The sequence below is a fragment of the Phycicoccus sp. DTK01 genome, from assembly GCF_017312765.1.
GTDB classification, from domain to species: domain Bacteria; phylum Actinomycetota; class Actinomycetes; order Actinomycetales; family Dermatophilaceae; genus Phycicoccus; species Phycicoccus jejuensis.
The window spans coordinates 1-461373 of record NZ_BOPU01000001.1 but is presented as its reverse complement, the minus strand read 5'-3'; the positions used below and the strand labels follow the sequence as shown (position 1 = coordinate 461373).

The following is a 461373-nucleotide window of genomic DNA, read 5'->3' as shown; positions in this document are numbered from 1 at the left end:
GGCCAGCGAGGCGCCCGCGGCGGGCACGTCGACGCAGACGACGGTGGCGCCGTCGCGGTGCAGCGTGCGGGCGATGTCGGCCCCGATGCCGCGCGCAGCCCCGGTGACGACGGCGACCTTGCCGGCCAGCGGGCGCTCGGCGTCCGCGGGTGCGGCCGCCTCCCCCTCGCCGACCCGGAACACCTGACCGTCGACGTACGCCGACCGGCCCGACAGGAGGAACGTCACCGTCCCGAGCGCCGCGGCCTCGGATCCCTCGGTGACGAGCACGAGGTTGGCGGTGGCGCCGGCCCGCAGCTCCTTGCCGACCGAGCGCGTGATGCCCTCGAGCGCCCGCCGCGCGGCCCGCTGGGCCACCGTGGCCGCGGCCTCGGGGTGACGGCCGACGACGACGACGCGGGCGCAGCGCCCGAGCCGCTTGAGCGCCGGACCGAGGGTCGCGCGCAGCGACTCGAGGTCCTCGGGCGCACGCGCGGCCGTGAGGTCGACGACGACACCGCCGAGCCGCGCGCCGTCGGGCACGGTGTCGACGAGCTCGGCCCCGGCGGCGGCCAGACCGTCGCGCAGCGCCCCGACCGCGGGGGTGTCGTCGTGGCCGCCCACGAGGACCGGACCCTCGACGAGCGGCGCGCCCGGCGAGTACCGGCGCAGCGGGACCGGCTGCGGCAGCCCGAGCGAGGAGGCGAGCCGCCGGCCGAGGCCGCTGTTGACGAAGGAGGTGTAGCCGTCCGAGCGGGGCATCTCAGGCCGCCTCGAGGATGGCGACGACGCCCTGCCCGCCGGCGGCGCAGATCGAGATGAGCCCCCGTGCGCCGGAGCCCTTCTCGTGCAGCTGCTTGGCCAGCGACGCGACGATGCGCCCACCGGTCGCCGCGAACGGGTGGCCGGCGGCCAGGGAGGAACCGTTGACGTTGAGCCTCGACCGGTCGATGCTGCCCAGCGGCGCCTCGAGGCCGAGGCGCTCGTGGCAGAACTCCGGGCTCTCCCACGCGGCGAGCGTCGAGAGCACGGTCGCCGCGAAGGCCTCGTGGATCTCGTAGAGGTCGAAGTCCTGCAGGGTCAGGCCCTGGCGGGCGAGCATCCGCGGGACGGCGTAGGCCGGCGCCATGAGCAGGCCCTCCTCGCCGCCCAGGTAGTCGACCGCGGCGGTCTCGCCGTCGACGAACCACGCGAGCGGCGTCAGCCCGTGGGCGGCGGCCCACTCCTGCGAGCCGAGCAGCACCGCCGAGGCGCCGTCGGACAGCGGCGTCGAGTTGCCGGCCGTCATCGTCGCGTCGGGGCCTGAGCCGAAGGCCGTGCGCAGCGACCCCAGCTTCTCGAGCGTCGTGTCCGGGCGCAGGTTCTGGTCCCGTGTCAGCCCGAGGTACGGCGTCACGAGGTCGTCGAAGAAGCCGCGCTCGTAGGCGGCCGCGAGGTGCTGGTGCGACGCGAGGGCGAGCTCGTCCTGCGCCTCGCGGGTGACCCCCCACCGGGCGGCGGTGATCGCCATGTGCTCGCCCATCGACATGCCGGTGCGCGGCTCGGTGGCCGCCGGCACCTGGATGCCGAGGTCGGTGGGGCGCAACGTGATCGCGGCCCGGGCGCGGTCGGCCGGGGTCTTGGCGCGCGAGAGGCGCAGCAGCTTGCGGCGCAGCCGCTCGGGCACGACGACCGGCGCGTCGGAGGCCGAGTCGACCCCGCCCGCGATCGCGGAGTCGGCCTGCCCGAGCGCGATCTTGTTGGCCACGAGGATCGTCGCCTCGAGACCGGTGCCACAGGCCTGCTGGATGTCGTACGCCGGGGTGTCGGGCGCGAGGCTGGAGCCGAGCACCGCCTCGCGGGTGAGGTTGAAGTCGCGGCTGTGCTTGATGACGGCGCCGGCCACGACCTCCCCCACGCGCTCCCCCGCGAGCCCGTGCCGGGCGACGAGCCCCTCGAGGGTGGCGGTCAGCATGTCCTGGTTCGAGGCCTCCGCGTAGGGGCCGAACTGGCGGGCGAAGGGGATGCGGTTGCCGCCGAGGACGGCGGCGCGACGGGTGGTGGGCACCGGGTGGCTCCTGGGTCTGCCGGGTCGGCGGGGGTCCCCGCCGCTTGTATCCGATACCGAAGGTAACAGGTACCGCCGGTCCCTGCTACCGTCGGCTCCCGTGACCTCGAGCGCAGCCCCGGACGGCCGCAGCGCGCGCTGGGACGAGCACCGGCTCGCCCGCCGCCGCGAGCTCGTCGAGGCCGCCGTCCGGGCGGTGCGGCGGCACGGGGCCCAGGTCGGGATGGACGAGATCGCGGCCGAGGCCGGCACCTCGAAGACCGTCGTCTACCGCCACCTCACCGACCGCGCCGGCCTCTACGCCGGGGTCGCCGACCGGGTCGACGGCACGATCATCCGCGGCATCACCCGCGCCGCCGGCGAGACCGCCGGGGCCACCCCGACGCGCGAGCTCGTCCGCGCCGTCATCGGCGCCTACCTGCACCTCGTCGAGGACGACCCGGAGGTCTACCGGTTCATCGTCAACGCGCCGATCCTGCCGCCGGGCGAACGACCGGCCGGTGACGTCGCCGCCGGCATGACCGGCCGCATCGCCGACCACGTCGCGGGGCTGCTCGGGGCCCACCACCTCTGGGGTGTCGCGCTCGTCGGGATGGTCCGGGCCGCCGCGGACGCATGGCTCGCCGACGGCGCGGCCGCCGGTGGCCGCACCGCCGACGAGCTCTCGGACGACCTCACCGACCTCGTGTGGGACGGGCTGCGCCCGCGGCCCTGAGCCGCGTCAGGCGGACCACCACGGGCGCAGCGGCAGGTCGTGCCGGCCCTCCGCGTCCGTCTTGACGGCCAGCACGTGGTGCAGCTGGATCTCGTTGCGCTCGAACCCGAGTCGTGATCCGGCCATGTACAGGCCCCAGACGCGTGCGGTGCCCTCGCCGACCTCGGCGACGGCCTCGTCCCAGTGCTCGACGAGGTTCGCGCACCAGCCGGCCAGGGTCAGCGCGTAGTGCTCGCGCAGGTTCTCCTCGTGGAGCACCTCGAGGCCGGCGTCCTGCACCTCGCTGACGATCCGCCCCGAGCCGGTCAGCTCGCCGTCGGGGAAGACGTAGCGGTCGATGAAGGCGCCGGTCTCGGTGCGCCGGTTGTGCGGCCGGGTGATGCAGTGGTTGAGCAGGCGCCCGCCGGTCCGCAGCCGGTCGCGGATGAACCCGAAGTACGCCGGGTAGTTGCGCACGCCGATGTGCTCCGTCAGGCCGATCGACGAGACGGCGTCGAAGCCGGTGTCGCGCACGTCGCGGTAGTCCGTGTGCCGGACCTCCGCGAGGTCGGCCAGCCCCTCCTCGGCGATGGCCTTCTGCGCCCAGAGCGCCTGCTCGCGCGAGAGGGTGGCGCCGACGACCGAGACGCCCCGGCGCGCCGCGTAGCGGACCATCCCGCCCCAGCCGCACCCGATGTCGAGCAGCCGGTCACCGGGCTGCAGGCGCAGCTTGTCGAAGACGAGCCGGTACTTGTTCTCCTGCGCCTCCTCGAGCGACGCGTCCGCCGTCGGGTAGCAGGCGCAGGTGTAGGTCATCGAGGGCCCGAGGACCATCTCGTAGAACCGGTTCGAGACGTCGTAGTGGTGGTGGATCGCCTCGGCGTCGCGCACCGTCGAGTGGCGCAGCCCCTCGGCGAGCCGGCGCCAGCGCGGCAGGCTCTCCTGGGGCGGCGGGGGCGGCGGCGTGAAGCCCTTCATCCCGAGCATCCGCGAGAGCTCGAGCACCTGCTCGCGCCCCGGGCGGCGGAACCGGATGCTCGACATCGCGGCGAGCACGTCGTACGGGTCGCCGGGGTGCACGCCGTGCACCGTGAGGTCGCCGGTGACGTAGGCGCGCGCCAGCCCGAGGTCCCCCGGCGCCGTCGCGAGGTAGGACATCCCGCGCCGGTTCTCGATGCGCAGCCGGACGTCGGCGCCGACGGGTCCGACGCTCGACCCGTCGTACGCCTCGACGCGCAGCGGCAGCGGTCCGTCGACGACGGACTCGACGATCTGGGCGATGCTCACTCTTCTCCTCCTGGGTGGTGGTCAGGCACCGCGCACGGCCTTCGCGTAGAGGTCGGGCAGCCGGTGTCCGGGGTCGTAGCGCTCCTTGAGCGCCGGGTAGTGGTCGCCGCCGTAGTGGCGCCAGAAGGTCTCCTCGTCGTAGAACGCCTCGGAGTACAGGGACTTGTGCCCGCCGAGGGCGCTCACCGCGTCCTCGACGCGGCGGTTCGCCGCGCCGGGCGGCTGTGCCGGGTTGACCGGCACCGTCGACCAGAACCCGACGTTGACGTACCGCTCGCCGGGGCGCAGGGGGTAGAGGGTCCACGTCCGCTCGTCACGGAGCTGCAACGGGCACAACCAGATCGGCTCGATCGGGACCTCGCGGAGGAACCAGCGCAGGAACTCGGCCGTGCGCTCGAGCGGGATCTCGACGTCCTGGACGACACGCTCGCGCGGAGGCCGCCCCTTGCGCGCCTCGAGGCGGTCGGCGACGTCGAACCGGCGGTCCAGGGCGACGAGCCGCCAGTAGGCGCTCGAGCGCAGCCAGCGTCGCGGCCACACCCGGCGCAGCGCCGGGTTCTGCGCCCCGAACGCGCGCGAGCACCAGAACCAGTCGGTGTCCCAGCGCCAGAGGTAGTCGAGGGTGCTCAGGGTGTCGCGGGTCGGGCGCGGGTGGTCGTGCTGGATGGACCGGTAGAAGACCCGCTGCCCCGTGTAGTCGCTGGTCGGGCCGGGCTCGTCGCTGCGCCGGCCGAGGACGAGGTAGGACTCGTCCGCGCTGAAGACGACGCCGTCGAGGTAGTCGACCTCCTCGCCCTCGTGGGCGCCGGTGGACATCACCTCGCCGACGGCCGCGAGGAGGGCGTCGAGGTCGTGGAAGCGCACGTGGCGCAGCGACACGGTCCGGCCGACGGGCTCGAGCTCGATGCGCAGCCGGGTCGCGTACCCGAGCGTCCCGTAGGAGTTGGGGAAGCCGCGGAAGAGGTCGGGGTGCCGGTCGACGGCGTCGCAGGTGACGATGTCGCCGCCGCCGGTCAGCACGTCCATCTCGAGAAGGGACTCGTGCGGCAGGCCGTTGCGCCACGACGTCGACTCGATGCCGAGGCCGGTCACCGCGCCCCCGAGCGTGATGGTGCGCAGCTGGGGGACGACGAGGGGCGTCAGGCCGTGCGGCAGCGTGGCGTCGACGAGGTCCTCGTACGTGCACATGCCCTGCACGTCGGCCGTCCGCGCGTCGGGGTCGACGGACACGACGCCCCCGAGACCGCTCGTGTCGAGCCCGGGCACGCCCGTCGGGGTGCGGCCCCGGAAGAGGTTGCTCGTGCGCTTGGCCAGGCGGACGGGGGCGCCGTCGGGGATGGCCCGGTGGCTGGCCAGCAGCCGCTCGACGCCCGCGTCGTGCGCGGTGGTGGCGACCGTGCTCACGCCTCGTGCTCCACCCGCTCGACGACGTCACCCACCCGCACCGTGCCGACCTGGCCGACCGCGGCGTAGAGCCCGGGGCACGCGTTGCCGGTGCCCTCGACCGCGAGCAGTGTGCCGCCGACGCGGACGAGGGTGCCGGCCAGGCCCTCGACGGCGGCCGTCGGCGCGTCGAGCACGAGGTTGGCCCGCGTGTGCGGCGAGTCGTGGCCGACGATCGAGACGGCCGCGCGCTTGCGCCGGTCGCCCTCGAGGCCGTCGGCCTCGACGGCGACAGACTCGTGCGTCACGGCGTCCCCACCGCGCACCGGGAAGGTGTGGATGGCCCGGACGGTCAGCTGCATCCCCCATGCATACACCTCCGCCCCGACGTCGCACCCCTCCGTTTGTCACGCGTCGAGGAGTGGGACGCGTGAGGCCCCGGTCCGCGTCGCGGTCCGGGGCCTGTCGTCGTGCTGGTGGATGTGGAGGGGCTCGAACCCCCGACCTCTCGCGTGTGAAGCGAACGCTCTGACCAACTGAGCTACACATCCGCGCCGTGCGGCCTGCCGAGGATACCCGGCGCCGGGGGCCCGGCGGAAATCGGGGTGGCCGGCGTGGCGCGGCCCCCTCAGAGGGCGAGGTGGCCGTGGATCCAGGCCTCGAGCCCGTCGGGCAGGAACGTGGGGACCCCGGTGAGCCGGAACGTCACCCAGAGCACGGCGAGGACGAACAGGAAGGTGGCGAGGGCCACGAGCGCCTGGACGCCGCGGGACTGCCGGCGCATCCAGTGCTCCCACCGGCGCACCTGCTTCTTGACCCACTCGAGGAGGTCGGACGCCGGCTCGATCTCCGAGGCCCAGACGCCGAGACCGAGGATGACGATGAGCCAGCCGGGGCCGGGCAGGGGCACGAGCGCGAAGCCGCCGAGCACGAGGACCAGCCCGACGACGGCGACGACGAGGCGCAGCGCCAACCGCGTGCCGCGGTTGGCCCGCAGCCGCTGCCGCCACGCCCACTCGTCGTGGTCGTCGGCCGGTCGGAAGAAGGGTCGGCGGGTGGGGGTCTCGGTCACGGGTCGACTCCTTCGGCGGCGGCGTGACGGGCCCAGGCGGCCCGGACGGCGGTGGTCAGCGGTCCGGGCGCCGGCAGCGGCCGCCCGTCGACCGCCGAGACGGGCATGACGTCCTTGACGGACGAGGTGAGGAAGAGCTCGTCGGCCTCGCTGAGCACCGACAGCGGGAGGTCCTCCTCGAGCACCTCGACGCCCTCGGCGCGGCACCACTCGAGGACGAGCTCGCGCGAGATGCCGGCGAGGCACCCGCTGGACAGGGGCGGGGTGCGCACGACCCCGCCGGTGACGACGAAGACGTTGCTGCCCGTGCCCTCGCACAGCTCGCCGCGCGTGTTCGCGAAGAGCGCCTCGACGGCGCCCTGCTCCTGCGCGCGCGCCAGGGCGACGACGTTCTCGGCGTAGGACGTCGTCTTGAGCCCTGCGGTCGCCGAGCGCTCGTTGCGCACCCAGGGGACGGTGACGACCGCGCCGGTGGCGGGAGGACGTGCGTGCTCGACGGCGGTGACGATGTAGGTGAGCCCCGCGTCGAGCCGGTCCGAGCCCAGCGGCCCCCGGCCGCCGGTCACCGTCCAGCGCAGCCGCCCGAAGGGGATGGCGGGGCCGTCGAGGACCGCCGCGATGCCCTCGCGGACGCGGTCGTGGTCGGCGGCGGGCAGGCCGAGCCCGGCGAGCGAGCGGTCCATCCGGGCCAGGTGCCGGCTCACGGCGTACGGCACGCCGGCGGCGATCTTCGCGGTCTCGAACGCCCCGTCGCCGACGGTCACGCCATGGTCGACGGCACTGACGGCCGGGCCGTCCGCCGCCACCCGGGCGCCGTCGACCCACACGCGGATGTCGTTCATGCGCACACTGTCCCAGACGCGACCGGCCGTCCCGCGGCAAGGGCGACGAGACGCGCCGCCTTGAGCTCGGTCTCGGCCCACTCCCCCTCCGGCGAGCTGCCCCACGTGATCCCGGCGCCCGTGCCGAACCGCAGGACGCGCCGTCCGTCGTCGGTGCGGGCGGCCCAGAAGGTGCGGATGCCGACGGCCAGCTCCGCCTCGTCGCGGTCGGCGTCGACCCAGCCGACCGCCCCGCAGTAGGGGCCGCGCGGCACGGGCTCGAGGTCGGCGATCGCCCGGAGCGCCGTGTGCTTCGGCGCGCCGCTGACCGAGCCCGGCGGGAAGGTCGCCGCGAGCAGCTCGCGCCACCCCGTGCCCGGGCGCAGGCGGCCCGCGACGTCGGAGGTCAGGTGGACGAGCCCGGGGTGCTCCTCGAGCCGGCAGAGCGCCTCGACCTCGACCGTCCCGGGACGGCTGACGTGCCCGAGGTCGTTGCGGACGAGGTCGACGATCATGACGTTCTCGCTGTAGTCCTTGGGGAGCAGCCCTCCGGCGGTCGGCGCGGTGCCCTTGATGGGTCCGGAGCGGACCAGGTCACCACGCCGCTGGAGGAACAGCTCCGGTGAGGCACAGACGATCTCGAGTCCGGCCTCCGGCAGGTCGAGGGTCGCCGCGTACGGCGCGGGGTTGCCGCGGGCGAGCACCGCCCCCAGCCCCAGCACCGAGGCGTCGTCGGGCAGGTCGTGCTCGAGCACCCGGCAGACGTTGACCTGGTAGACCGTGCCCACGGCGATGCGCGCCCGCACCTCCTCGACGGCCGCGACGTACCCGTCCCGGTCCAGGCTCGTGCGCCACTCCCCCGCGAGGCCGGCCCAGCCGGCGTCGACGGCCGGCGGCGCCGCGCGGCTGACCTCCCCCATCCGGACGGCGGTCAGCTCGCCCTCGAAGGTGACGACGACGGCCCAGAAGCCGCTGGTCAGCGCGTCGGGGTCGTGGACGACCGCCTCGACGCCCCGGGCCTCGAGCCCCGCGAACCGTGCGACCGCCACGCCGAGCATCGTAGGGGTGGACGCGGGAGGGCCCGGGCCCCGAGGGTTCGCACCCACGGGGCCCGGGCCCGTCCGAGGTCGCTCAGGCGCGGACGCTGGCGTCCGCCTCGAGGGCCGCGGCCACGCGCCGGTGGGCCTCCCAGATCTCCTCGGGGAGGTCCGCGAACTGCCGCAGGTGCTCCTCGCGGTGGCCCATCTCCTCGCGCCAGCGCTGCACGTCGACGTCGAGGATGGTGTCGAGGTCGTCCTCGTCGATCTCGAGACCGACGAGGTCGAGCTCGTCCTTGGTCGGGAGGATGCCGACCGCGGTGCGGCGACCGGTCACCTCGCCCTTCTTGAGCTGCACGAGCCAGAGGAGCGCGCGGAGGTTCTCGCGGTAGCCGGGCCAGAGGAAGTGGCCGTCCTCCTCGTCGCGCTGGAACCAGTTGACGTGCGCGAAGATCGGCTGGTCCTTCGCGGCCCCGACGATCTTCAGCCAGTGCGCGGCGTAGGGGCCCTCGGGGTAGGACATGAACGGGCGCATCGACATCGGGTCGTAGCGCAGCCTGCCGTCGACGCCCTCGGCGGCGAAGGTCGCCTCGGCGCCGAGCGTCAGGCCGTCGTAGACGCCCTCGGCGAGGTCGGTGATGGCGCGCACGAGCGGCTCGCGGTCGCGGGTGCGGCCACCGAAGATGATCGCGTCGATCTTGACGCCCTTCGGGTCCTCGAAGTCGGGGGCGACGTTCGGCACGTTGGCGAGGGTCGTCGTGAACCGCGAGTTCGGGTGTGCCCAGGGGTCGTTCGCCTCGTCGGGGTTGCGGTCGGCGATGACCTCGCCCTTCCAGTCCCGCCAGCCGGTGACGTCGGCGGGGCGCTCGGGCGTCTTGCCCTCCCACCAGACCTCGTGGGTGCTCTCGTTGTAGGCGACGTTCGTGAAGAGCGCCTGCGTGCCCTCGGCGATGGAGTCCAGCGCGGTCGGGTTGGTCTTCTCGTTCGTGTCCTTGGCGACACCGAAGACGCCGTTCTCGGGGTTGAGCCCGTAGAGCTGGCCGTCGCTCGGGTCGACCCAGAGCCACGCGATGTCGTCGCCGTAGAAGCTGACGTGGTACCGGTCGCCGAGCGCGTCCGGGGCGAGCGTCATCGCGAGGTTCGTCTTGCCCGAGGCGCTGGGGAAGCCGCCGCAGACGTGGTGGGTCTCGCCGGTCTCCTTGTCGGTGATGCCGAGGAGCATGAACTGCTCGCCGAGGAACTCGCCCGACGCCCAGCCGTCGTACGCCGCCTGGCGCAGGCCGTGGGCGATCTTGCCGAGCAGCGCGTTGCCGCCGTAGCTGCTGCCGAAGTGGAGGATGGTCCGCTCGTCCGCGACGGTGACGAAGTAGCGCTGGTCGTCGGGCGTGCCCTGACCGAGGTTCGGCAGGTCGCCGGTCACGTGCACGGCGCGGACGAACACGTCCTGCTCCGCGAGCGAGTTGATGTGGTTCACGCCGACGCGCGCCATCCGGATCATGTGGAGGCAGACGGTGCGGTTGTCGGTGATCTCGACGCCCGCGGCGAAGCGCTCGAGGGGGCTGCCGGGCGGGGCCATGAGGTAGGGGATGACGTACATGGTCTTGCCGGCCATGGCGCCCTTCATGTGGCCCTCGACGACCGGCCGGATCTCGTCGCTGTGGCGCCAGTTGTTGTAGACGCCCCGGTCCTCGGGGCGGCTCGTGGCGACGATCGTGCGCTCCTCCGACCGCGCGGTGTCCTTGGAGTAGCTGCGCGAGTAGTAGAGCCCCTCCCCGGCCGGCTCGATCTCCCCCGCCTCCAGGGCCTCCCGCACGAGGCGGGCGTCGTCGGACGCCGAGACCACCTCGATGCGCTCGGCGCCGAGGAAGTCCGCCCAGTGACGGACGTACTCCCGGACGCTCTCGTTGGTCAGTCCCGCTTCGTCCAGGGACTTCTCCAGGTCGGCCACAATGCTCACCCTTTTCGGTCGTCACGCAGGTCAACCCGAGGGCGGGACCACGACGTCGTGCATCCCGCCCTGCGAGACAGCCATTGCACCGTAGGCGCGGGTGGCCGGTCCACGGTCGAAGCGTTTCGACGCGGGAGTCCTTCGTCACATCCGACGTACCGCCAGAGATCCTGCTCACACCTACTGGCCGGTTACGTGTGATGTAAACGATTCCGCCTGTGCGACAACGATGTCAACGCTGTCGGGCCCGTCGACGAGCCGCGTGGTCGTCGGCCTCGTCCATCGCCGCCCGGTCCAGCCGCGCAGCGTCAGCCGCGTCCGGAGCCCCGCCACCGCGGGTGGCCGGCCACCACCATGCGGACACCGGGTCCCGCGGCGGGTCCGGGTAGCGGTCGACGAGGCCCTCGACGAGCGTCTCGAGGCGGGCGTGCAGCCGGTCGGTCAGCTCCTCGACACCCTCCCCCGGCCGAGGTACCAGCGGCTCGCCGACGACGACGCCGACCCACCGTCCGCGCCGCACCGAGAGCCGGCCCCCGACGGTGAGGACCCGGTGCAGCCCCCAGTGCGCGACGGGGACGAGCGGGGCGCCGGTCTCCAGGGCGAGCCGGGCCGCACCGGGTCGCAGGTCCGCGCGCTCCTTGAGCAGGAAGGCGTGGCCGATGGTCGCCTCCGGGTACACGCCGACCACCTCGCCGGCGCGCAGGAGCCGCAGCGCCCGGACCGCGGCCGCCGCGCCCGCCCGGCGGTCGACCGGGACGTGCCCCATGGCGCGCATCAGCCACCCGGCGACGGGCGCCCGGAAGACGGCCTCCTTGGCGAGGAAGCGCACGAGCCGACCCCGCTGCACCGCGGGCAGACCGACGACCGCGAAGTCGGCGAAGCTCTGGTGGTTCGCCGCGACGACGACCGGCCCCGTGGCCGGCAGGTGCTCCGCGCCCCGCACCTCGACGCGGAGGCCGAGCACGCGGAACAGGAACCGCGCCACGGCGACGACGGCACGGTAGGGACGGTCACGACGGGTGGGCACGCCGGGAGTTCGGCCCGCTCCTGCCCACCGGATCGGAGCCGGCCGGGTGGGACACGGGCGCCCGGGGTAGACAGGACCCGTGACCGACGTGCGCAGCCGCCTGGAGCCGACCACCGTGCCCGCCGAGCCGCGGGGCGCCGTCGTCGTCCTGCACGGCGGCGGCAGCCGGACCGGCGGCGTGCCCGTCAGCCCCACCCAGCTCTCCGTGCTGCGGATGGTGCCGGTCGCGGGCCGCCTGGCCACCACCGGACGGCGCCGGCTCGCGGTCTGGCGGCTGCTCAACTCGACCCGCGGCTGGTCCGGCCACCCGAACCCGGTCGACGACGCGCGGTGGGCGCTCGACCGCGTGACGGAGCAGGTCGGCGACGTCCCGGTCGCCCTCGTCGGGCACAGCCTCGGGGGCCGCGCCGCCCTGCTGGCCGCCGGGGACGAGCGGGTGCGGGCCGTCGTCGGCCTCGCGACGTGGCTGGCTCCCGGGGACCCCGTCGGGCCGCTGTCCGGCCGCGACGTCCTCCTCGTCCACGGGGACGCCGACCGCGTCGCCCGTCCGGACCTCGCGCGCGACGTCGCCCGGCGTCTCGGGCCGGGCACGCGTGGCGGCATCGTCACCGTGCCCGGCGGGAGCCACTCGATGCTGCGCCACCTCGGCACGTTCGACGGCCTCGCCGCCCGGTGGGTGGCGGCCTCGCTGCTCGGCGACGAGCCCGGCCCGACGCTCGCGCCCCTCCTCGCGGGGCGGGAACGGGAGGTCAGCGCCTGAGGGCGTCCTCGTCCCTCGCGGCGTCCGGGGCCACCGGGTGGATGCTGCGCGACTGGGCGCGCTGGTAGCGCCGCGGCAGCCACTCGCGCGGGTCGACCTTGGGGAGGATCTTCGCGACGGCCAGCGCGACGTACATGACCGTGTTGATGGCGACGAAGACACTGAGCACGGCGAACCACGGGGAGAAGATCGTGCTCTCGGGGAACAGGAGCCCGGTCGGCACGGCGACGGCGGTCATGCGTGCTGCCCGTCCCGGACGACGACCTTGCCGTCGGCCGACCGGGTCACGTGGGACCACTGCGCCTGCCGCCCGACGAGGATGTCGACCACGCCCTTGAGGAAGACGACGTTGAGGAACGTCGCGTAGACGAGCTCCGGGAAGAGCGTGGCCGCGACGAGACGGGCCCGCCATCCCCCACGCCAGGCGGTGACGACGCGCTCGACCATGAAGAGCCCGCCGACGCCGAGCCAGAAGGGGAACCAGACCCAGTCGTCGAGCGACACCGCCATCGTGAAGATCGCGGCGTAGTAGCTGAGCAGGGCCACCGACCCGTACCCGATGCCGAACTGCTGCACCCAGTACCGCGATGTCTGCGGGGTCAGGCCGTACGCCCCGAGGTTCTCGAGCGCCCCGCGCTGCCAGCGCAGGCGCTGGTGCCAGATCGCCCGCCAGGTCGGCATGACCTCGGTGACCACCGTGCACTCCGCCGGCGAGGTCATGAGGGCTCCGAGCGACTTCAGGGCGAGCGTCAGCTCGTTGTCCTCGGTGAGCGCGACCGTGTCGTAGACGTCGCCGGGGACGCCCGGGAGCAGCCGGCCGCGCTGGGCCGCGACCTCGCGCAGCGCCGCGGACCGGAAGACCGACGCCGTGCCGGTGAGGACGAACAGCCGCCCGCGCCGACGCTTGATGTCCCGGCTGTAGCGGATGTACTCGTTGCGCTGGAACTGCCCGATGAGACCGTGACCGTCCTCGCCCATGAAGAGGCCGCCGATCGCCATGAGGGCGCGGTCCTCGGTCATCCGCTGCTTCGCCGTCTCGAGGTACTGGCGGCCGATGACGGTGTCGGCGTCCATGACCATGACGGTGTCGTTCTCGCCGAGCTCCGGCAGCAGGCTCGCGAGGGCCTGGTTGAGGCCACCGGCCTTCTTGTGCGCGTTGTCGACGGTCGTGAAGACCTCGACCCCCGCCGCCCGGGCCAGCTCCTCGGTCGCGTCGGTGCAGTTGTCGGCGACGACGACGACGCGGTCGGGACGGCTCGTCTGCTCCTGGAGGGAGGCGAGCGTGGCGACGATCCGGTCCTCCTCGTTGTGCGCGGGGATGAGGACCGTCACCGTGACCGGGCCGTGGTAGACCCCGGCGGTGCGCGCCATGACGAGCTTCGGCGCCAGCGGCGTCTCGCCCGAGTTCTCCGAGCGGCGGTAGCGCTTGGTGATGCGGCTCTCGACGAGCGCGACCCCGGCGGCCAGGAGGAGGGCGAGGCCGATCGCGGCGACGAGCAGCTGGGTCGAGGGAGCCTGCGTGTCGTAGAGGACCTGCCAGACCCCGAACACCGCACCCTCCTTGGCGGGGCGCCGCGCCTCGGGGTCGGTGAGCGTGAGGGCGAACCAGAGCATCCCGGCGGCGGCCGTCGCCATGAGGACGACGAAGATGCCGGTGCCCCGCTGGAGCCGGTTGGTCGTGCTGCTCACGGGAGATCCCTCCGCGGGTCGATGACGTGCGGCGTCGTTGCCCGGGCGAGGTCACGGTGCGGTCCCCCCGGGACCCCCACCTCCTCTTCCAGGTGACGGGCCACGAACTCGTCGAACGGCACCGGCTCCCCCAGGAGGTAGCCCTGAGCGTAGTCGATACCCAGGTCACGGACGACGTCGAGGGTCTCCCACCGGCCGACGAACTCGGCCACCGTGCGCTTGCCGAGGAAGTGCGCGATGCGGACGATCGACTCGAGGATGGCCCGGTCGGTGTCGCTCTGGTCGGAGTCGGCGACGAACTCGCCGTCGATCTTCACGACGTCGAAGCGCATGTGCTTGAGGTAGGAGAAGGACCCGAACCCGGTGCCGAAGTCGTCGAGGGCGAAGCGGACGCCCAGGGCGCCGAGGCGGGCGGCGAAGGCCCGCGCGGCGAGCACGTCGGAGACCGCGGCCGTCTCGGTGACCTCGACGACGAGCGAGCCGGCGTCGATGTCGTGCGGCTCCAGGCCGGCGACGAGCTCGGCCTCGATGCCGGGGTCCCCCATCGAGCTGCCGGAGATGTTGACCGCCAGCGTGAGCCCGGGGGCCAGCGCCTGGAGGCGGCGGAGCATCGCGATCCCGTGCCGCACCACCCAGGCGTCCATGGCCGGGGCCAGACCGGTCCGCTCGGCGATGTACACGAAGCGCCCGGGGGCGACCGGCTCTCCCTCGTCGACGAGCCGGAGCAGGGCCTCCGCGCCGCTGACGCGGTTGGTGCGGACGTCGACGATCGGCTGGAGGTAGAGCTCGAAGAGGTCGTTCTCGATGGCGTTCTCGAGGCGGGAGCGCCAGGCCAGCCGGGCGCCCGAGCGCGGCTCCGGTCGCGCCGAGTCCCCGAGGAGGACGTAGCAGTTGCGGCCGTCGTCCTTCGCGTCGTACATGAGCATGTCGGCGAGGGCGAGGATGTCGGAGTCCTGCTGCTGGGCGTCGGCGAACGTCACGACGCCGACGCTCGCAGTGACCCGCCGGTTGACGCCGTCGAGGGTGGAGGTGTGCGCCCGCACGCGCTCGACGATCTCGGCCGCGACGATCTCCGCGCCGGCGCGGTCCGCGTCCGGCAGGAGCACGGCGAACTCGTCGCCACCCAGCCGCGCGACGAGGTCGGACGGGGGCACCGTCGCCCGCAGGACGTTCGCCGTCGAGACGATCAGCTGGTCGCCGGCCGCGTGGCCGAGCGTGTCGTTGACGTCCTTGAAGTTGTCGAGGTCGAGGAGGATGAGGGCGCCGGTGGGCCCGTACCGCTCGACGCGGCGGTGCTGGCGCTCCAGGTCCTCCTCGAACCGGCGTCGGTTCGGCAGGCCGGTCAGCACGTCGTGGTCGGCGAGGTGGGTGAGGCGCTGCTCGTAGCGGTGCCGCTCGGAGACGTCGATGACGTTCATGACGACGACGCCGTCGGTCTCGGCCCGCTCCTCCCCCGCCGAGAGCACCCGGCTGGTCAGCGCCACGCGCACGTCGACGCCGTCGGGCCGGGTGAGCGTCCACTCGTCCCGGACGGGGCGGCCGTTCTCGTGGAGCACGCGCTCGAGGTGGCGGGCGACGTCGTCGGGGTGGCGCGGCGAGAGACCGTCGACCGGCAGGCCCTCGAGCTCGTGCAGCGGCCGCCCGGTGACCTCCGCGAGGCTGTCGTTGGCCCGGATGATGCGGCCCTGGCGGTCCAGCACGGCGATGCCGTGGGGCGCGTCGGCGACGAGCCGCTCGGAGCGCTCGCGCGCCGCGTCGAGGTCGGTGACCCGCCGGTGCTCCTCGGTGCTGTCGTGCAGCACGACGAGGGCGCGGTCGGGGCTGCGGGTGTCGAGGTCGCGCAGCGGGACGGCGTGGACGGTCACCATCCGCGTCTCGCCGCTCTCGACGTCCTCGAGGAGGACCAGCTCGTCCTCGACGCGCTCGCCCCGCAGGGCCCGGCCCGGTGCGCTCGTGTCCTCGGCGCGGTCCAGGCTCTCGGCCGAGAGCGCCAGCGGGGGCCGCGCCGCAAAGCCGTCCGGCAACGGCGGTCCGAGCCAGCGGTGGGCGGCGGTGTTGAGCGGACGCATCCGGCCGAGCCGGTCGACGACCGCGAGCGCGTCGGGGATGGTCTGGGTGATGGCGACGAGGTCCGCAGCCTGGATGCGCGCCGAGCGCCGCGACACCGAGAGCGACTCCAGGAGCCGGTCGCGCTCGGTCTGGACGGTCGCGAGGATCACCGCGAGCCCGGAGGCGAGGATCATGAAGGCCTGCAGGACCTGGGCCGCGGAGACGGGGTCGGCGATGGCGCCGAACGGACCACCGCCGGCGAACCGCACGAGGAGGAAGGTCCCGAGCGCGATGAGCGCCCCGTGGGCCGCCGCGAGCGGGACCGGCAGCCGGATGCCGCTCCAGAGGAGCAGCGCGATGGGGAGGAAGGCGAGCGGCAGCGTGTGGCGGGTCCCGAAGACGGCCCAGACGACGGGGACCGTGACGACGAGGACGAGGCCGAACTCGGCGAGCTGCGCCCAGGTGGTGCGGGCGCGGGCGTGCCTGGTCGTCAGGCCTGGCGCCGTGAGGACCGCGACCGCCGCGCCGTTGCGCAGGACCCACGCCAGCGCGGTGGCCGGCGTGACCGGTGCGCCGCCGACGGGCCCGAGGGCGACGACGGCGACCAGGGCGCTGGCCGTGGTCGCGACGAACCCGGCGAGCATCAGCCGCCAGAAGTCGGACAGGCTCGCGTAGCGCTCGGCGTCCCAGCGGGGGCGGCCTCCCTGCCGGCGGCTGGTGCGCACCCGGAACTCGCTGTAGACCAGGCGCGTGCCCGCGGCGACGACCGCGTTGGCCACGCCGAGCAGGAGCGCGGTGCCCCAGCCGAACCCGGTCAGCCCGTTGGCGAGGGCGGCGACGACGCCGGCCACCGCGGCCACGACCGCGAGCTCGCGGCGTCCGCGCGCCATCAGCCCCCAGAGGGCGCCCACCCCGGCGGCCGGCCAGAAGAGGGCCAGGCCCGTCGCGGGGTCGACGACGGCACGCCCGAGCACGGTGGCCAGGGCGTAGGCGACACCGAAGGACAGGGAACGCACGAGCACGCGGGACCTCGAGGACAGGGAACGAGGGGGCGTGCCCATCATGGACCGGGCGCGCCGAGTCGGCAGGTCGAGACGGTCCACCACGCCCGCCTCATCGGTCGCACGAGTCCCGACCTGAGGGTTTCGGGCCGGGCTCCTGTGCTCGCTCGCCACTTTCTCCGTTTCCTTGCGGCAATTCCTACTAACCCCATAGGGTTCGTGTGGCGGGCAGGGGTCCGCGACACACGCACGAGCCGCAGGAGCACATGATGACGAGCCGACGAACCGCACTGGCTGCCCTCCTCACGGGGGCGACCCTGATGGTGGGCGCCTGCGCCGGGGGCGGGGCCAGCGACAACGTCGACGCCGCCGCCGGCGGGGGGGCCGCAGGCGCCACGACGACGCTCAACCTCTACGGGTACGCCGTCCCGAAGGTGGGTTACGACCTGGTGATCCCCGCCTTCCAGAAGACCGAGGCGGGCAAGGGGGTGCAGTTCCAGCAGTCCTACGGCGCCTCGGGCGACCAGTCGCGCAAGGTCGCCGCCGGCGCCGAGGCCGACATCGTCAGCTTCTCCGTGGAGCCCGACGTCACCCGCCTCGTGGACGCCAAGATGGTCGACCCGGGCTGGAGCTCCGGCGAGCACCGGGGCATCCCCTTCGGGTCGGTCGTGACGATCGTCGTCCGCAAGGGCAACCCCAAGGGCATCAAGGACTGGGACGACCTGCTGAAGCCCGGCGTCGAGGTCGTGACGCCCAACCCGTTCAGCTCGGGCTCGGCGAAGTGGAACCTCCTGGCGCCCTACGCCGTGAAGAGCCAGGGCGGCCAGGACGTGCAGGCCGGCCTCGACTACGTCAACGCCCTCGTGAGCGACCACGTCAAGGTGCAGCCGAAGTCGGGACGCGAGGCCACCGAGACCTTCCTCCAGGGCAGCGGCGACGCCCTGCTCAGCTACGAGAACGAGGCGCTGTTCATCGAGCGGGAGGGCGACCCGGTGGAGCACGTGACCCCGCCGCAGACCTTCAAGATCGAGAACCCGGTGGCCGTCCTCAGCACCAGCAAGAACGCGGCGAAGGCCAAGGCCTTCGACGAGTTCCTCTACACGCCGCAGGCGCAGAAGCTCTGGGCCCAGGCGGGGTTCCGCCCGGTCGACGAGACCGTCGCGGCCGAGTTCGCCGCGGACTTCCCCGCCCCGGAGAAGCTCTGGACGATCGCCGACCTCGGCGGCTGGAGCACGGTCGACCCGGCCCTCTTCGACAAGGAGAAGGGCTCCGTCGCGAAGATCTACAACGCCGCGACGCAGTGAGCGCAGGCGTGTCCACCACCACCCAGCCGGTCGGGGCTCCCCCGTCCCCGGCTCCCCCGTCGGCCGCCCCGGCGCGCGCCTCCTCACAGGGAGGGAGGCGCCGCCGGGGCGGTCCCGGGGGCCGCGCCCTCGGTCTCGGCGTCGTCGGCCTGTGGCTCAGCGTCATGGTGCTGCTGCCGCTCGCGGCCCTCACCGTCCGCTCGTTCGACGACGGCCTGTCCGGCTTCTGGGCCGCGGTCACCGCGCCGGCCGCCCTCGCGGCCCTCGAGGTCACGCTCGGGGTCTCCGTCGTCGTCGCCCTCGTCAACGCCGTGATGGGGACGCTCGTCGCCTGGGTCCTCGTGCGCGACGAGTTCCCGGGGCAGCGGGTCGTCAACGCCCTCATCGACCTGCCGTTCGCGCTGCCGACGATCGTCGCGAGCATCGTCCTGCTCTCGCTCTACGGCCCGAACAGCCCGATCGGCGTGCACCTCAACGCCACTCGCTGGGGGCTCGGGGTCGCCCTGGCCTTCGTCACGCTGCCGTTCGTCGTCCGGTCCGTGCAACCCGTCCTCATCGAGCTCGACCGCGAGGTCGAGGAGGCCGCGGCCTCGCTCGGCGCGTCGAACACGACGATCTTCCGCCGGGTGGTCCTGCCCTCCCTCGCGCCGGCGGTCATCTCCGGCACGGGGCTCGCCTTCGCCCGGGCGGTCGGCGAGTACGGCTCGGTCGTCCTCATCGGGGGCAACATCCCGCGGGAGACGCAGGTGGTGTCGCAGTACATCCAGCAGCAGATCGAGATCGACAGCCCGGCCGCGGCGGCCGCCGTGTCGGTGGCCCTGCTGTCGGTGTCCTTCCTCACCCTGTTCGTCCTGCGGGTCTGGGCCACGCTGAGCCAGCGGCGGGAGGCGAGCACCGCATGAGGACCACCCGTCGGGCGACCCTCGCGCTGCGCACGCTCGCCCTCGTCTACCTCGTCGGTCTCCTCGCGGTCCCGATCGTCGTCATCCTCTGGCGCACCTTCGGGGAGGGTCTCGCCCCGTTCCTGGCGTCCGTGCGCACTCCCGCTGCGGTCTCGGCGCTCAACCTCTCGCTGCTCATCGTCGCGATCACCGTGCCGCTCAACGTCGTCTTCGGCGTGGTCACCGCCATCGCGCTCGCCCGGTGGCGGGTGCCGTTCCGCGGGGTGGTCCAGGCCGTCGTCGACCTGCCCTTCGCGGTGTCCCCCATCGTCGTCGGTGTCTCCCTCATCATGCTGTGGGGTGTCGGCGGGTGGTTCGGCGGCCTGGAGCAGAGCACCGGCATCAAGGTGATCTTCGGCCTGCCCGGCATGGTCATCGCGACCGTCTTCGTGACGCTGCCCTTCGTGGTCCGCGAGGTCGAACCGGTGCTCCACGAGATCGGCACCGAGCAGGAGCAGGCGGCCGCCACCCTCGGCGCGTCCGGCTGGCAGACGTTCTGGCGCATCACCCTGCCGGCCATCCGGTGGGGCCTGACCTACGGCGTCGTGCTCACCGTCGCACGGGCCCTCGGCGAGTTCGGGGCGGTGATCATGGTGTCGTCCGGCTTCCCGGGCGTCAGCCAGACCCTCACCCTCCTCGTCCACTCGCGCTACATCGACGACCACAACACCTACGGCGCGTACACCGCGGCGACCCTCCTCATGGGCCTCGCGCTGCTCACGCTCCTCGGCATGACGCTGCTCGACCGGAAGAGGACCCACCGATGATCACCGTGACCGACGCCCGCAAGACCTACGGCGACTTCGTCGCGCTCGACGACGTGAGCCTCGAGATCCCCGCCGGGTCCCTCACCGCGCTGCTCGGCCCGAGCGGCTCCGGCAAGTCGACGCTGCTGCGCTCGATCGCCGGGCTCGAGGACCTCGACGGCGGCATCGTGCGCATCGACGGCGAGGACGTGACGCACCAGCCGCCCCAGCGCCGCGGCATCGGCTTCGTCTTCCAGCACTACGCCGCCTTCAAGCACATGACGGTGCGCGACAACGTCGCCTTCGGGCTGACCATCCGCCGCCGCCCGAAGGCGGAGGTCGCCCGCAAGGTCGACGACCTGCTCGAGATCGTCGGGCTGGACGGGTTCCAGCACCGCTACCCGGCGCAGCTCTCCGGAGGGCAGCGGCAGCGGATGGCCCTCGCCCGGGCCCTCGCCGTCGACCCCCAGGTGCTGCTCCTCGACGAGCCGTTCGGTGCCCTCGACGCCAAGGTCCGCGCCGACCTGCGGCGCTGGCTGCGCCGCCTGCACGACGAGGTCCACGTGACGACCGTCCTCGTCACGCACGACCAGGAGGAGGCGCTCGACGTCGCCGACCGGATCGCGGTGCTCAACAAGGGCCGCATCGAGCAGGTGGGCGACCCCGTCAGCCTCTACGAGCGGCCCGAGAACGACTTCGTCATGTCCTTCCTCGGCGCCGTCTCGCGCCTGGGCGACCGGCTGGTGCGTCCGCACGACATCGTCCTCGAGCGCGACCACGCGACGGCCGCGTCGCGCCAGGCCGCCGAGGGGGCGGTCGGCCCGCTCGTCGCCGCCCGTGTCGACCGGGTCGTCCGGCTCGGGTTCGAGGTCCGCATCGAGCTGACCGCGGACGACGGAGAGCGGTTCGTGGCCCAGGTGACCCGGGCCGAGGCGGAGCGCCGCCGGTACACCGCCGGCGAGGACGTCGTCGCGTGGGCCCTGCGCAGCGAGGAGCCGGTCGGCGCCGGACCCGTGGCATGACGGGCACGCTGCGAGAGGGGCCGCCACGACCGGTCCGCCACAGCGCGGTGCTCGGCATCTCGGCCCGCACCGACTACGCCGTCCGGGCGATGCTGGCGCTCGCCGACGCCCGGACGGCGAGCGCCGAGCACCTCACCTCGGAGCTGCTCGCGCGGCGGCAGTCGCTCCCCCACAAGTTCCTCGAGTCCGTCCTCCTCGAGCTGCGGGTCGCCGGGCTCGTCACGAGCCGTCGCGGGCCGCGGGGCGGCTACGTCCTCGCCCGTCCGGCCGCGGAGATCTCGCTCGGCGACGTGTTCCGGGCGGTCGACGGCCCGCTCGCCGAGGTGCGCGGGCTGCGGCCGCAGGACACCGCCTACGAGGGCGTCGCCGAGCACCTGCCGGCCGTGTGGGTCGCGGTGCGCTCGAGCCTCAGCGAGGTGCTGGACGGCACGAGCCTCCAAGAGCTGCTCGACGGAGACCTGCCGCCGCACGTCGCGAGCCTCGTGGACTCCTCCGAACAGGCGGGCGCCTGACGGCCCGTCAGCGGCGCTCGGCCATCAGCACCCGGAGCAGGTGCAGGCACTCCACGACGGTCCGCCGGCGCACGGCCTCCCGCGAGCCGCCGAGCCGCAGCACCCGGTGCTCGGTCCGGTCGGCGCTGCTCGCGCACACGTGGACGAGGCCGACCGGCTTCTCGGGCGTCCCTCCCCCGGGGCCGGCGACCCCCGTCACCCCCACCCCCCACGTGGTGCCCAGCCGCTCGCGCGCCCCCCGCGCCATCGCCTCGGCGACCTCCGGGCTCACCGCCCCGTGCTCCTCGAGCAGCCGTGGGGGGACGCCGACGAGCGCGGTCTTCGCCTCGTTCGCGTAGGTGACGAAGCCACCGACGAGGTGGGCCGAGGACCCCGGCAGGTCGGCGACGCGGCCGGCGAGCAGCCCGGCGGTGCAGGACTCGGCGGTCGCGAGCGTGGCGCCGGTGCCGGCGAACAGGTCGAAGACGACCTCGTCGACGGTGCGCCCGTCGGTGCTGTAGACGGCGTCCGCGAAGGCCGCGACGAGCGCCGCCTCGAGCCGGTCGTACGCCTCCTGGCCCGCGGGGGCGAAGCGGGTGACGACCTCCAGCTCGCCCTCGCGCAGGCACGTCGTGACCTCCAGTCCCTCCAGCCCGTGCTTCGCCTCGTGCGTGCGCAGGACCTCGGCGAGCTCGGCCTCCGGCGGTCCCCAGATGCGCACCGTCCGCTGGCGCAGCTCCTCGCGCCCGGCGAGCGCGGCGAGGACCAGCGTGTCCCGCACCGCGTCCTCCCACATCGGCCGCAGCTCCCCGGGCGGACCGGGCAGGACGAGCACCGCGGGGCCCTGGGCGGAGGGGACCACCAGCCCCGGCGCGGTGCCGACCGGCTCGAGGACGTGCGCCCCCTCGGGCACCATCGCCTGCTTGCGCACCCCGCGGGCCATCGTCTCCGGGGCGGTGGCCCAGCCGCGGGCGGCGGTCAGCGAGGCGACGCGGGCCGCGATGCGGGCCTCGAGGTCGGGGTCGAGGCGCAGGACCGCGCCCTGCACCTCGGCAACGACCTCGGCCGTCAGGTCGTCGGCGGTGGGGCCGAGACCGCCCGTCGTGATGACGAGGTCGTGGCCCCCCGCCAGGTGGCGCAGCGCGGCGGCGAGGTCCTCGCGACGGTCGCCGACGACGACCACCTGGCCCACGTCGACCCCGAGCAGCCGCAGCCGCTCGGCGAGCCACGGACCGTTGCGGTCGGTGACGCGGCCGGTGAGCACCTCGGTGCCCGTGACGACGATGCCCGCGCGTGCTGCCATGGAGCCGAGCCTAGGTGTTCGCCTGCGCGTCACGTGGTGTCCGACCGGGGGTCACCGCGGGCCGCTCGGATGTCCGGGTGCCCGGTCCGAGCCCGTCCCGCAGGAACGACGTCGAGGGGCTGCGGGCCCTCGCCGTGCTGCTCGTCGTCGCCTACCACGTGTGGTTCGGGCGCGTCAGCGGCGGCGTGGACGTCTTCCTCCTGGTGTCGGCCTTCTTCCTCACCGGTGGGCTCGTGCGCCGGCTCGAGCGCGGGGAGCGGGTCAGCCCGCCCCGGGAGTGGGCGCGGATCTTCTCGCGCCTCGTCCCGACGGCCGCCGTCGTCGTCACGGCGACGGTCGGCGCCGCCCTGCTGCTCCTGCCCGCGCCGCGCTGGCGGTCGGTCCTCGTCGACGGCATCGGCTCGATGACGTACTCCGAGAACTGGGTCCTCGCCCACCGCGCCATCGACTACTACGCAGCCGACAAGGGGTCGGCCAGCCCGCTGCAGCACATGTGGTCCCTCTCGGTGCAGGGGCAGCTGTTCCTCGTGTGGCCCCTCCTCGTCCTCGCCTGCGCGGCCGTCGCCCGACGCACCCGGAGGGTGGGCGTCCCCGCGGCCGTCGCCGCCGGCCTCGCGGTGGTCACCCTCGCCTCGTTCGTGTGGTCGGTGCACACGACGGCGACCCGGCAGTCCTTCGCCTACTTCGACACCACCGCCCGCTTGTGGGAGCTCGGCCTCGGCGGGCTGCTCGCCCTGCTGGTCGGCCGGGTGCGCGTGGGTCCCCGCGTCGCGGCTCCCCTGGGCTGGGTCGGCGTGGCCGGGCTGGTGTCCTGCGGTGTCGTGCTCGACGTCCAGGGCTCGTTCCCCGGCTGGGCCGCGCTGTGGCCCCTCGTGAGCGCCGCCGCCGTGGTCCTCGCCGGTGGCACGACGACGCGGTGGGGCACCGACCGCGTCCTGGCCCTCCCCCCGCTCGTCGGGCTGGGCGGCGTCTCGTACGCGCTCTACCTCGTGCACTGGCCGGTGCTCGTGCTGTGGCTCGCCACCACGGGGCGGCCCCACGCCGGCGTCGCCGACGGCGTCGTCCTCGTCGCGGTCTCGCTGCTCCTCGCGTGGGGGCTGACCCGGGTCGTCGAGCGGCCGCTGCGCCGGCTCGACCTGGGCCGCGTCGCCCCGCGCCGCGCCGCCGTCCTCGCGCTCGGGACGGCCGGGCTCGTCGTCGCGGTCGCCGGCGCCGGCGTCCTCACCCTCGACGCCGCCGGGCGCCGTGGGGCCGAGCTGTCGCGCGGGGCGGTCGTGGCCGGCTACCCGGGCGCCCGGGCCGTGCACTCCGGGGAGGTCGCGCCGGCCGTGGCGCTCGACCGCCGCCTCCCCGCGGTCACCGCGCTGCGGGACGAGTTCGCGACGCTCCCCGCGGTCTGCCGGGGCCCGTGGGCCGACCCCGCCCTGGGGACGTCGTGCACGCAGCTCGAGCCCGAGGGTGCCGCGTCCGCCACGGTCCTCGTCGTCGGCGACTCCCACGCCGAGCAGTGGCTCGCGGCGCTGGAGCCCCTGGCCCGGGCGCACCGGTGGCGGCTGGTGGCCGTGCTCAAGGGGGCGTGCTCGTTCGGCGAGGCGTCGACCCGCACGGGCGCGTGCGCACGCTTCAACGAGGACGCCCTGGCCTACGCCACGAGCCGGCGTGTCGACCTCGTCGTCGTGGTGTCGACCGCCGCCCACCCGACCACCCCGGCGGAGCGCGTGGTGACCGGGCTGCCGGGCGCCGTGCGGGCGCTCACCTCCCGCGGCACGCCCGTGGTCGGCCTGCGCGACAACCCCCGCTTCCCCTCCGGCGTCGTCTCGTGCGCGCTCACCCGTGGCGACGAGGCGTGCACACGGCCCGTGGCGGAGAAGCTCGCCGCCACCGACCCCGCGGCCACGCTCGCCGGGCGCCGTGGCATCCCGGGTTTCACCGCCGTCGACCTGACCGACCTGGTCTGTCCCGACGGCCGCTGCACCCCCTCGGTCGGCAACGTCTGGGTCTACCTCGACGACAACCACCTGACCCGCTCGTTCGCGGCCACGCTGGCACCGGCGCTCGAGGAACGGCTCGACGCCGCGGGGGTGCTGCCGGGGTCCGTCGCGGCGACGACCGCAGCGCGCCGCAGCGTGCCGAGCGCCCCCGAGTCCCGCAGGGCCGTCATGACGGCGTCGGCGAGCAGCGAGTTCCCGCTCTCGTCGGTGTGGTCGCCGTCGGCCTGGAGGTCGTCCGTGGGGTCGCGCCCGCCGGTCGGTCCGAGGAGCACGCGGGCGACGTCGACGTAGAGCGAGCCGGTGGCGCCGGCGACCGACGCGATGACGTCGTTGACCGCACCGGTGACGGCGCGGCTGTTCGTCAGGAAGTCCGGGCCCCGCCCCCGGGCCACGTCACCGTCCACCCCGACGTTCCAGTAGCCGAGCAGCGCGACCACGGCGTGTGGGGACGCGCCGTGGACGACGGCGACGACGCGCTGGAGCGCGCTGCGCAGCGCAGCGAGCCTCGGTGCGAGGCAGGCGGAGTCATCGCTCGTCGAGCAGGCCGTGCCCGAGCTCGGCTCCAGCGGGAGGTCGTTCGCGCCGATCATCACCATGACGACGGCCGCGGAACGCAGGTGGGAGAGCACGTCCGGCTGCCCGACCTGGGACACGAGGTCCGTGCTCGTGGCGCCGTTGACAGCGTCGTTGTCCAGCTGCACCGGTCGACCCACCTGCGTCCGGAGGCGGGCGGTGACCATCTCGGGGAAGCTCGCGCAGTCGCAGCCGTACCCCGTGCTCACCGAGTCGCCGAGGGCGACCACCTGGAGGGCGGCGGCGTCCAGCTCGTGGGGACGTCGGGCCGTGGGCGCGACGAGGCCGACCGCGGCGAGCACGAGCACGCCCACGACGAGGGCACGGGCCGGGTGGCGACGCCGCACGGTGGCCCTCACGGGCGGAAGCCCGCCAGCGCCCGCCCGAGCCAGCGGAAGGCGTCCGGCAGCAACGGCTGCCAGACGGCCGACCGGTGCCCTCCCCGGGCCAGCACGACCGCCGTCACCGACGTGGGCGCGCGCACGGCGTGGAGGAACGCGGCGGAGCTGGGGTAGGAGAGCGTGTCCTGCCGCGAGGTCTCGACCCATCCCGCGACGGCTACCGGGTGGCGCGACTCCAGCCGGACGAGGTCGTACCCCGCGAGACCGGGCACCTGCGGCGCCGGCGTGGTGCCGAAGTCCGGCCGGAAGTAGCCCTGCAGGCTGACGAAGGCCCCGAAGACGTCGGGGTGGCGCAGCGTGACCGAGGCGGCGCACCATCCCCCGAAGGAGTAGCCGACGGCCGCCCAGTCCTGACGGTCGGTGCGCACGCGCAGGTGCGCGACGACCCAGCGGGGCAGCTCGTGGCTCAGCCACGTGTCCACCCGGGGGCCGCCCGCGGCGTCGACGCACTCGGTGTCGTCGTGCTCCGGCGCGTTGATCTGCGGGATGACGACGACCGCCGGGGCGATGCGGTGCGCGGCAGCCTGCTGGTCCTCCGCCGTGACGATCCCCTCCCGGAGGTACGACAGCGGGACCGAGGGGAAGCCGTGCAGGCCGACGACCACCGGGTAGGTGCGCGTCACGTCCTGCTCGTACCCGGGTGGCAGCTCGACGAGCACCTGCACGTCGGTCCCCAGGCTCGCGGAGCGCACCGTCCACACCTGCTGTCTGCGCCCCGGCTGCGGCAGCGCCGGGAGGTCGCGCGGGGAGGTCAGCCCGGCCAGCCCGGGACCGGGGACCGCCGTGCCCGCGCCGACCGTGCGCGCGCCGAGCACCGTGCCGGACACCGCGCCCGTGGACCCGAGGAGGTCACCCCACGACGTGTAGAAGAGGTACTGGTCGTTGAGGGCGATCCCGCTGACGAGGACCGCGAGCACCCCGACGAGCGCGATCTTGGTGCCGCGCAGGACGATCGCCGGGCCGCGGCGCCGCGTGCGTGGCAGGTCGAGCAGCGCCGCGACGAAGACCACGACGAGGAGCCCGCTGACGAGCGCGACGAACGCGCCCCCGGTGAGGCTCATGCGCCTGCCTCCTCGAGGCGGCCGGTGACGAGGGCAAGCAGCGCGTCGAGGTCGACCCGCAGCCCGCCGGCCGGGGGCACCCCGAGCTCCAGCGCGTCGAGGAGATCCTCGTCGGGCGCCGTGTCCGGCCGGGTCGTCCGTTCTCGCTGCTCGACGGGGTCGGTCAGCCGTGTGCAGCCGGTGGCGACGACCGTCCCGGCCGCCACGAGGTCCCAGCGCGCGGCGAGCCCGGGGTCCTCGCGGTCCGCCCTGGCGAGCGGCGAGCTCGAGCGCGTGAGGCCGGCGACGAACGTCGGGCTCGTCCGCTCGGTCGCGACCGGGCCGCCCTCGACGGCGGCGGCCGCCGACGCCACGAGCCGTCCGACGAGCCTGCGCATCGAGGAGTCGTCGCCGTAGGGCTCGAGGAGCTCGAGGGCAGTCGGCCCGACGACGAAGACCGGGCCGGCACCCCCAACGAGCAGCCGCGCGAGGTGGCCCTGCGTCGTGGTGCCCGAGGGCACCTCGACCTCGAGGCAGCCGTCGTCGAGCAGCGTCCGCCGCAGCGCCGCCAGCACCGCGCCGCGCTGCCGTGCGCGGGTCACCGTCGACGTCGCATCGTCGACGGGCCACGCTCGGAGCGTCTTGGCCTCCAGCGACCATCGCTCGACCCCGATGCTCGGCACGCCACGGCGCGTCGTAGTGAGCCGGCCGGCCACCCGCAGGAGGTCGCCCGCGTCGACGACGCCGGCCAGCTCGGCCACCCGGCCGCTGCCCTCGAGCAGCGCCTGCACGCCGGCCTCCCCGTCGACGAGGTCGACGAACGCGACCCCGCCGTGGTCGCGCACCCGCCGGACGCGAGCGCACACCTCGACGGCGGCTCCGTCCTCCCAGCGCGCGAGCAGCTCGCCCACGGTGTCCGCCGGACGGCCACGACCGGCCGGGTAGGGGTCCGTGCCGGCGTCGACGAGGGACTGCCGGCGGCGGAGCAGCTCCTGCTGCCGGTCGTCGAGGTCGGGCCCGGCCGGGTCGCCGGCCGGCGTCTCGAGGGCCCGCACGCGCGCGAGCCGCTCCTCGTCGAGCGGCGGCCCCTCCGCCGGGGTGCGCCGCGAGGGCAGGAACCCCTCGGCGGTCGCGGCGGCCAGCGCGACGAGCGGCAGCGACGCCGGCTCCTCGAGGCAGTAGTAGCGGCCGACCCAGCGCGGGTCGAAGCGCCGGTTGAACCGGTAGAGCCGCTCGAGCTGCCAGAACGGGTCGAGCCAGCCGAGCAGCGTCGCGCCCGCCCGGACCGCCGTCGTGGCCGCGACCCCGCCCGCGGACCCGAAGGTGGCGCGGAACATGCAGAAGTTGAGCGACACCGACGTGACCCCGAGCTCGCGGGCGTGGGCCATCAGCTCGACGACCATCAGCTCGGTCACCCCGTTCGGGGCCTGCGGGTCGTGGCGCATCACGTCGAGCGAGAGGCCGGACGAGCCCCACGGGACGAACGTGAGCAGGCCGACCAGCCGCCCGTCCTCGGCGCGCGCCATGACGTGGAGGACGCGCCCGTCGGCCGGGTCGCCGAACCGGCCGAGGGCCATCGAGAACCCGCGCTCGGGCTCGTCACCACGCCAGCGGTCGGCGGCGGCCCGCAGCTCGGTGAGGTCGTCCGCGGAGAGGTGCTCCTGCCGCGTGCAGGACACGACGACCCCGGCCCGGCCCACCCGCCGGGCCGCGCGGAGCACCGAGCGCCGGCCCGGGTCGTCGGGGTCCCAGCTCGCGACGTCGAGGACGGCCTCGTCCCCCATCGTCCCGACCCGCAGGCCGGCCGCCCGGTAGACGCGCGCGCCCTCCTCGCCGGCCGAGACGACGGCCGGGAGCCATCCGTGCCGGTGGGCCTCCTCGAGCCACGCCTGCACCGCGGCGGGTCGCGACCCGGGCTCGCCGAGGGGGTCGCCCGCGGCCAGCGACACGCCGGCGACCACCCGGTGCGCGACGACGGCGCGACCGTCGGGCGAGAAGACCAGGCTCTTGTCGCGCCGGGTCGCGAGGTAGCCCAGCGAGTCGGCCGCACCGTGGGTGCGCAGCAGGGCGCGCACGGACACCTCCTCGTCGGGGTCCCAGCGGGGACGCCACGGCGCGGGGCGCAGCAGGACGGTGACCGTCGCGACGAGGACCAGGCCGGCGAGCGTCGCGACCACCTGGGTCACCCACGGCGCCGCGTGGCCCATGTCCCGACCCGCTCCCCCGACGCCGGCGAGGACGTCGAGGACGGCGCGAGCCAGCGCGCCCGCCGTGGCCCCGTCCCGCTCCGTCGCCTCGAGCAGGGCCGCCGCCACCGCGAGCGTCCCGAGCAGCCCGGCCGCGAGGGTCGTGACGGCAGCTCCGACGTGGCGGGGGCGCAGCCGGCCGCCGAACTCCGCCCGCGCTCCCCACAGGACGACGAGCACGACCACGCCGACCACCAGGGCCAGGAGGTCGAGGCTGCGGCCGAAGCTCCCGCGCGAGCGCCAGACGTCGAGCCACCGCAGCGACTCGCGGGGCAGCAGGGCGAGGACGCCGACCGCGACACCCCCGACCTGGAAGGCCGCGGCCGCCAGCAGGCCGACGCGCCGTCGGGTCACCAGAGCACCGGCGACCAGCGCGAGGACCACCACCGAGAGGAAGGAGCGCGCCACGGGGACGTTGAGGACCCCGAAGACGAGCTCCCCGAGCGTCGGTCGGCGCGTCGGGGCCGCGAACACCCACACACCCAGCGCCACGACCGTCCCGAGCACGTAGGCCGTGGTCAGCCCCCGTGCCACGGCGACCCGGCGCGGACGACTCGTGCCGCGGGAGCCCCCATCAGTCGGGCCCGGAGCGGGCGTCTCTCTCCCGGTGGGGCGGCCCAGCAGCGAGGTGCTCACGAGGCAGGGGTACGCCCAGGCGCTGCACGTGGGCTGGGCCCTTCCCGTGAGTCGGCTGGACGCCGGCGGACTTCCGCTACCTGATGGTGACGGCGGGCTCCGCCCCCACCTGCCGCTGCAGCGGCGCCCCGGTGTCGGCGCCGCGGACGACGACCTCGAGCCAGACGCTGTAGACGTGCCCGCGCGCCAGGCCGGTGAGGCGCGTCGTCAGGGTCCGGCAGCCGGCGCCGGCCGCGACGGTCAGGTGGATCGTCGACGCCGGCCCCAGCGGTAGCGTCATCCCTCCGGGGTCGGGCGGGCCGGCGAACAACCCCGTGGGGCCGCAGGCGGCGAGCGCCAGCACTGCGGGAAGCGCGAGGAGCGACCGCCACGGGCTGCGGCGGCCGCGGCTCCCGGGGAGACTGGCACGACCCACGCCCGTCCCATCGGCGAGCGGGGGCCGCACCTGAGCCCGTCCCCCGCCCCGCGGGTCGACCCTCGCCCCCGCACCCGCCATCGGAGGACCCCATGACCGCGACGCCCACGGCCCCCCGCCCCGAGGTGCCCGACCTGGTCGTCCTCGACGTCAACGAGACGCTCTCGGACCTCGGGGGCCTGGCCGACGCCTTCGCCGCGGTCGGGCTCGACCCCCGCGACGTCGAGGCCTGGTTCGCCGGCGTGCTCCGGGATGCGTTCGCGCTCACCGTCCTCGGCGACAACCCCGGCTTCGCCGACGTGGCGACGGCGACGCTGCGCTCACGCCTCGTCGCCGTCGACTGCGCCGACCCCGACGCCGCGGCCGCGGAGGTCCTGCAGGCTCTGGTCGCGCTGCGGCCCCACCCCGACGTCGTCCCCGGTCTCGTCGCCCTGGCCGCCCTCGGGTGCCGGGTCGTCACGCTGAGCAACGGCGCGGCCTCGGTCGCCCGCACCCTGCTGAGCGGGACGGACGCCGAGGCGGTGGTGGAGGCCTACCTCTCGGTCGAGGACGCGGGCCGCTGGAAGCCCGCGCCGCAGGCCTACGCCCACGCGCTGTCGGTCACCGGCGTCCCGGCGGAGCGGGCGCTGCTCGTCGCGGTGCACCCGTGGGACCTCGAGGGCGCCCACCGCGCCGGGCTGCGGACGGCGTGGCTGGACCGCGCGGGTCGCGGCTGGCCGTCGTGCTTCACCGCCCCCGACCTCACGGCCGACGGGTTCGTCGGACTCGCGGAGCAGCTCGGCCCCGGCGCCTGACACCGGGGCACGACAACGGCCCCTGTCCTGCATTTCTGCAGGTCAGGGGCCGTTTCTGGTGGTGGGCGATACTGGGTTTGAACCAGTGACCTCTTCCGTGTCAAGGAAGCGCGCTACCGCTGCGCCAATCGCCCGTGGGGTCCTACTCGAGGTGGAGACGGGATTTGAACCCGTGTACGCGGCTTTGCAGGCCGCTGCCTCGCCTCTCGGCCACTCCACCATTGGGGGCGGCTAACCCTCCGAGCGGATGACCGGGTTCGAACCGGCGACCTCAACCTTGGCAAGGTTGCGCTCTACCAACTGAGCTACATCCGCGCGCGTCGGAAGCGATCCCTTTCGGCATCCCCTCTCGGCGTGCTCCGAAACAGTATCCGACCCGTGCCGCGAACTCCAAACCGGGGCCGCGGGAGGCCCGTCGGGCGCTCAGCGGTCGTTCTCGGAGCCCGCGAGGACCTCGCGCGAGGCGGGCGTCTCGGCGGGCTCGGCGGCGTTGGACAGGGGCGTGATCGGCTGGTTGGCGGCGGTGCGCAGGCTGCGCAGGTCGAGCTCGTCGGTCTCCCCCGTGCGCCGGTAGTCGCCGAAGGGGTCACGCGGCGCGGCCGGTGCGGCCACCGAGCGGTGGCGGATCCGGTCGAGGAGGCGCGTGTGCAGCGAGCGGCGCTCGTCGGCCGGCCACAGCTCGCGGATGGCCCCGTTGAGCGCGGCGCCGATGAGCACCGCGATGGCGAGGGCGTAGAGCCAGATGAGGATGACGATCGGCGCCGAGAGCGGCCCGTAGATGGACGTGCCGCCGAGCGAGGCGGCGATCGAGCCGCGCACGACGAACGAGGCCAGCGCCCAGATGACGAGGGTGAGGACGGCACCCGGCACGTCCCGGGTCCAGGGCGACCGGCGTGGCGTGGACACGTGGTAGAGGCTCGTGAGACCCCCGACGGTCAGCAGCGTGACGAGCGGCCAGTAGAGCAGGGTCAGGGGGTGCCACGCGGTCGGCAGCAGGTCACCGAGGAGCGTCGGGCCGAGGAGCACGAGCGGGATCGTGACGATGCCGAGGAGCAGCGCGACCACGTAGAGCGAGAACGACAGCGCCCGCGTCTGGATGATGCCGCGCACCCCCGACTGGCCGTACATGATCGAGATGGTGTCGACGAAGACGTTGACCGCGCGCGAGCCGGACCACAGCGAGAGGACGAAACCGATCGACAGCAGGTCGAAGCGTCCGCCGCGCAGGACGTCGTCGACGGTCGGCCCGAGGACCGAGTTGATGACCTGCGGCGTGAGGAACTGCGTCGCGTACCGCAGGATGGCCACGCGCACCTCGTCGACGGTGTCCGGCCCGAGCGCGCCGCCGAGGTAGCCGAGCCCGCCGAAGAGCCCGAGGACGAGAGGCGGCAGCGACAGCAGCGCGAAGAACCCCGCCTCGGACGCCAGGCCGGTGACCCGGTAGCGCAGGCAGATCCGCGTGGTCACCACCGTCAGCCGAGCGAGCGGCAGCGCCCCCGGGACCCGTGCGAGGGCCCGGCTCACGCGGCGCTTCGCGTCGGTCATGCCGCCCACGGTATCCGCCGTACAGTGCATCGGTGCGCACCCACGACGTGACCAACCAGGTGCCGCCGATGGAGGGGCACGACGTCCTCGCCGCGGACGCGGCCCTGACCGAGGCCGTGGAGCGCTGGGTGCGCCCGGCCGACGGTGGCGCCGCCGACGCGCTCGGGGCCCTCGGCCGGCTCGCCGGGACCCCCGAGGTGCGGACCTGGGCCGACCACGCCGACCGGGTGCCGCCGACGCTCCGGACGCACGCGCCGACGGGCGAGCGCCTCGACGAGGTCGACTACCACCCGCACTACCACCGGCTGCTCGAGGTCGCGGTCGGCGAGGGCCTGACCGCCGAGCCGTGGACGCGACCGGCCGGCAGCGGGGCGCACGCACGCCGGGCGGCGGGCTTCGTGCTCTGGTCCCAGGTCGAGGCCGCGCACCTGTGCCCGGTCTCGATGACCCACTCGGCGGTGCCGGCGCTGCGCCACGCGCCGGAGCTCGCCGACGCCTGGGTGCCGGGGCTCGCGGCGCGCGCCTACGACCCCGTCCTGCGGCCGCGGGCCGACAAGCAGGGCCTCACGCTCGGCATGGGCATGACCGAGAAGCAGGGCGGCTCGGACGTGCGCGCCAACACGACGCGGGCCGTCCCGACCGCCGGCGGCCCGCTGCCCGGCGAGACCTACCGGCTGACCGGCCACAAGTGGTTCTGCTCCGCCCCGATGAGCGACGGCTTCCTCGTCCTCGCGCAGGCCGACGGCGGGCTCACCTGCTTCCTCCTCCCCCGCGTCCTCGACGACGGCACCCGCAACGCGCTCCACCTCCAGCGGCTCAAGGACAAGCTCGGCAACCGCGCCAACGCGAGCTCCGAGATCGAGCTCGACGGCGCGTGGGCCTCGCGCGTCGGCGACGAGGGGCGCGGCGTCCGCACCATCATCGAGATGGTGTCCTCGACCCGGCTGGACTGCGTCCTCGGCTCGGCGGCGACGATGCGAGCCGCGCTGACCCGTGCCGTGCACCACGCCCGCCACCGCCGGGCCTTCGGGGCCGCCCTCGTCGACCAGCCCCTCATGCGCAACGTGCTCGCCGACCTCGCGCTGGAGTCCGAGGCGGCCACCGTGCTCGGGATGCGCCTGGCCCACGCGGTCGACGCCGGCGAGCACGACCTCGCGCGGCTCGGCGTCGCCCTCGGCAAGTTCTGGGTGTGCAAGCGCACCGCGCCGATGGTCGCCGAGGCGCTGGAGTGCCTCGGCGGCAACGGGTACGTCGAGGAGAACGGGCTCGCCCGCCTCTACCGCGAGGCGCCGCTCAACTCGCTCTGGGAGGGCTCGGGCAACGTGGGCGCGCTCGACGTGCTGCGCGCGCTGACCCGCGAGCCCGCCTCGCTCGCCGCGCTCGGCAAGGAGCTCGCCCTCGCCCGCGGCCACGACCCCGCCTTGGACGCCGCCATCGACGCGTGCGAGCACGCAGGGGCCGAGGCGATGGAGCCCGACGCCGCCTGGAACGCGCGCCGCGCCGTCGAGCGGCTCGCCGTCACCCTGCAGGCGGCGCTCCTCGTGCGCCACTCCCCCGGCCTGGTCGCCGACGCCTTCGTCGCGAGCCGCGTCCGCCGGGAGCACGGCGTGGTCTTCGGGACGCTGTCGGACGCCGTCGGGGTCACGACGGCGGGCATCGTCGTCGACCGGGCACTGCCGCCCGGGGCCGCCGACGGGCCGGTCAGGGGCTGAGCTCGAGCCGCTCGCGCTCGGCCTCGACGTCGAAGTCGGCCGCGGGCCACTGCGGGTCCATCCGCTCGAGCGCCTCGAGCAGGAGGTTGGTCACGGCCAGCCGGGCGTACCACTTGCGGTCGGCCGGGACGACGTGCCACGGCGCGGCGTCCGTCGAGCAGCGCTCCAGCGCAACCTGGTACGCCTCCATGTAGTCCGTCCAGCGGGCACGCTCGTCGAGGTCGCCGGGGTTGTACTTCCAGTACTTGTCGCCCCGCGAGAGCCGCTCCCCGAGTCGCTCCTTCTGCTCCTCGGGCGAGAGGTGCATCATCACCTTGACGACCGTCGTGCCGTCGGCGACGACCTGCTCCTCGAACCGGTTGATCTGCCCGTACCGGCGCGACCACGTCGTGCGCGGCACGAGGTCGTGGACGCGGACGATGAGCACGTCCTCGTAGTGCGAGCGGTCGAAGACGCCGATGAGCCCCGGCGTCGGCAGCGCCCTGCGGATACGCCAGAGGAACGGGTGCCGCTTCTCCTCGGCGCTCGGCGCCTTGAAGGAGGTGATGCGCACGCCCTGCGGGTCGACGGCCCCGACGACGTGGCGCATGATGCCGCCCTTGCCGGAGGTGTCCATCCCCTGGATGACAAGGAGCACCGAGCGCGTGCCGCCGCCCTTGGACTCGGCGAAGAGGCGCTCCTGGAGGTCGGACAGCCGCTGCTGGAGCTCGACCATGACCTCCTCGCCGTCGGACTTCTTGCCGTCGAAGCCGGGCGTCGAGCGCGGGTCGACGTCACTGAGCCGGACACCGGGTCGGAACCGGAGGGCCTCCGACCAGGACGCGGCCTCGACCGCCTCGTCCGCACGCGCCTGCGCGGCCGCCTCGCGCTTCTTGCGCGCCTTCTTCGCCGCCTTGCCCTCGAGGTCGGCCGCCTCGACGGCCCGGCCGGCCTTCGTCCCCTTGCCCTTGCGCTTGCCCATCTCGGCATCCTCGCAGAACCGGGCTGCGAGGATGCCGTCGTGCGCGTGCTCATCGACCCCCGCCGTCCCGCCTCCCCCGGCAGCCGGGTCACGGCCGCCGACCTCGTCGGCCTCTACGCGCCTGCACGGCACCGCCGCTGGGTGCGCTCCAACATGGTGACGACGCTCGACGGCTCCGCCACCGGCGCGGACGGGACGAGCGGGTCGGTCAACACCCCGGCCGACCACCGCGTCTTCGCCGTCCTGCGCGACCACGCCGACGCGGTGCTCGTCGGCGCGGGCACCGTGCGCGACGAGGGCTACACCCGGGTCCCGCCCACCCGTCGCTCCCCGGTTCCGGCGGCCCTCGTCGTCGTGACCCACAGCGGTCGCGTGCCCGAGGGCCTGCGCACGCCGACGGAGGGACGCGGCGCGGGCCTGCTCGTCACCTGCGCGTCCGCCGGCGACGCGGCGCTCTCACGGGCGCGCTCCGTGCTCGGCGAGGAGTCGGTGCTCGTCTGCGGCGACGACGAGGTCGACCTCCCGGAGGCGCTGGACCGCCTGGCCGAGCGCGGGCTGCGGCACGTGCTCGTCGAGGGCGGGCCGTCGCTCCTCGGCACGGCGCTCGCGGCCGGCGTCGTCGACGAGATGGCGCTCACGACGGCCCCGGTGGTGGTCGGCGGCGACTTCCCGCGGATCGTCGGCGGGCCGGCCCTCGCCGTCCCGGACGGCGTCGCGCTCCGGCCCCACCTGCTGCTCGAGGAGTCGGGCACCCTGCTCGGCCTCTGGCGGGTCCGCCGCTGACCGCTGCCCCCAACTGGGTTCAGCCCGAGGCGAACTCGCGGACGAGCGACTCCCACCGTTCCGGGTCGGTGTTCCACTCCTTGCAGTGCCGGGCCAGCCGCCACTCGTGGAACTCGACAAGGTCCGGGCGCGCCTGGGCGAGCGCCAGCGACGGACCGAAGGGCACGAACTCGTCGTCGGCGGAGTGGATGAGCAGCACGCGGTGGCGCAGCTCGTCGGCGCGCCGCACCCAGTCGGTGAGGGCGAGGTCGACGCCCTCGTGCACCCCCACCAGCCGGTGCCCGAGCCGGTGGCGCATCAGGAGGCGCGCGAGCGAGCCGACCGGCGGCGGGATGTGGTGCTCGTGCGCATGGTGCGCGAGGACGTCGCCCCAGTCGACGACCGGCCCGTCGAGGACGACCCGGCCGACCGCGTCGGCGTGCACCGACCGGTCGAGGGCCTGGAGCACGATGGCTCCCCCCATCGACCAGCCGGCGAGCAGCAGCTCCTCGGCGCCGCGGCCCAGGGCGTAGCCCATCGCGGCGTCGATGTCGCGCCACTCCGACAGGCCGAGGGCGTACCGGCCGTCGGGGCCGGCGGGGACGCCCTCGTCGTTGCGGTAGGTGGGCACGAGACAGGTCCATCCCTCGGCGAGCAGGGGCGCGAGCGCGCGGACCGTCTCCTCGCGCCGGGCGCCGCGGCCGTGCACGAGCACCGCCCAGCGCGTGGTCGGCACACCGCCCGGCGCGACGACCCAGGCGGGCATCGGGCCGAGCTCGCCGTCGTAGGTGACGTGCTCGGTCGGCAGGTCGAGGCTGTCGTCGGGGGCGCTGCCGTGGAAGTAGGGGTTGAAGCGTGCCGTGCCGGGCGCGAGCACGCCGCGGTCGACCCCGAGCAGCTCGCGGCGGACGCGGCCGGCCGTCGCGTCGAGCTCGAGGACCTCGCCGTAGCGGGCGTGCCCGAGGCCGCCCTCGAGCCACAGCCCGTAGCGACCGGGGACGACCGTCTCGGCGGTCGTGCCGAGGACGACGCTCGTGGCGTCGGCGGAGTGGACGACGACGTCGTCGGGTCGGGCCCGCTCGGGGGTGACGACCCTGCGGGCGAAGTAGGCCGCGGCGGCGACGGACCCCCCACCGGACGCGAGGGCGGCCGTCCCCCCGACGGCAGCGCCGGCGAGGGCGAGGCGACGGGCACGGCCGGCGCGGGCCGGTGCGCGCTCGGTCACGTGGGCTCCCCGGCCAGGACGGCCGAGAGGTCGTACGAGACCGGCTCGTCGAGCTGCTCGTACGTGCAGTCCGCCGGGTCCTTGTCGGGGCGCCAGCGCACGAACTGGGCGGTGTGCCGGAAGCGCACACCCTCCATGTGGTCGTAGCGCACCTCCACGACGCGCTCGGGCCGCAGCGGCGTGAAGGAGAGGTCCTTCCCGGCGGCCCACCGGCTGCCGGCCGCGTTCTGCGGGGTCCGGTTGCCCTCCTCCTGCTTCGCCCAGGCCCACGGGTGGTCGTCGAAGTCCGTGACGAGCGGTTGCAGCTCCTCGAACAGCTCCTTGCGGCGGGCCATGGGGAACGCGCCGATGACCCCCACGGACACGAGGGTGCCGTCGGCGTCGTGGATGCCGAGGAGCAGGCTGCCGATGACGTCGTCACCGGACTTGTGGGTGCGGTAGCCGGCGACGACGCAGTCGGCGGTGCGCTCGTGCTTGATCTTGAGCATCGTCCGCTTGTCCGGCTCGTACGCCCCGTCGGCCGGCTTGGCGACGAGCCCGTCGAGGCCCGCCCCCTCGAACTCGGTGAACCACCCGGCGGCGACCTCGGGGTCGCGCGTCGCGGGGGTGAGGTGGACGGGGGCCTGCGCGTCGGCGAGGGCCTCCTCGAGGAGGGCGCGGCGCTCGGCGAAGGGCCGGCCGGTCAGGTCGTCGTCGCCGAGGGCCAGCAGGTCGAACGCGACGAACCGGGCCGGCGTCTCGACGGACAGCTTCGTGACCCGGCTGGCCGCCGGGTGGATGCGCTGGCTGAGCAGCTCGAAGTCGAGCCGGTCCTCCCCCGGCCGGACGACGATGATCTCGCCGTCGACGACGCAGCGCTCGGGCAGGTTGGCCAGCGCCGCCTCGACGACCTCGGGGAAGTAGCGCGTCATCGGCTTCTCGTTGCGGCTGCCGATCTCGACGCGGTCGCCGGAGCGGAAGACGATGGAGCGGAACCCGTCCCACTTCGGCTCGTAGACGACCTCGGTGTCGCGCAGCACCTTCGCGTCGAGGCCCTTGACCGGCTTGGCGAGCATCGGCGCGACCGGGGGCACGACGGGCATCCCCCACTCCTCGCGCAGCGCGGCGTCGCGCTCGGCCTTGGGTGCCATGTACTCGGCGTCGGCCTTGTCCTGGCGGCGCTTGCTCGGCTGCACGCGCGGGGGCTCGCCCGGCATCTTCGGGTAGTCGGGCGGGAAGTTGAGCTCCCCGAGGCCGCGCTCCTCAACATCCCTGTCCCACAGGGCGATCGCCGTGGTGACGTCACCGACGGCGCCGTCGATGCCCTCCCACGCGTCGCCGCGGTCCTCGAGGACGTCGGGGACGGTCAGCACGGTGAAGTCGCCCGGCGAGACGGTGGGCAGCTCGTCCCAGGTGACCGGCATCGAGACCGGCGCACCGGGCAGCGGGCGCGGGCTGTAGGCCGACGCGATGGTGCGGTCGCGGCAGGCCTGGTTGAAGTCGACGAAGACGCGCTCGCCGCGCTCCTCCTTCCACCACGACGCGGTGACGAGGTCGGGCAGGCGGCGCTCGAGCTCACGGGCGATGCCGATGACGCCGTGGCGCACGTCGAGGAACTCGTGCGTCGGCGCGACGCGCGCGTAGACGTGCACGCCGCGGTTGCCGCTCGTCTTGGCCCAGGCCGTGAGCCCGAGCTCGCCCATCAGCTCGCGCAGGGCGACCGCGGCCTCGACGGCGTCGGAGAACGTGCGCCCGGGCTGCGGGTCGAGGTCGATGCGCAGCTCGTCCGGACGGTCGGTGTCGGCGGTGCGCACCGGCCACGGGTGGAAGGTGACCGTGTTCATCTGCACGGCCCAGACCGCGGTCGCGACCTCGTCGACGACGATCTGCGGGTGGCGCCGGCCGCTCGGGTAGCGGCAGCCGACCGTGCCGACCCAGTCGGGCATCCCCTTCGGGGGGTTCTTCTGGTAGAACTCCTCGCCCTCGATGCCCTCGGGGAAGCGCTGGAGGGTGACCGGCCGGTCGCCGATGTGGCGCACGAGGCAGTCGCCGACCGCCTGGACGTACCCCGCGAGGTCCCCCTTGGTGATCCCCGCGTCGGGCCACATGAGCCGGTCGGGGCTGCTCAGGCGGACCTGCCGGACGCCGTGCGGCCCCTCGACCTCGACGATCTGTGCATCGGCCATGTCCCGGAGCCTAACGACGGGTGCCGACGGGCGGGTGGACGCGGCGGGAACCATCGGGGCGCGCGTGGTGTTGGGACGGACATGACGATGAAGCCCACCGGTCACGAGTACACCGTCCGCAAGACCGACGCCGAGTGGCGCGAGCAGCTCTCGCCCGCCGAGTACCAGGTGCTCCGCGAGGCCGGGACCGAGCGCCCGTGGGTCGGGGAGTACACCGACAGCAAGACCACCGGCGTGTACGCCTGCCGGGCGTGCGGCGCCGAGCTGTTCGAGTCGGACACGAAGTTCGAGTCGCACTGCGGCTGGCCGTCGTTCTGGAGCCCGCTGGCCGGCGACGCCGTCGAGCTGCTCGAGGACCGCTCGATGGGCATGAAGCGCGTCGAGGTCCGCTGCGCCGCGTGCGGCAGCCACCTCGGGCACGTCTTCGAGGGCGAGGGGTTCGACACCCCGACCGACCAGCGCTACTGCATCAACTCGATCAGCATGACGCTGCGCCCGGCCACCGACGCCTGACCCGCCCGCACCGCGCCGCCCCCCACCCCGCTCGTCACACGCGTATCGGGTCACCCGATACGACCGCGCCTCACCCGAGTTCCGTTCTCGGGTGAGGCGCAGCGTTGTCCGGGATGGTCGGCCGCGTCAGGCGTCCGGCCGGCGCTCGGCCCTGGCGCGCGCCGCCGTCAGCCGCGGCCCCAGGACGGCCGGCGCGTCCAGCTCGGACCAGATGATCCGCTCGAAGAGGTAGCCGGCCCGGCGCCCGCGGTCCTCGCGGCGCTTCTCCTTCCAGAGCGCGTCCGCGTCGCTCGCGTACTTGACCCGCCCGTCGAACTCCAGCACGAGGTTCGTGCCGTCGACCCCGAGGTCCCCGTAGCCGAAGACCCCGGCGGCGTCCCGCAGGGGTAGCTGCGGCGTGACGCGCCAACCCAGGCCCACGACGAACAGGCGCGCAAGCGTCTCGCCGACCGACTCGGAGCGTCCGTCCATGAGGGCGACCGTCGTGCGCACCCGGGCCGACTCGGGCCATCCCTCGACGAGGTCGGCGACCGCCTCGATCTCGGCGCGGGTGACCAACCCGTGGTGCAGGGCGTGGTCGGCCGCCACGACGGCGGCGACGTGGCCGTGGTCGAGCGCGGTCTGCACGACGGCCTCGGCCAGCCCCTGTGCCGTCGACGGGCTCGTCGAGGACCGCAGCGACGGGTGCGGCGGACGGATCCGGCACAGGTCCGTCAGCACCTCGCGATGGACGGGTCGCGCGACGTCGGCCCGGTCGGAGCCGACCCGGTGGACCGGCACGCCGGCCAGCACGAGAGCGGAGGCACCGACCGCGTACGAGTCCGGGTACAGGGCCAGCGCCCCGCGTGTCCGCACGAGGAGGCGGGCATCGACCCGACCGTCCCGCCACGGCGTGGTGCTGGAGACGGAGCGCGCGACGGCGTGCACCTCCTTGTCCCGCCGCAGCCGCGCCAGGCCACGGTCCCCGACCCCGATGCGCCGGGCCTGCATCGTCGTGAAGACACCGCCCTGGGCGTCGGCCAGCGCTCGGAGTGCGTCATCCATCTGGCCAGCGTCGGGCGGCGCGACGGGTCACGTCATCGGGGTCGACCCGATCTGTGGACGACCGCGCTCCGTGACGCGCCCTGTGGACGGCGCCCCCTGCCGCGGACAAGGCCGCGCCTCACCCGACAACGGTTCTCGGGTACAGCGCGGCCGTATCGGGTCACCCGATACGCGTGGTGCGGATGGGATGAGTCGGGTGGGGCGGCAGAGGGTCAGCGCAGGCGGGCGACGAGGTCGCGCACCTCGACGAGGGGGCCGGTGTAGAAGGGGATCTCCTCGCGGACGTGCAGCCGCGCCTTGGACGCGCGCAGCTCGCGCATGAGGTCGACGATGCGGTGCAGCTCGTCGGCCTCGAAGGCCAGCACCCACTCGTAGTCGCCCAGGGCGAAGGCCGCGATGGTGTTGGCGCGCACATCGGGGTACTCGCGCGCCATCTGCCCGTGCTCGACGAGCATGTCGCGGCGCTCCTTGTCGTCCATGACGTACCACTCGTACGAGCGCACGAACGGGTAGACGCAGACGTACTTCCGCGCCTCCTCGTCGGCCATGAACGCCGGGATGTGGCTCTTGTTGAACTCGGCCGGGCGGTGGAGGGCCGCGACCGACCACACCGGGTCGAGGTGCTGCCCGAGCTCGGTGCGCAGGAGCGCGTGGTACGCCTGCTGGAGCGCCTCGATGGTCGCAGCGTGCCACCAGACCATGAGGTCGGCGTCGGCGCGCAGGCCGGCGACGTCGTAGACGCCGCGGACCACGACGTCCTCGGCGCCGAAGGACGCGAAGAGCTGCTCGACCTCGTCGGCGAGGGCGGCGCGGTCGGCGTCCCCGAGCGGCTCGGCGAGGGCGAACACCGACCACATGGCGTAGCGGATGGTGTCGTTGATCTCGCGGATGCGGCTCGCGCCGGGCTTGCTCGGGGCGGGGCGGCTGGGGGTGCTCATCGCGACTCTCCTCGGGATGCTGCGGTGCTCGCCGCGCCTGCCGCGGCGGAGGTCAGGTGCTCGACGACGGCGCGGGCGGCGGTCGTGGCGGAGGCGATGACGGCCGGCACGCCGACGCCGTCGTAGGTGGCGCCGGCGACCTCCACGCCGGCGAGGCCCGCGACGTCGGCACGCACGCCCGCGACGCGCTCGACGTGGCCGACCGCGTACTGCGGCAGCGCGCCGCCCCAGCGCTGGACGTGGTGGTCGACGACCGGCGTCAGCGGGGCGCCGAGCGCCTCGCCGACCTCGGCCACCGCGAGGGTCACGAGGTCCGCGTCGTCCCGCTGGAGGACGGCCTCCTCCCCGGCCCGGCCGAGCGAGGCACGCAGGTGCACGACGTCGGGCGACAGCGCGCCGACCCACGCCCACTTGTTGGCGCTGAAGGTGCTCGCCTTGATGCTCCGCCCGTCGACCGGCGGCACGAGGAAGCCCGACCCGGGCAGCTCGGGCAGCCCCTCCCGGCGCACCGCGAGGGTGACGACGGCCATCGACGCCGTCTCGACCTCGCCGAGCAGCCGGGAGGCGGCCGGCGCCAGGTCGGCGAGCAGGCGCGCGGTGGGGGCGGGCGGCAGGGCGAGGACGACGGCGTCGGCCTCGACCGCGACGGGGTCGGCCGCGGAGCCGACGACGAGGCGCCAGCGCGAGCCGGCGCGCTCGAGGCCGCGGACGACGGCGCCGGTGCGCAGCAGGGCCCCGCGCGCCCGCAGGGCGTCGGCGACCTCGACGGGCAGCCGGCCGATGCCGCCGCGGATGCCCGCGAACGGCTGGCGCGGCGCGGCGGCGGGGGCGTCGGGGCCGGGCGGCCGGACGGGCGGTGCAGCGGTCGGGGCATCACCGGCCGCCGCACGCTGCCAGAGCGCCGGCATCGTCGCCCGGAGCGAGAGCCGGTCCGCGTGGCCGGCGTAGACCCCGCCGAGCAGGGGCTCGACGAGCCGGTCGACGACGGCGCGACCCATCACGTGCGACACGTACTCGCCGACCGAGACGTCGTCGTGGACGGCGCCGCCCGGCCACGGCTGCGGGTCGGCCGCGCGCGCGACCTCGTCGTCCGAGAGCACGCCGCGTGCCGACTCCGGGTCGGTCGGGACGCCCATGAGCGTGCCCTGCGGCAGCGGGCGCAGCACGCCGCGGGACCAGAGCGTGGCGGAGGTCGTCGCCGGCGTGACGAGGTCGTCGTCCCCGAGGCCGACCCGCCGGGCCAGCCCGACGGCCTCGGGCCGGACGGCGAGCAGCGACTCGGCGCCGACGTCGACGAGGAGTCCCGCGACGGCGTCGGTGCGCAGCTTGCCGCCGAACCGGTCCCCGGCCTCGAGGACGGTGACGTCGGCGTCCGGCAGCGCGTCGAGCACCTCGAGGGCCGCGGTGAGCCCGGCGATGCCGCCTCCGACGACGGCGACGTGGGGCCGGGTCGGGGGCGCGTCGGGCATGTCCTCAGGTTCTCACGGGGCATCCGGGGGTTCCCGGGCGGGTGGCGCGCCGGACCGGGGTCCGGCGAGACCCGGCCGACGCCGACCCGTGACCACATCGAGACCGCCGACGGGGAACTCCGACGGACGGTGCGGCGCCCCAGCGGAGACCGAGCCACCGACGAAGGAGTCACCGTGCCCACCACCTCCCTCCCCCCGTCCCGACGCCTCGCCGCCGCCCTGGCCGCCGGCGTCCTGTGCGTCAGTGCCCTCGCCGCGTGCAGCGCGTCCGACTCCGGCGCCTCGTCGTCCGCCGCCGGCGGTGCGGCCGATGCACCGGCCGCGAGCGTCGAGGCGCGCGACCAGGCGGCCACCGCCGTGGACCAGCAGGGCACGGGCAGCAAGGCCGCAGCGGGCGGCGCCTCGGCGGCGGTCGTCCCGGCCGTGGCCGAGCGCAAGCTGGCGCGGCGCGCCGACGTCTCGCTCGAGGTGGGCGACGTCGCGCGGGCCGCCTCGACCCTGCGGGCCGTCGCCACGCGCCAGGGCGGGCTCGTCGTCGCGGAGGAGGTCTCGAGCGACCCTGCCGCGCAGGGCAGCTGGGGGACCCTCACCATCTCGGTGCCCACGGCGAAGCTCGACGCGACGCTCGACGAGGTCGGGAAGGCCGGCAAGGTCCTGTCGCGGCAGACGAGCACCGACGACGTCACCGGTCAGTACGTCGACACCGCCGCCCGCGTCGAGACGATGAAGGCCAGCGTCGAGCGGGTCCGCCTGCTCATGGGCCGCGCGGACAAGCTGGCCGACGTCGTGAGCCTCGAGGCCGAGCTGTCCCGGCGGCAGGCGGACCTGGAGTCGATGGAGGAGCAGCTCGCCGCCCTCGACGACCAGGTGAGCCTCTCCCCCGTCACCGTCCGGCTCGCGACGAAGGCCGGTGCGGCGCCCATGGAGGAGCCGACCGGGTTCGTCGCCGGGCTCGCGGCGGGCTGGACGGCGTTCACCCGGTCCGTGCAGCTCGTCCTGACGCTCCTCGGCGCGGTCCTGCCCTTCGGCGTCGCCGCGGCGCTCGTCCTCGTCCCGCTCGTCGCGTGGCTGCGCCGCCGCCGGCCGGTCGCCGTCACGACGGCGCAGACCCCGCCGGCCGCCCCCTCGGCCTGAGGCTCAGCGGCGCCCGGTCTCCAGGGACCACCGGGTCTCGCCGTCGACGACGACGTCCGTCGGCCGCATCCCGAGCGACCGGGCCACCGCCTCCGACGGCGCGTGGCCCGGTCGCACGTGGGCGAGCACCGCCTCGGCGCCCCGCCGCCGGACCTCGGCCAGCACGAGCGCGGCCGCCCGGCGCGCGAGGCCCCTGCCCTGCCACGGGGTCCCGACGACCCACGCGAGCTCGGCGCGGGCTCCGTCGCGGGTGAGCGTCGCCTGGACGTAGCCGACGAGAGGGCCGTCGCCGCCGTCGCGCACGACCCAGGTGCACCACTCCTCGCTCGGGTCCGCGGGCCCGCGCAGCTGCCGGGCGTAGCGGGCGCGCAGCTCGTCGGAGCTCGCCGGACGGCCCCCGATCACCGTGTGCAGGGCCGGGTCGCCGAGGGCGCTCGCCATCTCCTCGGCGTGCTCCACGCGCAGCGGCTCGAGGGTCAGCCCGTCACCGGTGAGGACACGGTCGGCGGGCACGGGCTCAGGCGTCCCGGGCGTCCGCGGCGAGCACCTGCTCGCGGAGGATGTCGGCGTGCCCCGCGTGCTGCGCGAGCTCGCGCAGGAGGTGCAGCTGCACCCAGCGCATCGACAGCGGCCCGCGCCGGTTGCCGTGGACGAGGTCGTCGAGGCCGACTGTCGCCGCGATGGACCGCGCTGTGGCGCAGGCCTTCTCGTGCGCGTCCAGGACCGAGGCGATGGTGTCGGCGTCATGGAGGACGAACGTCTCGTCGACTGTGGCGGGCAGCCCGATCTCGGTCCGCGGCCGCTGCAGCACGGCCTCCTCCGACCACACCCGCTCGACGAAGGTGACGTGCTTGAGCAGCCCGAGCAGCGTCGTCGCGGACGGCACGAGCCGACGTCGCGCCTGCTCCTCGGTCAACCCGGCGAGCGTCTCGCGCAGCCCGGCCCGGTGCTCGTCGAGGAACGCGTCGAGCATGGCGCGCTCGTCGGGTGCCGCCGGGCCGCCGGTCACCGCGCGGAGACCTCGTGGACGAGCTCGACGACGCGGGTGAGCACGTCGGGGTCGGTGTGCGGCAGGACGCCGTGGCCGAGGTTGAAGACGTGCCCGGGAGCGGCCCGACCCTCCTCGACGATCTCGACGACCCGGCGCTCGAGCGCCTCCCACGGCGCGAAGAGCAGCGCCGGGTCGAGGTTGCCCTGGAGCGGCCAGCGCCCGCCCGTGCGCTCGAGGGCGTCGGTCAGTGACACCCGGTAGTCGACCCCGACGACGTCGGCGCCCGCCTCGCCCATGAGGGTGAGCAGCTCGCCGGTGCCGACCCCGAAGTGGATGCGCGGCACGCCGAGGTCCGCGACGGACGCGAGCGCGGCGGCCGAGTGCGGCGCGACGAAGCGCGCGTAGTCGGCGCGGCTGAGGAAGCCGGCCCAGGAGTCGAAGAGCTGGAGGGCAGACGCGCCGGCCTCGCCCTGCACCCGCAGGAACGCGCCGGAGATGCGGGCGAGCCGGGCGCACAGGTCGTGCCACAGCTCGGGGTCGCCGTGCATGAGGGCCTTGGTGTGCTCGTGGTTCTTCGACGGCCCTCCCTCGACGAGGTAGGACGCGAGGGTGAACGGCGCGCCGGCGAAGCCGATGAGCGGCGTCGCGCCGAGCTCGGCGGTGAGCATCCGGACCGACTCGGTGATGTCGGGGACGTCCTCGGGGACAAGGTCGCGCAGCCGCTCGAGGTCGGCGCGGCTGCGCACCGGCTCGGCCACGACCGGGCCGACACCGGCGACGATGTCGAGGTCGATGCCGACGGCCGCGAGGGGCACGACGATGTCGGAGAAGAAGATCGCCGCGTCGACGCCGTGGCGGCGCACGGGCTGGAGGGTGATCTCGGTGACGAGGTCGGGGCGCCGGCAGGACTCGAGCATCCCGACGCCCTCGCGGACCTTGCGGTACTCGGGCAGCGAGCGGCCGGCCTGGCGCATGAACCAGACCGGGGTGTGCGGCACGGGCAGGCCGCGGGCGGCCCGCACGAGGGCGGAGTCGGAGGCGGGCGCGGCGGCCGGGCTCGGGGAGGTCGTCACGGCTCGACATCCTCCCATCCGCCGGCGGGGGTGGACGCCGCGGTCAGAGGGCGATGAGCACCGCGCCGCCGAGGGCGAGGGCGACGCCGGCCTGCTGCACCCGCCGCAGCCGTTCCTTGATGACGACGCGCGCGAGCACGATCGTCACGACGGGGTAGAGCGAGCCGAGCACGGAGGCGATGCTCACCTCGCCGCGCGAGGACGCGATGCCGAAGAGGAAGTTCGCGCCGAGGTCGCCGCAGCCGATGAGCAGCAGACCGGGCACCTCGCGCGGGGTGACACCGCCGGTCGAGCGCACGAGCAGGGCGACGACGACGAGGATGCTCACCGACGTCAGGCGCATCCCCCAGAGCGTGAGGAGCGCGGACTCGCGGGCGCCGCGGTCGAGGCAGTAGAGGGCGAGACCGAAGCCGAGGGCCGCGACCGACGCGAGGACGACCGGGCGTGGGGAGACCTCGCCGGTCAGCTCGGGGCCGCTGGCCAGCGTGACGCCGATGATCGCGACGAGCATCCCGACCCAGGCCCACGGCGAGGGGGTGTCGCCGCCCGCCACGCCGAGGACGACGGGCACGACGACGCCGAGGGCGGCGATCGGTGCGACGACGCCCATCGTCCCGGCGGACAGGGCGGAGTAGAAGCAGACGAGGCCGGTCATCCCCGCGAGGCCGGCGGCGACCGACCACAGCGGCCAGCCCTCGAAGGTGACGGTGTCGCGACGGACGAGGACGATCGCCGAGACGACCAGGAGAGCGAGACCCTGCGTCCAGCCGACGACGGCGACCGGTGGGCGGCGCCGCGAGGCGAGGCCGGCGAAGAAGTCCGAGGTGCCCCAGACCGCCGACGAGGCGAGGGCGAGCAGGCTCAGCACAGCCGCAGGCTAGGCGAGGAGGGGCGGGCCGGGCAGCGCCGTCCGGGGCGGCGTTCGGGGTCGGAGGGTGGGTCAGGCGGTTCCTTCCGACGGGTCGAGGTATTCGGCGACCCTCTCGCGGTGGCCGAATACCTCGACCCCCCAGAGCCCGGCCGGGTCGAGGTGAAACCGGACCCCCTCGCGGTCGTCCTTCACCTCGACTCGGCGGAGCCCCGGGGCCGGATGGTGGATGCCCCCGACCTCCTTGCCCCTGCGAGGTTTCCCGTGCGCCGTGGAAGGAACACCTTCCGCGGTGGAAGGGAAACCTTGCCGAGTGGAAGGAAGAGCTTGCCGGGTGGAAGGGAAACCTTGCGGGTGCAAGGGGTCGACCGGTCGGCTGCCGTTCGGCGCGCCCTGCCGCGCTGGGGCGGGCGCGCGTCCTACTGTGCTCCACGTGGCGCGCAGCACCGTGACCGGGAGGGAGTCCCCGGACTTCACCCGGGCACTCGACGAGCTGCACCGTGCGCGGCTGCGGCCCGAGGTGCGGCTCACCGAGGTGCCCGCGCCCCAGCGGATCGCCCCGCACGCGGTCGCGCTGACCGCCGACGTCATCGACCCGCACGACCCCGACTCCGAGCTCGCCTCGGGCCGGTTCGTCCTCCTCCACGACCCCTCCGAGCCCGAGCCGTGGGGCGGCGCCTGGCGCGCCGTCACCTTCGCCCGGGCCGAGCTCGAGGAGGAGTTCGCCACCGAGCCGCTGCTCGGCGAGGTCGGCTGGAGCTGGCTGACCGACGCGCTCACGGCGCGCGGTGTGCCGTTCATCGCCGAGGCCGGCACCGTGACGCGTGTCGTGTCCGAGAGCTTCGGCGGCCTCGCCGACCGCCCCGCGAGCGTCGAGATGGAGCTGCGGGCGTCGTGGACGCCGCTCGGCCCCGAGGCCGGCGAGCACCTCCTCGCCTGGTCCGACCTCCTGTGCACGATCGCCGGCCTGCCCCCGCTGCCCGACGGCGTCGTCGCCCTCCCGGGCCCCCGACGGTGACCGCCGGATGAGCCAGGAGACCCCCCACACCGACCCGACCCCGGAGGACGACCACGTGCCCGCCACTCCCGTCGCGGAGCCCGTGCCCCTCGAGGAGCCGGCCGAGGGCGTGCCCTCCGTCGTCGAGACCGAACGCGGCCTGGACGAGGCCGCCGCCGCCATCGCCGCGGGCGTCGGCCCGGTCGCGATCGACGCCGAGCGCGCCTCGGGCTACCGCTACGGCCAGCGCGCCTACCTCGTGCAGCTGCGCCGCGAGGGCTCGGGCACCTGGCTCATCGACCCCGTCGCCGTCCCCGACCTCACGCCGGTCAACGACGCGATCGGCGCCGCGGAGTGGATCCTCCACGCCGCCACCCAGGACCTCGCCTGCCTCGCCGAGGTCGGCCTGCGCCCGCGCCAGCTGTTCGACACCGAGCTCGCGGCCCGCATCCTCGGCCTGCCGCGGGTCGGTCTCGCCGCGGTCGTCGAGCACTACCTCGGGCTGCGCCTGGCCAAGGAGCACTCCGCGGTCGACTGGTCCACCCGCCCGCTGCCCGACCCGTGGCTGCGCTACGCGGCGCTCGACGTCGAGGTCCTCGGCGAGCTGCGCAACCTCATGGGCGTCGACCTCGCCGCGCAGGGCAAGGACGAGTGGGCGCGCCAGGAGTTCACCGCGCTGCTCACCTGGGCCCCGACCGAGCGCGTCGACCCGTGGCGGCGCACCTCCGGCATCAACACGCTGCGCTCGCGCCGGGCCGTCGGCGTCATCCGTGAGCTCTGGTACGCCCGCGACACGATCGCCCGCGAGCGCGACACCTCGGTCGGCCGCGTGCTGCCGGATGCCGCCCTCGTCGACATCGCGGCCGCGCTCCCCCGCGACACCGCGGCCCTGCCGTCCGGCCACCGCGCCATCAAGCGCTACGGCCGGCAGTGGGTCGAGGCGGTCGAGCGGGCGGTCGCCCTCCCGGAGGAGAAGCTGCCGCCGCGGACCCTGCCGTCGGACGGCCCCCCGCCGCCGCGCGTGTGGGCCGACAAGAACCCCGCGGCCGCCGCCCGGCTCTCGGCGACGCGCGCCGCCCTCACCGAGTTCGCCGACGAGCACAGCATCCCGGTCGAGAACGTCTGCTCCCCCGACCCGCTGCGCCGCGTCGTCTGGACGCCGCCGGAGCGGCGCGACGTCGAGGGCTTCTCGGCCGCGCTGGCCGCCTACGGTGTGCGGCGCTGGCAGGCCGACGTCGTCGCGCCGATGCTCGTCGCGGCCTTCGAGGCGCACCCCGACGCCTGACGGCAGCCTCACCGGCCACCCCTGGCGAGGCTTGCCGCCGCGCTCAGAAGTCCTGGCTGCTCTCGGTCGGCCCGCTCCCGCCGTGCCGCTGCCGGTGGCGGCGCAGGTGGATGCGCCGGGACAGCCGGATCGAGGGCCTCAGCATCAGCTGGGCCGAGCCGACGACGAAGAACCAGGTGCCCGCGTACGTCGTCGACTCCCGGAAGAACAGGATGCTCCCGACGAGGAACCAGACCGCGATGAGCAGGTCGTTGACGATGCTCAGCGTCTCGTAGCGATTGCGCAGCACGAGCTCGTCGTCGGTCCAGGGCAGCGTCAGGTCCACGGTCTTCTCCTCCCGGAGGTCAGGGGTCGGTCCCGTCCAGGCTGGCAACTCACGAGTCCCGCACCCTCAGCGGTAGAGGCCCTCGGCGTACGCGGGGCCGTAGTAGGCGTCGAGCTCCTCGAGGCTGCGCCCGTCGGGCTCGACGTCGTGGGCGATGACGGCCCGCCGCGGCACCTCGTCGAACGGCCGCCAGGTCTCCGGCTCCCAGAGGCCGGCGCGCAGGAATGCCTTGCTGCAGTGGAAGAACACCTGCTCGACGTCGACGACGAGGGCGAGCAGCGGGCGGTGGCCCCGCACCGTCATCTCGTCGAGGAACGGCGCGTCCGACACCAGGCGCGCCCGGCCGTTGACGCGCAGCGTGTCGCCACGCCCGGGCACGAGGAAGAGCAGGCCGACGTGCGGGTTCTCCAGCACGTTGCGGTAGCCGTCGACGCGGCGGTTGCCCGGGCGCTCCGCGACGGCGATCGTGCGGCGGTCGAGGACGTGGACCAGGCGCCCGGCGGGGTCGCCCTTCGGCGAGGCGTCGCACGCGCCGTCGGCGTCCGCGGTGGCCAGGACGCAGAACGGGGCGGCCCGCAGCCACGCGAGGTCGACGTCGAGCAGGTGGTCGCGCTCCTTCTCGACGGCCCGCCGGGCCGGCTCACCGACGAGGGCCGCGAGCGCCTCGACGTCGTCGACGGTGGTCCACCCGCGCTCGTCCATGGCGCTCAGGCTACGGCGCGTGACCCCGGTCACTCCGGCGCCTCTCGATGACTGAGCGCTTGCTTAGTACGATCGACGCAGCCCGGTCCCCGCCGGGCGGTCCCACGTCCCCGACCAGGGAGGCCACCTCGTGCCCCGTGAGCTCCAGGAGGTCGTCTTCGTCGACGGCGTCCGCACCCCCTTCGGCAAGGCCGGCGAGAAGGGCATGTACGCCCAGACCCGCGCCGACGACCTCGTCATCAAGTGCGTCCGCGAGCTGCTGCGGCGCCACCCCGAGCTCCCGGCCGAGCGGGTCGAGGAGGTCGCCATCGCCGCGACGACGCAGATCGGCGACCAAGGCCTGACCCTCGGCCGGATGACGGCGCTCCTGTCCGGGCTGCCGAAGTCGACGCCGGGCTACTCGATCGACCGGATGTGCGCCGGCGCGATGACCGCCGTGACGACCGTGTCGTCGGCCATCGGCGTCGGGGCCATCGACATCGCCGTCGCCGGTGGCGTCGAGCACATGGGCCGCCACCCGATGGGCGAGGGCGTCGACCCCAACCCGCGGATCGTCGCCGAGCGCCTCGTCGACGAGTCCGCCCTCGTCATGGGCAAGACCGCCGAGAACCTCCACGACCGCTTCCCGCAGCTGACCAAGGAGCGCTCCGACGCCTTCGCCGTCGGCAGCCAGCGCAAGCTCGCCGCCGCCTACGAGGCCGGCAAGGTCCAGCCCGACCTCGTCCCCGTCGCGACCCGCCACGTCGAGAAGGGCTGGGGCCTCGCGACCGCCGACGAGCCGCCGCGCCCCGGCACGACGCTCGAGGAGCTCGCCGGCCTCAAGACCCCGTTCCGTCCGCACGGCAACGTCACCGCCGGCAACGCGGCGGGCCTCAACGACGGCGCCACCGCCTGCCTCCTCGCGAGCCAGTCCGCCGCCGACGAGCTCGGCCTCCCGGTCCGGATGCGCCTGGTCTCGCACGCCTTCGTCGGCGTCGAGCCCGAGGTGATGGGCATCGGCCCGGTCCCCGCCACCGAGAAGGCCCTCGCCAAGGCGGGCCTGACCATCGACGACATCGGCCTCTTCGAGCTCAACGAGGCGTTCGCCGTGCAGGTCCTCTCCTTCCTCGACCACTTCGGCATCGCCGACGACGACGAGCGCGTCAACCCGTGGGGCGGCGCCATCGCCACGGGTCACCCGCTCGCGTCCTCCGGCGTGCGCCTCATGACCCAGCTCGCCCGCCACTTCGAGGAGCACCCCGAGGTGCGCTACGGCCTGACCGCGATGTGCATCGGCATCGGGATGGGCGGCTGCGTCATCTGGGAGAACCCGAACCACGCGGACTACCGGAAGGACGCCTGAGCCATGACCACCACCACCCAGGCCCCCGCCCTGCCCGCCGAGGTCGTCACCCGCACCCCCGTGCAAGACGTCACGCTCCCCGGCGGCGCCGGCACCCTGGCCCTCGTCACGCTCGACAACGGCAAGGACCACACCCGCCCGAACACCTTCGGCCCCGAGGGCGTCGCCGGGCTCCAGGCCACGCTCGACACCCTGCGGGCCCGCGCCGAGGCCGGCGAGATCCAGGCCGTCGGCGTCACCGGCAAGCCGTTCGTCTTCGCCGTCGGCGCCGACCTGTCCGGCATCCCGTACGTCACCGACCGCAGCCAGGCCGTCGAGATCGCGCAGGCCGGCCACCGCGCCTTCGCGACCCTCATGGACCTGCCGGTGCCGACGTTCGCGTTCGTCAACGGCGCGGCGATGGGCGGCGGCGTCGAGCTCGCGCTCGCGGCCGACCACCGGACCATCTCGGCCGGCGTTCCCGCCTTCGCCCTCCCCGAGACCTTCCTCGGGCTCGTCCCCGGCTGGGGCGGCTGCTGGATGCTCCCGAACCTCGTCGGTGCCGAGGCGGCCCTCAAGGTCGTCATCGAGAACCCGTTGTCGCAGAACCGGATGCTCGCCGCCAAGGATGTCGCCGCGATGGGCATCGCCGACGTCCTGCTCCCCCCGGCGGACTTCCTCGAGGACTCGCTGCGCTGGGCGGCCGGAGTGCTGAACGGCGCCGTGACCGTCGAGCGCGCCGAGGTCGACCGGTCCGCCGAGGCGTGGGACGCCGCGTGCGACCGCGCCGGCAAGGTCGTCGTCGCCAAGACCGGCGGGCAGGCCCCCGGCGCGCTGCGGGCGGTCCAGCTCGTCCGGGCCGCGCGGACCGCGTCGCGCGAGGACGCCTTCGCGGCCGAGGACGAGGCGCTCGGCGACCTCATCATGTCCGACGAGCTGCGGGCCGGCCTCTACGCCTTCGACCTCGTCCAGAAGCGGGCCAAGCGGCCGGCCGGCGCCCCCGACAAGGCGCTCGCCCGCCCGGTCACCAAGGTCGGCGTCGTCGGCGCGGGGCTCATGGCGAGCCAGCTCGCGCTCCTCTTCGCGCGCCGCCTCGGCGTGCCGGTCGTCATGACCGACCTCGACGAGGACCGCGTCGCCAAGGGCGTCGGCTACGTGCACCAGGAGGTCGACCAGCTGCTGGCCAAGCGCCGGGTCTCCCCCGACAAGGCGTCCTTCCTCAAGGGCCTGGTCACCGGCTCGACGAGCAAGGACGGCTTCGCCGACGCCGACCTCGTCATCGAGGCCGTCTTCGAGGAGATGTCGGTCAAGCAGCAGGTCTTCGCCGAGGTCGAGGCCGTCGTCTCCGCCGAGTGCGTCCTCGCCACCAACACCTCGTCGCTGTCGATCACCGAGATGGCGAGCGGGCTGCAGCACCCCGAGCGGGTCGTCGGCCTGCACTTCTTCAACCCCGTCGCGGTCATGCCGCTGCTCGAGGTCATCCCCGGCGAGCACACCGACGAGGCGACCCTGGCCACCGGCTTCGCGGTGGGCAAGGGCCTGAAGAAGACGTGCATCCGCTCCAAGGACTCGGCGTCGTTCGTCGTCAACCGCCTGCTCGGCCGCTTCATGGGCGAGTACTCGCGGGTCGTCGACGAGGGCACCCCGGTCGCCGTCGCGGACCGCGCCGTCGCCGGCCTCGCGCCGATGCCGCCGTTCGTCCTGCTCGGCCTCGTCGGTCCGGCCATCGCGCTGCACAACAGCGAGACCCTGCACCGCGCGTTCGGCGACCGCTTCTTCGTCTCCCCGACGCTGCGGCGCCTCGTCGAGGCGGGCAAGCGCGGCTACTACGCCACCGACGAGCGCGGCCGCCCGGTGCCCGACCCGGAGGTCGAGGCGATGCGCGAGCAGCCGGCCGAGCCGGTCGAGCTCTCCGTCGACGAGGTCCGGGCCCGCGTGCTCGGCGCCATCGCCGAGGAGGTCGGGCTGATGCTCGCCGAGGGCGTCGTCGAGGCCCCGATGGACATCGACCTGGCGATGATCACCGGCGCCGGCTTCCAGTTCTGGAACGGCGGGATCATCCCCCTGCTCGACCGCGAGGGCGTGACCCAGCGCGTGCTCGGCCGCCGGGTCCTCCCCCACGGCGTCGCGAGCGTGCCCGCCACCGCCTGACCACCCGCGCGACCCGCCCGACGACGGCACGGACCACCCGGTCCGTGCCGTCGTCGCAGGTCACGGGGGTGCCTGAGAGACCCCCCAGGACGCGCGGCCCGCAACGCGGCGATATCTCATATCTGATCTACCATGGTCTGCGTGACGACCACCTCCGACACCTACCTGACCCGGATCGGCACCCTCATCCGGGACGCCCGCCGCCACCAGGGGCTGACCCAGAGCGAGCTCGCCGAGCTCCTCGGGACCAGCCAGAGCGCGGTCGCCCGGATCGAGCAGGGCAAGCAGAACCTCTCGCTCGAGATGCTCGCCCGCGTCGGCGAGAAGCTCGACAGCGAGTTCGTCTCGCTCGGCCACTCCGGTCCCCAGCACCTGCGGATCGTCGGCGGACACAAGCTCTCCGGCTCGATCCCCGTCAAGACGAGCAAGAACGCCGCCGTCGCCCTCCTGTGCGCCAGCCTGCTCAACAAGGGCCGCACGACGCTGCGCAACCTCGCGCGGATCGAGGAGGTCAACCGGATCATCGAGGTCCTCACCTCGATCGGCGTCAAGGTGCGCTGGCTGCCCGACAGCAACGACCTCGAGATCGTGCCGCCGGCCCGCCTGGACCTCGACGGCATCGACATCGAGGCCGCCCGCCGCACGCGCACCGTCATCATGTTCCTCGGGCCGCTGCTCGCCGAGTACGACGACTTCCAGCTGCCCTACGCCGGCGGCTGCGACCTCGGCACGCGCACGGTCGAGCCGCACCTGTCGGCGCTGCGCCACTTCGGGCTCGACGTCACGGCGACGCACGGCTTCTACGAGGCCGCCGTCGACCGCAGCCGCCACCCGAAGCGCGCCATCGTCCTCACCGAGCGCGGCGACACCGTGACCGAGAACGTCCTGCTGGCCGCCGCCCGCTACGAGGGCACGACGGTCATCCGCAACGCCTCCCCGAACTACATGGTCCAGGACCTGTGCTTCTTCCTGCGCGGGCTCGGGGTCGAGATCGACGGCATCGGCACGACGACCCTCACCGTCACCGGCGTGGGCCGCGTCGACACCGACATCGAGTACTTCCCCTCCGAGGACCCGATCGAGGCGATGAGCCTCATCGCGGCCGCGGTGGTCACCGGCTCCGAGATCACCATCGAGCGGATGCCGATCGAGTTCCTCGAGATCGAGCTGGCCACCCTCGAGGAGATGGGCCTGAAGTTCGACCTCACCGAGGAGTACCTCGCGAACAACGGGCACACCCGCCTCGTCGACCTGACGATCCACCCCGGCCCGCTCACCGCGCCGGTCGACAAGATCGCCCCGATGCCCTTCCCGGGCCTCAACATCGACAACCTGCCGTTCTTCGCGCTCATCGCCGCGTGCGCCGAGGGCACGACGATGATCCACGACTGGGTCTACGAGAACCGCGCGATCTACCTCACCGAGCTGACGAAGATCGGCGCCCAGGTGCAGCTGCTCGACCCGCACCGGGTGATGATCACCGGCCCGACGCCGAAGTGGCGGGCCGCCGAGGTCATGTGCCCGCCGGCGCTGCGCCCCGGCGTCGTCGTGCTCCTCGCGATGCTCGCCGCGCCCGGCACCTCGGTGCTGCGCAACGTCTACGTCATCAACCGCGGGTACGAGGACCTCGCCGAGCGCCTCAACGCCCTCGGCGCGACGATCGAGACCTTCCGCGACATCTGAGGGTCCTGACGTGCCCGGCGTCGAGCGCCCGCTCACGGGCCAGGTGGTGACGGTCTTCCGCAACCGCCTGCGCCCGGAGCACGAGGGTGCCTACCGGGACGAGCTCGCCGTCGTGGCCGAGCTCGCCCGGTCGATGCCGGGGTTCGTCGAGACGAAGACCTTCGTCGCCGGGGACGGCGAGCGGGCGACGATCGTCACGTTCGCCGACGCCGCGTCGCACCGGGGATGGCGCGACCACCCGCGCCACCGCGAGGCGCAGCGTCACGGCATCGCCGACTACTACAGCGAGTACTCGATCGCCGTCGGCGAGACCTCCTACGCGTCGTCCTTCACGCACCGCCCCGAGGTCTGAGCCCTCTCGCGACCTCTCGACAGGAGGCTCTCCCCCGGCGCACACTGCGGGGATGGAGCGCTCCGTCCCCGCTCGCAGCGCGGTCGTCGCCGACGCCCGCGGCGAGGGGCGTGCGCTGCGCGTGACGTGGCACCCGGAGGCCGGCGTCGTGGTGCTCTCGGTCTGGCGCGACAACGTCTGCGTCGCGACGACCCGCCTCGCGCCGGACGAGGCCGCCGACCTCGTCGAGGTGCTGGCCTCCGGCCTTGCCGACGGCTACGACGCGGTGCGGCAGGCGCGTCCCGAGGCCGGCTGAGCCCCTTCGGCTCGTGCGTCAGGGGAAGTCGGCGCCGGCCTCGAGCCTCAGCCGCAAGAGGACGTCGAGCGCCACCGAGTCGCCGTCGCGCCCTCCGGCGCCGACCTGCAGCGGCGCGTCGCTCGGGTCGACGTGGATGCCCGTGAGCCGTCCGCGCAGGCTGGGCGCGACGACGAGGACGTACCAGCGCCCGTCCGTGCCGACCGCGGCCCGGTGGTCGCGGCGCACGTACCAGCCCTCGACGTCGGTCCGCAGCGTCCCGCTGCCGCTGTAGGGCCGGGCGCGCAGCCGGGTGGGCTCGACGCCGGCCGCGCGCATCGCGTCGGCGAACTCCGCGACCATCGGGGCGGTGCGCCGGGCCTCGGCCTGCGCCGCCCGCTGCGCCGCCGCGTGGTGGTACTCGGCGTTCTCGCGGGCCTGCCGCCGCCGCCGCGCCGCCGCGTCGACGGGGTCGGTGCTCATCCGGCCGCCGTGGGGCGCGGCGTCACGGTCTCGCCACCCCACTCCTCGGGCGCCACGTCGGTGAGGGTCTGGTTGAGCACCCACTGGTGGCCGAACGGGTCGTCGATCGCGGCCTGGCGCTCGCCGTACTCCCAGTCGCGCTGCGGGTCGGCCACCGTGGCCCCGCGCGCGACCGCCGCGGCGACGACGGCGGCGACGTCGTCGACCTTGAGCATCACCTGGTGTGAGCGGCCCTGCGCCGGGGTGCGCCGCCCGGGCCGGACCTCGGCGACGACCAGCTCGGCCGCGGGGGCGTCGGGCAGCCCCAGCTGCGCGCGGTGCCCCTCCCCGATGCGCACGTGCTCGACGAAGCCGAGCACCTCGCCGTACCAGACCACGGCGGCCCGCACGTCCGCGACGGTCAGCACCGGCGTGACCCGGGCGTGGGGCGCCGAGCGGTTGGTGATCACGGCCTCACCCTAGGACGGCGGTCGTCCACCGGCGAGGGCGGCGACGCGATGACCGAGAGCAGACGCAGCCGCTCGTCGCTCGGGCTGCCGGGCACCGCCGTGTAGACGAGCAACGAGTGGGAGTCGTCGGGCGAGAGCAGGACCTGGCAGCCCAGCTCGAGGAGCCCCACCTCCGCGTTGAGGAACCGCTTGACCTCCCGGGGACGCAGCCCCACCTCGTGCTGCGCCCACACGTGCCGGAACTCCTCGCTCTGCGCCAGGAGCCGCTCGGCGAGGTCGGCCGCGCGCGACCCCGGTCCGCGCAGGGCGAGGACACTCCGCAGGCCCGAGGCGTAGAGCCTCGAGTAGAAGGCGTGGTCCTCCTCGGGGTGCAGCCGTCGGGCCGCGGGGTCGGTGAACCACCGGTAGCCGATGCTGCGGGCGGGGCCGGTCCGCAGGCCCGCGTCACCACCGAGGGCCGCTCCGAGGGCGTTCTGCCGCAACGTCTCCCCGAGCTCGGTGACGATCTCGGCGGGGGTGTCAACGAGCCGGTCGAACACCCGCAGCATCCCCGGGCTCACGTGGTCGGTGCCCGACCCGGGGACGGGTGCCGGGTGCCCACCGAGCCGGTAGAGGTGGTCGCGCTCGGCCCGGCTCAGGTGCAGGCCCTGCGCTATGGCGGCCAGCATCTGCTCGGAGGGTTGCGGGCCGCGCTGCCGCTCGATCCGGGCGTAGTAGTCCACGGACATGTGGCTGAGGGCCGCGACCTCCTCGCGGCGCAGCCCGCCGGTACGCCGGCGGGCGCCCCGCGGCAGGCCCACGTCCTCGGGCTGCAGCGACTCGCGCCGCCCCCGGAGGAAGTCGGCCAGTCCCGCCCTGTCGATGACCATGCCGCCATCCTCCCCCGGGGCGGACCGGGCAGCCACGGATCGTCAGGCCGTGGCTCGGACCGGCGAGAGCGGTGAGGCTGGGGGCAGGCGCCGACCCGGGCGCCGATCCCCCCGAGGAGCCCACCATGCCCCGCCACCCCGACCTCTCCCTCCCCGACCTCTCCGGACGCCGTGCCCTCGTGACCGGCGCCAGTGACGGCATCGGGATGCGCATCGCCACCCGGCTCGCCGCGGCCGGCGCCGACGTCGTCATGCCGGTGCGGTCCACGGCCAAGGGCGAGGCCGCCGCCGACCGCATCCGCCGGGAGGTCCCGGGGGCGAGGCTGACCCTCGAGCCGCTCGACCTCGCCTCCCTGGAGTCGGTCGCGGCGCTCGCCGGCCGGATGCTCGCGGACGGCGCGCCCCTGCACCTGCTCGTCGCCAACGCCGGTCTCATGACGCCGCCGGAGCGCCGGACCACGCAGGACGGCTTCGAGCTGCAGCTGGGCACCAACCACCTCGGGCACGTGGCCCTCGTGACGCGCCTGCTCCCGCTCCTGCGGGCGGGCTCGGCCCGGGTCGTCTCGCAGACGAGCATCGCGGCCCGCCGCGGGGAGATCCATTGGGAGGACCTGGGCTGGCAACGCGCCTACGACCCGATGAGGGCCTACCGGCAGTCGAAGGTCGCCGTGGGGCTGTTCGGGCTGGAGCTCGACCGGCGCAGCCGCACCCACGGCTGGGGCATCAGCAGCGCCCTCTCGCACCCCGGTGTCGCCCCGACGAGCCTGCTGGCCGCGCGCCCGGAGACGGGACGCACCCGCGACGGCATCGAGGTGCGCGTCATCCGCCGTCTGTCGGCCGTCGGGCTCACCGGCACCCCGGACAGCGCGGCCCTCCCCGCGCTGGTCGCGGCCACGGCGCCCGCCGCGAGCGGGCGTTTCTACGGACCACGAGGCCTCGGGGGCGCCGGTGGTGCGCCGGCCGAGCAGACGCTCTGGCCATCGCTGCGCGACACCGCGGCCGCGTCCCGGCTGTGGGACGCGTCGCTGGAGATGGTGGGGCTGCCCGTGGGGTGAGCCGCCGTAGTCGGACGCCGGCCGCTCGCCGCGGTGATGCCCACCTAGACTCGGGGCCGTGAGCACTCCCCCGGCGTACCCCACGATGGAGGACGTCATCGGCGGTACGCCGCTGGTGCGTCTGCAGCGGCTCCCCGGGGCGGAGAACGACCGGCGCGGCAACGTGCTCCTCGCGAAGCTCGAGGGCAACAACCCCGCCGGCTCGGTCAAGGACCGGCCGGCCATCAGCATGATCCGCGGCGCCGAGGCGCGCGGCGAGATCTCCCCCGGCGACACGCTGCTCGAGGCCACCTCCGGCAACACGGGCATCGGCCTCGCGATGGCGGCGGCCATCAGCGGCTACCCGCTGGTCATCGTCATGCCCGAGGACGCCTCCGTCGAGCGGGCGCAGACGATGCGGGCGTTCGGCGCCGAGCTGGTCCTCACGCCCGCCTCCGGCGGGATGGAGGAGGCCCGCGACGTCGTGACACGGATGGAGCAGGAAGGTCGCGGCCGGGTGCTCGACCAGTTCGGCAACCCCGACAACCCCCGGGCCCACGAGCTCGGGACCGGTCCGGAGCTGTGGGAGCAGACCGGTGGTCGCATCACGCACTTCGTCTCGGCGATGGGCACGACCGGCACGATCACCGGCGTCTCGCGCTACCTCAAGTCCCGCAACCCCGAGGTGCAGATCGTCGGCGCGCAGCCGGCCGAGGGCTCGAAGATCCCCGGCATCCGCGCCTGGCCGCCGGCGTACGTCCCGCGCATCTTCGACCCGTCCGCGGTCGACCGAACCGTCGAGGTCACCCAGGCCGACGCGGAGGAGATGGCCCGGCGGCTGGCGCGTGAGGAGGGCATCTTCGGCGGCCCCTCGGCGGCCGGCGCCTGCTGGACCGCGCTGCAGGTGGCGCAGGAGGTCGAGGACGCGACGATCGTCTTCGTCGTCTGCGACCGCGGCGACCGCTACCTCTCGAGCGGCGTCTTCCCCGCCTGAGGCGCCCTCTGTCGAGCGGGGTTCCGCGTCGTCACGGTGATGACGCGGACGTTCGTGCATGACGCGCTTGTATCCCCGTCCCGCGCCGTTTTCCGCGCCGTCCTTGTGACGAACCGGGCCTCGGCAGGGCCCATCTGCCCCGATCGGATGACGACGCAGTGCGTGACGTGCGACGCTGCCCCGCGTGATCCGCTACCTGCCGGTGCTGCTCGAGCTCGCCCTCACGGTCTACTGCCTCATCGACGCCGTCCAGACCGACGAGCTCGTCATCCGCAACCTGCCGAAGCTCGCGTGGATCTTCATCATCCTGCTGTTCCCGATCGTCGGTGGCGTGGCGTGGCTCGTCGCCGGTCGCCCGACCCGCGACACGTGGTCCGGGCGCACCCAGCAGCAGCGCTGGGAGGACCACCGCCGCGAGCAGGAGTGGCTCCGCGCACAGGAGCGCCGTCGCTCGCAGGGTCCGGACGACGACCCCGACTTCCTCAAGGGCCTCTAGACCCGTGCGCGACCCGGGGCGCGCGGCCTACGATCCGTCCATGACGAGCTCGGTGGAGGGGCAGGAGCGTCAGGACCTCGACGCGGCGGACACGCGCATCTACGGCGTCGTGTGGCTGGGGCTGCTGGCCGCTGCCGCCGGTGTCGTGGTCGGCGTGGCGACGGCCGTGTCCGAGACGGGCTCCTTCGTGGTCGGCGCTGCCGTGACCACCACCTCCGTGACGCTCGGCGCCCTCGTGTACCTGGTCAGCAAGGTGCTCGACCGGCTGTAGGAGAGCGGGACGACAGTGGCCGACCTCGTCGTGTCGAAGGCGAAGATCGCCCTGGTCCTCGTCGGGGGCCTGTCCGGCGGGGTGCTCGTCGCGCTGCTGTTCGGGGTGGGCGAGCAACAGGTGGGACTCCATGGTGTCGGAGGCCGGCCCGACTCCAGTCGCCTCGACGTCGCGGTGGAGAGCTGCAACCAGGACCCGCGGGTCGAGGTCGTCGAGACCGTTGACCGGGTCAGCATCACAGCGTTCGTCGCCCGTCCCGGGCTGCTGGACGGGCAGGGCGACTGCCTCGACCTCGTACGGGTGACGCTGGCGGACGAGCTCGGCACGCGTGCCGTCGTCGACAGCGAGTCCGGACAAGCGCTCACACCTCAGAGCGAGTAGACAGGGCCCGGTCCGGCTCGTCACCGCCGAGTCCCCTCGGGCTCTCCTGCCGCTCAGTGCAGCGCGGCGTCCGCGGGTGAGACCTCCCACGAGTGGAAGCGCGCGGTGAGCCCGGACCGGGAGGGTGCGCAGACGAACGGGCCCGCCTCCACCTCCAGGTCGGGGTCGAGCGGCAGGACGCGGATCATCACGAACGGCTCGTCGTCGACCCTGACCCGGACCGTCACCGCATCACCGGAACGGCTGGCGCGCACCGTGACCCGGCGCCCCGCCCACGACGGGACGGGAAACGCCGACCAGTCCGAGCGGTCCCTCGTCGCGACCACCCCGACGCTGGGCGCGCCGTCGACGTGCTCGACGCCGGCCTTGACCCACTGCGTCGCCGACGCGCGCAGGAACACACCGGCCTGGTCGAACTGGTCGGTGAAGGCCACCGTGAACGTCACCTCGACCGCACCCTTCCGGTCCAGGGGCCGCAGGAGGGCGTGCTCGGAGTCGTGGACGAACCCGTACGAGGTGGTCCGCCAGGCGTCCGAGCCCTCGGCCGCCGTCACGAGGAGGTCCTCCCCGTCGGTCTCGACCTGCACGGGCTCGTGCGTCCACGAACCCTCCGACCACGAGACGCTGACGGCGGACATGCGTCCCAGTCTCCCCCGTCCCACGGCCCCGCGACGTGGGAGGGTCGGCACATGACGAGGAGCGACACATGACCCGGTTCGGCCTGGTGGTCCGGTTCGAGCTGCGGCCCGGGCGGGCCGAGGCGTTCGACGCGATGATGCGCGAGACGGTGGCGGGCATCGCCACCCACGAGCCGCGCACACTGGCCTATGCGGTGCACGCGCTCGAGGGCGAGCCGGACGTCCGCATCTTCTACGAGCTCTACGACGACGAGGCCGCGCTCGACGAGCACGAGGCCCAGCCCACGACCCGAGCCTTCCTCGACCGGGTGGACGAGTTCGTCACGAGCGTCGACGTCCAGCGGCTGCACCTCGTGACGGCCACCGGCATCGCGGACCCCGCGGGCTGACCGCAGCAACCGGCACGAGGCTGGGCCGGCGCTACCGGCCGGCGTCGACGACGCAGAAGAGCGTGCCCGTCGGGTCGGCGAGCACGACGAAGTCCGCGTCGTCGGGGTAGTCCCACTCGACGCGCTCGGCCCCGAGCGAGACGAGGCGCTCGACCTCGGCGCGCTGCTCCTCCGCACCGTCCACCCAGAGGTCGAGGTGGGTCCGGTCCGTGCGGTCGAGGTGCAGCCGCGTCGGGCCGTCACCCCGCGGGGCGAGGAAGTCCGGGTTGGGTCCCCGGTCGTAGCCGAGCGCCTCGCTCCAGAACGCGCCGGCGCGCTCGGTGTCGGCGGTGTTGAGGACGATCGCTCCGATGCGGACCATGCCCGCGACGCTAGCCGAGGCGGGCGAGCACGAACGCCTGACCGTGTCGCTCGCGGCCGACCGGCTCGCGCACGAGCCGCGCCTCCTTGACGAACCCGGCGTCGGCCAGGGCGTCGAGCACCTGCTTCGGCCCGCGGTGCCACCGGACGAGCGACACGTCGTGGCCCCGCTCCCGCAGGCCCGCGCCGACGTCGTACGTCCCCTCACCCTTCTGGAAGGCGAGGAGCACGTGCCCACCGGGACGCAGCACCCGCACGGCCTCGGCCAGCGCGACCGGCAGCTCGTCGCCGGTGAGGTGGATCAGGCTGTACCAGAACACGACTCCGTCGACGGAGACGTCGGCGAGGGGCAGCTCGGTGAGCGACCCCTCGTGCAGCTCGAGGTCCGGGTGGTCGCGCCGGGCCATCGCCAGCATCCCGGGCGAGAGGTCGACGCCGACCACCGAGAGGCCGCGGTCGACGAGGTACCGGGCGATACGGCCGGTCCCGCAGCCGGCGTCGAGCACGTGCGCCCCGCCGCCGGCGACGACCCGCCCGACGAAGTGGTCGAGCATCGCGAGGTCGACCGGCAGCTCGGGCTCGGTCGAGGGGAAGGTCGCGGCGTAGTCCTCGGCGATGGCGTCGTAGGCGGCGCGCACCTCGTCGCGGCGGCTCTCCACGACGCCGCTCAGGCCAGGCGCTCGCGCAGGGCCGACGCGACGGCGTCCGGCGTCAGCCCGACCGCGTCGAGGACCCGTCCGCGGGAGGCGTGGTCGAGGAAGCGCTTGGGCAGGCCGAAGGTGTCGACGGGCAGCCCGAGGCCGGCGTCGCGCAGCGCCTGGACGACCTGCGTCCCGATGCCTCCGACCACGACGTTGTCCTCGACGACGGCCACGCGCCCGGCGGCGCCGGCGAGCGACGCGAGGGCCGCCGGCACGGGCAGCGCCCACACCGGGTCGACGACACGCACGCGGTGCCCTTCGGCGGCCAGCTTCTCGGCCGCCGCGAGCGCGGTGGCGACCATCGACCCGATGCCGACGAGCAGCAGGTCGACGTCACCGTCGTCCGGCTCGGACAGCACGTCGACGCCGTCCACGGTGCGCACGGCGGTGAGGGGCTCCCCCACCGTGCCCTTGGGGAAGCGGACGACCGACGGCGCGTCGGCGATGTCGACGGCCTCGCGGACCGCGCGGGCCACCTGCTGGCCGTCGCGCGGCGCGGCGAGGTGCAGGCCCGGCACGACGCCGGAGATCGTCATGTCCCACATGCCGTGGTGCGACGCGCCGTCCGGCCCGGTGACGCCCGAGCGGTCGAGGACGACCGTGACGCCGGCCTTGTGCAGCGCGGCGTCCATGAGCAGCTGGTCGAAGGCGCGGTTGAGGAAGGTCGCGTAGACGGCGACGACCGGGTGCAGCCCCGAGAACGCGAGGCCGGCGGCCATCGTCAGGGCGTGCTGCTCGGCGATGCCGACGTCGAAGGTGCGCTCGGGGAAGCGCTCACAGAACGGCTGGAGCCCGACGGGCATCATCATCGCCGCGGTGAGGGCGACGACGTCGGGCCGCTCCTCGCCGATCTGCACCATCGTGTCGGAGAACTCGTCGGTCCAGGAGCGGCCGGCGATCTCGAGGGGGAGGCCGGTCTCGGGGTTGATGACGCCGACGGCGTGGAACTGGTCGGCCTCGTCGGAGACGGCGGGGTCGTAGCCGCGCCCCTTCTGGGTGATGACGTGGACGAGCACCGGACCGCCGAAGGCCTTGGCCTTGCGCAGCGCCGCCTCGACGGCCGGCTCGTCGTGGCCGTCGATCGGGCCGACGTACTTGAGGCCGAGGTCCTCGAACATCCCCTGCGGGGCGACGATGTCCTTGATGCCCTTCTTGACGCCGTGCAGCGTCTCGTACATCGCGCCGCCCACGACCGGCGTGCGCGAGACGTTGCGCTTGCCCCAGTCGAGGAAGCGCTCGTAGCCGCGGGTCGTGCGCAGCGTCGAGAGGTGGTCGGCGAGGCCGCCGCGGGTCGGGGCGTAGGAGCGCTCGTTGTCGTTGACGACGATGACGAGCGGCAGGTCCTGCTCGGCCGCGATGTTGTTGATGGCCTCCCACGCCATCCCGCCGGTCAGCGCGCCGTCGCCGATGACCGCGACGGTGTGCCGGTTGCGCTCGCCGCGCACGACGCGACCGGCGGCGATGCCGTGCGCCCACGACAGGGAGGTCGACGCGTGCGAGTTCTCGACGACGTCGTGCGGCGACTCGGCGCGGCTCGGGTAGCCCGACAGGCCACCCTCGGTGCGCAGGCCGGAGAAGTCGTGGCGGCCGGTCAGCAGCTTGTGGACGTAGGACTGGTGCCCGGTGTCGAGGACGACCGCGTCGTGCGGGCTGTCGAAGACCCGGTGGATGGCGATGGTCAGCTCGACGACGCCGAGGTTGGGGCCGAGGTGGCCGCCGGTGCGCGAGACCTGCTCGACGAGGAAGGCGCGGATCTCCGCAGCGAGCTCGGGCAGCCGGTCCGCAGGGAGCGCCTTGAGGTCGCGGGGGCCGGCGATCCGTTCCAGCAGGCTCACGGCGCCTACCTCCTCGTCCTGTCCTCGGGGTCCGGGTAACCCGACGAGTCTAGGTGCTGCGGGTGAGCCTCCCGGCACCCCGGGGCGGGGTGGGAAGGATCTCCACGAGACCTCCACGAACCGGGAACTCACCGGCCCTGCGGGACGCTGGGGATGGTTGAACCGTCCACCACCCGGTGGGCCCGACCCAGGAGGCTCCCTGTGCCCTCGTCGTCCCGCGCCCGCGCCCTCGCCGAGGTGCAGAAGACCCAGCGCGCCAAGGAGCGACGCTCCCGCCTCCTCGTCGTCGGCGGTGTCTCTCTCCTCGTGCTCGCCATCGTCGCGACGGTGGGCGTGACGATCTGGCGCGACACCTCCTCGCGCCCCACCCTCGACGCCGTCAAGAGCTACGACGACGTCAGCGCCAACCACGTGACGACCCCGGTCACCTACGCGCAGACCCCGCCCGTCGGCGGCGACCACAACCCGGTCTGGCTCAACTGCGGCGTCTACCCGCAGCCGGTGCCCAACGAGCTGGCCGTCCACTCCCTCGAGCACGGCGCCGTCTGGGTCACCTACCGCTCGGACCTGCCCGCGGCGCAGGTGCAGACGCTCGTCGACCGCGTGCCGGACACCTACATGGTCGTCTCCCCCGTCGACGGGCTGCGCGCGCCGGTCGTCGCGTCCGCGTGGGGCAAGCAGCTCGACCTGACCGGCGTCGACGACGCCCGCCTCGACGAGTTCATCCGCGAGTACCGCCAGGGCCCGCAGACGCCCGAGCCGGGCGCGGCGTGCACCGGCGGCAGCGACGGCACCCTCCCGCAGACCGGCGCCGGCGACCAGCCGACCTCGTGACGCCCGCCGCCCGTCCCCGCGGGGTCCTCGTCCTCGTCGCGGTCCTCGCCCTGCTCGTCGGCGTCGGCGGCACGGTCGCGGTCGGCCGCCTGGCCTCGACGTCCGAGGTCACCGACTTCGGCGCGGACGCCGGGTTCGCCCGAGACATGCAGACCCACCACCTCCAGGCCGTCGAGATGGCCTTCGCGGTACGCGACGACACCGACGACGAGGCCGTCCGCACGCTCGCCTTCGACATCATCACGAGCCAGCAGCAGCAGGCCGGCCAGATGTACGGCTGGCTCGTCCAGTGGGGCCTGCCGCAGACCGCCTCCCGCGCCCCGATGGCGTGGGTCGGCGGCGAGCACGCCGCCCACGGCGCCTCCGGCGACGGGATGCCGGGGATGGCGACGCCCGCCCAGCTCGACGAGCTGCGGGCCGCCCGCGGGGTCGAGGCCGAGCGGCTCTTCCTCCGGCTGATGATCGCCCACCACGAGGGCGGGGTGCAGATGGCCGACGCCGCGCTCGCCGACGCCCGCACCGACGAGGTGCGCACCCTCGCCGGCGCCATCCGCCGCGCGCAGACCGCCGAGATCACCCTGATGGAGCAGATGCTCGCCGAGCGCAGCTAGCGGAGCGAGCATCCGCGTCATCGCGGTGATGACGCGGACATCATTCCTGGACGCGGATACATCCGCGTCCCGCGCCAAGTTCCGCGTCACCGCAGTGACGACCCGGCTCGTGGTCAGAGGCGGGGGACGAACTCGAGGCCGCGCAGGCCGTCGAGCAGGAGCCCCGCCGCACGCCGGGCGGCGACGAGGCGCACCCCCTCGCACTCGAGGTCGGCGAGCACCTGGGTGACCCCCTCGGGCCCGATGTCGTCGACGAGCGCGACCCGCACCTCGCGGTAGGAGGAGCGCATCGCGTCGAGCTGGGCGTCGAGGTGGCGCACGGCGAGCCAGGCGAGGGCGACCGGGTGGCGCCGCCACGCGGGGTAGAGCCGGTAGTCCGGCGGGCAGTGGTCGAGCAGCCACGCGACCGCCCGCTGCTCCCAGCCGTGGGTGCCCGGCGGTGGGACGCCCTGCGGCCAGCCCGGCGGTCCGCCCGCGCCGGTGGCCCCGGCGCCCGAGCGCTGGCGCACGGGCGCGGCCGGGGTGCCGGCGCGCAGCGGGGGCCCACCACCCGGAGCCGCGTCGTCGAACACGTGTTCGATCATAGCGATGCCGACCACATGGTGGACCCCGGTGGCGGGGATAATGGGGTGTTATACCTTGGACAACGAAACGTGATCGCCCCCTGCGTGAGGACCCCATGACCACCACCGACTCCACCCCGTCGCGCGCCCTGCGCCCGCCCCGCACCGGGCGGTCCAACGGGCAGTGGGCCGTCGACGGCCGCGAGCCGCTCAACGCCAACGAGGTGTGGAAGCAGGAGGAGGGCGGCCTGTCGGTGCGCGAGCGCATCGAGACCGTCTACAGCCGCGACGGCTTCGGCTCCATCCCGCCGGAGGACCTCGCCGGCCGCTTCCGCTGGTGGGGCCTGTACACCCAGCGCCGCCCCGGCATCGACGGCGGCCGCACGGCTCAGCTGTCCGACACCGAGCTCTCCGACGAGTACTTCATGCTCCGGATCCGGCTCGACGGCGGGGCCCTGACCCTGCCCCAGCTGCGCGTCGTCGCCGGCATCTCGCAGGAGTTCGCCCGCGGCACGGCCGACATCAGCGACCGGCAGAACATCCAGTACCACTGGATCCGGGTCGAGGACGTGCCCGAGATCTGGCGTCGGCTCGAGGCCGTCGGCCTCCAGACGACCGAGGCGTGCGGCGACACCCCGCGTGTCGTCCTCGGCAGCCCGCTCGCCGGCATCGCCGCGGACGAGGTCATCGACCCGACGCCGGTCATCGACGAGATCGTCTCCCGCTTCGTCGGGGACCCCGACCTCGCCAACCTGCCGCGCAAGTTCAAGTCGGCGGTCACCGGCCACCCGAGCCTCGACGTCGTCCACGAGATCAACGACATCTCCCTCGTCGGGGTCGTCCACCCCGAGCTCGGCGCCGGCTACGACCTCTGGGTCGGCGGCGGGCTCTCGACCGCGCCCCGCCTCGCCGAGCGCCTCGGCGTGTTCGTCACGCAGGAGCAGGCCGCCGACGTGTGGTTCGGCGTCATCCGGATCTTCCGCGACCACGGCTACCGCCGGCTGCGCACCAAGGCGCGCCTGAAGTTCCTCCTCGCCGAGTGGGGCCCGGCCGAGTTCCGCCGCGTCCTCGAGGAGGACTACCTCGAGTACGCCCTCCCGGACGGCCCTCCCCCGCCCACGCCGTCGACGCCGGGTGACCACGTCGGCGTCCACCTCCAGAAGGACGGCAACCACTACGTCGGCGCCGCCCCGGTCGTCGGCCGCGTCAGCGGTGACGTCCTCGCCGGGCTCGCCGACCTCATGGAGGCCGCCGGCACCGACCGCGTCCGCTTCACGCCGCACCAGAAGCTCGTCGTCCTCGACATCGCCCCGGACCGCCTCGACCGCTTCGTCGCGGGCCTCGAGGAGCTCGGGCTCTCGGTGTCCCCCAGCCCGTTCCGCCGCAACACGATGGCCTGTACCGGCATCGAGTACTGCAAGCTCGCGATCGTCGAGACCAAGGCGACGGCGGCCACCACCGTCGCGGCGCTCGAGCAGCGCCTCGCCGACGTCACGGCGTCGCTCGACACCCCCATCACGCTCAACGTCAACGGCTGCCCCAACTCGTGCGCCCGCATCCAGGTCGCGGACATCGGCCTCAAGGGCCAGCTCGTCACCGTCGACGGCGAGCAGCTGCCCGGTTTCCAGGTGCACCTCGGCGGCGGTCTCGCGTCGGCCGACCGCGACGAGGCCGGCCTCGGCCGCACCGTCCGCGGCCTCAAGGTGACCGCCGACGACCTGCCCGACCTCGTCGAGCGCCTGGTCCGTCGCTTCCTCGCCCAGCGCGAGGGCAGCGAGTCGTTCTCGTCCTGGGTCCACCGGGTCGACGAGGAGGAGCTCCGATGACCGCGACCGCCCGCACCTCCACCCGCCGCGACCCCGGCGCCCTGCGCGCCATCGCCGCCTCGGGCGCGCGCGAGCTCGGCCCCGACGCCGCGGCCGACGACGTCGTCGCCTGGGCCGTCGAGGCGTTCGGCGAGGGCCTGGCCGTCGCGAGCAGCATGCAGGACGCGGTTCTCCCCCACCTCGTCTCGCAGCACCTGCCGGGCGTCGACGTCCTCTTCGGCGACACCGGCTACCACTTCACCGAGACGTACGACACCCGCGACCGCGTCGCGGCCGAGCTGGACGTCACCGTCGTCGACGTCCGCCCGCGGCTGTCCGTCACCCAGCAGGACATCCGCGTCGGCCCGCGCCTGTTCGAGCGCGACCCGGCCGAGTGCTGCCGCCTGCGCAAGGTCGAGCCGCTGCGCGCGGCCCTGGCCGACTACGAGTGCTGGGCCACCGGCGTCCGTCGCGCCGACGGGCCCACGCGGGCCAACACCCCCGTCGTGACCTTCGACGAGACGTTCGGGCTGGTCAAGGTCAACCCGCTGGCCACGTGGACCTCCGACGACGTGACGACCTACGCCTTCGAGCACGGTGTGCCGGTCAACCTGCTCCTCGCGGACGGCTACCCGTCGATCGGCTGCGCCCCGTGCACCCAGCGCGTCGAGGCCGGCGCCGACGAGCGCTCCGGGCGCTGGGTCGGGTTCGGCAAGACCGAGTGCGGGCTGCACCCGGCCTGAGCCGGACCCACGTCCCGCCCGCTCAGGCGAGGAGCATCCCGGCGATCGCCGCGCTCATGAGGTTCGCCAGCGTCGCCGCCGCGATGGAACGCACGCCGTAGGTCGCGATCTCGGACCGGCGGTTCGGGGCCATCCCGCCGAGGCCGCCGAGGAGGATGGCCAGCGAGCCGAGGTTGGCGAAGCCGGTGAGGGCGAACGTGACGATGGCCTTGGTCTTCGCGCTGAACTCGTCGGCGACCGGGCCGAAGTTGCTGAAGGCGACGAACTCGTTGACGACCGTCTTCTGCCCGACGAAGCTGCCGGCGCGCACCGCCTCGTCCCACGGCACGCCGACGAGGAACATCACCGGCGCGAAGAGCCAGCCGAGCAGCCGCTCGAAGGTGAGGTCGGGCTGCCCGAACCACCCGCCGACGGCGCCGAGGAGCAGGTTGACCAGGGCGATGAGCGAGATGAACGCCAGGAGCATCGCGCCGATGTTGGCGGCGAGCTTCAACCCCTGCGCGGCGCCGTCGGCCGCCGCGTCGATGACGTTGACGTGCTCCTCCTCCTCGGGCTCGGGCGCCTCCTCCGGGGCGTCCTCGTCGTCGGCGACCCCGCCGCCCCCGGTCGCGACCCGCACCGGCACGCCGTCGGCGTCGACCTCCTGGCTCTCGGGCACGACGATCTTGGCCATGAGCAGGGCGCCGGGCGCCGCCATGAACGCGGCGGCGATCAGCTGGTCGAGCTCCGCGCCGAGCAGCGCGTACCCGACGAGGACCGACCCCGCGACGGTCGCGAGACCCCCGGTCATCACGGCGAAGAGGCTGGAGGTCGAGATCCGCGGGAGGTAGGGCCGGATGACGAGCGGCGCCTCGGTCTGGCCGAGGAAGACGTTCGTCGCGGCGTTGACCGACTCGGCGCGCGAGGTGCCGAGGAGGACGTGCAGCCCCGAGCCGAGCACGCGCACCACCCGCTGGAGGACCTTCCAGTGGTAGAGCACGGACGTCAGCGCCGCGAAGAAGACGATGACCGGCAGCACCTGGAGCGCGAAGACCACCCCGTCCTCGGGCACGAGCGAGCCGAAGAGGAAGGCGATGCCCTCCTTCGAGGAGTCGATGACCGCCTGCACCGCCCGGGTCGCGGCGTCGAGGGCCGCGCGCCCCGGCGGGACGTAGAGGACGAGGACCCCGAAGAGCACCTGCAGGCCGAGGGCGGCGGCCACGGTCCGCGGGCGGATGGCCCGGCGGTCGGTCGAGATGGCCACGGCGGCCAGCAGGAGGGCGGCCATCCCGCCGAGTCCCCAGAGCACGTCGAGCACGGTCGGTCCTTCCGTCGTGCCGGGCAGGACCTGTCCCCCGCCGCGGCCGGACGGTCACGCTAACAAGCGGGCCTGCGCGCCGGTCAGCCCACCTCGACGTCGATGCCGTCGGGCGCACGCACCGCACGCACCTGGCCCACGGCGTCGACCTCGACGTCCAGGAGACCGTCGCCGAGGCGCAGCCCCCGCACGTCCAGCACCCCGAACGGGGCGTCCGGGAGGGGCGAGAGGTGCAGCCGGCCGGCCGGCACGTCGGCGCGCAGGCCGAGGACCGTCGTCACGAGCGCGCCGGCGCTCGCCGCCGCCCACGCCTGCGGGCGGCAGCTCGCCGGGTAGGGCGCGGGACGGCCGAGCACGGGGTCCGCGCCGTAGAGCTCGGGCCAGCGGTAGCCGCTCGCGGCGGACACGTCGACGAGGGCCCGGGCCACCCGGGCTGCGGTGTCGCGGAACCCGGCTCGCGCGAGGCCCAGGCCGCAGATCGCGGTGTCGTGGGTCCACACCGAGCCGGTGTGGTACCCGATCGGGTTGAAGGCGGGGTTGTCGCGCGCGAGCGTCGAGATGCCGAGGGGGCCGAGCAGCTCGGGGCTCGCGAGGGCCGCCGCGACCCGCGCCTCGCCCGCCGCACCGAGCGTGCCGGTGCCGAGGACGTGCCCGATGTTGCTGCCGAGCCCGTCGACCGGCGCGCCGTGGCCGTCGAGGGCCATCGCGAGGATGCGGCGCCCCCCGGTGTCGGACCAGAACGACGTCTCGACGCGCGCGGCGAGGGCCTCGGCCCAGGAGCGCCAGCGCCCGCCGTCGGCGCCGAGCACCTGCTCGAGCAGGTCGGCCGCGGCGCGGGCCGCCTCGACGGCGTAGGCCTGGGTCTCGACGAGGGCGATCGGGCCCTCGGCGATGCGCCCGGCGGCGTCGCGCATCGAGTCGCCGGAGTCCTTCCAGCCCTGGTTGGCCAGGCCGGTGCCGGTCTCGTCGAGGTAGCGCAGGAAGCCGTCGGGGCTGCCGTCGGCCGCACGCTCCATCCAGCCGAGCGCCGCGTGCAGCGCGGGCGCGAGCTCGCGGACGACCGCGGCGTCCATGCCCCACCGCCAGGCGTCGTGGAGCAGGCAGACCCAGAGCGGGGTCGCGTCGACCGTGCCGTAGTAGGTCGTCGGCAGCACCATGCCACCCTCGCTGCCGAACGCGGTGCGCCGGATCTCGTGCGGGATCTTGCCGGGCGCCTCGGCGGTGACGGGGTCGTCGTGCCGCCCCTGGCGCCGGGCGAGCGCGCGCAGCGTGCCGCGGGCGAGGTCGGTGCCGAACGGGAGGGAGAGCCGCGCCGCCCACACGGCGTCGCGGCCGAAGAGGGTGAGGTACCACGGGGTGCCGGCCCCGGCGAAGACGTCGTCGGGGGCGAGCGGGTCGCGCATCGCGAGGTGGCGCAGGTCCTCGAGGCCGTCCTGCACGGTGCGCGAGAACCGGGCGTCGTCGGCCTCGACGTGGACGACGTCGAAGCCGAGCGCGTCGGACCCGGCGTCGGCGTCGAAGGCCGTGGTGGCGAGGCGGCGGGCGGCGACCTCCGCGACGACGGTCCGTGCCCCCGCGGGCGGGACCTCGAGCGACCACCGGAGCGACGCGTCGGCTCCGTCGGCCGACACCTGCGCGCCCTCACCGCGGACGCTCACCGCGTGCCGCTCGTCGCACCAGGAGGCGACCTCGTCGGACACGGCGACCGGCAGCGGACGGGGGTGTGCCACACCGTGCTTGATGTCGTGCAGGTCGGCGCCGTCGCCGGCGACCAGGAGCTCGACGACGCAGCGCACGGGCTCGGCCGAACGGTTGCGGACCTCGACGGTCTCGGTGAGGCCGTCGTCCGTCAGCACCCGGTGCCGGGCGACCTCGACGGTGGGGTCGGGCCCGGGGTCGCCGAGGTGGCGGGCGACGGCGAGGGTCTCGGACGAGCCGCCGCGGCTCGCCGCGACGACCGGGGTCGGGGCGAGCCCGTCGACCCGGAGGACGAGCCGGTGCACCACACGACGGTCGTCGACGAGCAGGCCGGTGGCCTCGCCCCCCTCGCACCCGGCGTCGACGTCGCCGCTGCGCGCGGCCAGGCAGGTCACCGGTCCCCGGACCGCCACCTCGAGCTCGTGGAGCCACGGCTGGCGCGAGCGCTCGGGGTCGACGGCGGCCTCTTGACTTCCGGTGTCAGGTCGATGCACAGTGACGACCCTATCCATTTGATCGTTCAAATCAACCGTCGTCACGATCGTTTGAACGTTCACAGGTGCAGGACCCTCGACGAGGAGGACCGATGACCCCGCAGCCCGGCGACGCCGACCGCGTGACCATCCACGACGTCGCCCGCGCCGCCGGCGTGTCGCGCCAGACCGTGAGCAACGCGGTCAACAACCCCGAGCGGGTCCGCCCCGACACCCTCGAGCGGGTGCGGGCCGCCATCGACGAGCTCGGCTACCGCGCCTCCAGCTCCGCCCAGTCCCTGCGCAGCCGTCGCGCCGGCGCCGTCGGCATCGAGCTGCACACGCTCGGCGCCCACAACGCGACCACCGCCCCCGTGCTCACCGCCCTGAGCATCGGCGCCGCCCGCCACGGCTGCCACATCGTGCCCTTCGGCTCGCAGTCCGGGCACCCGATGCTCGAGGGCTACCGCTCGATGTGGGCCGGCCGGCTCGTCGACGCCTTCGTCCTCGCCGAGACCCACCACGGGGACCCGCGCCCGCCGTGGCTCGAGGAGCAGGGCATCCCCTACGCCACCTTCGGCCGGGTCTGGGACGACCCGACGTTCACCCGCTGGGTCGACGTCGACGGCGGCGCCGGCACCGAGGACGCCGTCCGGCACTGCCGCGACCAGGGCTACGAGCGCGTGGCGTTCCTCGGCTGGCCGGCGGGCTCGGTCGTCGGTGACGACCGGCGCAGCGGCTGGGCCCGGGCCTGCGCCGATGCCGGCGGTGTCGCCGGCCCCGACGCGGTCGCCGAGCAGGACCTCGACGACGCCACGGCCGCGGCCACCGCGCTGCTCGAGCACCTCTCCCCCGGCGACGCCGTCGTCTGCGCCTCCGACGTCCTCGCCCTCGGCGTCCACCACGCCCTCGTCCGCCGCGGCCTCGAGCCCGGTCGCGACGTCGGCGTCGTCGGCTTCGACGGCTCCGAGACGGCGACGATGCACCACCTCACCTCGGTCGCGCAGCCCTTCGAGGCCATCGCCGAGACCTGCCTCGACCTCGTGAGCGCCGCTCTCGAGGGCTCTCCCCCGCCGGAGCACGGCTCGCTGCTCCGGCCGACCCTGACCACCGCCCGCAGCACCCGGGCCTGACCCGGCCACCCCCGCGCACCACCCCGACGAAGGAGTCACGATGACGCGCACGACCCGTACCACCGCCCTGGTCCTGGCCCTCACCGGCGCCTTGGCCCTGTCCGCCTGCGGCGGAGGAGGATTCGAGGAGGAGGGCGCATCCAGCGCGCCGGCGTCGGCCAGCGGCCCGGCCAACCTGACGATGCTCATCGCGTCCTCCGGCGACGCCGAGACCAACGCCGTCAAGGCCGCGGCGGACGCCTGGGCGCAGAAGTCCGGCAACAAGGTCACCGTCACCGTCGCGAGCGACATGAACCAGCAGCTCGCCCAGGGCTTCGCCAGCGGCAAGCCTGCCGACGTCTTCTACATGGACGCCTCGCGCTTCGCGGACTACGCGAAGAACGGCAGCCTCTACCCGTACGCGGACCAGCTCTCCGACAACAGCGACTTCTACGAGCCGCTGCGCCAGACCTTCACGTACGAGGGCAAGCAGTACTGCGCCCCCAAGGACTTCTCGACCCTCGCCCTCGAGATCAACACCGACTCGTGGGAGAAGGCCGGCCTGACCGACGCCGACGTCCCGACCACGTGGGACCAGCTCGAGGCCGTCTCGAAGAAGCTGACCACGAAGGACCAGGTCGGCCTCGGCATCGGGGTCGGCATCGACCGCCTCGGCGCGTTCGTCGTCCAGAACGGCGGCTGGTGGCTGTCCGAGGACGGCAAGAGCGCGTCGGCCGACACCCCGGCGGTCACCGACGCCCTCGAGTACGTCCAGCGCAACGTCAAGGCGGGCAACTTCAAGATGTCCAACCAGCTCGACTCCGGCTGGGGCGGTGAGGCGTTCGGCACCGGCAAGGCCGCGATGACGATCGAGGGCAACTGGATCAAGGGCGCCGTCAAGAACGACTACCCGGACCTCAAGTACAAGACCGTCGAGCTGCCGGCCGGCCCGGCGGGCAAGGGCACGCTGCAGTTCACCCAGTGCTGGGGTGTCGCGTCCGACTCCAAGGCCCAGGCCCAGGCCGTCGACCTCGTGAAGTCGCTGACCACCGTCGACCAGCAGATGGCCTTCGCCGACGCGTTCGGGGTCATGCCGAGCCGCCAGTCGGCCGCCGACCAGTACAAGAGCAAGTTCCCCGAGGACGCCCCGTTCATCGCCGGTGGTGAGTACGGCCACGGCCCGATCAACGCGCCCGGGATGGAGCAGGTCGTCGCCGACCTCAACTCCAAGCTCGAGAGCTTCGGCAACGCCAACCTGCCGCAGGTCCTCGAGGGCTTCGACACCAACGCCGGCTCCGCGCTCGGCCAGTGAGCACCGCCGACACCGTCGCCGAGCGCGGCACCACCGCGGGGACCGGCTCCGGCCGGGCCCCGCGGCGCCGCCGCCGCGGGGACGGGCAGCGTCAGTCCACCGCCGGGTGGCTGTTCGTCACCCCCACGCTCGTGGTCCTCGGGCTCTTCCTCGTCATCCCGATCCTCATGGCGATCTGGGTGTCCTTCACGGACTGGACGGGGCGCGGGAGCCCGTTCTCGTCCCGCGTCGGCTTCGTCGGCACCGAGAACTACCAGGCGCTCCTCACCGAGCAGGGGCTCTCGCGGCAGGACTTCATGATCTCGCTGCGCAACACCTTCTACTACGTCGTCGGGGTCGTCCCGCTCCAGACGGTGCTCGCGCTGGGGCTGGCGGTCATCGTCAACCAGCGCTTCCTCAAGGGCCGCACGTTCTTCCGCACGGCCTTCTACTTCCCCTCGGTCGTGTCGTCGGTCGCGATCTCGCTGGTCTTCCTCTTCCTCTTCACCGGGACGGGCGCCGTCAACCAGTTCCTCGGGATCTTCGGCATCGACGGCCCGACGTGGTTCTCGGACCCGCGCGGCCTCATCCACCTCGCCGGCCAGGGTCTCGGGCTGTGGAGCATCGACGCGCCGCCCGGGGCCCTCGCCGACCACCAGGTGATGAGCCTGTCGCTGTGGGACTGGTTCAGCGGGCCCTCGGTGGCCTTGTCGGCGATCATGCTCCAGGTCGTCTGGACCACGGCCGGCACCTTCATGCTCATGTTCCTCGCGGCACTGCAGGACCTCCCGACGGAGGTCGAGGAGGCCGCGCTCGTCGACGGCGCCAACCGGTGGCAGCGCTTCCGGGCCGTCACCGTCCCGCACCTGCGGCCGACCATCCTCCTCGTCGTGACGCTCGGCGTCATCGGCACGTGGCAGGTGTTCGACCAGATGTACGTCATGACGCAGGGCGGCCCCGCGAAGACGACGCTCACGCCGGCCTACCTGTCGTACACCGCCGCCTTCGGGCAGCAGCAGTGGGGCCAGGGCGCCGCGATGGCGTTCCTGCTCTTCGTCCTCATCTTCGTGCTCACGACGTTCCAGCGGTTCGTGCTGCGCGACAAGGACGAGGCGGCCGCGAAGAAGGCCCGGCGCGCCCAGCAGCGCGCGGCGAAGAAGAAGGAGGCGACGGCATGAGCGAGTTCTCCGGCAGCGGCGTCGGCAACGCGACGGACCCGCTGACCCGTGCCCGCGCCACCGAGGACCTGAGCAGGCTCGAGACGGCTGCACGACCGACCGGCGGTGGATCCTCTCGTGTCCACCGGAGCGGTCGCGGCAAGAAGCTCGCGGTCTACCTCGCGCTCGTCGCGTTCTCGGTCGTCTACATCTACCCCTTCGTCGTCCAGGTCTCGACCTCGCTCAAGACCAACGGCGACGCCGTCGCGAACCCCCTCGGGATCGTCCCGGACCCCCTGACCACCGCGGCGTTCCAGCGGCTCGCCGAGACCGACTTCCCGCTGTGGTTCACCAACTCGGTCATCGTCACGGTGTGCGTGACGATCGGGCGCGTGTTCTTCAACTCGCTCGCCGGGTACGCCCTCGCGCGACTGAAGTTCCGCGGCCGGGACGCCGTGTTCACCGCGATCCTCGCCGTGCTCGCGGTGCCGGGCATCGTGCTGCTCATCCCGAAGTTCCTCGTGCTCAACTACCTCGGGATCTACAACACCTACCCGGCGCTCATCGTCCCGCTGCTCGTCGACGCCGCCGGCGTGTTCATCATGAAGCAGTTCTTCGAGTCGATCCCGCCGTCCGTCGAGGAGGCGGCCCGCATCGACGGTGCGAGCACCTTCCGCATCTTCTGGTCGGTCGTCCTCCCGATGGCCCGTCCGGCGGTCATCACCCTGACGATCCTGTCCTTCCAGGGGTCGTGGAACGAGCTGGCGCACTTCATCATCGCCACGAACGACCCGAACCTCTTCACCCTCACCCGCGGCGTCGGCCAGCTGACCTCGGGCGGCCTGGGCTCGGGCAACCAGTACCCCATCTCGATGGCGGCCGCGCTGCTCATGACCATCCCCTCGGCGATCATCTTCGCCGTGTTCCAGCGCTACTTCACGCAGGGCGCGAACGCGGGCGCCGAGAAGGGCTGAGACCCCTCGCGGCGACCCCGCGAGGAGACGAGCGCGCCGCCCCGGTCGGTGAGGTCCGGGGCGGCGCGTTCGGGTGTCGCGGGCGTCAGCGCACGAGGCTCCGCAGCACGTACTGGAGGATGCCACCGTTGCGGTAGTAGTCCGCCTCGCCGGGGGTGTCGATGCGGACGACCGCGTCGAACGAGGTCTCCGTGCCGTCCTCGGCCGTCGCGACGACCGACACCGTGCGCGGCGTCGTACCGTCGTTGAGCGCCTCGATCCCGGTGACCGAGAACGTCTCCGTGCCCGTGAGACCGAGCGACTCGGCGTTCTCGCCCTGCGGGTACTGCAGCGGCAGGACGCCCATCCCGATGAGGTTCGAGCGGTGGATGCGCTCGTACGACTCGGCGACGACGGCCTTGACGCCCAGCAGCGCGGTGCCCTTGGCGGCCCAGTCGCGCGAGGACCCGGAGCCGTACTCCTTGCCCGCGAGGACGACGAGCGGCACCCCGGCCTCCTGGTAGGCGGCCGACGCGTCGTAGATCGACGTCTGCTCGCCGCCGGCGAGGAAGTTGCGGGTGAAGCCGCCCTCGACGCCGTCGAGCAGCTGGTTGCGCAGGCGGATGTTCGCGAAGGTGCCGCGGATCATCACCTCGTGGTTGCCACGTCGCGAGCCGTAGGAGTTGAAGTCCTTGCGCTCGATGCCGTGCTCGGCGAGGTAGCGACCCGCGGGGCTGTCACCCTTGATGGAACCGGCCGGGCTGATGTGGTCGGTCGTCACCGAGTCGCCGAGCTTGGCGAGCACGCGCGCCCCGGTGATGTCGGTGACCGGTGAGGGCTCCATCTGCATGCCCTCGAAGTACGGGGGCTTGCGGACGTAGGTCGACTCGGCGTCCCAGGCGAAGGTGTCACCCTCGGGCGTCGGCAGCGACCGCCAGCGCTCGTCGCCGGCGAAGACGTCGGCGTAGTCCTGCTCGAACAGGTCGCGGGTGATCGCACCGCGGATGGTCTCCTCGACGTCGGCCGGGGCGGGCCACAGGTCGCGCAGGAAGACGTCGGTGCCGTCGGTGTCCTGGCCGAGGGCGTCGGACTCGAAGTCGAAGTCCATCGTCCCGGCGAGGGCGTAGGCGATGACGAGCGGCGGGCTCGCGAGGTAGTTCATCTTGACGTCCGGGTTGATCCGGCCCTCGAAGTTGCGGTTGCCCGAGAGCACCGCCGTGACGGCGAGGTCGTTCTCCTGGATGGCCGCCGAGATCTCCTCGGCGAGCGGGCCGGAGTTGCCGATGCACGTCGCGCAGCCGTAGCCGACGAGGTGGAAGCCGAGCTTCTCGAGGTAGGGCCAGAGGCCCGCGGCCTCGTAGTAGCCGGTGACGACCTTGGAGCCGGGCGCCATCGAGGTCTTGACCCACGGCTTCGCGGTGAGCCCGCGCTCGACCGCGTTCTTCGCGAGAAGCGCGGCGGCGATCATCACCGACGGGTTCGAGGTGTTCGTGCACGAGGTGATCGAGGCGATCGAGACGATGCCGTGGTCGATCTCGAAGCTCGTGCCGTCCGAGAGCGTGACCGGCACGCGACGGCTCGGGCGTCCGGAGGCCGAGCCCTCGTGGGCCGGGGCCTCGCCGCCGTTCTGCCCGTCGGGGCTGCCCTGCGGGGTCGGGTCGGACGCCGGGAAGGACGAGGCCTCGCCGTCGGAGCCCTCCTCGTGCGCGACGTAGGTCGGCAGCACCTCGCGGAAGGCGCTCTTGGCCTGGGTCAGCTCGATGCGGTCCTGGGGGCGCTTCGGGCCGGCGATCGAGGGGACGACCGTCGTGAGGTCGAGCTCGAGCTTCTCGGAGAAGCGCGGCTCGGCGGCCGGGTCGAGCCAGAGGCCCTGCTCCTTCGCGTACGCCTCGACGAGGGCGACGTCGTCCTCGGCGCGGCCGGTGAGGCGCAGGTACTCGAGCGTGACGTCGTCGATCGGGAAGATCGCGCAGGTGGAGCCGAACTCGGGGCTCATGTTGCCGATCGTCGCGCGGTTGGCGAGCGGGAGGGCCGTGACGCCGGCGCCGTAGAACTCGACGAACTTCCCGACGACGCCGTGCTTGCGCAGCAGGTCGGTGATCGTGAGGACGACGTCGGTGGCGGTGACGCCGGGGTTCATCTCACCGGTCAGCTTGAAGCCGACGACGCGCGGGATGAGCATCGAGACGGGCTGGCCGAGCATCGCGGCCTCGGCCTCGATGCCGCCGACGCCCCAGCCGAGGACGCCGAGGCCGTTGACCATCGTCGTGTGGCTGTCGGTGCCGACGCAGGTGTCGGGGTAGGCGACGCCGTCGCGCACCATGACCGTGCGGGCCAGGTGCTCGATGTTGACCTGGTGGACGATGCCGGTGCCCGGGGGGACGACCTTGAAGTCGTCGAACGCGGTCTGGCCCCAGCGGAGGAACTTGTAGCGCTCGCCGTTGCGCTGGTACTCGATCTCGACGTTGCGCTCGAAGGCGTCGGCGCGACCGAAGACGTCGATCTGGACGGAGTGGTCGATGACGAGCTCGGCCGGGGCGAGCGGGTTGATCTTCGAGGCGTCGCCGCCGAGGTCCTTCATCGCCTCGCGCATCGTCGCGAGGTCGACGACGCAGGGCACCCCGGTGAAGTCCTGCATGATGACGCGGGCCGGGGTGAACTGGATCTCGGTGTCGGGCTGGGCGTTCTCGTCCCAGCCGCCGAGCGCGCGGATGTGGTCCGCGGTGATGTTGGCGCCGTCCTCGGTCCGCAGGAGGTTCTCGAGGAGGACCTTGAGGCTGTACGGGAGGGACTCGCTGCCCTCGACCGTCGACAGCCGGTAGATGTCGTAGGACTTCTCGCCCACCTCGAGCGTGCCGTGGGCGTCGAAGCTGTTCGTGCTGGCCACCGGGTCTCCTTCCGGGTCGTTGCGTCGTCGCACGGACCCGCTATTTATCTTGACGTCAAGATATCTAACCACACCGGGTCGGTGGCGTCGAGCCTATGCCCGCCCCCCGGGTGTCGCGCGGCCGCGCGCGGGAGCATCCGGATGCTCAGAGGCCGTCGAGCACGGCCACCGTGCGGGCCCACGCGTCCGAGCCGGTGTCGACCTGGTCGAGGTGGTCGCCGGGCACCTCGATGAGCGTCGCCGCTCCCCCGGCCGCGAGCGCCGCGCGGACGTACGCCTGCGACTGGGCGATCGGGACCGTGCCGTCGTCCGGGCCGTGGACGCACCAGACCGGCGCCTCGACCGGCGCGAGCGCGACGGGGTCGGCCCAGGCGTAGGCCTCCGGCCGCTCCTGCGGCGTGCCGCCGAGGAACCCCGGCACCGCTCCCCCGCCGAGGTCCTCGTCGGCCGCGGTCCGCAGGTCGAGGACGCCGGCCTGCGACACGACGTGCGTCGGGACGACCTGCGCCCCGCGCCAGCGCTCGAGCCGCGTCCGGGCGGCCGCCCAGACGGCGAGCTGACCGCCCGCGGAGTGGCCGAGCGTGACGACCGGGCCGTCGGCGAGGTCCCGGTCGGCGAGCAGGTCGAGCGCCGTGGAGACGTCGTCGAGGGTCGCGGGCACGCCGCCGCCGTCGCCGACCCGGCGGTACTCGACCGCGAGCGCCGTCCAGCCCCGCCGCACGAGGTCGGCGGCGAGGGGGCGGGCGAGCGAGACGTCGTACTCGGCGAGCCAGAACCCGCCGTGGAGCACGACGACGACACCGCGCGAGGCACCGGTCGGCCGCGTGAGCTCCGCGAACTGGGCCTCGTGCGGTCCGTAGGCGATGCGCTCGGGCGCCGGGCCCTGCGGAGCGTCGTCGCCGCCGGTCGTCGACGCCGAGCAGCCCGCCGCGAGGAGCGGCACCCCGAGCGCCGCCGTGACGACGGCGCGCCGGCCCGGTCGCCCCGTCACGCCGTCGCGGGCTCGAAGATCGCGACGCACTCGACGTGGTGGGTCATCGGGAAGGCGTCGAAGGCCCGCAGCGAGACGAGCCGGTAGCCGCGGGCGAGCAGGGCCGCGGTGTCGCGCGCCAGCGCCGCCGGGTCGCAGGCGACGTACGCGACGGCCCGCGGCGCGAGGTCGGCGACGGCCCCGACGACGGCCGGGCCGGCCCCGGTGCGCGGCGGGTCGAGGACGACGACGTCGGCGCGCTGCGGCAGCAGGGGCGAGCGCGCCGGACGACGGCCGCGGCCGCGCGCCGCACCCCGCCGGCGGTCGGTCCGCGCGAGCCCGAAGGCGTCGTCGACCCGCGCGCCGACCACGGCGACGTTGCCCGCGGCCCCGAGCCCCTCGGTCGCCCGGGCGACGGCGTCGCGGTCGGCCTCGACCGCGACGACCTGCCCGTCCGGGCCGACCGCCTCGGACAGCGCGGCGGCGAACAGCCCGACACCGCAGTACAGGTCGAGCGCCCGCTCCCCCGGGCGCACCCGCAGCCCGTCGAGGACCGCGGTGAGGAACGTCGCGGGGGCGCCGGGGTGCACCTGCCAGAAGCCCCGGGCCGAGACGGGGAAGTCGTGCACGAACCCCGGGCGGTCGTCGGTGGCCGGCACCTCGACCCGCTCCGCGACGTCCGGCACCGGCCCGCCGGGCACCTCGACCGCCACGGGTGCCCCGACCGAGGGCGCCACGACGTCGACGAGCTCGGCGCCCGGCCAGGTGCGCTCCGTGACGCGCAGGGCGTCGACCCCGGGGGCCGCGATGCGGCAGTGGTCGACCGGCACGACCTCGTGCGAGCGGTGCCGGCGCAGGCCCGCCCGGCCCTCGGCGTCGACGGCGAACTCCACGCGGGTGCGCCAGTCCAGCCCGCCGTCGTCACCGGGCACCGGCTCGACGTCGACGTCGACCTCGAGCCCGGCGAGGCGGCTCATCTGCTCGCGGACGACACCGGCCTTGAGCCGCCGCTGCGCCTCGAGCGCGACGTGCTGGAGGTCGCAGCCACCGCACCGGCCGGGACCGCTCCACGGGCACGGCGGCACGACGCGGTCCGGGGAGGCGTCGAGCACGTCGACCGCGTCGGCGCGCACGAAGCGACCGCCGGACCCGGTCTCGGTCACCCGCGCCCGCACCCGCTCACCGGGCAGCGTGTGGCGGACGAAGAGGACCTGGCCGTCGGCGCGGGCGATCGAGTGCCCGCCGTGGGCGAAGGCCGTGACGTCGACCTCGACCTCGTCGCCGACCGCGAGCCCCTCGGGGTGCTCCGCCATCACTCGCCGCGGCGGACGTCGCCCGCCACCGGGCCGTCCATCCGCTCCTCGGCGCCCTCGGACGACGCGAGCTGCCACGGCACCGACGACACCATGACCCCGGGCGTGAAGAGCAGCCGGGTGCGCAGCCGCAGGGCGCTCTGGTTGTGGAGGATCTGCTCCCACCAGTGCCCGACGACGTACTGCGGGATGTAGACGACGACGATGTCGCGCGGGTTGTCGGTGCGGATCGACTTGACGTAGTCGAGCACCGGACGGGTGATCTCGCGGTACGGGCTGTCGAGGGCCTTGAGCGGCACCGGGATGTCGCGCCGGTCCCACTCCTGCTGCAGGCCCTTGGTCTCGTCGGGGTCGACCGAGACGGTGATCGCCTCGAGCACGGACGGGCGGGTCGCCCGCGCGTACGCCAGCGCGCGCAGCGTCGGCTTGTGGATCTTCGCGACGAGGACGATGGCGTGGACGCGCGAGGGCAGCATCTGCGCCTTGGTGTCGCGCTCCTCGACGCTCAGCTCGTCGCGGACGTGGTCGTAGTGCTTGCGGATCGCGAGCATGAGGAAGAACAGGACCGCCATCGCCGCGATCGCATAGCCGGCGCCGTGCGTGAACTTCGTGAGGAGCACGACGACGAGCACGGTGCCGGACATCGCCGCGCCGACGCCGTTGATGACGCGGCTGCGCATCATCCGGGCCCGGGCGGAGGGATCCTTCTCGACGCGCAGGTACCGGTTCCAGTGCCGGACCATCCCGATCTGCGACAGCGTGAACGACACGAACACGCCGACGATGTAGAGCTGGATGAGGCGGGTGACGTCGGCGTTGAAGACGACGACGAGCGCCGCCGCCGCGCCGGCGAGGATGAGGATGCCGTTGGAGAACGCGAGGCGGTCGCCGCGGGTGTGCAGCTGGCGCGGCAGGAAGCCGTCACGGGCGAGGATCGAGCCGAGGACCGGGAAGCCGTTGAAGGCCGTGTTCGCGGCGAGCACGAGGATGAGGCCGGTGACGATCGAGACGACGACCACGCCGAGGTGGAAGTCGGAGAAGACGGCCTTGGAGACCTGGCCCATGACGGTGTCCTGGACGTAGTCGTCACCGACCGGCACGCCGTCGCGCAGCAGCTGGTTGGCCTCGTCGTCGGCGTAGTGGACGCCGGTCCACGAGGCCAGCGTGATCATCGACATGAGCATCGTCACCGAGACGACGCCCATGAGGAGCAGGGTGGTCGCGGCGTTGCGGCTCTTGGGCTTCTTGAAGGCGGGCACGCCGTTCGAGATGGCCTCGACCCCGGTCAGCGCCGCACAGCCGGACGAGAACGCGCGCAGCAGGAGGAAGGCCATCGCGACGGTGCCGAGCTCCTCGAAACCGCTCTCGGCACGCAGCGTCAGCGACGCGCTCTCGGCCAGCGGCAGGTCGCCGGAGACCTTGCGGAAGAAGCCGAACGCGGCCATGCCGAGCACGCTGGCCATGAAGAGGTAGGTGGGGATGGCGAACGCCGTCCCCGACTCGCGCACACCCCGGAGGTTCATCGCGGTGAGCGCGACGATGATGAGCACCGCGACGACCGCCTCGTGCCCGCGGACGAAGCCGAAGGCCGCTGCGGCGTTCTGGACGCCCGACGAGACCGACACCGCCACGGTCAGCACGTAGTCGACGAGCAGCGCGCTCGCCACCGTCAGGCCGGCCCGCGGCCCGAGGTTGACGCTCGCCACCTCGTAGTCGCCGCCGCCGCTGGGGTAGGCGTGGACGTTCTGCCGGTAGCTCATGATGACGATCGCCATGACGAAGACGACGACGAGCGCGATCTTCCACGACTGGGTCAGCGCGAGCGTGCCGCCCGCGAGCCCGAGGGTGAGCAGGATCTCGTCGGGGGCGTAGGCCACCGACGACAGTGCGTCGCTCGCGAAGACCGGCAGGGCGAGCTTCTTCGGCAGGAGCGTCTCGCCGAGACGGTCACTGCGCATCGCCCGCCCGAGGATGACGCGCTTGACGAGACGTCCGGGTGTTGACACGAGGACAACTGTAGGCAGAAGCGCGCACGGCGCGTGCACGTCCCGGACTGCGGTCCGTCCGCTGCGGGCGCGTAGTAGCGTCCCTGTCGTGCACTTCGTGATCATGGGCTGCGGCCGTGTCGGCGCCTCCCTCGCCCGGGCCCTCGAACGCGCCGGCCACGAGGTCGCCGTCGTCGACCAGGACGAGAGTGCGTTCCGGCGCCTCGGGACCTCCTTCGAGGGGCGCACGGTCACCGGCGTCGGCTTCGACCGCGACACCCTGCGGGCCGCCGGCATCGACGACGCCTACGCGTTCGCCGCGGTCTCCAGCGGTGACAACTCGAACATCCTCGCCGCGCGCGTGGCCCGCGAGAAGTTCGGCGTCGAGAACGTCGTCGCCCGCATCTACGACCCCGGTCGCGCGGAGATCTACCAGCGCCTCGGCATCCCCACCGTCGCCACCGTCAAGTGGACGAGCGACCAGATGCTCCGCCGCCTGCTCCCCCAGGGTCACGTCCCCGAGTTCACCGACCCGTCGGGGCACGTCGTCATCGCCGAGATCCCGGTGGCGGCGTCGTGGATCGGCCGCCGCTACACCGAGGTCGAGACGGCCACCGAGGGCCGGCTGGCCTACGTGACCCGGCTCGGCGACGGGTTCATCCCCGGCGCCGACACCGTGTACCAGGAGGGCGACCTCGTGCACCTCGCTCTGCTCCGCGAGCACCTCGCGACCGCCGAGCGCGTCCTCGACGCGCCGCCCCCCTCCCACTGACCCCGAAAGGCTCCTCCATGCGCGTCGTCATCGCCGGGGCGGGCTCCGTCGGGCGGTCCATCGCCCGCGAGCTCATCCGCAACGGCCACTCGGTGCTCCTCGTCGACCGTGAGGCCGACGGCGAGCGGGTGTCCAAGGTCCCGGACGCCAGCTGGCTGCAGGCCGACGCCTGCGAGATCGACACCCTCTCCGAGGCCGGCCTCGCCGAGTGCGACGTCGTCGTCGCCGCGACCGGTGACGACAAGGTCAACCTCGTGCTGTCGCTGCTCGCCAAGACCGAGTTCGGCGTCCCCCGCACCGTCGCCCGCGTCAACAACCCGAAGAACGAGTGGATGTTCGACGAGGCCTGGGGCGTCGACGTCGCCGTCTCCACCCCGCGCCTGATGACCGCGCTCGTCGAGGAGGCCGTGAGCGTCGGCGACCTCGTGCGCATCTTCGAGTTCCAGCAGGGCCGCGCGATGATGGTCGAGATGACCCTGCCGCTCGGCAGCCCCTACGCCGGCGCCCGGGTCGGCGACGTGCCCTTCCCCGCCGACACCGTCCTCACCGGCATCATCCGCGACGGGCACCCCATCGCCCCGAGCCGCGACGACGCCCTCGAGCCGCTCGACGAGCTCCTCTTCGTCACGACCCCGGAGGCCGAGTCCGACCTCGAGTCGCTGCTCTCCCCCGGTCGTCGCCAGAAGCGCGAGGACGACGAGGAGGCCTGAGCGGCACGCCGGTTCGGGCGACGCGACGTCAGGCGTCGCGGCCGGTGAGCGGCTCGTCCGCGTCGTCGCTCGCGTCGGCGTCGTCGGCGGCGGGCCCGCGGCCGGGCTCGAGCGGGGTGTGGCCGGAGACGAGCAGCCAGCCCATGACGGCGATGCCGGCCACCCAGAGCGGCCAGCCGAGCGCGACCTTGGCGACGCCGAGCAGCGTGACCCGCTCGTCGAGGTAGAGCGGCACCATGACGGCGACCCGGACGACGTACATCGCGACGAGCACCCACGTGAGCCGGATGCAGACGCGGACCATCCCGGCGTCGCGGCGCCAGCCGAACGGGTCCTCGGCGGCCCGCGGGTCGCCGGCGCCGACGATGAAGCCGACCGCGGGCCAGCGGGTGACGATGGAGACCAGCGTCGCGACGAGGAAGCCGACGCTCGTGAGGATGCCGGGCAGGAACGCGTCCTGCGCCTCCCCGGAGCGCAGCGCGAAGAACGCGGCGATCGCCGTGGCGAACACCGCCCCGCCGACGTGCTGCAGGGACGAGCGCTGGACGAGCCGGAGCACCGCGAGCACGAGGGCCACCGCGACGGCGGCGACGGCGGCGACCTTGACGTCGTGGTCGCTCACCGACCACGCGACGACGAAGACGAGGGTCGGCAGCGCCGTCTCGACCGACCCGCGCCACCCGCCGAGCGCCACCGAGAGGCGGTGGCGGATCAGCGCCTCGACGGTCTCGGCCGCGGGCGCGGGGTGGGCCGCGCTCACTGCTTCGGGAGGATCTCGTAGGCGGGGTTGAAGATCGTCTGCACCCCGCGGACCGTCGTGACCCGACCGCGGGCCCGCACGAACGTCCCGGGCTCGATGCCGCCGATGGAGCGCCGGCCCACCCACACGAGGTTGACCGCGCCCTTGCCGTCCCACACCTCGGCGACGAGGGCGGGCACGCTGCGGCGCGGGGGCAGCGTCACGGCGCGGACCGAGCCGCACACGCACGCGGAGAAGCGGGGGGCCAGGGCCGACAGGTCGTCGCCGCCCTCGGAGGCCGACTGCTGCTGCAGCTCGTCGGCGTCCTGCTCCAGCGGCGTGCGCGAGAGGTCGCGCAGGCGCTCACGGAGGGTCATCAGCGCACCTCGGTGATCTCGGGCCCGCGCTCGAAGGGGTCGAGCGTCGCGGGCGCGTCGTCGTCGGTCTCGTCGGCGGCCGCCGCCGGCTCGTCCTGCGGCAGGCGCAGGGGCAGCAGCTCGCGCGGGGCCATCGGGTCGGTGCCACGGACGACGACGAGCTCGCGGAGCACCTCGAGCAGCGGCTCGGCCGCCTCGTCGTCGATGGCCGCGCGCCCGGAGAGGACGCCGCGCAGGAACCAGCGGGGGCCGTCGACGCCGACGAAGGTCGCCGGCGCGAAGACGGTGCGCCCGTCCGGGCCGGCCGAGGGCAGCCGCGTCCGCAGCCGCGTGCCGAGCTCGCTCGGGACCTCCTCGACGGTGCCGCCCTGCCGCTCGACGGACATCGCGATCTCGCGGCGGATGTCGGCCCACAGGCCCTCGGTGCGCGGCGCCGCGAAGGCCTGGACCTGGAGGGCGGACTCGCCGAACACCGCGGTCGCCGCGTTGACGACCTGCGTCTCCTGGTCGACCTCGAGGCGCAGCTCCATCCCGGGGACGCCGCGCACCCAGAGGGCGCCGAGGTCGAGGCGACCGTCGCGCCCGTCGACCTCGCTGGCGTCGTAGGGGCCGCTCGTGCGGTCGGCCGCGTCGTCCTCCGGCGCGGCCTCGGTGCCCTCGTCCTCGACGGCGGTGGCGTCCTCGACCTCCGGCGCGGACGCCGGCTCGGTCTCGGTGCGCTTGCTCCTGCGGAAGATGCTCACGGCGGTGGTCCTCGAAACGTGTGGTGGTCGGTGGGTCAGGGGGTGTCGGTGGAGCCGAAGCCCCCGGTGGACCCGTGTCCAGTCTCTCCCCGGGCGCTGCCGGGAAGCGAATCGGTGGCCGAGAAGTCGGCGTGGAGGTACTCCTGGACGACGAGCTGGGCGATCCGGTCGCCGACCCGCACCGTGAAGCTCTCGGTCGGGTCGAGGTTGACCAGGTTGACCAGCACCTCGCCGCGGTAGCCGGAGTCGACGGTGCCCGGGGCGTTGACGATGCTCACGCCGTGCCGGGCCGCGAGGCCCGAGCGGGGGTGCACCAGCCCCACGGTCCCCGGCGGCAGCGCGAGCGCGATCCCGGTCGGGACCAGCGCCCGCTCCCCGGGTGCCAGGGTCACCTCGGCGACGCTGCTGAGGTCGGCCCCGGCATCCCCGTCGGTGCTGTAGCGCGGGAGGACGGCGTCCTCGTGCAGCCGCCGGACGGCGACGGGCACGCGGGTCGGGCCTCCCACGGGTGCGGCGGTGCTCAGGCCGCGCAGTCGCGGCAGACGAGGACGCCCTTCGCGTCGCTCGCGAGCTGGCTGCGGTGGTGGACGAGGAAGCACTGCGAGCAGGTGAACTCGTCCGCCTGGCGCGGGAGGACCCGCACCGAGAGCTCCTCGCCGGAGAGGTCGGCGCCGGGCAGCTCGAAGCCCTCGGCCTGCTCGGTCTCGTCGACGTCCACGCTCGAGGACCGGGAGTCGACGCGCCGGTTCTTCAGCTCTTCGATCGAGTCCTCGGAGACGTCCTCCTCGGTCTTGCGAGGTGCGTCGTAGTCGGTTGCCATGCTGGTGTTCCACCCTTCGTCGTGCCGATCGGCCCGGACAACGCACGGAGAGGCGTCTTTGTGCCCGGTGGGACGATCGTGCGCGCCAGATTGTGCACCATCGCCGGATACCCCCGCCACGCGGGTCCATCCCCCGGTGCAGGGTCGTCCCTGCGCCCGGTCAGCCGGGCTGCCCGAGGCTCCCGACGTGCTCGGTCGTGAGGGGCCGGACGAGGGCCGCGAGGGCGTCCGCGAGGCCCGGCGCCGCGGCCCACGTGAGGTCGCGCGAGGCGACGTCGTCGACGCTCCCGCCGACGACCGCGCCGGCCTCGCGGGCGACGAGCTCGCCGGCGGCGCGGTCCCAGGCGTTGAGCCCGCTCTCGTAGTAGCCGTCGAGCCGGCCGGTCGCGACGGCGCACAGGTCGAGCGCGGCGCTGCCGTGCCGGCGGACGTCGCGCACCCGCGGGAGGACCTCGGCGAGGACGGCCGCCTGCCGGGCGCGCACGGCGGCGTCGTACCCGAAGCCGGTGCCGACGAGCGCGAGCGCGAGGTCGGTCGTGCCACGGGCGCGCAGGCGGCGGGTGCCGGCGGCCGTCGTCAGCCAGGCGCCGCCACCGAGGCGGGCGTGGTGCAGCTCGTCGCGCTCGGGGTCGAGCACCGCGCCCGCGACGCTGCGCCAGTGCCCGGGCCGGGTCGGGTCGCCGACGACGGCCGCGACCGACACCGCGTACGCCGGCACGCCGTAGAGGTAGTTCGTCGTCCCGTCGATGGGGTCGACGACCCACGTGACCCCGCTCGTCCCCTCGCGGCCGCCCTCCTCCTCGCCGAGCACGGCGTCGTCCGGGCGCAGCGCGCCGAGCCGGTCGAGCAGCAGCTCCTGGCTGCGCTGGTCCATCTCGGTCACGACGTCGGTGCCCGTCGACTTCGTGCTGAAGCCGAGGTCGTCGGGGCGCTCGTCGCGCACGAGCCGCCCGGCCTCGCGGGCCACGCGGCAGGCGACGTCCTCGAGCTGTGCGAGGTCGAGCCCGGCGGGGACGTCGGGGAGCATCAGTCGCTGCCGCACAGGGCCGGCTTGGCCATCCGCAGGTTCGGGCAGCAGCCGGGCGCGCACGTCGACGGCCGGACGTCGCCGGGCAGCCACGACTCGGGGACGACGACCTCGCCGCGCGCCTCGGCCGCGCGCTCGAGGAGCAGGTCGACGAGGCCCTCGACGAACTCGTCGTCGGCGTGCGGCGTGGGCACCCGCACGAACGGCACCCCGACCCGCTCGGCCGTCTCGGCGGCCTCGGTGTCGAGGTCGTGGACGACCTCCATGTGGTCGGAGACGAAGCCGATGGGGACGCAGACGACGGGGGCCTTCGCCTCGGCGGCGAGCTCCTCGATGCGGTCGTTGACGTCGGGCTCGAGCCACGGCTGGCTCGGCGGCCCGGAGCGCGAGCAGAAGACGAGCTCGCCGCGCAGCTCGACCCCGAGCTCGGCGCCGACGACCTCGTCGAGGCGCCGGCCGAGGCGCAGGTGCTGGTCGGTGTAGAGGTTGCCCTCGCCGTCGCCCGGCCCGGAGGTGTCGTCCATCGCGAGCGGGATCGAGTGCGTCACGTAGAGGATGCGCGCGGCGGCCGGGTCGTCGAGGCCGCGCAGCGCCGTGGCGAGCGCCCGCGCCCACGCGGCGCCGAGCCGCGGGTGGTGGACGTACTGGCGCACCTTGTCGACGGCGAGCCCGTCGCCGGCCGGGCCGACCTGCTCCATCGCGCTCGCGAGGTCCTCGCGGTACTGCCGGCACGAGGAGTAGCAGGAGTAGGCGCTCGTGAAGAGCGAGACGACCCGCGTCGCCCCGCCGTCGAGGGCCTCGTGGAGGGCGTCGGCGAAGAACGGCTCGGAGTTGCGGTTGCCCCAGACGACGGGGACGTCGAGGCCGCGGCGCTCGAGCTCGGCGCGCAGCCGGGCGAGGAGGTCGCGGTTGAGGTCGTTGATCGGGCTGCGGCCGCCCCGCGCGTAGTAGTGCTCGCCGACCGCGACGAGGCGCTCGTCGGGGATGTTGCGGCCGGCGGTCACCCGGCGGAGGAACGGCATCACCTCGTCCTCGGACTCGGGGCCGCCGAAGGAGCCCAGCAGGACGACGTCGTACGGGGCGAGGTCGCCGGTCGCAGCGGTCATGGCACGAGGTTATCGGGGCAATCGACGGACACCCGGCGTGGGCTCCACCCTCGACATGCGCGAGGGTGGCATCGTCATCCTGACGACCAGCGACCCGGGAGTACGGACATGCAGGACCTTCGCCTCATCGGCGTCCACGAGGACGGTCAGCACCTCCTGCTCGCGGACGCCGACGGTGGTCGCTACCGGCTGCCGCTCGACGAGCCGCTGCGTGCCGCCGCCCGGCGCGACCGGCCCCGGCTGGGGCAGCTCCAGATCGAGATGTCCGGCGGGATGCGCCCGCGCGAGGTGCAGGCACTCATCCGGCGCGGCCTGTCCGCCGAGGAGGTCGCCGAGCGCTCGGGCTGGCCGGTCGAGAAGGTGCACCGCTTCGAGGGCCCGATCCTCGCCGAGCGTGAGCACGTCGCCCGCGTCGCCCGCCGCTGCGCCGTCGGCACCCGTGGCCCGGCCCCGGTGACCCTCGAGGAGCGCGTCGCCGAGCGCCTGCGCGACCGCGACGTCGACCGCGACGACGTCGAGTGGGACTCCGCCCGTGACGACGAGGGCGTCTGGCAGGTCTCGATGGTCTTCGCCGCCGGTGGGCGCCGCCGCACCGCCACCTGGCTGTACGAGCCGCTCGGCGGCTCCGTCACCCCGACCAACGACGAAGCGCGCTGGCTGAGCGAGGACACGACCTCCGGCCTGCTGCCCGCCCCGCACCGCGCACCGACCCCGGGCGACCTCGACGTCTACGACGTCGACGCCGACGGCGGCATCGAGCGCGCGGGCGGGTCACCCGCGCCGCGGGCCCGCGAGCCGCACGAGCCGATCGACCTCATGGCCGCGATGCGCGAGCACAGCGCGCGGGGCCGTCGCTCGAAGCGGCGCACCTCCCCGACGCACACGCCCGGCGAGGACGACGGCCGCCCCGACGCGCTGCCCATCGAGGAGCTGGCCCAGGACCCGGTCCTCGCGCCGCCGCCGCCCGCCGCCCGCGCCCGCAAGCCGGTCCAGGAGCACCTCGAGGAGCCGACGACGTCGACCGCGCTCGTCGGCGGCTGGCCCGAGGACGACGCCCGCGAGGAGGCCGAGGCCGAGCGCGCCGTCCGCGAGGCACCGGTCTCCCCCGCTCCCGAGCCCGCGACGCCGCAGCCCGATCCCGCGGAGTCGCCGGCCGCCTCGGCGCGTCCGTCGGCCGGCCGCAAGGGCCGCCCGAGCGTCCCCAGCTGGGACGACATCGTCTTCGGCACAAAGGGGTCCGGCCCCTCCTGACCCCCGTCCGCCCCGGTGGTTCGAGGTGAAACTGGACCCTCTCGCGGTCGCATTTCACCTCGACGCAGCACGGCTCCCGGTGGCTCGAGGTGAAACCGGACCCTCTCGCGGTCGGGTTTCACCTCGATGCAACGACGCTCCAACGGTTCGAGGTATCCGGCCGCTCTCCGGCATCGGCGTAATACCTCCACCCAGCTAGACCCTTGACCTCGCTCTGCCGCCCCTGCCTCGCCCCGCCGACCCGCCATGACACCCCGGTACCGCGAGACCACACCGGCACGGCAAGTCCACCTCGGCATTGCGAGACCTACCCGGCACCGCGAGACCCCGGTTCGTCCGCGAGACCCCGGCTCCGAGCTCGTGGCTCGTGGACATTTCGGGGTGACCCCGAAATGTTGAGGCGCGAGGGGCAGGTGGGACTGACCGTCAGGCGGGTGGCGGGACCGGGCAGGCGTCGAGGTCGAACGGGAGCGTGTCCGGCGTGGGCGACGCCTGCCGGGCCGCGTGGCTGTTCATCCGGCGCATGTGGTGGCGGCGGCACAGCACCTCGTACTCGACGAGCCCCTCGCTCGCGGCCGCGGTGTCGCCGACGACGACCTGCGCGCCCTCGACGACCATGACGCCGTCGACGATGCGCGCGTTGTGCGTGGCCCGGCGCCCGCACCAGCAGAGCGCCTCGACCTGGAGCACCTCGACCCGGTCCGCGAGCTCGATGAAGCGGCGCGAGCCCGGGAAGAGCTCGGTCCGGAAGTCGGCGGTGATGCCGAACGCCGTCACCGCGATCCCGAGCTCGTCGACGAGCCGGGCCAGCTGCTCGACCTGGCGCGGGGTGTAGAACTGCGCCTCGTCGCAGATGACGTAGTCGACCCGCCCGCCGGCCGTCAGCCGCTCGACGACCACGTCCCAGAAGTCGAGGTCGTCTCCGACCTCGACGGCGCTCGTCTCGAGCCCGAGGCGCGAGGACAGCACCGACTCCCCCGCCCGGTCCAGCTTCGTGAAGATGATGCCCTGCCGGTCGCGGGCGCGCTGGTTGTGGTCGATCTGCAGGGCAAGGGTCGACTTGCCGCAGTCCATCGTCCCCGAGAAGAACACCAGATCCGCCACGGGCGAACACCCTAGGCGACGCGGGCCGGCGCGTGGACCACCGGCACGTCGAGCTCCTCGGCGGTCAGCGCCCCGTGCATCCCCGCGAGCGCGAGCAGCTGCGGGCGCATCCGCGCGGAGTCGACGAGGCAGAAGTCGTCGTGCGCGACGACGACGAGGTCGCCGATGCGGGGCAGGTGCGCCGGGTCGACCGTCCCGAACCATCCCGCGGCCACGGCGTCGGCGCGGTGGACGACGCTCGCGCGCTCCCCCAGCCACGCCGACCACGCGGCGGCGACGTCGACGGCGGCCCCGGGGCGGCAGTAGACGTGGGTCGCGCGCGGCTCGCCGCCGAGCAGGTGCACGCCGTCGAGCATCCCGGGCTCGCGGGCGACGTCGAGGCGGGTCTCCTGCGGGCAGAGGACCATCCCGTGGTCCGCGGTGACGGTGAGGGAGGTGTCGTCGGGCAGCCGGGCCGCGAGGCGCGAGAGCTCGCGGTCGACGGCCTCGAGCTCGGTCGTCCACTCGAAGGACTCGGGCCCGTGGACGTGGCCGAGCTTGTCGACCTCGCCCCAGTAGAGGTAGACGAGCGAGCGGGGCGCCGAGCGCACGGCGGCCAGGGCGGCGTCGACCCGGGCAGGGAGCGCGTCGGCGGCCCGGAACCGCCCGCCGCGCAGCGCGGCCTGCGTGAGGCCCGAGCCGTCGAAGAACGCCGGGCCGATGCGGGTCACCGCGACCCCGTCGGCCTCGGCCCGCTCGAACCACGTGGGCAGGCTCTGCCAGCGCTCCGGCACCGGGCCGTCCTCCCACGACAGCTCGTTGAAGACGCGGTCCTCCCCCGGCACCATCACCTCGTACCCGAGCATCCCGTGCGCGCCCGACGTCGTGCCGGTGCCGAACGTGCCCATCGAGGTCGCGGTGGTCGACGGGAAGCCGGCCGGCACGCGCCGCGTCGAGCCCGCGAGCGACCGGAACCACGGGGCGTGCCCGAGCCGCCGCGAGAGCTGCGCCGCGCCGAGCCCGTCGACGAGGACGACGACGGCCCGCCGCGCCGGGGCCAGCCCCAGCCCGCCGACCGCTCCCGGCACGCCGAGCGACGCGCACACGCTGGGGAGGACGTCGGCGAGGCTGCCGGAGGCGTAGTCGGGCGCGGCGGGGAGCAGCACGCTCAGCGCTGCCCGATGGCGCCGGACAGGTCGCGGGCGAAGGCCAGCGCCCGCTGCAGCTTGTCGTCGCCGTCGGCCGCGGCCGAGATCCGCAGCGCGATGTCGTCGCCGGTGATGGTCCCCTCGTAGCCGTGGTCGGCGTCGCAGTCCGGGTCGCTGCACGCGGCCGGCACCATGTCGATCCGGGCCACGGTGCCCCAGCCGAGGGTCAGCGTCACCTCGCGGCCGAGCGTGCCGGGCACGTACGACTCGGGCTTCTCGACGACGTGGGTGAGCATGACGCCCTTGACCGCCGACAGCGGGATGGACTCCGTCGTGGCCGTCGCGACCTCCTGCGGCGCCGGCGGCTCGTCGGCGTGGTCGTCGGCGTGCGCGATGAGCAACCGGGTCGGCGTGAGGACCAGCACCGTGATGTGCCGCCGGACGACGTCGCGGTCGAACGTCGTCTCGAGGTGCACGAGGTGGTTGTCGATGCGCTCGCTCCCGAGGGCCGCGGAGACGACGTCCGCGACGAGGGCCGGGAAGTAGCCGGCCCGGTCGATGGAGGCGATGAGGTCCGCCGGGAGGGCGGGAGCGTGGTGGGCGCTGGTCATGGCGCCCATTGTGCCGTGACGTGCGGCGCAGGCGACGCCGCTCGGCCGCCCCGTCCGTCCGGGGGGTGACAGGCACCCCGCCGACGGGCACACTCTCATCCACCGTCGGCCGGGCCGGCGGGTCCAGGGGTGGGAGGTGTGACCATGGGGCTCCGACAGGGTGCTCGTCGCGGTCCGGCGGTGCTCGGCGTGCTCGTCGCGCTCCTGGCCTCGTTCCTCGTCCCCGGGCGGGCGGAGGCCGCCACCGGCGTGACGTTCGTCGGCGCGTCGCACTCGGCGCCGCAGGCCCAGCGCGCCAAGGAGGTCGTCGTCGCCGCGGGCACCCTGGCCGGCGACACGATGCTGCTCGTCCTCACGCGGGCCACGAGCGTCCGGTGGACGGGGCCGACGGGGCTCTCGGGCTGGACGACCGTCGCGACGACCGGCACCGCCTCCGTCACGTCCACGGTCTACCGGCGCACGGCGGGAGGCGGTGAGGCCGGGGCCCGGGTGCGGTTCGACACCACGACCTACGCCAAGGCGGTCCTCACCCTCGGCGTCTGGCGCGGCGTCGCTGCGGACGGGACGGTCACCGCGGTCGGCTCCGTCGAGACCTCGGCGTCACCCTCGCACCCCGCACCCTCGGTGCAGGCCGGCGGCGGCGAGACGGCCGTCTGGTACTGGGCCGACCGGTCCTCGACGACGACGGGGTGGGACGGACCGGCCTCGGCGACGACCCGGGACACGGCCATCGGGACCGGCAGCGGGCGCTTCTCGGCGCTGCTGGTCGACCGCGCCGATGTGCCGAGCGGGCCGCTGGCCGGTCCGTCGGCCACCTCGACGCCCGCCACGACCGCGCTGGCCTGGACCCTGCTGCTGCCGCCGGGCGACGGCGGGCCGGGCGACGGCCCGCCCACCGACCGCCTGCTCCTCGGCGCGGCCTCGAGCAGCTGGCCGTGGTTCGACGCGGCCGTCGGGCCGGTCGACATGTACCGCGAGTTCGACTCCGGCTTCGGCTACGCGCGCTGGCAGGACACCCCGGCCCACCGGGCCCATCCGGGGGCGCGGTTCGAGTACTCGTTCCGGGTCCTCCCCCAGCGGCTCTCGACACCCTCCGACCCTGTGGTCGAGCAGGTCCGCGCGTTCGTGGCGACGACCCCGAAGGACATCGTCCTCACCGTCTACCACGAGCCCGAGAACTACGGCGCCGGTCTCTTCGACGCCGCGCAGTACCGCGCCGGCCTGCTCGCCCTCAAGCGGATCGTCGACGAGCAGGACGCCGCCGACGGCGGGCAGCGGATGGTCGCCCTCGTCCTCATGAACATCACGTTCAAGGGGATGTGGAGCAGCACCCCGGACGACTGGTGGCCCACGGACGCCCGCGACGGCGGCCACGTCGACCTCGTCTCGGCCGACGTGTACGCCCTCCCGCACGCGACGCAGACCGCGTGCTGCCCCGCGGGCTACACCGACGGCGTCGACTGGCGGCGCCCCGAGTACCTCATGTCGTTCGTCCGCGACTTCGCCGCCCGCCACGCCACGCCCTGGTCGGTCAGCGAGCTCGGCTACCTCGAGGACGTCAGGGACCCCGCGCGGAAGTCGCGCGCGCTCCGCGACGCCGTCGCCTACGCCGCGGCCAACGGTGCGCACCACGTCAACGTCTTCGACTCCAAGGGGGACCGGGCCGACTGGCGGCTGCGCTGGGGGTCGCCGGTGGGCACCGCGTCGAGCACGAGCACGGCCACGCTCACCTGGCGCGACCTCGTCGCGCAGGCCCGCGCCGGCTGACGCACCTCAGGTCAGCGAGCGGCGACCCGGGTCGATGCGGCGCGGCGCCGGCGCGACGGAGATCTCGGCCCCCAGCACCTCGACCCCGCCGGGGTGGGCGTTGACCGGGTTGAGGACGAGCGAGGCGATCTCGGGCATGTCGTCGGCGAGGACCGAGATGCGCGCGATGAGGTCCGCGAGCGCCGCGCGGTGGACGGGGGTCTGCCCGCGGTAGCCGTGGAGCACCGGCGCGGCCTTGACCGACGAGATGAGCTCGGAGACCGTCACGTCGGTGAGCGGCGGGATGCGGTACGCGACGTCGCCGAGCAGCTCGGTCGGCAGGCCGGCCACCGAGAAGCCGATGACCGGGCCGAAGAGCGGGTCCTCGTCGGAGGAGACGACGCACGCGACGCCCTGGCTGGCCATCCGCTGGACGACGAAGCGGTCGGCCTGGAGCGGGGCGAGCCGCTCGCTGAGCGAGGCCCAGGCGGCGCGCAGCGAGCGCTCGCCGTCGAGGTCGACGCGCACGCCGCCCGAGCCGCCCTGGTGGCGCACCATCGGGGCGACGGACTTGAGGACGACCGGGTAGCCCACGCGTTCGGCGGCGGCGACGGCGTCCTCGACGGTCGCGACCTCCTGCTGCCCCCAGAGGTCGACCCCGTACGCCGACAGCAGGGCGGTGGCCTCGTCGTGGGTCAGGCGTCGGCCGTTCGGGTGCACCGACAGGACCGTCTCGACGACGTCCTCCGCGACGCGTCGGTTGATGCCGACCGGCGCGACCGGGGTGCCGTGGTCGCGGGCCCGCCACTGCCCGTACCGGGTCGCGGCGGCGAGCGCGCGCACGGCGTCCTCCGGCATCGCGTAGACCGGGATGGCCCGCACCTCACCGCCGGTGCCCGTCACCGAGCCGCGGTCGTCGACGCCGCGCAGGCCGAGGAAGGTGGCGACGCACGGCTTGTCGGAGTCGGCAGCCGCCGCGCGCACGGCCGCGGCGACGTCGGCGTCACCGGTCGCGAGCGGCGGGATGAAGCACGAGACGACCGAGTCGACCCCGGGGTCCTCGAAGGCGCGGCGCAGGGCGGCGTGGAAGTCCTCGGCCGAGGCCTCGCTCGGCAGGCTGACCGGCCCGTGCGCCACGGTCAGCCCCCAGCTGGCGCAGGCGTCGCCGGTCAGCGCCCCGAGGGCGGCGGAGTTGCCGACGACGGCCACGCGGTCGCCCGCCGGCAGCGGCTGGTGCACGACGAGCTGCCCGACGTCGAAGAGCTGGTGGACGTTCTCGACGCGGATGACGCCGGCCTGGTTGAGCATCGCCCGGAACACCTCGGGCCGGGCCTTGGTCTCGCGCACCTCGTGCCCGGGCGGCACCCCGAAGCGCGAGACGCCGGACTTGACGACGATGACCGGCTTGATGAGCGCGAGCTTGCGTGCGATCCGCGAGAACTTGCGCGGGTTGCCCATCGACTCCAGGTACAGGCCGACCGCGTCGGTGGACGCGTCGTCGATCCAGTACTGCATGAAGTCGTTGCCGGACACGTCGGCCCGGTTGCCGGCAGAGCCGAAGGTCGAGATGCCGAGGTTGCGCCGGGCGGCCGACGCGAGCACGGCGATCCCGAGCGCCCCCGACTGCGCGAAGAGCCCCAGCCGGCCCGGTGGCGGCAGCGTCGGCGCGAGGGTGGCGTTGAGCCGGACCTCGGGGTCGTTGTTGATGATGCCGAAGGAGTTCGGGCCGATGACGCGCATCCCGGCGCCGCGGGCGCGCCGCACGAGCTCGGCCTGCCGCGCGGCGCCCTCGGGGCCGTCCTCGGCGAAGCCCGCGGACACGACGAGCAGCGCCTTGACGCCGACCTCCGCGCAGTCGTCGACGACGTCGAGCACCGCCTCGGCAGGCACGGCGACGATGGCCAGGTCGACCGTCCCGGGCACGTCGCGCACGGTCGGGTAGCAGGTCAGCCGGCGCACCTTCTTCGAGCTCGGGTTGACCGGCACGACGCGCCCGGCGAACCCCGACTCCAGGAGCCGGTCGAGCAGCTGCCCGCCGAAGGTGTCGGTGCGCCGGCTCGCGCCGACGACGGCGATGGTGTCCGGGGTGAGCACCGAGTGCAGGCTCTGCGCCTCCGCCCGGTGCTCGCGGCTCATCTCGACGGCGCGCGAGCGGTCGGTGGGCTCGATGTCGAAGCCGACCTCGACGACGCCGTCCTCGACCCGACGCGCCACCTCGTAGCCGGCGTCGGAGAAGACGGCGAGCATCTTGCGGTTCTGCGGCAGCACCTCGGCGGTGAACCGGGCGATGCCGACGTCCCGCGCGATGGCCGCGAGGTGCTCGAGCAGCACCGACCCGATGCCCTTGCCCTGGTAGTGGTCGCTGATGTTGAACGCGACCTCGGCGCTGCGGGCGTCGAGCCGGTCGAAGCGCCCGACCCCGATGATCTCCTCGCGCATCGTCACGACGAGCGCGACGCGGTCGGTGTAGTCGACGTGCGTGAAGCGGTGGACGTCGGCGTCGGAGAGGCGGCGCAGCGGCGCGAAGAAGCGCAGGTAGATCGACTCGTCGGACTGCGCGTTGTGGAACCGCCGCAGGGCGTCGCCGTCGGCGGGGCGGATCGGCCGGACGCTGGCCACCGTGCCGTCGCGGAGCACCACGTCGGCCTCCCACGCGATGGGGTAGCCCGGGGGGAGCGTCGCCTCCGCCATGCCTCCATCCTGCCACCCGCGGACGGCCCGCGCGTGACGGGCACACTGTCCGGGTGGAGCTCGACGAGGCCGTCCGACGGCGGCGCATGGTCCGACGGTTCGACCCCGACGCGCCGGTGCCGGAGGCGGTGGTCCGCGACCTCGTCGCGCTCGCCGTCCGGGCGCCGAGCGCGGGCTTCAGCCAGGGATGGGACTTCGTCGCGCTGATCGACGCGGCCGACCGCGAGCGCTACTGGGCCGCGGCGTCCGGCCCGGGAGCGCCCGACGCCTGGCTGAGAGGCGTCTCGGCCGCGCCGGTCCTGCTGCTGTGCCTGTCCGATCCCGGCGCCTACCTCGACCGCTACGCCGAGCCCGACAAGGGGTGGACCGACCGCGACCCGGCCCGCTGGCCCGTCCCCTACTGGGACACCGACACGGCGATGGCGGTGATGCTCGTGCTGCTCGGCGCGGTCGACCGCGGGCTCGGGGCGCTGTTCTTCGGCGTGCCCGCCGAGCGCCACGACGAGGTCATGGCGACCTTCGACGTGCCCGCCGGGCGCCGGCTCGTCGGGGTCGTCGCCCTGGGCTACGAGGCCGAGCGGGTGTCCGGGTCGGCCCGCACGCGCCGCCGCCGCGGGGTCGACGAGGTGCTGCACCGGGGCCGGTTCGGAGTGTCGTGACGACCCCGCCGGGGGCGTTTGTGAGGATGGGGGCGACCCCTGCCGGGTCGTGACCCCGGCGCACCGCACGAGCACGAGGACGGCCGCCACCCCATGGCCAAGCGCACGACTCCCCCGCCTCCCCCCGAGGACCCCCTCGGCACCGTCGTCGACATCGACGTCGAGGAGGAGATGCGCACCGCGTTCCTCGAGTACTCCTACAGCGTCATCTACTCCCGCGCGCTGCCCGACGCCCGCGACGGGCTCAAGCCGGTCCAGCGGCGCATCCTCTACGGGATGTCCGAGCTCGGCCTGCGCCCGGACCGCCCGCACGTCAAGTCCTCCCGCGTCGTCGGCGAGGTCATGGGCAAGTACCACCCGCACGGCGACCAGGCGATCTACGACGCCCTCGTGCGCCAGGCCCAGCCGTGGACGATGCGGCTGCCGCTCGTCGACGGCCACGGCAACTTCGGCTCCCTCGACGACGGCCCGGCCGCCTCCCGGTACACCGAGGCCCGGATGGCCCCCGCCGCGCTGCTCATGGTCACCGGCCTCGACGAGCAGACCGTCGACTTCGTCCCCAACTACGACGACTCCCTCGAGCAGCCCGGCGTCCTGCCCGCGGCCTACCCGAACCTCCTCGTCAACGGCACCAGCGGCATCGCCGTCGGCATGGCGACGAACATGGCGCCGCACAACCTCGTCGAGGTCATCGGCGCCGCGCGCCACCTCCTCGACCACCCCGACTGCTCGCTCGACGACCTCATGAAGTTCGTCCCCGGCCCCGACCTGCCCGGCGGCGGCCGGATCGTCGGCCTCGACGGCATCCGCGACGCCTACCTCACCGGCCGCGGCAAGTTCCTCACCCGCGCCACCGCCCGTGTCGAGAAGCTCACCCCCCGCCGGATGGGCATCGTCGTCACCGAGCTGCCCTACCTCGTCGGCCCCGAGAAGGTCATCGAGCGGGTCAAGGTCCTCGTCCAGGCCAAGAAGCTCCAGGGCATCTCCGACGTCAAGGACCTCACCGACCGCAAGAACGGCCTGCGCCTGGTCTTCGAGGTCAAGAACGGCTTCAACCCCGAGGCCGTCCTCGAGCAGCTCTACAAGCACACGCCGATGGAGGACTCCTTCGGCATCAACAACGTCGCGCTCGTCGACGGCCAGCCGCAGACCCTCGGGCTCAAGGAGCTGCTGCGGGTCTATGTGCAGTTCCGCACCGACGTCGTGCGCCGGCGCACCGAGTACCGCCTCGGCAAGCGCAAGGACCGGCTCCACCTCGTCGAGGGCCTGCTCGTCGCGATCCTCGACATCGACGAGGTCATCCAGCTGATCCGCGGCAGCGACGACGCCGCCGCCGCGCGCACCCGCCTCATCGACGTCTTCGACCTCTCCGAGGTCCAGGCCGAGTACATCCTCGAGCTCCAGCTGCGCCGGCTCACGAAGTTCTCGCGCATCGAGCTCGAGGCCGAGCGCGACGAGCTCAAGCGCCTCATCGAGGAGCTCGAGGCCATCCTCGCCGACGAGAAGCTGTTGCGCCGCACCGTCTCCGGCGAGCTCGCCGACGTCGCCAAGGCCCACGGCACCCCCCGCCGCACCGTGCTCCTGGAGTCGGCCGGCACGCCGCTCACGCAGACCACGCCGCTCGAGGTGAGCGACGACCCGTGCTGGGTCCTCCTCTCCTCCACCGGCCTGCTCGCCCGCACCTCCTCCGCCGACCCGATCCCGGCGGACGGTCCGCGCGCCAAGCACGACGCGATCATCGGGGCCGTGCGCACCACCGCGAGAGGCGAGTTCGCACTCGTCACCTCCCGCGGCCGGATGGTCCGGATGTCCGCGCTCGAGCTGCCGGCGCTGCCGCCGCTCGGCGGCTCCCCCAGCCTCTCCGGGGGTGCGCCGCTCGCCGTGTACGTCGACCTGCCGCGCGGAGAGGAGCCGCTGACCATCGTCTCGCTCGACCCCGACGGCCCGGGTCTCGCGCTCGGCACGGCGCAGGGCGTCGTCAAGCGCGTCGTGCCCGAGTACCCGAAGAGCCCCGACTGGGAGGTCGTCTCCCTCAAGGGCGGCGACGCGGTCGTCGGCGCGGTCGAGCTGCGCGACGGCGCCGAGGACCTCGTGTTCGTCTCGAGCGACGCCCAGCTGCTGCGCTTCCCCGCCTCGTCCGTCCGGCCGCAGGGTCGCGCCGCCGGAGGCATGGCAGGGATCCGCCTCTCCCCCAAGGCGTCCGCGGTCTTCTTCGGCGCGGTCGACCCGGCCGCCGAGAACGTCGTCGTCACCTCGTCCGGCTCCTCGGACGCGCTCCCCGGGACCCAGCCGGGCTCGCTCAAGGTCGCGCCGTACACCGAGTACCCGGCCAAGGGTCGGGCGACCGGTGGCGTGCGCGCGCACCGGTTCCTGCGCGGCGAGGACACGCTCGTGCTCGCCTGGGTCGGCGCGCTGCCGGCCCGCGCGTCGGGTGCCGGCGGCGTCGCGCTCGAGCTGCCCGCCGCGACGGGGAAGCGCGACGGCTCCGGTGCGCCGCACCCGACGGTCGTCGCGGGCATCGGCGCGCCCGTCCGCTGAGACATCCGGGCCCCGCGCCGGCCCGACACAAGCCTTCGTCCGCGAGACCCCGGCTCGGTTCCCTTGTCCCGTGGACATTTCGGGGTGACCCCGAAATGCAGGGGCTGATGGGACCGCAGGGGCGATCGGATCGCCACTCGGGCGACGGCCGTGTTACGTAATCGTTACCGCACACGCTCGACAGGGCGTTGACCCGCATGTGTAAACGCTTTTACGTTACTCCCGGTTCCCCTCACCGCCGAGGCATCCCGCCTCGGTGCGACCCAGTGAAATGGAGGCGGGCAATGGCCCTCATCTCGACGCGCCGCGCCCTGGCGTTCTCCGGAGTCCTGGCGGTGGCCCTCAGCGCCACGGCCTGCGGCTCCGGCAGCGACGGTGGTTCCGGCGACACCGCGAGCAGCGGTGGCACCAGCAGCATCGACTGCGCGCCCTACACGGCGTTCGGCGACCTCAAGGGCAAGACGGTCACCGTCTACACCTCGATCACCGCGCCCGAGGACGGGCCGCACATCGCCTCCTACAAGCCGTTCGAGGAGTGCACCGGCGTCACCATCAAGTACGAAGGCTCCAAGGAGTTCGAGGCCCAGCTCCCGGTCCGCGTCAAGGGTGGCAACGCCCCCGACATCGCGTACCTGCCGCAGCCCGGTCTGCTCCAGACGATGGTCGCCACCGGCGCCGTCAAGCCGGCCCCGGCCGAGGTCGTCGCCAACGTCGACAAGAACATGCCCGACTTCAAGGAGTACGGCACCGTCGACGGCACGTTCTACGCCGCCGCCCTCGGCGCCAACGTCAAGTCCTTCGTCTGGTACTCCCCGTCGGCCTTCGCCGACAAGGGCTACCAGATCCCGAAGACCTGGGACGAGCTCCTCGCCCTGACCGACAAGATCTCCAAGGACAACCCGGACGCCAAGCCGTGGTGCGCGGGCATCGAGTCCGGCGACGCCACCGGCTGGCCGGCGACGGACTGGGTCGAGGACGTCATGCTCCGCACGGCGGGCCCGGAGACCTACGACAAGTGGGTCAAGCACGAGATCCCCTTCAACGACCCGTCGGTCGCCACGGCCCTCGCCGAGGTCGGCAAGATCCTCAAGAACCCGGCCTACGTCAACGGTGGCTTCGGTGACGTCAAGACGATCGCCTCCACGTCCTTCCAGGACGCGGGCCAGCCGATCCTCGACGGCTCCTGCTACATGCACCGCCAGGCCTCGTTCTACGCGGCCAACTGGCCCGAGGGCACCAAGGTCGCCGAGGACGGCGACGTCTGGGCCTTCTACCTGCCGTCGAAGACCGCGGAGGACCGCCCGGTCCTCGGTGGTGGCGAGTTCGTCGCCGCCTTCGCCGACCGTCCCGAGGTCAAGGCCTTCCAGACCTACCTCTCCTCGGTCGAGTGGGCCAACGAGCGGGCCAAGACCTGCGGCTCCGGTGGCTGTGTCACCGCCAACAAGAACGCCGACGCCTCGCTGCTGAAGAACCCGGTCGACAAGCTGTCGGCCGAGCAGCTGACCGACGCGAACGCCACCTTCCGCTTCGACGGCTCCGACCTCATGCCGGGCGCCGTGGGTGCGGGCACCTTCTGGAAGGGCATGACCGACTGGATCACCGGCAAGGACGACGCGTCCACGCTGGACTACATCGAGCAGTCCTGGCCGAAGTCCTGACCTGACCACAGGTCCACGAGCCGGGGTGGGGTGGGCGTTCCCGCCCCACCCCGGCTCCCCCTTTCCGAGACACCCCGAAAGGCGGTCGTGATGGTGTCCAGCGTGGTGCAGGCCCTCCCGGTCGGTATCCTCCCCGAACCCCTGCTGCGTGCCGAGAGCACCGGCGGCAAGTTCCTCCTCATGGCCTTCGCGGTCCTGCTGTTCGCCGCGATCTTCGGCCTCGTCCTCTTCCTCGCCTCGCTGTTCAAGGGCCGCGAGGGAGAGAAGGTCCAGGGCTTCCTCTTCGCCCTTCCCGCGATCTTCCTCCTGGCCGTCGGCCTGCTCTACCCGGCGATCCTCACGATCATCCAGTCGCTGCGCGGACGCTCCGGCGAGGCCGGCTTCTCGCTCGACAACTACGTGCAGATGTTCACCCAGCCCGAGCTGCTGACGGTGCTGCGCAACACCGCCCTCTGGGTGGTCCTCGTCCCGTTCCTCGCGACGGCGATCGGCCTGCTCTACGCGATCCTCATCGACCGCGCCCGCGGCGAGGCGTTCGCGAAGGCCCTGATCTTCCTGCCGATGGCCATCTCGATGGTCGGCGCCGGCATCATCTGGAAGTTCGTCTACCAGTACAAGCAGACCGAGCGGCCGCAGATCGGCCTGCTCAACGGCGTCCTCAAGGCGCTGGGCTTCGAGACCCAGCAGTTCCTCCTCGACGCCCCGCTCAACACCCTCATGCTCATCGTCGTCATGGTCTGGATCCAGGCCGGCTTCGCGATGACCGTGCTCTCGGCCGCGATCAAGGCCATCCCCGACGACATCATCGAGGCCGCCCGCCTCGACGGCGTCTCCGGCTTCCGGATGTTCCGGTTCATCACGCTGCCGAGCATCCGCTCCGCCCTCGTCGTCGTCCTCACGACGATCGGCATCGGCACGCTCAAGGTCTTCGACATCGTCCGGACCATGACGGCCGGCCAGTTCGACACCTCGGTCGTCGCCAACGAGTTCTACAACCAGAGCTTCCGCTACAACGCACCGGGTCTCGGCGCCGCGCTCGCGGTCCTGCTCTTCATCCTCGTCGTCCCGATCGTCACCTACAACATCGTGCAGATGCGGAAGGAGGCCTGAGCCGTGAGCACCCTCCAGCCCGCCGCCACGCCAGAGTCCGTCACCACCGAGAGCGGCGTCACCGTCACCGGCAAGCGCCGCAAGAAGTCCGCCGCCGGCAACGCGGCCAAGGCGATCTCCTCGCCCTGGGCCTCCCTCGTCGCCGTCGTCATCGCGGTCCTGTGGACCCTCCCGACGATCGGCCTGCTCGTCACCTCGTTCCGCCGGCAGATCGACATCCAGCGCACCGGCTGGTGGACGGCCTTCAGCAACCCGGGTGACTTCACGCTCGAGAACTACCGCCAGGCGCTCGCGCCGAGCAGCACCTCGAGCTTCAGCCAGTACTTCATCAACACGATCGTCATCACCGTCCCGGCGGTGCTCCTGCCGATCTTCCTCGCCTCGCTCGCGGCCTACGCCTTCGCGTGGATGCCGTTCCCGGGGCGGGACTGGCTCTTCGTCGCCGTCTTCGCGCTGCAGATCGTGCCGCTGCAGGTCGCCCTCATCCCGCTGCTCGACATCTACGTCAACAAGCTCGGGTTCGGCGCGTCCTACTGGAGCGTCTGGTTGTCGCACACGATCTTCGCGCTACCTCTGGCGACGTTCCTCATCCACAACTTCATGAAGGAGCTGCCCGGCGAGCTCATGGAGGCCGCCCGGGTCGACGGCGCGGGGCACGTGACGATCTTCTTCAAGATCCTCCTGCCGCTCCTCACCCCGGCCCTCGCGGCGTTCGGCATCTTCCAGTTCCTCTGGGTCTGGAACGACCTGCTCGTCTCGCTCGTGTTCCTCGGCGGCACACCGGACGTCGCGCCGGTGACGGTGCGCGTCGCGGAGCTGTCCGGGTCGCGCGGCAGCGCCTGGTACATCCTCTCGGCCGGTGCGTTCATCTCGATGGTCGTCCCCGTCGCGGTGTTCCTCGCCCTCCAGCGCTTCTTCGTCCGCGGCCTGCTCGCGGGCGGGCTCAAGGGCTGAGCGCGGCCGGACCACCGGGAAGAGGTCTCGTCATCAGCACCATCACGGACGTCGCGCGGGCGGCCGGGGTCTCCGTGGCCACGGTCTCCCGCGCGCTCCGGGGCCTGGACCGGGTCTCCCCCGAGACCCGGCAGCGGGTCCTCGAGGTCGCCGAGGAGCTGCACTACGTCGCGTCGCCGACGGCGACGTCCCTCGCCTCCGGGCGGACCAGGGTCGTCGCCGTCGTCGCGCCGTTCCTCACCCGCTGGTTCTTCGCGACCCTCGTGAGCGCCATCGAGAAGGAGCTGCGCTCGCACGGGCACCACGCGATCCTCTTCGACCTCGAGGACGACAGCTACGACCAGCGCCTCCCGCTGACCCAGAACATGCTCTGGAAGCGGGTCGACGGCGTCATCACCCTCAACGTGCCGATGGAGCAGGAGGAGGTCGACCTCGTCGACCGGCTCGGCCTCCCCCTCGTCGCCATCGGCTCCGCGGTCCCCGGCCGCGCCTGCGTGCGCATCGACGACGGCGCGACGATGCGCACCGCCGTCGAGCACCTCATCTCCCTCGGGCACCGCCGGATCGGCTACATCGGCGACGTCCCGCGCAACGTCGCGCACGTCCAGACGCCACAGGACCGCCTGACGGCCTTCCGCGCGACGATGGCCGAGGCCGGCCTCGAGGTCGTCGAGGACTGGATCCTCGGCTCGGACTGGACCGCCGAGGCCGCCGCCCGCGACAGCGCGGTCCTGCTCTCCCGCCCCGAGCGCCCGACCGCCGTCGTCGCCGCCTCGGACGAGATGGCCATCGGTGTGCGCGAGAGCGCCCGCAAGGGCGGCCTGCGTGTCCCGGAGGACCTCTCGGTCATCGGGATCGACGACTACGTGCTCTCCGGCGTCCTCGGCCTGACGACCGTCCGCCAGGACGTCGCCGCCCAGGGCCGCGAGGCCGCGGTCCTGCTCCTGCGTGCGCTGACCGGCGAGGAGCCGGCCCTCGAGCAGGTCGTCATGCCGACCGAGCTCGTCGTGCGCGAGTCGACCGGACCCGTGCCCGTCAGTTGACGGTGCCCTCGGACTCCGCGAGGTCCTCGGGGTCGCGCAGGTAGGTCTTCTTGCCGCGGATGGCCCGGTTGGCGAACCAGGTGACCGCCCAGAGCACGACACCGATCGCGAGCAGCCACCCGGCGATCTGGTACTGCAGCCCGTCGCGGCCGGTCCACGGGCCGACGAAGAACGCACAGAGCACCGCGCCGATCACCGGCAGGACGGTCGGCGCGACGAAGTGCTTCCGGTCGATCCGGTCCCGGCGCAGGACGAGCACGCAGACGTTGACGATCGTGAAGACGCCGAGCAGCAGCAGCGCCGTGGTGCCGCCGAGCGCCGAGATGACCTGGCCCTCCGCGTTCTGCGTCACGACGACGATGAGCCCGACGGCGATGGCCGTCGTGAAGAGGATGGCCGCCCACGGGGTCTGCCGGCCGCGGTGCACCTTCCCGAGGAACGGCGGCAGGACCTCCTGGCGGGCCATGCCGTAGAGCAGGCGGCTGGCCATGAGCATGTTGATGAGGGCCGAGTTGGCGACGGCGAACATCGAGATGAACGGCAGCAGGGTCGAGATGGGGATGTCCGGTGCCGCGGTCTCGACGACGGTGACGAGCGGGGTGTCACCGCTCGACAGCTCGCCGACCGGGACGATCGCGACGGCGAAGAGCGCGACGAGGACGTAGATGGCGCCGGTGATGCCGAGGCCGGTGAGCATCATCTTCGGGAAGTTGCGGACCGGGTCCTTGGTCTCCTCGGCCATGTTGACCGAGTCCTCGAAGCCGACCATCGCGAAGAACGCGAGCGAGGTGGCGGCCGTGACGGCGAGGAAGGCGTTCTTGTCGCCGGGGCTGTCGAAGACGACCGTCCGGCTGAAGTCGGTGCGGCCGGCGACCAGGGCGTAGAAGCCGACCATGATGACGAGCAGGAGGCCGGAGAGCTCCACGCAGGTGAGGACGATGTTCGCCTTGACCGACTCCCCCACCCCGCGGAAGTTGACGAGGGCGACCAGGCCCATGAACAGCAGCGCGATCGCCATGACGAGCGTCGCGTTGCCGCTGTCGAGACCGAAGCCCTTGGCGAAGTTCGCCGCGAAGGCCCGCGAGGCCGTCGACGCGCTCGTGATGCCGGAGCACATGACGGTGAAGGCGACGATGAAGGTGACGAAGTGCAGCCCGAACGCCTTGTGCGTGTACAGGGCGGCGCCCGCGGCCTGCGGGTACTTCGTCACGAGCTCGAGGTAGGAGAACGCGGTGATCGTCGCGATGACGAACGCGACGAGGAAGGGCACCCACGCCGCGCCGCCGACCTCCGCGGCGACCTCGCCGGTCAGCGCGTAGACGCCGGTGCCGAGGATGTCCCCGACGATGAACAGCAGGAGCAGCTTCGGCCCCATCACCCGCTTGAGCTCCGTGGGCTCCTCGCCCGCGACCCGGCCCTGCTCCACCTCGGTGCTCATCGTCGGTCCCCTCTGCGGGACGCCTCCGGTCCGGCGTCGGTCCGCCCACAATGGCCCAGCGTCGGGGCAGCGGCAACAGGGCGCGCGGGAGCGCCGTGGTCGCGTCGAGGGTGGCGCGGGGCGTGGCGACCGGGCTCAGGCGTCGATGCGCTCGCGGTCGAGCGCGCCGGCGCTCTCGATGATGAAGTCCTTGCGCGGCCCGACCTCGCCACCCATGAGCAGCTCGAAGACCTTGCCGGCGGTGTCGAGGTCGCCGAGGGTCACCTTGCGCAGCGTGCGGTGGGCGGGGTCCATCGTCGTCTCCGCGAGCTGGTCGGCGTCCATCTCGCCGAGGCCCTTGTAGCGCTGGAGCGGCTTGGTCTTCTTGCCCCGCTTGGCGAGCGAGGCCATCGTCCGGCGCATCTCGGCCTCGGAGTAGGTGTAGATGACCTCGTTGGCCTTGCTGCCGGGGTTGACGACCTCGATGCGGTGCAGCGGCGGCACCGCGGCGAAGACCCGACCGGCCTCGACGAGCGGGCGCATGTAGCGGAAGAAGAGGGTGAGCAGGAGGGTCCGGATGTGGGCGCCGTCGACGTCGGCGTCGGTCATGATGATGACCTTGCCGTAGCGCGCCGACTCGAGGTCGAAGGTGCGCCCGGAGCCGGCGCCGATGACCTGGATGATCGAGGCGCACTCGGCGTTGCCGAGCATGTCGGTGACCGAGGCCTTCTGGACGTTGAGGATCTTCCCGCGGATCGGCAGGAGGGCCTGGTGGTCGCTGCTGCGGGCGAGCTTCGCGGTGCCGAGCGCGCTGTCGCCCTCGACGATGAACAGCTCGGTGTGCTCGGGGTCGCTGCTGCGGCAGTCGGCGAGCTTGGCCGGGAGCGAGGACGACTCCAGCGCGGTCTTCCGGCGCTGGGTCTCCTTGTGCATCCGCGCGCTGATCCGCGACTTCATCTCGGCGACAACCTTCTCGAGGAGGGTCGCGGCCTGCTGCTTGGTGGGGCGCTTGGTCTCGGTGAGCAGCGCGGTGAGCTCGCGCTCGACGACGCGCGAGACGATCTGGCGGACCGCGGCCGTGCCGAGGACCTCCTTGGTCTGGCCCTCGAACTGCGGCTCGGCGAGGCGGACGGTGACGACGGCGGTGAGGCCGGCGAGCGCATCGTCCTTCTCGAGCTTGTCGGTGCCCGCCTTGAGCCGGCGGGCGTTGGCCTCGACCTGCTTGCGCAGCACCTTGAGCAGCGACTGCTCGAAGCCGGCGACGTGGGTGCCGCCCTTCGGCGTGGCGATGATGTTGACGAAGGAGCGCAGCGTCGTGTCGTAGCCGCTGCCCCAGCGCACCGCGACGTCGACGACGCACTCGCGCTCGACGTCGGTCGGGGTCATGTGGCCGGCGGCGTCGAGGACGGGCACCGTCTCGGTGAAGGTCCCGGTGCCCTGGAGGCGCCAGACGTCGGTGACCGGGGCGTCGGCGGCGAGGTACTCGCAGAACTCGGAGATGCCGCCGTCGTGGAGGAAGACCTCCTCGGTCGGCTCCTCGCCGCGCTCGTCGCGGACGACGATGGTCAGGCCGGGAACGAGGAAGGAGGTCTGCCGGGCGCGGCCGAGCAGGCCCTCGAGGTCGAGCCCGGCGTCCTTGAGGAAGATCTGCCGGTCGGCCCAGTAGCGCACGCGCGTGCCGGTGACCCCGCGCTTGGGCTTGCCGACGACCTCGAGGTCGCTCGTGGCGGTGTAGGGGGTGAACTCGTGCTCCGGGTCCTTGCGGCCCTGGGCGCCCGCGACGTCGGAGAAGACACCCGGCTCGCCGCGGCGGAAGCTCATCGCGTAGGTCTTGCCGGCGCGGTCGACCTCGACGTCGAGCCGGGAGGAGAGGGCGTTGACGACGGAGGCGCCGACGCCGTGGAGGCCTCCTGAGGCCGTGTACGAGCCGCCGCCGAACTTGCCGCCCGCGTGCAGGCGCGTGTAGACGAGCTCGACGCCGGTCAGGCCGGTGCGCGGCTCGATGTCGACGGGGACGCCGCGGCCGTTGTCGCGGACCTCGACCGAGGCGTCGCCGTGGAGGATGACCTCGACCCGGTCGCAGAAGCCGCCGAGGGCCTCGTCGACCGCGTTGTCGATGATCTCCCACAGGCAGTGCATGAGGCCGCGGGAGTCGGTGGACCCGATGTACATGCCGGGACGCTTGCGCACCGCCTCGAGGCCCTCGAGGACCTGGAGGTGGTGGGCGGTGTACTCGGTCGCGGACTTGCTCGTCGCGGTCTTCTTGGCAGCGGTCGCAGGCACGTCCGCAGGGTATCCGGCGGCCCCGACGGCCCCCGACAGGCGCACCGCAGGGCCCGGTGCCGACGCGTCCGGGGGGTCGGTCGAAAGGTCACGATCTCGACACCGCCCGGTCAGTTCGACACCCCCTCCGCCCCGGGAAGCAAACGGCGTGCTTGACTGTTGCAACGCCTGCCGATCCACACAGGGTCGGTGGACCGAACACCTAGCACTGACCCGGACGAGCCGAGGAGGCCGACGTGAACGCCGCACTGGCACCCACCCTGACCGCCGCGGACCGGTGCGACCGCTGCGGGGCCCAGGCGTACATCCGCGCCCGCCTCCACGCCGGCGGAGAGCTCCTGTTCTGCGCCCACCACGGCCGTGAGCACGTGCCGGCCCTCGTGGACAAGGCCGACATCATCGACGAGAGCGAGCGGCTGACCGAGCGCCAGCCGGTCACCGGCGACTGACCGCACCCGCAGCACCCCTCACCGTGGACGCGCCGGTGGATGACATCTGGCTCGTCCTGCCCCCGCTCCTCATCCTGCTCGGGCTCGTCGGGATCGTCGTCCCGGCGCTGCCCGGCACCCTCCTCGTCGTGGCGGGCGTGGCCGTCTGGGCCGTCGTCACGCACACCCCCACCGCATGGGTCCTGCTGACCCTCGCCGTCCTCGTCGCCGTCGCCGGCCGCGTGCTGCAGTACCTCGTCCCCGGGCGGCGGATGAAGGCTCAGGGCGTGCGCACCTCGACCCTGGCGCTCGCCCTCGTCCTCGCGGTCGTCGGGTTCTTCGTCGTCCCGGTCATCGGGGCGCTCATCGGGTTCGTGCTCGGCATCTGGCTCGTCGAGACCGGCCGGGGCGCCTCCCGTGCGGAGGCGTGGACGCGCACGAAGCACGCCGTCGTGGCCGTCGCCCAGAGCATGGGCATCGAGCTCGCGGCGGCGCTCGTCGTCGCCGGGCTCTACGTGCTCGGTCTGCTGCTCACCTGACGGGTCCGCCCACCGCTGCTGCGGCGGGCAGGATTCACCAGTTGCCGCCCTGGCGGCGCTCCCAGCGCTCGTCGAGCCGGTCGATGAGCGAGCTCTTGCGGCGGGGGCGGCCCTTGGCCGGCTGGACGCCGCCCTCGGGGCTGACGACGCCGAGGTGGGCCTTGCGGGGCGGGGTGACGGCGTAGGCGACCGAGGCGACCATGAGGGCGAAGCCGATGGCCCCGACCCACATCGTCGTGTTGACCCCGACGAGGACGAGACCGAGCCCCGCGACCAGCCCGAGCACGCCGATGATCCACCGTCGTCGCTGGAGGGACCCGCCGCCCTTCATGCTGGAGGCGAACTTCGGGTCCTCGGCGGCGAGCGCCTGTTCCATCTGCTCGAGCATCTTCTGCTCGTGGTCGGAGAGGGGCACAGATCCTCCCTGGTCGGCCCAAGGCGTCCTCACGACGCCCCCGGGGGTGTAGCTCTGGAATGTCAGGATATGTCGCGTCGTCCTCCCACGGAAGCGGATGGACGAGGTTGCACACCAGACGGACGAGGTTCGACGTCCGTGGGGCGGGGACGGACGAGGCTGGCCGGCCGGACCACCCCCGAGCCGAACCGCGCGCGGGCCCGGTCGACCGCCCGGTCGGCGTCCCGCCAGCCGTGCTCGGGCTCGCCGAGCACCCCCTGCAGCGGGGCCTCCGTCGCCGGGACGAGACCGGAGAGCCGGACCCCGACGAGGCGGATCCGGGCGCGCTGGAGGCCGAGGGCGTCGAAGAGGGAGACCGCCGTCGCGTGGAGCGTGCGGCCGCTGTCGGTCGGTTCGCGCAGCGTCCGGGAGCGGGTGATCGTCGTGAAGTCGCTGAACCTCACCTTGAGGGTGACGGTCCGCCCGGTGAGCCCGGCCGCGCGGGCCCGGGCCGCGGTGCGGTCGCCGAGCCCGAGGAGGCGCCGGCGGATCTCGGTGGCGTCGTCGATGTCGGCCTCGAAGGTCTCGTCGCTGCCGATGCTCTTCTCGCGCTGCTCGCGCTCGACCGGCCGATGGTCACGCCCCCAGGCGAGCTCGTGGAGGTGGCGCCCGGTGGCCGTGCCGAGCGCGCGCTCGAGCGTCGCGAGCGGCGTGTGGGCGATGTCGGCGACGGTGTGCAGGCCGAGCCGGGTCAGGGCCTCCTCGGTGCGGTCCCCGACCCCCCACAGCGCCGCGACGGGCAGCTGCTGGACGAACGGCACGACCTCGTCGCGCGGGACGACGACCATCCCGTCCGGCTTGGCCAGCCCGGAGGCGAGCTTCGCGACGAACTTGCTCGGCCCGACCCCGACGGAGCAGGTGATGCCCTGCTCGTCGTGGACGGTGTCGCGGAGCATCTGGGCGATGGCCGCGGGGCTGCCGAGGCGGCGCAGCGCCCCGGAGACGTCGAGGAAGGCCTCGTCGAGCGAGAGCGGCTCCAGGTGCGGCGTCACCGACCGGAAGGTCTCCATCACCCCGGCCGAGATCGTCGCGTAGAGGTCGTGGTCGGGGCGCAGCACGGTGGCCTGCGGGCAGAGGCGACGGGCCCGGGACATCGGCATGGCGGAGGCGACCCCGAACCGGCGCGCCTCGTAGGTCGCCGACAGGACGACGCCGCGGGTGCCGCCGCCGATGATCACCGGGGTGCCGACGAGCTCGGGGTGGGCGAGCAGGCTCGCGGACGCGTAGAAGGCGTCCATGTCGACGTGGAGGACGGTGCAGCCGGTGTCGTCGGGCGGGGTGTCGACGAGCCGCTCGGGCAGCGCGAACTGCCGCCGGCTCACGGGGCGCTCCCCCGGTGCTCAGCCCCGGGTCGCGAGGACGTGCAGGGCGCTGCCGAGGCTGCCGAGCACCGGGTGGGCGGTGTCGGCCGCCGCGGCCTCCTCGAGGGCGGCGAGGGCGGTGCGGTCGGCCTCGGAGTCGAGCAGCGCGGAGGGCACGAGGTCGGCGAAGACCCGCACACCCTGGACGTGGACCGGGGTGAGGCCCTGCGCCTGGACGAGCGCGACGACCGCGGCCTCGTCGAACCGCCGGGGCGCGGGGTCCTCCTCGCCCCAGCGCCCGTCGGGGCGCTCGAGGACCGCGCGGGCCCGGTCGAGCCGGCCGGCGAGGGCGTGGGTGAGGACGGCGTGCAGGCGCTGCGCGACGACGAGGCTGAAGGTGCCCCCGGGGGCGAGGAGGCCGGCGGCCGCCCCGACCGCGGCCGCGGGGTCGTCGACGACCTCGAGGGTGCCGTGGAGGCAGACGAGGTCGAAGGGCTCGTCGGCGCCGACGAGGGAGGCGACGGTGTCGGCGTCGCCCTGCAGCGCCCGGACCCGGGCCTCGACACCGCGCTCGCTCGCGCGCCGGCGCAGCGAGAAGAGGGCGTCCGGGCTGGGGTCGACGACGGTGAGCTCGTGGCCGGCGACGGCGAGGGGCACGGCCGTGCCGCCGGTGCCGCCGCCGAGGTCGAGGACCCGCAGCGGCCGGCCGAGCGCGGTGCGGCGCTGCTCGGCGTGGGCGTCGAGGACGCGCTGGACCGCCGTCGTCCGCGACCCGCTCGCGGGGCCGGGCCGCCGGCCGCGGTCGTCGGACACGGTGGGTCTCCTCCGGGACGGTGGGGCGCTGGTGCGGTGCCCACCCTAGTGTCCCGAGCTGCCGGGGCTCGCGTGCCACAGCTTGCGCGGCGGCAGCGCCGGGGTCGCGGCCGCCGCGGCCGGGACGACCCGCCCCGGGGGCGTGCCCGGGACCGGTCGCGGCATCCCGCCCGGGTGGTCGAGGACCGGGGCCCCACGGCCGGCGCGGGGGTCGGCGCCCGCCGGCTTGATGTCGGCGTACGGCGACTGGCGGAAGCCGGAGGCGTGGACGAGGACCCGGCGCCCGGAGCGCTCGGCGGCCTCGCGGGCGGCGTGCTCGGCGGCCTCGGCGCGGGCGACCGCCTCGGCCTCCCCCGCCGCGACGGCGGCCCGCACGGCCTCGAGCCCGCCGAGCTGCCAGGCGTCCCAGAGCGCCGCGAGCTCCCACGCACCGGTGGCGCGGATGGAGACGCCGCGGTCACCGGTGCGGCGCAGCACGCCGCGGACGAGGAGCAGCCACGAGTGGAAGACGACCCCGGAGTACGGGCCCTGGACGTCCTCGAAGAAGGTGCAGTCCGAGGGCCCGGTGCCGTCGTCGAGGGTGAGGAAGACCACCCGCCGCCCGGAGCGCACCGGCGGGGTCTGGGTCGCGACCTTGACCCCGGCGACCCAGACCTCCGAGCGGCTCCGGGAGCCGACGAGGTCGCGGCTGCGGGTGACCCCGAGGGCCTCGAGCAGCGGCTCGTAGAAGCTGACGACGTGGCTCGAGACGTCGAGGCCGAGCACGTCGAGCTCGGCCCGGACCCGTTCGGCCCCGGTCATCTCGGGCAGCCCGGCCCCGGCGACGAGGCGCGGGCGGTCGCCGAGGTCGAGGGTCAGCTGGGTCGGCTGCTCCGCGGCGGGCACGACCTCACGGGCGGCCCGGCTCTGCGCGGCCGCGCGGAGACGGACGTCGACCCCGCCCGCCTCGACCTCGGCCGCCGCGGAGGTCGGCAGCGCCCGCCGGGCGGCGCGCGCCCCACGGGAGCGCCCGCTCCCCCGGTCCCAGCGGTCGAGCTCGGCGACGTGGAGGAGCAGGTCGCGGCGGGTGACCCGGCCGCGCCGCCCGAGCCCGCCGTCGGCCGTCGTGCCGTGGAGGGAGTCGAAGGCACCGGCGAGGACGAGCCGCTCGACGACCGGGCGGCTGACCCGGGCCCGGGCCCAGAAGTCGCCGAGGTCGGCGTAGGGCTGGCCGGCGACGACGCGGGCGACCTCGGCCTCGCTGATGCCCTTGACGTCGGCGAGCGAGAGCCGGATGCCGTAGGGCTGGGGGTCCTGCTTCCACCCCGGGCGCGGGTCCGGGGCGACCTCCTCGACCGGCTCGATCCGGTAGACCTCGCGCGAGGCGTTGACGTCGAGGCCGAGCACGGGGATGCCGAAGGAGCGGGCGTCGTCGAGGAGCAGCCGCTTGGGGTACATCCCCGGGTCGTGCGTGAGGATGCCGGAGAGGAAGGCCGCCGGGTGGTGGGTCTTCAGCCACGCCGAGTGGTAGGTCGGCAGCGCGAAGGCCGCGGCGTGCGCCTTGCAGAACCCGAAGGACGCGAAGGACTTGAGGACCTCCCAGATCCGGTCGCGGTCCTCGGCCGCGTAGCCGCGGGCCGCGGCCGCCGGGCGCCACCACGCCTCGACCTCCTGCTGGCCGTGGGGGGTGCCCATCGAGCGGCGGACCTCGTCGGCCTGGGCCAGGCTCACCCCGGTCGTCTCGGCGACGATGAGGAGCACCTGCTCGTGGAAGACGACGACGCCCTCGGTCTCCGCGAGCGCGGGGACCAGGCTCGGGTGGAGGAAGCGCGTCTCGCGCCAGCCGTGCCGGGACTCGAGGAACGGCGTGATCATGTCGGACTTGACCGGGCCGGGCCGGAAGAGCGAGATGTCGACGATGAGGTCGTCGAAGGCGGTCGGGCCGAGCTTGCCGACGAGCTCGCGCTGGCCGGGGCTCTCGATCTGGAACATCCCGAGGGTGCGGGTCGTGCGGATCAGCTCGAAGGTGTCGGGGTCGTCGAGCGGCACCTGCGCCTCGTCGTCGAGGTCGATGCGCTCGCCGGTGACCCGCTCGACCTCGGCGACGGCGTGCGCCATCGAGGACTGCATCCGGATGCCGAGGACGTCGAGCTTGAGGAAGCCGAGGGTCTCGACGTCGTCCTTGTCGAGCTGGCTCATCGGGAAGCCGAGCCAGGACGCCTCGACGGGCGTGCGGTCGAGCATCCCGGCGTTGGACAGGACGACGCCGCACGGGTGCAGGGCGATGTGGCGGGGCAGGCCGTCGAGGGACTCGACGAGGTCGAAGAACTGCGCCATCCGCGGGGAGTCCAGGCCGCGGCTGCGCAGCTCGGGCAGGTCGGCGATGGCGTGCCGGGCGTCCTTGGCGCGCACGTGCGGGAAGGCCTTGGCGATCTCGTCGATCTCGAGCGGGGGCACCCCGAGCGCGGCCCCGACGTCGCGGACGGCGTGGCGGACCTTGTAGGTGTCCATCATCGAGACGCACGTGACGCGCTCGCCGCCGAAGCGCTCGAGGACGGCCTCGTAGATCTCGGTGCGGCGGGCGGACTCGACGTCGACGTCGATGTCCGGCAGCTCGGCGCGCAGCGGGGAGCAGAACCGCTCCATGAGCAGCCGGTGGCGGATCGGGTCGACCCCGCTGATGCCGAGGAGGTGGTTGACGAGGCTGCCGGCGCCCGAGCCGCGGGCCGCGACCCGCACGCCGCGGGCCCGGATGAGGTCGGTGACCTCGGCGACGGTGAGGAAGTACGTCGGGTAGCCGAGCGAGCGGACGACGGTGAGCTCGGCGTCGAGCCGGTCGAGGACGACCTGCCGCTCGGTGTCGGTGGCGTCCGGGTAGCGCCGGCCGACCGCCGCGCGGCAGCGCTGCGCGAGGACGTCCATCGGGTCGGTGCCGGGCTCGATGCCGAGGATCTCGGGCTCGGGCAGGTGGACCGCGCCGATGCCGAGGTCGTCGCGGGCGTGCTGGACGCACTCGGCGGCCACCCGCGCGGTCATCGCGAGGAGGCGCTGCGCGCGGGCGGTGTCGCCGCCGGTGACGGTGAGGGCCCGGGCGTGCATGTCGGCGGTGCTCGCGAGGTGGCCGGCGTCGGTGACCCGGTCGAGGTGGCGGGAGTCGAGGACGACGAGCCGGCGCGCGGCGTCGAGGACGTCGACGGTGCGCACCTGCCCCGGCTCGGCGTGCCGGACGGCGGCGCTGAGGACCGCCGTCACGCCGGCGGCGTCGGCGAGGGCGAGCATCCGGCCGGCGTGCGACCGGCAGCCGGGGGTGCCCTCGGGGCCGCCGTGGAGGACGACCTCGACGGCGAGGCCGTCGCGCGGCAGGAGCGCCCGCCAGCGGGCGAGGAGGTCGCGGGCGTGCTCGCGCTGCCCGGCGAGGACGGCCCGCCCGACGTCGGAGTCGGGGCCGAGGAGGACGACGAGGCGTGCGGGGGCCGCGGCGTCGTCACCGGCCGGCGCGGTCCACCGGGCGAGGAGGGCGGGGGTGGTGACCGGGATACCGCGCTCGCCGCGCAGGTGGGTCTCGGTGACGAGCCGGCAGAGGGAGGCCCAGCCGGCGCCCGCGGCCGCTCCCCCGCCGCCGCCCCGGCCGAGGACGGTGACCCGGGGCCGGCGCGGGTCGACGATCGCGCCGCCGCGCACCGGCGTGCGCGCCCGCCGCACGGGCGGGGCGGGCAGGAGGTCCTCGACGGCGAGGTCGACCCCGAGGACGGGGTCGACACCCGCCGCGCCGCACGCCTGCGCGAAGCGGACCGCGCCGTAGAGGCCGTCGCGGTCGGTCAGCGCGAGCGCGCCCTGGCCGAGGTCGACGGCGCGGGCGACGAGGTCCTCGGGCTGCGAGGCGCCGTAGCGCATCGAGTAGCCGGAGGCGACGTGGAGGTGGGCGAACCCGTCGGCGGTGGGCACGGCGGGCCTCAGGCGGAGCGGACGGGCGCGAGCCGGCGGGCGGCGGGGGCGACGGGGACCCCGAGGCGGGCCGCGACGAGGTCGAGGAGGACCTCGGCGTCGCGCAGGAGGTCGTCGGCCTCGCGGGCGGTGACCCGGACCAGGCCGGTCTCGACCCCGACCCGGTGCCCGGTCACCGCGGCGAAGCGCTCGGCCCACTCGGTGAGCTCGGGCGCGGTGCGGGCGACGAGCGCCCAGACGTCGTGCGGCCCGGCGCCGGGGGCCTCGGGCGCCGGCCGGGAGGCGACGAGCGCGGCGGCGGCGCGCAGCGCGGCGAGCGAGGCCGCGAGGTAGCGGGTGGAGGCCCGGCCCGCGACGCAGGCGTCGGCGAGGGAGGCGCGGGAGCGCTCGAGGAGGTCGAGGGTGGTGGCGGCGTGGGGCATCGGTCTCGTCCGTCTCAGTCGTGGGCCCGCAGGAGGAGCCAGTGGTCGTCGTCACGGCCGAGGTCGAAGACCCCGACCGGCCCGGACGGCGGGCGGGCCTCGACCCGCCACACCCGCCGCTCGGTCGCGGTGGCCGCACCGTCCTCCCCCACCTCGCGCCACCAGGCGCGCCGCTCCTGCCAGGCGTCGAGGACGGCGCACACGGTGTAGCGCCGCCCCCGCCAGACGAAGGAGCGCGGAGCCGGGTCGGCCCCCGCCACCTCGAGCGGGTCGTCGTGACGACGCACCATGAGGCACCTCCGGACGGGCAGGACCGATCGCCCGGCGACCTCGCGGGGCCGGTGGACCGGTGGGGGATGTTCGAACGCGTGTTCGACCTGATGACCACTGTAGACCCCCGTCCCGACATCCCGTCAAGCGGTTCCGAGGACCCGGACCGGCTCGTCCGGGGCGCCGCGACACCTCCCCGCACACCTCCCGCACGGGGCCCCGCGTCACTACGCTGCGGTCATGTCGACCGACCCCGCCGGCGTGGCCGCCGCACCCCCTCCGGAGCGCGACCTCACGACCCACCGGCGCGTCGCCGGGGTCCTCGAGACCCTCGCCCTGCACCACGTCCGCCCCGAGCTGCGCCAGCTGCCCGGGGCGGTCCGCACCGCGCAGGCCGCCGCGGACGCGCTCGGGGTCTCCCCCGCCGAGATCGCCAACAGCCTCGTCTTCGTCGCCGTCGGCGCCGACGGCTCTCGCACACCGCTGCTCGTCCTCGCCTCGGGCGGGCACCGCGTCGACACCGCGAAGGTCGCGAGCCTCCTCGAGCTCGACGAGCTCGAGCGGGCCGACCCCGACTTCGTCCGCGAGCACACCGGGATGGCCATCGGCGGCGTCGCGCCTGTCGGGCACCCCCAGCGGCTGCGGACGGTCGTCGACGTCACCCTCGGGCGCTACGACCGCGTCTGGGCGGCCGCCGGCCACAGCCACGCCGTCTTCGCGACGACCTACGACGAGCTGATCCGCATCACCGGCGGCCAGGCGATGGACGTCGCCTGACCCGGGACCCGACCGGCGCACGGATCGGTTGACAGGTGCCCCATGATGGCGCTGTGGACCAGTGGCCGACGACGGAGGACATCGCGCGGGCGGAGGACGAGATCGTCCTGCCCGAGCTCACCGAGCAGACCGCCTACGCCCTCGGCCGCCGGGCCGTGGAGGCGGGCCTGGAGCAGGGGCTGCCGATCGCGGTCGGGGTCTGGCGAGGAGAGCGCCAGCTGTTCCACTGCGCGCTCCCCGGCTCGACGCGCGACAACAACGAGTGGCTGCGCCGCAAGGGGCGCGTGGTGATGCGGTTCGAACGCTCCTCGCTGTACGTCGCCCGACTGTGCAAGGACCAAGGAACTTCTCTCGCAGAGAAGTTCGCGCTGCCCTCGTCACGGTTCGCCGCCGCTGGCGGCGCCGTCCCGCTGCACGTCCGGGGGGCCGGTGTCGTCGGGTGGATGGGGGTCTCCGGGCTGCCGCAGCTCGAGGACCACCGGTTCGTCATGAGGATCCTGCGCGAGCACCTCGACGCGCGGCGCTGACCAAGGTCCTCATCGCCGTCAGCTGGTCCTCGACGTCCCAGTCGAGGGTCGCGTCGCCCACGGTGAGCTCGGTCATCGCCCAGCCCGGCACCTCGGCCGGGCGCCACCGGCTCGCCAGCGCGACGTGGTCGGTCTCCATGACGCGCAGGGTCGCCTCCTCCAGCGCCTCGACCGGGGCGTCCACGAAGACCCGGAAGGCATTGGTGTGCGGCGGGTCGGGGTGGACCCGCACGTCGTCGACCGAGCCCAGGCCCGCGGCGAGCTCCCGGGCACGCGTGGCGTACGCGGCCATCCTGGGCAGACGGCGGCGCAGCCCGTCACGTGCGCCGACCGCGTAGGGCAGCATCGAGAACAGCGTCCCCCCGTGCCTGGTCCGCCAGCGTCGGGCCTGCGCGACCAGGTCCTGCGGACCCGCCAACGCGGCGCCGGAGACTCCACCGAGTCCCTTGTAGAACGAGACGTACACGGAGTCGAACAGGGCGGCGATCTCCGCGTGCGGGCGGTCGTAGAAGGGTTGGCTTTCCCACAGCCGGGCCCCGTCGAGGTGGACCGGCACGCCCCGCTCGCGCGCCCGGTCGGTGAAGGCGACCAGCTCCTCCCACGAGGGCAGCAGGTAACCGGCATCCCGGAGGGGGAACTCGAGGCTCACCGCGGCCAGCGGCTCGGCCAGCCGGTCGAGGTCGTCGACGGTCGCGGGACGTGGCTCGTCGGTCAGGTGCTGCACCCGCAGGTGGTGCATCTCGGACAGGGCGTCCAGCTCGTGCACCACGAGGTGGGAGAGCCCGTGCACGGCCACCGCGTCGGTGGACGACCGCTCGGCCCAGGAACGCATCGCGGCCTGCTGCGCCATGACCCCGCTGGGCATGAACACCGCCGACTCGGTGCCCAACAGCTGCGCCACCTCGTGTTCCAAGGCCTCGACCTCGCCGCCGGCGCCGTACCGGTCGAGGTCGGGCACGGTCGCCGCGTCGGCCAGCTCCGCCAGCCACCGCCCGGGCGTGATGTCACCGTGCCCGACCAGCCATCGGGTACACCCGCGGCGAGCCGCCGCTCGACGATCGGCAGGTGTCGCTTCGTCCGTCATCTCGCGAGCGTAGCCCGCCGGCACGGTCGCGTCAGTGGTGACATCCCTGCGCCGCAACGCGACTGGCAGTGACGACGCGCAGTCCGTGACGGTGGTTCAGCAGCACTGCCAGGTGAACGAGATGGCGGTGGGGTCGTCGTTCGCAGCGTCGCCCGTGCGCGACAGCCAGTAGAGGGTTCCGACGTCGCCCCACATCATGTCGAGGTCGTCGTCGCTGTCGACCTGGATGAGCAGCTCCCACCGCTCGGCCTCCGGGTCACGACACGGCCGATCCGGCCGCTCTCTGCGACGTCCGTCCGCGGCCACTGATCGAGTTCATCACTTGTGCCGACGAGCGCGACCTTCCGCGACACCACGGTGATGGCACGGTTTCTCGGCCGTCCGTACTCATCTGCCGCGTGGAAGACGGTCATGGTGGCGCATGAACTGCGCGACGAGGTCGCTTCGCCGGTGGTGTGCTCCAAAGGCCCTGAGCAGTCGGGGCGGGGCGCGTGTAGGTGGGGCTCGGTCGTCCCGTGGTCGATCGCCGCTCATTCGTCCGCCGCTTCGCTGCACTGACTCCAGCCATCGCCGGCCATTCAGTGTGGGACCGGCGGCGCACCATGATGTCCCGGCGACGACCACCTGTCCCGCCCGGCGACGTCGACGCCCTCGGACGGTTCATGCCGCTCTGAGGCCGTCAACCCCCGAGGTCCCCGGTCCCGCAGGCTCGCGCAAGCTCATCGACGGTCGCGGTGATGGCCGGGCGACCGTCAGCGGAGGATCGCCACAGAGCGTGGATCCGACGCATCGGCGGCGATGAGACCCGGACCACCCGCACCGACGCCGGCAACGGGCCCCGCCCCATCCTCGGGACGAGTGCCATACCCAGCCCCTCTGCGACCATCTCGATCTGGGTCGGGTACTCGCTGACCTGGTGACCGAGCACCAGCTGACCGGCTGTCGCGCCGAAGACCTTCTCGAGGAGCTCGTGCGCAACCGAGCCGGGCTCATAGAGCCACCGGTCCCCCTCGAAGTCCCGGAGGTCGACCTCCTCGCCCGCGGCATTCCGGTGCTCCTCGTGCACGAGGACGTCGGAGACGTCGTCGCCGAGGTGTCGACCGCGCAGGCCGTCGGCGACCTCCATCGGCAGGCCCTCCCAGTCGTGGACCACGGCGACGTCGACCGCCCCGGAGCCCACGAGCTGCGCCGCGCGGTGGGACGGCACCTCCACCGCGCGCAGGTCGAGCGCGGGCCACGACCGCAGAAGTCGCGCCATGGCCGACGGCAGGATGCCCCGGGCCGCGCTGGGGAACGCGGCGATGCTCACCTCGCCGGTCACGGTCTGCGCCTGCGCCTGGATGGTCGCGTTCATGCTCTCGAGCTCGACGATGATCCGCCGGGCGGAGTCGGCGAGGATCGCGCCGGACTTCGTGAGCACCGCTCGCCGCCCTTGCCGTTCGACGACGGCCTGCCCCAGGTCACGCTCCAGGCGGGCGATCTGCTGGGACACCGCCGACGGGGTGTAGCCGAGGGCGGCTGCCGCGGCCGCGATGGATCCGTGCTCGGCGAGGGCCTCGACGGCTCGGAGCCCGACGATGCTCACGGTCAGCTGCGACATCACCCCTCCGTCCACGAGCGTGTACGCACGCCGGCCTCTGCGAGCCTAGTGCCGCCCGAACGGGGGCGGCAGCCGGTCTCGCTGAAGGCGGCTAGACGCCCGCCTCGATCCGGGCGAGGAGTCCGTCGTACCACCCGGGTTCGGGCTTGGCGGTCTCGATCCACCAGGTCGCCCCTGCGTCCACGTAGTCGGGCAGCTCCGGCGCCAGGGAGCCTGGTCGGTCCGCGACCTCGGCCCACACCGCCAGCTCGAAGTCGCGCTCCCCGCCGTCGCGGTGCGTCCTGGCGAGGTCGCGGACCCACCGGATCTGCTCCACCGAGGGTCGCGCCAGGCGTCCGTCCGCCCAGGTGATCGGGACGGCCCCGTCCCAGCGCAGGGCGCGCAGCATCGGTCGACGCCGCGGCAGGGTGCCGCCCACCCAGACCGGGATGCGGGGTCGCTGGACCGGGGTGGGCGTGAACCGGACGTCGGTGACCGTGTAGTGGGGACCCTCGTGGGAGAAGGGCTCACCGCTCCACAGCCCCTGCAGAACCTCGAGCCCCTCGTCGAGCATCTCGGCTCGCACGACCGCGTCGGCCTCGTCCCCGAAGAGCTCGAAGTCGCCCCGCGCCGGGGACCCGATACCGACGCCGAGCACGAGGCGTCCGCCACTGAGGAGGTCGAGCGTCGTCGTCTGCCTCGCGAGGACCGAGGGCCGTCTCCGCGACAGGGGTGTGATCATCGTGCCCATCGTGATCCGCTCGGTGCGCTCCGCGACGAGGGCCAGGACCAGCCACGGGTCCTGGACGTCCGGCCCGCGACCGTCGTTGGCGAAGACCATGTGGTCCCAGAGGAAGAAGCCGTCGAAGCCCGCCTCCTCGGCGAGCACCGCGAGGCGGACCAGTTCCTCCGGGGTGCGGGCGAAGTTGGGGGCCGCCAAGCCACGGCGAAGGCTCATGAGTGCGCGCCGAGGGCGTCGCGGTGGGTCAGCCACGTGCTCATCAGTACCCCCGGTCCGCGTGGTAGCGGTTGAGGAGCGGCCGCCCGTCGCGCAGACGGCGGAAGTTCTCGATGAAGAGGTCCACGAGGACCTGGTTCTCCGAGGCCGCCGTCGAAGCGGAGTGGGGAGACACGAGGACCGTGTCCATGTCCCACAGCGGCGAGTCCGCCGGGAGGGGCTCGACCGCGAAGACGTCGAGGGCCGCCCCGCCGACCCGTCCCGTCCGCAGCGCCTCGGTGAGCGCGACCTCGTCGATGACCTGGCCGCGGGCGACGTTGACGACGAGCGCGCCGTCCGGCAGCGCGGCGACCCGGCGCGCGTCGATCATCCCGTCGGTCTCGTCGGTCAGCGGGACCGCGAGGACGAGCACATCGGACGTGGGCAGCACCTCGTCGAGCTGGGCCGTCGTCACCACGCGCGTCCCCGGCGGCACGTCGTAGGTGCCGCCCTCGCGCCCGACGCCGGTGACCCGCATCCCGAGCGCGGCGAAGGTCTCGACGACCTGGCGCCCGATCGAGCCGAGGCCCACGACGGTGGCCCGGCGGCCGGCCAGCTGCCCGCTGACGTGCCGTTCCCAGCGCCGCTCGCCCTGGTGGGCCCTGAGGCGCGGGACGTCCTTGACGAAGTGCAGCACACCGGCCAGCGCGAACTCGGCAAGCATCCGGGCGTGGGTCCCCGCCGCCGTCGTCAGCACGACCTCTCCCCCGTCCAGCCCGTACCGCTTGACGAAGCCGCCGATACCCGCGCTCGTCGCCTGCACCCAGACCAGACGAGGCGCGTTGGCCCACATCTGTTCCGGTGCGCGCCAGTCGAAGTCGAAGGCCACGTCCGCGCGGGCCAGCTGATCGAGCCAGCGCTGCTCCTCGTCGGTCGAGAGCTCGGGGCGCACGCCCCCGTGGTCGTTGCCGTACCTCGGCGTCGGGAGCAGCGCCGGGTCGTAGAGCACCTCGACGGACAGCTCCGTGGCGATCCTCTCGACCAGCTCGGGCTCGAGGTAGGTCGACACGAGCACGGTGGGCTCGTCGGGGAGCGCGGTCGGACGCGGCATGAAGGGTCTCCTGTGGTCGGGCGGAGGAGCCGTGTCGACGGCTCCGGGGTGTGGTGTCAGGGTGCCGGGACGGCGGACTGCGCGAGCCGGAGGGCTCGCGCCACCGGCAGCGCGGACGTCGCGGCGGTGTGGGCGGGCTCCTGCGCGCCGGCCAGCGCCGCGGCGACGTGGCGCAGCGCCGCGCTGAACGAGCGAGCGTCCCGGGTGGGGCTCTCGACGACGGGGGCGGACCCCGGGCGCCGAACCTCCAGCGCCGCACCAGGTATCGGGTGGTACGGGTTGTCGAGGCGCAGCGACCCCTCCGTGCCGAGGAGGACGGTCGTGGTGTCGTGGCTGCGCCGGAACCCGCACGTGAGCAGGAGCCGGCGGTCGTCCGGGTAGGTCAGCACGGCCGAGGCGTCGACCTCCACCTCCTCACCGTGCACGGCGACGACAGAGGCCGACCCGGCGGGCGCCGCGAAGAGCTCGTGCGCCAGGCGCATCGGGTAGCAGCCGACGTCGGCGAGCGCGCCGCCCCCCATCGCCCGCGAGAGGCGGATGTTCCCGGGTGCGCCGACCTCGAAGTGGAAGGAGCCGACGATCTCGCGCAGCTCGCCGATCGCGCCGTCGGCGAGGAGCTCGACCACACGGCGGTGCTGCGCCTGGAACGGGAAGACGAAGGCCTCCCACAACGGCTGCTCGGCGGTCGCGGCGACGGCCAGCACCTCCTCGACCTGATCGGGGTCCAGGCAGAGCGGCTTCTCGCAGAGCACCGCCTTGCCGGCGCGCAGCGCGGCCGTGGTCCACTCCGCGTGCAGCGGGTTGGGCAGCGGGACGTAGACCGCGTCGACCTCGGGGTCCTCGATGACCGCCGCGTACCCCTGCACGGAGCGCTCGACGCCGTGTTCGCGGGCGAACTCCGCCGCGGCGTCCCCGTCACGGCCCGCGACGAGCACGGCGCGCTGGCCGGTCTCGCGGACCGCCGGGAGGAACTGCGCGCGAGCGATGTTGGCGGTGCCGAGCACACCCCACCGGAGGGCGCTCACCCGGCGTCCGGCGCGGTCGGGCGGCCGTGGTCGGTGTTGACGTAGTGGTCGAACAGCGCCCGGTCTACCTCACGGGCGGTGCCCCCGACGAAGGCATCCCGGACCACCTCGTGCCGCCCGCGGACCTCGGCGAGGTCGATGTGCTGGCGGTCGATCGAGGAGCGCATGAGGGCTCCCATCTGGCCGTCCAGCCCGGCCCACAGCTCGCAGGCCCGACGCCGTCCGGAGGCCTGCACGATGAGGCGGTGGAAGTGGCCGTCCGCGGCGACGATCGCCTCCACGTCGTGGGCGCGGGCCGCCGCGTCCATCTCGTCGAGAGCTGCGGCCATCGGCTCGGCGAGGGTGCGGCGCACCCGGACCGGGATGGTCCGAGCGACACCGGCCTCGAGGACGTAGCGCGCGAAGCAGACGTCGTCCGCGTCCTCGGCGCTCATCCGCGTCACCTCGCTGTGCCGCCGAGGGGTGATCTTGACCAGGCCCTCGCCCGCGAGGCGGCGCATGGCCTCGCGGATGGTCGCCCGGCTGACGCCGAGGTCGCTCGCCAGGGACGCCTCGATGAGCCGAGCCCCGCTGGGGATCTCGTTGTTGAGGATCCGGCGTCGCAGGACCCGGTGCACGGACTCCGGCAGGGACGAGTGCTCCAGCATGTCGCTCATCGTGCCCTGCGCCCGGCGCCGGTCGCCACCGGCCGGGCGGCCAGGGAGTCCCAGGTCAGCGGTGTCGGACCGGTGCGGTCCTCGGTCAGCTCGAAGGCGGTCGACGGGCCGGTGAGGACCGGGGTGATTCCCGGCCCGTGGCCCGGCTGCGGGCTGTCGCCGTGGACGAGCACCCCCACCGTCGTCCAGCCGCGGCGGAAGCCGATGTTGTGGCGGACGTCGAGGTCGGTGACGGCCACGAGGTCCCCGAAGCGCAGGACGGCGAGATCCGGGTCACCGGCCGGGAAGGCGAGGTCGACGTCCCACTGGTGCGCGGGCCGACCGACACCGTTGCCGGCCAGGCGGCCAGGGACGACGACCCGGACGGAGAGCTCGATCGCGCTGGGGCCCACCGCGATCCCCAGGACGTCCGTCATCCCGGGGCCGAGGTTGAGCAGCTGGACGCCGTCCGGTGTCCCGGGCAGGACGGCGCCCTGGCCGTAGGCGCGCACGCTCACCCCGTCGCCCGGCCGGAGCACCGCCAGCGCCTCGTCGGGCAGGGTGACGAGGACGCGTCCGTGCTCGCCGCGCTTGCCGAGCACCCACCCCCGAGCGCCGGCGGCCGCCCCGTCGCGCACCGTCACGGGGTTGCCGATGCACGCGTACGTGGTGAGGCCGAGCGACGCGGCGGGGTCGGGGTGGGCCAGTGTCGCGCCGGGGGCGACGTGGTCCCCGTCGACCCCGTCGAGGGGGTCGCCGAGGTGCACGCCGAGGACCACACCCCCGTCGCCGACGGGCACGTAGGGTCGCCCGTCACGGTCGACGCGGTAGGGCGTGGGGCCGACGGTCGGGCTCTCGACGGTGCCCGCGAGGTTCATCGCGACGGGGATCATGCTTCCTCCGGGACGTAGGACTGCAGGTTGGCGGACGGGTCGTCGACGACGACGAAGGCCTCCGCGGGACCGCTGAAGAGGGTGCTGGGCCCGGGCCCGTGACCGAAGAGCGCGCACTGCCCGGTCGAGATCGTCCCGATGGTCAGCCACCCGGGCCGGTAGCCCCGGCCCCACGTGTGGTCCTGGTCCTCCAGCACGACGAGGTCGCCGATGCGCAGGCCCTCCAGACCCAGGGAGAGGTCGTCGGACAGCCCGGCGTAGGCCCCCATGAGGTCCGTGTTCGCGAACTCCGAGAACATGCCTCCGCCCGCGCCGGCGGCCTCGGCCGGCACCCGGGCGGCCACGTGCACCTCGAGCCGCCCGTCGGAGCGGGTCCCGCCGGGCATCCGGTCGAGCACCTCGGGCGACAGGTTCTTCACGGCGACCTGGGGGTGGTCGCCGAACGCCAGCCCCTGGCCGCGGGCGCGGACCCGCACGTGGTCGCCCACGGTCGTGCCCTCGAGGACCTCGTCCGGGGCGTCGACGAGCACGTACGCGTGCTGCCCGATGACCGTCCCGGTCCGGCCGGCGGACTCGCCGGAGACGATCGTCACCGTGTTGCCCACGCAGGTGAGGTACTGGAGGGCGTAGTTGGCGGACGGGTCGCGGTGGCGGACCGACAGCCCCGGCTCGAGGTGGTCGGCGCGCAGGCCCGTCGCGGGGTCGCCGAGGTGCGTCCCGAGGGTGACCGCTCCCATACCCGGCAGCACGAAGGGCGTGCCGTCCGCGTCGACCCGGTAGGCGTGACGGTCGGCCATCGCCGGCCACACCTCTCCCGACAGCACCTGGGTCACCAGGCGGTCGGCGTTGCTCGAGACCTTCATCGTGCTCCTCCGAACCGGAAGCCCCGGACCCGGACGGCCGGGGCGCTGACGCACCCGTTCCAGACGTTCATCAACGGCTGGGCGAGCACGTCGGGGCCGATGCCGTCGACGCGCCCGAGGGCACCGAACACCGACTCCGAGAACCGGGCCGGCGACACCGGCTGGGTCAGCCGGCCGTCCTCGACGAGGAAGCACGCGTCGCGGCTGCCGCCGGTCAACGTCGTGGTCTCGGGGTCGATGACGTTGAGGTACCAGAGCCGCTGGACGTAGAGCCCGCGCTCGACGCCCGCGACGAGGTCCTCATCGCCCCCGGCCGCCATCGTGATGCTCGCCGGGACGGCGTGGGGAGTCTCCTCCCGGGCGATGTGCGCGTGACCGGTGGCGGGGAGCCCGGACCGGGCGGCGCTCGCGAGGTCCGTCACGGCCCCCGCTACGCGGCCCCGGTCGAGCAGGGGGACGCGCACCGAGGCCGTGCCCTCGAGGTCGAACGGGAACGGCAGGCCGCGTCGCGCGGTGGGGTCGTCGGCAACGTCGACCTCGGGCACCACGACCTGCTGGCCGCGACGCCGCGCCACGGCGCCGACCCCGTCGGCCACGGCCTCGCCCGTGAAGCCGAACGCGGCGATCCGCTCCAGCAGACCGCCGGTGGCGAGCGGGCCCAGCACGACGTCGTACGTGCCGTCGGGCAGGTCGATACGGCCCTTCGCCGCGTCGGCCTCGCGCACCGTGCGCGCCGTGGCCGCCTCCAGGTCGAGGACGGCGAGGGAGCGGTCGACGTCGGTCCAGTGCGAGGTCCCGTCCGCGACCTTGACCGTGAGGCTGCCGTGGGCCTCCGTCGCCCGGGCATAGCGCTCCACGCCCTCCCCGGTCACCACGGCGAGCTCCGTCGCGGCGTGGTGAACCATGCCGTAGGCCGCGCCGCCGGCACGCGCCGCCGCGTCCATCGTCCGACGCGCAGCGGCGGTCCGGGCGGCGGCGTCCCAGTGGGCGGTCTCCTCGACCCAGAGCGAGGCGTTGGCGTCGTCGCCGGCTACTGCGGGGGCCGCCGAGCCGGCCGGCAGCGACCCGAAGGCCGTCGCGAGGGCCCGGGCGCGGTCCGCGGCCCGTCTCCCGACGGCACCGGCCGCCGTGAGGTCCGTCGTCGCGACCCGCGAGGCCCGCCCGGCGGACTCGGCCCGCACCATGAGGGTCCACTCGCGGATGTCCTGCGGCTGGTGGACGCGGTCGACGGCGAAGCGGGTGTACCCGGAGCGCCGGCCGGTGAGGAAGGCGCTCGCACGGTCCGCGCCCGCGGCCAGCGCCGCGGCGACGGCGGCGTGGCACGCCTCCAGCGCGCGGTCCCGGCCGACGGCCACCTCGAGGGGCCGCTCGGTGGCGATCCGGTCGACGGTGCTCACCCCATCACCCCGATCCGCACGCCGCGCACGAGCGTCGGTGACGACCCGTGGCCGAGGAAGCCCCACTGCTTGGGTTCGCCCTTGCCACAGGGCATCCCGAAGGCCCGGAACTCATCAGGGCCGGCGACGGCCTCGACGGAACCCCAGAACTGCGGCGTCATCCCCCCGTAGGAGAACCCCCGCATGAGGCGGCAACGGCGGCCGCCTCGAACCTCCCAGGCCACCTCGGTGCCGAACTGGAAGGCCATCCGCCGGTCGTCGATGGACCAGCTGCGGTTGTCGTCCACGTAGTACCCGTCTCCCATCCGCTCGAGCAGCTCTCGCAGGCTCCCGCGGCCGGGCTCGAGGTACACGTTGGTCGCGAAGGGGACGGGCAGGTAGGACCAGCCGTCCGAGCGGGCCGCGCCCGAGGTCGTGCGTCCCGCCCGGGCGGCCGACTCCCGGCTGGAGAGGGCCTCCCGCAGGACTCCGTCCTCGATGAGGGTGCGACGCACCGCGGGTGTGCCCTCGTCGTCCCAGGCGAAGGTGCCGCGCGTGCCGGGGGCCGTCGGGTCGGAGACGATCGTCACGGCCGGGGACCCGTAGCGCAGAGAGCCCACGTCCGACGGCCGGACCCAGGAGGCTCCAGCGAAGTTCGTCTCGTCGCCGAGGATCCGGTCCAGCTCGATGGCGTGCCCGACGGATTCGTGGATCTGCAGGGCCATCTGTGCGGGGCCGATGACGAGGTCCGCCGTACCGGACGGTGCCTGCGGCGCCGTGAGCAGCTGCATCGCCTCCTCACCGACCCGGGCGGCCTCCGTCGGGAGGGAGAGACCCAGCACGTACTCCCAGCCACCGGCCGCGGTGTTGCCGTGGAAGGAGTTGGGGTAGCTGCGCCGCTGTACGCCCGACTCGTCCGCCGCGGTCGCCTGGAGGACGGCCCCGGACTCGACGAGGTGCTGGTGCTGGCGCGAGCCCTCGCTGTCGGCGTAGTGCCGGTGCTGGCGCTTGGCGTTGAGCCCTGCGGTCACGGCACGGACGGCCTGCGGGGAGGACGCCGCCCGCACCACCTCCTGGAGGAGTGCGTGCCGCTCCTCGTCGGGCACGGCGAAGGGGTCGATCTCGACCGGCACCTCCCACCGCCCGCTGGACGGCTCCCGCGGGGGGAGCTCCGTCCGCGCCAGGCCGGCGCCGGCGAGGGCCGAGCGCACGGCCTGCTCGGCGGCCTCGCGAGGAGCGCGATCGGACGAGCCGGGCCCGGCGAGGGCGACCGCGGCGAAGCCCCAGGCGCCGTCGACGAGGACGCGCACCCCGATGCCGGCCGTGTGCTCGTGACGCTCGTCGAGCCCGCCCGCGCGGGAGGTGTAGAGCCGCAGCTCCTCCGCCTCCACCAGCCGTGCGTCGGCGAAGGTCACGCCCCCCACGTCGGTCGCGGCGATCGCCTCGTCGAGCAGCCCGCACGCGCGGGCGTCGTCGGCGAGGTCGCCCCAGGCGTGCGCCGTCGGCGCCGCCGCTCCCGGGCCGCTCATGCGTCGGTCAGCGGGAAGTCGACCCAGGCCCGCCGCCGGAAAGAGGCCTCGAACGCATTGATGGTCTCTTGGACCAGCGCGCCCTGCCGGAAGTCCCCCTGGTTCTCGGGGCCGCCCTCGAGGATCTCCGTCGCGAAGTTGCGGACGAGGTTGGAGTAGAAGAGGAAGGGCCACGGCTCGAGCGAGGACCCGCCCTCGGGGAAGAAGCGCTCGGGGATCTCCATCTCCTTGAACTCCACCGAGCCCTTGGTGGCGCCCTTGAGGGTCTGGCAGATGCCCTCCTCCTCGACGAGACGCACGACGAGCGCGCCCTCGGAGCCGTAGATGCGCACCTCGATGCCCGGGAAGTTGCCGACCGTCACGAACGAGGACTGCACCGACGCGAGACCGCCACCGGCGAACTCGGCGATGAACATGTCGCCGTCGTCGATGTTCATCCGGGTCATGGCGCCGGTGTCGCGGACGACGCGCTCCGGCACGAAGTTGCGCATCGTCCCGACGACGGACTCCAGGGCGGTGCCCATCCACCAGTGCATGATGTCGATGACCGGTGCGCCGTAGCCCTCGATCGAGGCGACCTGGAGGAAGTCGGGGTCGGTCGCGTCGCTCTGCTGGCGCAGCGGCGTCTGCGGATCCAGCCACTGGCTGTTCTGCTCGTAGGCGTTGAGCATGTACGGGGTGCCGACCCAGCCGTCCCGAATCAGCTCGGCGGCGTACATCACGGCCGGTGCGTACCGGAAGGTGAAGCCCAGCTTGGTCTTCAGGCCCTTGCTCTTCGCGAGGTCGGCCGCCCGGACCACCTCGCGGTAGTCGTGGTTGACCGGCTTCTCGCACAGCACGTGCTTGCCGGCCTCGAGCGCGGCCATCGTCACCTCGAAGTGCGCGGCGTCGCCGGTGACGACGTCGATGACGTCGATGTCCGGGTCCTCGACGAGCTCGCGGTAGTCGGTGGTCGTCCGGTCGACGTGGAACTCGGCGCCGGCGCGGGCCAGCGAGTCGGCGTCGACGTCCGACAGCCCGACCACCTCGCAGCGCGGGTCGCGCTGCCAGCCCGGGATGTGCGAGCGGACGGCCCATCGGCCCGTGCCGACGACACCGATGCGAAGGGGCTGAGCGGTCATGACTGGGTCTCCTGGTGGGTTGAGGGGGTGGGAAGGTTCTCGGCGCTCGCCCGACGGCAGCGGCTGGTGTGCGCCGGGCCGACGTCGAGCAGCGCGGTCCGCCACTCGTCGCAGGCCGGCTCGCGCAGCTCGCAGCGGGGGGCGAAGCGGCAGGTGGGTCCGAGGCCGACGAGCTGCGGGGGGCTGCCGGGGATGACGCGCAGCTCCTGGTCGCGGGGGACGGCTCCGGGCAGGGCCCCCAGCAGGGCCCGGGTGTAGGGGTGACGGGGCGACGCGAGCAGCGTCGCGGTGTCGGCGAGCTCGACGACCTGCCCGGCGTACATCACCGCGACCCGGTCGCAGACCTGCGAGACGACCGACAGGTCGTGGCTCACGAGGACCAGGCTGGTCCCGAGGTCACGCTGGAGCGAGAGCAGCAGCGCGAGGATCTGGTCCTGGATGAGGACGTCGAGGGCCGTGGTCGGCTCGTCGGCGACGATGAGGTCGGGCCGCTGGGCGAGGGCGATCGCGATGACCGTGCGCTGGAGCATGCCCCCGCTGAACTGGTGGGGGTAGTCGCGCAGGCGGGTCTCGGGCGCCGGCAGGCCCACCTGGTGCAGCAGCTCGAGCACGCGGGCCTCCCCCGCGGCGCCGGTCGGGCCGCCGGAGGCCGCCACGGCCTCGGCGACCTGGTCGCCGATCCGGCGCACCGGGTTGAGCGAGGTCATCGGGTTCTGCGGGATCATCGCCACGCGACGGCCCCACATGGCCCGCAGCCGGCGCGGGGGCAGCGAGAGGATGTCGTCGACGTCGTGCGCCGGGTAGGCGACCGTGCCGCTGATGCGCGCCTGCGGGGTCGGGCGCAGGCCGAGCAGCGCCCGGCAGGTCACGCTCTTGCCCGAGCCCGTCTCCCCGACCACGCCGAGGACCTCGCCCTGGCGCAGCTGGAGGTCGACGCCGTCGGCGGCCATGACGTCGCCGGCCTCGGTGGGGATGGCGACCCGCAGGTCGCGCACGTCGAGGAGCAGCGCGCCGGGCGGGGGCTCGTACGGGGTCATGGGGGTCTCCCGGGTCGGGGACGGGTGGCGGCCGGTGGTGCTCACTGCTTGGCCCGGAACAGGTCGGCGAGGCCGTCGCCCAGGAGGCTGAAGGCCACGCCGAGCAGCACGAGGGCCAGGCCCGGGATGAGCGAGAGCTGCCAGTTCGACAGCACGTACGCCTGGCCGCCCGAGATCATCGATCCCCACTCGGGCGTGGGCTGGGGGATGCCGATGCCGAGGAAGCCGAGCGAGGCCCCGAGGAGCACGTTGCCGACGGCGTCGACCATCGCGAAGACGGTGACAAAGGGCAGCACGCTCGGGAGCACGTGCCGGACGAGCACCCGTCGCCGCGAGTACCCGAGGCACCCCGCCGCGACGACGTAGCCGTACCGGCTCGCGGACAGCGTCTGCCCGTGGGCGATCCGGGCGTAGCCGACCCAGCTGGCGATCCACAGGGCGATGAACATGTTGCGCAGGCTCGGCCCGAGCGCGGCGACGATCGCGATGACGAGGACGATGAAGGGGAAGGCGAAGAACAGGTCGACGATGCGCATGACGACGGAGTCGACCCATCCCCCGGCGTAGGCGCTGGCCATCCCGATGGCCGTGCCGACGACCAGCGTCACCGAGGTGGCGCCGAAGGCGATGGCGAGGTCGTACCGGCCGCCGTAGAGCAGGCGGGCCCAGAGGTCCCGGCCGAACTCGTCGGTGCCCAGCAGGTGGCCCCCGGTGCCGGGCGTCACGAGCACGGCGAGCGCGTCGATGTCGGTCGGCGAGTAAGAGGTGAAGAGCGGGGCGCCGAGGCACAGCACCGAGATGACGGTGAGCATCCCCAGGCCCAGGTACAGGGCCGGACGGCCGCGGAGCCCGCGAGGCAGCGGGAGCGCGAAGCGGCGTCCGCGCCGGGCCACGGGGTCGGTGCCGACGGCGGTGGGGTCGATGACGGTCATCGCTGCACCCCCACGGTGAGCCGCGGGTCGAGGAGGCCGTGGACCACGTCCGTGAACAGGTTGACCACGACGACGAAGACCGCGAGGACGAGCGCCACGGCCTGGACGACCGGGTAGTCGCGGGTCGAGACGGCCCCCACGAGGAGGCTGCCCAGGCCCGGCACGGAGAAGACGTTCTCCACGACCACCGTCCCGCCGACGAGGAACGCCAGGTTGATGCCGAACACGACGGCCACGGGCCCGATCGCGTTGCGCAGGACGTGACGCAGGAGGATCTGGCCCTCGGAGATGCCCTTGAGCCGGGCGATGGTCACGAAGTCCGACTCGAGGATGGTGATCGTGCTGGCCCGCAGCGAGCGGACGAGCACGGTCGAGAGCGGGATGGCCAGCGTGAGGGCCGGGAGCACGAGGTGCCCCAGGTGGCTGAGGAAACCCGTCCCGTAGCCACCGATCGGCGCCCACCCGAGCTTGAGGCCGAAGACCAGGATGAGCAGGATGCCGACGAGGAAGGCCGGCAGCGCGAACCCGAGGGTGAAGAAGATGCGGGTGGCTTGGTCGACGATCCCGCCGCGGCGCACCGCCGCCCAGATCCCCAGCGGGATGCTCAGCGCGGCGCAGAACGCCGCCGTGAGGCCCACGAGCAGGAGCGATGCCCCGGTCCGGTCGAGGAGGAGCTCGCCCACCGGGCGGTGGTACTGGTAGGACTCGCCGAAGGAGCCGGACGCGGCCCCCTTGAGGAAGAGCAAGTACTGCGAGAGAAGCGGCTGGTCCAGCCCGAGGCTCCGGCGGATGCCCGCGGCGGCCTCGGGGGTGTAGCGGTTGCCGAGGATCTGCTGGGCAGGGTCGCCGGGAACCAGACGCAGGAGCAGGAAGCTCACGAGCGTGATCCCGAACAGGACCGGCACCAGGTTCGCCACCCTCGACCAGCGCAGGTTCACCGACGACCCCATGGCTCAGTGCTCCTCGACCGTGAGGGTCAGCAGCGAGTCGTTGTAGTTGCCGAGCGGCGACACCTTGAAGCCCTTGACCCACGTGCCGCTGGCGTACCGGAACGGGGCGTAGGCGAGCGGGATGAAGGGCACCTGGTCGGCGATCGCCCCCTGGATCTGGGCGTAGAGCGCGGCCCGCTTGGTCTCGTCGGTCTCCGAGCGCGCCTCGTTGACCAGCGCGCTGACCGCCTCGTCCTTCCAGTAGCTGTTGAAGGCGTTGGCCCCGCCGTCGCCGTCGGCGCCGAAGGTCGCGACCTCGTCGGGGTCGATGATGTCGTTGGTCCAGTAGCGCATGCCCATGCCGTTGGTCCCTGGGCGCTGCTTGTCGTAGGCCGTCGAGAGCTCGAAGGACTGGATGTCGACGGTGATCCCGATCTTCGCGAGGTCGTCCTTGATGACGACGGCCTGCGCCTGGCCGGCGGCGTCCGCGCTGACCGCGATGAGGGGGATCGTGAAGCCGTCGGGGTAGCCGGCCTCGGCGAGGAGCTGCTTGGCTCCCTCCAGGTCCTGCTTCGGCTCGACGGCGGACTGGTCCCAGAACAGCATCTGGTACGGGAAGAACGTCGTGGCGACCTTCGCGTTGCCCTGGTAGGCGAGCGTGTTCATCCGGCCGAGGTCGAGGGCGGCCTTGATGGCCTGGCGCACCTTGACGTTGTCGAGCGGCTTGGTCTTGAGCGGCAGGGACACGAAGTCCACCCGCGTGGAGTCGAAGAGGTCCACGCGCAGCTTCGGGTTCGCCTCGATCTGCTTGAGGACGTTGCCCGCCGGGTTCTCGATGACGTCCACCTCGCCACCCTGGAGCTGCAGGAGACGGGTGTTGTCGTCGGTGACGATGCTGACCTCGACGGTCTTCAGCTTGGGCTTGGGGCCCCAGTAGTTGTCGTTGCGGGTGAGGACCACGCTGCTCTGAGGCGACAGGCTCGTGACCTTGAAGGGACCCGCCCCGTACGGCGTCTTGTTGAAGAAGTCCTTGTCGGCCTCGACCGCCTTCTGCGGCAGGACCGCGTAGGCGTACATCGCGAGGTCGGCCAGCAGCGGGGCGTGGGGCTTGGACAGGGTGATGGTGAGCGTGCGGTCGTCCGTCGCCGTGATGTCGGTGACGGGCGTGATGAGGAAGCCCCAGGCGCTGTCCTCCCCGTCGCGGGCCCGCTCGATCGACCACTTGGCGTCCTGCGCGGTGACCGGGGTGCCGTCGGCGAACTTCACGCCGTCACGCAGGTGGAACGTGTAGGTCAGCTTGTCCTCGCTGATGTCCCACTTGTCGGCGAGGTCGGGGACGATCTCCTTGCCCGAGGGGTCGGTCTGGACCAGGCGGGCGTAGAGGTTCTGGTCCATCCAGATCGACTCGTTGGCCGAGGCCTGGATGGGGTCGAGCGTGTCGACCGCCACGGCGTTGGCGAGCTTGAGCGTGTCGACGGCGCTGGAGGCGGCCGGCGCGTCGTCCGAGGTCTGCTCCGCACCCCCGCCGCAGGCGCTGAGCGTGACCGCGAGCGTGAGGAGCCCGCCGAGGGTCGCGGTGCCGCGTACCCGGCGGGTACGGCGCATGGACGAGCTGGTCGAGGACTTCATGTGCTTCTCCTGGGGAGGTGGGGTTGACCTGCGGGTGTTCACGGAGCTGCCGTGGGGTTCGCCTCGGGCGGCGCCGGCCGGGACCGGCCGTCCGTCGGCGGGAGGGAGGCGGGGGCCGGGTCGGCGTGCAGGTGGCACGCGGTCTGCTGGCCCTCGCCCGTGGTCGTCAGTCGCGGGCGGGTGGTGCGGCAGACCTCCATGACGAACGGGCACCGGGTGTGGAAGGTGCAGCCCGGAGGAGGCGAGGCGGGGTCGGGCAGCTCGCCGGCGACGACGCTCGAGGTCGATCGGCTGCGGCCGAGCGACGGAGCCGCGGCGAGCAGGGCCTGCGTGTAGGGGTGCTTCGGCGCGGCGAACAGCTTGTCGGCGGGTCCCCTCTCGACGACGCGGCCCAGGTAGAGCACCACGACCTCGTCCGCGATACGTTCCAGGACGGCGAGGTCGTGCGTGATGAACACGTACGCGAGGCCGAGCTCCCGTTGGAGGCGCTGGAAGAGGTTGAGCACCTGCGCCTGGACGGAGACGTCGAGGGCGGAGACGGGCTCGTCGGCCACGATGAGCCGCGGCTCGGCGGCCAGCGCCCTCGCGATGCTGACCCGCTGCCGCCCTCCGCCGGACAGCTGGCCGGGCTTGCGCTCGGCCCACTCGGCGGGGAACCCGACCTGCTCCAGCAGCTCACCGACCCGCTCGCGCCGGGCGTCGCGCGACGTCATGCCGCCGACCGTGAGGACCTCCTCGATCGCGCTCCCGATGGTCAGGTACGGGTTGAGGGAGGTGTACGGGTCCTGGAGAACGACCTGGATGTCGCGACGTCGGCGCCGTCCGGCGTCCGCCCCGGGGCCCGTGGCGGGCACGCCGTCCACGAGGACCTGCCCGGCGTCGGCCCGCTCGAGCTGGAGCAGGAGCCGCCCGAGCGTGCTCTTGCCCGAGCCGGTCTCCCCGACGATGCCGAGGGTGCGACCGCGCTCCACCGAGAGGTCGACCTCGTCGACCGCACGCAGGGTGCGCGGGGCCCGCCGGCCGAGCCACTGACGCGCCGAGCGCGGCAGCGCGTAGTGCCTCGACAGGCCGCGCGCCTCGAGCAGCGGCGAGCTCACGATGCCCCCCCGCCGACGCGCGGCGGCACCGCTCCGGTCCGGGACCTCACCGAGGCGCGGGCGTCGGTCACGTGTGCAGCAGACATGGAGCCTCCGAGGACCTCGACCACAATTGTCGTTTGTCGACAATTCACCATGACGCCCTTCACCCCCCATGTCAATGCCCTCTCGGCCGGCGAGCACAGCCCCGCTGCGAGGTCGGTGACAATGACGTTGGCTCGCGAATCACCCTGCCGCATGGCCGTTTTCATGGCGCGCCGGTGCCGTCCTCCCCGGGCGCACCGAGCCCCGCCCGTCTCCCGGGCGGTCATGGCGTCCCCAGGTGGAGGACGGCGTCCATCTCCACCTTCACCTCACGCAGACCGGCCACCACGGTGGTCCGCGCCGGCGGCGACTCGCGGAAGAAGTCCGCACAGGCCCGGTTGAACTCGGCGAAGTCCGCGCCGTCGGCCAGGTAGGCGGTGACCTTGACGCACTGGGCGAGGCTCGCGCCAGCGGCCGCCGCCACCGCGGCGAGGTTCTCCAGCGTGCGCACCGTCTCCGCATGTACGTCTCGGGGGATGTAGGACCCGTCGGGCTCACGGGGCACCTGGCCGGAGACGAAGAGGAGGTCCCCGGCGCGGACGGCCTGGGAGTAGGGCCCGGCCGGCCTCGGGGCCCGGTCCGTCCGCACGACCGTGGTGGGCTCTGGCCGGCCCGCGCCGTGGTCGGAGGCGGTCACGGCGCCGACCCCTGGGATGCCGGGACGTGCTCGTCGTGCGTGGTGTCCGACGCGCTCGTGAGGGCGGTCGTCATGCGGTCCAGCGCCTCCCACCATCCCTGCTCCTCCCGGGCGTAGCAGATGCGGAAGCGCCCGATTCCCGACGGCCCGAACTGGTACCCGGGGCTGACGACGACGCCGGCCTCCTGCTGCAGGAGCCGCGCGACCTCGACATCGGACAGCCCGAGCTCGGAGACGTCGGCCCACAGGTACGCGGTCCCCCGCCCCGGGCTGACCCGAAGCCCGGGCACCGCGCGCAGCCGCACGACGGTCTCGTCGCGCAGAGCCCTCAGCTCGCGCACCCGACGGGCAACGAACTCGACGTCGTCGACGAGCCACCGCGACAGCACGTGTTGCGCGTAGGCGGGCGCCCGGAGGCACATCATCGCGAGGGCCTGCTCGATGGCGTCGACCACCGGTGCGTCCGCGACGACCATGCCGACGCGGAACCCGCTGAGCGACTCGGTCTTCGACCCACCCAAGAGGGTGACTGTGCGCTCGAACATGCCGGGCTCCGCCGCGAGGTGGGCGTACCCACCGTCGTAGACCAACCGGCAGTACAGCTCGTCGATGAGCACCCGGAAGTCCCCCGCGCGCGCGATGCGGCCGATGCGTGCGACCGTCTCGCTGCTGAACACCGTCCCTGTCGGGTTGTTGGGGTTGGAGGTGACGTACAGGGCGATGCCCCGGTCGCTCCACTCCTCCAGCTGGTCGAGATCAGGCTGGAGCCCGTCCTCGGTCTCGACGAAGGGCAGCCGCAGGACCTCGGCGCCGAGGAAGCGGAGCATCCGCTCGACGAAGAGGTACTCGGGGTCGGCGAGCACGACCAGGTCGCCCTCGTCGACGAGCGCCGAGAGGACGGCGAAAAGGCCACTCTGGGTGCCGGCAGTGATGGCCAGATGCCGTGCGGCATCGAGGTCCAGCCCCATGAGCCGCGAGACCGACTGTGCGCAGGCCTCGCGCACCTCGCTACTGCCCCGGTAGGCCGTGTACGCCGTCTCGCCGTCCTCGTACGCCGATGCGAAGCTGGCCAGCGCCCAGTCCGGCGGCGGGAAGCGCACGGTGTCGAAGTGGGTCGTGTCGAGGAGCCCGTCCCCTGCGCCGTTGAGCCCGAGGGACAGGTCGGCCTCGCGCACCGACGACCCGAGCAGCGGCCGGCGCTCCGGGAGGTGGGTTCGGCGGAGTCGGTGGGACTCCGGCCCGTCAGCAAGGTGAGCCATCAACGGCCTCCGATCGAGAAGCAAGTGGATCCCCAAACCGGTTGTGGCACAGGGTTCGTTGGTGATGGGGGCCAAGTATGTCCAGCACGTCGACTGTCGACAAGCAACAGAATCTGGTGCTCACCCGGTAGGGGTTCTACCGGTTCGGGAGAGCGCGGCTCGGAGTCCTCTCGGGCCTCTTGACGAACTGTCGACAGTCGACCTAGCGTTCGCGGCGTCAGCGCCGGCGACCTCCGCCCTGAGCCTGACCTCCCCCACGACGCACTCCCACCGAGGCCATCAGGAGCCGCTCATGAACGTGTCCTACGACTTCACCGGCCGCGTGGCCGTCGTCACGGGCGCCGCCCGCGGCGTGGGCCGCGACCTCGTCGCGCAGCTCGTCGCGGCGGGGGCTCGCGTGATCGCCGCCGACCGCGACGAGGAGGGCCTCGCCGAGACCTGCGCGCCGCACGGCGACCTCGCCCGACCGGTCGTCGCGGACATCCGGTCGGCTCAGGACGCGGAACGCGTCGTGGCGGCGGCACGGGACGGCTTCGGGCGCCTCGACTTCTGCGTCAACAACGCCGCCGTCGCTCCCCACGCGAGCGTGCTCGACGAACGGGTCGAGGTGTGGGACACCGTCTTCGCGGTGAACTGCCGCGGCACGTTCCTCATGACCCAGGCCGCCGCCCGGGTCATGATCGGTCAGGGCGAGGGCGGGCGGATCATCAACTTCTCGTCGGGCGTCTCCAACCGCGGGTCGGCCGGGGCGGCGGCTTACGCGAGCAGCCGGGCCGCCACCGAGAGCTTCACACGGGTGGCCGCCATCGAGCTGGCGCCTCATGACATCCTCGTCAACTGCGTGAGCCCCGGCCTGATCGACACACAGCCCAAGCCGCTGCCGCCGTCGATGGCCTCATCGCTGGCCTCGCGCATCCCCGCGTTGCCACTTGCACGGGCGGGAGAGCCGGCGGAGGTCGGACACCTCGTGCTCTGGCTCTGCTCCGAGGGTGCGGCCTACGTGACGGGGTCGCTCTGCCACGTCGACGGTGGTGCGGGCATCGGCGGGCGCTGGAACGGCGTCGTCGTCGACGAGGACGTCCGCTACGACTGGGTCACGGGGGCTGGCCGGAGCTAGCCCCCGTGGGGCACTGGTTGTGAGCCCGTTGCCCTCCCCCACGTGCGCCGTGCCGTGAGGCTCGACCGCTCATCGCGAGAGCGCTCATGCCGATGAGCGCGAGCTTCCGCGGGGAGATATGGATGTGCTGAGCCCGGATCCTCGTGCTGCGACGCCCGACACGTGTCCCGGCGTCCAAGCCACAGCGCGCTAGACGGTCCGCAGCGCGATGCCGTCCACCTGGACGAGCCTCCCGCTCTTCGAGGTGGCCACGATGGAGAGGGTTCCGCTGCGCAGCGACGTGGTGGGGAGGGCGAGGATGCTCTGCCTGCGGGTCGTTGCTGAGACGAGGGACACCGACCCGATCTTGGTGGAGCCCACATAGATGGTGGCGGTGCCGCAGCTGGGGCACCGCGTCGCCACCAGGTAGATCTGACGCGCCTTCACGGACGCCACGGTGAGTCGGGCGCCCGACCGCGTGGTTGACGTGTGCGTGCCGAGGTACGAGGACGAGCCGGTCCGTCGCGTCCATCCCGTCGTCGATCGGGTCAGCTCCCGATCGTCGATCGGGCGGGCCGTGCACCTCTCCGAGCTCCAGGCCGAGGTGTTCCCGAGCTGGTCGCGGGCCCGCACGGACCAGCACGTCTGATATCCGGCGCTCAGGGGTACGGCCGCCCGGGTCGACCTCGTGGCAGCCGCAACGGTGGCGAAGTCGCCGAAGGTGCCGCCACGCGCGGCGCGGCGGGACCTGACGTCGTAGCTCGCGACACCGGAGGCGTCGGTCGCCGAGTACGTCGCGGCCGTCGTCGACGCGAGGGTGACGGCTCCTCCCGTGGCACCGAGGCGCACGACCGGAGCGTTGCTGTCGTGCACGAACGTCCGGGCGGCGACGGTCTCCCTGCCGCTGGGCTCCTGCGAACGAACCAGCAGCATGTGCCGCCCCGTCGTCAGCTTCCCGACGCTGAACGACCCCGTGCAGGGGATGGAGGGTGAGGCATCAAGGGTGCAGGTCAGGCCGGTCCCCGGCGGCAGGGCGGAAGCGTCCAGCGGGAGGGCGCTGCCGGGTCCTGTGATGCTCGGCGCCGGGCCGATCGCCACTCTGGCCCCCACCCACACCCCACGCTGTATCCCTTGGTAGACACGCGCGCCGAGGTCGGCGGACACTGCCGAGGGGGTTCCGTCAACGCCGATCGTCGACCTGTAGAGGCTGTTCGGAGAACCCAGCATGTTCGTCAGGACCATGCCCAGCTCGTCCCCACGGGGCGACCACGTCAGGTCCCCGACCACCACCGTGGTGTCGGGAACCGCTCGTGCGACTCCACCGGCCGCCGGCATCACGTACACACCGCGCGGGTTGACGTCACCCACGCGGCTTCTCCGGAAGGCGATCCAGCGACCATCCGGCGAGACCTCGGGGCGCGTCGCCCCCTCGGTCCCGGTCAGGGTGCCCTTCGTCGCACCTGAGGTGGCGTCCACCAGGGCCAGGGGCAACGACGGACCACCCGCTGTCCGGCTGACGACCAGGGTGCTCCCGTCGGGCATCCACGAGGGATCGGTCGTGGCAGGGATCTCCCGGACGGGCGCTCCGCCGGTGGAGGCCAGGACATAGGTCGACGGGACCGACGCCTGGGTACCGACCGCCACCCGACTCCCGTCCGGTGACCAGGCAGGGTGATCCAGGACCGTTGCGGAGCTCCACAGCAGAACCGGCGGTGCGGAGCGGTCCACCGGTTCGGACCACAGCTGCCAGCCACCGGGGGCCGGCCGGGTCGACAAGAGCATCCGGCCGTCAGGCGAGAGCGACATGCCCAGGGCGGCGTCACTCTGGCCCTGGCCAGCAGGTCTCGAGACGCTCGCCACGGGCTGAGGGAGCGCCCACTCGGTCATCCGAACAGGACCGCCGTCACGGTCGGAGGCCGCCGCGATCAGCGCCTCACCGACCGGCGTCTGAGCAACATAGCTGCCGGTGTCTCCCTCCCCCACAGGGTTGGTCGCCGACACCGCGTACGTCGCATCGAGCGGCGCGTCCGACTCGGACCATGACAGGGACGCCGAGAAGGGCACGGCGTAGCTGGTGTCGACGCCGGCCGACGAGCGGTGCACCACGAACCCCGTGAGACCGCCGTCGCCGTAGTCGACCGGGAGATCCCAGCTGAGGTCGACGCCACCGCCGGGCACTCGAAGAACACTGACGGCAGTCGCCGGCGAGGGAAGATCACCCGGCGCGGCCTGCGCAGCGACCGGCGTCAGGAGAAAGGCCACTGACACCACGCTCGACCACACGCCGCTCGCGGCAGCACGCATCAGGAAACTCCCCACCCAGTTCACAGCAACCCGGCCGGGCTGTGACGAGATGGTAGCCCGACAGTCCTGCCACCCAGCGGGATTCGCGGAAGTCCGAACCCCCACGGACACCGAGGAGTCGGCCTCGGTTCCTCGAGCCGACGACTTTCGAAGACCTCCCTTCACGAACGTGGAACGGCTCGCCAGCTCGGCCGGTGGCAGGAGGTCACGGAAGGCGCGGCCCATCCGTGGGTCTCGAGGTGGCGCGCCACACTCGCTCCAGTCAACGCTGAGTCACTCCCACAGTAGGCCGATCGGCCGAGCACATGCCGCCCCTTGGGTCGACGACGTGCAGGCGAGGCCGCGGGTAGGTTCACCGGAAAGTCGAACGGGGGAAGTTTCTGTGAAGGCGTTGCTGCTTGCCTGCCTTATCACCGCAGCCATCGTCGGCGGGGTGGGATATCGCGACGTGGTCGGAGGCGACGCGGCCGAAGCCATCCAACAGTCTCGTGTCGTCGTGTACGACCCGAACGCGCCCGCTCCCCATCCGGACGACGCACGCGTGAGGGAGTACGAGTCAGGAAAGATGGTGCCGGAGGGCGCGTTGCCCCCGTTGAGGGACGACGAGCTGCCGGAACCCGGGGTCGACTGCGCCACCCAGGTCGAGCAGGCAATCGCTCGAGGCGACATGGCGCGCGGAGACACCGTCTTCTGCCCGGCTGACGCGGGCGACGGGTGAGTTCCCGTCGCGGGGAGGTGCACCCTTCGCGGCGGCGGTGAGGCCGGCTGCTCGATGCGGCCCCGTTCCGTCGGCCCCGTTGGCCGAGGCATCCCGCGGGCGACGCCCCGCTGTCATCGACGTGCGGGCCGGGCCTTCCACCCGTGGGAGGGTCGGCGTACGTCTTCCTGGGTGACGTGACACCCAGAGCTGCGACGGAGGGGGACGAGGTGGCCGACCGGCAGGCGTTCGACGCCTACGTCCGCGAGCGCTGGGATCCCCTCCTGCGCACCGCTGCCCTGCTCACCGGCGACCCCGCATCGGCCGAGGACCTGGTGCAGGAGACGTTGGTGCGCGCCGCCCGGCACTGGCACCGCGTCGATCCCGGCGCCGTCGACGCCTACGTGCGCAGGGTCATGTACACCCGGTCCATCGACGCATGGCGCTGGCGCCGCCGCCAGCCGGACCCGGTCGACCCCGTCCGCCACGAGCGGCCGGGCGCCGACGGCACGGACGAGGTGGCCGCCCGGGTCACTCTCGTCGACGCCCTCTCCCGGCTGACCTCGCGCCAGCGGGCCGTGCTGGTCGCCCGGTTCTACGAGGACCGCACGGAGGTCGAGACCGCCAGGGTGCTCGGCTGCTCGGTGAGCACCGTCAAGTCACAGACCCGTCACGCGCTGTCGCGACTGCGGGAGCTGGCGCCCGAGCTCGCCCCCACGTTCGGCCGTGAGGAGGCCCCACGATGACCCAGCCCACCGACGAGCTCGGCCGCCTGCTGACGGACGCCGCCGACGACATCGTGCGGCGTCGGCAGGAGTCCGCACCCCGAACTCCCCTGCTGTGGAGGCGAGGTCGACGCGCCACGTGGCTCGTCCGCGGCGCGGCCGCCGGGCTCGCGGTCGCGCTCGTCCTCCTGGGCGGCACCCTCCTCGCCGTCGTCCGTGCCACTCCGGCCACCGTGCCGGCCGACGGGTCGGCGGCGACCTATCCGCAGCTGGTCTCCGACCTCTTCACCCGTGACGACGCGGCCGCCCCGGGGCCGGTCTTCGGGCTCGTCGCGCTGCCCTCGGTCGAGGGCACGGGGTCCGACCTGGGCGTCCTCGACCGCGGCGGGGCGTTGACCGCTCCGCCCCGGTGGTCCGCCTCGACGGCGACGGTCGACCTCCACTCGCTCGGCAACCCCGTCGGCGCACTCGCCCCCGACGGTGTCCACCTGCTCGTCCGCGACGGCATCCTCGACCTGACCGATGGCTCGCTCGCGCGCCCGCTGATGGTCGAGGGCGTGTCACAGGTGGCCATCGGGAGTCGCGCCGTCTGGAGCCCGAGCTCCGAGTACGTCGCGTTCGGTGGCATCGACGGTCCCACCGTCATCGACCGCCGTGCCGACGTGGTGCTCGCGCCCGCCGGGGGCGACACCGGCGTGCTGGTCGCCGGGTGGCGCGACGACACCACGCTGCTCGGGCTGCGCACGACCTCCGGGACGGCTGGGTCGGCGTTCGACATCGTCACCCGGCGTGTGGGCGACCCGGGGTGGCGCACGCTCAGCACCGTCGGCACGGATGCCGTGGCGGTCCGGGACGCGACAGGGCAGGTCACGCCGTCGGCGGTGTTCGCGTCGCCCGACGGCTCGCGCCTGCTGATCGTCGACAGCGGCGTCCACAGCATGCTCGTGGACACCCTGACCGGGCAGCGGGTGGCCTTCGCCGGCGCCACGTTGGCAGCGGTCGACGTGGCCTGGGACGGGTGCGATCCCGTGTGGCTCGGCGACCAGCCCCTGCGGGCGTCCGGGGGCCTCCACCGTCCGGCCGACGGCAGGGCCGTCCTCGCCTTCTCCGACCGGGTCGAGGCCCGCTGTGTGAGCCTGGCCGGCAACGAGCTCACCGGCACACCGGCACCGGGGCGCGCCGCGGTCGAGCAGGTGTGGCGGGTCGCGCTGCCCGTGTTCTGGGTGCTCCTGGTGGCCGGGGCGCTGTGGGTCACCGCATGGAGCGTGACCGCCCTGCGCCGCAGCCGTCGACACGGCGAGGACTTCCTGCCCATCGTGCTGGGTCGTCTCTTCTGAGTCACCGCTCGGCGTCACGTCGGGTGATGGCCGGGCGTCATCCGACGTGACGCCCGAGCTTCCGGGGTGCACAGAACCGGTAGCTCTCGGTCACCAGTTCGGCGACCTCCTGCCAGTCGGTCTCGTCGTCGAGCACCATGCCGACGACCGTGGGCGACCATGTCGGTCGGTAGAAGGGCAGGCCCACGTGTGTCAGTACCTGCAGCTCTTCCCCGGTTGACCGAAAGGTCAGGACGGTGGTGGGTTCGGCCACCCCGGTCACGTCGCGGTAGGCCGACGCGTAACCCTCTTGGGAGACCAGGACGTGGGCGAAGGTCCTGGTGCGCACCCCCCACCTCACGCCGGTCCAGGCGTCCTCCTCGTAGGCATCGGGCAGCGCCAGGGCCGTGGACGCGACACGATCGACGACGTCACCGGAGGGCTCGATGCGCGATTGCCTGGCCACTCACCGAGTTTCCCAGCGCCCTCCGACACTCCCTCGGACCGGTGATGCACCGTGGGTTCACCCAGCGACCGTGGGCCCACTCCGCCTCGCGGCAGGCGTCCCTCGGTGGCACGACCGGCGGCGGTGCGACACAGCACCAACGGCATGAGCGGCGGCCGAGCAACCCAGCCGTCACGGGCGTGCCGCGGAAGTTGGCGCGCGACGCGGATGTATCCGGGTCCTCCGTGAGTTTCTGCGCCATCACCGTGACGACGCGAAAGCCGGCCCTGTCACTCCCCCGGCTTCTCGGCCGGCGGGGACGCGCCGCGCCGGCGTCAGAGGCCGAGGGCCTCGTGCACCTCGAGCGTGGCGGTCGAGCGGTTCATCGTGATGAAGTGCAGCCCCGGCGCGCCCTCGTCGAGGAGGCGGCGGCCGATCTCGACGGCGATCTCGACACCGACCGCGCGCACCGCCGCGGGGTCGTCCTTGACGACCTCGAGGCGCTCGACGACGCCGGGCGGCAGGGGCGTACCCATGAGCTCGCTCATCCGCTGGATCTGCCGGTAGCTCGTGACCGGCATGAGCCCCGGCGTCACCGGCAGGTCGCGGCGGGCGGCGACCCGGTCGCGCAGCCGCAGCCACGTGGCGGGGTCGAAGACCATCTGGGTGATGGCGAACTCGGCGCCGGCGTCGGCCTTGCGCACAAGCACCTCGACATCGTGGTCGAGGTCGGGGCTGTCGGGGTGGACGTCGGGGAAGGCCGCGACGCCGAGCGTGAAGTCGCCGAGCCCGCGGACGAGCCGGACGAGGTCCTCGGCGTGGTCGAGGCCGTCCGGGTGGTTGCGCCAGGTGCCGCGGACGTCGCCCGGCGGGTCGCCGCGCAGCGCGAGGACGTTGCGGACGCCGGAGTCGGCGTACTGGCCAACGACCCGGCGCAGGTCGGCGACCGACTGGTCGACGCACGTGAGGTGCGCGAGCGGGGTGAGCGAGGTCTCGTCGGCGATCCGGCCCGTGACGCGTACGGTGCGGTCCTGGCTCGTGCCGCCGGCGCCGTAGGTGACCGACACGAACGCCGGCCGAACCCGCTCCAGACGACGGATCGCGTCCCAGAGGAGCACCTCCGCGGCGTCGTCCTTCGGGGGGAAGAACTCGAAGCTGACGGCCGGGCGGGCATCCCGCAGGCGCGCCGGGATCGACGCGACGAGGTGCTCGGGGCGGCCGCCCCCGCCGAAGTGGGCCATGGCGGCGAGGGTACGCGAGGCGCGACACCGTAGGCTCGGGGGCGCCAGCATCCGACCGTCGCCCGTCCGGCGCCGACCCCGCCCGAACCGCCGAGGAGCCACCGCGTGACCAGCGTGCTCGACACCGCCGACCTGCGCGGACGGGTCCAACGCGTCCTCGACGACGAGCTGGCCGCGCAGGCGCACGTCCTCGCCGAGCTCGGCCCGGACGTCGAGGACCTGCTGCTGGCCATCGGCGACCTCCTGCGCGGCGGCAAGCGCCTGCGCGCCGCCTTCCTCTACTGGGGTGGTCGCGCCGCGGGGCTCCCCGACTCGGAGGCGCTCGTGCGACTCGCCGCCGCGATGGAGCTGTTCCAGGCCGCGGCGCTCATCCACGACGACGTCATGGACGACTCCGACACCCGCCGCGGGATGCCCGCCGCCCACCGCGCGCTCGCCACGCGGCACGCCGACCGCGGCTGGTCCGGTGACGACGCCCGCTTCGGCCTCGCGGGCGCCGTGCTCGCCGGCAACCTCTGCCTCACGTGGACCGACGAGCTCTACGCGACCTGCGGGCTGCCCGACACCGACGTCGCCCGCGGCCGCCCCGTCTTCGACCGGATGCGCACCCAGCTGATGGCCGGCCAGTTCCTCGACGTCGTCGAGTCGGTGCGCCCCTGGGCCGGCCTGCCCGACGACGAGCGGGTCGCCCGCGCCGGCCGGGTCATCCGCTACAAGAGCGCCAAGTACACCGTCGAGCACCCGCTGCTCATCGGCGCGACCGTCGGCGGGATGGCCGCCGCCGGGCTCGACGCGCTCTCGCGCTACGGCCTCGACGTCGGGCGCGCGTTCCAGCTGCGCGACGACCTGCTCGGCGTCTTCGGCGACCCCGGCGAGACCGGCAAGCCCGCCGGCGACGACCTGCGCGAGGGCAAGCGCACCGTCCTCCTCGCGCACGCACTCGCCGGCAGCGACGCCGGCGGGCGCGCCCGGGTCGAGGAGCTCGTCGGCCGCCCGGACCTCGCGGTCGGCGACGTCGACGAGCTGCGCGGCCTCATCACCGGTTCGGGCGCCGTGGGCGTCCTCGAGGAAGAGATCGCCCGGCTCGCGGACTCCGCCCGGGCCGCGCTCGACGCCGCGCCCGCGCTGGACCCGCAGGCCCGCGAGGTGCTCCTCGAGCTCGTCGCGACCGCGACCGCCCGCCGCGCCTGAGGCGAGGGCCTAGAAGGCCTCCTCCATCGCCCGCCGGCGGACCTCGGTCTTGAAGCCGGCGCGGATGGCGTCGAGCGGCGTGCCGGGCACCGGCAGCGTGTCGTCCGGGGTGTGCAGCCAGCGGATGATCTCGGCGTCGTCCATCCCGCCGTCGGCGAGCACGGTGAAGGTGCCACGCAGCGCCGGCAGGGGCCCGTCGTCGTCGACGAAGCCCGCCGGGACCGAGACGACGTTGCGCTCGCCGCGGCGCACCGCGATGAGCTCGCGCTCCTCGAGGAGGGTGCGCACGTCGGAGAGCCGGCGGCCGAGCCGCTCGACGAGGTCGGGGACGGTCAGCCACTCGGGGACGAGGGCCTCGAGGTCGTCGCGGGCGTCGGGGCTCGTCGGGGTCTCGCTCACGCGGGCCAGCGTGCCACAGCCCGGGCCGGCGACGGGAGCAGCCCCGAGGCCGCCGAATCCCTTCCACACCACGCACATCAGGCGTCACTCCGGTACCTTGAGTCCCAGATATCACAGCCGAGACGCCCTCGCGCGCCCGACACCCCCGACGAAGGACCCCTCCGCATGGTCACCGCCGCTCCCCCGCCCGCCGCTCCCGCCGCCACGCTGCACGCCGTCGCCGCCCCGGGCCGGGTCGCCCCGCACGGCTGGACCGCGCACACCGTGCGCCCCGGTGAGACGCTCGACGGCATCGCGCAGCGCTACCGCACGACCGTGCGGGTCCTCGCGGCGCACAACCACCTGAAGAACCCCGGCATGATCCACCCCGGCGACCGTCTCTCGGTCCCGCGCACCTCGGGCGGCGCCTCGTCGGCCAAGGCGGCGACCACCAAGAGCACCGTCCACGTCGTGCGCTCCGGCGACACCCTCAGCGGCATCGCGCAGCGCTACGGCGTCTCGCTCGCGTCCCTGCTCAAGGCCAACCATCGCTCGGCGAGCTCGTTCATCCACCCGGGCGACCGCCTGGTCGTCCGGGGCGGGAAGACCGCGTCGTCGTCGTCCTCCAAGGCGGCGGCCCGCTCGACAGCCCCCTCGACCAGGTCCTACACCGTGCGCTCCGGCGACACCCTGAGCGGCATCGCCGCCCGGTACGACACGACGGTCGGCGCGCTCGCCCGGGCCTCCGGCATCTCCACGGGCTCGCTGCTGCGGGTCGGCCAGCGCCTCAAGGTGCCCACGACCGCCGCGCACGCGGTCTCCGACACCTTCAACGGCGTGAAGTACCCCTCCGGCGTCGTCGCGGCCGCCCGCCGCAACCACGACCTCCTCGCGAAGCGCTCGGTCCCGAGCCGCACCGAGACCAAGCGGATCATCACCGAGACCGCCCGCCGGCACGGCGTCGACCCCCGCCTCGCGCTCGCCGTCGGCTACCACGAGTCGGGCTGGAACCAGCGGGCCGTCTCCCCCGCCAACGCCGTCGGCGTCATGCAGGTCATCCCCTCCGGTGGCGAGTGGGCCTCCTCGCTCGTCGGGCGGAGGCTCAACCTGCTGGACGCCCGCGACAACATCACCGCGGGGGTCGTGATGCTGCGCGCGCTCGGCCGCGCGGCCTCCAGCACCGACCAGGCGATCGCCGGGTACTACCAGGGCCTGGCGTCGGTCCAGCGCCACGGGATGTACTCCGACACCAAGGCCTACGTGCGCTCGATCAACCGCCTCCGCGCGACCATGTGACCGGCCGGTCGCGGGACGGGGGCAGGGTCGTGACTACGTACACTCCTACGGTGTCATCCACCGGCGACGCGCTCATCGGGCGCACCCTCGACGGCCGCTACCGCGTGCTGTCGCGCCTCGCCGACGGCGGGATGGCCACCGTCTACCTCGCCCTCGACGAGCGCCTCGAGCGCGAGGTCGCGCTCAAGGTGATGCGACCGCACCTCGTCCACGACGACACCTTCGTCAGCCGCTTCCGGCGCGAGGCCCGCTCGGCCGCCTCGCTCTCCCACCCGAACGTCGTCGCGGTCTTCGACCAGGGCCAGGACGACGGGCACGCCTTCCTCGCGATGGAGTACGTGCCCGGCCAGACCCTCCGGGAGGTGCTGCACGCCGAGGGCTCGCTCTCGCCGCGCGCCGCGCTCGACCTCCTCGAGCCGGTCCTCATGGCGCTCGCCGAGGCGCACGGCAAGGGCCTGATCCACCGCGACGTCAAGCCCGAGAACGTCATCATCAACGACAACGGCACCGTCAAGGTCGCCGACTTCGGCCTGGCCCGCGCGGTCTCGAGCCAGACGATGACCAGCTCGTCCGGCGTCCTGCTCGGCACCGTCGCCTACCTCTCCCCCGAGCAGGTCGAGCGCGGGGTGGCCGACGCCCGCTCCGACGTCTACGCCGCCGGCCTCGTCCTCTTCGAGATGCTGACCGGCACCAAGGCCTTCACCGGCGAGACCCCCATCCACGTGGCCTACCAGCACGTGCACGGCGGCGTGCCGGCTCCGTCCGAGCGCGTCCCCGGCCTGCCCGCGTCGATCGACGAGCTCGTCGCCGAGGCGACCGCCCGCGACCCCGACGAACGGCCGGCCGACGCCGCCGAGCTGCTCGCGCTCCTGCGGCGCACCCGCTCCGGCCTCAGCGCCGCCGACCTCGACGCGCGCCCCGCCGGGGTCGCCGCGGCCGCGGCCGCCAGCGTGCCGACCTCGACCGCGGCCCTGCCGGTGCGCGACCGCACGGCCCTCGCGCCCGCCTCCGACACCGCCCGCACGACCGCCATCGACGTCGGGGCGCGCCCGCTCGAGGGCGTCGTCGTCGACGACCGGCGCCGCCGACCGCGCAACTGGTGGCCGGCCGCCGCCGCGTCGGTGCTCCTCGCCGCCGCGACCGCGTGGTTCTTCTTCCTCGGCCCCGGGGCGACCGCCACCGTGCCGTCCGTCGTCGACCGCCCGCAGGCGCAGGCCGTCGCGGCGCTGCGCTCGGCCGAGCTCGACGCCAGCGTGCAGCAGGCGTTCTCCGAGGACGTCGCGAGCGGCACCGTCATGGACGTCCGCCCCGGTGTGGGCTCGACCGTCCGGCGCGGCAGCGACGTCGTCCTCACCGTCTCCAAGGGCAAGGAGCGCTACGCCGTGCCCGACCTCGCCGGGTCCTCCCTCGCCGAGGCCCGCCGGCAGCTGGAGTCCGGCACGCTCGCCCTCGGCAAGGTCACCGAGGCGTTCTCCGAGAAGGTGCCTGACGGCCAGGTGGTCTCGACCTCGCCCAAGGCCGGGACGCAGCTCAAGCGGGACGCCGCCGTCGCGCTCGTCGTGTCCAAGGGGCGCCAGCCGATCTCGGTGCCGGACGTCACGGGCAAGGACGCCGCGGCGGCCACGAAGACGCTGGAGGACCTCGGTCTCGACGTCGACGCCTCCCGCCAGGAGAACAGCGACACCGTCGCCGCGGGCGACGTCGTCAGCCAGTCCCCGCGCGACGGCACCCTGTACCGCGGCGACCAGGTCACCCTCGTGGTGTCCAAGGGGCCGGTGCTCGTCGACGTGCCGAACGTCATCGGCAAGCAGCTGCCGGAGGCCCGCCGCATCCTCGAGGGCGCCGGCTTCCAGGTCAAGGTCGAGCGGGCCCTCGGCGGCATCTTCGGCACCGTCCGCTTCCAGGACCCCGAGAACGGCAAGGCCCGCAAGGGCTCGACCGTCACGGTCACCATCGTCTGACGACGGTGACCACCTCCCCCCGGCTCGCCCGCGCGGCGACGCTGCTCCTGCTGTTCGTCACCGCCGTCTGGGGCTCGACCTTCTTCCTCATCCGCGACCTCGTCGAGACGTTGCCGCCGAGCGACTTCCTCGCGGTGCGCTTCGCGATCGCGGCCGTCGTGATGTTCGCCGTCTTCCGGCGGCAGACGCTGGCCCTCTCTCGCGCCGACCTGCGCCTCGGGGTCGCCCTCGGCGTGCTCTACGGCCTCGCACAGGTGCTGCAGACCGTCGGGCTCGCGCACACCGACGCGTCGGTGTCGGGGTTCGTCACCGGCACCTACGTCGTCCTCACGCCGGTGCTCGGCGCGCTGCTCCTGCGCGACCGCGTCGACGCCGTCACGTGGGGCGCCGTGGCCCTCACGACCGTCGGCCTCGCCGTGCTGTCGCTGCGCGGGCTGTCGGTCGGGTACGGCGAGGGCGTGACGCTCGCGTCGGCCGTGCTCTACGCCGGGCACATCATCGTCCTCGGCCGGTGGTCGACCCCGTCCGCCGCCGTCGGGCTGGCGACAGTGCAGGCCGGCGTCATCGCGCTCGTCTGCGGGGTGGGGGCGGTCCCGGGCGGTCTGACCCTGCCCTCCGGCGGCGGCCAGTGGGCCTCGGTGCTCTACATGGCCCTCGTCGCCGGCGCGGCGGCCCTCTGGGCACAGACCTGGGCGCAGGCGCACCTCACGGCGACACGCGCCGCCATCGTCATGGCGATGGAACCGGTGTTCGCGGCGTTCTTCGCGGTGCTGCTCGGCGGCGAGTCGGCCACACCCCGGCTGCTGCTCGGCGGCGGGCTCGTCGTGGCGTCGATGTACCTCGTCGAGCTGCGAGGGATGCTCGCGCGCCGCCGCCGCCGGGGGGCCAGCGCCGCGGACGACCCGCCCGTCGAGGCGCTCCACCACGACGTCTGACGCCACCCGGGGGTCGAGGTTTCGCGACGTGCCGACGTACGGTCGTCGCATGGACGACGAGACGGGTGCCGTGGACGACGGTCCGGACCAGTGGAGCCTCGAGGCCAGGCAGGTCCTGCTGGCCCGCGCCGAGGAGGTACGGACCGCGATCAGTCGCTACGTGGACGACCTCTCGACACTCGCAGGACGCCAGGCCGAGCTCCCCGAGCTGTTCGACGTCTCGGATCGGCTGCGCTCCGTGGTGGGTGCGTTCGACGACGCCGCGTTCGACCTCACCGGCGTCTCCCCGTTGGGCGTCGACGCCTGGGACGAGGACGAGGAAGAGGACGACGTCGACGACGAGTCGGGCGACGCCGGCGGGCCGGTCCTCACCGTCGTCGGGCGCTGGGACTACCGCGTCACCGACCCGGACGCCCTCTTGCAGGCCGGCCGCCGCGGCTACCTGGCGCACTGGAGCGACGACACCGACGAGGACGCCGCCTTCCACGTCCAGGACGTCGTGAGCGCCGCCAACGAGATCATCCATGGCGACGCGGTCCACCGTCTCGACGAGACTCCCGGTCTCGAGCAGGTCCGCTTCGCGACGGCTCTCCTCACCCACGACGGTGGCGACGACGGGACCTTCGACGACGACCCGTTCGGCATCGCACGTGCGCCCCGGGAGGACTGACCGCCGTCACCCCGGTCAGAGCTGGAAGAGCCGCACGCAGATGGCGTAGCAGCGCGCCACCGACTCCGGGTCGTGGTGCTCCCCCGCAGACTCACCGACGCGCCGCGCGCGCTCGCGCAGCGCCGCTCCCGGGTCGGGCGAGACGAGGTCGAGGCACAGCCCGGTGACGACGAGCCCCGCGTCGTGCTCGTCGAGGTCGTCGAGCACCAGCCCGTCGTACAGCAGGGTCGCAGCCTCGCCGAAGACCTCCCGGGCCATCTCCCGGTCGACCCCCGGCGCCGGGTGCGAGGCGTCAGGCCGCGGTGAGCACCTCGCGCGCCGCGGCGATGGCGGCCTCGGTGCCGGCGTCGTCGACGTCGAGGTGCCAGACCAGGCGGACGGCCCGCGGCCCGACCGAGTACGTCCGCACGCCGTGGGCGAGCAGCGCCTCGACGAACGCGGCCGAGGTGAGCCCGGCCGCCCCGACGTCGAGGACGACGATGTTGGTCTCGACGGTGGCGGGGTCGATGACCCCCGGCACCGCCTCGGCGCAGGCGTCGGCGAAGCGGCGTGCCCGGGCGTGGTCGTCGGCGAGCCGCTCGACGTGGTGCTCGAGGGCGTGCAGGCCGGCGGCCGCGAGGATGCCCACCTGGCGCATCCCGCCGCCGTAGCGCTTGCGCCAGATGCGCGCCTCGGCCATCGCGTCGGCGGACCCGACGAGGACCGAGCCCACGGGGGCGCCGAGGCCCTTGGAGAGGCAGACCGACACGGTGTCGAACTCGCGACCGTAGTCGGCCAGCGCCACCCCCGACGCCACGTGGGCGTTCCAGAGGCGCGCGCCGTCGAGGTGCATCGCCACGCCGAGAGCCGTTGTGGCAGAACGCACCTCGCGGATGGCCGACAGCGGCTGGACGGTGCCGCCGCCGAAGTTGTGCGTGTTCTCGACGACGACGAGCGAGGTCTCGACCTGGTAGGGACCGACCCCGGTCGTCACGAGCGACATCGGGCCGGCCGGGTCGAGCAGGCCGCGCTCGCTCGCCCAGGTGCGGCTCGTGATGCCCGAGAACACCGCTGCCGCACCGAGCTCCGCGCGCACGACGTGCGCCTGCTGGTCGGCGACGAGCTCGCGGCCGGGTGCGACGTGCAGCCGCAGCCCGAGCTGGTTGGCCATCGACCCGGTGGGGGTGAACAGCCCCGCCTCGTGGCCGAGCAGGCCGGCGACCTTCTCCTCGAGGGCGCGGACCGTGGGGTCCTCGCCGAAGACGTCGTCGCCGACGTCGGCGCGGGCCATCGCCTCGCGCATGGCGGGGGTCGGTCGGGTCAGGGTGTCGGACAGCAGGTCGGCGCGGATGGCGGCCACCTCTCGGGTCAGTCCTGCGAGAGCATCTCGGCGACGAGGAACGCCAGCTCGAGGCTCTGCTGGTGGTTGAGGCGCGGGTCGCAGACCGACTCGTACCGGGTCCCGAGGTCGGCGTCGAGGATCTTCTCCGACCCGCCGATGCACTCGGTGACGTCGTTGCCGGTCAGCTCGACGTGGATGCCGCCCGGGTGCGTCCCGAGGCCCTGGTGGACCTCGAAGAAGCCGCGCACCTCGTCGACGACGTCGTCGAAGTCGCGGGTCTTGAACCCGGACGCCGACGAGAACGTGTTGCCGTGCATCGGGTCGCAGACCCACGAGACCTGCGCGCCGGACGCCGTGACCTTCTCGACGATGGAGGGCAGCGCCTCGCGGATGCGGCCGGCGCCCATCCGGGTGATGAAGGTCAGCCGGCCGGGCTCGCGCTGCGGGTCGATGACGTCGATCATCCGCAGGAGGTCGTCGACGTCGGCGCCCGCGGACACCTTGACGCCCACCGGGTTGCGGACCTTCGAGACGAAGTCGATGTGCGCGCCGCCGAGGTCGCGGGTGCGCTCGCCGACCCAGATGAAGTGGCCCGACGTGTCGTAGAGCTCGCCGGTACGCGAGTCGACGCGGGTCATCGGCCGCTCGTAGTCGAGCAGCAGCGCCTCGTGCGCGGAGAAGAACTCGGTCGTGCGCATCGCGTCGAAGTCGGCGCCGCACGCCGACATGAAGCGCATCGCCTTGTCGATGTCCTTGGCGAGGCGCTCGTAGCGGGCGTTGGCCGCGTTGGCGACGAAGCCCTTGTTCCAGTCGTGGACGTGGCGCAGGTCGGCGAAGCCACCGGTCGTGAAGGCGCGCACGAGGTTGAGGGTCGCGCTGCTCGCGTGGTACCCGCGGACCAGGCGCATCGGGTCCGGGCGGCGCGACTCGGCGGTGAACTCGTAGTCGTTGACCATGTCGCCGCGGTAGGCCGGCAGGGTCACGCCCTCGCGGGTCTCCTCGTCGCTCGAGCGCGGCTTGGCGTACTGCCCGGCCATCCGCCCGACCTTGACGACCGGCACCGACGCGCCGTAGGTGAGGACGGCGGCCATCTGGAGGATCGTCTTGACCCGGTCGCGGATGTTGTCGGCCGTCGCCGAGGTGAAGGTCTCGGCGCAGTCGCCGCCCTGGAGCACGAACGCCTCGCCGCGCGAGACGGCGCCCATCCGGGCCTTGAGGACGTCGCACTCCCCCGCGAACACGAGCGGCGGATAGGTCGCGAGCGTCCCGACGGCCTCGTCGAGGGCGGCGCGGTCGGGCCAGGTCGGCTGCTGCGCAGCCGGGAGGTCGGCACCGGCGGCGAGCCGCTGGAGGGGCGTGGAGGAGGTGGTCGTGCTCACGAGCGTCAATGGTAGGTGCGCGTCCGGCATCCGGGACACGGGGCCCGGATGCCGGATGGCCCCCGACGCCTCAGGTGGCCGCGGGGTCCTCGTCCTCGAGGCCGTGCGCGAGCGCGAACCGGACGAGCTCGACGCGGTTGTGCAGGTGCAGCTTGCCGAGGGTGTTCTGCACGTGGTTCTGGACCGTCCGGTGCGACAGCACGAGCTGCGCGGCGATCTCCTTGCTCGTCATCCCCGTCGCGACGAGGCGCAGGATCTCGGTCTCGCGGGCGGTCAGCTGCGGGATGGGCCGCTCGGGCGCGGACTCCGTCGGCTCCTCCGCCGCGCCGAGCCGACGGAACTCCCCGAGGACGAGCCCGGCGAGCCCCGGCGTGAAGACCGCCTCGCCGCGGGCCGTCGCGAGCACGGCGTCGAGGATCTCGCCGGGCGAGGCCGACTTCACGAGGTAGCCGGTGGCACCGGCCTTGATCGCCGCGAGGACGTCCTGCTGCTCGCCGCTCGCGGAGAGGATGAGCACGCGCGTCGGCAGGTCGCCGAGGGCCCGGCACACCTCGTCGCCGCGCATGCCCGGCAGGTTGAGGTCGAGGACGAGGACGTCGGGGGTCGTCGCACGGGTGCGCCGCACGGCCGACGGTCCGTCCGCGGCGGTGCCGACGACCTGCACGCCGCGGGCCACGAGGTCGCGCTCGAGCGCGGAGAGCCAGAGCGGGTGGTCGTCGGCGACGAGCACCCGGGGGGCGGTGTCCGTCCGGGTCGTCGGGGCGTCGGTCACGGCTGCTCCTGGGCTCGGCGCGGGACGGTGAGGTGCACGGTGCATCCTGCCCCGGGACGCGTGGTCCACGTGGCGGTTCCGCCGAGGTCCTCGACCCGGCCGCGGATGGACGACGAGACCCCGAGCCGGCCACGGGAGGAGGCGGACACGAGCTCGGCGAGCTCGGCGCCCGCGCCGTCGTCACGGACGGTCAGCTCGACGCCGGTCGCGTCGCCCTCGAGGAGCACCCAGGCGCGGGCCCCGGGACCGGCGTGCCGCTCGACGTTGTCGAGGACCGCCGAGAGCGCGGCGTCCAGCTCGTGGGCGACCTGCGGGTCGACGAGCAGCGGGTCGCCGGGCACGGCCACCCCGACGCCGGGGCGCTCGTGGGCGGTGACGAGCAGGCGCAGGTCGACCTCGGCGCCCTCGACGCCGTGGAGGTCGACGGGCGCCTCGCCCGGTGCGCCCGCCCCCGAGACGAAGCGGCGCAGCGCCCGCTCCTGGTCGGCGGCGAGGTCGGCGAGCTCCTGCGCCGGACCGCCGAGCTCGACGCCCCGGCGGTGGATCCACGCGAGGGACTGCAGCACGCCGTCGTGCACGACGCGGGCGATGCGCTCGCGCTCGCGCAGCCGCTCGCGCTCGAGCAGCACCTGCTCCTCCCGGGCGAGCCCGGAGCGGGCGAGGTCGACGGCGAGGCCGATGAGCCCGCCGAGGAGGACGAGGATGACGATGTTGTGCACGGTCGCCTGCGTCGGGCGGCCGGCGATCTCGAGGAGGTCGGCGGCGGCGATGACGAGGGCGGACAGCAGCCCGCCCCGGGCCCCGGCGACGACCGCGCTGCCCGCGACCGACCCGGCCGCCCACACGGTCGGCAGCGTGTACTGGCCGGCGCTGACCGCGTCCATCCCGTCCGCGAGCGGCGTCGCGAGGATGGCGAGGACGGCGATGACGACCTCGACCCCGACGACGACCCGGCTGCGCCGCCGGTAGAGCAGCAGCCCGAGCGACCACGCCGCGAGGACGCCGATGACGAGGACGGCGACCCATGGCCGGACCATGTCGTCGCGGCGGGTCCACGCGAGGAAGGCCGCGTAGGCGGTGCCGATCGGGCGGAAGACGTCGAGCCCGCGCAGGAAGGCCTCGACGACGACCGGCTCGCGGCGGCCGGTGCGGGGTGAGCGCGGTCCGAGGACTCCCACGTGCGCCTCAGCTCGCGCGACGCTCCGGACCGGCGTCGCCCTCCAGCCCCTCGGCGTCGAGCGCGGCCTCGAGCTCGGTCGCGGCGCGCCCGGGGGTGGCGGCCTCGGCGGCCTCCTTGGCCTTGTTCTTCTTCTCGCGGGCGATGCGGTCCTTCATCGCCGTCGCGTACATGTCGACGTACTCCTGCCCGGAGAGCTCCATCAGCGCGTACATGATCTCGTCGGTGACCGAGCGCAGGACGAAGCGGTCGCCCTCCATCCCCTCGTAGCGCGAGAAGTCGAGGGGCTCGCCGATCCGGACGCCGATGCGCACGAGCTTGGGGACCTTCGTGCCCGTGGGCTGCGCCTTGTCGGTGTCGATCATCGCGACGGGGATGACCGGGACGCCGGCCTCGAGGGCCATCCGGGCGACGCCGGTGCGGCCCTTGTACAAGCGACCGTCGGGGCTGCGGGTGCCCTCGGGGTAGAGACCGAGGATCTCGCCGCGGTGCAGGACGCGCAGGCCGGAGGTGAGCGCGGCCTCGCTCGCCCGGCCGCCGGAGCGGTCGATCGGCAGCTGGCCGACGCCCTTGAAGAACGCCGCCGTGAGCCGGCCCTTGAGGCCGACGCCGGTGAAGTAGTCGGCCTTGGCGAGGAAGGTCATGCGGCGCGGCACGACGAGCGGCAGGAAGATCGAGTCGCTGAAGGAGAGGTGGTTGCTCGCGAAGATCGCGGCCCCCTCCTCGGGGATGTTCTCCTCGCCCTCGACCCAGGGCCGGAACAGGAGGCGGAGGATCGGCCCCAGGACGACCGTCTTCAGCACCCAGTAGAACACCGATCCACCCTTCCGCGTCTGTGCCGGGAAGCCTAGTGCACCCCCGCGGTGTTGCTCCCCCCGTCACGGACGACGGGCGACCCCTTCGCTCGCACAGGAGGCCGTGCGAAGATCATGCCCTGCCCCGGACCCCCAGGAGTGACCGTGAACGAGCGGCCAGGCGAGATGGACGAGCGCGACGTCGACGAGCGCTTCGCGTCCATCGTGGCGGCGTGGGACGGGGCCCTCCCCTCGGCCGACGACCCCGAGGTCGACGAGACCCCCACCGCCCGGGACGCCGCTCCCGCGCAGGACGACCCGGACGAGCCCGCAGCGTCGACGCCGTCCCCGCCCGCGACACGTCCGCCGTGGGTCAACCCGCCGGTCGACGTCGTCGTCCCCGCCTCCGCGTGGCGCGCCGCCGAGCCTGCGCCCGAGCCGGCCGCCGAGGCCGCCGCGGAGGATCCGGACGACGACGAGCACTACGACCCGCCCGCCGTCGAGCTCCCCCCGCAGGAGGACCTGCACTTCTGGGGCGCGGTCGTCGGCCTCGTCGCCGGGCCGCTCTGCCTGCTCTACGTCGCGCTGGCCCGGCCCTTCCACAGCACCCGCTGGTTCGTCGCCGGGCTCGTGCTCTCGCTGGCCGGCTTCGCGCTGCTCGTCCTGCGCCAACCCCGCCACCGCGACGACAGCGACGACGGCGCCCGCGTCTGACGCTCGAGCTCCATCGGTGAATCCCACATCGGGATGCGTCGGCGTATGCTCGGGGAATGAGCACGCAGATCGCCGTCCGCCTCCCCGACGAGATCGTCGCCTTCCTCGACCGCAGCGTCGCCAGCGGTAGGGCGCCGAGCCGCGCCGCGCTGGTGGCGGCGGCCGTGGAACGAGAGATGCGTCGGCTGGCCGCCGAGCAGGACGCGCACGTCCTGCGGACCCAGGGGACGCACGACGACCTCGACGACCTCGTCGACTGGACCGGCGCGCACGTCGTGCTCGAGGACTGAACGGGTGCGGGAGATCTGCCTGGTCCGCCTCGACGAGACCCGGCCCGCGCTCGTGCTGACCCGGGAGGCTGCCCGGGGGGCGATGACGAAGGTGACGGTCGCCCCGATCACCTGCACGGTCAAGGGTCTGTCCAGCGAGGTGCTCGTCGGGCCCGAGAACGGGCTGGACCACACATGTGCGGTGTCGCTGGACAACGTCCTGACGGTCCCGATCGGTGCGCTGGGCCGCACCGTCGGGTACCTCAGCGGCGAGCAGAAGACCCGGCTGGCTCGAGCAGTGGTGCTGGCCTACGACCTCGACGTCGCGCTGCTCGGCTAACCGGTCGCCCCGCCCACCTCGAGGTCGACCCACGCCGGGCGGTGGTCGCTCGCCCGCGCCCACACCGCCTCCGGGACCGCGACCTCGCGGAAGGGCAGGACCCGCAGCCCGGGAGACGCGAAGAGGACGTCGAGGCGGCTGCGCGGTGACCGCGCCGGGAAGGTCGGGACGTGCGGGCCCGCGACGCCGAGCCGGTCCGGCTGCGCGACCCGGCGGAACGCCTCCCCGTCCTCGCCCTCGTTGAGGTCGCCGGCGACGACCAGCGGCTCGACCCCGTCGAGCGCCCCGAGGACCGCCTCGACGTGGCGCACCCGCTCGGCCGCGCGCAGGGACAGGTGCAGCGACACGGCCGTCACCTCGTGCCCGCCCGGCAGGCGGACGGTCGCCCGCGCCCAGCCCCGGGTGCGGTCGGGCCAGCGCACCGGCAGGCGGTGGTGGGACGCGTCGAGCAGCTCGACGTGCGGGGCGGTGAGCACGGTCGTCCCGCCGCTCCCCCGCTGCCGGCCGCTCCACCGCATCCCGCAGGCGTCGGCGAAGCGCCGCAGCCGCCACGGCGCGAGCAGGCGCCGGGGCACCTCCTGGAGGCAGAGCACGTCGGGGTCGACGGCACGCACGAGCCGGGCGGCGAGCCGGCGGTCGTCGAGGAAGTCGCGCGTGTTGTACGTCGCGACCCGGAACCGCTCGACCGGCACGGCGTCCGGTCAGCCGGCGGGCGGCGCGTCGCCGGCTGCCGGACCGGACGCGTGGTCGGCCGCGTCGGCCCAGGCGAGGTCCGCCGCACCGACCCGCGCGAGGTCCGCGGCCCCGACGAGGCCCGCCTCGTTGCCGAGCTGCGCGGCGACGATCGTCGCCTCCGGGCGGTAGCCGCGGCCGGTCAGCTGGCGCCGGAAGGCCTCGCGCGCCGGGCCGAGGAGGAGCTCGCCGGCCGCGCTCACGCCGCCGCCGATCACGAAGGTGCCCGGGTCGAGCGCCGCGGCGAGGTCGGCCATCCCGACCCCGAGCCAGCGGCCGATCTCGCCGAGCAGCTCACGGGCCAGCGCGTCGCCGTCGCGCGCGGCCTCGGTGACGAGCGGACCGGTCAGCTCGCTGGGGTCGCCGCCCACGCGCTCGAAGAGGTCCGAGACGACCGGGCTGCCGGCCGACATCAGGGCGCGCGCCTCGCGGACCAGCGCGTTGCCGGAGGCGTACTGCTCCCAGCACCCGCGGTTGCCGCACTCGCAGCGGATGCCGTCCGGCACGACCTGCATGTGCCCGAACTCGCCCGCGATGCCGAAGCGGCCGCGCACGACCCGGCCGTCGAGGACGATGCCGCCGCCGATGCCGGTGCCGAGGTTGACCATGACGAGGTGGCTCTCGCCGCGGCCGGCCCCGAAGCGGTGCTCGGCCCACACCGAGGCGTTGGCGTCGTTGTCGACGAAGATCGGCATCGCGAGGCGCTCGCCGAGGGCCGCGCGCAGCGGCTCGTTGCGCCACGAGAGGTGCGGGGCGAAGACGACGGTCGCGCGGTCGGCGGCGACGAAGCCCGCGGCGCCGATGCCGACGGCCACGACCTCCTCGCTGCCCGCGCCGAGCAGCTCCTCGACCGCGGAGACGATGGTGTCCTCGACGACCCGCGGGCTCGTCGAGCGGTGCGGGGTGTCGCGGCGGGTGCGGCGCAGCACGGCGCCGGTGCCGTCGACGAGGCCGGCGGCCACCTTGGTGCCGCCGATGTCGACACCGACCGCGAGGGGTCCCTCAGCCACGGTCGCCTCCCTGCTGGTCGTCGTGGGCCCGCCCGCGGGCGGAGGCGAGGTCGCCGAGGACGGCGGCGGCGAAACCCGCGAGCTCGGCGAGCGTTCCGAGCGTCTCGGGGCTGAGCTGACGGACGAAGGCCGAGGCCCGGCACACCGGGCACCACTGGCACACCGGGTCGTCGCACGAGAACGTCTCGGCCGCAGGCGGGTCGGTGCGGGTGTCGTCCGCTCCGGTGTCGCCCGCGGCCGGCGCTCCGGTGGCTCCGGCGTCCGCCGCGGAGTCGCGACCGGCGCGGCGCAGGCTCTCGAGGAGGCGCCCGGCCTCCTCGGCGACGCTCCCGACGTCCTCGTGCCAGCGCTGCGCGGTCATCGTGGCGATCAGCCCTCGACGCGCTTCTTCAGCTCGCTGAGCGCGGCGTCGATGATGAGCTTCTCGGCCTTGCGCTTGAGCATCCCGATCATCGGGATGGTGAGGTCGACCTCGAGGTCGTAGGTGACCCGGGTGCCGGCGCCGACCGCCTCGAGGGTGTAGCTGCCGGTGAGGCCCTTGAGCAGCGAGGCGCGCACGAGGTGCCACGAGATCACACCGGTGCCGTCCTCGGCGACCGCCCAGTCGTACTCGAGCACGTACTGGTCCTTGATCGCGCCCGCGTCGAGGGTGAACTCGACCTGGTCGGCCCAGCCGTCGCCGTCCTCGGTGAGGACCGAGCACGCCTTGACCTGCTCGGCCCACTCGGGGTAGTCCTCGAACGCCGCGATGACGTCGAGCACCTCGCCCGGGGAGGCGGCGATCTCGGTGGAGGAACGGGTGCGGTCGGCCATGGCACCGCAGGCTACCCGTAGGCCGGGGCCTAGAGTTGGGGGGCTTCCCCACCCGAGACCGAAGGAGTCCGACGGTGCACGAGACCTCCACGCCCCTCGTCCTGCCCGCGACGAACGAGGGCACGTTGGGAGACCTCCCGGCCCGTCTGGCCGCGGACCGGCCCGGGCGGGTGGCGTTCTCGGTCCGCTCCGGCGCGGGGTGGACCGACGTCACGAGCGCGACGTTCGCCGCGGAGGTCGCGGCGCTCGCCAAGGGGTTCCTCGCCGCCGGCATCGGGGTCGGCGACGTCGTGGGGATCATGAGCCGCACCCGGTACGAGTGGACCCTCGCCGACTTCGCCCTCTGGGCGGCCGGCGCGGTGCCCGTGCCGATCTACGAGACCTCCTCCCCCGACCAGGTCGAGTGGATCCTCGGCGACTCCGGCGCGGTCGGCGTGCTCGTCGAGTCCGAGTCCCACCTCGCGGCGATCGAGCGGGTCCGTGGGCGCCTGCCCGGCCTCGCGCACGTCTGGGTGCTCGACCACGGCGACGTCGACACGCTGAGCCGCGACGGGGCCGACGTCGAGGACCGCGAGCTGGTCGACCGCCGCGCGGGGATGGACCGCGACTCGCTCGCCACCGTCATCTACACCTCGGGCACGACCGGTCGCCCCAAGGGCGTCGAGCTGACGCACGGCAACTTCCTCACCCTCGCCGAGAACACCGCCGAGCAGATCGCGGCGGTCGTCAAGGCCGACGGCGCCTCGACCCTCCTCTTCCTCCCGCTCGCCCACGTCTTCGCGCGCTTCATCGAGGTGCTCGCGGTGACCGCCGGTGTGCGGATGGGCCACTCGTCGGACCTCAAGACGCTGATGGACGACTTCGCGTCGTTCCGGCCCACCTTCATCCTCGCGGTGCCGCGGGTGTTCGAGAAGGTCTACAACAGCGCCGAGGCCAAGGCGGAGGCCGGCGGCAAGGGCAAGATCTTCGCCGGAGCGGCCGCGACCGCCATCGCCTGGTCCGAGGCGCTCGACACCGGCTCGGTCCCGCTCGGGCTGCGCGTCAAGCACGCCGTCTTCGACAAGCTCGTCTACGCCAAGCTGCGCGACGCGATGGGCGGCCGGGTGCAGTACGCCGTCTCGGGCGGCGCGCCGCTCGGGACGCGGCTGGGGCACTTCTTCCGCGGCATCGGCGTCTCGATCCTCGAGGGCTACGGCCTGACCGAGACCACCGCCCCGGCGTGCGTCAACCTCCCCGACGCGATGCGCATCGGCACGGTCGGTCCGCCGCTGCCGGGCGTCGACCTCAAGATCGCCGACGACGGCGAGATCTGCATCAAGGGGGTCAACGTCTTCCGCACCTACCGCGGCAACGACGACGCGACGAAGGAGTCGGTGCGCGACGGGTGGTTCCACACCGGCGACATCGGCGAGCTCGACGAGAAGGGCTACCTGCGGATCACGGGCCGCAAGAAGGAGATCCTCGTGACGGCCGGCGGCAAGAACGTCGCGCCCGCCGTCCTCGAGGACCGCCTGCGGTCACACCCGCTCGTCAGCCAGTGCATCGTCGTCGGCGACGGCAAGCCGTTCATCGGCGCGCTCGTGACGCTCGACGAGGAGATGTACCCCGCCTGGGCCGCGAACCACGGGCTCGACGACCTGCCGTTCTCGAAGGCGAAGCACGACCCGCGCATCCAGACCGAGATCCAGCGGGCCGTCGACGACGCGAACACCGCTGTCTCCAAGGCGGAGTCGATCCGCAAGTTCGTCGTCCTCGACGCCGACTTCACGGAGGAGTCGGGCCACCTCACGCCGTCGCTCAAGCTCAAGCGCAACGTGGTGATGCGCGACTTCGGCGACGAGGTCGACGCGCTCTACGGTGGCTGAGCCCGCGGCCGGGCGCCCCGCGCCGGGAGTGCGGGCGGCGGCACCCGCCGTCGTCCTCGCCGTCGCCTGGCTCGCCTGGTTCGGGGTCGCGCAGTGGAGCGTCGTGCGCTTCCGGGTACCGATCCTCCTCGTCCTCACGGCGGGGACGGCACTGCTCGCGTGGTGGCTCGTCCGCCGGGTCGAGGTGCCCCTGCCCCGGTGGCTCGCACCGGTGCTCGTCCTGGGCTCGGTCGTGCTCACGCTCACCGTCCCGCTGTTCTCGTACCTGCGCGGCGGGTGGCTGACGGCGGCGCTCGCCGTCGTCGCGGTGGGCGGCGTGGCGCTCGCCGGCCTGCTCCTCGTCCGCGCGCCGTGGGGTCCGCCCGCGGTGCTGGGCGGGGCCGCCCTGACCCACACCGTGCTCGCCTCGGTCGCGGTGCTCGGGGACCGTGCACCGAAGATCGACGTCTGGGTGATCCTCCAGCAGGGCGCCGACGTCTCGGCCCGCCTCGGCAACGTCTACACGGCGCAGTGGAGCGGCTCCCCCGGTGTGCAGGACCACTTCACGTACCTGCCGTGGATGATGGTCCTCACCGCGCCGGGACGCTGGGTCGCCGGCGACGTGCGCTGGATGCTGCTCGTCTGGACCCTCGTGCTGCTGGCCGGTCTCTGGTACCTCGCCGGCGGCACGCCCTCGGGCCGGGCGCGGGCGGCGGCCGCGGCCGCGGTGCTCGTCGTCGCGCCGGGCACCATCACCCAGGTCGACCAGGCCTGGACCGAGCCCGTGCTCGCCGCCCTCCTCGTCTGGTGGGCCGCGCTCGTCCGCCGCGGGCACGCCTGGTGGGCCGTCGTGCCGCTCGCCCTGGCCTGTGCGAGCAAGCAGCACCTCGCCCTCGTCGCCCCGGTGCTCCTCGTGTGGCAGCCGTTCGGCTGGCGGCGCACTCTCGCCACCGGCGGCCTCGCGGGCGTCCTCGTCCTGCCGTGGCTCGTGGCCGACCCGGCGGCGTTCGTCGACGACACCGTGACGACCCTGCTCACCTTCCACCCGATCCGGTTCGCCAACACCTGGTACCTGTACTTCCTCAACGTCCACGGCGTGGCGCTGCCGTTCGCCGTCACCGGGCTCGCGATGCTCGCCGCGGTCGGCGGCGCGATGTGGGCCGTGTGGCGGCGCCGGCCCCCGGTCGGCGAGGTGCTGCGCTGGGCCGCGCTCGTGCTCGCCGTCGCGAACCTCGTCAACAAGCAGGCGTTCTACAACCAGTTCTGGCTGGTGGCGGCGCTCGTGCTGGCGTCGGTCCTCGTGCCCTCCGGGGCCGACGACGACGCAGCCGGGCGCGGCGACCCGGACGCGCTCAGCGCGCGAGGTCGTCGAGGCGCTGACGCCACAGCCGCGTGAGCGCCTGACGGTCGAGCCCCGCCACCTCCGGCAGGGCGGTGTCGCAGATGCGTTCGGCAGCCTGCTCACCGCCGGTGGAGGCACAGGCCCGCAGCAGCCGGTCCAGGCCGGCCTCGCCTCGCCGGTCGGCGAGGAGCTCGACGGCCTGCCACGCAGCGAGGTAGGTGACCTCGAGCGACCCACCGGCGGCGAAGGCGGCCGCGTCCGGGAGGTCCCGGGGTGCGGCGCCGGCCCGGACGGCGGCGGTCAGCGGCGCGAGCAGGTCCGTGACGGGGACGTCGGCCCCGGCGTACCCGACGTGGTCGGCGTAGCCCTCCGAGAGCCACGTGGGCAGGGCGCCCGGCAGCGTCGCGCGGACGGCGACGTGCGCCAGCTCGTGGGTGAGGACGACGGCGCGCCCGGTGCGGGTCAGGCGCGCGTGCGCCGAGGGGTCGAGCACGACGCGGTCGCCCGTGGCCCGACCGTCCTCGCCCGTCGGACCGTCGGTGCTCGCGCCCACCCCGTCGTCCGCGGCCGCACCGAGGAGCGCCTCGCCCTCGGCCACCGTCGCCGGGGCGAGGACGAGCACGCGGCCCGGCGTGCGTGACCAGCGGCGGGCCAGACCCGGCAGCCCGTCGTCGACCGTCCGGCCGGCGGCGTCGAGGTCGGCGGACGGCAGGGTGCCGGCGACGACGGCGTGCGTCGTGCGTCGGACGGTGAGGCCCGGCATCGCCGTCCACGGCGGCGCCTGGGCCCCGGGCGCGGAGGCCTCGGACGCGACGAGCCAGCGGTCGCCGTCCCGCACGACGCCGTAGCGGGTGCGGGCCGTCCGGTCACCGCGGTCGAGGCCCGCGAGGCGGTAGCGGACCCCGACGTCGACGGCGGAGGGGTCGTCGACGGGTGCGACGACGTCGTGGGCGAGGCGGTCCGGGCGCAGCGCGCGGGCGGCGTCGAAGGCGGCCAGCTGGGCGCGGCCGGCGGCACCGTCGGGGTCGGCGACGGTGGCGCGGAACGCGTCCCGGTCACCGTCGAGCACGGCGGCGTCGCGGCGCGCGAGGAGCTCGTCCAGGGCGGTGGCGGTGGCCGAGGCGGTATCGACCTCGGGAGAGCCGGTCGGGGTCGCCGTGGTCGGCGGTGCGACCCGGGGTGGCGACGCGTCGCCCCCGCTGCAGCCGGCCAGGAGCACCAGCCCGACGACCGCCGCCGTCAGCGGGCGGGTCGGGCGGTGGGCGGGCACCGCGTCATCGTACGGAGAGCGGCTCAGCCGACGGCGCGGCTCCCGTGGGCGGCCCCGGGCTCGACCGTGGCCCGCACGGTGGCGGCGGTCTCGGCGTCGACGAGGCCGGCGCGGACGAGCCGGGTCACGACGGCCCGCTCCTCGGCGTCGAGGGCGCCGTCGGTGCGCGTGCCGGTGATGCTCAGGAGCACGGGCACCATGCAGTCGTCGCAGTGCAGCTCGCGCACCGGGCAGGTGCGGCAGTCGATGGTCATCACGTCGTCACGGGTCATGCGTCTCACCTCGTCCTCGTTGTCGTGAGCGACGCTAGGGGTGACCACCGACAGGGCACCGCCGTCCCCGGTGGGGATCGGCCGGCGCTACCAGCGCAGGCTGCCGCTCGTGCCTCCGCACGAGGCCGTGACCGTCCCCGTCCCGCCGTAGAAGTTGTCGCTCTCCTTCGTCGCGTTGCCGCCCATGGTCAGGTTGCGCCACCCGCTGACCGAGCGGCCGTCGACCGAGAAGCTGCACGTGACCGAGCCGCCGAGCCCCGAGGTCCGCACGGCGATCCAGCGACAGCCGGCACTCGTGCAGGAGCCGTTGCCGGTGGCGCACGAGCGCTCGTTGCACGTGCTGCCCTTGAGGACCTCGACCTTCTTCGGGTCCGGGATGGACTCCCCGACCGGGCCGGCCCACGCCGACCACCCCGCGGCCGACTTCGCGCGCACCTCGAGCCGGTAGGTGTTGCCCGGGGTCCCGGTGCGGCTGACCTGCGTGCGGTTGCCGCCGAAGGTCTGGTCGACGGCGCCGCGGACCTGGACGTCCGTGATCGGCCGGCCGTTCTCCGGCAGGTTCCACGTCCACGTGATGGTGTTGCCGTTGCGCGAGCTGCGCAGGCCGGTGGGGGTCAGGGTGTCGCCGTAGGGGGTCGCCGCCGCGGAGCTGCGGACCGACTCCTGGGCCCCGGAGTTCACCGTCCACACCGTGATCGCGTACTGGCGGGTCGGGTTGGTGTCGAACGGGCCGACGGAGAAGGTTTTCTGCGAGCCGGGCGCGCAGCCACAGGCGACCGACCCGCTCTTGCCGCCGCCGGACCACCGGATCGCGCTGAAGGACCCGGCGCGCGGCTGGCCGACCCCGACGGTCAGCTGGATCTGGCGGTTCGCCGACGGCGTCGACGCGGTGACGGTCGGGGTCGACGGCTGTCCGACCGACGTGAACGACGACGCGTTGGACTTGGGCCCCTCGAGGTCGGCGCCGTTGGTCAGGGTCGCCGTGTACCGGTACTGGCGCCCGTCGTAGGGGATGACGACGCTCGCGCTGCGGTCACCGGCCCCGGTGCGCGCGGCGACGGTCCACCCGCCGCCGTCGACGGACTGGTAGAGCGTGTAGCCTGTCGTCGGCGGCCCGTTGGGGCTGCCCTGCTCCCACGAGACGGTCAGCGTCGCCGAGTCCTTCGCCGGGCCGGGGCCGCTCGCTGCGATCTTCGGGGCCGGCAGCGCGGGCGGGGTGCCGGCGGACTGCATCGAGACGGCGGGGCCGAACGGACCCGCGCCGAGCTCGTTCCACGCCTGGACCTGGACGTCCTGCTCCGCCATGTTGTCCAGGCCCGTGACGGTGGCCTGCCGCCGCGGCGCGACGACGTTCTGCGTCTTGGTCTGGCCGGTCGAGGAGATCAGGCGGACGACGTACTTGCGCAGGGCGCTGCCCTCGTTGACCGGCTGGTCCCACGCGATGGTGAGGCGACCGTCGCCGCGGTCGACCATCCGCACGCCGGTCACCGCCCGCGGCAGCGTGTCGGGGCGGACGGCGGCGCTCGCTTCGGACGGGTCGCCCTCTCCCACACCGTTGACGGCCGCGACGGTGAACCTGTAGTCCTTGCCGTTCGTCAGTCCCTGGACGGTGCAGGGCGAGGCGGTGCACGTCGTGCTGCCGGTCGAGCCGCCGGTCCAGCGGACGACGTACGAGGTGATGGTGGCTCCGCCGTCGTAGGTGGGGGGGAGCCATGCGACACGGGCCTGGCCACCGGCGTCGCGGTCGGCGACCGCCTGCACGCGACGCGGCGGGTCGGGACGGCCGAGGAGGGTCACCGTGATGCGCCCGCGCGCGCTGCGCTTCGGGCCGTCGCTGAGGGTCACGGCGACCGCGGCCTTCTGCGAGGGCCGGTCGCCGGCGGTCAGCGTGACGGAGCATCCGGAGCGGGCCACGGTCAGGCCGCTCCCCTGCTCGACGGACGCGGCGGTGACGGTGCACTCGGGCTGCGGCAGCGGCGAGTCCAGGTAGGGACGCAGGTCGACGGTGCGGGACTGGCCGGCCTCGAGGCCGTCGACCGTCACCGGTCGCACGCGTGCCGGCGGCAGCGGGTCCTCGGGCGAGGTGCTGTCGGTGCCGTCGGCCCCCGCGGTGTCGGCACGGCCGATGACCCGCACGGCGATCGTCGAGGGCTCGCGCAGACCGGGCGCCGAGACCTCGATGGTGCCGTTGCTGCTGCGGGCGTCCCCGTCCGCGTGGAGCGTCAGGCGGCGGTTGCCCGCACCGTCGACGCGCAGGTCCGCGTCCGGCTCCTCCCGCCAGCGAGCGGAGAACTCGACGTCGTCGAACGTCATGCCGACCGGGAGCCAGGCGTGGCAGACCGTCGGGATGTCGACGGTGCGGTCCAGGCCGCCGGCGGTGACGGTGACGGCGCCGTCGGGACAGCGCAGCAGCGGCACCAGCGGCCCGACCTGCACCGGCACCGACACGTACGCCGTGCCGAAGTCCTTCTGGTCCACCGCGCTCTGGTCGGTGACCTCCAGCATCACCGCGGCCGGGCCGACATACCCGTTGGAGGAGGTCAGCTGCAGGGTCCGGTTGTCGCCCAGGCTGACCGAGAGGTTCTCCGCCGGGGAGGCCGAGACCGTCGAGGCCGTCGTCACCGACACCACCCGACCCCGCGGGGAGCGCACGTAGTCGCCCAGGTTGACGGTCTTGGACGAGTCGGGGTCCATCGTGATGAGCGAGCCGGCCACGACGAACGGCTGCCCGTTGGCGCCGGTCGGCACGTGGATGAGCGCCATCGCCTCCTCGTCGTCCTCGTCGACGATGACGTAGGGCACCGAGTAGGCGTGGTCGAGGATCTTGACGCTGACCCGACCGTCGGGCGTGACCTGCGCGTCCGGGGAGAGGACCTCCTTGACCCGCAGGGTCGCGGGGTCGGAGTCGACGTCGGTGTCGTTGGCCAGCGCGTCGACCACCGTCGAGGTCTCCCCCGGCTTCGGCGCCGCGACGTCGTCGTTGGCCACCGGCGGGTTCTTGTACCCCGCGACGGGCCGGACGAGGATGCTCGCGCGGGACGGGTCGTACAGGCCGTCGCTGATGCCGTACGCCAGCTGGTGCACGCGGGCGGTGTCGTCCGGGACCTTGGTCCGCACCGTGTGGTCCTCGTCGACGCGCCAGGCGCGCAGGGCATCCGCCGGGTTGAGCGACTCGGTGTCGACCTCGACGACGTCGCCGCGGGCGATGAGGTCGTTGACGAGCGGCTTGACGGTGACCGTCTTGCCCGGCGCGGCGAACACCTCGTCGTCGACGGCGACGGGCGGCTGCGGGTCGCCCGGCTGCACCACGCCGACCCTCACGAACGCGCGGCTCGTCGCGCCGAAGCGGTCGCGCACCTCGTACGTGATGACCTCGGTCCCTGCCGCGAGCGGGAAGGACTCGTACCGGATCGTCGTCGGCCCGACCCCCACGACCCGGCCCAGCGCGAGGTCGACCGGGCCGTCGTCGGCGCCCACGACACCGGTCAGGGTGACGCTGTCGCCGTCGGGGTCGACGCCGAAGGTCGGGATGGTCATCGTCAGCGGGTCGCCCGCCGTCACGGTCGCGGTGAAGCTGCGAGCCACGGGCGACTGGTTGACCTGCTGCTTGGTGGGAAGAGGGTTGACCTGCACCCGCGCTCGTGCGGTCTGCGCCCGACCCTTCGCACCCTCGGCGTACGCGGCGTACTCGATCGTCACGAACTTCGGCGCCCGCAGGCCGCGGGCCTCGGGCACGTAGCGCACGACGTTGCCGGAGGCGAAGGCGCGCTGGGCGTCCCCCTTGCTCACGACCTTCACCGACTCGGGGTCCAGGCGCAGCGGGATGCCGTCCGCCATCGTGTCGTTGTCCAGCACCGGGATGCTCACCGTGTCGCCCTCGCGCACCGTCGCGGTGTCGTCCTCGACGAGCGGGACGGCGTCGTCGGCGGGGGGCTGCTGGAGCACCGACACCTCTCCGCTGGTGCGCTGCGTGCCGTCGCTCACGGTGTAGCGGATGGTGCCGCGACGCCCGGTCCCCGCGTCGAGGGGTGCGGGCTCCGCGGCCTCCAGGCGCAGCCAGCGACCTTGGTAGATGGAGGCGCGCAGCCAGCCGGAGCCGTCCGCGGGCGACGCGGCCGCGGTGACCAGCACGTCCCCACGCGGCGAGTAGTCGTTGGCGAGGACGTCGACGAGGGCGGGCGCCTGGTCGTGGAGGGTCGCGGTGTCCGGCACCGCGACCGGCGGAGCGCCCTCGGGCGGGGCGGTGAGGTCGACGCGGATGCGGCCGGGCGCGGCGCCGGCGCCGGTCACGGCGGAGTAGCTGAGCTCGAACGTCCCCGGCGCGTTGCCGGTGACCGTGACGGTGCCGGTCGCGAGGTCGGTGTCGACCTGGAGCGGACCGACCGGCCGGACCTCGGAGCGCAGCCGCAGCGACGCGTCCGGCTCCCCGGGGTCGGCGCCGGCGATGTCGTTGCCCAGCGGCTCGACCTGCAGCGGCTTGCCGACGACACCGCGCACGGCATCCGGCTGCGTGGTGGGGGGCTCGAAGCGCACCTCCGGCCCGGTGCCGAGCACCTGGGCCTCGACGGTGCCCTTCGTGGACCCGCCGCGGCCGTCGGTGACGACGTAGCCGATCGGCTGGCGCCCCTCCTCCACCGGAGCGGTGAGCGTCACCCGCCCCGCGCCGTCGACGACGGCTCCCTCGGCGTCCGCGCGGGCGGCCAGCGTGTCGTTCTCGGGGTCGCGCCAGTCGGCGAGGACCGGCACCGACAGGCGCTTGCCCGCGATGACCGGGTAGCGCCGCTGGGTGAGCTGGGCGCCACCGGGCCGCAGGGTCGGCGCGGAGTTGACCTCGTCGCCGACGACCCGCACGGAGACGCGGGCCGCTCCCTTGGAGGTGACCTTGCCGTTGTTGACCTTGTACGAGAACTCGAGCTGCTGGCCCTCGGTCCCCGCGGGCACCGACAGGTCGACGGCCTGCCCGTCGGCCGACACGGTGGCCGTCGCGCCCCGGAGGGTCGGGGCCGTCACGTCGCGCTGGTCGATCGCGAGCACGGACCCGGCGACGTCGGTGTCGTTGTCGAGGACGTGCAGCTTGCTCACCCGTCCGGGGCGCACCGTCTGGGCGTCGGGGACGGCCTTGGGCGGCTGCTGTGCGGCGGCCTCGTCGACGAGGTTCTCGTCCTTCTTCTGGTTCTTGTCGTCCTGGCGCGTCGGCGGCGTCAGCGCGTCCCAGTTGTCGATCTTCGTCGGCTTGTCCTCGAGGTCCCAGACCCCGCCGTTGTCGAGGTCGTTGAGGACGACGAGGCCGCGGTTGACCCGCAGCGCCACGCCGTCGCGGGTCGGCTGCTCGCCGTCGGCGGGCAGCGTGGCCGTCTGCTCGTCGCCGGTGCGCCCGCAGTTGGCCCCGTAGAAGACGCGACCCTCCTCCGCCCACGCCGCGTGGACGCAGCCGCCGAGGACGACCGGGCGGCTGAGCAGCGTGGACCCGGGGACGCGGTTCACCCGCTCGCCGACGACGACGCCGCCCGGCGAGAGGCCACCGTCGAGCGGCACCTGCGTCGCCCGGGCCGAGGACTCGACGACGACCGTGTCGGCGTCCGGGCCCGGCACCTGCAGCGCCGCCGACCGGGCGCCGTCCGTCGTCACCTGCGCGTCGACGCCGTCCCGCTCGTCGGCGGTGAAGACCCGGTCCGACGCCGGGTCGTACGCGACCCAGCGGGGGCCCACGGCCGTGACGTCCGGCGACGGGGACCGCAGGGCGGTCGGCGTGACGACGGGGCGCGAGAAGCCCCCGGCGGCCGTGGGCGCGAGGGTCGTGACCTTGCCGTCGGCGCCGGAGACGACGTGGATCGCGCCGTCGAGCCCCACGGCGAGCGCCGCCTGGCGCCCGACCGTCGCGAGCGGCTTGGCGCCGGCCGCCACGCCGGGGAACTCCGTCGTGCCGCTGCGAGGGTCGACCCGCTGGCCCCAGACCTTGCCGCTCGCGGGGTCGAGGAGCGCGAGGGTGCCGCCGCGCAGGTCGACCGGGCTCGGGCGGAAGCCCTTCGCCGTGCCGCGACCCGGGCCGGGCACCACGGCGACCGGGTCGCCGGCCGTGGAGGCGGCCACGTCGAGGGCGGAGAGCTCGCCGGTGCCGGTGTCGAGGCCGAGGACGACGGCGCCGTCCTGGAGGAGGTCGAGCCCGGCGCCGGGCGCCGCGTCGGTGGCGATGCCGGTGTCGAGCTGGCCGATCGGCACGTTGGCCTTCGCGTACTTCGCCTGGGCTCCGGAGCTGACCCAGACACCGGCGTCGTTGAGGTCGGCCTCGTGGACCGTGGTGCCGTCGCTCGCGACCGCGGCGTACCCGAGGCCGGAGGCGACGAGGACGACGGCGAGCAGGCTCGCGAGGCGGCGGCGGGTCTGCCGGCTCCGCGCGCGTGCGCCACCGCCACGTGCCACTGCTGCCTCCCTCGTGCGCTCCCCCGGTGCCCACGGCCTCCGGGCCGTCGCGACGTCGCCACACTGTAACCGCGCGGGCACGCCGTCGGGCCCGGACCCGGAGGGGAGCACTCCCCGCGCGCCTCGACGGACCTGTCGGTACCCCGACCTACCGTTCGGGGCATGACGATGGTCCAGGGCACGTTCGACGACCTGGGCACCCCGCTGTCGTCCGTCGACTTCGTCGTCGTCGACCTCGAGACCACGGGCGGCAGCCCGGCCGAGTGCGGCATCACCGAGATCGGCGCCGTGCGCGTGCGCGGCGGTGTCGTCGTCGGCGAGTTCCAGACGCTCGTCAACCCCGGGGAGCCGATCCCGGCGTTCATCTCGGTCCTCACCGGCATCACCGACGCGATGGTCGCGGGCTCGCCGCGCATCGAGACCGTGCTCCCGCAGTTCCTCGAGTTCGCGGCCGGGTCGGTGCTCGTCGCCCACAACGCCCGCTTCGACGTGTCGTTCCTCAAGGCCGCGGCGCTGCGCTGCGACCGGGAGTGGCCGTCGTTCGCCGTCCTCGACACCGTGCACCTCGCCCGCCAGCTCGTCCCCCGCGACGAGGTCCGCAACCACCGCCTCGGCACGCTCGCGGCGCACTTCGGCGCCACGACGACGCCCGACCACCGGGCGCTCCACGACGCGCGCGCGACCGTCGACGTCCTCCACGCGCTGATCGGGCGGGTCGGCAGCCTCGGCGTGCACTCCCTCGAGGAGCTCCTCGACTACACCGCCCGCGTCTCCCCGGCGCGGCGCCGCAAGCGCCACCTCGCCGACGGCCTCCCGGACGCCCCCGGGGTCTACCTCTTCAAGGACGGCGACGACCGCGTCCTCTACGTCGGCACGTCGGTCTCCATCCGCACCCGCGTCCGCTCCTACTTCACCGCGTCCGAGCACCGTCGCCGGATGGGCGAGATGGTCCGCCTCGCGGAGTCCGTCTCGCCCGTGGTCTGTGCGACGACGCTCGAGGCGGAGGTCCGCGAGCTGCGGCTCATCGCCCAGCACAAGCCGCGCTACAACCGCCGCTCGCGCCATCCCGAGAAGGCGCTGTGGGTCAAGCTGACCGTCGAGCCGTTCCCGCGCCTGTCGATCGTGCGCGCCGTCGCCGCCGACGGCGCCCGCTACGCCGGGCCGTTCGGCTCTCGGCAGGCGGCGGAGGCCGCCGTGTCGGCGGTCCACGAGGTCCTCCCGCTGCGCCAGTGCGTCGAGCGCCTCTCCCCCAGCCGCCCGCGCACCGCCTGCGCCCTCGCCGAGATGGGCCGCTGCGGGGCGCCCTGCACCGGTGCGCAGGGTGTCGACGAGTACGCCGAGGTCGTCGCCGAGGCCGCCGCGCTCCTCGACGGGCACGCCCGCGGTCTCCTCACCGCGCTCCAGGAGCGGATGGCCGCCCTCTCGGGGGCGGAACGCTTCGAGGACGCGCAGGTCGTCCGCGACCGCCTCGTCGCCCTCGTGCGCGGGACGACCCGCAGCCAGCGGCTGCACCCGCTCGCCCGCATCCCCGAGCTCGTCGCCGCCCGGCGCTCGGTCACCGGCGGCTGGGAGGTCGTCTGCGTCCGCTACGGCCGGCTCGCCGGGAGCACCACCTCGCCGCGGGGCGCCGACCCGATGCCCTACATCGGGGCGCTGCGCGCGAGCGCCGAGGTCGTCGCGGCGCCCGTCGCCCCGGCCACCGCGGCGACCGCCGAGGAGAGCGAGAAGGTCCTGCGCTGGCTCGAGGCGCCCGGGGTCCGCGTCGTCGATGTCGACGGCGACTGGACGTGCCCGGTCGGCGGCGCCGCGGCCGTGCGCGAGCAGCTCGAGCCGCTCGAGACCTCGCGCCGCCGCACCGCCGGCTTCGCCGGCGTCTCCTGACCCGGGGCCGGGCCGCTCGGGCGATGCGGACGCGTCCCGTCCGCTTCGGCCCCTAGGTTCGGTGCCATGGCACCGCACCCGATCCTCGACCTCGTCGTCCTCGACTGCCCCGACCCGATGCGCCTCGCCCTTTTCTACGCCGACGTCCTCGGCTGGGACCTGGAGTCGGGGTCGGACGCCGACTGGGCGACCCTCGTCCCGCCGGGTGGCGGCGTGTCTCCCGAGCGGCCGGACGGGCGCACGACCCTCGCCTTCCAGCGCATCGACGACTGGGTGGCCCCCACCTGGCCGGGCGGCGCCCACCCGCAGCAGTTCCACCTCGACCTCTCGGTGCAGGACATCGACGCCGCCGAGCCGGCCGTGCTCGCGGCCGGTGCGAGCGTGCACGCCGAGCAGCCCTCCTCCGACGGCGGGTTCCGCGTCTACCTCGACCCGGCCGGCCATCCCTTCTGCCTCGTGCGCGGCTGACGCGACGGCCTCCCCGTTCTGCTGGGCGTAGCGTCGGCCCCGTGAGCGACCTCCACCTCGTCGACGTCCCCGTGCCCGGCGGCTCCGCCGAGGCCCACCTCTCCCTCCCGCCCGACGGCCACGGCCCCGGCGTCCTGTTCGTCATGGACGCGATCGGCCTGCGTCCGCAGATCGCCGCGATGTGCGAGCGCATCGCCTCGTGGGGTTACACCGTCCTCGCGCCCAACGTCTTCCACCGCGAGGGCGCCGTCGCCGAGCTGACGCCGACCGGCGACCTGCGCACCCCCGAGGGCCGCGACGCGTTCATGCAGCTCGCGATGCCGCGCGTCGGGCACCTGACGAGCGACCTCTCGCGGCCCGACGTCGCCGCCTACCTCGAGCACCTGCGCGGGCTCGACGCCACCGACGAGGGCCCGGTCGGCGTCACCGGCTACTGCATGGGCGTGCGCATCGCCCTGCGCGCGGCCGGCGACCACCCCGACGTCGTCGCGGCCTGCGGCGGCTTCCACGGCGGCGGGCTGGTGACGGACGAGCCGGACAGCCCGCACCTCTCGCTCGCGACCACCCGGGCCGAGCTCGTCCTCGGCCACGCCGACCACGACCGCTCGATGCCGCCCGAGGCCGTCGAGACGCTCGGCACGGCGGCCGCCGAGGCGGGCCTGACGGTGAGCAACGAGGTGTACCCGGACGCACCCCACGGCTACTCGATGGCCGACACCTCGATGTACCAGGAGGCGGGCGCCGAGCGGCACTTCGCCGAGCTGCGCGGGCTGCTCGACCGGACCCTGCGGCCCTGACGGCCGCTGGCTAGGCTGACCGCGTGATCACCGCCATCGTCCTCATCACCGCCGACGTCGACCGCATCCCCGAGGTCGCCCAGGAGATCGCCGACATCGACGGCGTCACCGAGGTCTACTCGGTCGCCGGCGACGCCGACCTCGTCGCGATGGTCCGCGTCCGCCAGCACGAGGCCCTCGCCGACGTCATCGCGGACCGGCTCAACAAGGTCACGGGCGTCACCGGCACGAACACCCACATCGCGTTCCGCACCTACTCCTCGCACGACCTCGAGTCGGCGTTCAGCCTCGGCCTCGAGGACTGAGGGCGAGGACGCGCGCTCAGGCCCCGGCGATCTCGCGGGTCGTCGCGACCCAGCGCTCGAGCAGGCCCGCCGCGGCGCCCGAGTCGAGCGCCTGCTGGGCCCGGCGCACCCCGGTGGCCAGGGCGGCGGTCAGCGACTCCCGCGTCGGCTCGCCGTCCAGCCCGGCCGCGACGGCGAGGGCCATCCCGGCGTTGAGGACGACCGCGTCGCGCGGGGCGCCCGCCTCGCCGGCGAAGACCCGTCGGGCGACGTCGGCGTTGAAGGCGGGGTCCCCGCCGCGCAGCGCCTCGACCGGCGCGCTCGACACGCCGACGTCGGTCGGGTCGACGACGAGCTCGGTGACGACGCCGTCGCGCACCCACCAGACGGTCGAGGTCGTCGCGAGGGTCAGCTCGTCGAGGCCGTCGTCGCCGCGGAACACGGCGGCCGCCCGGCCCCGCCCGGCGAACACACCGGCGATGAGCGGGGCGATGCGGGCGTCCGCGACCCCGACGGCGGCGTAGGTCGGCTGCCCGGGGTTGGTCAGCGGGCCGAGCGCGTTGAAGGCGGTGCCCACGCCGAGCCCGGAGCGGGCCTGGGCGGCGTGCCGCATCGAGGGATGGAAGGCCGCGGCGAAGCAGAAGGTGATGCCGGCCCGGACCGCGACCTCGGCGACCCGCGACGGCGGCAGCGACAGGTCGACCCCGAGCGCCTCGAGGACGTCGGCGGACCCGGACGACGACGACGCCGCCCGGTTGCCGTGCTTGACGACGCGCAGGCCGGTCGAGGCGACGACGACCGAGGCCATCGTCGAGATGTTGACCGAGTGCATCCGGTCGCCGCCGGTGCCGACGATGTCGACGCTCTCGCCGGGCACCTCGATGCGGTTCGCGTGCTCGAGCATCATGTCGGCGAGCCCGCGCAGCTCGTCGACGGTCTCGCCCTTGGCCCGCAGCGCGACGAGGAAGCCGGCGAGCTGCACCGGCGAGGCCTCGCCGGACATCACGCGGTCCATCGCCCAGCGGGCGGCGTCCGTCGACAGGTCCTCACCGCGCAGCAGCGCGGCGAGGAGGTCCGGCCAGGTCAGCGCACCGGACGGCGAGGCGGTCACGCCGCTCAGCCGACGGTGGCCCGGCCGCGGGCGAGGCCGGCGACGGCCTCGGCGACCGCGATCGGGTCGAGGGGGTGCGGGACGGCGTCGTCCGCGAGCGACCACCCGGCCAGCCACGCGTCCTGGGGGCGGCCGGTGAGCACGAGGATGGGCGGGCAGCGGAAGATCTCGTTCTTCAGCTGACGGCACAGCCCGAGCCCGCCGACCGGGGCGGCCTCGCCGTCGAGCACGACGACGTCGAACCCGCCGGCGTCCATCGCCTCGATGACCGCCTCGGCCGTGGCGCACTCCTGCCACGACGCGACCTCGACGTCGCGCGCGGGCCGACGACCCGCGGCGGCGCGGACGGCGTCACGGGTCGTGATGTCGTCGCTGTAGAGGAGGACGCGCACCCGGTGGATGCCGTCGGCGCTCGAGGTGGACGGGCCCGCGGGGGCGTGCGCATCGGTCATGACGTGCATCGTAGCGAGGACGTCCCGGGGCGCCGGACCCGACCGCTCGGCGGGAACACACCACCGGTGCAGGGCGTTGTCGAGCCTTTCGGGGGGTCGCCTCGTCACACCCCCTCCGGTGTCGGCATAATGCGTCCGTGGCGACTTCTGCAGCAGCTTCCGTCAAGAACGCGGGACCGGTCCCGTCCATCCCCGGCTCCGGCCCCGCGACGCGGCCGAACATGGTGGCCGTCGGGACGATGGTCTGGCTCTCCAGCGAGCTCATGTTCTTCGCGGCGCTCTTCGCGTTCTACTTCACGCTACGGGGGCACCTCCCCGAGATGTGGGCCGAGGAGAGCGCGATCCTCAACGTGCCGTTCGCCACGGCCAACACGATCATCCTCGTCGTCTCCTCCGTGTGGTGCCAGCTCGGTGTCCTCCAGGCCGAGCGCGGCGTCGTCGCCCGGCCGGCCGGCACCCGCCTGACCAAGGTCAGCGCCTGGGGCATGCGCGAGTGGTACGTCGTCACCTACGTCTTCGGCGCCATCTTCATCGCCGGGCAGGTGCTCGAGTACGCCACGCTCGTCACCGAGGGCGTCACCCTCTCGTCCGACTCCTACGGCTCGATCTTCTACCTCGCGACCGGCTTCCACGGGATGCACGTCACGGGTGGTCTCATCGCCTTCCTCCTCATCATCGGCCGCACCTTCACGACCCGCCGCTACACGCACGCGCAGGCCACCGGCGCCGTCGTCACGTCCTACTACTGGCACTTCGTCGACGTGGTCTGGATCGCCCTGTTCCTCATGATCTACGTCCTGAAGTAAGTTCTCCCGCACGCCGACTCGACACGTAACGCAGCAGACGACAGGAACCCCTCCGTGAACGCACTGGCAGCCCGCCGCCGGCACCCCGCAGCGATCGCCGTCCTCCTCATGATCGGCCTGTTCCTCACGGGGGCCGTCTACGCGGCGGTGGCCCCGGAGCCCGCCGACGCCACGACGCAGGCCCTCCCGGCCCAGTCGGTCGCCGAGGGCAAGGCGCTCTTCCGGGCCAACTGCGCCTCGTGCCACGGCCTCAACGCCGAGGGCCGCCAGACCGGCACCGGCGACCAGATCGCCGGCCCGCCGCTCGCGGGCGTCGGCGCTGCCGCCGTCGACTTCCAGGTCGGGACCGGCCGCATGCCGATGACCCAGCCCGGTGTGCAGGCCATGCGCTCCGACGACGTGAAGTTCACCGACGAGCAGATCGCCGCGATGGGCGCCTACATCGCCTCCCTCGCCCCGGGCCCGTCGGTCCCCTCCGACGAGGCCGTCGACCCCACCAAGGGCGACGCCGCCGTCGGTGGCGAGCTGTTCCGCGTCAACTGCGCCATGTGCCACAACTTCGCCGGCTCCGGCGGCGCCCTGACCCGCGGCAAGTACGCGCCCTCGCTGCGGGACGTCACCGGCAAGCACATCTACGAGGCGATGGCCACCGGCCCGCAGAGCATGCCGGTCTTCAACGACTCCAACATCACCCCCGAGAACAAGCGCGACGTCATCGCCTTCCTCGACACCCTCGACCAGGAGCCGAGCCCGGGCGGTCTGACCCTCGGCTCGCTCGGCCCGGTCACCGAGGGCCTCTTCGCCTGGGTCTTCGGTCTCGGCATCCTCGTGGGCTGCGCCGTCTGGCTCGGCTCCAAGGCCGCCTGACCCCCACCACGTTCCCTTCCGTCGACGACAGATCGGTACCCCGATGAACGAGCAGGACCCCCACACCCCCGGCACCGAGGTGACCCCGACCGGGTCCCACGGTGAGGCCGTGCGCCTCGACGAGGGCCACGTCGTCGGGACCGGCGGCCTCCCGGACCGCTTCACCAACCCCGGGCTCCCCCACCACGTGCCGCGGATGGCGGACCTCGACGAGTCCGCCGCCAAGCGCGCCGAGAAGCAGGTCGCGGCCCTCTTCGGCGTCTCGATCATCGCCACGCTGCTCTTCATCGTCCTGTACTTCGCGCTCGACGTGGACCAGACGGTGTTCATCCCGGGCATCGGCCCGACGAGCGCCACGAACGCCGGTCTCGGCGTCACCCTGGCCTTCTCGCTGCTCGGCATCGGCCTCGGCGCCGTGCACTGGGCCAAGACCCTCATGCCCGACGAGGAGGTCGTCGAGGAGCGCCACCCGCTGCGCGCCGCCGACGCCGACCGCGACGAGGTCGTCCGGGTCATCACCGAGGAGGGCGGCAAGTCGCAGATCGGCCGCCGCCCGCTGCTCAAGATGACGATGGGTGGCGCGCTCGGCCTCTTCGCCGTGCCGCTCGTGCTGCAGGTCGGTGGCTCGCTCGGCGAGCTGCCGCAGAAGAGCCTCTCGCTCACCTGGTGGAACGGTGGCCCCAGCGGCCCCGGCGAGGAGCCGACCTTCAAGCCGCTGCGGCTCATGAAGGACCCCGAGAACCAGCCGATCAAGGCCTCCGACGTGACGATCGGGTCGGTCTACCACGTCATGCCGCAGGGCCTCCTGCCCGACCCGGAGACCAACGAGGGCGGCGCCGAGCACCTGCTCGAGGAGAAGGCCAAGGCCGCCGTGCTCCTCATGCGCCTGGACCCCGCGCAGATCCAGTCGCAGAAGGAGCTCGACTGGGGCTACGAGGGCATCGTCGCGTACTCCAAGATCTGCACCCACGTCGGCTGCCCGGTCGGCCTCTACGAGCAGCAGACGCACCACCTGCTCTGCCCGTGCCACCAGTCGACCTTCGACGTGACCCAGGACTGCAAGGTCATCTTCGGTCCGGCGAAGCGTCCGCTGCCACAATTGAAGATCACCGTCGACGACGAGGGCTACCTCGTCTCCGCACAGCCGTTCCGCGAAGCGGTCGGCCCGAGCTTCTGGGAGCGTGGCTGACATGTCCACGACCGCGAACCAGCGTCCGGCGGACGCCCTGCGCACCGGTGACGGCCCGCGCCACGTGGCCCCGTCGGCCGGCGCGAAGAAGATCGGCGGGCTCGCCGGCTGGGTCGACGACCGCACGGGCGCCGCCAAGCCCGTCGGCTACCTCATGAAGAAGGTCTTCCCCGACCACTGGTCCTTCATGCTCGGCGAGATCGCCATGTACTCGATGATCATCTGCCTGATCACCGGTGCCTTCCTCACGTTCTGGTTCGTCCCGAGCGCCGGCCACACCGTCTACGACGGCTCCTACGTGCCGCTGCGCGGGGTCGAGATGTCGGAGGCCTACGCCTCGACGCTGCACATCTCGTTCGACATCAAGGGCGGCCTCATCATCCGCCAGATCCACCACTGGGCCGCGCTGATGTTCGTCGTCGCCCTCGTGGTCCACATGTTCCGGGTGTTCTTCACCGGGGCGTTCCGCAAGCCCCGCGAGATCAACTGGGTCATCGGCTCGGTCCTCGCCCTCCTCGCGATCGTCGAGGGCTTCGCCGGCTACTCCCTCCCCGACGACCTGCTCTCGGGCACCGGCATCCGCGCGATGGCGGGCTTCGTCCAGACGGCGCCGGTCATCGGCTCCTACCTGGTCTACGGCATCTTCGGCGGGCCGTTCCCCGGCGAGATGATCATCCCGCGCCTGTACTCGGCGCACGTGCTGCTCATCCCGGCCATCCTCATCGGCCTGTTCACGGCGCACATCGCGCTCGTAGCGCTGCAGAAGCACACCCAGTTCCCCGGCCCGGGCCGGACCAACGACAACGTCGTCGGCTACCCGGTCATGCCGGTCTACGCGGCCAAGGCCGGTGGCTTCTTCTTCATCGTCTTCGGCGTCCTGGCCCTCATCGCCGCGCTCGTCCAGATCAACCCGGTGTGGGCCTACGGCCCCTACGACCCCTCGCCGGTGACGGCCGGGTCGCAGCCGGACTGGTACATGGGCTTCGCCGACGGCGCGCTGCGCCTGCTGCCCGGCTGGCTCGAGTTCACCGTCTTCGGCTTCACCGTGTCGATGAACATCTTCCCCGGCGCGCTGATCCTGCTGCCGCTCGTCTACGTGATCCTCGGCGCGTACCCGTTCGTCGAGCGCTGGGTCACGGGTGACGAGCGCGAGCACCACCTGCTCGAGCGCCCGCGCAACGCCCCGGTCCGTACCGGCATCGGCATGGCGGGCATCACCGCCTACACCGTGCTGCTCTTCGCCTCCGGCAACGACATCATGGCGATCAAGCTCGGCATGTCGATCAACGACCTCACGTGGTTCTTCCGCGTCGGCTTCTTCGTCCTGCCGGTCGTCGTGTTCTGGGTGACCAAGCGCGTCTGCCTCTCGCTCCAGCGCCGCGACCGCGACACGGTCCTGCACGGCCGCGAGTCCGGCACGATCATCCGCACGCCCGACGGCCGCTTCTTCGAGCGTCACGAGGCCGGGCTGCCCGAGGACCAGTGGGTCCTCGTCCAGCACGAGGCCGTCGCGCCGCTCGAGCTCGAGCCCGAGGTCGACGAGCACGGCGTCGCCCGCCCGGCCGCCCGCAAGGACCGGATGCGCGCCCGCCTGTCGCGCTTCTACTTCGCCGACGCGGTCAACCCCGTCACCCCGGCGGAGCTGGCGGCCGCGCACCACCACGGCCACGAGACCGAGGCCCTCGAGGGCTCGCAGGCCGCCGGCGAGATCGAGTCCGCCGAGCCGGCCGGCCGCCACTGAGGCGCCCCGCCCGACCGACCGAGGCCGCACCCGCCCAGCGGGTGCGGCCTCGTCGCGTCCCGGGCCGTGTCGCACCGGCGCGCGCCTAGGCTGGAGCGCGTGAGCACCCCGGCGCCCCTCCCCCTGCCCCGCACCCGGCCCGAGGACGCGGGGGTGCCTCCCGCGGCGCTCGAGGCGCTCCTGGCGCGGTGGGAGCGCGTCGGTGTCGAGGCGCACGGGCTCGTCGTCCTGCGGCACGGCGAGGTCCTCGCCGAGGCGGACTGGGCGCCGTACACGCCCGACGGCATCCGGCTCGTGTACTCGGTGAGCAAGACCTTCACGGCGTGCGCCGTCGGGTTCGCCGTCTCCGACGGGCTGCTGCGCCTCGAGGACCGCCTCGTCGACCTCTTCCCCGAGGCCGCGGACGCCGCCGGCCCCCGGGCCCGCACCCTGACGCTGCACCACGTCCTCTCGATGTCGACCGGCCACCACACGGACACCCTCACGTGGCGCGGCCTTGACGTCGCCGACTTCCCCGCGCAGTTCCTCGCGACCGAGCCGGACGAGGATCCGGGCTCCTGGTTCGTCTACCACAACGGCGCCACGCTCATGGCGGCCCTGGCGGTCCAGCGGGCCACCGGGCAGCGCCTGCTCGACCACCTGCGCCCCCGCCTGCTCGACCCGCTCGGCATCGACGACGCCGCCTGGCAGGGCACGGACGACCTCGACCTTGGCTACTCCGGCCTGCACGTGACGACCGAGGCGCTCGCCCGCCTCGGCGAGCTCCTGCGCGCCGACGGGGTCTGGCAGGGCCGTCGCGTGCTCCCCGAGGGATGGGTCGCGCGGATGACCTCGGTCCACGTCGACACCGCCCCCCACCCCGAGACGGTCGACTGGCAGCAGGGCTACGGCTACCAGGTCTGGCGCTGCCGGCACGACGCGTTCCGCGCGGACGGCGCGTGGGGGCAGTTCTCGCTCGTCCACCCGCCCAGCGGGCTGGTCCTGGCCGTCACCTCCCTCGCGACCGACACCCAGGCGCTGCTCGACGCGGTCTGGGAGGAGCTGCTGGCCGCGCTCTCCCCCGCGCCGCTCCCCCGCGACGACGAGGCGCACGCACGCCTGCTGGAGCGTCTCTCCGGCGCCCACCTGTCACCGGTCACCTCCGACGACTCACCACTCCCCGAGGCCGCTCACGCGCCGGTGACGGCCCACCACGAGCCCGACGAGGACCACCCCTCGCTCCGGTCGCTCTCGGTCCGGGCCACCGGCGACGCGCACGCACCGTGGCAGCTGACGGTCGACGACGGCGACGTGCTCGTCCTGCCGGCCGGTGACGGCGCGTGGGTCGGGGACGGCCCGTGGTCCGCGTCGGCCGGCTGGACCGCCCCGGGTGTCTTCGAGGCGGTCGTCGTCGCCCGCGAGACCCCGCACGTCCTGCGCCTGCGGGCACAGGACGGTGTCCTCACCGCGGCGTGGAACGGACGCCCGCTCGGATGGCCGGCCCTCGTCGCCCTCCGGGCGCCCCGGGGCTGAGCGGTGGACGCGCTGACGCCCGAGCACTTCGACGCCATCGTCGAGGACGCGCTCGACGAGGTGCCCGAGGAGCTGATGGCGATGCTCGACAACGTCGTCTTCCTCGTCGAGGACGAGCCGCCCGCCGACGACCCCGAGCTGCTCGGCGTCTACGACGGCGTCCCGCTGACCGAGCGGGGCGACGGCTGGGGGGCCGGGGCGCTCCCGGACCGCATCGTCCTCTTCCGCGGCCCCCTGACCCGGATGTGCGAGGACCTCGACGAGCTGACCGACGAGATCGCCGTCACCGTGGTTCACGAGATCGCCCACCACTTCGGGATCGACGACGCCGCGCTCCACGACCTCGGCTGGGGCTGAGACCACCCACGCCCGGTCGGACGAAGACGAGGGCCGCCCGGGATCTCCCGGGCGGCCCTCGGTCGTGGGTCACGTGCTCAGAGGGCGTTGGGGCCCTTCCAGTACTCGAAGGTCCAGCCGACGAGCGCGGGGATCGCGAAGAACGCCCCGATGATGAACAGCCACCAGCCGACCGCGAGGCCGAGGAAGCAGACCGCCGCGGCGCCCGCGAGGAAGAGCGGCTGCCAGCTGTGCGGGCTGAAGAACCCGTACTCGCCCTGGATCTCGTCGATCTCGCCCAGCGGGTCGTCCGCCGGGTCGCGGTCCAGGCGCCGCCGGGTCATCCAGAGGTACCACGCGATCATCATCCCGAGCAGGCCGCCGAGGATGAGGCCGATCGTGCCGACCCACTCCGTGCCGATGACCGTCGAGGACGTCCACGTGCCGTAGATGGCCGCCATGACGAACGCGAACACACCGATGAGCATGCCGATCCGTTCCATCGCCCGCATGGCTCAGGCCTCCTTGTTCTTCTCGTCGACGAAGGCCTCGCCGTGCAGGTCGGCCGGGCCGAGCGCGGACACCAGGCCGCTGTCGGAGCTGTGCGCGGCGTCGTGCACGCCGGCCACCGCGGCCTCGGGGTGATGCAGGTCGAACGCGGGGCGCTCGGAGCGGATCCGCGGGATGCGGTCGAAGTTGTGCCGCGGCGGCGGGCAGGACGTCGCCCACTCGAGCGAGGCGCCGTAGCCCCACGGGTCGTCGGTCTCGACGAGCGGCGCGTACCGCCAGGTCTTCCACACGTTGTAGAAGAACGGGAGCATCGAGGCGCCGAGCAGGAAGGCACCGGCCGTCGAGATCTGGTTGCCCAGGGTGAACCCGTCCTCCGGCATGTAGTCGGCGTAGCGGCGGGGCATGCCCTGCGCACCGAGGATGTGCTGGACGAAGAAGGTCAGGTGGAAGCCGAGGAAGAGCATCCAGAAGTGGATCTTCCCGAGCTTCTCGTCGAGCATCCGCCCGGTGAACTTCGGCCACCAGAAGTAGAAGCCGGCGAACATCGCGAACACGACCGTGCCGAAGACGACGTAGTGGAAGTGCGCCACGACGAAGTAGCTGTCGGAGAGCTGGAAGTCCAGCGCCGGGCTCGCGAGGATGATGCCGGTCAGGCCACCGAAGAGGAAGGTGATGAGGAAGCCCAGCGCCCAGAGCATCGGCGTCGAGAAGTCGAGCTTGCCGCCCCACATCGTGCCGATCCAGTTGAAGAACTTCACACCGGTCGGGACCGCGATGAGCATCGTCATGATCGCGAAGAACGGCAGGAGCACCTGTCCGGTCACGTACATGTGGTGCGCCCAGACGCTGACCGAGAGGGCCGCGATGGCGATGGTCGCGTAGACGAGGGTCTTGTAGCCGAAGATCGGCTTGCGCGAGAAGACCGGCAGGACCTCGGAGATGATCCCGAAGAACGGCAGCGCGATGATGTAGACCTCCGGGTGCCCGAAGAACCAGAAGATGTGCTGCCACATGATGGCGCCACCGCTGGCGGGCTCGAAGATCTGCGCCCCGAACCTCCGGTCGGCGCCGAGCGCGAAGAGCGCGGCGGCCAGGGCCGGGAAGACGAGGATGACGAGGATCGAGGTGACGAGGACGGTCCACGTGAAGATCGGCATCCGGAACATCGTCATGCCGGGGGCGCGCATCGTGAGGATCGTCGTGATGAAGTTGACGGCGCCGAGGATGGTGCCGAAGCCACCGAGCGCGAGGCCGAAGACCCAGAGGTCACCGCCGATGCCCGGGCTGTAGGTGTTGTCCGACAGCGGCGCGTAGGCGAACCAGCCGAAGGCGGCGGCGCCGTTCGGGGTGATGAAGCCCGCCGCGGCGATGAGGCCACCGAAGAGGTAGAGCCAGTACGCGAACATGTTCAGCCGCGGGAACGAGACGTCGGGCGCCCCGATCTGCAGCGGCATCAGCGCGTTGGCGAACCCGGCGAACAGCGGCGTCGCGAAGAGCAGCAGCATGATCGTGCCGTGCATCGTGAACAGCTGGTTGTACTGGTCCGGGTTGTCCACGATCTGCAGGCCCGGCTCGGCGAGCTCGGCGCGGATGAGCAGCGCCATGACGCCACCGATGAGGAACCACGCGAACGAGGTGATGAAGTACAGGTTGCCGATGACCTTGTGGTCGGTCGTCGTCACCCACTTGACGACGGTGGCACCGGGCGAGAGCCGGCGGGTGCGCTGGCGGACGCCCGCCTCGCGCAGCATCGTCGTGTCGGTCGCGGCGCTCATGTCAGTTACCTCCGCCGGGCTGGACGTTCTGGCCGCTCATCAGGGCCTCGCGGTTGAGGGTGTTGTTGAGCAGGCCGGTCTGGTCGGCCGCCCGGAGGTCGGCCATGTGCTGGTCGTACTCGGCGCGTGAGACGACCTTGACGTTGAAGAGCATCTGGGAGTGGTAGGCGCCGCAGAGCTCGGCGCACTTGCCCTTGAACTGCCCCTCCTCGGTGGGGACGACCTGGAAGCGGTTGACCCGCCCCGGGATCATGTCCATCTTCTGGAGGAAGGCCGGCACCCAGAACGAGTGGATGACGTCGCGGGCGGTGAGGACGAACTCGACCCGCTCGCCGACCGGCAGGTACAGGGTGGGGATGGTCTCCTCGGCCCCGGGCTCGCCGGTGAGGATGGCCTGCGTGCCGACCTCGTGGACGTCGTCCTCGAGGTAGTTGAAGTCCCAGCTCCACTGCTTGCCGACGACGTTGACGGTGACGTCCGGCTTCTTCGAGGTGTCGATGAGGGCGGCCTCGTCGCGTGCCGTGTAGTAGAAGAACACGACGATCATCAGCATCGGGACGACCGTGTAGAGGATCTCGATCGGGATGTTGTACCGCAGCTGCACCGGGAGCTCGGTGTCGTCCTGGCGGCGCCGGTAGGCGCCGATGCACCAGACCGTGAGGCCGACGACGAGCAGGCCGACCGCGATGAGCGCGATCCACGCGCCGATCCACAGCGTCGTGACGCGCTCGCCGCCCTCGGTCACCGCGTGCGGGAGCCATCCGGTGGAGGCGTCACCGCGCAGGTCGCCGCTGGCGCAGCCGCCGAGCGCGAGGGTGGCGAGGGCACCCACGAGGACCGTGGTGCCGAGCCGCCGCCGTGGGCGACGGGGCGAGGAGGAGTCGTGCTGGCGCACCGCTGCACCCTTCGTGTCGTGGAGCGAGGACGATCGAGGCAAACCCTACTGCACGGGTACCTCACCGGGCATGGAGGGGGGCTACCGTCGAGCCGTGGCGCACACCACCGTTCAACCTTCCACAGCCTCCTTGACGGCGGGCCTCCTCGACGCCTCGCGCGGCCCCCTCCACCCCCTCGCGGCGCAGACCCTGACGGCGGCCCTGGGCGCCGCCTGGGCCGACCCCGGGGCCCGTCACGCGCCCGGCCGGGCCGCCCGGGCGCACCTCGACACGGCACGCGCGGTGCTGGCCGGAGCGCTGGGCGCCCGGCCCGACGAGCTCTCGCTGCACGGCAGCGCCGAGGAGGCCCTGGCCGTCGGGCTCGACGGTCTCCTCCACGCCCGGCGCCGCACCGGCGACCGGACGGTGGCGGGGGCCGTCGAGCGCTCCGTGCTCCTGCTGCGCGCCGGCGCCGAGGACGCCGTGCCCGTCGACGGGACCGGCCGGGTCGACGCGGACGCGTGGGAGCGCGCGGTCGCGGCCCCCGGGGTCGCCGCGGCGGTCCTCCAGACCGCGAACGGCGAGGTCGGCACGCGCCAGCCCGTCGAGCGCCTCGCCCGTGCCGCCCGGGATGCCGGGGTGCCGCTCCTCCTCGACGCGACGGCCTCCGTGGGGCGCGAGCCCCTCCCGCCGGGAGCCGGTGACGTCGTCGTCGCCGACGCCGCCTCCTTCGGGGGGCCGCCGCTCGGGCTGCTCGTGGTCCGCACCGGCACCCGGTCCTCCCTGCCCGCTCCCCGACGGGAGGCAGAGCACGGCCGCGCCCTCGCGGCGCCGTGGGTCCCGCTCGCCCTGGCCGCCGCCGAGGCCTGGCGCCAGACCGAGCACGCCTGCGCCGACGACACGCGGGAGGCGCGCGCCCTCGTGGACCGCGTCCGGGCCGCCGCCGCGGGCGTGCGCGACGTCGAGGTGCTCGGCGACCCCACGGACGCGCTCCCCCACGTCGTCACCTTCAGCGTGCTGCTGGCGGACGGGGAGGCCCTCGTCGACGAGCTGGCCGCGCGCGGGGTCGCCGTCGCCTCCGGGTCGGCCTGCACCTCGAGCACCCTGCGGCCGAGCCACGTCCTCGCCGCGATGGGGGTGCTCACGCACGGCAACGTCCGGGTGACCCTCCCGCTGGCGTCCGTCGCCCCCGACCGGGAGGACGCGGTCGCGCTGCTCTGCCGTGAGCTGCCGGACGCGGTGCGGGCCGTCCGCGTCCGGATGGGGACCGAGGACCTGTGAGCGGGGAGGCGACCGTCGACGCCCGTGGCACCCGGTGCCCCGTGCCGGTCATCCGCGTCGCCCGGGCGACCCAGGACCTCTCCCCCGGGTCGACCGTCGTCCTGCTCGCCGACGACGTGGCCGCCCGGTCCGACGTCCCGGCGTGGGCGCGGATGCGCGGCCACGGGCTGACCCTCGAGGACGAGGGCTCGTGGACCCGCTACACGGTCGTCGTCGGGACGACGGCCGCCAGGTCGACCTGAGGCGCCTCGAGGGCGCGCGCGAGGGCGCGACGGTAGTCCTCCCGCGACCACTCCTGCGCGCCCATCCGGCGCAGGTGGTCGGTGGCCCACTGCACGTCGACGATCCGGCGCGGGTCGCCGTCGGCGAAGAAGCGCGCGGCGAGCCCGACGAGCGCGACCTTGGAGGCGTCCCGGACCCGGTGGAACATCGACTCCCCGGCGAAGAGCCCGCCGACCGACACCCCGTACAGGCCGCCGACGAGCGCGTCGTCCTGCCAGACCTCGATGCTGTGGGCCCATCCGAGCCGGTGCAGCTCCTCGTAGGCGGCGGCGAACTCGTCGGTGATCCACCGGCCCTCCCGCGAGGGGTCGGCGCACCCGGCGACGACGTCGGCGAAGGCGGTGTCGACGGTCACCTCGAAGCGCGGGAGCACCTTGCGCAGCGAGGACCGCACCCGCAGCGCCCCCGGCGGGATCACCCCTCGGGGGTCGGGTGACCACCAGCCCACCGTGCCGGCGCCGTCGCGGCCCAGTCCCATCGGGAAGAGCCCGAGGCGGTAGGCGGCGAGCAGCGTGCCCGGGTCGAGGTCGGCCCCGGCGGCGACGAGGTCGTCGCCCTCCACCGCGTCGGCGGCGTCGAGCAGCCAGCCGGTCGGCGGCGGCTCGACGGGAGGGAAGGCCACGGCGCGGCCCGGCGTCAGTCGCGGGCGAAGCGCACGTGCGGCGCGATCTCGGCCGCCGCCCCGGCCCCGTAGGCGGCCTCGAGCCGGGCGAGGAACCCGGCCCGGCCCACCTGGTACTCCTGCGTGCCGACCGTCTCGAGGACGAACGCCGCGAGGACCGAGCCGATCTGCGCCGAGCGCTCGTGCGACAGCCCGCCGGAGAGCCCGACGAGGAAGCCGGCCCGGAACGCGTCGCCGACCCCGGTCGGGTCGACCCGCTCGACGTCGCCCGCCACCGGCACGTGCACGGGCTCCTGACCGCGGGTGCGGATCTCGGCGCCGTCCTTGCCGAGCGTCACGACCCGGGTCGTCACGCGGGCGTCGATCTCCTCCTGGGTCCACCCGGTCTTGGTCGAGGTGAGGTGCGACTCGTACTCGTTGGTGATGAGGATCTCGGCGCCGTCGACGAGCTTGCGGATGAACGGGCCGTCGGCGAAGGCCAGCTGCTGCGAGGGGTCGGCGATGAAGGGGATGCCGCGCTCGCGGCACTCGTCGGTGTGGCGCAGCATCGCGTCGGGGTCGTCGGCGCCGATGAGGACGAGGTCGAGGTCCCACCGGTCGTGGATGGGGCCGAGCTCGATCATCCGGGCCTCGCTCATCGCGCCGGCGTAGAAGGTCGCGATCTGGGCCATGTCGTCGTCGGTCGTGCAGACGAACCGGGCGGTGTGCCGCGTGCTGGAGACGAGCACGTGGTCGGTGACGACGCCGTGCCGGCCGAGCCAGCTGCGGTAGTCGGCGAAGTCCTCGCCGGCGGCCCCGACGAGGAGCGGCCGGGCCCCGAGCACCCCCATCCCGAAGCAGATGTTGCCCGCGACGCCGCCGCGCCGGATGTCGAGCTGGTCGGCGAGGAAGCTGACCGAGATCTTGTCGAGCTGCTCGACGACGAGGGAGTCGGCGAAGCGGCCGCGGAAGGTCATGAGGTGGTCGGTCGCGATGGACCCGGTGACGGCGATCTGCACACCGGCAACCTACCCGGCCCCCGGGGACGCGGACGGGCCCGGACCCCTCGAGGAGGTCCGGGCCCGTCCGGGGTGCGTCAGCTGAAGCTGTCGCCGCAGGCGCAGGAGCTGCCCGCGTTGGGGTTGTCGATCGTGAAGCCCTGCTTCTCGATGGTGTCCGAGAAGTCGATGGTCGCGCCCTCGAGGTAGGGGGCGCTCATCCGGTCGACGACGACCTCGACACCGTCGAAGTCGCGGACGAGGTCACCGTCGAGGGTGCGCTCGTCGAAGTAGAGCTGGTAGATCAGGCCCGAGCAGCCGCCGGGCTGGACCCCGACGCGCAGCCGGAGGTCGTCGCGCCCCTCCTGCGCGAGCAGGGAGGCGACCTTGGAGGCGGCCACGTCCGTGAGCAGCACGCCGTGGGCGGCGGTCTCGGTGGTGGCCTCGGTGGTCTGGAGCTGGTCGCTCATGGGTGAGGACTCCTCGTCGCTGTCGGTGGGCCGGCCGGGTGGCCGCCACGAGGGGGAACCCCGGGCGGGGCCTCGGTGTTCCCGGACTCCTCCACTGTACGTCGCGCCCCCGACGGACGGTGCCACCGCCCACTCCGGTGCCCGGCTACACCGCAGTAACTGCTGCTGTGGCGACACGTACTGCGGTGTAGCCCGCGCTCGGGGCGTCAGCGAGCCGGGGACCAGGTGCGCGCGACGCGCCGGGCGCGGGCCCGCAGGGTGCCGACCGGGTCGGCGAGCATCGCGTCGACCTCGTGCGGGTGGTCGGCGAGGGCGTAGCAGCCGGCCAGGCCCATCGTCATCGTCTCGCGGCGCCCCACGAGCAGCTCGCCGGCGACGACGACGGCCGGGCGGCCGGTCGCGGTGGTGGCCTCGGCGACGCCGGAGACGACCGAGCCGCGCACGGAGGTCCAGTCGAGCCGGTCGGTCGCCGTGACGACGAGGTCGCTGCCCGCCGCGGCGACGTCGAAGCCGGTGAGGCGCAGCACCTCGGTGACCGCGGGCACCGGGCGGGCCCCGAGGACGAGGAGGGCGTACCCGAGCCCCCCGGCCGCGCCGGCGCCGAGCTCGCGGTCGAGGCGGCGGGGCTGCCCGCTCAGGAGGTCGAGCGGGCGCGGGACCGCCCGGCCCACGACGTCGGTGAAGTGCCCGAGCGCGGACTCCAGCGCCTGCGAGGTCTCGGGCGTGGCGCCCTTGCCCGGCGAGCCGACGGCGCTCGTGCCCGAGAGGCCGAGCAGCGGGGTCTCGTCGTCGGTCGCGAGGACGATCTCGGTGCCCGAGAGACGGTCGAGCACCCCCGGCAGGCCGATGAGGGCGGACTCGTCGGCGCCGCGCAGGGCGAGGCCGCCGCGGGCGAGCACGTCGGCGGGGCCGGCGCCGAGGGCGGCGAGCATCCCCGCTCCGCCGTCGTTCGTCGCGCCGCCACCGACCCCGACGACGACACGGTCGACGCCCTCGGCCACCGCGGCCTCGAGCAGCTGCCCGACCCCCCAGGTGCTCGTGATGCCCGGGTCGCGCTCGTCGGCGGCGAGCAGGTGCAGGCCGATGGCCTGCGCGGCCTCGACGTAGGCGGTGCGCCGCCCCGGCTCGTCGACGAGCAGGAGGGTCGCGGGCACCTCGCGCCCGAGCGGGTCGCTCACGGTCGTCGCGACCATGTCGCCGCCGCAGGCGCGGGCGACGACGTCGAGGAAGCCCGGCCCGCCGCCGGAGAGGGGCAGCAGGCGCACCTCGTCGTGGGGCGCGCCGAGGGCCCAGCCCTCGGCCATCGCGGTGGCCACCTGGACCGGCCCGAGGGTCGAGCCGAAGGCGTCGGGGGCGATGAGCACGCGCACGGGGCGAGCGTATCGCCGCAGGCCCTGGCGGGTGTCGGTGGACGGGCCTAGGGTCGCGCCACCAGCCCAGCCGCCAGGAGGCCCTCGTGACCGAGACCCAGCCCACCGACCTCGACCCCGAGCGGGTCGCCCTGCTCGAGGCGCTCGCCCAGCAGCGGTACTTCTTCCTCCACACCGTCGAGGGCCTGACCGACGAGCAGGCCCGGCTCACGCCGACCGCCAGCAGCCTCTGCCTCGGCGGGCTCGTCAAGCACGTCGCGCTGACCGAGCGCGGGTGGACCGACTTCGTCGAGCACGGGACGATGGCCGGCGGCGACGACGCCGACCTCGAGGCCCGCGAGCGGGAGTTCCGCCTCCTCGAGGACGAGAGCCTCGAGGGCGTCGTCGGCCTCTACCGCGAGGTCGCCGCCCACACCGACGAGCTCGTCCGCACCGTCGACCTCGACTCCAGCCACCCGCTGCCGCCCGCGCCGTGGTTCACCCCGGGCGAGCACCGCAGCGCGCGGCGCACCTTCCTCCACCTGCTCTCCGAGCTCGCGCACCACACCGGCCACGCCGACGTCATCCGCGAGACGGTCGACGGTCAGAGGTCGATGGGCTGAGCACCTAGGATCGGTCGCCGTGACCACCACGACCGGCACGCCGCAGCACGCCCCGCTCCCCCTCCTCGTCCTCGGGCAGGGCCGCGAGCTCGCGACCGAGCGGGGGGTCGAGTGCCCCGGCGACCTGCCGGCGCCGTCCGCCCCCGGCCTCGTCGAGCGCGCCCGGGCCGCCCGTGCGGCCCTCGGCGACCGCCTCTTCGTCCTCGGGCACCACTACCAGCGCGACGAGGTCATCGAGTTCGCCGACGTCACCGGCGACTCCTTCAAGCTGGCCAAGGAGGCGGCGGCCCGCCCGGACGCCGAGTACGTCGTCTTCTGCGGCGTGCACTTCATGGCCGAGTCGGCCGACATCCTCACCTCCGAGGCCCAGACCGTCGTCCTGCCCGACCTCGCCGCCGGTTGCTCGATGGCCGACATGGCGGCGCTCGACCAGGTGCAGGAGTGCTGGGACGAGCTCGTCGCCGCGGGCGTCGCGGACACGACCGTGCCGGTCACCTACATGAACTCCTCCGCGGCCATCAAGGCCTTCACCGGGCGCCACGGGGGCACCGTCTGCACCTCCTCCAACGCGCGCACCGCCCTCACCTGGGCGCTCGAGCAGGCCGGTGACGGCGGCAAGGTGCTCTTCCTCCCCGACCAGCACCTCGGCCGCAACACCTACGTCCGCGACCTCGGGGGCGACCTCGACGGCTGCGTCGTCTGGGACCCGCACCGCCCGATGGGCGGGCTGACCCCGGAGCAGCTGCGCGACGCGACGATGATCCTGTGGCGCGGGCACTGCTCGGTGCACGGCCGCTTCTCGGTCGAGGCGGTGCAGGCCGCCCGCCGCGAGGTGCCGGGTGTGCGGGTCATCGTCCACCCGGAGTGTCGTCACGAGGTCGTCGAGCTCGCGGACGAGGTCGGCTCGACCGAGAAGATCATCAGGACCATCGCCGCCGCCCCGGCCGGCACGGCCTGGGCCGTCGGCACCGAGCTCAACCTCGTCCGGCGCCTCGCCGCGCAGTTCCCCGAGCAGCGCATCCTCTTCCTCGAGAAGAACGTCTGCTACTGCTCGACGATGAACCGCATCGACCTGCCGCACCTCGTGTGGGCGCTCGAGTCGCTCGTCGACGGCCGCGTCGTCAACCCGATCCGCGTCGACCCCGAGGTCGCGCACTGGGCGAAGGTCGCGCTCGACCGGATGCTCGCCCTCCCCGGCGAGACCTCGAAGGACTGACGCGCCTCACGCCTGGGCGGGCCGCCCGGTGTCCCGGACGAGGTAGAGCCAGGGGAAGGCCCGCACCGCGACGACCCATCCGTCGCCCTCGTACGCGGCGGCCGGGCGTGACCAGAGCACCCGGCGGTGCTCCCACTGCGTCGGCGTCCGCACCATCCGGTGGCGCAGCATGCCGGCGCCGACCGTGCGCCAGCCCTGGCGCCCGGCCAGCTCGAGCTCGGGCATCTCGTCGAAGGCGGTGACCGGGCCCAGCCAGCGCTCCTGCGCCTCGGTCGGCCCGTCGTCGACGACCCCGCCGAACCGCTGCTGAGCGGCCTGCCGGCTCAGGCCGAGGACCTCGCCGACGGCGGCCCAGCTGCGGCCGTCGGCCCGGGCCGCGGCCACCGCCTGCTGCAGGAGGTCGCGGGTGGCCGCGTGCGCGCTCGCGGAGCGCGCGACGAGCGCGAGGGTGTCCGGCGCCTCCTGCGCCTCGACCGGCCCGAGCACGACGCGGGCGAGACGGTCGGCCAGCGCCTCGTCGGTCACGGTCGCGGGCGCGAGCGGGTCAGGCGTCACGGTCGCGGCTCGGCAGCCAGAGCCGGTCGCCGCCGGAGGCCCGGCCCCAGAGGCCACTGCCGATGGTCGCGGCGCCGAGCACCATGAGGGCGACGGTCATCCCCTGGAACAGCCCGTGGACGAAGCCGGACTCGACGACCCGGCTCAGCCAGAAGGTGACGAGGCCGACGAGCACGAGGGTCGTGCCGCCGCCGAGGGCGGTGCGTTGCGCGGTCATGTGTCAACCATCCCTTGACGTCGCCCCGATGTCAAGGGATGGTTGACAGACGAGGTCAGCCGGCGTGGACGAGCCCGTCGTCGCCGACGTGCGGGTTGTGCGCGGTCGGGACGCGCTCCCCCGCCGGCGGCGGGCCGGGCGGCGTGCCGTCGCCGAAGGGCCGTCCGCCGAGCTCCTCGCGGCCGTGCGGCGTCGCCCAGCCGGCGAGGTCCGGGCCCGCCGGCACGACGCCGGTCGGGTTGATGTCGCGGTGGACCTCGTAGTAGTGGCTCTTGACGTGCACGAAGTCGGTCGTGTCGCCGAAGCCGGGGGTCTGGAACAGGTCTCGGGCGTACGCCCAGAGGACCGGCATCTCGCTCAGCTTGCTGCGGTTGCACTTGAAGTGCCCGTGGTAGACCGCGTCGAAGCGCGCGAGGGTCGTGAAGAGCCGGACGTCGGCCTCGGTGATGGTCTCGCCCATGAGGTAGCGCCGGGTCGCGAGGCGCTCCTCGAGCCAGTCGAGCGCCGTGAAGAGCCGCTCGTACGCGGCCTCGTACGCCGCCTGGGTGCCGGCGAACCCGCAGCGGTAGACCCCGTTGTTGACCTCGGTGTAGACGCGCTTCATCACCGCGTCCATCTCCTCGCGCAGCGCCTCGGGGTAGAGGTCCGGCGCGCCGGCGCGGTGGTGCTCGCGCCACTGCGTCGACAGGTCGAGGGTCATCTGCGCGAAGCCGTTGGTCACGACCTCGCCGCTCGGGACGTCGACGAGGGCGGGCACCGTGATGCCGCGCGGGTACCCCGGGAAGCGCTTCTCGTAGGCGTCCTTGATCCGCGGGATGCCCAGGACGGGGTCGAGTCCGTCGGGGTCGAGGTCGAAGGTCCACGAGTCGGCGTCGTGCGTCGGGCCGCAGATGCCCATCGAGATCGCGTCCTCGAGCCCGAGCAGGCGCCGGACGATGATCGCCCGGTTCGCCCACGGGCAGGCCCGGGCGACGACGAGCCGGTAGCGGCCGGCCTCGACCGGCCACTCGTGCTCGCCGGCGCCGTCGACGGTCACCCGGTCCTCGATGTAGTTGGTGTCGCGCTGGAAGTCGTCCTCGACGTACGTGCCCTGGGCCACGGTCGGTCCTCTCTCGATCAGGCGGGGAGTGCGCCGAGTCGGGCGAGGAGGAGCGCCTCGGCGAGGCACACCGCCTCGAACTCGGCGAGGTGCAGCGACTCGTTCGCGCCGTGCGCTCGGGTGTCGGGGTCCTCGACGCCCGTCACGAGGATCGCGGCGTCGGGGAAGCGCTCGGCGAACGCGGCGACGAACGGGATGGACCCGCCGACGCCGATGTCGACCGGCTCGGTCCCCCATGCGTCGGTGAACGCGGCGCGCGCCTGGTCGTAGACCGGGCCCTGCGCGTCGGCGGCGAAGCCGAGCCCGCGCTCCTCGAGCTCGACCTCGACCCGCGCGCCCCACGGCGCGTTCGCCAGCAGGTGGGTCTTGAGCGCCTCGAAGGCGGCGAGGTCGTCCTGGGTCGGCGCGAGGCGCATCGACACCTTCGCCCGGGCGGAGGGGACGAGGGTGTTGGAGGAGCGCTCGATCGTCGGCGCGTCGAGGCCGATCGTCGTGATCGCCGGGCGGGTCCACAGGCGCGAGAGCAGCGACCCGGTGCCGATGACCTCGACGCCGTCGAGCAGCCCGGACTCGGCCCGCAGCCGCGACTCGGGGTAGTCGAGGTCGGAGGCCTCGCCCGCGTCGAGACCGGTGACCGCCACGTCACCGGCGTCGTCGTGCATCGTCGCGAGGAGCCGGACGAGCGCGGTGATCGCGTCGGGGACGGCGCCGCCGAACATCCCGGAGTGCACGCCGTGGTCCAGGGTCGTCACGGTGACGACGACGCGGATCATCCCGCGCAGCGTCGTCGTGAGGGCCGGCTCGCCGACGTCCCAGTTCTGGCTGTCGGCGAGGACGATGGCGTCGGCCCGCAGCCGCTCGCCGTGGCGCTCGAGGATGGTCGGGAGCGAGTCCGACCCGATCTCCTCCTCGCCCTCGACGAAGACCGTGACGCCGACGGGCAGGTCGTCACCGTGGGCGCGCAGCGCGGCGACGTGCGCCATCACGCCGGCCTTGTCGTCGGCGGCGCCGCGGCCGTACAGCCGGCCGTCGCGCTCGGTCGGCTCGAACGGCGGGCTGTCCCAGAGCGCCTCGTCACCGGGGGGCTGGACGTCGTGGTGGGCGTAGAGCATCACGGTGCGCGAGCCGGGCGGGCCGGGGCGGTGGCCGATGACCGCGGGCCGGCCGCCCTCGCGCACGATCTCGACCTCGAGCCCCTCGCCGCGCAGCAGCTCGGCGGTCGCCTCGGCGCTCGCCTCCACGTGGGCCTGGTCGAAGGCGTCGAGCGAGACGGACGGGATGCGGGTCAGCGCCTCGAGGTCGGCGCGGACCTGCGGCATGAGCTCGCGGATGCGCTCGCGGAGAGCGGTCTTCTGGGCGTCGGGGAGCACGTCGGTCACGCCTCGAGACCCTACCGACCCGCGGGGCGCCGGCGGCGCTCGCGCCCCGGGCGGACGGAGGCACCCCGTGGATGCACCTAGAGTTGGATCCGTGTTCGGACGCAGCAAGTCGAGTGAAGAGGCTCCCGCGGAGCAGGCGCAGGCCGCCCGCGAGGGCGCCAAGGGCCGCCCCACGCCGAAGCGGCGCGACCAGGAGGCCGCCCGCAAGCGTCCGCTCGTCGTCACCGACCGCAAGGCCGCCCGTGGCCGCGACCGGCAGGAGCGCCGCGAGCAGCTGGCCAAGGTCCGCCGCGCCCTCGAGACCGGCGACGAGACGCACTTCCCGCCGCGCGACCGCGGGCCGGTCCGTCGCTACATCCGCGACTTCGTCGACGCCCGCCGCAACCTCGGCGAGTTCCTCCTGCCGGTGATGCTCATCGTCCTCGCGCTCAGCCTGGTCAACCAGCCGGCGATCTTCGCCGCGAGCGTCTACCTCACGTGGGGCGCCGTCCTCCTCGTCGTCATCGACACCGTGCTCATGTGGCGCCGCCTCAAGGGCCGCCTCGTCGAGAAGTTCGGCGCCGACGGCGTGCCGAAGGGCAGCGTCTCGTACGCGGTGATGCGCGTCTTCCAGCTGCGCCGCAGCCGTCGTCCCGTCCCGATGGTCGCGCGGGGCGAGTACCCCTCCTGACCGGCGCGGCTCAGCCGCCGCTCGCCCCGCGGGCGAGGCAGAGCGCCGAACGCATCGTCCCGTAGCCGCGGGCCGACAGCGGCGAGGTGTCGCGGTCGGCGGCCGTGCAGGCCTCGGCGACGACGGTGGGCGCGAGCCCCTCGGACGCGACCGCCGGTGCGGTGTCGCAGGCCCCGCTCGCGACGGGCGTCAGGCCGGTGCCCGCGACCTGGTCGTCGCGCGCGCAGCGCAGCGTCCGCAGCGACTCCCGCGACAGCACCCAGCCGAGCGGGGCCGCGATGGACGGCCGGGTCGGCTGGTAGAAGACCTTGACGGCCGGGCCGCGCCAGCGCTCCAGCGCGCTGCAGACCGCGCCCGAGGCGTCCTCGCAGCCGGGGACGACGTCGCGCGTGGCGAGGACGTCGAGCGCCCGGTGCAGCTGGGTGTCCGTCGAGGACAGCCCCGCCGTCGCCGCCCCCTTGGTCAGCAGCGGCACGAGGACCTCGTTCGTCGCCCCGGCCGGGACGGCCGAGAGGTCGCTGCCCTCGCCGTTGTCGAGGTAGACGAGGACCGGCAGCACGAGCGGGGCGTCCAGACGTCCGGCCACCACGTCCGCGTTGTGCGCCCGCAGAGCCGGCAGCCACCGGGGTGCGAGGTCGACGATCGTCCCGAGCCCGTCGTTGTCGGCGTAGCCGCCGTCGACGACCTGCTGCGTGTCGGGCGATCCCCCGCCGTCCGGGCACCCGGTCGCGACGACGCCCGACGGCGTGACGTAGGGGAAGCGCGAGGCGAGGAGCGCGACGGTGCTCGCGCGCAGCGCCGGTGACCGGCCGGTGCACCCCGTGCGCAGCGTGGCGAGGAGGTCGACCGAGTCGGGGACCGCGGTGGGGGTCCGGCAGTCGCGCGCATCGGGGGCGGTGTCGAGCCCGACCTGGCTGAGCAGGGTGCGGCACCGGGTCGCCACCGACGTGGAGTTGAGGACCAGGGCGCCGGTGACCCGTCCGTCCGGCGGCGCCAGGTAGGGCGTCCGCAGCCCCGGCACGGCGCGCTCCCACGCCCGTTCCATCAGCCCGGCGCGGTCGACCCAGCCGCTCTCCCCCGACGTCGGGAAGGCCAGGCCGGTGACCGAGCGCAGCGGGTCGCGCAGGAGGAGGCCGCTCACCGCCGAGCCGAGCGCGTCCGGGCCGGCCATCCGCTCGACCGCGGGGAAGGCCTGCCCGCTCGTGCCGGCGAACGCCGACACCGTGAGGCCGACGGCCCCACCGCTGGCCCCGGACGACACGAGCGCCTCGGCGCAGTCACCCCCGGCGGCGTGCAGCGCGTCGGTCCCGAGCGCGGTCCAGGCCGCCGCCCGGATGCCGCCGCCCTCGGCGGCGAGGAGGAACAGCGGACGGACCCGGTACGACGTCCCGGGCAACGCCGTGCCGCAGCCGGGTTCGTCGAGCATCGTCCCGAGCCGGCTCGCGAGGTCGGGCCGGGCCGCGGGGTCCGGGGCGCTCTCGGCGAGGGTGCGCAGGCCGTGCACCCTCGCGTCGCTCCCCGTCAGCCCGACGACGAGGCCGGACAGGAGCACGAGCGTCATGACGGGGGCGGTGCGCAGGACCGGGGTCATCGGCCGCGACAGGAGGTCCGGTGCCCCGCCGCCCTGGAGCAGGATGACGGTGGCCCCGAGCGGCAGCGCCACGGCGGTCACCGCGAGGAGCATGACGCCGATGACCCCCAGCCGCTCGGCGCTCCCCTCCGGGAAGAGGCCGAGCACGACGAAGAGGGCGACCCCGAGCGCGAGCAGGAGCCAGCCCGCGAGCCGCGAGCGCTGCTGCGAGGTCTCCCCCAGCACCCGGCCCGGCACGAGGGCGACGAGCAGGTCCTCCGGGGCGTGGCGACCCAGGAGGCCGGCGACCCACCGGGCGTGCGGCCAGGTGAGGACCGCTCCCACGGCACCGAGCAGCAGGAGGGCGAGGTTCCACCCCCCGCTGCCGAGGGCCACCGGCGCCGTGAACGCGCGGACGAGCCCGAGACCGGGGATGACGAGCACGAGAACCCCGAGGACGTCGCCGACGACCCGGGTCGTCGCCGCCTGCTCCGCGGTGACCGGCCGGCGGTAGGGGCTCCACGGCACCGTGCCCCCGCGCCGGCGCCACCACAGCGAGCCGGCCCACACGACGAGCGGGATGCCGACGGCCAGGCCGAACCGCACCCCGATGACGTCCCAGCGGCCGAGGAGCAGCCGCGAGAGCGGCAGCCCGACGAGGAGCACCGCGAGCGTCACGAACCACGGCAGGAGCGAGGGCTTGCGGTAGGGAGCTGCGCTCGGTGTCGGGCCGTCGCCGAGGACGCGCATCGCGACGTGGTGGCTGCGCAGCCGGCCGACGACGACGACGAGGACCGCGACCAGCCCGGTGAGCACCCCGCTGACCAGCGCGTGCCGGGCCGGGCCGGAGTCCACCCACTGCCGCTGCACGTCGGGCAGCTGGTCGAGGACGTCGGTGCCCGAGGCCAGCCCGAGGGCCGCGAACGGGACGACGACGAGCAGGCTGAAGCGGTGGGTGTAGAGCGCGCCGACGACCCGGCGGGCGGGGCCGCAGGGTCGGCGGACGTCCGAGGGTCCGTAGGGCGTCCCGTGCTCCGGTCCCCGGGGGGTGTCGCTGTGCTGCCGGGCGGCGAGGACGACCGCGAGGAGGGCCAGGAGCAGCCCGAGCCACGTGACGGCGCTCGCCGTGACGAGCGCGGTGGGGTGGCCGGCGCCGTCGGCGAGGTCGACGAGTAGCGCGGACTCGACGAGGTCAGCGACCGCCCCGACGCCGAGCAGCACGAGGGCGGCGACCCACCAGGGCCGCCCGCGCGAGGACCCCGCGACGGCCGGGCGCAGCAGGGCCGCCGCGCCGAGGGCGTACAGCGCGACGAGCCCGACGTCGACGAGGGCGTAGGCGACGACCCAGCGGGCCATCCCGGGGACGGCGGCCACCGTCGGCGCCACGAGCGCCCAGCTCTCGCGGGTCGCCCCCGGCGAGAGGACCGCGCCGAGCGAGGTCAGCCCGCCCAGCGACACGGTCCGGCCGGCCGTCACGACCTGGGAGACCAGCCCGTCGAGCTGCCCGAGCGCGATGAGGACGGCGACGACGGCGCTCGCCCAGCCCCCGGCGAGCGCGGCCCGTCGAGAGGGCAGCCCGGCCAAGAACGCGTCACGGACCGGCATCGGTTCCGTCGCCATGCGGACCTCCTCACCCCGGCCTCCCGGCCCGTCGACCCATCGTCCTCCGGCAGGAGGCGCGGGGGTCGGACGGTGATACGCCCCGGCGCGTCAGGGAGCGGGCTCGAGCCCCATCGGCCCGTAGACCACCGCGCCGTCGCGGTGCAGGGTCACCGAGGCGACCCCGGCGTCGGCGAGCTCGTGCCAGACCTCGCCGAACCAGCTCTCGGCGTCGGACTGCGTCGGGAAGGTGGTGGTCGTCGTCGGCTCCCCGGTGACGGGGGCGCCGTCGGCGTCGGCGAAGGTCCAGGACCACTGCTCGCTCATGCGCCGCGCACCCCCGCCTCGACGAACGGCGGCTTGCTGACGGTGGCCACCACCGCCCGGCCGCGGACGTCGATCGAGACCTCGTCGCCGAGGGTCACCGACCGGTCGAGGAGCGCGAGCGCGACGCCCTGCTTGCGGGTCGGCGAGAAGGTGCCGGAGGTGACCTCCCCGACGACGGCGCCCGAGGCGTCGGTCACCGCGCAGTGCGAGCGCGGGATGCCCCGGCCGGTGACGACGAGGCCGCGCATCAGCCGGCTCTCCTTCGCGGCGCGCTCGGCGGTCAGCGCCTCCTTGCCCCAGAAGGCGTCCTTGTCCCAGCCGACGGCCCACGCCGCGCCGGCCATGACCGGCGTGATGTCGAGCGAGAGGTCGTTGCCGTGCAGCGGGTAGCCCATCTCGGTCCGCAGGGTGTCGCGGGCCCCGAGTCCGGCGGGCAGGCCGCCCTCCTCGACGACCGCCGCGGCCAGCGCGTCCCAGACCGAGCCGGTGACGTCCCAGGCGGGGACGATCTCGTAGCCGCGCTCGCCCGTGTAGCCGGTGCGGCAGACGATGACCGGCAGCCCGTCCCACTCGGTCTCGACGAAGCTCATGTAGTCGTGGTCGACGGGCAGGCCGAGCCGGGCGAGGACCTCGTCCGAGCGCGGGCCCTGGACCGCGATGACGCCGTAGCGGTCGTGGAGGTCCTCGACGACGACGCCCTCGGGCGCCGCGGCGGCCAGCAGCTCGACGACCCGCGCGGTGTTGGCCGCGTTGGGGATGAGGAAGACGTCCTCGTCGGAGCGCAGGTACTGGATGAGGTCGTCGACGACACCGCCGTCCTCGGTGCAGCACATCGTGTACTGGGCCTGGCCGGGGCCGATGCGCCGCAGGTCGTTGGTCAGGCACGCGTTGACGAACTCCGCGGCGCCCGGGCCGCTGACCCGCGCCTTGCCCAGGTGCGAGACGTCGAACAGACCGACGCGCTCGCGGACCGCGGTGTGCTCGGCGACGACACCCCCGCCGGGGTACTCGATCGGCATCGACCACCCCCCGAAGTCGGCCATCTTCGCGCCCAGGGCGACGTGCCGGTCGTGCAGCGGCGAGTGCTTGAGGTCGGTCATGGTCGCACCGTACCGCGACCCACGGACGCCCCGGCGGGCCCGGTTAGTCTGCCGCCATGACTTCACTGACCGTGACGACCAAGACCTCAGCCGACCTGCCGGTCGACGCCCTCGTCGTCGGCTCCGTCCGCACCCCCGACGGCGCCGACCTCGCTGCGGGCCACGGGCTGCCGCGCAAGGCCGTCGTCCACCTGCAGGCGGTGCTCGCCGACCTCGAGGCCACCGGGAAGGCCGAGGAGGTGCACCGGGTCGTCGCGGTGCCCGGCGTCAAGGCGACCTCCGTCGTCGTCACCGGCCTCGGGGAGGGCACGACCCGCCGGACCGCCTTCGAGCACACCGTCCTGCGCGAGGCGGCCGCGTCCGCGCTGCGCTCGGTCCGCGGCAAGAAGGCCGTGGGCGTGGCCCTCCCGACGCCCGACGCCGAGTCGCTGTCGGCGGTCGCCGACGGCGCCTTCGCCGGCTGCTACGTCTACGACAAGGCCGCTCCCCTGCCCGCGCGCAAGGGCCGCCCGGCCGCCGCGCCGGTCACCGGCCCGAAGATCGTCGTCGTCTCGGGCCTGGGCCAGGGCAAGGCCGCCAAGGACGCGGTCGCCCGCGCCGGGGTCCTCGGCGCCGCCCGCGACTGGGCCCGTGACCTCGTCAACATGCCGCCGAACCTGCTCTATCCGCAGTCCTTCGCCGATGCCGTCAAGAAGCGCGCGGCCGAGTCCTCCGCGAAGATCACCGTCTCGGTGCTCGACGAGAAGGCGCTCGTCAAGGGCGGCTTCGGCGGCATCACCGGCGTCGGCCAGGGCTCGTCCAACCCGCCCCGCATCGTGACGATGAGCTGGTCGCCCTCGAACGCGAAGGGCTCGGTCGCGCTCGTCGGCAAGGGCATCACGTTCGACACCGGTGGCCTCAACCTCAAGCCGTCGACCGGCATGGTGACGATGAAGTGCGACATGGCCGGCGCGGCCGCCGTCGCCGCGACGGTCCTCGCCGCCGCCGAGACCGGTGTGCCGGTGGCCGTCACGGGCTACCTCTGCCTCGCCGAGAACATGCCGAGCGGCACCGCGCAGCGGCCGAGCGACGTCGTCGTCATGCGCGACGGCACGAGCGTCGAGATCCTCGACACCGACGCCGAGGGCCGGATGGTCCTCGGCGACGGCATCTGCCTCGCCGCCGAGAAGACCCCCGACTGGATCGTCGACATCGCGACGCTGACCGGCGCGCAGATGATCGCCCTCGGCGACGACATCGCCGGCGTCATGGGCAACGACGACGCCTTCCGGGCGAAGGTCGTCGCGGCCGCCGACGCCGCGGGCGAGGGCGCCTGGCCGATGCCGCTGCCGGCGGCGCTGCGCGCCAAGCTCGACACCCCGACCGCCGACATCGCGCACAAGGGCGACCGCGCCGGCGGGATGCTCACCGCGGCCAAGTTCCTCGAGGAGTTCGTGCCCGAGGGGATGACGTGGGCGCACGTCGACATCGCCGGGCCGGCCTTCAACGAGAAGGGACCGAAGGGTCGCAACCCCAAGGGCGGCACCGGGTTCGGCGTCTCGACGCTGCTCGGTCTCGTCGAGGGGCACGCCACGCGCGCCTGACCACCGACCGCACGACGCACGGCGGACACCCCGGACGGGGTGCCCGCCGTGCTCGCGTCGTGGAGGGTGGCGCTCAGCCGCCGCTCTTGCGCCGGAACATCTGCTGGCGGGCACTGGTCTCCGGGCCGTGCGCGTGGTCGACCTTGCCGTGCTCGGAGGAGTCTGAGACGTCGGTGCCGCCGTGGGCCTGCTTCTTGTCCAAGGCCGCCCGGAAGCGGGCCTTGACGTCGTCGGGCACTGCGGCGCGGGGTCGGTCCTTGGCGGCCATGACGGCTCCTTCGGGGTGCTCGGGATCGGGTCCCCCACCGTGCCACGCCGGGGCGCGCGGAGCCACCGGGTTCTCGCTCAGGCGCGCTCGTCGCGCCGCTGCCGCGCGGTCCAGGCGCGCATCCGCGCCGGGTAGCCGGTGAGGTTGACGTCGTAGACGGGCACCTGCAGGTTGCGGGCGACCTCGAAGGCCTGAGGGCGTGATGGCAGGGCGCGACGGGTCCACTCGCCGTCGTGCGCGATGAGCACGACGGTCGTCGCGGTCACGTTGGTCGCCGGCTCCACGTACGCCTCGACCCCGCGCCGCGTGCCCACGAACTCCTCCAGGTGGGCTCGCGCACTCGCGAGGTCGCTGCCGTCGTGCGGTGCGGCGCCGCCGCGCCGGCCTCGTCTCCACCACGCCATGCGCACACGATAGGCGAGCCACCTGCCCTCTCCCTGTGCGTCCGCCACGCGTCGCCACCTCGTGCGCGGGCCCGCGGGGGTGACAGGATGCGGGACGTGGCCGGCGCGCCCACCCCCAGCGCCGCCGTGCCCACCGACCGCCACCGCGAGAACGGAGCAGCATGCCGGCCACCGCCGAAGCCACCCACGACGTCGTCGTCCTCGGAGGAGGGAGCGGCGGGTACGCCTGCGCGTTGCGCGCCGCCGAGCTCGGCCTCTCGGTCGCCCTCGTCGAGAAGGACCTCCTCGGCGGGACGTGCCTGCACCGCGGCTGCATCCCGACCAAGGCCCTGCTGCACGCCGCCGAGGTCGCGGACGCGGCGCGCGAGGCGGGCCGCTTCGGTGTGCGGGCGACCTTCGAGGGCGTCGACCTCCCGGCCGTCACGGCCTACCGCGAGGGCGTCGTGGCCCGGCTGCACAAGGGCCTCCAGGGGCTCGTCTCCGGGCGGAAGGTCGAGTACGTCGAGGGCACCGGCCGGCTCGACGGCCCGCACACCGTCGTCGTCGGCGACCGCCGGCTCGTCGGGCGCCACGTCGTGCTCGCCACCGGCTCCTACGCCCGCACGCTGCCTGGGCTCGAGCTCGGCGGCCGCGTCGTGACGAGCGACCAGGCGCTCGGCCTCGACGAGGTCCCCGGCCGCGTCGTCGTCCTCGGGGGCGGGGTGATCGGCGTCGAGTTCGCCTCCGTCATGCGCTCGTTCGGCTCCGAGGTCACCGTCGTCGAGGCCCTCCCCCGGCTCGTCGCCGCCGAGGACCCCGCCTCCAGCAAGGCGCTCGAGCGGGCCTTCCGCAAGCGCGGCATCACGGTCCGCACCGGCGCCCGCTTCGCCTCCGCGACCGACGGCGCCGACGCCGTCACCGTCCGCCTCGAGGACGGCACCGAGCTCGAGGCCGACCTCCTGCTCGTCGCTGTCGGGCGCGGCCCGGTGACCGACGCGCTCGGGTACGAGGAGGCCGGTGCCACGGTCGAGCGTGGCTTCGTCGTCACCGACGAGCGCTGCCGCACCGGCGTCGAGGGCCTGTGGGCGGTCGGCGACATCGTCCCCGGCCTGCAGCTCGCGCACCGTGGGTTCGCGCAGGGCATCTTCGTCGCCGAGTCGATCGCCGGGCTCGAGCCGGCCCCCGTCGTCGAGTCCACCATCCCCCGGGTCACCTACTGCGACCCCGAGGTCGCGTCCGTCGGTCTCACCGAGGAGCAGGCCCGCGAGGTCCACGGCGACGCCGTCGAGGCCTACGAGTACAACCTCGGTGGCAACGGCAAGAGCCAGATCCTCGGCACCCAGGGCTTCGTCAAGCTGGTGCGGGTCACCGACGGCCCCGTCGTCGGGGTCCACATGGTCGGCTCCCGGATGGGCGAGCAGGTCGGCGAGGCCCAGCTGATCGTGGGCTGGGAGGCCCACCCGGAGGACGTCACGCCCTTCGTGCACGCCCACCCGACCCAGAACGAGGCCCTCGGCGAGGCGCACCTGGCGCTCGCCGGCAAGCCCCTGCACGCACACAACTAGAGTGATGACCGCCACCGCCCACGAAGGAGAGCACCACTGATGTCGGAACGTGTACAGATGCCCGCACTCGGCGAGTCCGTGACCGAGGGGACCGTGACGCGGTGGCTCAAGGGTGTCGGCGACGAGGTCGCGGTCGACGAGCCGCTGCTCGAGGTCTCGACCGACAAGGTCGACACCGAGATCCCCTCGCCGGTCGCCGGCACGCTCCAGGAGATCCTCGTCCAGGAGGACGACACCGTCCCGGTCGGCGCCGACCTCGCCGTCATCGGTGACGGGCCGGCCTCCGGCGGTGGCGACTCCGCCCCCGAGCAGTCGCAGGAGCAGTCCTCCTCCGACGGGCCCGCCGACGAGGTGGCCGACCCGGCCGACACCGACGCGGTCGCCGAGGCCGGCGACGAGGGCGGCCAGGAGCCGGCCGAGCCGCAGTCCGACGGCGGCGCGCAGGAGCAGCCCGCGCCGTCCTCGGAGGGCTCCTCCGGCGGGTCAGGCGACGGCACGACCGTCCAGATGCCCGCGCTCGGCGAGTCCGTCACCGAGGGCACCGTCACCCGCTGGCTCAAGGCCGAGGGCGACGAGGTCGCCGTCGACGAGCCGCTCCTCGAGGTCTCGACCGACAAGGTCGACACCGAGATCCCCTCGCCGGTGGCCGGCACGCTGACCAAGATCCTCGTCCAGGAGGACGAGACCGTGCCGGTGGGCGCCGACCTCGCGGTCGTCGGCGGGTCCGGCGGCGGGTCCGCCCCGGCCGCCCAGCCCGAGCAGGCTCCCGCGCAGGCCGAGGAGGCCCCCGCGAAGGAGGAGTCCCCCGAGCCCGAGCCGGAGCAGCCGGCTCAGCAGGACGAGCCCGCGCCGGCCCCGGCCGACGAGGCTCCCCCGCAGGAGAAGCCGGACGAGGCCGCCGCCGCGGCCGACGAGGCCCCGGCCGCGACCACCGCGCCGTCGTCCTCGACCTCGACCGCGCCGACCCCGCGCGAGAACGAGTCCGACGCGAGCAGCTACGTCACCCCGCTCGTGCGCAAGCTCGCCGCCGACCACGGCATCGACCTCGCGTCGGTCACCGGCACGGGCATCGGCGGGCGCATCCGCAAGCAGGACGTCCTCGCCGCCGCCGAGGCCAAGAAGGCCCCGGAGCCCGAGCCCGAGGCCCCCGCCGCGGCGCCCGCGTCCCAGCCGTCCTCGGCCCCGGCGGCCGCGGCGAAGCCGGCCGCCGACAACGGCCTGCGCGGCACGACGCAGCCGATGTCGCGCCTGCGCAAGACGATCGCGCGTCGCATGGTCGAGTCCCTCCAGGTCTCGGCGCAGCTGACGACGGTCGTCGAGGTCGACGTCACCCGCATCGCGCGGCTGCGCGACCGGGCCAAGGCCGACTTCGCGCAGCGCGAGGGCACGAAGCTCAGCTTCCTGCCGTTCTTCGCCCTCGCCGCGGTCGAGGCGCTCAAGGCGCACCCGACCGTCAACGCGAGCATCGAGGACGACCAGGTGACCTACCACGGCACCGAGAACCTCGGCATGGCGGTCGACACCGAGAAGGGGCTCATCGTCCCGGTCCTCAAGAACGCCGGCGACCTCAACATCGCGGGCCTGGCCCGCGGGATCGCCGACCTCGCGAACCGGACGCGGAGCAACAAGATCATGCCCGACGACCTCGCGGGCGGGACCTTCACGATCACCAACACGGGCTCGCGTGGTGCGCTGTTCGACACCCCGATCATCAACCAGCCGCAGGTCGGCATCCTCGGCACCGGCGCCGTCGTCAAGCGGCCCGTCGTCGTGACGGCCGAGGACGGTGGCGAGACGATCGCGATCCGCTCGATGGTCTACCTGGCGCTGTCCTACGACCACCGCATCGTCGACGGCGCCGACGCCGCGCGCTTCCTCACGACGATGAAGCAGCGACTCGAGGAAGGGGCGTTCGAGGCCGACCTCGGTCTCTGACGCGCCCGCCGTGAGCCGCATCGTCGTCACCGGCTCGTCCGGGCTGATCGGCACCGCGCTCGTCGCCGCGCTCCGTGAGCGCGGCGACGAGCCGGTCCGGCTGGTCCGGCGGGCCCCCGCGGCCGCCGACGAGGTCCGCTGGGACCCCGCGAGCCGCCATCTCGACCCGGCCGTCCTCGACGGCGTCGACGGCGTCGTCCACCTGGCCGGCGCGGGGGTCGGCGACAAGCGGTGGACCCCGGCCTACAAGCGCGAGATCCTCGCCTCGCGGACCGACTCGACGACCGCGGTCGCGGGGGCCGTCGCGGCGGCCGACCACCCGGTCCGCCTGGTGTCCGGGTCGGCCGTCGGCTTCTACGGCGACCGCGGTGACGAGGAGCTGACCGAGGCCAACCCGGCCGGCACCGGCTTCCTCGCCGATGTCGTCCTCGCCTGGGAGGCCTCGGCAGCTGCCGCGGTGGACGCCGGGGCCTCGGTCGCGTTCGCGCGCACCGGGATCGTCATGGCCCGTGACGGTGGCGCGATGGCCCCGCTGCTGCGCCTGGCCCGGCTCGGGCTCGGCGGCCCGCTCGGCCTCGGCCGCCAGTTCTGGCCGTGGATCACCCTCGTCGACGAGGTCCGCGCGCTGCTGCACCTGCTCGACCACCCGGAGGTCACCGGACCGGTCAACCTCGCTGGTCCCACCCCGGCCCGGCAGAAGGACGTCGCGGCCGCCCTCGGGCGCGCCCTGCACCGGCCGGCCGTGCTGCCCGCCCCGACGCCGGCGCTGCGGCTGGTCGTCGGCGAGTTCGCCGGCGAGATCATGGGCAGCCAGCGCATCGTCGGGGAGGCCCTCGTCGCGAGCGGCTTCGTCCACGAGCACGGGGACCTCGACACCGCGGCCCGCTGGCTGGTGGCCTGAGCGCGGCGTTCACGTCGCGCGCAGCGCCTCGAGCCTCCATCCGTCCGCGGTCCGGACGACCTCGACGAGCACCGGCTCCCCGGGGACAGCGGTGACGTCGGTGTCGTCGCCCGGGCGGACGACGCGGTGTGCGCCCACCCCCACCGTGGCCCGGAGCACCGCCCGATCGGCTCCCGCGGAGCGCACCGCCACGTCGGTGACCCGGTAGCGCAGCCCCTCGTAGCGCGTGCCCGCCGCGCGCAGCGTGCGCACCGCGGCGGCGTCGCGGCGGTGCAGGGCCCCGGCCGTGGTCTCGGCGGCGTCCAGCCGGGCGGGGTCCGCGACGCGGTAGGCGGCCGCCCGCTCGTCGGCGAGCACGGTGAGCAGCTCCTGCGGCCGCTGCACGGGGGCGAGGGGGTCCAGGCGCGGGTCGTCCGTGGCCGCCGGCTCGGCGCTCGGCGCCGCGCTCGGTGCCGCGCTCGGTGCCGCGGCCGGGACCGACGCCCGCGCGGGGTCGTCGCGGCCGACGAGGACCCCGGCCACGACGAGCGCCGCCACGAGGCCGAGGGCGCAGGCGCCGAGGCCCGCGGCACGCACGACCCGGAGGCGGCCGCCGGCCCGCGGCGCCGTCGGCGCCCGGTGCCTCCCCCGCTGCGCCGCGGGCGGGACGGGCGGCCGGCCCGCCGCGGCGCGCAGCCGGTAGGTCACCGCGCTCTCGTCGTCACCGCCGACCCGCAGGCGCAACGGCTCCGGCCGGGCGGCCGCGAAGAGCAGGCACGCGAGCTCGTCGGCGCCCGGGCGCTCCTCCGGACGGGGGTGGACCGCCGCCTCGAGCGCCGCGACGACCGCCTCCGAGCCCGCACCCGCCCGGCTCACCTCCGCGAGCGAGGGCCGCAGCCCGGGCGCACCGGGCACCTCGCCGGCGAGGCAGAGCCAGCCGAGCGCGCCGAGGGCGTAGACGTCGGCGGCGGGGGTGGGGGTGGCTCCGAGCAGCACCTCCGGGGCGAGGTGGCCCGGCGTCCCCCAGACGGCGGCGGGCGCCTCCCCCAGCACGCGTCCGAGGCCGAGGTCGGCGAGGGCCGGGCGGCCGTCGAGGTCGAGCAGGACGTTGCCGGGCGACACGTCGCCGTGCACCACGCCGGCCGCGTGCAGCCGCCCGAGGGCCTCGGCGAGCGGGGCGAGCACGGTGACGACCTCACCGGGCCCGAGGTGACCCCTGGCGCCGACGTGGGCGGCCAGCGAGCCCCCGCGCATCAGGGGCATGACGAGCGCCACGCGTGCGTCGGGCAGCGTCAGGCACGCCTCGACCCGCACGACGTGCTCGGCGGCCGCGCGGCTCGACACCGCCGCCTCGCGCACCGCGGCCTCGGCGGCCTCCGGGTCGGCGTGCGACACCTTGAGCGCCACGCGCCGCCCGTCGGTCAGGCGCACCGCCTCCCAGACGTGCGCCGTGCCTCCGCTGCCCAGCAGCCGCCCGATCCCGAAGCCCGGGACGGCCGGCGCCTGCGTCGTCTCCATGGCCACCACCGTGCCCGACCCGACGAGGACGCCCGTGGAGTTTTCCACAGGCGTCCTCGCCCGCCCGGCCCCTAGGGTGGCGCGATGACCACCGACGCGCCGACGATCCTCGCCACCTCGGGCGGCTACCGGCCCGGGCACCGCACCTGGTTCGAGCTCGACGCCCTCGTGCACCACGCCGTCGAGCTCTCGGGCGCCCACGGCCGACGGCCCCGGGTCGCGTTCGTCGGCACCGCCGCGGGGGACCCGGAGGGCTTCTCGTTCCGCGCGCTCGAGGCCGGCCGGGTGGCCGGGTTCGACGTCAGCGTCCTGTCGCTCTTCCCCATGCCCAACCACGAGGACCCCGCGGCCCTCCTCCTCGAGCAGGACGTCGTGTGGGTCAACGGGGGGTCGGTGGCGAACCTGCTGGCGGTCTGGGACGTGCACGACCTCCGCCCCGCCATGCGCGCGGCCTGGGAGGCCGGGGTCGTGCTCGCCGGGGTGTCGGCCGGCTCGATCTGCTGGTACGTCGGGGGCACGACCGACTCCTTCGGCCCCGAGCTGCGCGCGGTGACCAACGGCCTCGGGCTGCTGCCGTACGGCAACGGCGTCCACTACGACTCCGAGGAGCGGCGACGACCGCTGGTGCACTCGCTGGTCGCCGACGGCACCCTGCCCCAGACGCACTGCACCGACGACGGCGTCGGCCTCGTCTACCGCGGCACGGAGCTGGTGGAGGCGGTGTCCGAGCGCGACGGCAAGGGCGCCTACGTCGTCACCCGGGACGGCGACCGGGCCCACGAGGAGCGGCTCGAGCCGCGCCGGCTGCCCTCTCCCTGAACGGGACCCGGTCAGCGCGGTGGGTCGACGACCGCGACCACCCGCTCCTCGCGCGCCGAGGCGCGGGCCGCGTCGACGACCGCGAGGACGTGGACGGCGTCCCAGGGGTCGACGGGCATCGCGGCCTGCGGGTCGTCGGCCGACAGCGCGGCGGCGACGGCGCGGTAGAGGTCCGCCTGGTTGCTCGACGCGCGGGCGACGGGCTGGCGCTCGTCACCGCGGTACAGCCACCCGGCGTGGTCCGCGTCGAGGTCGGACTGTGCCGACCACGGGTGCGCCTCGGCCTCGAAGTCGGCCAGGACGAACGCGGCGGCGGTGCCCAGCAACCGGATCCGTGGGCCCGGCGCCCCCGCGAGCGACGTGGCCGAGAGGTGCGACTCCACTCCCCCGGAGTGCCGGCAGAGGAGGAACGCGTCGTCCTCCGCCCGGGTGGTGCGGGCGTGCGCGGTGGCCACGACCGAGCGCACCGGGCCGAACAGCCGGACGGCGGCGTCGACGAGGTGCGTGTGCAGGTCCAGCAGCAGCCCACCGCCCTCCTCGGGCGGGGCGTTCTCGCGCCAGCGGTCCTTCGGCACGGGACGCCAACGCTCCCAGCGCATCTCGTAGCGGAACGGCTCCCCGACGAGGCCGTCGGCGACGACCTTCGCCAGCGTCACGTGCTCCGGGTCGTAGCGCCGGTTCTGGAAGACGGTGAGGGGCACACCTGCCCGCGCGGCGTACCGCACCGCGTCCGCGGCCGAGGCTGCGTCGACGGCGAGCGGCTTGTCGACGACGCAGGCGACGCCGGCGTCGACGACGGCCCGCACCTGCTCCGCGTGGCCACCGCTCGGGGTGGCGAGCACGACGAGGTCGAGGCCCGGGACCGCGAGCAGCGCGTCGAGGTCGGCGACGACCTCGACGCCGGGCAGGTCGGAGCGCGCGGCCGCCGCCCGCGCGGCGTCCCGCGTCGAGACGGCCACGACGTCGAGGCCCGCCTCCCGCAGGCGCGGTGCGTGGATGTCGCGCCCGGCGAAACCGAAGCCCGCCAACCCGACCCGCGTCATCGCGACCCCTCCGCCGGCTCGGTGGCCGGCGGGTGGGCCCCGGCCGCGTGGTGCCCCGGCCCGGACCGTCCGCCGTCGGCGACGAGCCGCGCCGGCCACCACACCCGCGGACCGAGGTCGTGGGCCATCGCGGGGACGAGGAGCGACCGGACGACGAAGGTGTCGAGCAGCACGCCGAAGCCGACGATGAAGGCGATCTGGACGAGGAACTGGATGGGCAGCACCGACAGCGCAGAGAAGGTCGCCGCGAGGACGATCCCCGCGCTCGTGATGACACCGCCGGTCACGGCGAGGCCGACGAGCACGCCCGGTCGCGTGCCGCGCACGAGCGACTCCTCGCGCACCCGCGTCATGAGGAAGATCGAGTAGTCGATGCCCAGCGCGACGAGGAACACGAAGCCGTACAACGGGATCGCAGGGTCGCCGCCGGTGAAGCCGAGCACGTGGTCGAAGACGAGGGCCGAGATCCCGATCGTGGCGCCGAAGGACACGACGTTGCCGACGACGAGGACGAGCGGCGCGACGAGCGAGCGCAGGAGCAGCGCGAGGATGACGAAGATCACCGCGAGGATCGTCGGGACGATGACGCGCAGGTCGCGCGCGCTGGCGTCGAGGACGTCGAGGTTCGTGGCCGCGTTGCCCCCGACGAGCGCGTCCGGGCTGACGGCGTCGAGGTCGGTGCGCAGCCGCTCGACGGTGTCCTCCGCGCCCGCGCTGTCGGCCGCGTCCTTCGTCGTCGCCTGGAGGAGCACGTCGCCGTCGACGACCTTCGGCGGCGGGGCGTCCTGGCCGGGCTGCGGGGGCACGAGCCCGAGGTAGGCCGAGTCGATGCCGGGGTCCTTCGAGACGAGCTCGAGCGCCGCGTCCGCGTCGGCCTGCGGCACGACGACCTGGAGCGGCTGGGCCGCGCCGGCCGCGAAGTGCTCCGCGATGACCTCCTGCGCGGTGATGGAGTCGACCTCGGTGAGGAAGGTCTCCTCGATGGAGGCCCCGCCGGCCTTGAAGGTGGGGACGAACGCCGCCGCCGCGAGCAGCGCGACGAGGGTGACGACCCAGGTGCGGCGCGGGTGCGTGCCGACGAGGCGGGCGACCCGGCCCCAGACGCCGCGGGCGGAGCCGACCACGTCCTCGGCGTGGGCGTGGTCGACCTTCGGGGCGAAGGGCCAGAAGATGCGACGGCCGAAGAGCAGGAGCACGGCGGGCAGGAAGGTGAGGGACGCCAGGAGCGCGCCCGCGATGCCGAGGGCGCCGACCGGGCCGAGGCCCGAGGTGCTGCGCAGCTCGGCGAGCAGGAGGCAGAGCAGGCCGATGATGACCGTCGCCGCGGAGGCGCCGACCGGCTCGACGGCGCCGTGCCAGGCCTTCTTCAGCGCGACCCACGAGCTCTCCTCGTCGTGCAGCGCCTCCTTGAAGCGGCTGACGAGCAGGAGCGCGTAGTCGGTGGCGGCGCCCACGACGAGGATGAAGAGGATGCCCTGCGACTGGCCCGACAGCGTGATGACGTCGTTCTTCGCGAGCTGGTAGACGACCGCCGCCGCGGCCGACAGACCGAGCACCGCGCTGACGAGCACCGCGATCGGCAGGATCGGGCTGCGGTAGACGACGAGCAGGATGACGAGGACGACGACGAGCGCGACGAGCAGGAGGATCCCGTCGATCCCGGCGAACGCCTCGGAGAAGTCGGCGATGAGCCCGCCCGGGCCGCCGACGTACCCCTCGAGCCCGTCGGCCGCGAGGTCCGTGCGCAGCGCCTCGCGCAGGGCGTCCGCGCCCTCGGCGAGCGGCGTCGTCTCCCCGGAGGCCGCGGTGCCCGTCGTGCCGTCGAGCGGGACCGACACGAGCACCGCCTCGCCGTCCTGGGCGGGGACGGGCACGACCTGCGACCCGGGCACGAGGTAGTCACCGAGCGTCCGGCCGGCCCCGAGGCCGGGCAGCTCGAGGGAGGGCACCGACTCGGCGAAGCGCTGCACCGCCTCGAGGTCGCCGGCGTCCAGGCGCCCGCCGCCGGTCCGCTCGACGACGACGAGGTAGGGCAGCTCGGTGCTCTCGCTGAAGCGTGCGACCGCGTCGCTGACGAGGGTCGACTCCGCCTGCGCGGGGAGGAAGGTCGAGTTGTCGTTGGACTGGACGCCGGCGAGCTTGCCCTGGGCCTGCCCGCCGATGCCGCCGACGAGCAGCCAGAGCAGGACGACGGAGACCGCGCCGAGCAGGGCCCAGCGGGGACGCCGGGCCTTCGCCCGGGGGTCGTCGGCGGGGGCCTCGGGGGTGTCGGTGTCCGCGCTCATGGACCCAGCGTATTGAGGTCCGGGCGGGCCGTCCGCCGGGTCCGCCCCGGCCCCGGCGTACCGTGGGCGCCATGCGCTTCGTGCACCTCGGCTTCGCCCCCGACCTCGTCGACTACGAGGCCGGGTGGGCCACCCAGCGCGAGGTGCACGCGCAGGTCGTCGACGGCACCCTCGAGGACACGACCCTGCTGCTCGAGCACGCCGCGGTCTACACGGCCGGCAAGCGCACCGAGCCGCACGAGCGCCCGGTCGACGGCACGCCCGTCATCGACGTCGACCGTGGCGGCAAGATCACCTGGCACGGCCCCGGGCAGCTCGTCGGCTACCCGGTCGTCCGGCTGCCCGAGGTGCCGATCGACGTCGTCGCGCACGTGCGTCGCCTCGAGGAGGTGATGATCCGGACCTGCGCCGACCTCGGCGTCGAGGTCGTCCGGGTCGAGGGCCGCAGCGGCGTGTGGGTGCTCGCCGACGAGCGCGGCCCGGACCGCAAGCTCGGGGCCATCGGCGTCCGGGTCAGCCGTCGGGTGACGATGCACGGCTTCGCGCTCAACTGCGACGCCGACCTCGGCTGGGCCGACGCCATCATCCCGTGCGGCATCGCCGACGCGGGCGTCTCGTCGATCTCCCGCGAAGCCGGGCGCACGGTCACCGTCCAGGACGTCCTGCCCTACGCGGAGAAGCACCTCGCCGACGTCCTCGGCCGCGCCTGAGCACCCTCCCCGCACCGCCGTCCCGGGCTGTCGGGACCGGAGCGTAGGCTGGAACGCGTGACTGTCGCACCCGAGGGACGCCGCCTGCTGCGGGTCGAGGCGCGCAACGCCGAGACCCCGATCGAGCGCAAGCCCGAGTGGATCCGTACCACGGCCCGGATGGGGCCGGAGTACACCCAGATCCACTCGATGGTGAAGGGCCAGGGCCTGCACACCGTGTGCCAGGAGGCCGGGTGTCCCAACATCTTCGAGTGCTGGGAGGACCGCGAGGCGACCTTCCTCATCGGCGGTGACACCTGCACGCGCCGCTGCGACTTCTGCGACATCGCCACCGGGCGCCCGCAGCCGCTCGACCTCGACGAGCCGCGCCGGGTCGCGGAGTCGGTCGCGACGATGGGCCTGCGCTACGCCACCGTCACCGGTGTCGCGCGCGACGACCTCGCCGACGGCGCGGCCGGCCTCTACGCCGACACCATCCGGCAGATCCACGCGCTCAACCCCAACACCGGCGTCGAGATCCTCCCGCCCGACTTCGGCGCCAAGCCCGAGCTCGTGGGGCAGGTCTTCGACGCGCGGCCGGAGGTCTTCGCGCACAACCTCGAGACGGTGCCGCGCATCTTCCGCCGCATCCGGCCCGCGTTCACCTACGAGAAGTCCCTCAAGGTCCTCTCGATGGCCCGCGAGGCCGGCCTGGTCACCAAGTCCAACCTCATCCTCGGGATGGGCGAGGAGGACCACGAGATCGAGGAAGCCATCCGCGACCTCCACGACGCGGGCTGCGACATCCTGACGATCACGCAGTACCTGCGCCCCTCGCCGCTGCACCACCCGATCGACCGGTGGGTCAAGCCCGAGGAGTTCGTCCACTGGTCCGAGGTCGCCGACGAGGTCGGGTTCAAGGGCGTCATGGCCGGGCCGCTCGTCCGCTCGTCCTACCGCGCCGGCCGCCTCTGGGCCACGGCGATGCGCCGCTGGGGCCGTCCGATCCCCGAGCACCTCGCGCACCTCGCGCAGGCCGCGAACGACCCCGCTCGCCAGGAGGCGGCGTCGTTGGTCGCCAAGGCGGCCCGGCCCGTATCCTGAGGCCCGCGTCCCCGCACTCGCGGGCGACCGCACCGTCCTCGACCAGGAGCACCTCCCCCGTGTCCGACGCACCCGAGAAGAAGCAGGGCCGCATCGCCGAGATCCGGCAGGCCTACCAGGCGATCAAGTCGCTCGACCCGAAGCTCGGGTGGTGGATGCTCGGGGCCGCGCTGCTCACGGCGGCGGTCATCGTCGGCATCGGCGCGATCTTCGGCGGCGGCTGGCTGATCTACGCGGCCATCATCGCCATCCCCTCGGCGTTCCTCGCCGCCGTCATCGTCATGAACCGCCGCGGCAACACGGCGATGTACAAGGCGCTCGACGGGCAGGTCGGTGCCGCCGGCGCCGCCCTGACCGGCATGGGCCGGCGTGGCTGGTACGCCGCGCAGGAGCCGGTGGCGATGGAGGGCGCGCGCGGGACGCGGGCCCAGGACATGGCCGGCGCCGCGATGGTCTTCCGCGCCCTCGGCCGCCCGGGTGTCGTCCTCATCGGCGAGGGCCCTGCCGGCCGCGTCGCCAAGCTGCTCAAGCAGGAGGAGAAGAAGGTCGCCCGGGTCGCTCCCGGCGTGCCCGTCCACCTGTGGACCGTCGGCGACGGCGAGGACCAGGTCCCCGTCAAGAAGATCTCCGGCAAGCTGACCCGGATGCGTCCGGTGCTCACCAAGGCCGAGGTGTCGGTCGTCAACAAGCGCCTGAAGTCCCTCGGCGGCCTCAAGCCCCCGGTGCCCAAGGGCATCGACCCGACGAAGGCGCGCATGGACCGCAAGGCGATGCGGGGCCGCTGACGGCTCGCGCGCCCGCGCCGCTCAGGCGGCGGGCGGCGTGGCCGGCACCCCCGGCCGGACGATGCGGGTGCCCGCAGCGAGGTCGTGCAGGCCGCGGCCGCCGGCGGTGAACAGCGCCGGGAGGACGAGCGCGGCGAGCACCGAGCGCAGGAGCACCTGGAGCGGGAAGACCCGCCGGCGCACCTGCCACACCTGCAGACCCACGAGCCGGTGGCCGACGCTCGAGCCGGTGACCGAGACGAGCACGGTGCTCAGCACGACGTAGACGCCGGCGACGGCCCAGCTGCTCGTCGGCAGGCCGAGGACCATCGGCGGGGTCTCCCCCGGCTGCGCGAGGTCGAAGGGCAGGACGAGGAAGGTCACGAGGGCGCTGAGCGTCCAGTCGACGAGGAAGCCGACGAAGCGGCGCAGCAGCGTGGCGTCCGCCGGGGTCGCGGTGGGGCTCGGCGGGGTGGAGGTCGGCGGCACGCCACCAGCGTACGCGGCGACGCGTTCCACGCTTCGGGCGCGTCGTCCCACGCCTTGATACGGTGGCTGGCGTTACGTCGGCGAAACATCCGGGTCACGGTCGGGAAACCGCCCCGCCCTAGCGTCGTCGGCAACGCCATCAGGGCTGGCTCCCATAGCCCCTGCACCGAACCAGGAGGTTCAACACAGTGTTCAGCTCCGCTGACGAGGTCCTCTCCTTCATCAAGGACGAGGACATCAAGTTCGTCGACATCCGGTTCTGCGACCTTCCCGGCGTCATGCAGCACTTCAACGTGCCCGCCGCCTCGGTCGACGAGGACTTCTTCACCAACGGCCAGATGTTCGACGGATCCTCGATCCGCGGCTTCCAGGCCATCCACGAGTCCGACATGAAGCTCATCCCGGACCCGACGACGGCCTACGTCGACCCGTTCCGCGCCGAGAAGACGCTCATCATGAACTTCTCGATCGTCGACCCCTTCACCGGTGAGCCCTACAGCCGCGACCCGCGCAACATCGCCGCGAAGGCCGAGGCGTACCTCAAGTCGACGGGCATCGCCGACACCGCCTACTTCGGCGCCGAGGCCGAGTTCTACGTCTTCGACGACGTGCGCTTCGAGACCAAGGCGAACGCCAGCTACTACTACATCGACTCCGTCGAGGCCGCGTGGAACACCGGCCGCGTCGAGGACGGCGGCAACCGCGGGTACAAGACCCGCTACAAGGGCGGCTACTTCCCCGTCCCGCCGGTCGACCACTTCGCCGACACCCGCGACAAGATCTGCCTCAACCTGGCCAAGGTGGGCATCGAGGTCGAGCGCAGCCACCACGAGGTGGGCACCGCGGGCCAGCAGGAGATCAACTACCGGTTCAACACCCTGCTCCAGTCCGGCGACGACATGATGAAGTTCAAGTACGTCGTCAAGAACACCGTGTGGGAGGGCGGCAAGACCGCCACCTTCATGCCGAAGCCGATCTTCGGCGACAACGGCTCGGGCATGCACACCCACCAGTCGCTCTGGAAGGACGGCGAGCCGCTGTTCTACGACGAGCGCGGCTACGGCGGTCTCTCCGACCTCGCGCGCTGGTACATCGGCGGTCTGCTCAAGCACGCCCCGGCGCTGCTCGCCTTCACCAACCCGACGGTCAACAGCTACCACCGCCTGGTGCCCGGCTACGAGGCCCCGGTCAACCTCGTGTACTCGGCCCGCAACCGCTCCGCCTGCGTCCGCATCCCGATCGCCGGCGACAGCCCGAAGGCCAAGCGCATCGAGTTCCGCATCCCGGACCCGTCGTCCAACCCGTACCTGTGCTTCGCGGCGCAGCTGATGGCCGGTCTCGACGGCATCCGCAACCGCATCGAGCCGCCGGAGCCCGTGGACAAGGACCTCTACGAGCTGCCGCCCGAGGAGCACGAGGCCATCGCGCAGGTCCCCGGCTCGCTGCCGGCCGTCCTCGACGCGCTCGAGGCCGACCACGAGTTCCTCCTCGAGGGCGACGTCTTCACCGAGGACCTCATCGCCACGTGGATCGAGTGGAAGCGCAAGAACGAGGTGGACCCGATCCGCTTCCGCCCTCACCCGCACGAGTTCGAGATGTACTTCGACATCTGAGCCGTCGCACGTCACGACGCCCCCGCCGGACCATCCGGCGGGGGCGTCGTCGCGGTTGGCGAAGAACCACCTATCCCGGCAGGGACGACGCGCCGACCTTACGCGTGCGTCTCGATGAGTCGCGTCTCGAGGTAGGCGTCGAGCCCTTCGACGTTGCCCTTGCGTCCGATGCCGGACTGACGGAAGCCACCGAAGGGCTGGCCGGGGCTGGTCCCGAAGCCGTTGACGTGGACCTGTCCGAACCGCATCCGCCGCGCGAGACCGCGAGCCCGGGACTCGTCGGACGAGAACACCGAGCCCACGAGCCCGAAGTCGGAGTCGTTGGCGATCCGCACCGCCTCGTCGTCGTCCGCAGCGGCGATGACGACAAGCACGGGCCCGAAGATCTCCTCTCGCGCGATGCGCATCGAGTTGTCGACGTCGACGAACACCGTTGGCTCCACGAACCATCCCGACGTGTGGCCAGGTGGTCGCCCGCCTCCCAGGGCGAGCGTGGCACCCTCCTCACGACCCACGCGGATGTACTCCTCCACCCGCTCGCGCTGCCGCCGCATGACGAGCGGGCCGATGGCCGTGCGCTCGTCGGCAGGATCGCCGACGGGCATGGCTCGCGCCGCCGCGACCAAGGCCTCCACGAACTCTTCCCGACGGTGGGCAGGGACGATGATCCGGGTCTGCGCGGCGCACACCTGACCGGAGTTCGCCAGCCCGGCCGCGACGACCCGCGGAGCCACCGCGTCGATGTCGACGTCGTCGCAGAGGATGGCGGCACCCTTGCCCCCGAGCTCCAGGGTGGTGCGGACCATCCGCCGGGACGCGACCTCCATGATGTGTCGGCCCACAGCGGTGCTGCCGGTGAAGGCGATCTTGTCGACCGCATCGTGGTTGATCATGTACTCACCGATCTCCGCACCCGCCGGGAGGATGCTGAGGACACCCTCCGGCAAGCCCGCCGCGACGGCCGCCTCGGCCATGAGATGGGTCGCAAGTGGCGCCTCGATCGCCGGCTTGAGAACGAGCGGGCACCCCGCCGCAAGAGCGGGCCCGACCATGAACGACATGCTCGGCACCGGGGCGTTCCACGGTGGGATGCCCAGAGCGATCCCGACCGGCACCCTCTCCACGGTCATCTCCTTGCCCAGCCAGTGACGCACCTCGGTGAACGGGTAGGTCGCCGCCAGGTCGGCGTACTGACGCAGGACGATGTCCGTCACCCGCGCCAGGCCACCGACCGAGGAGATCCCGACGCCCGTCTCCACCGACGACACTCGCCGGATCGCCTCCCCGCGCGCAGCCATCTCGTCGGCGAACCGCGCCAGCAGTCGACCGCGTTCGGCTGGCTCCATCTGCGACCACGAGCCCGATTCCAGCGCGGCGCCGGCCCGTTCGAAGGCGAGGTCCACCTCGTGTCGGGTGACGACCGGCACCGAGCCGATGACGGACTCGTCGTACGGAGAGGTCAGCTCGACGCGCTCGGTGGAGGAGGGGTCTTCCCATCGGCCGCCGACGAGCAACCGGTCGACGTCGAACGGGATCGAGGCGTCCGTGGTCACGGGCTCACCTTCTTGGTCTGAGAGAGAGACCGGCTCGCGGACGGCGTCCGTGTCGGCGTCAACGTGGCCACCTTGCGCACGGGGAGCCGGCGCAGGAGGGACGCGTAGGCGCGCTGCGTCAGCGGCCACTGCGTGACGACCTTGCCGGTGCTGGAGGTGTAGTAGTTGCGCGTCGAGCTCCAGACGGTCCGCGTGAGCGCCTCGTCGACCATGGCGTCGTACTTCTCGACCACCTCCGGGCGCACCCGCACGGTCGCGTCCGCGCGGAGGGCCTGGCGCACTGCGCGGGCGATCCACTCGGCCTGTCTCTCCAGGGTGAAGATGACGGTGCCCCCGTTCGTCTTCGGGCCGTACGTGACGTAGAAGTTCGGGAAGCCGACCGTCATCAGGCCCAAGAAGGTCTTCGGGTCAGGACCCCAGTGCTCGGAGAGCGGCACCCCGCCCTCTCCACGCACCTCGAGGGTCGCGAGGAACCGGGAGGGCAGGAACCCCGTGGCGAGGACGACGACGTCGACGGGGGTCTCGGTGCCGCGGTCGTCCACGACGCCGTCTGTCGTCATGGCAACCACCTCGTGCGGGACCAACGTGACGTCGTCGCGCATCAGAGCCGGGTAGTAGTCGGAGGTGATGACGGGGCGCTTGCCGAAGTACGGGTGGTCCGGTCGGAGGAGCTCTCGCAGCTGGGGGTCCGGGACCGCCCGGTGCAGGTACTCCTCTGCCTGGCGCTGGAAGCGTGCGTTGAGCTCGGAGCCTTGGACGGCGACGTCCTTCATCTTCTCCAGGCCGAGGAACGCGCGCAGGCGCGCGATCCTCATGAGCACCGGGAACCGTCTCCACCGCGCCAGGTGCCGGGCCGTGAAGTCCCGGTCGCCCTTCTCGATGACCCAGCCGGGTTGTCGCTGGAAGACGTACAGGTGCTCGGCCAGCTCCGCGAGCGGTGGCGTCACTTGCGCACTGGTCGACCCCGTGCCGACGACGGCCACGCGCTTGCCTCGCAGCTCCACGTCGTCACGCCAGCGGGAGGTGTGGAACATCTCCCCGGCGAAGTCATCCATGCCCGGCCACGACGGGTAGCGGGGGTTGTTCAGCTGCCCGACGCTCGCGACCACGTGACGCGCGCTCCAGCGGCGGCCGTCGTCGGCCGCGATCGTCCACCGCTCCTCATCCGGCTCCCACGTCAGGTCGGTGACCTTCGTCCGCAGCACGAACCGGTCCTCGACCCCGAAGTCGCGCACGACCTGGTGCAGGTAGTCGCGGACCTCCGGCTGACGGGCGTGGGTCCGGGTGAAGACGTGACGAGTGAAGGAGAACGAGTAGAGCTCCGAGGTGACGTCGACCTCGGCTCCGGGGTAGCGGTTGTCCCACCACGTGCCGCCGATGCCGGCGGACTGCTCGAGTACGACGAAGTTATTTACCCCCTGCTTGCGCAGGTTGACGGCCAGGGCGATCCCGGCGACGCCGGCGCCGATCCCGAGCACGTCGACCCGGGTGGTCTCCGTCATGCCAGGCTCCTCTCGGCGGCCACCCGAGGCATGACCTCGGTGCCGAACAGCTCCAGCTGGCGCATGGCGTCGGCGTGGGACTGGCCCACCCAGTGGGGCTTGTACATGAAGTGCGTCATCCCGAGCTCCTGCTCGAGCCGGGTGATCTCGGCGGCGCAGTCGTCGGGTGTGCCGAGGATGAAGTGCTCCTCGATTTCGCTGCGCAGCTCCTCACCGGAGGTGATGGGCGTGTTCTCGCCCGAGAGGCCCCAGCGCCGGTAGGTCTCGTACCGCGCGCGGTACCGCTCGGTAGCGTGAGCCACGGCCTCCTCGCGGCTCGACGCCATCATGAGCTCTCGGCGGACGGGGAACTCGCCGTCGGTCGGCAGTCCCGCCTCGTGCCGCGTCTCGAGGAAGAGACGACGGAGCGACGCCAGCTGGTCGTGCGTGGGGAACGGCGGTGTATACCAGGCATCCCCGAGAAGGGCGGCGCGACGTACGGCCGCCGCCGCCTGGCCTCCGACCCAGATCGGGATGCCTCCGTCCTGCACCGGCCGGACCGACGGGAGTGCACCGTGGACGCTGGTCCACTCGCCGTCGACGTCCACCTGATCTCCCGACCACATGGCCCGGACGATGCGCAGCCCCTCCTCGAACCGACGCACCCGCTCCCCCGGCCTGACGCCGAAGGCGTCGAACTCGTGACGGCTGTAGCCCAGCCCGACCCCGAACACTGCGCGGCCGTCGGTCAGTGCGTCCAGCGTCGCCATTTGTTCGGCCATGTCGACGGGGTTGACCATGGAGAGCAGGACGATGCCCGTGGCAACACGCATGCGGGTCGACACGGTCGCCATGTGGGCGAGCCAAGGGACCGGCTGGTAGTACCGCAGCTCGCTGCCCAGGAAGTGCTGCCCTGCGCCCATGAGGTCGAAACCGAGTGCGTCGCAGGTCCGGACGAGCTCCTCGTGCTCCTCGCGCTGCTGCCGCGCCGGAGTCGACGCGTCGTGCATCGACGTCAGCTGGATGCCGTACTGCATTGTCACTCTCCCTCGAGTGCTTCGATGATGGTCGCGTTCGCGAGGCCGCCGCCCTCGCACATCGTCTGCAGGCCGTAGCGTCCGCCGGTCCTGCGCAGGTGGTGGATCATCGTGGTCATCAGCCGGGCGCCGGTGGCCCCCAGCGGGTGACCCAGGGCTATCGCACCCCCGAGCGGGTTTGTGCGCTCGGGGTCGGCCCCGGTCTCGGAGAGCCAGGCGAGGACCACCGAGGCGAAGGCCTCGTTGACCTCGAAGGCGTCGATGTCCCGGACGCCGAGCCCGGCGCGCGCCAGGACCTTCTGGGTCGCCGGGATGGGGCCGGTCAGCATGCGGACGGGGTCGGCGCCGACGACGGACATCGCGTGCACCCGGGCCAGCGGCGTCAGGCCGTGCTCGCGCACGGCGTCGGCGGAGGCGAGAACGAGGGCGGCCGCGCCGTCCGAGATCTGCGACGAGACCGCCGCGGTGAGGCGTCCCCCCGGGACGAGCGGCTCGAGACCGGCCATCGACTCGAGCGAGGTGCTGCGCCGGGGGCCCTCGTCGTGCACGACGTCGCCGACGGGCACGACCTCGTCGACGAACAGGCCGGCATCTTGAGCCGCAACCGCGCGCTGGTGGCTGCTCAGAGCCCACTGCTCCATGTCCTCTCGCGAGACGTCCCAGTCCTCGGCGATCAGTCCGGCGCCGCGGAACTGGCTGATCTCCTGGTCGCCGTACCGGGCGTGCCACGAGGGCGCCTCCCGCGGCATCCCCATCCCGGCGTCCCGCCCCACGAACGCGCTGGCCGCGATGGGGATGAGGCTCATGACCTCGACCCCACCGGCGACGACGACGTCCATCTGCCCGCTCATGATGGCCTGGGCCGCGAAGTGGACCGCCTGCTGCGAGCTCCCGCACTGTCGGTCGATCGTCACGGCGGGAACGGACTCCGGAAGGCCTGCCGCCAGGGTGATCGTGCGCGCGACGTTGGTCGACTGCGCGCCGACCTGGTCGACGACGCCCATCACGACGTCGTCGACCGACTCCGGCGGGACGCCGGCGCGCTCGACGACCGCCTGGAGGATGCCGGCCCCCAGGTCCACGGGGTGGATGCCCGAGAGGCCGCCCTTGCGCCGCCCCACGGGGGTCCTCGCGGCGGCGACGACGTATGCCTCAGGCATGGGCATCTCCGGACGTGGGGTCCGCCCAGCGCGGCGGCCGGCGCTCGAGGAAGGCGTCGGCGCCCTCGACGATGTCGTCACCGAGGTGGAAGGGCATGACGAAGAACTGAGCGGCGTCGAGCGCCTGGTCGGCGGTCATCTCGGACAGGAGGTTGAACGCGCGCCGCCCCAGGCGCACCGCGGAGGGGCTCGCCCGCTTGAAGCGCTCGGCGTAGGCCTTCACGCCCTCGTCGAGGGCCGCGGCGTCCGGATAGACCCGGTTGACGAAGCCGAGCCGGTAGGCCTCGGCGGCGTCGATCGCGTCGCCCGTGAACATCATCTCGAGCAGGTGCTTGCGCGGGATGCTTCGCGACAGCTGCGCCACGATGATCATCGGGAAGATCCCGACCTTGACCTCCGGCATGGCGAAGCGCGCCTGCGGCGTGGCGAGCAGCACGTCGCACATCCCGGCCAGTCCCATGCCCCCGGCGAAGGCCGGGCCGTCGACCGCAGCCAGCACCGGCTTGGTCGCGGCGAGCATGAGCCGGTTGAGCTCGACGATCCGGCCGGGCCAGTCGAAGGCCTCCGCCGTCGGCATCTGCGAGAACCGGCCCATCTGGCGCAGGTCACCGCCGGCGCAGAAGGCAGGCCCGTTGGCCCGCAGGACGACCACACGGACCGCGTCGTCGGCGAAGAGGCCGCTGAACGCCTCCACCAGCTCGCCGGACATGGTGCGGTCCAACGGGTTCCGTCGATCGGGCTGGTCCAGCGTGATCGTTCCGACCCCGTCCTCGACCGCCACGGCGATGGCCTCGAAGGGACCCACGTCAGCCCCTCCCGGATCGGGAGGCGACGTCCTCGACGACAGCCCGCGGCTCGGGTCCCGAGAGGTCGATCTCCATGCGCAGCAGCCAGGCGTACATCACCTTGCCGAGGGCGTCGGTGCGCAGGGACATCGTCCCGCCGCCGTCGAGACCACCGTGCAGGACGAAGTTCAGGGCGTGGATGTTGGCCATCTCGTGCCGGGTCACCTCGCCCGTGACGAGAGGCCCGAAGCGGGCCTTGACGGTCTCCGGTGTGAGGACCCGGCGCAGGAGGGCGAAGGCGTCGGCGTCACGCGCGACGAGCCCGACGTTGCAGACATCCCCCTTGTCCCCCGACCGGCCGTGGGCGAGGTCCCACACACGCACCGTCATCGCGCCACCTCCACGGTCTCGAGCATCTCGACCTGCTGCTGGACCATCTCCCGGGGGATGAGCGCGGGCCAGATCCCGAACTGCTCGGTGATCGGCAGACGGGTGCCGAGGCCGCCCATCCCCGCAGGTCCGTTGTTGCAGATCGGGACCAGCTCGCTGAAGACCTTGCGGGCCTCCTCGCGGCTGGGGCAGCGGGCGGCGTACCGCACCGTCACCTCGAGCGCTTCCGGGTCCTCGGGCGGCGGGACGAGGGGGCTCCAGATGGAGTTCGCACCGATGTACTCAACGCGTGTCCCCGAGTGCTGGAACCCTGCTCGCTCGAGCCGCTCCTCGAGCAGCTCGACCGCGCGGTCGGCCTTCGCCTTCGCGTCCGGCCACGTGTAGGTGAACTGCGCGGAGCCGACGAAGCCGGCGCGGTAGCCCATGTTCACCTTGAGGGTGCGGGGCGCCTCCCGCCCCACGACGCCGTCGACCCTGACCCGGTCGGGTCCCACCTGCTCCAGCGTGATCCCGGTGAAGTCTGCCGTGACGTCCGCGGTCAGATAGGCGGCGGTGTCGAGGACCTCGTAGACCATCTGCTCGCTGACCGAGGCCACCGTCACCTCCCCACCGCTCCCGGGAGTCTTCGAGACGACCGCGGAGCCGTCCTCGAACACCTCGGCCGTCGGGTAGCCCATGTCGACCATGCCCGGCACCGACTGCCACCCCTTGCTGAACAGACCACCCGTCGACTGCGCACCGCACTCCACGACGTGGGCGGCCGCGGTGCCCGCCGCCAGCCGGTCCCAGTCGTCGCGGGCCCAGCCCAGCTCGTGGATCATCGGGCCGAGGTAGAGGGCGATGTCGGTGACCCGGCCGCAGATCACGACGTCGGCCCCCATCTGCAGCGCCTCCACGATGCCCTCGGACCCGGTGTAGACGTTGGCCTGCGTGAGCAGCGGCCGCACGGTGCTCAGCGGTTGACGGGTGTCGATGTTCTCGAAGGTGACCCCCTGCGCCATGAGGTCGTCGATCGACCCACGGACGTCGTCACCGGTCACGACAGCGATCCTGACGTCGTCCAGGCCCAGCTCGGCGTAGACGGCCGCGACTGCGCGGGCCGCGGCGTGCGGGTTGGCGCCACCCGCGTTGCTGACGATGCGGATGCCCCGGCGGTGGGCCGTGACGCCGACCGCGCGCACCAGGTCGACCACGTCGGGGGTGAAGCCGGCCTCGGGGTCGCGCTCCATCCGCTTGCTGAGGATCGCCATCGTCAGCTCGGCGAGGTGGTCGCAGCAGAGGTACTGGATGTCGGCGCGCTCGACCATGTCGATCGCCGGGCGGATGCTGTCGCCCCAGAACGCCATGCCGGCGCCCAGTGTGACGCTCTTCATCGGGATGCTCCTCGAGTCGGGGTGAGTGGGTTCATGCGGCGGCGGGTGCCTTGAGCATCAGGCCGACGCGACGGATGGTCATGACGAGCTCGTCGTCCTGGTTAAAGGCCCGGTGCTCGAAGCCCACCAGCCCCGCGTGGGGTCTGGAGGCGGACTCGCGGGCGCTCGTGATCTCGGTCTCGACGTGGATGGTGTCCCCGTGCCGGACGATCCTCGAGAAGGTCACGCCGTCGAATCCGAGGACTCCCAGCGAGGTGTTGAGGACCGTCTCCGGCACGGAGATACCGACCACCAGGCCGATGACGTAGACGCCGTTGACGACCCGCGTCCCGTGCTCGGTGCCGCTGGCCCAGACCTCGTCGAGGTGCAGGGGCTGCGTGTTCATCGTGATCGAGCTGAAGAGGACGTTGTCCATCTCGGTCACGGTGCGGCTGAGCTCGTGCCTGATGACCTCGCCGACCACGAACTCCTCGTAGTAGCGCCCCCTCACGAGGGGTCACCGCCCGGGCTCGGGACGAGGGCGGACGTGTAGACCCACTGGGGCGTGCGCCGCTCGGCGAACGCTGCCCGCCCCTCGGCGGCGTCGGGGTGGGCGACGACGGCGTCCTTGGCGCGGGCGGTCATCCACCAGCCGAGGTGGTCGTCGCGCCCGACGAAGCCCCTGACGGCGCGCAGCGTCTCTGCGGTCCCGCTCGGTCCACCGAGGGCGATCTCGTCGGCCAGCCGCATCGCGGCCGGGAGAACCTCGTCGGCCGGGACGACCTCGGCGGCGAGCCCCAGCGCGTAGGCCCGGGCGGCGGTGACCGCCCGTCCGGTAAGCATCATCTCGAGCGCCACGTGGTACGGCAGCGACGTCGGCGCACGGAACAGCCCGCCGCCGGTCGCGGCCAGTCCGCGGCGGGTCTCGGGGAGCCCGAAGGTGGCCGCCTCGCTCATGACGATGAGGTCACAGGCGAGGACAATCTCGAAGCCGCCGCCGAGGGCGGGCCCGTTGACCGCCGCGATGAGCGGGGTGCCCCGGTCACGGCGGAGCAGGCCGTACTCCCCCCCGCGCTCGGTGCGCTTGTCGCGCGGGTCCTTGAGGTCGGTGCCGGCACAGAAGACCGGCCCGGCGCCCGTCAGCACCCCGGCGCGGATGCCGTCGTCGGACTCCATCTCCTCGATGGCGCGCTCGAGACCCTCGGCCATCTCGCGGCTCATCGCGTTGCGCTTCTCCGGCCGGTCGAGCCAGATGACCAGCGTCTGACCCCGTCGTTCGGTCCGTACACCCATGCCGCTCACGCTCCCAGGACGAGACAGTCGAGGATCCGCACGCCTTGCCCCTCCGGCAGGGCGACGATCGGGTTGAGGTCGACCTCGGAGAGGTCCGTCGCACCGTCGGCACCAAGGCGCGACAGGTTGGCGACCGCGTCCGCGAGCGCGTCGACGTCGCACGGCGGAGCTCCGCGGAACCCGGACAGCAGCGGCGCGCCGTTCAGCGAGCGGATCATCTCGCGCGCCTCGGTGGCCGTGACCGGTGCCGGGCGCAGGGCGACGTCGCGGAGGAGCTCGGCGTTGACGCCCCCCATCCCGACCATGACGAACGGGCCGAAGTCGCGGTCGACGGTGAGCCCGGCGATGAGCTCGACCCCGCCCTCGACCTGTTCCTGGACCAACAGTCCGGCCGGCTCGTCACCGAGCGCCTCGCGCCCGGAGGACAGGATGCGCGTCCCCGCCTCCTTGACGTCGACCGGTCCGGCCAGGCCCACGGCCACACCGCCGATCTCGGTCTTGTGCTGGACCCGGGGGTCGCTGATCTTCACGACGACGGGGAAGCCGAGCCGCTCTGCGGCCGTCACGGCGTCGTCGACGGATCGCACCAACTCCTGACCCGGGACCGGCAGGTCGTAGGCAAGCAGGAGCTCGCGGGCGTCGGCCTCGGGCAGCGCTGCGCCCGCCGGAACGGTGACCGGCAGCTCACCCCGGGCGGAGGTGACTGGTGCGCTCACGGCCGCCAGGGCCCGGGCGCGGCCGGTCAGGGCGCGGAAGGAGGTGAAGAGGTCACGCAGGGAACCGAACACCGGGATGCCCGCCTCGCGGTAGAGCGCCATCTCGGCCTCTGCGACGAAGCCGTCCATCGCGTAGACGACCAACGGGGTCCGTCCCGGCGCCCGGGCCGCTTCCACGAGGGGGCGCACCGAGCGGTCGCTGACGTCCGCGAGCATCTTCTTGCGGATGAACACCGCGGCGGCGATGCCGGGGTCGCGATCGAACTCCTCGTACACCGACGCGGCGAGCGTCGGGGTGCGCGCGATCTCGCCGGTGAGGTCGCACGGGTTGAACCCGGCGCCGAAGGTCAGCATCGCGTCGATCCGTGCCTCGATCTCCGGCCGGAGCTGTGGCACGTCGACGTCCAGCGAACGGGCGATGTCCGCGGCGATGCCGCACTGCCCGCCTGAGCCCGACAGGATGCCCACGCCACCGGGACCGAGATCCCCCCTGCCGAGGTGGAGCTTCGCGACGGCGACCAGGTCACCGAGCTCCTCGACCCGGATGACGCCCCATCGGTCGAACAGGGCCTGGTAGACGGAGTCCTCGCCCGCGAGCGCCCCCGTGTGCGCCCCGGCGCGCCGTGCACCCTGCTCGGAGCTGCCGACCTTGATGAGGGCGACCGGCTTGCCGATATCGGCGGCCATCTTCAGCACCTCGACGAACTCCTCGGGCCGGCGCACGGCCTCGAGGTAGCCGAGCACGATCTCGATCTCCGGGTCCTGCACGAGGACCGAGAGGTAGTCGACGAAACCGAGGTCGGTCTCGTTGCCGGCGCTCACGTGGAGCTTGGCTCCGAGGCCGGCGTCTCGGAGCCGGACGAGCAGCGAGGCGGCGGTGGCCCCACTTTGCGACACGACGCCGATGGGTCCCACGGGGATGCGCTCCTCGAGGAGCGGCTGGATCGACATGGTGGCACCGAGCGCGAAGTTTGCGACGCCGTCGGTGTTCGTCCCGACGATCCGCATCCCGGCCGCGTCGGCGATCGCCTTGAGCTCGCGCTCCTTGGCCCGCCCGTCCTCGCCCATCTCCCCGAAACCCTGCGTGGGCAGGATGACCGCCTGTACCCCGGCTTCGGCGCACTCCCGCACGGCGGCGAGAGTCCCCTCGACGTTGAGCACGATGACCGCCACGTCCACCGGTTCCCCGATCGCTGTGACGGACGGGTAGCAGGGGATGCCGCCGAGCGAGTCGTACTTGGGGTTCACCGGGTACAGGTGGCCGCGGAACTCGTTGTGCTGCAATAGGTGTAGTGGCCACCAGCTGAGGGCATCCGGGCGCGACGAGGCTCCGACGATGGCCACCGACCGTGGCTCGAGGAGCAAGCGCACGGCCTCCTCCGCTCCGGTCACGATCCGCATGGTGTCCCTTCCTGGCGTCGTTGCCTAACTATGCACATAGTAATCATGAATGCCGCCCGGGGCCACCCCTCACACGGACTGGCGCTCCCGTGCCCGCCGCGTCGACCCGGCGTGCCGGTCCATGTCCTTCAGGCCCAGGGCATCGTCGGCGATCAGGATCCGCTGGATGTTGGCCGAGCCCTCCCCGGTCTGCCAGAGCTTGGCGTAGTTGAGATAGATGCTGACCGGGAGCTCGTCGCTGAAGGCGAGGCCCCCGAAGATCTCCGCCGTCGACTGCGCCGCGCGGTTGGCCACCTCGGCCGTGAAGTACTTCGCGATCGTGGCCTCGCGCGTCGAGGGCAGGCCCTGGTCGTGCCGGACCGCGGCCGCCCACAGCAGGGCGCTGGAAGCCGCCAGGTCGGCGGCCATCTCGGCGACGAGCTTCTTGATCATCTGGAAGCTGGAGATACGCTCGCCGAAGGCCTCACGCTGGTTCGCGAACTCGACGGAGGCGTCCAGGCACGCGCGGGTCAGGCCGACCTGACGGGCGGCCACGGTCAGGCGGCCGTAGTCCATGGCGTTCATGGCGACGGTGAAGCCCTGGCCCTCCTCGCCGAGGACATACCGGGAGGGGACTCGGACGTCGTCGAAGGTGATGCTGTTGGTCGGCATGAGCTTGCCCAGAACCCGGCAGGGGACCCGGGAGACGGCGAACCCCGGCGTGTCCGTCGGGACGACGAAGGCGGTCACGCCCCGGTGCCCGGCCTCGGGGTCGGTCTTCGCGTAGACGATCGCGACGTCGGCGACGTTGGCGTTGGTGATCCAGAGCTTGCTGCCGTTGATGACGAAGTCGTCGCCGTCACGCACCGCGCGGGTGCGCATGGCCCCGAGGAAGTCTGACCCGCCGTCGGGCTCGGTCATCGCGTTGCATCCGAGCACCTCGCCCGAGATGAGGCCGGCGACGTACTCCTCGACGATCTCGGGGCTTCCCCAGTTGGCGATCGTCAGCGGCACGGTGGCCGCCTGCAGGTTCATCGACGCCGACAACGGCGGGTAGACGCGCGCCAGCTCCTCGGCGACGGCGACGAGGGCGCGGTAGCCGCCCCCCAACCCCCCGAGCTCTTCGGGGAACGCGGCCGCGAAGAACCCGAGCTCCCCCATCTGCCGGTAGAGCTCCCGCGGGAACTCCCCCTTGTCCTCGAGGTAGGCGATCTGGGGACGGACGGTCCGCCGACCCCACTCACGCACCAGCTCGCGGAGGGAGATGATCTCCTCCGACTCCTCCCAGAGGTTCTCTTCCATCACGTCAACCTTCCGTCCTCGTCGAGATCTTCCTGAAGTCCCAGCTGCTGATATGCAGGGGACGGAGCCGGAGCCAGGCGTGCCGGCCGTCGTGCGGGATGGGTAGCGCGGGGTCGCGGTACTTCGCGTGGAAGCCCTGCTCCACGGCCTCGAGCCGTTCGTCGGGCGCTCCACGCCGCGGGACCTCACCCACCCACTGTGCTCGCCCCCGCAGCTCGACGCCCCGCAGCCGGTCGTAGGTCTCCCCGTCGTCCACGACGACCGCGACCCGCGGGTCGGCGGCCAGGTGCTGGGCGCGGCGCGTGGCCACGACCGAGTTGAGCCACAGCTCGCCCTGCAGCCACAGGAACCAGAGCGGGCTGACGTGCGGACCCTCCGGGCCGGCCGTCGCGACCCGGCACGTGCGGGCCTGGGCCAGGAAGTGGTCCAGCTCCGCGCCGTCCATCGTCAGACGCGACGCTCGTCGTCGAGTCATGCCACCACCTTCCCTTCTAATCATGATCATACTTACGAGCTGGGCTCGGCGCCATGACCGCCCGCTGGGTGGACGAACCACACCGCTGCGAGGCCGAGCGCGCACACGCCGGCCACGAGCACCGCTCCCATGTGGGCAAGCCGGACGCCACCCGCCGAGGGGAAGCCGAGGTCCGTGCTCGTCGCCGCGAAGACGCTCCCGGTCGCGGCGCTGCCGAGCAGCCCTCCCACCGTCCGCAGCACCTGGTTGAGGCTGACGGCGCTCCCGACCTCACCCCGCGGGACGCCACGGGCGACGACGACCGGCGCCGAGCCAAAGACGAGCCCCATCCCGAGACCCACGACGGCCATGCCCGCCACGAGCGGGCCCAAGGACGACCGGACCACGAGGAGCGAGGCGTTGCCGACGAGCAGCACCGCAGCCCCGGCGGCAAGGAGCGTCGTCGCCCGGCAGCGGGGCAGCGCGAGCCGCAGGACCTGATTCGCAGCGATGCTCCCCACCGACAGCGGGAGGATGACGAGCCCGGCGACGAGCACGGAGACCTCCAACCCGTACCCGGTGCTCGTCGGGGCCTGGACCACGAGGCTCGAGGTGGACATCGCCGCGTAGACGGTGGACGCGAGCGCGAGCGCGCCCAGGTGGGTGGCGGCCACGTCCCTCACGCGCAGGCTGGCGAGGTCGACGAAGGCAGTCGTCGTCCGCCGGGCGCCACGCACCCACGACCAGGCGCACACCGCTGCCACGCCGGTGAGGACGCCGGTACCGGGTGATGCCCAACCCCACCGTGGCGCCTGGGTGATCGCGAGGACCAGGGCGACCAGCACCCCGCTCAGCCAGAGAGCGCCCGGGAGGTCGAAAGGTCGGCGCTCCCCCGCCTGGTCCGGCGGCACCAGCCGGAGCACGACGACGAGCCCGACGAGGACGAGGCCCAGCGCGACCCAGAAGGCACCACCGAGCCCGAGGGTCCCCACCGTCAGCCCGGTGAGCGGGTACCCGAACCCCAGGCCCATCGCCACGGTGATGGAGAGGGTCGCGATGGCCTTCGCGGTCCGCTCGCGCGGCAGGTGCTGACGGGCCACGGCGATCGCCCCGGGCACCAGACCGTAGGCGAACCCCTGCAGCGCCCGGCCGACGAGCAGCACGGAGAGGGATCCTGCGAGAGCGGCCACCACCGAGCCAGCTGCGGTCAGCGCCAAGCACACCACGAGCAACCGCTTCCGGTGTGGTCCGTCGCTGAGCCGACCCACGGTGGGTGCGACGACGGCCCCCACGAGGAGGTTGAGGGTGATCACCCACTGGGCGCTGCTCGTCTGCACGCCCATCCGCACGGCGACGACCGGGACGAGCAGCATCCCCAACGAGCTGACGACCGCCGTCGAGAGCGCTGCGTAGACGAGGGCGGGAAAGAGCCAGCGGCTGACCGGTGGGCTCAGGTACCCGTCGACGCCAGGCTCCGCCCGCCGGTCGACACCTCGCGCGTCGCCAGAGCGGCGGCGTCGGGCTCGTACCACCGACTGCGCGCGGCCGAGACCTCGAGGACCACCGGGGAGTCCCGGTGCAAGGTGGCGGCGACCTCCGTCGGCACCACGATCGTGACGCGCCGCGACCCCAGGTCGACGGCGAGCTCGTAGCCGTGCCCGGTGTAGATTCGGTCCCTGACCCGACCACGCAGGCGGATGCCGGCGACCGCGGCATTCTCGGTGACGACGGCGGCGTCCACCGACCGGAACCTCAGCCGGGCAACCGACCGGTCCCGGGAGAGCGGCAGCTCGAGCGCCGACAGGTCCTCGCCGCCCAGCACCGTCCACCCGTCGGGCGTCCGCTCGAAGTCGACGTGGTTGGTCATGCCGACGAAGTTGGCCGTGTAGTCCGTGGCAGGACGCTCGTACACGTCGGCCGCCGTGCCCACCTGCTCCACCGCACCGCTGCGCATGACGGCCAACCGGTCACCGAGGGCGAATGCCTCCGACTGATCGTGGGTGACGTACACGCTCGTGAAGCCCAGGCTCTGGTGCAGCTCGTGCAGGTCGTTGCGCACCCTCGAGCGCAGCAGTGCGTCGAGATTGGACAGCGGCTCGTCGAACAGCACGAGGTCGGGACGGGCCACCAGACCGCGAGCCAGGGCGACACGCTGCTGCTGACCGCCGGAGAGCTGCGCCGGGTAGCGGGAGAGCAGCGTCGAGCAGTCGACGAGCTCCGCCGCGCGCTGAACCCATCCCTCGGAGAGCGCCTGCCGGAGCCGACGCACCTTGAGGGGGTAGGCGATGTTCTGCTCCACCGTCTTGTGCGGCCAGAGCGCGTACGACTGGAAGACCATGCCGACGTCGCGCTTCTCCGGAGGCACGTCCGTGCCCTTGGCCGCGTCGAACACGGTGCGGCCAGCGAAGTCGATCCGCCCCTCGTCCCCGCTCTCGAGCCCCGCGAGGCACCGCAGCGTCGTCGTCTTCCCGCACCCGCTCGGCCCGAGTAGGACGAGCATCTCCCCCGGCTCGATGACCAGGTCGATCCCGTCGATCGCCGTGAAGGCGCCCTCACCTCGGCCGAAGGTCTTCCGCAGCCCTTCGATGACGTAGTTCCCCATGGGTGTCACAGCCTTTCGACGGTGTTGGATCGGCCGCCGACCAGCACGGCCAGGACGACGCCGACGGCGGTGATCCCGAACATGACGAGCGCGATGGCCGCGACGAGCGGATAGGACGTGTTGGTCCAGTAGTCGTAGAGCACGGTCCCCAGGACCTGCGTCCGCGTGGAGCGGACGAGGAGCGAGGCCGTGAACTCGTGGGAGAGCAGGACGAACATCAGGGCGGCCGCGCCACCGATGGCGCCGCGCATCATCGGCAGGATGATGCCGAGGTGGGTCCGCAGGACCCCCGCCCCGCTCACGCGGGCGGCCGCCTCGTAGGAGTCTCCGAGCGACATCCTCGCCGCCATCTGCAGGCGCACGGTGTACGGCAGCATCAAGGTGACGTACACGAGGATGAGCACCCAGTTCGTGCCGTACAGCACGAGCGGGGGTCGGGTGTAGGTGAAGAGGAACCCGGCGCCGAACACGACCGCCGGCACACCGAGCGGAAGACCGACGAGCAGGTCGGCGCCCCCTCGCACGAAGCGACCTCCCCGCCGACGGTGCACGATCTCCGTCACCAGGTAGCCGAGCGGAATCGCGATGGCCACGGCGGTGGTCGAGGTGATGAGGCTGGTCTGCATGCCGTTGACCAGCTGGGAGTCCTGGAAGACCCGTTCGAAGTTGGCCAGCGTCCACAGGCTCGGGCGCAGCTGCCCGGTCCAGAACGGCGACAGCGACGCCGCGACCAGGGCCGCGAGCGGCAGCGCGACGCTGACCACCGAGAACACCGCGATGACGACGGCCGCCGTGATCGAGGTCGATCCCTGACGCCCCGTCCCCTTGCCGCCGGCGTCCGACACGAACCGTTGGCCGTTGGCGAGGGAGGCGCGCTGGACGACGACCGCGAGCAGACCGACGACCAGCAGCGGTGTCGCGATCGCGGCCGCGGCGGCGTAGTCGGTGGGCGGCATCCCCGCGAACCGGTACACCCGGGTCGAGAGCACGTCGATGTTGCGCTGCGTCCCCAGGAGCAGGGGTGCAGTGAACTGGCCGAGCCCCAGGAGCAGCGCCACCGCCGTGCCGTAGACCAAGGAGGGCCGCACGAGCGGCAGCACGACGCTGACGAAGGTGCGGAAGGACCCCGCCCCCGACACCCGCGAGGCCTCGATGACGTCGTTGCCGATGTTCATCAGTCCGGCGCGCAGGAAGACGTAGACGAACGAGGTGATGCTCAGCCCGGTGATGATGATGATCCACGGGGCGGAGTAGACGTCGATCGGTCCGGAGGCGATGGTGCCGGGAGCCGGCTGCCACCACGGCAACATCCGCAGCCACTGGTTGACCACGCCCGACCGGGGCGCCAGGAGCATCGCCCAGCCGATGACGGTGGAGACCGGCGGTAGGACGATCATCAGCAGCGGCAGCACCGAGAGCCACTCGAGCCGGCGTGGGAGTCGGGTGGACATCCAGGCCAGCGTCACTCCGCTGACCAGGGCGATGAGCACCGACCCGACAGCCAGCGCCACCGTCATCAGCAGGATGCGGGACAGCCCCGGCGTGGCGAGGGCGCGCTGGTAGCCGCTCGCGCCCCCGCCGAGAGCCGTGACCTGGAGCATCACCAGGGGGGTCAGGACGAGGTAGGCGAGGACCGCGAGGATGAGCCACGGCCAGAGGCGGGCCAACCGTCGACTCGTCGGGCCGCGACCCCGGGATCGGCCCAGGCGGAGGCGCTCCGGAGCCGTAGCGCCCGTCCCGGCCCTCGCCGGGGCTTGGCTGTCGATGGTCGTCACGCGTCGTCACCTCCCATGGTGCTCACCTCAGCGGCCGAAGACCTTGCGCCAGTCCGCCTGCTCGGCGTCCACCCAGCTGGGGTCGAGCTGCGTGTCGAAGTCCACCACCTTGGTGTCCTTGAAGGACTGCAGAGTGCCGGGGACGTCAAGGACGCTGACGTTGTCCGTCCCCACGGCCGTCTGCCCGTCGGCCGACCCGAGCCAGTCGAAGAGGACCTGCGCGGCGTTCGGGTGAGCAGAGTTCCACTTCGGCATGTAGGAGAGCGTCTGAGGTCCCCACATCGGCGTCGGGACGGCCATGTCCACCGGGGCGCCCTGCGCCATGACCGGCTTGAGGATGGCCGGGACCGAGTAGAAGGTCACGCCGATCTCGCCGGAGACCAGCGCCTCCTGCAGCGGGACGGCACTGGGGTAGACCTTGGGCTGCTGCGCGACGAGCTTGTCCCAGTAGTCGGGCTCCTGGTCTTTGAGGAAGGACCAGAAGCTCGCGAGGGGCAGGTTGTTGTTGTCGGGAACGCCGATCTGTCCCTTGAAGCGGGGGTCGAGGAAGTCGGTGAGGGTCTTCGGCGGGTCCTTGACGATGTCGGTGTTCCACGCCATGACGATGCCGGTGACCGCGGTCATCTGAATCTTGCCGTCGATGAGGCCATTCGCCGACTTCCACTGCTCGTCGGTCGCGTTGGGGCCCTGGGCGTCGAACAGGTCGCCTGCCTTGGCCCACTTGAGCATCGAGTCGTAGTTGGCGTTGATCACGAGGTCGGCCGTCGGCGCCTTGGTGTCGCGCTCGGCGTTGAGCTTGGCGTCGATCTCCGTCCCGAGGACACGGACGATCTGCAGGTCGATGTCCGGGTACTTGGCCTCGAACCCCTTCTCGATCCGGTCGTTGACCGCCGGCACCAGGATCGAGTAGACGGTGGCCGTCCCCTCCTGGTCCGCGGCCTTGACGACGCTGTCCCACCCACCGGTGGCCAGGGTCCCCGCCGAGCCGCCCCCTCCGGTCACTGGCTCGCCGCATCCCGCGAGGAGGAGACCGGCGGCGACCGCGATCGGTACGGCAACAACTCTGAGGCTTCCCATGGCGTCTCCCTTGACGACTCGGCCCACCGACCACGCTCGGAGGCTATGGGTACTAATCATAATCATCATATGCCGGGAGTCAACGGTTTTACACGGCGAGGTAGCCGCCGTCGACCGTGTAGCACGCTCCGGTGACGAAGCTCGAGGCCGGGCTCGCGAGCCACACGACGAGCTCGGCCACTTCCTCCGGGGTGCCGAGGCGGCCCATGGGCGTCAGCCGCTTGCGCTCGGCCGTCACTCCCTCGTCCATCTCGGCGAGGAGCGGGGTGGCGACGTAGCCCGGACACACCGCGTTCACGCGCAGCCCGCGCTGCGCGTTCTCGACGGCGGCGGCGCGCGTCAGGCCGATGACCCCGTGCTTGGATGCCGTGTAGGCGGCCGACCCGCGCTGTGAGGCGACCTGACCGAGCACGGACGCCATGTTGACGATGGAGCCGCCGGTCATGGCCCGGATCTCGCTGCCCAGGCAGTAGAAGGTGCCGTCGAGGTTCACCGCCATGACGCGTCGCCAGTCCTGGGGGGTGATGTCGACCGTCGGCCGGGGCGGCAGGCCGATGCCCGCGTTGTTCACCGCGACGTTCAGCCGCCCGTGCTCCGCGGCGATCCCGCGGATGACACGGTCGACCTCGTCCGGGTCAGCCACGTCGCAGCGCCATGCGCTCGCCTGCCCGCCCAGTCGCGTGGCGACCTCCTCGGCTGCCGCGAGGTCGCGGTCCACGACAGCCACGGTGGCTCCAGCTGCGGCCAAGGCTGCCGCGCACGCCTCCCCGATGCCTCGCCCCGCTCCGGTGACCAGCGCTACGTGACCGTCGAGGACGCCGCTCACAGGACGGCCGTCGATCCACCGTCCACGACCAGCGTGTGCCCGGTGACGAAGGATGCGGCGTCGCTGGCCAGGTACACGACAGCTCGGGCCACGTCGTCCGGGGTGCCCATCCGGCCGAGGGGGTTGCGGCCGACGACGTCGGCCACGAAGTCGCTGCCCGAGGACTCCCGGAACGTGGACATGCCTGGTGTATCCGTGACCGAGGGTGCCACCGCGACGACGCGCACGCCACGCCGTCCGGCTTCCGTCGCGATGCCCTGCGTGAGCCCGCGCACCGCCCACTTGCTCGCGCTGTAGGGTCCGGCACCCCGGAAGGCGGCCGTCGACGCGACGTTGACGACCACGCCACCTCGGCCGGTCATCCGGCGGACGGCCTCGCCCATCCCCAGCTGGGTGCCGAGCACGTTGACCCGCAGCACCCGCTCGACGTCCTCGGCGGTCACGTCCACCGGGTCGAGCAGGGGGTAGATCCCGGCGTTGTTGACCCACACGTCCACCGGCGCGTGGCGCTGCTGCGCCGCGTCGGCGAGGGCTGCGAGGTCCTCCGCGCTCGTCACGTCGGCGTGGACCGCCACGGCCGCTCCCCCGGCCGCGACCACCTCCTCGACGACCGACCCGGCCGCGTCGAGGTCCACGTCGCCGACCACCACCGACGCCCCCGCCTCGGCGAGGCGCAGCACGATGGCACGTCCGATCCCGGCGCCGCCGCCCGTCACCACCGCACTTCTCCCGTGCAGCGAGAAGAGCTCGACCAGAGGGGGGTTCGCCATGTCAGTCTCCTTGTGTGTCGAGGTCCGCGACCCATGAGGCGATGAGGGCGGTCGTGTCGTCGGCGCGGTCCAGCCGGCCGAGCATGGAGAGGAAGCCGTGGGCGCAGTCCTCGAGGTGGTGGTGCACCACGTCTCCCCCGGCGTCGCGCAGGGCGCTCGCGTAGGCCACTCCCTCGTCGCGCAGGGGGTCGACGCCGGCCGTCACGACGAGTGCGGGAACCGGGTTCGGACCTATGTGGCGGAGTGGGGCGCAGCCCGGCCCCGTCCTCACCGCGGGGTCGGGTGCGTAGAGCTCCCAGAACCAGGACATGTCGGCGGCGTCGAGGAAACCATGAGGCGAGGCTTCCCGGTGCGAGGGGCGCGAAGGGTCCCAGTCGGTGACCGGGTACACAAGAATCTGTCCGCGCACGCGGCCGGGGTGCCGTTGGGCGAGGACCGCACAGAGGTTCCCGCCGGCGCTGTCCCCGTGCAGCACGACGGGCCCGGGGGTTGCCAGCAGGACCGCCTCGAGGTCATCGAGCGCCGCCGGGTGGGGATGCTCGGGGGCGAGGCGGTACCCCACCGACACGTACTTCGCTCCACTGAGAGAGGAGAGCCGACGCACGAGCGCGTCCGCCGTCTCGAGGCTTCCGAGAACCCATCCGCCACTGTGCGCGTAGACGACGACGAGGTCGGTCTCGCGGTCGACCGGCGTGTACTCGCGGACGTCCACCCCCGCGATGACCAGGTCGCTCACTTTCACGGCCTCGTCGTCGAGAGGTGGAGGGGCCATCGCCGCCGCGCGGTCCCGCGCCCCCGCGACCCCCATCTCTCGGAAGGGCGGTACACCGGCCTCGCTCGCCGCCTCCGAGGCCCGCCTCAGCACCGGGTGCAGCACCGCGTCCTCCCTCGCTCGACCTATCAATGCCTATAGTATGCATGAATGACGATCCCGGCGACGACCGATGCGGCTTTGCTGACCGGCTACGGCCGAGACCTCGAGAGGGCCACCCTGCCGCTGCCCACCCTCGAGCCCGGCTCGGTGCTCGTCGAGGTGGACACCACCACCGTCTGCGGCAGCGACGTCCACACGTGGCAAGGGGCCTTTGCCTCACCGGACGCTGCCGAGCTCCCCCTGGTCCTCGGCCACGAGATCGTGGGTCGGGTCGTGGCCACCGCCGAGCCGGACGCCCGCGACTCCCTGGGGCGACCGCTGGGCGTGGGTGACCGGCTCGTCTGGGAGCACGCGGCGTGCGGGCAGTGCCGGTCGTGCACCGTTCAGCGCCAGCCCACCCTGTGCCCGAACCGTCGGATCGGCATGTTCCATCCCGCCCGTGTCGCTCCCCACGTCGTCGGGGGTTTCGCCCGACACACCTACGTGTGGCCCGGCGCCGGACGCCTCCGGGTGCCGGACCCGCTCACCGGGGAGGCTGCGAGTGCTGCCAGCTGCGCCCTGCGCACGGCCGTCGCGGCCTTCGAGCGGCTGCCCGCCGTCACCCACGACGACGTCGTCCTCGTGCAGGGCAGCGGGCCGCTCGGCCTGTTCGCCACGGCGCTCGCCGCTTGGCACCGCCCCGCGCGCCTCGTCGTCGTCGGCGGTCCACAGGAGCGCCTTGAGGTCGCGCGTGCGTGGGGGGCCACCGACACCGTCTCGGTGCTGGAGCACCCGGACCCCGCCGAACGGCTCGACATCGTGCGCGACCTCGTCCCGGACGGACCGGGCACGGTGCTCGAGATGTCGGGCGCCCCGGGGGCCTTCGCCGAAGGGCTGCAGCTGGCCGGCCGGGGCGCCCACTACGCGGTCGTCGGCACCTTGGGGTCAGCAACCACCGAGGTCCGGGCGGGGCTCGTCGCGGGGAAGGGCCTCTCGGTCCACGGCGTCCTCGGGGGCGACATCGGCACCTACGCTCGGGCCCTAACCTTCATGGAGCGCGCCGCCGACGTGGTCGACTGGCAGCAGATGTTCTCGGGCGCGACCTACCCGCTGGAGCGGGCCACCGACGCGCTTCGAGCGGCCCGCACCGGCGCGGAGATCAAGCCGGTGATCCGGCCCTCGGGGTCTTCCGCTCCGACGGCGTGAGTCCGAGGAGGTCTGCGAGCGTCCCTCCGGTGACCTGCGTGAGCGCGTCCTCCTCTAGGCCGAGGTCGCGCAGGGCCGCCAGCTCGCGGCCCGGTCGCGCCATCGGCCAGTCGGAGCCGAAGACGACCCGGCCCTGACCGTGCCGACGGATGACGTCGGAGACCTCCTTCGGCTCGAGCCCGTCAAGGCTGGGTGGCCACGACGTCTCGAGGTAGGCGCCGGAACCCGTTGCGGCAGAGAGGACTCCGGCCCACGTGTGGTACCCGCCGAAGTGGCACGCCACGAACGTCAGGTCGGGCACCTGCTCGGTCACGGTGCGCACGTGCTCGCTGGCACCCCGGGCGCTGGCCGCCGCGTCGCTCCCCTCGCCGACGTGCGCGAGGACGACGACAGAACGCTCGGCCAGCGCCCTGAAGAGGTCGATGACGGCCGGGTCCGCCAAGGACATCCCCTGGAAGTTCGGGTGGAACTTCACTGCCCGGATGCCGTTGGCGTCGAGCAGCGACAGGTTCTCCTCGACGGACAGGCCCGTGTGCACCGTCCCGAACGGGACGAAGCGATCCCGGTCCACCCCGCCGATGAACTCGTTGGTGCGGGCGACGTGGCGCGCCTCGTTGGCGATGGCGAGCGTGCAGGCCATGTCCACGCCGTCCTCGTCCATCACCCGACGCAGACCGTCGAGCGTGCCGTCCCCGACCGGGTCAAGGCCTGCCGGTCGGTGCGCGAGCACCTGAGGGGCGATGCGGTCGGGCCAGACGTGACAGTGGGCGTCGACGATCACGGCGCCCCCTCGCGCAGCAGCTGCTTCGCGAGCGAGTCCAGGATGACCTCGGTCGAGCCCTCGTAGATCCGGCCGGGTCGGGCCGCGCGATACAGGCGCTCGATGCGGCTCCCCCGGACGATCCCGAAGCGGCCCATCACCTGGACGCAGCGGTCGGTGACCGCGCCGGCGGTCTCGGACCCTGAGACCTTGGCCATCGACGACAGCGACAGCGCCGCCAGCGGGTCCCGCGCCGCGGCCGAGGCGGCGCGGTGGACGAGCGAGCGGGAGGCCTCGATCTCGACCCAGCAGCGGGCGAGGCTGCCCGGGACGCTGCCGAGCCGGGCCAGGGTGGTCCCGAAGATCGCCCGCTCGGACGCGTAGCCGAGGGCCTCCGCCAGGGCGGCCCTCGCGATGCCCACGCCGGCGGCGCCGACGCTGACCCGGAACGTCCCGAGGGTGCGAAGCACGAGCCCGAAGCCCTCGCCGGGCGCCCCGATACGGTGGTCGAGCGGGACGCGCACGTGGTCGAAGACGACGTCGCCGAGTACGTGGGGCGAGATGACCTGGTGTGGCTGGGTCACCGTGACGCCGGGGAGATCGGCGGGGACAAAGACGAGCGAGAGCCCGTCCGCCTCGCGCGCGAGAACGCAGAAGAAGTCGGCGTCCGGCGCGTTGGTGATGAAGGACTTGGAGCCGTCGACGACGAGCTCGTCACCGTCGACGGTCAGGCTGGTCGACAGGGCCCGTAGGTCGGATCCCACATCGGGCTCGGTCAGGGCGAGGGCCGCCACCGCGTCGAGCGTCGCCACCCGGGTCAGCCACGCGTCGCGGACAGCGTCGGACCCCCCGAGCGCCAGGGCGAAGGACCCGATCCCCTGCATGGCGAACATGGAGTCAGCGTGTGCGCTGTGTCCCGCCAGGGCCTCTCGGACGAGCGCGACGGACACGGGGTCCACGCCGGGCAGCGCACCGCCGAAGGCGCCGGGCACCGTGTACGCCACCAGGCCGCTGCTCGCCAGCGCCGCCCGGATGCCCGCGTCGAAACGGTCGGCCTCGTCGGCCTCCGCGGCCTGGGGCAGCAGCTCGCGCCCCAGGCCCTCGGCCCGCTCGAGCAGCTCCAGGTGGGCGGGGTCGAGGTCCGGCGTCATGCGCGGACCGCCGACTCGGGGCGCTGGGAGAACCCGCGCCCCACGAGCTCGGAGGCGATGCGCGTGCGCTGGATCGCCGGCGTGCCGCCGGCGATCGCCCACCCGTGTGCGTCGCGGTGCAGCCGCTCCATGCCGTACTCCACGGTATAGCCGTTGCCGCCGAAGAGCTGCATGCCCCAGTCGGTCACCTTCTTGCCCATCTCGTTGGCGAAACACTTGGCCAGGCTCACCTCGAGCGTATCGGGCAGCCCCGTCCCGGCGTTGACGGCGGCCCGCCGGATGAGCAGGCGGGCGGCGTCGACCTGGAGCTTCATGTCCGCAAGCGTCTGCTGCACGCTCTGGAACTCCACAATGGTGCGGCCGAAGGCCTTTCGTTCCTGGACGTAGGCGGTCGCCTTGTCCAGGGCCGCCTGGCCCAAGGCGAGCGACATCGTCGAGTTGCCGAGACGCTCTATCGAGAACACCCCGAAGAGGTCACGGAAGCCCCCGGCCGGGACGGCGAGGTTGTCCAGGGGCACGCGGACGTCGTCGAGGTACAGGTCGGCGGAGGGAATGCCTTTCCACCCCATGAGCCGCTCCCTCGCCCCGTAGGTCAGGCCCGGTGCGTCTGCCGGGACGACGACGGCGCCGATGCCCTTGGCACCCGGGACGTCGTCGAAGCGGCAGTAGACGAGGTAGTGGGTGGCGTGGCCACCGTTGCTGATCCAGCGCTTCGTGCCACGGATCACGACCTCGTCACCCTCGATCCGCGCCGAAGTCCGCATGTCCGTCGCCGCCGACCCGGCGTCCGGTTCCGAGATGCCGATCGCCATCGTCATGGCACCGGTCGGCACCAAGGGGAGGAAGGCCTGCTGCTGCTCGGGGGTGCCGAAGAACTCCAGGACGCGCGCCGGCCCCACGTTGGCCTCGAAGACCTGGAAGGCCGCCGGCCGGCAGACCTTGGCGAGCTCCTCGACGACGATGAGCGCGTCGGTCAGCGGCGCCCCCGCGCCCCCGAACTCCTCCGGGATGCAGATCCCAAGGAACCCCAGGTCGGCCAGACGTGCCACCTCCTGCTCCGGCAGCGGCTCGTGCCGCTCCTCGAGGTCGTCGGCAAGAGGGGCGTACACCTCCCGCGCCACCTCGGCCGCCACCTGCTGCAGGGCGCGCTCGTCGTCGGAGAACTGGAAGTCGCTCATGGCTCACCCTCGGGTTGGCGGTCGGTGCGCTCCGGCGCACTCAGTGCTGCGCTCGGCTCGTATTCATGTATATCATTACTACCATAAGCCTGCCGGAGAGACGAGGAACACATGCCCGACGCCGTCATCGTCGACGCCCGACGCACCCCGATGGGTCGTGTCAAGCCGGGGAGCGCTTTCACCGAGGTGCACCCGGTCGACCTGCTGGCCACCGTCATCGCCTCCCTCGTCGACCGCACGGGCATCGACCCCGGCATCGTCGACGACGTGATGATCGGCTGCGTCAGCCAGGCCGGCCCTCAGTCCTCCACTCCGGGCCGGCAGGCCTGGCTGGCGGCCGGGTTCCCCGAGCACGTCCCGTCCACGACGATCGAGCGCAAGTGCGGCTCGGGTCAGCAGGCGATCGACTTCGCGGTTCAGGCGGTCCTCTCCGGGGCCGCCGAGGTCGTCGTCGCCGGCGGTCTCGAGGCGATGAGCCACGTACCGATGGGCTCGGCCGCCGCCGGACAGGACCCCCGGGGTCCCCGAGTGCGCTCCCGCTACCCGGTGCAGCCACCCCAGGGGGTCGCCGCCGAGCTCGTCGCGCAGCAGAGCGGCCTCAGCCGGGCCGAGCTGGACGAGTACGCCGCGCGCTCCCACGAGCTCGCTGCCCGGGAGCAGTCGACCGGTGGTTTCGACGACGAGATCGTGCCGGTCGAGCGCCCGGACGGGTCCATCGTCTCCGCCGACGAGACCATCCGGCCGACCACGACCCCGGCGTCCCTGGCCGCCCTCTCCCCCGCCTTCGAGCGAGAGCCGTGGACCGACACGTACCCGGACGTCGACTGGAAGGTCACCGCGGGAAACTCCTCGCAGCTCACCGACGGCGCGGCGGCGGTCCTCGTCATGAGCCTGGACCGGGCGCGCGCGCTGGGGCTGCGTCCGCGCGCCCGGGTCCTCGTCGGGTCGGTCGTCGCCGACGACCCCGTGCTCATGCTCACGGCGCCGGTCCCGGCCACTCGTAAGGTTCTGCACCGGCACGGTCTCGGCCTCGACGACATCTCGGCCTTCGAGGTCAACGAGGCCTTCGCCTCGGTGCCCCTGGCGTGGGCGAGGGCGCTCGGCGCCCCGCTCGAGAAGGTCAACCCGCGTGGTGGAGCCATCGCGCTCGGACACCCGCTCGGGGCCTCCGGCGCCCGCCTCATGACGAGCCTGCTCGGTCAGCTCGAGCGCTCGGGCGGCCGCTACGGACTTCAGACCATGTGCGAGGCCGGCGGGATGGCCAACGCCACGATCATCGAACGCTGGACCTGAGGAGAGACCCCATGGACGTCACGAACACCGCCGCCCTCGTCACCGGTGGAGCCTCCGGCCTCGGACTGGCCACGGCGGAGCGCCTGCACGCCGACGGCGCACGCGTCACCATCCTCGACCTGCCGACCTCGGACGGCGAGGCGGTCGCCCGGGCGCGCGGGTTCTCCTTCGCCCCGGCCGACGTGGCCGACGCCGACGCAGTGACCGAGGCGGTGACCGTGGCCTCGGAGCAGGCGCCGCTGCGGGCGCTCGTGCACTGCGCGGGCCGCGGGGGCCTGAGCCGGGTCGTCGAGCGGGACGGCAGCCCGGGCGATCGTGAGGTGTTCGCCGAGATCGTCCGGGTGAACCTCGTCGGGACCTTCACCGTCCTCTCCGTCGCGGCGGCCGCCATGACCGTCACCGCGCCGGTCGACGGCGAACGCGGGGTGTGCGTGCTCACCTCCTCCGTGGCGGCCTGGGAGGGCCAGGTGGGGCAGGCCGGCTACGCGGCCTCGAAGGCGGGCATCGTCGGGCTGACCCTGCTCGCGGCACGCGACCTCGCCCGTGCGCAGGTCCGGGTCGTCACGATCGCACCTGGCGTCTTCGACACGCCGATCCTCGCCCGGTTGTCGGACGAGGTGAAGGACCGGCTCGCTGCGGGCATCCCCCACCCGAGCCGTCTCGGGCGCCCCGAGGAGTACGCCGACATGGCTGCCGCTCTCATCCGGAACCCGATGGTCAACGGCGAGACGATCCGCCTCGACGGGGCGATCCGGATGGCGCCGCGGTAGGGCCTGGCGGCGACCGCTACCGGTTGCCCTGCTCCCAGAGGATCTTGCGCTCCAGCAGCTCGGGAAAGCGCCGCTTGGCCAAGCTCGCGTAAGCGTCCATGTGGGCGGTCATGTGCTGCTCGGCGGCGTCCGGGTCACCGGCCGCCAGCGCCTCGTAGATCTGCTCGTGCGCCACGATGATCGCCTTGCGCCGGTGCTCGGGATACTCGATGCCCATGGCCGTGCCGTCCATGATCCCCTGAAGCGACTCGGTGAAGTATCCCAGGAGCACGTTGCCGGAGGCCCAGGCGATGACGTCGTGGAACTCGGCGTTGGCGTCGAAGAAGTCGGCGCCGTCGGCCCCAGCGTCCCGCATGCGCTCGATCGTGCTCTTCAGCCGGTCGAGGTCGCCTCCCTCGATCCGCTCGGCGGCCAGTCGGCTGGTGAACGGCTCGATCCCCTGGCGCACCTCCACGACCGTCCGGTAGGGCGCGCCCCGCATCTGCATGAGGAGGAGGAGGCTGCTGCCGAGGTGGGAGGCGTCGGGGTCGAGCAGGATCGGTCCGCCGCCGGGGCCTGAGCGCAGCGCGATGGCCCCTTGGAACTCGAGGATGCGCAGCGCCTCGCGCAGCGTCCCGCGCCCGATCTCGTACGTCTCCAGCATCACCCGCTCGGGCGGCAGGCGGTCGCCGGCACGCACGCCCGTCCGTGAGACGTCGCTCATGATCTGCTGGGCCACGAGCATGGCCACCTTCTGCGGCCTCTTGCGTGCTGTGCTCGTCATGCCGGTCCCCTTGTATTCATGCGAATGATCCGGCCAATAGTAGCGGCGCAGCACTTCCCCGGCCGGTCGACACGATGTCGCGCTTCCATGCGTATGATACGACTGAATAGGAAGGCATCTCATGGACACCTCGCTCTTCGACCTCACCGGCCGGGTCGCCCTCGTGACCGGCGGAAGCCGCGGCCTGGGGTACGCCATGGCCCGCGGCTTCGCCCACGCGGGCGCCGACGTCGTCATCGCCAGCCGCGACGAGGCCGCGTGCGAGCGTGCGGCGAGGGTCCTCGCCGCCGAGAGCGGGCGGCGCGTCCTCGGAGTCGGCGCGCACGTCGGGCGATGGGCGTCTCTAGAGACCCTCGTCGAGCGCTGCTACGAGGAGTTCCCGGCGATCGACGTGCTCGTCAACAACGCCGGCATGTCTCCGCTCTACGACTCGCCGACCTCAGTGAGCGAGGAGCTCTTCGACAAGGTGGTCGCCGTCAACCTCAAGGGGCCGTTCCGGCTGTCGGCGCTCGTCGCCGAACGGATGACCGCCGGGTCCGGCGGCTCGATCATCAACATCTCGAGCGCGGGGTCGATGCACCCGCGCCCCCACATCCTCCCGTACGCGGCCGCGAAGGCCGGGCTCAACGCCCTCACACAAGGCATGGCCTTCGCCTACGGGCCCTCGGTACGCGTCAACGCCATCGTGGCCGGGACCTTCCTCAGCGACGTCAGCCGATCGTGGGACCCGGAGGTCTTCGCCCGTCGCTCGGCCGCCTTCGCGCTGGGCCGCGGTGGCGATCCCGACGAGATCGTCGGCACCGCCCTGTACCTGGCGAGCGACGCCTCGTCCTACACGACCGGGTCCCTCCTCGTCGTTGACGGCGGGCAGCCGTGACCTCACCGACTGCGCTCGCTCAGGAGCCCGCCCTTCGGTCGCGGTTCACCGGACAGGTGGCGGTGGTCACCGGCGCCGCCTCCGGCATCGGGGCCGCGGTCGCGCGGACCCTCGCCGGCCGCGGGGCCATGGTGGTCGTCGCCGACCTCGACGTCGAGGGAGGCCGGGCGATCGCTGGCGAGCTGACCGCCGGCGGCGCGAGAGCCGAGTTCGTCCGAACGGACGTCACCGACGAGCGGGCCGTCTCGTCCCTCGTCGACCACACGATCTCGACCCACGGGCGGCTCGATGTCGCCGTCAACAACGCCGGCATCCGTAGCCGGCACGCACCGACCCACGAGCACGACCTCGGTCATTGGCGCGAAGTCATCGACGTCAACCTCACCGGCGTGTTCCATTGCCTGAGAGCCGAGCTCGCCTACATGACCGGTGTCGGCGGCGGATCGATCGTCAACATGGCCTCGTTCCTCGGAGCGGTCGGCTTCCCGGACACGGTCGGGTACGTGGCCTCCAAGCACGGGGTGCTCGGGGTCACGCGGACCGCGGCCATCGACGCAGGTCGCCACGGCGTCCGGGTCAACGCCGTCGCACCGGGGTTCATCGACACGCCACTCCTTCGGGCTGCCGCCGACGACAGACGCAGGGCCGAGCTCGCCGCACAGAGCGTTCTGAACCGTCTCGGCAGACCTGAGGAGGTCGCCGACGCCGTCGCCTTCCTCGCGTCTGACGAGGCGTCCTTCATCACCGGGACCTGCCTCTTCGTCGACGGTGGGATCACCACGCGGTAGCTAGCGGTCTGGCCGCCACGGCCGACCGAGTCCATCACCAGCGAACATCGAGGACGGTTCCATGCTCAGGGTCGGGTACAAGGCGTCGGCGGAGCAGTTCGCGCCGGGTGAGCTCGCGGGGTACGCGGTGCTGGCCGAGGAGCTCGGGCTGGACTCGGTGACCATCTCGGACCACTTCCAGCCCTGGCGGCTCGAGGGCGGGCACGCCCCGAACTCGCTCGCGTGGATGTCGTGGGTGCTGGCGCGCACCGAGCGGGTCATGGTCGGGACCTCGGTGATGACGCCGACCTTCCGCTACAACCCGCCGGTCGTCGCGCAGACCTTCGCGACGCTGGCCTGCCTCGCGCCGGGGCGCGTGATGCTCGGCGTCGGCACCGGCGAGGCCCTCAACGAGATCGCCGTCGGGTCGGTCGCCGAGGGCGAGTGGCCCGAGTTCAAGGAGCGCTTCGGGCGGCTGCGCGAGGCCGTCACGCTGATGCGGCAGCTGTGGACCGAGCCGCGGGTGACCTTCGAGGGCGAGTACTACCGCACCGAGGACGCCGCCATATACGACCGCCCCGACACCCCCGTGCCGGTCTACATCGCCGCCGGGGGCCCGATGGTCGCCCGGTACGCCGGCCGGCACGGCGACGGGTTCATCTGCACCTCCGGCAAGGGCGAGGAGCTCTACCGCGACCAGCTCGTGCCCTCGGTCGACGAGGGGATGGACAAGGCCGGGCGCGACCACGCCGAGATCGACCGGATGATCGAGGTCAAGGTCTCCTACGACCCCGACCCGGAGAAGGCGCTGGAGAACTGCCGGTTCTGGGCGCCGCTGTCGCTCTCGGCCGAGCAGAAGCACTCCATCCACTCCCCGGAGGAGATGGAGCGCGCCGCCGACGAGCTGCCGATCGAGCAGGTGGCCAAGCGCTGGATCGTCGCCTCGCGCCCCGAGGAGGTCGTCGAGACGATGCGGTTCTACACCGACCTCGGGTTCGACCACCTCGTCGTCCACGGCCCCGGCCACGACCAGGAGCGGTTCCTGCGCACCTTCACCGAGCAGGTCCTGCCCGGTCTGCGCGAGCTCGTCCCCGCCGCCCGGTGAGCGCGGGGTCGTCCGTCGCCGCCGAGGAGCTGCTGCGCCGACGGGAGGAGCTCGAGGCCAGCAATGTCGTCATCGGCGCCGACGCGGTCGACGTCCTCGCGCCCGTCGTCGGGATGCTCGAGGGCCGTTAGCCGGGTGGCCGGTCCCCAGCGTGGATCGCGGACGCTCCAGCGGCCCCCAAATCGGCCTCGGCCTCCGCGGCGGCCAGTGCCTGCGGCGTGTCGACGTCGCGCGCCGCGGCCGCCCCGACGCGCACGGCGACGTAGCCGGCGTCGAGCAGCGCCATCGCCCGGCCGCCGTGGCCGGTGCCGAGCCCGAGGTGGGCCAACGACGAGCGCCGGTAGACGCCGAGCAGCGGCGTGACCCGGCCGTCGTCGTCCTCGGCGACGGCGGCGCCCACCGTCTCATCCGTACCGAGCGCGGCGACGAGCGACCGCAGCACCACCCCACCGGCCGGCATGTCGCCGGCGAGCACGGCGACCACGCCGCCGTCGCACGCCGCGAGACCCGTGAGCACCGCGGCCAGCGGACCGCCGCCGGGCGGGTCCTCGCGCACCCATCGGGCTCCCGGACGGGCCAAGGGGCGCGGAGGACCGACGAGGACGACCGGCCACCCGGACGGGATGCCCGCCACCGCCCGCTCGAGCACGCTCGACCCACCGAGGGGCGCCGCGAGCTTGTCGGACCCGAAGCGCCGTGACGACCCGCCCGCGAGGACGACGACCGGGACGCCCTCCGGAGGCGACGTCACCAGTCCGTCCCGTGGCAGGCCGCGGCGCCGGGCGACTCGACCTGCACCGTCGCGTGCGCGATCCCGAACCGCTCGCGCAGCACACCGGCGGCCCGCTCCAGCACCGCCTCCCCCGCCTCGTCGCTCACGAGGTGCGCGGTGGCGACGTCCATCCCGGACGTGAGCGTCCACAGGTGCAGATCGTGCACCTCGACGACGCCGTCGACCTCCTCGAGCGCCGTCCGTACTGCCTCGGGGTCGACCCCGGCCGGGGCGTGCTGGCCGAGCACGGCCAGCACCTCGCGCCCCAGGTGCACGGCGCGGACGAGGACGAACACCCCGATGGCCAGCGCGACCACGGTGTCCCACAACGGGTTACCGGTTGCACCCACTAGCAGCGCCGCCACGATGACCCCGACGGACCCGGCGGCGTCGGCGAGGACCTCGAGGTAGGCGCCCCGCACGTTGAGGCTCTCGGCCGCCCCGCCGCGCAGGAGGGCGAGGGAGACGAGGTTGACCACGAGCCCGATCGCCCCGACGAGCACCATCGTCCCGGAGGCCACCTCCGGCTCGGAGCCAAGGCGGCGCAGGGCCTCGACGACGACGTAGACCGACACCCCGACCATGACGAGCACCGCGAAACCCGACGCGAACACCTCGGCCCGGTAGGAGCCGTACGTGCGCCGCCCGGTCGTGTCCGGGCGCGTCGCGACCCGGGTGGCGACGAGCGCCGCACCGAGCGTGACCACGTCGGCCGCCATGTGGCCGGCGTCCGAGAGGAGGGCCAGCGATCCCGACGCGAGGCCGGCGAGCAGCTCGACGACGAAGAACGCCGCGACGAGGCCGAACGCGACCGCCAGCCGCCAGCGGTGCCGCCCGCCGGCGTGACCACCGTGGACGTGCGAGCCGCTCACGCGGTGGCCGCCGCGGCGCCGTGCCGGGCGTGGTCGCGCGCGACGCCGAGCAGGGTGCGGACGTGGTCGTCGGAGAGCGAGTAGTGGACGTGGCGCCCCTGCCTCCGGCCGACGACGACGCCCGAGGCCCGGAGCAGGCGCAGCGCCTGGCTCGCCGTCGACTCCGCCGTCCGGGTCGCCTCGGCGAGGTCGTGCACGCACAGCTCCCCCGCGTCGTGCAGCGCCAGCAGCAGCCGGACCCGCGTCGGGTCACCGAGCAGCCGAAAGGCCCGGGCCATCTCGTCCGTCTCGTCCACGTCTCTCCTCACATCTGATCGTCCGCTCAGATGTCATGATGCCACGGCGGGTGACGTCCGCGGCATCGCGCGACCCGGTCGGGCAGGCTGGGTCGATGAGCACCGTCGACCTCGTCGCCGCCGAGCGACGCGACCTCCTGGCCCTCCTGCGCGAGCTGTCCCCCGAGGAGTGGGAGACCCCGTCCCTGTGCGCGGGATGGCGGGTCCGGGACGTCGTCGCCCACCTCGTCGCCTACGAGGGGCGCACCCCGCGCCAGATGCTCGACCTGGCGGTGCGCGGCCGGTTCGTGCCCGACCGGATGAACGCGGTCGGGGTCCGCGAGCTCGCCGGCCGGACCCCCGAGGAGCTCGTCCGGCGGCTGGCGGACCATCTCGACCCGACCGGCCCGGCGGCCCTGTTCGGCGGTCGGGTGGGCATCACCGACGGCGTCATCCACCACCAGGACATCCGACGTGCCGTGGGACGGCCTCGGGCGGTGCCGGCCGAACGGCTCCTGCCCGCCCTGTCGTTCGCGCTGACGGCGCCACCGCTGCGAGGAGCCTGGCGGGCCCGCGGCATGCGCCTCGTCGCCGAGGACGTCGGATGGACCCACGGTCGCGGTCCCGAGGTCCGTGGCCCCGGCGAGGCCGTGCTCATGGCGATGGCCGGCCGGCGCGACGCGCTGCGCGACCTGCGCGGCGCTGGCGTCGACCGGCTGGCGGATCGACTCCCCCCGGTCAGCGGGGGCGCACGGTGACGCACTGCGCGAGCGACCCGAGCGGGCCGTTCGCATCGTGCAGCCGGCTGCTCGTCAGCCCGATGCCGTTGTCGCCGAACGTGATCGATGCATCGACGCCGAGCCACTCCCCCACGGGCTCACGCAGCAGGTGCGCCGTGAGGTCGATGTTCGGGTAGTGCACCTCGCGCGGGTCGGCACGGACCGTCATCCCGTTGGCGATGTCGAGCAGGCCGGCGACCCGCGCCGTGGCACCGACCGGCTCGCCCTCGACGAGCGGCACCGGCGTCCGCACCCAGAACCACCCGCGGCCCGGCTCCTCGAGGTGGCGGCGCACCTCGACACCACCGATGAAGCCACCGGGCCACGTCTCACCCGGCGCCCAGGCCTCGAGCTCGTCGGGTCCGGGGATGCCGGGCAACGCGGTCCCGGCGACGGCGGCCGTGTCGCGCTCCGCCATGAGCCAGGCCCGCAGCAGTGCGACCGGACGGCCGGCGTGCGAGAGGCTCGCCTCGACGAGCTCGATGGTCCGTCCGGGCCGGACGACGCGCACCTCGGTGGCCACCTCGGCGACCGGGACCGTCCCGAGGATGTCGTAGCAGAGGCGCGAGAGCACGAGCCCGTCGTCGCGGCGCGCGTCTCGGTCGCGCTCGACGACGTGGGCGAGGAGGCCGAGGGCCGGCGAGATGTGCTGCTCGTCCTCGCGCCACGCGCCGCCGGTGTGCTCGCTCGCGCGGAAGGTGTGCTCGTCCAGCCGGTGGAAGTACGCCACGCCGTCGTCCTCTCGTCGGGTCCCTGCCGACCCTACGCACGCCGATGCGCGCGGGCGCGAACGCCGCCCGGCTGTCCTCGCGAACCCTTGCCTGAGCAATCACCGCTGCGTAAACTTGAGTGCACACCACTCATGGCGACGCCGGTCGCCACCGATCCCGAGGAGGTTCCCATGGCCACCACCTTCGACCCGTTCCGCGACCTCGACCGCATGCTCACGGGCAGCTTCCGCCCCGCGACGACCGCCATGCCGATGGACCTCGTGCGGTCGGCCGACGCCTTCGTCGCGCGGATCGACCTGCCCGGCGTCGACCCCGCGTCGATCGACGTCGACGTCGAGGACCGGACGCTGACGATCCGGGCCGAGCGCCGCGAGGCACCGGGCGGCGAGGTCCAGTGGCTCTCGCACGAGCGCCCGACCGGCACCTTCGCCCGACAGCTGACCCTCGGCCACGGCGTGGCGCTGGACCGCATCGCGGCCGACTACGCCGACGGGGTCCTCACGCTGACCATCCCCGTCGCCGAGGAGGCGCGTCCCCGGAAGATCAGCGTCAACCACAGCGGCTCGCGCCGCAGCATCGAGGCCGAGGCCAAGCAGCCGGCCACGGTCTGAGCGCACGCGTCCGCACGGCGGCGCCGCCCACGGTCGTGGGCGGCGCCGTCCGTTGCGCTCGAGCAAACCGGCGTGCGACGGGGCCGGCTCTGCGCGTACGGTCGACGGCGGCCGTCCGGCCCCGCACCACGACCACCGACCCCAGGAGCACCGTGCGCCGCCTCGTCTACTACGTCGCGACCTCCCTCGACGGCTTCATCGCCGACCCCGCCGGGGATGCCTCGGCCTTCCCGGTCGCGCCCGACACCCTCGCGGCGCTCTTCGCGGAGTACCCGGAGACCTGCCCGGCGCACGTGCGGGCCGCGCTCGGGGTCGACGCCCCGCCGCGGCACTTCGACACCGTCGTCATGGGTCGCGCCACCCACCAGCCCGCGCTCGACGCGGGCCTGACGAGCGCCTACCCGCACCTGCGGCAGTACGTCGTGACCCGGCGCGAGGACCTGCCGGAGGACCCGACCGTCACGGTCGTCCACGACGACCCGGTCGCCCTCGTCCGCGCGCTCAAGGCCGAGGAGGACGGCCTCGACGTCTGGCTCTGCGGCGGCGGCGACCTCGCCGGCCAGCTGCTCGACGAGGTCGACGAGCTGCACCTCAAGGTCAACCCGGTGCTCCTCGGCGAGGGCGTCCCGCTCGTGCGCGGCGCGACCGACTCCGCCGCGTGGCGCCTCGCGAGCAGCACTCCGCTCCCCCACGGCGTGCTCCTCACGCGGTACGTGCGCGCCTGACCCGGCCCGCGCTCCGGCGTGCGCCATGATCACCTGATGACCCCGACCCGCGCCGACCTCCTGGAGCAGCTCGTCGACACCGGGCGGCACGTCGTCGAGCGCGGCCTCGTCCAGGCCTCGGGCGGCAACCTGTCGGCCCGGCTGCCCGGCACCGACGCGTTCATCGTCACCGGCACCGGGACGTGGCTGGACCGCCTGCGTCCCGAGGAGTTCGCCGAGCTGTCGCTCGACGGCGAGCACCGCGGCGGCGCAGAGCGGCCCTCGGTCGAGTGGAAGCTGCACGCCCGCACCTACGCGGCCCGTCCGGACGTGGGCGCCATCGTCCACCTCCACCCGCAGCACGTCCTGCTCGTCGACCTGCTCGGGGCGCCCATCCGGTTCACGACCCTCGACCACCAGTACTACCTCGGCTCCGCCGGACGCGTGCCGTTCCTCCCCTCCGGCACCGAGGAGCTCGCCCGGGCGGCGGCCGACTCGGCCCGTGACCACGACGCCGTCGTCCTCGCCCACCACGGCTGCTCGACCCTCGGCGACACCGTGCCGATGGCCCTGCGCCGTGCCCTCAACCTCGAGGAGGCGGCCGCGATGACCTACCGGCTGCTCGTCGCGGGCGACACGACGGCCGACTTCCCGGCCGAGTACCGGGGCCGCATCATCGACGTCTGAGCGGGCCTACCGCCGCGAGGTCGCGCCGACCTCGCCCTGCCGCCCCGACCTCGCCCTGCCGACCCGGCATCGCGAGGTCACCCCGACCCCGTCACGCCGCCTCGACCTCGCCTCGCCGACCTGACCTCGCCTCGCCGAGCCGAGCTCGCTCCGCCGACCTGCCACACCACCCCGGCACGACGAGACCACCCCGGCATGGCGCGGTCGCGCCGACGAGGCCCGAGCCGCGGGGGCGAGCGGGCCTCAGCGGGCGAGGACGAGCGTACCGAGCGCGAGCAGCCACGACACGAAGGACCCGACGAGGAAGTACTCCGTCACCTCGTCGATGCCGACGCCGTCGACCGACTCGCGCTCGGAGCGCTTGCTCTGCAGCTCGGGGAAGCGGATGAGGCCCTTGGCGGCGATGACGAGCCCGGCGGCGCCGAGCTGACCGGCGAGGCCGAGACCGATGATGAGGACGCGCTCCATCGGGCCGAGCAGCCGCCCGCCGCGCAGCTGCTCCGACGCATCGGGCCCTGGTGCCGAGGCGACGTGGCCGCTCGGTCGCGCGGCGCCGATCGCGACGAGCACAAGGCGCACGACGACGTTGCCGGTCGCGAGGTTGGCCAGCAGCAGGCCGGCGACGAGCAGGACCTGCCCCGGCTCGACGCCGACGAGGACCCCCGGGACGTGGGCCCAGCCGAGCCAGGCGGCGAGCGGGCCGCCGACGTCGCCGGCCCACCCCGACAGCCCGACGAGCCACACCGCGCCCCCGGCGAGCGAGGCGAGGGCGGCGACGTGGCCGCTGCCGGTGGTCAGCGACTGCTGCGACCAGCGCAGCCAGAGCAGCAGCGCGACGAGCGAGGCGGCGAGGACGACGACGTCGAGCGGCGACCAGAGCCCGCCGAGCACGGCGGCGCCGACGACCCCGAGCACGCCGGCGAGGCGCGCACGCCCCTCGGCCGACGGGTGGGCACCGCCGCCGCGGACGAGGTCGGCGAGCCCGACCCCGAGGAGCCACACCCCGAGCCAGGTCACGGCAGCACCCGGAGGAGCTCGTGCGCCGCGAGCACGGCACCGATGCCGTCGCCGCGGACCCGCTGCGAGACCGCGGACGCGCTGACGCCCTCACGGGTGGCGAGCTCGGCCTGGGTGGTCTCGGGGTCCATCAGTCCTCGCAGGAGTCGCAGGGATCGGTCCGAGAGGGAGCCAACCAGATGGTCCCGACACAGCAGCGCCGCCGTGACGGCCGCCTCCGGTCCGGTCGCGTCGAGACCGCCCCCACGGACCATCGCGTCGGCCTCGGCGTCGACGGTGCGGACGCCGGTGCGCAGCCACCGCGTCGCCGCGCGGGCGGCCGTCTCCTCGACCGCCTCGACCGCGGCTCGCGCCGCCCACCAGCCCGGGCCGTCCTCGAGCCCCCGCTCCGGGTCGAGGTCGGAGACCGGTCCCCGCCCGATGCCGACCCGGACGTCGGCCTCCGGGAGCAGCTCGAGACGGACCCGGAGCGCGGCGTCGAGGGCCGCGCCGAGCGTCGCGTACGTGCCCTGGAACTCGTCACCGACGGTGGTCCGCAGCCCCGAGACCGACGGGCAGCGCGCGTCGGTGGCCGTGAGCGCCTCCTCGAGCCGCACCTGGAGCCGCCGCCGGTCCGCGGCCCCGCGGGACGCGACGAGGTCACCGATGAGCACGCACGGTGAAGCAGTGGACTTCAGATCAGCCATCTGAAGATCATACCTTCATGTGGCCGATCTGAAGGGCGAGGCTTCATCACCCGTCGGACGAGCCGTCCAACCGGTCGCCGGCGGCGGGCTCGACGACCCCGCGCTCGGTGGCCACCGCCGTGACGAGGCGGGCCGGGGTCACGTCGAAGGCGGGGTTGAACCCGGGCGTCCCCTCGGGCGCGACGCGCACACCGGTGAGCATCGTCACCTCCTCCCCGGGCCGCTCCTCGATCTCGATCTCGGAGCCGTCGGCCATCGCGAGGTCGACGGTCGACCAGGGCGCCGCCACGAGCAGCGGGATGCCGGCCTCCCGGCAGGCCAGGGCCACCCCGAGCGTGCCGACCTTGTTCGCGACGTCGCCGTTGGCGGTGATGCGGTCCGCGCCGACGACCGCGCAGTCGACGAGGCCGCGCATGATCGTCGACGCCGCGGCGCCGTCGGCCTGGACCGCGTGCGGGATGCCCTCGGCCGCGAGCTCCCACGCCGTGAGCCGGGCCCCCTGCAGCAGCGGGCGCGTCTCGTCGGCGTAGACGAAGTCGACGAGACCGCGCGCGTCGAGCTCGCGGACCACCCCGAGCGCGGTGCCCCACGCCGAGGTCGCGAGCACGCCCGCGTTGCAGTGGGTCAGCACGCGCAGCCGCTCCTTGCCCGTGCGCTCGAGGAGCCAGTCGGCCGCGAGGCGCGAGAGCTCGCGGTTGGCCGCCTCGTCCTCGCGCGCCACCCGCAGCGCCGCCTCGAGGACGGCGGCCCGCCCCTGCGGGACGAGAGGTCGGACGGCGTCGACGCCCCACGCGAGGTTGACCGCGGTCGGCCGGGCGTCGCGCACCCGGTCGACCTCGCGCCGGAGGCGATCCTCGTCCCACCCCTCGTCCGCCGCCTGGTCCATCGCGACGACGACCCCGAGCGCACCCGTCACCCCGAGCGCCGGCGCCCCGCGCACGGCGAGGCGCCCGATGGCGTCGACGAGGGTGTCGACGTCCTCGACGACGAGGTGCTCGGTCACGGTCGGCAGGAGGGTCTGGTCGAGGATGCGCAGGGCGCCGCGTCCGTCGCGGCCGGCGGCGGCATCCCACTCGAGGGCGAGGAGGCTCATGCCCCGACCCTAGGGCCCGTCCCGGCCGCTCCTGGACCTGCGCGCGTCGCCACCCGCCGCTAGCGTGCGCCCATGGCCAGCCTCCGCGCCCGGCACGTCCTCGGCGCCGCCCTCGTGACCACCGCCCTCCTCGCCCCGCTCGGCGCCACCGCCGCGAGCGCCCGACCCGGGGCGCACCCGCCGGCGGGAGGCGACCCGAGGGTCGCCGACGTCCTCGTGCCGATCGGCGGCGGCTACGAGACCGACACCCTCGAGGCGTTCGCGCGCACCGCCGCCGCCCGCGCCTCGGGACCGACGGTCGACCTCGTCGTCGTGCCGTCGGCCTACGGCGACGCCCCCGAGGACCGCGCCGAGAACCTCGAGCTCGCCGGCGAGCGCACCGAGCAGCTGCGCGCAGCGTGCGAGAGCGCCGTGCCGGCGCGCTTCACCGGCTGCACCGCGCGCCTCGCCGTCCTCCTCGACCGGGCCGACGCGCTCGACCCCGCGAACGCCACCGCGCTCGCCGACCCCGCGACGGACGGGATCTTCGTGCTCGGCGGCGACCAGGGCCTCGCGATGCAGGTCCTCGCCGCCAGCCCGGCCGAGCGCGCCGTCAGCGCCGCGACCCGGCGGGGGGTCGTCCTCGGCGGGACGAGCGCGGGCGCCGCCGTCGAGTCCCGCTCGATGATCAACGGCTACGTCGGCGACCTCGGGCCGGCCGAGGGCCTGCGCCGCGGGTCGACGCTCGTGTGGTGGGGTGACGACGCCGACCTCGAGCGCGGTCTCGCCACCGGCTCTCGACGGGCGATCTACGACCAGCACTTCCACCAGCGCGGCCGCCTCGGTCGCACGCTCTCGACGCTGGCGACCGCGGACGAGCACTTCCGTGGCGCGAGCCCGGTCGGGGTCGGCGTCGACTACGGCACCGGCGTGCGCGCCACCGAGGACCGACTCCTCTCCGGGGTCTTCGGCCAGGGCTCGGTCTCGGTCGTCGACCTCGAGACCCTCCGGGCCACGCACACCTGGGGTGGCGCCGAGCGCACCCTGTCGGCCCGCCGCATCCTCACCCACCTCCTGACCGAGGGCCAGACCTACGACCTGGGCACCCGCACCCTGACCCGCCTCGGTCACGTCGTCCGGCCCCCGCGGGCGACGCCCTGGCGCGCCCCGGCAGCCCCCGGGCGCGGCACGCTCGTCGTGGGCGGCGGCGTCCTCGGCTCCCCCGTCATGGCCGACGTCGTCGACCGGGCCCGTGCGGTGCGCGCCGACGCCCGCGCGCGCCTCGTCGTACTGGCCCTCGGCAGCGACGCCCCGGCCCTCGGGGCGCGCTACGCCGAGGCCGCCCGGGACGCTGGCTGGAGCGGCACGGTGCAGGTCCTCACCCGCGAGACCCTGCGCGCCGACTCCCTGCGCGGCGCCACCGCCGCCCTCCTCGTCGGCGACGACCCGGCCACGGTCGGCGCCGACCTCGCCGGTCCGCGCGTGCGGGACGCCGTGACCGACGCCGTGCGGCGCACTCCCGTCGTCCTCACCGACGGCGCCGTCTCGGCCGCCGTCGGCGAGCGCTGGTCGCCGACCGCCCGCCCGACCGACGACGAGCTCGAGGACGCCGGCATCGCCGCCTTCCGCGCCGGGGACGCCCGCTGGCGCACCGGTCTCGGCCTCGTGCGCGCCACCGTCGTGCCGCACCTCGCGGCCGACAACCGCTGGGGCCGCCTCTACGGCTCGGTGGCCGTCGACCGGCACGACCTCGTCCTGGGCGTCCTCGACGGCTCGGCCGTCGTCCTCGGGCGCGGGTCGGCCTCCGTGACGGGCGAGTCCGTCGTCGTCGCCGACGGTGACGAGGCCCGGACCTGGACCTCGTCCAACGGGTCGATCGGCGCCGCGAACGTCGTCCTCGACGTCTTCTCCGACGGGCAGTGGCTGCGTCGCTGACCCCGCTCCCCGGACCCGCCGCGGCCCGGTGCGCGAGGACGTGACATCCGTCCTTGTGCCCGGGCCGCGCCGGTGGGACCGTCGGAGGTGGAGGCACCCCACCTCCCTCGACGACGGACCTCCCGAGCAGTCGCAGCCCGCCGCCGGGTGTGCTGCACGGGAAGGACGAGTCGATGAACCAGTCCCGGGTCGTCGTCGGGGTCGACGGGTCTCCGCTCTCGGAGGCCGCCGTCGTCCAGGCCGCCCACTTCGCGAGCACCCGCGGGATGACCCTGCACGTGCTCCACGCCTTCGCGCCCGACCTGCCGATGCTCGGCTTCGGTGCGCTGGCCGACCGCTCGGTCGTCACCGACCACGGCCGACGGCTCCTCGACGTCGCGGTGGCCCGCGCCCACGCCGCCCATCCCCACCTCACCGTCACCTCCGCCCTGCACGACGGCTACGCCAGCACCTCCCTCGTCGCCTCCTCGCAGACCGCCGCGCTCGTCGTCGTCGGCGTCGCCGGCCACGGGGTGCTCAGCCGCGCCGGGCTGGGCGCGGTCGCGATGCAGGTGCTCACCCACGCCCGCTGCCCCGTGCTCGTCGTCGGCCACACCAGCGCCGCCAGCACCCCGGTCTCCGGCGGCCGGGTCGTCGTCGGGTTCGACGGCTCCGAGTCCTCCGTCGGAGCGCTGCGGACGGCGGTCCGGGAGGCGGACGTCCTGAGCGGGACGGTCGATGCCGTCCACGCCTGGCAGGCGCGCGCCGCGACCGACCCGACCCTCGCCGACGCCTCGAGCTGGGAGGACTACGTCGCGGGCGTCGAGCAGATGGTGGAGCGGGAGGCCGCGGCCCTGGGCCCGGAGCACCCCGACGCCAAGGTCGAGGTCCACGTCGTGCGCGACGACCCGGTGCACGCCCTCGCCGCGAGCAGCGAGGGCGCGAGCCTCCTCGTCGTCGGCGCGCGGGGACGCGGCGGCTTCGAGGGCCTGCGCGTCGGGTCGAGCGCGCTGCGCGTCGTCTCGCGCAGCGCCTGCCCGGTGCTCGTCAGCCGCTGAGGGTCCCGGGGCCGTCGACGCGCTCGGTGGCCCCGAGCCGGTCGAGGACGAACGCCCACTCCCACGCGATCTGCTCCCAGGCGGCGTAGCGGCCCGAGCGGCCGCCGTGGCCGGCGGACAGCTCGGTGCGCAGGAGCACCGGGTGGGTCGCGGGGTCGTTGGTCACGGTCTCGCGCAGGCGGGCGACCCACTTGGCCGGCTCGGTGACGTAGACGCGCGTGTCGTGCAGGCTGGTCGTCGCGAGGACCGCCGGGTACGCCTCGGGGCGCACGTTCTCGTACGGCGTGTACGCCCGCATCGTCGCGTACACCTCCGGGTCCTCGAGCGGGTTGCCCCACTCCTCCCACTCCCCCACGGTGAGCGGCAGCTCCGGCTGGAGGATGGTGGTCAGCGCGTCGACGAAGGGCACCGCCGCGTGCGCGACGCGGAACAGGCCGGGCGCCGCGTTGAGGACGGCGCCGACGAGCAGCCCGCCAGCGGAGCCACCCTCGAGGCCGAGCCGGTCCGGCGCGACCCATCCCGTCGCGACGAGGTGCTCTGCGGCGGCGACGGTGTCGGAGAAGGTGTTCGGCTTGGCGAGCAGCTTGCCGTCGTCGTACCAGCGGCGGCCCATCTCGCCGCCGCCGCGGACGTGCGCGACGGCGAACACGACGCCACGGTCGAGCAGCCCGAGCCGTGCGACCGAGAAGTACGGGTCGGACGAGATCTCGTAGGCGCCGTAGGCCCCGAGCAGCCCCGGGTTGGTGCCGTCGGCCACGACGCCACGACGGCGCACGACGGACACCGGCACCGGCGTGCCGTCCGGCGCCGTGGCCCACTCGCGCGACTCCTCGTAGTCGGCGGCGTCGAACCCGCCGAGCACCGGCTGGCGCTTGAGCTCGGTCCGCTCCCCCGTCGCGAGGTCGACGTCGAGCACCGTCCGCGGGGTGGTCCACGACTCGACGACCACCTGGACCGACCGCTGGTCGGGCTCCGGGTTGTCGCCGAGGCCGATCGAGTGCACCGCCGTCCCGACCTCGACGTCCCACGGGGTCCCGTGGCCGGAGACGGAGGTGACGTCGCGCGGCAGCACGCGCAGCGCGGTGAGGCCACCCGTGCGCAGCGAGAGGACGGTCGCGTCGTCGAACGCGTCGACGCCGACGAAGCGCTCCCCGTCGCCGGAGGCCAGCAGCGGCACCCACTGCTCGTGGCTCGTCGCGTCGAGCGGCGCCCACGCGAGGTCGGAGTCCGGGTCGTCGGCGTTGTGGACGACGAGCAGCCGGTCGTCGGCCGGCTCCACGTCGTACTCGACGCCCTCGCGCCGCGGCGCGACGACGCGCCACTGGCCCTCGGGGTCGTCCGAGGGGAGCATCCACACCTCGGAGGTGGTCTTGGAGCCGAGCCCGAGCAGGAGCCAGCGCTCGTCGCGGCTGCTGCTCACGCCCATCCAGAAGCGCTCGTCGGTCTCCTCGTGGACGAGGACGTCGTCGGCGGGGTCGCCGCCGACGCGGTGGCGCCACAGCTGGTGCGGCCGCCAGGCGTCGTCGACGCGGGTGTAGAAGACGAAGGAGCCGTCGCGGCTCAGCTCGACCCCGTACCCGATGCCGGTCAGCGTGTCGTCGAGGACGCGGCCCGTCGCCACCTCGCGGACGACGAGGTCGAAGCGCTCGTCACCGGCGGTGTCGACGGCGAAGGCGAGCAGCCTGTGGTCCGCGCTGACCGTGAGGGCCCCGAGCGAGAAGAACTCCGACTCACCCGCCTCGACGTTGCCGTCGAGCAGCACCTGCTCCCCCGGCAGCGCGGCGCCCTCGGGGTCGGGGCGCGGGTCCCCGTCGGTGCGCGGCACCCGCACGTGGATGGCGTACTGCTTGCCCTCCGCGGTGCGCGAGAAGTACCACCAGGGACCGCTCGCGACGGGCACCGAGAGGTCGTCCTCCTTGACCCGCGCGCGGATCTCGTCGAAGAGCGTCGTCCGCAGCGGGGCGAGATGCTCGGTCATCGCCTCGGCGTAGGCGTTCTCGGCCTCGAGGTACTCGCGCAGCGCGGGGTCCTCGAGGTCGCGCATCCACCAGTACGGGTCGACCACCCGGTCCCCGTGGTGCTCGCGGACGTGCTCGCGGCGCGGGGCGGTGGGCGGGGTCGGGCTCGGCATGGCGTCACCCTAGCCACGGACACGGCGAGGGCCGCACCCCGGTGGGGTACGGCCCTCGTCGGTGCCTCGCGGGTCAGAGCCCGGCGACGCGGTCCGCCGGAGCGGTGAGGTTGGGCGTGGCCCCGAAGTAGTCGACGAGGTTGGCCAGGTCCTCCTTGCCGCCGAGGACGTTCTTCCCCGCGGAGAACGCGGTGAAGGAGTCACCCCCGTTGGCGAGGAAGTTGATGGTCGCGACGCGGTAGGTGGCGTTCATGTCCATCGGCGTGCCGTTCAGGGTCATCGACCCCGGCACGACCCGGCTGCCGGCCGGCTGGGTGGCGTCCCACGTGTAGGAGAAGCCGTCCGAGACACCGAGCCCGAGCGCGTCACGGCCACCGGCGCGGCCGGGGACGTACTGCTGCTCGAGGACGGCCTTCAGCTCGGCCCCGGTGAGGTCGAGCGTCGTGAGGATGTTGCCGAACGGCGCGACGTCGTAGGCCTCGGCGTAGGTGATCTGTCCGGTGCCCTCCGCGTACTTCGGCGCGAGGAGCAGGCTGGCGCGCACGCCGCCGACGTTCATCAGCGCGAGCTGGGCGCCACCGTTGGCCGGGGCCTGAGTCCCGAAGAGGATCGCGTCGGCGACGAGGTCGGCCATCGGGGTCTCGATGCCGCGGTTGCCGCTGGAGTCACCGGTGATGTCCTGCGTGTTGCTGCCGACGACCTGCGCGGCGAGCGGGCCCGACAGGGCCTTCCACTTGTCGATGATCGCCGTCTGCGTCGCGTCCTTCGCGAAGGCGGTGCGGCTCACGAGGTGGTTGACCGAGGTCGACTTCTTCCGGTCGACCTCGCCGGTGCGGCGGTCGATGACGAGGTTGGTCTCGGAGACGACCTGTCCGTAGGACGCGGCGCTGGTCACCAGGCGCGGGTTGCCCTTCGGGTCCGGGATCGAGCAGGTGTAGGGCTGGTGGGTGTGCCCGGTGATGATCGCGTCGACGTCGGCGGTCATCGTCTTCGCGATCGTCGCGATCGGGTCGGAGATGCCGACGCACTGCTGGTAGGTGCCGCTCTGGACGCCGCCCTCGTGGAGCAGGACGACGATCGAGTTCACGCCCTTCTTGCGCAGCTCGCGGGCCTGCTTGTTCGCGGTTTCCACCTCGTCCTTGAAGTCGACGTTCGCGACGCCGGCCGGGTCGACGAGGCTCGGGGTGCCCTCGAGGGTCATGCCGATGAAGCCGACCTTGACGCCGTTGACCTTCTTGACCGAGGTCGCCGGCAGGAGCGTGCGCTCCTTGTCGTGGTGGTGGTGGCCCTTGCGGTCCTTGTCCTTGCTCGCCTGCTGCTTGAGGACGACGTTGGCGGCGAGCCACTGGAAGTCGGCGCCGGCGTAGGGCTGCGACGGGAAGTAGCAACCGTCCGTCGGGTGGCAGCCACCCTTCTGCATGCGCAGCAGCTCCGTGGTGCCCTCGTCGAACTCGTGGTTGCCGACGCTGCTGACGTCGAGCTTCATCGCGTTGAGCGACTCGACCGACGGCTCGTCGTGGAAGAGGCCTGAGAGGAACGTCGAGCCGCCGATGAGGTCACCGGCCGCGACGGTCAGCGAGCTGCCCTTCGGGGCCTTGGCCCGCAGCGTGGACAGCGCGGTCGAGAGGTACTCGGCGCCGCCGACCGGGGTCTGGCTCGGGTCGAGGGTCTTGCTCAGCGGACCGTCGGTCGCCTCGAGGTGACCATGGTAGTCGTTGAACGAGAGCAGCTGCACCGTCGTCGTCGCCGGCGGCTTCGGGTGGTGGTGGCCACGGCCGTGGTGGTCGTCGTGGCCCCCGGCCAGCGCGGCAGGCGTGCCGGCGGCGAAGGTCGCGAGGGCGGCGGCGGCGACACCCGCACCGAGGACGCGTCGTCGGGTCGATCTCATCGTGGGGGTTCTCCTGGGATTCTCCGGGCGGGCCACCCCCTGTCCGGGCGGCCGCACGGGGTAGACCCTAGGAGAAAGTCCACGCGACGGCACCCCCTGGCGGGCATCGGGTTCCCGGTGTCGCCGGACGTTCACCGCGCGGTCGACCCGCGGGCGCTCAGGACAGACAGCGCGGGCCGAGCAGCACCTTGAGGTCACCGAAGAGGGCACCGTCGGCGGAGACCCGGTAGGCCGGGTCGAGACGGATCTCGACGGTCCGCCCGGGCTTGACGAGCTTGAGGTGGACCTCGGTCGTGCCCGGGTGGTTGGTGAGGACGCCCTTGAGCTCCTCGATGCGCTGCGGGGTCGCCCGGACGGTCTCCATCGTCACGACGACCGGGCCACGCGGCCCCTCGCTCACGTCCGGCAGGGTGAGCTCCTGGGCGTAGATCGACACCGAGTCGTCGCGCTTGTTGAGCTTGCCGCGCACCACGGCGATCTGGTCCTGCTGGAGCATCCCCGCCACGGTCATGTACGCGCTGGGGAAGAACAGGCACTCGATCGAGCCGGCGAGGTCCTCGAGGGTCGCGATGGCCCAGAGGTCGCCCTTCTTCGTGCGCTTGATCTGCAGGCCGGTGATGAGGCCGGCGATGGTGACCATCGCCCCCTCGGGCCGGCCGGCGTCGTCGCCGGTCAGGGCGGCGATCTGGGTGTCGGCGTGCGCGGAGAGGACGTGCTCGACCCCGAAGAGCGGGTGGTCGGAGACGTAGAGGCCGAGCATCTCGCGCTCGAAGGAGAGCAGGGTCTGCTTGTCCCACTCGACCCCGGGCACGGGCGCGAGGCCCATCATGTCGCCGCCGCCCCCGCCGGAGCCGGCGTCGTCGGCGAAGGCCCCGAAGAGGCTGTCCTGCCCGATCGCCTCCTGCCGCTTGACCGCGACGAACGCGTCGACGTACTCCTCGTGGATGCGCAGCAGGCCCATCCGGGTCTCGGCCAGGCCGTCGAACGCGCCCCCCTTGATGAGCGACTCGATGGTCCGCTTGTTGCAGACGACCGCCGGCACCTTGGACATGAAGTCGCGGAAGGAGGTGAAGCGTCCCTTCTCCTCGCGGGCGGCGATGATCGCCTCGACGACGTTCTGGCCGACGTTGCGGATCGCGTGCAGGCCGAAGCGGATGTCGGTGCCGACCGCGGCGAACGGCCCGACGGAGTCGTTGACGTCCGGCGGGAGGACCTTGATGCCCATCCGGCGGCACTCGCCGAGGTAGAGGGCCGACTTGTCCTTGTCGTCGCCGACGCTCGTGAGCAGCGCGGCCATGTACTCGGCCGGGTAGTTGGCCTTGAGGTAGCCCGTCCAGTACGAGACGAGGCCGTAGGCGGCGGTGTGCGCCTTGTTGAACGCGTAGTCGGAGAACGGGACGAGGACGCCCCACAGGGCCGCGACGGAGGCCTCGTTGTAGCCGTTGGCCTTCATGCCGTCGGAGAAGGGGACGTACTCCTTGTCGAGCACCTCCTTCTTCTTCTTGCCCATCGCGCGGCGCAGGAGGTCGGCGTTGCCGAGGGTGTACCCGGCGAGCTTCTGCGCGATCTCCATGACCTGCTCCTGGTAGATCACCAGGCCGTAGGTCGTCTGGAGGATCGGCTCGAGCGCCTCGACCATCTCGGGCTGGAGCTTGCCCTTCAGCTGCGGGTCGAGCGGGACGAGCTCCTGCTTGCCGTTCTTGCGCAGGGCGAAGTTCGTGTGCGCGTTGACACCCATCGGCCCGGGGCGGTAGAGCGCGAGGGCCGCGGAGATGTCCTCGAAGTTGTCCGGCTGCATCAGCTTGAGCAGCGTGCGCATCCCGCCGCCGTCGAGCTGGAAAACCCCGAGGGTGTCGCCGCGCGCGAGGAGGTCGTAGGTGGCCTTGTCGGTCATGTCCTTGGACAGCGCGTCGAGGTCGATCTCCTCGCCGCGGTTGGAGCGCACGTTGATGATCGCGTCGTCGAGGATCGTCAGGTTGCGCAGCCCGAGGAAGTCCATCTTGACCAGGCCGAGCGACTCGCAGCTCGGGTAGTCGAACTGCGTGATGACCTGCCCGTCCTGCAGGCGTCGCATGATCGGGATGACGTCGATGAGCGGCTCGCTCGACATGATGACGCCGGCCGCGTGCACGCCCCACTGCCGCTTGAGGCCCTCGAGGCCCTTCGCGGTCTCGACGACCTCCTGGAGGTGCTGCTCCTGCGCGACGAGGTCGCGGAACTCCTTGCCCTCGCCGTAGCGGGGGTGGTTCGGGTCGTAGATGCCCGACAGCGGCACGCCCTTGCCCATGACGTCCGGCGGCATCGCCTTGGTCAGCTGCTCGCCGACGGCGAACGGGTGGCCCATGACGCGGGCGGAGTCCTTGACCGCCTGCTTGGCCTTGATCGTGCCGTACGTGACGATCTGCGCGACCCGCTCGGCGCCGTACTTCTCGGTGACGTAGCGGATGACCTCGCCGCGCCGGCGCTCGTCGAAGTCGACGTCGAAGTCGGGCATCGACGCGCGCTCGGGGTTGAGGAACCGCTCGAAGATCAGGCCGTGCGGGACGGGGTCGAGGTCGGTGATCTTCATCGCGTAGGCGCACATCGAGCCCGCACCCGAACCACGGCCCGGGCCGACGCGGATCCCGTTCTCCTTGGCCCAGGTGATGAAGTCGGCGACGACGAGGAAGTACCCCGGGTAGCCCTTGGAGACGATGACCTCGGCCTCGTAGTCCGCCTGCTTCTGGGCGTACTCGGGGATGCCGCCGGGGAAGCGCTCGTGCAGGCCCTTCTGGACCTCCTTGACGAACCAGCTCGTCTCGTCCTCGCCGGGCGGGCAGGGGAAGCGCGGCATGTACCGGCCCTCGCCCTCGGTGAACGAGATGTCGCACATCTCGGCGATGAGGAGGGTGTTGTCGCAGGCCTCGGGCAGCTCACGCCAGGTGTGGCGCATCTCGGCCGGGCTCTTGAGGTAGAAGTCGTCGGCGTCGAACTTGAACCGGCCCGGGTCCATCATCGTCGAGCCGGACTGGACGCACAGCAGCGCGCCGTGGGCCTTGGCGTCCTCGGGGCTCGTGTAGTGCAGGTCGTTCGTCGCGACGAGCGGGAGATCGAGCTCACGGGCCAGGCGCAGGAGGTCCTGCTGCACCCGGCGCTCGATGTCGAGGCCGTGGTCCATCAGCTCGCAGAAGAAGTTCTCGCGGCCGAAGATGTCGCGGAAGTCCGCGGCGGCCTGCTTCGCGAGGTCGTACTGGCCGAGGCGGATGCGGGTCTGGATCTCGCCGGAGGGGCAGCCCGTGGTCGCGATGAGGCCCTGGCCGTACTGGTCGAGCAGCTCGCGGTCCACGCGCGGCCACTTCGCGTAGACCTGGTCCAGGGAGGCCTGGCTGTCCATCCGGAAGAGGTTGTGCAGGCCGGTGTTGTCGCGGGCCAGCAGCGTCATGTGCGTGTAGGCCCCGGAGCCGGACACGTCGTCGCCGGGACGGGTGCGCTCGTCGCCCCACTTCACGCGCGTCTTGTCGGTGCGGTGGGTGCCCGGGGTGACGTACGCCTCGACGCCGATGATCGGCTTGACCCCCGTGCCCTGGGCCTTCTTCCAGAACTCGTACGCCCCGAAGACGTACCCGTGGTCGGTCGTCGCGAGGGCGGGCATCCCCATCTCGGCGGCGCGGGTGAACAGGTCGCCGATGCGGGCCGCGCCGTCGAGCATCGAGTACTCGGTGTGCACGTGCAGGTGCACGAACGAGTCGCCCTTCGAGGACGACGTGGGGCTCGGGGTCGGGGCGGCGGGGGTGGACATCGCGGACCATCCTAGGTCGCCCCGGGGACACCCTCGGCGTGTCGGGGTCCGTGTCGCCGCGAGCCCCCGCCGGAGCGGCTCAGAGCCGGTCCAGCGCCTCCTGGAGGTCGGCCGGGTAGCCGCTCTCGAAGGTGACCCACTCCCCCGAGCCGGGGTGCTCGAAGCCGAGCCCGACCGCGTGCAGCCACTGCCGCTCGAGGCCGAGACGGCGGGCGAGCGTGGGGTCCGCGCCGTAGGTCGGGTCGCCGACGCAGGGGTGGCGCACGGCCGCCATGTGGACGCGGATCTGGTGGGTGCGCCCCGTCTCGAGGTGCACCTCGAGCAGGCTGGCGTGGCGGAACGCCTCGAGCAGCTCGTAGTGCGTGACCGCCGGCTTGCCGGAGTCCATCACCGCGAACTTGTAGTCGTGGCCGGGGTGGCGCCCGATGGGGGCGTCGATCGTCCCGACGAGCGGGTCCGGGAGGCCCTGGACGAGCGTGTGGTAGGTCTTCTCGACCCGCCGCTCCTTGAACGCGCGCTTGAGCACGCTGTAGCCGCGCTCGCTCTTGCAGACGACCATGAGCCCGGAGGTGCCGACGTCCAGGCGCGAGACGATGCCCTGGCGCTCGCTCGCGCCGCTCGTCGAGATGCGGTAGCCGGCGGCCTTGAGGCCGGCGAGGACGTTCGGGCCGGTCCACCCGACGCTCGGGTGCGCCGCGACGCCGACGGGCTTGTCGACGACGACGATGTCGTCGTCGTCGTGCACGACCCGCATCCCCGGCACCGGCTCGGCGACGACCTCGAGGGTCGGGCTCGCCGGGCCGCTGGGGATCGAGACCTCGAGCATGTCGCCGGCGCTCACCCGGTGGCTCTTGCCGACCGGGCTCGCGTTGACGGCGACCTCGCCGGAGGCCGCGAGGTCGGCGGCCCGGGTGCGGGAGAGGCCGAAGAGGCGGGCGATGGCGGCGTCGACGCGCTCACCCTCCAGCCCGTCGGGGACGAGGACGGTGCGCTGGTCAGCCATCGGCCGGCTCCGCCGCGTGCTGGCCCACCGGGCCGAGCGGGGTCCCCCGGTAGGCGAGGACCATGACGAGCCCGGCCGCGACGACGATCGCGATGTCGGCGACGTTGCCGACGAACCAGCCGAAGTAGTCGATGAAGTCGACGACGTGCCCGCGTCCCGGGCCCGGCTCGCGGACCAGCCGGTCGACGAGGTTGCCGACGGCGCCGCCGAGGAGCAGCCCGAGGGCCACCGCCCACGGCCGGTTGCCGACCCGGCGCACCGCGACGAGGACGAACACGAGGATGACGAGCGAGAGGACGGTGAGCATCCACGTCCTGCCGTCACCCAGCGAGAACGCCGCCCCCGGGTTGCGGATGAGGTTGAGCCGGATCGCGTCGCCGACGAGACCGACCGGCTGCCCGGGGGTGAGGGCCGCGAGGGCCCACACCTTCGTGGCCTGGTCGAGCACGAGGACGACCACCGCGATGGTCAGCAGGAGGGCGCGCAGACGGCTGCGTCGCTCGCTCCGGGGCTCGGAGGGACGGGTGGGGGTGGCGTCGGCCGCCGTCAGCGGCGCTCCTGCTTCGTCTTGCATGGCATGCACAGGGTCGCACGAGGAGCGGCCTGGAGCCGCATCTTGCCGATCGGGTTGCCGCACGACTCGCACGTGCCGTAGGTGCCGTTCGCGAGCCGCTCGAGGGCGTGCTCGGTCTGGTCGAGCATCTCGCGGGCGTTGTTGGCCAGCGAGATCTCCTGCTCGCGCTCGTAGGTCTTGGCGCCGGCGTCGGCCTGGTCGTCGCCCGCGCCGTCGCCCGAGTCACGCATGAGGTGGACGAGGTCGGAGGCGGCGTGGGCGATCTCGGTGCGCAGCTGCTCGGCGTCGTGCTCGAGCTCGCGGCGCACCTCCCGCAGCTCGGCGGCGGTCCACGGGCTCTCGTCCCCGCGGACGGGCAGCGAGGCGGCGGTGGCGGCCTTCTTGGCGGGCGCCTTCTTCGCGGGCGTGGCCTTCTTCGCGGGCACAGCCTTGGTCGCGGCCTTCTTCGCCGGCGCCTTCTTCGCGGGCGTGGCCTTCTTCGCGGGCGCGGCCTTGGTCGCGGTCTTCTTCGCGGGCGCCGCCTTCGTGGCGGGAGCCTTCTTCGCCGGGGCCTTCTTCGCGGGCGCGGCCTTGGTCGCGGCCTTCGTGGCGGGAGCCTTCTTCGCCGGGGCCTTCTTCGCGGGGGCGGCCTTGGTCGTGGTCCGCGTCGTCGCCGCCTTCTTGGCGGGCGCGGCCTTCTTCGTCGCCGCGGCCGGCGTGGCGCCTCCTCCCGACCCGCGCGTCACCGCCTTCCGGGCGGCGCCGGCCGCCCGGGAGGTCGTCTGCTTCGCGGCGGACAGGGCCCGCTTCACCACCATGGCCTGCGCCCTTTCGGGGACGGGGTGGGCCCTCGCGGCCCGCCCGGTGCGCCGAGGATACGGGCACGGCCGGGACGGTGGGGACCCGAAACGCCGGGTCCTGCCTGTGCGTTCGCTGGACGCACGAGGGGCCCGGGATCGCTCCCGGGCCCCTCGTGGGTCGACGCGTGCGTCAGGCCTGCTGCTCCTGCGGCTGGTCGGCGGGTGCCTCGTCGTCGTCGGCGGCGACGTTCTTGAGGTCGGCCAGCTGGCCCTGGATGTAGTCGTGCAGGCGGGCGCGGTAGTCGCGCTCGAAGCTGCGCAGGGACTCGATCTTGCGCTCCAGGAGGTTCCGCTCGCGGCCGAGCTCCTCGAGGATCGAGGCCTTCTTCTGCTGCGCCTCGGCGACCATGCCCGTCGAGCGCTCGCGCGCCTCGGTGAGCATCTCGTCGCGCTGGGTCGTCGCGGTGCCGATCATCTCGTCCCGCTGGGCCGTCGCCGTCGACACGAGCTCGTCGTGCTGCGCCTGGCCGGTCGAGACGAGCTCGTCGTGCTGCGCCTGGCCGGTCGAGACGAGCTCGTCGTGCCGGGCCTGACCCGTGGTGACGAGCTCCTCGTTGCGGGCCTGGCCCGTCGAGATGAGCTCGTCGTGCTTGCGCTGCGCGGAGCCGACGAGCTCGTCGTGCTTGCGCTGGCCCTCGGACACGAGCTCGTCGCGCTTGGACTCACCGGCGGCGACGTGCTCGTCGTGGAGGCGCTGCGCGAGGGCGATGACGCCCGCGGCGCTCGCGCCACCGCCGGCGCCCGCGAGGGCGGCGGCGCCACCGGCGGAGTCGCCCTGCGCCTGCTCGGGCTTCTCGTTCGCCCGCTGCTCGGCGGCCTCGGCGCGCTGGGTCGCCTCCTGGACCTGCTGCTCGGCCTCCGCGGCGCGGCGCTCGGCCTCGGCGAGGCGCTCCTCGACGGCGGCGACGCGCTCGTCGGCCTCGCGGCGCGACTCCTCGAGGCGGGTCGTGAGGACCGACACCTGCTCGTCAACGGCGTCGCCCTGCTCCTGGCGGGCGGCGGCGAGGGCGGCGGCGTGGTCGTCGCGCTCCCCGGTGACCCCGGCCAGCTGGCCCTCGAGCTCACGGACCCGCTCCTCGAGGGAGGCGGCGCGGCGCTCGGCCTGGGCGCCCTGGTTCTGGAACTCGCCGGCGCGGCGCTCGGCGTCGGCGACGCGGGCGTCGACGTCACCGCTCTCGCCGCGCAGCGCCTCGATCTCGGCGTCGCGCTGGGCGAGGAGCTGCTCGAGCTCGGCGGTGCGCTCACCCATCTGCTTCAGCTCGGCGCGGAGCTCCTCGAGCTGCCCCTGGGCCTCGGCGACGCGGGAGTCGCCCTCGCCGCTGCTCTGCTGCAGCTCCTCGAGCTGTGCCGCGAGGTCGCTGCGGGCGCCCTCGAGCTCGGAGACGCGGGCGGCGAGGGTCGCGTTCTTGGAGCGCAGCTCCTCGGTCTCGCGCGAGGAGTCCGCGTCCGGCCGAGCGAGCGCGGCGGTCGGGGCCATCCCCCGGCCCTCGCGGCTCGCGGAGAGCTCGCCGCGCAGGTCCTCGGACTCCTTGGACATCCGGCGCATCTCGGCGACGATGTCGTCGAGGAAGTCGTCGACCTCGCGCTCGTCGTAGCCCCGACGGAACTGGGTCTGGGTGAACGTCTTGTTGAGGACGTCCTCGGGCGTGAGAGCCATGCACAACTCCTGGTGGCCGGTGGGGGACACGGTCATGGCGCACGGCAGCACGACGTGCTGGGCTCCGGGCGTCCGCAGGCCAGCCTAGACGATCGCCGACCCCCTGTGACGGGTGTGGCCTGCGGGGTCCGTCCCGGGGCGCGTCAGGCGGCGAGGCCCTCGAGGATGCGCTGGAGGATGATGACGCCGACGAACAGGACCATGAACGACAGGTCCACCGACACCGCCCCGAGGCGCAGCGGCGGGATGACCTTGCGCAGCGCCCGCAGCGGCGGCTCGGTCAGCGTGTAGACCGGCTCGGCGACGAGCAGGACCGGGCCGCGAGGCCGCCACTCGCGGGCCAGGATGCGGATCCAGTCGAGGACGACCCGCCCGATGAGCACGACGAGGTAGAGGAACACCACGAAGGCGAGAACGGCGAAGACGGCACCCATGGGTCGAGTGTGACGGATGGACCTGGGCGGCCCGTGCGCGGGGCGCCGGTCAGCTCTGGTTGAAGACGGTGCGGCCGGCGACGGCCTGACCGTCCTCCGCGAGGACCTCGACGGTCTCGGGCGAGAGGAGGAAGACCTTGGAGGTCACGCGCTCGATCGAGCCGTGCAGGCCGAACACGAGCCCGGCGGCGAAGTCGACGAGGCGCTTGGCGTCGGCGTCACCCATGTCGGTGAGGTTCATGATGACGGGGACGCCGTCGCGGAAGCTCTCGCCGATCGTCTTGGCCTCGTTGTACGTGCGCGGGTGGATCGTCGTGATCCGCGAGACGCTGGCGGCCTCGTGCGTGCGCACGACCTCGGCCACGGGACGGCGGGTGGGGAGAGGGGTCACCTCGGCTCCTCGGTGCTCGACGCGGTCGTGGTGGCCCTGCTGGTCGGCGTCGAGGTCGTCGTAGGCCTCGTCGTACTCGTCGTCGTAGCGGCCCTGGTCCTCGGCGAGGCCCAGGTAGACCATCGTCTTGCGCAGCGCGCCAGCCATCCAGTGCTCCTCGGTCGTCGGTCCTGCGGGTCAGGGCCGTTGCGTCGGGACCGAAGTTACCGGTGGGACTGGCGAGAACCGAGGATTGCCGACCCGACACGCAGGTGTGTCGCGCCTTCCGCGACGGCGTCCTCGAGGTCGCCGCTCATCCCGGCCGACAGCCACGTGGCGTCGGGATGGTCCGCCCGCACCGCCTCCGCGAGGGCGCGCAGCCGGGCGAAGGCCGGCCGGGGCTCCTCGCCGAGCGGCGCGACCGCCATGAGGCCGCGCAGGCGCACGTGCTCGAGGCCGCCGACGACGTCGGCGAGGTCGCGGACGTCGTCCGGCGCCGCTCCCCCGCGCCCGCCGGCGGCGTCGAGCCCGACCTGGACGAGGACGTCGAGGACGCGGCCCTCGCGCTCGGCGGCGCGGTCCAGCGCCCGGGCGATCTTCGCGCGGTCGAGGGAGTGCACGACGTCGGCGTAGCGCGCGACCGACCCGGCCTTGTTCGACTGGAGCTGGCCGATGAAGTGGACGGTGAGCCGGTCCCGGTGGGCGAGCTCGGCGACCTTCGCCGAGGCCTCCTGGTCGCGGTTCTCGCCGATGTCGCGCACCCCGAGCCCGGCGAGCAGGTCGACGTCGGAGGCGGGGAAGAACTTCGTGACGGCGACGAGCGTCACGGGGTCGGTGCGTCCGGCCGCGGTGACGGCGGCGGCGACGCGCTCGCGCACGGCGGCGAGGCGTCGATCCAGCTCGGCCGCGCGCTCCGGCGTGCTCACCGCGACCTCGCGACGACACCGGCGAAGCGCCCCGTCGTGCCCTCGCCGCGGTAGGAGTAGAGGTCCTCACGCTCGCGCGTGCAGCCGGCCACCCACGTGACGGGCACGTCGAGGTCGGCGAGCTGCCCGACGACACCGGCGGCGACGTCGACGGCGGGGGTGCCGGTCCACGAGACGGTGGCGCTGAGCGGGGCGACGCGCGCGACGTCCGCGCGCATCGCGGCCGGGACCTCGTAGCACCGGCCGCAGACCGACGGCCCGACGACCGCGTCGACCGAGCGCGCCCCGAGGTCGCGCATCGCCGCGACGGCGCGGCCGACCACGCCGGCGACCAGCCCGGGACGGCCGGCGTGCACGGCTGCCACGACACCCTCCGGGCTCGCGAGGAGGACGGGGACGCAGTCGGCGACGAGCACCGCGAGGGCGAGGTCCGGCGCGGTCGTGACGAGCGCGTCGCACCGCGGCGCGACCTCCGGCACGGCGTCGACGACCGCGACCTCGGCCCCGTGGCACTGGTCCATCCAGACGAACGGGCGGCCGACCGCCTCCCCGAGGCGGCGCCGGTTCTCGCGGACGTCGGCCTCGTCGTCCGCGACGTGCAGCCCGAGGTTGAGCCCGGCCCACGGCCCACGGCTCACCCCGCCCGGGCGGCCGGTCAGGGCACGCCACGCCGCGGGGGCGGAGTCCTCCCACAGGAGCACCCCGCCCCCGGTGGGCGTCGACGTCGTCACTACTTGAGGAAGTCCGGGACGTCGAGGTCGTCGTTCTCGTCGAACGTCACGGTGCGCGGCGGCTGCTGGCGGACCGGCTCGGCCGGGGTCGACTCGCGCTCGGTGCGGACCGGCGCGTCGTCCTGCTCGGGGCGCGGGGCCGCGGCCGGCGCGGGCGCCTGCGGCTGCTGCACCGGGGCCGCCTGCTGCACCGGGGCGGGCTGGTGGACCGGGGGCTGCTGCACCGGCGGCTGCACGGGCGGGGCGGCCGGTGCCGCGGCGGGCGCGGCCGGCGCCGCCGGGCGGCCCTGGATGGTGCCGAGCGCCCGGTCGTCGGCCCGGCGGACCGGGGCGCCGCCGTCGAAGCCCGCGGCGATGACGGTGACGCGCACCTCGTCGCCGAGCGCGTCGTCGATGACGGCACCGAAGATGATGTTCGCCTCGGGGTGCGCGGCCTCCTGGACCAGGCGCGCGGCCTCGTTGATCTCGAAGAGGCCGAGGTCGCTGCCGCCCTGGATCGACAGGAGCACGCCGTGCGCGCCGTCGATGCTCGCCTCGAGCAGCGGGCTGGAGATCGCGAGCTCGGCGGCCTGGACCGCGCGGTCCTCGCCACGCGCCGAGCCGATGCCCATGAGCGCGGACCCGGCGCCCTGCATGACCGACTTGACGTCGGCGAAGTCGAGGTTGATCAGGCCCGGCGTCGTGATGAGGTCGGTGATGCCCTGGACACCCGAGAGGAGCACCTGGTCGGCGCTGCGGAACGCGTCGAGCATCGACACGCCGCGGTCGCTGATCGAGAGCAGCCGGTCGTTCGGGATGACGATGAGGGTGTCGACCTCCTCGCGCAGCGCGGCGATGCCGTTCTCGGCCTGGTTGGCGCGACGGCGACCCTCGAAGGTGAAGGGGCGGGTGACGACACCGATCGTCAGGGCGCCCAGGCCCTTGGCGATGCGGGCGACGACGGGGGCACCACCGGTGCCGGTGCCACCGCCCTCGCCGGCGGTGACGAAGACCATGTCGGCCCCCTTGAGGACCTCCTCGATCTCCTCGGCGTGGTCCTCGGCCGCCTTCTTGCCGACCTCGGGGTCGGCGCCGGCGCCGAGGCCGCGGGTCAGCTCGCGGCCGACGTCGAGCTTGACGTCGGCGTCGGACATGAGGAGCGCCTGCGCATCGGTGTTGACGGCGATGAACTCGACACCCTTGAGGCCGACCTCGATCATCCGGTTGATGGCATTGACACCGCCTCCGCCGATGCCGACGACCTTGATGACGGCGAGGTAGTTCTGGGGTGCTGCCACGGGATTCGGCCTTCCACTTCAGGTCACAGGCGTGTATGCGACTCGGGTAACCCTCGACCTCAGGTACAGGGTTACAGTTCGGTCACGGTTGTCGATGGGGTGACGCTACGTCGCGGCGCGGTGGTCCTGCACCCTCCGGCTGGGCGTGTCGCGACATCGCGTCGGGCAAATCCTGTCACGGCTCTCAGGCCGCGCCTCACCCGCCCCACCGGTCACTCCGGCCCCGTCGGCCTCAGCGCGTGACGGGGGTGTCCGGCGCGCTGACGTCGACCGTCTTCGCCTTCGTCGTCAGCAGGGCCCGCAGCACCCGGATCTTCAGCGCGGACTCGTCCTCGCCGCCCCACACGACGGTCTTGCCGCGCAGCGTGAAGGTCACGAGGTCGGCGCTGCTCACGGTGACCGACCGCACGTCGTCGGAGAGGTCGGAGGGCAGGTCGCGCAGCAGCGCCAGGGCCGCCTGCAGCGCCTCGGGGGTCATCGCCCGGGACCCGGTGGCGGTGACGACCGGCACGCCCGTCGGCGCCTTGTCGACGCTGCCGAACGAGACCCCGGTGGCGTCCACGACCTCCAGTCGACCTTGAGGGTTCTTGACGACGATCGCGGGCACCCGCGGGACCACGTCGACGACGAGGGTCCGCGGCCAGGAGCGGCGCACCGACACCTCGGCGACGGTGACGCGCGTGCGGACGTCGGTCTCGACGGCGGCGGTGTCGACGCGCACGAGAGGCGTGCCGGTGGGCACGTCGACGAGCTCGCGGACGGCGGCGGCCTCGGCCCCCGAGACCCCGACGACCTCGACGTCGTGGACCCCGAGGGCGCCGGTCCAGCCGACCAGCCACCCCGTGCCCGCGACGAGCGCCAGCACGACGAGGGCCGCGAGCCCGCGCAGCCACGGTCGGCGGCGGCGGGCGAGCGCGCGCTCCCGGAAGCGGGAGGCCGACGACTCCAGGCCACGGGCCCCGGGGCGCCGGGTCGCCGTGTGGCTCATGCCCGCTCCCCCGCTCGTGCGCGCAGCGCCTCGAGGAGCGGCGCGCCGAGACGGGTCACGTCGCCGGCGCCGACGGTCAGCACGAGGTCCCCGGGGGCGGCCGCCGCCGCGAGGAGCTCGACCGCCCGGTCGGCGTCGACCCCGACGTCGACGCGTCGACGCCCGGGCAGCTCGACGAGGGGGTCGCCGACGAGGGCCGAGGTGACGCCGGGCAGCGGCGCCTCCCGGGCGCCGTAGACGTCGAGGAGCACGACGTGGTCGGCCGGCGCGAGGGCCTGCGCGAAGGCGTCGGCGAAGTCGCGGGTGCGGCTGTAGAGGTGGGGCTGGAAGACGACGAGGACCCGGCCGCGACCGGCCCGCGCCACGACCCCCGCCGCGGTCGAGACCACCGCGGCCACCTTGGCCGGGTTGTGCGCGTAGTCGTCGACGACGGTCACGCCGTCGACCTCGCCGCGCACCTCGAACCGCCGGCGCGCGCCGGTGAAGCCCCCGAGCCCCTCGACCACGGCGTCGAGGTCGGCGCCGAGCCCGTCGACGGCGGCGCCCAGCGCGCCCACGGCGTCGAGGACGTTGTGCAGGCCGGGGACCCGGAGGGCGAGGCTGACCTCGCGCCCGTCGTGCCGGACGCGCGCGGTGGTGCCCAGCCCGGCGGGCTCGACGGCGAGGACCCGGACGCCCGCGTCGGCGTGCTCGCCGTAGGTGAGGACGCGGTGGCCGCCGGCCCGGTGGTGCTGCGCGAGGGCGAGCGCGCCGGGGTCGTCGTGGCACGCGACGAGCAGCCCGCCCGGGCGGACCGTCCCCGCGAAGACGTCGTAGGCCTCGGTGACGGCCTCGGGCGTGCCGTAGTAGTCGAGGTGGTCCGGCTGCACGCTCGTGACGACGGCGACCTCGGGCCGGTAGACGACGAAGCTGCCGTCGCTCTCGTCGGCCTCGACGACGAACGCCTCGCCCGAGCCGAGGGCCGCGTTCGTGCCGAGCTGGGCGATCTCGCCGCCGCTGGCGAACGAGGGGTCGGCGCCGGCGTGGACGAGCGCGGCGGTGAGCATCGAGGTCGTCGTCGTCTTGCCGTTGGCCCCGGCGACGGCGACGACGCGGGTGCCGGCCGAGACGGCGGCAAGGGCCTGCGAGCGGTGCAGGACCCGCAGACCGCGCTGCCGGGCGGACGCGAGCTCGGGGTTGTCCTCGCGGATCGCCGACGAGACGACGACGGTGTCGACGCCGTCGACGTGCGCCGGGTCGTGACCGACCCAGACCGTCGCGCCGGCGGCCCGCAGCGCCTCGAGCACCGGGGAGTCGGCCGCGTCGGAGCCGCTGACCGCCACGCCGCGCTGGAGCAGCAGCCGGGCGACGGCGGACATCCCCGCGCCGCCGATCGCGACGAGGTGGACCGCGCCCAGCTCGTCCCACGCGGGGACGGCGGCGGCGAGGTCGAAGCGCTCGTTGGTGACGGGCACGCTCAGCGCCTCCCGGCGGCGCGGACGACGAGGTCGGCGAGCAGCTCGTCGCCGCCGCGCTCCCCCACCGACGCGGCGGCCGTGGCCATCGCGGCCACCCGCCCGGTGTCGGTGACGAGCGGGACGACGGTCGAGCCGACCCACGCCGGGTCGACCGCGGCGTCGTCGACGAGCAGGCCGCCGCCGGCCTCGACGACGTGCGCGGCGTTGAGCCTTTGCTCGCCGTTGCCGACCGGCAGCGGGACGTAGACGGCGGGCAGGCCGACCGCGGTCAGCTCGCAGACCGTGTTGGCGCCGGCGCGGGCGACGACGAGGTCGGCCGCGGCGTAGGCGAGGTCCATCCGGTCGCAGTAGGGCAGGACGACGTAGGGGGCGCCGGGAACCGGCCCGGGGTCGAACTCCTTGCCGGCGCCGGTGACGTGCAGCACCTGCACCCCGGCGGCCGAGAGCTCGTGCACCGCGCCCGCGAAAGCGGCGTTGAGGCGAGCGGCCCCGAGGGAGCCGCCGGTGACGAGCAGCGTGGGGGCGTCGGTGAGCCCGAAGCGTTCTCGCGCCTCCGCCCGGTGCGCGGCGCGGTCGAGGGTCGCGATCTCGTGGCGGAGCGGCATCCCGGTGACGGTCGCACCGGGCAGCGACGTGCCGGGGAAGGTGACGCCGACCTCGGCGGCGACGCGCGCGCCGAGCCGGTTGGCCAGCCCCGGGCGGGCGTTCTGCTCGTGGACGACGACGGGCACCTTGCGGCGGCGCGCGGCGAGGTAGGCCGGCGACGCGACGAACCCGCCGAAGCCGACGACCACCTCGGCGCCGGTCGACTCGATGGCCTCCTCGGCCGCCGCCACGGCCCGGCGCAGGTTGCCCGGCAGCCGCAGCAGGGCGGCACCCGGCCTGCGGGGGAACGGGACCCGCGGCACCTCAAGCATCGGGTACCCGCGCTCGGGCACGAGCCGGGCCTCGAGCCCCTGGGCGGTGCCGAGCGCGGTGACCCGGACGTCGGGGTCGCGTCGGCGCAGGCAGTCGGCGAGGGCGAGCAGCGGCGAGACGTGCCCGGCCGTGCCCCCGCCCGCGAGGAGGACCGAGCCCGGGACGCCGCTCACGATCGGCCCCGTCGCCCGCGGACCGCGCCGGAGACGACCGCGAGCGAGCGGCGCACCGACGACGGGCGGGCCGAGAGCGCCTCGCGGCACCCCGGCTCGTGGCGGGCGAAGGACAGGAGGATGCCGAGAGCACCCATCGTCGTGATGAGCGAGGAGCCACCGGAGGAGACCAGCGGCAGCGGCACGCCGATGACCGGCAGCAGGCCGATGACCGCTCCGATGTTGACCATGGCCTGGACGATGATCCACGTCATGATCCCGGCCGTGACGACGCGGACGAAGAAGTCCTCGGAGCGGCTGACGAGGCGGTAGCACGCGAAGGCGAAGCCGGCGAACAGGAGCAGGACCGCGAGGGTGCCCGGCAGCCCGAGCTCCTCGCCGATGATCGCGAAGATGAAGTCGTTGTGGGCCTCCGACAGCAGGCCCCACTTCTCGCGGCTCTGGCCGAGGCCGAGGCCCAGCCAGCCGCCGTCGGCGAGGGCGTAGCGCCCGTGGATGGACTGCCGCGCGACGCCCCACTCGTCGGTGTCGCGGCCGAGCCACACGTCGAAGCGACCGAGGCGGTTGGGGCTCGTGAGGACGAACGCGACGACGGCCCCGAGGAACGGGATGCCCGCGATGACGAACCAGCGCACCGGGATCCCGGCGGCGAAGAGCACACCGGCGACGACAGCCCCGAGGATGAGGACGGTGCCGAGGTCGTGGCCGAGCGCGACCGTGCCGACCCCGAGCGCGGCGAGCGGGACGAGGTACGGGACGAGGACATGACCGAGGTCGCGCAGGTGACGGCGCTTCTTCGCGAGGACGGCACCCCCCGCCAGGGCGAGCCCGACCTTGATGGCCTCGGAGGGCTGGATGCTGATCGGCCCGATGAACACCCAGTTGCGGTTGCCCTGGAAGCCGCCGCGGCCGAGCGGCGTGAAGACGAGCAGCTGGAGGGCGACGGCGGCGAGCAGTGCGGGGACGGCCAGGCGGCGCCAGGTCCGCGTGGACACGCGTGACGCGACCGCGAGGGCGACCACGCCGATCGTCGCGTAGACCGCCTGGGTCGCGAAGATCGCGTAGGCCGAGCCGTCGGTGTCGAGCGCGGTGATGGCGCTCGCCGACAGGACCATGATGAGCCCGAAGACGACGAGGGCCCCGGTGAGGAAGAGCAGCACGTAGTACGTCGTGACGGGCGAGTCGAAGCGGTCGACCCACGCCTGCACGCGCGAGGTGCCGCGCGCGGTCTGCCGGGCCGGTGCGGTGGCGGACGACACGGGCTACCCCTCGCCGGTGAGCCGCCGCACCGCCGCAGTGAAGGCGTCGCCGCGCGCACCGTAGTTCGCGAACATGTCCATCGACGCCGCGGCCGGTGCGAGCAGGACGACGTCGCCCGGGCGGGCGAGGTCGAGGGCGTGCTCCACCACGGTGTCCATGGCCCCAGTGTCCGTTTGCGCCACGTCGACGACGGGGACATCCGGGGCGTGTCGGGCGAGCGCCTCGGAAATGGCCGAACGGTCACGCCCGAGGAGGACGACGCCACGCAGCCGGTCGGCGACCGCGGCGACGAGGCCGTCGACGTCGGCGCCCTTGAGCAGCCCGCCCGCGACCCAGACGACGTGCTCGAACGCGGCCAGGCTGGCCTGCGCCGCATGGGGGTTCGTGGCCTTGGAGTCGTCGACCCAGCGCACGCCGCGCACGACCCCGAGGTCGGCGATGCGGTGCGGCTCGGGCACGAAGTCGCGCATCCCCTGGCGCACGGCCGACGGCGGCACGCCGTGGGCGCGGGCCAGCGCCGCGGCGGCGAGGGCGTTGGCCACGAGGTGCGGCGCCGGCATCGGCGCGTCGGGACCGCCGCGCAGGTCCTCGAGCGTCCCGAGCTCGGCGGCCGAGGTGCGGCGCTCGGCGACGAAGGCACGGTCGGCGAGCACGTCCTCGACGAGCCCCAGCTCGGACAGGCCCGGCGTCCCGAGCCGGAAGCCGACGGCCCGGCAGCCCTCCTGGACGTCGGCGTCCTCGACGAGGCGCCGCGTGGCCTCGTCGTCGACGTTGTAGACGCACGCGACCTCGGTGTTGGCGTAGACCTTGCCCTTGGCGGCGGCGTACTCCTCGAGCGAGCCGTGCCAGTCGACGTGGTCGGGCGCGATGTTGAGGCAGACCGACGCCTCGGGCGCGAGGGAGTGCGACCAGTGCAGCTGGAAGCTCGAGAGCTCGACGGCGATGGCGTCGTAGGGCTGCGGGTCCATGACGGCCTCGAGGATGGGCGTGCCGACGTTGCCCGCGCTGCACGCCCGCAGCCCGGCGGCGCGCAGCATCGCGGTGAGCATCTGCACCGTCGTCGTCTTGCCGTTGGTGCCGGTGACGGTGAGCCACGGCGCCGCGCCCTCGCGCGGCCGCATCCGCCAGGCGAGCTCGACCTCGCCCCAGACCGGGACTCCGGCCGCGGCCGCGGCGGCGAGCAGCGGCTGGTCGGGGCGCCAGCCCGGGGAGGTGACGACGAGGTCGAGGGGCTCCTCGGGCAGCGCCGACACGGTCTCGCTCCCCCAGCGCAGCCGGGCGCCGAGGATGTCGAGGATGCGCGCGCGCTCCGACATCGCCGAGCCGTCGGCGGGCTCCTGGCCGTCGACGACGAGGACCTGCGCGCCGCGCTCGAGGAGCGCGTCGGCGGCGGCGAACCCGGACACCCCGAGACCGGCGACGAGCACGCGCAGCCCGGCCCAGTCGGCCTCGCGGTGGGTCAGCGCGTCGGTGCGGGCGGACCCGGTGCTCATCCGGCCCCCACGACCCACTCGGCGTAGAACAGCCCGAGGCCGAGCGCGACGAAGAGGCCCGCCACGATCCAGAACCGGATGACGATGGTGACCTCCTGCCACCCGAGCAGCTCGAAGTGGTGCTGCAGCGGTGCCATCTTGAACACCCGCTTCCCCGTCGTCTTGAACGAGGCGACCTGGATGATGACCGAGAGGGTGATCGTGACGAAGAGGCCGCCGAGGACGACGACGAGCAGCTCGGTGCGGGTGAGGATGGCCAGGCCGGCGAGCCCGCCGCCCAGCGCGAGCGAGCCGGTGTCGCCCATGAAGATCTTGGCCGGCGAGGCGTTCCACCAGAGGAAGCCGAAGCAGGCGCCCATGCCGCACGCGGCGACGATCGCGAGGTCGTGCGGGTCGCGGACCTCGTAGCACTTGGTGCCGGGGTTCCACTGGCAGTTCTGGTTGAACTGCCAGATGCCGATGAGCACGTACGAGGCGAAGACCATGACCGACGCCCCCGTCGCGAGGCCGTCGAGCCCGTCGGTGAGGTTCACGCCGTTGGACGTCCCCGCGACGATGACGTTGGCCCAGATGACGAAGAGGATGACGCCGACGACCGTCCCCGCGAAGGCGAGGTTGACCGGGGTGTCGCGGACGAACGAGATCGCCGTCGACGCGGGCGTGCGGAAGGAGCTGTTGGGGAACTGCAGCGCGAGCACGGCGAAGACGACGGCGACGAGCGTCTGCCCGGCGAGCTTCTGCCCGGAGCGCAGGCCGAGGCTGCGCTGCTTGCTGATCTTGATGTAGTCGTCGAGGAACCCGACCAGGCCCATCCCGGCCATGAGGAAGAGCACGAGCAGGCCGCTGACCGAGGGCACCTGGCCGGTCACGAGGTGCGCGACGGCGTACGCGGCGAGCGAGGACAGAACGATGACGGCGCCGCCCATCGTCGGCGTGCCGCGCTTGGTGTGGTGCGAGGTGGGCCCGTCGTCACGGATGAACTGGCCGTACCCCTTCTTCACGAGGTAGCGGATGAAGGTGGGGGTCCCGAACAGGGCCAGCACGAGGGAGACCACGGCGGCGATGAGGACGGCCTTCACGGGTGCTGCTCCTGGGGGGTCGCGAGCGAGTCTCCGAGCAACCGTAGCCCGGCGTCGCGGCTCGACTTGAACAGGGCCACGTCGCCCGCGCGCAGCTCCGCGCGCAGCAGCGACTCGGCCTCGGCGGCGTCGGCGACGGTCCGGACGCGGGTGCGCCCGCCGGCCGCGGAAGCGCCCTCGGCGAGCGGCGCCGCGGCCTCCCCGACGACGAGCAGCTCGTCCACGTCGTGCGCGACGGCGTCGGCGCCGACCTCCGCGTGGAGGGCGTCGGACTCGGGGCCGAGCTCGAGCATCGTGCCGAGCACGGCCCAGGTGCGCCGGCCCTCCCCCATCCGGCGCAGCGCCTCGAGGGCGGCGTGCATCGAGTCCGGGTTGGCGTTGTACGCGTCGTTGACGAGGGTCACGCCGTCCGCCCGCTCGGTGACCTCCATCCGCCACCGGCTGACCGGCGTGGCCGCGCCGAGGGCGGCGACGACGTCGGGCAGGGCGAGGCCGAGCTCGAGCGCGACGGCGAGGACCGACAGGGCGTTGCCGACGTGGTGGCGCCCGACGAGGCCGAGCGTCACGTCGGCCGCGCCTGCGGGCGTGTGCACGGTGAAGGACGCGCGGCCCCCGGCGTCGAGGACGACGTCGGTGGCCCGGACGTCGGCGTCGTCGGCCTCGCCGACGAGGACGACGCGGGCGTCGGTGACCGACGCCATCGCGCGGACAGCTGGGTCGTCGGCGTTGAGGACGGCGACGCCGTCGGCCGGCACGGCCGCGGGCAGCTCGGACTTGGCCCGGGCGATGGCCTCGCGGGAGCCGAACTCGCCGACGTGCGCGGTGCCGACGTTGAGGACGACGCCGATGCGCGGCGGGGCCATCCGGGCGAGGTAGGCGATGTGGCCGACGCCGCGCGCACCCATCTCGACGACGAGGAACCGGGTGTCGGGGGCGACACGGCAGACGGTCAGCGGCACGCCGACCTCGGAGTTGTACGAGCCGACGGGCGCGACGGTCGGCCCGGCGGTCGCGAGGACGGTGCCGAGCAGGTCCTTGGTGCTCGTCTTGCCGGAGCTGCCGGTGATGCCGACGACGGCGAGGTGCGGCGAGCGCTCGACGACCGCCCGGGCGAGGGCGGCGAACGCCTCCTGGGTGTCGTCGACGACGACGCACGGCAGGTCCTCGAGCGGGCGCGTGGTCAGCGCGGCGACGCAGCCGGCCGCGATGGCGGCGGCGGCGAAGTCGTGGCCGTCGGCGTGCTCGCCGACGCGGGCGACGTAGAGGCCGCCGGGGGCGGCCTCGCGCGAGTCGGTGACGACCGGGCCGTCGACGAGCAGCGGGACCGCGTCGGCCTCCGTGACACCGGCGAGCCGGCCGGAGGTCAGCGCGACGACCTCGGCGAGGGGGATCGGGATCACGGCGCCACCACCGCGGCGGCCAGGCGCAGCGCCTCGCGCAGCTCGTCCCGGTCGTCGAAGGGGTGGACCACTCCCCCGACGTCCTGACCGGTCTCGTGGCCCTTCCCGACGACGGCCACCGTCGCGGCCGAGCCCTCGGCGGCGACCGCGGCCACGGCCTCGCGGACCGCGCGACGGCGGTCGCCCACCTCGACGACCCGCACCTCGCGGCCCTGCGCCCGCACCGACTCGACGCCCTCGAGCACGGCCGCGCGGATGACGGCAGGGTCCTCGGAGCGCGGGTTGTCGTCGGTGACGACGACGAGGTCGGCGGCCTGCGCGGCGGCGGCGCCCATCGCGTGGCGCTTGTCGCGGTCGCGGTCGCCGCCGGCGCCGGTGACGCACACGAGCGTGCCGGGGGTCGTCGGCCGCAGCGCGCGCAGGGCGGCGGTGATCGCGTCGGGGGTGTGCGCGTAGTCGACGACGGCGCGCGGCAGGTCGACGGCGCCGTCGAGGGCGACCCGCTCCATCCGGCCCGGCACGTGCGGGTCGGTGAGGACGGCCTCGGCGACGCGCTCGGGGGCCTCGCCGGCGAGGACGAGCGCCGCCGCGGCCATCGCCGTGTTCGTCACGTTGAAGTCGCCCGGCAGCGCCGAGCGCAGGGCCAGGTCGACGCCGTCCGGACCGGTGAGCCGGAACGCGGCCGGGTCGGTGGGGTCGGGGTGCACGCTCCAGTCGGCTCCGGCCCCACCGGCGAGGGACGCGACGGGCACCGACGCCTCCTCGAGCAGCCGTGCGCCCCAGGCGTCGTCGACGCAGACCAGCCCGCGGCGGGCGCGCTCGGGGGTGAAGAGCGAGGCCTTGGCCGCGAAGTAGTCGTCCATGTCGTGGTGGAAGTCGAGGTGGTCCTGGCTGAGGTTGGTGAAGAGCGCGACGTCGTAGACGACCCCGTCGACCCGGTGGAGGGCGAGGGCGTGGCTGCTCACCTCCATGACGCAGGTGTCGAGGCCGCGCTCGGCCATCACCGCGAGGAGGGCGTGCAGGTCGGGGGCCTCGGGGGTGGTGCGGACGCTGCCGACGCGCTCGTCGCCGATGCGGGTCTCGACCGTGCCGATGAGCCCGACCTCGTGGCCGAGGGCGGTCAGCGCCGAGTGCAGAAGGTAGGCGGTCGTCGTCTTGCCGTTGGTGCCGGTGATGCCGATCATCCGGACCGGCAGCTCCTCGGTGCCGTGGACGCGCGCGGCGACGGCGCCGAGGACGGCGCGCGGCTCCTCGACGACGACGGCCGGCAGGTCGACGCCCGCGGCGGCGAGCCGGTCGCGGCCGGCGGCGTCGGTGAGCACCGCGACCGCCCCGGCCGCGGCGACCTCGGCACCGAAGTCGGCGCCGTGGGCGCGGGCGCCCGGCAGGGCGGCGTACAGGTCCCCCGGGCGCACCGCGCGCGAGTCGAGGGTGACCCCCGTGACGGCGGGGTCGGAGGCGGGCGCCGGCGCACCGACGAGGGTCGCGAGCTCGTGGAGCGGGGTACGGCGCGGCGAGGACGGCCGGGGGGAGAGCATCCGGACGACCTTACCGCCTCGGCTGCTTCGTGCCGTCACGCAGCACGTCGGGGTCCGCGAGCGCCTCCTTGGGGTCCACCTCGAGGGTCAGGTGCTGCGCCTTCTTCCCCGTCGGCGGGATCTTCAGCTCCTGGAGGGCGTAGGTCATCACGTCCTTGAAGACCGGCCCCGCGACGTAGCCGCCGAAGAAGGGGTAGGTCGGCTTCTGGACGATGACGGCGACGACGACCTGGGGGTCGTCGGCCGGGGCGTAGCCGATGAAGCTCGCGGTCTTGCCGCTGTACTTGCCCACCTTGTCGTCGTAGAACTCGGCGGTGCCGGTCTTGCCCGCGATGCGGTAGCCGGGGATCGTCGCCTCCTCGGCGGTGCCGTCGGGGCTGACGACGCCCTCGAGCATCTTGCTGACGTCGCCCGCCGTCTGCTCCGAGACCACCCGGCTGCTCGCGGACTTCGGCATCTCCGTCACGGTGCCGTCGGCCTCGCGGACGCTGTCGACGAGGCGCGGCGCGACGCGCACGCCGCCGTTGGCGATCGTCTGGAACACCGAGGCCGCCTGGATGGCCGTGACCGAGATGCCCTGGCCGAACGCGACCGTGGCCCGCTGGGAGCCGCTCCACGTCGAGGACTTCGGCAGCAGGCCGGCCGACTCGCCGGGGTACCCGACGCCGGAGCGGGAGCCGAGGCCGAACTTGTGGAAGTAGCGCTCGAGCGTCGAGGACTTGAGGGTCTCGGAGACGAGGATCGTGCCGATGTTGCTCGACTCCGCGAGGGTGCCGGCGACCGTCCGGTACTGCGTCGGGTGCTCGTGCGAGTCCTTGAAGGACCGGTCGTAGCGCGGCAGCCGGTTGGGGATGACGACCGGGGTCGACGGCGTGACCGTCTTCTCCTCGAGGGCCGCGGCCATCGTCATGATCTTGGCGGTCGAGCCGGGCTCGAAGACGTCCGAGAACGCCTTGTTGTCGAGCTGAGCACCCTTCTTGCCCACGTCGGTGTCGGGGTCGAAGGTCGGGTAGGAGGCCACGCTCAGGAGGTCGCCGCTGCGCGCGTCCATGATGACGACGGTGCCGGCCTTGGCCTTGGTCTCCTTGATCCGCTGGGCGAGCGCGTTCTGCGCGTACCACTGGAGCGAGGAGTTGACCGTCAGGGTCACGTCGCGGCCGTCGACGGCGGGGGTCGTGCTCGACGCCGCGGCCGGGATGGCGGTGCCGTCGCGCCCCTGCTCGTAGGTCGTCTTGCCGGGGGTGCCCTCGAGGTCCTTGTCGACCATGAGCTCGACCCCGCCGCCGGGGGTGCCGTCGTCGGTGACGTAGCCGACGAGCGCGGCGGTCGTCGTGCCCTGCGGGTAGGTGCGCTCGGAGCGGGTCTCGCGGCGGTCGCGCAGGACGCCCGGGATGCCCAGCTTGGCGATCTTGTTCCACGTCAGCGGGGTGACGTCGCGGCTGAGGACGCGGTAGCGGCTCGTGCCGGTCAGCTGGGTCACGAGCTCGCTGACCGGGGTGCCGAGGAGCGGCGCCAGCTGCTCGGCCGCGCGCTGCACCGCGTCCGCGGAGGTCGCCGGGTCGCAGGTGTTCTTCTTCGTGCCGTAGGTGCAGACGACGGTCTGGTCGACGGTGACGACCTCGCGGACGACGCTCGAGGCGAGGACGGTGCCGTCGGCGGCGAGGATCTGCCCGCGCATCGCGGGGATGATCTGGGCCGTCACGCGCTTGCTCTCGGCCTCCGCGGCGACCGCGCTGGCGTCGAGGCCCTGGATGCGCACGAGCTGGGCGCCGAACACCGACAGGACGAAGATCGTCGCGACGGTGAGGGCGCGCATCCGGCGGCGGGTGCTGGGCCCCGGGTCCTCGCGGCGCTGGCGGGCCGGCGGACGGCCCCCTCCCCCGCCGCCGACGCCCGACGGGCGGGGGCGCGGACGCGACGCCTGGCGCGGAGCGGGCCGCGCGCCCTGGCGCGCAGCGGGTCGCGCGCCCTGGCGCGGCGCCGGGCGCGAGCCCTGCCGGGCGGCCGGGCGGGCGGGGGCGCGACGGGTCCGGGGGCCGGGCGGCGGCGTCGTGGGCGGGGTCACGGGCGGCGGGTCCTCGCGGTCGTCAGCGGCTGGTGGGCGTGGAGGAGGCCGTCGGGCGGGCGCCCGAGGACGACTCGGTGACCACGCTAAACGTCTCGTCCTTGCTCGCCTTCTTCGCCACGCCGACGACCTTGCCGTCGCTCAGGCGCAGGAAGGCCGGCGTCTCGGCGGGGACCATCCCGAGCGAGCGCGCCTCGCGGGCGAGGGGGCCGGGGCCCGACACCGCGTCCAGCGCGTGGCGCAGGTCGTCCTGGGTGTCGGCGAGCGCGTCGGAGCGGTGCTGCAGGTCGCGCATGGTGAACGAGCCCTTGGCCATCGCCGTGTTGAGCAGGAGCACGCCGACGAACCCCGCCACGACAAGCCCGATGCACAGGGCGAGGAAGGCGCCGCTGCCCGCGCTGACCGGCGGGGCGACGACGCGCAGCCGCCGCGGGGCCGGAGCGGTCGCCCGGCGGGGTGCCGGGCGGACCTGGGTGCGGGCCGTGGCGAGCTGGCTCATGCGGGGGCTCCGTTCGGGGAGAGACGTTCTGCGGCCCGGAGGCGGACCGAGGCGGATCGGGGGTTGGACTGCAGCTCGGCGTCCGAGGGGGTCTCGGCACCGCGCGTCAGCAGGCGGAGGTAGGCGGCGTGCTCGGGCAGCTCGACGGGCATCCCGGCGGGGGTGCGGCTGCGAGCGCCCTCGGCGAAGGCCTGCTTCGTGATGCGGTCCTCGAGGGAGTGGTAGGACTCGACGACGATCCGGCCACCGGGTGCCAGGGCGTCGATGCCGGCGCGGACCGCCCGCTCCCAGACCTCGAGCTCGGCGTTGACCTCGATGCGCAGCGCCTGGAAGGTGCGCTTGGCCGGGTGGCCGCCGGTGCGCTGCGACGCCGCCGGCACCGCCGTCCGCAGGACCTCGACGAGGCGGGCGGAGGTGGTGAACGGCTCCTTCTCGCGCTCCCGGAGGATCGCGGAGGCGATGCGGCCGGCGAAGCGCTCCTCGCCGTAGGTCTTGAGGATGCGCGCGAGGTCGCCGTGCGCGTAGGTGTTGAGGACGTCGGCGGCGGTCATCCCCCGCGTCTGGTCCATCCGCATGTCGAGCGGGGCGTCGTGCCGGTAGGCGAAGCCGCGGTCGGCCTCGTCGAGCTGGAACGAGGACACCCCGAGGTCGAAGAGGATCCCGTCGGCGCGGCCGTCGGCGTGCTCGGCGAGGACGTCGGCGAGCTCGTCGTAGACCGCGTGCACCGCGACGAAGCGCTCCCCGAACGGCGCGAGCCGCTCGGTGGCGAGGGCGATGGCCTCGGGGTCGCGGTCGAGACCGACGACGCGCGCCTGCGGGCAGCGGGTGAGGATCGCCTCGGTGTGCCCGCCCATCCCGAGCGTCGCGTCGACGCAGACCGCACCGGGGTGCCGCAGCGCGGGCTCGAGGAGGTCGACGCAGCGCTCGAGGAGCACGGGGACGTGGCGGGCGCCGGCGTCGCCTCGGCTGCTGGTCATCTCACTCCTTCGCGGGTGTCGTGGCGGGTCGTGGTGCGGGGCGACCCGGCGGCTGGTCCCCATCCGATCCGCGCCCGGCGCGGGGGAAGACGCGTCGGGTGTCGGGTCGGCTGGAGGCCGGCGGTCGGGTCGTGGTGCGGGCGGGTGCTGCGGTCGGGGTCGGTCGGGGGTCGTGGTCTCTACAGGCCCGGGACGACCTCCTCGGTGCCGGCGGAGTAGTCGGAGTAGGCCGGCATGACGGCCTCGAGGTAGGCCTCCCAGCGGCCGGTGTCCCAGACCTCGAGGCGGGAGCCGTTCCCGATGACGGTGCAGTCCTTGTCGAGCCCGGCGTAGGTGCGCAGGGCGGCCGGGACGGTGACGCGCCCCTGCTTGTCCGGGGTGTCCGGGTGGGCGCTGGCGCGGAAGACGCGGATGAAGTCGCGCACGCCCTTGGCCGAGCCGGAGACCGACTGCATCTCCTGCGAGATGCGGTGGAACTCGCTCGTCGGGAAGACGTAGAGGCAGCCCTCCTGGCCACGGGTCACGACGAGGCCGTCGGCGAGGGCGCCACGGAAGCGGGCCGGGAGGAAGAGCCGGCCCTTCTCGTCGAGCTTGGGCGTGTGCGTGCCGAGGAACTCGTCCACGTCCCGCACCTCCTCGACCCGACGGCGGCTCCCTCTACCTCCGTGTTCCTCCACTTTACTCCACAAGTTGCCCCTCTGAGGGGCTTTTCGGGCCGTCCGAACGGCTCAATCCCAGGAACTCGCAGGTCAGCACCGGTGGAGCGAAGTGGGGAACTTTATCGTGCATGCCCCACGCCGCGGTGCCCGACCGCCGCGCCGCGGGGCCCGGGCCGCTCCGGCGACGCGCGGGATCCCCGCGGTGGGGCGTGGTGGGGCCGGGGGTGGGGCGTGGTGGGGAACCGGGTGGAGGGTGGTGGAGGCCGTGACGGCGGGGCATCCCGCGTGCGCGAACCCATGGCCCCCGACCGCGGCCTGTTGCACGATGAGGGCACCACCGGCGGCCCTCGGTCGTTGGACGCACTCAGCAGGAGCCGACGAGAGGACCACCGGCGTGAGCGACGTCGAGCACGACCCCCAGCCGAGCCCGGACGCGAGCGCGCGCGGCGCCTCCCTCGACCAGGTGCTCCAGGTGTCCAGCCGCCTGGCCACCGCGATGAGCTCGGTCATCGAGGGCAAGCAGGCCGTCGTGCGCACCGCGGTCACGGTGCTGCTCGCCGAGGGGCACCTCCTCGTCGAGGACGTCCCCGGGGTCGGCAAGACCCTGCTGGCCAAGACCCTCGCCCGGTGCATCGACGCCCCCGTGCGCCGGGTGCAGTTCACCCCGGACCTGCTGCCGAGCGACATCACCGGCGTCTCGGTCTACAACCAGGACGTGCGCGACTTCGAGTTCCGCCCCGGCGCCATCTTCGCCAACGTCGTCGTCGGCGACGAGATCAACCGCGCCTCCCCGAAGACCCAGTCGGCGCTCCTGGAGTCGATGGAGGAGGGCCAGGTCACCGTCGACGGCACGACCTACACGCTGCCGCGGCCCTTCATCGTCATGGCGACCCAGAACCCCATCGAGATGGAGGGCACCTACCCCCTGCCCGAGGCGCAGCGCGACCGGTTCATGGCGCGCATCTCGATGGGCTACCCGTCACCCCGCTCGGAGCTGGAGATGCTGGACCTGCACGGCGCCGGCTCCCCTCTGGACGCGCTGCGGCCGGTCACCGACGCCGCGACCGTGCAGCAGATGGTCGAGGCGGTGCGGCGGGTGCACGCCTCCCCCGCCGTCAAGCAGTACATCGTCGACCTCGTCGGCGCCACGCGCTCCTCGTCGGCGCTGCGCCTCGGCGCCTCCCCGCGGGCCACGCTGCACCTGCTGCGCGCCTCGCGCGCCCACGCCGCCCTCGCCGGGCGCGACCACGTCCTGCCCGACGACGTCCAGCAGGTCACCGTGCCGGTCCTGGCGCACCGGCTCATCCCCACCGGCGAGACGCAGATGGCGCGCCGCACCACGGCCGACGTCCTGACGGACCTGCTCCAGCGGGTGCGCGTCCCGGCCCCCACCCGCTGACCCGTGGACCTCCTGCGCCGCACCCTGACCACCCGAGGAGCCTCCTTCCTCGGGTGCGGGACCGTGCTCGTCGCGGCGGGCGTGCTCCTCGGCCAGCACGACGTCACCCGCATCGGCGTCCTGCTCCTCGCGCTGACGGCCGGCTCGCTCGTGCTCGTGCGCCGGCACGGCCTGCGCCTGGAGGTCACCCGGTCGGTCGAGCCGGGCCGCGTCGCCATCGACCAGCGCTCGGTCGTCACGCTGCGGGTCCGCAACCTCGAGCCCTCGCCGACGCCGGTGCTCATGGCGGAGGAGGGCATCGACTACGCGCTCGGCGACCGGCCCCGCTTCGTCATCGCGTCGATGCGCGGTGGCACGACGCAGGAGGTGCAGTACAGCGTCCGCTCGCACACCCGCGGGGTCCACCACCTCGGTCCGCTGCGTGTCCGCGTCCGCGACCCCTTCGGCCTCACGCTGCGCACCGCCGCCGTCAGCGGGCACGCCGAGGTCGTCGTCCTCCCCCGCGTGCTGCCGTTGACGGCCGGGCGCTCGCTCGGCCGCGGCATCGGCAGCGAGGGCTCGATCCCCCACATGGTCGCGCTGCACGGCGAGGACGACCAGACCATCCGCGAGTACCGCGACGGCGACGACCTGCGGCGCATCCACTGGCCGGCCACGGCGCGCACGGGCGAGCTCATGGTCCGCCAGGAGGACCGCCCGGCCAAGCGGCGCGCGGTCGTCCTCGTCGACTCGCGCACGGCGGGGCACGGCGGCTCGGGCCGTTCGGGGTCGCTCGAGTGGGCGGTGACGCTCGCGGCGTCCGTCCTCGTCCACCTCGTCGACGGCGCCCACGCCGTCCACCTCCTGACCGCCGACCCGGGCGACGACACCGGGGTGCGCCACGACGACACGGTCGACGGCGGGCTCGACGCCCTCGCCCGGGTGGGCCTGGGCACCGACGACGGCACCCGCGCGGTGCTGCACGCGGCGAGCGGCCTGACCGGCCAGGGCGGGCTCGTCGTCTACGTCGGAGGACCCCTCTCCGACGACGACGCGCACACCCTCGCCGCGCTGCGCCAGCCCGGGTCCACCGGCGTGGCCCTCGTCGTCGACCCGACCCGCTTCGGCCGCACCGCCGGCGGGGAACGGCCCACCGAGGGCGGCGCGGCGGCGACGGTCGCCACGCTCCAGGGCTCCGGCTGGCTCGCGTCCGCCGCCGACGCCGGCACCGGGCCGGCCGAGGCGTGGTCCGGGGCCGTCTCCACCACCCTGGCGGGGGCCCGATGACCCGCGCCAAGCCGCTCGAGACCCTCCTCGTCGCCCTCACCGCGCTCGCGGTCACCCTCCCGCTCACCGACCTCTTCGCGCCCACCGGCGACTGGTTGCGGCCCAGCCTCGTGCTCGTGCTCCTCGTCGCGCTGACCGGCGCGGCCCTGCGCGCCCTCACCGTCGCCCGGCCGCTCGTCGTCGCCGGGCAGGTCCTCGTGCTCACCGAGGCCGTCGCGCTCCTGCACGGCCAGGGGCACCTGTGGGGAGGGCTCGTCCCCACCCCCGAGACCGGCCGGGCCCTCGGGGTCCTCCTCGACCAGGCGTACGGCACGGTCACCGCCTACTCCGCCCCGGCGCCGTCAGACCGCGGCGTCGTGCTCGCGGTGAGCCTGCTCGTCGGCCTCGCCGCGCTCGTCACCGACGCGATCGCGGTCACGTACCGCAACCCGGCGCTCGCCGGCATCCCGCTGCTCGCCGCCTTCCTCGCGGCCGCGACGAACACCTATGCCGGTCTCGCCGCCTGGTACCTGCTGCCCCCGGCCGTCCTCTGGCTGGCCCTCGTCGGGCGGCAGGGCGTGCGGACGCTGCGGGCGTGGGGCGGGCTGGCGGCCGAGGGCCACCGCGACGCCGACCCGGGGACCTCCTTCGCCACGACCGGACGCGTCGTCGGGGCGCTGGCCCTCGCCGCCGCCGTCGTCGTGCCGGCCCTCGTCCCGCACCTGCCGACGACGTTCATCGCGGACGGCCTGGCCCGCGGGGACGGGGGTGGCAACGGCGGCGCCGTCCGGCTCTCGACGAGCATCGACATCGCCCGCGACCTCGCCGACCGCTCCACCGACCCCGTCATCACCTACCGGACCTCGGCCGACGAGCCGGAGCCGCTGCGCGTCGGCCTGCTCGACACCTACCGTCGGGGACGCTGGGTCGACACCGACGACCCGGCCTACGTCCCGCCGGACGGCCAGCTGCCGGGGGCGGGGGCCGCTCCGGACGTCAAGCGGACGACCGAGCGCATCGAGGTGCTCTCCTCGTCGGTCGCGCCGCCGCAGGTCGCCCTGCCGGCCAACCCGGTCGGGGCCCCGTTCGCCCCCGGGACGTGGCAGGTCACCTCGGGCGGCGTCGTGGAGCTGACCCAGCCGGTCGGCGAGTACACCGTCGAGTACACGAAGCTGGCGCCCGAGCCGGAGCAGTTCGGCACGACGGTCGAGGGGGCCGCCCCGAACCCCGAGGACCTCGTCGTCGACCAGCGGGCGCAGTCCGCCGTGCGCGAGGTGCTCGACCGCGTGACCGGCGACGGCGACACCCCGCTCGAGGTCGCGACGAGCATCCAGGACTACCTGCGCGGCCCGGACTTCACCTACTCCGAGGACCTCGTCGAGGACACCGCCCAGGGGGCCGCGGCCGAGGAGCCGCTCGTGCGCTTCCTGCAGACCAAGCGCGGCTACTGCGTGCAGTTCTCCAGCGCAATGATCATGATGGCGCGCGAGAGCGGCATCCCGGCGCGGATGGCCGTCGGCTTCCTCCCCGGCACACCCGACGGCAGCGAGCGGGTCGTGCGCGTCAACGACGCGCACGCGTGGCCCGAGCTGTGGTTCCCCGAGCTCGGGTGGGTGCGCTTCGAGCCGACGCCCGGTGTGCGCAGCGGCCTGCCCCCGACGTGGACCCGCGACCGGACCGACGCGACGAGCACGGCCGCCCCGTCGGCCTCGGCCGGCGCGTCCTCCACGCCGTCCGCCTCGGCGGGCCCCTCGCGCGACGTCACGGCCGAGGACCCGCAGGACACGGGCTCGACGACCTCCGCCACCGGGCCGCTCGACCTCGTGAGCCGCCACCTGACGAGCCTGCTCGTCGTCCTCGGGGTGCTCCTGGCCGCGGCGCTGCTGCCGGCCGGCGCGTGGTGGGCGCGCCGTCGGGCCCGCGCCCGGGCCCGCGACGACGCCGAGCGGGTCGAGGCCGAGTGGCAGTCGCTGCTCCTGCGGCTCGGTGACGTGGGCCTCGTGCCGACCGACGGCGCGACCCCGCGCCAGGCCTCGCAGCAGCTGGGGCGCGCCGCCTACCTCACCCCGGAGGAGGACGCCGCCCTCGACCGGGTCGTCGACGCGCTCGAGCGGGCCCGTTACGCACGGCCCGGCGCTCCCCTGCCCGACGTCACCGAGGACGCGCGCACGGTGTGGCGCGCGGCCCTCGGCCGCCGCCGGCGCGGTGACCGGCTGCGGGCGCTGCTGCTCCCGGCCGAGGGGCGCCGCCAGTGGGCGAACGCCCTGCGCCTGCCGGGGCGCCGTCGCGACGACGACGCCGTCACGCCCGACCGCGAGCCCGCCTCCCGGGTGGGAGGCGGCCCCGTCGTCGTGGTGCGGCGGACCTCAGTCGAGGTAGTCGCGCAGCGCCTGGCTGCGGCTCGGGTGGCGCAGCTTGCTCATCGTCTTGGACTCGATCTGGCGGATCCGCTCGCGCGTCACGCCGTAGACCTTGCCGATCTCGTCGAGGGTCTTCGGCTGGCCGTCGGTCAGGCCGAAGCGCATCGAGACGACACCGGCCTCGCGCTCCGAGAGGGTGTCGAGGACGCTGTGCAGCTGCTCCTGGAGGAGCGTGAAGCTCACGGCGTCGGCCGGGACGACCGCCTCGGAGTCCTCGATGAGGTCACCGAACTCGCTGTCGCCGTCCTCGCCGAGCGGGGTGTGCAGCGAGATCGGCTCGCGGCCGTACTTCTGGACCTCGACGACCTTCTCGGGCGTCATGTCGAGCTCCTTGGCCAGCTCCTCCGGGGTGGGCTCGCGCCCGAGGTCCTGGAGCATCTGGCGCTGCACGCGGGCGAGCTTGTTGATGACCTCGACCATGTGCACCGGGATGCGGATGGTGCGCGCCTGGTCGGCCATCGCGCGGGTGATCGCCTGGCGGATCCACCACGTCGCGTAGGTCGAGAACTTGTAGCCCTTGGTGTAGTCGAACTTCTCGACCGCCCGGATGAGGCCGAGGTTGCCCTCCTGGATGAGGTCGAGGAAGAGCATGCCGCGGCCGGTGTAGCGCTTGGCCAGGCTGACGACGAGGCGGAGGTTGGCCTCGAGGAGGTGGTTCTTGGCCTTCTTGCCGTCCTGGGCGATCCACCACAGCTCGCGCTTGAGCTTCATGTCGATCTTGGCGCCGGAGTTCAGCTGCTCCTCGGCGAACAGGCCGGCCTCGATGCGCTTGGCGAGCTCGACCTCCTGCTCGGCGTTGAGGAGGGCGACCTTGCCGATCTGCTTGAGGTAGTCCTTGACCGGGTCGGCGGTCGCGCCGGCGGTGACGACCTGCTGCGCCGGGGCGTCGTCGTCGTCGTTGGTCATGACGAAGCCGGCGTCCTCGGTCTCGCCCTCGGGCTTGGCGGCCGTGGCCTCGCCGGTCTCGTCGGCGGCCTCGTCCTCGGTGGCCAGCTCGTCCTCGAGGTCGACGGGCGCGTCCTGCGCGGGGGCCTCGGTGGCGGCGGCCTTCTTGGCCGTCGTCTTCTTCGCCGGGGCGGCCTTCTTCGCGGGCGACGCGGCGGCCGAGGCGGCCTTCTTCGTCGTCGACGCGGCCGCGGTCTTCTTGGCCGCGCCGTCGGTGGCGGCGGCCTTCTTGGCGGCCGGCTTCGCGGCGGCCTTCTTCGTCGTCGCCGTCGAGGTCTTCTTCGCGGTGCGGGTCGCGGCCGCGGCGACACCGGCGGTGTCGTCGTGGCGGACCTCGATGCCCTGGTCACCGAGGGCGCGCAGGACGACGCGGCCACGAGCCGGCGTGACGTCGGCGGCGCGCATCGCCTCGGCGACCTGCGTCCCGCTCACCGACCCGTTGGTCCGCCCCGCACGCACGAGGTTCTGGAGCGCCTCGTGGGCGAACTCGGGGGGGAGGGTGCTCGGTTCGGAGGGCTTCGAGGACACAGGCGACACCGACTACCTTTCGTCGCGGGTAACCGCTGGACCGGGACACGAAGGAGCCGGTGCTGCGGTGGTGAGGGTCCGGGGAGTGGCGCTCCGGCTGATCGGTTCGACCCCATCCGGCCCGGTGCGCTCTACCATTATAACTTTGCTCGACCGCTTCGCCCACATCCACCCGGTCGGACGCCGGCACGACGCACTGCCACAGCGCCCGTCGGGGCGCTGCGGCACAGCGGAACCGGGCCGGATCAGCCCTTGACGGCGAGCACCGCGCACGGCGCGTCGAGCAGGATGCGCTGCGCGTTGGAGCCGAGGATCAGCTTGCCGACGGGCGTGCGGCGCCGCAGGCCGATGACGATGAGGTCGGCGCCGGTCTCGTTCGCGACCGCGATGAGGTCCTCGGCGGGCTCGTTGCCCCGCACGAGCTGACGCACCTCCATCTCGGCGCCGGCGGCCTTGATCTCGTCGGTGGCCCGGCGCAGCTCCTCCTCGGCGGAGCGCGCGGTCTCGTCGTCGAGGCCTCCCCGGTGGGAGTTGATGACGACGAGTCGGCTCCCCCGCCCCTTCGCCTCCTCGACCGCGCGAGCCAGAGCGGCCCGCCCCTCCTTCGTCGGGACGAAGCCAACGACGATCGTCACGATGTCCTCCTCGGCGCTGCTGCGGTCAGTCAGTCGACCGTACCGCAGGGCGCGTCGGGTTCAGCCGCAAGCACGGCGCGGATGAGCGCCCCGACCTGCGCGACCTCCGTGAGGAAGCCGTCGTGACCCTGGTCGGACTCGATCGTGCTCGACCGGGTGCCCGGCCGGGCCCGCACGATGTCCTCCGACAGGCGCACCGGGTAGAGGCGGTCGGTGCTGACGCCGGCGACGTGGAGCAGGCCCGGGAACGCGCGCAGGGCGGCCGCGACGCCACCGCGCCCGCGACCGACGTCGTGGCTGTTCATCGCCTCCGACAGCACGAGGTAGCTGTTGGCGTCGAACCGGCGCGCCAGCTTGGTCGCGTGGTGGTCGAGGTAGCTCTCGACGTCGTAGCGCCCGCCGCCGCCCAGCGGGTCCTCCCCGGCCCGCGGCCGACGGCCGAACCGCGCGTCGAGCTCGCTCTCGTGCCGGTAGGTCGTGTGCGCGATGCGCCGGGCGATACCGAGCCCGGTGACCGGCGCGCGTCCGGTGTCGTAGTAGTCGCCGTCCTGGTAGTCCGGGTCGTGGCGGATGGCGAGCAGCTGCGGCTGGCACCACGCCACCTGGTCGGCGGTGGCCGCGGCGGTCGAGGCGAGGACCAGGGCACGCCGTACCCGGGCGGGGAACGAGGTCGCCCACTCCAGGGCCCGCATCCCGCCCATCGAGCCGCCGAGCACGAGGGCCCAGGCGTCGATGCCGAGGTGGTCGGCCAGGGCCGCCTCCGCCGCGACCTGGTCACGGATCGTGAGGAACGGGAAGCGGCCGCCCCACGCTCGCCCGTCCGGTGCCGTCGAGGAGGGGCCGGTGCTCCCCTGGCAGCCGCCGACGACGTTGGCCGCCACGACGAACCAGCGGTCGGTGTCGAGCGGCGCCCCGGGACCGACGAGCCCCGGCCACCAGCCCTCGGTGGGGTGCCCCGGCCCGGACGGACCGACGACGTGGCTGTCGCCCGTCAGCGCGTGCTCGACGAGGACGGCGTTGTCACCCTCCGGCGACAGGGTCCCCCACGTCTCGTAGGCGAGGGTCACCCCGGGCAGGACGCCCCCTCGCTCGAGCGGCAGGTCGCCGACCGCCGCGAAGCGACGGTCGCCGACGGGGTCGCCGGGACGCCAGACGGCGCCCGTCGACCGGGTCGGGGTGGCAGTCATCGATGGGACTCCTCGGCACTCGCGCTTGCCGCGGGGGCTGTGCCGCGGCCGGGTCATCACCCGGGGCACCCCACCGCGAGGAGGGTTGCCGCCCAGCAAACCGGGGTTTGGCACTGGGACTCATGACCTGCCCCGATGGTACCGGGAGGCGCCGACGGGTACCGGTGTTCGTCCGACAGACGAACACCGCTCCTCCACCGGCCCGGTGCGCGTTCACCCGGCCCGCCCGAGCCGTCCGGCGACCGTCGCGTCCCCACCGGCCCGCGTCAGGGTCTCGGGGCGCAGCCCGTGCTCGACGACCCCGGAGAGGAGCTGCGCGAGGCGGTAGCCCGGCTCCACCCGCAGGGCCCGCTCGAGGGCGGCGCGCGCCACGGCGCCGTCGCCGAGCTGCCAGGCGAGCTGCGCCGCCGTCGTGCACACCGCCGCCGCGTCGTCCGGCCGGTCGTCGGGGACCGCACGGGCGAGCGCCAGCAGGCGTTCGAGCAGCTCGTGGCGGCCCTCGGTCCCCCGCGGGACGTGGACCCACGACCCCATCCCCGCCCAGCGCGGCAGGTGCCGCTCGAGCAGGGCGACCACCACCGCGTCGAGCAGGCCACGGGGCACCACCCCCGGTGCGACCCAGGCGATCAGCGCGTCGCGCAGGCCGATGTCGCGCAGTCCCTCGACCGCCCGCGCCAGGACCTCCGGCGGGGGCTCGAGGCGGGGACGGCCGACCGCGTCCGGCCGGGCGAGCACGAGCGCCCAGGCCCGCACCGCCTCGCGCCGCACGCGGGCGCTGCCCCGGCGGGACCGGCGGTCGAGCGCCGGGAGCGGGAGCCAGGCCCCGACCGCCGACGCGCGCTCCGCGTCGGGGGCGACGAGGCCGTCGACCGCGGCGCGGTCGGGCAGGGGCGCGAGGCCGCGGGCGACCAGCTCGGCCACCGCCGGCACCGCGTGCGGGGCCGGCAGCACCACGCCCTCGCGCGGGCAGCAGGCCCGCTCGCAGACCGGCGAGTACCGCCGTCCCCCGCGCACGACCGCGACGTCGGCCACCTCGGCGCCACGCGACTCGAGGGCCTCGAGGAGCGCGAGCAGCAGGGGGTCGCAGGCGCGCTCCTCGTCCTCGTAGCCGACGAGGAGGACCGGCCCCGCGAGCTCCCGCCGCAACGGCCCGAGGACGGCCTCGACCGTGTCCTCGACGTGGTCCTCGGGTGGGAGGTCGACCCGGGCGACGAAGTGGACCCGGCGCCGGTGGTCGAGGGCGACCGCCACGACGCTGCGCGTCGGGTGGTAGCCGAGCTGGTAGGGCAGGACGGCGAGCAGCTCGTCGGGCCCGTGGACGGTCGTGGTGTCGCTCATGCGACCACGCTGCCGCCGCGGGAGGCCGGTGCGACAGGGGCCGCCGGCGATCTGTGGACGACGGACCTCCACGGCCCCGCCTGTGGACGGCCGGCCCCGTGCCGCTCAGGGGACCGTGCCGGTCACCGCGTCAGCGGACGACGTCCCCCGGCACCGTCTGCGGGCCGCGACCGGTCTCGCGCTCCCACTCGAGGAACTTCTCGGTCTCCTCGACGAGCGTCGTCGCGACCCAGCCGAGCACCATCGCGTCGTCGGCGAGGCCGAGCACGCCGAGGACCGCCTCGGGCAGCAGGTCGACGGGCGAGACGACGTACGCGGCGCCGGCCGCGACGAGGCCGAGCTTGCCCATCGAGGTGCCGGTGTACTCGCCGGAGCGGATCGCGGTCACCATCCGCGGGACGGCGGAGGCACGCTCCCCGAGCGAGGGGCCGCCGTCCTTCGTCGCGAGGCGGATGGCGCGCCCGAGGGCGCCGACGTAGGCGAGGGTGCGGGCCTTGGCCATGGGTTCCTCCTGGGGTCGCTGGGGTCGCGGGGTCAGGCCGGGCCGATGCGCCCGGCGACCGCCGGGAACTCGCGCTTGGCGTCGCTGGCGAGGCGGCGGAGCAGGACGACGTCGACCCCCGCGCCGACGACGCCGCCGACCACGGGGACGCCACGGCCGAAGCGCGAGAGCACGCCCTTGCCCGAGCTCGCGACGAGCTTGAAGAACACGCCCTTCTTGACGACCATCGCGGCCGGGCCGGGCAGGCGCTGGGCGGCGAGGTTGGCGAAGCCGCCGACGGGGGCGGCGACCCCGGCCTTGGCGAGGAGGTCGTCGGCGTCGGCGCCCGCGAGGGTCAGCAGCACCGCGGCCCGCACCTGCGGCTGCGCGATGTCGTGGCCGCGCACGCGGGCGATGGCCGCGGTCATCCGCGTGGCGAGGGCGTAGTACGCGACGACGTTGGCGGGCAGGGCGATCGGCAGCGTGACGAAGCCACCGAGGCCGGTGACGAAGCCCTCGGCGCCGGCCAGCCTCAGGTGCGACCGGACGATGCCGTCGACCGCCTTCTCGACGTCGCCGCCGGCCGAGCGCAGCGCGGCGTCGGCGGTCTTCGCCGCGGAGTCGAAGGGGCCGCGGCCGTCGATGCCGACGTCGAGAATCTGGTCGACGACGCGGACCGCCTGGCGCCCGACGACACCGTCGTCGGCCTTCGGGTCGTTGGCGCGCTCGAGCGCGGAGCGGGTGTCGCTCACGGCGTCCTTGGTGGTGCGGCCTCGGTCGAGCAGTCCCACGCGTGGTCCTCCTGGTGCCCCGGGGCGGACCGTCGGGTCCGCGCGTGTCCGGCTGTCGTCATCCTGCCACGCAGGCCGCTGACCAGCGGGGTCCCGGTCCCCGTCATCGGTGACGGTGTCGGGCCGTACGCTCGGCGCCATGCTGACGGGCGAGGTGGCGGTGCTCGTGGCGGGCACGGGCGGTCGCGCGGTCGCCGTGCTCCATCGCGACCGCGTCGTCACGGTCCCGGCCGCGCAGGCCCCCGAGGTCGTCGGCCGGCTCGAGGCGGAGCACCACCCCCGGTGGGTGTGGTGGTCGGCCCGGGAGGCCGCGACCGGCGTCGTCGCGGCCCGCGTGCACCTGGCCCGCGCCTGGGACCTCGCCGAGGCCCACCGGCTCCTCCACGGCGGGTGGGACGCCTCCCCCGCGCTCGTCTGGGCCGCCGCCCACGGGCTGTCCGCCGCCTCCGTCCCCGCGCCGCCCGGGGGCGACCTGTTCGACCTCGTCGGCGCCGCCGACCTCCCGGCGGACGACGTGCTCGTCGACGCCGCCGGTTACCTGCGCGCCGACCACGAGCGCTGGCTCGAGGAGCCCGGCCACCTCGCCGCGTGGGCGCACGCCGCGCTCGACACGGCACGCCTCCAGCTGGACCAGATGGTCTCGGTCGCGGCCCGGCTGGCCGCGACGACGGCCTCCGAGTCCGCCGCGGCCCTGCTCTGCCTCGAGCTCGAGCGCGACGGCCTCCCGCTCGACCGCGCGACGACGGAGGGCCTCGTCGCCGGCGCGGCCGGGCCGCGCACCGTCGGCGACGCGGACGGCGTCGCCGCGCGCCGCGCCCGCGATGCCACCGTCCTGCGCCACGTGCCGGGCCGCGAGGGCACCGACCTGCGCAACCCGGTGGCCGTCAAGGAGATGCTCGCGGGCGTCGGCGTCGACGTGCCGAGCACCCGCAAGTGGGTCCTCGAGGCCTACCGCGAGGTCCATCCGGTCGTCGAGGCGCTGCTCGCGTGGCGGCGGGACGAGCGCATCGCCACCACGTACGGCTACCGCTGGCTCGACACGCACGTCGGGCCCGACGACCGGCTGCGCGGCCGGTGGACCGCCTGCGACGGCGCGGCCGGCCGGATGACGGCCGAGAACGGCCTGCACAACCTCCCGGCCGCGCTGCGCCCGGGGGTCGCCGCCCACCCGGGCCACGTCCTCGTCCGCGCCGACCTCGGGCAGGTCGAGCCCCGGGTGCTCGCGGTCGTCAGCGGCGACACCGCGTTCGCGGCGGCCACCCGGGCGGACGACCTCTACGCCCCGGTCGCCCAGCGGCTGGGTTCCGAGCGGGCCGTCGCGAAGATCGCGGTGCTCGCGGCGATGTACGGGCAGCGCAGCGGCGCGGCCGGCGAGGCGCTCAAGGGCCTCGAGGCCGCCTACCCGGTGGCGATGGGGATGCTCGACCGCGCCTACGACGCCGGGCGCCGGGCCGCCCCGCTGCGCACGTACGGCGGGCGGCTGGTGCCGACGGCACGGTTCGTGGCCGGCCGGCCGCCGGGCGCGGACCCGCAGGTCGACGCGGCGCGGGGTCGCTTCGCGCGCAACGCCGTCATCCAGGGCTCGGCCGCCGAGCTCTTCAAGGCGTGGGCGGCCACGGTCCGCGCCTCCGTGCGCGACCTCGGGGCGAGCGTGGTCCTGTGCCTCCACGACGAGCTGCTGCTCCACGTGCCCGAGGCGGTGGCCGGGGAGGCCTCCCGTCGGGTCGACGACGCACTCACCGACGCCGCGCGCCGGTGGTCGGGCGGGGCGCCGGTGCGCTTCGTCGCCGACACCTCCGTGGTGCGGCGCTGGTCGGAGGCCAAGGACTGAGGCCGCCGGCCGGGCGGGTCAGGCCGTGGGGCCCTGCGGGTCGTCCTCGTCGTCCGACACCGAGCGCAGGAAGTCCTCGAACTCGGCGCCGAGCTCGTCGGCGGACGGGATCTGCGAGGTCTCGGTCGCGAGCAGGCTCGGGCGCTCCTGGCCCTCGACGAAGGCGTCGTACTGCTGCTCGAGGGCGGTGATGACCTGGCGCGCCTCGTCGCTGTTGGCGACCTCGGCGGCGATGGCCTGCTGGTTGACCCGGGCCCGCTCGACGAGCTCGTCGTTCGGGAGGTTGAGGCCGGTCGCGTCGGTGATGGCGTTGAGCGCGGCGAGCGCGCCCTCGGCCCACTCGGCGGTCGCGAGGTAGTGCGGCACGTGCACGGCGAACCCGAGGGCGTCCTGGCCGGCCTCGCCGAGGCGCAGCTCGAGGAGGGCGCCGATGGACGCCGGCACCTGGACCCGCCCGAAGGGCGAGCGGGCCTCGCCGATCAGCGCGTCGTCGGTGGCGTGCGCGGTCATCCCGACCGGACGGGTGTGCGGCACACCCATCGGGATGCCGTGCGTCGTGACGACGAGAGAGACCCCGAGCATTGCGATGAGCTCGCGGATGGCCTCGACGGTGCGCTCCCACTGGTAGTCGGGCTCGGGCCCGGTCAGCACGTAGTAGGTCTGCCCGTCGCGGTCGGTGAGCCGGTGCAGGAGCATCGCCGGGTCGTCGTACTCCGTCCAGCGGCTGGTGTCGAAGACCATCATCGGACGGCGGCCGCGGTAGTCGAGGAGCTGGTCGACGTCGAAGGAGGCGACGACCTCGGGGTCGCCGGTCTCGAGGAGGTGCGAGCCGAGGGTCTCCTGGACCTGCCCGGCGTCGACGAAGCCGCCGAGCAGCACGAGGAGGACGCCCGGGCGGGGGGCGTCGACAGCGGTCTCGAGGCGGTACAGGGCGGACGGGTCCATCACGGGAGAAGCCTTTCACGGTGGTGCGTCGTGAGGGTGGAACGTCCGGCCGGGGCGACGGATTCCCCCGCCGGCCTCCCTGCGGGTCACTCCGTGACGGCGGCGATGGCCCGGCGCACGCGCTTCTCGGAGACCGAGCCCTTCGTGCCGAGGCTCTGCGCGAAGAGGCTGACCCGCAGCTCCTCGACCATCCACCCGATGTCGGTGACCTCGGGAGCGGCGCGGCGGGCGGCGGGCAGCGACTCGAGGAGGTCGGCGTAGGCGGACTCGACCGCGTCGACCTGCTCCTGGAGCACGGGCTCGCGCGGGTTGCCGGCGGCGCGCTCGAGGCGGTGCTGGGCGGCGCGGAGGTAGCGCTGGAGGTCGGGCAGGCGGGCGACCCCGGTCGCGGCGACGAACCCCGGGCGGACCAGGCCGTCGAGCTGGGCGCGGACGTCGGCGCGGGCCGCCCGGGTGGCGGTGGACGCACCGCCCGCGGCGAGCGCGTCGAGGGTGCGCCGCACCTGCGCGGCGAGGACGAGCACCGGCTCGACCGCCTCGACGACGGCCAGCACCCGGGTCGTCGCGTGGGTCCGGACGGCCGCGAGCGCCGCCTCGAACGCCTCCGGGGAGCGGACCGGTCCGCGGACGTGCTCGGCGACGAGGTCGTCGACGGCGGCGTCGAGGCAGTCCTGGAGCAGCGCGGGCACCGACCCGTGCGGGTTGTCGGCGAGCGCGAGCTTCTGGGCGTTGCCGAGCCGGCCGAGCACCCGCTTCCACGGGGCCGTCGTGTTGAGCAGCAGCAGGCGCCGGACGCCCGCGCGGTGGGCCGCCGCGGCGGACCCGACGTCGGGGAGGACGCGCAGCCCGACGGAGGCCCCTTCGTCGACAAGCGCGGGGAAGCCGACGACGGTCAGCCGGCCGGCGCGCCCCTCGAAGGTCTCGGGGATGGTGCCGACGTCCCACGTCGTGAGGCCGGTGCGCTCGATCGAGGCGCCGGCGCGGGCCATCCCCTCGCGCACCGCTCCCCCGGCCTGCTCGCGCAGCGCGTCGAGGTCCTTGCCCGCGGCGACGACGCGGCCGCCCGGGCGCTCGACCGAGAAGGTGACGCGCAGGTGGTCGGGCACGCGGGCGAGGTCGAACTCGGCCGCCTCGACGCGGACCCGGGTGCGCTCGAACAGGACCCGCGCCAGCTCCTCGACCATCGAGCCGCGCGCGGGGTCCATCTCGCGCAGCGCCGCGGCGGCGTGGTCGGGCGCCGGGACGAAGTGCACGCGGGTCGCCTTCGGCAGCGAGCGGACGAGCGCGACCGCCAGCTCGTCGCGCAGCCCGGGCACCTGCCAGTCGAACCCGTCGGCCGTGACCCGGTTGAGGACGGCGACCGGGACGTGCACGGTGACGCCGTCGGCGGCCTGCCCGGGCGCGAACTGGTAGGTGACGTCGAGCGCGAGGTCGCCCTGGCGCCAGGTGCGCGGGTAGTCGCTCGCCGACACCGACTCCCCCGCGTCGGAGGTGAGCACGTCCTCGGTGAGGTCGAGCAGGTCGGGGCGGCGGCGACGCTCGCCGCGCCACCAGCGGTCGAAGTGCCGCTCGGTGACGACGTCCGGCGGGATCCGGCTGTCGTAGAACGCGAAGACGATCTCGTCGTCGACGACGATGTCGCGGCGGCGCGCCCGCTCCTCGAGCTCGGCGACGCGGGCGAGGGTGCGTTGGTTGCGCTTCCAGAAGTCGTGCACCGGCTCCCAGTCGCCCTCGACGAACGCCGACCGCACGAAGATCTCGCGTGCGGCCTCGGGGTCGATCCGGGCGTACTGGACGGTGCGGTCGGTGACGAGCGGAACCCCGAACAGCGTGACGCGCTCGGTCGCGACGGCGGCGCCGGCCTTGCGGCTCCAGCGCGGCTCGCTGACCGTGCGCGTGACGACGTGCCTGCCGGCCTCCTCGGCCCACTCGGGGTCGATGGTGGCGACGGTCCGCGCCCACAGCCGCGAGGTCTCGACGAGCTCGGCGGCCATGACGTACTCGGGCTTTCGGCGGAAGAGGGTCGAGCCGGGGCTGATGCCGAACCGGGCTCCGCGGGCGCCGAGGTACTCGCGCTTGACCTCGTCGCGCACCCCCACGTGCGAGAGCAGGCCGGCGAGCAGCGCCCTGTGCACGGTGTCCCAGTCGGGGTCCTCGCCCTTGGCGGCAGTCGCGAGCTCGGGGTCGATGCGGGCCTGCCGGGTCGCCCGCCGGAGCTGGGCGTGCAGGTCCTGCCATTCGCGGATGCGCAGGTAGTGCAGGTACTCGTTCTTGCACATCCGCCGGAACGCGCTGTGCGAGAGCTCCTTCTGCTGCGTCTTGAGGTAGGTCCAGAGGTTGAGCAGCGCGGCGAAGTCGGAGCGCTCGTCCTTGAAGCGCGCGTGCTGCTGGTCGGCCTGCGCCTCCTTGTCGACCGGCCGCTCGCGCGGGTCCTGGATCGACAGCGCGGCGACGAGCACGAGCACCTCGCGGGTGCAGCCGAGCCGGCCGGCCTCGACGACCATCCGGGCCAGCCGCGGGTCGAGGGGCATCCGGGCGAGGGTGCGGCCGGTGGCCGTGAGCCGGCGGGCGCGCCCGCGGTGCCGACCGGGGCCGCGCTCGTCGGTGGAGAACGCCCCGAGCTCCTCGAGCAGGCGGACGCCGTCGGCGACCTGGCGGGCGTCCGGCGGGTCGACGAACGGGAAGCGCGCGACGTCGCCGAGGCCGAGCGAGGTCATCTGGAGGATGACCGCCGCGAGCGAGGTGCGCTGGATCTCGGGCTCGGTGAACTCGTCCCGCGCCTCGAAGTCCTCCTCGGAGTACAGGCGGATGCAGACGCCGGGCGCGACGCGGCCGCAGCGGCCTGCGCGCTGGGCGGCGCTGGCCCGGCTGACCGGCTCGATCGGCAGCCGCTGCACCTTGGTGCGCTGGCTGTAGCGGGAGATGCGAGCGGTGCCGGTGTCGACGACGTAGCCGATGCCGGGCACCGTGAGCGAGGTCTCGGCGACGTTGGTGGCGAGGACGATCCGGCGCCCGCCGCCACGGCGGAAGACCCGGTGCTGCTCGGCCGACGACAGCCGGGCGAACAGGGGCAGCACCTCGGTGCCCGGCAGCTTCAGGGCGTTCAACGCGTCGGCGGCGTCGCGGATCTCGCGCTCCCCCGAGAAGAACACGAGGATGTCGGTCGCGTCCGGTGCGGGCGGCTCCTCGGTCCACAGCTCCTCGACGGCCTGCACGACCCCGGTCACCTGGTCGCGCTCCTCGACGACGTGCTTGCCGTCCGGGGTCGTCTCGACGAGCGGACGGTAGCGGACCTCGACGGGGTAGGTGCGCCCGGACACCTCGAGCACCGGCACCTCGCGGACGACGTCGCCGCGCTCGTCGGTGCCGAAGTGCCGGGCGAAGCGCTCGGGGTCGATCGTCGCCGAGGTGACGACGACCTTGAGGTCGGGGCGCCGCGGCAGCAGCTGCTTGAGGTAGCCGAGGATGAAGTCGATGTTGAGGCTGCGCTCGTGCGCCTCGTCGATGATGATCGTGTCGTACCGGCGCAGGTCGCGGTCGCGCTGCATCTCGCTGAGCAGGATGCCGTCGGTCATCACCTTGACCCGCGTCGCGTCGCTGCTGTGGTCGCCGAAGCGCACCTGGTAGCCGACGGTGCCGCCGAGCTCGACCTCCATCTCCTCGGCGATGCGCTCCGCGACCGACCGGGCCGCGATCCGCCGCGGCTGGGTGTGCCCGACCTGGCGGCCCCCCGCCCCGCGGCCGAGCTCGAGGCACATCTTCGGGAGCTGGGTCGTCTTGCCCGACCCGGTCTCGCCGGCGATGACGACGACCTGGTGGTCACGCAGGGCCGCGAGGATCTCCTCGCGCGCGGCGACGACGGGCAGGTGCTCGGGGTAGTGCAGCTCCGCCGCGGCGACCGCCTCGAGCGCGGTCTCGGTGCGGGCAGGCATGCCCGACAGGATAGGTCGCCCTCACCGCGGGCTCCGACCGGACGTCCCCTGCCGCTGGGGTGCGCGCTCCTGCGGGACGACGTGCGGCAGGGCCTTCCGGGTCGCGTGCAGGCTCACCCCGGCCGTGTAGAGCCCGACCGTCCGGGCCCCGCCCGCCCGCACGAGCCGCAGCTCGCGTCCCGCGGCGGCCACCTTCGCCCGGACCACCCGGACACCGGCGGCCCGCAGCCGGGCCGCGGCTCCTCCCGCGACCACCGACGCGGACGGTGCCGCGTGGGCGACCGTGGGAGGCGCCAGCATGAGCCGGACCCGGGCGTCCTGCAGCCGGGTCCGCGCCGTCTGGCCCGCCCCCATGAGGATGCGCTCCTGGGTGCCCAGCGTCCTGGCCACGGCCACGCCGTCCGGGCCCACGACCGTCCCGACCTTCGCCGCCGTGGTGAACGACTGCCCGGCGAGGCCGAGGACCCACGCGCCGGCCGCGACCCCCACGTCCCGCGCGCTCCCCTCGTCGTACCCGACGAGCAGCACCCCGTCGGCGAGCGTCCCGACGCCCTCGCCGACCACCCCGGCGGCCGCCAGCGGCGGCGCGACCCGCGTCGGCAGCGCGGCGAGCATCCCGACACCGTGGCCGACCGAGCTCGCCTGCCGCAGCGCGCGGTAGAGCGCCGAGTCGCCGATGTCGTCGTCGGCGAGCGCCCCGAGGACGCCGGCGCAGCGGGCGTCGGCGGAACGCAGCCGGTCCAGGGCCGCCGCGTGCGTGCACTCGGCACGCAGGACGGTGGCCATCTCGTCCTGCTGCGCCCGACGGACCGCGAGCAGGACGGGGTCCACCTCGGTCGCTCCGGCCCCGACGAGGGCGACGGCGCGCTCCTCGAGGAGCCGATGGGCGTCCCACGCGTCGCCGTGCGCGGTGACCGCGTGCTGCGCCACCGCCTGCTCCTCCTCGAGCACCGTCGCGTAGGCGCGCAGCGGGGCCACCGCCCCGAGGAAGCGGTGGGCCGCGCGCTCGAGCACGGCCGGCGCCGTCCCGATCCGGGCGCCGAAGGCCTCGCCGGCGGGCCCGTCCCAGACCGCTCCGTCGCGCAGCCGGGCGAGGTCGGCCGCCGTGTCGGCGAGCCGCCGACCGGTCGCGTCGCACGTCGAGGCGACCGCCCGCACCCCCTCCGCCGACCCCTCGACCGGGCCCAGCGACATCACCACGTCGGGCCACCCCGCAGGCCGCGCGAGACCCCCGCCTCGAGGTCGAGATAGGCGCCCCCCGCCGTCCCGGCCGCCTCGCCGAGGACGGTCAGCGCGTCCGCCACCCGCAGTCGCGCGTGCCGCCACCCGCCGAGCAGATCCTCGAGCGCGGCGCCGCTGCGGCCGGGCCCGAACGCCCATCGGTCCGCCGCGGGGTCCCTCATGAGCGCGAGCGACTCAGCGAGGTCGAGCAGGCGCTCCCCCACCTCCAGCACGCTCGGTGCATCCACCCGGTACGTCGTCATGCCCCGACGCTAGGCGGGGGCGGCGTCCCGCCCGCCGGGTTTTCCACAGGCCCCGGCGGGCGGGAGGGTCGCTCAGCCCTGCGTGGCCCCGACGAGCTCGGGCGCCGCGTCCCCGGAGCCGTCACCGGCCGCCGCGGCGAAGCCGGCGTCGAGGTCGGCGAGGATGTCGGCGACCGACTCGATGCCCACCGCGAGGCGCACGAGACCGGGCGTGACACCGGCGGCCAGCCGGTCCTCGTCCCCGCCCTGGCTGTGCGTCGTCGACGCCGGGTGGATGGCGAGCGAGCGCACGTCGCCGATGTTCGCGACGTGGCTGTGCAGCGACAGGCCCTCGACGAAGCGGCGCCCGGCCTCGATGCCACCGCGGATCTCGAACGCGAGCACCGCCCCGGCGCCCAGCGGCGCGTACTTGTCCGCGAGCGCCTTCCCCGGGCTGCTGTCGAGCGAGGCCCACCGCACCGACTCGACCTGGGGGTGCTGCTCCAGGTGCTCGGCGACCCGGCGGGCGTTCTCGAGGTGGCGCTCCAGGCGCAGGCTGAGGGTCTCGATGCCCTGCCCGATGAGGAAGGCGTTGAACGGCGAGACGGCGGCGCCGAGGTCGCGCAGCAGCTGCACTCGCGCCTTGAGGATGTACGAGAGGTTCGCGCCGAAGGGGCTTCCGACGCCGAGGTCCGGGCCGAAGCGCAGCCCGTGGTAGCTCTCGTCCGGGGTGTTGTAGTTGGGGAAGCGCTCCGGGTCCTTCGTGTAGTCGAAGGTGCCGCCGTCGACGATGACCCCGGCGATGGACGTGCCGTGCCCGCCGAGGTACTTGGTCGCCGAGTGGATGACGACGTCGGCGCCCCACTCCAGCGGCCGGATGACGTACGGCGTCGCGATGGTGTTGTCGACGACCAGCGGCACGCCGACCTCGTGGGCGACCGCGGCGACGGCCTCGATGTCGAGGACCTCGGCCTTGGGGTTGGCGATCGTCTCGCCGAAGAACGCCTTGGTGTTGGGGCGCACCGCGTCGCGCCAGGCCTGCGGGTCGGTGTGGTCCTCGACGAAGGTGACGTCGACGCCGAGCTTGCGGAAGGTGAACTTCAGCAGGTTGACCGTGCCGCCGTAGAGCGCCGCGCTGGAGACGATGTGGTCACCGGCCTCGGCGATGTTGAGCAGGCCGAGCGTCGTCGCGGCCTGCCCGGACGCCACGAGCAGCGCCCCGACCCCGCCCTCGAGCGCAGCGATGCGCTGCTCGACGGCGTCCTGCGTCGGGTTCATGATGCGCGTGTAGATGTTGCCGAACTCGCGCAGCGCGAAGAGGTTCTCGGCGTGCGCGGTGTCGTTGAAGACGTACGACGTCGTCTGGTAGATCGGCAGGGCCCGGGCGCCGGTGGCGCTGTCGGGCTGCTGGCCGGCGTGCACCTGGCGGGTCTCGAAACCCCACTGGGACGGGTCGGTCATCGGTTCGCTCCTGACTCGTGGGTGCGACCGACCGGCGGGCCGGGCGCACGCGGACGTGTGCTCGGCGGGGTGCCCAGGGGCTCCCGCGCTTGCGCGCGACGGGTGCCGCACGCCTGGTCCTCACCCGGGGCACCCCACCGCGGAGGAGGGTTGCCGGCCAGCGAGCCGGGGCTTGGCGCTGGCGCTCATGACCTGCCGTCAGGATACGCACGGGCCCGCCCGCGGTCAGCCCCCTCCCCCGCCCCGTCTCACCCCACGAACGGGGCAGGATGACCCCATGACCTTCCACGCCGACGAGTACAAGGCCGCCGCGGGCCGCTACCGCGCCGGGATGCCCTACCGCCGCACCGGCCGCTCCGGGCTCGACCTCCCCGCCATCAGCCTGGGCCTGTGGCACAACTTCGGGGACGACGTGCCGCTGGAGCGCCAGCAGGCGATCCTGCGCCGCGCGTTCGACCGGGGCGTCACCCACTTCGACCTCGCGAACAACTACGGCCCGCCCTACGGCAGTGCCGAGCGCAACTTCGGGACCCTCTTCGCCCGCGACTTCCGCCCCTACCGCGACGAGCTCGTCATCAGCTCCAAGGCGGGCTACGACATGTGGCCCGGCCCCTACGGCCAGGGCGGCGGCTCGCGGAAGTACGTCACCGCCTCGGCCGACCAGTCGCTGCGGCGCACCGGCCTGGACTACTTCGACATCTTCTACAGCCACCGCTTCGACGAGACGACCCCGCTCGAGGAGACCTGCGGGGCGCTGGACTCCCTCGTGCGCGCCGGCAAGGCGCTCTACGTGGGCATCTCGTCCTACTCGGCGCAGCGCACCCGCGAGGCCGTCGAGATCCTCCGCGCGATGGGCACGCCGCTGCTCATCCACCAGCCGTCGTACTCGATGCTCAACCGCTGGATCGAGGAGGAGGGGCTGCTGGACGCCCTCGGCGAGACCGGCGTCGGCTGCATCGCCTTCTCCCCGCTGGCCCAGGGGATGCTGACGAACAAGTACCTCAAGGGCATCCCCGAGGGCTCGCGTGCGGCGCAGGGCAAGTCGCTCGACCCCGCGCTGCTCACCGACACCGCGCTCAAGCACATCCGCGCCCTGGACCGGCTGGCGAAGACCCGCGGCCAGACCCTCGCGCAGATGGCCCTCGCGTGGGCGCTGCGCGACCCGCGCGTCACCTCGGTGCTCATCGGCGCGAGCTCGGTCGAGCAGCTCGACGACAGCCTCGACGCCGTCAAGAAGCTGAGGTTCACGAAGGACGAGCTCGCGAAGATCGACAAGCACGCCCAGGACACGGGCATCAACCTCTGGAAGACCTCGAGCGACAAGTGAGTTGAGAGAGAACATGAGCGACGACTACATCCCCTCCCCCTCCGACTGGGTGCGCGAGCAGGTCGAGAAGATCGACGAGACCGGCGACACCCGTTCGGTCAGCGTGATGGACCGCCCGGTCGTCATGCTGACGATGCGCGGCCGCAAGACCGGCGCGGTGCGCAAGGTCCCGCTGATGCGCGTCGAGCACGACGGCACGTACGCCGCCGTCGCGAGCAAGGGCGGCGCGCCGGAGCACCCCGTCTGGTACGGCAACCTCCTCGCCGACCCGAACCTCACCCTCCAGGACGGCACCGAGTCCTGGGAGGCCGTGGCCCGCGAGATCGACGGCGCCGAGCGCGAGGAGTGGTGGGAGCGCTGCGTCGCCGCCTACCCGCCGTACGCGGAGTACCAGACCAAGACCGACCGCCTCATCCCCGTCCTGCTGCTGGAGCGCAAGGACGCCTGAGGCGCCGACGTCGCCCCGCCACCGGCTCAGTCGGAGGTCGGGGCGACGTCCTGCTCGTGGGCGGCCGCGTCGGCCCGGGCGCCGCGCTCGACGCGGCGGAACCACAGCAGGCCGAGCACCGGCAGGACGAGCGGCACGAACCCGTAGCCCTGGCCGAAGTGCGACCAGACGGTCTTGTCGGGGAAGGCCGACGGGTCGAGGTAGGACGCGAGCCCGACGAGCAGCACGCCGGCGAGCTCGACCGCGCACGCGACGATGCCGACGCGCACCCAGCGGCCACCGCGGGCGAGGCACCACGTCGCGAGCAGGTAGACGACCGCCGCGAGCGCCGACAGGACGTAGGCCAGCGGGGCGCGGTCGAAGTACTCCGAGATCTGGAGCACCGAGCGCCCGGTGGCGGCGAGCGCCAGCACGCCGTAGACGACGACGAGCAGCACGCCGGGGCCGCCGAGGGCCCGGCGGTCGCGCGGGGCGGGGTCAGTCATAGGACATCCAGATCTGGGCGAGCCGGGCGGACATGACGCCGACGGCGAACGCGCCGACCGCGATCGAGCCCATGGCCCAGCGGGACTTCTCCTTGATGGCGAGGAACGCCGTGCCCGGCGGGATCACCGGCAGGCTCACGAGGTAGGCGATGAACGTCGCCCGCTCGGCCGAGTCGGTGACGTGCCCGCTGCCGACGAGCCCACCGACGAGCACAACGAGCAGCGCGAGCTCGAGCAGCCCCGCGATCCCGAGGAGCAGGTCGTCGATGAGGCGGTCCCGGACGGCGTAGACGACCGCCGCGCCGCAGAGGACCACCGAGAGGCCCACGACGACGTACGTCAGCGCTGCGATCACCGGCTCATGCTAGACGGGCCGCCGTCCACGACGGCGCGGGTGCCCGTGCCGGCGCCCGGGTCGGGGTGCGACACTGCGGACATGGCAACGGCGCAGCTCGGTGACGTGGAGATCGCCTACGAGGTCGACGGGCCCGACGACGGGGTGCCGATGCTCCTCGTCATGGGTCTGGGGACGCAGCTCGTGGGCTGGCCGCAGGACCTCGTCGACGGCCTGGTGGCGCGCGGCTTCCGGGTCGTGCGGCACGACAACCGCGACATCGGCCTGTCGAGCTTCACGCCGGGCCCTCCCCCGCCGCGCGCGGCGGTCGTCCGCAGCTTCCTGCGGCCGGGCTCGGGCGGGGCCGACTACCTGCTCGCCGACATGGCCGACGACGCGGCCGCTCTCCTCGACCACCTCGGCATCGCTGCCGCCCACGTCGTCGGCGCCTCGATGGGTGGGATGATCGCGCAGCAGCTGACGATCGACCACCCCGAGCGGGTCCTCAGCCTCACCTCGATCATGTCCAACACCGGCAGCCGCCGGCACGGGCGCGTCCACCCGCGGCTCCTGCCGACGATGGCGATGTCCTTCACGCAGCCGCGGCCGACCGACGAGGAGGAGGCGGTGCGCCTCGGCGTCGAGGGGTGGCGGGTCATCGCCGGGCCGCTCTTCGACGAGGAGGAGATGACGGCGCAGGTGCGGGCCGCGGTGCGGCGCAGCGTCAGCCCCATCGGCACGGTGCGCCAGCTGCTGGCCATCCTCGACAGTCCCGACCGCACCGAGCGCCTGCGCGAGGTCGACGTGCCGACGCTCGTCGTCCACGGCCTCGCCGACCGCCTCGTGCAGCCGAGCGGCGGCATCGCGACCGCGCAGGCCGTGCCGGGCTCGCGGCTGCTCATGTTCCCCGACATGGGGCACGACCTGCCGCGTTCCCGCCGGGTCGAGATCGTCGACGCCATCGCGCAGAACGCGGCCCGGGCGGCCGAGGTGCGCGCCGGCTCCTGAGCCCGGGTCTGTGCTGTCGGCCCGGTCAGCCGAGGCAGGCGCCGACGGCCTCGACGAGCAGCTGCACCTCGTCCTCGGTGACGACGAGCGGCGGCGCGAGCCGGATGGTCGAGCCGTGCGTGTCCTTGGCGAGGACGCCGCGGGCCAGCAGCCGCTCGCACAGCTCGCGCCCGGAGGGGCCGCCCGGCGAGACGTCGAGCCCGGCCCACAGGCCGCGCACCCGCAGGCCGTCGAGGCCCCGGCCGACGAACGGGCGCAGGCCCTCCTCCAGGACCGCACCCAGCCGGGTTGCGCGCGACTGGAACTCCCCCTCGGCGAGCATGAGGCAGACCTCGTGCCCGATCGCCGCGCCCATCGGGTTGCCGCCGAAGGTCGAGCCGTGCGAGCCGGGGGTGACGACGTCGAGCACGGCGTGGTCGGCGGTGATCGCGGACACCGGGTAGAGGCCGCCGCCGAGCGCCTTGCCGAGGACGTAGACGTCGGGACGGACGTCCTCGTGCTCGCACGCGAAGGTGCGACCGGTGCGTGCGAGGCCGGACTGGACCTCGTCGGCCACCATGAGGGCGCCGGCGGTGTCGCAGACCTCGCGGACCGCGCGCAGGTACCCCTCCGGCGGGATGACGACGCCGCCCTCGCCCTGGATCGGCTCGAGGAGGACCGCGACCGTCGTGTCGTCGACGGCCGCGCGCAGGGCGTCGACGTCGCCGTACCGCACCGTGCGGAACCCCGGTGTGTAGGGGCCGTACTCGTCGCGCGCGACCTTGTCGTCCGAGAAGCTGACGATGGTCGTGGTGCGTCCGTGGAAGTTGCCCTCCATGACGACGATGCTCGCAGTGTCCTCGGGGACGCCCTTGACCCGGTAGCCCCACTTGCGCGCGACCTTGATCGCGGTCTCGACGGCCTCGGCGCCGGTGTTCATCGGCAGGACGACCTCGTGACCGGTCAGCGCCGCGAGCTCCTGCGCGAACGGCCCGAGCCGGTCGTTGAGGAAGGCCCGGCTGGTCAGCGTGAGCCGGTCGAGCTGGGCGTGGGCGCGGGCCCGCAGCCGGGGGTGGCCGTGGCCGAAGTTGAGCGCCGAGTAGCCGGCCAGGCAGTCGAGGTAGCGCCGGCCCTCCACGTCGGTCACCCAGGCCCCCTCGCCGTGGGCCAGCACGACGGGCAGCGGGTGGTAGTTGTGCGCTGCGTAGCGCTCGGTGAGGGCGATGTGCGCGCCCGAGTCGAGCGGGGTGCGGTCTGACGTCATCGTCGAACCTCCTTCATCCCGACCCTAGCGACGCCGCCGGGTGGGGGGCGGGAGGCGGGCGCGGACGTCGGCGGGCTCACACCGTCCCGGGCGCGACGACGAGGTAGACCGAGGCGGCGAGCGCGACGACGACGGCGGCGAGCTTGTCCGCGGGCAGCGAGGTGCCGAAGTGCAGCCGGTCGACGAGGAGGATGCCGACCTGGAGCAGGACGATCCAGCCCATCGTCACGACCGCGAGCTCGGCGTAGCGCAGCGACGAGGCGTAGACCCAGAAGAGGACGACGAAGGCGAGCACGCCGCCGACGAGCGCGACGGCGCTGCCGTCCTCGGCCCAGTGCTTGGCCGCGACCGCCCCGAGCAGGTCGAGGCCGGCGAGCACGGCCATCGCGGCGAGCGCGACGACCGGCAGCGGCCACGAGTCGGGGACGGGGAGCAGCGGGACGGAGCGGATCGTGGGCATGGCGGTCTCCGGGGCGTGGTGGGCGACCCGGGGTCGGTCGCCCCTCGCCGGTCAGGAGGCGCGCGGGGGCCGCGCTGATACCTCGCGCGTCGGCCGTGCCGCGCTCAGGCGTCCCAGACCTCGGCGATCCGCGGGGCGATGCGGGCCCCGTGGGCGCGGGCCGCCTCGAAGGTCTCGGCGCCGCGCGTCATGTCCAGCGGGTTGGCGCCCATCGCCCAGAGGTCACGGGCGTCGGGGACGACGATCGCGGTGCGGCTCTCGGCCTTGAGGGCGCGCAGCTGCATCCGCGGGAGGTCGCGCAGGTGCGGGCCGACCGGGTACGGCGAGAGGACGAGGATGCGCCGGTGCCCACGCGCGAGGTCGACGTTCGCGATGCTGCGCAGACCGCCGTCGACGTAGCGTCGTCCAGCGACCTCGACGGCCGGGAACACGCCGGGCACGGCGCAGCTCGCGGCGACCGCCCGCTCCAGCGGCACTCCCCCGCGGCCGTCGAAGACGACCGAGGTGCCGGTCTCGGCGTCGACCGCGGTGACGAGCAGCCGGCCCTCCGGCCAGTCCTGGCCGACGAGGCCCAGCCCGACGGTCCCGAGCCACTCCTCCTCGGTCGGGGTGGCGGCCTCGAGCGCGGCCCGGGCGACGACGGCCCGGCCGCCGCGGCGGTCGGTGCTCAGGGTGGAGCGGACGTAGCGTCCGGCGTCCGCCGGCCCGAGACGGCCGTAGCTCGTCAGCGGAGCGCCCTCCCGGATGCGGTCGAACGCGCTGTCCTCGTCGGTGCCGAGGCGCAGGTGCGCCGCGACGATCGACCCGGCCGACGTGCCGACCATCGTGTCGGCGGTGCGGACGTCGACGCCGCCGTCGCGCAGGCCGAGGACGATGCCGGCCTCCCACGCGATGCCGGTGGCGCCGCCGCCGGCGAGGACGAGCGCACGCTCGACGCCGTCGGCCGGGGGCGTCCACTCCTCGAAGCCCCCGGTCGTCGGGTCGGCGACCTGGTGCGTCCCCTCGAGGGCCGGCCGGGTCGTGTCGTCCGCGACGGGGTCCGGGCCCGGTCCCGGGTCCGGGGCAGGCCCGCTCGCGTTCTCGTGGGTGCTCACGCCGTCCATTGTCGGTGGTCGCCCCCGGCCGGACCACCTCCGCCCGCCGTGAAGGTCGTCACCGGACGAATCCTGAGGTCAGGCGACCTGTCCGGACCGCAGCCTGCGCACGGCGTCGAGGGCCAGACCGACGAGCTCGTCGCCGACCCTCACCTGGCAGCGCACCGCCCCGACCAGCTCGACCTCGCCGACCAGCCCGGCCCAGGGCCCGGTCGAGACCTCGACCTCGTCCCCGACCCGCGGCGGCTCGGCGACCACCCGGGGCGCGAGCGAGGCCCGGCGCAGCTCGGCGAGCTCGGCCGCGTACCGCGGGGGCATCGAGGCCGGCCGGCCGCGGTAGGTCCACGTGAAGAGGTGGGCCGCGTCGAAGGTGCGCGAGCAGCGACCGCAGGACATCACGCGGGTCGGGGCCCGGTGGCGGCTGCGCTCGTGGCCGGCCGGGCAGCGCCCGACCCAGTCACCCGGGACACGCGGCGCGTCGGCGGGGACGCACCGCTCCCCCGAGCAGCCGATGCGCACGGCGGTCGCGCGCCACACCTCGTCGTGCCCGTGCTGCGGCCCGACGAGCGCGTGCGCGATCTCGTGCAGCAGCGTGTCGCGCACCTCCTCCTCCGAGTGCAGCCGGGTGAGGGGCGCGCTGATGCCGATCTGCCGACGGGCGAAGCGGCACACCCCGGCCCGCGTCTTCGCGCGGTCGGCGACGACGGTCCAGCCGTCCAGGCCGTGCTCGCGGACGAGCCGCCGCCCCATCGCCAGTGCCTGCTGCAGGTCCATCGCCACCTCCTCGGTCGATCTCGTCGGGACGAGCCTAGGCAGCGCCACCGACAGCATGGCCGCGCCACCCCGGGCGGACGTCGCTCCTGTGGACGACGCGCCCTCCCGGTGTGGCCTGTGGACGGTGACCGGATCGGTGCGTCGCTCCGGCCCCGGCCGCTCACGCGCCTGCCTAGTCTCGTCACCGGCGCGCCGAGGGGTCAGCGTCCGAGGCGCAACGTCGCGCCGGGAGTAGTGGAAGGGGTACCCATGTCCGCCACCACCACCGAGAGCAGGCCCTCCGGGTCCGGCCTGCTGTCGCTGCTCGACCGGCACCACACGGTCGCGCCCCGCGACTACAACCGCTGGCTCATCCCGCCGGCGGCATTGGCCATCCACCTGTGCATCGGGCAGGTCTACGCGACGAGCGTCTACAAGGCGTCGATGGTCGCCCACTTCGACAGCTCCCTCACCGCGGTCGGGCTCGTCTTCTCCATCGCCATCGTCATGCTCGGCCTCTCGGCCGCGGTGCTCGGCACGTGGGTCGACCGGGTCGGGCCGCGCAAGGCGATGTTCGCCGCCGCCTGCGCCTGGGCGCTCGGCTTCCTCGTCGGCGCGGTCGGCATGGCCACCTCCCAGCTGTGGCTGGTCTACCTCGGATACGGCGTCATCGGCGGGATCGGGCTGGGCATCGGGTACATCTCGCCGGTGTCGACGCTCATCAAGTGGTTCCCGGACCGCCCGGGCCTCGCGACCGGCATGGCGATCATGGGCTTCGGTGGCGGGGCCATGGTCGCGTCGCCCCTGTCCCGGCAGCTCATGTCGTTCTTCGACGCCGACTACGACCCGTCGGTCTCCGGCTCGCTCGCGAACGGCACCGCCCTCACGGGGCTCTTCGTCAGCCTGGCGGTCATCTACTTCCTCGTGATGATGATCGGCGTCACGAACGTCCGTGTGCCGGCGCCGGGTTGGGCCCCGGAGGGCTTCGACCCGTCGACGCTGTCCAGCAAGAGCGACCTCATCACCGACCGCAGCGTGTCGGCGGCCAACGCCATCAAGACGCCGCAGTTCTGGCTGCTGTGGGTCGTCCTCTTCTGCAACGTGACCGCCGGCATCGGCATCCTCGAGCAGGCCGCGCCGATGATCCAGGACTTCTTCCGCGGCTCCGACGGCACCTCGTCGGTGGCGGTCGCGGCGGCCGGCGGGTTCGTCGGGCTGCTGTCGCTGTTCAACATGGCCGGGCGCTTCGTGTGGTCGTCGACCTCGGACAAGATCGGTCGCAAGCCGATCTACATGGTCTACCTCGGGGTGGGGATCGTCCTCTATCTCGTTCTCGCGCTGATCGGTTCGACGGCGACGGCGATCTTCGTGCTCGTGGCGGCGATCATCATCAGCTTCTACGGCGGCGGCTTCGCCACGGTGCCGGCCTACCTGCGCGACCTCTTCGGCACCTTCCAGGTCGGCGCCATCCACGGGCGGCTGCTCACGGCGTGGTCGGCGGCCGGTGTCGCCGGTCCGCTCATCATCAACGGCTTCCTCGACGCCGCGGGCACGCCCGGCAAGCTGACGGCGGCGGACTACCGGCCCGCGCTCTTCACGATGGTCGGGGTGCTGGCGGTCGGGTTCGTCGCCAACCTCATGGTGCGCCCGGTGGCATCGAAGTTCCACGAGCCGGAGGGCCGGACGGCCGCCGCGGCCGAGGACTTCCCCGGCGACGAGGCCGAGGGCTCGACCGCGCGCGGCGGCTCGCTGCGGGTGTACCTGTCGTGGGGCGTCGTGCTCGTGCTGCTCGCCTACGGCGTGGTCCAGACCCTCATCACGGCGGCCAAGCTCTTCGCCTGACCTCCTCGACCCGCTCCTCCCCGCGATCTGCGGGGGTCCGCGTGCCACCGCACCCGGACCCCCGCAGATCGCCACGAGAAGCGGACGAGCCGGTGCCGGCTCCCGACGAGACGGACGCGGGCGTCGTCAGTTCGAGTAGAGACGGGCCTTGGCCTCGCGCACGGTGAGGGTCACCGGCGTGCCCTGGAGCTCGACCGTGCCCGGGATGTCGATCCAGCCGCTGCCCCCGACCCGGAACTGCCCCGAGTAGACGATGTCGGCGCGGACCTGCTGCTCACCCGGCCGGGTGTAGGTCTGCACGACGGTGCCGTCGGGGTACGGGCCACCGAGGTCCTTCGTCGGACCGACCGTCCGCTCCCCCAGGTGGTAGGTGATCGCCGTGAGGCGTGGCCGGATCTCGACCTCGTGACCGAGCAGCGTCGCCGGGTCCGGACGGTCGACCTCGTCGGGCCCGAACCCCGCCTCGGGGAACTGCACCTCGAAGAACGTCGGCAGGTTGACGAGGGTGACGTCACCCTCCGGCTGGATGTTGACCGTCGGCTTCGTGAAGTCGGTGTCCCGGAACGCCTGACGGATCATCCCCATCGTCAACGCGTTCGCGTTGCCCGGCACCCGCTCCGGCCAGCACGTCAGCGCGACCTGCTGCCACTGCCCCGGAGGGCCCGTCACCGGGGTCCCGTCCTGCTCGACGACGCGCCGGTAGACGACCACCGCCGGCCCCTCCCCACCACCGGAGGCGATGCGGCACATCCCCCAGGACTGCGGGCAGAGGTCGCCCTCGTTCCCGCTGTCCGGCCCCCCACCTCCACAGACGGACACCGCGCGGTAGTCGTGGAAAGGCCCCTTGGCTGCAGCGCTCTTGAAGTACGAGTCCGCCAAGTGGTCCGTGTCGCCGCTGCTCAGAGTGACTCGGCTGCCGACCTCGCTCGCGCTGCCGCTGATCGAATCGTCGGCGGGACTCGCGGAGGGCAGAACCATGGTGGCCGCCAGAAGGAGGACGCCGCCCGTGACCGTCATGAGGTCTTCTCCAGTTCGAGGAGCCACCAACGATCTGACTTCCAACGAAGCGTGACGTAGTAGTCCAATTCCTTGCGCTCATCGGTCCTCACGGCATCCCCACTCGCGTTCACGATCGCGACACGGTTCTGGATAAGGCGAATCTGCGTGAACTGCTGCCCTGCGGGCGCGCCACCGAACACGTCAACGCTCTGGAGACGAGCTGGATCAGACTTATAGCGCTGCTCATCCTCGGCAAGACGCGCGGCCGTCGCCTCCGTCTTCTTGCAGAACTGGCACTCGGGGTCGCTGAGGGACTTGATGAGGCCAGGTTGGGGCTCGGTCCAGGCGACGTTGAACTGGTCGAAGAAGTACTCGACGTACGCCTCGGCGCCGGCGGGGGTCTGCTCCCGCGCAGCGGCCGGGATCTCGGGACCACTCGAACTGGGCGAAGGAGATGGGCTCGACGACGGGGACGCGCTCGGGCTCGCCGACGTCGCGCTCGGCGTCGGCGAGGGCGACGGCTCGTCACCGCCGGAGGAGTCGCACCCCGCGAGCAGCACCGACGCCAGCGCGGCCCACGCGACGACCCAGCGCGATCCCCTCGTCATGCCTGCCTCTCCGGGCGCCCCCTCGGCGACCTGACCACAAGGTACCGAGCATCGGCGCAGAGGGCACGCGGTCATCCACAGGCCCGCGACGGCCGGGCTCAGCGGGTGCGCGCCACGATCCCCTCGGCCCGGGCCGCGACCCACCCGAGCAGGGGCACGAGGTGCCCGGCGAGCTCCTCACCCATCGTCGTCAGGCTGTACTCGACCCGCGGCGGGATGACGGGGAACGCCTCGCGGTGCACGAACCCGTCGGTCTCGAGCGTCCGCAGCGTCTGCGCGAGCATCTTCTCGCTCACGCCGTCGGCCCGGCGCCGCAGCTCGCTCCAGCGCAACGGCCCCTCCGTGAGCGACACGAGGACGAGCAGCCCCCACTTGCTCGTGACGTGGTCGAGGACCGTCCGGCTGGGGCACCCGGCGGCGATGACACCGTCCGGATAGATCGCCCGCAGGTCGCTGACCTCGTTGCTCACCGTCACGCCAGTACCTTACTCGAAAGTGCGTACTGTCCCTCGGGAAGCGACCACCACACCGTCCGGTTGCACCCACCGACCCCGCAGCACCCAGAGAGGACCACCCCATGACCATCGTCGTCACCGGCGCCACCGGCCAGCTCGGCCGCCTCGTCGTCGAAGCGCTCCTGCGCCGCGGCGCCTCCCCCGCCGACGTCCTCGCCACCGGCCGCGACACCGACCGCCTCCGCGCCCTGGCCGACCTCGGCGTCCGCACGGCCGTCGTCGACTACGCGGACCCGGCATCCCTCCGCGACGCCTTCGACGGCGCCGACCGCGTCCTCTTCGTCTCCGGCAGCGAGGTCGGGCAGCGCATCCCCCAGCACACCAACGTCGTCGAGGCCCTGCGGTCCGCGGGCGTCGGGCTCGTCGCGTACACGAGCATCGCCGGTGCCGACACGTCGACGATGCAGCTGGCCGCCGAGCACCAGGCAACCGAGCAGATGCTCCGCGACGCCGGCCTCCCCCTCGTCCTCTTGCGCAACAGCTGGTACCTCGAGAACTACACGCCGCAGGTGCCGACCTACCTCGAGCACGGCGCGGTCGTCGGTGCTGCCGGCGAGGGCACGGTCAGTGCCGCCACCCGCGCGGACTACGCGGACGCCGCCGCGGCCGTGCTCCTCGACCCCGACGCCACCCCCGGGACGGTCCACGAGCTCGGCGGTGAGGGCTTCACCCTCGCCGACCTCGCGGCCGCCGTCTCCGAGGCGTCCGGACGCGAGGTCGCCTACCGCGACGTCACCGAGGACGAGCTCGCCGGCATCCTCGCCGGCGCAGGCCTCCCCGACCCCGTCGCCCGCGTCTTCGCCGACTCCGACCGGGGCATCGCCCGCGGCGAGCTCGAGGTGACGAGCGGTGACCTCGAACGCCTCATCGGCCGCGCACCCACCTCGATGCGGCAGGCCGTCGCCGACGCCGTGGCGGCGCGGTCGTGACCCGCCTCATCGGCGTCACCGGCTCCACCGGAGCGGTCGGTGGGCTCGTCGCGCGTGACCTCGTCGCGCGCGGGCTCCCCCAGCGACTCATCGTCCGGGACGCCTCTCGCGCACCGCAGCTCGACGGCGCCGAGGTGGCCGCGGCCTCCTACCGGGACGGCGATGCGATGCGCGCCGCGCTCGACGGTGTCGACGTCCTCCTGCTCGTCTCGGCGTCCGAGTCCGAGGACCGGATGACCGATCACGCGACCGCCGTCCGCGCCGCCGCTGAGGCCGGCGTCCGCCACGTCGTCTACACCTCGTTCCTCGGCGCGGCGGCCGACTGCACGTTCACGCTCGGCCGTGACCACTGGGCGACGGAGGGACTGGTCCGCGACAGCGGGATGGCCTTCACGTTCCTGCGCGACAGCCTCTACCTCGACTTCCTCCCCCTGATGGCGGGCAAGAACGGCGTCATCCGCGGACCGGCCGGTGACGGCAGGCTCGGAGCGGTGGCGCGCGAAGACGTCGCCCGCGTCGCGACTGCCGCGCTGCTCGACCCGGACGCGCATGCAGGGCGCACCTACGACCTCACCGGCCCGGAGGCGTTGTCCTTCAACGAGATCGCTACCACCATCAGCGAGGTGACGGGGCAGGAGGTCACCTTCCACCACGAGACGGTCGAGGAGGCGTACGCCAGCCGCGCCCCCTACGAGGCACCCGACTGGCAGCTCGACGCGTGGGTGTCGACGTACACCGCCGTCCGCGCCGGCGAGCTCGACGTCGTCACCGACGACGTCCGGCAGGTCACCGGAAGGGCGCCGGTCTCGCTGCGAGAGCTCCTCTCCCGCAGCTGAACCGGCGCCCCATCCGACGAGTTCGGCTGCGCCTCAGGCCACGCGGGTCTGCGGCGCGTTCTTCTCGGTCATCGCCGGGTCGCGCACGACGGAGTCACCGAGCGCGTCGTCGATGGCCTGCATCGCCGAGGGCTCGAGGGTGACGCCCGCCGCCTTGACGTTGCTCTCGACCTGCTCGGGCCGCGACGCACCGACGAGCGCGGCGGAGACGTTGTCGTTCTGCAGCACCCACGCGATGGCCAGCTGCGCCATCGTCAGGCCGGCCTCGTCGGCGATCGGCTGGAGCTTCTGCACGCGGGTCAGCAGCTCGTCGTCCATGAAGCGCTTGATCATGTCGGCGCCGCCCTTGACGTCGGTCGCGCGCGACCCGGCGGGCGGGGCCTCACCCGGCTTGTACTTGCCGGTGAGCACGCCCTGCGCGATGGGGCTCCACACGATCTGGCCGATGCCGAGCTCCTCGCAGGCCGGGACGACCTCGGGCTCGATGACGCGCCACAGCATCGAGTACTGCGGCTGGCTCGAGATGAGCTGGATGCCGAGGTCCTTGGCGAGGGCGTGGCCCGCGCGGATCTGGTCGGCGGTCCACTCCGAGACACCGATGTAGAGGGCCTTGCCCTGCCGGACGACGTCGGCGAACGCCTGCATCGTCTCCTCGAGCGGCGTCTCGGTGTCGTAGCGGTGCGCCTGGTAGAGGTCGACGTAGTCGGTCTGCAGCCGCTGGAGCGAGCCGTTGATCGACTCCATGATGTGCTTGCGCGAGAGGCCGGTGTCGTTCTTCCCGCCGGGGCCGGTCGGCCAGTAGACCTTGGTGAAGATCTCGAGGCTCTCGCGCCGCTCGCCCTTGAGGGCCTCGCCGAGGACGCTCTCGGCCTTGGTGTTGGCGTAGACGTCGGCGGTGTCGAAGGTGCTGATGCCATGGTCGAGGGCGGCGCGCACGCACGCGGTGGCCGCCTCGTTCTCGACCTGCGACCCGTGGGTCAGCCAGTTGCCGTAGGTGATCTCCGAGATCTTGAGACCGCTGTTGCCGAGGTATCTGAAGTCCATCCACCCACAGTAGGAGGGGTCCGCCCGCGCGAGGCTCGACAGGTGCGGGCGGACCCCCTACTTCGACGGCGTCGTCGTCGGGGTGGCCGCGGGCGAGGACACGACGGTCCGGGCCGGAGCGGGTGGCTGGGCGTCAGCGGGGGCGGCCCCGCCTGCGCCCACGTAGAAGCCCAGCAGGCCGGTGACCAGGGCGAGGACGATGCCGAGCCCGGTGAAGAGGCGCGGTCGGGTCCCGTAGAGACCGGCCGGTCCGGGGACCGCGACGCCGTAGTCGTTCTCCCAGAAGTGCCAGCCCTTCGGCGCCGCGGGCCACTCGGGCTCGGGGCGCCATCCGGGGTCGGGCAGCCAGCCCTCGGGCATGGGCGGCCAGGTGGGGGGCGTGACGAAGCGCATGTCAGGCGGACGCGCGGCGCTCGGTGCAGCACAGCGCCGCGAGGCGCTCGGCCAGCCCGGGCACGACCTCGAGGGCGACCGGCTCCATCGCCTTGTCCGCCCCGGCGGCGCCGAGCACGGTGCCGCGGCCGATTCGCCCGAGCAGCGACACCGCGTCGAGCCCGAAGTCGGCCCGGTGCAGGTCCTCGCGGGCGATCTCGGCGACGGCGAGCAGGCAGACGTCGTCGTAGGGGCCCGTGGCCGTCGACCGCAGCACGTGCACGCGGACGGACCCCGCACCCGGCGAGGCGGCGAGCGCGCGACGCGCGGTCGCCACCAGCAGGCCGGCGACGTGCTGGCGGTAGAGCTCGGCGCGGTGGGCGGCCGAGGCACGCCGGATGGTGAGCGCGCGGTCGGCGGCCATCCGCACCTCCTCCGCGGGGAGCACGTGCTCACCGGGCGCGAGGACGGCGATCTCGAGGACGGACCCCTCGGCGCCGAGCGCCTTGGCCCGCGTGCCCGGCTCGCGGGCGAAGACACCGTCGACGTGCTCGGTGACCGTCGCAGGGTCGTTGGCGCACAGCGCCCTCCACCAGGCGTCTAGACGGCGCTCCTCGGCGCGCACCCGCTCCTCGGCGGCGCGGCGCGCGACGTCGATGTCGGAGTGGGCCCGGCGGCGCGCGACCTGGGCGGCCTGCCGGCGCTTGGACAGGTCGAACCACGGCACGCCGCGGACCGCGGCCTCCGCGTGACGGGCGACGATCGTCGACTCGTCGACCCGGTCGGCGCGCGGCGCGCAGGGGCGCTGGGCCGGGGCGAACCACGAGCGGTGGACGGATGTCAGGGCGTCCTCGGCGTCGAGGATCGACTCGGCCAGGGCCGACGTCGCGGCCGACGCGTGGGTGAGGGTGAGGCGGCCCGCGCCGGGGTCCTGGGGCAGCTGGCGACGGGCCACGGATCCCGTCGTCGAGGGCGCCGGTACGGTCGTGGAGGCCTCGCCCGCCGGGACGGGGACACCCGCCGACGAGCGCTGCGAGAACGTCTCGCGGAACGCCGGGCTCGACACCCGGACGCGGGCTCCGTCCACCGTGACGACTGACGTGCTCACCTAAATCTCCTTCGCGGGGTTCCGTCCCTCTGCTGGTGGAAAATTACTGACCCAGAGCGCTTCTCGACCGCCACTTGACCAACCCTTTAAGAACCCGTGGCGCGCTCGTGACCGACACCGTTGTCACCCTCCACCGAACGGTCGAGGCCCTCCGTCCGTCCGTCCGATGGTCCGCGGCGGTCGGTCCGTGCTGGGCTGGGTAGTACGGATTCCGCACGCGTGGAACCTGCTCGTCCCGCCGTCGCGCAGGAGCAGGATGGAGGGGTGCGCGCGCTGTCGACGATGGTCCCGGAGAACCTCCGGTCACTGCGTCACTACCCGCGCGGTCATCTCGCGGGCGACGTGCTGGCCGGCCTCCTCGTCGCCGCGCTGGCCGTGCCGCAGTCGCTCGGGTACGCGGCCGTCGCCGGGGTGCCCCTCGTCGTCGGGCTCTGGACGCTGCCGCCGGCGCTCCTCGCGTACGCCGTCCTCGGTTCGTCCAAGGTGCTGTTCGTCGGCCCGGTGTCGACGGTGTCGGTGCTCTCCGGCTCGATCGTCCGGGTGCTGTCGGGGGGCGATCCTGCGGCGGCGGTCGGCCTGACGTCGGGGCTCGCGGTGGTCGCGGGGCTCGTCCTCGTCGTCGCCGGCGTGCTGCGGCTGGGGTGGGTCGCGCAGTTCCTCAGCGAGCCCATCGTCACGGGCTTCGTGGCGGGGCTCGTCGTCCTCATCGTCGTCGGGGAGGTCCCGGCGCTGGCCGGCCTGCCCGCCCCCACGGGCTCCCTGGGCGACCGTCTCGTCGCGCTCCTGCACGGAATCGGTGGCTTCGACGGGTTGACGCTGGCCGTCGGCGCTGTCGCGCTGCTCGTGCTCTTCGGGGGGCAGCGCCTCGCGCCGCGGGTTCCGTGGTCGCTGGTCGTCCTCGTCGGTGGGGTCCTCGTGTCCGGGCAGGCCGGGCTGGCCGGACGCGGCGTGCGGACGGTCGGCAGCGTGCCCGGGGGCCTGCCCGTGCCGCGGCTGCCGGACGTCGACCCGCACCTGCTGTCGGGGCTCGTAACCGGCGGTGTCGCGATCGCGGCAGTGGCCGTCGCCGAGGGGCTCGCGGCGGTTCGCCTCTTCTCTGCCGAGGACGTCGACGCGCGCACCGACGACCGCGAGCTCGTGGCCCACGGGGCGGCCAACCTCGCCTCGGGGGCGTTCGGCGGGATGGGGGTCGGCGGCTCCCTGTCGAAGACCGCGGCCAACGCGAGCGCCGGCGCGTGGACGCAGCTGAGCGGCATCACCGCCGCTCTCGCCACGCTCGGCTTCCTCGTGGCCGCCACCGGTCTGCTGGCGGATCTGCCGCGCACGGTGCTGTCGGCGGTCGTCATCCGGGCCGTGTGGGGGCTGGTGCACCCACGCGCGTTCAGCCGCTACCGCAGGCTGCGGCGCAACGACTTCGTCGCCGCCGTCGTGGCCCTCGTCGGGGTCCTCGTCCTCGGGCCGCTCAACGGGCTGCTCGTCGCCGTGGCCCAGTCCGTGCTCGGGCTGGTCTACCGGTCCGTGCAGGTGCGGGTCGACGAGATGGGCCGTGTCGAGGACGAGAAGGCGGCGTGGGGCTCGCTGCGCTCGGACCCCACCCGGCGGACCTACCGCGGCGTCGTCGTCGTCCGACCGGACGGGCCGCTGTTCTGGGCCAACGCCTCGACGGTCCTGGCCCAGGTCGAGCGGATGGCCCTCGACCGGCGCGCCCGGGACGGCGGCGCCACGCTCGTCCTCGACCTCGAGGCGACGAACCAGATGGACGCCACGACGTGCGACCGCCTGGCGCACCTCGTCCGCGCGCTGCGCCGGCGCGACGTCGACGTCCAGCTCGTCCGCGTCCTCGCCGACGTGCGGGGTGTCCTCGAGCGCTCCGGGCTGGTCGACGAGCTCGGGCCGCACCACCTCTGGCACTCCATCGCCGCGGGCGTCAAAGCCGCGCGCGGCACCTTCGGCGGGTGAGCCCGATCACATTGCACCAGCCGAAAAACGTTGTGCGACGACCGCTCCCACCGTTCGTGGGGGCAGCCGCGGACGGGTGGCCCATGCCCCGATCGTCCGAACGGCCATTGGATCCGAGTTCGACCGTGGCCGCTCGGGCGGACGACTAATTTCACTTTCAGATCGCGCTCCCTGCACTCAAGGTGCCTCGCGCGATCCCCGCCCTCGACGTGCTGGGGAGCCGTAGGCCGGGTGGCACCAGAAAAGAAGACGATTCGCCATGGGTACTTCCATGTCCCCGAGCCGCCGTCGCGCGGCCCAGTCCTTCGGCGCACTGCTGGCCGTGGCCTCGCTCGGCCTCACCACGGCGGGAGTCGCAACCGCCCGCCCGGTGACCGACCGGCTCTCCCCGGTCAAGACCGTCGTCGGGGCTGCTCGCCCGCTCGGCTCGGTCGCGCCCCAGGTCCCGACCACGCCGACCCCCACCCCCACGCCCACCAAGCCCGCCCCCACGCCGACCCCGACCAAGCCGGCCCCCACGCCCACCACCCCGGCGCCGACCACCCCGACCGTCTTCTTCGGTGCGGCGGGCGACGTCGACACCCTGACGTCCATCGCGGGCGAAACCGTCGGCCGGCACGCCTACGGCAACTTCCAGGGCGCGGTCCCCCAGGGTCGGATGATCACGGCCAACGCCTCCGGCGTGCCGTGGACCAGCGTCTCGAGCGCCGTCCCCGGGACCCCGATGTACAACAACATCGTGCGGTGGGCGCAGACCATCAAGGCGCGCCCCGGCAAGATCCTGTTCTCCTTCGGCCACGAGCCCGAGGTCGTCAAGAAGGCCGGCCTCGGCACCCCCGAGGAGTACCGCGCCGCCTACCAGCGCGTCTGGACGATCTTCCGCCAGCAGGGCGTCACCAACGTCAGCTGGGTGTACCAGACCACCGCGTGGGCCTACCGGGTCAACCAGACCGCGCTCGGGTCGGCGACCACCTGGTACCCGGGTGACGCCTACGTCGACGTCGTCGGCGGCGACGCGTACAACTGGAACACCTGCGGCCTGCCCGGCCAGAACAAGAGCGTGCCGCTGAGCACGATCGCCGGCGGGATCCTCACGTTCGCCAAGGCGCACAACAAGAAGGCGTCGCTGCCCGAGTTCGCCGCCACCTCGGCGCCCGACCGCGCGCAGTGGCTCAGCGACGGGTACAAGTGGCTCAAGGCCAACAACGCCTACTTCGTGGCTGCGTACTACTTCAACCGCCCGCCGACCAACCCGGACAACATGGACTGCGTCTGGTGGCTGAACACCCCGTCCGAGTACGCCACGTACAAGGCGATCATCCAGGACTCCTGGACCGTCAGCTAGGTCCAGCCCGGTCCGACCGGCCCAGCCCACGGAGACCCCTCTGGTGTCTCCGTGGGCTGGGCCGCGTTCGGGGACAGCCGTTCTCGCATGGACGGACCTCGATACAGGCGGTGTGACCGAGGCGACATCAGAATGCCTTTTCAACTACTACGCGTAGTAGTAGTTTCAGTGGTGCAAGACCACCCGGCACCACAGACCACGGGCCCTCACCCCGGGCCCACCCGAAGGGACGCGAACGACATGCGCAAGGCATTCGACAAGCTCATCTCCTGGACCGGCATCATCGTCGCCACGGTCCTCCTCGTCGCCGCGGGCCTGCTCACGTGGGCCTCGACCTTCGCCACCAGCACCGTCCACGACCAGCTGGCCGCCCAGCAGATCACGATGCCCGTGGCCGCCGCCCTCACGACGCCGCAGATGAAGGCCGAGCTGACGCAGTACGCCGGCCAGGAGCTGACCACCGGCGCGCAGGCCAAGGCGTACGCCGACTACTACATCCAGGCCCACATGGACGAGGCCTCGCAGGGCAAGACGTACTCGCAGGTCTCCGGTGAGTACATGGCCGCCCTCAAGGCCGCCCCGACCGCGCAGGCCACGCAGGACCTCGGCCAGCTGCGCCAGACCCTCTTCATGGGAACGACCCTCCGCGGGATGCTCCTCAACGCCTACGCCTTCGCCACCATCGGTGCGATCGCGATGTGGGCCGCCATCGCCGCCTTCGCCGGCTCCCTGGTGATGTTCGTCCTCGGCGGCCTCGGCCTCCGGCACGCACACAAGGTGAACCTCGTCGAGGCCCCCGCCATCGAGAAGATCCACTCCCACGCCTGAGATCGCAAAACCCCCTGCTCCGCGATCTCGACAACGAGGCCCCGGTCGGACCACCCGACCGGGGCCTCACCCTGTCGGTAACGCCGGGGCCGGTGCCGGACACGTGGGGTGTGTCAGGCTCACCGCCGTGGGAGGGGACGCATGAGCACGCCCGAGGTCCGCTTCGCGACGCTCTTCGACGCGACGCACGTCGCGCTGCTCGGCTACGCCGTCCGCCGGGTCGCGGACCCCGCCGACGCCGCGGACGTCGTCGCCGAGACCTTCCTCGTCGCCTGGCGCCGGTTGGAGGACGTCCCGCCCGGCGACCAGGCCCGCCCGTGGCTCTTCGGCGTCGCCCGGCGGGTGCTGGCCAACCACCACCGCGGTGAGCGCCGCCGGGTCGCCCTCGCGGACCGGCTGCGTGACTCGCTGCACCAGTCGGTGCCTCCGCCCGAGGTCCGTGAGCCCAGCATCGTCGAGCGGGCCGTGGAGCGGCTCGGTGCCGACGACCGCGAGCTGCTCCGCCTCCTCGCGTGGGAGGAGCTCGCACGGGACGAGATCGCGCTGGTGATGGGGCTGTCCCGGGCGACGGTCCGGGTGCGCCTGCACCGGGCTCGTGTGCGCTTGAGGGAGGCGATTCGAGAGCTCGAGACGCACTCCGACTCTCCTCCGGTGCAACGAAACCCGACAGCCGGACATGAACCCCGCAGATGGGCGACCGCCCGTCCCGGCCCCGAGGAGACATCGTGAACGACCACGAGGTGATGACCGCCCTGCGCAGTGCCCGTCCGGTCGACGACGAGACGCTCTCCGCGGTGGCCGACCGGCATGCGCTGCAGGCGCTGCGAGAGGGGATCACCATGACCGACCGCCACGCTCCCCCGACCGTCGAGACGCCGCGGAGGGGCCGGCGTCTCGGCGGTCGGGGACTCACCGCGGGCACCCTGGGGCTCGTCCTCGTCGGGGGCGGCGTCGCCGTCGCGACGAACGCCTGGGACCGCGGTCCCCTGCTCGACGGGATCAACTGCGGGACGGCCCTGGAGGTCAGCGACGGAGAGGTCACGCTCGTCGGCTCGGTCTCCGGTCCGTCGCGCACCGGTGACGACGTGGCCGACTGCGCCGCTCTTCGGTCGGACGCGGGGATGCCGCCGCTCGCCGACCCGGAGGCGCTGACGATCGGCGGCGTCCGGTACGTCGTGGCGCGGGCGGGGGTGCCGGCGGCTGCGCGTCCTTCGTCAGTGGCGACAGTGGCTGAGGTCGACCGCGCAGCCCACGTCGCCCTCGATGCCGCCCTGGCCGACTGGGTCGACGGGCCCCAGGGCGGTTGCTTCACAGCCACCGAGGCGGAACGCTACGCGCGGGGTGCACTGGGTCGCGCGGGCCTGTCGAAGTGGACGGTCCGCGTCGTGGCGTCGGGAGCCGTCGGTTCCTGCGCCGGAGTGGAGGTCGGCGCGGACGGACGCTCGGTCGAGGTGACGCCGGGTGCGCGCGAGCGCATCGAGCGCGGCTCCGGCACGGTTGACGAGACGGTGCTCGACGCAGCCGAGGGGCTGCGTCGAGCCCTCGCGGGACGGTGCCTCGGCGTCGGGGAGGCGGAGACCGCGGCGCGAGGCGTCGTCGGCTCGACCGGACGGGTGGTCGCGGTGGCGGACGATTCGCTCGCCTGCGCGGACATCGACCTCGTCGTCGGCGGCGCGATGGAGGTCACCGTCCGCGGTCCGTCATCATCCCGGCCCTGAGCGGCGCCATCGCGCAGCGCCCCGGTCGCGAGCCCGGGGCGCTGTCGGTGGTCGTCCCTACGATGGGGAGCAGCAGGAGGGAGAGCGCCATGGGGGTCGCCGCAGGGGTCGCGAGTCGATCCGCCGCGGCCTCGGTCACGGCGTTCCGGACGTCTCTCGCCGACGTGCCTGTCGAGGAGCTCGACGACCGCGAGCGCATCGATCTGCTGACCGAGCTCGAGCGGCTCAAGGGCGCCGTCGCGGCGGCCCAGGCCCGAGCCACCGACGCCTTCCGGCGCTCCCACGAGGCGGCCGCACCCCAGGACGCTGCGCGCTCCGTCGGGTCGCAGGTCGCGCTCGCTCGCCACGAGTCCCCCACTCTCGGTGACCGGTTCGTCGGGATGTCCCGCGCGCTCGTCCACGAGATGCCCGTGACGATGGCCGCGCTGACCGACGGCGACATCGGCGAGCGGCACGCCCTCGAGGTCGTCCGCGAGACGGCCACGCTCACCCGCGAGGACCGCGCCGAGGTCGACCGCCGCCTCGCCGGCGTCCTCCCCCGGTTCGGGCCACGGGCCGCCGGCCGCGCCGCGCGACGGGTCGCTGCCGAGCTCGACGCCGCCTCCGTCGTCCGCCGCATGGAGGCAGCGGCCGCCTCCCGACGCGTCTCGGTGCGCCCCGCACCGGACGGGATGGCATGGCTGACCGTGCTCGCCCCGCTGCGCGACGCCGTCGGCGCCTACGCCGCGGTGCGTGCCCGCGCCCAGCTGGTCGTCGGTGGCGGGTGCGACGACGAGGCACCCGACGGGCGTGGCCTCGGCGCGGTCATGGCCGACACCGCCACGCGGCTGCTCGCCGGCCTCGCGGTCGGGCAGGTCCAGCCGGTCGAGGTCCACCTCGTGATGACCGACCGCTCCCTCTTCGGGACGGGCGACCCCGCCGCCTCCGTCGACACCCCGGCCCGCATCCCGGGCCACGGCTCGGTCCCCGCACCCGTCGCGCCGGTGGGTCCGCGACGCCGGCGACGCCTCCGTCTGGCTGCGACGCCTCTACGTGAGCCCCGACGGCAGGGACCTGGTCACGATGGATGCCCGCCGTCGGCTGTTCACCGGCCTTCTGCGCCGGATGGTCGTCCTGCGCGACGACGTCTGCGCCACCCCGTGGTGCGACTCCCTCGTCGCCCACGCCGACCACGTCCACCCCGCGCGCGACGGTGGGCCGACGAGCCTCGTCAACGCGGCGGGACTCTGTGCCCGGTGCAACCTCGTCAAGGAGTCGCCCGGGTGGCAGGTGGTCGTCGTGCGCGGGTCACCCCACGAGCTCGAGGTCCGTACCCCGACCGGACACCGCCACCGCACTCTGTCCCCGCCCCTCCTCGGATGGGGCTCCGACCCCCCGCCCGACGACGAGTCCGTGCTCGAGCGTCACTTGGCCGCCCTCCTCGATGCCGCCTGACCTCCACGCCCCGTCGCTCGGCCGTTCGGTCACCCCTCGCCACGGATGCCCGGCGCCCGCCACGACGCGCTCCTAGCCTGTCGGGGTGCCGACCGGGGGTGACGACGAGCTGGCGCGCCTGGCGCGCGAGGTCCCGGCCGTGGCCGAGCTCCTCGACGAGCACGCCGCGGCCGGGGCCGTCGTCCCCGTCGTCGAGATCCCCAGCAGCACCAATCGGCAGCGCGGCCCACGCACCCCGCTCCTCGTCGGACTGCTGCTCGTCGCCCCCCTCGCGCTCAAGCTCGGCTGGCCGCACCTCGTCACCTTCGCCGACTACCTCGTCAACGGCGACCCCACCTTCCGGGTCGGTGTCGGCGTCTCACCGGTCGCCACTCCCGAGGGCGGCCGGATGCGCGTCGCCGTGCCGCTGCCGGACCCGCCGGACATCGACAGCTACGCGTTCATCGACGAGGTCGACAGCGGCGAGCCGGTCACCTTCGACCCGTGCCGTGCCATCCACTACGTGATCCACGACCCGTACGACCTCGGTGACACCGGCCGCGACGCCATCACCGACGCCGTGACCGAGGTGTCCGCGGCGACCGGGCTGGCCTTCGTCTTCGACGGCTACACCGACGAGAAGCCCTCCCCGTCGCGCACCCTGCGGATGCACCAGTACGACCGGCAGTGGGCACCCGTGCTCATCTCCTGGAGCGACCCGGAGGAGACCCCGCGCCTCGAGGGCGGCATCGTCGGGCTCGGTGGCCCGCGGGAGTCCGACCGCCCGACCACCCGCCGCAGCTGGGTCACCGGCGCCATCGAGCTCGACGCCCCGACGCTCGGCAGGTGGATCAACGACCCGCAGCGCCGCGGGGACGCACACGGCGTCATCGTCCACGAGCTCGGCCACGTCCTCGGGGCCGACCACCCCCAGGCCGACGACCAGCTGATGAGCGCGAGCAACGGGCCGGGCACCCTCCAGGACGGCGACCGCTACGCCTTCGCGAAGCTCGGCAGCGGCCCCTGTCTGCGGTGAGCGCCTGCCTCCGAGCCGGGGTGGCTACCGTGTGGGCGTGCACCGGATGATGCCCGCCCGCCAGCGGCCGACCCTCGAGCAGGTCGCCGCCCGCGCCGGCGTCTCGCGGGCGACGGTGTCGCGGGTGGTCAACGGCTCTCCGACGGTCGAGGAGGCGATGGCCGAGCGCGTCCGCGCCGCCGTCGACGAGCTCGGGTACATCCCCAACCCGGCTGCGCGAGCGCTGATGACGCGCCGCGCCGACGCCGTCACGCTCGTCGCGGCCGAGGCGACGAGCCGCGTCTTCGGGGACCCGTTCTTCGCCGCCGTCGCGCGCGGGGCCAGCCAGGAGCTGGCGCGCTCCGGGCTGCACATGGTGCTCTCGATGGTGCAGACCGACGAGGACCTCGACCGCCTCGCCGGCTTCCTGCGCGGCGGGCACGTCGACGGCGCGCTCGTCATCTCCGAGCACGGCGACCACGACGTCGTCGGGCTCGTCGAGGGCTGCGGCATCACGGTCGTCGCCGGCGGCCGTCCGGTGGCCGAGCACCCCGGCGTCGGGCACGTCGACCACGACAACGTCGAGGGCGGCCGGCTCGCCGCCCGTCACCTGCTGGCGAGCGGGCGGCGGTGCATCGCGACCGTCGCCGGGCCGCAGGACATGACGGCCGGGACGGACCGGCTTGCGGGGTTCCGCGAGGCGCTGGGCGAGGCGTTCGACGAGGAGCTCGTCGAGGTCGGCGACTTCACGACGACCGGCGGGGCGCTGGCGACATCCGTTCTGCTCCAGCGCCGCCCGGACGTCGACGGCCTCTTCGTCGCCAACGACCTGATGGCCCTCGGCGCGCTGACGGCGCTGCGGGATGCCGGGCGCTCCGTGCCGGGCGACGTGGCGGTCATCGGCTTCGACGACGCCGACGTCGCGGCGGTGGCCGCTCCCCCGCTGACGACCGTGCGCCAGCGCACCGAGACCCAGGGCCGGCTGATGGCCCAGCTGTTGCTCCAGCGCCTCGGCCGGCCGGTGCCCGACGCGCTGCCGGACCTGGCGGCGGCCGAGACATCCGGGTCGGTCGTGCTGGGCGTGGACCTGGTCGTCCGCGACAGCGCCTGAGCGGGAACCTGCTCTGCGCTGCCGCGGACGGGTCCGGGCTCAGGCGGTGCGGCTCAGGGGTACTCGCTGACGTACGCCGGGGTGCCGGTGTTGCTGTTGTCGACCTGACTTCCGACCTCGTTGACGACGTGGCGGGTCGTGCCGGCACCGAGGTTGACGGTCAGCAGGTGGTGCAGCCGTACACCCGGCGTGGTCGGCACCTGGAAGCCGTGCTCGGTGACGATCGACGGGTTGTTGCGGTTGTAGACGTACGACCCGCCGCCCCAGAGCTCGTGGGTGCGGACCTTCGGGGAGACGACGTAGCCGGCGTAGCCGAGGGTGCCGTCGGGCTGGGTCCAGTCCGCTTGCGTGGGCGGGTCGTAGGGAAGCTCGTTCTGGTAGAGGACGGTCCGTCCACGTTCGCCGTTCCAGATGGTGTTGTGCTGCTGGAAGTGCTCGACGAACAGGCCGGTCGCGGTGACGTCGTCCCCGTTGACGATGAGCCCGTTGGTCCCGGTGTTGACGGCCCAGCGCTCGTCGTCACCGAGGAAGCCGCCGGTGAAGTCCTCGACTCCGTGGTCGGCGCGCCACACCCAGGTGTGGTCGACGAGGACGTGATCGGCGTCGATCTGCAGCGCGACCTTGACCTTGCCGATGTGCGGGCCGCCGACGCGGAAGTAGACGTCGCTGAGGGTCAGCGGGTCCTTGGCGCTCGAGCCACGACCGGAGCGGTCGCCGCCCTTGCCCTTGTCGTGGTCGTCGACGTGGAGCAGGTTGCGCGACAGCTTGGTTCCCGCGTCGATGGTGACGCCGGCGATGACCGTGCCGGCACCGTCGGCGACCTCGAGGGGCGTCGCGCCCTTCTGCGCGGTGAGGGTGGCGTGGCCCATCCCGAGGACGACCGTGCCGGGACGCTTGACCTCGATGCTGCGGTCGACGTCGTAGATGCCGGGCGTCAGCAGGAGGTGCTGACCCTTGGCGAGGGCCTTGTTGATGTCCTTGACCGACTCGCCGGGCTTCGCGACGTGGAAGGCGCTGAGCGGCAGCGTCTTCCCGGGCGTCATGCCGTTCGCCCAGCTGCGGCCGCGGGTGTCGGTCTGCGCCGACGGCACGCGGACGGCCCAGCGGGTGCCGTCCATGAACAGGTACGGCTTCTCGCGGCTGACCGGCGTCTTCTCGAGCGTCGTGTACGGCGGGTTCGGGAACGCGCTGTCGTCGGGGGCGCCCTCGACGCCGGCGAAGACCTGGTTCCAGACGCCGTTGCTCCAGCTGCCCACCGTGCTGTTGCGGGTCAGCCACTGCTGCTGCGAGCCGTTGATGACCGTCTCGGCGGAGGTGTCGGCGATGAAGCCGCCGCTGGCGTACTGCGGTCCGGCGGTGCAGTAGTCCATCAGGCTGAGGTTGCCGCCCTTGACGGCGACGCGGCGCATCGAGACGGCCTGGCTGACGGCCCAGAAGTTGGCCGACTGACGGCAGCCGTCCTGGCCGGTGCCGTTGACGTCGATCGTCAGGTTGCTCAGGGTGCGCCAGAAGTTGTTGAGCGCGATGCAGTTGCTCGTCCCGCCGTCGTCCAGGCAGCGGTTGTAGACCTCGATCTTGCCGATGACGTGCACGTCGTCCGGGCTCGCGCCGAGGCCGGCGACCTCGGTGTTGTAGCCGACCTTGAGCTGCAGCGGCTCGGTGGCGGTGCCGTAGGTGCCGGGCTTGAAGAGGATGCTCCAGCGGCCGGTGCCCATCTCGTCGTCGGTCTGGGCGTCGCTGATCGTGTCCACTGCGGCCTTGATGTCGGCCGTGGCCATGCTCGGGTCGAGGACGAGCACCTTGCTGCCGAGGTCGAGGGACGGGGCCGGGGGCTTCGGCTTGGCCGGCGCCGCGGCGGCGGGCGCCAGCTGGGCCGCCGTGCCGGTGAGGGCGAGGAGGCCGGTCACGACGCCGGCGACGGCGCGGCGGGTGGCTCGGGTGGTCCTCGCGGGCGGGGGTGAGGTCATGTCGCAGTCCGTTCGCGCCGGGGCTCGCTCGTCGGTGAGAGAGCGCTCTCTGACGCGTACCCAACCACACCCCCGCTCCCCCGACAACCCGTGCGGGGGCCGGCGTCGAACCCTTGACGACGATCTGACCGAACCCTTCGTCGGCCCTGCGGTTCAGCTGAGGATGCCGTGCCGCGCGTTCCAGGCCTGCGCGCTGGAGTACGCGTCCACCATCGACCAGACCCACACGACGGGGAGCACGAAGACGCCGATGACCACGGCGAGAAGCAGGAACCCCACGAAGCAGGAGAAGAGGAACGCGAAGCCCTTCGCCCCCTGCCCGTTGACGAACTGGCCGAGCCCGGGGAGGAAGAAGGACGCGAGGACCGCGAGGCCGGGGCTCTTGGGCGCCACCTGCATCATCGGCGAGTAGCCGTACGGACCGGCCACGAGCGGAGCCGGCCGGTCGGGCGGCACGGGGTAGCTGGACGGAACCGGATGCGCCGTCGGAGCGGACCCGAACGCCACGACCTCACCGTGGACGACGGGACCCGCCCCGGGTGCCGAGACCTCGGCCCACGAGGAGCCGGTCCACCACCGCCGACTGCCGTCGGGCTGCGGGTACCAGCCGGCAGGCGCGCTCTGGCTCATGCCGCGGGCTCCGTCCGGCGCCCGAGGACCCACTGGTCGTGTCGCTCGACCCACGGCGCACGGACTGCCGGGTGGACCAGCGCGTGCCAGGTCAGGTTGCGGTCGCCGATCGTGGCGTACCGGGGTTCCTCGTACGTGTCCTCGTCGAGCGCGCCACCGGTCTGCCCGCTCAGCGCTGCGACCACACGGGCCGCGGCGTTGCCGAGGGTGACGATGGTCGACGCCCCTGACGCCTCGACCTGCCGACGAAGGCGGTCGTGCTGGCGCTCCGCACGGGCGACGATGGCGTTCTCGGAAGGGTGCTGCAGCATGTCCACGGCCGGGAGTCCCAGCTCCTCGGCCAGTGCCGCGTAGGCACCCTCTCCGGTGACGACGCCTTCGACGCCGTCGCTCATCATCGAGGTCGGCAGGCAGTCGGTGACGAAGTAGTCGTCGACCGCTACACCCAGCGGCGCGAGCCATCGAGTGTGGAGCAGGCGCCCGGAGGACCCGTTGAGCCGGGATGGACGCACCGTGCCCCACTCGGGCCGGAAGTACTCGCCGCGCCAGCGCTCGACGAAGTGCTCCATGCCCGAGCCGTCCCAGAAGGGGTGCGGCTCGTTGTCGACGGGCAGCGCCGCCACCCGTCGGCCGAGGCCTCGGGGCGGGGTCCACTCGACGTGCACCGCTGACGGATAGGCGCCGACGACGACCGTCGACACCTCTCGCAGAGGCGTGCCCATGGCCAGGTCGCGCACCGGCGCACCGAACGGAAAGGTCCCCACCGTCATCCCCCATCGCTGTGACTACCCGACGGAACGCTAGAGGGCTGGTCCGACAGGGTCCAGTGCGCAGGACAGATTCAGCCGTTCGGCCGGTCTCGCGCCGGACGGGCGCGAACGTGCATCCGCCTGCTCCTAGGTTGTCGGGGTGCCGAACGGGGGACTTCGCGCGCGCATCGACGCGCTCTCAGGTGGACCAGGTCGTCGACAGCGCGAGATGCTGCGTCGGCTCGAGGAGCTGGACCGACTCGACCTTCGCAACCCTGACCCGGAGCAGGTGCTCTGGCCGGACGGTCGGTCCTCCCGCCACGATCCGAGAGCCTGGCAGCCGTCGCTGCCGCAGCCGCTCGCCACAGTCCCGTGGTGGCAGCGCCACAAGCGCGGCAGCGCACTCCTCGCCGTGTGCGTCCTGGCCGGCGGATGGTTCGCCGCGCCACACGCCGGCGAGTGGAGCAGCAATTTCACGTCGGCGCGCATCGCGGCCGGAGAGCAGCATCCGCCGAGTTCGGGCTCGAGCAGCCGTCAGCTGCCGGCGGTCGCCCTCACCGACATCCCGCGCTCCGACCGCTTCGCGTTCCTCGCGACACAGGACGACAGCGCCGCGCCCATCACCTTCGACCCGTGCCGTCCGATCCACTACGTCGTCCGGGACCGAGTGGGGCCGCGGGGACGCAAAGTCATCAGTGCCGCAGTGTCCGAGGTGTCCCGGGCCACCGGCCTCCGTTTCGTCGACGACGGGCTGACCGATGAGGCGCCCACGAAGGACCGGGCGCTCTACCAACCGCAGCGTTACGGAGAGCGCTGGGCACCGGTCCTCATCGCCTGGAGCGATGCTCGTGAGGAGCCGGAGCTGGCGGGCAACACCGCGGGACTCGGCGGCGGACGACCGGTGCGCGACACCCACGGTCGCCTCACCTACGTGAGCGGGAGCGTGTGGCTCGACACCGAGGCACTCGCTCCCGACCTGTCGACCGTGGAGGGTTCACGCGGCGTCCAGGCCGTGGTGATGCACGAGCTCGCGCACGTCCTCGGTGCGGCCCATGTCCCGAGCTCCCGTGAGCTGATGCACGCGGAGAACTCCGGACAGACGAGCTTCGGTGTCGGGGACCGCTACGCCCTCTCGATGCTCGGCAACGGCGAGTGCGTGCCCGGACTCTGACCTGGTGTCGCACCTCACCGCTATGCTGGTCACAGCTCACGAGAGGCAGCGACAAGCCCTGGCTTGCTGTCCGGCAACCCCTCCCGCGGGGGTGCCCCAGGTGACGAGCTGGTCATCCGATGACAACAGCGGATCTCCACGGTCAGGCCGAGGGGTCCGTGTGACCCCGAGGAGCCACCGTGCCCGTTTCCGGCAACCCCCACCACCCCGCCCAGCTGCCGACCGGATGGACGGCTGACGCACTCGACGCGCTGCCCACAAGCGATCTCGTCGAGCACCTCCGCTTCCTCGACCACGAGATGCGGCACCACCCCACGGCGCGCGGACGGTGGTGGCGCTCGAAGCATCTGGCGGAAGGGCGTCGAGCGCTGACCCGCCGGGGCCACTCCCCCGACGCCTGGCAGACCGCTGGGGGCGGCCGATGAGCGGCTCGGTGCTGCGCGTCCTCGTCGACGACGTGCGCGTCTTCCGCGACGGCCGCGAGGCGCTCCTCGCCCGGACCTCGGCCGAGGCGCTGTCGTTGCTCCGAGCCCTGGACGGCCGCTTCGTCGACGAGCTCTGGCTCGACCACGACCTCGTCGGTGACGACACCGTGCAGCCGGTCGTCGACCACCTCGTGGCGCGGGCCGCCGCCGGCGAACCCCTTCCGGTCGGGCGCATCTACGTGCACAGCGCGAACGTCCGTGCGGGGCACCGCGTCAACGCCGAGCTGCTCGCCGCCGGCTACCCGTCCCGACGTTCCTTCGTCGCCGGTATGTGGAGGCATCAGTGGACGGCATGACCCGGAACCACCCTCTCCCGCCACCGGAAGCGTTGCTGCCGCTCGTGGACGACCTCGTCCGGACCGTCGAGTGGCTACGGCGCGAGGTCGAGCGAGGCGACGCGACCATGGCCAGTTCCTACGCGGCCGCTGCGGTACGCCGGGGAGAAGCCGTGGCGATGGCGGTCGACGTCTGGAACGGTCCGACGCGATCGTCTCGAGCACGCCCCGATGGCGTGGTGTCCCTGGCCGGCGACGACGTCCGCACTGCCGTCGAGCGACTGTCGGACCGGGACCTCCGCGACCTGCACGGTCAGCTGTCCTGGGACCTGCACGCCGAGAAGCGGGTGGGTCCGGCCGACTGGCTGCGTGAGTCGCTGGCGCACGTCACCTCCGAGATGGACCGCAGGGGCTGGCCGTGGTGAGGTCAGGCGGCAGCGGACAGCACCTGGCCACTGTCGCCATGGGCTACGGCGCCGATCGAGCGTCCTGCCAGTACTTCGCCTGGTGCGAGACGTGCGCACGGGGATCGAGCATGTTCGACCACGCCATCGCACGCGATCTGGTGGCCCTGCACCTGATCGATCCGGAGCGAAGCCCCGTGCACAGCAGTCTGGATGCCGAGGCCATCCGCGTCCGGGCTGACGACGAGCTGGGGCACCGTTCCCATGGCTGTAGGACATGACGACCGCCTGGCGGATGCCTGGCGCCGTCGAGGCGCGAGCAACGAGGAGATGATCCGCGACGCCGAAGAGTTCGGCCTCGGGCCGACGCGGTGTCGGGCGCGTTGGACGATGCGGCGGGCTACCTGAGCGCGGCTGTCTTCCACGACCTGGGAGACCTGGCGGCGGTGTATCTCGAGCTGGCCGACGGCGATCCGGGCGAAGGGTGGGAGCTCTGGTCGGCCGACGGAACCGCGGATCAGGCCGTCTGACCGGAGCCGGTGTCGGACCTGGTCTTCTTGATCCTCCGGCCGTGCATCCAGAGAGCGACATCGAGGTGCCGTAGCCGGCGGTTGACGTGTCCGACGTTGACGTCCTCCCGCTGCTGCACCTCATCGATGATCTCGTCCAGGCGTCCGCGGGCCTCGTCGTCCTGGATGATGTGCCGGTAGACCTTCCAGTCCACCTGCTAGTCCTGCTTCGGGCCACTCAACCCGAGCACCTCGCACACCACGGAGTCGCGTACCGGGAAGAGGTCGGGGCGCTTGCGGGCGCTCAGTTTCGAGGCCGTCACCCACGGGTTCTTCTTCTGGGTCGCGTCCAGGGACAGCGCCCGCTTCAGGGCCTCGTGCAGGGAGGCCATCGCGAGGAGCGTGTCGTTGTCGGCGACCATGAGGTCGGCGTCCAGTGGCAGGTGCTCCTCCGTGAGCAGCACGCGGATCTCACGGTTCGTGGCCGTCATCTCGAGCAGACGACGCACGGCCTGCGGCTCGGCCTGCACCCCGAGGAGGGTCAGCGACAGGAGGTCCCCGCTGGTGATGGCGTACGGGTCGACCGGGTCGAGGTCGAGGAAGGTCGCCCCGGCATAGTTCGACGAGCGGTCGTAGTGGAGCGCGACGTCCTCGACCGCCTGCGGCGCCTCGAGAACCTTCTTGGCCTTGGCGAGCGCCTGGTCCTTGAGGCTCTCCGGCGCTTCGAGCCAGCCGTCGGGCACCGCGCGGAAGCGGTCGTCGGTCGTCGTCATGATGTCCCCCTGTCGGTCGTGGTCACGGTAACCCCCAGTCCCAGCCGTCTCGCCACTTCCGGACCACCGATGTCGCGAATCACGTCCGGCGGTCCGACGACCACGAGCTTGTCCGTTGCCCGTGACAGGCCGACGTACAACCGCTCACGAGACCGGTCCTTGACGGACGCCTCGTTGGCGCACAGCACGACACATCGCCGCTCGAGCCCCTTGAAGCCGAGGACGTGCCCGTAGAACACCTGGTCGGTGTCCCAGAACGTGTCCCAGTACCCGGCCTGCCCGAGCATCTCCTGCCGCGCCACCTGCTCGTCGTGGCGCGCACCGGTGGTGAGCAGAGCGACGTCCTCCGGCCGCCAGTCCTGCAGCAGCGCCTCGACGGCGTCGTCCGCCACGTCGAGGGCGTCGTCCAGCCCGCTGGGGATGAACGTCACCTCGGGTCCGTCACCACCACGAGACCGCATCCGCATCGGCGCCAGCGGGCCGAAGGTCTCGGCGATCTGCCGCGTGTTCCGCAGGTTGTGGTCGAGGACGATCGGCACGAGCGGGACCGGCGGCGCCCCGAACCGCTGGAAGACCCGCTGGTTCTCGTCGCTGTAGACGTACAGACCGCCGGTTTCCTCGTCCCGGAGGCTGCGCATGATCGGCGCCCACCACAGGTCGGCGAAATCCTGCGCCTCGTCGACGACGACCGCGTCGAACTTCTTGCCGTCCGGCAACGACGACGCGAGCTCAAGCATCTGCTGCGGGAGCCGCTCCTCCCAGAAGTCCGGCTCGTCGCGACCGCCGAACTCCTCGACGCCCACGTACCGCGCCAGGTCCTCGAAGGTACCGCAGAAGGCCGGGCGGTGCTTGCGGTCGACCGTCTCCATGAGCCGGCGGAACCGGCTCGCGAGCCCGAGCGAGTAGCACAGCAGGGCCACGCGCTGCGCCGGCCGACCGTTCCCTCCGCGGGTCAGCTCCTTGGCCTGGGTCGTCGCGAGCACCGTCTTGCCGCTGCCCGCTCCCCCGCGCACCTCGAGGCGCGAGATGAGCCGGGTCGCCCCGAGGATGGCCGACTGCTCGAGGGTGAGCCGGTCGGCGCGGCTCTCCCGCTCGTCGGCCTCGGCCAGCAGCGTGCGCTGGGACAGGTTACGGCCGAGGAGGATCTCGGCGATGAGGTCGCAGTCGTCCGCGCTCGGCGCGCGAAACCCTGACTCCTGCTTGGCCGCGATGTCCCAGAGTCGACCCGCCAAATCACCGAGGTCGTTCTTGCCGTGGATCATCCACCGCGGGCAGTCCGGCGTCGCGAAGTCCTCGTGGATGCTGGTCCGCGGCGTGATCACGGTGTGCCCGAACCTGACCCGGGTCCGACTGGACCCCTTCCATCTGGGGTCGCTCCTCACGTACGCCCATAGTGCGTGCTTGCCGTCGCGCGCCTGGTCGACAGGATGGATGACCCGGGTGCCCTCTCGGGAGGTCGCGGTCCGCCACTCGCCGTCGGCGATGGTCACGTTTCCGCCCTTGACCTCGCCCACGATCACGCCGACGTCCGGCATGAGGACGACGAGGTCGAACTCCCAGTCCTTCTTCTCGTCGGTGAGCCGGACGTTGGCCAGGATCGTCCATTCGTCCGGAGCCTGCTCGACCAGCTTCTTCCACGCCTCGCCCTCGGACGCGGTCGCGAAGACGGGCTGCACCGGCCTCAGTCGGGCGGTCACGAGAGCCGCCTGGCCTCGTCGAGGTCGACGGGCACCCGGTCGACGTTGCCCCACCGATGCCCGCACCTGTTGCACTGCCGCTTCTTCATGTCGTCTCCCACCACGCATCCACCGAGCACTATTCCGGGACCGGGCGGTCGCACCGGGTCCCCGTAGGCGATGTTCAGCACTGCTTCACCACCGCAGCTCGGGCACGGGGAGTCTCCCTCGTCGACATCCATCGGGGAGGACGCACAGATCCAGCAGCGAGTCGAACGAGCCGATCAGCTCGTCATCCCGCCGCACGAGGTACCCCATCGAGCGTGCCTCCACGACGACGCGGGCCACATCTTCGTCGGGGAGCTCCACCCACTCCTGGCCGACCATGCTGTGCCCCAGGTGCAGGAGAGCCACGAGCGTGGGCGGCAGGGTCTCCAGCGCGACCATCCCGGCGTTCGGCGGCCAGTCACCGTCCGCAACCTGCCCCAGCTCGCGAACGTCGTAGGCCACGTCGTCGGCGATCTCGTCGTCGTCGACCGGAGCACCGACCGCTCGTGCGTCGCCATAGGTGGCGGCCGCCAGGGCGGCTTCGATCTGCGCCGTCGTCTCCTCGAGGGTAAGGCGCGGCACGATCGTCGTGTACCCGTACCGGGAGGCCCCGTAGACCAGCTCGTCACTCATGGGCCGGAGGTTATCGGCCACCCACAACACACGAGACAGGTTCGTGGGCAAAGCTCTTCGCGATGCGCCGATCCCCTCATGGAGCCGGCGGACCAGGGAGGTGTCCCAGCGCGGTCAGCAGGCCCTCCACCTTCTCCACCCCACCGACCCCCGCACCTCGGGGTTCGCCGCGAGCGTGTTGGACCCTTCGGGCACGCTGTGGTCGCAGCCGAGGACGAAGGAAGAGGGGGGCGTTCATGGGGCGGAACGAGCAGTCGGGGGTCGACCTGGAGCGGTCGATCGAGGAGGCGTGGAGCCAGTACGAGGGGCAGCTGCTGCGCCGGTTGGAGTGCCTGGAGGACGGGCAGAGCATCCTCGTCCAGACCCAGGGTGATGAGCCCACGGATGGCGCCCTCCCCTACGTGCAGGTCCTGTCCTTGGCCGAGGGCTCTGCCTTCCGGCTCGAGGCGAGCAGTGACGCTTTCCTTGCGCCGGAGTTCCGTGGTGGTGCGGAAGGCCACCGGTTCTTCACCGGGCTGGGTTTCTTCCCCCCGAGTGAAGACTCCGCGGACGACGCGTCCATCTGGTTCCTCTACGCGAATGCCACGGATTGCCAGCACATTGCCAGGACAATCGTCCGTGTGCTCCGCGAGGGCTTCGGCGTGGTCCACCCGCTCCTCCTCGCCGGTATGCCGCCCGGACCGGAGGGGCTTGCGCCGACGCCCCCTCCCATCCCGGCCAGTGACCTCGACCCGGTGGACCTGGATCTTGCCCACCCTGTGGGCAGTGCGTTCGAGCTGGTGGAGCTCGTGCGACGCACCATGGCGACTGCCGGCGAGAACACCGAACTCGACGAGGACGGCGACGTGCCGTTCGCGGTGGGCCACCGTGCGGCTTACGTCCGGGTGATGGACCACGAGCCGACCGTCCGTCTGTTCTGTGTGCTCGTCCACGGCATCCGATCACAGCGTGCCGCCCAGCGCGAGGTGGGCCTGCTCAATCGCGACACGGTGGGATTGCGCTTCGTGACCGACCACGGGCTGCTCGTGGTCGAGCACGACCTGCTCGCGGCACCGTTCGTCCCCCGCCACCTCGTCCAGGCCGTCGAGCGGATGCGTGCAGCGGGCGGCAACACGGCCCGTGACTTCGCTCTCCGTACCGGCGGCGTGGCCTGAACAACCGACGTAGCGTGCTGCGCAGACGACCAGGGGGGCGAAGATTGATTCAGGTGCAGTGGGTCGGCTACGGCAGCGAGGGCGTCGAGGCACTCCGTGATGTCGTGTCCAAGGCGAAGGCGACACACCCGGTGGCTCGTGCCACCGTGATCGTCCCGAACAACATTGCCGGCATCGTGGCTCGCCGCCGGCTGGCAGAGGGCCTGACGCAAGGAGGGCCGGGCGTGGCGGCCATACGCCTGCTCTACCGTCCTCAGATCGACGCCTACCGGCGCATCATCGACGATCACAGCGGCGGATGGGTCAGCGGAATCGACCTGATGTTCGTCTCGACCGGCCTTCGCGCTTCGCACCATTGAAAGCCTCGCGGTCACTTGAACAGCCCACGACATTTCGACAGGAGCACTCCCCCGTGACGACACCACTCCCCGACCCGCCCACAGCGAAAGAGCTGCGGGCGGCACGGCTCGCCCACGTGCTGGCCGCCGCCGTCCGCGCCGACGAGTGTGAAGCAGCCGACGTCCTGCGGGTGCTGCGCCACGAGCTCCGTCGACTCAACACGCGAGGGGCCGAGAAGGCGCCGCGCAGATCCGTCGAGGCCCAACGCGTTCTGGACACCTACGGGGCCGACCGGCCGAGGAACGGGTCGCCGGACGCACTCCACGCGGACCACGTCTGGGGTCTTGCCGAGTCCCAGCTGCGCGTGCTCGACACGGTCGCGCAATGGGTGGATGAGCTGCACCGCCTCAAAGAGGTGGTGTGCGTGACCGCGACCGAGAACTACCGCCTCATGGCACTCGAGCGTGCTGGGGTCTGGGGAGACGAAAAGTATCGCCAGGCCGACATCGATCTCATCGAGGTGCCCTCATGAGGAACCCGAGATGACCTCAGCCTTCGCCTGGCTGGACAACGACGACGCCCAGCAACGACAGATGAACGAGCTGCTCGAGCTCTTCAAGGAGGACTCGACGGTCGACGAGCTGGGGATCGGCACCATCCGCGACACCTTCGCCAACGAGCTGTTCCCCGGTACCTCTGTCCTGCAGACCCGTGCCCGCTACTTCCTCTTCACCGGCTGGTTGATGCGGGATGTCATGCGTCAGGGCCTCACCGGCGATGACGCCGTCGCTCGCCTCCGCGCCGACGAGGTCCGCCTCATCACCGCCCTGCTCAACGGTGGCGAGCTGGCTGGCGTCATCGGGAACCGTGCCCGCCACCGGTTGAAGCGCATGCCCAGTGAGGCGTATTGGGCCGGCATGGGCCGATTCGGGTTGCGCACGTGGGACCTCAGCATCTCGGCGCACCTTCGGTCCGGTTCCGCACGCGCGCTGATCACCAGCCAGGACCCAGACGAGATCGGGCACGAGGCCACTCAGAACGGCCTCGACCGCGCTCTTCCTCCGGCCCCGGACGGACTGTTGAGGGAGAGCAGCTTCGATCTCCGACCGGAGGATGCGGCGTACCTGACGGACCGCATCGCCGCGGCTTGCCCGACCTCGCTCCTGGCCTGGCTCGCCCTACACGAGGACGACGTCTCGATCGACTACGTGTGGCAGCACCCGGCCGCCGCGCAATTCCCGGAGCACGCACGGCACCTCGTGGACCACGCGCGCCGCTTTCACCACGCCATCTTCGGATCAGCACTCCTCTACAACCTGCTCGTGGCTGAGAAGCGCGGTGACGCCCAGCTCGTGGATGCCTTTCGGGAGTACCTCGATGACTGGGAGGACGAGATCCGCTCGGAGCAGGTGTTCGACGGATGGGATTGCACACACCTGTGGTCAACCCTGACGCGACTCAACCCGCGCTTGCGAGTCGCGACCAGGATGTTCGTCGACGCCTGGCTCGATCGCGCGCAACAACGTCACGTCGCCGACGACGCATCGGCGAGAGACCTGGTGCGAGACCGCGAGGTCCGGATCAAGGGTGGACGTGCTCGACTTGCGAACCCTGCCGCACTCGAGACCTGGTCCGAAGCAGCGGGTCTGGCACGACTCGACTACCGGTGGGGTGTCGCATCCCGCCACCTCGATGACATCTACGCGGCTCGAAGGATCCGCTGATGCTCGCTCCGGAGACTCGTCGACTGTTGACCGACGCTCTACGCCCGCCGACGGGTTTCAGCCTGGACCTCGCGGTCGCCACGACGTACTCGCTGAACCTCACGTCGCTGCTCATGGCGCCTCTGGCCATGGCGGCTCACGATGTCATCGGCGGAGCGGACGACAACGCTGGACCGGACCCCATCGCCCTGCTCGAGGCAGTTCGACGGCACGCGGGACGGACGACCGTCTTCTGCCAAGCGGGCGGCGTGCATGTACCCGGCCGCTACCGGCCCATGCTCGGCTTCATCGAGGACTCCGTCGTCCAGGTCGTGCCGCAACGGGATGACCGCGTTTTCCACCCGAAGATCTGGGCCCTGCGCTTCCGCGGCGCGAAGGGAGACGTCAGGCATCGCTTCCTGTGTCTCAGCCGCAACCTGACGATGGACAGGAGCTGGGACACCGTCGTACAGCTCGAGGAGTCTGCCGACGAACAGGGAGTCGACACGGACCCGCTGGCCGCATTCCTGCGTGACCTGCCGGGGCTGACGTCACAGCTCGACGACGAGCGGCGCGAACAGATCGACGACCTGGCCGGCACGCTGGCGAGGGTGCGGCTCGATGTGCCGGATCCCTTCTCCGACGGCACACTCGTCCCCCTCGGTACGGCTTCTTCTGGCAGGGCGCCGCGTCCAGAGACCGCCGACCGCTTGGTAGTGATCTCCCCGTTCCTCGACGCGGGTTTCCTGCGCCGCCTCCCACGGGTGGGTGCGGACGCTCGGCTGGTCTCCCGTGGCGAGACGTTCGACCGTGTCGGCGGCCAGGCTGTCCCCTCGGGCATGACCACCTGGGTGCTCCAGCGCGCAGCCGAGACACTCGACCAGGATGACGAGGCCGTCCCGGACGGGACCCGCGCTCACGTGGAGCTCTCCACCGGCCTGCACGCCAAGACGTTCGTCTGGGACGAAGGCCGAACTGGACATGTCCTGACCGGGTCGGCCAACGCCACCACGCCCGCATTCGATGGCAACGTCGAGTTCAACCTGCTGCTCCGTGGTCCGGTCCGCTCATGTGGCACGCGCGCGCTCGTCGCCGACGGCTCCGACACCGGAGAGGTTGGATTGACACGCCTCCTCCAGCCGTACGCGATCATCTCGCCCGAACCATCGCAGGACCCGGCCTTCGAGGCGGAGAAGGCGCTCGAGCAGTTTCACGCGCGCCTCGCCATGGCCGGGCTGCGGCTCGTCGCCGTCGAGGATGCCCACGGCTCCTACACGGTGTCGCTCGAGTGGCCCGAGGTCGCCGCGCCGCCCCAGTCCTCGACGATGGTGCGACTGCTGGGTCGTGAGGGGCATGGTTTGCGCCTCGGCGACCCTCTCACCTGGAACGCCGTAGCGGCCCCTCGTCTCTCGCCCTTCGTCGTCCTGGAGACGCGGCTCCTGGCCGACCCGTCTGAGGTGAGTCGATCCTGTGTGGTCAAGGGTGAGTTGGTCGGGGGGCCGGAAGACCGTCAGCGGCAGATCCTCCGCGAGCTGCTGTCGAACGAGAAGGACCTGCTGCGGTACCTCGCGCTGCTCTTTGGTGACGCGACCTTCGAGTCGCTCGTCGCTGGGCTGGGAGACCAGGTCACCGACGGCGATGCCGGGCGGTCCGGCCCGAGTGTGACAGCGGACGACCTCGTCGTCTTCGAGCCCATGATCCGTGCGGCCGCTCGGCGTGATGGATCGCTCGCCCGAGTGGACTCGCTCCTGACCGAGCTCACCGGTTCCGATGGCCGGATCCCTCACCTGTCCCCGGCGTTCATGTCCCTCTGGACGACTGTGTGGGCCGCCGCGAAGGAGCTGCAGTGAAGACGACTCACCAACGACCCGACATGGAGAAGGAGCTCGCCGGTCTCAAGGACTTCCAGCGGCGCACCGTCGATCACGTCCACGAGCGACTGTTCGGTGCAGACCCCGTTCGCCGCTTCCTCGTGGCGGACGAGGTGGGGCTGGGCAAGACCTTGGTCGCCCGAGGAGTCGTGGCCAAGACCATCGACACGCTGTGGGACTCGGTCGACCGCATCGACGTCGTCTACATCTGCTCGAACAACCAGATCGCCGGCCAGAACCTCAAGAAGCTGCGCGTCGGCGCGACCGACGACACCCAGCACGCCGACCGTCTGACGATGTTGCCGAAGGTGATCAGTCGGCTCGAGGGTCAGAAGCTCAACTTCGTCTCGTTCACGCCGGGCACGTCGTTCAACCTCAAGGGATCGGGTGGAGGCCGAGCCGGCGAACGGGTGCTCCTGTACTGGATGCTTCGTGATGGCCTGCAGGACAGCTCGATGCGCGCGAATCGGTGGATCCGCTTTTTCCAGGGTGGCTCGGCTTTCGACAGCTTCAGCGACCAGCTCGCCTGGTTCGACGCCTACGACAGGAGCTCGCTCAATGAAGAGATGACTGCCGAGTTCGCGGACATGGTGCGCCGGGAGCGGTACGGCGAAGAGTCGCTCGTCGACGCCCTGACGTCATGCGCGGACGAGTTCAACTACCTGCGCAAAGGCACAAAGGTCCCCGACGAGGTCAGCGCTCGGCGCTACCGGCTCATCGGTCGCCTTCGCCATCTCGTCGCGACCGCTTCGGTGGCGCGGCTCGAGCCCGACCTCGTCATCCTCGACGAGTTCCAGCGCTTCAAGAACCTGATGAGCGAGGAGGACGAGACTGCCGAGCTCGCCCATGCCCTCTGGAACCACGCTGACGCGAAGCTGCTGCTCCTCTCGGCCACACCGTTCAAGATGTACACACTCCCGGACGACCCCGAGGGTGAGGACCACTATGAGGACTTCCGCGACACGGTCCGGTTTCTTGCTGGGGCCGAACGTGCCGATCGGGTCACCCGACACTCCGCCGCGATGCGCAGCGCGCTCTTCTCCGGTGATGTGACTGCTGCGCGCGCGGCCCGTGATGGGGTACAGGAAGAGCTCAGGCGCGTCATGGTTCGGACAGAACGCCTGGCGGCCACGCCCGATCGTGACGGGATGATCCGCAACGAGACGCTCCCCGGAGTCGAGCTCGCCGAGCGCGACGTGCGCGCCTACATCTCGGACACGGCAGTCGGCGACGTTCTGAACACGTCTGACGTCTTGGAGTACTGGCGCAGCGCGCCCTACCTCTTCGAGCTCATGGACAGCTACCAGGTCAAGAAGCGGCTCGCAACGGCGGCCGAGTCGCCCAACCAGGCTCTGACGGCCGCCTTGACCGCGGGCGGTCCGCGGCTGTCGTGGGACGGGCTGCGGACGTATGAGCCGCTGGACCCGGGTAACGCCAAGATGCGCGGGCTCGTCGCGGACGTCTTGGGTCGCGAGGCTTGGAGACTGGCCTGGATCCCGCCGTCACTTCCCTACGTACGGCTGGCTGGCCCGTACGCTGAACCGGCGCTGAGGGACTTCACGAAGCGTCTCGTGTTCTCGTCCTGGACGGTCGTACCGAAGGCGATCGGGTCCGTCGTGAGCTATGAAGCCGAGCGTCGACTCACCAACACCACGCCGACAGCGGCTCGCGCCTACGATGCGGCACGGCCGACAGCGCTTCTCACCTTCCAGAAGTCCGAAGGTCGACTCACCGGGATGCCTGTACTTGGACTTCTCTATCCGAGCGCGGCGTTGGCAGAGGCGGGCGATCCGCTCGAGATCGCCCGGGGTGGCGCGCACACCCTTCCGTTGGATCGGGGGTCGTACGTAGGGGCGGTGCGAGAGCGCGTCGAGCGACTGCTCGAAGACCTCCCACCCGGCTCGGAGACAGGAGTCGACGACGACAGCTGGTACTGGGCCGCGCCACGTCTGCTCGACCAACGACGCGTGCAGCGTCCTGTCGACGAGGATCTGCGGTGGGGTCGCAGCTACGACACCGAGGCCGCAGACAATGAAACTCGTTTCAACGAGCACCTCGACAGTTTTCTCGACGTCGATGTGCGCGACTTGGGCCGACGTCCCGATGATCTCGTTGACGTTCTGACCCTGCTGGCCGTCGGTGGGCTGGGGGTGCTCGCTCTGCGCGCGCTCGTGACGGCGGTCCGTCTCGGTGGGCACGTCGACGACTCAGCAGTCCGCTCTGCGGCGTCCGACATGGCGTGGTCCTTGCGCGGGCTCTTCAACAAGCCGGAGATCATGGCAGCCGTTCGATACGACGGCGGCCGTGACCTCCCCTACTGGCAGGTCGTCATGCAGCACGCCCTCGACGGCGGGTTGCAGAGCGTGCTCGACGAGTACCTGCACGTGCTCCTCGAATCAGAAGGTCTGACGGACAAGCCCCTCGACGAACAGCTCGACCGTCTGACAGAGGTGGTGGACGCTGCCCTTGCCCTTCGAGCCAGCACCAGCAGCGTGCACTTCTTCACGACGGACGGTGAGCGAGTCAAGATCGACAAGGACCACGGACTTCGCAGCCATTTTGCTGTCCGCTTCGGCCGAGGGACGGCCGAGGACAGCGCCGCTGTTCAGCGCGAGAACGCCGTGCGGGCGTCCTACAACTCTCCGTTCTGGCCATTCGTCCTGGCTTCCACCTCTGTGGGCCAGGAAGGTCTCGACTTCCACCAGTACAGCCACGCCATCGTGCATTGGAACCTCCCCGGCAACCCGGTGGATCTGGAGCAGCGGGAGGGCCGGGTTCACCGGTACAAGGGGCACGCAGTGCGCAAGAACGCTGCGGACCGGTATGGCGGCCGATCGGAGGTCAGCGAGTCCCTCGACCCATGGCGGACGATGTTCGAGCTTGCTGCAGCCGATCGCCCCGAGGGCGAGTCGGAGATCTATCCCTTCTGGGTGCTGCCGGGCAAGTACGCGATCGAGCGCTACGCACCGGTCATGCCGTTGAGCAGGGAGACGCACGCCCTTTCTCGCCTGATGCGAACACTCGGCGCGTACCGCTTGGTCATGGGCCAACCGCGGCAAGAGGAACTTCTGAGCTATCTCGGTGATCGAGTCGACCAGCTCGCCGACCTGGGCATCGACCTGTCGCCGCCTGAGACAGTCGCCCCCTCGACGCACTCGGGGGTGCCCATTGACTTCAGGACACGCCCCTCGGAGCCGGCGAAGCGCCTCGCACGAGAAGTTCCGGTCGCTTTCAGGTCCGCGCCTGCCAGCAGGATCCTGGACGTTGTTCGTGCGAACCCGTGGAGCTTGGCGAGCGACGTGGCCGCCGAGGTCGGTCTCTCCACCGGCACGGTGCGCGGTTACCTCCATCGGATGCGAAAGGCTGGGCTGCTCGAGACACGAGAGGACCCTTCGATCCGCAACCCTCACGGCGGTGGAGCATTTCGCTTCTGCGTCAGAACAGACGACATTGCGAGTGCGAACCCGGGGAGCTAGCGACCCCGTCGCTCAGCCTTCTTCAGACGATCAGTCAGCTTACGCCACACCTCACCGGGCGACTCGTACAGGTTGATCACGCGGCCGGCCGCCCTCGTCACGACCTCGAGGTCGATCGGTGGGACCGGTTCACCGGGCGACAGGTACTGATGAAGATGCGGCGGCAGCACCGCATTCGGATCGAGGCGCAAGCAGGCGATGTACGCGACGGCCTCTGCCTCGCACTCCGCCTCTTCCGTCGAGACATTGCGGTTGGGCCACAGGTCTGGTGTGGGCGACCCGACGTGGCCGCAGTACACGTGTCCCAGCTCGTGAGCCAACGTCGCGTACGCAGCTGCATCGTCGAGATCCCGGTTGATCTCGATGTCGATCGTCACCGGGACGACGTGCGGCTTGGCGCGCTCGGACCTGGCGACCGACATCGTGCCCGACCCCCACGCCGATCTCGCGGACCCGGCGCTGCCCGAACCGTCGTGGGTCCGGGTGATGCGGATTCCCTCTGACCTCGCCGTCCGCGCCGAGAGGTCGAATGCGTGATCGGCGCCCACCAGGGGCGCCATGCCGAAAGGGTCACGAATCTCCGGTGGAAGGGCGCTCACCGAGTCGTCGCTCGGCTCCACCTGACTGACGTCGAAGACCGGCAGCACCGGCCCGAACGTCCTCAGGATGATGCGGGGACGCTCCCCCGGCTTCACCCGGTGGTCCCAGTCCTCCAACCACTTGTGCGCCGGAAGCACATAGCGACTACCGGGCGCCTGTGCATCGAGAAGCAGTGCGTTGTAGGGCGCCAGCTTGGTGAAGCGACCGATGAGGCGCAGAAGTCCTGCCACGGCGGGCCCGTCACGGTAGGTCATGGCTTCCTGGATCAGACCCCGGACGGCCTTGGCGACCTCGTCCTCGGTCGGGTCCGCAGCGCCGAGGTCCAGCTCGAGCTGTCCGAACTCGCGGCGGTCGAGAGGTGCGTGAGGAACGGCAGTGGACACGGAGGTTGCGACGCCGTGGTCGGCCAGCGCTTCGCCGACCAGGGACGACCCACTGGTTGTTGCCGCGACGGCGAGCTTCGCGCGGTCGCGGACCCCCACGGTTCTGATGGTCGGAGCCGTCGGGTGACCTCGCATCGGCGCGATCTGGGCCTCGTAGACGGCCTGCACGGTTCCCACCTCGACCCGCTCGACCAGGCCGAGGGCCGTCAGGTGCCTGGCCGTCGACGAACTGAGAAGACCGCGTTTCCCGCCGACGACCGCCGGGCCCCCACCGCACTGGATGACCAGACGAGCCAAGCCGAGGGCTTGCTCGAACGTGAGCTCGGCGACCGACTCGTCGAGCCGCGAAGCAGCCACGAACGTGGGCGAGCCCGAGACCCGGCGGCCACCGGTCCGTGACGCCGACTCAGGGGCTTCCCTGGCCTCCGTGCGCGACTGTTCGCCGGCAACGGGAGGGAGAACCCAGTACAGTGCTCCCGCGGCTCTGGTCAGCGACGCTGCAAGCGAGAGCAGTTTGTCGGGTTCGTCCTCGAGCTCGCCGTTTTCGCTTCCCTTGACCCCCAGGGTCGGAAGCGGAGGCAGGACCGGGCCGGTGGTCAGGCTGATCGAACCGTCGACCGCGAAGCCGTGATCAACACCGTTGTCCGAGGACAGGGCGTCGAGCAGCTCCAATCCCTCGGCCACTGCACAGACGTCGTACTCAGCCGAGTTCCGCTCGGGTTCCGTCAGAGCGCCGGCGCGCTCGAGCAGCGCCGACCGGACGTGTTCGGGTTCAGAGGGAGCCCGACCGTCCTCGAAAAGTCTCTCGACGACTCGCCGCAGCTCGAGGAGCTGCATGTGGACGAGGTCGAGCAGCGCAGACGCCGCCCAATCGGGGCTCGCTCGCTCGCCGCGACCGACAAAGTCGCCGTACCGCTGATGGCCGGGTTCGGCAGCGTCGATCGCCTGCTCGGCCAACACCAAGCTCACGCCCGCGACTCGAATCTCGTGCGGAACGCCCGCGAACCACGTCAAATCACCCACCCCCGAGGCCCTGTGTGAAGGATCAGGAAATCACGTCCCGATCTTCCTCATGTGAACTCAGCGATGGTGGGCGCGTCGTTCAGCAATCAGGCACGTGCTGAATTCATCTCAGTCGAGGCGACCGACCCGTCGCCGTGGAAGGCCAGTGGAAGAAAGCCCGATGAGGACACCGGCTCGTCCTGCGTTCTCACCACCGGAATGGTGAGGGAAGGATCGAGTGCGGCCGCGATACTGCGCGCCAAGGCCGACGCCAGGGCAATGGGGACCGCGTTGCCGATCTGCCGGGCTATCGCGGTCTTGGTCCCGACCCACTTGTACTTGTCCGGGAAGCCCTGGATGCGAGCCGCCTCCAGGTGGGTGATGGCCCGGTGCTCCTCCGGGTGCAGGTACCGGCCCTTCTCGGGCTTGAAGAACTCGGTGCGGATCGTCACCGACGGTCGGTCCCAGTGCAGACGCCCCATGACGTCGGACGCTCCGGACGTGTGCCGACGCCAGCACGGTGCGGAGAGCTCGTCGGGAAGGTCGTGCCGGTTGCCGCCGCGCTTGATGTGCGCGAAACGCCGGAGCGACAGGTCGGTGTACTGGCGCGTGATGTGCAGGTCGCGGCCGCGGAACGGACCAGGGAGCTCGGTTCCGGCAAACGGGTGGAGGTCGGGGTGCGGTAGTCCGGAATCGCGCACCTCTTGAGGCAAGCCGCGCCACGCCCATCGCACCGTTCGCCAGTCCTCCCGGCTCCGGGTGGCCAATGGCCAGATGGGGGCATGCATGTCTCGACGTCGACCGATGACGATTCCTCGCTTGCGCACCTGCGGCGCTCCGTGGTCGGCAGCGTTGAGGATCCTGGTCTCGAAGGTGTAGTCCTGCAGGAATCCCGTGCGGGTCGCCTCCTCGAACATTGCGAGCTCGGGTGATCCGAGGAACTGCGGAACGTTCTCCATGACGAAGTACTTGGGCTGAGCGAGGAGGATGGTTTGCGCGTACTTCCGCCACAGCGAGTTGCGTTCATCGGAGAGGTCCTGACGCCCGAGGGCCGAAAAACCCTGGCACGGGGGGCCGCCGAGGACGACGTCGACCTGGGGAACCGCCTCCTCGTTCAGCCAGTCCTCGATACCACCGTGATAGGCGACACCCCGACCGTGGTTGGCCTCGAAGGTCGCGGCTGCTGCCAGGTCCCACTCGACGGCCCTCTCGACACGAAAGCGTCGGTCCGCCTGCCGGAAGCCCTCTGTGAGCCCACCCGCGCCGGCGAACAGGTCGAGTGTCGTCATCACCCCTGCCCCCGAACCCGCCGTCATGGAGGAGACTCTAGTTCGTCCGGACCGGTCGACGAGCGAGGGTGGAAGCGGTGTCGTCAGGTCAGTCTCAGTCCTCACGCCCATCCCCCGCGGACGCGGTGGTCCGGCGCCGGATGGAGCGTCAACGGCGTCGCGACACCGATCCCGAGATGCGTCTACGGCGAGCCCTGCACGCGCTCGGCTACCGGTACCGGATCGATGCACCACTTCCCGGCATGCCGCGGCGACGAGCCGATCTCCTGTTCACGAAGCACCGCGTCGCGGTCTTCGTGGACGGGTGTTTCTGGCACGGCTGCCCCGCGCATCGCACCCACCCCAAGAACAACGCCGAGTGGTGGCGGCAGAAGATCGAAGGCAACATCGCCCGGGACCGGGCGACCGACGAGCACCTGGCGGAGCGAGGATGGTGCTCCGTGCGGATCTGGGAACACGAGGACGTCGACGAGGCCGTCGGTCGGGTGGTCGCACGATTGCAGTCTTCGTCGTCGTGAGCGGCGGCCGACTCGCCGATGGTCGCGAACTTCGTCGAGTGGTGCTCCAGCTGTCAAGCTGCGGCGCATGGCGACGAAGGACGACCTCAAGCAGTGGGTGCTGGACGCAGTGACGGCTCTCGGCGGGAGTGCGCCCATCCCCCGGGTCGCCGAGCACCTGTGGGCCGAGCACGAAGCGGAGCTCAGGGCATCCGGCGACCTCTTCTGGACGTGGCAGTACGACATGCGGTGGGCCGCACAGTCGCTCCGGGACCAGGGACTGCTCGCCGCCAAGCAGGGCCGGCGGACCGGCACCTGGGACCTGCCCTGAGGCGGAGGCGTCACGCAGGCACCGACACCAGCGGGCTCGCCTTGCCGGACCACGAGACCACGAGGAGATCCCGGGCTCTCGTCGCCGCCACGTAGAGCAGCGAGCGTTCACGCAGGAGGCCGTCGGTCCGTGCGGTGTCCTCGTAGGCCAGCTCGCGCAGCCCTGCCGGAAAAGCCCCTTCGCGGACACCCAGCAGAATCACCTTTCCGAACTCCGTCCCCTTGGACCGGTGCATGGTCATGACGACAGGCCGACCGGCCTTGGGGTTGCCCTGCCCGACGCTCTGGGCCTTCACGCCGCGCTCGGCGAGGCCGTTGACCACGCGCTCTTGCTGGTAACGGTCCTTGACCAGCACGGCCAGGGTCTCCCCGGGGTCGCCCGCGTCGATCCACTGCTTCAGGTCGGCTGCCGCCGCGTCGAGCTCCTCGTCCTGGTCGGCACATCGCCGCAGACTCACCGGTGGGCCGCTGCGGGCCGACCGGTATCCGGTGTGGTCCTCGGCCTCCCCCGCCAGATCCGAGTAGTCACCACCGTCGAGGACGGACATGGCCCAGCGCAGGTTCTGCGCCGTCGTGCGGTAGTTCAGGGTCAGGCGGCGCGCACGTCCCACGACGTCGATGCCGACGTGGGACAGCGTGATGCGGTTCCCGTAGATCCTCTGATGGGCGTCCTCGGAGATGAACAGGTCGTTGGGCCCGGGAGCGACGGCCGCCCGTAGCAGCTTCCAGTGCGACGTCGAGAGGTCCTGGGCCTCGTCGACGAGGACGTGGTCGAACGGTCGTCCCCGGCCTGCGAGGGCCTCGAGCTCGAGATGCTTGGCCGCCAGAGCGGCCACTTCCGCGAAGTCCACCCGGCCGTGGGCACGAGCGCTCGCCCGGTAGGCAGCGACCACGTTCCAGACCGCGGTGCGCTTGACACGGTCCAAGGCGACCCCGCGCCCGGGACGCCGTACCCGGAGGTACTGCGTCAACGAGGTGATCCCGTGGGGCAGGACGACCTGGGCGTACTCGTCGGTGAGGAACGACCGGTTGCGCAGAGGCTCCGGCAGGTCCTGCCCTCCCAGGGCAACCGCCTCGTCCCAGGCGGCCTCCGGCGTGCGGTCGATGACGTCGAGGGTCGCCACTCCCAGGACTGCCTCGGTCGCGTTCCTGATCGCTCCCTGGGCCTCTCGCACGACCTGCGCCGCGAAGGCGTCGATCCCGGAGACCATGACACCCGACCTGCCGATGGCCTTCGACATCGGCACCGACGGATCGAGCCTGACCAGGTCACGCTCGAGCATGTCGGCCAGGTTGCGCGTGTAGGTCGTGACGAGGACGCGAGGGATCGGTGCGCGACGCGCCAGCGCTCTTGCCCTGTGCAGGACGACGACCGTCTTTCCGGTCCCGGCACCTCCGGTGACCCGAGCGGGACCCCGGTAGTCGCGGTCGACGAAACGTCGCTGCTCAGGGTGGAGGAACACCCGCCAATCGCCGAAGTCCCCCTCCTCGACCACCCTCTCGAGCTCTTCGTTCGACTCGATCCAGGCGAAGGAGAGCCGGCCTGCCGGGCGCTGGAGCGCGTCGACGATCTGTTCGTCCGACACGGACTCGCTCGCGACGGGCGCTTCGAGTCCCAGCCGATCCTTGATGTCGTCGACGGACAGGCCACCGGCCAGGTCGAGGACCGCCAGACCCTGCCACTCGGCCGGCGCGACCGCGGCGACCGCGAGAAGGGCGTCTTCGTCGTGGGCGCCCAGAACCTGCTCTGCGAATCCTCGGTCGAGCCCCAGCCCCTCCACGAGGTCGCCCACGCCGTACCCGATCAGATGGGGGCGAGCCTCGGGCGTCCGGACGGCGTCCGCCGCTCGGGGGGCAGCGACCTCGTCCCGGGCCGGCGTTTCCGCCGGAGCAGGGGCCGTGGCCTCGATGATCTCCGGCACTCCGGAGATGGGGTTGACCGTCAGGCACACCTTCTTCGCCACGGCGATGGCGTCGTCGTGCGGCCAGATGCCGTGCAGGACGTAGTCGACGGCATCGGGTCGGGTCAGCCGGAACAGGACTGCCCGGTAGCCCTGGTCGACCCGCCCGGTGCGCACCCGCGCGTCGGCGCTGTTCTGGATCGGCTCGATGTGCAGACCGGGGAGCGCGTGGTCCTCGTTGAGCTTCTCGACGAACGCGAAGGCCTTCGCCCGCAGTGCGGGCTCCAGCCGGCTCACCGACCTGGTGATGATGACGGACATCAACGTCCTTCCTGTCGGGCGCCGAGCGCCGTGACCACTGAGTTCACATCCGAGGCGGCGACCCGCCACCCGGCTGCGACGAGATCCGCGACCGTGTCGTCGTCGCCCTCCAAGAGCACAGCGACGCGTTCGGCCAACCAGGCGAAGTCCACCGGGATGCCGTCCGCCACCTCCGCACCGTAGACGGGCGGTCGGACACCGGCCGCGGACCACGCGGCAATCAGATCCGTCGCGACACCGGCGTCGACCTGCCGGAGGAGGGCTGCCCACTCGGGCGCGACCCGCTCGAGCATCTCCTGACGACGTCGGTCGGCGACCGATCCGTCGGCGCTGTCGGCGACCAGACCCGAGGCGCTCGTCACCAGGACCACCGGATGCCCTGTGGTCGCGAAGGCGTTGGACAGCTGCAACCAGCGTCGCCACGCGGCCGCGTGCGCGGGGTGCGCGACCGCCTCCGGCCGGTCGTCGAGGACGAGCGCCGTCTCCGTCGCCTGCTGGTGCTCCGTGTCCACGGTCGTGAGCACCCCGACGTGTCCCGACTGCCACCAGATGCCCTGGGTCCCCCCGGGCCCGGAGGCCACCGCCTCACCGCGGACCATGGCCCGGGCCGCCTCACCGATGCCGACGTCCAGGTGCCCGAGCTCGGACACGCCGACCTGGCTCCCGACGAGCATCCAGACGGCGTCCGCCAACGCCTGGCGCGGCGCGTCGTGTGGCTGCTGGATCCACGACACCAGGAAGGCGACGGGTCCGGCTCGCAGGACGTCGACGGCGTCCTGGTTGATGCCACCTCCGGGCGAGCCCGCCGGCTGCGCCATGAGCTGCGACGTCACCTGGGTGCTCACCCATCCGACGTCCGGCGCCTTGGGACTCCCGGGCACGAGGTCGGCGTCGGTCAGACCGAGAACCACGTAGCCGTGTGCGCGAAGGGTGTTCCGCTTCTGCGCGTCCGCGGCGACGACGTTGTGCTGCGGGGACGCGTGGAAGGTGTGGCCGTCGGTGAAGATGGCGACCGGCGGGATGTGCGGGTCGGACGACCGCAGGACGAAGTCGGGCTTCGAGCCGTGGGCCGACACCTGGGGAGTCAGGTTCCACACCCTGGCGTCGTGCGGAAGCGTGACGGTCAGGACGTTCCCCGACGGACCGGGCTTCTCCTTGACGGTCGCGTTGATGGCCACCATGCGCTCCGTGAACACCTGCCGGAAGAGCAGCTCCAACGGGGATTCGCCCGACGCGACGACCGGCCCCTCGGTGACCGCCCAGGCGGGTGACGTGGGGTCTGCCACGGCGCCCTCCTCCGCCGCATCACCGAGCAGCATCGCCCGGAGGTGTCGCTCGGCCGCGACGCGTGAGAGCTTGTCCGCGCCCAGCCCCCGCGAGAAAGGCAACAGACACCGGTGACAGGCCAGCCGATTCTCGAGACGGCACTCACATCCGGCGACGACGCGGTGTGCCGTCGCGAGCACGCTCCAGATCTCTTGCGGTTGCGCCAGGTCGGTGAGGTAGCCCGTCCCCCCGGGCACCGTGTCGTGAAGGAGCAATGCGTCACGGACCTCGCCTGCCGACCCCTCGGCGACCGGAGCCGGCACGGTCACGACCGAGATGTGATCCGGGTTTCCACCCATCCGCTCACGGAGGCCGAGCAGCAGGGCGGCGGCCAGGCTCGGAACGGCGAAGACGTCACCGAGGGTGACGGACGTGGGCAGCGTGAGAGCCAGGCCCTGGGTCGTCAGGGAACGGGTCAACGCGACCGACCGGGCGGTCTCCGTGGGCGAGGTGCGCTGCGGGCACCACGGCCGGTGCTCGCTGCGGACGTTCGCGTTCGTCTCGCTGTCGGCCTTCCCACACGAGGAACAGACCCGGAAGAGGGTGTTGGGAGTGCCCTGCCCCGCGACGCGACGGGCCATGACAGCACCCGCGGCCACCCGCCCTGCGTTGACCCAGCGGAGGACCATCCCGTCGTAGTGGGCAACACCGAAGCCTCCCTCGGCGGCGGTCCACTGCCTGGTCACCTTCGCCGGGTCGAAGTCCGGGGCGGGGACGAGCACGAACTGGGTTCTCTTCCGTTCGTCCCGGGACTCACCGATGCGGTGCTCGTCGCGACGCACCTCGCTCATGACGCGCACCAGCTCGACGACGTCGAGCCGTTGACCGGCGTCGGCGATCTGGAGGCTTCCGCACCGCGGGCAGGTCGACACGGCCTGACCCGACTGCTCGAGGTCGACTCCGTACCCACAGCAGTCGCACCAGGCCCACCGGCGCACGTTGGCCGCCCGCGGGCCGAGGTCGAGGCCGTCGATCTCCATCTCCAGACCCCGGGCGTAGAACGTCGCCCCGGGCGCGAACTCGCGCAGGGCGTTCGCTGCAGCGCGATCGAACGAACGCGGTTCGGACACGAAGGCGTTGGTTTCCGGGTCACGCCAGGTGACGGAGACGTCGAGCGTCACGGTGTCGTCGAGCAGGGTGTAGTTCGGCAGGAGGCCGTACTCCTCCAGCGCGGCGATCCACGGTTCGGTGCGGTGCTGGTCGTGCTGCTTCTCGACGAGGACGAGCGTGGCCCGGGCGGACCGGAAGTCACGCTTGTCGTCGTCCGTCGCCGCGGGCGACTCCGCGGCGGCCTTGAGTGCCGGGATCGTCGACAGGATCTCCTGCCGACGGAAGGCGAGGCCGGAGTCGAACGACTGCCACCGCTGGGCCGCCGCGTACACCGTCGCAGCCAGGCCGGACGTGCCGGCGTCCGGCTCACCGTCCTCGGTCCGGTCCGGCGTGGCCCACCGGACCAGGGATGCCGAGGCCGCCTCTCCGAGGAGCCCGAGCGAGCCCAGGAAGTCGGTCAGGCGCTCCTCGGCGTGCTCCTCCGCGTCGGAGACCAGGTCGGCGAGGAACGACCCCTCGCCCGCCGTCTGCAGCGCTGCTGCGGCCTTGCGCGGCAGCGAACGTGAGGGGTCGCGAGCGAGCCCGTCGACCACGGACGCGAGGTACTGACGCCGGAGGATCTCGGCGGCGTCGAGGTAGGTGGCGGGAGGACGCACCTCACCGTTGATGACGGACAAGGGGTCCCCCAGCCGGGGCAGGTACTCCCCCCGACCCGTGACGAACGCGAGGTTGAGGGCGTTCCCCGTCAGTCGTCCTGCCCGACCGACACGCTGGAGGTAGGACGCCACGGTGTCGGGAAGTGAGGCCAGGACCACCGAGGACAGGTCGCCGATGTCGATGCCCATCTCCAGCGTCGGCGTCGCCACGAGGACGTTGGGTGCTCCGGGGTCGGCGCTCCCGGCCTTGAAGTCCCTCTCGTACTCGAGGCGCAGCTCGTCGTCGAGGAGGCTGGAGTGCTCGCGCGAGACGATCCGCCGCATGTCGCCGGAGGCGTAGAGGCGCCGATAGAAGTTGTCCTCGCGGCCCGCAGCGTGAACTCGCCCTACACACCGAGCGACGTCGCACCGGCTTCCCTCGAGCTGCCGGACGACCTCCGGGGCACCGTTGGTCTGGGTGCGGCAGACGTCACAGACGAGCAGGGTGGGCGCACCCGCGAGTTCCTGGTCCCCGAGCGGCACGACCACGACGGAGGTCGCGGGCACGGCGAAGACCCGGCCCCCGCTCTCGGTCGAGATGGCGGTCAGCACGTCCGCGTCGACCAGTCGGTCGAAGAGGAGGCGGGCCAGCTTCGCTCCGTGCTGGACGCTGACGTGCAGGCTCCGGGCGGTCCAGAGGGCGTACCAGCTCTGGGCGGAGGTGACCGGATCGAGGAGCGGTTGCCGGTCGCCCGACCCTCCGCCGACCCGTGGGAACGCCGGCGCGGCCCGCCCCGCCGGGAAGGCGGGCATGCCCTGCGTCCGGGGGCGCCCACCCCAGATGAAGTGTCGGCGTCCGTCGGAGGCGATGTAGCGCGCCAGCCACTCGTGGTGGATGCCTCCTTGCCGTCGGACATGCTCGAGGAGGCCCCTCACCCAGGCGACGACCTGCTCACCCGATGTCTCGGCGAGGGGCGTGTCGAGGGTGTCGTCGGCCGACTCGGCCAGGGCTCGGCGCCCGACGGCTTCGAGCTTCGACGCGGCGCCGGCCTCGACCATCACCGCCACGGCACCGGTCCGTTCGAGGGTGCGCCCCACGGCGGACTGCAAACCGAACTCCAAGACGGCGTCGAAGAGCAGGCGGCGCTTGACCCACGCGCGGGCCTTTCGTCGCTCGTCGGCCGGGAAGTGGGGGTCCCACCACGCGTCGAACTCGTCACGGCCCACGCAGTCCGGCGGCACCATGCGGTACCGGCGGAACGGATCGTCCCCGGCCCGGTGGAAGACGCGTTCGGCGAGCTCGTCGAGATTGCACCGCTCCTCGCCCAGGGCGTCGCGCAGGACGGCGCGGAACGTGAGCGTGGCCGAGCGTGCCTCGACGAAGCCGGCCCGGTGGGCCGCGTCCTGCACGCTGTCCGTGAAGACGAGGGCCTTCTTCTCGCGCGGGTCCAGGGATGCGTCGCCGAACATGCCGGAGAGCGCGACCGAGAGCAGGGTCGCGATGGCACTTCCGAGGAACCTGATGCCGTCGCGCTGGAGGCAGCTCGGGCAGGTGTCGTCGTTGCCACGCTCGTCGGCATCGGCTCCGCGATGCGTGAGCACAGGCAGCACGAGGCCACTGCGCACGTCGGGAGCATCGGGGTCGGCGAGAGCGGTCCTCAGCGTCCGGTCGGGAACGGACAGCCAGGCCAGGCCGGGGATGTCCTCGGGTCTGCCGCTGGGCCCGTGCCCGAGACTGCGATCGGCCTCGGCCAGGGCGGTGAGCAGGGGGCGGAAGCGCCCCTCCCGGCGAGCGTGTCGACGTCGGATGTTCGCGTCGTCCGCGTGCAGGTCGTCACCCGTCGCCGCCAGCTCGATGCCCCAGCCGGATCGACCGCAGTGTCGGCAGTAGATCGCCGGGAAGCTGGGGGGTACTGGCTCACCGTCGAGGTCGGAAGCCCTGCCGCCGTCGTCGGACCAGCGGAACGCCGTCGTCATCGAGGCGTCACGGTCGATCCGGGTCAGCTCGCGCACCCAGAGGTTCAGCTCGACGGTCAGGGCGCCTCGCCCGGCGAGAGCGCGGACGTGGCTGAGCACGGCGAGGAGCGCATCGACGACCGTGCTGCGGTCGGCGTCGTCGGAGAGCGTCGAGGTGGGGAACAGCCCGACCACGAGATCCGACATCGACGCGGCGTCGCCTCCGCGGGCTGCGAGAGCCCGCACGTCGGGCAGCGCCTTGACGAGCACGAGGAGGCGCCCTGCGTCGCCGAGGTCGCCGAGACCGGTCCGGGCCGCGCCCGCAGGACCACCACCGACGGATCGGACCAGCGCCGAGAGCACCGTTGCCGTCAGTCGCTCGATGTCGTCCCGCGCCTGCCGGCAGTCCTCGGCGAGGACCGCGATCTCGCCCGAGAGCAGTGAACGCAAGGGAAGGGCCGTCAGACCCTCGGACTCGAGGGACGACACGGCGTCGCCCACCCAGTCGTCGAGGTCGAGCCGAGACTCGGTGACGACGGCGTCACGGGGAAAGGCCTCACCGAAGACGGTCTCGGCGAACCGGAGCATCGATCCGGGGTCCCCGCCGCCGCCGAGGGTGGCCGAAGTAGCCACCGGCGTCAGCCGCCCCAGAGGCCGGGTGCGGTCGTCCGTGCTCATCTTCGGATCCGTGTCGGACCAGTGACTCTTGAGCGCCAGCCCGAGTCGCCGGAGCAACATGGCCACGTCGGTGCCCTGGGCACCGTCGTAGGTGTGGAACTCGTCGAGCACCAGGTAAGTGAGCGAGGTCGCGCTCTTGGCCCAGATGCCCTGGTCCTGCTGTCGGAGCAGCAGCTGGTCGAGCATCTTGTAGTTCGTGAGCAGGATGTCCGGAGGGTTCTCACGCATCGTGCCGCGGTCGTTGATCAGCCCGCGCCGTCCGACCTTGGTCCGGTGGCTTCCGTCGCTCTCGCCCACATAGATGCCGGCCGTCACCGACGACAGCTCGGGTTTGTTCGTGAGCAGCGCGGTGAGGCGCCCCGCCTGGTCCGTGGCGAGAGCGTTCATCGGGTAGAGGACGATCGCCTTCGTTCCGGTGACGCCCTCTCGGTTGGCGCGGACGCAGTGGTCGAGGATCGGGTGGAGGAAGGCCTCGGTTTTTCCCGAACCGGTGCCCGTTGTGACGAGCGTGGGCAGCGGGCGCGGCTTGTCCGGCCCGAGGTCGTTGCTCGTCAGACGGCGGTACGCCTCGGACTGGTGGCCGTAGGGGACGAGGCCCGGGTCCCACCCCAGCGACCCGCGCCAGTCGTCGGCGGCGGGTCGGAAGGGCAACCGCAGACGGGCGTACGGGCCCTTGAACATGCCGTCGTGTGGGTCGTCGAGGAACGTCCCGAGCGCCTGCGCCGCTTCCGGGTCGGCCAAGGCGAACGTCGTCGTCAGGTAGTCGACGAGCCCACCACGCACGTCGGTCGCCACGAGTGTCGGCAGCAGCTCCGCCATCAGGCGCCCTTCGTCTTCTCGGCCAGGCGCCGCTCGAACTCCGCATAGGCGGTGCGCATGTCGGCCTCACGGTCGAGCGTCCCGAACGGCAGCTCGTAGGTGTACTCGACCCCACTGCCGGGATGCACGGCCTTGCGCTCGTCCTCGCTGATGGCGTCGCCCTTCTTGCGCCACACCGACAGCACCGAGTTCGGAACGAGCCTCCCGTTTGCGTCGTACGTGTATTCCCGGTGGTCGTAGCCGTACAGGACCGCGAACTGCGTCCGATAAATGGTGCACAACTCATCTATTGGCACCCCTAACATCAGCGCCACAAGGGAATCGATCTCTACCGCGGCATTCCGTCGATCTATCGCCTTCCGCAAAGGGCTCTGGCGGGACCACTCGGACGAGACCCCTTCGCCCCCCCAGTCCTCAAGGATCGGCCGAATACGCGCCATCTCCTCCGCCCAGCAATCATTCCAAAGGTCAGCGTAAGCAGTTGTCAAGCAGTTAAGACGCAGCGTTCTAATGAGCAGTTCCATGATCAATGGATGGTCCAGCGAGACCATAGGCAGACGCTCAAAGACTCCTCGGAGGATAGCGCTCTTGGGGGCCGCTCTTACATTGAAGTCAGAAAGGAGAGACGCGCAAACGCCCGCCGCCGCAACCAGCTCATTGAGGGAGCCGTGAGGGCAGCCCATCGAATAGACCCCGATAACGTGGGCCGCACCAGGCGGAATTATGGCTGGAATAAATGTACGTTCGCCCGTGTTGGCCGCCATCGCACGCCACGCGATCCGATAGTGGTCCCTGGCCGGCACGAGGACGTCAGGATTGGACGCATCTTTCCAATGCGTATACAAGCGGTCATATACGGACCGCTCACCTGAGGGCTTATATGCCGTCACTGGGAGCGCGTCGGTAGCAAGCGACTCAAGATCTGTAAGGGTCCAATCTTGCTGATGAAGCAGACTGGCATTTGGTGCTTTGTATAAAGGCCTACCTACAAATAGGTGGGGGCCTTGAAGAATGGCATCTTGCCACGACGCGATTCCCCACTCAGAATGAAAGCGTCCCTTCGCTCGGTCGATCTTCTCATTCCACCCACCAGAAAACTGCAGCCCAAGCGAGCGCATCCGCGACGCGGTGGACAGTCTTTTCAAGGCGTCGCTTGCGTCCGCGTTAACCGTGTACAGCATCCGGGTCTCACGGGTAGGCGTATCCGAACTCTCAAGCGCTTCGCGCCAAACGGTGAGCTCGTCTTCGCGAACACGCATAATGCGCGAGGCGTGCGGTCGCGCGTCCCACCTTCCGGACGCATCTTTAAAGCCCGGCTGCTCGCCACTTCCATCGTGCGACATTGACCGAATCACGGTCTCTGGATGATAGAGTGCGGAAGCGTTCAAGAACGATACCATTGAACGTCTTCCATAGATATTAACACCGAATGACTTCTGATCCTGAATCTCGAAGAGTCTCAGCTCGTTGAAGAACTGCCAGTGTCGACGCAAACGCGGGTAAATCGCATTGCGCAGCTTGCCAGCGCGCTCATCTGTAAAGTGGGTCTCCAAATGAATTAGACCAGCCGTTCCAACGGATGAAGAATTGCGCCAAGCCAAAGACATGAAGCACCGGTATAGATCGGGGCGGAGGCCATCCAGAACAGGATAGTTGACTACGTCGGTTATGAACTCCCGGAGAGCAGAGACGTCTGCGGTCGAAGCCAGAATTGGCGTTCTCATTGCTGAATCAACGGCCTGCGCTCGCTGAACCCTCTCCCTCTCCGAAGGTTTGACGGCAAGCCCCCACCAAGGATCGCACTCGGCACGGAGCGAATCCACGTCAACATCAGGACGCACCCAGGGCGGGTTTCCGACTTGCAGGTCGAATCCGCCTCGCGCGAACACTGTGGCGAAGTCGAGCTCCCAGTGGAAGAAGCCCTGCCGGTCTGCCACCCGCTCACCGACCTCCACCCAGGGCGATACGGAGCGAATGGACTTCATACTCTGAGCGGCCGCCCAATTGAGGTCGTCCGACTCTTCGGCGTTGAGGCCGTCCCACGTCGTCGAGTCACCGGAGAAGGTGTCCATCCAGCGGTTCTTCGCCGCGGGAGCCACGCCGAGGATCGCCTCGCAGCTCCGGATCCACTCTTCCGGTGTGGGCGGCTCCGTCTCGGTCTCGGTGAGCGGCCAGAACCACAGCGCGCACCACAGGTCCATCACGAGGCGGAGCCGCTGGTAGGCGCCGTTCTCGTCGGCCAGAGAAGCCTCAATCTGCTCGCGGGTCACCGCAACGGCGTGGTCCGGCGCCTCTCGACCCCACAGACCGATGGTCCGACTCGACTCGGCCTCGGCGATGCGCAGTCGCCTCAGGGCGAACTGCCACAGCGTCTCGACGCGCTCACCGAGCGCCGTCAGCTGCTGGATCTGCTTCGCCGTCGGCTTCGATCTCGTGGACTTGCGCCAGGCCTTGAGCGCGGCGACCGCGTCGGGCGCCAGAGCCGCGACGTCCTTCGGGACCTCCGTGGCCGAGCCCCAACCCTGCGCCGGCAACAGGAAGTGGTGGATCCGACTCGACGTCGCTGAGAACGCGATGCCCTTGTCGATGTTGTCGGCCAGCTCCGTGAGCGGCACGTCCTGTGGAGTCGCCGTGAGCCACGACCTGTCCCTGAGCTGGCTCTGCGTGTACGTCGCCCGCCGCGCTCCGACGAGGGAATTTCCGCGGCGCAACCGCAGACCGAACCATGGCGCGGACAGACCCTTGACCATGGTGTCGAGCCAGAGCGAGACCTCGGCGAGCTCGACGGCCGTCGCGTTGAGGTCGACTCCGTGCACCTGATGGAGGGCGATGTGCGCCTTCACCTTCTGGAGCTCGGCCGGGTAGGCGTCGGGGTCGATGCGCTCACCGAGCTCGTCCTGCCGCCGCTTCAGGTACTCGGCGGCGAGCTGCCGAACCGCCTCGATCGCGAACGCCCCCGAACCCAGTGCCGGCTCGCAGACGCTCAGGCCGAGGATCTCCTCGGCCGTGGTCGTGCGGCCGTCCTGGTCGTGGAGTTCCTCGAGCGCCTGTGACACGGTGAAGCGAGTCAGGACCTCCGGTGTGTAGTAGGACGCGGACTGCTGCCGCTCGCGACCCGCCAGCCGGAACACGAACGTCCCCGCGCGGTGGCGGACAGGACGCCGCTCCCCCGTCACCTCGTCCTCGACCGTCACGAAGTCTTTGGCGTCGAGGTGGTCCGCCCGGGTCGTCGGCACGACCCACGACCCCTTGGAGGAGTCGCCGTCCTTCGCCACCTCGAAGAGGTCCTCCTCCGCGAAGAATCCGGTGTACGACATCAGGCCCTCGTACACCGCTCCCAGCTGGTTGATGCCCAGCTCGACGTAGGAGATGAAGCCACGGTCACGGCCCTTCGTCTCCTTGCTGAGCAGCAGGTGCCGCAGCACCTGTTGCAGCGCCTCGTTGCCGAGTCCCACTTCGTCGATGTGCGCCACGGCCTCGGGGCGGAAGAGGTCCGCCCGGAGCGGGTTGAAGACCAGCCGGTCGTCGGCGCGTTCGGGAGTCCCGGAGCCGTCCGAGCCCCCGTCGCCGTGGCCCCCGTCGACGAGGGCGAAGAGGCGGGCCAGCGAGTCGTACAGGTGGGTGCCGTGCCGGCTCTGCTCGGTGTGCAGGTCGACGAGGATCAGGTCTCGCAGTCGGTCCAGGCCGTAGCCCTGGTCGTACTCGGTCGCACCGACCGGCAGCACCTCGAGCTCGGGGGACGCCTCCGCATAGAGCAGGAACAGGATCCGGTAGAGGTATCGCAGCGACTGCACGGCGAGGGGTTGGGCTTCCCCCGCCTCGAGAGGGTCGAGTCCGTGCGACGCGCGGCGTCGCACGACCTCGTTGGCGATGATCTCGATCGAGAGGCGGACCCCGTCCCTCAGGTCCTTCGAGACACCGACGGTGTGCTTGACGGAGTCGTCGAGCACACCGCTCCACCAGATGCCGCCGTCGTCATCGGGACCCAGGGAGTGCGCCTCCAGACAGGTGAGCGCACGGTCGATCTCCCCACCGCGCCGCGTGTCGTTGCGTTCGACGACCAGGCGGAGGTCGACTGCCAGGTAGCGGCCCTCGGGCCACCGCTCCTGCTCGGCGACGAGCACCCATGGCCCCGCGAGCACGAGCGCGAACCGTGGCGCCTCGTCCTGCACGAACAGGGAGGACAGGAGCCGAGCAACGGACGTGTACTCCGTACCGTCGTGGGCGACGTACGCCTCGACGAGGGTGTGACCGTCCTTGGCGACGAGGTCGTCGACGGTCTCGACGGCTCGCCCCGAGACGACGACCAGCGGCGCCGCCCCGGTGAGCCCCTGCGTCGACACCGTCGTCAAGGGGCCGTCCGAGTCGACGACGTACTCCCCCGTGAGGAAGCCGAGGAGCGACACCATGCGAGCTTTCAGCCTGGCCGTCAGGCGGTCACGGTCGCTCCCTGCGCCGAGCTCGCCCAGTCGTACGAGGTCCCGCTCGATCTCGGCGCGCTGACCGGAGAACCGGTCACGGCTCGTCGGCTCCTCTTCTGCGTCCCACTCCTTGCGGCGTTCCAGGACCTTCGCGTGGAAGGACTGCGACGTCGCGTCCGTGGTGAAGTAGTGCTCGCTGATCCAGTTCTCGCCGTTGACGAAAGCGTCACTGATCGGCATCTCGGGACCTCTCGTCCGGGTGGATGTCGGCATCGTCGACGGGGTGTTCGGCCGGCACGACGACCAGCAGGGGGCGGACCAGACGACGGTCGGGGGAACGGCCCTCGGCGAGCGCCTTCTCCTCCTGAACGCCGACGCGGCGCTGGGCGACCTCGCTGCGCTGAACGAGGACGTCGGCCTCCTGTGTCCAGTCGTCGATGCGTCCCGCCCACTCCGCGACCTGCGCCTGCACGGCGTCCGCCGCGAGGGAGAACTGGCCGTCCATGCGTGCGCGCGCCTCTCGCACGGCGTGCGGAACGAGAGCGGTCAGCGACGCCACGTCGGCGACCGGACCGGGATTGGCCATGGTCGTCCCGACGCCCACACCGTCGAGCATCCGCTGCGGGGAGTCGTGGAGCTCGACGACGGAGCTCTCCGGCCGGCCCGCGGTGAAGAACACGACGGAGATCCAGAGCGACGACACGGTGAGTCCGCTCCGGTTCGTCAGACTTCCCTGCAGGAGCACCGTGGGATGGTCGACGGTGCCACGGACGGCAGCGATCTCATTGCGCGACATCGCGGCCAGTGCGCGGTCACTCACCCAGTCCAGGACCGGGTGCAGCGGACCGAGGAAGTGCGCCTCCGGCCAGGACGACCCGGTGTCGTCGGCCAAGGCCGCGGCGAGCAGGGCCTTTCCGCGCGCCTTGGACGTCGCGAGCTTCAGCCCCTGCATCACCCGTCGCTGGGTGAGGTACTCCTGCGGCAGGACCTCGAGGCGCCTCTTCAGGTCCGGGGGCGGAACGAACTCGACCACGTGCTCGGCGGCATGCCGCCGCCAGGACACCCCGCCCGACCTGCCGTCCGCCCCGGGGGCCGCTTCGGGGGTCGTGTAGATGTGGGTCAGCGCCTCCTCGAGGTAGTCGACGTCGGCGGCGTACAGCGAGGATCGCTCCGGGGCCGACGCCGCGGACACGACGTCCGGATCGTCGGACTCTCGTACGGACCGGAGCCGGGCCAGCAGACCGAGGACACCACCGTCGGCGGTCACCTGCTCCGGTGTCGCCACGACGTCGTCGAGACTTGCCTCCCCCGCGAGAACCTTGCGGATCTCCTTCTCCTCGGCGTCGACGTCGTACTTGCCCATGAGGGACGCCGCGTCGCCCAGAGCGGTGTGCGCCTCCTGCTCCTTCTCCAGCAGGCGGGTGAGCACGCGCAGGTCACCGGAGAACGTGTCGTGCGACGGTTCGAGCAGCAGGGTCGTGATCTGCGGGGCGTGCTTCTGCCCGTACCGGTCGATGCGACCGTTCCTCTGCTCGATCCGGATGAGGGACCAGGGAATGTCGAAGTGGACGAGGTGGTGGCACTGCAGGTGCAGGTTCACGCCCTCGGACGCGACGTCCCCCGTCACGAGCACGCGGATGGGCGAGCTCTCCTGTTTGAAACTCTCGACGATCGCCTGCTGGTCCTGGTCGGACAGGCCACCGTGGAGGACGACCACGGCATCGTCGGCCACCCCCAGGTCGCGACGGAGGCCGTCGGCCAACCAGTGGAGGGTGGCGACGCGCTCCGCGAAGACCACGGCGCGCATCGCGCTGCCCTTGCGAACACCGATCTCCGAGAGCCGCTCCAGGAGCGCTGCATACTTCCCCGAGCCTCCGGACGTCGACCTCGAGGCCTGTGCGACGAGTCCGGCCAACCGGTCGAGAGCCTCCCGTTCGCGCAACTGAGCGGGGTCCGCCGTCGAAAGGCGCCCCATCCGCTGCGCGATGGTCTCTGCCAGAGCGGGAGGTGACGAGAGGAATGCCTTCGCCAGTGTCCACGGGAAGAGCGCAGTCCGACCCGAGTAAGGACCTCGCTCCCGGGGGTGGAGCCACACGTCGGCCAGCTCGGTCGCCACGGCGTCCTCGCTCGGGGACGCGGGCACCAGTCGGTGCACCGGCTCGGCACGTTCCGCCCAGTCCGACCCCACGACGCTGGCAACCTCGGGACTGTAGCGATGACGACGCACGACGAGACGCCGCACCTCGCTCTCGACGAGCTCACCGTCGGCCCTGACCGCCGTCGGCTCGAGCAGCCTGACCAGCTCGGCGAAGGACTCGTTCCGGCCGTTGTGCGGCGTTGCGCTGGCGAGGATCAGGGCGTCAGTGTTCGGGGCCAGTACGCGGGCGAGCCGGTTGTTCTGGGTGTGCGAGTTCGTGACGCCGTGCGACTCGTCGATGACGACGGCATCCCACCGGTGGTGTCGAAGATGCGCGAGATAACGGTCGTTCTTCAGGGTGTCGATCGAGATGATCGCGCGCTGGTACATGGTGAACGGGTTGCGCGTTGCAGGCAGCTTCTGCCGGACACGCTGGATGCCCACCGAGTCGAGACGGACGAACGGCAATGCGAAGCGCGTCCAGAGCTCGTGCTGCATCTGCTCCAACACGTGGCGAGGGCTGACGACGAGGATGCGTTCACCACGTCCTCGTCGGACGAGCTCGGCGAGGATCATGCCGATCTCGAGGGTCTTGCCGAGACCGACGGCGTCGGCCAGCAGGACCCGTGGCCGGAGGTTGGCCGGGTCGAGCGCGCGCCGCACGGCATCTTGCTGATACCCGAGCGGGTCGGCGAGCGCCTGGCTCGAGACCGAGAGGTCCGGGTCGTCCACCGGCAACGCCGTCTTGCGCAGTGTGGCTTCCAGCCACAGACGGCTGCGCCGGTAGCCCGGAGAGTCGTCGGCCACGACCGTCATTCGTGCCGGGTCCACCACCGTGATGCGGTCGAGCGACTCGTAGAAGGTCGCCGTCGTGTCCCGGACCAGCTCGGACAGTCCGTGGACCGTCAGCAGCTGACCGTCCGTGGTGGGCTTGACAGCAGTGACGAGCCACTCCTCGTCCCGGACCCGGACCACGGAGCCGGGCGCTACCTCGACCGGCGGCACTGCTCCTGCATCGACACTCACCGGGTAAGCCTCACACGAAATCCCCGCCGAACAGACCGAGGGTCGGCTGCTGCGGCGTACCGACGAGTGCGGCCCGGTCGAGTGTCAGGTTGAAGCGTTCACAGCTCGTCTCGGGCACGAGGAGACACGCATGGCAGGCGGCGAGGTTCATCCCGTTGACGCCGGAACCCGTCGACTCGATGCACACCGGGTCGGACGTGCACCACCGGGCTCGACGGACACCGTTGGCCAGGGTCTGCGAGAACCGGTCCTTGTCGCTGAGAGCCGCGAGACCACCGAGGCTGCCGGCACTGTCGGCGCTGGCCGTGTAGACGAGGATCCCCGACTGCCCCGGCTCGTCGTACACCCTCTCGCGCAGGGATGCCGCCGGGTAGCCGGACGTCAGTGCCATCTCGTCCACGAGCACGTGGGCCAGCGAGTGGAGCGCCAGGACGCGCGGCGAGACGTCGAGACCGGACGTCAGCGACTGGGCGCTGATCGACGCCTGGGACTGCAGCAGGAGCTTGGTCCGACTCGCGGCGAACGCCGTGCTCGCCCAGCGGTCGAGGATGGTCTCGTCGAGACGCACGAAGACGCCCTCACCGAGTACCTCGATGGCGGGATACCAGGTGGGGCGTCCCGAGTCCACGAGCGGCGCCAGGGCGACGGGCGCCTCGTCCGTGGACGGCACGACTCGGGTGAAGCCGACCAGCGCCCGCACCTCCCGGAGCCTGCTCACCCGCGACACCTGGGCGATCAGCTCCGGGACGTCGCTGTCGTCGAGGTCGACCTCCTGACAGAGGAACTGGTCGGTTCCGGCGCCGTCGGTCTTGCCCTGGAGGAGCGCCTGGTACTCCTCGGCCCGCAGCTCACGGTCCGACGGCCGGTGCTCGGTGGCAGAAGGATTCTGGTAGCGCTCGACCGCCCGGACGAGATCGTCCCTCGTGCACCCCGGCGGCAGCTTGAAGCTGCGGGCCAGCTCCTCCGCCGACAGCTCGGGGTTGGCGTCCGCCATCTTGCTCGCGATGTATGCGTCCGCGATGTTGGGGACGGACGGAATGGAGATGGCGGATCGCTGCACCCCGAACCACACGTTGGACGATCCGCGCTGCAGTGTTCGCAGTTCCTCGTCACACCCCGCCTCCGAACTGTCGAGCCAGGGACGTGAGCCGGAGCAGCGCTTGACGCCGCGCAGGGCGCCCAGGTTGAAGGCCCCCTCCATCGAACGGAACTTCCCGCACGAGCACGAGACGAGGAGGTCGGACAACGCAGACGTCGCACCGCGCGACTCCAGCCGCAACTTGTGCCCGTCTCCGGAGACGCTGGCGTCCTCGTGGACCCAGGCCATGTAGGGGAAGTCCTCGATGTGCCCCCTGAGACAGCAGGACACGAAGCGCGACGGCGACGTCACGTGGTTGCAGACCTGGCACAGCTTGGTCTCGCGGTCCGAGACCTCCCAGTACGGCCCCAGCCGGCGACAGTCGGTGCAGAACGCCCACTCGGGGAAACGGACCGCCGGCACGTCGCCGCGCGGGCCACGCCAGGTGGACGGGCTGCGGAACTCCTTCACGCCGAGGCTGCGGGCCAGGCGCGGCTCGGAGACGACATCGCCCTTCGGCCAGTCGTCGAGGCCGCGGATCATGACGCTGTCGTCCTGCGCCGGGAGGAGACCACCGACGCCGAAGGTGGAGACGAGGGAGGTCCGCCGGGTCTTTGCGACGATCTCAGCGCTCACGGCGGTTCCTCCTGCGTCGGACGAGGAAGACCGAGGACTCGGCGTCCACGTCGCGCATGCTCGTCAGGGTGGGCCAGGCCGGCTCGGCCGGCGGGAAGGCGACGGGTGGATCCTCGTCGCGGCGACTGAGCACACGTGACGCCTCGACGAGGAGCGCGCCCCGGTGCTTGCCGAACCAGCCCTCGTACCGCTGGACCCGACCGTCGAGCCAGTGCTCGACGAGGTCGTCGAGCTCCTGGCGGATCCGCTCCGACGACTCGTCGTCGGTCGGAAGGTGGCCCTCCGGTCGGGTGGACTCGCTGCGGGCGACGACCACCTCCGCGAGCTCCCTCAGCTCGTTCTCCCAGTCCTCGACGTTCTTCGCTGCCTCGCTCGGAGCAGCAGCGGCGATCCGCTGACGCGCCATCGACACGAGCACCGCGTGCAGAGCACGGTCCCGGGCTCGCGGCGCGAAGGGCGTGGCCCCCGTCGCCTCGACGTGACGGTAGAGCGTCCGGTGGTAGGCGGCGAAGTTCTCGTAGTGCGACAGGTCGCGGCTCCGACCCGAGTTGTAGATGGTGACCACCAGGCCGGGGTTGCGACGTCCGACGCGAGAGGTGGCCTGGATGTACTCGGAGCTCGTCTGCGGCTGCCCCATGACGACCATGAGACCGAGGCGGTCGACGTCGACACCGACGGAGATCATGTTCGTCGCGAGGACGACGTCCGCCGCATCCGCCCCTCGGGGCAGCTCGAGGATCTCCAGCTCCTTGGGGATCTCGGACGACCGCTTGCGAGAGGTCATCTCGCGGATCGCCCGGGGGTTGCGCGGCTCCTCGCCGCGGCGGCGGGCCACGACCTTGATCTGGTCCGGTACGTCGTCCATCACCTGGATGAAGGCACCACCGAGGATGCGGAGGCTGTTGAAGTAGCCGACGAGCGTCCAGTACAGATCCGCCGACCCGTCGGTCTCGGCGACCATGGCCGCGGACTGCAGCAGGGACGCGTACACGCGCACCATCAGCGTGGTCTGGCTGGCGCCCGGGGCCATCACCCCGGCATATTCGCGGCTGGCCTTGAGGTCCCGTGACGACTCCTCGGCGAAGAACGAGTGACGGTGGGTCAGGCCGGGTGGCGGGAACTGGGCCGCCTCTCGCGCGAACACGGCTCGCACCTGGTCCGTGGCTCGCCGGATCGTCGCCGTCGAGGCGACGACCTTGGGCCTCGCCGTCCGACCTGCGATGGCGTCGACCGCCGTCTCGTACAGCCCGACCATCGTTCCCAAGGGCCCGCTGATGAGGTGTAGCTCGTCCTGCACGACGAGGTCGGGCGGAAGGTCGTGGTACGTGGGATCCGCCACGGAGTTGCCGTTCCCGAGCAGCGCGCCCACCTCACGCTTCCACGGCATCATGGCGAACTTGTCGACCGTACCGATCACGAGAGAGGGCCGGTTGGCGTAGACGTCGTCGTCGACGATGTGGACGGGCAGACCGTTGCGGAAGGCGCAGTCGTCCCGGCGACATGCCACCCGCATCCAGCTCCGCTCGACGATCTCGTAGTTCTCGTGGTTCATCGCGGTGCCGCACCAAGGGCATCGGCGGAGCTGCACCGGGTCGCTCTCGTCACCGTCGAGGTCCCGCGCCCCTGGCTTGCGCGCCTTGTCGAGTGCGCGGCGTGCATCGTCGATCTTGTTGGGTGTGGAGGCCCCGCCCACCCAGAGTCCGATCGAGATCGGAGCAGCGTCCGGCAGATGCTTCTGGCGCTCGATCTCCAGGGCACAGATCAGTCCCGTCGCCCGCTGGTACTGCTGGAGGGTCAGGAGACGAAGTGTGTAACGCATGAGGACGGAGACGCCGGCGGCCTTCGCGTCGCGCAGGCGGCGGAGCAGGATCGCGACACCGATGATGCCCAGGTATGCCTCGGTCTTGCCACCGCCCGTCGGGAACCAGAGCAGGTCAGCCACCTCGCGGTCCGGGTGGTCCTCGTCGGCCAGACCCGGAAGGTTGAGGAGGATGAAGGCGATCTGGAAGGGCCTCCAATGCGCTCCCTCGATCGACGGCGGGTTCCCGAGTTCGCCGGCGCGGTGATGCTCCTGCCGGCTGCGCTGCTGCGCCATCGCGCGGTTGGTCATCTGGAAGGCCCGCCGCACCTGCTCGTCGTTCTGGAGGAGCCGAACCCCTGCCTCCATGCGGTCGGCGGTGACGGAGGCATCGGCCATGTGCCGACGCAGCGTCTCCTCCTCGCGGTCGTCCAGGGGCTGCTGCGCAGTGGACGGGAGCCCGTCGATCCATCTGCGATAGCCCGCGACGAGCTCGTCGAGCACGACGAACGTCGAGTCCGCGGCCAACTTCGTCATCGACAGGTCGAGGCCCTGGCCTCCGGCGGCGTCGCTGAGGAGCAGCTCGTGCCGCGGGAGGTAGGTCGTCGACACCTCGTCGGGCTCGTTGCCGGCCCAAGTCACCGAGCACCCGTGGCCGACGGCGTACGACCGGACGTCACGGAAGAGCAGGTTCTGGCTCTGGATCTCGGCCTCGTCGACACCTGCGAGAGCGGCCGGAGGACGCTCGACGAGGCGTGTCGCGACCGCCCGTGCGGTGATGACCGGTCTGAACCAGGCGAAGGCGTCCTTGTCCCCCGGGCTCGCCGACTGTGTGTTGACGAGCGTCAAGGTGACGGCAACGGCGCCCTTCAGCGCGGCGCGCGTGATGACCACCAGGTCTAGACCGTCCGTGACCGTTTGCGTCGTGTACCCCGCGGGAGACACCGACACGTGGAGCGGGTCCGGGAGCACGTCCACGGCGCGCCACTCCTCGTCACCGTCGTTCTCGTATCGTGTTGCTCGGACGGTGACCTCGATGCCGGCTCCGGGCGTGTCGGCGAGAGAGAGCGTCATGCCCATGGATCGCGGGTAGCGGATCCTCGACATCGACACCGCGGGGTCGACGACGTCGTCGGGTGCGCCGTTGCCGGCCTCCGCCTCGACGTCGTTCTCGACCTCGTCCTCGAGCGAGAGCTGCACGGGCGCCCTGACGTCCGCCTCGACGTCCGGGTACAAAACCCCCATCACGAAACGGGTCAGCGGCGCCTCGGTCAGACGCCTGTCTCCGTCACCCCCCAGGAGGTCCTCGCCCAGGCGGTCGAGGATGCGGTCACGGGTCTCGTAGGCGTGGTGCAGGTCGTTCATGTGCTCACTTCCACTCGAAATCCAGAGGGCCGCTCACCCGCGCACCCAACCACAGGCCGTGACGTCCGGGCCCGTCCTCCCGCGCGGCGCCGACAACGGTCTCCGTCCCCTCGAGCCGCCCACCGGCGAGCTCGGGCACACGGTCGCCCGAGCTCAGCGAACGGACCATCCTGCCGAACTCCTCCCCCGTCCGCGCCACGTCGACTCCGTCGACGGAGGCCGTCCAGGAGGGAATGACGTCCGCGTCGACCGTGATGATGTCATCGGTGCGCGACCATTCCACGGCGGCACGCCCGACGGCCTCCAGGTCGTACTCGACCGGCCCCAGGTGTCGTGCGTGCCGCGGTTCCAGAATCACACCGAGCGTGCCCCTTCCGCGGAACGACCGGCGCCGCCACACGTCCCGCCCTGCATCCTTGCTCCAGAACTTGGTGCTGTCACCGCGACCGCGAGCGATGCGCGCCCGGGCCCGTGACATGGCGACGAAGAGTCGACGCGCCGCAGGGCCGTCGCCTCCCTCCTCCGCGAACCAAGAATCCGGGTCGACGAGGACGACGTTGTCGAACTCACGTCCCTTGGCGCGGTGGACGGTGGACGCCACGACCTTGCTCGCGGGAGCCCGCTGCAGCTCGGGCGGGATCCTGCGCCGGCCCAGGGCGGTGGCGAGGCTCGGGACATGGAGGTCCCGGGATGATCGAGCCGCACGCATCAGAATCCGCCAGATGCCATGGGCGTTCTCGACGCCGGCGGCGGCCGCAATGGACTCGAACTCCTCGAACGAGATGCTCGACGACGCGTGCCGCCCGAGAAGGTCGCCCACCCAAGGATCGACCGTCGGATCCGTTGCCGCGGCAGCCAGCTCGACAGGCAGGCCGAACCGGGCGAACCGCGCTGCGACCAGCCCGGCACGGGCGTTGGTGTCGCACAGGAGCACGGTCGTTCCCGACCATGCCGCGACGTCCTCGACCGCGTCCTCGTCGAGATCTCCCAGCGGCGGCAGCTCGGCGCACAGGTCACGCAGACGCATGAGTCGGTCCGAGTCGACGAGACCCTCGAGAGCAGGCCGTGCGGCGGCCACGGCACGCGCTTCGGCTGTCCTCGCACGGAACTCCCCCGTCAGGTGGACCGTCTTGGCGCCGAAACGCTCGCGGACCCGCTCGAGGAAGAGCGCATCCGACCCCGCACCGTCGTCGGCAAAGTCGAAGAGGCTCTGCAGGGGATCCCCGAGCAGCGTGAAACCGACACCCTCGTAGACCCCCTTGGCAAGCAGGGTCAACACGAAGTCCGACCGCACGCCGACAACGTCCTGGACCTCGTCGACGATGACGTGTCGGACGTCCGGAAACACCGGCTGATCCGCCTCCTCCATGAGCCGCGTGGCCCTGCGGACAGCCTCGTCGAAGCCCCGGAAACGCGGCTCCTCGTTCTCCAACTCGATGCGGACCCTCGCTGCGAGAGAGTCGATGGTGGCGCAGTCGACGCCGCGGCCCTCGTCGACGACGTCGAGGGTCCGTGCTCGCACCACGTCCACGGCCGCGTTGGAGAAGGAGATGACGAGGATCTCCTCCGGGTACACGTCCTGGGCGAGGAGCTCGTGGCAGCGCGCGCCGACGACCTCGGACTTGCCCGCTCCGGGACCCGCGATGACGATCTGCCGTGCCTCCTGAGTGGCGGTTGCCACCAGCGCCTGGACCTCGTCGAGAACGACGTTCGAACTCATGGGCGGCGTCCCCTCCCCCAGAGGTGTTCGAAGTGGCGGAAGGCGAACTCGTCACCGAAGTTGGTGAGGTTGTCGGCGACGTTGACGATGAGGACGTTCTCCTTCCCACCGTTGAGCGGGCCTCGGAGGCCCCGGCCGATCATCTGCTGGTAGACGTTGGGGCTGAACGTCGGACGTGTGATGAACACGGCGTCCACCTTCGGAACGTCGAATCCTTCGGTGAACACGTTGTAGTTCGTGAGGACACGGACTCTCTTCGCCTTGAAGTCCTCGATGTAGCGTCGCCTGGCATGGGGGTCGGTCGTGCCGGCCACGGCTCGCGCCTCGACCCCGTGGTACGTGAGAAGCGCGGCGAGCACCTTCGCGTTCTCGACGGACGTGGCGAACAGCAGGGCGGTCTGGTCGGACGCGAGCTCGAGGACAGAGCGGACGATCTCGGTGTTGCGCTCGTCGTTCTTTCCCAGACGGTTCTCGACGGTGTCCGGAAGTCGCCTCATCTGTGTCGCGTAGGCCAGCTCCTCGTCGTTCAGCTCGAGGTCGGCACCCTGCAGCTCTCGATGGGTGATCCGCGCCAACACCTCGTGATCCTGGAGGTACCCGTAGACGTCGTCGTCCGGGAAGACACCCTCGTCCAGGAGGTTGTTGTGGTAGCGGCCGGCCAACTGCTCGGTCTCCCTCAGGTTGAAACCCCGGAAGGGCGTGGCCGTGAGCCCGAGGAGGGGAACGGTCATCTCGGCGACCCGCTTGGTCCCCGCCATCGCACTGAGGGCTCTCGTGTATTGCTGACCGATGGAGCGATGGGCCTCGTCGACGACGATGATCGACGGTCCGACGAGCCATCCGTAGGTCTCGCCCCAGTCCCCGTCCCGCTTGATCACGTTGTCCAGCTTGGCCAACGACGCCACGACCACTTGGTGACCGTCTCGCTCGTTGGGCTCGTTCCCGGACCACAGCCGGCTCAGGGTCAACGGCGTGCCGGCCCGTCCGATGGCGCGCCAGACCTGGGACCACGTCTGGGTCGCCTGCTCGCAGAGCTCGTCCGTCTCGGCAAGCCACAAAACTCGGACCGGAACTTCCGACTCGGACATGTGCTCCACAAGTGCCTGGACGGCCACCCGAGTCTTTCCGGCTCCGGTGGGGAGCGGAAGCAGACCTCGCCGCATCTCGCCCGTGGGGTCCAGCAGAGCCTTGACCCGGTCTCCGATCGCCTTCTGGTACTCGTGCAGCTCACCGAGGATCGGCGGCCCCTCGACCTCCAGCTCGGCGGCGCGGCTGGACCCGGAGAACCCGGCGAACTCGACCGGGAATCCGAGCTCGCGGACCCACTCGCGGGCCGTCCGCTTGCCGGCCCAGACCGACGGCGGCTCGAGTCCTCTCTTCTTGAGGCTCGGGACATGACCCTGGAGGACCGAGTACCCGTCGACGGCGAGCGCCAGCTGCGCGATCTGCCGGTCTGAGATCTCCTCAGTCGACTCGTGGCGCAGCGCCTCCAGGGCAGCCGACGGGATGGCTGCTCGCAGCTCGTCGACGCCGACGGCGAGGACGAGCTTGTCCAGGACGTCACTGGTCTTGGCGATGTCCTGCCGCAGGCGGTTACGGCGCTGCTCCTCCATCCGGCGGAGGACCACATCCGGCTTGAACGTCGATTCCAGAGCCCTGGCGACCTGGAGCAGTACTTCTCTCGGGGACTCGGCAGTGACGAGCACCGAACGGTCCTGCAGGTACTGCGGCAGCGGCCGACTCTGTTGTCCGCCCGGAGTGGAGGTGAGGACCTCCAATCTCTTGCAGGGCAACACGGTGACGACATGGTCGTCCAGATCCAGCATGTTCCTCAGCGGCGGGAAACGGTCGACCAGGAGGTAGGGCTCCCCTGCCGACTCGTAGTCGACCGTCTCGGTGAGCATGTCCTCGCCGTCGGCGAGGCCCCAGTTATCCCGCAGTGCCTCGAAGTCCGCTTCGGACGTCGCGAGGAGGCACGGGACGTTGGCGGCGACGAGCGAGGTGTAGATCTCGGTGCGGTAGGTCACCGCTGCGCGGTCGGCGGGACAGTCGAACCCGCCCTTGCCGCTTCGCACCCGGATGCGTTCGGGTGGCGGCTGCCCCAGGAAGGCTGCCCACGCGTAGAGCAGGAACCGTTGCTGCTCATCGGTCCAGGACTTGGCCAGTCGCAGGAGCTCGACCCAGTCCGCCGCGGTGAGGTCTCCGGGTTGGCTCTTGAGCCGTAGAACCTTGGCCTGCTCCTCCGTCACCGACGGATCGGACAGAGGCAGGGGCTGCGGCACACCGTCGATGACCGCGAGATCGTCGTCCCACCGGAGGCACCTAGAGATCGGATGCACACCGACGGGTGTGCGGAGGCGTCCGTGCTCCCGCACGTGCTGCCACGTGGGATCGCCGATCCGGCCCTGCTGTGACGCGCCGCCCCGCCTGGTCACCTTCCACGTCTCGTCGCCGAGGAGCTGGCGGAGCACCTGCTCCGTCAACGCGCGCCGGCCCTCGTCGGAGAGACGCGTCATCGGCTCCAACGGCCACAGGACGCGGTTCTGGTCGACGTCGATCGACTCGTCCGGCAGCCTCTGCTGGTTGATCTGCTTGCGGAACTCATCGCGCACCCACTGGAGGCGGGCGTCCCGCCAGCCCTCGCGCGGTGCATCGGCCACCCGTCGGGGCGCCGACACCAAGCCGAGGGCCTCCATCAGTTCGCGGTCCTGCTGATGGAACCGGGGGTCGACGAGGAAGTCGCTGTCCCGCCCGGCGTTGGCCGGGATGACGTCGCCCGACAGATACGCGTCGCCCGGCGCCTTCCACTTGCCCGACGTGACGCGCACTCGGAGGTCGTAGAGGACGCGGGCCCCGAGGACGTCCCGGAAGATGGCCTCGGACTCCCCCACCGTGTTCTTGCGCGACGCCTGCCACACTCGTTCCCACTGCACCGGAACGGCGGACAGCTCGCTCCTGAGCGCACCGGCGTTGTCGAAGACCTTGATCCCGAGCGTGTCCAGAGCCGCGAGGACCGACTCGTCACCGGCAAGGACGGGGTCGATGATCAGTTTGCCGCTCCCCGCCTCCCCGCCCGGGAGGAACACCTGTCCCCGCCGACATCCGTCGAGCGTTCCGTCGTCGAGCAGCAGCACCCGGGCCTTGGTCAGCTCGTCTCGTCGGCCGGGCATCGACCCGACGAGAGAGGCGACGAGCTGAACGGCAGCCGCCGCCCCGTCGATCGTCGGCTCCTTGACGAGATGCTCGACCCACTCGACGAGCGTCGCGCAGTACCTGTTGTGGTAGCCCATGAGGCGCGTGACCTTGGCGCGGTGCTCAGCACTCGTGACGGCATGGCTCACCCAGTTCTCCGGGTCCGGGCAGGCTGCTGCCCAGAGCTGGAGCTGCTCGGCCGTCAGACCCTCGGGGTGGAGCTTCACCCTCTTGGGGTGTCGAAGTCCGCCCGCCAGCGTCGGGATGCACTGTTGGTCCGCCACCGCGCGCATCACCGGATCGTTGAGCACGGCGTCGGCCGCGTTCCGGTCTTCCTTTCCACGTGCAGGCAGAAGACTCAGCACGAGTGTGGGCCGCGCCGGGTCGTGGACCGCGGACAGCGACGACGCCACGAGCGGGGGCAGGACCTCGGTGAGCAGCTCCTCGTTGAAGCGCCCCACGAGCAGGGACTCGCGATCGTCGGCCAACTTCCACGGAGCGTTGACGATGCCCGACAGCGTGGTGCCCGACTCGGTCGGGAAGTATGCCCAGAAGGTCCCGATTCCCTTGGGCGCCCCCTCAAGTGGTGCCGCCCACGAGAGCTCGACCTGCTCCCGGGCTGCGGAGTACCCGCCGTCCTCGAGAGCCGACCGGGAGGGATGGTGGAAGACCGATCGGACCGCCCAGACCGACTTCCGGTTGGCGTCGTCCAGGGTGACGAATCCCGAGTCGTCCGGGCGGAGCGCGATCGAGCGCGCCGTTCCACGCGCCCCACGGTCCTCCAGCCCCAATCGCTCGACGTGCTGTGAGAAGAGGAGGAACTCCGCGGGGAAACCCGCGATGCCGGAGGCCAGGAGGTCGCGGGCACGATGCACGGGAGCGACGATGACGGTCGTTGCCCACTTCATCAGCTGGTCGAGCACCGCGTCCTCCCTCGCCGCGTCCCGCGGATCCACGGCACGCGCCCATCGCATGACCGGGTAGTGGGGCAGACCGGGGACGATCGCTGCAAGCTTCTCGGCGGACGCCTCCTTGTCGAAGACGAAGGAGCCGCTCCGGCTGTAAATCCGGGGGCTGTCCGTGACGGCGAGAAGCGACTTGAAGCCCAGTCCGAACCGGCCGATCTGGTCGTCCCGCTTGACAGACGCATGGGTGCCCATCAGCGCGATGGCGCCGTCGACCGTGAAGGGTCGACCCGAATTCGCGACGTACAGGGTGTGATCGGTCAGGATCACCTCGCAGCGTCCCGGCTCACCCCGCATGGCATCGGCGGCGTTCTGCACCAGCTCGAAGAGTTGACGCTTCGCGTAGGCCCCCTCCGCGATCGAACGCTCGATGTTGGCGTCCTGAGCGAGTCGTCGGTCCTCGTGAGCATAAGTTCCGAGCACAACTCTGCTCTGCTCTTCGACGGCCATCGCCAGGTCACTGTCGACCCCGAGCCACCCGGTTGTCATTCGTTCCACCCCTCAATCCATGATTGCCTCGCCCGCCGAGAGCAAGTACCCGTGTCTTGTGGAGTCGTGCTCACATCGAGCGCCGACCCCTCCCCTTGTTGCCTATCACGACAACGACTTTCCGCGTGGCCCGATGGGCCATCAGCGCTCCACGCCGGCTGTCGTTGCCCTGGCCTTCGGAGGTCGTACTTCATGTCGAGCAGCGTGCACGACACCTCCAACACGACGTGAAGCGACATGAGCCGCTACGAACGCCGACGGATGATCCTGAAGCCCAGCCGGTTGCCCAGGCTGCCGGCGCGCTCCTGCACGTCGCGCTCCACCACGTCGAGGCGGTGGTACCGCGCGAGTGACCGGAAGAGCATGAGCTCGAAGGCCAGGCTGTCGAACCAGTCGACGTCCTCCGTGAAGCCCATCAGAGCGCGCACGCCGAGCGCTTTCCGCATGTCGTCGCACTCGCGCTCGTCGAGGTCGAGGACGGCGCAAGAGCCGAAGTGGAGGATCTTGCCCGTCAGGCCCCGAGGTGGCACGTGGTCCGCGAGAGAAGCCACGTCCACCGAGCGACGCCCGACGTACACCTTTCCCGGCTCACCGTGCAGGGCGAGGTATCCCACGGAGTAGCTCGCGTGCTGCTTCTGGCTCCATCGCCGCATTGCCACGTGCAGGTCTTCGACCGTGTTCAGGTGGTTGACGGCGCTCTTGGTCACGGCAGCGTCCTGCAGGGCGGTGAGAACCGGTTGGACGCTTCGCACGTCCTTGACGGAGCTCGACCATCGACCTTCCATCACCCAGATGTGCGGCTTCGTCGGCATGCGTCCTCCTTGGTCATGTCGTGCTTCCGTGGTCGAGCGGACGACGGTGATGTTCGAGCAGTGAGGCGGCGAGCGCCCTGCCGGCGTCCATGAGGTTCTTGTCGACGACCAGCGCACGCGGCCCGGCGGTGACCAGTGCTGCGGCGACCCGTTCGCGCACCGGCTCGAGGAACCACGCCCTGATCTCGACGTCCATCTCGTCCCGTCGGATTTCCTCGATCTTCTCGGCGAGGCGCTCGAGCACCCACACCTCCTCGGGGGGAAGAACGAAGTCGACCGGCGTCGTCCGGCGCTGGCGGACGAGCATCGCCACGAGGTCCTCCGGCGACTCGAACATCTCGTCCAGGAGCGTCGCGTCGAGCATCCCCGTGAGCAGGTACGTCCTCAGCCGACCGTCGTCGTCGGGCGGCCCGGCATCGACCTCCCATCCCCGCCTGGTTCGGACGACGCGGTAGGGCTCGACGACGCGCTCGGTCGTGCCGGGCCGCCAGGCGCGGGCGTACCTGATCGCGACACGGCGACGGTCCGTGGCCGCCTGGTGCCAGGCAGCCGGACCATCCGGCAGCGCATCAGCAACGGGGCCCGTGTCGGGTACATCGTCGATGACTCGGCCGAGCTTCTCAAGGGCACCCTCCAGCAGCGAGTTCTCGGGATTCAGGTGCAGCTCGTCGCGCGCAACCCGGTACGTGTGCGCCCATGTCGCAACGGGGCTGTACCGGAAGGCGAGATCGTTCGTCACGATGTCGCTGGTCAGCCGGACCATCGGGGCTGCGGCCGGGTCCGACTCGCGGCCCGCCTCGTCCACGAACTCCAGAGGTGGCACCCACCCGCGCCTGTCCGGCGGCTCGTCGGTCATGAAGTAGGAGACGAGCAGCTCGCGGACCTTGGCCTCCGTCATGCCGACTTCATCGGCCAGCAACGACATCCGGACAGCCTCGTGGTACGACAGCGCCTCGAGGACCGCCGGCAGCTCCGCGAGATGACGGACGAATCGCTCAACCACGCGCCACCGCCTCGAGGCGCGCCAGGAACTCCCGCCGGACGTCCTCCGGGCCCGAGAGCAGCACCCGCTCCCCCATCGTCACCAGCCAGTCCGTCAGGGCCCGCCTGTTGGTCACCCGGACCGTGAGCAGGACGCGGTCACCGTCCGGCGTCTCCGACACCGACAGTCCCAGGCTGCGCCGCACGAAGGGAACATGCTCCTCGGCCACGAGCAGCTGCACGTCCTGCGGCGCGTCGACACGCCAGTGGTGCGGGTTGAGGGAGTCCGCCGCGTCGTCGACACCCGCTTCCGCCGTTCCCGGCTCGTCCAGCGACACCACCTCGATCTTGTGGAGCAGGAACCACTTCACAACTTGGTCGTGCTCGTCGCGCGCGCGCAGCAGCCATCGACCCGGCGGGTGCGTGAGCCGGATGGGGTGCACCCTGCGCAGCGTGTCGTTGTAGGTCATCTCGACCACGCACCGCCGGTCGATCGCGCGCCGGACCGCTCCGAACGCAGACGGGACGTCGTCGCTCGGCTCGCCCCGGCTTTGTGCGCCATGAGCGGCGAGCGCCTCCTCCAACACCGACTGCTCGCCGGCGGTAAGGCCGGCGCGAGAGGCGAGGTCGTTCGGGTGGAGAACGTATCGCCCGGTGCTGCCTTCGGCGGACACGTTGTCAATGCGCCAACCGGCGTCCTCCAACCGTCGCACGTCGCGCTGGAGGCTGGCCATCGCCGACTTCGGGGAGCCGGTGTCGTACCCTGCCAGACCCAGCAGGTAGGGGCCATCGAGGCCGCGCGGGCCGGCCGCAGCGAGCCCTCTGAGCAGGCGGAGGAGCCGCGCGACTGCAGGCTCCTTGCGCGCGGACACGTGCGTCGCCCCGCTCGGTTCGGCGGCGTCGAGGGCAGGGGCGGAGTCGCCGGGAAGGCTCTCGAGCAACAGCTCCAAGGTCGACGCAGACGCCGTGCCCGAGCGACCGGGGCGACGGGCGCCGCCTGCTCGACCGTCCTCGGCATCGGCCACGACCTCAGAACCCCCGCTGTGCATGGACACTTCATACCTGATCAGGGCGTCGGCCGGGACAGACGCTCCAACACGGCATGGGGACGCATCGACCTGCTGTCGCAACCACCCGCCGGAACGCGCCATACCGTGTTGCCACCCTCGGGTACCTTCCGTCCATGCGCTTCTGGGGGTTCGTCGCTCGGCTCGTCGCCACCGTGCTCGTCCTGACCACCGTGGTCGGCGGAGCCCTGTACGGGCTCAGCCGCTCACCGTGGTGGAACTCCGTCAACCCCTTCGCCACCGAGGAGACCGACCGCACCGGTCCGTCCGTGCTGAAGTCACTGAACGACATCAGCGAGTTCCATCCCGCGTACGCCCACTACGAGACGGTGGTCGACCTGGAGGACGACACGGACAACCTGCCGTCCTGGGTGAGCGGCGGTCGGGTCATCTACGTCGGGAAGGGCGACGTCGATGCTGTCGTCGACTTCGGTCGCCTCGACCAGAGCAGCGTCGTCGTCTCAGCGGACAGGCAGTCCGTCACCGTCACGCTCCCGCTCCCCCGCATCGACGAGCCGGCCCTCGACCTGAAGACCAGCTACGTGGCCGACCGCAGCGCGGGCTTCGTCTCGCGGTTCCAGGACTCCGACCTGGAGGCACGAGCACAGCGCAAGGCCGTAGAGCAGATGCGTCGTGCCGCCCAGGGTGAGGGGATGCTCGTCGACCGCGCGAAGGAGAACACGACCGCGATGCTGCGCGGTCTCCTGACGTCGGCCGGCTTCACCCAGGTGACGGTCACATTTAGGGGCTAGTAGTGACGGAGGCGCCACAGGGCGTCCTATCCACCACGGCTATCCGGCGCCAGCTAGCGACCATCGACCCATTCATCGATCTTCGACACCGGCGCCACGCGAGTCATCATCCGCCACCGCCGCTGCATTGCCGTGTCGGTCAACCGCCGAGTCACCGAATCGACAGCGCGCAGAGCCTTTGCTCGGTTCGCGATCCCATCTTTGCTTTGTACCTTTGTCTCGCCCAGCTCGTCACGTAGACCTTCGAGATGCTCGAGCACTTCACTTCTCAACTCAGGACGCAGTTCGCACAGGACCTCGAGCTTGGCCAGCTCGTGGATCACGGCTTCGGGGGCTCTGACCGCCAGCGAGGTAGCCAAGTATCTGGAACCCATGTAACCGGCCTTTGACGCCACCGTCACGACGAGAGCCCCACCCGCCATTCCGAACCCACCCGCGGCGAGGCTGCCACCACCGAGGAACGCCAGGCCGGCGCTCGTCGCCGCCGCGCCGGAAAGACCCATGGCGCCTCCGATGGCGGTCCCGACTGCGGTCACCAGACCACCCGACGCCAGGGTGAGCGCCACTGAACCACCGACAAGGCCGAGCCTCAAGGCCGGACTGAGGGCGTCGGTAGAAATCCGGCGCAGGCTGTGACGGAACTGCTTGGCGAGGCCCTCGACTTCACCCGTGCTCGTCGTGGGGTCGAGATGCCGCAGGGCCTCGGCATGCAGGCTTTCCGCCTTCACCGCCCACTTCGTTCCCCGGGGCAACGATGTGCTGGCCACCAGCTCAAGTCTCAGGAGGCCATCTCGGTCCACGTCTCGAGCAGGTGCGCTGGACAAAACTTCAGAAGCCGCAACCGGTAGCCGACCGACGTCGGCTTCGATGACCGCGTTCAGCCACGGCGACATCTCCACTTCGTTGGCCCACTCTTTGGTGGCCTTCTGGAAGTCGCGGAGGTTGGCCCGCTTGATCGCCTGTTGCTTGAGGCTGGTCGTTTCCACGAGGTCGCGCGCAAACACGAACATCTGCAGCGCCCTCAGGGTGGCCAGATCAGCGACATCGAACTTCACGTCCGACAACTGCATAGGGATACCCGCTTTCTCGGTGCCGTTGGGGGAGCGTACTGACATCAGCGGCGTCCGTCAGTGAAGTCGGACCGCGACGTCGACATTGGCGTTCAGGGCAACGCCTACCTCTTTTCGACTGGCGCGAGCGACCGGTGGTTGGACGATAGTCGCGACGTAGGCAGGTCGGCTGGAGGGGCGACCTCCCGTGTGCGGATTGCGCGACGAGACCACGGCCGCCCAAGATCCATCAATAGTCGGACCGCGACACTGGCCCTTCGGGACCGGTCGGCGGCTCCGATGCATCCTCGTGTGGACGGCGAATGCTCCGAAGGGCGTCGCCTCCAACTCGACCTGAGACCGAACGCAACCGCCCGCCGGCCAGCTCACCCAGGGCTCGCGCATCACCAAGGCGCAATGCCCCAGTGTTCACTGCTCGGTCACGAAGGTCACCCGCTGCCTCGATCCACCGCCGTTCGTCCACGAGCCCTGTACCACTCTCGATTCCCAGCACTTGGTGGGCATCGTGGAGCGAGCCGATCACGACGTTGCTCGAGCGCACGACCGACCTCGACGACCTGGGGTTGGTGAGAACCTTCGCGTTGGCGACGGCCGCAGCAGCGTCGATCCGGGCCAGTAGCCGGACGGTCGTCTCCCCGATGGCCCCGCGCCGGTGGTCGCGCGCGACGTGCACCCCGATGCGGTGTTGCTCGAGAGTTTCCGGCTCGGCGTCGAGGACGCGGTCGAGCTCGAGGATCGCGACGGCGTCCTGCAGCTGGAAGCACTTGGCCAGGACCGCGAGCCAGTCGGCCGTCTGGGCCTCCGCGCTGCGCGAGACGTTGACGAGATCGTCGACCTTGCGCGTCTTCTCGAGCTTGTCGGCGAGAGCGTCGAGCTGCAACAGGGCGTGGGCCTGCGTCTGGGCGATGGTCTGTCCCGTGGCCTGGACCTTGGACCAGGTCACGTCGCTCACCCGTCCGACCTGCTCCCGGATGGTCATCGCCTCGCGCAGAACGAAGTCCACACCGATCATCCCGGCGACCACGGCGTCCTTCTGCGCCCGCAGGATGTCATCGACCTTCGCGTCGATCGCCGCGAGGTAGTCGGTGATCTCGTCCATCGTCTGTTGCATCGCGAGCTGCGCCATGACCCCCGCCGCGCCGGCCAGCACCGCCGGGTTGCTCAACAGGGACCTTGCCCCCGGACTCTTCACGAACTCGAGAATGTGCTTGTTCTTGCCGTTCTGCCTCAGGATCGCCCGTGCGACACCGTCGCCGGACCCCTTCATGGCGTCCAGCGTCTTGAGCTGATCGGCCGACTCCTTCGTCAGCTTGATCCAACGCCCGGACTGCGCCGCGACGTCGGACCCGATCTGCCCCGCAACGGACCCCGCTCGCAACACACCGCTCAACCGAGGAAGGTCGAGGTCACGCGACGGGAGCTGATGCTCATCGAGGAAGCGGTCGATGGCGCGCGCATCGCCGATGAGGGCGACACCGTCGCCGTCCTGAAGGACCTCGATCTCGTCATTCATCCTCGGTCACCTCGACCTGCTCGGCATCTGAAAGGTTGTACATGACGCCGTCGATCACGGCCACCTTGGTCAGGTACGACCAGGATTCACTGACGTCGGCGTCGTGCGATTCCACTTCCCACCTGGATCCGTCCTCCAAGAGCACGAGACGCCCGGCGTACTTGACCTCGTCGATGTCCTCGACGACGGGCGCGGCAAGACCGAACATGTCGAGGCCCCATTCGGCGATGGCCGCTCGCTGGCTGTCGGACAGGCGATCCCAGTCCATCCGCGCGCGCCACTCAGAGTTCACGACGTTCGTGTAGTCCGGGGTGCTCTCGATCATTTCTCGCTCCTCGCGTCTTCGCATACTCGGTATGCGTTCATTGAGCTCGCGATGACGCCGCGACGACGTAGTCGCCCTCTCGACGGAGCCGACCTGAGTCGAGCGCCAGTCCCAGGGCAGCGGTGAGACGTTGGGTGACCCCGGGCGTCATGCGCACCAGTCCGAACTCCGCGAGACCGGCCCGCATCACGTCCTGCTCGGACATGCCACCGCTCCCCCTCGCCAGGGTGGACATCGCGTTGGCGATCTCGAGCAGGCTGATGTGCTCGATGGGGCGTTGGGCCTCCGGGTCCCGCCGGTGGTCTCCCCACGACCGAGGATCCAGACCGCCCGGCCACAGCACATCCGCCTCCGGACCCCGCCGCAGGTCGCTCGGCACCTGGGCGAGCAGGGAGGCGATGCGCTTGGCGTTGAGCCGTGTCAGCTCGAAGCAGGCTGCCACCAGGCGTGCCGCGCGCTCCTCGTGGACCGGTCCCTCCGTCTCCACGACGTCGAGCAGGGCGTCGCGCACCTGCGTCCGTGCAGACCGCGACCACTCGAGCGCGTTCAGCTGGTCCTTGGACCCGCGCCAGGTGGTCTCGAAGGCCCGGAAGCGCGCGCCGTCGATGACGGCGGCGCGCCCCGGGGCCGGAGCGTCGACGGGCGTTCCGGACCCGGAGAACGACCTCAGGACGGCATCCTTCGCCTCGCTCCTCGGGGCGTCGGGCGACTCGGGGGTCGCGCCGTGCTGGCCCGTCAGGTCATCGGTCACCGACCCGTTCGAGGGGGCCTCCGCCGCCGGCTCCCGCAGCTGCTCCTCGAGCCGGTCGAGCGCGGCTTGCGGGTCGTCGAGCCAGGTCGGCAGCCACAGCCGAGCGACGACCGGCCAGCGCATCATGCCGCCCAGGACGTCCGAGGGCAGACCGTCACGGTCCCCCACCGTGCGTCGGCTCGCCCACTCGGGCCCGTCGAGAAGGACCGCAGCCACCGGCTGCTCCGGCGTGTCCTCGGGCGCCACGACGAGGTCGACCCGGAAGTCCGAGAGGCCGACGTCGGTCCGGACGGCCCAACCTCGCTCGCGGAGCGCATCGGCCACCTGCTCGCGGTGGCGGTCGGGGGCTCGGGAGCGGGACGCACGGCTCGCCAGCGTCTCGGCGCCGAGGGCCGCGAGGTCGAGGTAGGCACGGAGGTGCTTGATCCCGACGGAGCTCGTCTCCTCCGCCCGGAGCTGGCTCGGCTCGAACGAGCTGTAGACCACGACCTGCCGGCGCGCACGGGTCACCGCGACGTTGAGGCGCCGCTCGCCCCCACCCCGGTTGAGCGGTCCGAAGTTAAGCGGGAGCACGCCCTTGTCGTTGACCCCGAACGCCGTCGAGAAGAGGATGACGTCGCGCTCGTCTCCCTGGACGTTCTCGAGGTTCTTGACGAACAGCCCCTCCGACTCGCGGTCGTCGAGCGCCTCCGCCATCCGCTGGTCGAGATCGTCACGGATCAGCGCCTCGATGTAGGCCCGCTGCTGCTGGTTGAAGGTCACCACACCGACCGACGGCGAGTCTCCCCCGGCCGCCGCGTCGAAACGACGTCGGAGGTCGGCGACGATCGCCTCGGCCTCGACCGGGTTGGTGCGCAGGAGCTTTCCGCGTCCGGACCGGTGGAACTCGCCCGCCACACGGACCAGCGCCACGCCGTAGCCACCAACACCGGCGTCGGCCGCACCGTGGCGTGGGGCGGGGAAGGACGAGAGCCGCCCGTCGTAGTAGTGCGCGTTGCTGAAGGAGATGAGCGACTCGTCCTGGCTCCGGTAGTGCCACGAGAGCCAGTGCTGCGGCACACCGGCCTGCACCGCCTCGGTGAGGATGCTCTCCTCGTCCGCGACGACGAGGTCGACTTCCGCCTCCTCCGCATCGACGTCCAGGCTCGCCTCGGCGAACGAGGTGGGCGGCATCTGCTTGGAGTCACCGACGACCACGACGGACGTGGCACGTCCCATCGCCCCGATCGCGTCCGCGACCCGGATCTGGGACGCCTCGTCGAACACCACCAGGTCGAACAGTCCGGCCTTGGGCGGGAAGAACCTCGCCAGCGAGTCGGGGCTGACGAGGACGCACGGCGTCAGCTGCGTGACCAGATCGCCGTACTGCTCCATCAGGGCACGGACCCCGAGGCCTCGACGGGTCTTCGTCAGCTCACGCCTCAGCAGCCCGATGCGGCCGAGCTGGCCCTCGGTGTCGAACGCGCGGCCGGCCGCCACCTGGGTGGGCAGCGCGTCCCGCAGGATGTCCTGGACCCCGTGCAGCCCGTGCCGGAATCGCTGGATGCTCTTCTCGTGGCTCACGCCGTCGAAGGCGTCGAGACCCGACGCGAGCCGCCTCTCGAGGACGGAGGCCTCGGCCAGTCCGCGCTCGAAGGCGTCCGCGGCGTCGTCGGGGGTCAGCCGGCCGTCGAGGATCGCTGCCCTCGCCTCGCCCATGCCCTGCTCGTCGAGCACGGCGAGCGCGCGGCGCAGCTCCAACCACCGGACCAGGGAGCCAAGGCTCGGGTCGGTCGAGGAGCGCATCGGCGCCGACCGCTCCCACCTGACGAGGGCGCCCACGTCACCCCGCCACCGTTCCACGGAGGAACCATCAGCGCCGGTCGCCGTGAGCACCTCTCGCAGAGCGCCGGACAGCTGCTCGAGCTCGTCGACCGCCTCGGCCGGGATGCCGGACGTCGACTGCATCATGGCCCGCAGGGCGGTCGTGAAGCCCGTCGGGTCCGCTCGTTCCTCGACGACGGAACCCGCCCACTCGAGCCAGTCGAGCTGCGCGGCCACGACGCGCTCGCCCTCGGGGGTGAGCGGGTTCCACCGCTCCGGGATGGACACCCCGTCGAGATCCCGCGACCGGGTACCCAGGTGGTTGACCGCTCCGTGCAGCTGGACGAGCGCCCCGGTCAGGGCGGGCAGCTCCTTCAGATCGACGGAGTGCCCGGGGCGCAGACCGGGCTCGAGCTGGGCGAGGACCGCGCGCAACCGCTTCTTCCGGCCCCACCAGCCCGACGATGCGGCCTGCTGGGCCATCCCGTGGATGTCCGCCAGCGGAAGCTCCAACGCGGCCGGGGTGGCCTGGTCGAGGCCGGGGTGCGCCGCAGCCACGAAGGCGTGGATCTCCTGCCGCATCGAGGAGCTGCGGGCGCGCCACTCGGACGAGCGCGTGCGGTCGAGGGTCTGCAGCGTCACGCCGGGCGAGCGCAGGATGCCGACCACCGCCTCGAGCTGCTCGGTGTTCGCGACGGCGTCGAGGACCTGGCCGAGCGCCGCCACCCGCCTGAGCCGCTCGAGATGGGCGTCGACCCGTCGGGCGGAGCCCGCGACGCGCTCGACCGCCGGCGCGTCGAGCCCGTCGACGGTCACGAAGGCCCACGGGTGGTGCTCGCTCGGTCGGGCGGGGTCGGCCACCTCGGGCAGGGTGCGCAGGAGAGACCGGACGGTCTCGACCCGGCCGGTCGCGTCGTCGCCCAGCAGTCGCGGAGGGACGACCATCGACGGGGCGTCGGACCGCAACGTGAGGAGCTGCGTCGTGGCCGAGTACAGGGAGAGCCCCGCACCGTTCGTCTCGTGCAGTCGGTGCGCGTATCTCGTGAGCTGACGGGCCGCGCTCGTCGTCTCGTCGGTGCGCGCCTTCAGACCCTGCTCGTCGACCCCGACCGAGTGCTCGATGGCGGCGAGGAGCTGCTCGCGCACGGCGACGGGCTTGCTGCCCTTGTCGTGCAGGTCCAGCGCGAACGGACCCATGCCCACCCGGTCGAGCCGATCCTTGACGACATCGAGAGCAGCGCGCTTCTCGGCGACGAACAGGACGCGCCGGCCCTCGGCCATCGCTCGCACGAGCATGTTCGTGATCGTCTGCGACTTGCCGGTGCCGGGCGGCCCCTCGAGCACGAACGTGCGACCGGAGACGGCGTCCGCCACGGCGGTCAGCTGGGACGCGTCCGCCGGGATCGGGCACCGGGCCGCGAGGGCGTCGAGGTCGGCGCTGCCGGCCTGCACGTCGCGCGAGTCGGGGAACGGCTGGGCGGGTCGGTGGGTCAGGTGCTCGACGAGACCGTTCTTGCCGAACTCCTCCCAGTTCTCGTCCAGGTCCTTCCACAGCCTGAACTTCGCGAACTGCAGGATCGCCAGGTCCGCCGTGGCCTCGACGCGGAAGTCCAGCCCCTTCTCCGCGATGGAGCGTCGCACGGAGGTGAACACGGCGTCCAGGTCGATGCCCGAGCCGTCGGTGGCCGGGTCGGCGAGTCCGGGGAGTGTGAGGCCGACCGCCTGCTTGAGCTTCTCGAGGAGGCAGAAGTTGGGGGTGCTCTGACCCGCCTCGTCGATCTCGATGCGGTACAGGGACTGTCGTCCGCGGGTCACGAGGGTGACCGGCACGAGGACCAGCGGCGAGCGGAGGGGTTTGGCGTCGAACGTCCAGGACAAGGTGCCGAGCGCCAGGTAGAGGTTGTTCGCCCCGGACTCCTCGACGATCGTCCGGGCCCGGTAGGCGAGGCTGCGCAGTCGGGACTGGTAGGACTGCTCGGAGACGTCGCAGTAGACGGCAGCGTTCCGCCCTTCGATCAGCGCCGTCCGGGCCTCTTCCGGCAGGTCCCGCCCGTAGCGCACACCACGCGCCTTGACGATGTCGTCCATCCGGTCCGCCGGCAGCAGCGAGACCGGTCGCTGTGCGTTCAGCAGGTCCTCCACGGTCCCGAGGGACGCGGACGGGACGGAGAGGTTGACGGTGTGCCGCGGCGTGAAGTTGATCAGCTTGTTGCGCAGCGAGAGATCGAGGAGCGCGTTCTTCCACTGGACCACGCGCGTGGGCACGTTGGAGGAGCCCGCCGTCGGCCGGGCCTGTCGACCTCCCTGGATGACCAGCGGCGGCCGGCTGTGCTCGGCCGGGCGGTACTCGACGACCACCGCTCGTCCCTGCTCGTCGGTGCTGCGCGCAGGGATGGGGAAGACGTCGTTGTGCCTCGCCAGGTAGACGTCGACGGCGTGCACGTCGTCGAGGTCCCCGGCCAGGCGCGAGCGAACCGGCGCGATCGAGGCTGCGTCGAAACCGACATGCTGCCGGCCGTCGGTGAGGGCCGTGGTCTCGACGAGCCTCATGAGGCCGAGGTCGACGAAGTTCACCAGCTCCTTCGGATCGGAGGTGACGATGCCGCCGCCGTCGACCTCCTCGAGCCAGTAGCCGCAGAACGCGTGGCCGGGCACGACCCAGAGCAGTGGGCGGATGCCGCACTGCTCCAGGCAGCCCGCGAACAGGACGGTGGTGTCGAGGCAGGTACCCACGGAGTCCCCGAGGACCTCTGCCGGCGTACGGACCTTCTGCCCCCGCACGCCCCATCCGGCGGCGGGCTCGGCGTACCTGACCCGACGGGACTGCAGCGCTTCGTAGACGGCCTTCGCGATCTCGACCACGCGGTCCGGACCGGACTGGTAACCCTCCAGCGAGGGGCTGCCCGTGGCAGCGCGCAGGCGCTCGCTGGTGTCCTTGAGCAGCTCGGTGACCTCCGGGCTGTTGGGCATGACGTGGGCGGCCAGGAGCTCGAGGAAGAGGCGTTCCGGCTCCGCTTTCACCCAGTGCGTGGCGGGCAGGACGTCGACCGCCGCCGATGTCTCGGCAATGACCTCTCCGGCGACCCGGACGCTCGCGTCGATCCGGCCCTTGCGCAGGTCGGTGACCCGGTACATGGCCGGGCCGTCGAGGCGGACCCCCAGGTCGTCGAGCACGACCTCGCCGCCGGTCGGGACATCGACGAGGAGCTCGAACTCCTGGCTGAGCACTCCCGTGTCGTCGCTGATGGTCACGGCGACGGTCGCCCCCCGCAGCTCCGGACCAGCATTGGCGACCGTCAGGCGCTTGACGACCGACATCCGGTTGTGCGCCAAGGCGTAGCTGATGATCGGGAGGCAGTCGATGCGGAGGTCGACGTCAGGCACGGGCGGTCCTCGGAGGTGGAGCGGAGAGGTCAGGCAGCGAGAAGCGCCCCAAGTGCGTCCCCCGTGCTGGCCACAACCTATCCGACACCCCCGACACGCGACGGTGCATCCATGCGCGTCGGCGCAGGTCAGAAGGGAAGTGCGCCCGGCCCGCCCTGGTCGAGGGCCTGTCGCGCCCAGGCGTCGATGCGCGCGTTGCGTGCCTCGACGAACGCGACGCTGTAGTCGCGGTAGCTGCGATAGGCGTCCACGTCCTGGGGGACGGCCGGCGCGCCGAACCCGCCGAACGGCAAGAAGAACCTCACATCTCCGGTCTGCTCGTCGACGAGATCCTGCAGGAGGAAGAAGTCGACGTATCCCTCGAACGTCCCGAAGAGGGCGAAGAAGTCCGCGTAGCGTTGCAGTGTCGACCCCAGTGGGGTGTCGAGGTCTCCTGCGTAGAACCGACGAACGCACTCCAGCGTGAGGTCCATGCGGTCGGCGATGCGGGGATGCATACCGCGAGCGCCGTTGATCGTCTGCTTGCGCTCGATCTGAATGCCGGGAAAGACCACGCAGCCGCCGATGGTGTACCCGACGTCTCGAAAGGCCTCGAGCTCCCCTTCATCGAGCCGGTCGAGGACGGAGGCCGCCAGCGCCCACCCCTTGTAGCTCGGGATGACCGAGTCGCTCGCCAGGAAGAACTCGCCGAGCTCGGAGTCGTGATGGAGGTAGGCGCCTCGGCGGGTCTCCACGAGCTCGAAGGGTCGGCCGGACGGCAGCGGCTTGCTCCAGAGCAGCCGGTGATAACGCCGCAGGGTCGCGCTGTGAGAGTCGGGGTCCTTGCCCGGAGGCGTGTCCGAACGCACGTCGAACGAGGTGTCGATCTCCTGACGGTCGCTCTCCCCCATGCCAGGTCCTCCAGTCCATGAACGGTCGGGTCACTTGTAGCGCCGCGTTCTTCCCTTGCCGGTCGTGGGCGCATCCTGCTTCAAGGCGGTGTCGATGGCAAGAGCCGCGGCTACGACGAGGCTGCGGAGGGGGTCCTCGAGCGGTCGGTGCACCTGGACGACGTAGTTGTCGGCCTTCGTGAAACGCTCCTACGCCCAGCCTGCCCACGTCTTCGTGATGCGAGCGATCTCGTGACCCAGGTTGTCGTTGACGGCGAAGTCCCACTCCCGCCGGTCGTCGGGGACGATCAGCCCGAGATCCTCGCCGGCGGACACGAGGGCGAAGCGAACACCCTTGAAGACGCCGACGTTGCGCTGGACGATCTGGCCCGTGACGCCGTTGGCCCCGGTCACGGTCATCGTCGACTTGAGGACCTTCTTCGGGCGCCTCAAGGCCAGGACCACCCGACCCTCGGCGTCGACGACGTTGAAGCGGTACGTGCCGTTGCTCGACCCACCCGTGGCCTTCCGCCGCAGGCTCCGGTCGACCTCGTGGACGGCACCGACGCGATGACCGTTCTCGTCGAACACGGCGTACTCTGCTCGTCGCTCGAAGAGCTTGGCCTTCTGGTTCACGACGAGCACCGACGCGGTCAGCAACGGCGACTCCGGACCCGGGATCGAGCGAGGCACCCCGGCCCGGTGGAGCTGCTGCTGCACTCGGAGGTCGACGACGGGAGCGTGAGCGACCTGCGGCCGATTGGGCACTGGAGGGTCCTGCATCTCACGCCCGCGGAAGGACACTCGTTCCGTCCACCTGCCACCGTCCCAGTACCGGTGGTCGAAACGCCCGAACGGGTCCGGGTGCCAGCACGGAGGGAAGGTCGGGGCAGCCCGAGCGAGCACGGGAGGCGCCGTGACCGGAGGGTCGACTGCCCGCGCGCCTCTCGTCGACACGTGCTCGGTCCATGCGCCGTCCCAGTACCGCAGCTCGAAGCGTCGGAGGGGGTCCGGGTACCAGCCGGGGGACGTCTGCATGGACATCGCGCGAGGCTACATCCGTCCACCCTCCGGCCGACGACCCCGACGCCTGCGGCAGTGCCGAGCCCTCGGACGCGTGTTGGACCCCGGTGTTGTGCTGCTCGCATGCGTCTTCACCAGCCGATCATCCTCACCGCACTCACCGGCAGTCTCCTGCTGTCCGCCTGCAGCAGCGCCCCGAGCCCAGCGCCCGTGTCCACCGTCACCGTGGCAGCCTCCAGCGCCGTGCCGGCCCCCGCGAACACCGCACCCGCAGCGTCCGGTACCTCGTCTCCTCCGCAGGCAGCTGATGTCGCCGACGGTCTGGAGCAGCCCTCCACCACGAAGATCGTGGAAGTGACCGAGGACAACGACCCCAACGACCTGATCGGCCGACCCAACGGCTACGACAGCGCGGCGGTCATCTACGACTCCAACGCCACCTGCACCGATCTCGGTGTCGAGTGCGGAGCCACCGTCGAGGTTTGGCCGGACGAGGCCGCCGCCAAGTCCCGCTCCGACTACATCCAGAGCATCCTCGAGGCCTCTCCCGTCCTGGGCAGCGAGTTCCACACCCTCGCCGGACCGGTCCTCCTCCGCGTGGACGGCAAGCAGCTCAAGCCGTCTCTGGCCGAGAAGTACGCTGCTGCGTTGACCGGCTGACACGAGCCGAGCGCACGTCCTTCGCCCGGACACGTCGACCGTTGTCAGACGAGCAGCGCGGTCATCGCGTAGGCCAGCGGAGTCGCCCAGGGCGCGAGACCGTAGCGTGCCTTCACCGCGTCGCGGCCTGCTCTGCACTCCGCGGCTTCCGGCGAGGCGAGCTCTTCCTGCCACCTCTCGTACTGCTGCGCATGGGTCGCCACCGCTCGGCTGTGCGCGGCATCGGCCTCGGCCTGTCGTTGTGCTTGCTCTGCGCGGGCAGCGACCAACTCGGTGCTCCATCGCACCCACGCGAGGTTCTCGACCATCTTGAACCTCGGTCCGTGGACCTGGATGCACTGCGTTCCCACCCGGGCCTTGCTGCTGTCTGCGTTCGTCAACGGCCGACCACAGATCACGCAGCTGTCGGACTCCTCGAGCACCCGGCGGTCCGGTTCGGGAGGGACCGGCCCCAGCGCGACGAGCTCGAGAACCGGCGCGACCGGTGCCGGCGGATCCTTGAACGGGGACATTGCCGACTGCCGGTGCCCGAGGACCGCCGCCCAGACGACGGCGGCGAGTGTAGAGCCGAGCAGCCCCGACCCGACGGCCGTTCCCAGCACATGGAGGCCCACCCCCACGGCGGAGAAGACGACGGTCCACGCGATGCCCCGACGCCTGGACGACGTGCTCACTCTGGTTCCCCTCTCGGGTCGACGCGAAGGGGCCCGGGCGGAGTGGTCTCCGCCCGGGCCCTCGTCGTGTGGCTGGTGCGTCAGCTGCAGCCGCTGGTGGAGCCGCAGCCCTCGCAGACGTAGCAGGAGCCGGCGGGGCGCATCTTGGTCCCGCAGGTCATGCACATCGGGGCGTCGGCGGCCTTGGAGTTGCCGAACGCCGCGAGGAGGTCGGCCGAGGAGTGGATCTCCGCGGAGACCTCACGGGCCGAGGCCGCACCCGAGCCGGACGCCACCGTGGCCGCGGAGCCCGCGTCCGAGGAGGGCGCGTCGGCCGGGGCCGGGGCGGACGAGGAGGCGGGCTCCTCGGCCTTCTTCGACGTGGCGCCGATGCCCACCGAGAGGGACTCGATCTCCTCGACGAGCTCCTCGTCGGACTCGCCGGACTCCGGTGCGTAGGAGCCGGTCTCGAGCTGGCGAGCCCGCTCCTCCGCCGTGTGGATGCCCATGTACGAGCGGGTGTCGAAGTCCAGGTGGTCCAGCGCCAGCCGGCGGAACACGTAGTCCATGAGCGACTGCGCCATCCGCACGTCCGGGTCGTCCGTCATGCCGGCCGGCTCGAAGCGCATGTTCGTGAACTTCTCGACGAACGTCTCGAGCGGCACCCCGTACTGCAGCGCGACCGAGGTGACGATCGAGAAGGCGTCCATGACACCGGCGAGCGTGGAGCCCTGCTTGCCGAACTTGAGGAACACCTCACCGAGGCGGCCGTCCTCGTACGTGCCGGCGGTGAGGTAGCCCTCGGCCCCGCCCACGGCGAACGACGTCGTCTGCGAGCTGCGGCGCTTCGGCAGGCGCTCACGCGTCGGCCGGTAGACGACCTTCTCGACGATCTCGGTGGTCGCGGCGGCGACGGCGGCCGAGGCCTTGTCGGCGGCTGCGTCCTTGGCGGTCGAGCCACCGTCGGACAGCGGCTGGCCGACCTTGCAGTTGTCGCGGTAGACGGCCAGCGCCTTGAGGCCCAGCTTCCAGCCCTGGACGTAGACCTCCTCGATCTCCTCGACGGTCGCCGTCTCCGGCAGGTTGACCGTCTTGCTGATCGCGCCGGAGAGGAACGGCTGCGTGGCCGCCATCATCCGGACGTGGCCCATCGGGGAGATGGCGCGCGCACCCATCGCCGTGTCGAAGACCTCGTAGTGCTCGGTCTTCAGGCCCGGCGCGTCGATGACGTGGCCCTTGTCGGCGATGTACTCGACGATCGCCTCGACGGTCTCCTCGGTGTAGCCGAGCTTGCGCAGGGCCCGCGGGATCGTGAGGTTGACGATCTGCATCGAGCCGCCGCCGACGAGCTTCTTGAACTTGACGAGCGAGAAGTCCGGCTCGATGCCGGTCGTGTCGCAGTCCATCATGAAGCCGATGGTCCCGGTCGGCGCGAGCACGGAGGCCTGCGCGTTGCGGTAGCCGTTCTTCTCGCCGAGCTTGACGACGTCGTCCCAGGCCTTCGTGGCGACCCGGTGGATGTCCTTGTCCATCGTGGAGATCGTGCGGACCGCGTCGTTGGCGGCGGCGTGCTTGCGCATGACGCGCTTGTGGGCGTCCGCGTTGCGGGCGTAGCCGACGTACGGGCCGACGACCGCGGCGAGCTCGGCGGAGCGCTTGTAGGCGGCACCGGTGAGCAGCGAGGTGATCGTCGCGGCGAGCGCGCGGCCACCGTCGGAGTCGTAGCCGTGACCCGTGGCCATGAGCAGCGCGCCGAGGTTGGCATAGCCGATGCCCAGCTGGCGGTAGTCGCGGGTCGTGGCGCCGATCGACTCGGTCGGGAAGTCCGCGAAGCAGATCGAGATGTCCATCGCCGTGATGACGAGCTCGACGACCTTCTGGAAGGTGACGGCGTCGAAGGTGTCGTCGTCCTTGAGGAACTTCAGGAGGTTGAGCGAGGCGAGGTTGCACGAGGAGTTGTCGAGCGACATGTACTCCGAGCACGGGTTGGACGCGGTGATGCGGCCGGTCTCGGGGTTGGTGTGCCAGTCGTTGATCGTGTCGTCGTACTGGATGCCCGGGTCGGCGCACTCCCACGCGGCCTTGGCGATCTTGCCCATGAGCTCGCGGGCGTCGACGGTCTCGATGACCGAGCCGTCCATCCGCGAGGTGAGGCCGAACTCGGTGCCGTCCTGGACGGCGCGCATGAAGGCGTCGTTGACGCGGACCGAGTTGTTCGCGTTCTGGTACTGGACGGAGGTGATGTCCTTGCCGCCGAGGTCCATGTCGAAGCCTGCGTCGCGCAGCGCGCGGATCTTGTCCTCCTCGCGCGCCTTGGTCTCGACGAACTCGACGATGTCCGGGTGGTCGACGTCGAGGACGACCATCTTGGCCGCGCGGCGGGTGGCGCCACCGGACTTGATCGTGCCCGCGGACGCGTCGGCGCCGCGCATGAAGGAGACCGGGCCGGAGGCGGTGCCGCCGGAGGAGAGGAGCTCCTTGGAGGAGCGGATGCGCGAGAGGTTGAGGCCCGCGCCCGAGCCGCCCTTGAAGATGAAGCCCTCCTCCTTGTACCAGTTGAGGATGGAGTCCATCGAGTCGTCGACCGAGAGGATGAAGCAGGCGCTGACCTGCTGCGGGCTCTTGGTCCCGACGTTGAACCAGACCGGCGAGTTGAAGCTGAACACCTGGTGCAGCAGGGCGTAGGTCAGCTCGTGCTCGAAGATCTCGGCGTCGTCGGCGTTCGAGAAGTAGTCGTAGTCCTTGCCCGCCTTGACGTAGGTGAGGACGACGCGGTCGATGAGCTGCTTGAGCCCGGTCTCGCGCTCGGGGGTGCCGACCGCGCCGCGGAAGTACTTGGTCGTGACGATGGTGGAGGCGTTGACGCTCCAGAAGTCGGGGAACTCGACCCCGCGCTGCTCGAAGATCGTCTCGCCGGTCTTCCAGTTCTGCTGGACAACGTCGCGCTTCTCCCAGGTCACCTCGTCGTAGGGGTGCACGCCCGGGGTGGTGTAGATCCGCTCGATCTTCACCCCCTTGCCCTTGGCGGCCTTGCGGGCACCTGCACGTGCTCCGGCGACATCGGTCATGCCTCTTCCCTTCCTTCTGCCCCTCTCGCGGGGCGGTGGTGACCTGGTGGTGCTGTTCTACTGCTGGGGTGTGACAGGCGCGGTGGCCTGCGGTTCCTGCGCGGTCGCCTCGCGTTCGGCGCGCAGGAGGGTGATGGCCGACTCGAAGTCCTCGAGGGAGTCGAAGGCCTGGTAGACGGAGGCGAAGCGCAGGTAGGCGACCTCGTCGAGCTCGCGCAGCGGCTCGAGGACGGCCAGGCCGACCTCGTGCGCGTCGATCTCGGCCGAGCCCGCGCTGCGGATCGACTCCTCCACCTTCTGGGCGAGGATGGCGAGGTCGTCCTCGGTGACCGGGCGGCCCTGGCAGGCCTTGCGGACACCGACGAGGACCTTCGCCCGGCTGAACGGCTCGGTGGCGCCGGAGCGCTTGACGACGCTCAGGCTGGCGGTCTCGACGGTGGTGAACCGGCGGCCGCACTCCGGGCACTGGCGGCGGCGGCGGATGGCCGCGCCGTCGTCGGTCGTGCGGGAGTCCATGACCCGGGAGTCGGTGTGCCGGCAGAACGGACAGTGCATGACGGCGGGCCTCCCCCTGTGGACGAAACGGTGGACTCTCGTGTGAACAACCTGTGGAGAACCGGCATTTCGTGTGCACAAGATGTGGACGAACTACAGCGGTGTAACCACTAGATGTTGTGGCTCATCGTGCCATCCGCGTGACCCGCGACGCAACAGGGGGAGGTCGAAGATCGGCCGTTCGGCTGTTTGCGCAGGTCAGCGGGGGTGTGGACGTCTCGGCGAGCCTCCTCGACGGCGTGTCGCACCACCACCAGTGGGACGGGTGTGACGCCGGAGGCACCAGATCTGGTGGTCACTCCCCCGGCGCACCGCCCTGGTGGACCAGCGCCGCGATGACCGCGCCGTGCCAGTCACTCGGCCCCGCACTCCCCCGCGCGCCGGCCCCGCAGCCGCACTCCCAGTGCCACCGGCCACGGGCGTCGCACCCGACGACCGGGTGGTGGCTGCGGCGGGCGGTCCGCCGACGGAAGGTGCTCATGGCCCTCAGGAGGCCCCGGCGCGCGCGGTGATACGGGCATCGTCCGTTCGGCCAGGTCTGCACCGCCGAACACCCGGGGCGCGCCGACTTTGCCATTCCTTGACCAAATCCTGATGCGACTCTGGTGAATGTCAGGGAGAAGTCGGGGGCAACGCGTCTGGGAGGACACGTGATGGGGTACACCATGGAAGGCCCTCTGGGCCGCTACACCGAGGGCGCGACCTCGCGTCGCGAGCCGGGCCACGGCCCCGCCTCGCCGCTGCTCGACCTCCTCCTCGTCGGCGTCGCGGCGCTCGGGCGTCGCACCCAGGCCGCGCACGACGACGAGGACCACCGGCTGCGCCGCCACTGACCCCCGGGGCTCACCCGCACGGGTGCAGGAGGCCCGCCAGCTCCTCGACGCCGTCGACGAGCCGCGGCCCCGGCCGCGCCCACAGCCCGTCCGCGTCGACCGCGTGGACGACGACGCCGTCGGGCAGCACCCCGGTCGCGACGAGCGCGTCGGCCTGGCGCTGCGCCCCCTCTTGGTCGTAGCCGCAGGGCGCGACGACGACGACCTCCGGCCTGGATGCGGCGAGGTCCTCCCACCCGATGGCGACCGACCGCTCCCCCGCCGCCCCGAGGACGCACTCGCCGCCGGCGAGCTGCACCATCTCGGGGATCCAGTGCCCCGGCGCGAACGGCGGGTCGGTCCACTCGAGCACCGCGACGCGCGGCCGCCGGCGCCCCGCGACATGGGTACGCACGGCGTCGAGGCGCTGCCGCAACGTCTCGACGAGCGCCGCTGCCTCCGTCTCGCGGCCGACGGCCGCCCCCACCGCGCCGACGGAGGCGAGGACCTCCTCGAGCGTGTGCGGGTCGACGGTGAGGACCTCGGCGCGGCAGCCGAGGTGGCGCAGCGCGGCGTCGACGGTCGAGACGTCGAGCGCGCAGACGGCGCAGAGGTCCTGGGTGACGACGAGGTCGGCGTCGAGGTCGGCGAGGGCGCCGGCGTCGAGGTGGTAGAGGTCCTCGCCGCGCTCGACGGCGGCGCGCACCGCGGCGTCGATCTCGCCCGGGGCCAGGCCCTCGGGCAGCGCGGAGGTGGAGACCACCCGGCGCGTGCGCGCCTCCGGCGGGAAGTCGCACTCGAAGGTCACGCCGACGACGTCGTCCCCCGCCCCGAGGGCGAAGAGGATCTCGGTGGCCGAGGGGATGAGGCTGACGATGCGCACGCCCCGACCCTACGGAGGTGGTGGCGCGGTGTCGGTGCGCGGTGCTTGGCTGCGACATGACCACCTGGGAGACCCACCCCGTCACGCCCGACCGCTTCGAGGACTTCGCGGACGTCGTCAACCCCAACCGGCGTGCGACGCACTGCTGGTGCCTCTCGCACCGACTGCGGCAGCGCGAGATCGACGAGCTCGGCGACGGCAGCCGCGAGCAGGCCGCCCGCCGGCTCTGCGAGCGCGAGGTGCCGCCGGGGGTCGTCACCTACCGCGACGGCGTCCCGGTCGGGTGGTGCAACATCGGCGCGCGCAGCGACATACCGCGCCTCGTGCACTCGACGAGGATCCACCCGGTCGACGACGTCCCGGTGTGGAGCATCGTCTGCGTCGTGGTCCGCGGCGGCCACCGGCGCCAGGGGGTGACGGCGCACCTCATCGAGGGCGCCGTGGCCTGGGCGGCCGAGCAGGGGGCGCCGGCGGTCGAGGCCCACCCGGTCGACCCCGGCGAGCGGCGGATGGACCTGACGATGGCGTTCGTCGGGACACGGGCGATGTTCGAGCGGGCCGGCTTCGAGGAGGTCGGCGTCACCGACGCCACCGCGAGCGGGATGCCGCGCCTGGTCATGCGGCGGACCCTGGCCTGACCCTCGGCCCGTCAGCGCCGGGGACGGCCGATCCCCCCACCCGGACCCGGTCGGGGGTCGGAGTGGGGGGACCTGCGGTGCCCCAGCGACGTGAGGGCCGCGGCCTCCCTGCAGACGACAGCCAGCGCCGCCCGCTCCGTCGTCGCGTCGGTGGAGAGCCAGCGACGACGAGGGGGTGCGACCCGGGGACCCTCTGTGTATCCCCGGGCCGCACGTCTCATTCCCCGGGGCTCTGGCTGTGGTGCACGAGTGCCGCCGTGTAGGCACCGTGCCAGCCGCCCGAGGTGGCGGACCCGCGCGCTCCGCAGCCGCACGACCAGAGCCACCGGCCCTGGCCGCCGCACTGGACGACCGGGTGGTGGGTGAGGCGGTAGGAGCCGCGACGACGTGTCCGCATGCCCTGAAGTCTGTTCGTGCACAGGGGGGTCGCGCAGCGCCGGAGGGCGCCCGCGGGCCGATGGGCCCCGGAGGTCCGACAGGTCGGGGGATGCCCCCTCCCCCGTTCGGCCGAGCGTGGCGCGCTTGACAGGGGTGAGCGGCCGGCACCGACCCGGCACAGCACGGAGGGCGCCGTCTCCTCTGCACGGGAGACGACGCCCTCCGGCGTCCGAGTCGGGTCGAGGGACTCGGGGATCGTGGTGCGCCCGACCGGACGCCCCCGCGGCGGCTCAGCCCGCGGGGACGACCAGCTGCTGGCCGGCGCGGATCTGCGCAGTGCTCAGCCCGTTGGCGAGCTGTATGGCGACGATGCCGTCGCTGATGGACATCGAGGGCAGCTCACGGGACGCGATCTCGGACAGCGTCTGGCCGGGCGACACCGACACGGTGTGGGCCGGCTCGACGGCGCCCGCGCCCCCGAGGCCGCGCAGGCCGAGGGCCGCCGCCAGCGCGAGGGTGGCGAGCACGAGCAGCACGAGGCGGCCGCGGCGGGTGATCCGCAGCGCCGGCTGTGCGGCGCGGGCCGCACGCCCTCCGGTGGCGCCGCCCTCGAGGACGACGAGCCGCGGGCGGCGCGCCGGCACGGGGCCGGTGTGGCCGAGGTCGGTGGGGTCCCAGGCGATCGCGCTCATCATGTCCTCCATCCCGGCGGCCGGGGCCACCGTCGAACCGGTGTTCGATAGAACGTCTGTACGAGTTATAGCACGCACGTTCGAGGCGGACAAGACACGCGTCGAACACATGTTTGAGTTCGAGGCCCGTCGCTCGTAGGATGTCCGCATGCAGATCAGACTGCATGTCACCACCGACAGACCGTCTGACCTGCGAAAACACCGGTCAGGCCCCCCGTCGGCACGGGGCGGCCGCAGCGAAGGGGTCGAGATGGCACGTCCGAGGAACGCCGACATCCACGAGATGCCCGACCGCGGCGACGGCGGGGACCTCACCCACCGCCAGCGCAAGATCCTCGAGGTCATCCGCAACGCCGTCGACCGGCACGGCTACCCGCCGAGCATGCGCGAGATCGGCGAGGCCGTCGGGCTCACCTCCCCCAGCTCGGTCGCCCACCAGCTCTCGGCGCTGGAGCGCAAGGGCTTCCTGCGTCGCGACCCCAACCGGCCGCGCGCCATCGAGGTCGTCTCCCCCGACCGCCAGGGCTCCGGCTACCGCCGCCCCGAGGCCGACGAGGTCGTCGACGTCACCGGCGAGGGCGACGAGCGCCCCGAGGCCTCCTACGTCCCGGTCCTCGGCCGGATCGCCGCCGGTGTCCCGATCACCGCCGAGGAGGTCGTCGAGGACGTCTTCCCGCTGCCCAAGCAGATCGTCGGCGAGGGCAGCCTCTTCCTGCTCAAGGTCGTCGGCGACTCGATGGTCGACGCGGCCATCTGCGACGGCGACTGGGTCGTCGTGCGCCAACAGCCGACCGCCGAGAACGGCGACATCGTCGCGGCGATGCTCGACAACGAGGCGACGGTCAAGACCTTCAAGCGGCGCGACGGCAAGGTCTGGCTCATGCCGCACAACCCGGCCTTCGAGCCGATCGACGGCGACCACGCGACGATCCTCGGCAAGGTCACCGCGGTCCTGCGCCGCGTCTGACCCCCTCGACCGGGGCGGCCGCGGCGCTCAGTCGTCGCGGTCGCCCAGCCAGGCGAGCGCCCGTCGGCACCCCCCCACCGCCTCGTCGGCCAGACCCGCCTCGTCCCACAGCTCCCACCACTCGCCCTCCCGCGAGCGGATCGCGTGTCGAAGCACCCTCCGCGACTTCTCGACCAGCTCCTCGTCGTCGGGCAGGGGCTGCTCGGCCAGCCACTCGGGGAGGTACGGCTCCCCCGCGGCCTCGCGCGGGCTCAGGCTCGCGCCGACCGCCGCCGCGGCGGCCAACGCCTCGCTCAGCTCCGGGGCGTCGGCGCTCCCCGGCGACGCAAGGACGGCGTCGAGGACCGCGAGCACCCGGCTCGCGCGGTCGTCGGGGGCTGCGTCCTCGAGGTCGTCCAGCAGGTCGAGGGCGTCGTCGTTCTCGAAGGGTCCGGTCCCGGTCGCTCCCATGCGACCAGCCTAGGACCCGGCGGTCGCCGGCGGGGTGGGCTCCTCGACCTCGGCGATGTGGACGACCGCGTCGCCGGAGTTGACCAGCGGCGCCTCGGTGCGCCCGACGACGATGCCGGAGCGGTCGGCGTGCACCAGCCGCACCCGCTTGCCGAGCGAGTCGAAGAGGCCACCGAGGCGCGCCCCGCGCTCGACGCGCTCCCCCAGCGCGACCTCGAGGTGGAGCATGCCGGTGCCGCGCGCCCGGACCCAGCCGCTGCGGAACGACACCGCCGACGGCGCCGGCGGGTCCTCGGCGACCGGCTCGGTCATCCCGAGCGCGGCGAGCACGCGGCGCACGCCGAGCACGCCGGCGTCGACGGCCCAGCGGTCCATCCGCCAGGCCTCGCCCGCCTCGTAGAGCAGGACGGTCGCGCCCCGCTCGCGGGCGGCGTACCGGAGCGAGCCGTCGCGCAGCTTCGCGTTGAGCATGACGGGGGCCGCGAAGGCCTCGGCGAGCGCGCGGGTGCGCGGGTCCTCGAGGTCGGCGCGGACCTGCGGCAGGTTGGTGCGCCGGTCCGAGCCGGTGTGCAGGTCGATGCCGACCTCGCACTTGTCGACGACCTCGGACATGAACAGGTGCGCGATGCGCCCGGCGAGCGAGCCGCGCGGCGACCCCGGGAAGGAGCGGTTGAGGTCGCGGCGGTCGGGCAGGTATCGCTGCCCGGCCGAGAAGCCGAGGACGTTGACGATGGGGACGGCGATCAGGGTGCCGCAGAACGCCTTCGGGTCGAGCCCGGCGACGACCTGACGCACGACCTCGACCCCGACCGCCTCGTCGCCGTGGATGGCGGCGTCGACCCAGACGGTCGGCCCCTCCTCGCGCCCGTGGACGACCCGGACGGGCAGCTCGACGTCGGCGCCGGTGACCAGACGGGTGATCGGCAGCGACACCGACTGCGTGCGCCCGGCGCGCACGCGCACGTGGCCGATCTCGAAGGAGGGTCGCAGGGGGCGCCGGGCCATCAGGCCCTCCCCCGGTTGCGCCGGCGCATCGCGAGCGGCGGACGGCCGCCGAGGTAGGAGCGGCCGGGGTCGACGGCGAAGCCCTGGCGCAGCGCCTCGCGGCCGACGAGCATCCGGAAGCCCATCTCGTCGCGGCGCGCGAGCGTCATCTCGGCGGCGACCGTGCGGCCCATGAGGACGAGGTCCATCGCGACGACGAGCCGCTCCTCGGCGTGGCCGGAGGACGAGCGGACCTCGCGCACGTCGAGCACGGGGCACTCGCACTGGACGGCGTCGGCCTCGGAGCGCTGCCACGGCTGGATGCGGAAGCGGGCCCACCGCTCGCCGTCGCGCTCGAGGTCCTCGAGGTCGAAGGCGTGGATGGACGAGGACCGCGCGCCGGTGTCGAGCTTGGCCTTGACCCACGGCACGCCGACCGCCGGGAGGCTGACCCACTCTCGCCAGCCCGCGAGGGTGTAGGAATGGCTGTCCGTCATCCGTCCTCTCCCGTCGGGAAACCATGAAGCTCGCGATCCTCTCCCGCGCGCCTCGCTCGTACAGTACGCAGCGCCTGCGCACCGCCGCCCAGGACCGTGGCCACCAGGTCAAGGTCCTCAACACCCTCCGCTTCGGCATCGACCTGTCCGGGGACGAGCCGGACCTCCAGTTCCGGGGCAAGCGGCTCTCGACGTACGACGCGATCCTGCCGCGGATCGGCAACTCCATCACGTACTTCGGCACCGCCGTCGTGCGGCAGTTCGAGCAGATGGACGTCTACACGCCCAACACCTCGTGGGGCATCGCGAACTCGCGGGACAAGCTGCGCGCCACCCAGATCCTGTCGCGGCACAACATCGGGATGCCGCCGACGACCTTCGTCCGCGATCGCGCCGACGTCATCCCCGCCATCGAGCGGGTCGGCGGCGCGCCGGTCGTCATCAAGCTGCTCGAGGGCACCCAGGGCATCGGGGTCATCCTCGCGCCGGAGATGAAGACCGCCGAGGCCATCATCGAGACGCTGCAGTCGACGAAGCAGAACGTCCTCATCCAGCGCTTCGTCAAGGAGAGCAAGGGCCGCGACATCCGCGCGCTCGTCGTCGGCGACCGCGTGGTCGCCGCGATGCGCCGGGTGGCCAAGGGCGACGAGTTCCGGTCCAACGTGCACCGCGGCGGGTCGGTCGAGCCGGTCGAGCTCGACCCCGACTTCGAGCGCGCCGCCGTCCGCTCCGCGCAGATCATGGGCCTGCGGGTCGCCGGTGTCGACATGCTCGAGAGCGACGAGGGGCCGCAGGTCATGGAGGTCAACTCCTCCCCCGGCCTCGAGGGCATCGAGACCGCGACCAAGCTCGACGTCGCGGGCGCGATCATCGACCACATCGACAACCAGGTCGCCTTCCCCGAGATCGACGTGCGCCAGCGCCTCACCGTCTCGACGGGCTACGGCGTGGCCGAGATCGCGGTGCACGAGGCGTCCGACCTCGTCGGGAAGTCGTTGGGCGACAGCGGTCTTCGCGAACGCGACATCACCGCGCTGACGCTGCACCGCGGGACGATGGTCATCCCCAACCCCAACAGCCACCACGTGCTCGAGGCCGGCGACCGGATGCTCTGCTTCGGCAAGCTCGAGGAGATGCGCTCGATGATCCCCAGTCGCCGCCGGCGCACGCGCAAGGTCAAGCGCCTGCCGAAGGAGCCGATCCACGACGTGCGCCCCGAGTGAGGCGAGGCGTCAGCGCCCGTCGGGGTGCGGGCGCTGCCAGAACGCGGTGTCGACGCGGCGGCCGAGCTTGTAGCCGACCTCGCGCAGCGTGCCGACGTGCTCGAACCCGTGGGCCCGGTGCAGCGCCTCGCTCGCCGGGTTGGGCTGCGCGATGACGGCGACGCAGGTGTGCACGCCGTCGGCGTCGACCCGCCGCAGCAACTCGGCGTAGAGCCGGCGGCCGAGGCCCTGTCCGCGGGCGTCCTCGGCGAGGTAGACCGACACCTCGCGGGTGCCGTCGTACGCGGCGCGCGGCCGGTAGGTGCCCGAGAACGCGTAGCCGAGCACGTCGCCGCCGGGCGCGACGGCGACGAGCACGTGGTCGCCGGGGCGCGTGGACGCGACGCGGTCGGCGTAGTGGTCGTCGGGGCGCGGCTCGAGGTCGAACGTCGCGACGGTGTGCCGGACGGCGTCGTTGTAGATGACGGCCATCCCCGGCAGGTCCGCCGGTGTGGCGGAACGGATCTGGGCCGCGGTCACGCGGCCGCCCCGTCGCGCAGCAGCTGCTCGAGCGTCGGGGCGAGGGGCGCGTCGACCCGCAGGGCCATGTGCTCGTCGCCGCGCGTCGGCCCCCTCGTCACGGCCGCCACCGGGATGCCCCGGCGCGCCGCGTGCCGGACGAACCGCAGCCCCGACATCACGGCGAGCGAGGAGCCGAGGACGAGCAGCGCGGGCGCGGCGTCGGTCAGCGCGAAGCACGCGTCGACCCGCTCGCGCGGCACCGAGCCGCCGAAGAACACGACGTCGGGCTTGAGGGTGTCGGCGCCGCAGACGAGGCAGAGCGGGAGCCGGAAGCCGGCCACGGCGTCCTCGGGCAGGACGACGTCGCCGTCCGGGCGGATCTGGCTGCTCACCTGCGAGCCGTCCGGCGCCTCTCCGCGCACCCGCTCCTCGAAGCCGGGGTTGGCGGCGGCCATCCGCGCCTGGAGCTCCTCGCGGCCGGTGCGGTCGTCGCAGGTGAGGCAGACGACCTCGGCGAGGGTGCCGTGCAGCTCGGTGACGTCGTGCGAGCCGGCCGCCTGGTGCAGCCCGTCGACGTTCTGGGTGATGACCGGGCCGAGCAGTCCTGCCTCCTGGAGGGCGGCGACGGCGTGGTGCCCGCGGTTGGGCTCGGCGCGCGAGAAGCGCTGCCAGCCGACGAACGAGCGCGCCCAGTACCTCTGCCGGTTCTCGCTCGAGGCGCAGAACTCGCCGTGCTGCATCGGCATGACCCGACGGGTGCCGTCGCGGCCGCGGTAGTCCGGGATGCCGGAGTCGGTGGACATCCCGGCCCCGGAGAGGACGAGGGTGCCGGGGTGCGCGCGCAGGAGGTCGGCCAGCCGCGTGACGGCGGCGGGCTCGCGGGCCTCGGGCGGCAGCGGCCGGGTCGCCCAGTCGGGGGTGCGGCCGACCTCGTCGCGCCCGGCGAGCCGCAGCGTCGCGACGGGGGGCGCGCTGGGGGTCTCCGGCATGGCGCCAGTATCCCCCGCGCCGCCGACACCGCCCCGGGGAGCGGCCGCGGATGACGCCGCGTTGCGAGACCCGGGCGGTCGATAACGCCCGCTTATAGGATGGGTCCCATGATCGACGCCGCCGGCCTCCGCGTCATGCGGGCCATCTCCGAGCAGGGCAGCTTCACCGCCGCCGCCGCCTCGCTGGGCTACACCCAGCCGGCCATCTCGCAGATGGTCCGCCGCCTCGAGCAGCGCACCGGCACGGTGCTCGTCGAGCGGGTCGGGCGCAACGTCCGCCTCACCGAGGCCGGCCGGGTGCTTGCCCGACACGCCGGCCCGGTGCTCGCCGCGCTCGACGCCGCCGAGGAGGAGGTCGCGGCCATCGCCGGGCTGCGCAGCGGCCGGGTGCGGCTCATGGCCTTCCCGTCGGCCTCGGCGACCCTCGTGCCGCGGGCGCTCTCGCTCGTCAAGCAGCGCTTCCCCGACGTGCACATCACCTTCACCGAGGCCGAGCCGCCCGAGAGCATCGCCGCCCTGCGCGCCGGCGAGTGCGACCTGGCCATCGCCTTCGCCTACGAGGGCACCGACGCGACGCGGGGCGAGGAGGACCTCGACGCCTTCGTCGTCACCCCGCTGCTCGAGGACGAGGTGCGCCTCGCGATGCCGCGCGAGCACCCGGCCGCGCACGAGGCGACGGCCCACCTCGCCGACCTCGCGCAGGAGCCGTGGATCGCCGGCTGCCCGCGCTGCCGGGGCCACCTCGTCCAGCTCGCCGACGCCGCCGGGTTCCGCCCGGACGTCGCCTACGAGACCGAGGACTACGTCGCCGTCATGGGCCTGGTGGCCGAGGGGCTCGGTGTGGCCCTCATCCCCGACCTCATCCTGCGCACGGTCCACCACGACCAGGTCGTCGCCCTCCCGATGGAGCCGGCGTCGCGCCGCACCATCACGGCCCTGACGACCCCCGACCTCGGGCGGGTGCCGGCGGTCCGGGCCACGCTGGAGGCTCTCATCGAGAGCGCGGGCTCGCAGTCGACGGCGCCGACGGTCCGGCAGCCGGAGCCGACCTTCTCGATCTGACACCCGCTCAGCGCGCGGTGACGACCCGCAGGCCGCCGCGGCGCTCGACGAGGGCGACGTCGCCGCGCTGGTCGGTGCGGTAGACGGCCGAGCCGAGCCGACGCAGCAGCGCGAGGTGCGCCGGCGCCGGGTGCCCGTAGTCGTTGTCGGCGCCGACGCTGACGACCGCGAGGGGCGCGCGCACGGCGGCCATCAGCCCCTCGTCGAGGTTGGACGAGCCGTGGTGCGGCGTCTTGACGAGCTCGAACCCCCGGGCGGCCGCCGCCATCGCCGGGTCGCGGCGCAGGCGCAGGAGGAGGTCGTGCGCCGCCTCGCGCTCGACGTCGCCGAGGAGCAGCGTGTCGACGTCCCCGGTGCGGGCCGCGAGGACGACGCTGCCGTTGTTGGGGACCGACCCCTCGGCGATGCGGCGCCACGGGCTCCAGACGACGGCGTCGACCTCCCCGAGCCGGACCCGGTCGCCGGCGTGGAGGACGCCGACCGGGATGCCCGCCGCGGCCGCCGTGCGCCGGACGGTCGCGGCGGCCGGCGCGGGCTCGGCGACCGGGCCGACGAGCACCTGCCGCACGGTGCGGCCACGCAGGGCGCCGGCCAGGCCGTCGACGTGGTCGGCGTGGAAGTGCGTGAGGACGACCGCGTCGAGGGTCGTGACGTCGAGCCGGTCGAGGCAGCCGTCGACGAGGGCGGGGTCGGGCCCGACGTCGACGAGCACTCCGCGTCCCGGACCGCTGCGCAGGACGACCGCGTCGCCCTGCCCGACGTCGCAGACGACGACCCGCCAGCCCTCGGGCGGCCACGTGACGAGCCGGGTCGGCAGGAAGGAGGCCAGGGCGAGGAGCGCCACGCCGAGCACGGCCACCGGCCGGCGCGCGACGCCCGCGACGAGGGCGCGACCCGTGAGGACGACGACGAGGAGCAGACCGGCCAGCAGCAGGGCGCCGGGCGGCCCGTCCGGCCAGGGCAGCGTGCCACCCGGCACCTCGGCGGCCGCCCGCGCGACGCGCGCGATGCCGGTCGTGGGCACCACCCCGACCCACGCGACGAGCTCGGCGCCGCGCCCCCAGACGAGCGAGACGAGGGAGGCGACCACCCCCGCGACGGTGGCGGGCGGGACGAGCGGCGCCGCGAGGAGGTTCGCGAGCACACCGACGACGCTCACCGACCCCTGGAGCAGCACGACGACCGGGGCCGTCATCACCTGCGCGGCGACGGGCACGGCGAGCGCCGGGCCGAGCGGCGTGAGCCGACGAGGCAGCCGGCGCCCGACGGCCTCGCCCCACGGCCGGGTGAAGAGGAGCAGCCCGAGCGTCGCGAGGGTCGAGAGGACGAAGCCGTACGAGCGCGCGAGCCACGGGTCGAGGACGAGGACGACGACGACCGCGCCGGCGAGCACCGGCAGCCCGGCCGAGCGCCGCGACCGGCTGAGCCCGAGCAGCCCGATCGCGCCCATCGCGGCCGCGCGCACGACGCTCGGCTCGGGGCGGGCGAGGACGACGAACCCCGCGAGGGCCAGCCCCGCGAGCACCGGCCTCAGGGGCCGCGGCACGCCGACGACGGCGCACAGGCCGAGGACGAGCCCGGTGACGACGGCGACGTTGCTGCCGGAGACGGCCGTCAGGTGCGTCATCCCCGTGGCCCGCATCGCCTCGGTGAGGTCCGGCGGGGTGCGGCTCGTGTCGCCGATGACGAGGCCGGGCAGCAGCCCCCGCGCGTCGGCCGGGGCGTCGTCGACGGCGTGGCGCAGGCCGGTGCGCAGCCGCTCGGCGCCCCGCGCGACCGCCCCCGGCGGCGCGAGCGACACCGGCCGCCCGGAGACCGCGAGCGTGGCGACCCGGTCGTCGGCCGGCTCCATCGGCCCGAGCCGTCCGCGGACCCGGACGGTCTCGTGCCACCGCGGCGCCAGCAGCACCTCGCCCCCGACGAGGAGGACGGGCGCCGACGTCGCGACGGTCCGCCCGCGACCGGTCAACCGCTGCACGGTGCCGGCGCGGACGAAGCGCGCCGACCCGTCACGCGCGGCCACGCGGATCGCCTCGCCGGTGACGAGCACGTCGGCGGTCACGACCGCGCGCCCGGTCGCGAGCTCGCGCACACCGCCCTGCTCGCGCGCGACCGTCGCCGCCACGGCCGACACCTGCAGCAGGGTGACGAGGACGACGGCGAGCGTGACCGGCCACCGCCACACCGCGGCACGCCCGTCCGGCCGGCGAACGGCCAACACCCACCCGTGGAGGGCCAGGCAGGCCGCCATCCCGACGCCGACGACGACCTGCCGTGCGCCCCAGCCGAGCCCGAGCGTCGCGGCGGCCACCGCCCACGCGACGAGGGCCGGGCCGAGCAGCCGCAGGTCCCCCACGTCGGCGGTGGGCGCCCCGGGCTGCGTCACGGCACGACCAGCGGCCGCAGCTGCTCGAGCAGCTTCTCGCCGATGCCGCTCACCTCCGCGAGCTCGTCGACGCTCGAGAACCGGCCGTGCGCGGTGCGCCAGTCGACGATCCGCTGGGCGAGGACCGGCCCGATGCCCGGCAGCCCGTCGAGCGTGCCGGCGTCGGCCGTGCTCAGCGACACCGGCGCGGCCGGAGCGCCAGCCGCACCCCCGCTCGCACCCCCGCCCGGCGACGCAGGTGGTGCGACCGGGGCCTCTCCCTCCGCCGGCACCCGCACCTGCTCGCCGTCGACGAGCACGCGCGCGAGGTTGACGGCCGAGAGGTCGGCCCCACCCGTCGCGCCCCCGGCGGCGTCGACCGCGTCGGCCACCCGGGAACCGGCCGGCAGGGACCGCACCCCCGGGCGGCGGACGCGGCCGACGACGTGCACGACGACCTCGCCGGACGGCGACGGCGACACGGACGACGACGACGAAGGAGACGCCAGGGACGACGTCGGCACCCCGACATCGACGGCTCCCGCCGTCACCCCGACCGGGCCGGCCCGCGCCCCGCCCCCGGGCGCGACGACGTCGCCGTCCGACCCCGCGCTCGCGACGCGCAGCCCGAGGACGACCGCGGCGAGCAGCGCGAGGACGACGACCCCGAGCACGGCCGAGCGCCCCGGCTGCCACCGCGCCCCCTGCAGCGTGGTCGGCAGCCGCACGCGTCGCCGGTCCTCGACCCCGTCGTCGGTGTCGTCGAGGACGCCCCCGTCGTCGGCCTCCGACGTCGCGGGCGGCACCTCCGGCACCCACCCCGCCGACCGCGAGCGCGAGCGCAGCCACGCGCTCGCCCGGGGCGAGAGGGCGTCGGGGTCGGGTCGTTGGCGCATCCCCCGACGCTAGGCAGCCCACGCTCCCGCGGCACCGGGCCGCCGGCGATCTGTGGACGACGGGCCGCGACCGACCCGCCTGTGGACGACCTCCCGCCGAGGAGACGGACGTCAGCCGCTCCGGCGCCCCCGGACCCGCCCCCACGCCGCGCGCATGTTGCGCCGGTGCCGGGCGAGGACGAGCACCGACACGAGCAGCAGCCAGATCCCCTCGTCGCGCGCCAGCCCGACCACCCCCGTCGACGCGAGCCCGGCGGCGGCGACCGCCCCGAGCACCGCGAGGAAGCCGGTGGCGACGACCGAGGCCTCCCCCACCCGGCGCAGCGCGGCCAGCGCGAGCGCGAACACGACCACCCCCGCGAACGCCACCCACGGCGCCACCGCGAGGAGCCCCCCGAGCGCGCAGGCGACGCCCTTGCCGCCACGCCCCCCGAGGAACGGGCTGTAGACGTGCCCGAGGACGACGCCGCCGGCGACGACGAGGGCCGGCAGCGTGCCGGCCCACGGCAGGACGAGCAGCGTCGGGACGAAGGCCTTGAGGACGTCGAGGACGAGCACGAGCGCGCCCCACCGCCGGCCGAGCACCCGCCCCGCGTTCGTCGCCCCGGGGTTGCCCGACCCGGCGTGCCGCAGGTCGGCCCCGAGCGCCCGCGCCACGACGGTCGCGACGTTGGCCGAGCCGACGAGGAACCCGAGCGCCGCGAGCGCGGCGAGGGCGAGGACGGTCATCAGGACACGCGCGGCACGACGGCGACCGCGAGCGTGCCCGGGCCGACGTGCGCGCCGACGACGGCGCCGAGCTCGACGACTCGCACGCCCGCGTCGGGCATCCGGCCGCGCAGCCGGCCCGCGAGGCTCTCGGCGCGCTCGGCGGAGTCGAGGTGGTGCACGGCGAGGTCGACGCCGGGCGCTCCGGCCGCCACGGCGGCCTCGGCCGCCTCGACCGCGATCTCCTCGAGCCGGGCGATGGCGCGGCTCGAGGTGCGCACCCGCTCGAGCGGCACGATCTGGCCGTCGCGCAGGCCGAGGATCGGCTTGATCGACAGCGCGGACCCCACGAGCGCCCCCGCCCGCCCGATCCGGCCCCCGCGCCGGAGGTACTCCAGGGTGTCGACGTAGAAGACGACCGTGGCGCCCTCGCACGTGCGCCGCACGGTCTCGGCCACCTCGTCGAGAGAGGCGCCGCCGACGGCCGCCCGCGCGCCGGCGAGCACCGCCTCGCCCATCGCCATCCCGAGGGCGCGGGAGTCGACGACGCGCACCGGCACCGGGGCGGTGCCGGCCGCGAGGCCGGCACCGGCGACGGTGCTCGACAGCTCCCCGGACAGGTGCACCGACACGATGCCGTCCGCGCCGTCGCGGGCCGACGCCTCGTAGGCCTCCGCGAACGCCGCCGGCGCCGGGCGCGAGGTCGACACGGGCGTGAAGGAGTGCAGCGCCGCGGCGACCTCGTCGGAGCCGACGTCGACGCCCTCGCGGTGCTCGTGCCCGCCGATGACGACGTGGAGCGGCACGACACGCACCGGCAGCCCCTCGAGGTCGCCCGGCGAGAGGTAGGCGGTGGAGTCGGTGACGATCGCGGTGGTCACCCTGCGCAGGCTAGTGGGAACGCCGGGTGGGGGCACCGTCGACGCAGACGACCGACAGCTCGACCTCGTCGTCGTCGTCTCCCTCGGTCCCGCCGGGCTCGCCCTCGGAGCCCTCGCCCCCGGCCCGCGCGAAGTGCACCTCGAGGCGGCCCCGCTCCACCTGGTCCTCGAAGCGCCAGCCGTCGCGCGCGGTGATGGACTCGCGGCGGATCGTCGACCCCGTGCAGGAGGCGACGACGGTCCCGCCGATCGTCGAGAAGGACGCCGTGCGGGTCCGGGGCGCCGGCGGCTGCGGCGGGCGGGTGGTGGTGCGCGTCGGCCCCGAGGTGCGGGTCGGCGCCGACGACGACGGGGTCCCCGACGGCTCCTGCGTCGGCTCCGGCTCATCGGACCCGTCCGGGGTCGGTGTCCCGGATCCGGCTGTGCGCGTGGGCCGGTCGGAGCGCGAGGCCGACGGCTCGGGGACGCTGGACGCGACGGTGCGCAGCGCCGACGCCTGCCCCACCTCGTCGCCCGCGCGCGACACGACGGCGAACGTCGCTCCCCCGACGACGAGGACGACGAGCAGCCAGCCGGTGACCATCGCCACCAGCTGGCGTCGTGTGGTGCCCACGCGCGTCACCCCGTCCCTGCTCTACCGTGCACACTGTGGCACACGTGCTGGTCATCGAGGACGACCCCTCGATCCGCTCCTCGCTCGTCCGGTCGCTCGGCGACCGGGGGCACGCGGTGTCCAGCGCCCGCGCCGGCCTCGACGGCCTCCAGCAGGCCCTCGCCGACGACCCCGACGTCGTCCTGCTCGACCTCGGCCTGCCCGACCTCGACGGCCACAGCCTCCTGACGATGCTGCGCGCCGTGCGGCAGACGCCGGTCATCGTCGTCACCGCGCGCGACGACGACCCGTCGGTCGTGCGCGCCCTCGACGCCGGCGCCGACGACTACGTCGTCAAGCCCTTCGGGATGGACCAGCTCGAGGCGCGGATGCGAGCGGTCCTGCGGCGCACCGGGTCCGACGCCGGCGAGGCCGTCCTCGAGGTCGGCGAGCTGACGATCGACCCCGCCTCGCGCGAGGTCGTCCTGCGCGGCGAGCAGCTCGAGCTGTCGCGCCGGGAGTTCGACCTGCTGCACTACCTCGCCCAGCACGCCGGCGAGGTCGTCAGCAAGCGCGACGTCCTCGCGGACGTCTGGAACCAGCCGTACGGCGGCGGCGAGCGCACGGTCGACGTGCACCTGTCGTGGCTGCGGCGCAAGCTCGGCGAGAGCGCGGCTCATCCCGGGTACCTGCACAGCGTCCGCGGGGTGGGCATCCGGCTCGCGGCCCCGGCGGACGCCTCGCCCGACGAGGGCTGATGACTCGCCGCATCGCGTGGCTCGTCGCCGCCACGACGTCGGCCGTGGTCGTCGCGTTCGTCGTGCCGCTGTGCTTCCTCGTGGCCAACATCGCCTCGGACCGTGCGACGACCCGCGCCCGCGAGCAGGCGCAGAGCGTGGCCCGCCTCGTCGCGACCCTCGCGGACCCGGCGACGTTGCAGCGCACCGTCGCCGACGTCTCGGCGCAGGGACCGCGGGTGGTCGTCGTCGAGCCGGACGGCGGGCTCGTCGGCGAGGACTCGCTCGCCGCGGGCACGAGCGTGGCGTCGGTCGAGCGCGCGCGGCAGCAGAAGGCGGCCTTCACCGTCGCCCGTGAGGGCGGCCTCGACGCGCTCGCCCCGGTGGCGACCGACGGGGGGCTCGACGTGGTCGTCGCCAGCGTCACCGACGACGAGCTGCGCGCCGGCGTGCCGGAGGCGTGGCTGGCGATCGGGGTGCTGGGCGTCGCGCTCGTGGGGATCTCCGTCGCGGCGGCCTGGAACCTCGGCCGGCGCGTCAGCGTGCCCGTCGTCGAGGTGGCCGAGGTCGCGCACCGGCTGCGCGAGGGCGACACGAGCGCCCGCGCCGTGCCCGGCGGTCCGCCCGAGACGGCCGAGCTGGGCCGGGCGCTCAACGCGCTGGCCGACCGCATCGACGACCTCGTCGGGGCCGAGCGCGAGGTCGTCGCCGATCTCGGTCACCGCCTGCGCACCCCCGTGACGGCGCTGCGGCTCGACACCGACCTCGTGACCGACCCCGAGGTCGCCGACCGGCTGCGCGTGCACGTCGAGCACCTCCAGCGCAGCATCGACGATGTCGTGCGCGAGGCCCGCCGCTCGGTGAGCGCCGAGCTCGACCCACGGACGGACGCCGCCCCCGTCGTCGCGGCCCGCGTGGCCTTCTGGGAGCCGCTCGCCGAGGACCAGGGGCGCCGGCTCGAGCTGGTCGCCGGCCGGGTGGACGCAGCGGTGGCGATGGCCGACGGTGACCTCGCCGAGCTCGTCGACACGTTGCTGGACAACGTCTTCGCGCACACCCCGGAGGGCGCCGACGTCCGGGTGTCGGTGGCCCGGCAGGGCGCCGACCGGGTCGTCGTCGGGGTCGAGGACGCCGGGCCGGGCATGCCGCTGCCGTGGCGCGGCCGCGGGCACAGCGCGGGCGGCTCGACCGGTCTCGGCCTGGCGATCGTGCACCGGCTCGCCGAGCAGGCCGGAGGGGAGGTCGGGCTCGGTCGCTCCGACCTCGGCGGCCTGCACGTCACGGTGGCCCTGCCCACCGTCGAGCGCGGCTGACCCGCTCGTCCCTCCCGCCGGGAGGGACACCGGCTCAGTCGTCGTCGTGCTCGCCGCCGTGGTCCTCGTCGCCGTGGTCCTCGTGCTCGTCGCCGTGGTCCTCGCCCTCGTGCTCGTCGTCGCCGGCGGTGGGGCCGGTCGTCGGGGCGTGGGTCGCCGCGGGACGCTCCACCGGGCCGGTCGTCGGCGCGGTGGTCCGGGTCGTGGTGCGCTGCGAGACGGTGCGCGCGGGGGCGGCGGCCACGTTCGTCGCCGGCAGGGTGATCGTCGGGCCGGGCACGTGCGTGACGCAGGCGCCGTGCTCGAGCTTCGCGGGCTTGGCGCAGGCGGCGAGGTGGGTGACGGTCGGGGTGGGTACCGGCGGGTAGGAAGGGGCGACCTTGACGGTCGCGGCGACCTGGTCCGACGGCGCCGTCGCGGCGTACACGCCGACGGCCAGGAGGCCGCCGACGAGGGTGCCGGTCGCGATGGTGGTCGTGAGGGACACGAGGGACCTCCGGGGCAGGGGTGCGGAGTGCGGGCGCAGCAGGTGCTGCGGTGCCCATCGTCCCGCGACGCGGGTCAAGGCCGGGTCGTCCGTGGGATAAGAGCGGGTTAAGGGGGGATCCCGGGGATCGGCCGGACGGCCACATGACCCTCCCTTAACACCGGGATGACCCCGCCTTGCGCCGGGCTGCGGGATCGTGGATCCAGGCGGGACACCCTGCCCCCGCCCGACCCACACCCGAGGAGTCCCCGGTGAAACCCCTGCTCAGCCGAGGACAGCGCGACCGGTCGCGCGCCCTCCTCACCGTGGTCAGCGGTGCGCTCGCGACCGCCGCGGTCGCGGCGACCGGCGCCGCGACGGCGGCCGTGGCGCGCGAGACCGCGGCGGCCGACGCCGTCAAGGCCCAGCACAAGGCCGAGGCCGACGCCCAGGCGGCGAAGGAGTACCACGACCAGCTCGTCGCCTGGGCCAAGGACCACCCGGTCGTCGTCGAGAAGCAGCGCACGCACAAGAAGGTCGTCGGCAAGACGACGATCGTGCGTGCCGCGGCCTCGGGCAGCGCCCGGGTCGGCGGCGGCTGGAGCGCCCCCTCCGGCGGCGGCTCGTCTTCGTCCTCCGGCGGCTCCTCCTCCCGCGGCGTCTCGTCCTCGGGCGGCGGGTCTTCCTCGGGTGGTGGCGGCTCGTCGTCCGGCGGCGGCTCCTCCGCCCCCGCGCCCGCGCCGGCTCCCCCGCCCCCGCCGCCGCCCCCGCCGAGCACCGGGTCATGACCGCGGTGGAGGTGCCGGACGCCCTCCGCCTCCACCCCGAGCACGGGGCGGCCGCGTGGCGGGCCCTCGGCACGTACGTCGACGTCCGCACGACGCCCGGCGCGTTGGACGCCGTCGTCGAGCTCGTGGCCGGTGTGCTCGACGAGGTCGACGAGACCTGCAGCCGCTTCCGCGCCGACAGCGACCTCTCGCTGGCCAACGCGAGCCCCGGGCAGCCGGTGCTCGTCTCCCCCGTCCTCGCCGGCGCCGTGCGCGTCGCGCTCGAGGCCGCCCGAGAGACCGGGGGCCTCGTCGACCCCACCCTCGGCGAGGTCCTCACCGGGGCGGGCTACGACCGCACCTACGCCCTCGTGCCCGGTGACGACCCGAGCCCGGCCTCGCTGCCGACGCGCCCCGGCTCCTGGCACGACGTCCACGTCGACGACACGACCGTGACCGTGCCCCCGGGGGCGTCGCTCGACCTCGGCGCCACCGGCAAGTCCTGGGCGGCCGACCTCGCGGCGCTCACCGTCGTCGACGAGCTCGGGGTGCCCGTGCTCGTGAGCGTCGGCGGCGACGTCCGCGTGCACGCGCCGAGCCACCTTCCCCCGTCCACGCAGCCGGTTCGCCTGGGGCACAGCCTCGCCGACCTCGAGGCCGGCGGCGACGAGCTCGTCGTCCAGGTCGGGCCCGGTGGCCTCGCGACCTCCAGCGTCTCGGCACGGCGCTGGCGCCGCGGCGGCCGCCAGTGGCACCACATCGTCGACCCCCGCACCGGCGCGCCGGCCGGCGGCCCGTGGCGCACCGTCACCGCGCTCGGACCCACGGCCTGCGCCGCCAACACCGCCTCGACCGCCGCCGTCGTCCTCGGCGAGGACGCCCTGGCCTGGCTGACCGACCGCGCGGTCGCCGCCCGGCTCGTCGCCCACGACGGCTCCGTCACCACCACGCCCGCCTGGCGGGCCGCCCACCTGGAGGACCCCCGATGACCTCGCCGCTGCTCTGGTACCTCAACCGCGGCACCGGGATCGTGCTCGTCGTCGTCTTCACGCTGACCGTCGTCCTCGGCGTGCTCGCGACCGGCCGGTCGGTGTCGCGGTGGTGGCCGCGCTTCGTGACGCAGGGGCTGCACCGCGGCCTCGCCGCCGTCTCCGTCCTGCTGCTCCTCGCGCACGCGCTCGTCGCGGTCGTCGACGAGTTCGTCGACATCCGCTGGTGGCAGGCGGTCGTCCCGTTCGGCGCCACGTACGAGCCGCTCTGGCTCGGCCTCGGCACGCTCGCCCTCGACCTCACGGTCGTCGTCGTCGCCACCTCGCTGGCCCGCTCCCGCCTGCCCCACCGGCTCTGGTTCGTCCTGCACCTCACGACGTACGCGGCCTGGGTCGCCGGCGTCGTCCACGGCCTCGGCATCGGCACCGACGCCGACCTGGGGTGGTCGGTGGCCATCACCGCCGCCTGCGTCGCGGCCGTCGTGGTCGCCGCGCTCGGGCGCGTCGTCGCCGTCCTGCTCGCCCGGCGACGGAGCCGGGGCGAGCGCCGGGTCGCCCCCTCCCCCGTCCGCACCCTCACCGTCGACGGGGGCCGGCGATGACCATCCGGCCTCCGGCCCGCGTCCACGTCCGCCCCGGGCCCCTCCTGCTCTCCGGCGTCGACGACGGCCTCTCGCTGCGCGCCCACCGCGCGCGCTTCGGGGACCTGCCGCGCCTCGACCTCGACGCCGTCGTCGGGCTCGCCGAGTCGGGCTCGGTCCGGGGTCGCGGCGGCGCGGGCTTCCCGCTGGCGCGCAAGCTGCGCACGGTCGCGGACCGATCCGGCCTGCGCCCGTCGCGGCGCCCGGTCGTCGTCGTCAACGCGGCCGAGGGCGAGCCCGCGAGCGCCAAGGACGAGGCGCTGCTCGGCATCGCGCCACACCTCGTCCTCGACGGCGCCGAGCTCGCGGCCCGGGCGCTCGGCGCCCGCCGGGTGCACGTCGTGACCTCCGAGGACCGTCCCCTCATCGGCCGGTCCGTGCTCGACGCCATCGGCGAGCGCGGCGACTCGCGCGTCACGTGGACCACCCACATCGCCGAGGGACGCTTCGTCGCCGGCCAGGCGCGGGCCGTCCTCGAGCTGATGGCCGGCCGCCCCGGGCTGCCGGTCACCGCGTGGGCGCCCGAGGCCGTCGACGGTCACAAGGGCCGACCGACGCTGCTGTCCAACGCCGAGTCGTGGGCGCACCTCGCGGCCGCCGCGCTCGTCGGCCCGCGCCGCTACGCCGAGCTCGGCACCGCCGACGAGCCGGGCACGACGCTCCTCACCCTGACCCGTCCCGCCGACCACCGCGGGCGCATCGACGTCGCGACGGTCGTCGAGGTCGAGCACGGGGCCCGCGCGTGGCAGGTGCTCGACGCGGCCGCGCTCGCCGCGCCGCTGCTCGTCGGCGGCTTCCACGGCGCGTGGCTGCACCCCCGCGACCTGCCCTCCCTCACCTGGTCGCAGGCGCACCTGCGCTCGCTCGGGGCGAGCCTCGGCGCCGGCGCGGTCGTCTCGCTCGCCGACGGGTCGTGCCCGGTGGCGCGCACCGCGCAGTGGACGAGCTATCTCGCCGACGAGACCGCCGGCCGCTGCGGCCCCTGCCGCAACGGGCTGCCCGCCCTCGCCGAGGAGATGCGCGGGCTCGCCGAGGGCGCCGACACCCGGCGCCGGGTGCAGGAGCTGACCGGCCTCGTGACCGGGCGTGGGGCGTGCGCGCACCCGGACGGCACCTCGCGGCTCGTCCGCAGCCTCCTGACGACGCTCGCCGACCGCGTCGACGAGCACCTGCTCGGCGCGTGCGGCTGCACGGCCGACGTCCCGGTGAGGGTCGCATGAGCGCCCCGACGCCGGAGGCCGGCCACGAGCTGCGCGTCGACTGGCCCGACTGCCGCGCCCGCGGGCTGTGCGCCGAGCTGCTGCCCGAGCGGATCGCCCTCGACGAGTGGGGCTACCCGGTCGTCCTCGGGCCGGTCCCGGAGGACCAGCTGACGCTCGCCCGCGAGGCGGTCACGGCCTGCCCGCGGCGCGCGCTGCACCTCGTGCGCCGCTGAGCCGCACCCCGACCCGGGTTCACCAGGGCAGCGGCGCGTCGAGGTCGCGCGGGTCGTCGGCCGGCACCCAGCCCCGCCCCGGCTCCTCGACGTACTCGACGCCCGGCCCGTCCGTCGCGAGCGCGGCGACGGCGGCGAGCAGCCGCTCGACGTGCTCGTCGGTCGTCGCGAGGCCGGCGCTCGCGCGCACGGCGGTCACCGCGCCGTCACCGTCCCGGGCCAGGAGCGCGTCGACGAGCCGGTGCGCGCAGAACTTGCCCGCCCGCACCCCGATGCCGTGCTCGGCGGACAGCGCCGCCGCGACGAGGTGGCTGTCGAGGCCGTCGACGGTGAAGGCCGCCACCGGCACCCGCGGGTGGTCGGCTCCGAAGAGCGAGTGCACGCGCACGCCCGGGATGCCCGCCAGCCCCTCGAGCAGCCGGGCCCCGAGCCGCGCCTCGTGCGCCTCGACCGCCGCCCGGTGGGTGCGCAGCGCCGCGCACGCGGCCGCCAGCGCGACCGCCCCGAGGACGTTCGGGCTGCCGCCCTCGTGGCGCGCCGCGCCCGTCGCCCACGTGACGCCGTCCGCCGAGACCGCCGCGCTGGCCCCTCCACCAGCGAGGTGGGGCTCGGCGGCGTCGAGCCAGTCGGCCCGCCCGACGAGGGCGCCGGCGCCGTAGGGGGCGTGCAGCTTGTGCCCCGAGAACGCGACCCAGTCGACGTCGAGCGCGGTGAGGTCGACCGGCCGGTGCGCGACGAGCTGCGCGGCGTCGAGGAGCACCCGGGCACCGTGCCGGCGGGCGACGGTGACGACGCGCTCGACCGGCCACAGCTCACCGGTCACGTTGGACGCCCCGGTGACGACGACGAGCGGGGTCGGCCCGCCCGCGAGGCCGGCGAGCGTCGACACGAGGCGGCCGAGCGCCTCCTCCGGGGAGGCGGGCACCGGGAGCCGGTGCGTCGCGGCGGCCGGCCACGGCAGCAGCGAGGCGTGGTGCTCGGTGTCGAACACCACGACGGGCGTCCCCGGCGGCAGCGCACGGGCGAGGAGGTTGGTCGCCTCGGTCGTGGTCCGCACGAGGACGACGAGGTCGTCGGCGCGAGCCCCGACGAAGCGCGCGACCTCGTCGCGGGCGGCCTCGTAGTGGGCGCTGGTCACCCGCGAGAGCCATCCGGTGCCGCGGTGCACCGAGCTGTAGGTGCGGGTGGCGGTCGCGACCGCGCGGACCACCGACTCCAGCGCGGGGGTGGAGGCGGCGTGGTCGAGCTGCGCGTACTCGACGAGCGCCCCGGACACGACGGGCACGGGGTCGGGCGCGACGACGGCGGGGAGGGACCGGGTCAGCGGGGAGGGGCCGGCGTGGCCGGCGGCGACGAGGGCGGTGTGGTGCGTGGACATCGGGGCTCCTGAGGGCCTCGTGGACCCTCGGGACGCCCGGGATCCGCGCTTGCCGACGCCGCTGCGGCGCCGACCAGGTCGTCACCCGGGGCACCCCACCGCGGAGGAGGGTTGCCGGCCAGCGAGCCGGGGCTTGTCACTGGCACTCATGACCTACGCCGACGAGTGTGACGAACGCGCCCGCGACCCGTCATCCCGGGTCCACGACGTGGGACGGCCCCGCTGCTCCGGGTGGCCTCAGGCGTCGTCGGCGGCGTGCACGCGCCGGCCGTCGACGAAGGTCTGCAGCACCCGCGTGGCCCCGATCTCCTCGGGCGGCCCGGCGAACGGGTCGCGGTCGAGGACGACGAGGTCGGCGAGCGCGCCCTCCCGGATGCTGCCGGTCCCCTCGTGCCGGTTCACGAACGCGGAGCCGGCGGTGTACGCGGTGAGCGCGGTCGCGAGGTCGAGCCGCTGCTCGGGCAGGAACACCGGGTGCTCCGGCTCGCCTTCGCGGTGGGCCTCGGGGATCTGCCGGGTCACCGCGACGTGGATCGCGGCGAGCGGGTCGGCGGTCGAGACGGCCCAGTCGGAGCCCATCGCGAGCGTGGCCCCGGAGCGGTGCAGGTCGCCGAACGGGTACTGCCACGAGGTGCGCGGCTCGCCGAGGAAGGGGATGGTCAGCTCGACCATCTGCGCCTCGAGCGCGGCCCAGAAGGCCTGGAGGTTGGCGACGACGCCGAGCTCGCGGAAGCGGTGGACGTCGTCGGGGTGGATGACCTGGACGTGGGCGATGTGGTGGCGCGCGTCGCGGCGGCCGTTGGCGGCGATCGCTCCCTCGACGGCGTCGAGGCACTCGCGCACGGCGCGGTCGCCGATCGCGTGGAAGTGCAGCTGGAAGCCGGCGGCGTCGAGCTGCACCGCGGCCGGCAGCAACGTCTCGACGGCGACGAACGAGATGCCCGAGTTGTCGGTGTACCGGCCGTGGCCGTCGCAGTACGGGTCGAGCATCGCGGCGGTGAAGTTCTCGGGCACGCCGTCCTGCATGATCTTGACGCTGGTCGCGCGGAACCGGTTCGTGGACAGGGCGTCCCGCCGCTCGATGATGTCGGGCACCTGCTCCAGCCCGGTGTTGCGGTCCCACCAGAGCGCGCCGACGACGCGGCCGGTCAGCCGCCCGGACTCGTCGGCCGCCCGGTACGCCCGCGCCGGGTTCCCGCCGTCTCCGTAGTCGCCGATGATCGCGTCCTGCCAGGCCGTCACGCCGAGCGCGTGCAGGTGCGCCTGGGCGCGCAGCAGCCCCTCGAGCCGCTCGTCGTCGGTCGTCTCCGGGGCGATGCTGCCGACGAGGGCCATCGCGCCCTCGTGGAGCGTGCCGGTCGGGTGGCCGTCGGCGTCGCGCTCGATGCGCCCGTCGCGCGGGTCGGGGGTGTCGCGGTCGATGCCGGCCCGCCGCAGCGCCGCCGACGACACCCACGCGCCGTGCCCGTCGCGGTTGGGCAGGAAGGCCGGCCGGTGGCCGACGACCGCGTCGATGGCCGCCGCGGTCGGGGTGCCCCCGGGGAACGCGGCCATCGACCAGCCGGCGCCGAGCACCCACTCCTCGTCGGGGTGCTCGCGCACGTAGCGGGCGATCCGCTCGAGGTAGGCGTCGGCGCTCGAGAGCTCGGTGAGGTCGCAGCGCAGCATGTCGACGCCGGCCCACACCGGGTGCACGTGCGCGTCCTGGAAGCCGGGCAGGAGCATCCGGCCGCGCAGGTCGACGTGCTCGGTCCGCGAGGTCGCGAGGTCGAGCACCTCCTCGTGCCCGACGGCGACGACTCGCCCGTCGTCGACGGCGACGGCGGTCGGGCGCGAGCGCACCGCCCGCGACGTGAAGACCGGTCCGCCGGAGAAGACCATGTCGACCACGGTCATCCACCTCCCATGGTGCGTGCGATGTCGGTGGCCGAGTCGCCCGAGCGCCGGAGCACCCACGCGACGAGACCGAGGGCGAGCAGGGTGAGGACGAGCATCACCGTCGAGACGGCGGCGATCTCGGGGCGCAGGCCGGAGCGCAGCGCCGACAGGACGTAGACCGGCCACGGCGTCGTGCCGGAGACCTGGACGAACGCCGAGACGATCGTGTTGTCCAGGCTGAGCGTGAACGAGAGCAGGTAGCCCGCGAGGACGGCCGGCATCGCGAGCGGGACGGTGACCCGCCGGAAGGTCCGGCCCGGCGGCGCGTAGAGGTCGCCCGACGCCTCCTCGAGCGACTCGTCGAGCCCGACGAGCCGGGCCCGCACGATGTACGCGACGACCGCGGTCGAGAAGAGCGAGTGGCCGACGACGAGCCGGACGATGCCGCCGTCGAACACCGTGAGCCCGGCGTCCGACCCGAGGTAGACCAGCCACGGCAGGAGCGAGACGGCGTCGACGATCTCGGGCGTCACCGAGACGAGCAGGAGCAGGCCGATGAACCACCACGTCCACCGCCCGGGCCGGCGCGCGAGGGCCACCCCGGCCATCGTCCCGAGCAGCGTCGCCAGCAGCGAGGACAGCACGGCCACCTGGAGCGACACGACGACGGCGCCGCGGACGGCCGGCCGGTCGAGCAGGGCCCGGAAGGAGCCGAACCCGAAGTGGTCCCAGGCGATGAGGAGCCGGCCCTCGTTGAACGAGTAGACGACGACCACGACGATCGGCGCGAAGAGGAAGAGCAGGACGAGGACGCCGACGACGGTGAGGGCGCGGTCGGTCCACGAGCGCGGTCGGGGCGCGGGCGGTGGCGGGTCGTCGGGGCGTGCCTCGCGGACCTCGGTGCTCACGCGACCTCCTCCAGGACCAGACGGTGGCGCGCGCGCAGCGGCAGCCCGACGAGCCACACGAGCCCCGCGATGACGGCGACCGTCAGGGTGATGACGACGACGAGCACGACGGCCATCGCCGACCCGAGCGCCCAGTTCTGCGCGGTCTGGAACTGGCTGGCCACGAGCTGGCCGACCATGTTGCCCTTCGCGCCACCGAGCACGGTCGCCGTCACGTAGTCGCCCATGAGCGGGATGAAGACGAGGACGGTCCCGGCGACGATGCCGGGGCGCGCCAGCGGCAGCGTGACCCGGGTGAAGGTGCGCCAGCGGTTCGCGCCGAGGTCCTTGCTCGCCTCGCGCAGCGGCCCGCCGACCCGGTCGAACGCGACGAACAGCGGCAGGATCATCAGCGGCAGGTAGTTGTAGACGACGCCGATGAGCACCGCGCCGCGCGTGTAGAGGACGTCGAGCGGGCCGTCGGTGAGGTGCAGGCCCTGCAGGAGGCCGGAGAGCCAGCCCTGCGGCGCGAGGATGACCTGCCACCCGATCGTGCGGACGAGGAAGTTGGTCCAGTACGGGACCATGACGAGCGCGATGAGCAGCCCTCGGCGGTGCGGCGGCGCCTTGACGGCCATCCAGTAGGCGGCCGGCATCCCGACGACGAGGCAAAGGAGCGTCCCGGCCACGCCAACCCACAGCGTGTTCTGGAAGGTCGCGAAGAAGGTGGGCGACAACGCCTCCCGGTAGCGGTCGAGCGAGAGGACGTCGTTCGCGTGGGTGCCGAACAGGCCGGGCTTGTAGCCGAAGCTGAACCACACGACTGTGCCGATCGGCACGACGAAGAACAGCACGAGCCACAGGCCGGCCGGCAGGGCCAGGGCGAAGCGCGGGGCGCGCAGCCGCCGGGTCGTCGGGGTCGGCGGCGGAGCGGCGAGGGCGCCGTCAGGCACCGGCCGCCGCCTTGGCCTTGTTCCAGATGTCGACCGTGCGCTGCTGGGCGTCGTTGACCTCGCCGGTCTTCATGGTCGCGATCTGCTCGGGGGTGAAGAAGACCATGTCGAGCATGTCGAACCCGGCCTTCTTCGCGCTCTCCTCGATGTCCTTGGCGCCCGTGTGGTAGCCGATGTAGTCGACGTTCTTCAGCTGGTTCTCGGGGGTCAGCACGTAGTCGATGAACGCGTGCGCCGCCTCGGGGTGCGGGGCGCCGGCGGCGATCGCCCAGTTGTCCATCCACAGCTCGGTCGTCGGCGACCCGAGCACCCACTGCCACTTCTCGGGGTCCTTGCTGTTCTGGATGCCGATCCGCGCGTCGCCGTTCCAGCACTGCATGAGCCACTGCGTGCCCTGCGGGATGGCCTGCCCACCGGGGTAGGAGTCGAAGGCCGCGACGTGCGGGGCGAGGGTGTCGACGACGAACTTCTCGGCGGCGTCGATCTGCGCGGAGTCGGTGGTGTTCCAGTCGATCCCGTTGGCCCAGTAGTAGATCCCGGTGATCTCGGCGGGGTCGTCGAGCAGCGAGACCTTGCCGCTCGCCTCCTTGGTCGCGCAGTCGGCGAAGTCGGTCCAGGTCTTCAGCTCGCGGGTGATCTTCGTGCGGTCGTAGACGAACCCGGTGGTCCCCCACGCCTTGCAGATCGAGTAGTTGTTGGCGGGGTCCCATGCCTGGCCGAGAAACTGCGGGTCCATGTGCTGCAGGTTGGGCACGAGCTCCTTGTTGATCGGCGCGAGGAGCCCGTTCTGCACCATCTGCGGGATGAACGCGCCGGTCGGCACGACGATGTCGTAGCCGCCGGTCCCCTTGCCGGCGACGAGCTTCGAGATCAGCTCCTCGTTGGAGCCGAACGAGTCCGTCGTGATCGTCGGGCCCTTGTCCTTGGTGAACGCCTCGAGCACCTCGGGGGCGTCGTAGTCGCCCCACGAGTACATCGAGATCGAGGCCTCGAACGGCCCGCCGGTCGCGACCTGGCTCGGCGGTGCGGCGGTGGGCACGGACGTGGCGTTGCCCCCGCCGCCGGTGCCGCCCCCTCCCCCGCCGCACGCGGAGAGCAGGCCGGCTCCCCCGGCGGCCGCGAGGCCGAGCAGCCCGCGGCGGGTCAGCTCGCGCCGGATGCGGGGCACGGCGGAGGTGTGGGCGAGGATGCGCAGGGGCTGCTCGGGACGGCTCATCGGGGGTCTCCTCGTGGTCGGGCTCAGCCGGCGTGCCCGTCGGGCACGGAGGTCGGGGGCGGCGCCGAGTGCTCGCCGTCGTGCGGGAACAGGTGGACGTCGTCGGTCTCCCAGCGGCACCAGGCCGGGTCGCCGACGCCGAGACGGGGGGCCGCGGGGGTCGGCACACGCACGAGCAGGGTGTGCCCGCGGCCGGCGTCGACGAGGAACTGCCGGGTCTCGCCCTGGTGCGCGACGCCGATCACGGTGCCGCGCAACCGGTTCTCGCTCGTCCCGTCCGGCTCGCTGCCCAAGAGCCGGACGAGCTCGGGGCGGACGGCCACCCGCACGCGCTCCCCCGGCCGCACCGGTGCGCCACGGGTCGAGCGGACCGGGCCGAGGTCGGTCTCGACCGCGCCGGCGTCGGTGACCCGCCCGTCGAGGAAGTTCTGCTGCCCGACGAAGCCCGCGACGTACGCGGAGACGGGCGCGGAGTAGATGGCGTCGGCGTCGCCGAGCTGCTCGACGCGCCCCTCGCGCATGATGGCGATGCGGTCGCTCATCGACAGCGCCTCGCCCTGGTCGTGCGTGACGAAGACGAAGCTGATGCCGAGGCGCGACTGGAGCAGCTTGAGCTCGACCTGCATCTCCTCGCGCAGCTGGCGGTCGAGGGCGCCGAGCGGCTCGTCGAGGAGGAGGACGCTCGGCCGGTTGACCAGCGCCCGGGCGAGCGCGACGCGCTGCTGCTGCCCGCCGGAGAGCTGGGTCGGGCGGCGGTTGGCGTAGCCGCGCATCTGCACCATGTCGAGGGCCTCGGCGACCTGGCCGCGGATCTCGGCCTTGGGGGTGCGCTTCTGCTCGAGGCCGTAGGCGACGTTCTCGGCGACGGACATGTGCGGGAAGAGCGCGTAGGCCTGGAAGACGGTGTTGACCTGCCGGCGGTGCGGCGGCACGCCGAGGACGCTGCGCCCGTCGACGAGGATGTCGCCGGTGTCGGGGTGCTCGAAGCCGGCGATCATCCGCAGCGTCGTCGTCTTGCCGCAGCCGGAGGGCCCGAGCAGCGAGAGGAACTCGCCGCGGCGCACCGTGAGCGTCAGGTCGTCGACCGCGGCGACGTCACCGTAGAGCTTGCTGACCCGGGTCAGCACGACGGCGTCGTGCGCGTCCGCCGGGGCGGGGGGTGCTGCGGTGGTCGCCGGTGTCGTCACGTGTCGTCGCTCCTCGCGCGGGTTCCGGCGATTCAACCGGACCCGACGCCGGTTCGCAACGGTTGCGCGTGACGATCATGTTTCGATCCGTCGAACGACCGCCGCGGCGCCACGGAATCCGCAGCGCCGCGGCGGTCACCCGCCGACCGAGGTCAGGCGGGGACGACGTTGACGAGCTTCGGGGCGCGGACGATGACCGTGCGCACCCCGTTCTCGAGGCTCGCCTGCACCTTGGGGCTCGCGAGGGCGAGCTCGCGCAGGGCGTCCTCGGTGATGTCGCTCGGCACCTCGAGGCGGTCCTTGACCTTGCCGCGCACCTGGACGACGCAGGTCACCGTGTCGTCCACGAGCAGCGACGGGTCGGCGACCGGGAAGGGCTCGTGCGCCAGGGACCCGTCGTGCCCCAGCCGCATCCACAGCTCCTCGGCGAGGTGCGGGGCCATCGGGGCGACCATGAGCACGAGGGCCTCGGCGGCCGCGCGCGGCACACCGCCCTCGAGCTTGGTCAGGGCGTTGTTGAGCTCGGTCAGCCGCGCGATGGCCGTGTTGAAGCCGAGCGCCGCGTAGTCGGTGCGGACGGCGTCGATGGTCCGGTGCAGGACGCGGTTGGTCGCGTCGTCCGGCGCGGCGTCGGTGACGACGACCTCGCCGGTCTCCTCGTCGACGACGTTGCGCCACAGCCGCTGGAGGAAGCGCTGGCTGCCGACGACGGCCCGGGTGTCCCACGGCTTGCTCTGCTCGAGCGGGCCGAGGCCCATCTCGTAGAGCCGGAAGGTGTCGGCGCCGTACATCTCGTACATCTCGTCCGGGCTGACCATGTTCTTGAGCGACTTGCCGATCTTCCCGAACTCGCGGGTGACCGGCTCGCCGTTCCAGGTGAACGTGCCGTCGGGGCCCTCGACGACCTCCTTGGCCTCGACCGGCTGGTCGCGCGCGTCGCGGTACGCCGGCGCCTGGATGTAGCCCTGCGCGAAGTACGTGCGGAACGGCTCGCTCGAGCGCAGGTGGCCGAGGTCGTGGAGGACCTTGTGCCAGAAGCGGGCGTAGAGCAGGTGCAGGACCGCGTGCTCGACGCCGCCGACGTAGAGGTCGACACCGCCGGGGTCGCGCGTGCCGGCCGGGGCGCCCGCGACCGGGGTGTCGCGCGGGCCCATCCAGTAGTCCTCGTTGGCGGGGTCGACGAGCGCGTCGCCGTTGGCCGGGTCGAGGTAGCGCAGGTAGTACCAGCAGGAGCCGGCCCACTGCGGCATGACGTTGGTGTCGCGGCGGAAGCGTCGGGTGCCGCGGCCGTCGCCGAGGTCGAGCTCGACCTCGACCCACTCCGTGTCGCGCGCCAGCGGCGGCTCGGGCTCGCTGTCGGCGTCGTCCGGGTCGTAGACCTTCGGCGAGTAGTCCGGCACGTCCGGCAGCTCGACGGGCAGCTGGTCGGCGGGCACGCCGTACGCGATGCCGTCCTCGTCGAACAGCACGGGGAACGGCTCGCCCCAGTAGCGCTGGCGCGCGAAGAGCCAGTCGCGCAGCTTGTAGGTGACGGCGCCGCGGCCGTACCCCTTCTCCTCGAGCCAGGCGGTCATCCGCTCCTTGGCGTCGGCCACGCCGAGGCCGTCGAGGCTGATCTCGTCGTTGGCGGAGTTCGTCGCCGGGCCGTCGCCGGTGTAGGCGGTCGACTCGTCGTGGTCCGCCGGCGGCTGCACCGTCCGGACGATGGGCAGCTCGTAGGTGGTCGCGAAGTCCCAGTCGCGCTCGTCCTGCGCGGGCACGGCCATGATCGCGCCGGTGCCGTAGCCCATGAGGACGTAGTCGGCGACGAAGACCGGCACGCGGGCGCCGTTGACCGGGTTGGTCGCGTACCCGCCGGTGAAGACACCGGTCTTGGTCTTGCCCTCGGCCTGGCGCTCGAGGTCGGTCTTCGCACCGGCCTCGGCGCGGTAGGCGGCGACCGCCTCGGCCGGGGTCGCGTGCCCGCCGGTCCACGCGTCGCGGGTGCCCTCGGGCCAGCCGCCGGCGGGGACGAGGGTGTCGACGAGGGGGTGCTCGGGGGCGAGCACCATGAAGGTCGCGCCGAAGAGGGTGTCGGGGCGGGTCGTGAACACCTCGATGCCCTGCGCGTCCGGGGCTGTCTCGACCGGGAACGTCACGTGGGCGCCCTGGCTGCGGCCGATCCAGTTGCGCTGCATCGTCTTGACCTTCTCGGGCCACTCGACGCCGTCGAGGTCGTCCGCGAGCCGGTCGGCGTACTCGGTGATCCGCATGACCCACTGGCGCAGCTGGCGCTTGAAGACCGGGAAGTTGCCGCGGTCGGAGCGGCCCTCGTTCGTGACCTCCTCGTTGGCCAGCACCGTGCCGAGGCCGGGGCACCAGTTGACGGTGGCCTCGACCGACTGCACGAGGCGCTGGGCGTCCAGCAGCGCGGCACGCTCGGTGTGCGAGAGGTCGTCCCACCCGCGGCCGTCGTCGGCGGGCAGCGGGCGGGTGCCGTCGCGGTACTCGGCGACGAGCTCGTCGATGGGGCGGGCGCGGCCGGTGCCGCCGTCCTCGCGGGGTGCGTCGTGGTCGTACCAGGAGTTGAAGATCTGCAGGAAGATCCACTGCGTCCAGCGGTAGTAGTCCGGGTCGATCGTCCGGATGGCGCGGCGGTCGTCGTGGCCGAGGCCGAGGCGGCGCAGCTGGCGCGCCATGATGGCGATGTTCTCCTCGGTGGTCTTGCGGGGGTGCTGCCCCGTCTGGACCGCGTACTGCTCGGCGGGCAGGCCGAAGGCGTCGTAGCCGAGGCAGTGCAGGACGTTCTTCCCGAGCATCCGGTGGTAGCGCGCGAAGACGTCGGTGGCGATGTAGCCCAGCGGGTGGCCGACGTGCAGGCCGGCGCCGCTCGGGTAGGGGAACATGTCGAGGACGAGGAGGTGGCCGCCCTCGTACCCGGCGACGGCGTCGGGCTCGGCCCACGGGCCGGCGGGGTTGGGGGCGTGGAAGGTGCCACGCTCGGCCCAGCGGTCCTGCCAGGCGACCTCGATGCGGCCGGCCAGCTCGGCGGTGTAGCGGTGCGGGGTGTCGCTCATCTCGTCCTCGTCGTCGTCGTGTCCTGCGGCCATGAAAAAACCCCTCGCACAGGAGGGGTCGCCGCGCGGGCCGGGTGGGCCGCGCGGCTACGGAAGGAGCAGGAGCCTCGGCACGCGCTCAGGGTACCGCAGGGCGGTGGGCCGCTGCCGGGACGCCCGGGTCAGTGCATCGCGTGGACGACGGCGTGGCCGCGGCCCCGGCTCATCAGCCAGCGGTTGACCGGGACCGTGACGACGAAGGCCAGCGCGAGCGACCCGGCGAGAGAGACCCAGAAGAGGACGGTGCCGAGGCCGGCGTCCATCGCGCCGGGGACGAGGACCATCGCGCCGTTGTCGATGACCTCCATGACGAGGATGGAGACGGTGTCGGCGGCGAAGGCCACCCCGAGGGCGGTGCCGAGCGCCAGGCCGGCGGCGCGGACCGAGCGGACGGTCAGGGCGTAGCCGGTGGCGAACGCGAGGACGACGGACAGGACCACGACCGAGCCGGTGCCGAGGCCGAAGGCGGTGCCGATGACCATCCCGGCGACCTCACCGATGGCGCAGCCCGTGAGGCAGTGCAGCGTCGCGGAGGCCGCGTCGCCCCAGCTCGTCGGGCCGTGGTGGGCGTGTGCGTGGGTGCTCATGATGGCGACAACGAGATACCCCCTGAGGGTATTCCTAGACGAGCAGGCCGGCCACGATGAGCGCCTGCGCGAGGTGGTAGGTGACGATGACGGCGAGGCGCGCCCCGGGACGTGGGGTGACGAACCGGTCGAGCGCGAGCAGGGTGTCGCTGACGACGAAGAGCGTGACGCCCGCGGCGACGAGCGGGCTGCCGGTGGCCCATCCCGTCACCGCCATCGCCGCGATGACCGCCATGTAGACGCCGACCGCGGCGCCGAGCCCTGCTCCCCCGTCGCGCGTCGCGGCGGGGAGGATGCGCCGGCCGGCCACGAGCGCGACCGCGACGGTGGCGGCGCCGGCCGCGGCGAGCGCCGGGTGGTCGAGGCCGTCCCGGACGAAAGCGAGGACGTACGCGAGGTGGCCGACGAGGAAGGCCGCGAGGCCCGCGACGAAGCGTGGCTCGGAGTCGTCGAGGAGGAGGACGTCGCCGACCCCGCCGAGGACGAGCGCGACGAGCAGGGCCGGGCCGGCGGGGTGGTCGAGGGCGCCGGCCGCGAGCGCGACGGCCACGAGGCCGACCATGACCGCCGGCTTGGCCCACCGCTCGACGCCGGCGCGCTGCGTGGCGACCGCCCACCAGTCGGCGAGCCCGACGACGGCGGTGAGGACGGCGGCGACGGCGAGCACGGCCGCATCCTGCCAGCGGCGGGGCGGGCCGTCGGCCAGCGGAACCGCGGACCGGCTCGTCGCCGATCCTGAGAGCGACCGGTCGACAGGTGCTCTCCCAGCCTCCTGCCTCTCCGGAAGGTTTCCCTTCCACCACGAAAGGTTTACCTTCCACCCGCAAGCATGTGGTTGCACCGCGGAAGGTCTCCCTGTCATGGCGGAAGGTTTCCCTTTCATCCGGGAAGGTCTCCCTTCCGCTGTGCGGGGATGTGGTTGCGGAGGCAAGCAAATGGTTGCGGCTGGAAGGTAAACCTTCCGCGGTGGCAGGAGGCTGGGAGAGCACCTGTCGACCGGTCGCTCTCAGGATTCCGGGGCCTGTGGATGACGCCCGCGGCGGCCGGGGCCGGGCGGGCAGGATCGGTGTCGTCCCCACGGAGCGGAGGAGACCGATGGACGAGCCAGGTGCGAGTGAGGCCGGCGCGAGCGGGGCCGGCGCGAGCGGGCAACCTGCAGGACCGCCGCCGACGAGCGAGCCGCCGACGACATCACCGCCGGCGCTCGACGTCGCAGAACCCGGGCCGCCGACGCCCGCGCCCGGCGTCGCCCGGGGCCGCCTGTCGTGGACGACGCGCCGGGGCATCCCGCCCGAGGACACCGCCGAGCACGCACCCTGGCTGCGCCTGCACGAGCACCTCGCGCTGCGCCACGGCGTCCGGGCCGACGGTCCACGCCGCTGGGAGCGCCCGGACGCCGACGACCCGCTCCACCTCCCGGCGCTGCTGCGCCAGGCGAGCGCCCAGCTCGACCGCGACCTCGCCCGGCTCCTCGAGGAGATCTCCCCGGTCCTGACCCCCGAGGGGTTCGACGCCCTCCGCCGGGTCGTCGCCAAGCCCTCCGACGGGGTCAACCTCGCCGAGTACCTCGGGCGCTCCGAGGCCGCCGTCAGCCGCCTCCTCACCACCCTTGCCGCCCACGGCCTGGTCCGTCGCGAACCGGGATGGCGCGACTTCCGCACCCGCCGCACGGTCGCGACCGACGAGGGCCGTCGGCTCGTCGCGCGCGTCGAGCAGGACGTCGGGAAGCTCCTCGACGCCGCGCTCATCGCCCTTGAGGACGACGAGCGCCACCACCTGCGTGTGCTCCTGCGCGAGCTCGCCGACCGCCCGATCAAGCGGCCGGTCCGTCGCCCACGCCGGACCGCGCGCACCCGCCCGGCCCCGGACGCCGCCTGACGATGCGACGAGACCCTCAGCGCGTCTCGAGCACCCCGTCGTCGAGGCGCCCCCAGCGGGTCGTCGCGACGTCGTACGCGTAGCTCTGCACGACCCGCCACGGACGGCGCGACCCCTGCCGCGGCAGCAGGTGCGCGCCCCGCCGCACGTACCCCGACGTGAGGTCGAGCAGCGGCCGGTCCTCCCCGCCGGAGCCGTCCCACCGCGGCACCGCGACGGTCCGCCCCCGGTCCTCGAGGTGACCGAGCAGCTGGCACATCCACCGCGCCGTGAGGTCGGCGCGCAGGGTCCAGCTGGCGTTCGTGTAGCCCACCGCGAGGAACAGGTTGGGCACCTCGGAGAGCATGCAGCCCTTGTAGACGTGACACGACGGCACGTCGACGACCTCCCCGTCGACGACCAGCTCCGCTCCCCCGGCGAGCTCCAGCCGCAGCCCGGTGGCGGTGACGACGACGTCGGCCGGCAGCACCCGGCCGTCCCCGGTCCGCACACCCTCGGGGACGAACGCGTCGACGGTCGAGGTGACGACCTCGGCCCGCTCCCCCGACAGCACGTCGAGCAGGTCCCCGTCGGGCGCCACGCACACGCGCTGGTCCCACGGGTCGTAACGCGGCGAGAAGTGCGTGTCGACGTCGTACCCGGCGGGCAGCCGTTCCTGCAGCCGCTTGCGCAGGACCTTCCGCCCGGCCGTCGGCCACCGCCGCAGCGCCTGGTAGCTGGCCGTCGCGAGCGCCACGTTCTTGCCCCGCACCAGATGGTGCGCCGCCCGCGCGGGCAGCACGCGGCGCGCGACGTCGGCCACCCGGTCGGCGCCCGGCAGCGCGGCGACGTAGCTCGGGCTGCGCTGGAGCATCGTCACGTGCGCCGCGCCCTGCTCGACGAGCGCCGGCACGAGCGTGATGGCCGTGGCCCCGCTGCCGACGACGACGAAGCGCCGGCCCGCGACCGGCATCCCCTCCGGCCAGTGCTGCGGGTGCACGACCTCGCCACCGAACGACTCCCGGCCCGGGAACTCGACGACGTGCCCCGCGTCGTACGCGTAGTAACCCGTCGCCAGGTGCACGAAGCGCGCCCGGTGCTCGAGCACCTCCCCGTCGGACCGGCGCGCGGTCACCGTCCACCGCTCCTCGTCCGAGGACCACGCGAGCCGCGTCACCCGCTGCCCGAGGTGCGTCCGCTCGGTCACGCCGTACTCGTCGGCGGTCGCCCGGACGTACTCGAGGATCTCCGACGCGGGCGCGATCGAGCGGCGACCGCGCCACGGCCGGAACGGGAAGCCCAGCGTGTACATGTCCGAGTCCGAGCGGATGCCGGGATACCGGAAGAGGTCCCACGTGCCTCCGGTCGCCTCGCGCGCCTCGAGCACCGCCCAGGTCAGCTCGGGCCGCTCGGTCGCCAGCCGGCAGGCGGCGTCGATGCCGGAGATGCCGGCGCCGACGACCAGCACGTCGACGTCGAGCGGGGGCGGTCGCATCGGGTCCGGTGACACTCGCTCAGGCTAGGCCCGCCGTCGGCGCGCCGTGCGTCGAGGGTTGCCGCGCACCCCGGAACGTGCTCAGGGCCGCGTGCGACGATGAACGACATGACCACCCTCTCCGACTTCACCGCCACCACGCTCACCGGCGAGGAGCGCCCCCTGTCGACGTACGCCGGCGACGTCGTGCTCGTCGTCAACACCGCGAGCAAGTGCGGCTTCACCCCGCAGTACGCCGGTCTCGAGACCCTCTACGACGAGCTCAAGGACGAGGGCTTCGTCGTGCTCGGCTTCCCGTGCAACCAGTTCGGGTCGCAGGAGCCGGGCAGCTCGGACGAGATCGGCGAGTTCTGCCAGATGAACTACGGCGTCTCCTTCCCGATGTTCGGCAAGGTCGACGTCAACGGTGACGACGCGCACCCGCTCTTCGAGTGGCTGAAGTCCGAGAAGAAGGGCCTGCTCGGCGGGCGCATCAAGTGGAACTTCACGAAGTTCCTCGTCGCCCGGGACGGCACGGTCGTCAAGCGCTACGCCCCGAACACCGAGCCGGCCGACCTCGCCGGTGACGTGCGCGCCGCCCTCGCCGCCCCCGCCCCGGCGTCACCGGACGGCGCATGAGCGCCCTCGCGGCGCTCGTCCCCGTCGTCGTCCTCGGAGGCTTCCTGGCCTTCGTCTGGCACCGCCTGGCCGTCGCCCCGCGCTGGGGCCGGCGCTGGGTGCCGTGGCTGCTCGCGCTGGTGCTCGCGGCCCTCGTCGCGGCGGTGCTGGAGCAGTTCGACGTCTGGGGCGGCGCGTGGAGCGCCGGGACGATGCGGCCGGTCGCCTGGACCGGCGCCGCGTTCCTCGCGACGTGCCTCTACCTCTTCCTCGGCCTCGTGCCGGTGGCCCTCGTCAGCGGCGCGATCTGGCTGCTGCGGTGGCGCCACGACCACGGGCGCGACGCCCGGCGCCGGTTCAACCGGGTCGCCGCGCCGCTCGTCGCCGCCCTCGCCGTCGGCCTGACCGGCTACGGCGCCTGGGAGGCCTCGCACCCCTCGGCCACGGCCTTCGAGGTCGCCTCCCCCGAGCTGCCCGCCCAGTTCGACGGGGCCAGGGTGGCGCTGCTCACCGACCTGCACGCCGGCGCCGTCCGCAGCGCCGGGTTCACCCGCACGGTCGTCGACCTCGTCAACGCCCAGCGGCCGGACGTCGTCGTCATCGCCGGTGACCTCGTCGACGGCACCGCCGCCCGCTACCGCCAGGAGATCGCGCCGCTCGCCGACCTCGAGGCCCCGCTCGGCGTGTACGTGACGACCGGCAACCACGAGATGTACCGCGACACCGCCAACTGGGTCGACGAGTTCCGCCGCCTCGGGCTGACCGTCCTCGCCAACGAGCACACGCCGCTCGAGCGTGACGGGGCGTCGATCACCCTCGCCGGCGTCCACGACTACTCGGGCACCGGCCCGTTCACGCCCGACCCCGACGCCGCCCTCTCGGGGGTCGACGCCGCCGGCTTCACCCTCTACGCGGCGCACCAGCCGCGTCAGGCCTTCGCCGTCGAGGGCCGCGGGGTCGACCTCCAGCTGTCGGGGCACACCCACGGCGGGCAGCTGTGGCCGATCCGCTACCTCGTGCCGCTCCAGCAGCCGATGGTCGACGGCGAGGCGACGGTCGCCGGGACGCGGGTCATCACCTCGCGCGGCGCCGGCGCCTGGGGGCCGGCCGTCCGGGTGCTCGCGCCGCCGGAGGTGCCGATCATCACGCTGAGGCGTTCGTGAGCGACGCCGGCACGGTCGTCGGCGACGACGGGCTCGCGCGTCCCGTCTGGGCCGCGAGCGACCCGCTGCTGCAGCACTACTACGACACCGAGTGGGGCATGCCGGTGCGCGACGAGCGCGGGCTGTTCGAGCGCCTCTCGCTCGAGGCGTTCCAGTCGGGGCTGTCGTGGGCGACCATCCTGCGCAAGCGGCCCGCCTTCCGGGCGGCGTTCGACGGCTTCGACCCCGAGGTGGTCGCCCGCTACGGCGACGACGACGTCGCCCGGCTGATGGCCGACGCGGGCATCGTCCGCAACCGCGCCAAGGTGCTCGCGACGATCACGAACGCGCGCGCGACGCTCGACCTGCGCGACGACCCCGACGGCGACCTCGCCCGCTTCGTCTGGTCGTTCCGGCCGGCCGACACCCCCCGCCCGCAGACCCCGGCCGAGGTGCCCACGAGCTCGCCGGAGTCCCTCGCCCTCTCGAAGGCGTTGAAGCGCAAGGGGTTCGTCTTCGTCGGCCCGACGACGATGTACGCCCTGATGGAGGCCGTCGGCATCGTCGACACCCACCTGCTCGGCAGCCACCGGCGCGGCACGAGCGGCGTCTGGCCGGGCTGACCGACCTCCGCACCACGAACGCCGCGGCCCGGCCCTCCGTGCAGGAGGACCGGGCCGCGGCGTTCGTGCGGGACCCCGTGGGGGTCGGCGGTGCAGGTCAGCGGTGCAGGTCGAAGCGGTCGTTCTCCATGACCTGGACCCACGCGCCGACGAAGTCGTCGACGAAGCGCTGCTCGCCGTCGGCGCTGCCGTAGACCTCGGCGATGGCCCGCAGCTGCGGGTGCGAGCCGAGCACGAGCTCGACCGCGGTCGCCTGGCGGCCGTCGCTGCTGTCGTAGACGTTCGCGGTGTCGCGCGAGGTGCTCCATGTGACACCCGGCTCGAGGACCGCCGCGAGGACGTCGTTGGTCAGCTGCCCGGGACGCCGGGTCAGCACGCCCACCGAGGTGTTGCCGTACGTCGCCCCGATGGCGCGCAGGCCACCGACGAGCGCGACCATCTGCGGCGCCGAGAGCCCGAGGACGTTCGCGCGGTCGAGCAGCAGCCCCTCCGGCGCGATCTTCTCCTCGTGGCGCAGGTAGCCGCGGAAACCGTCGGCACGCGGCTCGAGGTAGGAGTACGACTCGACGTCGGTCAGCTCCTGCGTCGCGTCGGCGCGGCCCGGCGTGAACGGCACGGTGACCTCGCGGCCGGCGTCGCGCGCCGCCTTCTCGATGCCGGCGGAGCCGCCGAGCACGATGAGGTCGGCGAGCGAGACGGTGCGCCCGCCCTTGCCGTCGAAGTCGCTCTTGACCCGACCGAGGACCTCGAGCACCGAGGCGAGCTCGGCCGGCTCGTTGACCTCCCACGAGCGCGCCGGCTCGAGGGCGATGCGGGCACCGTTGGCGCCGCCGCGCATGTCGGTCTTCCGGAAGGAGGCCGCCGAGGCCCACGCCGTCTTGACGAGCTGCTGCACGGTGAGGCCGGAGGAGAGCAGGGCCTCCTTGAGGTCCGCGACGTCGGCGTCGGTCAGCGCCTCGCCGGACGCGGCGGGCACCGGGTCCTGCCACGGCTGCGCCTCGGGCACCCACGGGCCGAGGAAGCGGTCGACCGGGCCCATGTCGCGGTGGAGCAGCTTGTACCAGGCCTTGGCGAAGGCGAGGCGGAACTCCTCGAAGTTCTCGTGGAAGCGCCGCGAGATCTTCTCGTACTCCGGGTCGAAGCGCAGCGACAGGTCGGTCGTGAGCATCGTCGGCTTGCGGCGCGCGGGCGTGCCGTCGGGGTCCGGGACCGAGTTCTCGGCGTCCTTGGCCTCCCACTGCCACGCACCGGCCGGGCTCTTGACGAGCTCCCACTCGTAGCCGAAGAGGTTGTCGAAGTACAGGTTCGACCACTCGGTCGGCTTCTGGGTCCACGTGACCTCGAGGCCCGAGGTGATGGCGTCCATGCCCTTGCCGGAGCCGTACTCGCTCTTCCAGCCCAGGCCCATCGCGTGCACCGGGCAGCCGTTGGGCTCGGTGCCGACGAGGTCGGGGTCGCCCGCGCCGTGGGTCTTGCCGAAGGTGTGGCCGCCGGCGATGAGCGCGACGGTCTCCTCGTCGTTCATCGCCATCCGCTTGAACGTCTCACGGATGTCGCGGGCCGCCTTGACGGGGTCGGGCTCGCCGTTGGGGCCCTCCGGGTTGACGTAGATCAGGCCCATCTGCACAGCGCCGAGGGGGTTGGAGAGCTCGCGGTCGCCGCTGTAGCGCTCGTCGCCGAGCCAGGTGTCCTCGGTGCCCCAGTTGACCTCCTCGGGCTCCCAGACGTCGGTGCGGCCGAAGGCGAAGCCGAAGGTCTCGAAGCCCATGTCCTCGAGCGCGACGTTGCCGGCGAGGACGAGCAGGTCGGCCCAGGAGACCGCCTGGCCGTACTTCTGCTTGACCGGCCACAGCAGACGACGGGCCTTGTCGAGGTTGGCGTTGTCCGGCCAGGAGTTCAGGGGCGCGAAGCGCTGCTGGCCGCGCCCGCCACCGCCGCGGCCGTCCTCGACCCGGTAGGTGCCGGCGGCGTGCCAGCTCATCCGGATGAAGAGCGGGCCGTAGTGCCCGTAGTCGGCCGGCCACCAGTCCTGCGAGGTGCGGATCACCTGGACGAGGTCGGCCTTGAGCGCGTCGACGTCGAGGCCGGAGAAGGCCTGCGCGTAGTCGAAGTCGGCGCCGAGCGGGTTGCCCTTCGGGCTGTTGGTGTGCAGGACCGAGAGGTCGAGCAGGTTGGGCCACCAGTCCTGGTTGGTGCGGGGGGCGCCCTTCTTCGGGGTGGGAGCGTCGATCGCCGGGTTCTCGCTCTCGCTGCCCTGCGCGGTCACGCCCTGCTGCTGGTCGGTCACGTCAGTCCATCTCCTGTTTCGGTGGGTGGTGCTGGTGCGGGTCGGGTGGTCGGGGGTCAGGCGGGCCGGGCCGCGGCGCAGTCGGGGCAGGTGCCCCAGTAGACGACCTCGGCCTCGTCGATCGCGAAGCCGTGGTCGTCGTCGGCCGTGAGGCAGGGGGCCTCGCCGACGGCGCAGTCGACGTCGGCGACGGCGCCGCAGGTGCGGCACACGACGTGGTGGTGGTTGTCGCCGACGCGCGCCTCGTAGCGCGCGACGGAGCCGGCGGGCTGGAAGGCGCGCACGAGGCGGGCCTGCGTCAGCGCGTGCAGCGAGTCGTAGACGGCCTGGTGCGACACGGCGGGCAGCGGGCCGCGGACGGCCCGCAGGATGCTTCCGGTGTCGGCGTGCGGGTGGGCGTGGACGGCGGCGAGGACCTCGAGCCGCGGCCGGGTGACCCGCAGACCGGCGTCACGGAGCATCCCGGGGAGGTCCGTGTCGGCTGCCATGCCTGCCACCCTGCCGACTTTTCCTGAACGTGTCAAGACAAGCGCGTTCCGTTCCGGGGAACGCCCCGAATCCGGCGGATGAACCGGCCCGGAGACGCAGGAACGGGCCGGCATGTCGCCGGCCCGTCCTGGTTCCACTGGTGGAGCTGAGGGGATTCGAACCCCTGACCCCCTCCATGCCATGGAGGTGCGCTACCAACTGCGCTACAGCCCCGAGTGGGTGTTCCCCCGAGGGGGCGTCGTGAAGTTTACAGACGCGGTGCCCCACTCCCAAATCGGCCTCACGGGGGCGAGGTCCCGGGCCGTGACGGCGCCCCGGAGGAGGCGTTCCAGGCCTGCAGCCGCCAGCCCTGACGGCCCTCGACGAGCTCGGCCCAGTGACAGTTGCCGAGCGAGCCGAGCACCCGCCAGGCGAGCTCCTGCTCGAGCCCGAGCAGCCACGCGACGGCGGCCCGACCGGCGGCGCCGTGGGTCGAGACGACGACGCACTCCCCCGCCGCCATCGAGCCGACGAGCGCCTGCAGGCCCTCACCGACGCGGGCGACGACGTCGGCCATCGACTCGCCGTCGCCGCCGCGGGGGACGTCCTCGCCGCGCAGGACGGCGGCGCGCTCCTCCGGCCAGCGCTCGGTGACCTGGTCGTTGGTCAGGCCCTGCCAGGCACCGGCGTGGATCTCGCGGAAGCGGGCGTCCTCGACGAGCGGGACGCCGCACGCGCGCGCGACGCTCTCGCCGGTGCGCCGGGCGCGCTGGAGGTCGGAGGTGACGACGCGCGAGGGGCGCAGCGGCGCGAGGGCCGGACCGACCGCCGCGGCCTGCTGCTCACCGAGCGCGGACAGGGGGCTGTCGAGCTGCCCCTGCCAGATGCCGGCGGCGTTGTGGGTCGTCTCGCCGTGCCGCAGCACGACGAGCCGGCGCGGGCCGAGCCCGTCCGGGCTCACCGGCCGCCCTGCTCGGTGCCGACGACACCGAGGTCGAGGGCGGGGCAGTCGCGCCAGAGGCGCTCGAGCTCGTAGAACTCGCGCTCCTCGTCGTGCTGGACGTGGACGACGATGTCGCCGAAGTCGATGAGGACCCAGCGGCCCTCGCGCTGGCCCTCGCGGCGGATCGGCTTGACGCCGCGCTCGCGCAGGACGTCCTCGACCTCGTCGACGATCGAGCCGACCTGCCGCTCGGACTCGGCGGAGACGATGACGAAGACGTCGGTCAGCGCGAGCTGCTCGGAGACGTCGATGCCGGAGATGGTGGTCGCGAGCTTGTCGGAGGCCGCGGTGGCGGCCGCCTTCGCGAGCTCGAGCGAACGGTCGGACGCGGTCACGGTGCTCCTCGGTAGAGGTGGTACTTGCTGATGTACTGGACGACGCCGTCGGGGACGAGGTACCAGACCGGCTGGCCGGCCCGGACCCGGTCCCGGCAGTCGGTGGAGGAGATGGCCATGGCGGGCACCTCCTGGAGGGTGACGCGCTCCCCCGGCAGCCCCAGCTCGCTGAGGACGTACCCGGGGCGCGTCACGCCGACGAAGTGGGCGAGCTCGAAGAGCTCGTCCGCGTCCTTCCACGACAGGATCTGGGCCAGGGCGTCGGCGCCGGTGATGAAGAACAGCTCGGCATCGGGGCGCTGGGCCCGCAGGTCACGGAGGGTGTCGACGGTGTAGGTGGGTCCCTCGCGGTCGATGTCGACGCGGGAGACGGTGAAGCCGGGGTTCGAGGCGGTCGCCACGACGGTCATGAGGTAGCGGTGCTCGGCGGGCGAGACCTCCCGCGCGTCCTTCTGCCACGGCTGGCCGGTGGGGACGAAGACGACCTCGTCGAGGCCGAGCAGCGTCTGGACCTCGGAGGCGGCGACGAGGTGGCCGTGGTGGACGGGGTCGAACGTCCCGCCCATCACCCCGAGGCGCACCGGGCGGTCGCTCAGTGGTGCCCCGGGTGCTCGGGCCAGTGCGTGTCCTCGTGCGCGCCGGCGTCGCCGGTGGCCGTGCGGCTGCCGGCGGGGGTGCCGTCGCCGTACTCGGGACGGGCGTACTTGTTGTGCGTCCCGCGGAAGGACCAGGTGACCCCGAGGAGGAAGGCGAAGGTGAGCAGCGCGATGATCCCGATCATCCACGGCGGGATGGGGAGCTCGCGGTGGGCTTCCTCGGCGGCGATCAGGAACGCGGTGCTCGACATGAGGGACAGCGTACCGTCCCCGTTGTCCACGGATTTCGTCCACAGGGGTGTGCACGAGCGGCGCTCCCCGCACCGCTGCCTGTGGACGACGGGGCCGCGGGGTGGGACGCCGACGGAAAGGCCGGCGAAGCGGTTGCACACCCACCCGTCCGGGGACTAGAACAGTCGCACGCCCCTTCGGCGGCCGAGGTCCGGCAAGGCCTACGGTCCGAGGTCGTCCCGGGGGTGGGTCGATCGGATAACGGCACGCCGTTCCCGGTCCGGGTCCGCCCGGTCCGGAACATCCGGACCTCTCGGGGGACGGATGCCGCGCGCGACGGCGCGGGTGCTGCGGCCGACGGCCCGGAGTCGAAGACCGTCCCCTCGGGGACGGCGCCACCGTCGCGTGGCACCTCTGTGCGGTTCGCCGTGGGGACTGACCGGCTCGAGTCCGACCGGCGGCACGGCCGCCGGCGCAGGGCCCCCGAATCTCATACTCGGGGGCCCTTCGCCTTCCGCGCGCACGCACAGGCGGATCACGGCGAGGCACAGGTCCCGCACGGGCTCGGCCTCTACCCTGAATGGCATGCCGCTCTCCCCCGTCCTCACGGTCGTCGTGCCGATGTACGACGAGCAGGAGGTGCTGCCGCTGTTCGTCGAGCGGCTGCGCCCCCTCGCCGAGTCCTGGGGCGTCTCCTACGAGGTCCTCTGCGTCGACGACGGCTCGACCGACGCCACGCCGGTCCTCCTCCAGCGCCTGCGCCGGGAGTGGCCGCAGCTGCGCGTCGTGCGCCTGCGGGCCAACTCCGGGCACCAGGCCGCCATCTCCGCCGGGCTGTCGCTGGCCCGCGGCGACTACGTCGTGACGATCGACGCCGACCTCCAGGACCCGCCCGAGACGATCGGCGAGATGCTCCGCGTGGCGCGCACCGAGGGCGTCGACGTCGTCTACGGCGTGCGTGAGGACCGCTCGAGCGACACCGCCTTCAAGCGCCTGACCGCCCGCGCCTTCTACCGCTCCATCCGGGCCCTGTCCGACGTCGACGCGCACGTCGACGCCGGTGACTTCCGGCTGATGTCCCGCGCCACCGTCGAGGCGGTCAACGCCCTGCCCGAGGGCAACCGGGTGCTGCGCCTCGTCGTGCCGGCGCTCGGCTTCCCCAGCGCCTCGGTCGGCTACCGGCGGGCCCCTCGCGCAGCGGGCGAGTCGAAGTACCCGCTGGCCAAGATGATCCGGCTCTCGGTCGACGCGGTCACCGGCTTCTCGATCGCCCCGCTGCGCTTCGCGACCTGGCTCGGGCTGCTCGGCGGCCTCGCCGCGCTCGTCGTCCTCGTCTACGCGCTCGTCGCGATGCTGCTCGGCAACACCCTCCCCGGCTGGACCTCGACCGTCGTCATCGTCGCGGCGGTCGGCGCCGTCCAGCTGCTCGCGCTCGGCATCCTCGGCGAGTACGTGGGGCGGACCTACTCCGCGCTCCAGGCGCGCCCGGCGTACTTCGTCGCGCACGACAGCCTCGAGCAGGACGCCGCGCGCGGAGACGAGGAGCGTCCGCTCCCCCGCACGGCGGCCTCGGGTCAGACGCGGACCTGACCGTCCCCCTCGACGACCCACTTGGTGGACGTCAGCTCGGGCAGGGCCATCGGCCCGCGGGCGTGCAGCTTCTGCGTCGAGATGCCGATCTCGGCCCCGAACCCGAACTCGCCGCCGTCGGTGAAGCGGGTGCTCGCGTTGACCATGACCGCGGCGGCGTCGACCTCGGCGGTGAAGCGACGCGCGGCCCCGCGGTCCTCGGTGACGATGGCCTCGGTGTGGCCGGAGCCGAACCGGCGGATGTGCGTCAGCGCGGCGTCGAGGTCGTCGACGACGCCGACGGACATCTCGAGGCCGTGGAACTCCGTGGCGAAGTGCTCGTCCGTGGCGGCGTCGTGGGCCACCCCGGCCGCCCGCGCGCCGGCCGAGGCGCGCTCGTCGGTGTGCAGCACGACCCCCTCGGCCGCGAGCGCGGCGAGCGCCTTGGGCAGGAAGGCGTCGGCGACGGCGCGGTGGACCAGCAGCGACTCGGCCGCGTTGCAGACGCTCGGGCGGTGCGTCTTGGCGTTGACCGCGATGGCCAGGGCCTTGTCGAGGTCCGCGGCGGCGTCGACGTAGACGTGGCAGTTGCCGATGCCGGTCTCGATGACGGGCACGGTCGAGCCGGTGACGACGGCCTGGATGAGGTCGGCGCCGCCGCGCGGGATGAGCAGGTCGACGAGACCGCGGGCCGTCATCAGCGCGGTGACGACCGAGTGGCCGCCGTCGAGCAGGGCCACCGCGTCGGCGGGCAGGCCCTGGCGCTCGAGCGCGGCCCGCAGGACGGCGACGGTGGCCCGGTTGGTCTCGGCCGCGGCGCTGCCGCCGCGCAGGATGACCGCGTTGCCGGACTTCAGGCCGAGGCCGGCGGCGTCGACGGTGACGTTGGGCCGGGCCTCGTAGATCATCCCGACGACGCCCATCGGCACCCGCACCTGGCGGATCTGCAGCCCGTTGGCCAGCGTCGAGCCGCGCACGACCTCGCCGACCGGGTCGGGCAGCGCGGCGATGTCGCGCAGCGCCTGGGCGACGGCCGCGACGCGCGGCGGGTCCAGGCGCAGCCGGTCCTGGAGGCTCTCGGGCATCCCGTGCTCGCGTCCGCGGGCGAGGTCGCGCTCGTTGGCGGCGACGACCTCGTCGGTGGCGGCGTCGAGGGCGTCGGCGAGCGCGTGGAGGGCCGCGTCCTTCTCGGCGCGTGAGAGGAGGGCGAGACGGCGAGAGGCGGTACGGGCGGCCTCGGCGAGGACGCGGACCTGCTCGACGACGACGGCGCTGGGCCCCTGGTCGGCCCCGGTGGCGGTGCGGTCGGACATGCGCCAAGGGTAGGCCCGGCCCCCGACGGGGGTCGCGGCACTTCCGGCGGGCGGGACGGTGACAGGATGGAGGGCGTGACGACGATCCTGTCCATCCAGTCCTCCGTCGCGTACGGCCACGTCGGCAACTCCGCGGCGGTGTTCCCCCTGCAGCGGCTCGGGGTCGAGGTGTGGCCCGTCCACACGGTGCACTTCTCGAACCACACCGGCTACGGCGCGTGGCGCGGCCCGCTCATGCCGCCGGAGGACGTCCGCGAGGTCGTCACCGGCATCGAGGAGCGCGAGGCCCTCGGCGAGGTCGACGCGGTGCTGTCGGGCTACCAGGGCGGCGAGCAGATCGGCGAGGTCGTCCTCGACGCCGTCGCGCGCACCAAGGCCGCCAACCCCTCGGCGATCTACGCCTGCGACCCGGTCATGGGCAACGCGAAGTCGGGCTGCTTCGTGCACCCGGCCATCCCGGTCCTGCTGCGCGAGAAGGTCGTCCCGCAGGCCGACCTCATCACGCCGAACCAGTTCGAGCTCGGCTTCCTCACCGAGACCGAGCCAGGCGACCTCGACTCGACGCTGGCCTCCGTCGAGGCCGCGCGGGCGATGGGCCCCTCGACCGTGCTCGTCACGTCGGTGCTGCGGCCCGACCGTCCCGAGGACACCATCGAGATGCTCGCGGTGCACGAGGACGGCGCGTGGATCGTCCGCACCCCGCACCTGCCGCTCAAGGCCAACGGGTCGGGCGACGTGACGGCGGCGCTCTTCACGGCGCACCTGCTCGAGACCGGCGACGCCGGCGTCGCGCTCGGACGCACCGTGTCGTCGGTGTTCGACCTGCTGCAGCGCACCCTCGACTCCGGCCGGCGCGAGCTCCAGCTCGTCCAGAGCCAGGAGGAGATCGCGCACCCGCGGATGCAGTTCGAGGTCGAGCGCATCCGCTGACCCGCCCCGCGCCGCATCACGCACCTCACGCGTATCGGGTGACCCGATACAGCTGCGCTTCACCCCGGAACGGTTCCGGGGTACAGCGCGGTCGTATCGGGTGACCCGATACGCGCGTGACTCTTGGGGTCAGAGGACGACGAGGTCGTCGCGGTGGACGACCTCGCGCTCGTACCCCGGGCCGAGCTCCCGGGCGAGGTCGCGCGTCGAACGGCCGAGCAGCCGCGGCAGCTCCGTCGAGGCGTAGGTGACGAGCCCGCGGGCGATGACGCGGCCGTCCGTGGCGCAGACGTCGACCGGGTCGCCCGCGGCGAACGAGCCGACGACCTCGGTGATGCCGGCCGGCAGGAGCGAGGTGCGACGCTCGGTCACCGCGGTGACGGCGCCGTCGTCGATGACCAGCCGCCCCTTGGCCGACGTGGCGTGGGCCAGCCAGCGCTTGCGCGAGGCCCGCGTCGCGGCGGCCGGCGCGAAGACGGTGCCCACGTCGGCGCCCTCGAGGCCGGCGGCGACGTCGGCGAGCCGGGTCAGGAGGGTCGGGATGCCCGCGGCGCCGGCGATGCCCGCGGCCTCGACCTTGGTCACCATCCCGCCGCTGCCGACCGCTGATCCGGTGCCGCCGATCGTCACGGCCTCGAGGTCGGCGTCCGTCGCGACGAGGGGGACCCGCTGCGAGCCGCCCTTCGACGGCGGGCCGTCGTAGAGGCTGTCGACGTCGGTGAGGAGGACGAGCCCGTCGGCGCCCACGAGGTCGGCGACGACCGCGGCGAGGCGGTCGTTGTCGCCGAAGCGGATCTCCTGCGTGGCCACCGTGTCGTTCTCGTTGACGATCGGGACGATGCCGAGCTCGAGCAGCCGCTCGAGGGTGCGCCGGGCGTTCGTGTAGTGGCTGCGGCGGGTCGTGTCGTCGGCGGTGAGCAGGACCTGGCCCACGGTCAGGCCGTGCCTCGCGAAGGCCCCCTGGTAGGCCGCGACGAGCGCACCCTGGCCGACCGACGCGGCGGCCTGCTGGGTCGCGAGGTCGGTGGGGCGCCGGTCCAGCCCGAGCGGACCGATGCCGGCGGCGATGGCGCCCGAGGACACGAGCACGACCTGGTGCCCGGCGGCGCGGCGCCCGGCGAGGACGTCGACGAGCGCCCCGAGCGCGTCGAGGTCGAGGCGCCCGCCGTCGGCGCTCGTCAGGGACGAGGAGCCGACCTTGACGACGAGGCGGCGGCCCGCCCCCACGGCACGGCGCAGGGCGGCGGCAGCGGTGGCGGGCACGGGCGTCAGTCCTCGTCCCGGGCCGTGGCCCAGTGGCCGGCGCGGCGCTCGGCGGCGAGCTCGTCGCGGGCCGCGGTCTGCGCGTCCTTGCGACCGTGGAACTCGTCGCGCTTCTCGGCGCGGGTCTTGCGCCCGGAGTCCTCGAAGCGCACGTCGGTGCCGCGCGGGCCGGCCAGCAGCTCGGCGCCGCTCGCCATCGTCGGCTCCCAGTCGAAGACGACCGCGTCCTCGAGCGGGCCGATGAGGACGGTCGAGCCCGAGACGGCGCCGGCCTTGAGCAGCGCCTCCTCGACCCCGAGCCGGCTCAGCCGGTCGGCGAGGTAGCCGACGGCCTCATCGTTGGAGAAGTCGGTCTGGCGCACCCAGCGCGTCGGCCGGTCCCCGAGGACGCGGAAGACCTCGCCCTCCGGCGTGTCCTCGCGGCGCACGTGGAAGCCGCTGTCGTCGACGGCCTTCGGGCGGATGACGACGCGCGGCCGCTCGACGACGGCGGCCTCGAGCTCGGCGCGGGCCTGCGCGACGTGGCGCGCGAGGGCGAAGGTCAGCTCCCGCAGGCCGGTATGGGCGACGGCGGAGACGACGAACACCTCGAGGCCGCGCTCCTCGAGCATCGGCTTGACCATCTCGGCGAGGTCGCGGGCCTCGGGCACGTCGGCCTTGTTGAGCACGACGATGCGCGTGCGCTCGGACAGCGGGCGGCCGCCGAGGCTGTCGTCGGAGACGTACGCGGCGAGCTCGGCCTCGATGACGTCGAGGTCGGTCATCGGGTCGCGGCCCGGCTCGAGGGTCGCGCAGTCGACGACGTGGACGAGCACCGAGCAGCGCTCGACGTGACGGAGGAACTCCAGGCCGAGGCCCTTGCCCTCGCTCGCGCCGGGGATGAGGCCGGGGACGTCGGCGATCGTGTAGCGCTCCGAACCGGCCGTCACGACACCGAGGTTCGGCACGAGCGTCGTGAACGGGTAGTCGGCGATCTTGGGGCGGGCAGCCGAGACGACGGAGACGAGCGAGGACTTGCCGGCGCTCGGGAAGCCGATGAGCGCGACGTCGGCGAGCGACTTGAGCTCGAGGACGACGTCGAGGGCCTCCCCCGGCTCGCCGAGCAGCGCGAAGCCCGGCGCCTTGCGGCGGGCGCTGGCGAGCGCCTTGTTGCCCAGGCCGCCGCGGCCGCCGCGGGCGACGACGTAGGTGGCGTCGAAGCCGACGAGGTCGGCGAGCACCTCGCCGTCGGCGCCCTTGACGACGGTGCCCTCGGGGACGGAGAGGACGAGGTCGGCGCCGTCGGCACCGTTGCGCTCGTCACCGGCCCCCGGCTTGCCGTTCTCGGCCCGGCGGTGCGGCGTGTGGTGGTAGTCGAGGAGCGTCGTGGCCTGCGGGTCGACCGCGATGACCACGGAGCCGCCCCGGCCGCCGTTGCCGCCGTCGGGACCGCCGAGCGGCTTGAACTTCTCACGCTTGACGGATGCCACCCCGTGCCCGCCGTTGCCGGCGGAGACGTGGAGGACGACGCGGTCGACGAAGGTCGCCATCGCGGTGGGGCTCCTGACTGTGGGATGCGACGAGGGGCGGGCCGATCGCGGCCCGCCCCTCGGGTGGTGCGTGGTGCCGGGCCCGGGGGCCCGGCGAGGCGTCACACCGCGACGGTCTCCACCGGCGTGATGTTGACGGTCTTGCGGCCGCGCTTGGTGCCGAAGGTCACCGCACCCGGGACGAGCGCGAACAGCGTGTCGTCGCCGCCACGGCCGACGCCGTCACCGGGGTGGAAGTGGGTGCCGCGCTGGCGGACGATGATCTCGCCGGCCTTGACGACCTGGCCGCCGTAGCGCTTGACGCCGAGGTACTGGGGGTTGGAGTCACGACCGTTGCGGGTCGAGGACGCACCCTTCTTGTGTGCCATGTCTGTGGTTCCTGTCCGTGAGGTCCGAGCGAGGTGCTCAGGCGTCGATCGCGGTGATCTTGACCTGGGTGAGCGGCTGGCGGTGGCCCTGGCGCTTCCGGTAGCCGGTCTTGTTCTTGTACTTGAGGATCGTGATCTTCGGGCCCTTGGCGGCCTTCACGACCTCGGCCGTCACGGTGACCTTGGCGAGCTTCGCGGCGTCGCTCGTGACGGTCCCACCGTCGACGAGGAGCAGCGGCTGCAGCTGGATCTTGTCGCCGGCGACGCCGGTCTGCTTGTCGATGAGCAGGGTGTCGCCCACGGAGACCTTCTCCTGGCGACCACCTGCGCGCACAATCGCGTACACGGTACGTACTCACTTCCTGTTCGGGCGCGCTCGCTGGTCGACCGGCCGGTAGCGACCCCGTGGACGACACGGGACACCGACGCGGTGGGCGCACCGACTCACCAGACTACCGGCGCGGCGGCCGGGGCCTCGACGACGGGCGCCGGGGCCGGCTCGGCGACGGGCGCGGGCGCCTCGGCCACCGGGGCGGTCTCGGCGGGCTGCTCGGCCACCGGCTGCGGGTCGGCGTCGGGCGCGGTGACGGCCGCCACCTCGGCGGCGATCTCCGCGGCGACGTCGGCCGGGTCGGTGTGCTTGAGCGCGGCGGCGTGGGCGGCCGCGGCGATCTGCGCGGCGGTCGGGCCGCCGGCCGGGCGCGCGGGCTCGGGCGCGGGCGCCTCCTTGGCCGGCTGCGGGGAGCCACCGGACGACGACCCGTTGCCGCCCCGGCGACCGCGGCCCGACGAGCGGCCGGAGTCGCCGCCGGAGCCGTTGCCGCCACCGTGGCCGCCGCCGGAGCGGTCGACCGGCTCGGTGTGGACGACGATGCCGCGCCCGCTGCAGTGCTCGCACTGCTCGGAGAAGACCTCGATGAGGCCGGAGCCGACGCGCTTGCGGGTCATCTGGACCAGGCCGAGCGAGGTGACCTCGGCGACCTGGTGCTTGGTGCGGTCGCGCCCGAGGCACTCGAGCAGGCGCCGGACCACGAGGTCGCGGTTGGACTCCAGCACCATGTCGATGAAGTCGATGACGATGATGCCGCCGATGTCGCGCAGCCGGAGCTGGCGGACGATCTCCTCGGCGGCCTCGAGGTTGTTCTTCGTCACCGTCTCCTCGAGGTTGCCCCCGGAGCCGACGAACTTGCCGGTGTTGACGTCGACGACGGTCATCGCCTCGGTGCGGTCGATGACGAGCGAGCCGCCCGAGGGCAGCCAGACCTTGCGGTCCATCGCCTTGGCGATCTGCTCGTCGATGCGGTGGGCCGCGAAGACGTCGTCGTCGGAGGTCCACCGCGAGACGCGCGCGGCCAGGTCGGGCGCGACGTCCTCGACGTACTCGCTGACCTCGCCCCAGGCCTTCTCGCCGGAGACGACGAGCGAGGAGAAGTCCTCGGTGAAGACGTCGCGGATGACGCGGATGGTGAGGTCGGGCTCGCCGTGCAGGAGCGCGGGCGCTCCCCCGCTGCCGGACTTCTTCGCCTTGGCGGACGCCGCCTTCTTCTCGATGCGCTCCCACTGCTTCATGAGGCGCTCGACGTCGGCCTTGAGGTCGGCCTCGGACGCGCCCTCGGCGGCGGTGCGGACGATGACGCCGGCGCCGTCCGGCACGACCTCCTTGAGGATCGCCTTGAGGCGGGCGCGCTCGGTGTCGGGGAGCTTGCGCGAGATGCCCGTCATCGAGCCCTCGGGCACGTAGACGACGTAGCGGCCGGGCAGGCTGATCTGCGAGGTGAGCCGCGCGCCCTTGTGGCCGATCGGGTCCTTGGTCACCTGGACGAGGACGGTGTCGCCGGAGGAGAGGGCGTTCTCGATGCGCTTGGCCTGGTTGACCTCGAGCCCGGCGGCGTCCCAGTTGACCTCGCCGGCGTAGAGCACGGCGTTGCGGCCCTTGCCGATGTCGACGAAGGCGGCCTCCATCGAGGGCAGGACGTTCTGGACGCGGCCGAGGTAGACGTTGCCGGCCATCGACGCGGTGGTCTCGCGGGAGACGTAGTGCTCGACGAGCACGCCGTCCTCGAGGACCCCGATCTGGGTGCGGCCCTCGCGGCCCCGGACGACCATCGTCCGCTCGACGCTCTCGCGGCGGGCAAGGAACTCGGCCTCGGTGATGATCGTGCGGCGCCGGCCGGCCTCACGGCCCTCGCGGCGGCGCTGCTTCTTGGCCTCGAGGCGGGTCGAGCCCTTGACGGCCGTCGGCTCGTCGCGCTCGGCGCGCGGCTCACGGACCTTGGTGACAATGCCGGGCGGGTCGTCGCCCTCGCCGCCCGCTCCCCCGCGGCGGCGGCGGCGACGGCGGCGGCTCGACGAGGAGTCGCCGTCGCCCTCGGCCTCGGTGTCGTCGGCGGCCTGGCGACCCCCGCGGCCACCGCGGGCCGGGGCGTCGTCGTCGGCGGCGGGGGTCTCGGTGTCCTTCTCGGCGGCGGGCGCCTGCTCGTCCTCGCCCTTGCCGCGGGCGCGGCGGCCGCGGCCA

Annotated in this window: 413 protein-coding genes, 5 tRNA genes, 4 pseudogenes and 4 riboswitches (1 of these 426 only partly in view); of the genes and pseudogenes, 151 read left to right on the top strand and 271 right to left on the bottom strand. The window is 73.2% G+C overall.

All coding sequences use genetic code 11. The features are described from left to right. Together J3473_RS02085 and J3473_RS02080 are read right to left on the bottom strand one after the other, a co-directional pair. A protein-coding gene (locus J3473_RS02085; RefSeq protein ID WP_207021703.1) for a 3-oxoacyl-ACP reductase crosses the window boundary here: on the bottom strand, positions 1-741 show its 5' portion. It extends 609 nt beyond the left edge of the window; the window shows 741 of its 1350 coding nt (coding positions 1-741); it begins with the start codon at positions 739-741; the stop codon falls past the left edge of the window. A gap of 1 nt (position 742) precedes the next feature. Beyond that, the gene (locus J3473_RS02080; protein WP_207021702.1) at positions 743-2026 is read right to left on the bottom strand and encodes an acetyl-CoA C-acetyltransferase; all 1284 of its coding nucleotides are present in this window, start codon (positions 2024-2026) and stop codon (positions 743-745) included. Between the two features lie 100 nt (positions 2027-2126). Between J3473_RS02080 and J3473_RS02075 the strand changes: the two genes are divergently transcribed. Beyond that, positions 2127-2741 carry a TetR/AcrR family transcriptional regulator gene (locus tag J3473_RS02075; protein ID WP_242525625.1) on the top strand — a complete coding sequence of 205 codons (615 nt, stop codon included), beginning with the start codon at positions 2127-2129 and terminating at the stop codon, positions 2739-2741. 6 nt (positions 2742-2747) lie between these two features. Here J3473_RS02075 and J3473_RS02070 read toward each other — a convergent pair whose 3' ends face one another. The 9 genes from J3473_RS02070 to J3473_RS02030 form a co-directional block, all read right to left on the bottom strand. Beyond that, a complete protein-coding gene (locus J3473_RS02070) occupies positions 2748-4007 on the bottom strand; it encodes a class I SAM-dependent methyltransferase (RefSeq protein ID WP_036830344.1) in 1260 nt (419 codons plus the stop codon). A gap of 21 nt (positions 4008-4028) precedes the next feature. Then, complete coding sequence (locus J3473_RS02065) at positions 4029-5411, bottom strand: FAD-binding oxidoreductase (RefSeq protein WP_242525624.1); 1383 nt, start codon at positions 5409-5411, stop codon at positions 4029-4031. After that, a complete protein-coding gene (locus J3473_RS02060) occupies positions 5408-5752 on the bottom strand; it encodes a hypothetical protein (RefSeq protein ID WP_207021700.1) in 345 nt (114 codons plus the stop codon). The genes J3473_RS02065 and J3473_RS02060 overlap by 4 nt, the downstream gene beginning before the upstream one ends. Positions 5753-5864: 112 nt before the next feature. After that, a tRNA-Val gene (locus J3473_RS02055) sits at positions 5865-5941 on the bottom strand. A 77-nt stretch (positions 5942-6018) separates the two neighbouring features. After that, entirely contained in the window at positions 6019-6462 is a 444-nt protein-coding gene (locus tag J3473_RS02050) for a TIGR02611 family protein (RefSeq protein ID WP_207021699.1), read from the bottom strand. Beyond that, complete coding sequence (locus J3473_RS02045) at positions 6459-7304, bottom strand: aminotransferase class IV (protein WP_207021698.1); 846 nt, start codon at positions 7302-7304, stop codon at positions 6459-6461. Before J3473_RS02045 ends, J3473_RS02050 begins: the two co-directional genes overlap by 4 nt. Further along, the gene (locus J3473_RS02040; RefSeq protein ID WP_242525623.1) at positions 7301-8332 is read right to left on the bottom strand and encodes a chorismate-binding protein; all 1032 of its coding nucleotides are present in this window, start codon (positions 8330-8332) and stop codon (positions 7301-7303) included. The genes J3473_RS02045 and J3473_RS02040 overlap by 4 nt, the downstream gene beginning before the upstream one ends. Positions 8333-8414: 82 nt before the next feature. Continuing rightward, on the bottom strand, positions 8415-10268 hold the full coding sequence (locus tag J3473_RS02035) for a phosphoenolpyruvate carboxykinase (GTP) (protein ID WP_207021696.1): 1854 nt from the start codon (positions 10266-10268) through the stop codon (positions 8415-8417). A gap of 232 nt (positions 10269-10500) precedes the next feature. After that, positions 10501-11295 carry a 1-acyl-sn-glycerol-3-phosphate acyltransferase gene (locus tag J3473_RS02030; protein ID WP_207021695.1) on the bottom strand — a complete coding sequence of 265 codons (795 nt, stop codon included), beginning with the start codon at positions 11293-11295 and terminating at the stop codon, positions 10501-10503. 79 nt (positions 11296-11374) lie between these two features. Between J3473_RS02030 and J3473_RS02025 the strand changes: the two genes are divergently transcribed. Next, positions 11375-12055, top strand: coding sequence for an alpha/beta hydrolase (locus tag J3473_RS02025; protein WP_242525622.1), 681 nt, complete (start codon positions 11375-11377; stop codon positions 12053-12055). Here J3473_RS02025 and J3473_RS02020 read toward each other — a convergent pair. The 3 genes from J3473_RS02020 to J3473_RS02010 are packed head-to-tail and all read right to left on the bottom strand — an operon-like array spanning position 12045 to position 16815. Continuing rightward, the gene (locus J3473_RS02020; protein ID WP_030529088.1) at positions 12045-12293 is read right to left on the bottom strand and encodes a hypothetical protein; all 249 of its coding nucleotides are present in this window, start codon (positions 12291-12293) and stop codon (positions 12045-12047) included. The two genes, J3473_RS02025 and J3473_RS02020, sit on opposite strands and share 11 nt — an antisense overlap. Continuing rightward, positions 12290-13744 carry a glycosyltransferase gene (locus tag J3473_RS02015; protein WP_242525621.1) on the bottom strand — a complete coding sequence of 485 codons (1455 nt, stop codon included), beginning with the start codon at positions 13742-13744 and terminating at the stop codon, positions 12290-12292. Before J3473_RS02015 ends, J3473_RS02020 begins: the two co-directional genes overlap by 4 nt. Beyond that, the gene (locus tag J3473_RS02010) at positions 13741-16815 is read right to left on the bottom strand and encodes an EAL domain-containing protein (protein WP_207021694.1); all 3075 of its coding nucleotides are present in this window, start codon (positions 16813-16815) and stop codon (positions 13741-13743) included. Before J3473_RS02010 ends, J3473_RS02015 begins: the two co-directional genes overlap by 4 nt. A 248-nt stretch (positions 16816-17063) precedes the next feature. Here J3473_RS02010 and J3473_RS02005 point away from each other — a divergent pair, with 248 nt between their 5' ends. The 5 genes from J3473_RS02005 to J3473_RS01985 are packed head-to-tail and all read left to right on the top strand — an operon-like array spanning position 17064 to position 21319. Beyond that, entirely contained in the window at positions 17064-18098 is a 1035-nt protein-coding gene (locus J3473_RS02005; protein WP_157577654.1) for a sulfate ABC transporter substrate-binding protein, read from the top strand. Positions 18099-18106: 8 nt separating this feature from the next. Further along, positions 18107-19000, top strand: coding sequence for a sulfate ABC transporter permease subunit CysT (gene cysT, locus J3473_RS02000; RefSeq protein ID WP_207021693.1), 894 nt, complete (start codon positions 18107-18109; stop codon positions 18998-19000). Beyond that, on the top strand, positions 18997-19806 hold the full coding sequence (locus tag J3473_RS01995) for a sulfate ABC transporter permease (RefSeq protein WP_207021692.1): 810 nt from the start codon (positions 18997-18999) through the stop codon (positions 19804-19806). Before cysT ends, J3473_RS01995 begins: the two co-directional genes overlap by 4 nt. Further along, the gene (locus J3473_RS01990) at positions 19803-20807 is read left to right on the top strand and encodes a sulfate/molybdate ABC transporter ATP-binding protein (protein ID WP_207021691.1); all 1005 of its coding nucleotides are present in this window, start codon (positions 19803-19805) and stop codon (positions 20805-20807) included. The genes J3473_RS01995 and J3473_RS01990 overlap by 4 nt, the downstream gene beginning before the upstream one ends. Continuing rightward, positions 20804-21319, top strand: coding sequence for an Rrf2 family transcriptional regulator (locus J3473_RS01985; protein ID WP_207021690.1), 516 nt, complete (start codon positions 20804-20806; stop codon positions 21317-21319). The genes J3473_RS01990 and J3473_RS01985 overlap by 4 nt, the downstream gene beginning before the upstream one ends. A gap of 7 nt (positions 21320-21326) precedes the next feature. Here J3473_RS01985 and J3473_RS01980 read toward each other — a convergent pair whose 3' ends face one another. Beyond that, positions 21327-22601, bottom strand: a complete 1275-nt coding sequence (locus J3473_RS01980; RefSeq protein WP_207021689.1) for a competence/damage-inducible protein A — start codon at positions 22599-22601, stop codon at positions 21327-21329. A gap of 14 nt (positions 22602-22615) precedes the next feature. Between J3473_RS01980 and J3473_RS01975 the strand changes: the two are divergent. Next, a pseudogene (locus tag J3473_RS01975) lies at positions 22616-24601 on the top strand (acyltransferase family protein); the annotation flags it as partial. Here J3473_RS01975 and J3473_RS19410 read toward each other — a convergent pair. The 4 genes from J3473_RS19410 to J3473_RS01960 all read right to left on the bottom strand — a co-directional run bounded on the left by J3473_RS19410 (position 24601) and on the right by J3473_RS01960 (position 29768). Further along, positions 24601-25524: an SGNH/GDSL hydrolase family protein gene (locus J3473_RS19410; protein WP_242525620.1), complete on the bottom strand. Its 924-nt coding sequence runs from the start codon at positions 25522-25524 to the stop codon at positions 24601-24603. The pseudogene J3473_RS01975 and the gene J3473_RS19410 overlap by 1 nt on opposite strands. Then, positions 25521-26627, bottom strand: coding sequence for an esterase family protein (locus tag J3473_RS01970; RefSeq protein WP_207021687.1), 1107 nt, complete (start codon positions 26625-26627; stop codon positions 25521-25523). The genes J3473_RS19410 and J3473_RS01970 overlap by 4 nt, the downstream gene beginning before the upstream one ends. Then, entirely contained in the window at positions 26624-29386 is a 2763-nt protein-coding gene (locus J3473_RS01965) for a phosphatidylglycerol lysyltransferase domain-containing protein (protein ID WP_207021686.1), read from the bottom strand. The genes J3473_RS01970 and J3473_RS01965 overlap by 4 nt, the downstream gene beginning before the upstream one ends. 178 nt (positions 29387-29564) lie before the next feature. Then, positions 29565-29768, bottom strand: a complete 204-nt coding sequence (locus J3473_RS01960) for a hypothetical protein (RefSeq protein ID WP_207021685.1) — start codon at positions 29766-29768, stop codon at positions 29565-29567. Between the two features lie 227 nt (positions 29769-29995). Here J3473_RS01960 and J3473_RS01955 point away from each other — a divergent pair, with 227 nt between their 5' ends. After that, positions 29996-30697 (top strand): haloacid dehalogenase type II, encoded by a 702-nt coding sequence (locus J3473_RS01955; RefSeq protein WP_207021684.1) that lies wholly within the window; start codon positions 29996-29998, stop codon positions 30695-30697. Positions 30698-30756: 59 nt separating this feature from the next. On the opposite strand, the gene J3473_RS01950 is transcribed toward J3473_RS01955, so the two are convergent. The 4 genes from J3473_RS01950 to J3473_RS01935 form a co-directional block, all read right to left on the bottom strand. Continuing rightward, positions 30757-30831: transfer RNA gene (locus J3473_RS01950), tRNA-Val, on the bottom strand. Between the two features lie 15 nt (positions 30832-30846). Continuing rightward, positions 30847-30917 (bottom strand) — tRNA-Cys (locus tag J3473_RS01945). Positions 30918-30939: 22 nt separating this feature from the next. Continuing rightward, positions 30940-31012: transfer RNA gene (locus J3473_RS01940), tRNA-Gly, on the bottom strand. A 108-nt stretch (positions 31013-31120) separates the two neighbouring features. Continuing rightward, positions 31121-32242, bottom strand: coding sequence for a YihY/virulence factor BrkB family protein (locus tag J3473_RS01935; RefSeq protein WP_207021683.1), 1122 nt, complete (start codon positions 32240-32242; stop codon positions 31121-31123). A 32-nt stretch (positions 32243-32274) separates the two neighbouring features. Here J3473_RS01935 and J3473_RS01930 point away from each other — a divergent pair, with 32 nt between their 5' ends. Continuing rightward, a complete protein-coding gene (locus J3473_RS01930; RefSeq protein WP_207021682.1) occupies positions 32275-33954 on the top strand; it encodes an acyl-CoA dehydrogenase family protein in 1680 nt (559 codons plus the stop codon). Here the strand turns inward: J3473_RS01930 and J3473_RS01925 are convergent. Further along, a complete protein-coding gene (locus J3473_RS01925) occupies positions 33944-34915 on the bottom strand; it encodes a polyphosphate kinase 2 family protein (protein WP_207021681.1) in 972 nt (323 codons plus the stop codon). The two genes, J3473_RS01930 and J3473_RS01925, sit on opposite strands and share 11 nt — an antisense overlap. A 39-nt stretch (positions 34916-34954) precedes the next feature. Between J3473_RS01925 and J3473_RS01920 the strand changes: the two genes are divergently transcribed. Then, positions 34955-35698: a dihydrofolate reductase family protein gene (locus tag J3473_RS01920; protein WP_207021680.1), complete on the top strand. Its 744-nt coding sequence runs from the start codon at positions 34955-34957 to the stop codon at positions 35696-35698. Positions 35699-35717: 19 nt separating this feature from the next. On the opposite strand, the gene J3473_RS01915 is transcribed toward J3473_RS01920, so the two are convergent. Next, positions 35718-36902: a S9 family peptidase gene (locus J3473_RS01915; RefSeq protein ID WP_207021679.1), complete on the bottom strand. Its 1185-nt coding sequence runs from the start codon at positions 36900-36902 to the stop codon at positions 35718-35720. After that, positions 36899-39067: an ATP-dependent DNA ligase gene (locus J3473_RS01910; protein WP_207021678.1), complete on the bottom strand. Its 2169-nt coding sequence runs from the start codon at positions 39065-39067 to the stop codon at positions 36899-36901. Before J3473_RS01910 ends, J3473_RS01915 begins: the two co-directional genes overlap by 4 nt. Positions 39068-39148: 81 nt before the next feature. Here J3473_RS01910 and msrB point away from each other — a divergent pair, with 81 nt between their 5' ends. Continuing rightward, positions 39149-39580 carry a peptide-methionine (R)-S-oxide reductase MsrB gene (gene msrB / locus J3473_RS01905; protein WP_030529040.1) on the top strand — a complete coding sequence of 144 codons (432 nt, stop codon included), beginning with the start codon at positions 39149-39151 and terminating at the stop codon, positions 39578-39580. 126 nt (positions 39581-39706) lie between these two features. Here msrB and J3473_RS01900 read toward each other — a convergent pair whose 3' ends face one another. The 3 genes from J3473_RS01900 to hemG all read right to left on the bottom strand — a co-directional run bounded on the left by J3473_RS01900 (position 39707) and on the right by hemG (position 43031). Next, a complete protein-coding gene (locus tag J3473_RS01900; RefSeq protein WP_207021677.1) occupies positions 39707-40624 on the bottom strand; it encodes a type IV toxin-antitoxin system AbiEi family antitoxin domain-containing protein in 918 nt (305 codons plus the stop codon). Positions 40625-40836: 212 nt separating this feature from the next. After that, complete coding sequence (gene hemQ / locus J3473_RS01895; RefSeq protein ID WP_207021676.1) at positions 40837-41562, bottom strand: hydrogen peroxide-dependent heme synthase; 726 nt, start codon at positions 41560-41562, stop codon at positions 40837-40839. Beyond that, on the bottom strand, positions 41559-43031 hold the full coding sequence (hemG, locus tag J3473_RS01890) for a protoporphyrinogen oxidase (protein WP_207021675.1): 1473 nt from the start codon (positions 43029-43031) through the stop codon (positions 41559-41561). Before hemG ends, hemQ begins: the two co-directional genes overlap by 4 nt. Positions 43032-43205: 174 nt before the next feature. Here hemG and J3473_RS01885 point away from each other — a divergent pair, with 174 nt between their 5' ends. Then, on the top strand, positions 43206-44165 hold the full coding sequence (locus J3473_RS01885; RefSeq protein ID WP_207021674.1) for a DUF4349 domain-containing protein: 960 nt from the start codon (positions 43206-43208) through the stop codon (positions 44163-44165). Between the two features lie 3 nt (positions 44166-44168). Here J3473_RS01885 and J3473_RS01880 read toward each other — a convergent pair whose 3' ends face one another. The 4 genes from J3473_RS01880 to J3473_RS01865 are packed head-to-tail and all read right to left on the bottom strand — an operon-like array spanning position 44169 to position 47097. Next, a complete protein-coding gene (locus J3473_RS01880; protein WP_242525619.1) occupies positions 44169-44678 on the bottom strand; it encodes a GNAT family N-acetyltransferase in 510 nt (169 codons plus the stop codon). A gap of 4 nt (positions 44679-44682) precedes the next feature. Beyond that, positions 44683-45138, bottom strand: coding sequence for a DinB family protein (locus tag J3473_RS01875; protein ID WP_207021673.1), 456 nt, complete (start codon positions 45136-45138; stop codon positions 44683-44685). 32 nt (positions 45139-45170) lie between these two features. After that, positions 45171-46229, bottom strand: a complete 1059-nt coding sequence (gene hemE, locus J3473_RS01870) for a uroporphyrinogen decarboxylase (protein WP_242525618.1) — start codon at positions 46227-46229, stop codon at positions 45171-45173. 43 nt (positions 46230-46272) lie between these two features. Further along, positions 46273-47097 (bottom strand): DMT family transporter, encoded by an 825-nt coding sequence (locus J3473_RS01865; protein WP_207021671.1) that lies wholly within the window; start codon positions 47095-47097, stop codon positions 46273-46275. Positions 47098-47530: 433 nt separating this feature from the next. Here J3473_RS01865 and J3473_RS01860 point away from each other — a divergent pair, with 433 nt between their 5' ends. Both J3473_RS01860 and J3473_RS01855 read left to right on the top strand, forming a co-directional pair. Beyond that, complete coding sequence (locus tag J3473_RS01860; protein WP_030529030.1) at positions 47531-48115, top strand: DUF3000 domain-containing protein; 585 nt, start codon at positions 47531-47533, stop codon at positions 48113-48115. Between the two features lie 7 nt (positions 48116-48122). Continuing rightward, a complete protein-coding gene (locus J3473_RS01855; protein ID WP_207021669.1) occupies positions 48123-49379 on the top strand; it encodes an HRDC domain-containing protein in 1257 nt (418 codons plus the stop codon). A gap of 43 nt (positions 49380-49422) precedes the next feature. Here J3473_RS01855 and J3473_RS01850 read toward each other — a convergent pair whose 3' ends face one another. Both J3473_RS01850 and J3473_RS01845 read right to left on the bottom strand, forming a co-directional pair. Further along, positions 49423-49704, bottom strand: coding sequence for a YrhK family protein (locus J3473_RS01850; RefSeq protein ID WP_030529028.1), 282 nt, complete (start codon positions 49702-49704; stop codon positions 49423-49425). Positions 49705-49770: 66 nt separating this feature from the next. After that, the gene (locus J3473_RS01845; protein WP_030529027.1) at positions 49771-50406 is read right to left on the bottom strand and encodes a pyridoxamine 5'-phosphate oxidase family protein; all 636 of its coding nucleotides are present in this window, start codon (positions 50404-50406) and stop codon (positions 49771-49773) included. Positions 50407-50536: 130 nt separating this feature from the next. Between J3473_RS01845 and J3473_RS01840 the strand changes: the two genes are divergently transcribed. From J3473_RS01840 to J3473_RS01820, 5 genes are all read left to right on the top strand, one after another. Beyond that, entirely contained in the window at positions 50537-51748 is a 1212-nt protein-coding gene (locus J3473_RS01840) for a thiolase family protein (protein WP_207021668.1), read from the top strand. Between the two features lie 3 nt (positions 51749-51751). Next, entirely contained in the window at positions 51752-53878 is a 2127-nt protein-coding gene (locus J3473_RS01835) for a 3-hydroxyacyl-CoA dehydrogenase NAD-binding domain-containing protein (protein WP_207021667.1), read from the top strand. 141 nt (positions 53879-54019) lie between these two features. Next, positions 54020-55561, top strand: a complete 1542-nt coding sequence (locus tag J3473_RS01830) for a UDP-N-acetylglucosamine 1-carboxyvinyltransferase (RefSeq protein ID WP_242525617.1) — start codon at positions 54020-54022, stop codon at positions 55559-55561. A gap of 10 nt (positions 55562-55571) precedes the next feature. Then, a complete protein-coding gene (locus J3473_RS01825) occupies positions 55572-55913 on the top strand; it encodes an antibiotic biosynthesis monooxygenase (protein WP_207021665.1) in 342 nt (113 codons plus the stop codon). A gap of 52 nt (positions 55914-55965) precedes the next feature. Next, positions 55966-56208 carry a hypothetical protein gene (locus J3473_RS01820; RefSeq protein WP_207021664.1) on the top strand — a complete coding sequence of 81 codons (243 nt, stop codon included), beginning with the start codon at positions 55966-55968 and terminating at the stop codon, positions 56206-56208. An 18-nt stretch (positions 56209-56226) separates the two neighbouring features. Here the strand turns inward: J3473_RS01820 and J3473_RS01815 are convergent, their stop codons facing one another. Genes J3473_RS01815 through J3473_RS01805 form a run of 3 tightly spaced genes read right to left on the bottom strand, consistent with a single transcriptional unit; the run spans position 56227 to position 57988 of the window. Beyond that, entirely contained in the window at positions 56227-56670 is a 444-nt protein-coding gene (locus J3473_RS01815) for a hypothetical protein (RefSeq protein ID WP_207021663.1), read from the bottom strand. Further along, entirely contained in the window at positions 56667-57119 is a 453-nt protein-coding gene (locus J3473_RS01810; protein ID WP_207021662.1) for a glyoxalase/bleomycin resistance/extradiol dioxygenase family protein, read from the bottom strand. Before J3473_RS01810 ends, J3473_RS01815 begins: the two co-directional genes overlap by 4 nt. Then, positions 57116-57988 (bottom strand): helix-turn-helix transcriptional regulator, encoded by an 873-nt coding sequence (locus J3473_RS01805; protein WP_207021661.1) that lies wholly within the window; start codon positions 57986-57988, stop codon positions 57116-57118. The genes J3473_RS01810 and J3473_RS01805 overlap by 4 nt, the downstream gene beginning before the upstream one ends. Positions 57989-58113: 125 nt before the next feature. On the opposite strand from J3473_RS01805, the gene J3473_RS01800 reads away from it, so the two are divergent. From J3473_RS01800 to J3473_RS01780, 5 genes are all read left to right on the top strand, one after another. Beyond that, positions 58114-59043 carry an SDR family oxidoreductase gene (locus tag J3473_RS01800; protein WP_207021660.1) on the top strand — a complete coding sequence of 310 codons (930 nt, stop codon included), beginning with the start codon at positions 58114-58116 and terminating at the stop codon, positions 59041-59043. Positions 59044-59128: 85 nt separating this feature from the next. Further along, complete coding sequence (gene cysM / locus J3473_RS01795) at positions 59129-60016, top strand: cysteine synthase CysM (RefSeq protein ID WP_207021960.1); 888 nt, start codon at positions 59129-59131, stop codon at positions 60014-60016. A 184-nt stretch (positions 60017-60200) separates the two neighbouring features. Further along, positions 60201-60512, top strand: coding sequence for a PLD nuclease N-terminal domain-containing protein (locus tag J3473_RS01790; protein ID WP_030529019.1), 312 nt, complete (start codon positions 60201-60203; stop codon positions 60510-60512). Between the two features lie 40 nt (positions 60513-60552). Then, positions 60553-60783 carry a hypothetical protein gene (locus J3473_RS01785; protein WP_207021659.1) on the top strand — a complete coding sequence of 77 codons (231 nt, stop codon included), beginning with the start codon at positions 60553-60555 and terminating at the stop codon, positions 60781-60783. A 15-nt stretch (positions 60784-60798) separates the two neighbouring features. Further along, positions 60799-61164, top strand: a complete 366-nt coding sequence (locus tag J3473_RS01780) for a hypothetical protein (RefSeq protein ID WP_207021658.1) — start codon at positions 60799-60801, stop codon at positions 61162-61164. Between the two features lie 53 nt (positions 61165-61217). On the opposite strand, the gene J3473_RS01775 is transcribed toward J3473_RS01780, so the two are convergent. After that, entirely contained in the window at positions 61218-61802 is a 585-nt protein-coding gene (locus tag J3473_RS01775) for a DUF1349 domain-containing protein (RefSeq protein WP_207021657.1), read from the bottom strand. A gap of 68 nt (positions 61803-61870) precedes the next feature. Here J3473_RS01775 and J3473_RS01770 point away from each other — a divergent pair, with 68 nt between their 5' ends. Next, entirely contained in the window at positions 61871-62191 is a 321-nt protein-coding gene (locus tag J3473_RS01770; RefSeq protein ID WP_030529016.1) for a putative quinol monooxygenase, read from the top strand. A 31-nt stretch (positions 62192-62222) separates the two neighbouring features. On the opposite strand, the gene J3473_RS01765 is transcribed toward J3473_RS01770, so the two are convergent. From J3473_RS01765 to dxs, 3 genes are read right to left on the bottom strand one after another with little or no spacing between them, the layout of a single operon-like run. Next, a complete protein-coding gene (locus J3473_RS01765) occupies positions 62223-62552 on the bottom strand; it encodes a VOC family protein (protein WP_207021656.1) in 330 nt (109 codons plus the stop codon). Between the two features lie 10 nt (positions 62553-62562). Beyond that, entirely contained in the window at positions 62563-63210 is a 648-nt protein-coding gene (locus J3473_RS01760; RefSeq protein WP_242525615.1) for a class I SAM-dependent methyltransferase, read from the bottom strand. Between the two features lie 8 nt (positions 63211-63218). Continuing rightward, positions 63219-65087 (bottom strand): 1-deoxy-D-xylulose-5-phosphate synthase, encoded by a 1869-nt coding sequence (gene dxs, locus J3473_RS01755; RefSeq protein WP_030529013.1) that lies wholly within the window; start codon positions 65085-65087, stop codon positions 63219-63221. 201 nt (positions 65088-65288) lie between these two features. On the opposite strand from dxs, the gene J3473_RS01750 reads away from it, so the two are divergent. Next, positions 65289-65921 carry a DUF3105 domain-containing protein gene (locus tag J3473_RS01750; protein WP_030529012.1) on the top strand — a complete coding sequence of 211 codons (633 nt, stop codon included), beginning with the start codon at positions 65289-65291 and terminating at the stop codon, positions 65919-65921. After that, complete coding sequence (locus J3473_RS01745) at positions 65918-66532, top strand: DUF305 domain-containing protein (RefSeq protein ID WP_207021655.1); 615 nt, start codon at positions 65918-65920, stop codon at positions 66530-66532. The genes J3473_RS01750 and J3473_RS01745 overlap by 4 nt, the downstream gene beginning before the upstream one ends. A gap of 113 nt (positions 66533-66645) precedes the next feature. Here J3473_RS01745 and J3473_RS19405 read toward each other — a convergent pair whose 3' ends face one another. Beyond that, positions 66646-67104, bottom strand: a complete 459-nt coding sequence (locus tag J3473_RS19405; RefSeq protein ID WP_242525614.1) for a hypothetical protein — start codon at positions 67102-67104, stop codon at positions 66646-66648. 107 nt (positions 67105-67211) lie between these two features. On the opposite strand from J3473_RS19405, the gene J3473_RS01735 reads away from it, so the two are divergent. Then, positions 67212-68921 (top strand): nitrite/sulfite reductase, encoded by a 1710-nt coding sequence (locus tag J3473_RS01735; RefSeq protein WP_207021654.1) that lies wholly within the window; start codon positions 67212-67214, stop codon positions 68919-68921. Then, complete coding sequence (locus J3473_RS01730; RefSeq protein WP_030529008.1) at positions 68918-69643, top strand: phosphoadenylyl-sulfate reductase; 726 nt, start codon at positions 68918-68920, stop codon at positions 69641-69643. Before J3473_RS01735 ends, J3473_RS01730 begins: the two co-directional genes overlap by 4 nt. Positions 69644-69665: 22 nt before the next feature. Here J3473_RS01730 and J3473_RS01725 read toward each other — a convergent pair whose 3' ends face one another. Next, positions 69666-70940 (bottom strand): NupC/NupG family nucleoside CNT transporter, encoded by a 1275-nt coding sequence (locus tag J3473_RS01725; protein WP_030529007.1) that lies wholly within the window; start codon positions 70938-70940, stop codon positions 69666-69668. Between the two features lie 83 nt (positions 70941-71023). Next, positions 71024-73132 carry a glycogen debranching N-terminal domain-containing protein gene (locus J3473_RS01720; protein WP_207021653.1) on the bottom strand — a complete coding sequence of 703 codons (2109 nt, stop codon included), beginning with the start codon at positions 73130-73132 and terminating at the stop codon, positions 71024-71026. A 92-nt stretch (positions 73133-73224) separates the two neighbouring features. On the opposite strand from J3473_RS01720, the gene J3473_RS01715 reads away from it, so the two are divergent. Genes J3473_RS01715 through J3473_RS01700 form a run of 4 tightly spaced genes read left to right on the top strand, consistent with a single transcriptional unit; the run spans position 73225 to position 77645 of the window. Beyond that, entirely contained in the window at positions 73225-74244 is a 1020-nt protein-coding gene (locus tag J3473_RS01715) for a LacI family DNA-binding transcriptional regulator (RefSeq protein WP_207021652.1), read from the top strand. Positions 74245-74284: 40 nt separating this feature from the next. Next, positions 74285-75535: an extracellular solute-binding protein gene (locus J3473_RS01710; protein WP_207021651.1), complete on the top strand. Its 1251-nt coding sequence runs from the start codon at positions 74285-74287 to the stop codon at positions 75533-75535. Beyond that, the gene (locus tag J3473_RS01705) at positions 75532-76692 is read left to right on the top strand and encodes a carbohydrate ABC transporter permease (RefSeq protein ID WP_051750616.1); all 1161 of its coding nucleotides are present in this window, start codon (positions 75532-75534) and stop codon (positions 76690-76692) included. Before J3473_RS01710 ends, J3473_RS01705 begins: the two co-directional genes overlap by 4 nt. Further along, the gene (locus tag J3473_RS01700) at positions 76689-77645 is read left to right on the top strand and encodes a carbohydrate ABC transporter permease (RefSeq protein WP_207021650.1); all 957 of its coding nucleotides are present in this window, start codon (positions 76689-76691) and stop codon (positions 77643-77645) included. Before J3473_RS01705 ends, J3473_RS01700 begins: the two co-directional genes overlap by 4 nt. Before the next feature lie 85 nt (positions 77646-77730). On the opposite strand, the gene J3473_RS01695 is transcribed toward J3473_RS01700, so the two are convergent. From J3473_RS01695 to J3473_RS01680, 4 genes are all read right to left on the bottom strand, one after another. After that, positions 77731-80511: an aconitate hydratase gene (locus J3473_RS01695; RefSeq protein ID WP_207021649.1), complete on the bottom strand. Its 2781-nt coding sequence runs from the start codon at positions 80509-80511 to the stop codon at positions 77731-77733. A gap of 145 nt (positions 80512-80656) precedes the next feature. After that, entirely contained in the window at positions 80657-81502 is an 846-nt protein-coding gene (locus J3473_RS01690; RefSeq protein ID WP_207021648.1) for a S9 family peptidase, read from the bottom strand. Continuing rightward, positions 81499-82794, bottom strand: coding sequence for a class I SAM-dependent RNA methyltransferase (locus J3473_RS01685; protein ID WP_207021647.1), 1296 nt, complete (start codon positions 82792-82794; stop codon positions 81499-81501). The genes J3473_RS01690 and J3473_RS01685 overlap by 4 nt, the downstream gene beginning before the upstream one ends. Next, on the bottom strand, positions 82794-84752 hold the full coding sequence (locus tag J3473_RS01680) for an APC family permease (protein ID WP_207021958.1): 1959 nt from the start codon (positions 84750-84752) through the stop codon (positions 82794-82796). The genes J3473_RS01685 and J3473_RS01680 overlap by 1 nt, the downstream gene beginning before the upstream one ends. Before the next feature lie 136 nt (positions 84753-84888). Between J3473_RS01680 and J3473_RS01675 the strand changes: the two genes are divergently transcribed. Further along, complete coding sequence (locus J3473_RS01675) at positions 84889-85551, top strand: TrkA family potassium uptake protein (RefSeq protein ID WP_207021646.1); 663 nt, start codon at positions 84889-84891, stop codon at positions 85549-85551. Positions 85552-85568: 17 nt separating this feature from the next. Continuing rightward, positions 85569-86261, top strand: coding sequence for a TrkA family potassium uptake protein (locus tag J3473_RS01670; RefSeq protein WP_207021645.1), 693 nt, complete (start codon positions 85569-85571; stop codon positions 86259-86261). Between the two features lie 28 nt (positions 86262-86289). Here J3473_RS01670 and J3473_RS01665 read toward each other — a convergent pair whose 3' ends face one another. The 7 genes from J3473_RS01665 to J3473_RS01635 all read right to left on the bottom strand — a co-directional run bounded on the left by J3473_RS01665 (position 86290) and on the right by J3473_RS01635 (position 91073). Next, on the bottom strand, positions 86290-87021 hold the full coding sequence (locus J3473_RS01665) for a DUF3159 domain-containing protein (protein ID WP_207021644.1): 732 nt from the start codon (positions 87019-87021) through the stop codon (positions 86290-86292). Next, positions 87018-87377: an OB-fold nucleic acid binding domain-containing protein gene (locus J3473_RS01660; protein WP_030528994.1), complete on the bottom strand. Its 360-nt coding sequence runs from the start codon at positions 87375-87377 to the stop codon at positions 87018-87020. Before J3473_RS01660 ends, J3473_RS01665 begins: the two co-directional genes overlap by 4 nt. After that, complete coding sequence (locus J3473_RS01655) at positions 87377-88120, bottom strand: DUF3710 domain-containing protein (protein WP_207021643.1); 744 nt, start codon at positions 88118-88120, stop codon at positions 87377-87379. Before J3473_RS01655 ends, J3473_RS01660 begins: the two co-directional genes overlap by 1 nt. Positions 88121-88155: 35 nt before the next feature. After that, positions 88156-88608, bottom strand: coding sequence for a dUTP diphosphatase (dut, locus tag J3473_RS01650; RefSeq protein ID WP_242525613.1), 453 nt, complete (start codon positions 88606-88608; stop codon positions 88156-88158). A gap of 32 nt (positions 88609-88640) precedes the next feature. Beyond that, positions 88641-88940, bottom strand: a complete 300-nt coding sequence (locus J3473_RS01645; protein ID WP_030528991.1) for a DUF4193 domain-containing protein — start codon at positions 88938-88940, stop codon at positions 88641-88643. A gap of 160 nt (positions 88941-89100) precedes the next feature. After that, positions 89101-89967, bottom strand: a complete 867-nt coding sequence (locus J3473_RS01640; protein WP_207021642.1) for an inositol monophosphatase family protein — start codon at positions 89965-89967, stop codon at positions 89101-89103. After that, positions 89967-91073 carry a ferrochelatase gene (locus J3473_RS01635; protein ID WP_207021641.1) on the bottom strand — a complete coding sequence of 369 codons (1107 nt, stop codon included), beginning with the start codon at positions 91071-91073 and terminating at the stop codon, positions 89967-89969. The genes J3473_RS01640 and J3473_RS01635 overlap by 1 nt, the downstream gene beginning before the upstream one ends. 108 nt (positions 91074-91181) lie before the next feature. On the opposite strand from J3473_RS01635, the gene sepH reads away from it, so the two are divergent. Then, positions 91182-92324 carry a septation protein SepH gene (gene sepH, locus J3473_RS01630; protein ID WP_207021640.1) on the top strand — a complete coding sequence of 381 codons (1143 nt, stop codon included), beginning with the start codon at positions 91182-91184 and terminating at the stop codon, positions 92322-92324. A gap of 426 nt (positions 92325-92750) precedes the next feature. Here the strand turns inward: sepH and J3473_RS01625 are convergent, their stop codons facing one another. Genes J3473_RS01625 through J3473_RS01615 form a run of 3 tightly spaced genes read right to left on the bottom strand, consistent with a single transcriptional unit; the run spans position 92751 to position 95166 of the window. After that, positions 92751-93428 (bottom strand): thymidine kinase, encoded by a 678-nt coding sequence (locus J3473_RS01625; protein WP_030528987.1) that lies wholly within the window; start codon positions 93426-93428, stop codon positions 92751-92753. An 11-nt stretch (positions 93429-93439) separates the two neighbouring features. Beyond that, positions 93440-94573, bottom strand: a complete 1134-nt coding sequence (locus J3473_RS01620) for an alkaline phosphatase family protein (RefSeq protein WP_207021639.1) — start codon at positions 94571-94573, stop codon at positions 93440-93442. 2 nt (positions 94574-94575) lie between these two features. Then, positions 94576-95166, bottom strand: a complete 591-nt coding sequence (locus tag J3473_RS01615; RefSeq protein WP_036830325.1) for a DUF5998 family protein — start codon at positions 95164-95166, stop codon at positions 94576-94578. Positions 95167-95310: 144 nt separating this feature from the next. Between J3473_RS01615 and J3473_RS01610 the strand changes: the two genes are divergently transcribed. Continuing rightward, complete coding sequence (locus J3473_RS01610; protein WP_207021638.1) at positions 95311-96933, top strand: hypothetical protein; 1623 nt, start codon at positions 95311-95313, stop codon at positions 96931-96933. Between the two features lie 6 nt (positions 96934-96939). Here J3473_RS01610 and J3473_RS01605 read toward each other — a convergent pair whose 3' ends face one another. Next, complete coding sequence (locus J3473_RS01605) at positions 96940-99603, bottom strand: bifunctional GNAT family N-acetyltransferase/acetate--CoA ligase family protein (protein WP_030528983.1); 2664 nt, start codon at positions 99601-99603, stop codon at positions 96940-96942. Positions 99604-99656: 53 nt separating this feature from the next. Between J3473_RS01605 and J3473_RS01600 the strand changes: the two genes are divergently transcribed. The 6 genes from J3473_RS01600 to J3473_RS01575 all read left to right on the top strand — a co-directional run bounded on the left by J3473_RS01600 (position 99657) and on the right by J3473_RS01575 (position 107565). After that, positions 99657-100262: a nitroreductase family protein gene (locus J3473_RS01600; protein ID WP_207021637.1), complete on the top strand. Its 606-nt coding sequence runs from the start codon at positions 99657-99659 to the stop codon at positions 100260-100262. A 93-nt stretch (positions 100263-100355) separates the two neighbouring features. Continuing rightward, positions 100356-102800, top strand: coding sequence for a DNA topoisomerase (ATP-hydrolyzing) subunit A (locus J3473_RS01595; RefSeq protein WP_207021636.1), 2445 nt, complete (start codon positions 100356-100358; stop codon positions 102798-102800). Positions 102801-103084: 284 nt separating this feature from the next. Then, a complete protein-coding gene (locus tag J3473_RS01590; RefSeq protein WP_207021635.1) occupies positions 103085-104458 on the top strand; it encodes an ABC transporter substrate-binding protein in 1374 nt (457 codons plus the stop codon). A 90-nt stretch (positions 104459-104548) separates the two neighbouring features. After that, complete coding sequence (locus tag J3473_RS01585; RefSeq protein ID WP_084696846.1) at positions 104549-105568, top strand: carbohydrate ABC transporter permease; 1020 nt, start codon at positions 104549-104551, stop codon at positions 105566-105568. Positions 105569-105571: 3 nt separating this feature from the next. Next, entirely contained in the window at positions 105572-106522 is a 951-nt protein-coding gene (locus J3473_RS01580) for a carbohydrate ABC transporter permease (protein WP_030528978.1), read from the top strand. Continuing rightward, positions 106519-107565 carry a LacI family DNA-binding transcriptional regulator gene (locus J3473_RS01575; RefSeq protein ID WP_051750657.1) on the top strand — a complete coding sequence of 349 codons (1047 nt, stop codon included), beginning with the start codon at positions 106519-106521 and terminating at the stop codon, positions 107563-107565. Before J3473_RS01580 ends, J3473_RS01575 begins: the two co-directional genes overlap by 4 nt. On the opposite strand, the gene J3473_RS01570 is transcribed toward J3473_RS01575, so the two are convergent. Further along, positions 107558-109003 carry an APC family permease gene (locus J3473_RS01570; RefSeq protein ID WP_207021634.1) on the bottom strand — a complete coding sequence of 482 codons (1446 nt, stop codon included), beginning with the start codon at positions 109001-109003 and terminating at the stop codon, positions 107558-107560. The genes J3473_RS01575 and J3473_RS01570 overlap by 8 nt on opposite strands. A gap of 135 nt (positions 109004-109138) precedes the next feature. Beyond that, the gene (locus tag J3473_RS01565; protein WP_207021633.1) at positions 109139-111265 is read right to left on the bottom strand and encodes a type IIA DNA topoisomerase subunit B; all 2127 of its coding nucleotides are present in this window, start codon (positions 111263-111265) and stop codon (positions 109139-109141) included. Positions 111266-111501: 236 nt separating this feature from the next. Between J3473_RS01565 and J3473_RS01560 the strand changes: the two genes are divergently transcribed. Both J3473_RS01560 and J3473_RS01555 read left to right on the top strand, forming a co-directional pair. Beyond that, a complete protein-coding gene (locus J3473_RS01560; RefSeq protein WP_207021632.1) occupies positions 111502-111714 on the top strand; it encodes a hypothetical protein in 213 nt (70 codons plus the stop codon). A gap of 35 nt (positions 111715-111749) precedes the next feature. Next, entirely contained in the window at positions 111750-112232 is a 483-nt protein-coding gene (locus tag J3473_RS01555; protein WP_030528974.1) for a DUF456 domain-containing protein, read from the top strand. A gap of 34 nt (positions 112233-112266) precedes the next feature. Here the strand turns inward: J3473_RS01555 and J3473_RS01550 are convergent, their stop codons facing one another. The 6 genes from J3473_RS01550 to J3473_RS01525 all read right to left on the bottom strand — a co-directional run bounded on the left by J3473_RS01550 (position 112267) and on the right by J3473_RS01525 (position 119436). Beyond that, positions 112267-112647, bottom strand: coding sequence for a DUF3040 domain-containing protein (locus tag J3473_RS01550; RefSeq protein WP_030528973.1), 381 nt, complete (start codon positions 112645-112647; stop codon positions 112267-112269). A gap of 62 nt (positions 112648-112709) precedes the next feature. Beyond that, on the bottom strand, positions 112710-114008 hold the full coding sequence (dinB, locus tag J3473_RS01545; RefSeq protein ID WP_207021631.1) for a DNA polymerase IV: 1299 nt from the start codon (positions 114006-114008) through the stop codon (positions 112710-112712). Between the two features lie 18 nt (positions 114009-114026). Next, a complete protein-coding gene (locus J3473_RS01540) occupies positions 114027-114800 on the bottom strand; it encodes a bifunctional 2-polyprenyl-6-hydroxyphenol methylase/3-demethylubiquinol 3-O-methyltransferase UbiG (protein WP_030528971.1) in 774 nt (257 codons plus the stop codon). Positions 114801-114845: 45 nt separating this feature from the next. Continuing rightward, positions 114846-118724 carry a DNA polymerase III subunit alpha gene (locus J3473_RS01535; RefSeq protein WP_306790173.1) on the bottom strand — a complete coding sequence of 1293 codons (3879 nt, stop codon included), beginning with the start codon at positions 118722-118724 and terminating at the stop codon, positions 114846-114848. Positions 118725-118732: 8 nt separating this feature from the next. Then, positions 118733-119146 carry an SAV_6107 family HEPN domain-containing protein gene (locus J3473_RS01530; RefSeq protein WP_036830319.1) on the bottom strand — a complete coding sequence of 138 codons (414 nt, stop codon included), beginning with the start codon at positions 119144-119146 and terminating at the stop codon, positions 118733-118735. Positions 119147-119160: 14 nt separating this feature from the next. Next, on the bottom strand, positions 119161-119436 hold the full coding sequence (locus J3473_RS01525) for a DUF6504 family protein (protein WP_207021630.1): 276 nt from the start codon (positions 119434-119436) through the stop codon (positions 119161-119163). A gap of 220 nt (positions 119437-119656) precedes the next feature. Here J3473_RS01525 and J3473_RS01520 point away from each other — a divergent pair, with 220 nt between their 5' ends. Then, on the top strand, positions 119657-120193 hold the full coding sequence (locus J3473_RS01520) for a YbaK/EbsC family protein (RefSeq protein WP_207021629.1): 537 nt from the start codon (positions 119657-119659) through the stop codon (positions 120191-120193). A gap of 53 nt (positions 120194-120246) precedes the next feature. Next, positions 120247-120720, top strand: coding sequence for a heme-degrading domain-containing protein (locus J3473_RS01515; protein ID WP_242525611.1), 474 nt, complete (start codon positions 120247-120249; stop codon positions 120718-120720). On the opposite strand, the gene J3473_RS01510 is transcribed toward J3473_RS01515, so the two are convergent. From J3473_RS01510 to J3473_RS01420, 19 genes are all read right to left on the bottom strand, one after another. Continuing rightward, positions 120680-121678 carry a low specificity L-threonine aldolase gene (locus tag J3473_RS01510; protein WP_207021627.1) on the bottom strand — a complete coding sequence of 333 codons (999 nt, stop codon included), beginning with the start codon at positions 121676-121678 and terminating at the stop codon, positions 120680-120682. The genes J3473_RS01515 and J3473_RS01510 overlap by 41 nt on opposite strands. A 222-nt stretch (positions 121679-121900) precedes the next feature. After that, the gene (locus J3473_RS01505; protein ID WP_207021626.1) at positions 121901-122110 is read right to left on the bottom strand and encodes a DUF1963 domain-containing protein; all 210 of its coding nucleotides are present in this window, start codon (positions 122108-122110) and stop codon (positions 121901-121903) included. A gap of 373 nt (positions 122111-122483) precedes the next feature. After that, positions 122484-123404 carry a LysR family transcriptional regulator gene (locus J3473_RS01500; protein WP_207021625.1) on the bottom strand — a complete coding sequence of 307 codons (921 nt, stop codon included), beginning with the start codon at positions 123402-123404 and terminating at the stop codon, positions 122484-122486. 91 nt (positions 123405-123495) lie between these two features. Beyond that, positions 123496-124341 carry an LLM class flavin-dependent oxidoreductase gene (locus J3473_RS01495; protein WP_207021624.1) on the bottom strand — a complete coding sequence of 282 codons (846 nt, stop codon included), beginning with the start codon at positions 124339-124341 and terminating at the stop codon, positions 123496-123498. Between the two features lie 43 nt (positions 124342-124384). After that, the gene (locus J3473_RS01490) at positions 124385-125431 is read right to left on the bottom strand and encodes a D-2-hydroxyacid dehydrogenase (RefSeq protein WP_207021623.1); all 1047 of its coding nucleotides are present in this window, start codon (positions 125429-125431) and stop codon (positions 124385-124387) included. A 56-nt stretch (positions 125432-125487) separates the two neighbouring features. Beyond that, positions 125488-126456, bottom strand: coding sequence for a Gfo/Idh/MocA family protein (locus J3473_RS01485; protein ID WP_207021622.1), 969 nt, complete (start codon positions 126454-126456; stop codon positions 125488-125490). Beyond that, positions 126453-127112, bottom strand: a complete 660-nt coding sequence (locus J3473_RS01480; protein ID WP_207021621.1) for a GntR family transcriptional regulator — start codon at positions 127110-127112, stop codon at positions 126453-126455. The genes J3473_RS01485 and J3473_RS01480 overlap by 4 nt, the downstream gene beginning before the upstream one ends. Further along, the gene (locus J3473_RS01475) at positions 127109-127984 is read right to left on the bottom strand and encodes a DUF4438 domain-containing protein (protein WP_207021620.1); all 876 of its coding nucleotides are present in this window, start codon (positions 127982-127984) and stop codon (positions 127109-127111) included. Before J3473_RS01475 ends, J3473_RS01480 begins: the two co-directional genes overlap by 4 nt. Further along, positions 127981-128847, bottom strand: a complete 867-nt coding sequence (locus tag J3473_RS01470) for a DUF4438 domain-containing protein (RefSeq protein WP_207021619.1) — start codon at positions 128845-128847, stop codon at positions 127981-127983. Before J3473_RS01470 ends, J3473_RS01475 begins: the two co-directional genes overlap by 4 nt. Then, on the bottom strand, positions 128844-130244 hold the full coding sequence (locus J3473_RS01465; protein ID WP_207021618.1) for a TldD/PmbA family protein: 1401 nt from the start codon (positions 130242-130244) through the stop codon (positions 128844-128846). The genes J3473_RS01470 and J3473_RS01465 overlap by 4 nt, the downstream gene beginning before the upstream one ends. Further along, complete coding sequence (locus J3473_RS01460; protein ID WP_207021617.1) at positions 130241-131752, bottom strand: TldD/PmbA family protein; 1512 nt, start codon at positions 131750-131752, stop codon at positions 130241-130243. The genes J3473_RS01465 and J3473_RS01460 overlap by 4 nt, the downstream gene beginning before the upstream one ends. Next, positions 131749-132873, bottom strand: a complete 1125-nt coding sequence (locus J3473_RS01455; RefSeq protein WP_207021616.1) for a Gfo/Idh/MocA family protein — start codon at positions 132871-132873, stop codon at positions 131749-131751. The genes J3473_RS01460 and J3473_RS01455 overlap by 4 nt, the downstream gene beginning before the upstream one ends. Further along, positions 132870-133910 carry an ABC transporter ATP-binding protein gene (locus tag J3473_RS01450; RefSeq protein WP_207021615.1) on the bottom strand — a complete coding sequence of 347 codons (1041 nt, stop codon included), beginning with the start codon at positions 133908-133910 and terminating at the stop codon, positions 132870-132872. The genes J3473_RS01455 and J3473_RS01450 overlap by 4 nt, the downstream gene beginning before the upstream one ends. A gap of 41 nt (positions 133911-133951) precedes the next feature. Beyond that, positions 133952-134842: an ABC transporter permease gene (locus J3473_RS01445; protein ID WP_207021614.1), complete on the bottom strand. Its 891-nt coding sequence runs from the start codon at positions 134840-134842 to the stop codon at positions 133952-133954. After that, on the bottom strand, positions 134839-135792 hold the full coding sequence (locus J3473_RS01440) for an ABC transporter permease (protein ID WP_207021613.1): 954 nt from the start codon (positions 135790-135792) through the stop codon (positions 134839-134841). Before J3473_RS01440 ends, J3473_RS01445 begins: the two co-directional genes overlap by 4 nt. 3 nt (positions 135793-135795) lie before the next feature. Next, positions 135796-137400, bottom strand: coding sequence for an ABC transporter substrate-binding protein (locus J3473_RS01435; protein WP_207021612.1), 1605 nt, complete (start codon positions 137398-137400; stop codon positions 135796-135798). A gap of 38 nt (positions 137401-137438) precedes the next feature. Then, on the bottom strand, positions 137439-138497 hold the full coding sequence (locus J3473_RS01430) for an ABC transporter ATP-binding protein (protein ID WP_207021611.1): 1059 nt from the start codon (positions 138495-138497) through the stop codon (positions 137439-137441). Positions 138498-138804: 307 nt separating this feature from the next. Beyond that, the gene (locus J3473_RS01425) at positions 138805-139218 is read right to left on the bottom strand and encodes a RidA family protein (RefSeq protein WP_207021610.1); all 414 of its coding nucleotides are present in this window, start codon (positions 139216-139218) and stop codon (positions 138805-138807) included. Continuing rightward, on the bottom strand, positions 139215-140393 hold the full coding sequence (locus tag J3473_RS01420) for a pyridoxal phosphate-dependent aminotransferase (protein ID WP_207021609.1): 1179 nt from the start codon (positions 140391-140393) through the stop codon (positions 139215-139217). The genes J3473_RS01425 and J3473_RS01420 overlap by 4 nt, the downstream gene beginning before the upstream one ends. A 376-nt stretch (positions 140394-140769) precedes the next feature. Here J3473_RS01420 and J3473_RS01415 point away from each other — a divergent pair, with 376 nt between their 5' ends. Next, positions 140770-141594, top strand: a complete 825-nt coding sequence (locus J3473_RS01415) for an SDR family NAD(P)-dependent oxidoreductase (RefSeq protein ID WP_207021608.1) — start codon at positions 140770-140772, stop codon at positions 141592-141594. Positions 141595-141783: 189 nt separating this feature from the next. Here the strand turns inward: J3473_RS01415 and J3473_RS01410 are convergent, their stop codons facing one another. Next, positions 141784-143877, bottom strand: a complete 2094-nt coding sequence (locus J3473_RS01410) for a PD40 domain-containing protein (RefSeq protein ID WP_207021607.1) — start codon at positions 143875-143877, stop codon at positions 141784-141786. A gap of 382 nt (positions 143878-144259) precedes the next feature. Here J3473_RS01410 and J3473_RS01405 point away from each other — a divergent pair, with 382 nt between their 5' ends. The 3 genes from J3473_RS01405 to J3473_RS01395 all read left to right on the top strand — a co-directional run bounded on the left by J3473_RS01405 (position 144260) and on the right by J3473_RS01395 (position 146636). After that, entirely contained in the window at positions 144260-144595 is a 336-nt protein-coding gene (locus J3473_RS01405) for a hypothetical protein (protein WP_207021606.1), read from the top strand. A gap of 209 nt (positions 144596-144804) precedes the next feature. Next, on the top strand, positions 144805-145320 hold the full coding sequence (locus tag J3473_RS01400) for a SigE family RNA polymerase sigma factor (protein ID WP_242525610.1): 516 nt from the start codon (positions 144805-144807) through the stop codon (positions 145318-145320). After that, on the top strand, positions 145317-146636 hold the full coding sequence (locus J3473_RS01395; protein ID WP_207021604.1) for a hypothetical protein: 1320 nt from the start codon (positions 145317-145319) through the stop codon (positions 146634-146636). Before J3473_RS01400 ends, J3473_RS01395 begins: the two co-directional genes overlap by 4 nt. 37 nt (positions 146637-146673) lie before the next feature. On the opposite strand, the gene J3473_RS01390 is transcribed toward J3473_RS01395, so the two are convergent. After that, positions 146674-147081, bottom strand: a complete 408-nt coding sequence (locus J3473_RS01390) for an MmcQ/YjbR family DNA-binding protein (RefSeq protein WP_207021603.1) — start codon at positions 147079-147081, stop codon at positions 146674-146676. A 314-nt stretch (positions 147082-147395) separates the two neighbouring features. Continuing rightward, positions 147396-148301 carry a methylenetetrahydrofolate reductase gene (locus J3473_RS01385; RefSeq protein WP_051750656.1) on the bottom strand — a complete coding sequence of 302 codons (906 nt, stop codon included), beginning with the start codon at positions 148299-148301 and terminating at the stop codon, positions 147396-147398. 105 nt (positions 148302-148406) lie between these two features. Between J3473_RS01385 and J3473_RS01380 the strand changes: the two genes are divergently transcribed. Then, positions 148407-149492 carry a polyprenyl synthetase family protein gene (locus J3473_RS01380; protein ID WP_207021602.1) on the top strand — a complete coding sequence of 362 codons (1086 nt, stop codon included), beginning with the start codon at positions 148407-148409 and terminating at the stop codon, positions 149490-149492. A 9-nt stretch (positions 149493-149501) separates the two neighbouring features. On the opposite strand, the gene J3473_RS01375 is transcribed toward J3473_RS01380, so the two are convergent. Next, the gene (locus J3473_RS01375; RefSeq protein ID WP_030528960.1) at positions 149502-149891 is read right to left on the bottom strand and encodes an Rv2175c family DNA-binding protein; all 390 of its coding nucleotides are present in this window, start codon (positions 149889-149891) and stop codon (positions 149502-149504) included. 165 nt (positions 149892-150056) lie between these two features. On the opposite strand from J3473_RS01375, the gene J3473_RS01370 reads away from it, so the two are divergent. The 4 genes from J3473_RS01370 to J3473_RS01355 are packed head-to-tail and all read left to right on the top strand — an operon-like array spanning position 150057 to position 154732. After that, positions 150057-151166, top strand: a complete 1110-nt coding sequence (locus J3473_RS01370; protein WP_207021600.1) for a LysM peptidoglycan-binding domain-containing protein — start codon at positions 150057-150059, stop codon at positions 151164-151166. 50 nt (positions 151167-151216) lie between these two features. Further along, a complete protein-coding gene (gene pknB / locus J3473_RS01365) occupies positions 151217-153127 on the top strand; it encodes a Stk1 family PASTA domain-containing Ser/Thr kinase (RefSeq protein ID WP_242525609.1) in 1911 nt (636 codons plus the stop codon). A gap of 5 nt (positions 153128-153132) precedes the next feature. Next, positions 153133-154062, top strand: coding sequence for a DMT family transporter (locus tag J3473_RS01360; RefSeq protein ID WP_207021599.1), 930 nt, complete (start codon positions 153133-153135; stop codon positions 154060-154062). Positions 154063-154111: 49 nt separating this feature from the next. Next, on the top strand, positions 154112-154732 hold the full coding sequence (locus tag J3473_RS01355; protein WP_207021598.1) for a hypothetical protein: 621 nt from the start codon (positions 154112-154114) through the stop codon (positions 154730-154732). A 15-nt stretch (positions 154733-154747) separates the two neighbouring features. On the opposite strand, the gene J3473_RS01350 is transcribed toward J3473_RS01355, so the two are convergent. The 6 genes from J3473_RS01350 to J3473_RS01325 form a co-directional block, all read right to left on the bottom strand. Continuing rightward, positions 154748-154990 (bottom strand): hypothetical protein, encoded by a 243-nt coding sequence (locus J3473_RS01350; protein WP_207021597.1) that lies wholly within the window; start codon positions 154988-154990, stop codon positions 154748-154750. A 34-nt stretch (positions 154991-155024) separates the two neighbouring features. Beyond that, positions 155025-156071 carry a low specificity L-threonine aldolase gene (locus tag J3473_RS01345; RefSeq protein WP_207021596.1) on the bottom strand — a complete coding sequence of 349 codons (1047 nt, stop codon included), beginning with the start codon at positions 156069-156071 and terminating at the stop codon, positions 155025-155027. Between the two features lie 8 nt (positions 156072-156079). Next, the gene (locus J3473_RS01340) at positions 156080-157441 is read right to left on the bottom strand and encodes a class II 3-deoxy-7-phosphoheptulonate synthase (protein WP_242525667.1); all 1362 of its coding nucleotides are present in this window, start codon (positions 157439-157441) and stop codon (positions 156080-156082) included. A gap of 61 nt (positions 157442-157502) precedes the next feature. Beyond that, the gene (locus J3473_RS01335) at positions 157503-158204 is read right to left on the bottom strand and encodes a response regulator transcription factor (protein ID WP_242525608.1); all 702 of its coding nucleotides are present in this window, start codon (positions 158202-158204) and stop codon (positions 157503-157505) included. Continuing rightward, complete coding sequence (macS, locus tag J3473_RS01330) at positions 158201-159382, bottom strand: MacS family sensor histidine kinase (protein ID WP_207021594.1); 1182 nt, start codon at positions 159380-159382, stop codon at positions 158201-158203. Before macS ends, J3473_RS01335 begins: the two co-directional genes overlap by 4 nt. A gap of 7 nt (positions 159383-159389) precedes the next feature. Next, positions 159390-160196 carry a 1-acyl-sn-glycerol-3-phosphate acyltransferase gene (locus tag J3473_RS01325; protein WP_030528951.1) on the bottom strand — a complete coding sequence of 269 codons (807 nt, stop codon included), beginning with the start codon at positions 160194-160196 and terminating at the stop codon, positions 159390-159392. A gap of 144 nt (positions 160197-160340) precedes the next feature. Here J3473_RS01325 and J3473_RS01320 point away from each other — a divergent pair, with 144 nt between their 5' ends. From J3473_RS01320 to J3473_RS01310, 3 genes are read left to right on the top strand one after another with little or no spacing between them, the layout of a single operon-like run. Continuing rightward, positions 160341-160889, top strand: coding sequence for a hypothetical protein (locus tag J3473_RS01320; RefSeq protein ID WP_207021593.1), 549 nt, complete (start codon positions 160341-160343; stop codon positions 160887-160889). A 56-nt stretch (positions 160890-160945) separates the two neighbouring features. After that, the gene (locus tag J3473_RS01315) at positions 160946-161179 is read left to right on the top strand and encodes a YlcI/YnfO family protein (protein ID WP_207021592.1); all 234 of its coding nucleotides are present in this window, start codon (positions 160946-160948) and stop codon (positions 161177-161179) included. 4 nt (positions 161180-161183) lie between these two features. Beyond that, positions 161184-161498 carry a type II toxin-antitoxin system PemK/MazF family toxin gene (locus J3473_RS01310; protein ID WP_207021591.1) on the top strand — a complete coding sequence of 105 codons (315 nt, stop codon included), beginning with the start codon at positions 161184-161186 and terminating at the stop codon, positions 161496-161498. On the opposite strand, the gene J3473_RS01305 is transcribed toward J3473_RS01310, so the two are convergent. Genes J3473_RS01305 through J3473_RS01290 form a run of 4 tightly spaced genes read right to left on the bottom strand, consistent with a single transcriptional unit; the run spans position 161495 to position 164053 of the window. Further along, the gene (locus J3473_RS01305; protein ID WP_207021590.1) at positions 161495-162190 is read right to left on the bottom strand and encodes an endonuclease/exonuclease/phosphatase family protein; all 696 of its coding nucleotides are present in this window, start codon (positions 162188-162190) and stop codon (positions 161495-161497) included. The genes J3473_RS01310 and J3473_RS01305 overlap by 4 nt on opposite strands. A gap of 9 nt (positions 162191-162199) precedes the next feature. Beyond that, positions 162200-163240, bottom strand: a complete 1041-nt coding sequence (locus J3473_RS01300) for an ROK family glucokinase (protein ID WP_207021589.1) — start codon at positions 163238-163240, stop codon at positions 162200-162202. After that, positions 163233-163601, bottom strand: a complete 369-nt coding sequence (locus tag J3473_RS01295) for a hypothetical protein (protein WP_207021588.1) — start codon at positions 163599-163601, stop codon at positions 163233-163235. Before J3473_RS01295 ends, J3473_RS01300 begins: the two co-directional genes overlap by 8 nt. Before the next feature lie 8 nt (positions 163602-163609). Beyond that, a complete protein-coding gene (locus J3473_RS01290; protein ID WP_030528946.1) occupies positions 163610-164053 on the bottom strand; it encodes an SRPBCC family protein in 444 nt (147 codons plus the stop codon). A gap of 74 nt (positions 164054-164127) precedes the next feature. Between J3473_RS01290 and J3473_RS01285 the strand changes: the two genes are divergently transcribed. Together J3473_RS01285 and J3473_RS01280 are read left to right on the top strand one after the other, a co-directional pair. Further along, positions 164128-165918, top strand: a complete 1791-nt coding sequence (locus J3473_RS01285) for a long-chain fatty acid--CoA ligase (protein WP_207021587.1) — start codon at positions 164128-164130, stop codon at positions 165916-165918. Further along, positions 165911-167293 (top strand): hypothetical protein, encoded by a 1383-nt coding sequence (locus J3473_RS01280; protein ID WP_207021586.1) that lies wholly within the window; start codon positions 165911-165913, stop codon positions 167291-167293. Before J3473_RS01285 ends, J3473_RS01280 begins: the two co-directional genes overlap by 8 nt. On the opposite strand, the gene J3473_RS01275 is transcribed toward J3473_RS01280, so the two are convergent. The 3 genes from J3473_RS01275 to J3473_RS01265 form a co-directional block, all read right to left on the bottom strand. Further along, complete coding sequence (locus tag J3473_RS01275; RefSeq protein ID WP_207021585.1) at positions 167250-168509, bottom strand: hypothetical protein; 1260 nt, start codon at positions 168507-168509, stop codon at positions 167250-167252. The genes J3473_RS01280 and J3473_RS01275 overlap by 44 nt on opposite strands. 23 nt (positions 168510-168532) lie before the next feature. Then, positions 168533-168781: a hypothetical protein gene (locus tag J3473_RS01270; protein WP_030528942.1), complete on the bottom strand. Its 249-nt coding sequence runs from the start codon at positions 168779-168781 to the stop codon at positions 168533-168535. An 87-nt stretch (positions 168782-168868) separates the two neighbouring features. Next, a complete protein-coding gene (locus tag J3473_RS01265) occupies positions 168869-175201 on the bottom strand; it encodes an Ig-like domain-containing protein (RefSeq protein WP_207021584.1) in 6333 nt (2110 codons plus the stop codon). Between the two features lie 162 nt (positions 175202-175363). Here J3473_RS01265 and J3473_RS01260 point away from each other — a divergent pair, with 162 nt between their 5' ends. From J3473_RS01260 to J3473_RS01245, 4 genes are all read left to right on the top strand, one after another. Continuing rightward, on the top strand, positions 175364-177082 hold the full coding sequence (locus J3473_RS01260; protein ID WP_030528239.1) for a DEDD exonuclease domain-containing protein: 1719 nt from the start codon (positions 175364-175366) through the stop codon (positions 177080-177082). A gap of 66 nt (positions 177083-177148) precedes the next feature. Further along, a complete protein-coding gene (locus J3473_RS01255) occupies positions 177149-177550 on the top strand; it encodes a VOC family protein (protein ID WP_207021583.1) in 402 nt (133 codons plus the stop codon). Between the two features lie 41 nt (positions 177551-177591). Continuing rightward, positions 177592-178347 carry a dienelactone hydrolase family protein gene (locus tag J3473_RS01250; protein ID WP_207021582.1) on the top strand — a complete coding sequence of 252 codons (756 nt, stop codon included), beginning with the start codon at positions 177592-177594 and terminating at the stop codon, positions 178345-178347. 23 nt (positions 178348-178370) lie between these two features. Continuing rightward, the gene (locus J3473_RS01245; protein ID WP_030528237.1) at positions 178371-178652 is read left to right on the top strand and encodes an Lrp/AsnC family transcriptional regulator; all 282 of its coding nucleotides are present in this window, start codon (positions 178371-178373) and stop codon (positions 178650-178652) included. A gap of 16 nt (positions 178653-178668) precedes the next feature. Here the strand turns inward: J3473_RS01245 and trpD are convergent, their stop codons facing one another. Both trpD and J3473_RS01235 read right to left on the bottom strand, forming a co-directional pair. Next, positions 178669-179742 carry an anthranilate phosphoribosyltransferase gene (gene trpD / locus J3473_RS01240; RefSeq protein WP_030528236.1) on the bottom strand — a complete coding sequence of 358 codons (1074 nt, stop codon included), beginning with the start codon at positions 179740-179742 and terminating at the stop codon, positions 178669-178671. Between the two features lie 5 nt (positions 179743-179747). Next, the gene (locus J3473_RS01235) at positions 179748-180194 is read right to left on the bottom strand and encodes a response regulator transcription factor (protein ID WP_030528235.1); all 447 of its coding nucleotides are present in this window, start codon (positions 180192-180194) and stop codon (positions 179748-179750) included. 221 nt (positions 180195-180415) lie between these two features. Between J3473_RS01235 and J3473_RS01230 the strand changes: the two genes are divergently transcribed. From J3473_RS01230 to J3473_RS01205, 6 genes are all read left to right on the top strand, one after another. Next, a complete protein-coding gene (locus tag J3473_RS01230) occupies positions 180416-181000 on the top strand; it encodes a heme-copper oxidase subunit III (RefSeq protein ID WP_030528234.1) in 585 nt (194 codons plus the stop codon). A 54-nt stretch (positions 181001-181054) separates the two neighbouring features. Then, a complete protein-coding gene (locus J3473_RS01225) occupies positions 181055-181867 on the top strand; it encodes a cytochrome c (protein ID WP_030528233.1) in 813 nt (270 codons plus the stop codon). A 43-nt stretch (positions 181868-181910) separates the two neighbouring features. Next, positions 181911-183056 (top strand): ubiquinol-cytochrome c reductase iron-sulfur subunit, encoded by a 1146-nt coding sequence (locus J3473_RS01220; RefSeq protein ID WP_207021581.1) that lies wholly within the window; start codon positions 181911-181913, stop codon positions 183054-183056. 1 nt (position 183057) lies between these two features. Beyond that, positions 183058-184797, top strand: coding sequence for a ubiquinol-cytochrome c reductase cytochrome b subunit (locus J3473_RS01215; RefSeq protein ID WP_030528231.1), 1740 nt, complete (start codon positions 183058-183060; stop codon positions 184795-184797). Positions 184798-184896: 99 nt separating this feature from the next. After that, positions 184897-186309: a serine hydrolase gene (locus J3473_RS01210; protein ID WP_207021580.1), complete on the top strand. Its 1413-nt coding sequence runs from the start codon at positions 184897-184899 to the stop codon at positions 186307-186309. Between the two features lie 3 nt (positions 186310-186312). After that, positions 186313-186666 carry a metallopeptidase family protein gene (locus tag J3473_RS01205; protein WP_030528229.1) on the top strand — a complete coding sequence of 118 codons (354 nt, stop codon included), beginning with the start codon at positions 186313-186315 and terminating at the stop codon, positions 186664-186666. A gap of 77 nt (positions 186667-186743) precedes the next feature. Here J3473_RS01205 and J3473_RS01200 read toward each other — a convergent pair whose 3' ends face one another. Genes J3473_RS01200 through coxB form a run of 3 tightly spaced genes read right to left on the bottom strand, consistent with a single transcriptional unit; the run spans position 186744 to position 189714 of the window. Continuing rightward, positions 186744-187157: a cytochrome c oxidase subunit 4 gene (locus J3473_RS01200; RefSeq protein WP_030528228.1), complete on the bottom strand. Its 414-nt coding sequence runs from the start codon at positions 187155-187157 to the stop codon at positions 186744-186746. Between the two features lie 3 nt (positions 187158-187160). Continuing rightward, entirely contained in the window at positions 187161-188906 is a 1746-nt protein-coding gene (gene ctaD / locus J3473_RS01195) for a cytochrome c oxidase subunit I (RefSeq protein ID WP_242525666.1), read from the bottom strand. A 25-nt stretch (positions 188907-188931) separates the two neighbouring features. Further along, entirely contained in the window at positions 188932-189714 is a 783-nt protein-coding gene (gene coxB / locus J3473_RS01190) for a cytochrome c oxidase subunit II (RefSeq protein WP_226901711.1), read from the bottom strand. Positions 189715-189955: 241 nt separating this feature from the next. Here coxB and J3473_RS01185 point away from each other — a divergent pair, with 241 nt between their 5' ends. Continuing rightward, positions 189956-191086 (top strand): aminotransferase class V-fold PLP-dependent enzyme, encoded by a 1131-nt coding sequence (locus tag J3473_RS01185; protein ID WP_242525607.1) that lies wholly within the window; start codon positions 189956-189958, stop codon positions 191084-191086. Further along, complete coding sequence (locus J3473_RS01180; RefSeq protein ID WP_207021577.1) at positions 191083-191328, top strand: sulfurtransferase TusA family protein; 246 nt, start codon at positions 191083-191085, stop codon at positions 191326-191328. The genes J3473_RS01185 and J3473_RS01180 overlap by 4 nt, the downstream gene beginning before the upstream one ends. Here J3473_RS01180 and aat read toward each other — a convergent pair. The 4 genes from aat to J3473_RS01160 all read right to left on the bottom strand — a co-directional run bounded on the left by aat (position 191286) and on the right by J3473_RS01160 (position 194807). Next, complete coding sequence (gene aat, locus J3473_RS01175; protein ID WP_207021576.1) at positions 191286-191990, bottom strand: leucyl/phenylalanyl-tRNA--protein transferase; 705 nt, start codon at positions 191988-191990, stop codon at positions 191286-191288. The two genes, J3473_RS01180 and aat, sit on opposite strands and share 43 nt — an antisense overlap. 14 nt (positions 191991-192004) lie before the next feature. After that, entirely contained in the window at positions 192005-192988 is a 984-nt protein-coding gene (locus J3473_RS01170; protein ID WP_207021575.1) for a carbohydrate kinase family protein, read from the bottom strand. A 77-nt stretch (positions 192989-193065) separates the two neighbouring features. Beyond that, positions 193066-193437 (bottom strand): iron-sulfur cluster assembly accessory protein, encoded by a 372-nt coding sequence (locus tag J3473_RS01165; protein WP_030528221.1) that lies wholly within the window; start codon positions 193435-193437, stop codon positions 193066-193068. 206 nt (positions 193438-193643) lie between these two features. Then, complete coding sequence (locus J3473_RS01160) at positions 193644-194807, bottom strand: glycerate kinase (protein WP_207021574.1); 1164 nt, start codon at positions 194805-194807, stop codon at positions 193644-193646. An 86-nt stretch (positions 194808-194893) separates the two neighbouring features. Here J3473_RS01160 and J3473_RS01155 point away from each other — a divergent pair, with 86 nt between their 5' ends. Further along, a complete protein-coding gene (locus J3473_RS01155) occupies positions 194894-195409 on the top strand; it encodes a DinB family protein (protein ID WP_207021573.1) in 516 nt (171 codons plus the stop codon). A gap of 19 nt (positions 195410-195428) precedes the next feature. Next, a complete protein-coding gene (gene nadA / locus J3473_RS01150; RefSeq protein WP_207021572.1) occupies positions 195429-196625 on the top strand; it encodes a quinolinate synthase NadA in 1197 nt (398 codons plus the stop codon). A gap of 6 nt (positions 196626-196631) precedes the next feature. Here the strand turns inward: nadA and J3473_RS01145 are convergent, their stop codons facing one another. From J3473_RS01145 to J3473_RS01130, 4 genes are read right to left on the bottom strand one after another with little or no spacing between them, the layout of a single operon-like run. Beyond that, positions 196632-197180 (bottom strand): hypothetical protein, encoded by a 549-nt coding sequence (locus J3473_RS01145; protein ID WP_242525606.1) that lies wholly within the window; start codon positions 197178-197180, stop codon positions 196632-196634. Next, entirely contained in the window at positions 197170-197397 is a 228-nt protein-coding gene (locus J3473_RS01140) for a hypothetical protein (RefSeq protein WP_030528216.1), read from the bottom strand. The genes J3473_RS01145 and J3473_RS01140 overlap by 11 nt, the downstream gene beginning before the upstream one ends. 55 nt (positions 197398-197452) lie before the next feature. After that, on the bottom strand, positions 197453-198496 hold the full coding sequence (locus J3473_RS01135; protein ID WP_207021571.1) for a glutathione S-transferase family protein: 1044 nt from the start codon (positions 198494-198496) through the stop codon (positions 197453-197455). Positions 198497-198513: 17 nt separating this feature from the next. Further along, complete coding sequence (locus J3473_RS01130) at positions 198514-199875, bottom strand: dipeptidase (protein ID WP_256437912.1); 1362 nt, start codon at positions 199873-199875, stop codon at positions 198514-198516. A 91-nt stretch (positions 199876-199966) separates the two neighbouring features. On the opposite strand from J3473_RS01130, the gene J3473_RS01125 reads away from it, so the two are divergent. Next, the gene (locus J3473_RS01125) at positions 199967-200545 is read left to right on the top strand and encodes a DUF3043 domain-containing protein (protein ID WP_207021570.1); all 579 of its coding nucleotides are present in this window, start codon (positions 199967-199969) and stop codon (positions 200543-200545) included. Positions 200546-200555: 10 nt separating this feature from the next. Here the strand turns inward: J3473_RS01125 and J3473_RS01120 are convergent, their stop codons facing one another. The 3 genes from J3473_RS01120 to gcvT all read right to left on the bottom strand — a co-directional run bounded on the left by J3473_RS01120 (position 200556) and on the right by gcvT (position 205141). Then, positions 200556-203735: a hypothetical protein gene (locus J3473_RS01120; RefSeq protein WP_207021569.1), complete on the bottom strand. Its 3180-nt coding sequence runs from the start codon at positions 203733-203735 to the stop codon at positions 200556-200558. Between the two features lie 90 nt (positions 203736-203825). Continuing rightward, the gene (locus J3473_RS01115) at positions 203826-204041 is read right to left on the bottom strand and encodes a hypothetical protein (RefSeq protein WP_030528212.1); all 216 of its coding nucleotides are present in this window, start codon (positions 204039-204041) and stop codon (positions 203826-203828) included. Further along, complete coding sequence (gene gcvT / locus J3473_RS01110) at positions 204038-205141, bottom strand: glycine cleavage system aminomethyltransferase GcvT (RefSeq protein ID WP_207021568.1); 1104 nt, start codon at positions 205139-205141, stop codon at positions 204038-204040. The genes J3473_RS01115 and gcvT overlap by 4 nt, the downstream gene beginning before the upstream one ends. 56 nt (positions 205142-205197) lie before the next feature. Here gcvT and J3473_RS01105 point away from each other — a divergent pair, with 56 nt between their 5' ends. Continuing rightward, on the top strand, positions 205198-206724 hold the full coding sequence (locus J3473_RS01105; RefSeq protein WP_207021567.1) for a leucyl aminopeptidase: 1527 nt from the start codon (positions 205198-205200) through the stop codon (positions 206722-206724). Positions 206725-206797: 73 nt separating this feature from the next. Here J3473_RS01105 and J3473_RS01100 read toward each other — a convergent pair whose 3' ends face one another. Beyond that, positions 206798-206992, bottom strand: coding sequence for a DUF5302 domain-containing protein (locus J3473_RS01100; protein WP_030528209.1), 195 nt, complete (start codon positions 206990-206992; stop codon positions 206798-206800). A 77-nt stretch (positions 206993-207069) separates the two neighbouring features. Continuing rightward, positions 207070-207396, bottom strand: coding sequence for a hypothetical protein (locus J3473_RS01095; protein ID WP_030528208.1), 327 nt, complete (start codon positions 207394-207396; stop codon positions 207070-207072). Positions 207397-207557: 161 nt separating this feature from the next. On the opposite strand from J3473_RS01095, the gene lpdA reads away from it, so the two are divergent. The 3 genes from lpdA to J3473_RS01080 are packed head-to-tail and all read left to right on the top strand — an operon-like array spanning position 207558 to position 211776. Beyond that, on the top strand, positions 207558-208940 hold the full coding sequence (gene lpdA / locus J3473_RS01090; protein ID WP_207021566.1) for a dihydrolipoyl dehydrogenase: 1383 nt from the start codon (positions 207558-207560) through the stop codon (positions 208938-208940). Positions 208941-208979: 39 nt separating this feature from the next. Beyond that, positions 208980-210875, top strand: a complete 1896-nt coding sequence (sucB, locus tag J3473_RS01085; RefSeq protein WP_207021565.1) for a 2-oxoglutarate dehydrogenase, E2 component, dihydrolipoamide succinyltransferase — start codon at positions 208980-208982, stop codon at positions 210873-210875. Positions 210876-210885: 10 nt separating this feature from the next. Next, on the top strand, positions 210886-211776 hold the full coding sequence (locus J3473_RS01080; RefSeq protein ID WP_036829692.1) for a TIGR01777 family oxidoreductase: 891 nt from the start codon (positions 210886-210888) through the stop codon (positions 211774-211776). Between the two features lie 9 nt (positions 211777-211785). Here the strand turns inward: J3473_RS01080 and J3473_RS01075 are convergent, their stop codons facing one another. Next, entirely contained in the window at positions 211786-213321 is a 1536-nt protein-coding gene (locus J3473_RS01075; RefSeq protein ID WP_207021564.1) for a serine/threonine-protein kinase, read from the bottom strand. A 36-nt stretch (positions 213322-213357) separates the two neighbouring features. Here J3473_RS01075 and J3473_RS01070 point away from each other — a divergent pair, with 36 nt between their 5' ends. Further along, positions 213358-214092, top strand: a complete 735-nt coding sequence (locus tag J3473_RS01070; protein WP_207021563.1) for a peptidase E — start codon at positions 213358-213360, stop codon at positions 214090-214092. An 11-nt stretch (positions 214093-214103) separates the two neighbouring features. On the opposite strand, the gene J3473_RS01065 is transcribed toward J3473_RS01070, so the two are convergent. Then, the gene (locus J3473_RS01065) at positions 214104-215135 is read right to left on the bottom strand and encodes a Gfo/Idh/MocA family protein (protein WP_207021562.1); all 1032 of its coding nucleotides are present in this window, start codon (positions 215133-215135) and stop codon (positions 214104-214106) included. Next, a complete protein-coding gene (locus tag J3473_RS01060; protein ID WP_207021561.1) occupies positions 215132-217420 on the bottom strand; it encodes an MMPL family transporter in 2289 nt (762 codons plus the stop codon). The genes J3473_RS01065 and J3473_RS01060 overlap by 4 nt, the downstream gene beginning before the upstream one ends. 71 nt (positions 217421-217491) lie before the next feature. On the opposite strand from J3473_RS01060, the gene lipB reads away from it, so the two are divergent. Genes lipB through J3473_RS01045 form a run of 3 tightly spaced genes read left to right on the top strand, consistent with a single transcriptional unit; the run spans position 217492 to position 219998 of the window. Then, the gene (lipB, locus tag J3473_RS01055; RefSeq protein ID WP_207021560.1) at positions 217492-218130 is read left to right on the top strand and encodes a lipoyl(octanoyl) transferase LipB; all 639 of its coding nucleotides are present in this window, start codon (positions 217492-217494) and stop codon (positions 218128-218130) included. Between the two features lie 57 nt (positions 218131-218187). Next, positions 218188-219213, top strand: a complete 1026-nt coding sequence (gene lipA, locus J3473_RS01050; protein WP_030528199.1) for a lipoyl synthase — start codon at positions 218188-218190, stop codon at positions 219211-219213. A gap of 59 nt (positions 219214-219272) precedes the next feature. Continuing rightward, positions 219273-219998, top strand: a complete 726-nt coding sequence (locus J3473_RS01045) for a DUF4191 domain-containing protein (RefSeq protein WP_030528198.1) — start codon at positions 219273-219275, stop codon at positions 219996-219998. 21 nt (positions 219999-220019) lie between these two features. Here the strand turns inward: J3473_RS01045 and J3473_RS01040 are convergent, their stop codons facing one another. After that, positions 220020-220466, bottom strand: coding sequence for an RDD family protein (locus J3473_RS01040; RefSeq protein ID WP_207021559.1), 447 nt, complete (start codon positions 220464-220466; stop codon positions 220020-220022). Positions 220467-220654: 188 nt separating this feature from the next. Between J3473_RS01040 and glnA the strand changes: the two genes are divergently transcribed. After that, complete coding sequence (gene glnA / locus J3473_RS01035) at positions 220655-222079, top strand: type I glutamate--ammonia ligase (RefSeq protein ID WP_207021558.1); 1425 nt, start codon at positions 220655-220657, stop codon at positions 222077-222079. 98 nt (positions 222080-222177) lie between these two features. On the opposite strand, the gene J3473_RS01030 is transcribed toward glnA, so the two are convergent. The 19 genes from J3473_RS01030 to J3473_RS00940 all read right to left on the bottom strand — a co-directional run bounded on the left by J3473_RS01030 (position 222178) and on the right by J3473_RS00940 (position 242768). After that, on the bottom strand, positions 222178-223632 hold the full coding sequence (locus J3473_RS01030; protein ID WP_207021557.1) for an aldehyde dehydrogenase: 1455 nt from the start codon (positions 223630-223632) through the stop codon (positions 222178-222180). After that, a complete protein-coding gene (locus J3473_RS01025; RefSeq protein ID WP_207021556.1) occupies positions 223629-225134 on the bottom strand; it encodes an NAD(P)/FAD-dependent oxidoreductase in 1506 nt (501 codons plus the stop codon). Before J3473_RS01025 ends, J3473_RS01030 begins: the two co-directional genes overlap by 4 nt. Continuing rightward, entirely contained in the window at positions 225131-226150 is a 1020-nt protein-coding gene (locus J3473_RS01020) for an LLM class flavin-dependent oxidoreductase (RefSeq protein ID WP_207021555.1), read from the bottom strand. The genes J3473_RS01025 and J3473_RS01020 overlap by 4 nt, the downstream gene beginning before the upstream one ends. Positions 226151-226152: 2 nt before the next feature. Further along, entirely contained in the window at positions 226153-227310 is a 1158-nt protein-coding gene (locus J3473_RS01015) for an acetyl-CoA C-acetyltransferase (RefSeq protein ID WP_207021554.1), read from the bottom strand. After that, positions 227303-228115: an enoyl-CoA hydratase/isomerase family protein gene (locus tag J3473_RS01010; RefSeq protein ID WP_207021553.1), complete on the bottom strand. Its 813-nt coding sequence runs from the start codon at positions 228113-228115 to the stop codon at positions 227303-227305. The genes J3473_RS01015 and J3473_RS01010 overlap by 8 nt, the downstream gene beginning before the upstream one ends. Before the next feature lies 1 nt (position 228116). Continuing rightward, complete coding sequence (locus J3473_RS01005) at positions 228117-228485, bottom strand: hypothetical protein (protein WP_207021552.1); 369 nt, start codon at positions 228483-228485, stop codon at positions 228117-228119. After that, positions 228482-229858, bottom strand: coding sequence for an acyclic terpene utilization AtuA family protein (locus J3473_RS01000; RefSeq protein WP_207021551.1), 1377 nt, complete (start codon positions 229856-229858; stop codon positions 228482-228484). The genes J3473_RS01005 and J3473_RS01000 overlap by 4 nt, the downstream gene beginning before the upstream one ends. A gap of 31 nt (positions 229859-229889) precedes the next feature. Continuing rightward, the gene (locus tag J3473_RS00995) at positions 229890-230348 is read right to left on the bottom strand and encodes a MaoC family dehydratase (protein WP_207021550.1); all 459 of its coding nucleotides are present in this window, start codon (positions 230346-230348) and stop codon (positions 229890-229892) included. Then, the gene (locus tag J3473_RS00990) at positions 230345-231130 is read right to left on the bottom strand and encodes an enoyl-CoA hydratase-related protein (protein WP_207021549.1); all 786 of its coding nucleotides are present in this window, start codon (positions 231128-231130) and stop codon (positions 230345-230347) included. The genes J3473_RS00995 and J3473_RS00990 overlap by 4 nt, the downstream gene beginning before the upstream one ends. 5 nt (positions 231131-231135) lie before the next feature. Next, positions 231136-233238 carry an acetate--CoA ligase family protein gene (locus J3473_RS00985; RefSeq protein ID WP_207021548.1) on the bottom strand — a complete coding sequence of 701 codons (2103 nt, stop codon included), beginning with the start codon at positions 233236-233238 and terminating at the stop codon, positions 231136-231138. A 78-nt stretch (positions 233239-233316) separates the two neighbouring features. Continuing rightward, positions 233317-234528, bottom strand: coding sequence for an acyl-CoA dehydrogenase family protein (locus J3473_RS00980; RefSeq protein WP_207021547.1), 1212 nt, complete (start codon positions 234526-234528; stop codon positions 233317-233319). Between the two features lie 4 nt (positions 234529-234532). Then, complete coding sequence (locus J3473_RS00975) at positions 234533-235003, bottom strand: pyridoxamine 5'-phosphate oxidase family protein (protein ID WP_242525605.1); 471 nt, start codon at positions 235001-235003, stop codon at positions 234533-234535. 32 nt (positions 235004-235035) lie between these two features. Beyond that, positions 235036-236331, bottom strand: a complete 1296-nt coding sequence (locus J3473_RS00970) for an MFS transporter (RefSeq protein WP_242525665.1) — start codon at positions 236329-236331, stop codon at positions 235036-235038. Between the two features lie 101 nt (positions 236332-236432). After that, on the bottom strand, positions 236433-237584 hold the full coding sequence (locus tag J3473_RS00965) for an ABC transporter ATP-binding protein (protein ID WP_207021545.1): 1152 nt from the start codon (positions 237582-237584) through the stop codon (positions 236433-236435). 5 nt (positions 237585-237589) lie between these two features. Beyond that, positions 237590-239251, bottom strand: a complete 1662-nt coding sequence (locus tag J3473_RS00960; RefSeq protein ID WP_207021544.1) for an iron ABC transporter permease — start codon at positions 239249-239251, stop codon at positions 237590-237592. Positions 239252-239386: 135 nt separating this feature from the next. Further along, positions 239387-240436, bottom strand: a complete 1050-nt coding sequence (locus J3473_RS00955; RefSeq protein ID WP_207021543.1) for an ABC transporter substrate-binding protein — start codon at positions 240434-240436, stop codon at positions 239387-239389. An 88-nt stretch (positions 240437-240524) separates the two neighbouring features. Continuing rightward, complete coding sequence (locus J3473_RS00950) at positions 240525-241262, bottom strand: SDR family NAD(P)-dependent oxidoreductase (protein WP_207021542.1); 738 nt, start codon at positions 241260-241262, stop codon at positions 240525-240527. Beyond that, positions 241259-242032: an SDR family NAD(P)-dependent oxidoreductase gene (locus J3473_RS00945; protein WP_207021541.1), complete on the bottom strand. Its 774-nt coding sequence runs from the start codon at positions 242030-242032 to the stop codon at positions 241259-241261. Before J3473_RS00945 ends, J3473_RS00950 begins: the two co-directional genes overlap by 4 nt. A 1-nt stretch (position 242033) precedes the next feature. Next, entirely contained in the window at positions 242034-242768 is a 735-nt protein-coding gene (locus J3473_RS00940; protein ID WP_207021540.1) for an alpha/beta hydrolase, read from the bottom strand. Between the two features lie 186 nt (positions 242769-242954). Here J3473_RS00940 and J3473_RS00935 point away from each other — a divergent pair, with 186 nt between their 5' ends. Beyond that, complete coding sequence (locus J3473_RS00935) at positions 242955-244091, top strand: alcohol dehydrogenase catalytic domain-containing protein (protein WP_207021539.1); 1137 nt, start codon at positions 242955-242957, stop codon at positions 244089-244091. Here J3473_RS00935 and J3473_RS00930 read toward each other — a convergent pair. From J3473_RS00930 to J3473_RS00920, 3 genes are read right to left on the bottom strand one after another with little or no spacing between them, the layout of a single operon-like run. Continuing rightward, positions 244045-244872 carry an amidohydrolase family protein gene (locus tag J3473_RS00930; RefSeq protein WP_207021538.1) on the bottom strand — a complete coding sequence of 276 codons (828 nt, stop codon included), beginning with the start codon at positions 244870-244872 and terminating at the stop codon, positions 244045-244047. The genes J3473_RS00935 and J3473_RS00930 overlap by 47 nt on opposite strands. After that, complete coding sequence (locus J3473_RS00925; protein ID WP_207021537.1) at positions 244869-246002, bottom strand: acyl-CoA dehydrogenase family protein; 1134 nt, start codon at positions 246000-246002, stop codon at positions 244869-244871. Before J3473_RS00925 ends, J3473_RS00930 begins: the two co-directional genes overlap by 4 nt. Beyond that, positions 245999-247180, bottom strand: a complete 1182-nt coding sequence (locus J3473_RS00920) for an acyl-CoA dehydrogenase family protein (RefSeq protein WP_207021536.1) — start codon at positions 247178-247180, stop codon at positions 245999-246001. The genes J3473_RS00925 and J3473_RS00920 overlap by 4 nt, the downstream gene beginning before the upstream one ends. Positions 247181-247291: 111 nt before the next feature. Here J3473_RS00920 and J3473_RS00915 point away from each other — a divergent pair, with 111 nt between their 5' ends. Next, positions 247292-248473, top strand: a complete 1182-nt coding sequence (locus J3473_RS00915) for a thiolase family protein (protein WP_207021535.1) — start codon at positions 247292-247294, stop codon at positions 248471-248473. A gap of 11 nt (positions 248474-248484) precedes the next feature. Further along, positions 248485-249243, top strand: a complete 759-nt coding sequence (locus J3473_RS00910; protein WP_207021534.1) for an SDR family NAD(P)-dependent oxidoreductase — start codon at positions 248485-248487, stop codon at positions 249241-249243. Between the two features lie 16 nt (positions 249244-249259). Here J3473_RS00910 and J3473_RS00905 read toward each other — a convergent pair whose 3' ends face one another. Then, positions 249260-250006, bottom strand: a complete 747-nt coding sequence (locus J3473_RS00905) for a FadR/GntR family transcriptional regulator (RefSeq protein WP_207021533.1) — start codon at positions 250004-250006, stop codon at positions 249260-249262. A 121-nt stretch (positions 250007-250127) separates the two neighbouring features. On the opposite strand from J3473_RS00905, the gene J3473_RS00900 reads away from it, so the two are divergent. The 4 genes from J3473_RS00900 to J3473_RS19640 all read left to right on the top strand — a co-directional run bounded on the left by J3473_RS00900 (position 250128) and on the right by J3473_RS19640 (position 252886). Then, a complete protein-coding gene (locus tag J3473_RS00900) occupies positions 250128-250883 on the top strand; it encodes an SDR family NAD(P)-dependent oxidoreductase (RefSeq protein WP_207021532.1) in 756 nt (251 codons plus the stop codon). Beyond that, on the top strand, positions 250880-251671 hold the full coding sequence (locus tag J3473_RS00895; protein ID WP_207021531.1) for an SDR family NAD(P)-dependent oxidoreductase: 792 nt from the start codon (positions 250880-250882) through the stop codon (positions 251669-251671). Before J3473_RS00900 ends, J3473_RS00895 begins: the two co-directional genes overlap by 4 nt. Before the next feature lie 61 nt (positions 251672-251732). Next, positions 251733-252755, top strand: a complete 1023-nt coding sequence (fgd, locus tag J3473_RS00890; RefSeq protein ID WP_207021530.1) for a glucose-6-phosphate dehydrogenase (coenzyme-F420) — start codon at positions 251733-251735, stop codon at positions 252753-252755. After that, positions 252752-252886, top strand: a complete 135-nt coding sequence (locus tag J3473_RS19640) for a hypothetical protein (RefSeq protein ID WP_256437911.1) — start codon at positions 252752-252754, stop codon at positions 252884-252886. The genes fgd and J3473_RS19640 overlap by 4 nt, the downstream gene beginning before the upstream one ends. Here J3473_RS19640 and J3473_RS00885 read toward each other — a convergent pair. Genes J3473_RS00885 through J3473_RS00875 form a run of 3 tightly spaced genes read right to left on the bottom strand, consistent with a single transcriptional unit; the run spans position 252883 to position 254695 of the window. Continuing rightward, a complete protein-coding gene (locus J3473_RS00885) occupies positions 252883-253506 on the bottom strand; it encodes a molybdenum cofactor guanylyltransferase (protein ID WP_207021529.1) in 624 nt (207 codons plus the stop codon). The genes J3473_RS19640 and J3473_RS00885 overlap by 4 nt on opposite strands. Beyond that, on the bottom strand, positions 253503-254399 hold the full coding sequence (locus tag J3473_RS00880) for a cation diffusion facilitator family transporter (protein WP_207021528.1): 897 nt from the start codon (positions 254397-254399) through the stop codon (positions 253503-253505). Before J3473_RS00880 ends, J3473_RS00885 begins: the two co-directional genes overlap by 4 nt. Further along, a complete protein-coding gene (locus J3473_RS00875; RefSeq protein WP_306790171.1) occupies positions 254396-254695 on the bottom strand; it encodes a helix-turn-helix transcriptional regulator in 300 nt (99 codons plus the stop codon). Before J3473_RS00875 ends, J3473_RS00880 begins: the two co-directional genes overlap by 4 nt. A gap of 95 nt (positions 254696-254790) precedes the next feature. Here J3473_RS00875 and J3473_RS00870 point away from each other — a divergent pair, with 95 nt between their 5' ends. Further along, on the top strand, positions 254791-255432 hold the full coding sequence (locus J3473_RS00870) for a maleylpyruvate isomerase family mycothiol-dependent enzyme (protein WP_207021527.1): 642 nt from the start codon (positions 254791-254793) through the stop codon (positions 255430-255432). Here J3473_RS00870 and J3473_RS00865 read toward each other — a convergent pair. Next, the gene (locus J3473_RS00865; protein ID WP_207021526.1) at positions 255413-256183 is read right to left on the bottom strand and encodes a thioesterase family protein; all 771 of its coding nucleotides are present in this window, start codon (positions 256181-256183) and stop codon (positions 255413-255415) included. The two genes, J3473_RS00870 and J3473_RS00865, sit on opposite strands and share 20 nt — an antisense overlap. 171 nt (positions 256184-256354) lie before the next feature. Between J3473_RS00865 and J3473_RS00860 the strand changes: the two genes are divergently transcribed. From J3473_RS00860 to J3473_RS00850, 3 genes are all read left to right on the top strand, one after another. Further along, a complete protein-coding gene (locus tag J3473_RS00860) occupies positions 256355-256795 on the top strand; it encodes an Hsp20/alpha crystallin family protein (protein WP_207021525.1) in 441 nt (146 codons plus the stop codon). Between the two features lie 152 nt (positions 256796-256947). Beyond that, a complete protein-coding gene (locus tag J3473_RS00855; RefSeq protein ID WP_207021524.1) occupies positions 256948-257520 on the top strand; it encodes a dihydrofolate reductase family protein in 573 nt (190 codons plus the stop codon). A gap of 36 nt (positions 257521-257556) precedes the next feature. After that, positions 257557-258186, top strand: a complete 630-nt coding sequence (locus tag J3473_RS00850; RefSeq protein WP_207021523.1) for a class II aldolase/adducin family protein — start codon at positions 257557-257559, stop codon at positions 258184-258186. A gap of 243 nt (positions 258187-258429) precedes the next feature. On the opposite strand, the gene J3473_RS00845 is transcribed toward J3473_RS00850, so the two are convergent. The 3 genes from J3473_RS00845 to mtnA are packed head-to-tail and all read right to left on the bottom strand — an operon-like array spanning position 258430 to position 260982. Beyond that, a complete protein-coding gene (locus tag J3473_RS00845; protein WP_207021522.1) occupies positions 258430-259203 on the bottom strand; it encodes a hypothetical protein in 774 nt (257 codons plus the stop codon). Beyond that, positions 259200-259889 carry a SatD family protein gene (locus J3473_RS00840; RefSeq protein ID WP_207021521.1) on the bottom strand — a complete coding sequence of 230 codons (690 nt, stop codon included), beginning with the start codon at positions 259887-259889 and terminating at the stop codon, positions 259200-259202. Before J3473_RS00840 ends, J3473_RS00845 begins: the two co-directional genes overlap by 4 nt. A gap of 46 nt (positions 259890-259935) precedes the next feature. After that, positions 259936-260982: an S-methyl-5-thioribose-1-phosphate isomerase gene (mtnA, locus tag J3473_RS00835; protein ID WP_207021520.1), complete on the bottom strand. Its 1047-nt coding sequence runs from the start codon at positions 260980-260982 to the stop codon at positions 259936-259938. 72 nt (positions 260983-261054) lie between these two features. On the opposite strand from mtnA, the gene J3473_RS00830 reads away from it, so the two are divergent. Further along, a complete protein-coding gene (locus J3473_RS00830) occupies positions 261055-262896 on the top strand; it encodes a Type 1 glutamine amidotransferase-like domain-containing protein (protein ID WP_207021519.1) in 1842 nt (613 codons plus the stop codon). A gap of 173 nt (positions 262897-263069) precedes the next feature. Then, a complete protein-coding gene (locus J3473_RS00825) occupies positions 263070-263933 on the top strand; it encodes a universal stress protein (protein ID WP_207021518.1) in 864 nt (287 codons plus the stop codon). On the opposite strand, the gene J3473_RS00820 is transcribed toward J3473_RS00825, so the two are convergent. From J3473_RS00820 to mraZ, 24 genes are all read right to left on the bottom strand, one after another. Then, the gene (locus J3473_RS00820; protein ID WP_207021517.1) at positions 263923-266064 is read right to left on the bottom strand and encodes a S9 family peptidase; all 2142 of its coding nucleotides are present in this window, start codon (positions 266062-266064) and stop codon (positions 263923-263925) included. The genes J3473_RS00825 and J3473_RS00820 overlap by 11 nt on opposite strands. A 73-nt stretch (positions 266065-266137) precedes the next feature. After that, entirely contained in the window at positions 266138-267952 is a 1815-nt protein-coding gene (locus tag J3473_RS00815; protein WP_207021516.1) for a bifunctional UDP-sugar hydrolase/5'-nucleotidase, read from the bottom strand. A 157-nt stretch (positions 267953-268109) separates the two neighbouring features. After that, positions 268110-271730: a DNA polymerase III subunit alpha gene (gene dnaE, locus J3473_RS00810; protein WP_030528169.1), complete on the bottom strand. Its 3621-nt coding sequence runs from the start codon at positions 271728-271730 to the stop codon at positions 268110-268112. Between the two features lie 79 nt (positions 271731-271809). Next, the gene (locus J3473_RS00805; RefSeq protein ID WP_030528168.1) at positions 271810-272733 is read right to left on the bottom strand and encodes an RluA family pseudouridine synthase; all 924 of its coding nucleotides are present in this window, start codon (positions 272731-272733) and stop codon (positions 271810-271812) included. Continuing rightward, positions 272726-273307, bottom strand: coding sequence for a signal peptidase II (gene lspA / locus J3473_RS00800; RefSeq protein WP_084696725.1), 582 nt, complete (start codon positions 273305-273307; stop codon positions 272726-272728). The genes J3473_RS00805 and lspA overlap by 8 nt, the downstream gene beginning before the upstream one ends. Then, positions 273280-274104, bottom strand: coding sequence for a TraR/DksA C4-type zinc finger protein (locus J3473_RS00795; protein WP_207021515.1), 825 nt, complete (start codon positions 274102-274104; stop codon positions 273280-273282). The genes lspA and J3473_RS00795 overlap by 28 nt, the downstream gene beginning before the upstream one ends. A 172-nt stretch (positions 274105-274276) precedes the next feature. Then, positions 274277-275803, bottom strand: a complete 1527-nt coding sequence (locus J3473_RS00790) for a DivIVA domain-containing protein (protein WP_207021514.1) — start codon at positions 275801-275803, stop codon at positions 274277-274279. Between the two features lie 143 nt (positions 275804-275946). Continuing rightward, positions 275947-276237 (bottom strand): YggT family protein, encoded by a 291-nt coding sequence (locus tag J3473_RS00785; protein ID WP_030528164.1) that lies wholly within the window; start codon positions 276235-276237, stop codon positions 275947-275949. Positions 276238-276286: 49 nt separating this feature from the next. Then, positions 276287-276775 carry a cell division protein SepF gene (locus J3473_RS00780; protein ID WP_030528163.1) on the bottom strand — a complete coding sequence of 163 codons (489 nt, stop codon included), beginning with the start codon at positions 276773-276775 and terminating at the stop codon, positions 276287-276289. A 56-nt stretch (positions 276776-276831) separates the two neighbouring features. Next, positions 276832-277533 carry a YggS family pyridoxal phosphate-dependent enzyme gene (locus J3473_RS00775; RefSeq protein ID WP_207021513.1) on the bottom strand — a complete coding sequence of 234 codons (702 nt, stop codon included), beginning with the start codon at positions 277531-277533 and terminating at the stop codon, positions 276832-276834. After that, positions 277530-278192: a polyphenol oxidase family protein gene (locus J3473_RS00770; RefSeq protein WP_242525664.1), complete on the bottom strand. Its 663-nt coding sequence runs from the start codon at positions 278190-278192 to the stop codon at positions 277530-277532. Before J3473_RS00770 ends, J3473_RS00775 begins: the two co-directional genes overlap by 4 nt. 71 nt (positions 278193-278263) lie before the next feature. Continuing rightward, complete coding sequence (gene ftsZ / locus J3473_RS00765; protein ID WP_207021512.1) at positions 278264-279541, bottom strand: cell division protein FtsZ; 1278 nt, start codon at positions 279539-279541, stop codon at positions 278264-278266. A gap of 232 nt (positions 279542-279773) precedes the next feature. Further along, positions 279774-280529: a cell division protein FtsQ/DivIB gene (locus J3473_RS00760; RefSeq protein ID WP_207021511.1), complete on the bottom strand. Its 756-nt coding sequence runs from the start codon at positions 280527-280529 to the stop codon at positions 279774-279776. Next, positions 280526-281983 (bottom strand): UDP-N-acetylmuramate--L-alanine ligase, encoded by a 1458-nt coding sequence (gene murC / locus J3473_RS00755; protein WP_306790170.1) that lies wholly within the window; start codon positions 281981-281983, stop codon positions 280526-280528. Before murC ends, J3473_RS00760 begins: the two co-directional genes overlap by 4 nt. A 2-nt stretch (positions 281984-281985) precedes the next feature. Next, positions 281986-283077, bottom strand: a complete 1092-nt coding sequence (gene murG, locus J3473_RS00750) for an undecaprenyldiphospho-muramoylpentapeptide beta-N-acetylglucosaminyltransferase (protein ID WP_030528157.1) — start codon at positions 283075-283077, stop codon at positions 281986-281988. Continuing rightward, a complete protein-coding gene (ftsW, locus tag J3473_RS00745; RefSeq protein WP_207021510.1) occupies positions 283074-284336 on the bottom strand; it encodes a putative lipid II flippase FtsW in 1263 nt (420 codons plus the stop codon). Before ftsW ends, murG begins: the two co-directional genes overlap by 4 nt. Before the next feature lie 3 nt (positions 284337-284339). Then, entirely contained in the window at positions 284340-285830 is a 1491-nt protein-coding gene (murD, locus tag J3473_RS00740) for a UDP-N-acetylmuramoyl-L-alanine--D-glutamate ligase (protein WP_207021509.1), read from the bottom strand. Next, positions 285827-286909: a phospho-N-acetylmuramoyl-pentapeptide-transferase gene (gene mraY / locus J3473_RS00735; RefSeq protein ID WP_030528154.1), complete on the bottom strand. Its 1083-nt coding sequence runs from the start codon at positions 286907-286909 to the stop codon at positions 285827-285829. Before mraY ends, murD begins: the two co-directional genes overlap by 4 nt. Then, on the bottom strand, positions 286906-288309 hold the full coding sequence (gene murF, locus J3473_RS00730) for a UDP-N-acetylmuramoyl-tripeptide--D-alanyl-D-alanine ligase (protein WP_207021508.1): 1404 nt from the start codon (positions 288307-288309) through the stop codon (positions 286906-286908). The genes mraY and murF overlap by 4 nt, the downstream gene beginning before the upstream one ends. Beyond that, complete coding sequence (locus tag J3473_RS00725; protein WP_207021507.1) at positions 288306-289847, bottom strand: UDP-N-acetylmuramoyl-L-alanyl-D-glutamate--2,6-diaminopimelate ligase; 1542 nt, start codon at positions 289845-289847, stop codon at positions 288306-288308. Before J3473_RS00725 ends, murF begins: the two co-directional genes overlap by 4 nt. Before the next feature lie 10 nt (positions 289848-289857). Further along, entirely contained in the window at positions 289858-291663 is a 1806-nt protein-coding gene (locus tag J3473_RS00720; protein ID WP_207021506.1) for a penicillin-binding protein 2, read from the bottom strand. Between the two features lie 271 nt (positions 291664-291934). Continuing rightward, a complete protein-coding gene (locus tag J3473_RS00715) occupies positions 291935-292411 on the bottom strand; it encodes a hypothetical protein (RefSeq protein ID WP_207021505.1) in 477 nt (158 codons plus the stop codon). After that, positions 292408-293388 (bottom strand): 16S rRNA (cytosine(1402)-N(4))-methyltransferase RsmH, encoded by a 981-nt coding sequence (gene rsmH / locus J3473_RS00710; protein WP_207021504.1) that lies wholly within the window; start codon positions 293386-293388, stop codon positions 292408-292410. The genes J3473_RS00715 and rsmH overlap by 4 nt, the downstream gene beginning before the upstream one ends. A gap of 179 nt (positions 293389-293567) precedes the next feature. Further along, positions 293568-294011, bottom strand: coding sequence for a division/cell wall cluster transcriptional repressor MraZ (mraZ, locus tag J3473_RS00705; protein ID WP_030528148.1), 444 nt, complete (start codon positions 294009-294011; stop codon positions 293568-293570). Positions 294012-294441: 430 nt separating this feature from the next. On the opposite strand from mraZ, the gene J3473_RS00700 reads away from it, so the two are divergent. From J3473_RS00700 to J3473_RS19790, 3 genes and pseudogenes are all read left to right on the top strand, one after another. Then, complete coding sequence (locus J3473_RS00700) at positions 294442-295446, top strand: MoxR family ATPase (protein ID WP_242525603.1); 1005 nt, start codon at positions 294442-294444, stop codon at positions 295444-295446. Between the two features lie 3 nt (positions 295447-295449). Beyond that, complete coding sequence (locus tag J3473_RS00695; RefSeq protein WP_207021502.1) at positions 295450-296712, top strand: DUF58 domain-containing protein; 1263 nt, start codon at positions 295450-295452, stop codon at positions 296710-296712. Continuing rightward, positions 296709-298259 (top strand): annotated as a pseudogene (locus J3473_RS19790) (transglutaminaseTgpA domain-containing protein); the annotation flags it as partial. The gene J3473_RS00695 and the pseudogene J3473_RS19790, both read left to right, overlap by 4 nt. A gap of 798 nt (positions 298260-299057) precedes the next feature. Here J3473_RS19790 and J3473_RS00685 read toward each other — a convergent pair. The 6 genes from J3473_RS00685 to J3473_RS00660 all read right to left on the bottom strand — a co-directional run bounded on the left by J3473_RS00685 (position 299058) and on the right by J3473_RS00660 (position 305016). Further along, positions 299058-300584 carry an RNA polymerase sigma factor gene (locus J3473_RS00685; RefSeq protein WP_242525599.1) on the bottom strand — a complete coding sequence of 509 codons (1527 nt, stop codon included), beginning with the start codon at positions 300582-300584 and terminating at the stop codon, positions 299058-299060. Between the two features lie 245 nt (positions 300585-300829). Next, positions 300830-301219: a universal stress protein gene (locus tag J3473_RS00680; protein WP_030528143.1), complete on the bottom strand. Its 390-nt coding sequence runs from the start codon at positions 301217-301219 to the stop codon at positions 300830-300832. A 29-nt stretch (positions 301220-301248) separates the two neighbouring features. Next, on the bottom strand, positions 301249-302406 hold the full coding sequence (locus J3473_RS00675; protein ID WP_207021501.1) for a homoserine O-acetyltransferase: 1158 nt from the start codon (positions 302404-302406) through the stop codon (positions 301249-301251). Between the two features lie 16 nt (positions 302407-302422). Further along, positions 302423-302534: riboswitch (SAM riboswitch) on the bottom strand. A gap of 85 nt (positions 302535-302619) precedes the next feature. Next, entirely contained in the window at positions 302620-303744 is a 1125-nt protein-coding gene (locus J3473_RS00670) for a DUF4192 domain-containing protein (protein ID WP_207021500.1), read from the bottom strand. Between the two features lie 130 nt (positions 303745-303874). Continuing rightward, a complete protein-coding gene (locus tag J3473_RS00665; RefSeq protein WP_030528140.1) occupies positions 303875-304246 on the bottom strand; it encodes a YkvA family protein in 372 nt (123 codons plus the stop codon). A 32-nt stretch (positions 304247-304278) separates the two neighbouring features. Continuing rightward, the gene (locus tag J3473_RS00660) at positions 304279-305016 is read right to left on the bottom strand and encodes an EcsC family protein (protein ID WP_242525598.1); all 738 of its coding nucleotides are present in this window, start codon (positions 305014-305016) and stop codon (positions 304279-304281) included. A 139-nt stretch (positions 305017-305155) separates the two neighbouring features. Between J3473_RS00660 and J3473_RS00655 the strand changes: the two genes are divergently transcribed. Next, positions 305156-306847, top strand: a complete 1692-nt coding sequence (locus J3473_RS00655) for a DNA polymerase (protein ID WP_207021498.1) — start codon at positions 305156-305158, stop codon at positions 306845-306847. Between the two features lie 18 nt (positions 306848-306865). On the opposite strand, the gene J3473_RS00650 is transcribed toward J3473_RS00655, so the two are convergent. The 5 genes from J3473_RS00650 to J3473_RS00630 form a co-directional block, all read right to left on the bottom strand. Then, positions 306866-307792 carry a proteasome assembly chaperone family protein gene (locus J3473_RS00650; RefSeq protein WP_207021948.1) on the bottom strand — a complete coding sequence of 309 codons (927 nt, stop codon included), beginning with the start codon at positions 307790-307792 and terminating at the stop codon, positions 306866-306868. An 86-nt stretch (positions 307793-307878) separates the two neighbouring features. Continuing rightward, a complete protein-coding gene (hrpA, locus tag J3473_RS00645) occupies positions 307879-311724 on the bottom strand; it encodes an ATP-dependent RNA helicase HrpA (RefSeq protein ID WP_207021497.1) in 3846 nt (1281 codons plus the stop codon). 21 nt (positions 311725-311745) lie between these two features. Further along, a complete protein-coding gene (locus J3473_RS00640; RefSeq protein WP_207021496.1) occupies positions 311746-312924 on the bottom strand; it encodes a hypothetical protein in 1179 nt (392 codons plus the stop codon). Next, a complete protein-coding gene (locus tag J3473_RS00635) occupies positions 312918-313208 on the bottom strand; it encodes a hypothetical protein (RefSeq protein ID WP_207021495.1) in 291 nt (96 codons plus the stop codon). The genes J3473_RS00640 and J3473_RS00635 overlap by 7 nt, the downstream gene beginning before the upstream one ends. A gap of 72 nt (positions 313209-313280) precedes the next feature. Beyond that, entirely contained in the window at positions 313281-314648 is a 1368-nt protein-coding gene (locus J3473_RS00630; protein WP_207021494.1) for a bifunctional o-acetylhomoserine/o-acetylserine sulfhydrylase, read from the bottom strand. An 80-nt stretch (positions 314649-314728) separates the two neighbouring features. After that, positions 314729-314841, bottom strand: a riboswitch (SAM riboswitch). 84 nt (positions 314842-314925) lie between these two features. Here J3473_RS00630 and mgrA point away from each other — a divergent pair. Both mgrA and J3473_RS00620 read left to right on the top strand, forming a co-directional pair. Beyond that, entirely contained in the window at positions 314926-315975 is a 1050-nt protein-coding gene (gene mgrA, locus J3473_RS00625; protein WP_207021493.1) for an L-glyceraldehyde 3-phosphate reductase, read from the top strand. A gap of 13 nt (positions 315976-315988) precedes the next feature. After that, on the top strand, positions 315989-316423 hold the full coding sequence (locus J3473_RS00620; protein ID WP_030528131.1) for a nitroreductase family deazaflavin-dependent oxidoreductase: 435 nt from the start codon (positions 315989-315991) through the stop codon (positions 316421-316423). 26 nt (positions 316424-316449) lie between these two features. On the opposite strand, the gene J3473_RS00615 is transcribed toward J3473_RS00620, so the two are convergent. Together J3473_RS00615 and J3473_RS00610 are read right to left on the bottom strand one after the other, a co-directional pair. After that, the gene (locus J3473_RS00615; protein WP_207021492.1) at positions 316450-316908 is read right to left on the bottom strand and encodes a hypothetical protein; all 459 of its coding nucleotides are present in this window, start codon (positions 316906-316908) and stop codon (positions 316450-316452) included. Then, positions 316901-317263: a hypothetical protein gene (locus tag J3473_RS00610; RefSeq protein WP_030528129.1), complete on the bottom strand. Its 363-nt coding sequence runs from the start codon at positions 317261-317263 to the stop codon at positions 316901-316903. The genes J3473_RS00615 and J3473_RS00610 overlap by 8 nt, the downstream gene beginning before the upstream one ends. A gap of 81 nt (positions 317264-317344) precedes the next feature. Here J3473_RS00610 and J3473_RS00605 point away from each other — a divergent pair, with 81 nt between their 5' ends. Then, complete coding sequence (locus tag J3473_RS00605; protein ID WP_207021491.1) at positions 317345-318250, top strand: alpha/beta fold hydrolase; 906 nt, start codon at positions 317345-317347, stop codon at positions 318248-318250. A gap of 25 nt (positions 318251-318275) precedes the next feature. Here the strand turns inward: J3473_RS00605 and rocD are convergent, their stop codons facing one another. The 4 genes from rocD to J3473_RS00585 all read right to left on the bottom strand — a co-directional run bounded on the left by rocD (position 318276) and on the right by J3473_RS00585 (position 321821). Beyond that, entirely contained in the window at positions 318276-319493 is a 1218-nt protein-coding gene (rocD, locus tag J3473_RS00600; protein ID WP_207021490.1) for an ornithine--oxo-acid transaminase, read from the bottom strand. Positions 319494-319569: 76 nt separating this feature from the next. Further along, positions 319570-319953 (bottom strand): hypothetical protein, encoded by a 384-nt coding sequence (locus tag J3473_RS00595; protein WP_030528126.1) that lies wholly within the window; start codon positions 319951-319953, stop codon positions 319570-319572. A 104-nt stretch (positions 319954-320057) separates the two neighbouring features. Then, positions 320058-321047: a patatin-like phospholipase family protein gene (locus J3473_RS00590; protein ID WP_207021489.1), complete on the bottom strand. Its 990-nt coding sequence runs from the start codon at positions 321045-321047 to the stop codon at positions 320058-320060. A gap of 78 nt (positions 321048-321125) precedes the next feature. Next, a complete protein-coding gene (locus J3473_RS00585; protein WP_207021488.1) occupies positions 321126-321821 on the bottom strand; it encodes a SprT-like domain-containing protein in 696 nt (231 codons plus the stop codon). Between the two features lie 249 nt (positions 321822-322070). Between J3473_RS00585 and J3473_RS00580 the strand changes: the two genes are divergently transcribed. Next, complete coding sequence (locus tag J3473_RS00580) at positions 322071-323642, top strand: OFA family MFS transporter (protein WP_242525597.1); 1572 nt, start codon at positions 322071-322073, stop codon at positions 323640-323642. 126 nt (positions 323643-323768) lie between these two features. Here the strand turns inward: J3473_RS00580 and J3473_RS00575 are convergent, their stop codons facing one another. From J3473_RS00575 to J3473_RS00565, 3 genes are all read right to left on the bottom strand, one after another. Then, positions 323769-324521, bottom strand: coding sequence for a hypothetical protein (locus J3473_RS00575; RefSeq protein WP_207021487.1), 753 nt, complete (start codon positions 324519-324521; stop codon positions 323769-323771). A 134-nt stretch (positions 324522-324655) separates the two neighbouring features. Beyond that, positions 324656-325249 (bottom strand): DUF6318 family protein, encoded by a 594-nt coding sequence (locus J3473_RS00570; RefSeq protein ID WP_207021486.1) that lies wholly within the window; start codon positions 325247-325249, stop codon positions 324656-324658. 98 nt (positions 325250-325347) lie between these two features. Then, positions 325348-325725: a helix-turn-helix domain-containing protein gene (locus J3473_RS00565; protein ID WP_207021485.1), complete on the bottom strand. Its 378-nt coding sequence runs from the start codon at positions 325723-325725 to the stop codon at positions 325348-325350. Between the two features lie 101 nt (positions 325726-325826). Between J3473_RS00565 and J3473_RS00560 the strand changes: the two genes are divergently transcribed. Continuing rightward, positions 325827-326693 (top strand): SDR family oxidoreductase, encoded by an 867-nt coding sequence (locus tag J3473_RS00560; RefSeq protein ID WP_207021484.1) that lies wholly within the window; start codon positions 325827-325829, stop codon positions 326691-326693. Further along, positions 326690-327529, top strand: a complete 840-nt coding sequence (locus J3473_RS00555; protein ID WP_207021483.1) for an SDR family oxidoreductase — start codon at positions 326690-326692, stop codon at positions 327527-327529. The genes J3473_RS00560 and J3473_RS00555 overlap by 4 nt, the downstream gene beginning before the upstream one ends. Positions 327530-327562: 33 nt before the next feature. Here the strand turns inward: J3473_RS00555 and J3473_RS00550 are convergent, their stop codons facing one another. From J3473_RS00550 to J3473_RS00540, 3 genes are read right to left on the bottom strand one after another with little or no spacing between them, the layout of a single operon-like run. Further along, complete coding sequence (locus J3473_RS00550; RefSeq protein WP_207021482.1) at positions 327563-328573, bottom strand: aldo/keto reductase family protein; 1011 nt, start codon at positions 328571-328573, stop codon at positions 327563-327565. Between the two features lie 57 nt (positions 328574-328630). Then, positions 328631-328933, bottom strand: coding sequence for a hypothetical protein (locus J3473_RS00545; RefSeq protein WP_207021481.1), 303 nt, complete (start codon positions 328931-328933; stop codon positions 328631-328633). Between the two features lie 34 nt (positions 328934-328967). Further along, positions 328968-330053 carry a hypothetical protein gene (locus tag J3473_RS00540; protein ID WP_207021480.1) on the bottom strand — a complete coding sequence of 362 codons (1086 nt, stop codon included), beginning with the start codon at positions 330051-330053 and terminating at the stop codon, positions 328968-328970. Positions 330054-330317: 264 nt separating this feature from the next. On the opposite strand from J3473_RS00540, the gene J3473_RS00535 reads away from it, so the two are divergent. The 9 genes and pseudogenes from J3473_RS00535 to J3473_RS00505 all read left to right on the top strand — a co-directional run bounded on the left by J3473_RS00535 (position 330318) and on the right by J3473_RS00505 (position 339442). Beyond that, the gene (locus J3473_RS00535) at positions 330318-332012 is read left to right on the top strand and encodes a SulP family inorganic anion transporter (RefSeq protein ID WP_207021479.1); all 1695 of its coding nucleotides are present in this window, start codon (positions 330318-330320) and stop codon (positions 332010-332012) included. 259 nt (positions 332013-332271) lie between these two features. Further along, the gene (locus tag J3473_RS00530) at positions 332272-333357 is read left to right on the top strand and encodes a glycosyl hydrolase (RefSeq protein WP_207021478.1); all 1086 of its coding nucleotides are present in this window, start codon (positions 332272-332274) and stop codon (positions 333355-333357) included. Between the two features lie 240 nt (positions 333358-333597). Beyond that, complete coding sequence (locus J3473_RS00525) at positions 333598-334185, top strand: hypothetical protein (protein WP_207021477.1); 588 nt, start codon at positions 333598-333600, stop codon at positions 334183-334185. A gap of 141 nt (positions 334186-334326) precedes the next feature. After that, the gene (locus J3473_RS00520) at positions 334327-334914 is read left to right on the top strand and encodes an RNA polymerase sigma factor (protein ID WP_207021476.1); all 588 of its coding nucleotides are present in this window, start codon (positions 334327-334329) and stop codon (positions 334912-334914) included. Next, positions 334911-335903: a hypothetical protein gene (locus J3473_RS00515; RefSeq protein ID WP_207021475.1), complete on the top strand. Its 993-nt coding sequence runs from the start codon at positions 334911-334913 to the stop codon at positions 335901-335903. Before J3473_RS00520 ends, J3473_RS00515 begins: the two co-directional genes overlap by 4 nt. A 62-nt stretch (positions 335904-335965) precedes the next feature. After that, a pseudogene (locus tag J3473_RS19785) lies at positions 335966-336724 on the top strand (DUF222 domain-containing protein); the annotation flags it as partial. Positions 336725-336965: 241 nt separating this feature from the next. Beyond that, a complete protein-coding gene (locus J3473_RS19385) occupies positions 336966-337337 on the top strand; it encodes an HNH endonuclease (RefSeq protein ID WP_242525596.1) in 372 nt (123 codons plus the stop codon). 85 nt (positions 337338-337422) lie between these two features. Continuing rightward, positions 337423-338352: a hypothetical protein gene (locus J3473_RS19380; protein ID WP_242525595.1), complete on the top strand. Its 930-nt coding sequence runs from the start codon at positions 337423-337425 to the stop codon at positions 338350-338352. A gap of 46 nt (positions 338353-338398) precedes the next feature. Beyond that, a complete protein-coding gene (locus tag J3473_RS00505; protein ID WP_207021945.1) occupies positions 338399-339442 on the top strand; it encodes a LacI family DNA-binding transcriptional regulator in 1044 nt (347 codons plus the stop codon). Between the two features lie 53 nt (positions 339443-339495). Here J3473_RS00505 and J3473_RS00500 read toward each other — a convergent pair whose 3' ends face one another. The 3 genes from J3473_RS00500 to J3473_RS00490 all read right to left on the bottom strand — a co-directional run bounded on the left by J3473_RS00500 (position 339496) and on the right by J3473_RS00490 (position 342776). Continuing rightward, the gene (locus tag J3473_RS00500) at positions 339496-341409 is read right to left on the bottom strand and encodes a glycosyl hydrolase family 28-related protein (protein WP_207021474.1); all 1914 of its coding nucleotides are present in this window, start codon (positions 341407-341409) and stop codon (positions 339496-339498) included. Between the two features lie 153 nt (positions 341410-341562). Further along, on the bottom strand, positions 341563-342039 hold the full coding sequence (locus tag J3473_RS00495; RefSeq protein WP_207021473.1) for a hypothetical protein: 477 nt from the start codon (positions 342037-342039) through the stop codon (positions 341563-341565). After that, positions 342036-342776, bottom strand: coding sequence for a hypothetical protein (locus J3473_RS00490; RefSeq protein WP_207021472.1), 741 nt, complete (start codon positions 342774-342776; stop codon positions 342036-342038). The genes J3473_RS00495 and J3473_RS00490 overlap by 4 nt, the downstream gene beginning before the upstream one ends. Positions 342777-343017: 241 nt before the next feature. Here J3473_RS00490 and J3473_RS00485 point away from each other — a divergent pair, with 241 nt between their 5' ends. From J3473_RS00485 to J3473_RS00465, 5 genes are all read left to right on the top strand, one after another. After that, the gene (locus J3473_RS00485) at positions 343018-343959 is read left to right on the top strand and encodes a hypothetical protein (RefSeq protein WP_207021471.1); all 942 of its coding nucleotides are present in this window, start codon (positions 343018-343020) and stop codon (positions 343957-343959) included. A gap of 34 nt (positions 343960-343993) precedes the next feature. Further along, positions 343994-344094, top strand: a riboswitch (SAM riboswitch). Between the two features lie 286 nt (positions 344095-344380). After that, a complete protein-coding gene (locus J3473_RS00480) occupies positions 344381-344740 on the top strand; it encodes a cyclic-phosphate processing receiver domain-containing protein (protein WP_207021470.1) in 360 nt (119 codons plus the stop codon). Further along, on the top strand, positions 344728-345144 hold the full coding sequence (locus tag J3473_RS00475; protein WP_207021469.1) for a hypothetical protein: 417 nt from the start codon (positions 344728-344730) through the stop codon (positions 345142-345144). The genes J3473_RS00480 and J3473_RS00475 overlap by 13 nt, the downstream gene beginning before the upstream one ends. Positions 345145-345254: 110 nt before the next feature. Continuing rightward, a complete protein-coding gene (locus J3473_RS00470; RefSeq protein WP_207021468.1) occupies positions 345255-345404 on the top strand; it encodes a hypothetical protein in 150 nt (49 codons plus the stop codon). Positions 345405-345494: 90 nt separating this feature from the next. Further along, positions 345495-345653, top strand: a complete 159-nt coding sequence (locus J3473_RS00465) for a hypothetical protein (protein ID WP_207021467.1) — start codon at positions 345495-345497, stop codon at positions 345651-345653. On the opposite strand, the gene J3473_RS00460 is transcribed toward J3473_RS00465, so the two are convergent. The 4 genes from J3473_RS00460 to J3473_RS00445 form a co-directional block, all read right to left on the bottom strand. Then, entirely contained in the window at positions 345641-345847 is a 207-nt protein-coding gene (locus J3473_RS00460) for a hypothetical protein (protein WP_207021466.1), read from the bottom strand. The genes J3473_RS00465 and J3473_RS00460 overlap by 13 nt on opposite strands. A gap of 3 nt (positions 345848-345850) precedes the next feature. Then, positions 345851-346405 (bottom strand): DUF6308 family protein, encoded by a 555-nt coding sequence (locus tag J3473_RS00455; RefSeq protein WP_207021465.1) that lies wholly within the window; start codon positions 346403-346405, stop codon positions 345851-345853. Beyond that, positions 346402-348102 carry a nuclease-related domain-containing DEAD/DEAH box helicase gene (locus tag J3473_RS00450; protein ID WP_242525594.1) on the bottom strand — a complete coding sequence of 567 codons (1701 nt, stop codon included), beginning with the start codon at positions 348100-348102 and terminating at the stop codon, positions 346402-346404. Before J3473_RS00450 ends, J3473_RS00455 begins: the two co-directional genes overlap by 4 nt. A gap of 174 nt (positions 348103-348276) precedes the next feature. Next, positions 348277-348762, bottom strand: coding sequence for a hypothetical protein (locus tag J3473_RS00445; protein WP_207021463.1), 486 nt, complete (start codon positions 348760-348762; stop codon positions 348277-348279). 236 nt (positions 348763-348998) lie between these two features. On the opposite strand from J3473_RS00445, the gene J3473_RS00440 reads away from it, so the two are divergent. The 6 genes from J3473_RS00440 to J3473_RS00415 are packed head-to-tail and all read left to right on the top strand — an operon-like array spanning position 348999 to position 357305. Further along, positions 348999-349916, top strand: a complete 918-nt coding sequence (locus J3473_RS00440; RefSeq protein ID WP_207021462.1) for a hypothetical protein — start codon at positions 348999-349001, stop codon at positions 349914-349916. Between the two features lie 53 nt (positions 349917-349969). Beyond that, positions 349970-350275 carry a hypothetical protein gene (locus J3473_RS00435; RefSeq protein WP_207021461.1) on the top strand — a complete coding sequence of 102 codons (306 nt, stop codon included), beginning with the start codon at positions 349970-349972 and terminating at the stop codon, positions 350273-350275. 53 nt (positions 350276-350328) lie between these two features. Next, a complete protein-coding gene (locus J3473_RS00430; protein WP_207021460.1) occupies positions 350329-350787 on the top strand; it encodes a hypothetical protein in 459 nt (152 codons plus the stop codon). 10 nt (positions 350788-350797) lie between these two features. After that, positions 350798-351979 carry a DUF6361 family protein gene (locus J3473_RS00425; RefSeq protein ID WP_207021459.1) on the top strand — a complete coding sequence of 394 codons (1182 nt, stop codon included), beginning with the start codon at positions 350798-350800 and terminating at the stop codon, positions 351977-351979. After that, the gene (locus J3473_RS00420) at positions 351979-353808 is read left to right on the top strand and encodes a phospholipase D family protein (protein WP_207021458.1); all 1830 of its coding nucleotides are present in this window, start codon (positions 351979-351981) and stop codon (positions 353806-353808) included. The genes J3473_RS00425 and J3473_RS00420 overlap by 1 nt, the downstream gene beginning before the upstream one ends. A 23-nt stretch (positions 353809-353831) precedes the next feature. Beyond that, on the top strand, positions 353832-357305 hold the full coding sequence (locus tag J3473_RS00415) for a helicase-related protein (protein WP_207021457.1): 3474 nt from the start codon (positions 353832-353834) through the stop codon (positions 357303-357305). Here J3473_RS00415 and J3473_RS00410 read toward each other — a convergent pair. Beyond that, positions 357302-359257 (bottom strand): ImmA/IrrE family metallo-endopeptidase, encoded by a 1956-nt coding sequence (locus J3473_RS00410; protein ID WP_207021456.1) that lies wholly within the window; start codon positions 359255-359257, stop codon positions 357302-357304. The two genes, J3473_RS00415 and J3473_RS00410, sit on opposite strands and share 4 nt — an antisense overlap. Before the next feature lie 140 nt (positions 359258-359397). Continuing rightward, positions 359398-360606 carry a DNA cytosine methyltransferase gene (locus J3473_RS00405; RefSeq protein ID WP_207021455.1) on the bottom strand — a complete coding sequence of 403 codons (1209 nt, stop codon included), beginning with the start codon at positions 360604-360606 and terminating at the stop codon, positions 359398-359400. A gap of 41 nt (positions 360607-360647) precedes the next feature. Between J3473_RS00405 and J3473_RS00400 the strand changes: the two genes are divergently transcribed. After that, complete coding sequence (locus J3473_RS00400) at positions 360648-361097, top strand: very short patch repair endonuclease (protein WP_306790168.1); 450 nt, start codon at positions 360648-360650, stop codon at positions 361095-361097. 67 nt (positions 361098-361164) lie between these two features. Further along, positions 361165-361407, top strand: a complete 243-nt coding sequence (locus tag J3473_RS00395) for a hypothetical protein (RefSeq protein WP_207021453.1) — start codon at positions 361165-361167, stop codon at positions 361405-361407. Between the two features lie 10 nt (positions 361408-361417). Here J3473_RS00395 and J3473_RS00390 read toward each other — a convergent pair whose 3' ends face one another. The 11 genes from J3473_RS00390 to J3473_RS00340 form a co-directional block, all read right to left on the bottom strand. Next, positions 361418-363628 carry a UvrD-helicase domain-containing protein gene (locus J3473_RS00390; protein ID WP_207021452.1) on the bottom strand — a complete coding sequence of 737 codons (2211 nt, stop codon included), beginning with the start codon at positions 363626-363628 and terminating at the stop codon, positions 361418-361420. Next, positions 363628-370092 carry a DEAD/DEAH box helicase gene (locus tag J3473_RS00385; protein WP_207021451.1) on the bottom strand — a complete coding sequence of 2155 codons (6465 nt, stop codon included), beginning with the start codon at positions 370090-370092 and terminating at the stop codon, positions 363628-363630. The genes J3473_RS00390 and J3473_RS00385 overlap by 1 nt, the downstream gene beginning before the upstream one ends. After that, positions 370092-374753 (bottom strand): DNA methyltransferase, encoded by a 4662-nt coding sequence (locus J3473_RS00380; protein WP_207021450.1) that lies wholly within the window; start codon positions 374751-374753, stop codon positions 370092-370094. The genes J3473_RS00385 and J3473_RS00380 overlap by 1 nt, the downstream gene beginning before the upstream one ends. Continuing rightward, a complete protein-coding gene (locus J3473_RS00375) occupies positions 374740-377676 on the bottom strand; it encodes a helicase-related protein (RefSeq protein ID WP_207021449.1) in 2937 nt (978 codons plus the stop codon). Before J3473_RS00375 ends, J3473_RS00380 begins: the two co-directional genes overlap by 14 nt. A gap of 10 nt (positions 377677-377686) precedes the next feature. Next, complete coding sequence (gene drmB / locus J3473_RS00370; protein WP_207021448.1) at positions 377687-379390, bottom strand: DUF1998 domain-containing protein; 1704 nt, start codon at positions 379388-379390, stop codon at positions 377687-377689. Continuing rightward, positions 379380-382553 carry a helicase-related protein gene (locus J3473_RS00365; RefSeq protein ID WP_207021447.1) on the bottom strand — a complete coding sequence of 1058 codons (3174 nt, stop codon included), beginning with the start codon at positions 382551-382553 and terminating at the stop codon, positions 379380-379382. Before J3473_RS00365 ends, drmB begins: the two co-directional genes overlap by 11 nt. A 4-nt stretch (positions 382554-382557) precedes the next feature. Then, positions 382558-384273 (bottom strand): ATP-dependent helicase, encoded by a 1716-nt coding sequence (locus J3473_RS00360; protein WP_207021446.1) that lies wholly within the window; start codon positions 384271-384273, stop codon positions 382558-382560. Beyond that, positions 384270-388880 carry a DEAD/DEAH box helicase gene (locus J3473_RS00355; protein ID WP_207021445.1) on the bottom strand — a complete coding sequence of 1537 codons (4611 nt, stop codon included), beginning with the start codon at positions 388878-388880 and terminating at the stop codon, positions 384270-384272. The genes J3473_RS00360 and J3473_RS00355 overlap by 4 nt, the downstream gene beginning before the upstream one ends. 284 nt (positions 388881-389164) lie before the next feature. Then, positions 389165-389731, bottom strand: a complete 567-nt coding sequence (locus tag J3473_RS00350; RefSeq protein ID WP_207021444.1) for a hypothetical protein — start codon at positions 389729-389731, stop codon at positions 389165-389167. 13 nt (positions 389732-389744) lie between these two features. Beyond that, complete coding sequence (locus J3473_RS00345) at positions 389745-390734, bottom strand: WYL domain-containing protein (protein WP_207021443.1); 990 nt, start codon at positions 390732-390734, stop codon at positions 389745-389747. Further along, positions 390727-391737: a YafY family protein gene (locus J3473_RS00340; protein WP_207021442.1), complete on the bottom strand. Its 1011-nt coding sequence runs from the start codon at positions 391735-391737 to the stop codon at positions 390727-390729. Before J3473_RS00340 ends, J3473_RS00345 begins: the two co-directional genes overlap by 8 nt. Before the next feature lie 158 nt (positions 391738-391895). Here J3473_RS00340 and J3473_RS00335 point away from each other — a divergent pair, with 158 nt between their 5' ends. After that, complete coding sequence (locus J3473_RS00335) at positions 391896-392531, top strand: DUF4230 domain-containing protein (protein WP_207021441.1); 636 nt, start codon at positions 391896-391898, stop codon at positions 392529-392531. Between the two features lie 53 nt (positions 392532-392584). Here J3473_RS00335 and J3473_RS00330 read toward each other — a convergent pair whose 3' ends face one another. From J3473_RS00330 to J3473_RS19780, 7 genes and pseudogenes are all read right to left on the bottom strand, one after another. Then, entirely contained in the window at positions 392585-393601 is a 1017-nt protein-coding gene (locus J3473_RS00330; RefSeq protein WP_207021440.1) for a hypothetical protein, read from the bottom strand. Positions 393602-393830: 229 nt separating this feature from the next. Next, positions 393831-395114 carry a hypothetical protein gene (locus J3473_RS00325; protein WP_207021439.1) on the bottom strand — a complete coding sequence of 428 codons (1284 nt, stop codon included), beginning with the start codon at positions 395112-395114 and terminating at the stop codon, positions 393831-393833. Further along, the gene (locus J3473_RS00320) at positions 395107-395439 is read right to left on the bottom strand and encodes a hypothetical protein (RefSeq protein ID WP_207021438.1); all 333 of its coding nucleotides are present in this window, start codon (positions 395437-395439) and stop codon (positions 395107-395109) included. Before J3473_RS00320 ends, J3473_RS00325 begins: the two co-directional genes overlap by 8 nt. 37 nt (positions 395440-395476) lie before the next feature. Beyond that, the gene (locus tag J3473_RS00315) at positions 395477-401377 is read right to left on the bottom strand and encodes a DUF4011 domain-containing protein (protein ID WP_207021437.1); all 5901 of its coding nucleotides are present in this window, start codon (positions 401375-401377) and stop codon (positions 395477-395479) included. Between the two features lie 128 nt (positions 401378-401505). Beyond that, positions 401506-402267 carry a hypothetical protein gene (locus tag J3473_RS00310; RefSeq protein WP_207021436.1) on the bottom strand — a complete coding sequence of 254 codons (762 nt, stop codon included), beginning with the start codon at positions 402265-402267 and terminating at the stop codon, positions 401506-401508. Positions 402268-402456: 189 nt separating this feature from the next. Further along, complete coding sequence (locus tag J3473_RS19375) at positions 402457-402939, bottom strand: phospholipid scramblase-related protein (protein WP_242525593.1); 483 nt, start codon at positions 402937-402939, stop codon at positions 402457-402459. A 117-nt stretch (positions 402940-403056) separates the two neighbouring features. Next, positions 403057-403284, bottom strand: a pseudogene (locus J3473_RS19780) (DUF2510 domain-containing protein); the annotation flags it as partial. A 195-nt stretch (positions 403285-403479) separates the two neighbouring features. Here J3473_RS19780 and J3473_RS00300 point away from each other — a divergent pair. Further along, entirely contained in the window at positions 403480-403929 is a 450-nt protein-coding gene (locus J3473_RS00300; RefSeq protein WP_207021434.1) for a hypothetical protein, read from the top strand. A 44-nt stretch (positions 403930-403973) separates the two neighbouring features. Here the strand turns inward: J3473_RS00300 and J3473_RS00295 are convergent, their stop codons facing one another. The 4 genes from J3473_RS00295 to J3473_RS00280 form a co-directional block, all read right to left on the bottom strand. After that, on the bottom strand, positions 403974-404603 hold the full coding sequence (locus J3473_RS00295) for a hypothetical protein (RefSeq protein WP_207021433.1): 630 nt from the start codon (positions 404601-404603) through the stop codon (positions 403974-403976). Between the two features lie 80 nt (positions 404604-404683). Then, positions 404684-407650 carry a vitamin B12-dependent ribonucleotide reductase gene (locus tag J3473_RS00290; RefSeq protein WP_207021432.1) on the bottom strand — a complete coding sequence of 989 codons (2967 nt, stop codon included), beginning with the start codon at positions 407648-407650 and terminating at the stop codon, positions 404684-404686. 57 nt (positions 407651-407707) lie between these two features. After that, the gene (gene nrdR / locus J3473_RS00285; RefSeq protein WP_030528099.1) at positions 407708-408205 is read right to left on the bottom strand and encodes a transcriptional regulator NrdR; all 498 of its coding nucleotides are present in this window, start codon (positions 408203-408205) and stop codon (positions 407708-407710) included. Between the two features lie 295 nt (positions 408206-408500). Continuing rightward, positions 408501-408686: a hypothetical protein gene (locus J3473_RS00280; protein ID WP_207021431.1), complete on the bottom strand. Its 186-nt coding sequence runs from the start codon at positions 408684-408686 to the stop codon at positions 408501-408503. A 184-nt stretch (positions 408687-408870) separates the two neighbouring features. Here J3473_RS00280 and J3473_RS00275 point away from each other — a divergent pair, with 184 nt between their 5' ends. Beyond that, a complete protein-coding gene (locus tag J3473_RS00275) occupies positions 408871-409038 on the top strand; it encodes a hypothetical protein (RefSeq protein ID WP_157577486.1) in 168 nt (55 codons plus the stop codon). Positions 409039-409048: 10 nt separating this feature from the next. Here J3473_RS00275 and J3473_RS00270 read toward each other — a convergent pair whose 3' ends face one another. Beyond that, on the bottom strand, positions 409049-409900 hold the full coding sequence (locus J3473_RS00270) for a cobalamin-binding protein (RefSeq protein WP_207021430.1): 852 nt from the start codon (positions 409898-409900) through the stop codon (positions 409049-409051). A 56-nt stretch (positions 409901-409956) separates the two neighbouring features. Here J3473_RS00270 and J3473_RS00265 point away from each other — a divergent pair, with 56 nt between their 5' ends. Next, complete coding sequence (locus J3473_RS00265; RefSeq protein WP_207021429.1) at positions 409957-410538, top strand: N-acetyltransferase; 582 nt, start codon at positions 409957-409959, stop codon at positions 410536-410538. 217 nt (positions 410539-410755) lie between these two features. Here J3473_RS00265 and J3473_RS00260 read toward each other — a convergent pair whose 3' ends face one another. After that, positions 410756-410935 carry a hypothetical protein gene (locus J3473_RS00260; protein WP_157577484.1) on the bottom strand — a complete coding sequence of 60 codons (180 nt, stop codon included), beginning with the start codon at positions 410933-410935 and terminating at the stop codon, positions 410756-410758. Between the two features lie 271 nt (positions 410936-411206). Next, complete coding sequence (locus J3473_RS00255) at positions 411207-411608, bottom strand: LysM peptidoglycan-binding domain-containing protein (protein ID WP_207021428.1); 402 nt, start codon at positions 411606-411608, stop codon at positions 411207-411209. 250 nt (positions 411609-411858) lie between these two features. Between J3473_RS00255 and lexA the strand changes: the two genes are divergently transcribed. Further along, positions 411859-412575 (top strand): transcriptional repressor LexA, encoded by a 717-nt coding sequence (lexA, locus tag J3473_RS00250; protein ID WP_242525592.1) that lies wholly within the window; start codon positions 411859-411861, stop codon positions 412573-412575. A gap of 27 nt (positions 412576-412602) precedes the next feature. Here lexA and J3473_RS00245 read toward each other — a convergent pair whose 3' ends face one another. From J3473_RS00245 to J3473_RS00235, 3 genes are read right to left on the bottom strand one after another with little or no spacing between them, the layout of a single operon-like run. Then, positions 412603-413025: a DUF4259 domain-containing protein gene (locus J3473_RS00245; RefSeq protein ID WP_207021426.1), complete on the bottom strand. Its 423-nt coding sequence runs from the start codon at positions 413023-413025 to the stop codon at positions 412603-412605. A gap of 9 nt (positions 413026-413034) precedes the next feature. Beyond that, positions 413035-414030 carry a succinylglutamate desuccinylase/aspartoacylase family protein gene (locus J3473_RS00240; protein ID WP_207021425.1) on the bottom strand — a complete coding sequence of 332 codons (996 nt, stop codon included), beginning with the start codon at positions 414028-414030 and terminating at the stop codon, positions 413035-413037. Next, a complete protein-coding gene (locus J3473_RS00235) occupies positions 414030-414506 on the bottom strand; it encodes a RimK/LysX family protein (protein WP_030528091.1) in 477 nt (158 codons plus the stop codon). Before J3473_RS00235 ends, J3473_RS00240 begins: the two co-directional genes overlap by 1 nt. A 23-nt stretch (positions 414507-414529) precedes the next feature. Here J3473_RS00235 and J3473_RS00230 point away from each other — a divergent pair, with 23 nt between their 5' ends. Then, the gene (locus J3473_RS00230; protein WP_030528090.1) at positions 414530-415729 is read left to right on the top strand and encodes a RimK family alpha-L-glutamate ligase; all 1200 of its coding nucleotides are present in this window, start codon (positions 414530-414532) and stop codon (positions 415727-415729) included. 9 nt (positions 415730-415738) lie between these two features. Here J3473_RS00230 and J3473_RS00225 read toward each other — a convergent pair whose 3' ends face one another. Together J3473_RS00225 and J3473_RS00220 are read right to left on the bottom strand one after the other, a co-directional pair. Continuing rightward, positions 415739-416248 (bottom strand): GNAT family N-acetyltransferase, encoded by a 510-nt coding sequence (locus J3473_RS00225; RefSeq protein WP_207021424.1) that lies wholly within the window; start codon positions 416246-416248, stop codon positions 415739-415741. Continuing rightward, positions 416245-417219 carry an NAD-dependent protein deacetylase gene (locus tag J3473_RS00220; protein WP_207021423.1) on the bottom strand — a complete coding sequence of 325 codons (975 nt, stop codon included), beginning with the start codon at positions 417217-417219 and terminating at the stop codon, positions 416245-416247. Before J3473_RS00220 ends, J3473_RS00225 begins: the two co-directional genes overlap by 4 nt. Positions 417220-417327: 108 nt before the next feature. On the opposite strand from J3473_RS00220, the gene J3473_RS00215 reads away from it, so the two are divergent. Next, positions 417328-418281: a LysR family transcriptional regulator gene (locus tag J3473_RS00215; RefSeq protein WP_207021422.1), complete on the top strand. Its 954-nt coding sequence runs from the start codon at positions 417328-417330 to the stop codon at positions 418279-418281. A 7-nt stretch (positions 418282-418288) separates the two neighbouring features. On the opposite strand, the gene J3473_RS00210 is transcribed toward J3473_RS00215, so the two are convergent. From J3473_RS00210 to J3473_RS00190, 5 genes are all read right to left on the bottom strand, one after another. After that, positions 418289-420667, bottom strand: coding sequence for a ComEC/Rec2 family competence protein (locus J3473_RS00210; protein WP_207021421.1), 2379 nt, complete (start codon positions 420665-420667; stop codon positions 418289-418291). Further along, entirely contained in the window at positions 420664-421542 is an 879-nt protein-coding gene (locus J3473_RS00205; protein ID WP_207021420.1) for a ComEA family DNA-binding protein, read from the bottom strand. Before J3473_RS00205 ends, J3473_RS00210 begins: the two co-directional genes overlap by 4 nt. A gap of 111 nt (positions 421543-421653) precedes the next feature. Further along, complete coding sequence (locus J3473_RS00200) at positions 421654-422271, bottom strand: glycerol-3-phosphate acyltransferase (RefSeq protein WP_207021419.1); 618 nt, start codon at positions 422269-422271, stop codon at positions 421654-421656. Continuing rightward, positions 422271-423131, bottom strand: a complete 861-nt coding sequence (locus J3473_RS00195; protein ID WP_030528083.1) for a DegV family protein — start codon at positions 423129-423131, stop codon at positions 422271-422273. The genes J3473_RS00200 and J3473_RS00195 overlap by 1 nt, the downstream gene beginning before the upstream one ends. Before the next feature lie 10 nt (positions 423132-423141). Further along, positions 423142-423744 carry a hypothetical protein gene (locus tag J3473_RS00190; RefSeq protein WP_207021418.1) on the bottom strand — a complete coding sequence of 201 codons (603 nt, stop codon included), beginning with the start codon at positions 423742-423744 and terminating at the stop codon, positions 423142-423144. A 35-nt stretch (positions 423745-423779) separates the two neighbouring features. Here J3473_RS00190 and J3473_RS00185 point away from each other — a divergent pair, with 35 nt between their 5' ends. Both J3473_RS00185 and J3473_RS00180 read left to right on the top strand, forming a co-directional pair. After that, positions 423780-424481, top strand: a complete 702-nt coding sequence (locus J3473_RS00185) for a response regulator transcription factor (protein ID WP_207021417.1) — start codon at positions 423780-423782, stop codon at positions 424479-424481. Next, complete coding sequence (locus J3473_RS00180; protein ID WP_207021416.1) at positions 424481-425773, top strand: HAMP domain-containing sensor histidine kinase; 1293 nt, start codon at positions 424481-424483, stop codon at positions 425771-425773. Before J3473_RS00185 ends, J3473_RS00180 begins: the two co-directional genes overlap by 1 nt. A 34-nt stretch (positions 425774-425807) precedes the next feature. On the opposite strand, the gene J3473_RS00175 is transcribed toward J3473_RS00180, so the two are convergent. Continuing rightward, positions 425808-426260, bottom strand: a complete 453-nt coding sequence (locus tag J3473_RS00175; RefSeq protein WP_207021415.1) for a hypothetical protein — start codon at positions 426258-426260, stop codon at positions 425808-425810. A gap of 251 nt (positions 426261-426511) precedes the next feature. Here J3473_RS00175 and J3473_RS00170 point away from each other — a divergent pair, with 251 nt between their 5' ends. From J3473_RS00170 to J3473_RS00150, 5 genes are read left to right on the top strand one after another with little or no spacing between them, the layout of a single operon-like run. Further along, positions 426512-427027, top strand: a complete 516-nt coding sequence (locus tag J3473_RS00170; RefSeq protein ID WP_207021414.1) for a hypothetical protein — start codon at positions 426512-426514, stop codon at positions 427025-427027. Continuing rightward, the gene (locus tag J3473_RS00165) at positions 427024-427995 is read left to right on the top strand and encodes an FAD:protein FMN transferase (RefSeq protein ID WP_207021413.1); all 972 of its coding nucleotides are present in this window, start codon (positions 427024-427026) and stop codon (positions 427993-427995) included. Before J3473_RS00170 ends, J3473_RS00165 begins: the two co-directional genes overlap by 4 nt. Beyond that, positions 427992-428597 (top strand): ferric reductase-like transmembrane domain-containing protein, encoded by a 606-nt coding sequence (locus tag J3473_RS00160; RefSeq protein ID WP_207021412.1) that lies wholly within the window; start codon positions 427992-427994, stop codon positions 428595-428597. The genes J3473_RS00165 and J3473_RS00160 overlap by 4 nt, the downstream gene beginning before the upstream one ends. Next, complete coding sequence (locus tag J3473_RS00155; RefSeq protein ID WP_207021411.1) at positions 428594-429856, top strand: NADH-ubiquinone oxidoreductase-F iron-sulfur binding region domain-containing protein; 1263 nt, start codon at positions 428594-428596, stop codon at positions 429854-429856. Before J3473_RS00160 ends, J3473_RS00155 begins: the two co-directional genes overlap by 4 nt. After that, entirely contained in the window at positions 429853-430071 is a 219-nt protein-coding gene (locus J3473_RS00150; RefSeq protein WP_207021410.1) for a ferredoxin, read from the top strand. The genes J3473_RS00155 and J3473_RS00150 overlap by 4 nt, the downstream gene beginning before the upstream one ends. A gap of 19 nt (positions 430072-430090) precedes the next feature. Here J3473_RS00150 and J3473_RS00145 read toward each other — a convergent pair whose 3' ends face one another. From J3473_RS00145 to J3473_RS00105, 9 genes are all read right to left on the bottom strand, one after another. Next, positions 430091-431449: an aminotransferase class V-fold PLP-dependent enzyme gene (locus tag J3473_RS00145; protein WP_207021409.1), complete on the bottom strand. Its 1359-nt coding sequence runs from the start codon at positions 431447-431449 to the stop codon at positions 430091-430093. 40 nt (positions 431450-431489) lie between these two features. Further along, positions 431490-431603, bottom strand: a riboswitch (SAM riboswitch). 83 nt (positions 431604-431686) lie between these two features. After that, a complete protein-coding gene (locus J3473_RS00140; protein ID WP_207021408.1) occupies positions 431687-433345 on the bottom strand; it encodes an amidohydrolase in 1659 nt (552 codons plus the stop codon). Further along, entirely contained in the window at positions 433342-434235 is an 894-nt protein-coding gene (locus tag J3473_RS00135; RefSeq protein WP_207021407.1) for an ABC transporter permease, read from the bottom strand. Before J3473_RS00135 ends, J3473_RS00140 begins: the two co-directional genes overlap by 4 nt. Further along, complete coding sequence (locus J3473_RS00130; protein WP_242525591.1) at positions 434232-435167, bottom strand: ABC transporter permease; 936 nt, start codon at positions 435165-435167, stop codon at positions 434232-434234. The genes J3473_RS00135 and J3473_RS00130 overlap by 4 nt, the downstream gene beginning before the upstream one ends. Then, the gene (locus J3473_RS00125) at positions 435160-436383 is read right to left on the bottom strand and encodes a spermidine/putrescine ABC transporter substrate-binding protein (protein WP_207021406.1); all 1224 of its coding nucleotides are present in this window, start codon (positions 436381-436383) and stop codon (positions 435160-435162) included. Before J3473_RS00125 ends, J3473_RS00130 begins: the two co-directional genes overlap by 8 nt. A 23-nt stretch (positions 436384-436406) precedes the next feature. Beyond that, positions 436407-437570 (bottom strand): ABC transporter ATP-binding protein, encoded by a 1164-nt coding sequence (locus tag J3473_RS00120; protein ID WP_207021405.1) that lies wholly within the window; start codon positions 437568-437570, stop codon positions 436407-436409. 152 nt (positions 437571-437722) lie between these two features. After that, positions 437723-440626, bottom strand: a complete 2904-nt coding sequence (leuS, locus tag J3473_RS00115) for a leucine--tRNA ligase (RefSeq protein WP_207021943.1) — start codon at positions 440624-440626, stop codon at positions 437723-437725. Between the two features lie 161 nt (positions 440627-440787). Next, on the bottom strand, positions 440788-441252 hold the full coding sequence (locus J3473_RS00110; RefSeq protein WP_207021404.1) for a DUF4396 domain-containing protein: 465 nt from the start codon (positions 441250-441252) through the stop codon (positions 440788-440790). Between the two features lie 34 nt (positions 441253-441286). Continuing rightward, positions 441287-441919 (bottom strand): lysoplasmalogenase, encoded by a 633-nt coding sequence (locus J3473_RS00105; protein WP_207021403.1) that lies wholly within the window; start codon positions 441917-441919, stop codon positions 441287-441289. Positions 441920-442347: 428 nt separating this feature from the next. Here J3473_RS00105 and J3473_RS00100 point away from each other — a divergent pair, with 428 nt between their 5' ends. Beyond that, positions 442348-443130, top strand: coding sequence for a MarR family winged helix-turn-helix transcriptional regulator (locus J3473_RS00100; RefSeq protein WP_207021402.1), 783 nt, complete (start codon positions 442348-442350; stop codon positions 443128-443130). Positions 443131-443146: 16 nt separating this feature from the next. Here J3473_RS00100 and J3473_RS00095 read toward each other — a convergent pair whose 3' ends face one another. Then, positions 443147-444619, bottom strand: coding sequence for an NAD(P)/FAD-dependent oxidoreductase (locus J3473_RS00095; protein ID WP_242525590.1), 1473 nt, complete (start codon positions 444617-444619; stop codon positions 443147-443149). A 93-nt stretch (positions 444620-444712) separates the two neighbouring features. Here J3473_RS00095 and J3473_RS00090 point away from each other — a divergent pair, with 93 nt between their 5' ends. From J3473_RS00090 to J3473_RS00080, 3 genes are read left to right on the top strand one after another with little or no spacing between them, the layout of a single operon-like run. Beyond that, positions 444713-445222, top strand: a complete 510-nt coding sequence (locus J3473_RS00090) for a glutathione peroxidase (RefSeq protein ID WP_207021401.1) — start codon at positions 444713-444715, stop codon at positions 445220-445222. After that, positions 445219-446364, top strand: coding sequence for a metallophosphoesterase (locus J3473_RS00085; RefSeq protein ID WP_207021400.1), 1146 nt, complete (start codon positions 445219-445221; stop codon positions 446362-446364). The genes J3473_RS00090 and J3473_RS00085 overlap by 4 nt, the downstream gene beginning before the upstream one ends. Continuing rightward, positions 446361-446966 (top strand): DNA-3-methyladenine glycosylase I, encoded by a 606-nt coding sequence (locus tag J3473_RS00080; protein WP_207021399.1) that lies wholly within the window; start codon positions 446361-446363, stop codon positions 446964-446966. Before J3473_RS00085 ends, J3473_RS00080 begins: the two co-directional genes overlap by 4 nt. A gap of 97 nt (positions 446967-447063) precedes the next feature. Here J3473_RS00080 and katG read toward each other — a convergent pair whose 3' ends face one another. The 7 genes from katG to J3473_RS00045 form a co-directional block, all read right to left on the bottom strand. Beyond that, the gene (katG, locus tag J3473_RS00075) at positions 447064-449253 is read right to left on the bottom strand and encodes a catalase/peroxidase HPI (RefSeq protein WP_207021398.1); all 2190 of its coding nucleotides are present in this window, start codon (positions 449251-449253) and stop codon (positions 447064-447066) included. Between the two features lie 56 nt (positions 449254-449309). Next, the gene (locus tag J3473_RS00070) at positions 449310-449741 is read right to left on the bottom strand and encodes a Fur family transcriptional regulator (RefSeq protein WP_030528071.1); all 432 of its coding nucleotides are present in this window, start codon (positions 449739-449741) and stop codon (positions 449310-449312) included. Between the two features lie 138 nt (positions 449742-449879). Further along, positions 449880-449955 (bottom strand) — tRNA-Ala (locus J3473_RS00065). Positions 449956-450022: 67 nt separating this feature from the next. Further along, positions 450023-450682: a histidine phosphatase family protein gene (locus tag J3473_RS00060; protein ID WP_207021397.1), complete on the bottom strand. Its 660-nt coding sequence runs from the start codon at positions 450680-450682 to the stop codon at positions 450023-450025. Continuing rightward, positions 450679-451059: a ribosome silencing factor gene (gene rsfS / locus J3473_RS00055; protein ID WP_030528069.1), complete on the bottom strand. Its 381-nt coding sequence runs from the start codon at positions 451057-451059 to the stop codon at positions 450679-450681. The genes J3473_RS00060 and rsfS overlap by 4 nt, the downstream gene beginning before the upstream one ends. Beyond that, positions 451056-451640 carry a nicotinate-nucleotide adenylyltransferase gene (nadD, locus tag J3473_RS00050; RefSeq protein WP_256437909.1) on the bottom strand — a complete coding sequence of 195 codons (585 nt, stop codon included), beginning with the start codon at positions 451638-451640 and terminating at the stop codon, positions 451056-451058. The genes rsfS and nadD overlap by 4 nt, the downstream gene beginning before the upstream one ends. Positions 451641-451651: 11 nt before the next feature. Further along, complete coding sequence (locus tag J3473_RS00045) at positions 451652-451906, bottom strand: hypothetical protein (protein WP_207021396.1); 255 nt, start codon at positions 451904-451906, stop codon at positions 451652-451654. A gap of 565 nt (positions 451907-452471) precedes the next feature. On the opposite strand from J3473_RS00045, the gene J3473_RS00040 reads away from it, so the two are divergent. Next, on the top strand, positions 452472-453476 hold the full coding sequence (locus tag J3473_RS00040) for a glycosyltransferase family 2 protein (RefSeq protein ID WP_207021395.1): 1005 nt from the start codon (positions 452472-452474) through the stop codon (positions 453474-453476). Here J3473_RS00040 and J3473_RS00035 read toward each other — a convergent pair. Then, positions 453461-454768: a glutamate-5-semialdehyde dehydrogenase gene (locus tag J3473_RS00035; protein WP_207021394.1), complete on the bottom strand. Its 1308-nt coding sequence runs from the start codon at positions 454766-454768 to the stop codon at positions 453461-453463. The genes J3473_RS00040 and J3473_RS00035 overlap by 16 nt on opposite strands. 75 nt (positions 454769-454843) lie before the next feature. On the opposite strand from J3473_RS00035, the gene pdxY reads away from it, so the two are divergent. After that, on the top strand, positions 454844-455698 hold the full coding sequence (gene pdxY / locus J3473_RS00030) for a pyridoxal kinase PdxY (protein WP_242525589.1): 855 nt from the start codon (positions 454844-454846) through the stop codon (positions 455696-455698). 129 nt (positions 455699-455827) lie between these two features. Here pdxY and proB read toward each other — a convergent pair whose 3' ends face one another. From proB to J3473_RS00005, 5 genes are all read right to left on the bottom strand, one after another. Next, entirely contained in the window at positions 455828-456961 is a 1134-nt protein-coding gene (proB, locus tag J3473_RS00025; protein ID WP_207021393.1) for a glutamate 5-kinase, read from the bottom strand. 5 nt (positions 456962-456966) lie between these two features. Beyond that, on the bottom strand, positions 456967-458490 hold the full coding sequence (obgE, locus tag J3473_RS00020) for a GTPase ObgE (RefSeq protein ID WP_207021392.1): 1524 nt from the start codon (positions 458488-458490) through the stop codon (positions 456967-456969). Positions 458491-458591: 101 nt separating this feature from the next. Next, positions 458592-458858: a 50S ribosomal protein L27 gene (gene rpmA / locus J3473_RS00015; RefSeq protein WP_030528061.1), complete on the bottom strand. Its 267-nt coding sequence runs from the start codon at positions 458856-458858 to the stop codon at positions 458592-458594. Between the two features lie 37 nt (positions 458859-458895). Beyond that, positions 458896-459204: a 50S ribosomal protein L21 gene (gene rplU, locus J3473_RS00010; protein ID WP_207021391.1), complete on the bottom strand. Its 309-nt coding sequence runs from the start codon at positions 459202-459204 to the stop codon at positions 458896-458898. A 98-nt stretch (positions 459205-459302) separates the two neighbouring features. After that, positions 459303-461373, bottom strand: a 2071-nt coding sequence (locus J3473_RS00005; RefSeq protein WP_207021390.1) for an Rne/Rng family ribonuclease, incomplete at its 5' end; no start/stop codon positions are given.

Coding starts and splice junctions, on each gene's coding strand:
- J3473_RS01295 (WP_207021588.1), bottom strand. CDS start 163,601: ATGACCGCGCAGCGCTGGCACGAGGACGTCGGGAGCGTCGCCGAGGAG.
- J3473_RS00910 (WP_207021534.1), top strand. CDS start 248,485: ATGGACGTCACGAACACCGCCGCCCTCGTCACCGGTGGAGCCTCCGGC.
- J3473_RS00350 (WP_207021444.1), bottom strand. CDS start 389,731: ATGCCGACGAAGCCGCACATCTGGGTGATGGAAGGTCGATGGTCGAGC.
- J3473_RS01640 (WP_207021642.1), bottom strand. CDS start 89,967: ATGCTCCCCGACGTCCCCGCCGGGCTCGACCTCGCACAGCTCGAGGAC.
- J3473_RS00395 (WP_207021453.1), top strand. CDS start 361,165: ATGGCGACGAAGGACGACCTCAAGCAGTGGGTGCTGGACGCAGTGACG.
- cysM (WP_207021960.1), top strand. CDS start 59,129: ATGGAGGACGTCATCGGCGGTACGCCGCTGGTGCGTCTGCAGCGGCTC.
- J3473_RS01025 (WP_207021556.1), bottom strand. CDS start 225,134: ATGACGGAGACCACCCGGGTCGACGTGCTCGGGATCGGCGCCGGCGTC.
- leuS (WP_207021943.1), bottom strand. CDS start 440,626: ATGAGCGACACCCCGCACCGCTACACCGCCGAGCTGGCCGGCCGCATC.
- J3473_RS01290 (WP_030528946.1), bottom strand. CDS start 164,053: ATGGCCGACCGCACCCGTTCCTCCACCGAGATCGCCGCCTCCCCGGGC.
- J3473_RS00205 (WP_207021420.1), bottom strand. CDS start 421,542: ATGCGCCAACGACCCGACCCCGACGCCCTCTCGCCCCGGGCGAGCGCG.
- J3473_RS00900 (WP_207021532.1), top strand. CDS start 250,128: ATGGACACCTCGCTCTTCGACCTCACCGGCCGGGTCGCCCTCGTGACC.
- J3473_RS01735 (WP_207021654.1), top strand. CDS start 67,212: ATGACCACCACCGACTCCACCCCGTCGCGCGCCCTGCGCCCGCCCCGC.
- J3473_RS01015 (WP_207021554.1), bottom strand. CDS start 227,310: ATGCCTGAGGCATACGTCGTCGCCGCCGCGAGGACCCCCGTGGGGCGG.
- J3473_RS00275 (WP_157577486.1), top strand. CDS start 408,871: ATGGAAGGCCCTCTGGGCCGCTACACCGAGGGCGCGACCTCGCGTCGC.
- J3473_RS00665 (WP_030528140.1), bottom strand. CDS start 304,246: ATGGCCAAGGCCCGCACCCTCGCCTACGTCGGCGCCCTCGGGCGCGCC.
- J3473_RS01395 (WP_207021604.1), top strand. CDS start 145,317: ATGACCCAGCCCACCGACGAGCTCGGCCGCCTGCTGACGGACGCCGCC.
- J3473_RS01995 (WP_207021692.1), top strand. CDS start 18,997: ATGAGGACCACCCGTCGGGCGACCCTCGCGCTGCGCACGCTCGCCCTC.
- J3473_RS01410 (WP_207021607.1), bottom strand. CDS start 143,877: ATGCGTGCTGCCGCGAGCGGCGTGTGGTCGAGCGTGGTGTCAGTGGCC.
- J3473_RS00310 (WP_207021436.1), bottom strand. CDS start 402,267: ATGGGGGAGAGCGACCGTCAGGAGATCGACACCTCGTTCGACGTGCGT.
- J3473_RS00040 (WP_207021395.1), top strand. CDS start 452,472: ATGCCGCTCTCCCCCGTCCTCACGGTCGTCGTGCCGATGTACGACGAG.
- J3473_RS00260 (WP_157577484.1), bottom strand. CDS start 410,935: ATGCGGACACGTCGTCGCGGCTCCTACCGCCTCACCCACCACCCGGTC.
- J3473_RS02020 (WP_030529088.1), bottom strand. CDS start 12,293: ATGACCGCCGTCGCCGTGCCGACCGGGCTCCTGTTCCCCGAGAGCACG.
- J3473_RS00830 (WP_207021519.1), top strand. CDS start 261,055: ATGGCCAGCCTCCGCGCCCGGCACGTCCTCGGCGCCGCCCTCGTGACC.
- J3473_RS01530 (WP_036830319.1), bottom strand. CDS start 119,146: ATGCCCCACGCCGCCACCACCCTCGACCTCCTCGAGCGCTCCCGCGCC.
- sepH (WP_207021640.1), top strand. CDS start 91,182: ATGCAGGACCTTCGCCTCATCGGCGTCCACGAGGACGGTCAGCACCTC.
- J3473_RS01925 (WP_207021681.1), bottom strand. CDS start 34,915: ATGGGCAAGCGCAAGGGCAAGGGGACGAAGGCCGGCCGGGCCGTCGAG.
- J3473_RS01525 (WP_207021630.1), bottom strand. CDS start 119,436: ATGGTGCGTCGTCACGACGACCCGCTCGAGGTGGCGGGGGCCGACCCG.
- J3473_RS01200 (WP_030528228.1), bottom strand. CDS start 187,157: ATGCGGGCGATGGAACGGATCGGCATGCTCATCGGTGTGTTCGCGTTC.
- J3473_RS00215 (WP_207021422.1), top strand. CDS start 417,328: ATGATCGACGCCGCCGGCCTCCGCGTCATGCGGGCCATCTCCGAGCAG.
- J3473_RS01490 (WP_207021623.1), bottom strand. CDS start 125,431: ATGCCGCGTCCGACCGCGCTCCCCGACGAGCCCACCGTGCTCGTGTCG.
- J3473_RS00035 (WP_207021394.1), bottom strand. CDS start 454,768: ATGTCCGACCGCACCGCCACCGGGGCCGACCAGGGGCCCAGCGCCGTC.
- J3473_RS01590 (WP_207021635.1), top strand. CDS start 103,085: ATGGCCCTCATCTCGACGCGCCGCGCCCTGGCGTTCTCCGGAGTCCTG.
- J3473_RS01935 (WP_207021683.1), bottom strand. CDS start 32,242: ATGACCGACGCGAAGCGCCGCGTGAGCCGGGCCCTCGCACGGGTCCCG.
- J3473_RS01855 (WP_207021669.1), top strand. CDS start 48,123: ATGAGCCAGGAGACCCCCCACACCGACCCGACCCCGGAGGACGACCAC.
- J3473_RS00365 (WP_207021447.1), bottom strand. CDS start 382,553: ATGAACGACCTGCACCACGCCTACGAGACCCGTGACCGCATCCTCGAC.
- J3473_RS01235 (WP_030528235.1), bottom strand. CDS start 180,194: ATGACCGATGCGCACGCCCCCGCGGGCCCGTCCACCTCGAGCGCCGAC.
- J3473_RS00390 (WP_207021452.1), bottom strand. CDS start 363,628: ATGTCCGTCATCATCACCAGGTCGGTGAGCCGGCTGGAGCCCGCACTG.
- J3473_RS00955 (WP_207021543.1), bottom strand. CDS start 240,436: ATGGGAAGCCTCAGAGTTGTTGCCGTACCGATCGCGGTCGCCGCCGGT.
- J3473_RS00420 (WP_207021458.1), top strand. CDS start 351,979: ATGCTCGCTCCGGAGACTCGTCGACTGTTGACCGACGCTCTACGCCCG.
- J3473_RS00790 (WP_207021514.1), bottom strand. CDS start 275,803: ATGGCTCTCACGCCCGAGGACGTCCTCAACAAGACGTTCACCCAGACC.
- J3473_RS01005 (WP_207021552.1), bottom strand. CDS start 228,485: ATGACGGTGCGTGTGTGGGACCTCGCCCACGGCCGGTCGGGGGACAAG.
- J3473_RS00580 (WP_242525597.1), top strand. CDS start 322,071: ATGTCCGCCACCACCACCGAGAGCAGGCCCTCCGGGTCCGGCCTGCTG.
- J3473_RS01255 (WP_207021583.1), top strand. CDS start 177,149: ATGGCACCGCACCCGATCCTCGACCTCGTCGTCCTCGACTGCCCCGAC.
- J3473_RS00240 (WP_207021425.1), bottom strand. CDS start 414,030: ATGGCCCGGCGCCCCCTGCGACCCTCCTTCGAGATCGGCCACGTGCGC.
- gcvT (WP_207021568.1), bottom strand. CDS start 205,141: ATGACCGACCTCAAGCACTCGCCGCTGCACGACCGGCACGTCGCCCTG.
- J3473_RS01715 (WP_207021652.1), top strand. CDS start 73,225: ATGACCCCGCAGCCCGGCGACGCCGACCGCGTGACCATCCACGACGTC.
- J3473_RS01900 (WP_207021677.1), bottom strand. CDS start 40,624: ATGGATGACGCACTCCGAGCGCTGGCCGACGCCCAGGGCGGTGTCTTC.
- J3473_RS00230 (WP_030528090.1), top strand. CDS start 414,530: ATGAAGCTCGCGATCCTCTCCCGCGCGCCTCGCTCGTACAGTACGCAG.
- J3473_RS00655 (WP_207021498.1), top strand. CDS start 305,156: ATGCTGACGGGCGAGGTGGCGGTGCTCGTGGCGGGCACGGGCGGTCGC.
- J3473_RS01985 (WP_207021690.1), top strand. CDS start 20,804: ATGACGGGCACGCTGCGAGAGGGGCCGCCACGACCGGTCCGCCACAGC.
- J3473_RS00425 (WP_207021459.1), top strand. CDS start 350,798: ATGACCTCAGCCTTCGCCTGGCTGGACAACGACGACGCCCAGCAACGA.
- J3473_RS00495 (WP_207021473.1), bottom strand. CDS start 342,039: ATGAGCCAGAGCGCGCCTGCCGGCTGGTACCCGCAGCCCGACGGCAGT.
- J3473_RS01805 (WP_207021661.1), bottom strand. CDS start 57,988: ATGGTCATCGACAGGGCGGGACTGGCCGACTTCCTCCGGGGGCGGCGC.
- J3473_RS01605 (WP_030528983.1), bottom strand. CDS start 99,603: ATGGCGGAGGCGACGCTCCCCCCGGGCTACCCCATCGCGTGGGAGGCC.
- J3473_RS01660 (WP_030528994.1), bottom strand. CDS start 87,377: ATGACCCTCCGTGAGCGCCTGCGCGACCTCTCGCGCACGCCGCTGGAG.
- J3473_RS00335 (WP_207021441.1), top strand. CDS start 391,896: ATGCGCTTCTGGGGGTTCGTCGCTCGGCTCGTCGCCACCGTGCTCGTC.
- J3473_RS01070 (WP_207021563.1), top strand. CDS start 213,358: ATGACCACCGACGCGCCGACGATCCTCGCCACCTCGGGCGGCTACCGG.
- J3473_RS01220 (WP_207021581.1), top strand. CDS start 181,911: ATGAACGAGCAGGACCCCCACACCCCCGGCACCGAGGTGACCCCGACC.
- lexA (WP_242525592.1), top strand. CDS start 411,859: ATGGCACGTCCGAGGAACGCCGACATCCACGAGATGCCCGACCGCGGC.
- J3473_RS00965 (WP_207021545.1), bottom strand. CDS start 237,584: ATGGGGAACTACGTCATCGAAGGGCTGCGGAAGACCTTCGGCCGAGGT.
- J3473_RS01450 (WP_207021615.1), bottom strand. CDS start 133,910: ATGACCCCGTACGAGCCCCCGCCCGGCGCGCTGCTCCTCGACGTGCGC.
- J3473_RS00100 (WP_207021402.1), top strand. CDS start 442,348: ATGGACGAGCCAGGTGCGAGTGAGGCCGGCGCGAGCGGGGCCGGCGCG.
- J3473_RS01700 (WP_207021650.1), top strand. CDS start 76,689: ATGAGCGAGTTCTCCGGCAGCGGCGTCGGCAACGCGACGGACCCGCTG.
- obgE (WP_207021392.1), bottom strand. CDS start 458,490: ATGGCGACCTTCGTCGACCGCGTCGTCCTCCACGTCTCCGCCGGCAAC.
- J3473_RS00320 (WP_207021438.1), bottom strand. CDS start 395,439: ATGATCGAGAGCACCCCGGACTACACGAACGTCGTGAACTCTGAGTGG.
- J3473_RS00585 (WP_207021488.1), bottom strand. CDS start 321,821: ATGGACCTGCAGCAGGCACTGGCGATGGGGCGGCGGCTCGTCCGCGAG.
- J3473_RS01645 (WP_030528991.1), bottom strand. CDS start 88,940: ATGGCAACCGACTACGACGCACCTCGCAAGACCGAGGAGGACGTCTCC.
- J3473_RS01370 (WP_207021600.1), top strand. CDS start 150,057: ATGGTCACCGCCGCTCCCCCGCCCGCCGCTCCCGCCGCCACGCTGCAC.
- J3473_RS01385 (WP_051750656.1), bottom strand. CDS start 148,301: ATGGCCCACTTCGGCGGGGGCGGCCGCCCCGAGCACCTCGTCGCGTCG.
- J3473_RS00670 (WP_207021500.1), bottom strand. CDS start 303,744: ATGAGCGACACCACGACCGTCCACGGGCCCGACGAGCTGCTCGCCGTC.
- J3473_RS01230 (WP_030528234.1), top strand. CDS start 180,416: ATGGTGGCCGTCGGGACGATGGTCTGGCTCTCCAGCGAGCTCATGTTC.
- J3473_RS01785 (WP_207021659.1), top strand. CDS start 60,553: ATGACGAGCTCGGTGGAGGGGCAGGAGCGTCAGGACCTCGACGCGGCG.
- J3473_RS01445 (WP_207021614.1), bottom strand. CDS start 134,842: ATGACCGTCATCGACCCCACCGCCGTCGGCACCGACCCCGTGGCCCGG.
- ctaD (WP_242525666.1), bottom strand. CDS start 188,906: ATGCTGCGCGAGGCGGGCGTCCGCCAGCGCACCCGCCGGCTCTCGCCC.
- J3473_RS00330 (WP_207021440.1), bottom strand. CDS start 393,601: ATGCAGTTGTCGGACGTGAAGTTCGATGTCGCTGATCTGGCCACCCTG.
- J3473_RS00860 (WP_207021525.1), top strand. CDS start 256,355: ATGGCCACCACCTTCGACCCGTTCCGCGACCTCGACCGCATGCTCACG.
- J3473_RS00265 (WP_207021429.1), top strand. CDS start 409,957: ATGACCACCTGGGAGACCCACCCCGTCACGCCCGACCGCTTCGAGGAC.
- J3473_RS01820 (WP_207021664.1), top strand. CDS start 55,966: ATGGAGCGCTCCGTCCCCGCTCGCAGCGCGGTCGTCGCCGACGCCCGC.
- J3473_RS01060 (WP_207021561.1), bottom strand. CDS start 217,420: ATGAGCGCGGACACCGACACCCCCGAGGCCCCCGCCGACGACCCCCGG.
- J3473_RS01570 (WP_207021634.1), bottom strand. CDS start 109,003: ATGAGCACCGAGGTGGAGCAGGGCCGGGTCGCGGGCGAGGAGCCCACG.
- J3473_RS00155 (WP_207021411.1), top strand. CDS start 428,594: ATGACCATCCGGCCTCCGGCCCGCGTCCACGTCCGCCCCGGGCCCCTC.
- J3473_RS01270 (WP_030528942.1), bottom strand. CDS start 168,781: ATGACCCGTGACGACGTGATGACCATCGACTGCCGCACCTGCCCGGTG.
- J3473_RS00725 (WP_207021507.1), bottom strand. CDS start 289,847: ATGCTCTCCCCCCGGCCGTCCTCGCCGCGCCGTACCCCGCTCCACGAG.
- J3473_RS00150 (WP_207021410.1), top strand. CDS start 429,853: ATGAGCGCCCCGACGCCGGAGGCCGGCCACGAGCTGCGCGTCGACTGG.
- J3473_RS00620 (WP_030528131.1), top strand. CDS start 315,989: ATGAGCGACGACTACATCCCCTCCCCCTCCGACTGGGTGCGCGAGCAG.
- J3473_RS01955 (WP_207021684.1), top strand. CDS start 29,996: ATGACCGCGACGCCCACGGCCCCCCGCCCCGAGGTGCCCGACCTGGTC.
- J3473_RS00595 (WP_030528126.1), bottom strand. CDS start 319,953: ATGCCCACGATCCGCTCCGTCCCGCTGCTCCCCGTCCCCGACTCGTGG.
- J3473_RS01960 (WP_207021685.1), bottom strand. CDS start 29,768: ATGACGCTACCGCTGGGGCCGGCGTCGACGATCCACCTGACCGTCGCG.
- J3473_RS01415 (WP_207021608.1), top strand. CDS start 140,770: ATGAACGTGTCCTACGACTTCACCGGCCGCGTGGCCGTCGTCACGGGC.
- J3473_RS01480 (WP_207021621.1), bottom strand. CDS start 127,112: ATGAGCGACATGCTGGAGCACTCGTCCCTGCCGGAGTCCGTGCACCGG.
- J3473_RS00470 (WP_207021468.1), top strand. CDS start 345,255: ATGTTCGACCACGCCATCGCACGCGATCTGGTGGCCCTGCACCTGATC.
- J3473_RS00415 (WP_207021457.1), top strand. CDS start 353,832: ATGGAGAAGGAGCTCGCCGGTCTCAAGGACTTCCAGCGGCGCACCGTC.
- J3473_RS01020 (WP_207021555.1), bottom strand. CDS start 226,150: ATGCAGTACGGCATCCAGCTGACGTCGATGCACGACGCGTCGACTCCG.
- J3473_RS00160 (WP_207021412.1), top strand. CDS start 427,992: ATGACCTCGCCGCTGCTCTGGTACCTCAACCGCGGCACCGGGATCGTG.
- J3473_RS00815 (WP_207021516.1), bottom strand. CDS start 267,952: ATGAGATCGACCCGACGACGCGTCCTCGGTGCGGGTGTCGCCGCCGCC.
- J3473_RS00325 (WP_207021439.1), bottom strand. CDS start 395,114: ATGAATGACGAGATCGAGGTCCTTCAGGACGGCGACGGTGTCGCCCTC.
- mgrA (WP_207021493.1), top strand. CDS start 314,926: ATGACCTTCCACGCCGACGAGTACAAGGCCGCCGCGGGCCGCTACCGC.
- J3473_RS01765 (WP_207021656.1), bottom strand. CDS start 62,552: ATGGTCCGCATCGGAGCGATCGTCCTCAACACCGCCGACACCGAGCGC.
- J3473_RS00675 (WP_207021501.1), bottom strand. CDS start 302,406: ATGACTGCCACCCCGACCCGGTCGACGGGCGCCGTCTGGCGTCCCGGC.
- J3473_RS00650 (WP_207021948.1), bottom strand. CDS start 307,792: ATGGACCCGTCCGCCCTGTACCGCCTCGAGACCGCTGTCGACGCCCCC.
- J3473_RS00445 (WP_207021463.1), bottom strand. CDS start 348,762: ATGAGTGACGAGCTGGTCTACGGGGCCTCCCGGTACGGGTACACGACG.
- J3473_RS01115 (WP_030528212.1), bottom strand. CDS start 204,041: ATGAGCGAGCAGTGGTCCTGGACCTTCGCCGACGCCGACGGCGCCCCC.
- J3473_RS01100 (WP_030528209.1), bottom strand. CDS start 206,992: ATGGCCGCCAAGGACCGACCCCGCGCCGCAGTGCCCGACGACGTCAAG.
- J3473_RS00180 (WP_207021416.1), top strand. CDS start 424,481: ATGACTCGCCGCATCGCGTGGCTCGTCGCCGCCACGACGTCGGCCGTG.
- J3473_RS00805 (WP_030528168.1), bottom strand. CDS start 272,733: ATGGCTGACCAGCGCACCGTCCTCGTCCCCGACGGGCTGGAGGGTGAG.
- J3473_RS01000 (WP_207021551.1), bottom strand. CDS start 229,858: ATGAAGAGCGTCACACTGGGCGCCGGCATGGCGTTCTGGGGCGACAGC.
- J3473_RS01615 (WP_036830325.1), bottom strand. CDS start 95,166: ATGACCAGCGCCCACCACGCTCCCGCCCTCCCGGCGGACCTCATCGCC.
- rsmH (WP_207021504.1), bottom strand. CDS start 293,388: ATGACCAGCAGCCGAGGCGACGCCGGCGCCCGCCACGTCCCCGTGCTC.
- J3473_RS00720 (WP_207021506.1), bottom strand. CDS start 291,663: ATGCGCGCCCTCACCGTCGCGACGATCTTCGTCCTGTCGGTGTTCGGC.
- J3473_RS01910 (WP_207021678.1), bottom strand. CDS start 39,067: ATGGCCGATGCACAGATCGTCGAGGTCGAGGGGCCGCACGGCGTCCGG.
- J3473_RS01440 (WP_207021613.1), bottom strand. CDS start 135,792: ATGGGGTCGTCGGTGAACCTGCGCTGGTCGAGGGTGGCGAACCTGGTG.
- J3473_RS01585 (WP_084696846.1), top strand. CDS start 104,549: ATGGTGTCCAGCGTGGTGCAGGCCCTCCCGGTCGGTATCCTCCCCGAA.
- J3473_RS00085 (WP_207021400.1), top strand. CDS start 445,219: ATGAGCGCCCTCGCGGCGCTCGTCCCCGTCGTCGTCCTCGGAGGCTTC.
- rocD (WP_207021490.1), bottom strand. CDS start 319,493: ATGACGTCAGACCGCACCCCGCTCGACTCGGGCGCGCACATCGCCCTC.
- sucB (WP_207021565.1), top strand. CDS start 208,980: ATGTCGGAACGTGTACAGATGCCCGCACTCGGCGAGTCCGTGACCGAG.
- J3473_RS01435 (WP_207021612.1), bottom strand. CDS start 137,400: ATGAAGTCCTCGACCAGCTCGTCCATGCGCCGTACCCGCCGGGTACGC.
- fgd (WP_207021530.1), top strand. CDS start 251,733: ATGCTCAGGGTCGGGTACAAGGCGTCGGCGGAGCAGTTCGCGCCGGGT.
- J3473_RS00760 (WP_207021511.1), bottom strand. CDS start 280,529: ATGAGCCACACGGCGACCCGGCGCCCCGGGGCCCGTGGCCTGGAGTCG.
- J3473_RS01770 (WP_030529016.1), top strand. CDS start 61,871: ATGACCCGGTTCGGCCTGGTGGTCCGGTTCGAGCTGCGGCCCGGGCGG.
- mtnA (WP_207021520.1), bottom strand. CDS start 260,982: ATGAGCCTCCTCGCCCTCGAGTGGGATGCCGCCGCCGGCCGCGACGGA.
- J3473_RS00980 (WP_207021547.1), bottom strand. CDS start 234,528: ATGGAAGAGAACCTCTGGGAGGAGTCGGAGGAGATCATCTCCCTCCGC.
- J3473_RS01165 (WP_030528221.1), bottom strand. CDS start 193,437: ATGAGCGACCAGCTCCAGACCACCGAGGCCACCACCGAGACCGCCGCC.
- J3473_RS00905 (WP_207021533.1), bottom strand. CDS start 250,006: ATGACGAGCACAGCACGCAAGAGGCCGCAGAAGGTGGCCATGCTCGTG.
- hemQ (WP_207021676.1), bottom strand. CDS start 41,562: ATGAGCACCCCCAGCCGCCCCGCCCCGAGCAAGCCCGGCGCGAGCCGC.
- J3473_RS00915 (WP_207021535.1), top strand. CDS start 247,292: ATGCCCGACGCCGTCATCGTCGACGCCCGACGCACCCCGATGGGTCGT.
- J3473_RS00360 (WP_207021446.1), bottom strand. CDS start 384,273: ATGAGTTCGAACGTCGTTCTCGACGAGGTCCAGGCGCTGGTGGCAACC.
- J3473_RS01730 (WP_030529008.1), top strand. CDS start 68,918: ATGACCGCGACCGCCCGCACCTCCACCCGCCGCGACCCCGGCGCCCTG.
- J3473_RS01800 (WP_207021660.1), top strand. CDS start 58,114: ATGCCCCGCCACCCCGACCTCTCCCTCCCCGACCTCTCCGGACGCCGT.
- J3473_RS00485 (WP_207021471.1), top strand. CDS start 343,018: ATGCTGCGTCGGCTCGAGGAGCTGGACCGACTCGACCTTCGCAACCCT.
- J3473_RS00455 (WP_207021465.1), bottom strand. CDS start 346,405: ATGACGACGACCGACGACCGCTTCCGCGCGGTGCCCGACGGCTGGCTC.
- J3473_RS00935 (WP_207021539.1), top strand. CDS start 242,955: ATGACGATCCCGGCGACGACCGATGCGGCTTTGCTGACCGGCTACGGC.
- J3473_RS01610 (WP_207021638.1), top strand. CDS start 95,311: ATGGGGCTCCGACAGGGTGCTCGTCGCGGTCCGGCGGTGCTCGGCGTG.
- J3473_RS00220 (WP_207021423.1), bottom strand. CDS start 417,219: ATGCCGGAGACCCCCAGCGCGCCCCCCGTCGCGACGCTGCGGCTCGCC.
- J3473_RS01685 (WP_207021647.1), bottom strand. CDS start 82,794: ATGGCGGAGCACCCCGAGGGGCTCGCGGTCGGCGACGAGGTCGAGGTC.
- J3473_RS01680 (WP_207021958.1), bottom strand. CDS start 84,752: ATGCGCAGTGACCGTCTCGGCGAGACGCTCCTGCCGAAGAAGCTCGCC.
- J3473_RS00870 (WP_207021527.1), top strand. CDS start 254,791: ATGAGCACCGTCGACCTCGTCGCCGCCGAGCGACGCGACCTCCTGGCC.
- J3473_RS00840 (WP_207021521.1), bottom strand. CDS start 259,889: ATGGCTGATCTGAAGTCCACTGCTTCACCGTGCGTGCTCATCGGTGAC.
- J3473_RS19385 (WP_242525596.1), top strand. CDS start 336,966: ATGGATGCCCGCCGTCGGCTGTTCACCGGCCTTCTGCGCCGGATGGTC.
- J3473_RS01835 (WP_207021667.1), top strand. CDS start 51,752: ATGACCACCACCACCCAGGCCCCCGCCCTGCCCGCCGAGGTCGTCACC.
- J3473_RS00795 (WP_207021515.1), bottom strand. CDS start 274,104: ATGGTGGTGAAGCGGGCCCTGTCCGCCGCGAAGCAGACGACCTCCCGG.
- J3473_RS00975 (WP_242525605.1), bottom strand. CDS start 235,003: ATGACTCGACGACGAGCGTCGCGTCTGACGATGGACGGCGCGGAGCTG.
- J3473_RS00550 (WP_207021482.1), bottom strand. CDS start 328,573: ATGGACTTCAGATACCTCGGCAACAGCGGTCTCAAGATCTCGGAGATC.
- J3473_RS01520 (WP_207021629.1), top strand. CDS start 119,657: ATGTCGACCGACCCCGCCGGCGTGGCCGCCGCACCCCCTCCGGAGCGC.
- J3473_RS00405 (WP_207021455.1), bottom strand. CDS start 360,606: ATGACGGCGGGTTCGGGGGCAGGGGTGATGACGACACTCGACCTGTTC.
- J3473_RS01460 (WP_207021617.1), bottom strand. CDS start 131,752: ATGAGCGGCCCGGGAGCGGCGGCGCCGACGGCGCACGCCTGGGGCGAC.
- lpdA (WP_207021566.1), top strand. CDS start 207,558: ATGCCGGCCACCGCCGAAGCCACCCACGACGTCGTCGTCCTCGGAGGA.
- J3473_RS01970 (WP_207021687.1), bottom strand. CDS start 26,627: ATGAGCCTCACCGGGGGCGCGTTCGTCGCGCTCGTCAGCGGGCTCCTC.
- lipB (WP_207021560.1), top strand. CDS start 217,492: ATGCGCTTCGTGCACCTCGGCTTCGCCCCCGACCTCGTCGACTACGAG.
- J3473_RS00560 (WP_207021484.1), top strand. CDS start 325,827: ATGACCATCGTCGTCACCGGCGCCACCGGCCAGCTCGGCCGCCTCGTC.
- J3473_RS00785 (WP_030528164.1), bottom strand. CDS start 276,237: ATGGGTGCCGTCTTCGCCGTTCTCGCCTTCGTGGTGTTCCTCTACCTC.
- dnaE (WP_030528169.1), bottom strand. CDS start 271,730: ATGTCCACCCCCGCCGCCCCGACCCCGAGCCCCACGTCGTCCTCGAAG.
- J3473_RS00545 (WP_207021481.1), bottom strand. CDS start 328,933: ATGCCCGAGGGCTGGCTGCCCGACCCCGGATGGCGCCCCGAGCCCGAG.
- J3473_RS01140 (WP_030528216.1), bottom strand. CDS start 197,397: ATGACCGCGCAACGCACCGCCCTCGGCGGCGGCACGACCCTCGTGCTC.
- J3473_RS01775 (WP_207021657.1), bottom strand. CDS start 61,802: ATGTCCGCCGTCAGCGTCTCGTGGTCGGAGGGTTCGTGGACGCACGAG.
- J3473_RS01815 (WP_207021663.1), bottom strand. CDS start 56,670: ATGAGCACCGACCCCGTCGACGCGGCGGCGCGGCGGCGGCGGCAGGCC.
- J3473_RS00925 (WP_207021537.1), bottom strand. CDS start 246,002: ATGACGCCGGACCTCGACCCCGCCCACCTGGAGCTGCTCGAGCGGGCC.
- msrB (WP_030529040.1), top strand. CDS start 39,149: ATGACGATGAAGCCCACCGGTCACGAGTACACCGTCCGCAAGACCGAC.
- J3473_RS01355 (WP_207021598.1), top strand. CDS start 154,112: ATGGACGACGAGACGGGTGCCGTGGACGACGGTCCGGACCAGTGGAGC.
- J3473_RS01105 (WP_207021567.1), top strand. CDS start 205,198: ATGACTTCACTGACCGTGACGACCAAGACCTCAGCCGACCTGCCGGTC.
- J3473_RS00235 (WP_030528091.1), bottom strand. CDS start 414,506: ATGACGGACAGCCATTCCTACACCCTCGCGGGCTGGCGAGAGTGGGTC.
- lspA (WP_084696725.1), bottom strand. CDS start 273,307: ATGCAAGACGAAGCAGGAGCGCCGCTGACGGCGGCCGACGCCACCCCC.
- J3473_RS01065 (WP_207021562.1), bottom strand. CDS start 215,135: ATGACGCGGGTCGGGTTGGCGGGCTTCGGTTTCGCCGGGCGCGACATC.
- J3473_RS01845 (WP_030529027.1), bottom strand. CDS start 50,406: ATGGACGAGCGCGGGTGGACCACCGTCGACGACGTCGAGGCGCTCGCG.
- J3473_RS00530 (WP_207021478.1), top strand. CDS start 332,272: ATGGGTACTTCCATGTCCCCGAGCCGCCGTCGCGCGGCCCAGTCCTTC.
- J3473_RS00255 (WP_207021428.1), bottom strand. CDS start 411,608: ATGAGCGCGATCGCCTGGGACCCCACCGACCTCGGCCACACCGGCCCC.
- J3473_RS01475 (WP_207021620.1), bottom strand. CDS start 127,984: ATGATCCCCGTCGCGATGAACCTCGCGGGCACCGTCGAGAGCCCGACC.
- J3473_RS00380 (WP_207021450.1), bottom strand. CDS start 374,753: ATGCCGATCAGTGACGCTTTCGTCAACGGCGAGAACTGGATCAGCGAG.
- J3473_RS00070 (WP_030528071.1), bottom strand. CDS start 449,741: ATGGCAGCCGACACGGACCTCCCCGGGATGCTCCGTGACGCCGGTCTG.
- J3473_RS00140 (WP_207021408.1), bottom strand. CDS start 433,345: ATGACCGTGGTCGACATGGTCTTCTCCGGCGGACCGGTCTTCACGTCG.
- J3473_RS00505 (WP_207021945.1), top strand. CDS start 338,399: ATGATGCCCGCCCGCCAGCGGCCGACCCTCGAGCAGGTCGCCGCCCGC.
- J3473_RS01315 (WP_207021592.1), top strand. CDS start 160,946: ATGAGCACGCAGATCGCCGTCCGCCTCCCCGACGAGATCGTCGCCTTC.
- J3473_RS01260 (WP_030528239.1), top strand. CDS start 175,364: ATGACGATGGTCCAGGGCACGTTCGACGACCTGGGCACCCCGCTGTCG.
- J3473_RS02060 (WP_207021700.1), bottom strand. CDS start 5,752: ATGCAGCTGACCGTCCGGGCCATCCACACCTTCCCGGTGCGCGGTGGG.
- J3473_RS00920 (WP_207021536.1), bottom strand. CDS start 247,180: ATGAGCGACTTCCAGTTCTCCGACGACGAGCGCGCCCTGCAGCAGGTG.
- J3473_RS01710 (WP_207021651.1), top strand. CDS start 74,285: ATGACGCGCACGACCCGTACCACCGCCCTGGTCCTGGCCCTCACCGGC.
- J3473_RS00110 (WP_207021404.1), bottom strand. CDS start 441,252: ATGAGCACCCACGCACACGCCCACCACGGCCCGACGAGCTGGGGCGAC.
- J3473_RS00615 (WP_207021492.1), bottom strand. CDS start 316,908: ATGACTGACCCCGCCCCGCGCGACCGCCGGGCCCTCGGCGGCCCCGGC.
- J3473_RS00245 (WP_207021426.1), bottom strand. CDS start 413,025: ATGGGAGCGACCGGGACCGGACCCTTCGAGAACGACGACGCCCTCGAC.
- J3473_RS00385 (WP_207021451.1), bottom strand. CDS start 370,092: ATGGCGGAGCTGCTGCCGACACTCGTGGCGACCGACGTGCGTGGTGGG.
- J3473_RS01670 (WP_207021645.1), top strand. CDS start 85,569: ATGCGCGTCGTCATCGCCGGGGCGGGCTCCGTCGGGCGGTCCATCGCC.
- J3473_RS01350 (WP_207021597.1), bottom strand. CDS start 154,990: ATGGCCCGGGAGGTCTTCGGCGAGGCTGCGACCCTGCTGTACGACGGG.
- J3473_RS00280 (WP_207021431.1), bottom strand. CDS start 408,686: ATGAGCACCTTCCGTCGGCGGACCGCCCGCCGCAGCCACCACCCGGTC.
- J3473_RS00635 (WP_207021495.1), bottom strand. CDS start 313,208: ATGACGACGTACCGGGTGGATGCACCGAGCGTGCTGGAGGTGGGGGAG.
- J3473_RS01635 (WP_207021641.1), bottom strand. CDS start 91,073: ATGACCGCTGCGACCGGCGACCTCGCCCCGTACGACGTCGTCCTGCTG.
- hrpA (WP_207021497.1), bottom strand. CDS start 311,724: ATGCCTGCCCGCACCGAGACCGCGCTCGAGGCGGTCGCCGCGGCGGAG.
- J3473_RS00990 (WP_207021549.1), bottom strand. CDS start 231,130: ATGGGTGTACGGACCGAACGACGGGGTCAGACGCTGGTCATCTGGCTC.
- J3473_RS01120 (WP_207021569.1), bottom strand. CDS start 203,735: ATGGCGACGGAACCGATGCCGGTCCGTGACGCGTTCTTGGCCGGGCTG.
- J3473_RS01470 (WP_207021619.1), bottom strand. CDS start 128,847: ATGAAGGTCTCGAGCAACGCCGACCGCCTGGTGACCCAGGTGCTGTCG.
- J3473_RS00440 (WP_207021462.1), top strand. CDS start 348,999: ATGGGGCGGAACGAGCAGTCGGGGGTCGACCTGGAGCGGTCGATCGAG.
- J3473_RS01495 (WP_207021624.1), bottom strand. CDS start 124,341: ATGAGCCTTCGCCGTGGCTTGGCGGCCCCCAACTTCGCCCGCACCCCG.
- nrdR (WP_030528099.1), bottom strand. CDS start 408,205: ATGCACTGTCCGTTCTGCCGGCACACCGACTCCCGGGTCATGGACTCC.
- J3473_RS00355 (WP_207021445.1), bottom strand. CDS start 388,880: ATGGCCGTCGAAGAGCAGAGCAGAGTTGTGCTCGGAACTTATGCTCAC.
- J3473_RS00525 (WP_207021477.1), top strand. CDS start 333,598: ATGCGCAAGGCATTCGACAAGCTCATCTCCTGGACCGGCATCATCGTC.
- murD (WP_207021509.1), bottom strand. CDS start 285,830: ATGAGCACCGGGTCCGCCCGCACCGACGCGCTGACCCACCGCGAGGCC.
- J3473_RS00165 (WP_207021413.1), top strand. CDS start 427,024: ATGACCGCGGTGGAGGTGCCGGACGCCCTCCGCCTCCACCCCGAGCAC.
- J3473_RS01215 (WP_030528231.1), top strand. CDS start 183,058: ATGTCCACGACCGCGAACCAGCGTCCGGCGGACGCCCTGCGCACCGGT.
- J3473_RS00125 (WP_207021406.1), bottom strand. CDS start 436,383: ATGAGCCGTCCCGAGCAGCCCCTGCGCATCCTCGCCCACACCTCCGCC.
- J3473_RS00570 (WP_207021486.1), bottom strand. CDS start 325,249: ATGACGAGGGGATCGCGCTGGGTCGTCGCGTGGGCCGCGCTGGCGTCG.
- J3473_RS00200 (WP_207021419.1), bottom strand. CDS start 422,271: ATGACCGTCCTCGCCCTCGCCGCGCTCGCGGCGCTCGGGTTCCTCGTC.
- J3473_RS01990 (WP_207021691.1), top strand. CDS start 19,803: ATGATCACCGTGACCGACGCCCGCAAGACCTACGGCGACTTCGTCGCG.
- J3473_RS00825 (WP_207021518.1), top strand. CDS start 263,070: ATGAACCAGTCCCGGGTCGTCGTCGGGGTCGACGGGTCTCCGCTCTCG.
- J3473_RS00850 (WP_207021523.1), top strand. CDS start 257,557: ATGACCCCGACCCGCGCCGACCTCCTGGAGCAGCTCGTCGACACCGGG.
- J3473_RS00290 (WP_207021432.1), bottom strand. CDS start 407,650: ATGACCGATGTCGCCGGAGCACGTGCAGGTGCCCGCAAGGCCGCCAAG.
- J3473_RS00480 (WP_207021470.1), top strand. CDS start 344,381: ATGAGCGGCTCGGTGCTGCGCGTCCTCGTCGACGACGTGCGCGTCTTC.
- J3473_RS00605 (WP_207021491.1), top strand. CDS start 317,345: ATGGCAACGGCGCAGCTCGGTGACGTGGAGATCGCCTACGAGGTCGAC.
- J3473_RS00780 (WP_030528163.1), bottom strand. CDS start 276,775: ATGGCTGGCGCGCTGCGCAAGACGATGGTCTACCTGGGCCTCGCCGAG.
- J3473_RS01980 (WP_207021689.1), bottom strand. CDS start 22,601: ATGGCAGCACGCGCGGGCATCGTCGTCACGGGCACCGAGGTGCTCACC.
- J3473_RS00715 (WP_207021505.1), bottom strand. CDS start 292,411: ATGAGCCAGCTCGCCACGGCCCGCACCCAGGTCCGCCCGGCACCCCGC.
- hemG (WP_207021675.1), bottom strand. CDS start 43,031: ATGCCCGACGCGCCCCCGACCCGGCCCCACGTCGCCGTCGTCGGAGGC.
- J3473_RS00500 (WP_207021474.1), bottom strand. CDS start 341,409: ATGACCTCACCCCCGCCCGCGAGGACCACCCGAGCCACCCGCCGCGCC.
- J3473_RS00945 (WP_207021541.1), bottom strand. CDS start 242,032: ATGGCGAACCCCCCTCTGGTCGAGCTCTTCTCGCTGCACGGGAGAAGT.
- J3473_RS01455 (WP_207021616.1), bottom strand. CDS start 132,873: ATGACCGCTCAGCCCCTTCGCATCGGTGTCGTCGGCACGGGCCGATGG.
- rpmA (WP_030528061.1), bottom strand. CDS start 458,858: ATGGCACACAAGAAGGGTGCGTCCTCGACCCGCAACGGTCGTGACTCC.
- J3473_RS00090 (WP_207021401.1), top strand. CDS start 444,713: ATGACCACCCTCTCCGACTTCACCGCCACCACGCTCACCGGCGAGGAG.
- J3473_RS01595 (WP_207021636.1), top strand. CDS start 100,356: ATGGCCAAGCGCACGACTCCCCCGCCTCCCCCCGAGGACCCCCTCGGC.
- J3473_RS01095 (WP_030528208.1), bottom strand. CDS start 207,396: ATGGCGTGGTGGAGACGAGGCCGGCGCGGCGGCGCCGCACCGCACGAC.
- J3473_RS01500 (WP_207021625.1), bottom strand. CDS start 123,404: ATGTCGCAGCTGACCGTGAGCATCGTCGGGCTCCGAGCCGTCGAGGCC.
- J3473_RS01875 (WP_207021673.1), bottom strand. CDS start 45,138: ATGCTCGACGCGTTCCTCGACGAGCACCGGGCCGGGCTGCGCGAGACG.
- J3473_RS02005 (WP_157577654.1), top strand. CDS start 17,064: ATGACGAGCCGACGAACCGCACTGGCTGCCCTCCTCACGGGGGCGACC.
- J3473_RS00820 (WP_207021517.1), bottom strand. CDS start 266,064: ATGCCGAGCCCGACCCCGCCCACCGCCCCGCGCCGCGAGCACGTCCGC.
- J3473_RS00045 (WP_207021396.1), bottom strand. CDS start 451,906: ATGTCGAGCACCGCGTTCCTGATCGCCGCCGAGGAAGCCCACCGCGAG.
- J3473_RS00520 (WP_207021476.1), top strand. CDS start 334,327: ATGAGCACGCCCGAGGTCCGCTTCGCGACGCTCTTCGACGCGACGCAC.
- J3473_RS00630 (WP_207021494.1), bottom strand. CDS start 314,648: ATGACCGACCCGTCCCAGTGGGGTTTCGAGACCCGCCAGGTGCACGCC.
- J3473_RS02045 (WP_207021698.1), bottom strand. CDS start 7,304: ATGAACGACATCCGCGTGTGGGTCGACGGCGCCCGGGTGGCGGCGGAC.
- J3473_RS00145 (WP_207021409.1), bottom strand. CDS start 431,449: ATGTCCACGCACCACACCGCCCTCGTCGCCGCCGGCCACGCCGGCCCC.